403 protein-coding genes, 2 tRNA genes and 1 riboswitch (2 of these 406 only partly in view) are annotated in these 461,373 nt (G+C 60.5%); of the genes, 215 read left to right on the top strand and 190 right to left on the bottom strand.

What is annotated here, in order from left to right:
* The 17 genes from glmU to ACQUTG_RS13005 all read right to left on the bottom strand — a co-directional run.
* Positions 1-1,360 carry the 5' portion of a bifunctional UDP-N-acetylglucosamine diphosphorylase/glucosamine-1-phosphate N-acetyltransferase GlmU gene (gene glmU, locus ACQUTG_RS13085; RefSeq protein WP_428919812.1) on the bottom strand. It extends 5 nt beyond the left edge of the window, so 1,360 of the gene's 1,365 nt are visible here — the first part of the coding sequence; its start codon is at positions 1,358-1,360; its stop codon lies off the left edge, out of view.
* Positions 1,361-1,501: 141 nt separating this feature from the next.
* The gene (locus ACQUTG_RS13080; RefSeq protein ID WP_239037881.1) at positions 1,502-1,924 is read right to left on the bottom strand and encodes a F0F1 ATP synthase subunit epsilon; all 423 of its coding nucleotides are present in this window, start codon (positions 1,922-1,924) and stop codon (positions 1,502-1,504) included.
* 48 nt (positions 1,925-1,972) lie between these two features.
* The gene (gene atpD, locus ACQUTG_RS13075) at positions 1,973-3,364 is read right to left on the bottom strand and encodes a F0F1 ATP synthase subunit beta (RefSeq protein ID WP_091998350.1); all 1,392 of its coding nucleotides are present in this window, start codon (positions 3,362-3,364) and stop codon (positions 1,973-1,975) included.
* Positions 3,365-3,418: 54 nt separating this feature from the next.
* Positions 3,419-4,282, bottom strand: a complete 864-nt coding sequence (gene atpG, locus ACQUTG_RS13070) for a F0F1 ATP synthase subunit gamma (RefSeq protein ID WP_113861761.1) — start codon at positions 4,280-4,282, stop codon at positions 3,419-3,421.
* Positions 4,283-4,356: 74 nt separating this feature from the next.
* Positions 4,357-5,901, bottom strand: coding sequence for a F0F1 ATP synthase subunit alpha (gene atpA / locus ACQUTG_RS13065; RefSeq protein ID WP_091998354.1), 1,545 nt, complete (start codon positions 5,899-5,901; stop codon positions 4,357-4,359).
* Between the two features lie 28 nt (positions 5,902-5,929).
* Positions 5,930-6,466 (bottom strand): F0F1 ATP synthase subunit delta, encoded by a 537-nt coding sequence (locus tag ACQUTG_RS13060; protein WP_372987264.1) that lies wholly within the window; start codon positions 6,464-6,466, stop codon positions 5,930-5,932.
* 15 nt (positions 6,467-6,481) lie between these two features.
* Entirely contained in the window at positions 6,482-6,952 is a 471-nt protein-coding gene (locus ACQUTG_RS13055) for a F0F1 ATP synthase subunit B (protein WP_322854736.1), read from the bottom strand.
* A 68-nt stretch (positions 6,953-7,020) separates the two neighbouring features.
* The gene (atpE, locus tag ACQUTG_RS13050; RefSeq protein ID WP_012138088.1) at positions 7,021-7,278 is read right to left on the bottom strand and encodes a F0F1 ATP synthase subunit C; all 258 of its coding nucleotides are present in this window, start codon (positions 7,276-7,278) and stop codon (positions 7,021-7,023) included.
* A 73-nt stretch (positions 7,279-7,351) separates the two neighbouring features.
* Entirely contained in the window at positions 7,352-8,224 is an 873-nt protein-coding gene (gene atpB, locus ACQUTG_RS13045; protein WP_428919811.1) for a F0F1 ATP synthase subunit A, read from the bottom strand.
* Positions 8,225-8,243: 19 nt separating this feature from the next.
* Entirely contained in the window at positions 8,244-8,642 is a 399-nt protein-coding gene (locus ACQUTG_RS13040; protein ID WP_113861765.1) for a F0F1 ATP synthase subunit I, read from the bottom strand.
* A gap of 269 nt (positions 8,643-8,911) precedes the next feature.
* On the bottom strand, positions 8,912-9,787 hold the full coding sequence (locus tag ACQUTG_RS13035) for a ParB/RepB/Spo0J family partition protein (protein WP_428919810.1): 876 nt from the start codon (positions 9,785-9,787) through the stop codon (positions 8,912-8,914).
* A 60-nt stretch (positions 9,788-9,847) separates the two neighbouring features.
* Complete coding sequence (locus tag ACQUTG_RS13030) at positions 9,848-10,642, bottom strand: ParA family protein (protein ID WP_343813119.1); 795 nt, start codon at positions 10,640-10,642, stop codon at positions 9,848-9,850.
* A 20-nt stretch (positions 10,643-10,662) separates the two neighbouring features.
* The gene (gene rsmG / locus ACQUTG_RS13025; protein ID WP_428919809.1) at positions 10,663-11,307 is read right to left on the bottom strand and encodes a 16S rRNA (guanine(527)-N(7))-methyltransferase RsmG; all 645 of its coding nucleotides are present in this window, start codon (positions 11,305-11,307) and stop codon (positions 10,663-10,665) included.
* A gap of 9 nt (positions 11,308-11,316) precedes the next feature.
* Positions 11,317-13,203: a tRNA uridine-5-carboxymethylaminomethyl(34) synthesis enzyme MnmG gene (gene mnmG, locus ACQUTG_RS13020; RefSeq protein ID WP_428919808.1), complete on the bottom strand. Its 1,887-nt coding sequence runs from the start codon at positions 13,201-13,203 to the stop codon at positions 11,317-11,319.
* A gap of 388 nt (positions 13,204-13,591) precedes the next feature.
* On the bottom strand, positions 13,592-16,738 hold the full coding sequence (locus ACQUTG_RS13015; RefSeq protein ID WP_428919807.1) for an efflux RND transporter permease subunit: 3,147 nt from the start codon (positions 16,736-16,738) through the stop codon (positions 13,592-13,594).
* Positions 16,739-16,741: 3 nt separating this feature from the next.
* Positions 16,742-17,836 carry an efflux RND transporter periplasmic adaptor subunit gene (locus ACQUTG_RS13010; RefSeq protein WP_428919806.1) on the bottom strand — a complete coding sequence of 365 codons (1,095 nt, stop codon included), beginning with the start codon at positions 17,834-17,836 and terminating at the stop codon, positions 16,742-16,744.
* 46 nt (positions 17,837-17,882) lie between these two features.
* Entirely contained in the window at positions 17,883-18,443 is a 561-nt protein-coding gene (locus ACQUTG_RS13005; protein ID WP_428919805.1) for a DUF3833 domain-containing protein, read from the bottom strand.
* A gap of 246 nt (positions 18,444-18,689) precedes the next feature.
* On the opposite strand from ACQUTG_RS13005, the gene ACQUTG_RS13000 reads away from it, so the two are divergent.
* Complete coding sequence (locus ACQUTG_RS13000; RefSeq protein ID WP_428919804.1) at positions 18,690-20,510, top strand: acyl-CoA dehydrogenase C-terminal domain-containing protein; 1,821 nt, start codon at positions 18,690-18,692, stop codon at positions 20,508-20,510.
* Between the two features lie 166 nt (positions 20,511-20,676).
* The gene (gene thpD / locus ACQUTG_RS12995) at positions 20,677-21,612 is read left to right on the top strand and encodes an ectoine hydroxylase (RefSeq protein WP_428919803.1); all 936 of its coding nucleotides are present in this window, start codon (positions 20,677-20,679) and stop codon (positions 21,610-21,612) included.
* Positions 21,613-21,658: 46 nt separating this feature from the next.
* On the opposite strand, the gene ACQUTG_RS12990 is transcribed toward thpD, so the two are convergent.
* The 8 genes from ACQUTG_RS12990 to rpmH form a co-directional block, all read right to left on the bottom strand.
* Positions 21,659-22,363: a glutathione binding-like protein gene (locus ACQUTG_RS12990; RefSeq protein WP_428919802.1), complete on the bottom strand. Its 705-nt coding sequence runs from the start codon at positions 22,361-22,363 to the stop codon at positions 21,659-21,661.
* Entirely contained in the window at positions 22,363-22,974 is a 612-nt protein-coding gene (locus ACQUTG_RS12985; RefSeq protein ID WP_428919801.1) for a 2-hydroxychromene-2-carboxylate isomerase, read from the bottom strand. Before ACQUTG_RS12985 ends, ACQUTG_RS12990 begins: the two co-directional genes overlap by 1 nt.
* Before the next feature lie 189 nt (positions 22,975-23,163).
* Positions 23,164-23,826 carry a DUF2959 domain-containing protein gene (locus ACQUTG_RS12980; protein WP_428919800.1) on the bottom strand — a complete coding sequence of 221 codons (663 nt, stop codon included), beginning with the start codon at positions 23,824-23,826 and terminating at the stop codon, positions 23,164-23,166.
* Between the two features lie 12 nt (positions 23,827-23,838).
* A complete protein-coding gene (mnmE, locus tag ACQUTG_RS12975) occupies positions 23,839-25,209 on the bottom strand; it encodes a tRNA uridine-5-carboxymethylaminomethyl(34) synthesis GTPase MnmE (RefSeq protein ID WP_428919799.1) in 1,371 nt (456 codons plus the stop codon).
* Positions 25,210-25,278: 69 nt separating this feature from the next.
* The gene (yidC, locus tag ACQUTG_RS12970) at positions 25,279-26,994 is read right to left on the bottom strand and encodes a membrane protein insertase YidC (protein WP_428919798.1); all 1,716 of its coding nucleotides are present in this window, start codon (positions 26,992-26,994) and stop codon (positions 25,279-25,281) included.
* A 4-nt stretch (positions 26,995-26,998) separates the two neighbouring features.
* A complete protein-coding gene (yidD, locus tag ACQUTG_RS12965; RefSeq protein WP_343813098.1) occupies positions 26,999-27,247 on the bottom strand; it encodes a membrane protein insertion efficiency factor YidD in 249 nt (82 codons plus the stop codon).
* The gene (rnpA, locus tag ACQUTG_RS12960) at positions 27,247-27,654 is read right to left on the bottom strand and encodes a ribonuclease P protein component (protein WP_428919797.1); all 408 of its coding nucleotides are present in this window, start codon (positions 27,652-27,654) and stop codon (positions 27,247-27,249) included. Before rnpA ends, yidD begins: the two co-directional genes overlap by 1 nt.
* 14 nt (positions 27,655-27,668) lie before the next feature.
* Positions 27,669-27,803 (bottom strand): 50S ribosomal protein L34, encoded by a 135-nt coding sequence (rpmH, locus tag ACQUTG_RS12955; protein ID WP_008940054.1) that lies wholly within the window; start codon positions 27,801-27,803, stop codon positions 27,669-27,671.
* Between the two features lie 647 nt (positions 27,804-28,450).
* Between rpmH and dnaA the strand changes: the two genes are divergently transcribed.
* The 5 genes from dnaA (at position 28,451) to gyrB (ending at position 36,095) form a co-directional block, all read left to right on the top strand.
* Positions 28,451-29,905 (top strand): chromosomal replication initiator protein DnaA, encoded by a 1,455-nt coding sequence (dnaA, locus tag ACQUTG_RS12950; RefSeq protein WP_428919796.1) that lies wholly within the window; start codon positions 28,451-28,453, stop codon positions 29,903-29,905.
* A 55-nt stretch (positions 29,906-29,960) separates the two neighbouring features.
* Positions 29,961-31,064 carry a DNA polymerase III subunit beta gene (gene dnaN / locus ACQUTG_RS12945; RefSeq protein WP_428919795.1) on the top strand — a complete coding sequence of 368 codons (1,104 nt, stop codon included), beginning with the start codon at positions 29,961-29,963 and terminating at the stop codon, positions 31,062-31,064.
* Positions 31,065-31,092: 28 nt separating this feature from the next.
* Positions 31,093-32,364: an ABC1 kinase family protein gene (locus ACQUTG_RS12940; protein ID WP_428919794.1), complete on the top strand. Its 1,272-nt coding sequence runs from the start codon at positions 31,093-31,095 to the stop codon at positions 32,362-32,364.
* A gap of 109 nt (positions 32,365-32,473) precedes the next feature.
* Positions 32,474-33,601, top strand: coding sequence for a DNA replication/repair protein RecF (gene recF, locus ACQUTG_RS12935; RefSeq protein WP_428919793.1), 1,128 nt, complete (start codon positions 32,474-32,476; stop codon positions 33,599-33,601).
* A gap of 79 nt (positions 33,602-33,680) precedes the next feature.
* Positions 33,681-36,095 (top strand): DNA topoisomerase (ATP-hydrolyzing) subunit B, encoded by a 2,415-nt coding sequence (gyrB, locus tag ACQUTG_RS12930; protein WP_428919792.1) that lies wholly within the window; start codon positions 33,681-33,683, stop codon positions 36,093-36,095.
* Between the two features lie 95 nt (positions 36,096-36,190).
* Here gyrB and ACQUTG_RS12925 read toward each other — a convergent pair whose 3' ends face one another.
* The 3 genes from ACQUTG_RS12925 to ACQUTG_RS12915 all read right to left on the bottom strand — a co-directional run bounded on the left by ACQUTG_RS12925 (position 36,191) and on the right by ACQUTG_RS12915 (position 40,191).
* Positions 36,191-36,961, bottom strand: coding sequence for a VC0807 family protein (locus ACQUTG_RS12925; protein WP_428919791.1), 771 nt, complete (start codon positions 36,959-36,961; stop codon positions 36,191-36,193).
* A 135-nt stretch (positions 36,962-37,096) separates the two neighbouring features.
* Positions 37,097-38,374 (bottom strand): 4-aminobutyrate--2-oxoglutarate transaminase, encoded by a 1,278-nt coding sequence (gene gabT, locus ACQUTG_RS12920; protein WP_428919790.1) that lies wholly within the window; start codon positions 38,372-38,374, stop codon positions 37,097-37,099.
* An 83-nt stretch (positions 38,375-38,457) separates the two neighbouring features.
* Entirely contained in the window at positions 38,458-40,191 is a 1,734-nt protein-coding gene (locus tag ACQUTG_RS12915; protein ID WP_428919857.1) for an ABC transporter transmembrane domain-containing protein, read from the bottom strand.
* Positions 40,192-40,314: 123 nt separating this feature from the next.
* On the opposite strand from ACQUTG_RS12915, the gene ACQUTG_RS12910 reads away from it, so the two are divergent.
* A complete protein-coding gene (locus ACQUTG_RS12910; RefSeq protein WP_428919789.1) occupies positions 40,315-42,111 on the top strand; it encodes an ABCB family ABC transporter ATP-binding protein/permease in 1,797 nt (598 codons plus the stop codon).
* Here the strand turns inward: ACQUTG_RS12910 and recD are convergent.
* Genes recD through recC form a run of 3 tightly spaced genes read right to left on the bottom strand, consistent with a single transcriptional unit; the run spans position 42,096 to position 51,549 of the window.
* A complete protein-coding gene (gene recD, locus ACQUTG_RS12905; protein ID WP_428919788.1) occupies positions 42,096-44,231 on the bottom strand; it encodes an exodeoxyribonuclease V subunit alpha in 2,136 nt (711 codons plus the stop codon). The genes ACQUTG_RS12910 and recD overlap by 16 nt on opposite strands.
* Complete coding sequence (gene recB, locus ACQUTG_RS12900; protein WP_428919787.1) at positions 44,228-47,959, bottom strand: exodeoxyribonuclease V subunit beta; 3,732 nt, start codon at positions 47,957-47,959, stop codon at positions 44,228-44,230. Before recB ends, recD begins: the two co-directional genes overlap by 4 nt.
* A complete protein-coding gene (gene recC / locus ACQUTG_RS12895) occupies positions 47,956-51,549 on the bottom strand; it encodes an exodeoxyribonuclease V subunit gamma (RefSeq protein ID WP_428919786.1) in 3,594 nt (1,197 codons plus the stop codon). Before recC ends, recB begins: the two co-directional genes overlap by 4 nt.
* 214 nt (positions 51,550-51,763) lie before the next feature.
* On the opposite strand from recC, the gene ACQUTG_RS12890 reads away from it, so the two are divergent.
* The 3 genes from ACQUTG_RS12890 (at position 51,764) to ACQUTG_RS12880 (ending at position 56,267) form a co-directional block, all read left to right on the top strand.
* The gene (locus ACQUTG_RS12890) at positions 51,764-52,201 is read left to right on the top strand and encodes a DUF4864 domain-containing protein (RefSeq protein ID WP_428919785.1); all 438 of its coding nucleotides are present in this window, start codon (positions 51,764-51,766) and stop codon (positions 52,199-52,201) included.
* 77 nt (positions 52,202-52,278) lie between these two features.
* Complete coding sequence (locus tag ACQUTG_RS12885) at positions 52,279-53,994, top strand: VRR-NUC domain-containing protein (RefSeq protein ID WP_428919784.1); 1,716 nt, start codon at positions 52,279-52,281, stop codon at positions 53,992-53,994.
* Positions 53,991-56,267 carry a helicase C-terminal domain-containing protein gene (locus ACQUTG_RS12880; protein WP_428919783.1) on the top strand — a complete coding sequence of 759 codons (2,277 nt, stop codon included), beginning with the start codon at positions 53,991-53,993 and terminating at the stop codon, positions 56,265-56,267. Before ACQUTG_RS12885 ends, ACQUTG_RS12880 begins: the two co-directional genes overlap by 4 nt.
* On the opposite strand, the gene cra is transcribed toward ACQUTG_RS12880, so the two are convergent.
* Entirely contained in the window at positions 56,188-57,222 is a 1,035-nt protein-coding gene (gene cra, locus ACQUTG_RS12875) for a catabolite repressor/activator (protein WP_428919782.1), read from the bottom strand. The genes ACQUTG_RS12880 and cra overlap by 80 nt on opposite strands.
* Before the next feature lie 162 nt (positions 57,223-57,384).
* On the opposite strand from cra, the gene ptsP reads away from it, so the two are divergent.
* The 4 genes from ptsP (at position 57,385) to ACQUTG_RS12855 (ending at position 63,459) form a co-directional block, all read left to right on the top strand.
* The gene (gene ptsP, locus ACQUTG_RS12870) at positions 57,385-60,216 is read left to right on the top strand and encodes a phosphoenolpyruvate--protein phosphotransferase (protein WP_428919781.1); all 2,832 of its coding nucleotides are present in this window, start codon (positions 57,385-57,387) and stop codon (positions 60,214-60,216) included.
* Positions 60,216-61,184: a 1-phosphofructokinase gene (gene pfkB / locus ACQUTG_RS12865; RefSeq protein WP_428919780.1), complete on the top strand. Its 969-nt coding sequence runs from the start codon at positions 60,216-60,218 to the stop codon at positions 61,182-61,184. Before ptsP ends, pfkB begins: the two co-directional genes overlap by 1 nt.
* Positions 61,181-62,926, top strand: a complete 1,746-nt coding sequence (locus tag ACQUTG_RS12860; protein WP_428919779.1) for a PTS fructose-like transporter subunit IIB — start codon at positions 61,181-61,183, stop codon at positions 62,924-62,926. The genes pfkB and ACQUTG_RS12860 overlap by 4 nt, the downstream gene beginning before the upstream one ends.
* Before the next feature lie 140 nt (positions 62,927-63,066).
* On the top strand, positions 63,067-63,459 hold the full coding sequence (locus ACQUTG_RS12855; protein ID WP_428919778.1) for a globin: 393 nt from the start codon (positions 63,067-63,069) through the stop codon (positions 63,457-63,459).
* Between the two features lie 10 nt (positions 63,460-63,469).
* Here the strand turns inward: ACQUTG_RS12855 and ACQUTG_RS12850 are convergent, their stop codons facing one another.
* Complete coding sequence (locus ACQUTG_RS12850) at positions 63,470-64,729, bottom strand: FAD-dependent oxidoreductase (RefSeq protein WP_428919777.1); 1,260 nt, start codon at positions 64,727-64,729, stop codon at positions 63,470-63,472.
* A 297-nt stretch (positions 64,730-65,026) separates the two neighbouring features.
* Between ACQUTG_RS12850 and ACQUTG_RS12845 the strand changes: the two genes are divergently transcribed.
* Together ACQUTG_RS12845 and ACQUTG_RS12840 are read left to right on the top strand one after the other, a co-directional pair.
* Positions 65,027-66,553: a phospholipase D family protein gene (locus ACQUTG_RS12845; RefSeq protein WP_428919776.1), complete on the top strand. Its 1,527-nt coding sequence runs from the start codon at positions 65,027-65,029 to the stop codon at positions 66,551-66,553.
* A gap of 110 nt (positions 66,554-66,663) precedes the next feature.
* Positions 66,664-67,176 (top strand): lipocalin family protein, encoded by a 513-nt coding sequence (locus ACQUTG_RS12840; RefSeq protein WP_428919775.1) that lies wholly within the window; start codon positions 66,664-66,666, stop codon positions 67,174-67,176.
* Between the two features lie 9 nt (positions 67,177-67,185).
* On the opposite strand, the gene ACQUTG_RS12835 is transcribed toward ACQUTG_RS12840, so the two are convergent.
* The 3 genes from ACQUTG_RS12835 to ACQUTG_RS12825 form a co-directional block, all read right to left on the bottom strand.
* Positions 67,186-69,396: a DNA/RNA helicase domain-containing protein gene (locus ACQUTG_RS12835; protein ID WP_428919774.1), complete on the bottom strand. Its 2,211-nt coding sequence runs from the start codon at positions 69,394-69,396 to the stop codon at positions 67,186-67,188.
* Positions 69,393-69,713 carry a nucleotide pyrophosphohydrolase gene (locus ACQUTG_RS12830; protein WP_091998461.1) on the bottom strand — a complete coding sequence of 107 codons (321 nt, stop codon included), beginning with the start codon at positions 69,711-69,713 and terminating at the stop codon, positions 69,393-69,395. The genes ACQUTG_RS12835 and ACQUTG_RS12830 overlap by 4 nt, the downstream gene beginning before the upstream one ends.
* Positions 69,714-69,841: 128 nt before the next feature.
* A tRNA-Pro gene (locus ACQUTG_RS12825) sits at positions 69,842-69,918 on the bottom strand.
* Between the two features lie 170 nt (positions 69,919-70,088).
* Between ACQUTG_RS12825 and ACQUTG_RS12820 the strand changes: the two genes are divergently transcribed.
* Positions 70,089-71,534, top strand: coding sequence for a TrkH family potassium uptake protein (locus ACQUTG_RS12820; RefSeq protein ID WP_428919773.1), 1,446 nt, complete (start codon positions 70,089-70,091; stop codon positions 71,532-71,534).
* Positions 71,535-71,594: 60 nt separating this feature from the next.
* Here ACQUTG_RS12820 and glyS read toward each other — a convergent pair whose 3' ends face one another.
* From glyS to def, 6 genes are all read right to left on the bottom strand, one after another.
* Complete coding sequence (gene glyS / locus ACQUTG_RS12815) at positions 71,595-73,676, bottom strand: glycine--tRNA ligase subunit beta (RefSeq protein ID WP_428919772.1); 2,082 nt, start codon at positions 73,674-73,676, stop codon at positions 71,595-71,597.
* Between the two features lie 2 nt (positions 73,677-73,678).
* The gene (glyQ, locus tag ACQUTG_RS12810) at positions 73,679-74,707 is read right to left on the bottom strand and encodes a glycine--tRNA ligase subunit alpha (protein ID WP_428919771.1); all 1,029 of its coding nucleotides are present in this window, start codon (positions 74,705-74,707) and stop codon (positions 73,679-73,681) included.
* A 127-nt stretch (positions 74,708-74,834) separates the two neighbouring features.
* The gene (gene trkA, locus ACQUTG_RS12805) at positions 74,835-76,238 is read right to left on the bottom strand and encodes a Trk system potassium transporter TrkA (RefSeq protein ID WP_428919770.1); all 1,404 of its coding nucleotides are present in this window, start codon (positions 76,236-76,238) and stop codon (positions 74,835-74,837) included.
* Positions 76,235-77,536 carry a 16S rRNA (cytosine(967)-C(5))-methyltransferase RsmB gene (gene rsmB, locus ACQUTG_RS12800; RefSeq protein WP_428919769.1) on the bottom strand — a complete coding sequence of 434 codons (1,302 nt, stop codon included), beginning with the start codon at positions 77,534-77,536 and terminating at the stop codon, positions 76,235-76,237. The genes trkA and rsmB overlap by 4 nt, the downstream gene beginning before the upstream one ends.
* Before the next feature lies 1 nt (position 77,537).
* Positions 77,538-78,473, bottom strand: coding sequence for a methionyl-tRNA formyltransferase (gene fmt / locus ACQUTG_RS12795; protein ID WP_428919768.1), 936 nt, complete (start codon positions 78,471-78,473; stop codon positions 77,538-77,540).
* Positions 78,474-78,563: 90 nt separating this feature from the next.
* On the bottom strand, positions 78,564-79,067 hold the full coding sequence (gene def, locus ACQUTG_RS12790; RefSeq protein WP_428919767.1) for a peptide deformylase: 504 nt from the start codon (positions 79,065-79,067) through the stop codon (positions 78,564-78,566).
* 308 nt (positions 79,068-79,375) lie between these two features.
* Here def and ACQUTG_RS12785 point away from each other — a divergent pair, with 308 nt between their 5' ends.
* From ACQUTG_RS12785 to aroE, 5 genes are all read left to right on the top strand, one after another.
* The gene (locus tag ACQUTG_RS12785; protein ID WP_428919766.1) at positions 79,376-80,392 is read left to right on the top strand and encodes a LysM peptidoglycan-binding domain-containing protein; all 1,017 of its coding nucleotides are present in this window, start codon (positions 79,376-79,378) and stop codon (positions 80,390-80,392) included.
* A 78-nt stretch (positions 80,393-80,470) separates the two neighbouring features.
* Positions 80,471-81,649, top strand: coding sequence for a DNA-processing protein DprA (dprA, locus tag ACQUTG_RS12780; RefSeq protein ID WP_428919765.1), 1,179 nt, complete (start codon positions 80,471-80,473; stop codon positions 81,647-81,649).
* 43 nt (positions 81,650-81,692) lie between these two features.
* Positions 81,693-82,265: an L-threonylcarbamoyladenylate synthase gene (locus ACQUTG_RS12775; protein ID WP_428919764.1), complete on the top strand. Its 573-nt coding sequence runs from the start codon at positions 81,693-81,695 to the stop codon at positions 82,263-82,265.
* An 8-nt stretch (positions 82,266-82,273) separates the two neighbouring features.
* Positions 82,274-83,203 carry an oxygen-dependent coproporphyrinogen oxidase gene (gene hemF, locus ACQUTG_RS12770; RefSeq protein WP_428919763.1) on the top strand — a complete coding sequence of 310 codons (930 nt, stop codon included), beginning with the start codon at positions 82,274-82,276 and terminating at the stop codon, positions 83,201-83,203.
* A complete protein-coding gene (gene aroE, locus ACQUTG_RS12765; protein ID WP_428919762.1) occupies positions 83,193-84,017 on the top strand; it encodes a shikimate dehydrogenase in 825 nt (274 codons plus the stop codon). Before hemF ends, aroE begins: the two co-directional genes overlap by 11 nt.
* A gap of 91 nt (positions 84,018-84,108) precedes the next feature.
* Here aroE and ACQUTG_RS12760 read toward each other — a convergent pair whose 3' ends face one another.
* The gene (locus tag ACQUTG_RS12760) at positions 84,109-84,561 is read right to left on the bottom strand and encodes an Hsp20/alpha crystallin family protein (RefSeq protein WP_428919761.1); all 453 of its coding nucleotides are present in this window, start codon (positions 84,559-84,561) and stop codon (positions 84,109-84,111) included.
* Positions 84,562-84,736: 175 nt separating this feature from the next.
* Positions 84,737-85,279 carry a gamma carbonic anhydrase family protein gene (locus ACQUTG_RS12755; protein ID WP_428919760.1) on the bottom strand — a complete coding sequence of 181 codons (543 nt, stop codon included), beginning with the start codon at positions 85,277-85,279 and terminating at the stop codon, positions 84,737-84,739.
* Positions 85,280-85,488: 209 nt separating this feature from the next.
* Here ACQUTG_RS12755 and prlC point away from each other — a divergent pair, with 209 nt between their 5' ends.
* Both prlC and ACQUTG_RS12745 read left to right on the top strand, forming a co-directional pair.
* The gene (gene prlC, locus ACQUTG_RS12750; RefSeq protein ID WP_428919759.1) at positions 85,489-87,534 is read left to right on the top strand and encodes an oligopeptidase A; all 2,046 of its coding nucleotides are present in this window, start codon (positions 85,489-85,491) and stop codon (positions 87,532-87,534) included.
* Between the two features lie 71 nt (positions 87,535-87,605).
* Entirely contained in the window at positions 87,606-87,857 is a 252-nt protein-coding gene (locus ACQUTG_RS12745) for a YheV family putative zinc ribbon protein (protein WP_428919758.1), read from the top strand.
* A 439-nt stretch (positions 87,858-88,296) separates the two neighbouring features.
* Here the strand turns inward: ACQUTG_RS12745 and ACQUTG_RS12740 are convergent, their stop codons facing one another.
* The 5 genes from ACQUTG_RS12740 to ACQUTG_RS12720 form a co-directional block, all read right to left on the bottom strand.
* Positions 88,297-89,619, bottom strand: coding sequence for a Na+/H+ antiporter family protein (locus tag ACQUTG_RS12740; RefSeq protein ID WP_428919757.1), 1,323 nt, complete (start codon positions 89,617-89,619; stop codon positions 88,297-88,299).
* Positions 89,620-89,734: 115 nt separating this feature from the next.
* Positions 89,735-89,962, bottom strand: a complete 228-nt coding sequence (locus tag ACQUTG_RS12735) for a DUF1653 domain-containing protein (protein WP_428919756.1) — start codon at positions 89,960-89,962, stop codon at positions 89,735-89,737.
* An 11-nt stretch (positions 89,963-89,973) separates the two neighbouring features.
* Complete coding sequence (locus ACQUTG_RS12730) at positions 89,974-90,360, bottom strand: DoxX family protein (protein WP_428919755.1); 387 nt, start codon at positions 90,358-90,360, stop codon at positions 89,974-89,976.
* A gap of 50 nt (positions 90,361-90,410) precedes the next feature.
* The gene (locus tag ACQUTG_RS12725; protein ID WP_428919754.1) at positions 90,411-91,061 is read right to left on the bottom strand and encodes a hypothetical protein; all 651 of its coding nucleotides are present in this window, start codon (positions 91,059-91,061) and stop codon (positions 90,411-90,413) included.
* A 201-nt stretch (positions 91,062-91,262) separates the two neighbouring features.
* A complete protein-coding gene (locus tag ACQUTG_RS12720) occupies positions 91,263-92,591 on the bottom strand; it encodes an MATE family efflux transporter (RefSeq protein ID WP_428919753.1) in 1,329 nt (442 codons plus the stop codon).
* 204 nt (positions 92,592-92,795) lie between these two features.
* On the opposite strand from ACQUTG_RS12720, the gene coxB reads away from it, so the two are divergent.
* From coxB to ACQUTG_RS12705, 3 genes are all read left to right on the top strand, one after another.
* Positions 92,796-93,920, top strand: a complete 1,125-nt coding sequence (coxB, locus tag ACQUTG_RS12715) for a cytochrome c oxidase subunit II (RefSeq protein WP_428919752.1) — start codon at positions 92,796-92,798, stop codon at positions 93,918-93,920.
* A gap of 57 nt (positions 93,921-93,977) precedes the next feature.
* Positions 93,978-95,561 carry a cytochrome c oxidase subunit I gene (gene ctaD, locus ACQUTG_RS12710; RefSeq protein ID WP_428919751.1) on the top strand — a complete coding sequence of 528 codons (1,584 nt, stop codon included), beginning with the start codon at positions 93,978-93,980 and terminating at the stop codon, positions 95,559-95,561.
* 68 nt (positions 95,562-95,629) lie between these two features.
* Positions 95,630-96,517 carry a cytochrome c oxidase subunit 3 gene (locus ACQUTG_RS12705; RefSeq protein ID WP_428919750.1) on the top strand — a complete coding sequence of 296 codons (888 nt, stop codon included), beginning with the start codon at positions 95,630-95,632 and terminating at the stop codon, positions 96,515-96,517.
* A 12-nt stretch (positions 96,518-96,529) separates the two neighbouring features.
* Here ACQUTG_RS12705 and ACQUTG_RS12700 read toward each other — a convergent pair whose 3' ends face one another.
* The gene (locus ACQUTG_RS12700; protein WP_428919749.1) at positions 96,530-96,733 is read right to left on the bottom strand and encodes a twin transmembrane helix small protein; all 204 of its coding nucleotides are present in this window, start codon (positions 96,731-96,733) and stop codon (positions 96,530-96,532) included.
* 79 nt (positions 96,734-96,812) lie between these two features.
* On the opposite strand from ACQUTG_RS12700, the gene ACQUTG_RS12695 reads away from it, so the two are divergent.
* The 7 genes from ACQUTG_RS12695 (at position 96,813) to hrpB (ending at position 104,816) form a co-directional block, all read left to right on the top strand.
* On the top strand, positions 96,813-97,550 hold the full coding sequence (locus ACQUTG_RS12695; RefSeq protein ID WP_428919748.1) for an SURF1 family protein: 738 nt from the start codon (positions 96,813-96,815) through the stop codon (positions 97,548-97,550).
* The gene (locus ACQUTG_RS12690; protein ID WP_428919747.1) at positions 97,531-98,181 is read left to right on the top strand and encodes a hypothetical protein; all 651 of its coding nucleotides are present in this window, start codon (positions 97,531-97,533) and stop codon (positions 98,179-98,181) included. The genes ACQUTG_RS12695 and ACQUTG_RS12690 overlap by 20 nt, the downstream gene beginning before the upstream one ends.
* A gap of 68 nt (positions 98,182-98,249) precedes the next feature.
* Positions 98,250-99,305, top strand: coding sequence for a COX15/CtaA family protein (locus ACQUTG_RS12685; RefSeq protein WP_428919746.1), 1,056 nt, complete (start codon positions 98,250-98,252; stop codon positions 99,303-99,305).
* On the top strand, positions 99,302-100,222 hold the full coding sequence (cyoE, locus tag ACQUTG_RS12680) for a heme o synthase (RefSeq protein ID WP_428919745.1): 921 nt from the start codon (positions 99,302-99,304) through the stop codon (positions 100,220-100,222). The genes ACQUTG_RS12685 and cyoE overlap by 4 nt, the downstream gene beginning before the upstream one ends.
* Before the next feature lie 141 nt (positions 100,223-100,363).
* Complete coding sequence (locus ACQUTG_RS12675) at positions 100,364-101,026, top strand: SCO family protein (protein WP_428919744.1); 663 nt, start codon at positions 100,364-100,366, stop codon at positions 101,024-101,026.
* 93 nt (positions 101,027-101,119) lie between these two features.
* Positions 101,120-102,325, top strand: coding sequence for a YbfB/YjiJ family MFS transporter (locus ACQUTG_RS12670; protein ID WP_428919743.1), 1,206 nt, complete (start codon positions 101,120-101,122; stop codon positions 102,323-102,325).
* 16 nt (positions 102,326-102,341) lie between these two features.
* A complete protein-coding gene (gene hrpB, locus ACQUTG_RS12665; protein ID WP_428919856.1) occupies positions 102,342-104,816 on the top strand; it encodes an ATP-dependent helicase HrpB in 2,475 nt (824 codons plus the stop codon).
* Here hrpB and ACQUTG_RS12660 read toward each other — a convergent pair.
* The gene (locus ACQUTG_RS12660) at positions 104,770-105,633 is read right to left on the bottom strand and encodes a translation initiation factor eIF-2B (protein ID WP_428919742.1); all 864 of its coding nucleotides are present in this window, start codon (positions 105,631-105,633) and stop codon (positions 104,770-104,772) included. The genes hrpB and ACQUTG_RS12660 overlap by 47 nt on opposite strands.
* Positions 105,634-105,792: 159 nt before the next feature.
* Here ACQUTG_RS12660 and ACQUTG_RS12655 point away from each other — a divergent pair, with 159 nt between their 5' ends.
* A complete protein-coding gene (locus ACQUTG_RS12655; protein WP_428919855.1) occupies positions 105,793-106,608 on the top strand; it encodes an ATP-grasp domain-containing protein in 816 nt (271 codons plus the stop codon).
* A 185-nt stretch (positions 106,609-106,793) separates the two neighbouring features.
* Positions 106,794-107,969: a type III PLP-dependent enzyme gene (locus ACQUTG_RS12650; protein WP_428919741.1), complete on the top strand. Its 1,176-nt coding sequence runs from the start codon at positions 106,794-106,796 to the stop codon at positions 107,967-107,969.
* A 257-nt stretch (positions 107,970-108,226) separates the two neighbouring features.
* On the opposite strand, the gene ACQUTG_RS12645 is transcribed toward ACQUTG_RS12650, so the two are convergent.
* From ACQUTG_RS12645 to ACQUTG_RS12630, 4 genes are read right to left on the bottom strand one after another with little or no spacing between them, the layout of a single operon-like run.
* A complete protein-coding gene (locus ACQUTG_RS12645) occupies positions 108,227-109,417 on the bottom strand; it encodes a CynX/NimT family MFS transporter (protein ID WP_428919740.1) in 1,191 nt (396 codons plus the stop codon).
* A gap of 11 nt (positions 109,418-109,428) precedes the next feature.
* Positions 109,429-109,824 (bottom strand): ectoine synthase, encoded by a 396-nt coding sequence (locus ACQUTG_RS12640; RefSeq protein WP_428919739.1) that lies wholly within the window; start codon positions 109,822-109,824, stop codon positions 109,429-109,431.
* Positions 109,825-109,874: 50 nt separating this feature from the next.
* A complete protein-coding gene (locus ACQUTG_RS12635; RefSeq protein ID WP_428919738.1) occupies positions 109,875-111,305 on the bottom strand; it encodes a GTPase/DUF3482 domain-containing protein in 1,431 nt (476 codons plus the stop codon).
* Positions 111,302-112,714 carry a DUF2868 domain-containing protein gene (locus tag ACQUTG_RS12630; RefSeq protein WP_428919737.1) on the bottom strand — a complete coding sequence of 471 codons (1,413 nt, stop codon included), beginning with the start codon at positions 112,712-112,714 and terminating at the stop codon, positions 111,302-111,304. The genes ACQUTG_RS12635 and ACQUTG_RS12630 overlap by 4 nt, the downstream gene beginning before the upstream one ends.
* Positions 112,715-112,801: 87 nt before the next feature.
* Between ACQUTG_RS12630 and ACQUTG_RS12625 the strand changes: the two genes are divergently transcribed.
* Positions 112,802-113,161, top strand: a complete 360-nt coding sequence (locus ACQUTG_RS12625) for a DUF6164 family protein (RefSeq protein WP_091998572.1) — start codon at positions 112,802-112,804, stop codon at positions 113,159-113,161.
* Between the two features lies 1 nt (position 113,162).
* On the opposite strand, the gene ACQUTG_RS12620 is transcribed toward ACQUTG_RS12625, so the two are convergent.
* Together ACQUTG_RS12620 and ACQUTG_RS12615 are read right to left on the bottom strand one after the other, a co-directional pair.
* Positions 113,163-114,068, bottom strand: coding sequence for an alpha/beta hydrolase fold domain-containing protein (locus tag ACQUTG_RS12620; RefSeq protein ID WP_428919736.1), 906 nt, complete (start codon positions 114,066-114,068; stop codon positions 113,163-113,165).
* 112 nt (positions 114,069-114,180) lie between these two features.
* Complete coding sequence (locus ACQUTG_RS12615) at positions 114,181-115,281, bottom strand: class I SAM-dependent methyltransferase (protein WP_428919735.1); 1,101 nt, start codon at positions 115,279-115,281, stop codon at positions 114,181-114,183.
* 173 nt (positions 115,282-115,454) lie between these two features.
* Between ACQUTG_RS12615 and ACQUTG_RS12610 the strand changes: the two genes are divergently transcribed.
* The 9 genes from ACQUTG_RS12610 (at position 115,455) to ACQUTG_RS12570 (ending at position 129,423) form a co-directional block, all read left to right on the top strand.
* Positions 115,455-116,510, top strand: coding sequence for a GlxA family transcriptional regulator (locus ACQUTG_RS12610; RefSeq protein WP_428919734.1), 1,056 nt, complete (start codon positions 115,455-115,457; stop codon positions 116,508-116,510).
* 260 nt (positions 116,511-116,770) lie between these two features.
* Positions 116,771-118,864 (top strand): 3-hydroxybutyrate oligomer hydrolase family protein, encoded by a 2,094-nt coding sequence (locus ACQUTG_RS12605; RefSeq protein WP_428919733.1) that lies wholly within the window; start codon positions 116,771-116,773, stop codon positions 118,862-118,864.
* Positions 118,865-119,014: 150 nt separating this feature from the next.
* The gene (locus ACQUTG_RS12600) at positions 119,015-120,427 is read left to right on the top strand and encodes a sigma-54 interaction domain-containing protein (protein WP_428919732.1); all 1,413 of its coding nucleotides are present in this window, start codon (positions 119,015-119,017) and stop codon (positions 120,425-120,427) included.
* Positions 120,428-120,754: 327 nt separating this feature from the next.
* On the top strand, positions 120,755-121,807 hold the full coding sequence (locus ACQUTG_RS12595) for a TRAP transporter substrate-binding protein (protein WP_372987074.1): 1,053 nt from the start codon (positions 120,755-120,757) through the stop codon (positions 121,805-121,807).
* Between the two features lie 116 nt (positions 121,808-121,923).
* Complete coding sequence (locus tag ACQUTG_RS12590) at positions 121,924-122,562, top strand: TRAP transporter small permease subunit (RefSeq protein WP_428919731.1); 639 nt, start codon at positions 121,924-121,926, stop codon at positions 122,560-122,562.
* The gene (locus tag ACQUTG_RS12585; protein ID WP_428919730.1) at positions 122,562-123,926 is read left to right on the top strand and encodes a TRAP transporter large permease; all 1,365 of its coding nucleotides are present in this window, start codon (positions 122,562-122,564) and stop codon (positions 123,924-123,926) included. Before ACQUTG_RS12590 ends, ACQUTG_RS12585 begins: the two co-directional genes overlap by 1 nt.
* Before the next feature lie 13 nt (positions 123,927-123,939).
* A complete protein-coding gene (locus ACQUTG_RS12580; protein ID WP_428919729.1) occupies positions 123,940-124,719 on the top strand; it encodes a 3-hydroxybutyrate dehydrogenase in 780 nt (259 codons plus the stop codon).
* A gap of 16 nt (positions 124,720-124,735) precedes the next feature.
* Complete coding sequence (locus ACQUTG_RS12575; RefSeq protein ID WP_428919728.1) at positions 124,736-126,727, top strand: acetoacetate--CoA ligase; 1,992 nt, start codon at positions 124,736-124,738, stop codon at positions 126,725-126,727.
* Positions 126,728-127,179: 452 nt separating this feature from the next.
* Entirely contained in the window at positions 127,180-129,423 is a 2,244-nt protein-coding gene (locus tag ACQUTG_RS12570) for an NADP-dependent isocitrate dehydrogenase (protein ID WP_428919727.1), read from the top strand.
* Positions 129,424-129,514: 91 nt separating this feature from the next.
* On the opposite strand, the gene ACQUTG_RS12565 is transcribed toward ACQUTG_RS12570, so the two are convergent.
* Together ACQUTG_RS12565 and ybaK are read right to left on the bottom strand one after the other, a co-directional pair.
* Positions 129,515-130,708, bottom strand: coding sequence for a cation:proton antiporter (locus tag ACQUTG_RS12565; RefSeq protein ID WP_428919726.1), 1,194 nt, complete (start codon positions 130,706-130,708; stop codon positions 129,515-129,517).
* A 10-nt stretch (positions 130,709-130,718) separates the two neighbouring features.
* Complete coding sequence (gene ybaK, locus ACQUTG_RS12560; RefSeq protein WP_428919725.1) at positions 130,719-131,189, bottom strand: Cys-tRNA(Pro) deacylase; 471 nt, start codon at positions 131,187-131,189, stop codon at positions 130,719-130,721.
* A 108-nt stretch (positions 131,190-131,297) separates the two neighbouring features.
* Between ybaK and ACQUTG_RS12555 the strand changes: the two genes are divergently transcribed.
* Both ACQUTG_RS12555 and ACQUTG_RS12550 read left to right on the top strand, forming a co-directional pair.
* Complete coding sequence (locus ACQUTG_RS12555) at positions 131,298-132,536, top strand: sensor domain-containing diguanylate cyclase (RefSeq protein ID WP_428919724.1); 1,239 nt, start codon at positions 131,298-131,300, stop codon at positions 132,534-132,536.
* A 104-nt stretch (positions 132,537-132,640) separates the two neighbouring features.
* Complete coding sequence (locus tag ACQUTG_RS12550; protein ID WP_428919723.1) at positions 132,641-133,927, top strand: serine hydrolase domain-containing protein; 1,287 nt, start codon at positions 132,641-132,643, stop codon at positions 133,925-133,927.
* Here the strand turns inward: ACQUTG_RS12550 and ACQUTG_RS12545 are convergent, their stop codons facing one another.
* Positions 133,928-134,272, bottom strand: a complete 345-nt coding sequence (locus tag ACQUTG_RS12545) for a hypothetical protein (RefSeq protein ID WP_428919722.1) — start codon at positions 134,270-134,272, stop codon at positions 133,928-133,930. It lies immediately after the preceding gene.
* Positions 134,273-134,502: 230 nt separating this feature from the next.
* Between ACQUTG_RS12545 and ACQUTG_RS12540 the strand changes: the two genes are divergently transcribed.
* Complete coding sequence (locus tag ACQUTG_RS12540; RefSeq protein WP_428919721.1) at positions 134,503-134,751, top strand: hypothetical protein; 249 nt, start codon at positions 134,503-134,505, stop codon at positions 134,749-134,751.
* A gap of 8 nt (positions 134,752-134,759) precedes the next feature.
* On the opposite strand, the gene ACQUTG_RS12535 is transcribed toward ACQUTG_RS12540, so the two are convergent.
* Positions 134,760-135,788, bottom strand: coding sequence for a hypothetical protein (locus tag ACQUTG_RS12535; protein ID WP_428919720.1), 1,029 nt, complete (start codon positions 135,786-135,788; stop codon positions 134,760-134,762).
* Between the two features lie 194 nt (positions 135,789-135,982).
* On the opposite strand from ACQUTG_RS12535, the gene ACQUTG_RS12530 reads away from it, so the two are divergent.
* Genes ACQUTG_RS12530 through ACQUTG_RS12520 form a run of 3 tightly spaced genes read left to right on the top strand, consistent with a single transcriptional unit; the run spans position 135,983 to position 140,500 of the window.
* Positions 135,983-139,480: a response regulator gene (locus ACQUTG_RS12530; RefSeq protein WP_428919854.1), complete on the top strand. Its 3,498-nt coding sequence runs from the start codon at positions 135,983-135,985 to the stop codon at positions 139,478-139,480.
* Positions 139,477-140,034, top strand: a complete 558-nt coding sequence (locus ACQUTG_RS12525; protein ID WP_428919719.1) for a hypothetical protein — start codon at positions 139,477-139,479, stop codon at positions 140,032-140,034. The genes ACQUTG_RS12530 and ACQUTG_RS12525 overlap by 4 nt, the downstream gene beginning before the upstream one ends.
* Positions 140,035-140,086: 52 nt before the next feature.
* Complete coding sequence (locus ACQUTG_RS12520; protein ID WP_428919718.1) at positions 140,087-140,500, top strand: response regulator; 414 nt, start codon at positions 140,087-140,089, stop codon at positions 140,498-140,500.
* Between the two features lie 36 nt (positions 140,501-140,536).
* Here ACQUTG_RS12520 and ACQUTG_RS12515 read toward each other — a convergent pair whose 3' ends face one another.
* Complete coding sequence (locus ACQUTG_RS12515; protein ID WP_428919717.1) at positions 140,537-140,809, bottom strand: hypothetical protein; 273 nt, start codon at positions 140,807-140,809, stop codon at positions 140,537-140,539.
* Positions 140,810-141,356: 547 nt separating this feature from the next.
* Here ACQUTG_RS12515 and ACQUTG_RS12510 point away from each other — a divergent pair.
* The gene (locus ACQUTG_RS12510; protein WP_428919716.1) at positions 141,357-141,593 is read left to right on the top strand and encodes a hypothetical protein; all 237 of its coding nucleotides are present in this window, start codon (positions 141,357-141,359) and stop codon (positions 141,591-141,593) included.
* Here the strand turns inward: ACQUTG_RS12510 and ACQUTG_RS12505 are convergent.
* Positions 141,562-142,074 (bottom strand): hypothetical protein, encoded by a 513-nt coding sequence (locus ACQUTG_RS12505; protein WP_428919715.1) that lies wholly within the window; start codon positions 142,072-142,074, stop codon positions 141,562-141,564. The two genes, ACQUTG_RS12510 and ACQUTG_RS12505, sit on opposite strands and share 32 nt — an antisense overlap.
* Positions 142,075-142,230: 156 nt before the next feature.
* Here ACQUTG_RS12505 and queC point away from each other — a divergent pair, with 156 nt between their 5' ends.
* Together queC and queE are read left to right on the top strand one after the other, a co-directional pair.
* Positions 142,231-142,896, top strand: coding sequence for a 7-cyano-7-deazaguanine synthase QueC (gene queC, locus ACQUTG_RS12500; RefSeq protein ID WP_428919714.1), 666 nt, complete (start codon positions 142,231-142,233; stop codon positions 142,894-142,896).
* On the top strand, positions 142,896-143,552 hold the full coding sequence (queE, locus tag ACQUTG_RS12495; protein WP_428919713.1) for a 7-carboxy-7-deazaguanine synthase: 657 nt from the start codon (positions 142,896-142,898) through the stop codon (positions 143,550-143,552). The genes queC and queE overlap by 1 nt, the downstream gene beginning before the upstream one ends.
* Here queE and ACQUTG_RS12490 read toward each other — a convergent pair whose 3' ends face one another.
* The 4 genes from ACQUTG_RS12490 to ACQUTG_RS12475 all read right to left on the bottom strand — a co-directional run bounded on the left by ACQUTG_RS12490 (position 143,553) and on the right by ACQUTG_RS12475 (position 148,425).
* Complete coding sequence (locus ACQUTG_RS12490) at positions 143,553-144,596, bottom strand: AraC family transcriptional regulator ligand-binding domain-containing protein (protein ID WP_428919712.1); 1,044 nt, start codon at positions 144,594-144,596, stop codon at positions 143,553-143,555.
* A gap of 148 nt (positions 144,597-144,744) precedes the next feature.
* Entirely contained in the window at positions 144,745-145,632 is an 888-nt protein-coding gene (locus ACQUTG_RS12485; protein ID WP_428919711.1) for an alpha/beta fold hydrolase, read from the bottom strand.
* A gap of 125 nt (positions 145,633-145,757) precedes the next feature.
* Positions 145,758-147,512 (bottom strand): ExeM/NucH family extracellular endonuclease, encoded by a 1,755-nt coding sequence (locus ACQUTG_RS12480; RefSeq protein ID WP_428919710.1) that lies wholly within the window; start codon positions 147,510-147,512, stop codon positions 145,758-145,760.
* A 10-nt stretch (positions 147,513-147,522) separates the two neighbouring features.
* Entirely contained in the window at positions 147,523-148,425 is a 903-nt protein-coding gene (locus ACQUTG_RS12475; protein ID WP_428919709.1) for a helix-turn-helix transcriptional regulator, read from the bottom strand.
* 275 nt (positions 148,426-148,700) lie between these two features.
* Here ACQUTG_RS12475 and ACQUTG_RS12470 point away from each other — a divergent pair, with 275 nt between their 5' ends.
* From ACQUTG_RS12470 to ACQUTG_RS12440, 7 genes are all read left to right on the top strand, one after another.
* Positions 148,701-149,990 carry an MFS transporter gene (locus tag ACQUTG_RS12470; protein WP_428919708.1) on the top strand — a complete coding sequence of 430 codons (1,290 nt, stop codon included), beginning with the start codon at positions 148,701-148,703 and terminating at the stop codon, positions 149,988-149,990.
* 162 nt (positions 149,991-150,152) lie between these two features.
* The gene (gene slyA / locus ACQUTG_RS12465; protein ID WP_428919707.1) at positions 150,153-150,578 is read left to right on the top strand and encodes a transcriptional regulator SlyA; all 426 of its coding nucleotides are present in this window, start codon (positions 150,153-150,155) and stop codon (positions 150,576-150,578) included.
* Positions 150,579-150,588: 10 nt separating this feature from the next.
* A complete protein-coding gene (locus ACQUTG_RS12460; RefSeq protein ID WP_428919853.1) occupies positions 150,589-151,980 on the top strand; it encodes an MDR family MFS transporter in 1,392 nt (463 codons plus the stop codon).
* Positions 151,981-152,205: 225 nt separating this feature from the next.
* Entirely contained in the window at positions 152,206-152,775 is a 570-nt protein-coding gene (locus tag ACQUTG_RS12455; RefSeq protein ID WP_428919706.1) for a TMEM165/GDT1 family protein, read from the top strand.
* 50 nt (positions 152,776-152,825) lie between these two features.
* Positions 152,826-153,875: a L,D-transpeptidase family protein gene (locus ACQUTG_RS12450; RefSeq protein ID WP_428919705.1), complete on the top strand. Its 1,050-nt coding sequence runs from the start codon at positions 152,826-152,828 to the stop codon at positions 153,873-153,875.
* 22 nt (positions 153,876-153,897) lie between these two features.
* On the top strand, positions 153,898-155,355 hold the full coding sequence (locus ACQUTG_RS12445; RefSeq protein ID WP_428919704.1) for an NfeD family protein: 1,458 nt from the start codon (positions 153,898-153,900) through the stop codon (positions 155,353-155,355).
* A 38-nt stretch (positions 155,356-155,393) separates the two neighbouring features.
* Positions 155,394-156,185, top strand: coding sequence for a slipin family protein (locus ACQUTG_RS12440; protein WP_428919703.1), 792 nt, complete (start codon positions 155,394-155,396; stop codon positions 156,183-156,185).
* A 60-nt stretch (positions 156,186-156,245) separates the two neighbouring features.
* On the opposite strand, the gene ACQUTG_RS12435 is transcribed toward ACQUTG_RS12440, so the two are convergent.
* From ACQUTG_RS12435 to ACQUTG_RS12425, 3 genes are all read right to left on the bottom strand, one after another.
* Positions 156,246-156,524 carry an Lpp/OprI family alanine-zipper lipoprotein gene (locus ACQUTG_RS12435; protein ID WP_239037997.1) on the bottom strand — a complete coding sequence of 93 codons (279 nt, stop codon included), beginning with the start codon at positions 156,522-156,524 and terminating at the stop codon, positions 156,246-156,248.
* Positions 156,525-156,724: 200 nt separating this feature from the next.
* Positions 156,725-157,285: a L,D-transpeptidase family protein gene (locus ACQUTG_RS12430; RefSeq protein WP_428919702.1), complete on the bottom strand. Its 561-nt coding sequence runs from the start codon at positions 157,283-157,285 to the stop codon at positions 156,725-156,727.
* A 118-nt stretch (positions 157,286-157,403) separates the two neighbouring features.
* Positions 157,404-159,119, bottom strand: a complete 1,716-nt coding sequence (locus ACQUTG_RS12425; RefSeq protein WP_428919701.1) for a potassium/proton antiporter — start codon at positions 159,117-159,119, stop codon at positions 157,404-157,406.
* Between the two features lie 71 nt (positions 159,120-159,190).
* Between ACQUTG_RS12425 and ACQUTG_RS12420 the strand changes: the two genes are divergently transcribed.
* The 14 genes from ACQUTG_RS12420 to nuoN all read left to right on the top strand — a co-directional run bounded on the left by ACQUTG_RS12420 (position 159,191) and on the right by nuoN (position 174,363).
* Positions 159,191-159,264: transfer RNA gene (locus ACQUTG_RS12420), tRNA-Gly, on the top strand.
* Positions 159,265-159,433: 169 nt separating this feature from the next.
* Positions 159,434-159,844 (top strand): NADH-quinone oxidoreductase subunit A, encoded by a 411-nt coding sequence (gene ndhC / locus ACQUTG_RS12415; protein WP_428919700.1) that lies wholly within the window; start codon positions 159,434-159,436, stop codon positions 159,842-159,844.
* 77 nt (positions 159,845-159,921) lie between these two features.
* Positions 159,922-160,599 (top strand): NuoB/complex I 20 kDa subunit family protein, encoded by a 678-nt coding sequence (locus ACQUTG_RS12410; protein WP_428919699.1) that lies wholly within the window; start codon positions 159,922-159,924, stop codon positions 160,597-160,599.
* Positions 160,600-160,648: 49 nt separating this feature from the next.
* Positions 160,649-162,409, top strand: a complete 1,761-nt coding sequence (gene nuoC / locus ACQUTG_RS12405; RefSeq protein WP_428919698.1) for an NADH-quinone oxidoreductase subunit C/D — start codon at positions 160,649-160,651, stop codon at positions 162,407-162,409.
* The gene (nuoE, locus tag ACQUTG_RS12400; protein ID WP_428919697.1) at positions 162,406-162,921 is read left to right on the top strand and encodes an NADH-quinone oxidoreductase subunit NuoE; all 516 of its coding nucleotides are present in this window, start codon (positions 162,406-162,408) and stop codon (positions 162,919-162,921) included. The genes nuoC and nuoE overlap by 4 nt, the downstream gene beginning before the upstream one ends.
* Entirely contained in the window at positions 162,918-164,288 is a 1,371-nt protein-coding gene (gene nuoF / locus ACQUTG_RS12395; RefSeq protein ID WP_428919696.1) for an NADH-quinone oxidoreductase subunit NuoF, read from the top strand. The genes nuoE and nuoF overlap by 4 nt, the downstream gene beginning before the upstream one ends.
* Positions 164,289-164,326: 38 nt before the next feature.
* Positions 164,327-167,095 (top strand): NADH-quinone oxidoreductase subunit NuoG, encoded by a 2,769-nt coding sequence (gene nuoG / locus ACQUTG_RS12390; RefSeq protein WP_428919695.1) that lies wholly within the window; start codon positions 164,327-164,329, stop codon positions 167,093-167,095.
* Positions 167,092-168,075 (top strand): NADH-quinone oxidoreductase subunit NuoH, encoded by a 984-nt coding sequence (nuoH, locus tag ACQUTG_RS12385; RefSeq protein WP_428919694.1) that lies wholly within the window; start codon positions 167,092-167,094, stop codon positions 168,073-168,075. The genes nuoG and nuoH overlap by 4 nt, the downstream gene beginning before the upstream one ends.
* 13 nt (positions 168,076-168,088) lie before the next feature.
* Positions 168,089-168,658: an NADH-quinone oxidoreductase subunit NuoI gene (gene nuoI / locus ACQUTG_RS12380; RefSeq protein WP_428919693.1), complete on the top strand. Its 570-nt coding sequence runs from the start codon at positions 168,089-168,091 to the stop codon at positions 168,656-168,658.
* A gap of 18 nt (positions 168,659-168,676) precedes the next feature.
* The gene (gene nuoJ / locus ACQUTG_RS12375) at positions 168,677-169,195 is read left to right on the top strand and encodes an NADH-quinone oxidoreductase subunit J (protein WP_064229349.1); all 519 of its coding nucleotides are present in this window, start codon (positions 168,677-168,679) and stop codon (positions 169,193-169,195) included.
* Entirely contained in the window at positions 169,195-169,503 is a 309-nt protein-coding gene (gene nuoK / locus ACQUTG_RS12370) for an NADH-quinone oxidoreductase subunit NuoK (protein WP_343812878.1), read from the top strand. Before nuoJ ends, nuoK begins: the two co-directional genes overlap by 1 nt.
* On the top strand, positions 169,500-171,374 hold the full coding sequence (gene nuoL / locus ACQUTG_RS12365) for an NADH-quinone oxidoreductase subunit L (RefSeq protein WP_428919692.1): 1,875 nt from the start codon (positions 169,500-169,502) through the stop codon (positions 171,372-171,374). Before nuoK ends, nuoL begins: the two co-directional genes overlap by 4 nt.
* Positions 171,371-172,906: an NADH-quinone oxidoreductase subunit M gene (gene nuoM, locus ACQUTG_RS12360; RefSeq protein WP_428919691.1), complete on the top strand. Its 1,536-nt coding sequence runs from the start codon at positions 171,371-171,373 to the stop codon at positions 172,904-172,906. The genes nuoL and nuoM overlap by 4 nt, the downstream gene beginning before the upstream one ends.
* Positions 172,903-174,363, top strand: a complete 1,461-nt coding sequence (gene nuoN / locus ACQUTG_RS12355) for an NADH-quinone oxidoreductase subunit NuoN (protein ID WP_428919852.1) — start codon at positions 172,903-172,905, stop codon at positions 174,361-174,363. Before nuoM ends, nuoN begins: the two co-directional genes overlap by 4 nt.
* Here nuoN and ACQUTG_RS12350 read toward each other — a convergent pair.
* On the bottom strand, positions 174,326-175,636 hold the full coding sequence (locus tag ACQUTG_RS12350) for an NAD(P)/FAD-dependent oxidoreductase (protein ID WP_428919690.1): 1,311 nt from the start codon (positions 175,634-175,636) through the stop codon (positions 174,326-174,328). The genes nuoN and ACQUTG_RS12350 overlap by 38 nt on opposite strands.
* A gap of 242 nt (positions 175,637-175,878) precedes the next feature.
* Here ACQUTG_RS12350 and ACQUTG_RS12345 point away from each other — a divergent pair, with 242 nt between their 5' ends.
* Positions 175,879-176,439: a TIGR00730 family Rossman fold protein gene (locus ACQUTG_RS12345; RefSeq protein WP_428919689.1), complete on the top strand. Its 561-nt coding sequence runs from the start codon at positions 175,879-175,881 to the stop codon at positions 176,437-176,439.
* A 46-nt stretch (positions 176,440-176,485) separates the two neighbouring features.
* Here ACQUTG_RS12345 and ACQUTG_RS12340 read toward each other — a convergent pair whose 3' ends face one another.
* Both ACQUTG_RS12340 and ACQUTG_RS12335 read right to left on the bottom strand, forming a co-directional pair.
* A complete protein-coding gene (locus tag ACQUTG_RS12340) occupies positions 176,486-176,668 on the bottom strand; it encodes a hypothetical protein (RefSeq protein WP_428919688.1) in 183 nt (60 codons plus the stop codon).
* Between the two features lie 90 nt (positions 176,669-176,758).
* Positions 176,759-177,253 carry an ankyrin repeat domain-containing protein gene (locus ACQUTG_RS12335; RefSeq protein WP_428919687.1) on the bottom strand — a complete coding sequence of 165 codons (495 nt, stop codon included), beginning with the start codon at positions 177,251-177,253 and terminating at the stop codon, positions 176,759-176,761.
* A 125-nt stretch (positions 177,254-177,378) separates the two neighbouring features.
* Here ACQUTG_RS12335 and ACQUTG_RS12330 point away from each other — a divergent pair, with 125 nt between their 5' ends.
* Positions 177,379-178,002, top strand: coding sequence for a YbhB/YbcL family Raf kinase inhibitor-like protein (locus ACQUTG_RS12330; RefSeq protein WP_428919686.1), 624 nt, complete (start codon positions 177,379-177,381; stop codon positions 178,000-178,002).
* Positions 178,003-178,113: 111 nt separating this feature from the next.
* Positions 178,114-178,965, top strand: coding sequence for a UDP-2,3-diacylglucosamine diphosphatase (locus tag ACQUTG_RS12325; protein ID WP_428919685.1), 852 nt, complete (start codon positions 178,114-178,116; stop codon positions 178,963-178,965).
* 7 nt (positions 178,966-178,972) lie between these two features.
* Here ACQUTG_RS12325 and ACQUTG_RS12320 read toward each other — a convergent pair whose 3' ends face one another.
* Positions 178,973-179,575 (bottom strand): TetR/AcrR family transcriptional regulator, encoded by a 603-nt coding sequence (locus ACQUTG_RS12320; RefSeq protein WP_428919684.1) that lies wholly within the window; start codon positions 179,573-179,575, stop codon positions 178,973-178,975.
* A gap of 113 nt (positions 179,576-179,688) precedes the next feature.
* On the opposite strand from ACQUTG_RS12320, the gene ACQUTG_RS12315 reads away from it, so the two are divergent.
* Both ACQUTG_RS12315 and ACQUTG_RS12310 read left to right on the top strand, forming a co-directional pair.
* A complete protein-coding gene (locus ACQUTG_RS12315) occupies positions 179,689-180,243 on the top strand; it encodes a carboxymuconolactone decarboxylase family protein (protein WP_428919683.1) in 555 nt (184 codons plus the stop codon).
* Positions 180,244-180,333: 90 nt separating this feature from the next.
* The gene (locus ACQUTG_RS12310; RefSeq protein ID WP_428919682.1) at positions 180,334-181,026 is read left to right on the top strand and encodes a TVP38/TMEM64 family protein; all 693 of its coding nucleotides are present in this window, start codon (positions 180,334-180,336) and stop codon (positions 181,024-181,026) included.
* A 57-nt stretch (positions 181,027-181,083) separates the two neighbouring features.
* Here the strand turns inward: ACQUTG_RS12310 and ACQUTG_RS12305 are convergent, their stop codons facing one another.
* The gene (locus tag ACQUTG_RS12305) at positions 181,084-181,242 is read right to left on the bottom strand and encodes a hypothetical protein (protein ID WP_428919681.1); all 159 of its coding nucleotides are present in this window, start codon (positions 181,240-181,242) and stop codon (positions 181,084-181,086) included.
* Between the two features lie 226 nt (positions 181,243-181,468).
* On the opposite strand from ACQUTG_RS12305, the gene ACQUTG_RS12300 reads away from it, so the two are divergent.
* The 3 genes from ACQUTG_RS12300 to ACQUTG_RS12290 all read left to right on the top strand — a co-directional run bounded on the left by ACQUTG_RS12300 (position 181,469) and on the right by ACQUTG_RS12290 (position 184,643).
* Positions 181,469-182,428 carry a sulfurtransferase gene (locus tag ACQUTG_RS12300; protein WP_428919680.1) on the top strand — a complete coding sequence of 320 codons (960 nt, stop codon included), beginning with the start codon at positions 181,469-181,471 and terminating at the stop codon, positions 182,426-182,428.
* 23 nt (positions 182,429-182,451) lie between these two features.
* Positions 182,452-183,666, top strand: a complete 1,215-nt coding sequence (locus ACQUTG_RS12295) for a YeeE/YedE family protein (RefSeq protein ID WP_428919679.1) — start codon at positions 182,452-182,454, stop codon at positions 183,664-183,666.
* Positions 183,667-183,944: 278 nt separating this feature from the next.
* Positions 183,945-184,643, top strand: coding sequence for an SDR family NAD(P)-dependent oxidoreductase (locus ACQUTG_RS12290; RefSeq protein ID WP_428919678.1), 699 nt, complete (start codon positions 183,945-183,947; stop codon positions 184,641-184,643).
* Positions 184,644-184,669: 26 nt separating this feature from the next.
* Here the strand turns inward: ACQUTG_RS12290 and ACQUTG_RS12285 are convergent, their stop codons facing one another.
* From ACQUTG_RS12285 to ACQUTG_RS12270, 4 genes are all read right to left on the bottom strand, one after another.
* Positions 184,670-185,416, bottom strand: coding sequence for an amino acid ABC transporter ATP-binding protein (locus tag ACQUTG_RS12285; RefSeq protein WP_428919677.1), 747 nt, complete (start codon positions 185,414-185,416; stop codon positions 184,670-184,672).
* Positions 185,413-186,087, bottom strand: coding sequence for an amino acid ABC transporter permease (locus ACQUTG_RS12280; protein ID WP_428919676.1), 675 nt, complete (start codon positions 186,085-186,087; stop codon positions 185,413-185,415). Before ACQUTG_RS12280 ends, ACQUTG_RS12285 begins: the two co-directional genes overlap by 4 nt.
* Positions 186,088-186,112: 25 nt before the next feature.
* Positions 186,113-186,868: an amino acid ABC transporter substrate-binding protein gene (locus ACQUTG_RS12275; protein WP_428919675.1), complete on the bottom strand. Its 756-nt coding sequence runs from the start codon at positions 186,866-186,868 to the stop codon at positions 186,113-186,115.
* A 67-nt stretch (positions 186,869-186,935) separates the two neighbouring features.
* Positions 186,936-188,111, bottom strand: a complete 1,176-nt coding sequence (locus ACQUTG_RS12270) for an ADP-ribosylglycohydrolase family protein (RefSeq protein WP_428919674.1) — start codon at positions 188,109-188,111, stop codon at positions 186,936-186,938.
* Between the two features lie 258 nt (positions 188,112-188,369).
* On the opposite strand from ACQUTG_RS12270, the gene ACQUTG_RS12265 reads away from it, so the two are divergent.
* Together ACQUTG_RS12265 and ACQUTG_RS12260 are read left to right on the top strand one after the other, a co-directional pair.
* On the top strand, positions 188,370-189,194 hold the full coding sequence (locus ACQUTG_RS12265) for a cytochrome c peroxidase (RefSeq protein ID WP_428919673.1): 825 nt from the start codon (positions 188,370-188,372) through the stop codon (positions 189,192-189,194).
* Positions 189,195-189,266: 72 nt separating this feature from the next.
* On the top strand, positions 189,267-190,019 hold the full coding sequence (locus ACQUTG_RS12260; RefSeq protein WP_372986510.1) for a DUF6969 family protein: 753 nt from the start codon (positions 189,267-189,269) through the stop codon (positions 190,017-190,019).
* Between the two features lie 19 nt (positions 190,020-190,038).
* Here the strand turns inward: ACQUTG_RS12260 and ACQUTG_RS12255 are convergent, their stop codons facing one another.
* A complete protein-coding gene (locus ACQUTG_RS12255; protein ID WP_428919672.1) occupies positions 190,039-190,299 on the bottom strand; it encodes an anti-sigma factor family protein in 261 nt (86 codons plus the stop codon).
* A complete protein-coding gene (locus tag ACQUTG_RS12250; protein ID WP_428919671.1) occupies positions 190,293-190,907 on the bottom strand; it encodes an RNA polymerase sigma factor in 615 nt (204 codons plus the stop codon). The genes ACQUTG_RS12255 and ACQUTG_RS12250 overlap by 7 nt, the downstream gene beginning before the upstream one ends.
* 317 nt (positions 190,908-191,224) lie before the next feature.
* On the opposite strand from ACQUTG_RS12250, the gene ACQUTG_RS12245 reads away from it, so the two are divergent.
* From ACQUTG_RS12245 to ACQUTG_RS12210, 8 genes are all read left to right on the top strand, one after another.
* Positions 191,225-193,423, top strand: coding sequence for an FAD-dependent oxidoreductase (locus tag ACQUTG_RS12245; protein ID WP_428919670.1), 2,199 nt, complete (start codon positions 191,225-191,227; stop codon positions 193,421-193,423).
* A 77-nt stretch (positions 193,424-193,500) separates the two neighbouring features.
* Positions 193,501-194,472 (top strand): radical SAM protein, encoded by a 972-nt coding sequence (locus ACQUTG_RS12240; protein ID WP_428919669.1) that lies wholly within the window; start codon positions 193,501-193,503, stop codon positions 194,470-194,472.
* A 392-nt stretch (positions 194,473-194,864) separates the two neighbouring features.
* Positions 194,865-196,268, top strand: a complete 1,404-nt coding sequence (locus tag ACQUTG_RS12235; protein ID WP_428919668.1) for a sodium:solute symporter family transporter — start codon at positions 194,865-194,867, stop codon at positions 196,266-196,268.
* A 3-nt stretch (positions 196,269-196,271) separates the two neighbouring features.
* Complete coding sequence (locus tag ACQUTG_RS12230) at positions 196,272-197,225, top strand: metallophosphoesterase family protein (protein ID WP_428919667.1); 954 nt, start codon at positions 196,272-196,274, stop codon at positions 197,223-197,225.
* 149 nt (positions 197,226-197,374) lie between these two features.
* Positions 197,375-197,890 (top strand): diaminobutyrate acetyltransferase, encoded by a 516-nt coding sequence (gene ectA, locus ACQUTG_RS12225; protein WP_091998752.1) that lies wholly within the window; start codon positions 197,375-197,377, stop codon positions 197,888-197,890.
* Positions 197,891-198,077: 187 nt separating this feature from the next.
* Positions 198,078-199,346 (top strand): diaminobutyrate--2-oxoglutarate transaminase, encoded by a 1,269-nt coding sequence (gene ectB, locus ACQUTG_RS12220; protein ID WP_428919666.1) that lies wholly within the window; start codon positions 198,078-198,080, stop codon positions 199,344-199,346.
* Positions 199,347-199,397: 51 nt separating this feature from the next.
* The gene (locus tag ACQUTG_RS12215; RefSeq protein ID WP_428919665.1) at positions 199,398-200,849 is read left to right on the top strand and encodes an aspartate kinase; all 1,452 of its coding nucleotides are present in this window, start codon (positions 199,398-199,400) and stop codon (positions 200,847-200,849) included.
* 256 nt (positions 200,850-201,105) lie between these two features.
* On the top strand, positions 201,106-202,104 hold the full coding sequence (locus ACQUTG_RS12210; protein ID WP_428919664.1) for a sigma-70 family RNA polymerase sigma factor: 999 nt from the start codon (positions 201,106-201,108) through the stop codon (positions 202,102-202,104).
* A gap of 2 nt (positions 202,105-202,106) precedes the next feature.
* Here ACQUTG_RS12210 and ACQUTG_RS12205 read toward each other — a convergent pair whose 3' ends face one another.
* The 5 genes from ACQUTG_RS12205 to pdxH are packed head-to-tail and all read right to left on the bottom strand — an operon-like array spanning position 202,107 to position 204,904.
* The gene (locus ACQUTG_RS12205) at positions 202,107-202,562 is read right to left on the bottom strand and encodes a DUF3429 domain-containing protein (RefSeq protein ID WP_428919663.1); all 456 of its coding nucleotides are present in this window, start codon (positions 202,560-202,562) and stop codon (positions 202,107-202,109) included.
* Positions 202,559-202,864, bottom strand: coding sequence for a DUF6482 family protein (locus ACQUTG_RS12200; protein WP_428919662.1), 306 nt, complete (start codon positions 202,862-202,864; stop codon positions 202,559-202,561). The genes ACQUTG_RS12205 and ACQUTG_RS12200 overlap by 4 nt, the downstream gene beginning before the upstream one ends.
* A gap of 57 nt (positions 202,865-202,921) precedes the next feature.
* Positions 202,922-203,503, bottom strand: coding sequence for a DNA-3-methyladenine glycosylase I (locus ACQUTG_RS12195; RefSeq protein WP_428919661.1), 582 nt, complete (start codon positions 203,501-203,503; stop codon positions 202,922-202,924).
* 8 nt (positions 203,504-203,511) lie between these two features.
* Positions 203,512-204,252, bottom strand: coding sequence for a 4'-phosphopantetheinyl transferase family protein (locus tag ACQUTG_RS12190; RefSeq protein ID WP_428919660.1), 741 nt, complete (start codon positions 204,250-204,252; stop codon positions 203,512-203,514).
* 16 nt (positions 204,253-204,268) lie between these two features.
* On the bottom strand, positions 204,269-204,904 hold the full coding sequence (gene pdxH / locus ACQUTG_RS12185) for a pyridoxamine 5'-phosphate oxidase (RefSeq protein ID WP_428919851.1): 636 nt from the start codon (positions 204,902-204,904) through the stop codon (positions 204,269-204,271).
* A 219-nt stretch (positions 204,905-205,123) separates the two neighbouring features.
* Between pdxH and ACQUTG_RS12180 the strand changes: the two genes are divergently transcribed.
* Together ACQUTG_RS12180 and ACQUTG_RS12175 are read left to right on the top strand one after the other, a co-directional pair.
* Positions 205,124-206,410 (top strand): MHYT domain-containing protein, encoded by a 1,287-nt coding sequence (locus ACQUTG_RS12180; RefSeq protein WP_428919659.1) that lies wholly within the window; start codon positions 205,124-205,126, stop codon positions 206,408-206,410.
* A gap of 85 nt (positions 206,411-206,495) precedes the next feature.
* Entirely contained in the window at positions 206,496-209,327 is a 2,832-nt protein-coding gene (locus ACQUTG_RS12175; RefSeq protein WP_428919658.1) for a DUF748 domain-containing protein, read from the top strand.
* Positions 209,328-209,335: 8 nt separating this feature from the next.
* On the opposite strand, the gene ACQUTG_RS12170 is transcribed toward ACQUTG_RS12175, so the two are convergent.
* Positions 209,336-210,154 carry a substrate-binding periplasmic protein gene (locus ACQUTG_RS12170; RefSeq protein WP_428919657.1) on the bottom strand — a complete coding sequence of 273 codons (819 nt, stop codon included), beginning with the start codon at positions 210,152-210,154 and terminating at the stop codon, positions 209,336-209,338.
* A 110-nt stretch (positions 210,155-210,264) separates the two neighbouring features.
* Here ACQUTG_RS12170 and yfbR point away from each other — a divergent pair, with 110 nt between their 5' ends.
* The 4 genes from yfbR (at position 210,265) to ACQUTG_RS12150 (ending at position 213,852) form a co-directional block, all read left to right on the top strand.
* A complete protein-coding gene (gene yfbR / locus ACQUTG_RS12165; RefSeq protein WP_428919656.1) occupies positions 210,265-210,870 on the top strand; it encodes a 5'-deoxynucleotidase in 606 nt (201 codons plus the stop codon).
* 118 nt (positions 210,871-210,988) lie between these two features.
* The gene (locus ACQUTG_RS12160) at positions 210,989-211,804 is read left to right on the top strand and encodes an SDR family NAD(P)-dependent oxidoreductase (RefSeq protein ID WP_428919655.1); all 816 of its coding nucleotides are present in this window, start codon (positions 210,989-210,991) and stop codon (positions 211,802-211,804) included.
* A 102-nt stretch (positions 211,805-211,906) separates the two neighbouring features.
* Positions 211,907-213,013, top strand: coding sequence for a GGDEF domain-containing protein (locus ACQUTG_RS12155; protein ID WP_428919654.1), 1,107 nt, complete (start codon positions 211,907-211,909; stop codon positions 213,011-213,013).
* Positions 213,014-213,063: 50 nt separating this feature from the next.
* Positions 213,064-213,852, top strand: a complete 789-nt coding sequence (locus ACQUTG_RS12150; RefSeq protein WP_428919653.1) for a class II glutamine amidotransferase — start codon at positions 213,064-213,066, stop codon at positions 213,850-213,852.
* An 8-nt stretch (positions 213,853-213,860) separates the two neighbouring features.
* On the opposite strand, the gene ACQUTG_RS12145 is transcribed toward ACQUTG_RS12150, so the two are convergent.
* A complete protein-coding gene (locus ACQUTG_RS12145) occupies positions 213,861-214,754 on the bottom strand; it encodes a metal-dependent hydrolase (RefSeq protein ID WP_428919652.1) in 894 nt (297 codons plus the stop codon).
* A gap of 230 nt (positions 214,755-214,984) precedes the next feature.
* Between ACQUTG_RS12145 and ACQUTG_RS12140 the strand changes: the two genes are divergently transcribed.
* Together ACQUTG_RS12140 and ACQUTG_RS12135 are read left to right on the top strand one after the other, a co-directional pair.
* Positions 214,985-216,091 carry a helix-turn-helix domain-containing protein gene (locus ACQUTG_RS12140; protein ID WP_428919651.1) on the top strand — a complete coding sequence of 369 codons (1,107 nt, stop codon included), beginning with the start codon at positions 214,985-214,987 and terminating at the stop codon, positions 216,089-216,091.
* 215 nt (positions 216,092-216,306) lie between these two features.
* Positions 216,307-216,714, top strand: coding sequence for an NINE protein (locus tag ACQUTG_RS12135; protein WP_410328112.1), 408 nt, complete (start codon positions 216,307-216,309; stop codon positions 216,712-216,714).
* Here the strand turns inward: ACQUTG_RS12135 and ACQUTG_RS12130 are convergent, their stop codons facing one another.
* The 4 genes from ACQUTG_RS12130 to ACQUTG_RS12115 all read right to left on the bottom strand — a co-directional run bounded on the left by ACQUTG_RS12130 (position 216,715) and on the right by ACQUTG_RS12115 (position 222,648).
* Positions 216,715-218,079: a WS/DGAT/MGAT family O-acyltransferase gene (locus ACQUTG_RS12130; protein WP_428919650.1), complete on the bottom strand. Its 1,365-nt coding sequence runs from the start codon at positions 218,077-218,079 to the stop codon at positions 216,715-216,717.
* A gap of 233 nt (positions 218,080-218,312) precedes the next feature.
* Positions 218,313-218,681 (bottom strand): nitrite reductase small subunit NirD, encoded by a 369-nt coding sequence (gene nirD / locus ACQUTG_RS12125; RefSeq protein WP_428919649.1) that lies wholly within the window; start codon positions 218,679-218,681, stop codon positions 218,313-218,315.
* Positions 218,682-218,875: 194 nt separating this feature from the next.
* Positions 218,876-221,383: a nitrite reductase large subunit NirB gene (gene nirB, locus ACQUTG_RS12120; protein WP_428919648.1), complete on the bottom strand. Its 2,508-nt coding sequence runs from the start codon at positions 221,381-221,383 to the stop codon at positions 218,876-218,878.
* A gap of 32 nt (positions 221,384-221,415) precedes the next feature.
* Positions 221,416-222,648, bottom strand: a complete 1,233-nt coding sequence (locus ACQUTG_RS12115; protein WP_428919647.1) for an NAD(P)/FAD-dependent oxidoreductase — start codon at positions 222,646-222,648, stop codon at positions 221,416-221,418.
* A 368-nt stretch (positions 222,649-223,016) separates the two neighbouring features.
* Here ACQUTG_RS12115 and ACQUTG_RS12110 point away from each other — a divergent pair, with 368 nt between their 5' ends.
* On the top strand, positions 223,017-224,315 hold the full coding sequence (locus ACQUTG_RS12110) for a nitrate- and nitrite sensing domain-containing protein (RefSeq protein WP_428919646.1): 1,299 nt from the start codon (positions 223,017-223,019) through the stop codon (positions 224,313-224,315).
* Positions 224,316-224,324: 9 nt separating this feature from the next.
* Here ACQUTG_RS12110 and ACQUTG_RS12105 read toward each other — a convergent pair whose 3' ends face one another.
* The 3 genes from ACQUTG_RS12105 to ACQUTG_RS12095 are packed head-to-tail and all read right to left on the bottom strand — an operon-like array spanning position 224,325 to position 227,631.
* Entirely contained in the window at positions 224,325-225,200 is an 876-nt protein-coding gene (locus tag ACQUTG_RS12105; RefSeq protein WP_428919645.1) for an ABC transporter ATP-binding protein, read from the bottom strand.
* A gap of 21 nt (positions 225,201-225,221) precedes the next feature.
* Positions 225,222-226,220: an ABC transporter permease gene (locus ACQUTG_RS12100; protein WP_428919644.1), complete on the bottom strand. Its 999-nt coding sequence runs from the start codon at positions 226,218-226,220 to the stop codon at positions 225,222-225,224.
* 22 nt (positions 226,221-226,242) lie between these two features.
* Complete coding sequence (locus tag ACQUTG_RS12095; RefSeq protein ID WP_428919643.1) at positions 226,243-227,631, bottom strand: CmpA/NrtA family ABC transporter substrate-binding protein; 1,389 nt, start codon at positions 227,629-227,631, stop codon at positions 226,243-226,245.
* Between the two features lie 501 nt (positions 227,632-228,132).
* Between ACQUTG_RS12095 and ACQUTG_RS12090 the strand changes: the two genes are divergently transcribed.
* Positions 228,133-230,799, top strand: coding sequence for a molybdopterin-dependent oxidoreductase (locus ACQUTG_RS12090; RefSeq protein WP_428919642.1), 2,667 nt, complete (start codon positions 228,133-228,135; stop codon positions 230,797-230,799).
* 7 nt (positions 230,800-230,806) lie between these two features.
* Here ACQUTG_RS12090 and ACQUTG_RS12085 read toward each other — a convergent pair whose 3' ends face one another.
* The 6 genes from ACQUTG_RS12085 to ACQUTG_RS12060 all read right to left on the bottom strand — a co-directional run bounded on the left by ACQUTG_RS12085 (position 230,807) and on the right by ACQUTG_RS12060 (position 234,733).
* Positions 230,807-231,505, bottom strand: coding sequence for a hypothetical protein (locus tag ACQUTG_RS12085; RefSeq protein ID WP_428919641.1), 699 nt, complete (start codon positions 231,503-231,505; stop codon positions 230,807-230,809).
* Between the two features lie 106 nt (positions 231,506-231,611).
* The gene (locus ACQUTG_RS12080) at positions 231,612-232,130 is read right to left on the bottom strand and encodes an Hcp family type VI secretion system effector (RefSeq protein WP_239038042.1); all 519 of its coding nucleotides are present in this window, start codon (positions 232,128-232,130) and stop codon (positions 231,612-231,614) included.
* Positions 232,131-232,355: 225 nt separating this feature from the next.
* Positions 232,356-233,153, bottom strand: a complete 798-nt coding sequence (locus tag ACQUTG_RS12075) for an energy transducer TonB (RefSeq protein WP_428919640.1) — start codon at positions 233,151-233,153, stop codon at positions 232,356-232,358.
* The gene (locus ACQUTG_RS12070; RefSeq protein ID WP_428919639.1) at positions 233,150-233,560 is read right to left on the bottom strand and encodes an ExbD/TolR family protein; all 411 of its coding nucleotides are present in this window, start codon (positions 233,558-233,560) and stop codon (positions 233,150-233,152) included. Before ACQUTG_RS12070 ends, ACQUTG_RS12075 begins: the two co-directional genes overlap by 4 nt.
* Positions 233,557-233,952 carry an ExbD/TolR family protein gene (locus tag ACQUTG_RS12065; protein WP_428919638.1) on the bottom strand — a complete coding sequence of 132 codons (396 nt, stop codon included), beginning with the start codon at positions 233,950-233,952 and terminating at the stop codon, positions 233,557-233,559. The genes ACQUTG_RS12070 and ACQUTG_RS12065 overlap by 4 nt, the downstream gene beginning before the upstream one ends.
* A complete protein-coding gene (locus ACQUTG_RS12060) occupies positions 233,939-234,733 on the bottom strand; it encodes a MotA/TolQ/ExbB proton channel family protein (protein ID WP_428919637.1) in 795 nt (264 codons plus the stop codon). The genes ACQUTG_RS12065 and ACQUTG_RS12060 overlap by 14 nt, the downstream gene beginning before the upstream one ends.
* Before the next feature lie 199 nt (positions 234,734-234,932).
* Here ACQUTG_RS12060 and ACQUTG_RS12055 point away from each other — a divergent pair, with 199 nt between their 5' ends.
* Positions 234,933-236,897 (top strand): diguanylate cyclase domain-containing protein, encoded by a 1,965-nt coding sequence (locus ACQUTG_RS12055; protein WP_428919636.1) that lies wholly within the window; start codon positions 234,933-234,935, stop codon positions 236,895-236,897.
* Here the strand turns inward: ACQUTG_RS12055 and ACQUTG_RS12050 are convergent.
* Positions 236,894-237,670, bottom strand: a complete 777-nt coding sequence (locus ACQUTG_RS12050; protein ID WP_428919635.1) for a sulfite exporter TauE/SafE family protein — start codon at positions 237,668-237,670, stop codon at positions 236,894-236,896. The genes ACQUTG_RS12055 and ACQUTG_RS12050 overlap by 4 nt on opposite strands.
* Entirely contained in the window at positions 237,661-238,788 is a 1,128-nt protein-coding gene (locus ACQUTG_RS12045; protein WP_428919634.1) for a hypothetical protein, read from the bottom strand. The genes ACQUTG_RS12050 and ACQUTG_RS12045 overlap by 10 nt, the downstream gene beginning before the upstream one ends.
* A gap of 52 nt (positions 238,789-238,840) precedes the next feature.
* On the opposite strand from ACQUTG_RS12045, the gene ACQUTG_RS12040 reads away from it, so the two are divergent.
* The gene (locus ACQUTG_RS12040; protein ID WP_428919633.1) at positions 238,841-240,328 is read left to right on the top strand and encodes an amidase; all 1,488 of its coding nucleotides are present in this window, start codon (positions 238,841-238,843) and stop codon (positions 240,326-240,328) included.
* A gap of 122 nt (positions 240,329-240,450) precedes the next feature.
* Entirely contained in the window at positions 240,451-241,056 is a 606-nt protein-coding gene (locus ACQUTG_RS12035) for a hypothetical protein (RefSeq protein WP_428919632.1), read from the top strand.
* Between the two features lie 43 nt (positions 241,057-241,099).
* On the opposite strand, the gene ACQUTG_RS12030 is transcribed toward ACQUTG_RS12035, so the two are convergent.
* The 4 genes from ACQUTG_RS12030 to ACQUTG_RS12015 form a co-directional block, all read right to left on the bottom strand.
* Positions 241,100-242,212, bottom strand: coding sequence for a HupE/UreJ family protein (locus ACQUTG_RS12030; RefSeq protein ID WP_428919631.1), 1,113 nt, complete (start codon positions 242,210-242,212; stop codon positions 241,100-241,102).
* Positions 242,209-243,240, bottom strand: coding sequence for a tetratricopeptide repeat protein (locus ACQUTG_RS12025; protein WP_428919630.1), 1,032 nt, complete (start codon positions 243,238-243,240; stop codon positions 242,209-242,211). The genes ACQUTG_RS12030 and ACQUTG_RS12025 overlap by 4 nt, the downstream gene beginning before the upstream one ends.
* Positions 243,241-243,409: 169 nt before the next feature.
* Positions 243,410-243,640, bottom strand: coding sequence for a hypothetical protein (locus ACQUTG_RS12020; protein ID WP_428919629.1), 231 nt, complete (start codon positions 243,638-243,640; stop codon positions 243,410-243,412).
* Between the two features lie 12 nt (positions 243,641-243,652).
* A complete protein-coding gene (locus ACQUTG_RS12015) occupies positions 243,653-245,137 on the bottom strand; it encodes a DUF4331 domain-containing protein (protein WP_428919628.1) in 1,485 nt (494 codons plus the stop codon).
* Between the two features lie 168 nt (positions 245,138-245,305).
* Here ACQUTG_RS12015 and ACQUTG_RS12010 point away from each other — a divergent pair, with 168 nt between their 5' ends.
* The 5 genes from ACQUTG_RS12010 (at position 245,306) to ACQUTG_RS11990 (ending at position 249,340) form a co-directional block, all read left to right on the top strand.
* Entirely contained in the window at positions 245,306-245,863 is a 558-nt protein-coding gene (locus ACQUTG_RS12010; RefSeq protein ID WP_428919627.1) for a sigma-70 family RNA polymerase sigma factor, read from the top strand.
* Entirely contained in the window at positions 245,860-246,558 is a 699-nt protein-coding gene (locus ACQUTG_RS12005) for an anti-sigma factor (RefSeq protein ID WP_428919626.1), read from the top strand. The genes ACQUTG_RS12010 and ACQUTG_RS12005 overlap by 4 nt, the downstream gene beginning before the upstream one ends.
* A gap of 143 nt (positions 246,559-246,701) precedes the next feature.
* Complete coding sequence (locus ACQUTG_RS12000) at positions 246,702-247,709, top strand: methionine ABC transporter ATP-binding protein (protein ID WP_428919625.1); 1,008 nt, start codon at positions 246,702-246,704, stop codon at positions 247,707-247,709.
* Positions 247,709-248,374 (top strand): methionine ABC transporter permease, encoded by a 666-nt coding sequence (locus tag ACQUTG_RS11995; protein ID WP_428919624.1) that lies wholly within the window; start codon positions 247,709-247,711, stop codon positions 248,372-248,374. Before ACQUTG_RS12000 ends, ACQUTG_RS11995 begins: the two co-directional genes overlap by 1 nt.
* 183 nt (positions 248,375-248,557) lie before the next feature.
* Positions 248,558-249,340 (top strand): MetQ/NlpA family ABC transporter substrate-binding protein, encoded by a 783-nt coding sequence (locus tag ACQUTG_RS11990; RefSeq protein WP_428919623.1) that lies wholly within the window; start codon positions 248,558-248,560, stop codon positions 249,338-249,340.
* A gap of 102 nt (positions 249,341-249,442) precedes the next feature.
* On the opposite strand, the gene ACQUTG_RS11985 is transcribed toward ACQUTG_RS11990, so the two are convergent.
* A complete protein-coding gene (locus ACQUTG_RS11985; protein WP_428919622.1) occupies positions 249,443-250,096 on the bottom strand; it encodes a peroxiredoxin in 654 nt (217 codons plus the stop codon).
* 145 nt (positions 250,097-250,241) lie between these two features.
* The gene (locus ACQUTG_RS11980; RefSeq protein ID WP_428919621.1) at positions 250,242-251,606 is read right to left on the bottom strand and encodes an alanine/glycine:cation symporter family protein; all 1,365 of its coding nucleotides are present in this window, start codon (positions 251,604-251,606) and stop codon (positions 250,242-250,244) included.
* Positions 251,607-251,806: 200 nt separating this feature from the next.
* On the opposite strand from ACQUTG_RS11980, the gene ACQUTG_RS11975 reads away from it, so the two are divergent.
* Positions 251,807-252,241, top strand: coding sequence for a CBS domain-containing protein (locus ACQUTG_RS11975; RefSeq protein WP_428919620.1), 435 nt, complete (start codon positions 251,807-251,809; stop codon positions 252,239-252,241).
* A gap of 27 nt (positions 252,242-252,268) precedes the next feature.
* Positions 252,269-253,114, top strand: coding sequence for an S-formylglutathione hydrolase (fghA, locus tag ACQUTG_RS11970; RefSeq protein WP_428919619.1), 846 nt, complete (start codon positions 252,269-252,271; stop codon positions 253,112-253,114).
* Here the strand turns inward: fghA and ACQUTG_RS11965 are convergent, their stop codons facing one another.
* From ACQUTG_RS11965 to ACQUTG_RS11930, 8 genes are read right to left on the bottom strand one after another with little or no spacing between them, the layout of a single operon-like run.
* Positions 253,115-255,967, bottom strand: coding sequence for an EAL domain-containing protein (locus ACQUTG_RS11965; protein ID WP_428919618.1), 2,853 nt, complete (start codon positions 255,965-255,967; stop codon positions 253,115-253,117).
* Complete coding sequence (locus ACQUTG_RS11960; protein WP_428919617.1) at positions 255,960-256,400, bottom strand: response regulator; 441 nt, start codon at positions 256,398-256,400, stop codon at positions 255,960-255,962. Before ACQUTG_RS11960 ends, ACQUTG_RS11965 begins: the two co-directional genes overlap by 8 nt.
* The gene (locus tag ACQUTG_RS11955) at positions 256,393-259,695 is read right to left on the bottom strand and encodes a PAS domain-containing sensor histidine kinase (RefSeq protein WP_428919616.1); all 3,303 of its coding nucleotides are present in this window, start codon (positions 259,693-259,695) and stop codon (positions 256,393-256,395) included. Before ACQUTG_RS11955 ends, ACQUTG_RS11960 begins: the two co-directional genes overlap by 8 nt.
* Entirely contained in the window at positions 259,688-261,934 is a 2,247-nt protein-coding gene (locus ACQUTG_RS11950) for an ATPase, T2SS/T4P/T4SS family (protein ID WP_428919615.1), read from the bottom strand. Before ACQUTG_RS11950 ends, ACQUTG_RS11955 begins: the two co-directional genes overlap by 8 nt.
* Complete coding sequence (locus ACQUTG_RS11945) at positions 261,935-263,071, bottom strand: sensor histidine kinase (protein ID WP_428919614.1); 1,137 nt, start codon at positions 263,069-263,071, stop codon at positions 261,935-261,937.
* A complete protein-coding gene (locus ACQUTG_RS11940; protein ID WP_428919613.1) occupies positions 263,064-263,732 on the bottom strand; it encodes a GTP-binding protein in 669 nt (222 codons plus the stop codon). Before ACQUTG_RS11940 ends, ACQUTG_RS11945 begins: the two co-directional genes overlap by 8 nt.
* A gap of 14 nt (positions 263,733-263,746) precedes the next feature.
* Positions 263,747-264,274, bottom strand: a complete 528-nt coding sequence (locus ACQUTG_RS11935) for a response regulator (protein WP_428919612.1) — start codon at positions 264,272-264,274, stop codon at positions 263,747-263,749.
* A gap of 23 nt (positions 264,275-264,297) precedes the next feature.
* Positions 264,298-265,146 (bottom strand): sensor histidine kinase, encoded by an 849-nt coding sequence (locus ACQUTG_RS11930; protein ID WP_428919611.1) that lies wholly within the window; start codon positions 265,144-265,146, stop codon positions 264,298-264,300.
* 266 nt (positions 265,147-265,412) lie between these two features.
* Between ACQUTG_RS11930 and ACQUTG_RS11925 the strand changes: the two genes are divergently transcribed.
* On the top strand, positions 265,413-266,411 hold the full coding sequence (locus ACQUTG_RS11925; RefSeq protein ID WP_428919610.1) for a GGDEF domain-containing protein: 999 nt from the start codon (positions 265,413-265,415) through the stop codon (positions 266,409-266,411).
* Here ACQUTG_RS11925 and ACQUTG_RS11920 read toward each other — a convergent pair.
* Positions 266,399-267,790, bottom strand: coding sequence for an MATE family efflux transporter (locus tag ACQUTG_RS11920; protein ID WP_428919609.1), 1,392 nt, complete (start codon positions 267,788-267,790; stop codon positions 266,399-266,401). The two genes, ACQUTG_RS11925 and ACQUTG_RS11920, sit on opposite strands and share 13 nt — an antisense overlap.
* 99 nt (positions 267,791-267,889) lie before the next feature.
* On the opposite strand from ACQUTG_RS11920, the gene ACQUTG_RS11915 reads away from it, so the two are divergent.
* Both ACQUTG_RS11915 and ACQUTG_RS11910 read left to right on the top strand, forming a co-directional pair.
* Complete coding sequence (locus ACQUTG_RS11915) at positions 267,890-268,762, top strand: carboxylate/amino acid/amine transporter (protein ID WP_428919608.1); 873 nt, start codon at positions 267,890-267,892, stop codon at positions 268,760-268,762.
* Positions 268,763-268,881: 119 nt separating this feature from the next.
* Positions 268,882-270,279: a sodium-dependent transporter gene (locus ACQUTG_RS11910; RefSeq protein ID WP_428919607.1), complete on the top strand. Its 1,398-nt coding sequence runs from the start codon at positions 268,882-268,884 to the stop codon at positions 270,277-270,279.
* Between the two features lie 163 nt (positions 270,280-270,442).
* Here ACQUTG_RS11910 and ACQUTG_RS11905 read toward each other — a convergent pair whose 3' ends face one another.
* The 3 genes from ACQUTG_RS11905 to dctP (ACQUTG_RS11895) all read right to left on the bottom strand — a co-directional run bounded on the left by ACQUTG_RS11905 (position 270,443) and on the right by dctP (ACQUTG_RS11895) (position 273,434).
* Positions 270,443-271,753: a TRAP transporter large permease gene (locus ACQUTG_RS11905; RefSeq protein WP_428919606.1), complete on the bottom strand. Its 1,311-nt coding sequence runs from the start codon at positions 271,751-271,753 to the stop codon at positions 270,443-270,445.
* Positions 271,750-272,298 carry a TRAP transporter small permease subunit gene (locus ACQUTG_RS11900; protein WP_428919605.1) on the bottom strand — a complete coding sequence of 183 codons (549 nt, stop codon included), beginning with the start codon at positions 272,296-272,298 and terminating at the stop codon, positions 271,750-271,752. Before ACQUTG_RS11900 ends, ACQUTG_RS11905 begins: the two co-directional genes overlap by 4 nt.
* Before the next feature lie 89 nt (positions 272,299-272,387).
* Positions 272,388-273,434 carry a TRAP transporter substrate-binding protein DctP gene (gene dctP, locus ACQUTG_RS11895; protein WP_428919604.1) on the bottom strand — a complete coding sequence of 349 codons (1,047 nt, stop codon included), beginning with the start codon at positions 273,432-273,434 and terminating at the stop codon, positions 272,388-272,390.
* A 166-nt stretch (positions 273,435-273,600) separates the two neighbouring features.
* On the opposite strand from dctP (ACQUTG_RS11895), the gene ACQUTG_RS11890 reads away from it, so the two are divergent.
* On the top strand, positions 273,601-274,341 hold the full coding sequence (locus ACQUTG_RS11890) for an enoyl-CoA hydratase/isomerase family protein (protein ID WP_428919603.1): 741 nt from the start codon (positions 273,601-273,603) through the stop codon (positions 274,339-274,341).
* Here the strand turns inward: ACQUTG_RS11890 and ACQUTG_RS11885 are convergent.
* Positions 274,338-275,921, bottom strand: a complete 1,584-nt coding sequence (locus ACQUTG_RS11885) for a class I adenylate-forming enzyme family protein (RefSeq protein WP_428919602.1) — start codon at positions 275,919-275,921, stop codon at positions 274,338-274,340. The two genes, ACQUTG_RS11890 and ACQUTG_RS11885, sit on opposite strands and share 4 nt — an antisense overlap.
* A gap of 143 nt (positions 275,922-276,064) precedes the next feature.
* Here ACQUTG_RS11885 and ACQUTG_RS11880 point away from each other — a divergent pair, with 143 nt between their 5' ends.
* The 14 genes from ACQUTG_RS11880 (at position 276,065) to ACQUTG_RS11815 (ending at position 289,400) form a co-directional block, all read left to right on the top strand.
* The gene (locus ACQUTG_RS11880) at positions 276,065-276,859 is read left to right on the top strand and encodes an SDR family NAD(P)-dependent oxidoreductase (protein ID WP_428919601.1); all 795 of its coding nucleotides are present in this window, start codon (positions 276,065-276,067) and stop codon (positions 276,857-276,859) included.
* Positions 276,859-277,299 (top strand): PaaI family thioesterase, encoded by a 441-nt coding sequence (locus ACQUTG_RS11875; RefSeq protein ID WP_091998903.1) that lies wholly within the window; start codon positions 276,859-276,861, stop codon positions 277,297-277,299. The genes ACQUTG_RS11880 and ACQUTG_RS11875 overlap by 1 nt, the downstream gene beginning before the upstream one ends.
* A gap of 73 nt (positions 277,300-277,372) precedes the next feature.
* Positions 277,373-278,575 carry an acyl-CoA dehydrogenase family protein gene (locus ACQUTG_RS11870; protein ID WP_428919600.1) on the top strand — a complete coding sequence of 401 codons (1,203 nt, stop codon included), beginning with the start codon at positions 277,373-277,375 and terminating at the stop codon, positions 278,573-278,575.
* Positions 278,576-278,585: 10 nt separating this feature from the next.
* Complete coding sequence (locus tag ACQUTG_RS11865) at positions 278,586-279,353, top strand: SDR family NAD(P)-dependent oxidoreductase (protein WP_428919599.1); 768 nt, start codon at positions 278,586-278,588, stop codon at positions 279,351-279,353.
* 147 nt (positions 279,354-279,500) lie between these two features.
* A complete protein-coding gene (locus ACQUTG_RS11860) occupies positions 279,501-280,565 on the top strand; it encodes a phosphotransferase (RefSeq protein WP_428919598.1) in 1,065 nt (354 codons plus the stop codon).
* A gap of 19 nt (positions 280,566-280,584) precedes the next feature.
* Entirely contained in the window at positions 280,585-281,364 is a 780-nt protein-coding gene (surE, locus tag ACQUTG_RS11855; RefSeq protein ID WP_428919597.1) for a 5'/3'-nucleotidase SurE, read from the top strand.
* Between the two features lie 23 nt (positions 281,365-281,387).
* Entirely contained in the window at positions 281,388-283,052 is a 1,665-nt protein-coding gene (locus ACQUTG_RS11850) for a long-chain fatty acid--CoA ligase (protein ID WP_428919596.1), read from the top strand.
* A 167-nt stretch (positions 283,053-283,219) separates the two neighbouring features.
* Positions 283,220-284,083, top strand: a complete 864-nt coding sequence (locus ACQUTG_RS11845; protein WP_428919595.1) for a branched-chain amino acid ABC transporter permease — start codon at positions 283,220-283,222, stop codon at positions 284,081-284,083.
* Positions 284,084-284,085: 2 nt separating this feature from the next.
* Positions 284,086-285,120, top strand: a complete 1,035-nt coding sequence (locus ACQUTG_RS11840) for a branched-chain amino acid ABC transporter permease (RefSeq protein ID WP_428919594.1) — start codon at positions 284,086-284,088, stop codon at positions 285,118-285,120.
* Entirely contained in the window at positions 285,113-285,880 is a 768-nt protein-coding gene (locus tag ACQUTG_RS11835) for an ABC transporter ATP-binding protein (RefSeq protein WP_428919593.1), read from the top strand. The genes ACQUTG_RS11840 and ACQUTG_RS11835 overlap by 8 nt, the downstream gene beginning before the upstream one ends.
* Positions 285,867-286,574 carry an ABC transporter ATP-binding protein gene (locus ACQUTG_RS11830; protein WP_428919592.1) on the top strand — a complete coding sequence of 236 codons (708 nt, stop codon included), beginning with the start codon at positions 285,867-285,869 and terminating at the stop codon, positions 286,572-286,574. The genes ACQUTG_RS11835 and ACQUTG_RS11830 overlap by 14 nt, the downstream gene beginning before the upstream one ends.
* A 49-nt stretch (positions 286,575-286,623) precedes the next feature.
* The gene (locus ACQUTG_RS11825; RefSeq protein WP_428919591.1) at positions 286,624-287,772 is read left to right on the top strand and encodes an ABC transporter substrate-binding protein; all 1,149 of its coding nucleotides are present in this window, start codon (positions 286,624-286,626) and stop codon (positions 287,770-287,772) included.
* 432 nt (positions 287,773-288,204) lie between these two features.
* Positions 288,205-289,059 carry a DNA ligase gene (locus ACQUTG_RS11820; protein WP_428919590.1) on the top strand — a complete coding sequence of 285 codons (855 nt, stop codon included), beginning with the start codon at positions 288,205-288,207 and terminating at the stop codon, positions 289,057-289,059.
* A gap of 83 nt (positions 289,060-289,142) precedes the next feature.
* Complete coding sequence (locus ACQUTG_RS11815) at positions 289,143-289,400, top strand: YdcH family protein (RefSeq protein ID WP_428919589.1); 258 nt, start codon at positions 289,143-289,145, stop codon at positions 289,398-289,400.
* Positions 289,401-289,484: 84 nt separating this feature from the next.
* On the opposite strand, the gene ACQUTG_RS11810 is transcribed toward ACQUTG_RS11815, so the two are convergent.
* From ACQUTG_RS11810 to ACQUTG_RS11795, 4 genes are all read right to left on the bottom strand, one after another.
* The gene (locus ACQUTG_RS11810; RefSeq protein WP_428919588.1) at positions 289,485-289,946 is read right to left on the bottom strand and encodes a MaoC family dehydratase; all 462 of its coding nucleotides are present in this window, start codon (positions 289,944-289,946) and stop codon (positions 289,485-289,487) included.
* A 33-nt stretch (positions 289,947-289,979) separates the two neighbouring features.
* Entirely contained in the window at positions 289,980-290,741 is a 762-nt protein-coding gene (locus ACQUTG_RS11805) for a class II aldolase/adducin family protein (RefSeq protein ID WP_428919587.1), read from the bottom strand.
* A 134-nt stretch (positions 290,742-290,875) separates the two neighbouring features.
* Positions 290,876-292,018 (bottom strand): acyl-CoA dehydrogenase family protein, encoded by a 1,143-nt coding sequence (locus ACQUTG_RS11800; protein ID WP_428919586.1) that lies wholly within the window; start codon positions 292,016-292,018, stop codon positions 290,876-290,878.
* A gap of 10 nt (positions 292,019-292,028) precedes the next feature.
* Entirely contained in the window at positions 292,029-293,225 is a 1,197-nt protein-coding gene (locus ACQUTG_RS11795; protein WP_428919585.1) for an acyl-CoA dehydrogenase family protein, read from the bottom strand.
* Positions 293,226-293,552: 327 nt separating this feature from the next.
* On the opposite strand from ACQUTG_RS11795, the gene ACQUTG_RS11790 reads away from it, so the two are divergent.
* From ACQUTG_RS11790 to oadA, 4 genes are all read left to right on the top strand, one after another.
* Positions 293,553-294,878, top strand: a complete 1,326-nt coding sequence (locus ACQUTG_RS11790; protein WP_428919584.1) for a DcaP family trimeric outer membrane transporter — start codon at positions 293,553-293,555, stop codon at positions 294,876-294,878.
* Between the two features lie 242 nt (positions 294,879-295,120).
* The gene (locus ACQUTG_RS11785) at positions 295,121-295,432 is read left to right on the top strand and encodes a hypothetical protein (RefSeq protein ID WP_428919583.1); all 312 of its coding nucleotides are present in this window, start codon (positions 295,121-295,123) and stop codon (positions 295,430-295,432) included.
* An 80-nt stretch (positions 295,433-295,512) separates the two neighbouring features.
* Complete coding sequence (locus ACQUTG_RS11780) at positions 295,513-296,934, top strand: acetyl-CoA carboxylase biotin carboxylase subunit (protein WP_428919582.1); 1,422 nt, start codon at positions 295,513-295,515, stop codon at positions 296,932-296,934.
* 20 nt (positions 296,935-296,954) lie between these two features.
* Entirely contained in the window at positions 296,955-298,754 is a 1,800-nt protein-coding gene (oadA, locus tag ACQUTG_RS11775; RefSeq protein ID WP_428919581.1) for a sodium-extruding oxaloacetate decarboxylase subunit alpha, read from the top strand.
* 22 nt (positions 298,755-298,776) lie between these two features.
* On the opposite strand, the gene ACQUTG_RS11770 is transcribed toward oadA, so the two are convergent.
* From ACQUTG_RS11770 to ACQUTG_RS11755, 4 genes are all read right to left on the bottom strand, one after another.
* Positions 298,777-300,093 carry a tetratricopeptide repeat protein gene (locus ACQUTG_RS11770; protein WP_428919580.1) on the bottom strand — a complete coding sequence of 439 codons (1,317 nt, stop codon included), beginning with the start codon at positions 300,091-300,093 and terminating at the stop codon, positions 298,777-298,779.
* Positions 300,094-300,171: 78 nt separating this feature from the next.
* Positions 300,172-300,618, bottom strand: coding sequence for a hypothetical protein (locus tag ACQUTG_RS11765; protein WP_428919579.1), 447 nt, complete (start codon positions 300,616-300,618; stop codon positions 300,172-300,174).
* Positions 300,615-301,280, bottom strand: a complete 666-nt coding sequence (locus ACQUTG_RS11760; RefSeq protein ID WP_428919578.1) for an anti-sigma factor family protein — start codon at positions 301,278-301,280, stop codon at positions 300,615-300,617. Before ACQUTG_RS11760 ends, ACQUTG_RS11765 begins: the two co-directional genes overlap by 4 nt.
* A gap of 10 nt (positions 301,281-301,290) precedes the next feature.
* Complete coding sequence (locus ACQUTG_RS11755) at positions 301,291-301,806, bottom strand: RNA polymerase sigma factor (RefSeq protein ID WP_428919577.1); 516 nt, start codon at positions 301,804-301,806, stop codon at positions 301,291-301,293.
* A 352-nt stretch (positions 301,807-302,158) separates the two neighbouring features.
* On the opposite strand from ACQUTG_RS11755, the gene ACQUTG_RS11750 reads away from it, so the two are divergent.
* The 4 genes from ACQUTG_RS11750 (at position 302,159) to ACQUTG_RS11735 (ending at position 308,943) form a co-directional block, all read left to right on the top strand.
* Positions 302,159-305,149, top strand: a complete 2,991-nt coding sequence (locus ACQUTG_RS11750; RefSeq protein ID WP_428919576.1) for a hypothetical protein — start codon at positions 302,159-302,161, stop codon at positions 305,147-305,149.
* A gap of 129 nt (positions 305,150-305,278) precedes the next feature.
* Positions 305,279-307,171 (top strand): DUF1302 domain-containing protein, encoded by a 1,893-nt coding sequence (locus ACQUTG_RS11745; protein WP_428919575.1) that lies wholly within the window; start codon positions 305,279-305,281, stop codon positions 307,169-307,171.
* A 29-nt stretch (positions 307,172-307,200) separates the two neighbouring features.
* Entirely contained in the window at positions 307,201-308,562 is a 1,362-nt protein-coding gene (locus ACQUTG_RS11740) for a DUF1329 domain-containing protein (RefSeq protein WP_428919574.1), read from the top strand.
* A gap of 72 nt (positions 308,563-308,634) precedes the next feature.
* Positions 308,635-308,943, top strand: coding sequence for a DUF6316 family protein (locus ACQUTG_RS11735; RefSeq protein ID WP_428919573.1), 309 nt, complete (start codon positions 308,635-308,637; stop codon positions 308,941-308,943).
* On the opposite strand, the gene ACQUTG_RS11730 is transcribed toward ACQUTG_RS11735, so the two are convergent.
* Entirely contained in the window at positions 308,928-310,097 is a 1,170-nt protein-coding gene (locus ACQUTG_RS11730) for an acyl-CoA dehydrogenase (protein WP_428919572.1), read from the bottom strand. The two genes, ACQUTG_RS11735 and ACQUTG_RS11730, sit on opposite strands and share 16 nt — an antisense overlap.
* A gap of 171 nt (positions 310,098-310,268) precedes the next feature.
* Between ACQUTG_RS11730 and ACQUTG_RS11725 the strand changes: the two genes are divergently transcribed.
* The gene (locus tag ACQUTG_RS11725) at positions 310,269-311,630 is read left to right on the top strand and encodes a hypothetical protein (protein WP_428919571.1); all 1,362 of its coding nucleotides are present in this window, start codon (positions 310,269-310,271) and stop codon (positions 311,628-311,630) included.
* Positions 311,631-311,649: 19 nt separating this feature from the next.
* Here ACQUTG_RS11725 and ACQUTG_RS11720 read toward each other — a convergent pair whose 3' ends face one another.
* Entirely contained in the window at positions 311,650-312,579 is a 930-nt protein-coding gene (locus ACQUTG_RS11720) for a 2-hydroxyacid dehydrogenase (RefSeq protein ID WP_428919570.1), read from the bottom strand.
* Between the two features lie 275 nt (positions 312,580-312,854).
* Between ACQUTG_RS11720 and ACQUTG_RS11715 the strand changes: the two genes are divergently transcribed.
* Entirely contained in the window at positions 312,855-313,679 is an 825-nt protein-coding gene (locus ACQUTG_RS11715; protein ID WP_428919569.1) for an IclR family transcriptional regulator, read from the top strand.
* A gap of 63 nt (positions 313,680-313,742) precedes the next feature.
* On the opposite strand, the gene ACQUTG_RS11710 is transcribed toward ACQUTG_RS11715, so the two are convergent.
* The gene (locus ACQUTG_RS11710) at positions 313,743-315,149 is read right to left on the bottom strand and encodes an alpha/beta hydrolase (protein WP_428919568.1); all 1,407 of its coding nucleotides are present in this window, start codon (positions 315,147-315,149) and stop codon (positions 313,743-313,745) included.
* A gap of 319 nt (positions 315,150-315,468) precedes the next feature.
* On the opposite strand from ACQUTG_RS11710, the gene ACQUTG_RS11705 reads away from it, so the two are divergent.
* From ACQUTG_RS11705 to ACQUTG_RS11685, 5 genes are all read left to right on the top strand, one after another.
* A complete protein-coding gene (locus ACQUTG_RS11705; protein ID WP_428919567.1) occupies positions 315,469-317,562 on the top strand; it encodes a 3-hydroxyacyl-CoA dehydrogenase NAD-binding domain-containing protein in 2,094 nt (697 codons plus the stop codon).
* 190 nt (positions 317,563-317,752) lie between these two features.
* On the top strand, positions 317,753-318,937 hold the full coding sequence (locus tag ACQUTG_RS11700) for an acetyl-CoA C-acyltransferase (RefSeq protein WP_428919566.1): 1,185 nt from the start codon (positions 317,753-317,755) through the stop codon (positions 318,935-318,937).
* Positions 318,938-318,955: 18 nt separating this feature from the next.
* Positions 318,956-320,758 (top strand): acyl-CoA dehydrogenase, encoded by a 1,803-nt coding sequence (locus ACQUTG_RS11695; RefSeq protein WP_428919565.1) that lies wholly within the window; start codon positions 318,956-318,958, stop codon positions 320,756-320,758.
* 177 nt (positions 320,759-320,935) lie between these two features.
* A complete protein-coding gene (locus ACQUTG_RS11690; protein ID WP_428919564.1) occupies positions 320,936-322,042 on the top strand; it encodes a zinc-binding dehydrogenase in 1,107 nt (368 codons plus the stop codon).
* Between the two features lie 10 nt (positions 322,043-322,052).
* Positions 322,053-323,468 carry an aldehyde dehydrogenase family protein gene (locus ACQUTG_RS11685; RefSeq protein ID WP_428919563.1) on the top strand — a complete coding sequence of 472 codons (1,416 nt, stop codon included), beginning with the start codon at positions 322,053-322,055 and terminating at the stop codon, positions 323,466-323,468.
* Between the two features lie 44 nt (positions 323,469-323,512).
* On the opposite strand, the gene ACQUTG_RS11680 is transcribed toward ACQUTG_RS11685, so the two are convergent.
* Complete coding sequence (locus tag ACQUTG_RS11680) at positions 323,513-324,094, bottom strand: QsdR family transcriptional regulator (RefSeq protein ID WP_428919562.1); 582 nt, start codon at positions 324,092-324,094, stop codon at positions 323,513-323,515.
* A gap of 55 nt (positions 324,095-324,149) precedes the next feature.
* Here ACQUTG_RS11680 and ACQUTG_RS11675 point away from each other — a divergent pair, with 55 nt between their 5' ends.
* From ACQUTG_RS11675 to msrB, 5 genes are all read left to right on the top strand, one after another.
* Positions 324,150-325,124 carry an NAD(P)H-dependent flavin oxidoreductase gene (locus ACQUTG_RS11675; protein ID WP_428919561.1) on the top strand — a complete coding sequence of 325 codons (975 nt, stop codon included), beginning with the start codon at positions 324,150-324,152 and terminating at the stop codon, positions 325,122-325,124.
* A gap of 146 nt (positions 325,125-325,270) precedes the next feature.
* Positions 325,271-325,570: a hypothetical protein gene (locus ACQUTG_RS11670; protein WP_428919560.1), complete on the top strand. Its 300-nt coding sequence runs from the start codon at positions 325,271-325,273 to the stop codon at positions 325,568-325,570.
* Between the two features lie 35 nt (positions 325,571-325,605).
* On the top strand, positions 325,606-326,307 hold the full coding sequence (locus ACQUTG_RS11665; protein ID WP_428919559.1) for a winged helix-turn-helix domain-containing protein: 702 nt from the start codon (positions 325,606-325,608) through the stop codon (positions 326,305-326,307).
* Positions 326,308-326,310: 3 nt separating this feature from the next.
* Positions 326,311-327,792, top strand: a complete 1,482-nt coding sequence (locus ACQUTG_RS11660; protein ID WP_428919558.1) for an ATP-binding protein — start codon at positions 326,311-326,313, stop codon at positions 327,790-327,792.
* A 105-nt stretch (positions 327,793-327,897) separates the two neighbouring features.
* Positions 327,898-329,064: a peptide-methionine (R)-S-oxide reductase MsrB gene (gene msrB / locus ACQUTG_RS11655; protein WP_428919557.1), complete on the top strand. Its 1,167-nt coding sequence runs from the start codon at positions 327,898-327,900 to the stop codon at positions 329,062-329,064.
* Between the two features lie 8 nt (positions 329,065-329,072).
* Here msrB and ACQUTG_RS11650 read toward each other — a convergent pair whose 3' ends face one another.
* The 4 genes from ACQUTG_RS11650 to ACQUTG_RS11635 all read right to left on the bottom strand — a co-directional run bounded on the left by ACQUTG_RS11650 (position 329,073) and on the right by ACQUTG_RS11635 (position 337,299).
* Positions 329,073-329,804 carry a 3'-5' exonuclease gene (locus tag ACQUTG_RS11650; RefSeq protein WP_428919556.1) on the bottom strand — a complete coding sequence of 244 codons (732 nt, stop codon included), beginning with the start codon at positions 329,802-329,804 and terminating at the stop codon, positions 329,073-329,075.
* Positions 329,794-331,671: a putative nucleotidyltransferase substrate binding domain-containing protein gene (locus ACQUTG_RS11645; RefSeq protein WP_428919555.1), complete on the bottom strand. Its 1,878-nt coding sequence runs from the start codon at positions 331,669-331,671 to the stop codon at positions 329,794-329,796. Before ACQUTG_RS11645 ends, ACQUTG_RS11650 begins: the two co-directional genes overlap by 11 nt.
* Positions 331,672-331,805: 134 nt before the next feature.
* Positions 331,806-334,811, bottom strand: a complete 3,006-nt coding sequence (locus tag ACQUTG_RS11640) for a parallel beta-helix domain-containing protein (RefSeq protein WP_428919554.1) — start codon at positions 334,809-334,811, stop codon at positions 331,806-331,808.
* A 16-nt stretch (positions 334,812-334,827) separates the two neighbouring features.
* On the bottom strand, positions 334,828-337,299 hold the full coding sequence (locus tag ACQUTG_RS11635) for a hypothetical protein (protein ID WP_428919553.1): 2,472 nt from the start codon (positions 337,297-337,299) through the stop codon (positions 334,828-334,830).
* A gap of 207 nt (positions 337,300-337,506) precedes the next feature.
* Positions 337,507-337,729: riboswitch (cobalamin riboswitch) on the top strand.
* Between the two features lie 130 nt (positions 337,730-337,859).
* Here ACQUTG_RS11635 and ACQUTG_RS11630 point away from each other — a divergent pair.
* From ACQUTG_RS11630 to ACQUTG_RS11605, 6 genes are all read left to right on the top strand, one after another.
* Positions 337,860-339,707: a TonB-dependent receptor plug domain-containing protein gene (locus ACQUTG_RS11630; RefSeq protein ID WP_428919552.1), complete on the top strand. Its 1,848-nt coding sequence runs from the start codon at positions 337,860-337,862 to the stop codon at positions 339,705-339,707.
* Between the two features lie 29 nt (positions 339,708-339,736).
* A complete protein-coding gene (locus tag ACQUTG_RS11625) occupies positions 339,737-340,630 on the top strand; it encodes a cobalamin-binding protein (RefSeq protein WP_428919850.1) in 894 nt (297 codons plus the stop codon).
* Positions 340,631-340,649: 19 nt separating this feature from the next.
* Complete coding sequence (locus ACQUTG_RS11620; protein WP_428919849.1) at positions 340,650-341,591, top strand: FecCD family ABC transporter permease; 942 nt, start codon at positions 340,650-340,652, stop codon at positions 341,589-341,591.
* Complete coding sequence (locus ACQUTG_RS11615; protein WP_428919551.1) at positions 341,591-342,358, top strand: ABC transporter ATP-binding protein; 768 nt, start codon at positions 341,591-341,593, stop codon at positions 342,356-342,358. The genes ACQUTG_RS11620 and ACQUTG_RS11615 overlap by 1 nt, the downstream gene beginning before the upstream one ends.
* Before the next feature lie 184 nt (positions 342,359-342,542).
* Positions 342,543-343,043 carry a YSC84-related protein gene (locus tag ACQUTG_RS11610; RefSeq protein WP_428919848.1) on the top strand — a complete coding sequence of 167 codons (501 nt, stop codon included), beginning with the start codon at positions 342,543-342,545 and terminating at the stop codon, positions 343,041-343,043.
* Positions 343,044-343,159: 116 nt separating this feature from the next.
* Positions 343,160-343,846: a DNA-3-methyladenine glycosylase I gene (locus ACQUTG_RS11605; protein WP_428919550.1), complete on the top strand. Its 687-nt coding sequence runs from the start codon at positions 343,160-343,162 to the stop codon at positions 343,844-343,846.
* Positions 343,847-343,877: 31 nt separating this feature from the next.
* Here the strand turns inward: ACQUTG_RS11605 and ACQUTG_RS11600 are convergent, their stop codons facing one another.
* The 8 genes from ACQUTG_RS11600 to ACQUTG_RS11565 form a co-directional block, all read right to left on the bottom strand.
* Positions 343,878-345,626 carry an ArnT family glycosyltransferase gene (locus tag ACQUTG_RS11600; RefSeq protein ID WP_428919549.1) on the bottom strand — a complete coding sequence of 583 codons (1,749 nt, stop codon included), beginning with the start codon at positions 345,624-345,626 and terminating at the stop codon, positions 343,878-343,880.
* Between the two features lie 9 nt (positions 345,627-345,635).
* Positions 345,636-346,304 (bottom strand): TVP38/TMEM64 family protein, encoded by a 669-nt coding sequence (locus ACQUTG_RS11595; protein WP_428919548.1) that lies wholly within the window; start codon positions 346,302-346,304, stop codon positions 345,636-345,638.
* A 1-nt stretch (position 346,305) separates the two neighbouring features.
* The gene (locus ACQUTG_RS11590; protein ID WP_428919547.1) at positions 346,306-347,073 is read right to left on the bottom strand and encodes a glycosyltransferase family 2 protein; all 768 of its coding nucleotides are present in this window, start codon (positions 347,071-347,073) and stop codon (positions 346,306-346,308) included.
* Between the two features lie 98 nt (positions 347,074-347,171).
* Positions 347,172-348,584: an ATP-binding protein gene (locus ACQUTG_RS11585; protein WP_428919546.1), complete on the bottom strand. Its 1,413-nt coding sequence runs from the start codon at positions 348,582-348,584 to the stop codon at positions 347,172-347,174.
* Positions 348,581-349,264 carry a response regulator transcription factor gene (locus tag ACQUTG_RS11580; protein ID WP_428919545.1) on the bottom strand — a complete coding sequence of 228 codons (684 nt, stop codon included), beginning with the start codon at positions 349,262-349,264 and terminating at the stop codon, positions 348,581-348,583. Before ACQUTG_RS11580 ends, ACQUTG_RS11585 begins: the two co-directional genes overlap by 4 nt.
* A gap of 22 nt (positions 349,265-349,286) precedes the next feature.
* Positions 349,287-350,834, bottom strand: a complete 1,548-nt coding sequence (locus ACQUTG_RS11575; RefSeq protein WP_428919544.1) for an ArnT family glycosyltransferase — start codon at positions 350,832-350,834, stop codon at positions 349,287-349,289.
* Positions 350,818-351,825 carry a glycosyltransferase family 2 protein gene (locus ACQUTG_RS11570; RefSeq protein WP_428919543.1) on the bottom strand — a complete coding sequence of 336 codons (1,008 nt, stop codon included), beginning with the start codon at positions 351,823-351,825 and terminating at the stop codon, positions 350,818-350,820. Before ACQUTG_RS11570 ends, ACQUTG_RS11575 begins: the two co-directional genes overlap by 17 nt.
* The gene (locus ACQUTG_RS11565) at positions 351,797-352,210 is read right to left on the bottom strand and encodes a GtrA family protein (protein WP_428919542.1); all 414 of its coding nucleotides are present in this window, start codon (positions 352,208-352,210) and stop codon (positions 351,797-351,799) included. Before ACQUTG_RS11565 ends, ACQUTG_RS11570 begins: the two co-directional genes overlap by 29 nt.
* Positions 352,211-352,429: 219 nt before the next feature.
* Here ACQUTG_RS11565 and ACQUTG_RS11560 point away from each other — a divergent pair, with 219 nt between their 5' ends.
* The 7 genes from ACQUTG_RS11560 (at position 352,430) to ACQUTG_RS11530 (ending at position 360,201) form a co-directional block, all read left to right on the top strand.
* Positions 352,430-353,140, top strand: coding sequence for a thermostable hemolysin (locus ACQUTG_RS11560; protein WP_428919541.1), 711 nt, complete (start codon positions 352,430-352,432; stop codon positions 353,138-353,140).
* Positions 353,124-355,310: an AMP-binding protein gene (locus tag ACQUTG_RS11555; RefSeq protein ID WP_428919540.1), complete on the top strand. Its 2,187-nt coding sequence runs from the start codon at positions 353,124-353,126 to the stop codon at positions 355,308-355,310. Before ACQUTG_RS11560 ends, ACQUTG_RS11555 begins: the two co-directional genes overlap by 17 nt.
* A complete protein-coding gene (locus ACQUTG_RS11550) occupies positions 355,297-356,079 on the top strand; it encodes an SDR family oxidoreductase (protein WP_428919539.1) in 783 nt (260 codons plus the stop codon). Before ACQUTG_RS11555 ends, ACQUTG_RS11550 begins: the two co-directional genes overlap by 14 nt.
* Positions 356,076-356,696 carry a tetratricopeptide repeat protein gene (locus ACQUTG_RS11545; protein WP_428919538.1) on the top strand — a complete coding sequence of 207 codons (621 nt, stop codon included), beginning with the start codon at positions 356,076-356,078 and terminating at the stop codon, positions 356,694-356,696. The genes ACQUTG_RS11550 and ACQUTG_RS11545 overlap by 4 nt, the downstream gene beginning before the upstream one ends.
* Before the next feature lie 142 nt (positions 356,697-356,838).
* On the top strand, positions 356,839-357,705 hold the full coding sequence (locus tag ACQUTG_RS11540) for an MBL fold metallo-hydrolase (RefSeq protein ID WP_428919537.1): 867 nt from the start codon (positions 356,839-356,841) through the stop codon (positions 357,703-357,705).
* 7 nt (positions 357,706-357,712) lie between these two features.
* On the top strand, positions 357,713-359,449 hold the full coding sequence (locus tag ACQUTG_RS11535; protein ID WP_428919536.1) for a SulP family inorganic anion transporter: 1,737 nt from the start codon (positions 357,713-357,715) through the stop codon (positions 359,447-359,449).
* 89 nt (positions 359,450-359,538) lie between these two features.
* Complete coding sequence (locus tag ACQUTG_RS11530; RefSeq protein WP_428919535.1) at positions 359,539-360,201, top strand: energy-coupling factor ABC transporter permease; 663 nt, start codon at positions 359,539-359,541, stop codon at positions 360,199-360,201.
* Positions 360,202-360,212: 11 nt separating this feature from the next.
* On the opposite strand, the gene ACQUTG_RS11525 is transcribed toward ACQUTG_RS11530, so the two are convergent.
* From ACQUTG_RS11525 to ACQUTG_RS11515, 3 genes are all read right to left on the bottom strand, one after another.
* Entirely contained in the window at positions 360,213-362,330 is a 2,118-nt protein-coding gene (locus ACQUTG_RS11525) for a putative bifunctional diguanylate cyclase/phosphodiesterase (protein ID WP_428919534.1), read from the bottom strand.
* Positions 362,331-362,505: 175 nt separating this feature from the next.
* A complete protein-coding gene (locus tag ACQUTG_RS11520) occupies positions 362,506-363,039 on the bottom strand; it encodes a response regulator transcription factor (RefSeq protein ID WP_428919533.1) in 534 nt (177 codons plus the stop codon).
* Positions 363,036-364,313 (bottom strand): sensor histidine kinase, encoded by a 1,278-nt coding sequence (locus ACQUTG_RS11515; protein ID WP_428919532.1) that lies wholly within the window; start codon positions 364,311-364,313, stop codon positions 363,036-363,038. The genes ACQUTG_RS11520 and ACQUTG_RS11515 overlap by 4 nt, the downstream gene beginning before the upstream one ends.
* A 147-nt stretch (positions 364,314-364,460) precedes the next feature.
* Between ACQUTG_RS11515 and ACQUTG_RS11510 the strand changes: the two genes are divergently transcribed.
* From ACQUTG_RS11510 to ACQUTG_RS11500, 3 genes are all read left to right on the top strand, one after another.
* Positions 364,461-366,473 (top strand): TonB-dependent receptor domain-containing protein, encoded by a 2,013-nt coding sequence (locus ACQUTG_RS11510; protein ID WP_428919531.1) that lies wholly within the window; start codon positions 364,461-364,463, stop codon positions 366,471-366,473.
* Between the two features lie 209 nt (positions 366,474-366,682).
* Positions 366,683-367,756: an efflux RND transporter periplasmic adaptor subunit gene (locus tag ACQUTG_RS11505; protein ID WP_428919530.1), complete on the top strand. Its 1,074-nt coding sequence runs from the start codon at positions 366,683-366,685 to the stop codon at positions 367,754-367,756.
* Entirely contained in the window at positions 367,753-370,983 is a 3,231-nt protein-coding gene (locus ACQUTG_RS11500; RefSeq protein ID WP_428919529.1) for an efflux RND transporter permease subunit, read from the top strand. The genes ACQUTG_RS11505 and ACQUTG_RS11500 overlap by 4 nt, the downstream gene beginning before the upstream one ends.
* A gap of 9 nt (positions 370,984-370,992) precedes the next feature.
* On the opposite strand, the gene ACQUTG_RS11495 is transcribed toward ACQUTG_RS11500, so the two are convergent.
* Positions 370,993-371,436 (bottom strand): potassium channel family protein, encoded by a 444-nt coding sequence (locus ACQUTG_RS11495; protein ID WP_428919528.1) that lies wholly within the window; start codon positions 371,434-371,436, stop codon positions 370,993-370,995.
* A gap of 137 nt (positions 371,437-371,573) precedes the next feature.
* Here ACQUTG_RS11495 and ACQUTG_RS11490 point away from each other — a divergent pair, with 137 nt between their 5' ends.
* The 5 genes from ACQUTG_RS11490 to ACQUTG_RS11470 are packed head-to-tail and all read left to right on the top strand — an operon-like array spanning position 371,574 to position 380,028.
* Positions 371,574-372,812 carry an efflux RND transporter periplasmic adaptor subunit gene (locus tag ACQUTG_RS11490; protein WP_428919527.1) on the top strand — a complete coding sequence of 413 codons (1,239 nt, stop codon included), beginning with the start codon at positions 371,574-371,576 and terminating at the stop codon, positions 372,810-372,812.
* A complete protein-coding gene (locus tag ACQUTG_RS11485; RefSeq protein ID WP_428919526.1) occupies positions 372,809-375,973 on the top strand; it encodes an efflux RND transporter permease subunit in 3,165 nt (1,054 codons plus the stop codon). Before ACQUTG_RS11490 ends, ACQUTG_RS11485 begins: the two co-directional genes overlap by 4 nt.
* 16 nt (positions 375,974-375,989) lie before the next feature.
* Positions 375,990-376,685, top strand: a complete 696-nt coding sequence (locus ACQUTG_RS11480; RefSeq protein WP_428919525.1) for an ABC transporter ATP-binding protein — start codon at positions 375,990-375,992, stop codon at positions 376,683-376,685.
* On the top strand, positions 376,682-378,961 hold the full coding sequence (locus tag ACQUTG_RS11475; protein ID WP_428919524.1) for an FtsX-like permease family protein: 2,280 nt from the start codon (positions 376,682-376,684) through the stop codon (positions 378,959-378,961). The genes ACQUTG_RS11480 and ACQUTG_RS11475 overlap by 4 nt, the downstream gene beginning before the upstream one ends.
* The gene (locus ACQUTG_RS11470) at positions 378,958-380,028 is read left to right on the top strand and encodes a lipocalin-like domain-containing protein (RefSeq protein WP_428919523.1); all 1,071 of its coding nucleotides are present in this window, start codon (positions 378,958-378,960) and stop codon (positions 380,026-380,028) included. The genes ACQUTG_RS11475 and ACQUTG_RS11470 overlap by 4 nt, the downstream gene beginning before the upstream one ends.
* 4 nt (positions 380,029-380,032) lie before the next feature.
* Here ACQUTG_RS11470 and ACQUTG_RS11465 read toward each other — a convergent pair whose 3' ends face one another.
* The 10 genes from ACQUTG_RS11465 to ACQUTG_RS11420 form a co-directional block, all read right to left on the bottom strand.
* Positions 380,033-381,241, bottom strand: coding sequence for an ammonium transporter (locus ACQUTG_RS11465; RefSeq protein WP_428919522.1), 1,209 nt, complete (start codon positions 381,239-381,241; stop codon positions 380,033-380,035).
* A 196-nt stretch (positions 381,242-381,437) separates the two neighbouring features.
* The gene (locus ACQUTG_RS11460; protein WP_428919521.1) at positions 381,438-381,863 is read right to left on the bottom strand and encodes a YkvA family protein; all 426 of its coding nucleotides are present in this window, start codon (positions 381,861-381,863) and stop codon (positions 381,438-381,440) included.
* A gap of 32 nt (positions 381,864-381,895) precedes the next feature.
* Positions 381,896-383,539: a phytoene desaturase family protein gene (locus ACQUTG_RS11455; protein ID WP_428919847.1), complete on the bottom strand. Its 1,644-nt coding sequence runs from the start codon at positions 383,537-383,539 to the stop codon at positions 381,896-381,898.
* Positions 383,533-384,024 carry a DUF6231 family protein gene (locus ACQUTG_RS11450; protein WP_428919520.1) on the bottom strand — a complete coding sequence of 164 codons (492 nt, stop codon included), beginning with the start codon at positions 384,022-384,024 and terminating at the stop codon, positions 383,533-383,535. Before ACQUTG_RS11450 ends, ACQUTG_RS11455 begins: the two co-directional genes overlap by 7 nt.
* The gene (locus ACQUTG_RS11445) at positions 384,021-385,346 is read right to left on the bottom strand and encodes a DASH family cryptochrome (protein ID WP_428919519.1); all 1,326 of its coding nucleotides are present in this window, start codon (positions 385,344-385,346) and stop codon (positions 384,021-384,023) included. Before ACQUTG_RS11445 ends, ACQUTG_RS11450 begins: the two co-directional genes overlap by 4 nt.
* A gap of 99 nt (positions 385,347-385,445) precedes the next feature.
* Positions 385,446-386,162: an ABC transporter ATP-binding protein gene (locus ACQUTG_RS11440; RefSeq protein WP_428919518.1), complete on the bottom strand. Its 717-nt coding sequence runs from the start codon at positions 386,160-386,162 to the stop codon at positions 385,446-385,448.
* Positions 386,159-386,902 carry an ABC transporter ATP-binding protein gene (locus ACQUTG_RS11435; RefSeq protein WP_428919517.1) on the bottom strand — a complete coding sequence of 248 codons (744 nt, stop codon included), beginning with the start codon at positions 386,900-386,902 and terminating at the stop codon, positions 386,159-386,161. Before ACQUTG_RS11435 ends, ACQUTG_RS11440 begins: the two co-directional genes overlap by 4 nt.
* Before the next feature lie 13 nt (positions 386,903-386,915).
* On the bottom strand, positions 386,916-387,893 hold the full coding sequence (locus ACQUTG_RS11430; RefSeq protein WP_428919516.1) for a branched-chain amino acid ABC transporter permease: 978 nt from the start codon (positions 387,891-387,893) through the stop codon (positions 386,916-386,918).
* On the bottom strand, positions 387,883-388,773 hold the full coding sequence (locus ACQUTG_RS11425) for a branched-chain amino acid ABC transporter permease (protein ID WP_428919515.1): 891 nt from the start codon (positions 388,771-388,773) through the stop codon (positions 387,883-387,885). The genes ACQUTG_RS11430 and ACQUTG_RS11425 overlap by 11 nt, the downstream gene beginning before the upstream one ends.
* 63 nt (positions 388,774-388,836) lie before the next feature.
* Positions 388,837-390,096, bottom strand: a complete 1,260-nt coding sequence (locus tag ACQUTG_RS11420; protein WP_428919514.1) for an amino acid ABC transporter substrate-binding protein — start codon at positions 390,094-390,096, stop codon at positions 388,837-388,839.
* A gap of 482 nt (positions 390,097-390,578) precedes the next feature.
* On the opposite strand from ACQUTG_RS11420, the gene ACQUTG_RS11415 reads away from it, so the two are divergent.
* Positions 390,579-391,691: an S-(hydroxymethyl)glutathione dehydrogenase/class III alcohol dehydrogenase gene (locus ACQUTG_RS11415; protein WP_091997877.1), complete on the top strand. Its 1,113-nt coding sequence runs from the start codon at positions 390,579-390,581 to the stop codon at positions 391,689-391,691.
* Positions 391,692-391,765: 74 nt separating this feature from the next.
* On the opposite strand, the gene ACQUTG_RS11410 is transcribed toward ACQUTG_RS11415, so the two are convergent.
* The 6 genes from ACQUTG_RS11410 to ACQUTG_RS11385 all read right to left on the bottom strand — a co-directional run bounded on the left by ACQUTG_RS11410 (position 391,766) and on the right by ACQUTG_RS11385 (position 401,165).
* Positions 391,766-392,365: an antibiotic biosynthesis monooxygenase gene (locus tag ACQUTG_RS11410; protein ID WP_428919513.1), complete on the bottom strand. Its 600-nt coding sequence runs from the start codon at positions 392,363-392,365 to the stop codon at positions 391,766-391,768.
* A 72-nt stretch (positions 392,366-392,437) separates the two neighbouring features.
* Positions 392,438-393,766, bottom strand: coding sequence for a DUF1329 domain-containing protein (locus ACQUTG_RS11405; RefSeq protein WP_428919512.1), 1,329 nt, complete (start codon positions 393,764-393,766; stop codon positions 392,438-392,440).
* 14 nt (positions 393,767-393,780) lie between these two features.
* Positions 393,781-395,700 carry a DUF1302 family protein gene (locus tag ACQUTG_RS11400; protein WP_428919511.1) on the bottom strand — a complete coding sequence of 640 codons (1,920 nt, stop codon included), beginning with the start codon at positions 395,698-395,700 and terminating at the stop codon, positions 393,781-393,783.
* 40 nt (positions 395,701-395,740) lie between these two features.
* On the bottom strand, positions 395,741-398,206 hold the full coding sequence (locus ACQUTG_RS11395) for an efflux RND transporter permease subunit (protein ID WP_428919510.1): 2,466 nt from the start codon (positions 398,204-398,206) through the stop codon (positions 395,741-395,743).
* 2 nt (positions 398,207-398,208) lie between these two features.
* Positions 398,209-399,210, bottom strand: a complete 1,002-nt coding sequence (locus ACQUTG_RS11390) for a WD40/YVTN/BNR-like repeat-containing protein (protein ID WP_372987906.1) — start codon at positions 399,208-399,210, stop codon at positions 398,209-398,211.
* A gap of 248 nt (positions 399,211-399,458) precedes the next feature.
* A complete protein-coding gene (locus ACQUTG_RS11385) occupies positions 399,459-401,165 on the bottom strand; it encodes a sigma 54-interacting transcriptional regulator (protein WP_372987905.1) in 1,707 nt (568 codons plus the stop codon).
* A 366-nt stretch (positions 401,166-401,531) separates the two neighbouring features.
* Between ACQUTG_RS11385 and ACQUTG_RS11380 the strand changes: the two genes are divergently transcribed.
* From ACQUTG_RS11380 to ACQUTG_RS11305, 16 genes are all read left to right on the top strand, one after another.
* Positions 401,532-401,792 (top strand): phenol hydroxylase subunit, encoded by a 261-nt coding sequence (locus ACQUTG_RS11380; protein WP_372987904.1) that lies wholly within the window; start codon positions 401,532-401,534, stop codon positions 401,790-401,792.
* Positions 401,793-401,842: 50 nt separating this feature from the next.
* Positions 401,843-402,844 carry an aromatic/alkene monooxygenase hydroxylase subunit beta gene (locus tag ACQUTG_RS11375; RefSeq protein WP_372987903.1) on the top strand — a complete coding sequence of 334 codons (1,002 nt, stop codon included), beginning with the start codon at positions 401,843-401,845 and terminating at the stop codon, positions 402,842-402,844.
* Positions 402,841-403,110, top strand: a complete 270-nt coding sequence (locus ACQUTG_RS11370) for an MmoB/DmpM family protein (protein WP_113861812.1) — start codon at positions 402,841-402,843, stop codon at positions 403,108-403,110. Before ACQUTG_RS11375 ends, ACQUTG_RS11370 begins: the two co-directional genes overlap by 4 nt.
* A gap of 14 nt (positions 403,111-403,124) precedes the next feature.
* Positions 403,125-404,672 (top strand): aromatic/alkene/methane monooxygenase hydroxylase/oxygenase subunit alpha, encoded by a 1,548-nt coding sequence (locus ACQUTG_RS11365; RefSeq protein WP_428919509.1) that lies wholly within the window; start codon positions 403,125-403,127, stop codon positions 404,670-404,672.
* A 66-nt stretch (positions 404,673-404,738) separates the two neighbouring features.
* Positions 404,739-405,098: a phenol hydroxylase subunit P4 gene (locus ACQUTG_RS11360; RefSeq protein ID WP_428919508.1), complete on the top strand. Its 360-nt coding sequence runs from the start codon at positions 404,739-404,741 to the stop codon at positions 405,096-405,098.
* A 10-nt stretch (positions 405,099-405,108) separates the two neighbouring features.
* Positions 405,109-406,170, top strand: coding sequence for an NADH:ubiquinone reductase (Na(+)-transporting) subunit F (locus ACQUTG_RS11355; protein ID WP_428919507.1), 1,062 nt, complete (start codon positions 405,109-405,111; stop codon positions 406,168-406,170).
* 13 nt (positions 406,171-406,183) lie between these two features.
* Complete coding sequence (locus tag ACQUTG_RS11350) at positions 406,184-406,519, top strand: 2Fe-2S iron-sulfur cluster-binding protein (RefSeq protein WP_372987921.1); 336 nt, start codon at positions 406,184-406,186, stop codon at positions 406,517-406,519.
* A 5-nt stretch (positions 406,520-406,524) separates the two neighbouring features.
* The gene (locus ACQUTG_RS11345) at positions 406,525-407,448 is read left to right on the top strand and encodes a catechol 2,3-dioxygenase (RefSeq protein WP_428919506.1); all 924 of its coding nucleotides are present in this window, start codon (positions 406,525-406,527) and stop codon (positions 407,446-407,448) included.
* A 31-nt stretch (positions 407,449-407,479) separates the two neighbouring features.
* Positions 407,480-408,940, top strand: a complete 1,461-nt coding sequence (locus tag ACQUTG_RS11340) for a 2-hydroxymuconic semialdehyde dehydrogenase (RefSeq protein WP_372987923.1) — start codon at positions 407,480-407,482, stop codon at positions 408,938-408,940.
* Between the two features lie 7 nt (positions 408,941-408,947).
* Positions 408,948-409,805, top strand: a complete 858-nt coding sequence (locus ACQUTG_RS11335; protein WP_428919505.1) for an alpha/beta fold hydrolase — start codon at positions 408,948-408,950, stop codon at positions 409,803-409,805.
* A complete protein-coding gene (dmpE, locus tag ACQUTG_RS11330) occupies positions 409,805-410,590 on the top strand; it encodes a 2-oxopent-4-enoate hydratase (RefSeq protein WP_428919504.1) in 786 nt (261 codons plus the stop codon). Before ACQUTG_RS11335 ends, dmpE begins: the two co-directional genes overlap by 1 nt.
* A gap of 23 nt (positions 410,591-410,613) precedes the next feature.
* A complete protein-coding gene (locus ACQUTG_RS11325) occupies positions 410,614-411,549 on the top strand; it encodes an acetaldehyde dehydrogenase (acetylating) (protein WP_428919503.1) in 936 nt (311 codons plus the stop codon).
* Between the two features lie 12 nt (positions 411,550-411,561).
* Positions 411,562-412,599 carry a 4-hydroxy-2-oxovalerate aldolase gene (gene dmpG, locus ACQUTG_RS11320; protein WP_428919502.1) on the top strand — a complete coding sequence of 346 codons (1,038 nt, stop codon included), beginning with the start codon at positions 411,562-411,564 and terminating at the stop codon, positions 412,597-412,599.
* On the top strand, positions 412,596-413,390 hold the full coding sequence (dmpH, locus tag ACQUTG_RS11315) for a 2-oxo-3-hexenedioate decarboxylase (RefSeq protein WP_428919501.1): 795 nt from the start codon (positions 412,596-412,598) through the stop codon (positions 413,388-413,390). The genes dmpG and dmpH overlap by 4 nt, the downstream gene beginning before the upstream one ends.
* 9 nt (positions 413,391-413,399) lie before the next feature.
* Entirely contained in the window at positions 413,400-413,591 is a 192-nt protein-coding gene (locus tag ACQUTG_RS11310) for a 4-oxalocrotonate tautomerase (protein ID WP_372987929.1), read from the top strand.
* Between the two features lie 42 nt (positions 413,592-413,633).
* Positions 413,634-414,326, top strand: a complete 693-nt coding sequence (locus ACQUTG_RS11305; RefSeq protein ID WP_428919500.1) for a hypothetical protein — start codon at positions 413,634-413,636, stop codon at positions 414,324-414,326.
* 15 nt (positions 414,327-414,341) lie between these two features.
* On the opposite strand, the gene ACQUTG_RS11300 is transcribed toward ACQUTG_RS11305, so the two are convergent.
* From ACQUTG_RS11300 to ACQUTG_RS11290, 3 genes are all read right to left on the bottom strand, one after another.
* Positions 414,342-415,388, bottom strand: a complete 1,047-nt coding sequence (locus ACQUTG_RS11300; RefSeq protein ID WP_428919499.1) for a peptidoglycan -binding protein — start codon at positions 415,386-415,388, stop codon at positions 414,342-414,344.
* Positions 415,385-416,113, bottom strand: a complete 729-nt coding sequence (locus ACQUTG_RS11295) for a flagellar motor protein MotA (protein ID WP_091997828.1) — start codon at positions 416,111-416,113, stop codon at positions 415,385-415,387. Before ACQUTG_RS11295 ends, ACQUTG_RS11300 begins: the two co-directional genes overlap by 4 nt.
* Positions 416,114-416,349: 236 nt before the next feature.
* Positions 416,350-417,033, bottom strand: a complete 684-nt coding sequence (locus ACQUTG_RS11290; RefSeq protein WP_428919498.1) for a type 1 glutamine amidotransferase domain-containing protein — start codon at positions 417,031-417,033, stop codon at positions 416,350-416,352.
* A gap of 199 nt (positions 417,034-417,232) precedes the next feature.
* On the opposite strand from ACQUTG_RS11290, the gene ACQUTG_RS11285 reads away from it, so the two are divergent.
* The 3 genes from ACQUTG_RS11285 (at position 417,233) to ACQUTG_RS11275 (ending at position 419,898) form a co-directional block, all read left to right on the top strand.
* The gene (locus ACQUTG_RS11285; protein WP_428919497.1) at positions 417,233-417,985 is read left to right on the top strand and encodes a substrate-binding periplasmic protein; all 753 of its coding nucleotides are present in this window, start codon (positions 417,233-417,235) and stop codon (positions 417,983-417,985) included.
* Positions 417,982-419,364, top strand: a complete 1,383-nt coding sequence (locus ACQUTG_RS11280) for a ribonuclease J (protein WP_428919496.1) — start codon at positions 417,982-417,984, stop codon at positions 419,362-419,364. Before ACQUTG_RS11285 ends, ACQUTG_RS11280 begins: the two co-directional genes overlap by 4 nt.
* A gap of 105 nt (positions 419,365-419,469) precedes the next feature.
* A complete protein-coding gene (locus ACQUTG_RS11275; RefSeq protein WP_428919495.1) occupies positions 419,470-419,898 on the top strand; it encodes a hotdog fold thioesterase in 429 nt (142 codons plus the stop codon).
* 5 nt (positions 419,899-419,903) lie between these two features.
* Here the strand turns inward: ACQUTG_RS11275 and ACQUTG_RS11270 are convergent, their stop codons facing one another.
* Positions 419,904-421,235 (bottom strand): HD-GYP domain-containing protein, encoded by a 1,332-nt coding sequence (locus ACQUTG_RS11270; protein ID WP_428919494.1) that lies wholly within the window; start codon positions 421,233-421,235, stop codon positions 419,904-419,906.
* Positions 421,236-421,356: 121 nt separating this feature from the next.
* On the bottom strand, positions 421,357-422,088 hold the full coding sequence (locus ACQUTG_RS11265; RefSeq protein WP_428919493.1) for a sulfite exporter TauE/SafE family protein: 732 nt from the start codon (positions 422,086-422,088) through the stop codon (positions 421,357-421,359).
* Here ACQUTG_RS11265 and ACQUTG_RS11260 point away from each other — a divergent pair.
* The 3 genes from ACQUTG_RS11260 (at position 422,042) to ACQUTG_RS11250 (ending at position 423,778) form a co-directional block, all read left to right on the top strand.
* On the top strand, positions 422,042-422,614 hold the full coding sequence (locus ACQUTG_RS11260; RefSeq protein ID WP_428919492.1) for a YchJ family metal-binding protein: 573 nt from the start codon (positions 422,042-422,044) through the stop codon (positions 422,612-422,614). The two genes, ACQUTG_RS11265 and ACQUTG_RS11260, sit on opposite strands and share 47 nt — an antisense overlap.
* Before the next feature lie 67 nt (positions 422,615-422,681).
* The gene (gene rarD, locus ACQUTG_RS11255; RefSeq protein ID WP_428919491.1) at positions 422,682-423,569 is read left to right on the top strand and encodes an EamA family transporter RarD; all 888 of its coding nucleotides are present in this window, start codon (positions 422,682-422,684) and stop codon (positions 423,567-423,569) included.
* Positions 423,569-423,778, top strand: a complete 210-nt coding sequence (locus tag ACQUTG_RS11250) for a DUF3565 domain-containing protein (protein WP_428919490.1) — start codon at positions 423,569-423,571, stop codon at positions 423,776-423,778. Before rarD ends, ACQUTG_RS11250 begins: the two co-directional genes overlap by 1 nt.
* 17 nt (positions 423,779-423,795) lie before the next feature.
* On the opposite strand, the gene ACQUTG_RS11245 is transcribed toward ACQUTG_RS11250, so the two are convergent.
* Both ACQUTG_RS11245 and ACQUTG_RS11240 read right to left on the bottom strand, forming a co-directional pair.
* Positions 423,796-424,164 (bottom strand): thiol-disulfide oxidoreductase DCC family protein, encoded by a 369-nt coding sequence (locus ACQUTG_RS11245; protein ID WP_428919489.1) that lies wholly within the window; start codon positions 424,162-424,164, stop codon positions 423,796-423,798.
* The gene (locus ACQUTG_RS11240; RefSeq protein ID WP_428919488.1) at positions 424,148-425,503 is read right to left on the bottom strand and encodes a CHAD domain-containing protein; all 1,356 of its coding nucleotides are present in this window, start codon (positions 425,501-425,503) and stop codon (positions 424,148-424,150) included. Before ACQUTG_RS11240 ends, ACQUTG_RS11245 begins: the two co-directional genes overlap by 17 nt.
* A gap of 169 nt (positions 425,504-425,672) precedes the next feature.
* Between ACQUTG_RS11240 and ACQUTG_RS11235 the strand changes: the two genes are divergently transcribed.
* The 9 genes from ACQUTG_RS11235 to ACQUTG_RS11195 all read left to right on the top strand — a co-directional run bounded on the left by ACQUTG_RS11235 (position 425,673) and on the right by ACQUTG_RS11195 (position 434,698).
* Positions 425,673-426,743, top strand: coding sequence for a TRAP transporter substrate-binding protein (locus tag ACQUTG_RS11235; protein ID WP_428919487.1), 1,071 nt, complete (start codon positions 425,673-425,675; stop codon positions 426,741-426,743).
* Positions 426,744-426,864: 121 nt separating this feature from the next.
* Positions 426,865-427,986: a spermidine/putrescine ABC transporter ATP-binding protein PotA gene (gene potA / locus ACQUTG_RS11230; RefSeq protein ID WP_428919486.1), complete on the top strand. Its 1,122-nt coding sequence runs from the start codon at positions 426,865-426,867 to the stop codon at positions 427,984-427,986.
* Positions 427,979-428,839: a spermidine/putrescine ABC transporter permease PotB gene (gene potB / locus ACQUTG_RS11225; RefSeq protein ID WP_428919485.1), complete on the top strand. Its 861-nt coding sequence runs from the start codon at positions 427,979-427,981 to the stop codon at positions 428,837-428,839. The genes potA and potB overlap by 8 nt, the downstream gene beginning before the upstream one ends.
* Entirely contained in the window at positions 428,836-429,606 is a 771-nt protein-coding gene (gene potC / locus ACQUTG_RS11220; RefSeq protein WP_428919484.1) for a spermidine/putrescine ABC transporter permease PotC, read from the top strand. Before potB ends, potC begins: the two co-directional genes overlap by 4 nt.
* Entirely contained in the window at positions 429,603-430,643 is a 1,041-nt protein-coding gene (locus tag ACQUTG_RS11215; protein ID WP_428919483.1) for an extracellular solute-binding protein, read from the top strand. The genes potC and ACQUTG_RS11215 overlap by 4 nt, the downstream gene beginning before the upstream one ends.
* A gap of 156 nt (positions 430,644-430,799) precedes the next feature.
* The gene (locus ACQUTG_RS11210) at positions 430,800-431,879 is read left to right on the top strand and encodes an extracellular solute-binding protein (RefSeq protein ID WP_428919482.1); all 1,080 of its coding nucleotides are present in this window, start codon (positions 430,800-430,802) and stop codon (positions 431,877-431,879) included.
* Between the two features lie 5 nt (positions 431,880-431,884).
* Entirely contained in the window at positions 431,885-432,979 is a 1,095-nt protein-coding gene (locus ACQUTG_RS11205; RefSeq protein WP_428919481.1) for an ABC transporter ATP-binding protein, read from the top strand.
* Positions 432,976-433,836 carry an ABC transporter permease gene (locus tag ACQUTG_RS11200; RefSeq protein WP_428919480.1) on the top strand — a complete coding sequence of 287 codons (861 nt, stop codon included), beginning with the start codon at positions 432,976-432,978 and terminating at the stop codon, positions 433,834-433,836. Before ACQUTG_RS11205 ends, ACQUTG_RS11200 begins: the two co-directional genes overlap by 4 nt.
* A 4-nt stretch (positions 433,837-433,840) precedes the next feature.
* Positions 433,841-434,698 (top strand): ABC transporter permease, encoded by an 858-nt coding sequence (locus tag ACQUTG_RS11195; protein WP_428919479.1) that lies wholly within the window; start codon positions 433,841-433,843, stop codon positions 434,696-434,698.
* Between the two features lie 23 nt (positions 434,699-434,721).
* On the opposite strand, the gene ACQUTG_RS11190 is transcribed toward ACQUTG_RS11195, so the two are convergent.
* From ACQUTG_RS11190 to ACQUTG_RS11160, 7 genes are all read right to left on the bottom strand, one after another.
* Positions 434,722-435,165: a universal stress protein gene (locus tag ACQUTG_RS11190; protein ID WP_428919478.1), complete on the bottom strand. Its 444-nt coding sequence runs from the start codon at positions 435,163-435,165 to the stop codon at positions 434,722-434,724.
* A 33-nt stretch (positions 435,166-435,198) separates the two neighbouring features.
* The gene (locus tag ACQUTG_RS11185; protein ID WP_428919477.1) at positions 435,199-436,485 is read right to left on the bottom strand and encodes a TRAP transporter large permease; all 1,287 of its coding nucleotides are present in this window, start codon (positions 436,483-436,485) and stop codon (positions 435,199-435,201) included.
* A 35-nt stretch (positions 436,486-436,520) separates the two neighbouring features.
* Positions 436,521-437,114, bottom strand: coding sequence for a TRAP transporter small permease (locus tag ACQUTG_RS11180; protein WP_239038219.1), 594 nt, complete (start codon positions 437,112-437,114; stop codon positions 436,521-436,523).
* Positions 437,115-437,217: 103 nt separating this feature from the next.
* Positions 437,218-438,246, bottom strand: coding sequence for a TRAP transporter substrate-binding protein DctP (gene dctP, locus ACQUTG_RS11175; RefSeq protein WP_428919476.1), 1,029 nt, complete (start codon positions 438,244-438,246; stop codon positions 437,218-437,220).
* A 141-nt stretch (positions 438,247-438,387) separates the two neighbouring features.
* Positions 438,388-438,927, bottom strand: a complete 540-nt coding sequence (locus tag ACQUTG_RS11170) for a YqiA/YcfP family alpha/beta fold hydrolase (RefSeq protein ID WP_428919475.1) — start codon at positions 438,925-438,927, stop codon at positions 438,388-438,390.
* 31 nt (positions 438,928-438,958) lie between these two features.
* On the bottom strand, positions 438,959-439,978 hold the full coding sequence (locus tag ACQUTG_RS11165; RefSeq protein ID WP_428919474.1) for an LLM class flavin-dependent oxidoreductase: 1,020 nt from the start codon (positions 439,976-439,978) through the stop codon (positions 438,959-438,961).
* A gap of 8 nt (positions 439,979-439,986) precedes the next feature.
* On the bottom strand, positions 439,987-440,616 hold the full coding sequence (locus ACQUTG_RS11160) for a metallophosphatase domain-containing protein (RefSeq protein ID WP_428919473.1): 630 nt from the start codon (positions 440,614-440,616) through the stop codon (positions 439,987-439,989).
* 94 nt (positions 440,617-440,710) lie between these two features.
* On the opposite strand from ACQUTG_RS11160, the gene ACQUTG_RS11155 reads away from it, so the two are divergent.
* The 3 genes from ACQUTG_RS11155 to ACQUTG_RS11145 are packed head-to-tail and all read left to right on the top strand — an operon-like array spanning position 440,711 to position 443,532.
* Positions 440,711-441,595 carry a hypothetical protein gene (locus ACQUTG_RS11155; protein ID WP_428919472.1) on the top strand — a complete coding sequence of 295 codons (885 nt, stop codon included), beginning with the start codon at positions 440,711-440,713 and terminating at the stop codon, positions 441,593-441,595.
* Positions 441,588-442,733, top strand: coding sequence for a mechanosensitive ion channel family protein (locus ACQUTG_RS11150; protein ID WP_428919471.1), 1,146 nt, complete (start codon positions 441,588-441,590; stop codon positions 442,731-442,733). The genes ACQUTG_RS11155 and ACQUTG_RS11150 overlap by 8 nt, the downstream gene beginning before the upstream one ends.
* A gap of 40 nt (positions 442,734-442,773) precedes the next feature.
* Entirely contained in the window at positions 442,774-443,532 is a 759-nt protein-coding gene (locus ACQUTG_RS11145) for a putative 4-mercaptohistidine N1-methyltransferase (RefSeq protein ID WP_428919470.1), read from the top strand.
* A gap of 3 nt (positions 443,533-443,535) precedes the next feature.
* On the opposite strand, the gene ACQUTG_RS11140 is transcribed toward ACQUTG_RS11145, so the two are convergent.
* Positions 443,536-444,312: a GntR family transcriptional regulator gene (locus tag ACQUTG_RS11140; RefSeq protein ID WP_428919469.1), complete on the bottom strand. Its 777-nt coding sequence runs from the start codon at positions 444,310-444,312 to the stop codon at positions 443,536-443,538.
* A 227-nt stretch (positions 444,313-444,539) separates the two neighbouring features.
* Between ACQUTG_RS11140 and ACQUTG_RS11135 the strand changes: the two genes are divergently transcribed.
* Genes ACQUTG_RS11135 through ACQUTG_RS11120 form a run of 4 tightly spaced genes read left to right on the top strand, consistent with a single transcriptional unit; the run spans position 444,540 to position 449,211 of the window.
* Positions 444,540-446,228, top strand: a complete 1,689-nt coding sequence (locus ACQUTG_RS11135) for an L-lactate permease (protein ID WP_428919468.1) — start codon at positions 444,540-444,542, stop codon at positions 446,226-446,228.
* Between the two features lie 40 nt (positions 446,229-446,268).
* Positions 446,269-447,096, top strand: coding sequence for a (Fe-S)-binding protein (locus ACQUTG_RS11130; RefSeq protein WP_428919467.1), 828 nt, complete (start codon positions 446,269-446,271; stop codon positions 447,094-447,096).
* A complete protein-coding gene (locus tag ACQUTG_RS11125) occupies positions 447,093-448,538 on the top strand; it encodes a LutB/LldF family L-lactate oxidation iron-sulfur protein (RefSeq protein WP_428919466.1) in 1,446 nt (481 codons plus the stop codon). The genes ACQUTG_RS11130 and ACQUTG_RS11125 overlap by 4 nt, the downstream gene beginning before the upstream one ends.
* Position 448,539: 1 nt before the next feature.
* Positions 448,540-449,211, top strand: a complete 672-nt coding sequence (locus tag ACQUTG_RS11120; protein ID WP_428919465.1) for a LutC/YkgG family protein — start codon at positions 448,540-448,542, stop codon at positions 449,209-449,211.
* Between the two features lie 11 nt (positions 449,212-449,222).
* Here ACQUTG_RS11120 and nfsA read toward each other — a convergent pair whose 3' ends face one another.
* Positions 449,223-449,960 carry an oxygen-insensitive NADPH nitroreductase gene (gene nfsA / locus ACQUTG_RS11115; protein WP_428919464.1) on the bottom strand — a complete coding sequence of 246 codons (738 nt, stop codon included), beginning with the start codon at positions 449,958-449,960 and terminating at the stop codon, positions 449,223-449,225.
* A gap of 111 nt (positions 449,961-450,071) precedes the next feature.
* Here nfsA and ACQUTG_RS11110 point away from each other — a divergent pair, with 111 nt between their 5' ends.
* A complete protein-coding gene (locus tag ACQUTG_RS11110) occupies positions 450,072-451,268 on the top strand; it encodes an MFS transporter (protein WP_428919463.1) in 1,197 nt (398 codons plus the stop codon).
* 36 nt (positions 451,269-451,304) lie between these two features.
* Complete coding sequence (locus ACQUTG_RS11105) at positions 451,305-452,270, top strand: ketopantoate reductase family protein (RefSeq protein ID WP_428919462.1); 966 nt, start codon at positions 451,305-451,307, stop codon at positions 452,268-452,270.
* Here ACQUTG_RS11105 and ACQUTG_RS11100 read toward each other — a convergent pair.
* The 8 genes from ACQUTG_RS11100 to ACQUTG_RS11065 all read right to left on the bottom strand — a co-directional run.
* Positions 452,255-452,587, bottom strand: coding sequence for a hypothetical protein (locus tag ACQUTG_RS11100; RefSeq protein WP_428919461.1), 333 nt, complete (start codon positions 452,585-452,587; stop codon positions 452,255-452,257). The genes ACQUTG_RS11105 and ACQUTG_RS11100 overlap by 16 nt on opposite strands.
* 142 nt (positions 452,588-452,729) lie before the next feature.
* Positions 452,730-454,118 (bottom strand): phosphomannomutase, encoded by a 1,389-nt coding sequence (locus ACQUTG_RS11095; RefSeq protein ID WP_428919460.1) that lies wholly within the window; start codon positions 454,116-454,118, stop codon positions 452,730-452,732.
* Positions 454,119-454,178: 60 nt separating this feature from the next.
* Positions 454,179-455,657 carry a mannose-1-phosphate guanylyltransferase/mannose-6-phosphate isomerase gene (locus ACQUTG_RS11090; protein ID WP_428919459.1) on the bottom strand — a complete coding sequence of 493 codons (1,479 nt, stop codon included), beginning with the start codon at positions 455,655-455,657 and terminating at the stop codon, positions 454,179-454,181.
* Between the two features lie 78 nt (positions 455,658-455,735).
* Positions 455,736-456,932, bottom strand: a complete 1,197-nt coding sequence (locus tag ACQUTG_RS11085) for an alginate lyase family protein (RefSeq protein WP_428919458.1) — start codon at positions 456,930-456,932, stop codon at positions 455,736-455,738.
* Positions 456,933-456,965: 33 nt separating this feature from the next.
* Complete coding sequence (locus tag ACQUTG_RS11080; RefSeq protein ID WP_428919457.1) at positions 456,966-458,435, bottom strand: alginate O-acetyltransferase AlgX-related protein; 1,470 nt, start codon at positions 458,433-458,435, stop codon at positions 456,966-456,968.
* Between the two features lie 26 nt (positions 458,436-458,461).
* A complete protein-coding gene (locus ACQUTG_RS11075) occupies positions 458,462-459,109 on the bottom strand; it encodes an alginate O-acetyltransferase AlgF (RefSeq protein ID WP_428919456.1) in 648 nt (215 codons plus the stop codon).
* Between the two features lies 1 nt (position 459,110).
* Positions 459,111-460,268: an alginate O-acetyltransferase gene (locus ACQUTG_RS11070; protein WP_428919455.1), complete on the bottom strand. Its 1,158-nt coding sequence runs from the start codon at positions 460,266-460,268 to the stop codon at positions 459,111-459,113.
* A 9-nt stretch (positions 460,269-460,277) separates the two neighbouring features.
* On the bottom strand, positions 460,278-461,373 hold the 3' portion of the coding sequence (locus ACQUTG_RS11065) for an MBOAT family O-acyltransferase (RefSeq protein ID WP_428919454.1). Its footprint extends 323 nt past the window's final position; the window shows 1,096 of its 1,419 coding nt (coding positions 324-1,419); the start codon falls outside the window, past its right edge — the gene reads right to left on this strand; the stop codon is at positions 460,278-460,280.

Below are 461,373 nucleotides of genomic sequence, written 5' to 3'. Positions count from 1 at the left end.
CTTTTTTCGGCTTTTCCCAGCCGGAGATGTTGCGCTGGCGGCCACGGGCCACGGCCAGCTCGCTGTCTGCCACATCCCGGGTGATGGTAGAACCGGCACCGATGGTCGCCTCCGGGGCAATGGTAACCGGCGCGACCAGGGAGGTATTGGATCCCACAAAGACACCGTCACCGATCACCGTCCGGTACTTGTTCACCCCATCATAATTGCAGGTGATGGTACCTGCACCCACATTCACATTACGACCCAGGGAGGCATCACCCACGTAGCTCAGGTGATTGATCTTGCTGCCCTCACCCACCACGGCTTTCTTGGTCTCGACGAAGTTGCCCACCTTGGTGTTGGCGGCCAGCTCGGTACCCGGACGCAGCCGGGCAAACGGGCCGATCTGGGCATTGGCACCAATCACCGCGCCTTCAACCACGCTGTTGGCCTTGATCTCGGCGCCGTCGGCAATGATGGCATCCTTGATCACGCAATTGGGACCGATAACCACGTTGTTGCCCAGGCTGACCCTGCCCTCGAAGACCGCGTTCACGTCGATCCACAGATCGTTGCCGATCGTGAGTTCACCGCGGACATCCACCCGGGCCGGATCCGCCAGGCTCGCGCCTTCCGTCATCAGGCGCTCTGCCTGCTGGCGTTGGTACCAGCGCTCCAGTTCCGCCAGTTGCACCCGGTTGTTCACGCCCTGGACCTCGAACGGATTGAGCGGCTGGGACACGGTGACTTCCAACCCATGCTCCACCGCCATCGCGATGATGTCGGTCAGATAGTATTCGCCCTGGGCATTGCTGTTGGACAGGGTCGGCAGCCAGCTTTTCAGATGTTTTGCGGAAACGGCCAGAATCCCGGTATTCACCTCATGGATGGCCTGCTGCTCGGCCGTGGCGTCTTTCTGCTCGACGATGGCCTGAACGTCACCCTGAGGATTGCGCACGATGCGGCCGTAACCATGGGGGTTGTCCATGTCCACCGTCAGCAGTGCCAGATTGCTCTGGTCCAGCTCGCTGACCATGGCCTCCAGGGTTTCCCGGCGGGTCAGGGGGACATCGCCGTACAGGACCAGAACCCGGGCATCGTCCGGCAGGTCCGGCAGGGCCTGGGCAACGGCGTGGCCGGTGCCCAGTTGTTCTGTCTGGAGTACCCAGTTCACCGCCTCATCGTCGAGGGAAGCACGCACCTGATCCGCGCCATGGCCAATCACTGTGTGAATTCTCTCCGCCCCCAGCTGCTTCGCGGTATCCACCACATGATGCAGCATGGCTTTACCCGCCACCGGATGCAGAACCTTGGGCAGTGCGGACTTCATTCTGGAACCCTGGCCGGCGGCCAGGATCACAACGTGTAACGGGCTCATGGAAAACTCAGGCTCCCGGGATGTTTGTTTGAATCAATAAAAAAGCCGCAACCATCAGGGCCGGATTGCCAACGCGGTGCGCTGGTATTCCAGCCGCTCAGGATGCGGCTTTGGTGTTCGGCAAACCCGAAACGAAAATGCTCAGCGCATTTTGTTACGCAGCTGCTGGATAGTCCGAAGCTGTGCGACAGCCTCGGCCAGTTCCGCAGCGGCACGGGAATACTCGAATTCACCGGTCTTGTCGGCAAGTGCCTTCTCAGCCTCTTTCTGGGCTTCAAGCGCAGCAGCTTCGTCCACATCCTTTGCACGAACGGCTGTGTCTGCCAGCAAAGTCACCAGATTGGGCTGGACCTCCAGATATCCGCCGGACACGTAAAGAATTTCTTCCTCACCGCCCTGCTTGATGATCCGAATGGGGCCAGGCTTCAGCTGGGTCAGCAGCGGAGTGTGACCCGGGGCAATACCCAGGTCACCTTCAGAACCCGCTGCGATCAGCATCTCTACCAATCCGGAATAGATCTTTGTTTCGGCACTTACCACGTCACAATGCACGGTCATACCCATGTCAGTTGCCTCTTTGATCGATCCGGAAATTCGGGCTCAGGCTTCAGTTTACTCGCCCTTGCTCTTCATTTCCTTCGCTTTCTCGACCGCTTCCTCGATGGTACCGACCATGTAGAACGCCTGCTCAGGCATGTCGTCATAGTCACCGTTGAGGATGCCCTTAAAGCTGCTGATGGTCTCCTTCAGAGACACATACTTACCGGGGGAACCGGTGAATACTTCAGCAACGTGGAACGGCTGGGACAGAAAACGCTCGATCTTACGGGCACGGGCAACGGTCAGCTTGTCTTCTTCTGACAGTTCGTCCATACCCAGGATGGCGATGATGTCTTTCAGTTCCTTGTAGCGCTGCAGGTTGGTCTGCACGCCACGAGCCACTTCATAGTGCTCTTGACCGATGATCAGCGGATCCAGCTGACGAGAGGTGGAATCCAGCGGATCGATCGCCGGGTAGATACCCTTGGAGGCGATGTCACGGCTCAGTACCACAGTCGCATCCAGGTGCGAGAAGGTGGTGGCCGGAGACGGGTCGGTCAAGTCATCCGCCGGTACGTATACCGCCTGGATGGACGTGATGGAACCGGTCTTGGTGGAAGTGATCCGCTCCTGCAGCTGACCCATCTCTTCGGCCAGGGTCGGCTGGTAACCTACCGCGGACGGCATACGGCCCAGCAGTGCAGATACCTCGGTACCGGCGAGGGTGTAACGGTAGATGTTGTCAACGAACAACAGTACGTCACGACCTTCGTCACGGAACTTCTCGGCCATGGTGAGACCGGTCAGGGCCACACGCAGGCGGTTTCCGGGAGGCTCGTTCATCTGGCCGTAAACCATGGCAACCTTATCGAGAACGTTGGACTCCTTCATTTCATAGTAGAAGTCGTTACCTTCCCGGGTCCGCTCACCAACACCCGCGAATACGGAGAGACCGGAGTGCTCTTTCGCGATGTTGTTGATCAGCTCCATCATGTTTACGGTCTTGCCTACACCGGCACCACCGAACAGGCCAACCTTACCACCCTTGGCGAACGGGCAGATCAGGTCGATAACCTTGATGCCGGTTTCCAGCAGGTCGGCAGAGGCTGCCTGATCGGCATAGCCCGGTGCCTTGCGGTGGATAGCCCAGCGCTCTTCTTCGCCGATGTCGCCCTGCTCGTCGATGGGACGACCCAGAACGTCCATGATCCGGCCCAGAGTCTGTGTACCAACCGGTACAGAGATCGGCTTGCCGGTGTTTTCTGCTTTCAGGCCACGCTTCAGGCCCTCGGTGCTGCCCATGGCGATGGTACGAACAATGCCGTCACCCAGCTGCTGCTGGACTTCCAGAGTTGTTTCGCCACCTTCAAGCAGCAGTGCGTCATATACGTTGGGTACGGAGTCACGTGGGAATTCCACGTCGATAACCGCGCCAATGATCTGAACGATTTGTCCGCTACTCATGCTCGGTTCCTCGTTATCTTGATAGTCAATAAAACCAGTTGGATCGTGGGGTGATCAGACCGAAGCCGCACCACTCACAATCTCTGAAATCTCTTGGGTGATGGCTGCCTGACGCGCCTTGTTATAGGCCAGCTGAAGTTCGTCGATAATGCTACCGGCGTTATCAGTTGCGCTCTTCATGGCGATCATCCGGGCTGCCTGTTCACATGCCAGATTCTCTACCACACCCTGGTATACCTGGGATTCAATAAAACGTGGCAGAAGGCCATCGAGGATCTGCCTGGCATCGGGCTCGTAGAGATAATCCCACTGGTTCTTGATCTCTTCTTCGTCCTCGCTCGGAGGCAGGGGCAGAAGCTGCTCCACCTTCGGGCTCTGGGTCATGGTGTTGACGAACTCGTTGCTTACCACGTAAAGGCGATCGATCTTGCCTTCCGAGAACGCGTCCAACATGACCTTGACGTTGCCGATGAGTTTTTCGGAGCTCGGGCTGTCACCCAGATGGGTCAGCGCCGCGACGACATTGCCGCCGTAGCTCCGGAAAAAGGAAGCCCCTTTCTGCCCGATGGCGCACAGATCGGTTTCGACCCCTTTTTCTTTCCACGCTTTCATTTCACGGACAAGCGCTTTGAACAGGTTGATGTTCAGACCACCGCAGAGGCCACGATCAGTCGACACCACGATATAGCCCACGCGCTTGACGTCGCGCTCGACCATGAACGGGTGCTTGTACTGAGCATTCGCCTTGGCAATGTGCCCGATCACCTGACGCATCTTGTCGGCATACGGGCGAGTCGCCTGCATGCGCTCCTGAGCCTTCCGCATCTTACTCGCAGCCACCATTTCCATGGCGCTGGTGATTTTCTGCGTGCTCTTGATGCTTGAAATCTGGTTACGTATTTCTTTGCCGACGGCCATAACTCACTGCCTTCTCAAGTTAGACACTCGTTGCTACGAAAGCGGCCCGCGACTGATGCCGCAGGCCCGATTTCTTACCAGCTCTGAGTGGTCTTGAATTTCTCAAGTGCAGCTTTCAGGCCGGAAGCGATTTCGTCGTTGTAATCGCCCTTCTCGTTGATCTTGTCGAGGAGGTCTTTCTGCTCGGAGCGCATCCAGTCGAGCATCTGCGCTTCAAACTTAACCACCTTGTCGACATCAACGTCGTCCAGGAAGCCTTCGTTGGCTGCAAACAGAACCGTGCCCATCTCAGCCACGGACATCGGGCTGTACTGGTTCTGCTTCATGAGTTCCGTAACACGCTGACCGTGCTCAAGCTGCTTACGGGTTGCTTCGTCGAGATCGGAAGCAAACTGGGCGAAAGCGGCCAGTTCACGATACTGGGCCAGGGCCAGACGGATGTTACCGCCGAGCTTCTTCATGATCTTGGTCTGGGCGGAACCACCTACCCGGGATACGGAGATACCGGCGTTCATAGCCGGACGGATGCCGGAGTTGAACAGGTTGGTTTCCAGGAAGATCTGGCCGTCGGTGATGGAGATCACGTTGGTCGGTACGAATGCGGAAACGTCACCGGCCTGGGTCTCGATGATCGGCAGTGCGGTCAGGGAACCGGTCTTGCCTTTCACTTCACCGTTGGTGAACTCCTCCACGTAGTCAGCGTTAACGCGGGAAGCGCGCTCGAGCAGACGTGAGTGCAGGTAGAATACGTCACCCGGGTAAGCTTCACGGCCCGGAGGACGACGCAGCAGCAGGGAGATCTGGCGGTAAGCCACAGCCTGCTTGGACAGGTCGTCGTAAATGATCAGGGCATCCTGACCACGGTCACGGAAGTATTCACCCATGGAGGTACCGGCGTACGGAGCCAGGAACTGCATGGAAGCAGGATCCGCAGCACCGGCGGCAACCACGATGGTGTGGTCCATGGCACCGTGCTCTTCGAGCTTACGTACCACAGCGGCGATAGAAGACTGCTTCTGGCCAACGGCAACGTAGATACACTTGATGCCGGTGTCCTTCTGGTTGATGATCGCGTCGATCGCAACCGCAGTCTTACCGATCTGACGGTCACCGATGATCAGCTCACGCTGACCGCGACCGATCGGCACCATGGTGTCGATGGCTTTCAGACCGGTCTGGACCGGCTCGTCAACGGACTGACGAGCGATAACACCAGGTGCAACCTTCTCGACCGGGGAGGTCAGCTCGGTGCCCAGATCGCCCTTACCGTCGATCGGATTACCCAGGGCGTCAACCACACGACCCATCAGCTCCGGACCTACCGGAACTTCCAGGATGCGGCCGGTACAACGAACCTTCTGACCTTCGGCCAGATCTTCGTAGTCACCCAGTACAACCGCACCAACGGAATCACGCTCCAGGTTCAGAGCCATGCCGAAAGTGCCGTTGGCGAATTCAATCATCTCACCGTACATAACGTCGGCGAGACCGTGGATCAGCACGATACCGTCAGAAACGGACAGAATCGTACCTTCGTTCTTTGCTTCGGAAGAGATATCGAGCTTCTCGATTCTCTTCTTGATGATGTCACTGATCTCGGATGGATTCAGTTGCTGCATGCCAATATCCTCAAACCTTGTGCTGAAATCAGGAGCCCAGAGCGTCGGCCAGCTTGTTCAGCTTTCCGCGTACAGATGCGTCAATGACCATATCGCCGGTGCGGATGATCACACCGCCAATCAGAGACTTGTCAGTTGACGCTGCGAGTGACACTTTCCGCTCGAGTTTTTCGGAGAGCGCCTGGGCGAGCTTCTGTTGCTGTTCGTCCGTCAGCTCGAATGCGGCGGTGACGTCGATATCAACAGTGCGCTCCAGATCAGCCCGGTACGTGTTGAAGAGCGCTGCAATCTCAGGAAGAAGAGTCAGCCGGCGGTTTTCTGCCAGTACAGCGAAGAAATTGCGAACCTGCTCGGTGACGCCGTCCTCGACGACCTCCAGAATCAGCTCGGCTTTCTTCTGCTCCTCCAGACCCGGATTCGCGAGAAGCTGTCGAATGTCTTCATTCGCGGTGACCTGTCCGGCAATCGTCAGCACCTGGGACCACTCAGCCAGCTCTTTATGCTCCTGGGCGGCTGCAAATGCTGCTTTCGCGTATGGACGGGCCAGCGTTCTCAGTTCTGCCATGATGAACCTCGCCGTTTAAAGTTCTGCCGCCAGTTTTTCCAACATCTCGTTGTGCTTGGAGGCATCGACAGAGGTTTCCAGGATCTTCTCAGCACCGGCGACAGCGATTGCGGCAATTTCTGCACGCAGGGCGTCACGAGCCTGATTGCGCTCCTGTTCAATTTCGGCCTTGGCCTGCTCAATCAGCTTCTGGCCTTCCTTGCGGGCGTCATCCTTGGATGCTTCCACAATCTGGGCCGCGCGCTTGTTGGCCTGTTCAATCAGACCAGCAGCTTGCTGCTTGGCTTCACGCAGTTCCTGAGCTGACTTTTCCTGAGCCAGTTCCAGATCGCGCGCAGCGCGGTCTGAGGCAGCCAGTCCGTCAGCGATCTTCTTTTGACGCTCCTGCAGTGCGGCCATGATTGGCGGCCACACATACTTCATGCAGAAGACGACAAAGATAAAGAACGCGATGGCTTGACCAATCATCGTCAAATTAATGTTCACGTCTTCACCTCTCGCCTGTTTTGTTAAGAATCATCTGACCGGGGTAAAGCCCCCGGCTGGCGACTCGATTAACCGGCGATCTGGCCGACAAACGGGTTGGCGAAAGTGAAGAACAGCGCAATACCAACACCGATCATGGTTACGGCGTCCAGCAGACCAGCAACGATGAACATTTTAACCTGCAGCATCGGGGTCATTTCCGGCTGACGCGCAGCGCCTTCCAGGAACTTGCCACCGAGGATACCAAAGCCGATTGCAGTACCCAGGGCACCCAGGCCGATCAGCAGTGCAACAGCAATAGCGGTCATTCCAACTACAGTTTCCATGATAACTCCCAGTTTCAGTTAGGTTTTCAGTTTAAGGGTTTAGGGTTTAAGACTACGGTTCAATGGTGTCCGATCAGTGACTGTCTTCGTGAGCCATGCTCAGGTACACGATCGTCAACATCATGAAGATGAATGCCTGCAGGGTGATAACCAGGATGTGGAAGATCGCCCAGGGTACAGACAGCGTCCACTGCGCCCACAGCGGCAGCAGTGCAATCAGGATGAAGATCAGCTCGCCGGCGTACAGATTACCGAACAGACGCAGAGCCAGTGAGATCGGCTTGGCAATCAGGCTCACCCCCTCGAGCAGGAAGTTCACCGGCACCAGCAGGATCTTCAGGAACAGGTTGTCGGAAGAGAAGGGGTGCAGAGTCAACTCACCGAGGAAGCCACCCACACCCTTCACCTTCAGGCTGTAGTAGATGATCAGCGCGAATACGGACAGGGACATACCCAGGGTCACGTTCACGTCGGTGGTCGGAACGACCTTCATGTATTCCAGACCCATCAGGTGGAACAGCTGGGGCAGGAAGTCCACCGGCACCAGGTCCATCAGGTTCATCAGGAAAATCCAGCAGAAGATGGTCAGGGACAGCGGGGCAATCACCTTGTTCTTGCCGTGGAAGGTTTCCTTCACGCTGTTATCCACGAACTCGACCATCACTTCGACGAAATTCTGAAGCCCGCCGGGCTGATCGGAAGTGGCGCGCTTGGCCGCCATGCGGAACAGAAAGAGGAACAGAGCGCCGAGGCCCACGGCCCAGCCCAGAGAATCGATGTGCAACGCCCAGAAGCCCATGTCGGAGGCTTCCTGGCCGGTGCGGGCCAGTGTCCAGGTGGCTTCTTCAACCACGGAACCGTCGGCGCGCTCATATCCGGCCGGCAGTTTACCGTAGGTCAGGTTCTGGAGGTGATGCTGTATATATTCGGATGCACTTCCTGCCATAACGGGTTCCCAGGTCCAGTTAGCTTTGCTGCGTATTGCTGCCCGCCAGAAGCGGTGTCAACCAGTTGGTGACCAGCATGATCGCAAATGTTAAAAAAAGTGCCGCTATATCAAGCGGCTGAATCCATTTGAACACCATCGTGAAGAGGATGGCGCACAGGATGAGCTTGCCGGCCTCACCCTGGTAAAAAGAACTCATGATCTTTTTGGCAGACCGCGCGCCGGAGTAGCGGAATGCCTTGAGCGCAAAGTAACCATGGGGCAGCAGAAAAATAAGACCGCCCAGTAGCGCTGAGTAACCTGCGACCTGGCTGCGTAACAAAAAGGCCAGGCTGACGACGACAAGGATCACACTTTCAATCAAGAACCATCGTGCGATGGGCGGGCGGCGGATACCGCTCGGGGTTGCCTTCGTCATGTTTTTCCCGGGAATTCGGTGTTTTCGACTCGATTCGGCCTAAAAAATAAACAAATACACCGATACAAGCGCGGCAGATTATATGTGTTCAATGTGCACGAATCAACAAATCCGACTGCGCTACAGGGGCCCGGATGGCCTGAAATCAGTGCAGTTCATGCCGGTCGCACACAAATAGGCGTGGGACCATTTTTTGAACACTACATGTTGTGTGAGAGACCCGATACGGACTTTCGTAGGGGGTCGAAAAGAGTAGGAAAAAATTCCGGCTACTTGATGTGGCCCAGAATGCCATCAAGCTCGTCCAGCGAACTGTATTCGATCACCAGCTTGCCTTTGCCGCGCTGACCATGACTGATGGAGACACGGGCACCAAGGCGCTCGGCCAGATCGTCCTGAAGGGCCCGGATGTTGGGATCAAGGGCGCCCTTGTCCTTCGACTTGCCCTCGGGCGACTGTTGCTGGACCCGGCGCACCAGCGCTTCGGTCTGTCGCACCGACAGCGACTTGGCCACCACCTGGCGGGCCACCTGCATCTGCAGTTCCGGGGGCAGGGTCAGCATGGCCCGGCCGTGGCCCATCTCCAGGTCACCGTGTTCGAGCATCAACCGGACATCCTCGGTCAGTCCGATCAGTCGCAGCAGGTTGGTGATGGTGGTCCGGGATTTACCCACAGCCTCGGCGACCTGGGCCTGGGTGAGCCCGAACTCGTCCTGCAGGCGCTGCAGGGCAAAGGCTTCCTCGATGGGATTGAGGTTTTCGCGCTGGATGTTCTCGATCAGCGCCATCGCGATGGCGGCTTCATCAGGCACATCGCGGATGATGGCGGGAAGACTGTCGAGCTCGGCAATCTGGGCGGCCCGCCACCGGCGTTCACCGGCAATCAGCTCAAAGCGGCCCTCGGCGATGGGACGCACCACCACCGGCTGCATCACCCCCTGTTGGCGGATGGAATCAGCCAGTTCCTGCAGGGCGGCGGGATCCATGTCCCGGCGGGGCTGATAGCGGCCGCGCTGAACCAGATCGATGGGAATCTCGCGCAGCTCACCGTCGTGGTCCTTCACCTCCTGGTTCAGGTTGACCTTCGAACCCTGCAGCAGGGCTCCCAGTCCACGCTCACCCAATCCTCGTTTCTTCGCCGCCATGGTGTCTGTCATTCTTCCCGTTGAAAAGCGTTGTGTATCGTGTGCCAACGGCCCGGTATGTTACACCGCAACCGGCTCGGATGTCTTTTTCGAGCCATGGCGGCGGACCATTTCACCCGCCAGGGCCAGGTAAGCGACGGCACCCTTGGAGGCACGATCGTACTTCAGGGCCGGCAGACCGTAGCTCGGGGCTTCCGCCAGCCGGACGTTACGGGGGATCACGGCACGATAGACCTTGTCACCGAAAAACTCCGCCAGCTGGGCCGACACATCCAGGGTCAGGCTGTTGCGCGGATCGTACATGGTGCGCAGCAGGCCCTCGATCTCCAGGTTCGGATTCACGGTTTCCTGGATCTGCTCCACCGTGTTCATCAGCGCCGCCAGACCTTCGAGTGCATAGTACTCGCACTGCATGGGAATCAGCACCGAATCCGCCGCCGACAACGCATTGACGGTGAGCAGGTTCAGGGACGGCGGACAGTCGATGAGAATATAATCGTAGCTGTCCCGGATGCTGTTCAGGGACAGACGCAGGCGGTGTTCCCGGCCGATTTCATTCATCAGCTCCACTTCCGCGGCGGTCAGGTCGCCATTGGCCGGCAGCAGGTCAAAACCGGCGTTTTCCACGGTGACAATCACCTCCGCCGGCGTCGCGCGCTTGGTCAGTACGTCATAACCGGACAACTCCAGGGCATTCTTGTCCACACCACTGCCCATGGTGGCGTTACCCTGGGGATCCATATCCACCAGCAACACACGCCGCTTGGTTGCAGCCAGGGAGGCAGCCAGGTTGACGCAGGTGGTGGTCTTGCCCACACCGCCTTTCTGATTGGTCACTGCAATCACGCGCGCCATGTTTTGCCTCCTGTTGCGGGTTACCGGGAATGCTCTGCCCGGGCAACGACCAGCAAATGCCGCTCGCCATCTGCACCGGGAACCTTCAGGGAATGGCTGGATTTTACCTGCCAGCCAGCCGGAAGGGCAGCTACCTCATCATCCGGAAACTGACCTTTCATGGCAAGGAACTCGCCCTCATTGTCCAGCAGCGAGCCGCACCAGGTCACCAGGTTATCCAGAGCCGTGAAGGCGCGGCTGCTGATCTGGGTGAACAGCGGGTCGGGCTGGCAGTCCTCGGCCCGGCCGTGAATCACGTCCACGTTGTCCAGCCCCAGTTCCAGCACACACTGGTTCAGGAACCGGGTCTTCTTGCCATTGCTGTCGAGCAGGGTAAAGCGCTTTTCCGGCAGGGCGATGGCCAGGGGAATGCCCGGCAAACCGCCTCCGGCACCGACATCGAGCAGGTGATCCGTGGTGACCCACGGCAGGATGCTCAAGCTGTCCAGCAGCTGGCGCGAGACCATCACCCGTTCGTCGCGCACGGCGGTGAGGTTATACGCCTTGTTCCACTTGTTGAGCAAAGCCAGAAAGGCCAACAACTGTTGCTGCCGGCCGTCGGTCAGGGACAGATTCATCTCGGCCAGCCCGTCCCGGAGCTGGCGTTGCCAGAGTGTTCGCGTCATGGGCTTGACTCAGGCGCTCTGCTTGCGCAGCAGGTCCCGCTTTTTCAGGTGCACCAGGATCTGGCTCACGGCCGCCGGAGTGACGCCCTGAATGCGGGACGCCTGCGCCACAGTCTCCGGCCGCACATCCTTGAGTTTCTGCTTGATCTCGTTGGACAGACCGCCGATCACATCGTAGTCCAGATCGATGGGCAACGGGGTGTTCTCGTTCTTGCGCAGACGTTCGATCTCATCCGCCTGGCGGGAGATATAACCTTCGTACTTGATCTCGATTTCAACCTGATCGGCCACGTTCGGATCTTCGGCCCGCTCACCGCCAATCTCGGCAATCTGGTTGTAGGCAATCTCCGGGCGACGCAGCAACTCCGCCAGCGACTGATCGCGAGCCATGGGCTGTTTCAGGAAGCCATTGGCCCGCTCGCCGGCCTCGGTGTTCGGGTGGATCCGGGTGGATTCCAGCCGGCTACGTTCTTTGGTGATGCCTTCACGCTTATCGTTGAACTTCTGCCAGCGTTCATCATCCACCAGACCCAACTTGCGACCGGTCTCGGTCAGGCGCAGGTCGGCGTTGTCTTCCCGAAGGATCAGCCGGTATTCGGCGCGGCTGGTGAACATGCGATAGGGCTCGTTGGTACCCATGGTGATCAGATCGTCCACCAGCACGCCGAGATAGGCTTCATCCCGGCGTGGATACCATTCGTCCTTCTCCTGCGCACGCAGGGACGCATTGATACCCGCCAGCAGGCCTTGGGCACCGGCTTCTTCGTAACCGGTGGTGCCGTTGATCTGGCCGGCGAAGTAGAGGCCCTGGATGAACTTGGTTTCCAGGGTGTGGCGCAGGTCCTGCGGGTTCAGGTAATCGTATTCGATGGCATAGCCGGGCCGGGTGATATGGGCGTTCTCGAAGCCGGGAATCGAGCGCACCGCCGCCAGCTGGATATCGAACGGCAGGCTGGTGGAGATGCCGTTCGGGTACAGTTCGTTGGTGGTCAGCCCCTCGGGCTCCACAAAAATCTGGTGTGAATCCTTGTCCGCAAACCGGTTCACCTTGTCCTCGATCGACGGGCAATAGCGCGGGCCAACGCCCTCGATGCTGCCGGCAAACATGGGGGAACGGTCAAAACCGCTGCGGATGATGTCGTGGGTCTGCTCCGTAGTACGGGTCACATAGCAGCAGATCTGCTCGGGATGTTCATCCCGGCTGCCGATGAACGACATCACCGGGGTCGGGTTGTCACCCCATTGCTCGTCCATCACCGAGAAATCCACAGACCGGGCATCGATCCGGGGCGGGGTGCCGGTTTTCAGGCGGCCGACGTTGAATGGAAGTTCGCGCAGGCGTTTGGCCAGGGCGTTGGCCGGCGCATCGCCGGCACGGCCACCGGAGTGGTGCTGCATGCCGATGTGGATAACACCGCCGAGGAAGGTACCGGTGGTCAATACGACGGTTTTGGCGTTGAAGCGGATGCCGGTCTGGGTCACCACGCCCACCACCTGATCGTTTTCCACAACCAGATCATCCGCTGCCTGCTGGAACAGGGTCAGGTTGGGCTGGTTTTCCAGGGTATGGCGGATCGCCGCCTTGTACAGCACCCGGTCGGCCTGGGCGCGGGTGGCGCGCACCGCCGGACCCTTGCGGCTGTTGAGTACCCGGAACTGGATACCGGCATGGTCGGTGGCACGGGCCATGACACCGCCAAGGGCGTCGATTTCCTTGACCAGGTGGCTCTTGCCGATCCCGCCGATCGCCGGGTTGCAGGACATCTGGCCCAGGGTCTCAATGTTGTGGGTCAGCAGCAGGGTTTGCGAACCCATGCGCGCTGAAGCCAGCGCGGCTTCGGTACCGGCGTGGCCACCACCAATGACAATGACATCGAAACGGGTCGGAAAGTCCACTCTTCACCTCGGAAATCGGGGGATAAAAACAGGGCGGCGAGTATAACGCCTCGCCGTGGAAAATGCAGTCAGGATGTGCAAATTTTAACCAGAGTCGGCGACACTTGAAAGTCACCGTCGCAGGAGCACTTGTTGATAACCCCCGGAATAATCCCGAATCTGTATAAGTAATAACCGAAATTTTTGCTTTTTCAGTGGCTTGGAAGACTCTTCTCAGAAAAGTTTTCAAAAAGTTATCCACAGATTCAGAGGCATGCCGTTAGGCCGAAAAATCACCTTAAATTATTGTTTTAATTAAACTATCTAAAATGAATTCAGAGGTTATCCGCGTTTTGTCCATTTATTTTTCCACAGAATTCTCGGAGTTTACCGCCACAAGAGTCCTAACTCAGAAATCATCCGCCCGTTTTTGCGGTGCCCTCGCCAGCCCGGTACCTCCCGCCTGGCCAGCGGCCAGACGTTCAAGCTCCTGCTCCACGGCATTCGTGGACTTGGCGAACCGGGCCAGCAGGTTATAGAGCACCGGAATCAGGAACAGGGTCAGCGTGGTAGCGAAAATCAGCCCGCCGAGAATCACCATGCCGATGGCAGCCCGGCTCTCGGCACCGGCGCCGGTGGCAATCACCAGCGGAACGGCACCAAACACCGTGGAAATCGTGGTCATCAATACCGGGCGGAAACGCAGTACCGCGCCCTCGAGAATCGCATCCCGGACCTCATAACCTTTGTCCCGGAGCTGATTGGCAAACTCCACGATCAGGATGCCGTTCTTGGCCATCAACCCCAGCAACATGATGATGCCGATCTGGCTGTAGATATTCAGGCTGATGCCTGACCACAGCAACGCCAACAAGGCACCGGTCACTCCCAGCGGCACCGTCAGCATGATGATCAGCGGGTGGATCCAGCTCTCGAACTGGGCCGCCAGTACCAGGAAGACAATCACAAAGGCCAGACCAAAGGTTACGTAGACAGCATTGGAGGATTCCTCGAATTCCCGGGACAGGCCCTTGTAGCTGACCCGCGCCTCCGGCGGCAGGTTATCCACAGCCAGATTATTCAGGTAGGTCAGCGCCGAACCGAGATCATAACCATCCGCCAGGGAAGCGCTGATCACCACTGCCGGCAGGCGGTCAATCCGGCGCAGGTCCGGATTGGCGCCGATTTCCTCCACCGACACCAAAGCCTGCAGCGGAATCAGGTTGCCGCCTTCCCGCGGGCGCAGGAAGATCTGGCCCAGATCCGCCGGCGTTGCCCTATCGGCATCTGTCGCCTGAATGATGACATCGTATTCCCGGCCCCGGTCGAGGTAGGTGGTGACCTGGCGGGACGCCAGCATGGTCTGCATGGTCAGGCCGACATCCTCGATAGTGATGTCCAGGTCCGCCGCCCGTTCCCGGTCAATGTTGACGCGCAACTCCGGACGCGTCAGCTCGAAATCCGTCTCCAGGTTGAGCAAGCTCGGATTTTCATTGGCCCGCTCGACAATCTCCTCACTCCAGGCCTGCACCGACTCGTAGTCAGGACCGGCGATCACAAACTCCACCGGCTGGCTGAAGCCCCGCTGGCCCAGGCCCGGCGGATTCACTGCCACCGTCCGGATCCCGGAAATGTCACTGAGCTTCTGGCGGATCTCGCTGGTCACCTTTTGCTGCTTGATGTCCCGCTGTTCCCAGGGCACCAGCCCCATGATCATGAAGGCGTTATCCTCTTCGTCCCGGAAGCCGACGATAGAAAGCAGCCGGTTGGCAATTCCTTCATCCAGGTAAGGCAGCAGCTTCTCCTCGGCCTTACGCACGTAATGGTCGGTGAATTCCACGGTGGAGCCCCGGGGGGCGCTGGTGGGCATGATGATGATACCCCGGTCCTCGGTGGGAGCCAGTTCCTGGGGCAGCTTCGGGTAGATCACGGCCGCGACGACGAGGCCTGCCAGGCCCAGGCCGATCAGCAGGCCCGGCATCCTCAGGGAAAAGCGCAACAGCCGCTCATAACCCCGGGCCAGCCCATTGAGAACTGTCTCACTGGCGGCCCAGAGCCGGTGTCCCTCGGCAGATTCCGGGCTGTGGCGCAACCATTTGGAACAGAGCATGGGCGCCAGGGTCAGGGCCACGAGGCTGGAAAACACCACGGCTGCGGCGAGGGTGAAGCCGAACTCGGCAAACAGCCGGCCGACGTTGCCCCCCATGAACGAGATGGGCACGAACACCGCCACCAGGGTCAGGGTAGTGGCGATTACCGCGAAGGCGACCTGCTTGGCCCCCCGATAGGCGGCGAGCAAGGGCGGCTCGCCCTCATCAATCCGACGCTGGATGTTCTCCAGCATGACAATGGCATCATCCACCACCAGGCCGATAGCAAGAATCACCGCCAGCAGAGTCAGCACATTGATGGAGAACCCGAGAAAGCCCAGGCCGATGAAGGCGCCGATGACCGCAACGGGAATGGTCACGGCCGGAATCAGGGTTGCCCGCCAGGAGCGCAGGAACAGGAAGATCACCAGGATGACCAGGGAAACGGCAATGGCCAGGGTAATCACCACCTCCTTGATCGAGGCACGGATAAAGATCGATTCGTCGTAGCTCTCGGCGATGGTGACTTCCGGCGGCAGGGTTTCCCGGATCCGGTCCAGCTCGGCCCGAACGCCATCCGACACCGCCACGGTGTTGGCTTTGGACTGGCGGATGATACCCATGCCGATGGCAGTCTCGCCGTTGGCACGCAGGCGGCTGACATCCGACTCCACCCCCATCTGTACATTGGCCACTTCACCCAGGCGTAACAAATCATTGCCATTACGCCGGATCACCAGCTCCCGGAATTGTTCGACTGTGGATAACCTGCCCTCGGCCCGCACCGTGAAGTTGCGGGTGGAGGAATCCACCGAGCCGGCCGGCAGCTCCACGTTGTTGGCACGCAGCGCCCGTTCCACCTCAGCCACGGTAATGTTCCGGGCCGCCAGCCGTTCGCGATCAAGCCAGACCCGGATGGCGTACCGGCGCTCGCCGCCGATGCGGACATCCGCCACCCCGTCGAGTACGGATAACCGGTCAGCCAGCACCCGGTTGGCAAAATCGCTGAGCTCGGCACTGTCCCACACCTGGCTGCGCAAGGTTATCCACATCATCGGCCGGGCATCGGAATCGGCCTTTTGCACCACCGGCGCATCGGCCTCGTCCGGCAACTGATTGGCCACCCGGGAGACCGCATCACGCACATCGTTAGCGGCGATATCCACATCCCGGGAAATGTTGAATTCAATGCTGGTGCGGGACTCGCCCTGCTCGGTGGAGGACTCGATGGAGCGGATGCCCTCAATACCACTGATGGCCCCCTCAATCACCTGGGTGATCTGGGTATCGACCACCTCAGCGGCGGCACCGGTGTAATCGGTGGAAATTGACACTACCGGCGGATCAATGTCGGGGTATTCCCGGACCGGCAGCTCGAACAGGGCCGCCAATCCGAACACCACGATCAGCAGGCTCAGGACCGTGGCAAAGACGGGTCGTTTGATGGAAATGTCGGACAACACCATGGGTTACGACTCCGCGGAACTGACAAAGCGGTTTTCGGGGATAACATTCTCGCCGTCCAGAACGCGGATGCGGTCACCGGAGCTCAGGCGATCCTGACCCGTGACGATCACCTCATCCTCCAGTTGCACCCCACTGACCACTTCGACCATGCCGGGCATCCGGGAACCCAGTTGCACCGATACCCGTTTGGCAGTGCCGTCCTCCGCCACGAACACATACTGCTCATCACCGCGAATCATCACCGCCTGTTCCGGGATGACCAGGGCCTCCCGTTGTTGCAGGGTCAGCGTGGCCGACATGAACTGACCCGGACGCAGCCGCCCGTCGGCATTGTCAATCAGGGCCCGCACCGGCAGGCTCCGGCTCAACTCGTTGATTCGGGTACCCAGTTCCACCAGTTCGCCACGAAAAGGCTGATCGGGGTAGGCTGGCGATACGCCGCGGACCTCCTGTCCGGCAGCCACCTGCCCCAGGAAGCGCTCGGGAATGCTGAAGTTCAGCTCCATGCGTTCGGTGGTATCCAGGGTGGTAATCGCGGTTCCGGCCGTGACATAGGCACCGATGCTGATATCGCTGAGACCAACCACACCGGAAAACGGTGCCTCGATGCGATGATTATCCAGCCGCACGCGGGCGGCCTGGCGCTGGGCCAGGGCCACATCAACGGCCGTTCTCAGTTCATCCACCCGGGACTGGGAAATGCTGTTGTTGGAACGCAGGCGGTTGGCCCGCTCCAGTTGCCGCCGGGCATCGGCCAGCCGGGCTTCAATCTCGGCGAGATCCGCCCGGGCCTGGCGGTCATCGAGACGCAGGAGCAGGTCGCCTTCGGCCACTTTCTGACCGGCCGCCAGGTTGATTTCAGTGACCCGGCCACTGACTTCGGTGGTCAGTTCCACAGCATTCAGCGCCTGCAGATTACCCACGGCCTTGACCACATCCCTGACCGTGTCCCGCTCCGGGCGCATGGTGTTCACGGCACTGGCAGGGCGCTCACCACCGGCCTGCTGTTCCGAACCGCCGTCGTATGTGCGGTAGACCCAGGCCCCGCCGACAGCAACGGCGACGAGAACCAGCGCAATGACCCATTGTTTCCACATGATGGTATGACTGCCTGTTGATTGATGATCCGGTATGCCAGCCCGGTTATTTTCTCTGGATGACCAGCACAATCTCCCCGACGTCGATCCCCCACTTGCTCATGGTGGTCTGGTTGATCAGGGTGTCCGGGGTAATCAGATACATCCAGTCATCCATGCGCACATCGATGGTGCCGTCACCGTAGGCGACCCTCAGCACATAATTCATATGGATGGCGTTGCCCTGCCAGCGCATGGTACCGGGCTCGACCACGTCGCCGGCATTGGCACGATAACCCTCCGGCGTGGGTTCCAGGGTCCATACCCGGGTCTGGACCTCGCCGTCATCGAAGCGGAACACCTCGTCCAGGGTACCGACACCATTGCCATCCCAGGAGGCCGAGATATCGGCGTCAAAGGTACGAATCACCTCGCCCGAGAAATTCTTGACCACCCCGCGGGCCGAAAGTTCGCCGCTAAAAAACTGTTCCGGGACCAGTTTCGGCGATCGGCCTGCATAATCCTCCAACGAAGGAGACGCACAGCCGGACAGCAGCACCAGACTCAAACATAACCACAGCAGCGTTACAGGGCTACTGTCCCGATGCAGAATTTGACGCTTTTGCATGACTTTTACACTCCCCCGTGGCTGAAAATTCACAAGACTCACCAATAAGATACGAGCCATGGCCGGGGTTCGATCAGAACCTTCCTCCTCAACCCGGCGGCGTAACGTCATTTCAGCCAATTGTCTTTGGTGACATACCCTCCGGTGCTTTTCGTCAATGGCAGCGCCCCGGGAATGCCGTAAAACAAAAACCATCGGAGGCCAATCGCCCTCCCCCGAATCCATTACAGGTACAGAGGTTTCGTTATGCCGGTCTACAAGGCGCCCCTGCGCGACATGAAATTCCTGCTCAATGAAGTGTTCGATTACCCGAAACACTACGCGTCACTGGCCAGCGGCGAGAACGCCACGCCAGACATCGTCGATGCCATCCTGGCCGAATGCGGCAAATTCTGTGAAGAAGTCCTGAGCCCGCTCTACCAGTCCGGCGACGAGGAAGGCTGCAAGCTGGAAAACGGTGAAGTAACCACACCCGCCGGCTACAAGGAAGCCTACAACCAGTATATGATGGGCGGCTGGCAGGGCCTGTCTGCTCCTGAGGAATACGGCGGTCAGGGTCTGCCCGCCTCCATGGGGCTGCTCAAGCAGGAAATGATGGGCACTGCCAACTGGTCGTTTTCCATGTACCCGGGCCTGTCCCTGGGGGCCATGAATACCATCTACCTGCATGGCAGCGAGGCGCAGAAGCAAACCTATCTGACGCCGCTGACCGAAGGCCGCTGGGGCGGCACCATGTGTCTGACCGAGCCCCAGTGTGGCACCGATCTGGGCCAGGTAAAGACCAAGGCTGAACCCCGGGAGGATGGCAGCTACCGCCTCACCGGTACCAAGATCTTCATTTCCTCCGGTGAGCATGACCTGACCGAGAACATTGTCCACATCGTCCTCGCCCGCCTGCCGGATGCGCCCAAGGGTACCCGCGGCATCAGCCTGTTCATCGTGCCAAAGTTCCTGCCGGATTCCGACGGAGGTGTCGGCGAGCGCAATGGCGTCAGCTGCGGCAGCCTGGAAAAGAAAATGGGCATCAAGGCCTCCGCCACCTGCGTGATGAACTTTGACGGCGCCACCGGCTACCTGATCGGGCCCAAGAACCAGGGCCTTGAGTGCATGTTCACTTTCATGAACACCGCCCGTATCGGTACCGCCATCCAGGGTGTCGGCCCGGCCGAGCTGTCCTACCAATGGGCCCTGGACTATGCCAAAGAGCGCCGTTCCATGCGGGCGCTGTCCGGAAAAAAAGAGCCGGAGCAGGTGGCCGATGCCATCATCCACCACGCCGATGTCCGGCGCATGCTGCTGACCCAGAAAGCCGTCGCCGAGGGTGGCCGGGCCATGCTCTATTACGCCGCCCGGCTGGCGGACCATATGGTCGAGGCCCATACCCGGGGTGACGACAAGAAAGCCGAGGCTTACGACGACAAACTCGGCTTCCTGACCCCGATCCTGAAGGGCTTCCTGACCGAACTCGGGTACGAATGTACCAACCTGGGCATGCAGGTATTCGGTGGCCACGGCTATATCCGGGAGCACGGCATGGAACAGATCGTTCGTGATACCCGAATTGCCACCCTGTACGAGGGCACCACCGGCATTCAGGCCCTGGATTTGCTGGGCCGGAAAGTGCTGCTGATGACCCAGGGTGGCGCGGTCCGGGAATTCACCCTGAAAGTGGCCAACCACGCCCGCAAACACCTGACCGACAAACGCCTGCGCCCGTTTGCGGTGGAGCTACTCAAGCTGACCGCCCAGTGGAACCTGCTGACCGTGCGGGTGATGCTCGCCGCACGCAAGGATCGCGATGTGGTGAGTTCCGCCGCCAACGACTTCCTGATGTACAGCGGCTACGTGACCATGGCCTACATGTGGCTGCGCCAGGCCGCCGTGGCTGTGGATAAACTGGATAACGGGGGTGAGGAATCGGACGAATTCTACCAGGCCAAGCTGGCCACCACCGAATTCTACTTTGAACGTCTGCTGCCCCGGGCCCAGGCCCATGCCACCAGCATGCTGAGCCCGACCCGCAGCCTGATGCAGCTGGATTCGGATCATATGGCCTTCACCGGTTGATCCGGCCGGTGCCTCTTGATCCCGGGGTGCCCCGCCCCGGGATTTTTTTACCCTTGAAATCGGAGAAGGCAACCCCACATCCTTGGTGCCTTTCCATGCCAAAGTCATTAACTTCATGAGGTGAAAGGAAAATTTCAGATATTGAATAAAAGAAGGAGGTTCGAATATGGAAACTCGTACTGACGACTTTTATCCAACCCGCCTGGAACGCCCCACCCCGAGCTTCGAACGCCGGGACCCGGTTATCCACAGCTCCGGAGATGACCGCACCAACGGTCCTTTGAGCGAAACCGAACTGGCCCAATACGAGCGCGATGGTTTCCTGACCATCAACAACTTCCTCGATCAGGCCACGGTGCAGAAATTCCGCGAAGATTTGCGCGCCTACGAGGACGACGACAGCATTCTGCGCTCAGAGGGCACGATTACCGAGCCGGGCAAGCAGGAGATCCGCTCGATCTTCGGCATCCACGAGTTGTCCGACCGCTTTGACCGCCTGACCCGGGACCCGAAGATCCTCGCCATGGTGCGGCAACTGTTGGGCAGCGATGCCTACATCCACCAGTCCCGCATCAACTTCAAGCCGGGTTTCCACGGCAAGGGCTTCGACTGGCACTCCGATTTCGAGACCTGGCACGCCGAGGACGGCATGCCGCGGATGCGTGCCGTGAGCTTCTCCATCGCCCTGACCGACAACACCCCGTTCAACGGCCCCCTGATGCTGATTCCCGGCTCCCACAAGACCTTTGTACCCTGTGTCGGTCGCACCCCCGAGGACAACTACCAATCCTCCCTGAAAAAGCAGGAGCTGGGCGTTCCCAATGACCGCGACCTGAAACGGATGGCCGATGAGTTCGGCATCAAGGCGCCCACCGGTGCGGCCGGCTCGCTGATCATTTTCGAGTGCAACACCCTGCACGCCTCCAACGCCAATATGTCACCCTGGCCCCGGAGCAACCTGTTCTTCGTCTACAACAGTGTGGAAAACCAGCTGGAACAGCCTTACTGCGGCAACAAGCCGCGGCCGGACTTCCTCGGCAACCGCACCCGCACCGAAGCGCTGGAACCGGCTGGTCAGGACAACTTGCGCAGAACCGGGTAACACTACCCTGCGATTGAAACCGAAGGGGGAAGCCGGAAGGCTTCCCCTAACCTTTTCGGTCCACCGCTGCCGTTTGACCAAACAACAGTTTCTTTCCTTCCTCGGTGACCGCCGGACGGCTGGACCAGGGCTTGCCTTTCTCGTAGGCAGCAATCACCGCCGGCCTTGCTTGCATCGAGTAGAACCACCGCTTCAGGTTGGGAAAGGCAGAGAGGGATTGCCGTTGCCGCTCGTGCGGCACGATCCAGGGATAAATGGCGATATCAGCAATGGAGTAATTGTCGGCAACCCAGTCCCGACCTTTCAGACGGGTATCGAGCACGCCGTACAGGCGGTTGGTTTCATTGACGTAACGATTGATTGCATACGGAATCTGTTCCGGGGCGTACTGTACAAAGTGGTGGGCCTGCCCCGCCATCGGCCCCAGCCCTCCCATCTGCCACATCAACCATTCCAGTACTGTTTTCCTCCCCCGAAGATCGACAGGAAGGAAGCGGCCGGTCTTTTCGGCCAGGTAGAGGAGGATGGCTCCGGACTCGAACACGGTGATCGGCTGATCAACACCGTCGTCAGGGTCCTGGTCGATGATAGCCGGCATGCGATTATTCGGTGAGAAGGAGAGAAACTCCGGCTTGAACTGGTCTCCGGCACTGATATCCACTGGATGAATCCGGTAATCGAGACCCGCCTCCTCGAGGAAAATAGTGATCTTGTGGCCATTAGGAGTAGGCCAGTAATAGAGATCAATCATCACTGCTCTCCGGCTTTTGATTCCAGAGTCTCAGCCAACAACTCAATCCGATCCTGACCCCAGAACTGCTCACCATTCAACACATAGGCAGGAGCACCGAGAACGCCCTGGTCAACAGCCTCTTCGCTGTTGCGGTCATATTGGTCAGCAATATCCGTTGACTGTGCTGCTTCAATTACTCCATCCGCGTCCAGGTCGAGAGCATTCAGAATGTCACGAATCACCGCTTCATCCGCGATGTTCTTCTCCTCGGCCCAACAGGCTGCCAGAACGCGCTGTACAAATTCGCCGGGATTGCGGCCAGTGTGTTGCAGTGCAATAACGCAACGGTCTGCCAAGCCGGGATCTGTCGGAAAGTGCGCAGGTTTGAGATTGACGGCCAAACCCCGTTTCTTTGCCCACCGTTCGATCTCAAGCAGGCGGTATGCCTGACGGCAGATCGGGCGCTCAGGAACGGGCTTCGCGCCGGAATTGGCAAACACCTTTGCCAGCTTCACCGGCTTGAAATTGACCTCAGCGCCAGCCTTTCTGGCCGTCTCCAGAAACACCTGGTGTCCGAGATAGGTGAACGGGGAAATGCTGGTGAAGTAATAATCGATCCTGGGATTCATCACTCTCGGCTCCTGAACAATTGCTGTTGTTTTTTTGCTGTCCAGTACTGTAATAATTATTGAGCGATCACTCAACAAATAAATGAGCAGTACTGTCTGGTAACCAGAATCGTCGAGAGGCTTGCTGAAAAAAAGAAAAGGGAAGCCCGAATGCGGCTTCCCTTTCCAGTAGGTGGCTGTTGAGGCGGATTACTGATCCCGGAACCGCCGGATAAAGGCCTCGGATTCGGCAATGGAGGCTTCCATGTTGCGGATCAGGCTGTCCACATCGCTACGGATCCTGCCAAGTTCGTTCTCCAGGGCGCCGATGGCCTGGGCGTTGAGGTTGTGCTTGAGATACAGCACCTGGTCTTCGAAGGCCTGCAGAACCGGATCCATGCGATCTTCGGCCTGATGCATGCGGGTGATCAGTTGTTGGTACTGGCTTCGGGTTTCCCGCAGCTGCTGTTCGCTGCTGCGCCTCAAGGAGGCACTTTCGTACAGATCGAGCTCCTCTTCCCATTCATCGAAGAGAGCTTCGGAAACATCCTCGACACCGTCAATACGATCCCTCACCTTGTCAGCGGCATCGACGCTGTCCTCGTAAGCGTCACGGATGTCCTCGTATTTCTCCTTGAGTTCGGTGTCCGGCGTCGCCACTACGCTTTGGAAACGGGCCAGGGACGAACGGAAGGTTTCCTGGGCCTCGGACTGCGCATCCCGGGCGTCTTCCACTCGGTCCACCAGGATATCCCGTTTCTCGAAACCGAGTTTTTCCATGGTGTTGTAGTACACCGTACTGCAGCCGCCCATTGCCAGGGCAAGGAGAAACGCTGAAGCGAGCGCGAGCACCCGGCTGTGTGACTTTTCCATGGCTTTGTTCCCTTATTTTCCGATGCAGAAGCTGCTGAATATCTTGCCCAGAAGTTCATCCGGTGTCAGGTGCCCGGTGATTTCCCCCAGGGCATCCTGGGCCGCGCGGAGGTCCTCGGCCAGCAGTTCGCCGGCACCGTAACCTTCCAGCTGGGTCTGGCCCTGCAGCAGTGAATCCCGGGCCCGTTCCAGGGCATCCAGGTGCCGGCGGCGGGCCAGGAAGCCACCCTCGGTGGTGGTGACAAAGCCCATGCATTGCTTCAGATGGTCCCGCAACACCTCAAGCCCCTCGGCGGACTTGGCAGCCAGCCGAATCACCGGCGCCGCCTGGTGAGGTTCGGCGGTCATGCCCACCGTTTCCCCGGACAGGTCCACCTTGTTGCGGATCACGGTCACCGGTGCGTTCGCGGGCAACCGATCGATGAAGTCCGGCCAGATTTCGTGGGGTTCGGTCTTGTCGGTAGTGGTGGCATCCACCATCAGCAGGATCCGGTCCGCCTGGCGGATTTCATCCCAGGCCCGGGCGATGCCGATCTGCTCCACCTCGTCGGGACTGTCCCGCAAACCCGCGGTATCGATGATATGCAACGGCATACCATCGATGTGGATATGTTCCCGGAGCACGTCCCGGGTGGTGCCCTCGATCGCGGTCACAATGGCGGCTTCCCGGCCAGCCAGGGCATTGAGCAGGCTGGATTTGCCGGCATTGGGGCGGCCTGCGATGACCACCTTCATGCCATCCCGGAGAATCGTGCCCTGCTGGGCCTCAACCTGGATGGTATTGACCCGTTCGATCAGCGCATGGAGATCGGAGGCCACCTTGCCGTCGGCCAGGAAATCGATTTCCTCCTCGGGAAAGTCGATGGCGGCCTCCACGTAGATCCGTAAGTGAGTGACCGCTTCCACCAGATCGTCGATCCGACGGGAGAAAACCCCCTGCATTGACCGCACCGCACAGCGCGCCGCCTGCTCCGAACTGCTCTCGATCAGATCGGCAATGGCCTCGGCCTGGGCCAGGTCGAGCTTGTCATTCAGAAAGGCCCGTTCGGAGAATTCACCCGGTCGGGCCAGGCGCGCACCAAGGCTGCATACCTCCCGGAGCAAGAGATCCAGGATGACAGTACCGCCATGGCCCTGAAGCTCGAACACATCCTCACCGGTAAAGGAATGGGGGTTGGGAAAAAACAGCCCGATACCTTCGTCGATGAGCTGGCCGGAGTTATCCACAAAGGGGCCGTAATGAGCGTACCGGGGTTTCGGCTCGAAACCCAGCATGCGCTGGGCGATGTCCCGGGCCTTCGGGCCGGAGACCCGGACGATGCCGACACCGGCCTGGCCCGGCGCGGTGGCAATGGCGGCAATGGTGTCTGTGCTCTGTTGCATGAAAATTCCCCGGCTGAAATAACAGAGGCTCCATGAAGGAGCCTCTGTCGGGTCAGGTCAGCACTCTGGTCAGTGCTTCTTGCCTGCCACTTCCGCTTCAATCTTGCGGGTAATGTACCACTGCTGGGCGATCGACAGAATGTTGTTCACCAGCCAGTACAGTACCAGGCCCGCCGGGAACCACAGGAAGAACACGGTGAAGATCAGCGGCATCATCTTCATGATCTTCGCCTGCATGGGATCCGGTGGCGTTGGGTTCAGGTGCATCTGCAGGAACATGCTGGCACCCATCAGGATCGGCAGGATGAAGTACGGATCCATCTGCGAGAGGTCATTGATCCACAGGAAGAACGGTGCATGGCGCAGCTGGACACTCTCGAACAGAACCCAGTACAGGGAAATGAATACCGGCATCTGCACCAGAATCGGAAGGCAGCCGCCAAGGGGATTGATCTTCTCCCGCTTGTACAGGGCCATCATTTCCTGGGACATACGCTGGCGATCGTCGCCATAGAGTTCCTTGAGCCGGGTCAGTTGCGGGGCAACCGCGCGCATCTTGGCCATGGACTTGTAGCTGGTGGCGGACAGGTGGAAGAACACCGCCTTCACCAGCACGGTCAGAAGAATGATGGACACACCCCAGTTGCCTACGAGGGCATGGAACCACTGCAGGATATAGAACAGCGGCAGGGAGATGAAAAAGAGCCAGCCGAAGTCCACGGTGCGGTCGAGATTCGGGGCAATGGCTTCAAGCCGGTCGAGAATTTTCGGACCAACATAGGCCTTGGCGCCAACTTCGGCGGTTTCGCCCGGAGCCACGGTGGTGGCCGGATAGACAAAGCCCATCACATGCAGCGGACCACGCTGGGTGGTCTGGAACTGGGCCGGCATATCGCGTTCGGGAATCCAGGCACTCAGGAAGTAGTGCTGCAGGAAAGCCAGCCAGCCGTTGGTAACCTGCTGGTTGACACGATTTTCCTTGAGGTCGTCAAAGTCGAACTTTTCATAGGGATCTTCCGGCGAGCTCATCACCATGCCCAGGTAGGCACGGATACCCATACTGGCCTGGCTGGTGGGGTCGGGAGCTTCGTCACGGACGATCTTACCAGTGAAGTTGGCCTGCCAGGGCTCTCCGGAATTGTTCTCCACCAGGTAACGAACACCGATTTCATAACTGTCACGCTCGAACTGGTAGCGCTTGGTAATCTTGACTCCGGTATCGGTGGTGTAGGTGAGATCGACGGTCAACTGGTCCTGACCTTCGTCGAGCTGATATTGATCAGCCGCGGTCTGGTAGACGGGTGCGGTGCCGTTTTTCTGGCTGTCCGGGCCGTCACGACCAATCAGACCGCTTTCCAGCACGTAGGTACGGGTTTCGGTGTTCGTCAGCAGTCTGAGCGGTTCCTCGCTGTTCAGCGATTTGTCGTAATTGAGGAGCGAGCTGTGGACAAGGTTACCGCTGACCCGATCAATGGTCAGGTCGTAGACGTCAGTGCGGATGGTGACGAACTGGTTATCAACCGAGGTGCCTTCCGCGCTTGTAGCGACGGTGGCCTGCCCGCTCTCGGGTGTGGAAAACTCTTCGTTGCCGGCAGATGTGGAGCTGCCCTGTTCCGGGAGCACCATACCGTCGTCACCGTTTGTACCATTGGCGTTTGACGGGCTGGCAACCTGTGCAGTTTCAGTAGTCTGTGGCTGCTGATGATAATCCTCGTTCCAGGCCAGCACCATCAGATAACTGACAATCGCCAGGCCGGCAAACAAAACAATGCGTTGAATATCCATAGGATTACTGTCTGGTCTGGGTGGTTTGAGGGGAATGCTCAGTACCTGGAACAGGATCGTAGCCGCCTTCACTCCAGGGGTGACACCTGCCGAGACGCCGGATGGCCAGTACCGAGCCTTTGGCAGCACCGTGCAGGGTAATGGCTTCAACAGCGTATTGCGAGCACGTGGGATAGTGGCGGCAGTGACTCGCCATCAGGGGGCTGATTGCATATTGATAGAAGCGAATGGGCAGAAGCAACAGTTTGCGCATTAACCCGTTCCTCTACCGGCAGGCTTGGATTCAGCTGCTCGGGATGGCGATGACTGATGGTATTTTTTTTTAAGTCGGCGCCAGAGATCGTTCAGGGAATCCCGGATGGTCTGATTATCCAGGTTGGCCAGTCCTTGACGCCCAAGGATCACGATGTCTACGCCGGGCAGGTCGCTCTGGAGCCTGAAAGTCTCTCTGACCTGGCGTTTAACCCGGTTTCTCTGGACGGCCAGCTTGAGGTTCTTTTTGGAAAATATCAGACCAATCCTGGCATGACCGAGATCGTTCGGTTTAGCCAGGATCAGGAAATTCCGGTGCGGAACCTTCAGCTGTACGTCATCGAAGACTTTGCTGTAATCCGCGGGCCGCAGTAGCCGGGCGGATTTTGGAAAACCCAAAGCCTTCATCAGGCGAACAGGATTTACGCTGACAGGCGCGCGCGACCTTTGGCACGGCGACGGGACAGAACCTTGCGACCGTTGGCAGTGGCCATACGGGCACGGAAACCGTGGACGCGCTTACGCTTCAGGACGCTTGGTTGAAACGTTCTTTTCATGGTGACGATCTCACATTTCGTAAGTTTGAAATTCAGTAACTGGCTGGAAAATGTACAGCCAAAACAGGAGCGGCATTCTATGCAAATACCGGTGAGAATTCAATGATTATTGTGTCAGGGACAATACGGGGTTGGTGGGGTCGGCAGTGGGGCGAGCAGATAACAGAATCAGTAAGTCTTTTATGAATTCTTTTAAGGATTATTTATTACTGTTATTAGGGTCCATGATTTCTGTGGAAAAGCGCAATTTTCGTTTTTAATTCAAATTCTTCTGGCGTTGACAAGGTTATTGAAAAGGCGGCGTGAGGCCTGTGGAGGAAGCAGTGACGAAATGTGGGAAAGTCGGCGTTGCCCGAAAAGTGCAGGTTATCCCCTGATCCGTCCCGGGCTTTCGCACAGGGTTGCACGCAGGGTGTGCACACAGGGCTGTGGGTAACTTTTTTTGAAGGGGTTTACTGTACACAAGGCTGTAGGTAAGTCTCTAAGATTTTGTTTTTGAATGTTTTTAATTTCCACAGGCTGTTTATGAGTTCAGTTTTGGACTTTTACTGCCAGGTCGCTCGGGTTAGAATCCGTGATCACCTCTTTACTACCGGAAGCAGTCATTCCGGAGAGAAGAATTTCTGGGTTATCGGGAGCAGACGGTCGTGCCGAACAGTATCTGGCATCAATGTCTTGAAGTACTCCGGGACGAGTTTCCCGCACAACAGTTCAATACCTGGTTGAGACCGCTACAGTCGGACCACAGGGAAGGTCAGTTGGTGCTGTTTGCTCCCAACCGGTTTGTGATGGACTGGGTCAATGAAAAATATCTTCGCCGTATAGAGGAAGTCCTCAAGGATCTCAACGGAGGCCAGGCACCCCGGGTCAACATGAAGGTGGGGTCTGCCCCTCGGGAACAGGCACCGGTAAACCGCGCCGCCGACAAACCGGCAGTCAATGGCAGGCTGCAGGAGGAAACCGGCAACCACGTCACCGAAGAGGAAAAGGGTGTCGCGGCCACCGTAGCGGGGCCGGTGAGCGTCAAGCCGAAAACGGACAATGATCGCCGGGAAGTGCAGGTAGAAGGTGACATCAAGCACCAGAGCTTTCTCAACGAAGGTTTTACGTTCGAGACCTTTGTTGAAGGCAAGTCGAACCAGCTGGCCCGGGCCGCTTCCATGCAGGTCGCCGAGAATCCCGGTGGCGCCTATAACCCGCTGTTTCTGTATGGAGGTGTGGGCCTGGGTAAGACCCACCTGATGCACGCCATTGGTAATGAGATCGTTCGGCGTAATCCCCGGGCCAAGGTGGCCTACCTGAGATCCGAACGCTTTGTGGCGGATATGGTCAAGGCATTGCAGCTCAATGCCATCAACGAGTTCAAGCGTTATTATCGGTCGGTAGATGCCCTGCTGATTGATGACATCCAGTTCTTTGCCCGCAAGGAGCGTTCCCAGGAAGAGTTTTTCCACACGTTCAACGCCCTGCTTGAGGGCGGTCAGCAGGTCATCGTGACCTGTGATCGCTTCCCGAAAGAAATCTCCGATATGGAAGAGCGGTTGAAGTCCCGGTTTGGCTGGGGCCTGACCGTGATGGTGGAGCCGCCGGAGCTGGAGACCCGGGTCGCGATCCTGATGAAAAAGGCCGAACAGGCGAACGTCAAGCTCAGTAGTGAAGCGGCCTTTTTTATTGCCCAGAAGATACGCTCCAATGTACGGGAGCTTGAAGGGGCGCTTCGTCTGGTGATAGCGAATGCTCACTTCACGGGCTCCGAGATTACTCCGCCGTTTATCCGTGAGAGCCTGAAAGACTTGCTGGCCCTCCATGAAAAGCAGGTCAGCATCGATAATATCCAGCGCACCGTGGCGGAGTACTACAAGATCAAGGTGGCGGACCTGCTGTCCAAGCGCCGGACCCGGACGGTTACCCGGCCCAGGCAGGTTGCCATGTCGCTGGCCAAGGAACTGACCAACCACAGTTTGCCGGAAATCGGCGACGCCTTCGGCGGGCGGGACCATACGACGGTGCTGCACGCGTGCAAGAAGATCCTGGAACTGCAGGATTCAGATCCGGGTATCCGTGAGGATTATCAGAACTTTATGAGATTGCTGACCACCTGATGCCGGGCGTTAGCGACAACATTCACCCTTCCAACACCAAAGAAAGCTGAGTGCCATGAAACTGACGATCAGCCGTGAATCCCTGCTCACCCCGCTGCAAAGCATTGCCGGCGTGGTGGAGAAGAAACAGACAATGCCCGTGCTTTCCAACGTACTGCTGGTGGCCGAGGACAATACGCTGACCCTGACCGGGACCAATATGGAGGTTGAACTGGTTGGCCGGGTGACTCCGGTGCATGTGGACCAGTCTGGCCGGATCACGGTGCCCGCCCGGAAGCTGGCCGACATCTGTCGTGCCCTGGGCGATGAATCACCGATCGAGCTGTCCCTGGAAGGAGATCGCCTGCACCTGCGCTCCGGCAACAGTCATTTCACCCTGTCCACGTTGCCGGCGGAGCATTTCCCCAACGTGGAGGATGAAGACGAGAGCTTCCGGCTGGAACTTCCCCAGAAGGAACTCGGCCGGATGCTGGATGCCACCGCGTTTGCCATGGCGCAGCAGGATGTTCGCTATTACCTGAACGGCCTGTTACTGGAAGTGTCGGCGGATCACGTACGCACGGTGGCGACCGATGGTCACAGGCTCGCGATGGCCCATGTGGATATGCAGACCGGTTGGTCCGAGCTGCGCCAGGTCATCGTGCCGAGAAAGGGCGTGCTGGAACTGGCCCGTCTGCTGGATGACGTGGAAACGCCGGTGACCCTGGTGATCGGGGATAACCATCTGCGTGCGACCGTCGGTGCCTATACCTTCACCTCCAAGCTGATCGAAGGCAAATTCCCGGATTACAACCGGGTTATCCCCAGGGGTGGTGACAAGGTTGTGCTTGCTGACCGGTCCACCCTGAAGAACACGCTTCAGCGCGCGGGTATTCTTTCCCACGAAAATATCCGGGGTGTCCGGTTGAACCTGGGTCCGAACCAGCTCCAGGTGTTTGCCAACAACCCGGATCAGGAACAGGCCGAAGACGCGCTGCCGGTGGAGTATCAGGGCGAATCACTCCAGATCGGCTTTAATGTAGGCTACCTGGTGGATGTGATGAATGCGCTGGATGATGATCAGGTGAAGATCACCCTGTCCAATCCGAACAGCAGCGCATTGATCGAATCGGAAAATGATAACCGGTGCCTGTACGTGGTCATGCCGATGCGGCTGTAACCGGGGTGCCGGGTAAGGGAGACATACCATGGGTACCGTAACGAACGGAATCAAAGGCGCATTCAGGATTGGCCAGACACTGTCGGTTCTGGGTCGCACCGGTGTCAACTGGGTTCGGGGCGAGCGGCCCCCTGCCCCGCGTCTGCTGCGGCAGACGTTTGAATCATTGGGTGCCACCTACATCAAGCTCGGTCAGTTCATCGCCAGTTCGCCGACGTTCTTTCCCAAGGAATACGTCGAGGAATTCCAGTATTGCCTGGACAAGACTCCGAGTCTTCCGTTCGGGGTGATCAAGAGAATCATCCGGGAGGAACTGGGCCGCCCGATCGAGGAGGTCTACTCCGAGATCGATCCGGTGGCGCTGGCGTCCGCTTCCATAGCCCAGGTTCATGCGGCCCGTCTGGTGACCGGTGAAGATGTGGTGATCAAAGTCCAGAAGCCGGGTGTGGAGAACATCCTGCTGACGGACCTTAACTTCCTGTACCTGTCGGCGCGCATTGTCGAGACGCTGGCACCGAAACTGTCATGGACCTCTATGTCCGGCATTGTGGAAGAAATCCAGCGCACGATGATGGAGGAATGTGACTTCATCAAGGAAGCGAACAACCTTAAGGTGTTCCGCAATTTCCTGCACGATACCCATAATGAAGAAGCAACCTGCCCCAAGGTCTATGAACACTGTAGTACCCGCCGAATTCTGACCATGGAAAGGTTCTATGGCGTGCCGCTGACCGATCTGGAAAGCATTCGCGGTTATGCGCGGGATCCGGAGCACACACTGATCACCGCCATGAATACCTGGTTTGCGAGCCTGACCCAGTGCGAGTTTTTCCATGCGGACGTACATGCCGGCAATCTGATGGTCTTGCGGGATGGCCGGGTCGGTTTCATCGATTTCGGAATCGTGGGCCGGATCAAACCGGATACCTGGCAGGCGGTGAGTGATTTCATCTCGGCGATCATGGTTGGCAATTTTGACGGCATGGCGTCGGCCATGATCAGGATCGGGGTCACCCATCAGACTGTGAAGGTCTCGGATCTGGCGGCGGATTTGCGTCGACTGTACCAGCAGATGGACAGGATGGTGCCTGATCATGTGCCTTATGAAGCGGACCAGGCCGAAGACGATGTGAATAATATTTTGATGGATATGGTGAAGATCGGCGAGAGCCATGGTCTGCATTTCCCCAGGGAATTTGCGCTGCTACTGAAACAGTTCCTGTACTTTGACCGTTATGTGCACATCCTGGCACCGGAAATGGATGTCTTTATGGATGAACGATTGAACATGTTGCACTGAGCCTGTCGCCATCACCTGACAGCTTTTGTACACTAAGGCAGCGCACGGATAACCCGGCGCTGCCTTTTTTAATGGCCGAGTTTCGTCCCTCCGGAAAGCCAACCCTTCTATGGCCCTTGTCAGACTCCAGACCGAGCACTTCCGCAATCTGGCGCCAGATCCGGTGTCATTTTCCCCGTCGTTCAATCTTCTCTACGGCGCCAACGGCAGCGGAAAAACGAGTGTACTCGAGGCGATCGGGTATCTTGGACTTGGCCGCTCGTTCCGGGTCAGTCGGCACCAGGCGGTGGTTGCCCATGGGCAGAGCCGCCTTACGGTGTTCGGTGGTCTGGACCGGGGCGCGGGAGACTCGGTTTCCGGGGGCGACGGTGGTCTATCCCATCGGCTCGGGATTTCCCGAGATGTAAGTGCCAAGGAAACATCACTGCGTGTGGACGGTGAGAGTGTCCGGAGCCTTTCCTTGATGGCCAAGCATCTGCCGGTGTCGGTGATTGACCCCGGCGTTTTTGACATTGTAGCGGGCGGCCCTGGCAAACGAAGGCAGTTCCTCGACTGGTTAGTGTTCCACGTGGAACCTTCCTTTGCGTCGGTCTGGCAGCAATGTCAGAGAGTCACATCACAGCGGAATCAGACGCTCAGAAATGGTAGAATAGACGAATCACTGCTGCGGGTCTGGGATAGTCAGTACGCAGCTCTCAGTGAGCGTCTGAGCGATTCGAGGCAATTCACCTTCGAGCGGTTCAAGGAAGCATTCGAACTGTTGGTTGAGCAGGTGGATGTTCCCTGGACCCAGGGCCTGAAGATGGAATTCTTTCCGGGCTGGGATCGGACGCAGGCGCTCACCGTGATCCTGAGTAATCATCGGGAACAGGAGCTGAAGATGGGGCATACCCTGTATGGCCCCAACCGCGCGGACATCCGCCTCAAGTTCCAGGGGCGGCCGGTTGCCGAGACTTTTTCCCGGGGGCAGCAGAAAACCCTGGTTATTTTAATGAAGATTGCCCAAGGGATGGTGTTGAGCGATATGGGCCGGCAGGTTACGTTTTTGCTCGACGACATCAACGCGGAGTTGGACGCTGGTCATCGGGCGATGCTTGCCCGGAAACTCCGCGCCTTGGGCAGTCAGGTATTTATTACATCGATTGAACATCCGGACCCAGAGTCTCTCTGGGGTAGTGACGAAACTCCGGATTACAGAATGTTCCACGTGGAACATGGAAAATTGACGGAAGAATAAACCGGCGATGGCAACCCTGATGAAGAAGCTCACGAGGCACTCAGGCTAGCACCGGTCATCACCCTTCAGGAGTCACCTAATGAGTGAATCGAACTACAATTCCTCCAGTATCAAAGTCTTGAAAGGACTGGATGCGGTGCGAAAGCGGCCCGGCATGTACATCGGTGACACCGATGATGGCACCGGCCTGCACCACATGGTCTTTGAGTTGGTGGACAACTCCATCGATGAGGCTCTGGCAGGTTACTGCTCCGAAATCGGGGTGATTATCCACCCGGACGAGTCCGTGACCGTCAAGGATAACGGTCGCGGCATTCCGACCGACCTCCATGAGGAGGAAGGCGTGTCCGCCGCCGAGGTGATCATGACCGTTTTGCACGCCGGTGGTAAGTTCGATGACAACAGCTACAAGGTGTCGGGCGGCCTGCACGGGGTTGGCGTATCCGTGGTTAATGCCCTCTCCTCTAACCTGACCCTGACCATCCGCCGGGACGGCAAGGTCTGGGAGCAGACCTATGCTCACGGTGTACCGAAAGCACCACTCTCGGTGGTCGGTGACACCGATGCCTCCGGCACCAAGGTCCATTTCATTCCCTCTCCGGAAACCTTTTCGAGTATCCAGTTCCACTACGACATCCTGGCCAAGCGCCTGCGGGAACTCGCCTTCCTGAACAGCGGCGTACGGATTCGACTGACCGACGAGCGATCTGGCAAGGAAGAGGTCTTCGAATATGAGGGTGGTCTGCGTGCCTTCGTTGAGCACCTGAATTCCACCAGGACCCCCATCAACCGGGTTTTCCATTTCAACCGTGAGCGTGAGGACGGTATCGCCGTCGAAGTCGCCATGCAATGGAACGACGCCTTCCAGGAGAACATCTACTCCTTCACCAACAACATCCCCCAGCGGGATGGCGGTACTCACCTCGCGGGCTTCCGGGCCGCCCTGACCCGCTCACTGAACAACTACATTGAGCATGAGGGTCTGGGCAAAAAAGCCAAGGTGGCGACCTCGGGTGATGATGCCCGTGAAGGCCTGACAGCGATCATTTCGGTGAAGGTTCCGGACCCGAAATTCTCCTCCCAGACCAAGGACAAGCTGGTGTCTTCGGAAGTGAAGACAGCGGTGGAGCAGGAGCTGTACCAGAGTTTCAGTGATTTCCTGCAGGAGCAGCCGAACGAGGCCAAGCTGATCGTCAACAAGATGCTTGAGGCGGCCCGGGCTCGGGAAGCGGCCCGTAAGGCCAGGGATATGACCCGCCGCAAGGGCGCCCTGGATATTGCCGGCCTGCCCGGCAAACTGGCTGACTGCCAGGAAAAAGATCCCGCCCTTTCCGAACTGTTCATTGTGGAGGGTGACTCCGCAGGCGGCAGCGCCAAACAGGGCCGTGACCGCAAGACCCAGGCCATCCTGCCCCTGAAGGGCAAGATTCTGAACGTGGAGAAAGCACGGTTCGACAAGATGCTGTCTTCCGCGGAAGTGGGCACCCTGATCACCGCTCTCGGCTGTGGTATCGGCCGTGAGGAATTTAATCCGGACAAGCTCCGTTACCACTCCATCATCATCATGACCGATGCCGACGTGGACGGTTCCCACATCCGGACCCTGCTACTGACCTTCCTGTTCCGGCAGATGCGGGAAATCATCGAGCGCGGCCATGTCTTTATTGCTATGCCGCCCCTGTACAAGGTCAAGCGAGGCAAACAGGAACAGTACCTGAAGGACGAAAAGGCCAAGGAAGCCTACCTGACACAAACCGCGCTTGAAGGCGCCCAGCTGTTCGTCAACCCCGATGCGCCGGCCATCAAGGACTCGGCCCTGGAGACCATGGTCAAGGACTACCAGGCGGTGATGGCGATGATTGATCGCCTGTCACGGGCCTATCCCGCCAAGGTCCTGGAGCAGATGCTGTATAACGTCACGCTCAAAATGGACGATCTGAAGGACGAAGAGGCAGTGGCCCGCTGGGTCGGTCGCCTGGGCGAGGGTCTGAACCTGGATACCCGCACCGGTACCAAGTACACCTTCTCGGTCACCCGGGACGAAGAGCGCGGCCTGTTCCTGCCCAAGGTCACCATCTACGTGCACGGTATTCCCCATGAGCACGTGTTCAGTCACGATTTCTTCGAATCCTCGTCCTATGCCGCCATTGCGCGCATGGGTGAAACCCTGGACGGACTGATCGAGGAAGGTGCCTATATCCAGCGTGGCGAGCGCAAGCAGGCGGTGCTGTCGTTCGAAGGCGCCCTGGCCTGGCTGATGAAGGAGGCTCAGCGGGGTCTCAACATCCAGCGCTACAAGGGGCTGGGTGAGATGAACCCGGAACAGCTGTGGGAAACCACGATGGATCCGGAAACCCGCCGGATGATGAAAGTCACCATCGAGGATGCCATCGCGGCCGACCAGATCTTCACCACCCTGATGGGTGATGATGTGGAGCCGCGTCGTGACTTCATCCAGACCAACGCGTTGGAAGTGACCAACCTGGACGTGTAAGTGCCCTGAAAAAGGCATAAAAAAAGGCGGGAAGTGAGAGCTTCCCGCCTTTTTTGTTTTAAACCATTCGTTTTTATTTCCTGAAGCTTTAAAGCCTACTTCCCAGAGGTCTGTTCCCTGGACCTCGCTTTTTCTTTCTCACGTTCCTTCTCTACCAGGTGAGGTGCCATCACCTCTTCCAGGGTGTAGCCGGTCAGCCGGCGGATGGTGCGCCAAAGGTACCAGAAAATGAGCATCATCATGACCATGGAGGGAATCGCGATCATCGGATAGCTCACCAGAGTCATGCGCCCGAGTTCCTCATTGAAGGCCTGGGTGCCGGATGGACTGGTGACGATCCATTTCGCCAACACATAGTTCATGATCGAGGAAAACAGGAAGGTTCCGGCGAAAAAGTAACTGGCTTTCAGCAGACGGCCCTCGAACTCACCTTCCCTGCCCTCGTCCACGAGCCGTTCCTGGATCTTATCTACATCCAGCACCGACGGGTTGTACAGCAGGGTACGAACCAGTGGATAGCGGGTCCGGGTCGACACCAGCACCGCCAACCCGATGATAGCCGGTACTGCGGCTTCCTTGATCGCCAGCCACTGGGAGTTGAGCTCGAGCAGACCGATGCCGCCGGTCAGCCCTACGCTGATCAGCCCCAGCAGGGCAATGAAGTTCTTCTTGTGGTAACGCACCAGCTCGAACAGGCCCCACCCCAGAGGAAATGCCAGGCCGATGATCAGGGCATTCACGCTGCCGAGGTGTTCGTCCCCGCTGAACTTCATGAGGATGACCGAGGGGATGATGATACTGACGAGCAGATCGACCCAGGGGCGGGGCTTGTGATCGGGAACGGATCGGGGAGTGTCCGGAGTCATTGAGTTACCTGGTTGAACAGCCTGTGCACACAGGCCCGGTGAATAAAGATGTTCAGGCAGTATACGATGATTCCGGGGGTATTCGAAGGGAGTTGGCCGGGCCACCGGGGCCCGGCCAACAAATGCCTTTGACGATCAGGCACCTGCCTCTTTCAGGCTCTCCTCGACAATCGCCAGGCCTTCCTCGAGTACGTCATCCTGGATGGTGACCGGCATGAGGAAACGCAGGGTATTGCCATACATGCCACAGCTCAGCAGGATCAGGCCCTTTTCCTTGGCCTTCTTGGTGACTGCCGCGGCCAGTTCCGGCATCGGCTTGTGGGAATCCTTGTTTTCGACCAGCTCGATCGCCGCCATGGGGCCGAGATTGCGCACGTTATCCACATGTTCGAACTGCTCCTGCCATTGGGCAAAACGGGCCTTGAGCTTTTCACCCAGACGCTGGCTCTTGCCCAGGATATCCTCCTCCTTGAACACGTCAAAGACTGCCAGAGCGGCCGCGCAGGCAGTCGGGCTGCCGGTGTAGGTGCCGCCCAGGGAGTTCGGACCGGAGGAATCCATCACCTTGTCGGTGCCAACAATCGCGGAGATCGGCATACCGTCAGCCATGGACTTGGCCATGGTCATGATGTCCGGCTCTACACCACTGTGCTCGATCGCGAACATCTTGCCGGTACGGCCAAAGCCGCTCTGGACCTCGTCGACGATCATGAGGATATCGTTGTCGTCGCAGATCTTCCGGACCTTTTCCAGGAAACTCTTCGGTGCCGGATAGAAACCGCCCTCACCCAGAACCGGTTCCAGCACAATCGCTGCGGTATTGCGGGCCGGGGAATCGGCCTTCATGGTCATGGCCAGTCCACGCAGAGCCTCGTCCTCGGAGACACCGTGGTACGGCACCGGGAAGGGCGCCCGGTATACCATGCCCGGCATCGGGCCGAAGTCGGTCTGGTAGGGCGCGGCCTTGCCGTTCATGGCCATGGTCATGAAAGTACGGCCGTGGTAACCGCCGTCGAAACAGATGACATTGGTCTTGCCAGTGGCTGCCCGAGCGATCTTGACCGCGTTCTCCAGCGCCTCGGCACCGGAGTTGGCGAGCATGACTTTACCGTGTCCGCGCACCGGCACTACTTCGCTCAGCTTCTGTGCCAGCTTCACGTAGCCCTCGTAGGGCATCACCGTCTGGCAGGTGTGCATCAGCTTGTCCAGCTGTGCCTTGACCGCTTCGACCACCTTGGGATGACGGTGGCCGATGTTGAGAACGCCGATACCGCCGGCGAAGTCGATCATGCGTTTACCGTCCGCGTCCCAGAGTTCGGCGTTCAGGGCGTGATCGGCAAACTGTTCATTGGGGCTTGCCGCGCCCGCTGCCACGTAACGTTCTTTCAGTGCCTGCAATTCTTGATTGCTCACTTTGCGATCCTCCTGTTCGGGAGTCAGTAGGTTTAACTACCAGTGTAAGGAGTACGGGCGCCGGCCACAAACCGACCACCGTCTTACTCCCGTTGGTCCCGGAACTGCAAGCGGGCGAGACGCTGGTACAAGGGGCTGGTCTCCATGAGTTTCTGGTGGCTTCCGATAGCCAGCAACCTGCCTTCATCCAGTACGGCAATCCGGTCGGCGTCACGCACTGTGGCCAGACGATGAGCGATCACCAGGGTGGTCCGACCGTGGGTGAGTGCCGGCATCGCCTGCTGAATCAGATGTTCACTCTCCGCATCCAGGGAACTGGTGGCCTCGTCCAGCAATAGTATCGGGGCATCGGCCAGCAGGGCCCGGGCAAGAGCCAGGCGCTGCTTCTGGCCCCCGGACAGGCCCAGGCCGTTGTCACCGAGCCGGGTGTCATAACCCTCCGGCAGCCTGTGGATAAATTCGTGGGCATGGGCCACGCGGGCCACCTGTTCCACTTCTGCCTGACTGGCGTCCGGGCGGGCATAACGGATGTTGTCAGCGACCGACCCATTGAAAAGCGCCGGATTCTGCGGCACCAGCGCAAAGCACCGACGTAGATCAGACAACTCGACAGAGGAGCTGTCGACACCGTCAATCCGGATACGACCCGCTTGCGGACTATAGAAGTGCAGCAGCAGGTCGAACAGCGTGGATTTTCCGGCACCGGAGGGTCCCACCAGAGCGACGGTCTCGCCGGGCTCTATGGTAAGGCACAGGTCATCCAGGGCGGACGTCCCGGGCCGGCTCGGGTAACTGAACCGCAGATCCTCAATCTCGATCCGGCCGGTTACCCGCACCGGCAGTCTGGCCTTTGTATTGCTCCGCTCACCAAATTCCGGGCGGGTTTGCAGAAGTTCGAACAAGCGGGCCGCGGAACCGGCGGCCCGTTGCAGCTCGCCAATGACTTCGCTGATGGCACCGGCGGCCACCCCCACCAACAGGCTGTAGAACACGAAGGCGGCCAGCTCCCCGGGGCTGATGCGGCCCTCGATGACATCGAGACCGCCAATCCAGATCACGATACCTACGGCCCCCATCACCAGGGAAATCGCCAGGGTGGTCAGCCAGGCCCGCTGCCGGATACGGTCCCGGGCGATGTCGAATGCCCGTTCCGACACTTCCCCGAAATAGCGGCGATCCTGGGGCTGGTGATTGAACGCCTGTACCGTCTTGATCTGGGTGAGGCTCTCGCCCACGTAACTGCCGACATCGGCCACCCGGTCCTGGCTCAGCCGGGACAGCTGCCGGACCCGGCGACCGAAGAACAGGATCGGCGCAATCACCAGCGGAAAGCCGAGCAGGATGATGCTGGCCAGTTTCGGGTTGGTCACGAACAGGAGAACCAGCCCGCCCACCAGCATCAGCGCGTTGCGCAGGGCAATGGATACCGTCGAGCCGATCACCGATTGCAGCACGGTGGTATCGGCGGTGAACCGGGACTGGATCTCCAGCGCCCGGTTCTGTTCGAAGAAGCCCGGGTGCAGGTCGATCAGGTGGTTGAACACCCGTTTGCGAATGTCCGCCACCACCCGTTCGCCGATCCAGGACACCAGGTAGAACCGGGCAAAGGAACCGAACGCCAGGCCCAGCACCAGCACAAAGAACAGGCCGATGGCCCGGGCCAGGTTGGCCGGTGACTCGGTGGCCAGGCCCTGATCCACCAGGATCCGCAGCCCCTGCCCCAGGCTCAGGGTGATGCCGGCGGTAATCACCAGGGCCACCAGGGCGCCGGCAACGGCACGCCGGTACGGGCTAATGAACTCATAGACCAGTTTCAGGACCTTGCGATGACGGGTGTTGATAGTCGGCCTCCGGATATCCACAGGAAGTGCTGTACACTTTGCTCGCTGTCCATCATACGGCTGAATCGATCATTTTGCCCTGACCGAAAAGGAAAACCCGTGCGCGCCTACGCCGACAACGACTACCCCACCGACCATAAACCCGACTGGAAAGTGATAGCCGGCCTCTGGCCCTACCTGGCGGAGTTCCGTGGCCGGGTGATCCTGGCGCTGTCGTTGCTGGTGCTGGCGAAGCTGGCCACGGTGGCCACGCCGGTTGCCCTCAAGTACATCGTCGATTACCTGGACCAGAATCGGGGGGCGGATATGGTGCTGTGGATACCGGTAGTGCTGGTTGTCGCCTACGGTAGTCTCCGGTTTGGCAGCACCCTGTTCAGTGAATTGCGTGATGCTGTCTTTGCCCGGGTGGCGGAACGGGCCATGCGGCGGGTGTCCCTGCGGGTATTCCGTCATCTGCACCAGCGGGAACTGGCTTTTCACCTGGACCGGAAGACCGGGGGCCTGGCCCGGGATATCGAGCGGGGAACCAACGGCATCAGTTTCCTGCTGCGCTTCACGCTGTTCAATATCGTCCCCACCCTGCTCGAGATCCTGCTGGTCGCCGGCATCCTGCTGGTGGTGTTCAACGTGGGTTACGTGCTGGCGATCCTGGTGGCGGTGGTGGTCTACGTGGTGTTTTCCATCAAGGTCACCGAATGGCGCACGAAGTTCGTACGGGAGGCCAATGCCCGGGACAACCAGTCCAACTCCAGGGCTGTGGACAGCCTGCTCAACTACGAGACAGTCAAGTACTTCAACAATGAGCGCTATGAAGCGGAGCTGTATGACCGGGATCTGGAGGACTGGGAAGCAGCCCGGCTGAAAAACCGGTTGTCACTGGCCACCCTGAACGGCGGCCAGGCGTTGATCATTGGTGTGGCCCTGGTCGTGATCATGGCCATGGCGGTGCGTGAGGTGGCGTCCGGGGAGATAACCCTGGGGGATTTCACCATGATCAATGCCTACCTGATCCAGCTGTTCATCCCCTTGAATGCCCTGGGATTTGTTTATCGGGAAATCCGCCAGGCCCTGGTGAACGTCGAGCGTCTGTTCAAGCTGCTTGGCGACCGGCCGGTGATTGTGGATAAACCGGGTGCTCCGGCCCTGGCTGTGGATAACGGTGAGGTCCGGTTCGATCACGTTCACTTTGGCTACCGGGCCGACCGGCCGATCCTGAAGGATGTGGATTTCGCCATTCCCGCCGGGCATACGGTGGCGGTGGTCGGTGCCAGTGGGGCCGGCAAGTCCACCCTGGCGAGGTTGCTGTTCCGGTTCTTCGATGTGGACAGCGGCAGTATCCGGATTGATGGCCAGGATATCCGGGACGTGACCCAGGACAGCCTGCGGGCTGCCATCGGGGTGGTGCCCCAGGATACGGTTCTGTTCAATGACACCCTGTACCGGAATCTCGCCTATGGCCGGCCGGAAGCGACTGAAGAGGATGTGCACCGGGCAGCCCGGATGGCTCACCTGGAGGGGTTTATCCACAGCCTGCCCGAGGGCTATGACACCCGGGTCGGTGAACGTGGTCTGAAACTGTCGGGGGGCGAGAAGCAGCGGGTGGCCATCGCCCGGGTGATCCTCAAGAACCCGCCCCTGCTGATCCTGGACGAGGCCACGTCGTCACTGGATTCGCTGTCGGAGCAGGCCATCCTCGGGGCCCTGCGGGAGGTCAGCCGGCAGCGGACCACCCTGGTCATCGCCCATCGGCTGTCCACCATCCGGGATGCCGATACCATCCTGGTGATGGATGCCGGCAGGATCGTGGAGAGTGGCCATCATAACGACTTGCTGGCCCGCAACGAACATTATGCCCGACTCTGGCGCCAGCAACACCAGGATCAGTCGTCGGCGTGACGAATTGCCCGGGCCAGCCCGGAGGCTCGCACCACCTGTTGACTGGCACTGGCTCTGAACACCCCGGCGTCACCGGTGATCAGGCTGAACCAGTTCCGGGCCCGGGTGATGCCGGTGTAGACCAGTTCCCGTGTCAGCACCGGGCTCATGCGGTCAGGCAACACCAGGCAGGTGTGATTGAATTCCGAGCCCTGGGATTTGTGGACCGTCATGGCATAGACCGTCTCAAGCTGCTGCAGGCGGCTCGGCGATATCCAGCGGATGCCGTCGGAACCGTCGCTGCTGGGGAAGGCCACCCGCAATGCCGGCCGGGGCTCCCCGTTCTCGGCCCGGTCCCAGGGCACACTGAAGGTGATGCCGATATCGCCGTTCATGAGGCCGAGATTGTAGTCATTGCCGGTGACCAGTACCGGCCGCCCGGCGTACCAGCCTTCCGCCCGGGGGATCAGTTTCTCCGCCAGCAGGTGCCGGGCAATGCGCTCGTTGAGGCCTTCCACGCCCCAGGGACCCTGCCGCAGGGCACACAGGAGCTGGAAGTCACCGAACGCTGATAACACCTTGCGGGCCAGCTGGTCCCAGTCCGCCAGAGGACTGTTCATCCCCAGATCGTGGTTGGCCATCAGTTGGAGATAATGGCGATAGCCCACCGGCGCCGATAGTTCCTTACCATCCAGTACCCTGCCCCTGCCACCGTCGTGGAATGCCCCGGGGCTGCCGGAAATGGCATGGTGGCAGAGGTTTTCAAGGGTCGTTTCCGGATCCGGGCTGGCATCGTCGCCGTTGAGCCAGATGACGTCCTCGAAGGTCGCCCTGCGGCAGTGTTGGAGCATCGCGGCATCCAGGGTGTTGGTATTGACCGCTTCTGCCAGTTGGCGAATACCGCTGTTCTCGGTGAAGCGGTAGCTCTTGCGAAGCATGGCTACGGCCTGGTCCAGTGCCTGGCCCCGGGAATCCACCAGATCCTCCGGTAGTGATTGCCCGGTCACTGATTGCAGCCACTGTGCAGTGTCAGGTCGATAGTGGGCCTGTCGGGCCCGTTGACAGAGTTCGCCCAGAACCGCGCCGGCATCCACCGACGCGAGCTGGTCCTTGTCGCCGAGCAGAATCAGCTGGGCATGGTCCGGCAGGGCCTCGAACACCGAGGCCATCAGGTCGACATCCACCATGGACGCTTCGTCGATCACCAGGATATCCACCAGCAGGGGATTGTCCCGGTTATGGCGGAATTTTCGGGTATCCGGGCGACTGCCCAGCAACCGGTGGAGGGTGGTGACCCGGGTCGGGATATCCTCCAGACGGACCCGGCCGGGTAGCTGGTCCAGCGGCAGGCGACTGACCGCTCCGCCAATGGATTCGTTCAGGCGTGCCGCTGCCTTGCCGGTGGGTGCAGCCAGACGAATGCGGAACTTCCGGCCGGCACGGCCGGGATCCTCACCCGCCACTGCCTGCAAGGCCGCCAGCAGGTTCACCACGGTGGTGGTCTTGCCGGTGCCGGGACCACCGGTGATGACCGCAAAGCGGTTACGCGCGGCCAGGGCGCAGGCCAGTTTCTGGTAGTCCAGCTCATCAGCTGGCCGAAACAGGATACTGAGCGTTGCGGCCAGGGTTTGTGTGGCGCCGGAGCCGGGATCATCGAGCGGGGAGTTCAGGGCGAGGCGAGTGCTGATGCCCCGGGCAATCCGCTGTTCGTAACGCCAGAAACGCCGAAGGTAAAGCCGGGTGTCGTTCACAACCAGAGGTGTAGTAAGTGAACCATCACTTACTGCCTGAGTGTTGGCCAGGGACGACAGGCAGTCCTCAAGGGAGGCCTTAGCCAGGACCTCGGACGGTGAGGGGCAACCGTCCAGGCTCCCGTCCGGGTAGACGGCGCTGGGGTCTTCCGGGGGCAAGGCCAGGGTGTTACCGGCGTCCTCCAGCAAACTCAGCAGGTCGATGCAGACATGCCCACGCCCGACCTGGTGCGAGGCCAGGGCCGCCAGCAACAGCAGCAGCGGGTCCGGGGTCTCGCCCTGCACTTCGCACAGTTGCCGGATCAGCCGTGCAAAGGCTACATCCAGGGGGCGGATCCATTCGGCCTCGCGCCATTGCTCCAGCAGTGCTTCCAGTTGCTCGAGATTCATGCGGCATCCTCCCCGTGCAAGGCATCACCATCGAACAGGGCGTCGAGCTGTTCGATCAGCGCCCGTGGCGGTTTGTCGGTAAAGGCACCGGCGCCTGGGGCATGGATACCCCGCAGGAACATGTAGACCGCACCGCCAATGTGCTGGTCATAGTCATAACCCGGCAGCCGGGCCTTCAGCAGGCGATGCAGGGCGAGCAGGTAGAGCACGTATTGCAGGTCGTAGCGCTTGTCGAGGATGGCCTGGCCCATGGCCTGGTCGGTGTAGGCGCTGTCGTCTTCCCCGAGGGTGTTGGATTTGTAGTCGAGCACGTAGTAGCGGCCCTCGTGTTCAAATACCAGGTCGATGAAGCCCTTGAGCATGCCGTTGAACCGGCGGTTATCCACCTGGACCCGGTCTGCACCCTCGAGGGTGTGCCGGCGCACCAGGCTGTCGAGGGAACCGGTGGTGACGTTGCAGCTCTCGAACCAGAATTCCAGTTCCGGCCGCACGGTGCCGAACTCCATCAGGGCGGTGCGAGTGTCCCCGTCGCGGTCCAGGCGCAGGGGGGTCCGGATCAGGCTCAGCAGCCAGTGCTCCAGGGTATCGGTCCAGTCGCTCCAGCCGCGAATGGTGCAGCGCCGCTCCAGGTATTCCCGAAGCATCGCCGGGTTATCCACAACCCGGGCAAACCCCTGCTGGCAGCACCATTCCAGCAGCTCGTGGAGGAAGGTGCCCGGCCCCGCCCCTTTCGGAAACTGATGGAGGGAGTGACCGGCGGGGGGTATCGGCCCCCCATCATCGGTGCCCTGGGCGGATTCTTCCAGCAGGTTCTGGGTTTCGGCATCCTCCACCTCCCCGCTGAACACCACGCCGGTCCCGGCCAGGCCGGTGTATTCGATCGAGGAATAGCTGGCAATCCACCAGTCTTCCCGGGCTTCCCGGGTCGCTTGCAGTGCCGGCCCCAGGGCTTGCGGCGCCGCCTCGGAATAACCGGCCGTATCGGCTTCGGGCAGCGCCATGACCGTGATGGTTTCCTCGTCCCGGGCCAGGAGATTCAGGCTGTCGGCCAGGGGGGACTGTTCCCGGCCTTCGCCCCCAAGCAGGTAGCCCAGGCCGCTTTGTGCCCAGTTGTCGATGGCGGCGACCCCCACCCAGGTGGCATACCGGGCCCTGGTCAGGGCCACGTAGAGTTTGCGGATATCCTCGCCCAGCCGTTCCCGGTCGGCGCGGGCAACCGCCTCGGGCTCCGGATCGAACACAGTTACCAGCCGGCCCTGGTCATCGTGGTAGCGGACATAGGCCTGCTTGTCGTTCTGGGCCCGAAAGGCAGTCCCGAACGGCAGGAACACCAGCGGGTATTCCAGACCCTTGGATTTGTGCACGGTAATCACCTTGACCAGGCCGGCGTCGCTTTCCAGTCGCAGGGTGCGGTATTCGTCCTCTTCGTCCGCCGCCCTCAGGATCTGGGCGTAGTGGTGCACCAGCGCGTGCTCGCCATCCAGCTGCAGGCTGTCCTGCTGCAGCAGCTCGGCGATGTGCAGGATATCGGTCAGCCGCCGTTCGCCATCGGGCCGTTGCAGCAGCCGTGCCGGGACCTCGAAGTCCATCAGGAAGCTGCGCAGCATGGGCAGCACGCCCTGGCTTCGCCACTGGTCGTGATAGCCCATGAACCGTTCGATTTCCCGCTCCAGGGCGATTTCGTCGGTGAGTAGCCGATCCAGGCTCTGCCAGGACTGGCCCAGGGTGGGCGTGGCCAGTGCCGCCCGGGTCAGCGCCAGTTGCCGGGGTTCGGCAAAGGCCCGCAGCCAGGTCAGCACCTCGCTGGCCTCGGTGGAGGTCAGCACGGAATCCCGGTCGGACAGGTACACGCTCTTGATCCGGCGCTGGCCCAGGGCTTCACGCACTGCCGCCGCCTCGTTGCGATTATTGACCAGGATGGCGATGTCGGCCGGGCGGACCGGCTGAAGGTCCGCCGGGCTATCCGGCAGCGCAAAGCCGGCCCTGCCCTGTTGCCCCAGGGTCAGCAGACGGGCGACTTCGCTGGCACAGCTTTGTGCCACCTCGGCGGTGGCCGTGCCCTTGGCCAGGGGCTTGCGGTTGCCGTTCCGGTCCTCGTCCTCACTGTCGAGGGTCCAGAAACTGAGGCTGGATTGGTCCTCGCCGTCGATCTGCCATTGCCGTTTGGTCCCGTTGGCATCGACGCCCTGGAACGGCAGTGGCGTGCGGTCGCCCTTGCCGAACAGGAAGGCGCCGTCCCGGCTGTGCTGGTCGGCATGCTCGAATACCCGGTTTACCGCCGCCACCATGCTGGCGGAGGAGCGGAAGTTGCGGCCCAGGGTCCAGGTCCGGTCCCGGGCACCCTGGCGGGCTTCCAGGTAGGTGTAGATGTCTGCGCCACGGAATCCGTAGATGGCCTGTTTGGGGTCCCCGATCATCAGCAGACAGGTATGCGGGTCGTTGTCCGCCACCCGGTAGATGCGGTTGAAGATCCGGTACTGCACCGGGTCGGTGTCCTGGAACTCGTCGATCAGAGCCACCGGGAACTGGCGGCGGATGGTGCTGGCGAGTTGATCGCCCCGGGGGCCGTGCAGGGCATCGTCCAGGCGGGTGAGCAAATCGTCGAAACCCATCTCCGAGCGTTGCTGCTTCTCCGATTCCAGCCGTTGCGCGACCCAGATGCTGGCGTGCCGGAGGATATCCGCCCGGGCGCTGGGCTGGTTCTGGCTGAACTCGATCAGTTCATCGATGGCGTCGAAGGCCGGATGATGTGGGGCCGGGTCCTCGCCCTTGAGGATGTGCGCCAGGCCCTCCGGAGTCTGGTTCCGGAACCCGGCCTTGTCCAGGCCGTCCGGGATCGGTTCGTCCGACTCCGCCCAGGCCACCAGGGTGTCCCAGATTTTGACCATCGCGTTCTTGCTGACGCCGTGCAGGCGCTTGCTCTTGTTCAGCTCGTTGAGCAGGACAATCACCTCGCCCCGCCACTCTGCCCAGGGACAAGCTTTCAGTTCCCGGGCGCGGGCCAGGCGCGCGCTGACCACCGAATCGATAACCTCCTGGACATCGCCGGCCGGAGAGCCCAGCTGGCCGGCCTCGGGAATCAGGTTACGGATGGCCCCGCGCAGGGCCTCCGGGGTCTTCCAGTGGCCCAGGGCCTCGTCCATCAGCACCGGAGGCAAGGGATAGATGAAGGTGCGCCAGTAGTCCCGGACCACGTCGTCGAGCAGTTCACTCTGGTCGGTTTCCAGGGTGAGCCGGAACAGGCTGCCGCTGTCGAAGGCGTGTTCGCTGAGCATCCGGTTGCACCAGCCGTGGATGGTGGAAACCGCCGCCTCGTCCATCCATTCCGCCGCCAGCAACAGCTTTTTCCGGCACTCCGGCCAGCTGGCCGGGTCCGGGTAGCTGCTGTCTCTCAGCTCATACAAGAGTCGGGTTTCGGCCGGGGGCTCGCTGGCGTCCTTACTGTCGGAAAACACCTCGGCCGCCTGGGTCAGGCGGGTACGGATGCGGTCCCGAAGCTCCTTGGTGGCGGCATCGGTAAAGGTCACCACCAGCAGGTTGGGCGGCAGCATGCCCCGGGCCAGCGGGCTGTCTTCATTCTGGCCATGACCCAGTACCAGCCGCACGTACAGGATGGCGATGGTGAAGGTCTTGCCGGTTCCGGCACTGGCCTCGATCAGGGTGCTGCCGTTCAGGGGCAGGGTCAAAGGGTCGAGGTTCGGGTTGCGATTGGTCATCTCGGTACTCATGCCTCTCCCTCGATCTGTTCGGCGGCGGACTTGCCCTGCTCTGCCTCCCAGAGTGGCACGTACAGCTGGTGCAGCAAGGCCTCGAATTCACCGCTGGCGAGTAACGCCTCCGGGCTGTCGAAGGCGCCGCGCAGGTAACCGGTGTCCCGTTCGAGGGCCGTGCTGTAGGCCTGTTCGGCATCATTGCGGGCCCGCTCGTCATCGCCCCGGTATTTCTTGCTCTGGTAATAGCTGGTAATCCAGGCGAATCCCGCCTCACAGTGGATGGGCAGGGTGCGGGTGGTGGCCTCCATCCACCGGGTCAGGATGGCCTCCAGGTACTGCCTGGCCTGTTCCGGAGCCATGACTGTGAAACTGAAGGTGCGTTTCTCCTCCCTGGCCAGAATCAGGGTCTCGAAAGGCTGGTCGGTGAGCTGGCCGGCCAGGTGAATCACCCAGTCCCGCATCAGGTTGGCGTAGCGCACTTTCCTGCTGCCACCGGAGCCGGACAACAGGCTGGAGCCGGCCACCACCAGACGGCACAACCGGCCGTCGGGGTTGGTGCGCAGGTTGTCGATCAGGTCGACCACTTCCACCGAGCCCGTGTTGTTCCGGTACTGGTACTCGAAGTTCAATGGTTCGGAGATGGCCTCCGGCCAGTCGGACAGCGCGGCCCGGTAGCGTTGATGCAGGTCCGGTAACCGACCGGCCAGTTCCGTGCGCAACCGGTGTTCGGTGACCCCCATGCCCAGGTCGCCGCGCCGGGCCATGCGATCGAGGGTGGCTTCCAGCCGTTCGTGCAGGTCTTCCTCGCTGACGGCCTTGATCACGCCTTCGCGGATCAGTTCGCTGTCCAGCCGCCACCGGTCCAGGCCGTTGAGGTCAAAGTTCTCGTTATCGGTGTCATCGTCCTCCAGCTCCTCGAAATGCACCTGCAGGCGTCGCTGGTAGAAGGTGTCGATGGGCTTTTTCAGGAAGTTCGACAGGTCGGCCAGCCGGATCGGCTCCTCCGGTTGCTGGTACGGCAGCGGTGCCTGATCCGGTTCGGTTGGTTCGGTGCCATGAGCACTGCGCCATTCCCGCTCGAAGGTAAACAGGCTTCGGGATTGCAGCACCTCGGCCAGGGGGCGGGGCGGGCTCTCGGGACCGGCGTCCAGGCCGTTGCTCCGGGGAAAATAATCCCGGCTGAAGGGCTGCAGCGGATGCCGGGTGGTCAGGGCTTCGGTGACCGATCCGTCTGGCTCGCCCGGGATTGTCCACAGGCTGTCCAGGTGATCCTGAAGCTGGCCCACCAGAACGGAGGGTGGGCGCTCCGAATCGTCCCTGATGCTGCGGCCCACCCAGCTGATATAGAGCTGTTCCCGGGCTGACAGTAGGGCCTCCAGGAACAGGTAGCGATCATCCTCGCGCCGGGACCGGTCCCCGGGGCGGTAGTCGTTGGCCATCAGGTCGAAATCCACCGGTGGCCGGGAGCGCGGATAGTCGCCATCGTTCATGCCCAACAGGCAGACCTTGCGGAACGGGATCGCCCGCATCGGCATCAGGGTGGCGAAGTTGACCTTGCCGGCGAGGAAGCGCTGGTTCAGTCCGCCTTCGTCCAATCCGGCCAGCAGGACATCCTTGACGATGTTCAGTGGCAGGGGTTGGGCGTCCAGCCCGGCGGCCAGGGCATCCTCCAGCCATTGTTCCAGCTGGCGGCGGAAGCGGTTGAGCAATAACAGGTCGTTGCCCTCGACCCTGAGGAAAAAGCGCTCGAGCATCTGCGAGAACAGGGTCTCCCAGTCCGTCGGGGTGCGCGGCGTTTGCAGGGCCTGCCAGAGGTCCTCGAGTTGTTCCACGAATTCCGCCAGCCGCCCGGCGAGACTCGCCTGCAACCCGCCGATTTCACCATAGGGTTCGATGCCGGCCCAGGGCTCATCCTCGCCCATGCCGTAACCGAGCAACATGGCTCGCAGGCCGGATTGCCAGGTGTTGCGTTCCAGCTCCGCCGGCAGCTCCAGGCTTTGCCGGTGCTGCCCGTGCAGGCCCCAGCGGATATTGGCGCCTTCCACCCAGAGCCGGGCCAGGGGAATCTCGCCTTCGTCGATACCGAAGCGGTCCCGGATGCCGGGTACTTCCAGCAGGCTCAGGATCTCGCTCACTCCGAAGCGGCTGCGCGGTAGGGACATCAGGGTTTCCAGGGCAATCAGCACCGGTTCATGATGGCGCTGCCCCTGATCGGAGATGGTGAACGGGATGTGGCGTTTCTGTCCGGCCTGGTAGCGGCCGAACACGGCCTGGATATGGGGCGCGTAAACATTGATGTCCGGTACCATGACCATCACGTCCCGAGGGCGCAGGTCGGGATCGGCATTGAAGGCCGCCAGCAGCTGGTCGTGGAGGATTTCCACTTCCCGCTGGGGGCTGTGGGCATCGTGGAAGACCAGCGAGTGATCCCGGGCCAGGTCCAGCTCGCGGTTTTCCGCGCGGATGTCCTGCAGTGGCGTCAGGTTGTAGATGTCATTCTGCAGTTGGTGCAGCAGGGACGGTTCGCCCGGTTCTCCGTGGGCGGAGAAGATGTCGATTTTCTGGTCCGGGGTCTCGAACCGGTCCCGGTATTCCTCGGGATTGTCGAATTCATCCAGCAGGCGGATGTAGTCCCGGCCCTGTTTGCCCCAGGCTGCCAGCAACGGATTGGCATGCTGGTGCAGCTGGTCCGGGTCGGCGATCTTCGATAGTTCCGGATGGGTGATGCCCCGTTTGCGTTCGGCCTTCAGCAGTTCCCGGTCACTGACGATGTCGGCCCAGTAGTATTGGCAGGGATTGTGGACGCACAGTACCACCTGGCTGAACCGGCTGAGTACGTATAGCGCTTCCAAGGCCTGCCGTGGTAGCGAGGAGACACCGAACACTACGATCCGCGTGGGCAGCCGGGAGCGGTTCGCCGGCGCTGACAGGCGCTGGCCCTCGGCCATGAACCGGGTGTGAATCCGGGACCGGCTGGTGTGGGCGTGCTGTCCCACATCCTCCACCAGTTTGCGCCAGAGCAGAGGCTGCCAGAGCGTCTCCGGGTCCAGGGGCTTTTCCTCGTTGCGGGCGGTGATTACCACATCCCGGCCCTGCTCCCAGGCACTGAGCCAGTCGGCGCGGAATACCTGGTACTGGTCAAACAGGTCCGCCACCTTCTCCGCCAGCTGGAAGTTGCGCAGGTCGGTGTCGGTGCCATCCAGGAACCGCGCCAGCGGCGTGAAGGCCTGGTCCTGGCCCACCAGGTCCGGCAACAGCCGGTACAGCCGCCACACGAGTCGGCGCTTGTCGAAGGGCGACTGTTCCGGCACTTCGCCGTCCGGCAGTACCGCCCGGTATGCCTGCCAGATAAACCGCGCGGGAAACAGGAAGTCCATGCCGGCGGCGATACCCAGGCCCCCTTCGGCGCCATCGTCCGAGCGTTTCTCGGCCAGGGCCAGCTTCAGCCACTGGGCAATACCGTTACTCTGGACCAGGAAAGTCTCGCTCTGCAGTGGTGGCAGCGGGTTCTCCCGGCACAGGAAAATCACCGCACGGCGCAGGTCTTCCAGGTGGTTGGCATGGATGGCGTGAAAGCCGGGCTGGATGGCGGAGTGGTCGGCCATGGGGCTCCTTGTTGGCAATCGGTTCAATCCTGATGCCACAGGTTACCGTATGTGGCTGGAAAATCAGACGGTCATTATGCCTGATCAGTCTGACCAATGGCTGCGACAGATACCGTCGCGGGAGCTTTACTGGTCGATCACTTTTTAATCATCTGTTCGTGGTCCGCAGCGTATGATTCAGGGAGGGCGTGGCGCAAAAGCGGAGGTGAGAAAGATGGCCTGGAATCCTCTCCGGACTAGAGTCCGATTACCGTGTTTCCTTCTGATCGTCTTGTTGGTAGTCGCGCTGCCAGGGGTACCCAGTGCCGAGGAACAGGACGAGGCCATTGAACAGACCATCCTGAGGCAGATTGAGGCCTTTGCCAACGACGACCAGGAGGCCGCCTGGTCGTTCGCATCCGAGGGTATCAAGCGTCGGTTTGGTGATGCCAATGTGTTCTTCAGCATGGTTCGGGAGGCCTATCCTGCGGTGCATCGGGCCACGACCATCGAATTTGTCGAGCTGGTCCCTCACGGTACGTTCGATATCCAGGTGGTACGACTGACCGGCCCGGACGGACAACGCTGGGATGCCTACTACCGGATGGTGCGCAGTGATGGCGACTGGCGGGTGGCCGGTGTGCAATTGCAGCCTGCGGACATGGGAATTTAAAGCGTATTTGAGGTCACGGGCGAGCGGGCGTAGAGTTGCATGACCTGACTGCTTTCCGTGAAGTACCTGCTCGCCCTATGACCACCTTTGATCCTGCCTCTGTGCCGCGTGCCGCGGACCTGGATAATCCGCTGTATTACCTGGAAAACATGGAAACTGTGGTGCGCTGGGTGCGGGATCATCACGGTGATCTGCTGACCGGCTCTGAATTCAGCCTGTTGGAAACCTTCCTCGGTCTTGAGACAGAGGAAAAAGCGCTGTTGACCCGTCTGGTGATGCGCACGGGCGAACTGTTCCGGGCGGACAAACTGGTCTATCCGGAGCTGGATTCGCCAGTTCCTGAAATCCTGTCTCGCCTGGTGTCGGAAGACTGGCTCGAATCTGAGCCTGTGCTCGACCTCGATGAGCTTTTCCGCCTGTTCACCCTGGCAGAGCTGCGGCCCGCCTTCGCAGATGTATTGCAAAACCTTGGCCAAGGCCGGACCGTTCCGAAGGCCACTATGAAAGCAGTGTTGTCCGACCACTTGTCGGGCACGCGGCCGCTGGCGGAATGGTTCGACGCCGCTGATGTCCGGGTGATCCGGCTGCAACACATGGCGTTGTTTGACCGCATCCGTTTGATGTTCTTCGGTAATCTGCGCCAGACCTGGTCCGACTTTGTGCTGGTGGAGTTGGGGTACCAGGCTTATGAGCAGGTGCCTCTCAGCCGCGAATCCCGGGCCTTCGACTGTCGCAGCGACGTGGACTGCTATCTGGCCATGCAGGCCTGTCGGGATCAGCTCGACCAGGAGGTTCCGGCGTCTGAAGTGTGGCCGCAGGTGCCCGGGCCGGTGACCAACGCCTGGCTGGCGAGCCGGCGGGACCGGCTGCTGCTGGAGCTGGGCAGGCAGGCCGAGCGCCAGGGCGATAGGGAGTTGGCGCTGATAGCCTGGGCTCAGAGCCAGCATCGGGAGGCCCGGTTGAAGCAGTTGCGGCTGCTGGAGCGGATGAAACGGCACCAGGAAGCCTGGGACATCGCCAGCCAGTGGCAAAGCGAAGAAATGAGTGATGCCGAACGCCAGGGCCTGCACCGGATCCTGAAACGGCTGGCCCCGAAGGTGGGCGAGCCCAGGCCGGCTCCGGTAACGACACTGCCGATCAATGAATGGCAGATTTCGTTACCCCGGCCGGCGGTCGGCTCGGTGGAATGGGCCGCGGCGGAACACCTTAACCGACCCGAGGCCCCGGTGGCCTATGTGGAAAACACCCTGATCAATGGCCTGTTCGGCCTGTTGTGCTGGCCGGTGATCTTCAAGCCGGTGCCCGGTGCTTTTTTCCACCCCTTCCATACCGGCCCCGCCGACCTGACCCGGGAGGATTTCGTGGAGCGCCGCCGTCCCGACTTCGAGGCCTGCTTCGTCACCCTCGGCGATGGCGGATACCGCCAGCGCATTCTGGATACCTGGCATGACAAGCAGGGGCTCGCCAATCCGTTTGTTATCTGGCCGGCCCTGTCCAAGGATCTGGTCGAGCTGGCCCTGGAGTGCATCCCGGCGGAGCACCTGAAGGTTATGTTTCGGCGCCTGCTACTGAATGTGAAGGAGCATCGCAGCGGCTTCCCGGACCTGATCCAGTTCCACCCGCAGCGTCCGGACGATGAACCGCGGTATGAAATGGTGGAGGTGAAAGGCCCGGGTGACCGATTGCAGGATCACCAGCGCCGATGGCTGGATTTCTTTGCCCGGGAAGGTATACCCGCCAGTGTCTGTTACGTTCGTTGGGACGAGGATTCCGGCGTCGGGAGCCGTGAATGAAGGCGGCGGTGCGTACCCTGTGCGAGTTTGCCGCCCGGGCCGGGGACCTGGACTTCCGGTACACCCCAGCACCGTCCTCCGAGGAGGGCATTGCCGGCCACCAGGCCATCCAGTCCCGCCGGGGCTACGGTTATAAAAGCGAGTATTTACTGACCGGAGAGTGCCTGGGAATAAAGCTTTCGGGCAGAGCGGACGGTTATGATCCCCATCGTGGCCGGCTGGAGGAAATCAAGACCCACCGGGGCGACCTTGCCCGGGTTCGGGAACACCAGCGGGCCCTGCACCGGGCCCAGTTGCGTGCCTACGGTGCCCTGCTGTGCCAACAGGAAAAGCGGAAAAAGATCGAGTTGGTGCTGGTGTATTACGACACCGGCCGGGACAAGGAAACTCTGGTTGCCGAAACCGCCGGCGCCGAAGAACTCTGGCAGGAACTCGAGGGTTTGTGCCGGCAATTTCGCGCCTGGGCCGAGCAGGAAGAACACCACCGGGAACAGCGTAATGTAGCCCTTGCCCGCTTGAATTTTCCCTTTGCCGACTTCCGACCGCGCCAGCGGCAACTGGCCGAAACCGTCTACAAGAATGCCGTGACCGGCGGCACCCTGTTGCTGGAAGCGCCCACCGGCCTGGGTAAAACCCTGGGCACTCTGTTTCCGGGCCTGATGGCCATGGCCCGGGCCGACCAGGACCGCCTGTTCTATCTGACCTGCCGCAATACCGCCCGGCAACTGGCCCTGGACGCTGTGGATAAACTCAGGGCCGCCCAGGACGACGCTGTTGATTGGTCACTCAGAGTGCTGGAGCTGGTGGCCAAGGACGACGCCTGCGAACACCCGGACAAGGCCTGTCACGGTGACTCCTGCCCGTTGGCCAAGGGGTTTTTCGATCGGCTGCCGGCTGCCCGTGCCGAGGCTGCCCAATCCGGGACACTCATCCGGGCCGAACTGGCGCGTATTGCCGCGGGCCATGATATCTGTCCCCATTTCCTGGCCCAGGAGATGGCCCGCTGGAGTGACGTGGTGATCGGCGACGTCAACCGGATGTTTGACCAGTCCGCCCTGCTCCACGGCCTGGTTCGCCAGAACCAGTGGCAGGTCCCGATCCTGGTGGATGAGGCCCATAACCTGGTGGACCGGGCCCGGGGCATGTACTCGGTAACGCTTGACCAGCAGCGACTGTTGCGGGTAAAGAAAACCGCCCCGAAGGTGCTCAAGAAGGCCCTGGACCGCACCGCGCGCGCCTGGCAAACCCTGATCCGGGACCAGGATGTGGACCCGGCTGTGCCGGTGTTTCTCGAGACCTTGCCGCCGAGCCTGATCGGCAGCCTGCAGGGACTGGTCTCCACCCTCACCGATTATCTGGCGGACCACCCGCCGGACCTGGCGCTCCAGGAACTGCTGTTCGAGAGCGTCGGTTTCATGAAGCTGGCGGACAGCTTCGGTGACCACTCCCTCTGTGAATTCCGGCGTTCCGGTCGTGGCCGGGCCTCTCTCACCATCCAGAACCTGATTCCGGCGGACTTCCTGCGCGAACGGTTTGCGGCCGCGGGATCGGTGTTGTTGTTCTCGGCCACCCTGAGCCCGGGCATCTACTACCGGGATTTGCTTGGCCTGTCGGAAACCACAGCCTTTACCTCCCTGCCCAGCCCCTTCAGCGCCGATCAGCTGCAGATCCACTTTACGCCCAGGATCAGTACCCGCCAGGCGCATCGGGAGTCGTCGCGGGCACCGATCGCAGAGATCATTGCCCGTCAGTTCCGGGAACGTCCCGGCCATTACCTGGCTTTCTTCAGCAGTTTCCAGTACCTCAGGAACGTCAGCGAGACCCTCGCCGAACAGGCACCGGATATTCCCCAGCGCTGTCAGGCGCCGGGCATGAGCCAAGCCGAGCGGGAGGCCTTCCTGGCGGAGTTCCGTCAGCCGGAGCCCGGTGTCGCGTTTGCGGTGCTCGGAGGGGTGTTCAGCGAAGGCATCGACCTGCCGGGTGACCAGCTGATCGGCGCTTTTGTGGCGACCCTGGGACTACCACCGTTCGATCCCTGGCACGAAATACTCAAGGATCGGTTACAGGAACGTTTCGGTGCGGGCTATGACTACACCTACCTGATACCAGGCCTGCGGAAAGTGGCCCAGGCCGCCGGCCGGGTGATCCGGACCCCGGAGGACCGGGGCGTGATCTGGTTGATTGATGACCGGTTCACACGCCCGCAGGTGCGGAACCTGCTGCCGCGCTGGTGGTTTGCCGGGCCTGAAGACGGCGGGTCAACGACCGGTTGATGGTGATGGTTTTCGGGGCGGTATCGCCGCCGATGATCCGCCAGGCCTGCTCCAGGGTCGCGGCGGCGATGGCTTCATGATTCTGGGGCAGGGAATTGACCGGGAGCGGCAGGAAATCCAGCAGGCGATCATCACCGAAGGTCGCCAACCGGAGACGGTCCGGTAACCCTTCCGGCTGCTCCAGTAGTACATCCAGAACGCCCTGCAACAGGGTATACGACGCTGTGATCACGGCATCGGGCATCGGATGGGACCTCAGGAAAGCGCGCAAGGTGTTGGCACCGGCCCTGCGGTCATAGTGCGAGCAGCTTTCGATCATCGCCTTGCAACCCAGTGTGCTCATGGCCTGCTCGAAGCCCCGCCGACGTTCCTGTGTCATGGCCAGCGCGGGTACGGCATCGAGCCACAGCACGGTGCCCGGAGCATCGGACAGCAGGGACAGGGTCAGCTCCTCGGCCGCGCTGGCATTGTCGCTCACCACACAGGAGATCCGATCCGGTGACTGGGCCCGATCCACCGCGATCACCGGCAGACCCTGTTCCTGGAGTTGTGGATAGAACCCGTCATCCCTGGGCAGCGCGCTGGCCACAATCAGCGCATCGCATCGGCGGGCCTTCAGTGCGTGTGCCAGAGTTTTCTCCGTCTCGGGATCGTCGTCGGAGCCGGCGATCAGTAACTGATACCCGCGGGCCCTGGCCCCCTGTTCGAGCAATTTGGCCAGCCGTGCGTAACTGGTGTTTTCCAGGTCCGGCAGGATAAAACCGAGGGTCCGGCTGGCACCGCCCCGCAAGGCCGCTGCCTGGGTATCAACCTGAAAGTTGTGGTCGCGGGCAATCGCCAGCACCTTGTCGATGGTTTCCTGTTTGATACGCCGGGCCAGCCCCTGCCCATTGATCACATAGCTGGCGGTGGTGCGAGATACCCCGGCAAGGCGGGCAAGTTCGGCCAGTGTCATGCTGTCGGCTCCCCTGAAGATACGGCGGCGTCTGAAAAGTCTGCTTGATTTCTGATCATATCTGTTTCATGATCCATTTTAAGCATGCTGACACGATTCAGCAAACACGATCCAATGTTTTACCAAAACGGATACCACAACAACAAAGCGAGGCACCTTCCCATGCTGACGCTGACTGCCAATGACGTACGTCTCGGCGTCTCCGCCGATCACTGGCGAGATGCCCTGACCCTGGCCGCCGAGGATCTCCAGCAGGCCGGACGTATAACCCCCGATTATCTCGCTGGCATGCTGGACCGTGAGAGCCAGTCCTCCACCGTACTGGGCAACGGCATTGCCATTCCCCACGGAACCCCGGAAAGCCGCCAGGCGGTCATTACCACCGGTATCCGGATCCTCCAGTTTCCTGACGGAATCTCCTGGCACGATGATGAAACCGTGTATGTCCTGGTGGCCATTGCCGCCCAGTCCGATGAGCACCTGGGCATCCTGCGCCACCTGACCCGTGTGCTGGATAAACCGGGCCTGGCGGACAAGCTTGCCACGGTGACCGAGGCTGCCGAACTGGTTGCGCTGTTGTCCCGGGAGCCGGTGGTCCCCAGGTGCGATGCAGATACCCTTTGCCTCAATACCGATGCCACCACGCCCACCGAACTGGCCATGGTGGCGGCTGCCCGGCTGCAGCGTCTGAACTGTGTGGGTCACGATTTTCTGGCGGCCATCACGGGCCATCAGCCGGTGGATCTGGGCCAGGGGTACTGGCTGGTGCACCACACCATGGGGGCGCGCCGCCCCGCCCTGGCGCTGGCCACACCCCGGCGGGTGACGGCATCACTGCGTGGCGTTTTCTGCCTGGCTGGGCCTGGTGATCAATGCCACGAACTGCTGGAACGGATAGATAACTTTCTGGCGAACCCCGAGCCGATTGAGGGGTTATCCACAGAAGCGGTGCTTGCCCGGCTGTCCGGAGAGGCGGCTGACGCGGTCACGGCCCGGGTGACGCTGCTGAATACCCATGGCCTGCACGCCCGTCCGGCCAAGCAGTTGGTACAGGAAGCGCGTCGCTTCAACGCCAGCATCCGGGTCCGGTTGCAGGGGGGGGACGGCAATGCCGTGTCTGCCACGAGCCTGACCCGAATTATTGGCCTGGGTGCCCGTCGTGGCCAGACCCTGGTGCTGTCTGCCACCGGTGAGCAGGCCGGTGCCGCCATCGAGGCCTTGTCCAGGGCCATCACCGACGGTCTCGGCGAACAGGTCGCACCACTGCGCACAAATGAGCAATCCGGCCTGACCAGAGAGCCGGATCCGGAACCTCTGATCGACGACCAGCCGGTCAAGGCGGTGGCGGCATCGCCGGGACTGGCCCTGGCTCCGGCGTTCATTCTGCGACAGCCGACACTCGAGTACCCGGCCCGGGCCAGCGAGAGTGAGACCGAAATCCAGCGCCTGAACCAGGCCATTGATGATGCTGATGGCCAGCTGCGGACCCTGATCCGCCAGGCGGAAGGCGGTGAAGCAGCACCGATCCTCTCCGTGCATGTGGAAATGCTCCAGGACGAGGATCTGTACCAGGCGGCGCTGGAGGCGATTAATAACGACGGCGCTTCGGCCGAAGCTGCCTGGTGGCAGGCTATCGACACTGCGGCGAAGGCCCAGGAAGCGTTGGCAGATCGCCTGCTGGCCGAGCGTGCCGCCGATCTTCGGGACGTCGGTCGCCGGGTCCTGGCCAATCTGTGTGGCGTGACCATGCCCACACCGCCGGAGCATCCCTTCATCCTGGTGGCTGACGACCTTGGCCCCTCCGATGTCGCGCGACTGGATACATCCCGGGTGCGGGGCCTGGTGACCGCCCGGGGCGGTGCTACCTCCCACAGTGCCATTCTGGCCCGGGCCCTGGGTCTGCCCGCGGTGGTGGGTGCCGGTGACCGGATTCTGTCCCTGGCCGGAGAGACCGATCTGGTGGTGGACGGTGAACGTGGATGCCTGGTCCCGAATCCCGGAGCCGAGCGCCGGGCCCGCATCGAACGTCGTCTGGCCCAACTGGAATCCCTGCAGACCCAAGCCCATGAGCAAAAGGATGAGCCGGCAACCACCCGGGATGGCCATACCCTCGACGTCTGCGCCAACCTGGGTAACACCGCCCATACCCCGGATGCGGTGGCGCGGGGTGCAGACGGTGTCGGCCTGCTGCGGACCGAGTTCATTTTCATGGCGCACCCGCAAGCTCCGGACCTCGAAACCCAGGTGCAGGAATACCGGCACGCGTTCGACGCGTTGAACGGCTTGCCCCTGGTGGCACGGACACTGGATGTGGGTGGCGACAAGCCGCTGGATTACTGGCCCCTGCCCCAGGAGGACAACCCGTTCCTGGGCCTGCGCGGTATTCGCCTGTCCCTGACCCGCCCGGACATCCTGGAAACCCAGGTCCGTGCCCTCCTGGTGGCGGCGGATGACCGGCCTCTGCGGATCATGTTCCCCATGGTCAAGGACCTGGCGGAGTTCCGTGCGGCGAAGGCGATTGTGGATAAGGTGCGCGAGGAAGTGCACGCCTCCGACGTTCAGATCGGGGTGATGATCGAAGTGCCGTCCTGTGCGCTGTTGGCGCCGACTCTGGCACCGGAAGTGGATTTTTTCTCCATCGGCACCAACGACCTGACGCAGTACACCTTGGCCATTGACCGGGGACATGGCCAACTGTCGGCGGAGTCCGATGGCCTGCACCCGGCGGTACTGCACCTGATCCGGATGACCGTCGAGGCGGCCCACACCCATAACCGTTGGGTCGGGGTCTGTGGTGAACTGGCCTCCGATCCCCAGGCCGTGCCGGTTCTGGTGGGCCTTGATGTCGATGAGTTGTCGGTGACCAGTCGGCGGGTGCCCCTGGTGAAAGCCTGCATCCGTGGCCTGAGCCGGGCTGAGGCCCGGGAACAGGCGGCACTGGCATTGGGTAAAGCCACCGCAGCCGAAGTGCGGGACGCCCTGGAGGCATTCTGATGGCCCGTATCCTGACCATTACTCTCAATCCCGCCCTGGATCTGAACGTGGAGCTGGAGCGAATGCAGCCAGGAGCGGTCAATCGGGCGACCGAGACCCGGCTGGTGCCTGCGGGCAAGGGCATCAACGTTGCCCGGGTCCTGGCCCGTCTTGGTCATCGTGTCACGGTTTCCGGACTGCTGGGCGAAGCCAACGCCGGGGTCTTCGAACAGCTGTTCATCGACGAGGAACTTGAAGACAGCTTCGTCCGGGTTCCCGGCCAGACCCGCACCAACATCAAGCTGGCGGATGCCGGTGGGCAGGTCACTGAAATCAATGGCCCGGGCTTTGCGGTGCCGGCGGACATCCGCAATCGCCTCAAACAACACCTGACGCTCCTGGTGACGGATTGCGATGCCATGATCGTGGCCGGCAGCCTGCCCCCTGGACTGCCTGCCAAGGCGGTTGCCGACCTGGTTGGCCTTGGTCATGAGACCGGCAAGCCGGTCTGGCTCGACGCCAGTGGCGATGCCCTGGCCCAAGGGCTGACCGCCGCGCCCTATGGGATAAAGCCGAACCTGGAGGAGCTGTCTGGCTGGGTTGGTCAGCCACTGGCGGACGATGAGGCCATCAATGCGGCGATCCGGCGTCTTCAGGGAGCTGGCGTTCGGCATGCGGTGGTATCCCTGGGTAGCGACGGCGTGCGCTGGTGGTCCGGAAGCGAATCCCGGGCTGCGACCCCGCCGGAGGTGTCCGTTGCCAATACCGTCTGTGCCGGAGACACCTTGCTGGCCGGGATGGTCCACGGCCTGCTGACCACCCCGGAACAACCGGAACAGGTGCTTGGCTACGCCACCGCCCTGTCCGCCGAATGTGTACGCCACGTGGGTGTCGGTGAACCAGATGCCCCGGATTTCCAATCCTTATTCGAACAGACCCGGATCACCCCCTGGCCCGGGAATAACAACATTGGGGAGATGCCATCATGAATCTGATCATTGTCACCGCCTGCCCCCAGGGCGTGGCCACCGGTTTTCTCGCCGCACGGGCCCTGCAACGGGCGGCCTTGCAGCACGGCTGGCAAGTGACCACCGATATCCGTGGCGAGGGCGGCCGGATTACCAACCTTCCGGAGCCGGAAACCATTGCCGCAGCGGATCTGGTCGTTGCCGCAGTCAGTGCCCCAACCGACCTGAGTGCCTATGCCGGCAAGCCACTGTATCGCCTGCCGGTGACGGAAGCGTTGCCGGATCCCGGGGCGGTGCTGGAGGCTGCTAAAAAGGAAGCGATACCCTTCGAGCCGGACACGGAGACGACATCGTCCGGGCCGGCGGAAGTTTCCGCTGGCAAGTTCATCGTCGCGGTCACGGCCTGCCCGACAGGGGTGGCCCATACTTTCATGGCGGCGGAGGCACTGACAGCGGCTGCGGAGGCTGCAGGTCACCGGATCCGGGTGGAGACTCAGGGTTCCGTCGGGGCACAGGACCCGCTGACCGCGGAAGAAATTGCCGAGGCCGATGTGGTCATCCTGGCCTGCGACATCGAGGTTGATCCGGGCCGGTTCGCCGGTAAACGGGTCTGGCGGACCTCCACCGGTGCGGCTCTGAAAAAGCCGGCAGATACCATCGGCGATGCCCTGGCTCAGGCCACCGTCCTCACGGGCTCGAGCCAGAAAGCGGAGAGCAGCGCTGGCGGCGAGAAGCGCGGTCCCTACAAGCATCTGCTGACCGGTGTGTCGTTCATGCTGCCGATGGTCGTCGCCGGTGGCCTGCTGATCGCCCTGTCCTTTGTCTTCGGCATCGAGGCGTTCCAGGAGGAAGGTACCCTGGCCGCTGCCCTGATGCAGATCGGCGGAGGAGCCGCGTTCAAACTGATGATTCCGCTGCTGGCCGGCTATATTGCCTGGTCGATCGCCGACCGCCCCGGCCTGGCGCCGGGCATGATCGGTGGCTACCTGGCCGGAACCCTGGGGGCTGGTTTCCTGGGTGGTATTGTTGCCGGCTTCCTGGCGGGTTATACCGCGCGGACAGTGAGCCAGAAGCTGCCGCTACCCGAGAGCATCGAATCCCTGAAACCGATCCTCATCATTCCCCTGATTGCCAGCCTGGTGACCGGGTTGAGCATGATTTACGTGATCGGTGAGCCGATGGCGGCGATCATGGGCAGCCTGACCGGCTGGCTGGAGAGCATGGGCACCACCAATGCGATCCTGCTGGGGGGAATCCTGGGCGCCATGATGTGTTTTGATCTCGGAGGCCCCGTGAACAAGGCTGCCTATACCTTTGGCGTTGGCCTGCTGTCCGAGGGCAGCGGCGGCTCCGCGCCCATGGCGGCGATCATGGCGGCCGGTATGGTCCCGGCCATTGGTATGGGGGTCGCCTCCTTCGTCGCCCGCCGGAAATTCGCCGAGGCCGAGCGCCAGGCTGGTCGGGCGTCGTTTGTCCTGGGCCTGTGCTTCATCTCCGAGGGTGCGATTCCGTTCATGGCCAAAGACCCGCTGCGGGTGATTCCGGTGTGCATGGTCGGTGGTGCCATCACCGGGGCGCTGTCCATGCTGTTCACGGTCAAGCTGCTGGCACCCCATGGCGGCCTGTTTGTTCTGGCCATACCGAATGCAGTGAGCGCGGTGATTCCTTACCTGATCGCCATTGCGGTTGGTTCCCTGGTGATCGGCCTGGGGTATGCGGTTCTGAAGACCGGCAAGGCCGAGGTCGCGGCAGCCGTGTCATGAAAGCGTGCATCCGTCATATGCAAAAATTAACTATAAACGGGAGTTGTAGTTACATTTTGCTATGGAAAAGTTCATTTGCCGAACTAGAATGCGTGGCCTTATCAGACTGGTTTCAACTTCGACAAGGACACTGAGCGCAAATGAACAACACGGATCTCGTTTTCCAGAGTTATGGACGCTGCTGCCGCAAGGATGATTTTTTCGTCGATTTCTACGACTTCTTCATGTCCAGTTCCGACACCATCCGCAAACGCTTCCTGAAAACCGACATGGAAGCCCAGCGGCACCTGCTCCGCAACGGCATCATGCAGCTGATCCTGCACGCCCGTGGCATGTCGGACCGCAAGCTGAAAGCCCTGGGTGAGAGCCACAACCGGAACCACTACGACATCAAGCCGGAGTGGTACACGCTGTGGCTGGAAGCCCTGCTGAAAACGGTGCGCCAGCACGACCCCGACTACACGCCGGAGCTGGGCAAGGCCTGGCGTGAGGTCCTGAACCCGGGGATTGACCTTATCCGCGGGGCTTACTGAGCCTTAGCCCTCACCCCCGCGGTGCGGGCTTTGCCAGCCATTCATGACCCTTCAGCATGCCGTGCCAGTAAAGGCCCGGCAGCTGCTTGGCCTTCAACCACCAGGCCGCCCGCGTTGCCTTGGTGCCATCGTTGATCCACTTCGGGAAACTGGGCTGCAGCTTACCGCCATAGCCGAATTCCGCGAGCACAATCCGGCCATTCTCCACCGTCAGCGGGCAGGAGCCATAGCCCAGGTAGGCTGCTTTGAGGGGTTGATTACGTACCGTGGCCAAGAGGTTTTCTGCCACCACCGGAGCCTGCTTACGCACCGCTGCAGCGGTCTTGGCATTGCCGGTACCGCTGACATCCCCGAGGCCGAAGATATTGGCGAAGCGCTTGTGGCGCAGGGTATCGTCTTGCAGATCCAGCCAGCCGCCTTCATTGGCCAAGGGAGATTGCCGGACAAACTCTGGCGCCCGCTGTGGCGGCACCGCGTGCAGCATGTCGAAGCCGACCTCTTCATCCCGGGCGTTGCCTTCGGCATCGATCATGCGGAAGGTAGCTTTCCTGGCCGGACCGTTCACTGCCACCAGGTTACTCTGGAAGTTGACATTGATGCCGTATTTCCGGATGTAGGACTCCAATGCCGGAACGTAATCGGGAACGCCGAACAACACCGCTCCAGCATTATGGAACTGGATATCGATGTTATTCAGCACACCATGCCGGAGCCAATAGTCAGACGACAGGTACATGGCTTTCTGGGGGGCGCCGGCACATTTGATCGGCATCGGTGGCTGACTGAATAGCGCTCGGCCATTCTTTAGCCGCTGGACAGTTTCCCAGGTATAACTGGCCATGCCCTCCAGGTAGTTTGAAGTCACACCGTTTTGGCCGAGGGCTTCCTCCAGGCCTTCGATGGCGCCCCAGTTCAGCTCAAGACCCGGAGCAAGTACCAGGGTTTCGTAGATCATCCAGGATCCGTCCGCCATTTGGATGGCGTTCTGGTCGGGATCCAGGGCAGTAACCTTTTGCTGGTACCAGCTGACAAACGAGGGCATGACCTCTTTCATGGGTTTGGAGGTTACGTCGGGACGAAAGACGCCGCCGCCAACCATGGTCCACCCGGGCTGGTAATGATGGCTGGAGGAAGGTTCCACCACCGCGATATCGAGGGAGTGGTCCCGCTTGTGAAGGCTGGCGGCAACGGATATACCGGCGGCACCGCCCCCGACAATCACGACAGTGTGTTTCTTATCGGACTCCCGTGGGATTGCATTCAGACTCATGCCTTGAACCTCTTGTTGTCATTGTTTGATCAACCGGCTGATCGGTGTTGATATTGATCAAATACTAACAAACATGGAGGTATAACGTTATATCAAATAGCTCTATGGGTGGTGGCAGAAATACCGGACACTCTCGCGGCGCGGTACGCGCAATCTCCGAATGATTCCTGAGCCAGGTTTCATGAAGGCCCGGATGCGGATGTGCAGTATATTGTCAGCAATGGAACTTTTTTTGATCGCCCATGGGAGGAGTCATTGACGGCGAAACTTCTTTTTTTGCGACGGGCCGGAGCATGGATGGGTGTAACCATTCTCCTGTTGCTGTCGGGCTGCGCCCTGCCACCGCTGGCCGACCGGCCGGAGAGTCGGTCGTTCTCCCAGTCCGAGACCCGCGAAACCGTCCTCGGCCAGGCCATTACCCCGAAAACCGACGCCCATCCCGGCGAGAGTGGCATTGTCCTGTTACCGGACCCCTTCGATGCCTTCGCCGTGCGCGCGCTGCTGGCCGAGGCGGCCGAAACCAGCCTGGATGTCCAGTACTACATCTGGCGCCCGGACACCACCGGTACCCTGATGCTTTATACCCTGTACCGGGCGGCAGAACGGGGCGTCAGGGTCCGGCTATTGCTGGATGACAACGGCATCGCCGGCATGGACGATATCCTGGCGGCCCTGGGTCAGCACCCCAACATCGAGATTCGCCTGTTCAATCCTTTTGTGGTCCGCAATCCCAAGTGGCTGGGTTACTTCACGGATTTCCGGCGTCTGAATTACCGGATGCACAACAAGTCGTTCACGGCGGACAACCAGGCCACGATCATTGGTGGCCGGAACATCGCCGACGAGTACTTCGGTGCCGGCCAGGGCACCCTTTTTGCGGATCTGGATGTGCTGGCCATCGGCCCGGCGGTGGATGATATTTCCCGGGATTTCGACCGCTATTGGGCCAGTAGCGCGGCCTGGCCGGCGCAGCGCATCCTGGGCGAACCCGAATCGGACGCGGTAGCTGCGCTCACCGATCTGTTCAGCAACGCCGAGAACAGCGATGCCGCTTCGGTTTATGTCCGCGCGCTGGAGGATTCGGCGTTCCTGAGAAAGCTCTTGGCCAGGGAACTGACCTTCAAGTGGGCACCGGTGGTGATGGTCAGCGATGATCCCGCCAAAGTCATGGGCCGGAATGATAAGGAAGATCTGCTCAGCCGCCAGTTGTCCCGTGCCCTGGAGGACCCTGAACAAAGCATTACCCTGGTCTCTCCCTACTTCATTCCCCGGGATGCCGGAGTGGAGCTGTTCCGGAAGCTCGAAGAGCGGGGCGTTGAGGTACGGGTTCTGACCAACTCCCTTGAGGCCAACGATGTGGTCCAGGTGCATGCCGGCTATAGCAAGTACCGGAAACCCCTGTTGCGGGCGGGTGTGGAGCTGTGGGAGATGCGCCGGCTCGATGACGAGCCCCCGCAGGAGCAGGACCTGCAAACCGGCATGATGGGCAGTTCGGCGTCCAGCCTGCATGCCAAGACCTTCGCGGTTGATGGTGAGACCCTGTTCGTGGGCTCGTTCAATTTCGATCCCCGATCCATTCACCTCAATACCGAACTGGGCTTCGTGATCGAGAGCCCGGAACTGGCACGGGTGCTGGAAAGCGAATTTGACCAGCAGGTGCGGTTCACCGCTTATCGAGTGGTGCTGAACGAGGATGGCGAACTGCGTTGGCTGGAACAACAGGAACACCGGACGGTGACCTACAGCCATGAACCGGGAACCGGGCCGTTGAAGCGGATGCTGGTGTTTTTCTGGTCACTGATGCCGATCGAATCCCTGCTGTAATGTGACCGGCCTGATTCCGAAGCCTGGCCCTGGTGGCCATTTTGGTGGCGTGTTTTTCGCTGCGGCTCTGGTATTGTTCCGCAAACACCTGTCGGTTTGAGGAGAACTCCATGATAGCCCTGCCCGTGATTGCAGCCACTCTGCTGCTACTGGCTGGCTGCACCGGCCTGCCCGAAGACATTGAACCGGTCGCCGGCTTCGACAAAAACCGATACCTGGGCACCTGGTACGAGATCGCCCGCCTGGACCACTCCTTCGAGGAAGGCCTGAGCAAGGTGACCGCCGAGTACACCCTGAATGAGGACGGCAGCATCAAAGTCATCAACCGGGGTTACAATGCCGAAGAAGGCGAGTGGGAAGAAGCCGAAGGCCGCGCCGTGTTTGTGGGCGAAAGCGATGTGGGCCACCTGAAAGTGTCCTTCTTCGGACCCTTTTACGGCTCTTACGTGGTGTTCTGGCTGGATGAGGACTACTCCACAGCTTACCTGACCGGCTACAACCGGGATTACCTGTGGTTGATGTCCCGTACGCCGGAGGTGAGTGACGAGGTGCTGGAGGCGTTCAAAGCTCGGGCTGAGGCGGAGGGGTTTGAGCTTGGGGAGTTGATTGTGGTGGAGCAGTAAGTGTTTGCATCACTGGTCAATCACACAAAGGAACTCCCCTACCACTCGGTACTGAAGAGCTTCTTGATCGGTCACCTCAATGGGCTGAAAGATGTCATCGTATGAATTAGGTTTCAGCTGAATACGGGTATGGCGCCAGCCGTGTTCGTCTTCAGTTTTGAAGCTTTCGTACACCTTCACTGTGTAGCGTGAGTCGGAATCGGTATCAATGCTGTCTATGCATTCAACCAGCACTGTCTTGCCGTTTCTGGAACCGCCGCGGTCGCTTCGGAACAGGCACAGGGCACCATTGGGGATTACCCGATTCATGGATTCACCGAAGACTCGGCAGGCATACATGTCTTTGTGCACGGGGACTCCCGTGGGCACAGCGACCCAGTTTTGGTGTTTGGTGGGGTCAAGGTCACTGACATCCTTGAGTGCACCGAAATCCCCTGCTGCAGCTTGGAGGTCGAACAGTGGTACCGCATTTACATAGGGTTCGAGCTCAACCACGTTAAGGGGTTCAGGCATTGCTGCATTGGTAACGTGGACTGGAATGTGTTGTTTCAGATAATCCCGAAGTGCTTTGTCACAAGCGTAGACAAAGGTTCCGCGGATACCCCGGAGCATAATGGTACGGTAGATATTGATGATGTACTGCTTCAGCTCTGCCGGGTCTTTGATGCCCTGTCCACCGGTGCGGTCGTGGTAGTTGTCCTTTACGATCACAATAGACTGGCATTCCGGGTCATACCGGATCTCTTCACCGAAGATAATGCCGGCGTAGTTCAGGTCGTACCCCTGAGTGGTATGAATGCAGCCGACTTCCCTGTGGGAGCCTGCTTTATTGATCCAATCGGTATTGGTGCTGTTCCAGCGTAGGCGAACATCGTCGATGACTATGTCATAGGCCTCACCATCCTTCCTGGAAGCCCAGGGCCACGAATAGCCAGCAATCAGCCGGGATAGTCCTACCTGCTCCTCTTTCTCGTTTATAGTGCTGACCATGTCACTGAGAGAATCGAACACTTCAAACTCATAGGTTTTGGCGGCGAATACCTCACCTTCATCAACACGGCCGTTCAGCAACTTATCCACAAACTCCACATAGGGCTGACCGGCTTTGACCCGGAACTGGGACAGCAATTGGTGCGTCACTGAGCCTCTGGCAGATTTTAGCCGCTGGAACACCTCCACATCGGCATCGGAGGGTTTGATGGACTGGCCTTCGTCATAGAAGAAAATTGCCTTGTCTGCCTGCAGGCAAACCCAGTCGACTTCACTGCAGGTATGCTTGTCTATACCCAGCGTAGCCGCGGCTTTGTCAAAACTGCCGAAGTACGCACCCAGATTCTTGCGCTTGCGCAAACGGTGAGACTCATCCACCAGTACAATATCGTAGTGCTCTTTGGTCAGCTCGGATGGGCTGATCACCATGTTGGGGCTAAGTCCGGAAACATGCTTGAACGCCTTCTTCAAGGTGGTTCGGAAGGAGGTCATCGGTACCACCAGCGCCATTTTCGGCTTGGGAAGGGATTCTCTGAGTGACGCCAACAGAGACTGGATTTCGGCCTCTTCGTCAGAGAATTCTCGGAGATTGATCTGGTGATCTTCTGAGTTGAGCAGTTTGAACAGAAAGATTGCCAGCACGGACTTGCCGGTTCCGGCTCCCCCTTCCACCACAATGTTCTGCACACCGGGGTTGGTCAGCTCATGCAGTATGGTGAGCAATCCCTGACGCTGGTCGAAAGACAGGGATTTGTAGGGGGAGTATTTGAAGACATCGGAGTTATCAAGATGGTCCAGGGTGCGGGATACAACACCCTTGGCAATCAACCGGTTCCAGACTTCCCGGAATACTTCTTCATAAAGTGCATCGCGCTGGTAATAGTTGTGATCAGCCAGCCCCAGATTGCCGTTCAGCAGGGTGTATTGGCCGTCGGCCGCCATGTATTTGATCAGCAGGGATTCTACATCCAGGGTAGCGGATTTGTTGAAATACTCGCTGGTGATCAGATGAGCCGCGGTAAGTAGTTGCTTCTCATCGTGTTTCAGGTGTGTGCTCATGCGGGTGAGCGTATCGGTGGTCTCGCCGATGTAGGCGCGCCGGTGCTTTTCGTCACTGAGAACGTACACCAGTGGCCAGTTGCCCGCGGCAAACGCATTGTCACGCAAGTCGTCCAGAGCTTCCCGGCTGAATGGGTAGCGCTGAATTTCTACCAACGGCGAGTGACTCATAGCTCGGTGTATTTCTTTGCTGTTCCCTTGGCTTTGCTTATAGGGTATTTCTTTTCATTCAGTGCAATCTTGTCGAGAACAATCTGTTCAACGTCCAGCTCATAGCTGTCTGCCAGTAGCAGCGCATAAGCGATGACATCGGCCAGCTCTTCCTTCACTTTGCCGATATCGGCCTGATCCGGTGATTTCCACAGGAAAAGCTCGAGCAGTTCCGCCGCCTCTATACTTAATGCCAGGGAGAGGTCCTTTGGGTTATGGAATTGCTTCCAGTCTCTGTCATCCCGGAATTGTCGTAGTCGGGCAATCGCCTCATTCATCAAAATAACCCCTTTAATCTCTAGCAGATTTATAGAGGATACAGAAATTCATGGGCTTCAGGTGTAAGAACCTGACACGGAAACGGTGTTGTGAATTATAAAAAGGAGGTACAGAAAAAGCGGGAAAATGGTCGGCGTGGCAGGATTCGAACCTGCGACCCCTTCGTCCCGAACGAAGTGCGCTACCAAGCTGCGCCACACGCCGAACAACGGCCGGTATTATACGGATTCGTTTGCGATTTACCAGACCCTGTGGAGGCTCCTGATGATTTTTTCCGGGGAATCGTTTCCTCTCGGATGGGAATCTGTCGTCGGTAGGTGTATAACTTGCGCGTTCCCTTTTCGCCTCATTGAAACCTGGAGCTTCGGCTTGCAGTGACTATTCTACCGATTGTCCAGATCCTTGGCTTTTTGCTGATCCTGCTCAGCTTCCTGATGACCCTGCCCGTGAATTTACTGATCTTTGGCGAGACGCCGGATTGGTTGGCGTTCGTCAAATCCGCTGTTATCTGTTTTGTCCTCGGGGTGGCGGCTCTGATGGTGGTGGGGCGAAAGAAGCATGCCCTGAAGCAGAAGCAGATGTTCATGCTCACGGTGTCTGCCTGGGTCCTGATCCCGTTGTTTTCCAGTCTGCCACTGCTTATGAGCGATATGAAACTGACGGTGACCGATGCTTTTTTCGAGAGTATTTCCGGAGTCACCACCACCGGATCGACAGTCCTGACCGGTCTGAATTCCATGCCGGATGACATCCTGCTTTGGCGCTCGCTCATGCAGTGGATGGGAGGCATCGGGATCATCGGGATGGCCGTGGCGATCCTGCCGTTCCTGCGCATTGGCGGTATGCGGCTGTTTGCCACCGAATCGTCGGAATGGAGTGAGAAAGTCGTGCCCCGGACCAACAGCCTGGCGAGAAGTCTGGTCGGAATCTATCTCGGGATGACGATTGCGTGCGTGTTGAGCTACTGGGTGCTCGGGATGACGTTCTTCAATGCGCTCAATCATGCGCTCACCACGGTTTCCACTGGTGGTTACTCCACGTCGGACAGTTCCATGGGGCAATTCGATTCCTCTCCCATCCTGCTGGTGTCAACTGTGTTCATGGCCCTTGGGGGCATGCCCTTCTTCCTGTTTGTCCGATTTATCCATGGCCAGCGTGAGCCCCTGTTCCGGGATCAGCAGGTCCGGTTTTTCCTGGTCTTGCTGCTGGTAATCGCTCTCATTTTGACCGTGTACCGAGTGGTCTACCATGCTTCGGACCCGGTGGCGTCTTTTGTCCACGCCCTTTTCAATGTTACGTCGGTGGTGACCACGACCGGATATGCGTCCGAGGATTACTCGCTGTGGGGTCCGTTTGCGGTGGTGATATTCCTGTTCATCACGTTCATTGGTGGGTGTTCCGGTTCAACCGCCGGCGGCATGAAGATTTTCCGGTTCCAGCTGTCCATTCTCCTGCTCAGGGAGCAGGTTCGCCGTCTCCTGCATCCGAGGGCCGTGTTTGCCCGGAACTACAATGGTCGGGTCATTGGCGACGATATTGTTGCGTCGAGCGTGGCATTTTCGTTCATTTTTCTTGCCACCCTGGCATTTGTCACCGCCATACTGGGCTTGCTGGGGCTGGATCTGGTGACGAGCCTCTCCGGGGCCGCCACAGCGTTGACCAACGTTGGACCCGGACTCGGGGATACCATCGGACCGGCAGGCAACTTCCAGTCGCTACCGGATGCGGCCAAGTGGGTTCTTATGGGTGCGATGTTGCTCGGTCGGCTGGAACTGCTGAGTGTATTCGTGATGTTGTCGCCGGAATTCTGGCGGCATTGACGGGAGACGGTTGAAGGGAAAATCGGGAGCACCGGCGTGGTGCCGGCACTCCCCGAGATATTACCCTGCTGTCGGCAACAGGGAGATGTCTGCCACCCGCAGGAACAGGTTGCGCAGACGGTTGAGCAGCGCCAGGCGGTTGTTGCGGATCGCCTCATCCTCGGCCATGACCATAACCTCGTCGAAGAAGGTATCCACCGGCTCCCGCAGGCTCGCCAGGGAGCTCAGGGCACTGGCGTAGTCGCCTTTCTCGAACAGCGGCAGAACCTTCCGGGCCTGCTCTTCCACCTGCGCCGCCAGGGTCTTTTCCTCGGCGTCCTGCAGCAGGCTTTCGTCCACGGTTTCCCCGATGCTGTCACCGCCCTGCTTGGTCAGGATGTTCGACACCCGCTTGTTGGCGCCGGCCAGGGCCTGGGCCTCGGGCAGCTGGCGGAAGGCTTCCACGGCCTTTACCCGGCGATCGAAGTCCAGCGGCCTGGTGGGCCGGCGGGCGTGCACCGCGAGGTAAACCTCGGCACCGATGCCCTGCTCTTCGTAGTGGGCGCGGAAACGCTCGAGCATGTAGTCCACCACGGTGGTGGCGGTGTTCTGCTCGGTCAGCACGGTGAAGTTCTCTTCCGCCCATTCGCAAATGGTCTGAAGGTCCAGCGGCAGTTCACGCTCGATGATGATTCGCAGTACGCCCAGGGAGGCGCGGCGCAGACCGAACGGATCGCGGGTGCCGGAGGGCGGCTGGTTGATGCCGAACAGGCCCACCAGGGAATCGATGCGGTCGGCAATGGCGACAGCGCAGCCGGTCAGGGTGCCGGGCAGGTCGTCACCGGCAAAGCGCGGCATGTACTGCTCGTTCAGCGCCTTGGCCACGTCCTCGTGCTCACCATCGTTGGCGGCGTAGTACTGGCCCATGATGCCCTGCAGGTCGGTGAACTCCAGGACCATCTCGGTGACCAGGTCGGTCTTGGCCAGCATGGCAGCGCGCTCGGCCAGGGCCGGATCGCTGCCGATCGCATCGGCAATTTTCTTCGCCAGGGCGGCGACGCGCACGGATTTGTCGTAGATACTGCCCAGCTTGTCCTGGAACACGATCGGTTTGAGAGCCTCGATGCGGTCTTCCAGCCGGGTCTTGCGGTCGGTGTCGTAGAAGAAGGCGGCGTCGGCCAGGCGCGGGCGGATCACCTTCTCGTTCCCGGAGATGACCTGGCTCGGATCCTTGCTTTCCAGGTTGGCCACGGTAATGAACAGCGGCAGCATCTTGCCGTGCTTGTCCACCACATGGAAATACTTCTGGTGCTCCTTCATGGAGGAAATCAGCGCTTCCGCAGGAACCTCGAGGAAACGCTCCTCGAACCGGCCCATCAGCGGCACCGGCCATTCGTTCAGGGCAGTGACCTCGTCCAGCAGGTCCTCGTCGATGACCGCCTTGCCACCGGCTTCCTTCTCGGCCAGGGCAGTAACACCGGCCCGGATGTGCTCCCGGCGCTCGGCAAAGTCCGCCAGCACATAGCCTTCCTGCTTGAGCACGACCTCGTAGTCATTCGGGGTGGGCACAATCAGTGGTTTCGGGCAATGGAACCGGTGGCCGCGGGTGGTGTTGCCCGGTTTCAGGCCCATGATGGAGGCGTCGATCACCTTGTTGCCGAACAGCAGGATCAGCCAGTGCACCGGGCGGACAAACTCGGTGCGGTAGGCGCCCCAGCGCATGCGCTTGGGAATGGGCAGGGCGGCCAGGGACCGCTCTACCAGTTCCGGCATCAGTTCCACAGTCGGGCGGCCCTTCTCCACGGTGCGATAGACCACCCAGGCACCCTTGTCGGTTTCCATGGTGTCGAGCTGGTCCGGGGTGATGCCCAGGGAGGTGGCGAAGCCGGTCAGCGCCCGGGTCGGGTTGCCGGAGTCGTCGAAGGCGGCCTTGACCGCCGGGCCACGCTTCTCTACCGGTTTGTCCGGCTGGGCGTCGGCCAGGTCGCGGACCCGGACGGCCAGGCGGCGCGGCGCGGCAAAGGCTTCCACCTTGCCGAATTCGATGCCGGCGTCTTCCAGGCCCTTGGCAATACCTTGGGTAAAGGCATCAGACAGTGGCTTGAGAGCCTTGGGGGGCAGTTCTTCGGTGCCCAGTTCAACCAGAAAATCCTGTGTAGCCATGGTTATGCGTTCCCCTGTTCCTGCTGTGCCTTCTTCGCTTTCTTGCCTTTCTTCTTGCCGTTGGCCTTGGCCTCAGCGGCTTCTGCCGCAGACAGCACTTCCTGTTTCAGGGCCTCCGGGGCCAGCGGGAAGCCGAGCTTGCGGCGGCTGTCGAAGTAGGCCTGGGCCACGGCACGGGCCAGGGTGCGTACGCGCAGGATGAAACGCTGACGCTCGGTAACGGAGATGGCGTGGCGGGCATCCAGCAGGTTGAAGGTATGGGAGGCTTTCAGAACCTGTTCATAGGCCGGCAGCGGCAGGCCGGCGTCAATCAGTCGGGCGCTCTCGCGCTCGTGGACGTCGAAGCTGTGGAACAGGAATTCGGTATCGGCCTGCTCGAAGTTGTAGGTGGACATCTCCACTTCCTGCTGGTGGAACACGTCGCCGTACGTCACAACGCCGTCCGGGCCTTCGGTCCAGACCAGGTCATAGACGCTGTCCACGCCCTGCAGGTACATGGCGATCCGCTCCAGGCCGTAAGTCAGCTCGCCGGTTACCGGATAGCACTCCAGGCCGCCAACCTGTTGGAAGTAGGTGAACTGGGTCACCTCCATGCCGTTGAGCCAGATTTCCCAACCCAGGCCCCAGGCACCCAGGGTGGGGGATTCCCAGTTGTCCTCGACAAAGCGGATGTCGTGGACCAGCGGGTCCAGGCCCAGGGCCCGCAGGGAATCCAGGTACAGCTCCTGGATGTTGTCCGGGGATGGCTTCAGGACCACCTGGAATTGGTAGTAGTGTTGCAGACGGTTGGGGTTTTCACCGTAACGGCCGTCGGTGGGACGACGGCTGGGCTGAACGTAGGCCGCATTCCAGGTCTCCGGACCGATCGCCCGCAGGAAGGTGGCCGGGTGGAACGTACCGGCGCCCACTTCCATATCCAGGGGCTGGAGAACCACGCAGCCGTGCTGCGCCCAGAAATTCTGCAGAGCCAGGATCAGACCCTGGAAGGTCTTGATATCCGGCGCGGAGTTGTTCGTTGCCTTGTCTGTCACGACGTTTGCCTGCTGATTCAGTCTGTGTGTGGCGCCCCGATCATCCTCCGGGGCACTCCGAAAAAAGGCGCATTATACGCTTGCCAAAGCGGTATTTCTAAGTGGTCTTCACTGCGTTGATTTTGAACTAGAAGAAGGTCAGACCGACCTGGAACAGCTTCTCCACATCCCGGACCCGGGACTTGTCCACCAGGAACAGGATCACGTGGTCATCCGGTTGTACCCGCAGGTGATCGTGGGCGATCAGAACCTCGTTGTGGCGGACGATGGCCCCGATGGTGGTGCCCTCCGGCAGGGAGATCTCGTCCAGCCGTTTGCCCACCACCTTCGAGGACCGGTGATCGCCATGGGCGATGGCCTCGATGGCCTCGGCCGCGCCGCGCCGCAGTGAGTGAACGTTAACTACGTCGCCCCGGCGGACGTGGGTGAGCAAGCTGCCGATGGTGGTCTGTTGCGGCGAGATGGCGACATCGATATCCCCGCCCTGGATCAGGTCCACGTAGTCGGGGTTGTTGATCAGGGTCAGCACTTTACGGGCGCCGAGTCGTTTGGCCAGCAGGGAGGCCATGATGTTGGCCTCGTCATCATTGGTGACGGCACAGAAGACATCGGTGTTCTCGATGTTCTCTTCCAGAAGGATGTCCTTGTTGGCGGCGTTGCCTTCCAGCACCACGGTCTTGCGCAGGTTTTCGGACAGCATCACGCAGCGTTCGTGACCCCGCTCCAGCAGCTTGACCTGGTAGCGGCCCTCGAGGGTGCTGGCCAGGCGCTGGCCGATGTTGCCACCGCCACAGATGAAGATCTTCTTGTAGGGCTTCTCCAGGGGCTGCAATTCGCTCATCACGGACCGGATGTGGTCGGCGCCGGCGATGAAGAACACCTCGTCGCCGTCCTCGATCACGGTGTCGCCCTGGGGCATGATCGCGCGGTCCTTCCGGAAGATGGCGGCTACCCGGGTATCGATCTTGGGCATGTGGGTGCGCAGATAGGACAGCTCGTGCCCCACCAGTGGCCCGCCTTTGGTGGCCTGGATCGCCACCAGTCGTGCCAGGCCCTTGGAGAACTCCAGTACCTGAAGAGCTCCGGGGTATTCGATCAGCCGGGTGATGTGCTTGGTCACCAGGTGCTCGGGACTGATCAGGACATCAATGGGAAAACCGCGCAGGCTGTCCAGGTCCTTCGCCTTGTCGCGCTGGTAGAACAGTTCGGGCTTGGCCAGGTAGGCGTTGGCCCGGACCCGGCAGATGGTGGTCGGTGTCTTGTACAACAACTTGGTGACCTGGCAGGCGACCATGTTGGTCTCATCGCTGTTGGTGACGGCAATCACCATGTCACCGTCTTCGGCGCCAGCCTGCCGGAGTACTGTCGGATAGGACGCCTTGCCCTGGACCGTCCGGATGTCCAGACGATCCTGCAGTTCCCGGAGCCGGACGCTGTCACTGTCGACCACGGTGATGTCGTTGGCTTCATTGGCGAGGTTTTCGGCCAGAGTTCCGCCCACCTGGCCGGCGCCGAGAATGAGGATCTTCATAGTTCGGGTTTCTCCAGTACCGCGTAAAAGAAGCCGTCGTGGCTGTCAGGGTCCGGCAGCAACTGGCGACCGGCGCCGGTGTCCCGGCCCCAGGCCACATCCGGCTCGACCAGGCCGGCATCCGGCTGCTGTTTCATGAATCGTTGGATTATACGGTGGTTTTCCTGGGGGAACACGGAACAGGTCGCATACACCAGGCGGCCACCGGGTTTGAGGATAGACCACATGGCCTTGAGCAGCCCCAGCTGGATCCCGGCCAGTGGCGCAATGTCCGATTCCCGCCGCAGCAGCTTGATGTCCGGATGCCGGCGGATCACGCCGGTGGCGCTGCAGGGGACATCCAGCAGGATGCGGTCGAATTCGGTGCCATCCCACCAGTTGTCGATATCCGCCGCATCGGCCTGTGTCAGCGTGGCGGTAAGGTCCAGGCGGTCCAGGTTTTCCTGAATCCGGGGCAGGCGTTCGGCGGATTCGTCGATGGCCACCACTTCGGACAGTTCACCGCAGGCCTCCAGGATGGCGCACGTCTTGCCTCCGGGGGCAGCGCAGGCATCGAGTACCCGTTGGCCGGGGGCGAGATCCAGCAGGGTGGTACACAGCTGGGCGGCTTCGTCCTGGACGCTGGCGGCGCCGTCGGCGAACCAGGGCAAGCGGTCCACCGGCACCGGCCGGACAAGCTGGATGGCGTGAGGTGCGAACCCAGTCGCCGTGGCCTCGATGCCCGCCTCTTCCAGCAGGCCCAGGTAGTGTTCGCGGGTGAAACGCAGGGCATTGACCCGCAGGGTCATGGGGGCCTGGGTGTTATTGGCATCGAGAATCTGCTGCCAGTCCCGCGGCCAGTTGTGGCGCAGCTTGTCCACCATCCACTGGGGGTGGCTGAAGCGCACCGCGTCGTCTTTCGGCTCGGGGGCGCCTTCACGCTCGGCAGCGCGCAGGACACCATTGACCAGACCGGTCAGGTGCGGCTTGTCCAGGGCCCGGCAGGCTTCCACCGATTCATTGAGTACTGCGTAGGTGGCCTGCTCGCTGAACCGGAGCTGGAACAGGGCAACCAGCATCAGATGGTGAACAACGCGGTCCTGTTTGCGCAGCGGTTTCTTCAGCCGGCCCTGCAGTTCACCATCGAGACGTTGAAACCAGCGGCAGGTGCCGTAACACAGCGCCTGGAGTTCCGCCCGTTCGCCCTCCCCGACACGGCTCAGGGCTGGCGGCAGGCACTGGGACAGGGACTGGCCCTGCTCGACCGCCAACAGGACGCTGGCTGCCACGGACCGCAAGGGTTGTTGGCCGGAGCCCATATCAGTTCAGCTCCTGGCCGGGCAACAACAGCTGCTTGCCGCCATTGATCAGGTCGTTGATGCTCTGGGCGCGGGCGCCGGGCAGCTGCAGGCGGGTGATGCGAAGAGTGCCCTCGCCGCAGGCCACGTCGATACCTTCCCGTTCCCGGCGGATCACAGTGCCCGGGGCTTCGGCGGATGCATCGGCAAGGGCGCGGGCCTCGTGAATGCGGATGCGCTGGTCGTCGAGGTCGGTGTAGGTGCCGGGCCAGGGGTTGAAGGCGCGCACCAGCCGTTCGATGGCGGCGGCATCCTGTTGCCAGTCGATATGGCCTTCTTCTTTCGACAACTTGTGCGCGTAGCAGGCCTGGTCGTCGTTCTGTGCCTCCCCGGACAGCTCGCCTTTTTCCAGCAATGCCATCGCCTTGACGATGGCCTCCCCGCCCATGGTTGCGAGACGATCGTGGAGACTCCCGCCGGTGTCGTCGTCGTGGATCGGCGTGATGGTTTTCAGCAGCATGGCGCCGGTATCCAGGCCTTCATCCATCTGCATGATGGTGATGCCGGTTTCCCGGTCGCCGGCGGCAATGGCTCGCTGGATCGGCGCGGCACCGCGCCAGCGTGGTAGCAGAGACGCGTGGATATTGAGGCAGCCTTGGGCCGGGATCTCCAGCACGGTCTTGGGCAGGATCAGGCCGTAGGCGGCAACAATCATTACATCCGGGTTCAGCATCGCCAGCTCTTGCTGTGCTTCCGGGCTGCGAAAGTTCTCGGGCTGGAACACCGGCAGGTCCGCCTCCAGCGCCACCTTTTTGACCGGGCTGGGCATCAGCTTGCGGCCCCGGCCGGCAGGCCGGTCCGGCTGGGAGTAGACGCCGACGATGTCGTGGTGGGTCGCCAGAAGGGCTGTCAGGGCGGTAGCGGCAAAGTCGGGGGTGCCGGCAAATACGATTCGCACTGTGGTGTCGTCTCTGTTCCGTTGAATACGAAAAGACCGGGTCATCGCCCGGTCCGTCACTGCCTGTCTGTTCTGGTGGCCTGAAACAGATCAGGCACTCTTGCGATGAAGCTTTTCCAGTTTTTTCTTGATCCGGTTACGCTTCAGGGCGCTGAGATAGTCCACGAACAACTTGCCGTTGAGGTGGTCCATTTCGTGCTGGATGCAGACCGCCAGCAGACCTTGCGCCTCAATCTCGAACGGCTCACCATTGCGGTCCAGGGCCCGGATCCGACAGTGTTCGACACGTTCGACATCCTCGTAGAAGCCCGGGACAGAGAGACAACCTTCCTGCATGGCTTCATAGTCGCCTTCGAGGACCTCCACTTCCGGGTTGATGAATACCCGTGGTTCGCTCTTGTCCTCGGACAGGTCCATCACGATGATCTGCTTGTGAACATTGACCTGTGTCGCCGCCAGACCGATTCCGGGCGCATCGTACATGGTCTCGAACATGTCGTCGATCAGCTTGCGGATGTCGTCTGTGACTTCGTTCACCGGCTTGGCAATGGTGCGTAGACGGGGATCCGGGTATTCGAGGATTTCTAGTATCATAACGCTCGCGTTTCTGGTCCGTATGTCCGGCAGTTCAGGCAATCCGCCCGGCTACCGTTTGAGTTTTGTAATCCTGTGAGGGAAGTCTCGATATTATCCCCCAATTCCACGATTGAGTACAAACTGATCAGTTAATAGTTAAAATCTTTCACGGGCAGAATAGAATTCACTGGAAGAACAAAAGATAACATCACAATTTCCGAGACTTCTTCTATAGTATCAGGAATTACAACGTAATAAGCTGCAGGTAATCCGGCTGCATCCGACAGAATGCAAAGACTCAAGGCACGCGATCAAGGACTTACACAATGAGGAAACTGCTGTACGCTCTGGCAGCCACTGCGCTGCTGTTCACTTCCTGGGCCCAGGCTCAACCGGAACTGCGGTCCGACCATCCCGAGCGTTACACCGTCGTGAAGGGGGACACCCTCTGGGACATTTCGGCGCGCTTTCTGAACAATCCCTGGTACTGGCCGGAGATCTGGCACGTTAATCCCCAGGTTGCCAACCCGCACCTCATTTACCCGGGCGATCGCCTCGCCCTGGTCTACATCGACGGTAAGCCGCGGATTACCAAGGTGGCGTCCAACGGCGTGGTGAAGCTCTCGCCGCAGGTGCGTTCCGAGCCGATTGATACCCCGATTCCGGCCATTCCCCTGGACGCCATCAGCAGCTTCCTGACCGATACCCGTATCGTGACCCCGGAAGAGCTCGAGGGTGCGCCCTACGTGCTGGAAGGCGAAGACGGCCGCATCATCACCGGCGCTGGTGACCGGGTCTATGCCCGTGGCGACAAGCCGGCAGACAAGGTGGGTATCTTCCGCCGCACCAAGGAATTCCGCGATCCGGATACCGGCGAGTTCCTGGGTCTGGAGGCCCGCAGCATCGGTGCCGGCAACATCACAGCCGAGAATGGGGATGTGCTGACCCTGCGCCTGACCAAGTCCAACCAGGAAATCCGTATCGGTGATCGCCTGCTGACCAGTGTCGACCGTCCGATCGCTACCAGTTTTGTGCCCAGCTCGCCGGATGAAACCATCGAGGGTGAGATGATTGCCGTTGACGGCGGTGTCAACCAGATCGGTCAGTACGACGTGGTGGCGATCAACCGCGGTGAACGGGATGGCCTTGAAGCCGGCAATGTCATGGCCGTGCTCAAGAGCGGCAACCTGGTGCGGGATCCGGTGACTGGTGAGACCATCGAGCTGCCTTCGGAGCGTGCCGGTCTGCTGATGGTATTCCAGGCTTACGAGAAGATGAGCTACGGATTGGTCCTGCAGGCCACCCGCCCGCTGTCCGTGGGTGACAAGGTCACCAATCCCTGATCGGACAGACGCTTCCAGCTGCAATTGAATGGCCGGGCGGGATTGCCCGGCCATTGTTGTTTTCAAGGATGAGGAATCATGAACGAATTGCTTTCCGGCGCGGGTTCCCGCGACCGTTTTTGCCAGGCGCTTGAACACCCCGCGGCGCCCTGGCTGCTGCTGGCAACCCTGCCCCAATTCGGTATCCGGCGGCGTGAAGCTGCGATGGCTGCAACCGCACAATTGACCGACCTGCTGGCCATGAACGCCGCCAGTCTCAAAGCCATCGGCCTCCATCCGGAAACCATTACCGGAATCCGCGCCTGGCAGGATAAAGATGCCAGCCACCCTGCCCTGAGGGAGGTCGCGGAGGCCCTGATCGGGTGTCAGCACCATGGCATCCACATTGTTACCTGGGGTGATACCGATTATCCGGAGGCACTGCGCCATATTCATGACGCTCCTCTGGTGCTCTATACCTTGGGCAACCATGGGCTGCTGGTCCGGGACCAGATCGGCATTGTGGGCAGTCGTCATGCCACCCGCCCGGGCCTGGACCATGCCCGCCGGTTCGCAGCGGAACTCAGTCGCCGGGAACTGGTGGTTACCAGTGGCCTGGCCCTGGGTGTGGACGGTGCCGCCCATGCCGGCGCTCTGGATGCCGGGTCTCCCACCATTGCGGTCATCGGTTGCGGACTGGATCAGATCTACCCGCGCCAGCACCACAAGCTGGGCGAGCGGGTGATCGAACAGGGCGTGCTGGTATCCGAATATCCACCGGGAACGCCAGCCCGCGCTGCCCATTTTCCCCAACGTAACCGTATTATCAGCGGGTTGTCCCGGGGTGTGCTGGTGGTTGAAGCGGGCCTCAAGAGTGGCTCGTTGATTACCGCGAGGTTGGCGCTGGAACAGGGCCGTGAAGTGTTTGCCATTCCCGGCTCTGTCCACAGCCCGGTCGCCCGCGGGTGTCACCACCTGATCAAGCAGGGCGCCCGGCTGGTGGAAACCGTGGACGACGTGCTGGAAGAGCTGGGTGCCTGGTGGTCGCCGCAAGCTGGCGAGTCGGATCCCGTCCAGACTCCGGGGGCGCCGGATCTGTCGCGCCTGGGACAACGGGAAATCGCGGTATTTGAGGCATTAGGGTATGATCCGGTATCAACCGATGCACTGGGTTTGGCGACCGGTTTGGCCGCGGACCAGCTGATGCAGTCCCTGTTGCTCCTGGAGCTGGAAGGGCTGGCCAGTTCAGCACCAGGCGGCTACCTGCGAATCGCCTGAACCCGGTGCCCTGTTCCACCCCGTTCTGAACAGATGATTCTCGATGCCCGTGTCCAAACCACTGACTGACTGGCAACGCCGTCGTGCCCGCCGCACCCTGCTCCAGGGCGGTGTTATCGCCTACCCGACCGAAGCGGTCTGGGGCCTGGGGTGTGATCCCTGGGATGTTCTGGCGGTAGAGCGCATCCTGGAACTGAAACAACGCCCCATGGAAAAGGGCATGATCCTGGTGGCCGCTTCGGTCGAGCAGGTGCGTTTCCTGCTCGACCCGTTGCCGGCAAACCTCCGGGAAACCGCTTTGAGCCACTGGCCCGGGCCTGTGACCTGCCTGTTACCCGATGTGAACGAGCAGATTCCGGAGTGGGTCCGGGGGCGCCATAGCTCCATTGCAGTGCGTGTCAGCGACCATCCGGTGGTCCGGTCCCTGTGCGAGGCGGCCGACATGCCGCTGGTCTCCACCTCCTGCAATCCTGCCGGGCGACAGCCGGCCCGTCATTCCTGGCAGGTGCGCCGCTATTTCGGTGATCAGCTGGACTGGATCGTGCCCGGTGAGCTTGGCGGCAATCGCAAACCCAGCCGCATTATTGATATCGTCACCGGCCAGCAGCTTCGATAGGAGAGCCCATGTCACAACAGCCCGACAGCCAGGCCGTCAAGGAATACCTGCTCGGCCTGCAGGAAAACATCTGCCGTCGCCTGGAAGCGGTGGACGGCGAGGCCTCATTCATCCGCGATTCCTGGGACCGCCCGGAAGGCGGCGGTGGTATCAGCCGGGTCATCAGTGAAGGCCGGGTGTTCGAGAAAGGCGGCGTGAACTTCTCCCACGTCATGGGGGACACCATGCCCGCCTCTGCCACGGCCCATCGGCCCCATCTGGCGGGCGCGCCCTGGCAGGCCATGGGGGTTTCCCTGGTGATTCACCCGAACAACCCCTACGTGCCCACCTCCCATGCCAATGTCCGTTTCTTTATCACCACGCCCAAAGAGGGTGAGCCGGTGTATTGGTTCGGTGGTGGGTATGACCTGACGCCCTACTATGGTTTTGACGAGGATTGCGTGCACTGGCACCGGACCGCAAAAGCTGCCTGTGAGCCCTTCGGTAAGGATACCTACCGGCGCTTCAAGGACTGGTGTGATGATTATTTCTATCTCAAGCACCGGAACGAGCCCCGGGGTGTCGGCGGCCTTTTCTTCGACGACCACAACACCGGTGATTTCGGCCAGGACTTTGCCCTGATGCAGTCGGTGGGTGACAGCTATATTGAAGCCTATGAACCGATCGTCCGGAAACGGATGGGCACGGACTTCGGTGAGCGGGAGCGCAACTTCCAGCTCTACCGCCGGGGTCGCTATGTCGAATTCAACCTGGTGTACGACCGGGGCACCCTGTTCGGCCTGCAGTCCGGCGGCCGGACCGAGTCAATCCTGATGTCCCTGCCGCCGCTGGTGCGCTGGGACTATAACCGGGTGCCGGAGCCTGGCACCGAGGAAGCACGTCTGACCGAGTATTTCCTCACGGGCCGGGACTGGCTGGGAGAGAACCATGATCAATGATCTGTACGCGGTGATCGGGCACCCGATCAGCCATAGCAAATCTCCTCGGATCCACAGCCTGTTCGCGCAGCAGACCGGTGAGCCGGTGGAGTACACCGCCATCCAGGCGCCTCTCGATGATTTCGCCGGTACCGTCCGGCAGTTCTTCGAGCGCGGCGGCAAAGGCCTCAATGTCACGGTCCCGTTCAAGGAACAGGCCTGGCAGCTGGCGGACCAGCGCACCGGGCGGGCGGAGAAGGCCGGCGCCGCCAATACCCTGTATTACGACAACGGCCGACTGGTGGCGGATAACACCGATGGCTGCGGTATCGTCCGGGATCTGGCCAGCAACCATGGTGTGACCCTCAAGGGCGCCCGGATCCTGTTGCTCGGCGCCGGTGGCGCTGTGCGCGGCGTGATCGGTCCTTTGCTGGCGGAAAAACCAGCGGAGCTGGTCATCGCCAATCGGACCGTAACGAAGGCTGAAGCCCTGGTGGATCTGTTTGCTGACGATGCTGGTGACACCCGCCTCAGTGCTTGCGGGTTCGGGGAGCCCGACCAGCCATTCGACCTGATCATCAACGGCACCAGCGCCAGCCTCCAGGGTGATCTGCCGGCCCTGTCTCCCGTGGTTATTGGTTCGGACACGGTGATATACGACATGATGTACTCCCTGAAGACCACCACGTTCAACCAGTGGGCACTGGACCAGGGGGCAAACCGGGTGGTCGATGGTCTCGGCATGCTGGTGGAACAGGCCGCCGAGTCGTTCCGGGTCTGGCGCGGCGTGCGCCCCGAGACCGCATCGGTGGTCGAGGAGTTGCGCATCGACTGAGCCGGGCGGGGTAAAAAGAAAGGCAGTGGCCGGGGCCTGATCCCGGCGCCTGCCTGTGCCTGGGGAAGGGTCAGTGTGAACCGAAGCGGACTTACTCCACGTTCACTTCGATGGCCTTCGGCTCCTTCGGTTCAGCCTTGTTGATGGTCAGGGTCAGCAGACCATCCTTGAAGTTGGCCTTGACGCTGTTTTCGTCCACATTTTCCGGCAGGGTGAAGCGGCGCATGAAGCTGCCATAGAACCGCTCGATGCGGTGCATCTTCTTGTCCTCGGTTTCCTCTTCCTGCCTGCGCTCGCCCTTGATGGTGAGGACACCGTCATGCACGGTTACCTTCACATCGTCCTTGGACATACCTGGCAACTCGGCCTCAACGGTAAAAGCCTGGTCGGTTTCCTTGATATCCACCGCCGGAGCCCAGTCACTGCGGCTGAACAGGTCCTTGCCTTCCCGCTCGCCGGCCCGGGTCAGGCCGAACATCCGGTTGTAGCGGTTCATCAGGTCTTCGAATTCATTGATCGGATTCCAGCGTGTCAGGTTGCTCATAGTCATTCCTCCTTGGTACGAAAACGAATCTGAAGGTGTGTTATCAGCTTCGCTCGCGGAACAGCTCCATGCCGGTGGCGCCGTGCCGGCTGGTTATCCGTGAACATCTGCTATGTTCGAATGTAGGATCCCCCGGGCATTTTTCAAGCACCTATTGAATGATTTTTGACCTGTGTCAGCGGGGTGCTTCTGCCAGGTACTCGTCCTTGAGCCGGACGTAGTTGGCTGCGGTGTATTTGAAAAAGGCCCGCTCTTTTTCGGTCAGCGGTCGGGCCTGTTTGGCTGGCGATCCCACATACAGGTAACCGGATTCCAGCGTCTTGCCGGGCGGCACCAGGCAGCCGGCAGCCACGATCACCTCGTCTTCGACCACAGCGCCATCCATGATGATGCAGCCCATGCCGACCAGCACCCGATTGCCGATGGTGCAGCCATGCAACAGGGCTTTATGGCCGACCGTCACATCGTCTCCCAGCGTCAGCGGATAACCGCCGGGGTTATAGTCACTGGCATGGGTGATATGCAGTACCGATCCGTCCTGAATGCTACACCGGTCCCCGATCCGGATCTGGTGCATGTCACCCCGCACCACGGTCATCGGCCAGATGGAGACATCCTCACCGGTCTGGACATCTCCGATGACCACGGCACTGGGATCCACCCAGCACCGTTCCCCAAAATGTGGCGTAATACCCTTGTGAGAGCGTACATTCGTCATTACATATACCTGTGCTTGATTTGCCCGGAGGCTTGGGGCACCTGTGGGAGAGACCCTGCCAAAACTGTGCGGAGCCATGGATGGCGGAGCTCAAGCGTCACATGGACGTGCCGAAGGAGCGTGTTTTGGCAGGGTCTCTCCCACAGGTGCCTGCCCCATAGTAGAGGCACCGAAACTACCTTAGATGCAAAGAGCTGAGAAGAGGACTTATGAATAACCCTTTATTGACCGACGATCTGTTGCCGAAATTCGACCATGTGCGCACCGAGCACATGGAAACGGCGATTGACCAGATTCTCAGCGAGAACCGCATGAAGATCAGCCAGCTTGCCGAGCAGGAAGATCCGACCTGGGACACCCTGGCCCAACCCATGCAGGCGCTGGAAGACAAGCTTTCCAATGCCTGGTCGGTGATCTCGCACCTGAATGGTGTGATGAACAACGATGAGCTGCGCAAGGTCTACAAGAACTGCCTGGAGAAGCTGACTGAGTACAGTACCGAGATCAGTCAGAACGAAGCCCTGTGCAACGCCTACAAGAAACTGGCGGCCCGGGACGACTTCAAGGACCTGAGCGAGCCCCAGCGCAAGTCGGTGGAAAACACCCTGCGCGATTTCCACCTTGGTGGTGTCGATCTGCCGGCAGACAAGAAGAAGCGTTACGCTGACCTCTCGCGGGAGCTGGCGGAGCTGTCCAACAAGTTCAGCGATAACGTACTGGACGCCACCCAGCACTGGTTCAAACAGATTACCGATGTAGACGAGCTGTCCGGCCTGCCGGAAACCGCCATCGAAGGCGCGAAGCAGGCCGCCCGCCAGAAAGATCTCGATGGCTATGTCATCACGCTGGACTTCCCCAGCTTCTTCCCGGTCATGACCTACTGCGACAACCGGGATCTGCGCCGGGAAGTCTATGAGGCGTTTGTCACCCGGGCTTCCGACCAGGGCCCGGACGCCGGGACCTGGGACAACACCCCGGTTATGGCGGAAATCCTGAAGCGTCGTCACGCCCTGTCCCAGCTGCTGGGCTTCAACAACTACGCCGAACGCTCCCTGGCCACCAAGATGGCCCGCAGTGTTGATGAGGTGCTGGAGTTCCTGAACCAGCTTGCGGCCAAATCCAAGCCGGTGGCGGAAAAGGAATTTGCCGAACTCAAAGCCTTCGCCAAAGACGAACATGGCGTGGAGGACCTGAAGGCCTGGGATATCGGTTACTACAGTGAGAAGCTGCGCCAGAAGCAGTACGACATCTCCCCGGAGACCCTGCGTCCCTGGTTCCCGGTCAACAAGGTGGTTCCTGGCCTGTTCCGGGTGGCCGAAAAGCTGTTCGATGTCCAGATTGAAGAACGCCCCGAAGTGGAGACCTGGCACGAGGACGCCACCGCCTACTGCATCAGCCGCCATGGCGAACCGGTGGCGTGGTTCTACCTGGATCTGTTCGCCCGTCAGGGCAAGCGTGGCGGCGCCTGGATGGCCGACTGCCGGGTACGCTGGCGTGACCAGCGCGGCCGCCTGCAGCTTCCGGTGGCGTTCCTGACCTGCAACTTCACCCCGCCGGTGAATGGCAAGCCGTCACTGCTGACCCACGACGAAGTGACCACCCTGTTCCACGAGTTCGGGCACGGCCTGCACCACATGCTGACCCAAGTGGACGTACTGGACGTATCCGGCATCAACGGCGTGGCCTGGGACGCTGTGGAGCTGCCCAGCCAGTTCCTGGAGAACTGGTGCTGGAACCCGGATTCCCTGGCACTGATCGCCAGCCATCACGAAACCGGCGAGCCGTTGCCGGAAGACCTGCTGCAGAAGCTCCTGGCAGCGAAGAACTTCCAGTCCGGTATGGCCATGGTGCGCCAGCTGGAGTTCTCGTTGTTCGACTTCCGCCTGCACGCGGAATTTACCGAGGAGGCTCCCACCAACCCGCTGGACATGCACCGCAAGGTGCGTGAAGAGATCGCTGTGGTGGAAGCCCCCGAGTTCAACCGCTTCCCCAACGCCTTCTCCCACATCTTCGCCGGCGGCTATGCGGCGGGTTATTACAGCTACAAGTGGGCGGAAGTCCTGGCGGCGGATGCTTTCTCCCTGTTCGAGGAGAAGGGTATCTTCGACTCGGAAACCGGCAAGGCCTTCCTGCATAACATCCTTGAGAAAGGCGGCTCCCAGGAGCCCATGGAACTGTTCAAGGCCTTCCGGGGTCGAGAGCCTCAGGTGGATGCCCTTTTGAGACAATCCGGCATCACGGACGAAGCCGCCTGATACAATGTCGGTAATTGGCCGGGTGGAACCATTCGAAGCCCGGCCGCCGATCTGAAAAACCGGAGTAACCTATGGCAAGTCCGAAACGTTTCATCGCCGGTGCGGTTTGCCCCCGCTGTGCGGAGATGGACAAGATCATGATGTTCACGGATGACAACGACAAGCAGATACGCGAGTGCGTGGCCTGCGGGTTCACCGATGGGTTGTCCGAGGAGCCGGATACCCAGGTGCCGGAGCTGGAGACCCGGGTGAACAAGCGTAAGAATGAGGACGATCACACTGTTAAACAGGTCGTGTTCTTCAAGGCTGGGTCTGAGGACTGACTTGCTGCGTTTCTAGCCTGGCCTAGCCTGGTTGTTGTGGGGGCTTTGAGGGAGTGGGGGTGCTTTCCTTTCGGGCACAAAGAACTCGCTTCGCTCAGACAATTGTGCCCTGAAGGAAAGCACCCCCACTCCCTCTTTCACTGAACAACTTCGATATATCTGCCCAGCAGGATTAGTGGTCTGTGCAGTTTTCTGCAATGGGTCCTAGCTTTCCTTATGTTCCCGCAGCTTGAATTACGGGGCACGTGACCGGTAACAGGTCTAGTCCGTTTCTCTTGGACATATCTGTTTAGTCAGAGAACGAGGGGGCGGGGTACCTTTTCTGCCGGGCACAATTGTCTGAGCGAAGCGAGTTTTTTGTGCCCAGAAGAAAAGGTACCCCGCCCCCTCGTAAGCCCCCAAAACCAGCAGGCTACAAAAGAACGGCGTACTCCAAGGGTCAGAGCACCATAGCCGCCAACCACCCAAACCCGAGCAACGGCAGGTTATAGTGCAGGAACGTCGGCACCACGGTATCCCAGATGTGGTTGTGCTGGCCGTCGACGTTCAGGCCGGCGGTGGGGCCGAGGGTGGAGTCGGAGGCCGGGGAGCCGGCGTCGCCCAGGGCGCCGGCGGTGCCGACCAGGGCCACGATGGCCAGGGGGCTGAAGCCCATCTGCAGGGCCAACGGGACATAAAGGGCCGCGATGATCGGGATGGTGGAGAAGGACGAGCCGATACCCATGGTGATCAGCAGGCCTACAGCCAGCATCAGGAAGGCGGCCAGGGGCTTGTTCTCGCCGATGGCGGCAACGGAGCCTTCCACCAGGGTGGCAATGTCGCCGGTTTCCCGCATCACTTCCGCAAAGCCGTTGGCGGCGATCATGATGAAACCGATCATGGCGAGCATCTTCATGCCCTCGGTGAACAGGTCATCGGCCTCTTTCCACTTCACCACGCCGGACAGGTTGAACAGTACGAAGCCGGCCAGGGCGCCCAGGATCATGGAGCCCAGCCAGAGCTGGACCACGAAGGCGACCACGATGGCGGCCAGGGCCATGACCAGGGTGCGGGGGCTGTAGGCGACGTTGACCCGCTCGGTCTTCGCGATCGCTTCCATGTTGTACTTGCGTTCACCACGATAGCTGAAGAACACCGCGATCAGCAGGCCCACGAGCATGCCCAGGGCCGGCAGGGCCATGGCGGACATGACGTTGAGCTCGCTGGCGTCGACCCCGTTGTCGGCCACGTTGGCGAGCAGGATTTCGTTCAGGTAGATGCCGCCGAAACCCACCGGCAGGAACATGTACGGGGTGATCAGGCCGAAGGTCAGCACACAGGCCACCAACCGGCGGTCCATGTTGAGTTTGGCCATCACGTACAGCAGCGGCGGTACCACTAGCGGGATGAAGGCGATGTGGATCGGCAGGATGTTCTGGGAGGAAATGGCGATGGCCAGCAGCAGCCCGACGATCAGGAAGCGGATGCCGGTGGCGGCGCTGCCGTCTTCCTGGCGGCCGACCAGGGCAAGGGCGCGGTCGGCCAGGGCGTGGGCGAGGCCGGATTTGCCGATGGCCACGGCAAAGGCACCTAGGGTGGCATAGGACAGCGCGACGGTGGCACCACCGCCCAGTCCGTTGTTGAAGGCTTCGATAGTGGCGTCCAGGGACATGCCCGCGATCAGGCCGCCGGAAATGGCGCCGACGATCAGGGCAACGACAACGTGAATGCGGCACAGGCTCAGTACGAGCATGATCAGTACCGCGGCAACAACGGCATTCATGGCAAACTCCGGGTAGGAATCAACGGTTTTACCGGCCCCTCATGGGGGCCGGCGTCATGAAAAGCGCGCTAATGTGCAGGAAATGACCGCCCGAGTCAAAACGGGATTACCGAACTCAGTCGTCAATGCGGGCAAAGCGGGGAACCAGTTCTCCGGCGACTTCCACCGTTTCCCGGAACATGGCGAGGGGACGTACCCAGAGGCTGTAGTCACCGTACAGGCAGCGGTAGACCACCAGGGGCTCCTCGGTTTCGCTGTGGCGGGCGACGCCGATCACTTCGTAATCCTGGCCCTTGTAGTGCCGGTAACGCCCGGGACTTATGGTCGGTTTCTTGTCGGTCATGGTCAGCCCTTTCAGTTCTTGAGCTTGTACCTGCCAGGTCCGAGGAAGACCAGGGCGACAGCATTAAACAGGAAGAAAAGCTGGAGTTCCAGGGCCAGCCCGCCGTTACGGCCCAGTGCCAGCAACTCATGGGCGTGCACCAGGATAATGGCGACGATCATGTTGAACGCAATCAGCATGGCGCCTATCCGGGTCTGGTAGCCGAGGATGACCATCAGTGGCCCGACCAGCTCGCCGATGAACACGCCGTAGGCCAGAAATGCGGGCAGCCCGTGGCTGGCCAATTCTCCCTCGATGAAGCCAACCCCATTGAGCAGTTTGGCAATGCCATGAAACAGCATCAGACCACCCAGGGTCAGGCGCAGAATCAGTTTTCCCAGATCGGCGTTTTCCAGCATGAAGCCTCCTGTGGCCGGTTGAAGTGGTGGAAAACCGCCAAGGATACCGCCTAAACCAGACCGCCGCCCAGTGAAAACCGGATATGGTTACGGATCAGCAGGTTTTCCCAATAGTGGCGCATCCAGTTCCAGGCTTCGTTGTTTACCTGCTCGACGAACGGATCCAGGTTGAGGTTGTAGTAGTCCGGTGTGCCGGCGATCTGCAGTACGGTGACAGCGACCGAATCATCCAGCTCGTTGGCAAAAGGTTCGCCGATCAGTTCGTGAACCAGAAGATTGGCCCGGGTAGCCTCGATATCCACCAGCTCACTCTGCCGGATGGAGCGATTGTTTTCGTGCATTTCTTCCATCAGGCGGTGGCACAGGTAAGCGCGGATGAGCAGGCCGTCGAGCCCATCGTAACGCACCAGCAGAACGGAGGGCTGGGTAAAGTAACGGATGGCAGCGTCCACGAAAGGCCGGAACAGTTCGGCTTTACCCGCCTCACGGGCGCAGGCTTCTACACATTCAATCAGTCGTGGCGCCATTTCAATGTACTCGATGGCGAACTGGAACAATGCGGTGGCCGGCTGGTAGCCCTCAATAACCACGGACGATGGTAACCGCTCTGCCGTCTCGCGAAGCTGGCGGAGGAAGGTCCCGGATCGGGCTTCCTTGCGCCGGGCGTCGTCAATGATTTCGAGCACTACCTGTGGTGTCATGTGAGGAGATGCCAGTGTCTGTACGAATTGAGGTCGCAAGGCGCCTCCCGTTGTTTGCAACGAGTCAGTCAGTGCAGCAGGAAGCGGTGCACTGTACCAACCCGCCTGCTGTTTCTGACTAGTGTAGTCGACATTTGTCCGCTTGCCGGTTCGTCGTCTGCAAATCGCATCGCCGGAAGATTACCGCCCGGACAGGTTGTGTCACGACGCCTCAAACCAGCGCCCGGCCCGGGTGTGGGACCAGCAAAGCCAACCCATCGTGACGGCCCGGGCGAGCATCAGGCAGATCAGGGAGAACCACAGACCGTGATTGCCCCAGCCGGTGGTCAGCCACCACACTGGCAGGAACACGCCCAGGGCGGAGAACAACATGGTGTTCTGCATGTCCCGGGTGCGGGTGGCGCCGATGAACACCCCGTCCAGCAGGAAGCCCCAGACCGACGCGAACGGCAGCAGCCACAGCCATGGCAGGTATTCCCAGGCGGTCATGCGGACCGACTCGATGCCGGTCAGCAGCGCGATCAGCTGGCGCCCACCGAGGACAAAGACAATGGTCAGCAACAGGGCGCCCCACAAGGACCACCTTAATGCGCTGCGAAATACCACGCGGAACCGGCGCCGGCTGTCCTTGCCGATCGCTTCGCCGACCAGTGCCTCGGCGGCATTGGCGAAGCCGTCCAGGGCATTGGAGATCACCAACAGGAAAGTGATGAGCACGGCGTTGGCGGCCAGGATCGTATCGCCTTGCCGGGCACCCTGGGCGGTAAAGAAGGCCAGCACCAGTAACAGGGCGATGGTCCGCACCATGATGTAACGGTTGACCCGCAGGATTTTCAGGTAGTCGGACAGCCGCCCGAAGAGTTCCCGGGTCAGACGCTGCCCTTCCGGCAGGCGGGTCAGCACAATGGCGAAGCCGATGATGGCAGCACCGTATTCGGCGATCACCGTGGCGATCGCCACACCCCGGCTGTTCCAGCCCAGCCCGGTCACGAAGAGTACATCCAGCACGATATTCAGGCCGTTGGCGACGATCAGCATGATCATCGGCCCCCGGGGAAACTGCGTGCCGATCAACCAGCCCACCAGGGTGTACTGGCACAGCACCGCCGGCGCGCTCCAGATCCGGATGGCCGCGTATTCGGCCGCGAGCCCGGTCACATCCGGGCTCGGATTCATCAGCGCCAGGCCGATGCGGATCAAAGGTTGGTGAAACAGGATCAGCAACAGGCCGATGCCCACGGCAAGCAGCACCGAGCGCAACAGCAACGCCACCTGGCCAAAACTGTCCCGTTTGCCCCACGCCTGGGCCGCCAGGCCGGTGGTGCCCATGCGCATGAAGCCGAAGGTCCAGTACAGGATACTGAACAGGTTGGCGCCGACGGCGACCGCTCCGAGGTATTCCGGGCTCTCCAGATGACCCAGTACAGCGGTGTCCACCAGGCCGAGCAGGGGCACGGTCAGGTTGGTCAGCATCAGGGGCCAGGCCAGCGCCCAGAGTCGCCGGTCGGTGGTGGCCAGTTGAAAAGTCATATTCGTTCTGATTCTTAAAAATTCCGGGTTAGCAGGTTTAGATTTAGCCGATTTTTTAGTGTTTTTTTGATCTGTGTCTATACTCGAATTTGGAGTATCCGTAAGCAGGCTTCCACTCTGGTTTGACTGGTGTTTCTGCGAGTGCCGTCAAAACAGAGGGATAACGCAAAATCCGACAAGAATAACACTCTGTGGAGACACAGTATGCGCGTGCACGCTAAGCGGGCAGGTGCCCTGTTGGGTGGTCTTGTGTTCCCGACCTGGTCCATGGCGGACTGGACGATGAACATGACGCCCGGGGTAACCGGCACCAGTAATGATATTTTCAGCCTTCACATGACCATTCTCTGGATCTGCGTCGTCATCGGCGTGGTGGTCTTCGGGGTCATGTTCTGGTCTATCTTCGCCCACCGCAAATCCCAGGGTCACAAACCAGCGAATTTCCACGAAAACACAATGGTGGAAATTCTCTGGACCATCATACCGTTTGTCATTCTGGTGGTCATGGCGATCCCGGCTACGGCCACGCTCGTCGATATGTACGACACCACCGAATCCGAGGTGGATATCAAGGTCACTGGTTACCAGTGGAAGTGGCAGTACGAGTATGTCGATCAGGAGTTCGGTTATTTCTCCAACCTCGCCACTCCCCGCGATCAGATCGATAACCGGCAGGACAAGGGTGAGAACTACCTGCTGGAGGTGGACAACCCGCTGATTGTCCCGGTCGGCAAGAAGGTCCGGCTGCTGCTGACCGCTAACGATGTCATTCATTCCTGGTGGGTGCCGGAGTTCGGCATCAAGAAAGATGCGATTCCGGGGTTCATCAACGAGGCCTGGTTCCGGGTGGACGAGCCGGGCACCTACCGTGGTCAATGTACCGAACTGTGTGGCAAGGACCACGGTTTCATGCCGATCGTGGTAGAGGCCGTTCCGGAGGAGGAATTCACGGTCTGGCTTGCAGAACAGAAAGCGGCCGCCGAGAAAGAACGCGAGCTGACGCAGAAAGACTGGACCATGGATGAGCTCATGGCTCGTGGCGAAAAGGCCTATCAGACCGCCTGCGCGGCCTGTCACCAGCCGGACGGCAGTGGCGCACCACCGGCTTTCCCGGCGCTGAAGGGCAGCCCGATTGCCACCGGAGACATGACCGCGCACATCGATATTGTGGTCAACGGGAAGTCCGGCACAGCCATGCAGGCCTTCGGCAACCAGTTGAGCGAGGTGGACCTGGCGGCGGTGATTACCTATGAGCGGAACGCCTGGGGTAACAACACCGGTGACATGGTCACGCCCAAGGAAATACTGGATTACAAGAACCAGCAGTAATCGACGCCAGATAATAACGATCACCAGCCAAAATTAACGGCGGTAACGGGGGTTTTCATGAGTGCGGTTGCAGATACCCACGCCCAGGAACATCATCACGGCCCGGCCAAAGGCATCAGCCGCTGGCTGCTGACCACCAACCACAAGGACATCGGGACCATGTACCTGGTGTTCAGTTTCGCCATGTTCCTCCTCGGGGGAACCATGGCCATGGTCATCCGGGCAGAACTCTTCCAGCCCGGCCTGCAGATCGTGCAGCCGGAATTCTTCAACCAGATGACCACCATGCACGGTCTGATCATGGTGTTCGGCGCGGTCATGCCGGCGTTTGTCGGGCTGGCCAACTGGATGTTGCCATTGATGATCGGCGCACCGGACATGGCCCTGCCACGGATGAACAACTGGAGTTTCTGGCTGCTGCCGTGCGCGTTCCTGATCCTGGTGTCCACCCTGTTCATGGAGGGCGGCGCACCCAACTTCGGCTGGACCTTCTACGCGCCCCTGTCGACCACCTACGGGCCGCCGAGCACCACCTTCTTCATCTTTGCCGTCCATATCATGGGGATCTCCTCCATCATGGGCGCCATCAACGTGATCGCCACCATTCTGAACCTGCGTGCCCCGGGCATGACCCTGATGAAGATGCCCCTGTTCGTGTGGACCTGGCTGATTACCGCATTCCTGCTCATAGCAGTCATGCCGGTACTGGCTGGTGTGGTCACCATGATGCTGATGGACATCAACTTCGGCACCAGCTTCTTTGATGCCTCCGGCGGCGGTGACCCGGTTCTGTTCCAGCATGTGTTCTGGTTCTTCGGGCACCCCGAGGTCTACATCATGATCCTGCCGGCTTTCGGTGCGGTGTCCCACATCATCCCCGCTTTCTCCCGCAAGCGCCTGTTCGGCTATGCCTCCATGGTTTACGCGGTCGGCGCCATTGCCCTGCTGTCCTTTATCGTCTGGGCGCACCACATGTTCACCGTGGGCGTACCGCTGGCAGGCCAACTGTTCTTCATGTACGCCACCATGCTGATTGCCGTGCCCACCGGGGTGAAGGTGTTCAACTGGGTGGCCACCATGTTCCGGGGTTCCCTCACCTTCGAGGCGCCCATGCTGTTTGCGGTAGCCTTCGTGATCCTGTTTACCATCGGCGGTTTCTCCGGCCTGATGCTGGCGATTGCCCCGGCAGACTTCCAGTATCACGACACCTACTTCGTGGTGGCCCACTTCCACTATGTGCTGGTGCCCGGCGCCATCTTCGGCATCTTCGCCTCGGCCTATTTCTGGCTGCCGAAGTGGACCGGCCACATGTATGACGAGACCCTGGCCAAGACCCACTTCTGGCTGTCCTTCATCGGCATGAACCTGGCCTTCTTCCCCATGCATTTCCTGGGGCTGGCGGGCATGCCGCGCCGGATTCCGGATTACGCCCTGCAGTTTGCCGACTTCAACATGGTCTCCAGCATCGGCGCGTTCATGTTCGGCGCGACCCAGCTGTTGTTCCTGCTGATCGTGATCAAGTGTGTCAGGGGTGGCAAGGAAGCTGCGGCCAAACCGTGGGACGGTGCCGAAGGCCTGGAATGGACCGTACCTTCGCCGGCACCCTATCACACCTTCGCCACACCGCCGGAGGTGAAATGAGGCTCCGGCAAGACCAGTGAAGGCGAGAACAAAAACAAACGAAAACGGCTAAGCCATCGGAGACAGTCATGGCGGAAAACCAGACCTACTACGTTCCGGAACAGAGCAAATGGCCGATCGTTGCAACGGTCGGCCTGGGGGTCACGCTGTACGGTGTCGCCTCGATCATGGTGAACGGTAACCAGGGAGAGAGTACGACGGGATCCTGGGTGATGTTCTTCATCGGCGCCCTGATCATGGCCTACATGCTGTTCGGCTGGTTCGGAAGTGTTATCAGGGAAGGCCGCGCCGGCCTATACAGCGACCAGATGGACCGCTCCTTCCGCTGGGGCATGAGCTGGTTCATCTTCTCGGAAGTCATGTTTTTTGCCGCTTTCTTCGGTGCGCTGTTCTATGTCCGGGTGTTCGCGGTGCCCTGGCTTGGCGGCGAGGGGGACCGAGGCTCCTCCGCCATGTTGTGGGAGGGCTTCAATGCTGCCTGGCCGCTGGTCCAGAACCCGAACCCTGAGGCCTTTCCAGGACCCCGCGAGGTCATCGGTCCCTGGGGTCTGCCTTTGATGAACACCATCTTGCTGGTCACCTCGTCCTTTACGATCACGATCGCTCACCATGCCCTCAAGGCAGGCCATCGGGCCAAGACCAAGCTCTGGCTGGGTGCCACAATCGCGCTGGCGGTCGTGTTCATGTTTGTTCAGGGCTACGAGTATATCCACGCCTACCAGGATCTGGACCTGACCCTGCAATCCGGCATCTACGGCAGCACTTTCTTCATGCTGACCGGGTTCCACGGCGCGCACGTACTGCTGGGATCGATCATGCTGACGGTTATGCTGGTGCGACTCTTCAAAGGACACTTCACGGCCGAAAACCATTTCGGCTTCGAGGCGGCGGCCTGGTACTGGCACTTTGTGGATGTGGTCTGGCTCGGCCTGTTCGTGTTTGTCTACATCATCTGACCGGGTGTGTGGTCAGGGCGTCGGATTCAGTGTCAGGCTGCCCTGCCACAGGGCAATCAGGATAACCACCAGGAGCAGTATGCTGAGGGCGACCCGGACAGCAAGCGAATTGACGACCCGATTGGTTTTGCCACCGTCCCGGATCAGGAAGAACAGCCCGCTGAACAGGCTGGCGACCACGGCGAGCATCAGTACAACGATGACGGCCTTAAGCATGGGAATCCCTGTTGTTATAGGTTTGGGGGTTGCGCGAAACCGGAAATTTGCGGTGCCGGTGGAGTCACTATAGCAAAGCATGGCCGATCCGCAGGTATCGAAACGAAAATGGCACTTTGACTGGCGGTTGATGCTGTTCAGCGGCTTCTTCCTGCCGGTACTCATCGGCCTGGGCATCTGGCAGCTGGACCGGGCCGGCCAGAAGCAGGTGATGCTGGACAGCTGGCAGCAACAGGCGGAGACCCTTCCCTGGCAGCAACTGATCGAAGGCGAGGTGCGTTCCGGCAAGCCGGTCCGGATGACCGGGGTATATGGCGAGCAAAGCTGGTTGCTGGATAACCGGACCCGCGACGGCGTTCCCGGATACGAGGTGATCACGGATTTCTATCCCCTGGAAGGGCCGCCGGTTCTGGTAAATCGTGGCTGGATCCAGGCGCCCCGGAGCCGGGACCGTCTGCCGCAGGTCGACATTCCCGATGGTCTGTTTACCCTGTCCGGCCGGCTGGCTGACTATCCCGTCCCTCCGGTGCTTGCTGAGCAGGTCCAGGAAGAACAGGGGTGGCCGCGCAGGGTCCAGCGTCTTCCGAGAGAGGCGGCCGCGAATGACGTGGAAGGACTACCGGCCTTGATGATCCGCCTCGAAAATGGCCAACAGGCCGGGGCCTTCCGGGCCGACTGGGCGCCGGACCTGATGGGTCCCGGAACCCATTATGGTTATGCAGCTCAATGGTTTGCGCTCGCGGTGGCACTGACTATATTGACTGTAGCGGCGAGTTACCGAAAGACAGGAGCCAATAATGACAATGACAATGGCTGACAAGGGTACCCAGCACCACGAGTCTGACCAACCGACCCCTGAACAGGTTCGCAGGGGGCGTCGTACGGCTTTTCTTCTGTTTGCCCTCGGCTTCGGCCCGATGATCGTGGCCACCATTATGTTCTACACCGGCTGGCTCAATCCGGCGGGACACACCAACAATGGCACGCTGGTTCAGCCGGTGGTTCCGGTTCAGGCACTTCACCTCCAGACCGAGGCAGGTGAGCCGGTCGAAGCGCGATTCGGGCCTGACAAAGTCGACCCGCAGTGGCTGCTGATGGTGGTTGCCGGTGAGTGTGGCAGTGACTGCCAGGAACTTCTCTATCTGGCCCGGCAGGTCAATATTGCCCTGGGCAAGAATGCCAACCGGGTATCCCGTGCGGCGGCTCTGGGTTCGGTACCGTCGGATCTCTCCGCAAAATGGTCTCGGGAATACAGCCTGATGGAACGGCTGGCACCTGCGGAAGGCGCGACTCCCGCATGGCCGACCGGCGTCAATCCCGCCCGTGAACCCCGGATCCTGCTGGTGGACCCCTTCGGCAACGTGATGATGCATTACGGATCGGAGCACAGTGGCAAGGACATGCTTGAGGACCTAAAGCACCTTCTCAAACTGTCCCAGATTGGCTGAGGCCGGAGGTTGTTCCAGTGAACCCGTCTGTCTGTCCCGAGGTTACGAGTTCCGGTATCCACCGAAACATGGCGCATTGGGCAACCGTTGCTGCGTGCCTTGCGGTGGTGGTTATCATGCTGGGTGCGTGGACCCGGCTGGTGCACGCCGGCCTCGGTTGTCCGGACTGGCCCGGCTGTTACGGCTTCCTGACCGTGCCCCAGAGCGAATCCAGCATTGCCATTGCCAATGCCCGCTTCCCGGAAACTCCGGTAGATGTGGAAAAGGGCTGGCCGGAAATGATTCACCGTTACGCCGCCGGAACCCTGGGGCTGGTGGTCTTTGGCCTGGCAGCCTACGCAGTTCGGCATCGCAAAACCGGCGTGCCGTTCAAGCTGCCGCTGTTCATCGCCGGTTTCATCGTTCTGCAGGGTGCGTTTGGCATGTGGACCGTCACCCTGAAGCTCTGGCCCCAGGTAGTCGCGCTGCACCTGCTGGGCGGGTTCACCACCCTGAGTCTGTTGACCCTGCTCAGCCTGCGCCTGTGGCGAAAGGCAAGAGGGGCAACCAGGCCTTCGGCCGCTCCGGCTCTCGCCCGGTTCCGGCCCTGGCTCTATGGCGGGCTACTACTGGTGGTTCTACAGATTGCCCTGGGCGCCTGGACGGCCGCGAACTATGCCGCTGTGGCCTGCACCGACCTGCCCACCTGCCAGGGCCAGTGGTGGCCGGATGGCATGGATTTCCGACATGGCTTTGACGTCGCCCAGCACGTAGGCCCGAACTACCTCGGTGGCCAGCTCACAGCCGATGGCCGGGTGGCCATTCACGTGACGCACCGCCTGGGGGCCATGGTGGTGCTGGTGTACTTCACCGTGTTGCTGTCCCTGATGTGGTGGAGACGGGAAGCCAGCGGCCTGGATGGCTCGATACAGCTGGTGTCGTTGGTCCTGGCCGCACAAATCGCTCTGGGCCTGGCCAACGTCATGCTCCACATCCCGCTGTCCATCGCAGTGGCCCATAACGCGATGGGCGCCGGACTGCTGCTGTCCGTGATTCATCTGGTCTGGCGTCATCACCTGCTGGTCCAGCCCAAGACTATAAGCGCAACCCAAACGACAACGATAAATCGGGAGGTAACGGCATGAGCGAGCAAGTGAAGGCGCTGCCGGCCCGGAATACTGCGAGTGCTTCCGGCAAGACCATTTCCTGGCGGGATTTCCTGGAGCTGACCAAGCCCCGGGTGGTCGCGCTGATGATCCTTACCTCCGTCATCGGCATGCTGCTGGCGGCTCCGGGCGTGCCCGGCTGGAGCGTGCTGCTGTTCGGCAACCTGGGCATCGCCCTGCTGGCCGGTGCCGCCGCCGTGGTCAACCACGTGGTGGACCAGAAAATCGACACCGTCATGGCCCGCACCCGCAAGCGGCCAGTGGCCACCGGCAAGATAGCCCCGGTCGATGCCATCGTGTTCGCGACCCTGCTGGCCTGCGTCGGCATGGCGATCCTGATGTTGATGGTCAATCACCTGACCGCCTGGCTGACGTTGGCTTCGTTGGTCGGGTACGCTGGCGTCTACACCCTGTTCCTCAAGCGCGCCACCCCCCAGAACATCACCATCGGCGGTCTGGCCGGTGCCATGCCGCCGCTGTTGGGCTGGACCGCGGTGACCGGCCAGGTGGAAGGTCACGCCCTGCTGCTGGTCCTGATCATCTTCGCCTGGACCCCGCCCCATTTCTGGGCCCTGGCCATCCATCGCAAGGAAGAATACGCCAAGGCCGGTATCCCCATGCTCCCGGTCACCCACGGCAACAAGTACACCGAGCTGCACATCCTGCTGTACACCCTGATGTTGCTTGCCGTCAGCCTGCTACCTTTTGTCACAGGCATGTCCGGTGGCATCTATCTCATTGGCGCCCTGGCCCTGGGCCTGCGCTTCCTGCAGTACGCCATCCGGCTGCTGAAGGGCGATGATCGCCGCGTTGCTCTCAATACCTTCAAGTATTCCATCACTTACCTGATGGCGCTGTTTGTGGTACTCCTTGTAGATCATTTTGTTTTCTTCTAACCCGAGGCACATAGTCTGAAGGAGTGGGTGGGGGTACCTTTTCTGGCGGGAACAATTGTCTGAGCGCAGCGAGTTTTTTGTTCCCAGAAGAAAAGGTACCCCCGCCCGCTCCCAGCCCCCGAGTTCGGTATTGGAGTACTGATGAATCGGTCTGTGCGGATAACGCTGGTTGCGCTGCTGTTAATTGTTCTTCTCATTTTCGGGCTGGTGGTTGCCCGTCAGGTGTATCTGGTTGGCGGGGATCCGCAGCCGGCACCGGATCTCTCCGAGTTCAACACCTACGTTTATGATCAGGCGAAACCGCTGGCGGAGTTTACGCTGACCAACGAGAACGGTGAGACGGTCACCCGCGAAGACCTGAAGGGACGCTGGACCTTTGCCTTTGTCGGCTACACCAACTGCCCGGATATCTGCCCGGCGGCGATGGCCAATCTGCGCCAGCTGGATCAGCGCCTGCCGGCGGAGTTGCCGCAGCCGGATTACCTGTTGATCAGTGCTGATCCGGAACATGACACACCGCAGAAACTAAAAGATTACACCGGTTTCTTTGGCGAACACTTCCACGGTTTGACCGGGGATCTGGAAACGACACGGGCACTGGCGAAGAGCCTGAGTGCGGTGTTTGTCCACCGGGAAGTGGACGGCGAGTTACTGGTGGATCACAGTGGCCATTTCGCCCTGCTGAATCCTGAGGGCCAGCTACAGGCACTGATCCAGCCGCCGCACCGGCCGGAGGAACTGGCAAAGGCCTTCGAGCGGATTTATCAGTGGGCCAAAGCCAATCGGGAACGGACAAGCTCCTGATTGATAGGTGGTTTTGGCCAAGGTCCAAAAGACATCCGGGCAGGGGTGGCTTAGACTGTTGGGCTGATTAACTGACCGCCGGACTGTTTGCCGATGCCAACCCAGACTTCAACGCCACCAAAAGAGCTGTTTTCCGTCCTTGCTGCCGGCGCAGTGGTGTTGCTGGTGGTTCACGGCCTTGGCCGGTTCATCTATACCCCGCTGTTGCCCTACCTGGTGGACGACGGACAGTTCAGTGCCGCCAACGGCGCGGCGGTGGCCACCTGGAACTACCTGGGTTATCTGATAGGTGCGATGCTGGCGATCTGGTGGCACCGCATTGATCAGATTCGCATGCTCCTGCCGGTGTCCCTTGCTGTCCATGTGATCACCACCCTGGCGATCACCCAGACCGATAACCTGACCCTCATTTCTGCCATCCGCACTCTGAACGGTGTGGCCAATGGCATGGTCTTTGTCCATGCCCCTGCCTTGATCCTGGAATGGCTGGTATTGCGAAACCGGGCGTCGATCAGTGGCCTGGTGTATTTTGGTGTGGGTATCGGGCTGCTGTTGTCCAGCGGTCTCGTGACAGGCACGGCAGACTGGTTGCAAGGTGCCCAACGGTGGTGGCCCGCAGCCTTGTTGTCGATCCCCCTGGCCTGGTGGGGGGCGGTTCGGTTGATTCGTCTTGATATCCCGTCCGCCAGTTATGACGACTCGGGCAAGGTCGTTACGTCCACGCCCCTGCTGGATCGGGCGAGCATCCCGCTCTTTCTGTCGTACGCCGGCGCGGGACTGGGCTATATCCTGCCCATGACTTTCCTGCCACTGCTGGCCAAAATCGAACTGCCGTCCGGCCACTGGTTGCTGGATGGTGCCTGGGTCATCGTGGCGTTGTGTACCATTCCCGCCGCCTGGATCTGGAACCGCGTGGGCGGGACAATCGGCGATCTGCCTGCACTGAGGCTCAATTTTCTGATCCAGCTGCTGGGTGTCCTGGTAGCGGTCGTATGGCCGGGCGATGTCGGCCTGTTTCTGTGTTCTGTCCTGGTGGGCAGTACCTTCCTCGGTACTGTGTTGCTGACCCAGCGCATCGGTCGTGCCCTGCATCCGCACCAGGGGCCAAGGCTGTCTGCGGCCATGGTGGCGCTTTACGGCTTCACCCAGATGGTCGGGCCGTGGTTGACCAAACAATGGCTTGAGGCAGGCGGTACCCTGGTTTCCGCGTTCGGAATTGGTGTCGGAGCGCTGGCGTTCGGACTGTTTTTCGCGTTCTTCGTGCCCCGCCCGGAGCTCTGGCATTCGCGTGAATCCTGAAAACAAAGCCAAAGCCATGCTGCCCATTGACCAGATCCTGCCGGACCTGAAGCAGACCCTGGAACAGTCCACCACCGCCCTGTTACAGGCCCCTCCGGGCGCCGGCAAGACCACCCGGGTACCGCTGGCACTGCTGGATGCTCCCTGGCGCGAGGACCGCAAGATCCTGATGCTGGAGCCGAGGCGGCTGGCGGCACGATCGGCGGCACGGTTCATGGCCCGACAGCTGGGAGAGTCGCCGGGCCAGACGGTGGGCTACCGGACCCGGCTGGATACCAGGGTCTCCGGCGCCACCCGGATCGAGGTGGTGACCGAGGGCATCCTGACGCGGCTGATCCAGAGCGATCCCATGCTGGAAGACTACGCCGCTGTTCTGTTTGATGAATTCCATGAGCGCTCGTTGCAGGCGGACCTGGGTCTGGCCCTGGTTCGGGAGTCCCAGCAGGCCCTGCGCGAAGACCTGCGCTTGCTGGTGATGTCGGCCACGCTGGAGACTGCGCCGATCGCCCGGGTGCTTGGAGACGTGCCGGTGATCAGCAGCGAAGGGCGGGCGTTCCCGGTGGAGGTGCTGTATCGGCCTTTGCCGCGAAACACACGGATAGTCGACCAGGTGGTGGCGGTAGTGCAGGAAGCTCTTCGAGACCAGACCGGTTCAATATTGATATTCCTGCCCGGCGCCGGCGAAATTCGCCGGGTGGCGCAGCAACTGCAGGGGCAGGTGCCGGATCATGTCCTCCTGGCGCCTCTCTACGGCAATCTGAGTGCCGAAGCCCAGGACCGGGCCATTGCACCGGCGCCGGAGGGTACCCGCAAGGTGGTGCTGGCCACTGCCATCGCGGAGACCAGTCTGACCATCGAGGGCGTGCGGGTGGTCATCGACGCCGGTCAGCAGCGCCGGGCGGTGTTCGATGCCAACAGCGGTATGACCCGGTTGGTGACCGGTCGGGTGTCGAAAGCCTCGGCGGAACAACGAAAGGGCCGAGCTGGCCGGGTGGAGCCCGGGGTGTGTTACCGGCTCTGGAGTGAGTCGGAACAATTTGGCCTGTCGGAGTTCACGCCCCCGGAAATCCGGGAGGCGGATCTGGCGCCACTGGTGCTGGAACTGGCCCAGTGGGGTGCCCGCTCGCCAGACCAGGTGGCCTGGATTGACGCTCCTCCCCGGCCTCACTGGCACCAGGCGGTGGCCCTGTTGCAATGGCTTGATCTGCTCGATGACGATGGCGGCATCACCGACCACGGCAAGGCCGCCCGGGATCTGGGTATCCATCCCCGCCTGGCCCATATGGTGATTCGAGGGCGGGAGCTGGGTTTTGGTGGCCTTGCGGGGGAACTGGCCGCCCTCCTTGGGGAACGGGATCTGCTGGGACCGGGGGAAGGTGCGGACCTGCACCAGCGGGTACGCCTGCTGCGTGGTGAGATGGGCGACCGGCGTGTAGATCCGGCCCGGCTGAAAGCCGTGCGGCAGGCGGCGAAACGACTGGACGCCGACGCGTTGAAGGGCCCGGAACCCGGAGAAGCCCTGGTCGGCCGGCTGCTGGCTCAGGCTTACCCTGACCGGATCGCCCGCCGGCGTCCCGGGTCGGCACCGCGATATCAGCTGAGTAACGGCAAGGGTGCCGTGTTGCGAGAGGAGGATCCGCTCGCGCGCCTCGACTGGCTGGTGGCCGCCGATCTGGATGGCAAGGCCCGGGAGGCGACCATTTACCTGGCTGCGCCGGTGGATCTGCGGGATCTGGAACAGGATTTGGCTGACCACATCATTGAGCAGGATGAGGCGATCTGGGACGATCGGCGGGGCACTGTGATCGCCCGGAAGGTCCGGAAACTCGGGGAGCTGGTGCTGGCCGAGCAGGCGCTGCCCCGGGTGGATCCTGCCCTGATCCAGCAAGGCCTGCTGAATGCAGTGCGAACCAAAGGCCTGGACAGTTTGCCGTGGACACCCGAGGCCCGGCAGTGGTGTGCCCGGGTGGGCCTTTTGGCGGAACTGTACCCCGGAGACTGGCCTGACACCGGGCATGAGGCTCTGCTGGCGAGCCTGGACACGTGGCTCGGCCCGTTCCTTGCCGGCCTGCAACGCTGGTCCGATCTCGCCAGGCTCAATCTTCTTCAGGCCCTGACCTCACTCCTGGATTACCGACAGCAACAACAGCTGGAGACGCTGGCGCCCCGGAGCCTGACCATTCCTACCGGCCAGAAAATCACTCTGGATTACACTCCGGATCATGGCCCGGTGCTGGCGGCCAAACTCCAGGCCCTGTTCGGATGGACGGAAACCCCGAGGGTGGCGGGCGGACAGGTGCCGGTAGTGATCCATCTGCTGTCCCCCGCTCAGCGGCCCCTGGCGGTTACCTCGGACCTCGCCAGTTTCTGGCGCAATGCCTATCCGGAAGTGCGCAAGGACATGCGCGGCCGGTATCCCAAGCACCCCTGGCCAGAGGACCCGTTCACCGCCGAGGCTCAGCAGGGAACGAAAAGACGCCCTGATCGCTGACCCGTCCGGTGATCAGTTGCACCGGCACGGTTTCGAAGTAGATATTGCGGGCCCGGATATGGGCGCCGGTGGGACCACCGAGCTCTTCCGGTGCCATCTCCTCCAGTGCCACCGACTGACACGTGCCGGGGCTGTCCTTGAAGCTGTCGGCCAGGACCCAGAGGGGTTTGCCCTGGTCCCGGGCGGCGAGGGCGAGCAGATAGGTGCCGCTCTTGTTCACGAAGTGCTGGTCCGAAAGCCAGGTGTCGCAGCCGCTGAAGACGATATCCGTCTCGGCCATGAATAGTCCGGTCTGGGCATCAGTGATGAGGGTCACCGGAACGCCCAGCCCGTCCAGTTCCCGGGCCAGCGTAAAACCTTCGTTGCCCGGACTGCTCTGGGTGCAGATGACCGAGAAAGGATGCTGCCGTTCAGCCAGCAACCGGAACAGGGCCACTACCTGGGAACTGCGGCTGTGGGTCAGGATGGTTGCCTGTTCCGGCACCAGTTCGAAGGCGCTCAGGGCAACCCGTTCGTTGGCCCGGGCCAGTTGTTCCAGCACCGAACTGACCACCGGCGCGGCCTGCTCGGACACATCGCGGCTGTTCTGCCAGGGACCAAAAAGCTCGTGGCAGCGCGCCACCGCGTTGGCCAGCGGCACCATGCTCGGACGGGCCTCGGTCAGGCCCTCGAGCACTGCCTCCAGCATACTGGCGGACACTCCGCCCGGGATCAGCCAGTCCCGGACCGAGCCCAGCGCATTGGTCGTCAGTTGGGCCGCTCCGGCCTGGCGGTCCTCCCTGACGGTCGCAACGATAGCGCGGGCCTTTGCATCCATTTCAGTCACTCCGGTTCATTGCCGTTGTCTGCTAGAGGGTAGCAGGGTTTTCCCTGGCCCGTGGTTCCGACATCGGTGACCACGGTCTGATGAAAAATAGCCCTTGCCAGATGCCGGAAGCTGAATAAAATGCGTTCAGTTTTCCACCAGGCCGTTACCATGCACCTTGTTTCCTTCAACGCGTTCCGTACCCTCGGCTTTCCCGATACCACTGTGCTCAAGCCCGAGCACTACCTGCAGCACAAGGCGTTGCTGCAGGAGGCAGACTGGGTTCTGTTTCCGGAGTACTGGCAACTGAACGCCCTGGTCCATGGCCTCAAGTGCCGCGTTTTCCCGAGCATAGCCAGCTACCGGATCGGCCATGACAAGGTCGAGATGACCCGGGCCTTCCAGACGGTCGCGCCGGAACACACGCCCTGGACCATGATCGAGGCCAACGGCCCCCTGGAGCGGGACATGATCCGGGATGCCATGGGCCTGCCCTTTGTGGCCAAGCTGCCCAAGGCCAGCATGGGCGAGGGTGTGTGGCTGATCGAGACCCGGGAGGACTGGCGCCGTTACTGTGAGCGCACCGAGGTGCTCTATGCCCAGGAATACCTTCCCATCGACCGGGATATCCGGGTGGTGGTGATCGGTGACGAGGTGCTGACGGCCTACTGGCGCACCCAGGCGGACCAGGGCTTCTACAACAACGTCGCCCGGGGTGGACAGATCGATAACAGCCCGGTGCCGCAGGCGGCGATCGACCTGGCGCTGAGGCTTGCCCGGGAGCTGGGGGTGGATCATGCCGGGTTCGACATCGCGCTGGTGGAAGGTTACCCCTACGTGCTGGAGTTCAACCGGCTGTTCGGCAACAAGGGACTGGACAAGGGCACCGACCTGCAGCAGGCCATTCTCGGGTATCTGAAACAACAGGGCGAACCCCGGGATCCGGACGGTCCTACCGGGCCGCCGCTGTGGCCGGTGGCGGTCTGAGCTTTCGCTTTGGTGACAATTTCCGTGCCATAACCCTCCCGCCCTGTTTGTTTTACCTATGGGTAGATATGCGCATTTGCGGTGATCGGAGAAAAGCCCGATGATCGCGCCATCTTACGGGTGCTGCAGCGTTGCTGTAGCGCCTTTTTTTATGCCTGTTTGCCCTGTGGAGGGAAACACCACCCATGACCGAAGCCGTTAACGCCAACATCGCCGACTACTACGACGCCGAGACCTTCAAGCGGATCAAGGATTTCGCCGACACCAAAGAGACCCCGTTCGTGGTGATCGATACCAGAACCATCGACCGTCAGTACAACGAGCTGGTGGAAGGTTTTCCCTACGCCAAGGTCTACTACGCGGTGAAGGCGAATCCGGCCCCCCAGATCCTGACCATGCTGCGGGACAAGGGCGCCAACTTCGACATCGCATCGGTGTATGAGCTGGAGAAAGTGCTGGCCCTGGGCGTGACCGGTGACCGGATCAGTTACGGCAACACCATCAAGAAGGCGAAGGACATCCGCACCTTCTACGAGCACGGTGTTCGCCTGTTTGCCACCGATTCCGAGGCCGACCTGCGCAACATCGCCCGCGCGGCTCCGGGCTCGAAGGTGTATGTGCGCATCCTGACTGAGGGCACCCTGACCGCCGACTGGCCGCTGTCCCGCAAGTTCGGCTGCCAGACCGACATGGCCATGGACCTGCTGATCCTGGCCCGTGACCTGGGCCTGGTGCCCTACGGTGTGTCCTTCCATGTCGGTTCCCAACAGCGGGAAATCGGCGCCTGGGATGCGGCCCTGAACAAGGTGAAGGTGATCTTCGAGCGTCTGAAGGAAGAGGACGGCATCGAGCTGAAGATGATCAACATGGGCGGTGGCTTCCCGGCCAACTACATCACCCGGACCAATGAGCTGGGGGTGTACGCCGAGGAAATTGCCCGTTTCCTGCGCGAAGACTTCGGGGAGGAGTTGCCGGAGATCATCATCGAGCCGGGGCGGTCACTGATTTCCAATGCCGGGGTGCTGGTGAGTGAGGTGGTACTGATTTCCCGTAAATCCCGTACCGCCCTGCACCGCTGGGTCTATACCGATGTGGGCAAGTTCTCGGGGCTGATCGAGACGCTGGATGAGGCGATCAAGTTTCCGATTTGGACGGAGAAGTCCGGCGAGGGCGAGGACTGTGTGATTGCGGGGCCGACCTGTGACAGTGCCGATATCATGTACGAGCATCACAAGTATCCGCTGCCGCTGAATCTGGCCATCGGGGATCGGATGTACTGGCTTTCTACCGGGGCCTATACGACGACCTACAGTGCTATTGAGTTTAACGGGTTTCCTCCGCTCAGGGACTACTACATCTGATCTGGGAGTCTGGCCGAGGCAAGGGGTGCTTTTCCTTCGGGAACAAAGAACTCGCTTCGCTCAGACAATTGTTCCCTGCGGAAAAGCACCCCTTGTCTCGGCCTTTCGGCCATTGGTGGTGGTTCCGCTGGGGGATTGCTCTGCCTCGTCGGGGTCTGAAGAAAGCCTTCTTCTGACCCCATCTTGGATGCTCTTTCTCCCGATTTTCCGCCCCGCTCAGGGGTCTGAAGAACACTTTCTTCTGACCCCAACTTCACTCACCTCTCCCTCCGCCTCAAATCCAACGTAAACGCCAGCGGCAAAACCACCACGCTATAACCAATCATCACCATCACCGCATGACGCACATCACCGGTCCAGTCGGCCAGCAGGCCGCCTGCCATGGGCACGGAGAACGCCAGGGTGTAGCCCACCAGGAAGGTGCCGGCGGACAGGCGGCCGGTTTCTTCGGAGCGGACCAGCAGGGGCGGCAGTGCCACCAGCAGGATCAACAGGATGCCGGCAACAAAGCTCATCAGGGTGGCGCTGGCGATGGACCACCAGCCGTCGAGGGCGATGGTGCCTGCGGTGCCGAGGATGCTGAGGGTGGCCATGGTCACGATGAGCGTTCGGCGGCCGACCCAGGCGCGGGCGAATTTGAGCATGGTCAGGGAGGCGAAGACCTGGGCGATGTTGTACCAGAACAGGGCTTCGGAGAGTTTGTCGAACTGGCCCTGCTGTTCGAGCAGGTTGCCCATGTAGGCGTTGAGGCCGAAGAACATGGAGCCGGAAAGGCCCAGCAGCAGGCCGAGTTTGAGGGTCAGGGGGTTGCTCCAGTCGGGGAGCCAGGCGGCTTTGCGGACCGGACGGGCCAGGTCCCGTCTGGGCAGGAACAGGGCGGCGGCCACCAGTAGGGCCGGCAGCGACCAGGCGATCAGGGTCGCGCGCCAGCTGTTATCCAGCAGCGGCATGAGCACCGGCAGGGTGACGCCGGCGCCGATGAATTCGCCCATGAGCATGCCGTTCATGTAGATGGCAGTGCCCAGGGCCAGGTGGTGGGGCTGGAGCCACCGTGGTAACAGGGCCGGAAGGGCCGGCTGCATCATGGCCACACCCAGGCCCATGACGGCGCTGGCGATCATCAGGGTCATGGTTTCAGGGGCCAGGCCGCGGCTGGCGGAGCCGATCACCATGATGACCATGGCCAGGGCCAGGGTGTTTCTCGGTCCGATGCGGGAGATGGCCAGGGAACCGGGCATGGCGCCGATGGCAAGCATCAGGATGGGCAAGGTGGTCAGGGCACCGGTCAGTGCCTTGGACAGGGCGAGTTCTTCGCCGATAAAGGGAGCCAGTGGCGGCGCCACCAGGACGGGGATGCGCAGGTAAACGCCGGATAGCCAAAGCAACACCGCCACCGGCAGCAGTCGGGCTGGCGGTGGCGGTGTGTTCGCGGCCAGGTGTTCAGCCACGGTATGCCGGATCAGTCTTCGCTGGTGTCCGGCAGGTAGGCGCCGTCTTCGTCGTGGACTTCCTGGCCGGTGACCGGCGGATTAAAGGCACAGATCAGGCGCATGTCCTCGGTGCCACCGCGGAGAGTGTGCTGGTCATGCTTGTCGAGTGCATAGAGGGTACCGTCGGTGATCTCGTGAGTCTCACCGGTTGCCTTGTCGGTGATGGAGCCATTGCCGGCCACGCAGTAAACGGCCTCCAGATGGTGTTTGTACCAAAGGTTGAGTTCAGCGCCCGCCGGGATGATGGTTTCGTGGAAGGAGAAGCCCATGCCGTCCTTTTTCAACAGCATGCGGCGGCTGGTCCAGCCCGGGCCGTGAACTTCGCGCTCGGTACCGATGATGTCTTGCACTCGTACAATTTTCATTCGCATTCCTCATTTTGTGATGGAATAGCCGCACAGTATAAACATGCGGCTCAGGCCCGGTTCAACCGCCAGTCGTCATAAGCCGACATCGCCTGCTCGATGGCTGCAGTCAGATTTTCCCTTTGCTGGTGGGTCAGCGGCCGCTGTTTCCGGCACCGGTCAAAGGCCCGCTGAATCTCCCGCCGGCAGGTCTTGTCGAGCTGTTCCAGCCAGTGGTGGTCGGCCGGTTCCAGCTCCAGCAGGTCCCGTCCGGCGTGGTTCCGGTGACTGATATGCCACCAGTGGTCCACCGCCCGCCCTAATACAACATAGCCGAACTGGCTGTCCTGTACAGGCCCGAAACTGGCGGTTTTCAGGCCGTCCTTCAGGGGCCCGATGTTCAGTGCCGGAAGCAGCAGCCGGTCGCCGTAGAAGTAGCTGCCGGCTGCGCCAATCAAGCCGCCGACCAGGGCCCCGGTTCCCATGGAGGAGCCCAGGGTCATGGCATCGATGCCGGCGCCGCCCACAGCGCCGGCACCAAAGCCCGCCGTGGCCAGGTAACGCTTGCTGACGGCCCAGTGTTTGCGGGTGTCCTCGGAGAACAGGTCATGTTGGCTATGCCACTGGAGTTCGGCTTCCTGGCGCCGGATGCGCTGGTGCTGGTACAGGTGCTCGATGTCGAAACGCAGATTCTGTTCCCGCTTGCGCTGGTGCCGGTACCACCGGTCCCTCAGGGACTCGGCGAGGCTGGCATCGCTGGTTTCGGCCACCTGGTTCAGGGTCAGGGTGCGTTTTTCCTGGTAGGACATCAGGTCTTCCAGAGCCCTGGCAATCAGGCCCGCTGACTGGTGCCTGCGCTGGCGGCGCTGCTCGGACAGGAACCGGGTGGCCCGTTCCAGTGGTTCCTCCCAGTCCGGCTCCAGCTGGCCGAATGCACGCAACAGGCTGAGATGTTGTTCGAACGGGGCGCGAACGGCGTCGAACCTCCGGACTACCTGGAAGAACTGGCCGAGTGCCGACTGCCAGGTATCACTGTAATCGTCCTCGCCGATGCTGTTGATCAGGGCCAGGCTCGGGCGGCCGGTCCAGCGCAGGATGGTCATCTCTGCTTCGTGCTCGGCGCTGTAGGGCACCGAGCCATCCACCACGTAGATGATTCCGGCTCCTTCCACGATCGGCGCCAGCAGTTCGCATTCATCGACAAACCGGTCATCGCCACGGTGCTGGAGAACAAAGGCCCTGACCGTCTCCGGGTGGTCCGAAGCGGAGATGCTGTGGGCTTCCAGCCATTGCAGCACTCGCCGGGGGCGCTGGAAGCCGGGCGTGTCCACCAGGGTGTAGAGTTTCTGGCCGTCGACGGTCAGCGGATAGTCCTGCCGGGCCCGGGTGGTGCCCGGTTCCAGGGCAATGGCGATGGCGTCGTTCTGGGACAGGGTGGCCACGACACTGGATTTGCCCTTGTTCGGGTGGCCGACGACGGCGAATACCGGTGGTGGGGTCATGGCTGGATGCTCCCGGCCAGGTAGGGATCCGGCTCATCGGTAGGTGGCAAGGCGACGGAGGCAAAGCCCGGGGTCAGGCGCTCGGTGAATCGAAGCCAGGGTTGCACCAGGTGCGTTTCAGGGAGCTGGTTCGGGTCGCTGGCCAGAGGCAACAGAGTCACACGGGTACCCGATGGCCAGCGCTCGCGGCCGGTTTCCAGGAAGTCGTGCAGTTCCCCGGTGGGCGGTTCCCAGCTGCGGGTGACGACAATCACAGCTGGCGCTTTCTGGCCGGCCAGTTTGTCGCCCACCTGTGCCAGCACCTCGTCGTCCTGGGCCAGGGTGGCCCGGCCTCCGGCCCGGAAAATGCGGGTATCCGGCGCCTGCAGGCGCTGGGGCAGTTCCGGTTCTCCGGCTCCGGCCCAACAGATCATGATCGGGGTGTCCGGTAGCTGGTCCGGGCGCGTCCGGGTCCGGGTATCGGGCAGGTCGGCGGCGTCGTTATGGCCGCTGCCGGTATCCAGGGTCGCGGTCTCCATCCGGTACAACAGAGCCTGCATACCCGGGTGACAGGCCAGTAGCCGGGTGGCGCGGTGGCGAAGCAGACCCTGGCTGAGGATCAGCAGGAGTACCCGTGGTATCACGGCCCAGGTCAGCCATAGCATGACCACGAAAGGCCACCACTGGCCCCAGCGGAAAGGATCAATCCCGGTTATGCCCGAAGCGGCCCGGAAAAAACGGGTGGCTTCCACCAGTTCCAGGGACGGCACGGCTGCGGGCCAGAGCCAGGACCAGGGCTTTGCCAGGGTGTTGACCAGGCTGTGGTAGCCGGAGGCCGCGGTATCCAGGGTGGTGCTCCAGCCGAAGGCGAGGTCCTGGACCACGACCATCACCAGCAGGGTGGCGAGGCCGGCAAGGCCGAAGGCAACGCCGCCGGCATGGGCAGCGCGGGCCATGAGCAGTGGTTGGAGCCGGGCCCGTGTGGGGCTGGCGTGGTCCCGGTGAAGGCGTCTCACTAACCAGCGCCAGGGTTGCCAGCCGACCAGTGCCTGCACGGTGGTAGCCAGCGCCAGGAGCAGCTGGAACAGGACAAACGCCAGGATCACGGTGATGTTGATGCGCTGGCCGCCGTCATAGAACAGCAAGCCCAGCATGGTGAGGATGCCAATGACGCATCCGGCGGCAATGAAGCCGCCATTGACCCGGCGCCAGAGTCGCAGCTCGCGGCTGCCGGCGGTGACGGTGCCGCCCGGGCCGGACAGGCGATCCATGTGCGCCAGCCAGCGCGAGGCATCGGGGGTTATTCCCTGCTGCTCGCAGTCGAGGGCAAATCGACGGTCCCGTCGGTGGAGGAAAGCGGAGGGCTGGTCCCTGTCCCGCTGGATACGGTCGTCAAAATCCAGCAGCAGACGAAGGGGGTTCTGGCTCATGCAGTGTCCTGGTGGCAAATTCGGTCATTGGTGCTTTGCTGTTAGCATATAGGCAATCCCGATCCTGATACCAGCCAACGGAAGCCCATGCCCCACCACCTGATGAATCTGCGCCATGTACCCGATGACGAGGCCGACGAGATCCGGGCCCTGTTCGACGAACACGGGGTTCGCTATTACGAAACGCCCCCGAGCCGCTGGGGTATCAGCATGGGGGGCTTCTGGGTGCATGATGACGATGAGGCTGCCCGGGCCCGGTCGTTGCTGGATGAATACCAGAGGCAGAGGCGAGACCGGCAGCGGGAGGACTTTGAAGCGCGCCAGGCCCGGGGTGAAGTGGGTTTCTGGCACAGCTTCCGCCGGAAGCCGGTGACTATCCTTGCCGCCTGTGTCGCCATCCTGGTCATCCTGGCGTTAACCCTCGCACCGTTCGTTGGTCTCGGCTAGATCACGGCTGATGACTGGACCCGCCACCGAAACGGACCAGGAATTCTGTTGCCTGCTCCACGGCATCGCCGGCGGTCAGGAAGCTGGTGATGTGCCCCCGCAGGTGCATCAGGTAGAGCTCGGAGTGCACCCCTTTCGCGAGCAAGGCATTGTGGAAGTCTTCCGCCTGCTCCGGCGGTACCAGCATGTCCAGGTTGCCGTGGAACAGGAAGAATGGGGGCGCATCGGGGGAGACATGGGCCATGGGTGAGGCCAGCTGGTAGGTTTCCGGCTTCTCCTGCTCGGTACCACCCAGGAACTGGCGGATCAGTCGTCCCGAATCAAACCGGCGCAGATCGCTGGGGATGCCTCCGGCCACCACCGCAACCGGTCGGGTCCCGGGCCCGCCGTGGGGTTCGCTCAGGGGATTCCCGGGATCGCTGGTCAGGGCCAGCAGGCTCACCAGATGGGCGCCGGAGGAGAACCCGAAGGCGCTGATGGCATCCGGATCAATCCGGTAGCCAGTTGCCTGCTCCCGCAGCCAGCGCATTGCCACCTGCAGGTCATGGAGCTGCGCCGGGAAGGTGTATTCCGGCGCAAACCGGTAATCGATGTTCATCACCGCGAAGCCACGCGCGGCCAGTTCCTCGGCAATCCAGGTCATGTCTTCCCGGGAGCGTCGTTCCCAGCCGCCGCCGTGAACCAGCAACACGGCCGGTGCCGGGTCCGGCCGCTCTGGCAGATAGAGGTCCGCAAACAGTGCTTCGGGCCAGTCATCCGGCGAGAAACGGACCGGGGAGCGCACCTCGTAGCCGGTCTCCGGCAAGGCTACCGGCCCCTGGCGTGCGTTTTCATGGCTGGCGCACCCGGCCAGCAAAAGGCCGCCCATAATCAGGGCGGCCAGGTTTGCGCTCCAGCGTTGTCTCACCCGCAGGGCTCCTGTTGTTGCTACCTGTCAGGACAATCTACGAGCGATTCGCGGTTGCGGATGCGCGCATGGTGATAGCTGGCCGGGACATAGTCCAGAAACTGGACCTTGATCATGACTGCTCTCCCTCGCCGTGCCGGGCGATGAAGTAGACATTGAACGGGTCGTGGTTGAGCCGCTGGGACCGGATATCACCGAATCCGGCCTGCCGGAGCATCAGTTCCGCCCGCTCCTCGCCCCACAGGGTACCCAGGCCCGGGCCACCCTGGGCCAGTGACACCGGTGTGCAGTGGGCGCAGGAAATGGCATAGAGCAGCGGCCCCAGCGGGTGGTCCAGGTTGTTTTCCAGGAAACTGGAACCGGCAATGTCCTGCATCAGGTAGATGCCGTCGGGTTTGAGGGCCCGGGCAATACCGCGCAGCAGGGCTGCGGGATCGGCCTGGTCATGTACGGCGTCGAAGGAGGTAATCAGGTCGTAGTGTCCGGGCTCGTTGAAATCCCGCAGATCACGGCCGGCGAAGTGCAGGTTGGTCAGGCCCAGCCGGTGGGCTTCGGCCCGGGTTGGTCCGAAGGCTTCCTCACACAGGTCATAGCCCTGGAATCGGCTGTTCGGGAAGGCCTTTGCCAGGGTCAGCAGGGCAAGTCCCCGGCCACAGCCCGCATCGAGTACCGATATGCCCTGCTCCAGACGGCTCCGGAGGTCCGGAACCAGCGGCAGGATGTGGTCAAACAGGGCGCACACCACGGTCTGGTGGCTATCTTCCGCCATCACCTCATGAAAGCAGGGGTAGCGGTGGTACGCCAGGCCTTCTCCGGTGCGGAAACAGTCTGTCAGGGGCTCTTCCATGCTGGCGATCACGGGGATGAAACGTGCCGTCACCGCCAGGTTGTCGGGACTGGCATTACGGGTCAGGCAGGCGGCATGGGCCGGGTCCAGGCTGAAGGTTCCGGCCTCGGGCTGGTAGTCAACGATGGCGCCGGTGGTCATCACCGACAGCCATTCCCGCACATAGCGCTCGTTCAGGTCGCAGGCGTCGGCAATCTGCTGGCTGGTCGAGGGCGGCAGACTGGCCAGGGTATCGAAAAGTCCGAGCCGGTGGCCCAGCGAGGTCATGGTTACCACGGCGGCGTGGTTGACCATGGTGGCAAACTGTTCACCAAAGGCTTCCGGTGTCCGCGGTTGGTGGGTGTCGAGATTCAGGGGTGCGTTCATGTTGGTGCTCCTTACGGTATTGTTGTGGATGCCCCCTGATCGTGCCCCCTTGGCTCCTGTTGTCCTTCAGCGAAATCGGTCACTTCCTGTCCGAATCCGCCACCGGATCCCCGGACTTGCTTTTTTTTTACCCCATGGCGGAAGATTTGGTCAGGAACACTGAGGAAATCTCCATGGCGAATGACAGGAAGACGGCCCGGCCGGTGCAGATCGGCGTCCTGGCCATGCCCCAGGCGACCGCCTCACCGATCTATGGCATGCAGGAGCTGCTGGGTTCGGCGGGCAGGGACTGGAGCCTGCTGGTGGAGGGGGAAGCCGGCAGGCCCCTGATCCGGGCGGAGATCGTGTCGGTGGCAGGTGAGCCCATGGAATTGGCCAACGGCGCCCTGGTGCGACCAACCCGCCGGCTGGACCGGGATTATTGCCCCGATGCCTTGTGCATTCTGGAAGTGACGTTCGACCCGGCGGACGGGCCGGACGGACTGTTCGAGCGCGAGGTGGCCTGGATCCGGGACTACTGGGACAAGGGCGGACTGCTGGCGACCGCTTGCACCGGGGCGGTCCTGCTGGGGGAGGCAGGGCTGCTGGCGGGCCAGGATGCCACCACCCACTGGGGCTTCTGTGAGTTCATGGCCCGCCGTTTCCCGGGTGTCCGCATGCATCCGGAACGGGCCATGGTTGCCTCCGGCACCGGTCAGCGCCTGATCATGTCCGGCGGCGGCACATCGTGGATGGATCTGGGCCTGTACCTGATTGCCCGCTTCTGCAGCCAGGCCGAGGCGATCCGCGTCGCCAAGGTGCACCTGATTGAATGGCACGAGGATGGCCAGCAGCCGTTCGTTGCCATCAACCACCAGCGCCAGTCCAGTGACGCGGTGATCGCCGAATGCCAGCGCTGGCTGGCGCACCATTACGACCAGCCCTCACCGGTGGCGGGCATGATCGGCCTCAGCGGACTGAGTGAACGCTCCTTCCATCGCCGCTTCCGCCAGGCCACCGGGATGACCCCGATCGAGTACGTTCTGACGCTGCGGCTGGAGGAGGCCAAACAGATTCTGGAGACCAGCCATGTTTCGGTGGAAGCGGTGGCGGAGATGGTGGGCTATCAGGACGCGGCGTTCTTTTCCCGCAAATTCCAGCAGCGAGTGGGGCTAACCCCGGCCCAGTACCGGAGGAAGTTTGCCGGCGTTGGTCGTCTTCAGCAGGGACCGGGATCGCCGGCTGATTAATTCTTCCTGTCCGGATTTCCTGACAGTGTCCGGAACCGGGGACAGGTCCAGCCGGCGGCGCGGCTATCGGCCTGGTTACCTGGTTGGCTTTTCCGATTGTCCGGAAATCCGGAAGCCCCACCCTTTGTGACATCGGCCAATCTCTAAAAAACTTGTAAATTCAATGGCCTGTCGTTTTGGCACAGGATCCGCATGGCAGTGGCAGAGGCGGCGGAACTGCCGGCCTCGGGTTCGCCAACAAAAACAAACAGGGAACGATTATGAAACGACTCATGCTCTGCGCCTTGATTGGCGCTTCGGGGGTTGCCGCAGCTGCGCCACCATTCAGCGAACGCCCGGAGTTCCTTCAGGGATCCGTCCAAAGCACCTGGTACGACGGTGTCACCAACGACCTTCTCACCGCGGGCCTTGGAGCCTCGGGACTCCAGAACCCGGCGCCACCGGACTTCGACGATGCCCTCAATCCAACACCGGCCGAGTTACGACGATTGGCAATCTACAACAATTATCGGGCACTGGTGAATACCGTGCCCGGTGGTGGTTATGGCAGCTTTTTCGGGCCGGGTGTGGGTAGTGACGGCGAAGGATTGATTGCGGGCCATGAGTACCTGGCCTACATGACGGTGCCGGGCAGCGACATCCCGGTGACGGTGATGGCCCAGGTGCCGGACAGTTTCGATCCACGCCGGCCCTGCCTGGTGACGGCACCATCGTCCGGTTCCCGGGGCATCTACGGGGCCATCGGCACCGCCGGTGAGTGGGGCCTGAAGAAGGGCTGTGCTGTGGTCTACACCGACAAAGGGACGGGCACTGGCGCACACAACCTGGCCTCCAACATGGCGCAACGAATCGACGGCACCCCGACCCCGGCCGATGAGCCGGTCCAGTTCCGGGCCGATCTTTCCGTTCAGGAGCGCGGCGATTTCAATGCAGACTGGCCGGATCGCTTTGCCTGGAAGCATGCCCATTCCGGGGTCAACCCCGAAGCGGATTGGGGGCGACACGTGTTGCAGTCCATCGAGTTCGGCTTCTATGTGCTCAATGACCAGTATGGTCGGGCATTGGGTAATGGTAAAACCCTGGAGACGATCCGTCCCCGCAACACCCTGGTGATCGCCTCCAGCGTTTCCAATGGTGGCGGTGCTTCGGTGCGGGCCGCGGAGCTGGACGATCGTGGGCTGATCGACGGCATTGCAGTGTCCGAGCCGAATCTCAATCCGGTGGTGGATTACAGCTTCACCATTCGCCAGGGCGATGGGCCGGTGATCAGCGACCACAGTCGGAGCCTGCTGGACTACACCACGGCGGTGGCGGTCTATCAGGGCTGCGCCAATCGGGCACCCGGGATCCGGGACCAGGCGCCTCTCAACGCCCTGTTCAATCCGCCGGCCATCGGTGAGAACATCTGTCAGTCCCTGGCCAGCAAGGGGTTGGTGACTGGGGTGACGGTGGAGGAGCAGGCCACGGATGCCCTGAGGATCCTCAATGAGGACTTTGGCATCCAGCCCGAGCAGAACCTCCTGGCGCCGGTGCACTTTGGCCTCTCCGTAGCTCAGAGCATTGCCATGACCTACGCCAATGCCTATGGCGGCGCCGGTGTCGAGGATCGCTTGTGTGGTATCAGCCTGGCGGCCACCGACGCCTTCGGTTCGGTCACGCTCCTGCCCGCGGCCAGTGAGGCGGCGTTGTTTGCCACCAGTAACGGCATTCCCCCCACCGGTGGAGTGAACCTGGTCAACGACCTTGCGGTCGGTCAGCCTACGTTGCTGGCGGCCAGTGTGTCCGCGAGCTCCGGGCTGGCGGATCACGGCCTGGATGCGCTCCTGTGCCTGCGTGCGCTCGCCTCCGGCCAGGACCCGGTTACCGGCGAGCCGCTGAACGGCGAACAGGCGCTCTGGGCCGATCGCATAGCGGCGGGTATCTCGGCCGTCCGGGCTACCGGGGATCTGCGGGGCAAGCCTGCGGTGTTCGTGACGGGGCGGGCCGATGCCATCCTGCCCATCAACCATACCTCCCGTCCCTATGTCGGTCTCAACCGTCGGGTTGAGGGCAAGCACAGCGGGCTGCGCTACTATGAAATCCTCAACGCCCATCACCTGGATGTGCTCAACGGCTTTGACGGCATTGCCGAGCGTTACGTCCCGCTGCACCACTATTACTTCCAGGCGCTCGATCTGGTCTGGGAGCACCTGACCGACAAGCGTCCGTTACCTCCGAGTCAGGTGGTCCGAACGGTCCCCAGGGGCAGTCTGGCCACGCCATTGGCTGAGGCAAACCTGCCAGTGATCCGTGCCGAGCCGGCACCGGGGGACCGGATCTCCTTTACCGGGAACCAGCTACGGATTCCCGAGTAATGCCCCTGAGCCTCTCCCCGGCCCCGTGCCGGGGCATGACCCATTTGCCCCTTTTCCGGGGTGTCCATATACTCTCGGCGAGGTGTCCGGTTTTCCGGATACCCGGGTGCTGTTGTGATGATCAATCCTGAGAGCGGTGGTGCACACTCCATGACACAGTTGTTTGGTGACCGGAGCCGGAATGGCCTGACCCGTGACCTGATCGAGGCGTTGTTTCCGATGTTCGAGGAAGCCAGCGCCGGTGCCATCGCCGTCGACCGGGAGGCCCGGATCACCTGGATCAACCAGAGCTACGCCCAATTGCTGGGACTGGGCGATGTTGCCGATGCCATCGGCAAACCGGTGCGGGTGGTGATTCCCCATACCCGCATGCCGGAAGTGGTGGAAACCGGCAAGCCTCTGTTGCTGGACATCATGGAACATAATGAGCAGCAACTCGTGGTTACCCGCGTACCCTATTACGATGATGACGGTAACCTGGTCGGTGCCGTGGCTTTCGTACTCTATGACGATCTGCAGCCGCTGACCCCGCTGGTGAGCAAGTACCGGCGGCTGCATCAGGATCTGGCGGCGGCGCGCAAGGCGCTGGCCAAGAAAGCTCGTGGCACCCGTTACAGCCTGGGGGATTTTGTCGGGGCAAGTCCGGCCGCGCTGGAAGTGAAGCGCCGCGCCCGCCTGGCCGCCGGACGGGACATGCCGGTGCTGCTGCTGGGTGAGACCGGCACCGGTAAGGAAGTGCTGGCTCAGGCCATCCACTCGGTCTCCACCCGCACCGACAGGCCCTTTGTGGGCGTCAATGTGGCGGCGATTCCTGACAACCTGCTAGAGGCCGAGTTTTTCGGTGTTGCCCCCGGCGCCTACACCGGCGCAGACCGGCGTACCCGCGATGGGAAGTTCCAGCTGGCCAACGGCGGCACGCTGTTCCTGGACGAGGTGGGCGATATGCCCCTGCCACTGCAGGCCAAGTTGCTTCGGGCCCTCCAGGAAGGGGAGATCGAACCGTTGGGTTCGAATAAGGTGATGCCCGTGGATGTGCGGGTGATAGCCGCCACCAGCCGCAATCTTGAAGCAATGATTGCCGAGGGCAGCTTCCGCTCAGACCTGTATTACCGTCTTAACGTGCTGGAAATTCCGATCCCGCCACTGCGTGACCGTCTGGCCGATCTGGGCGTGTTGTGCGAGGCGCTGTTGGAGGATATCGGCGATGGCCTGGATGTCCGGGGCGAGATCACCGATGCCGGTGTTTCGGCCCTGGCTGAATACGACTGGCCCGGCAATATCCGGGAGTTGCGCAACGTGCTGGAAAGGGCCCTGACCATGGGCGAGGAAGGCGGCTTGCTGGACGCCGATGCCATCTTCAAGGTACTCCCGCGCAACGGCAACCGCCCGGTATCGACCCTGACCCCGCGCCCCGTCCGGCCTCTGGGCCAGACCATGGCGGAAGCCGAGGCCCAGGCCATCGAAGAGGCCCTGGTTGCCGCCCGTGGCAACCGGACCCGAGCGGCCAAGCTGCTCGGAATCTCCCGCTCGGTACTCTACGAAAAGCTCGCCAAGATGTCCTGATATCCGGACGAGCGTCCTGATATCCGTACAAATACCTACGACCCTGGTCTAAAGATGTCCGGATATTCGGACGAATCTTTTCTTCGACGTTCTCCGGTGTTTTTGTAACTCTATGAAATATAGATGGAATTCTGATTTGGCACGCCCCCTGCTATGCCTTGGTTGCAGGACGTCAGAACAACGCAGACAACAAGACTGACGATTATTGTTGGACCCACCGCTTTCCCTGTCCGTCTCGTTTTCTGCGATGTCTGACTACACTCAGATCAGGCCTGCCAGTTTTTTGCTGTCTGGCCCACGAAAACAACAATGCTAGGAGACTTGCCAATGAAACTCTTCAAGGCCCTCACCGGGATCGCCGGTGCGATCGCCCTGACTACGGGTTCCGCCGTTGCCGATGACCTGCGCTGGAAAATGCCCGTAGCCTTCGCTACCAACCTTCCGGGCCTGGGTTCTCCCGCCGCCTGGGTTGCAGAAAACCTCACCACAGCTTCCGATGGCAGCATTCAGGTCCGGGTCTACGAACCGGGCAAGCTGGTTCCGCCGTTCGATATTCTCCAGGCTGTGTCCGATGGCAAAGTATCGGCCGGTTATACCTGGATCGGCTACGACCAGGGCAAAGTGCCTGCGATTCCCCTGTTTGCAGCGGTGCCCTTCGGCATGAAGCCTCCGGCCTACATTGGCTGGTATTACTTCGGTGGCGGTCATGAAATGCTGCAGGAAACCTATGCCAACAAGGGCTTCAACGTTCATGCACAGCTGTGCGGCATCATCGGGCCTGAAACAGCGGGTTGGTACTCCAAGCCCATCAAAACACTGGAAGACTACAAAGGCCTGAAGATCCGCTTTGCCGGCCTCGGTGGCAAGGTCCTCGAAAAACTGGGCGCCTCCGTGACCATGATGCCTGGCGGCGAGCTGTACCAGGCACTGGAAAAGGGCACCATTGATGCCACTGAATTCTCCATGCCCGCCATCGACCAGATCCTCGGCTTCAACCAGGTCGTCAAGTACAACCTGTTCCCGGGCTGGCACCAGCAGTTCACGGCCCAGTACATGCTGATCAACAAGGATGAGTGGGCACGAGCCACCGAGGCCCAGAAGGCGCTGGTTGAGGCTTCCTGCACCGCGGCAACCACCCGTGGTCTGGCCGAGGGTGAGTACAAGAACGGCAAGGTTCTGGCCGAGTTCCAGGACAAGGGCGTTCAGGCTGACCAGATCCCCCGCGATGTTTTGCTCAAGTTGCGGGAAGTAACCGAGGAAGTTCTTGAGGAAGAAGCCTCCAAGGATGCCGACTTCAAGCGTGTTTACGAGAGCCAGCAGGAATTCATGGAATCCTACAAGGTGTGGGACACCCGCGCCTATGTTCCGGCGGACCTGTAAGGTTCGGGGCTGACCCAGAGCACCGGACGCAGTTCCGGTGCTCCCTGATCAAGTCTGGATGGCCCTGCGGGGCCATCCTTGTTTCACGACAGGCTTTCTGAACGAGGAACTGTTGTATGGCAGTGTCTGATAAAGGCTCACCGCCCGATGTGCACGCATCGGCGTCGGACGCCGGTCAATTTATTCATCATCACACCGAGTTTCCGACGACCCGGCTCAGTCAATTTATGGACGGTGTGATTTCTGCGATAGGCAAGAGTGCTTCCTGGCTCTGGTTTGTGGTCACCGGCGTGATCATCTATGCAGTGGTGGGTCGCTATGCCTTTGGCATGGGGTCGGTAACCCTGGAGGAAGTCCAATGGCATCTGGCCGGCGCCGGTTGGTTGTTGGGCTTGGGCTATACCCTGGTAACAGATGATCATGTGAGGGTGGATGTCATCCATGAACGCCTGTCATTGAAAGGCCAGGCCTGGATAGAACTCTTCGGTCTGGTATTTCTTTTGTTACCGTTTCTCGGGCTGGCGGTCTACGAAATGGTCCCCTATGCCATCAGTTCCTGGGAACAGGGTGAGACCAGCCAGGCACCCGCTGGCCTTCCCTATCGCTGGATTCTCAAGGGCGTTCTGGCACTGTCTTTCGTGCTACTGATTATCGCTGCCCTGTCCCGTCTGCTGAAAGTCACTGCCCTGCTGTTCGGCTTTCCGAAGCCAATCCGGGTCGATCCCGGTGAGAACAAGAAAGAGGATGCGTCCTGATGGAGCTTGAAACCCTTTTTGTAATCGGCATGTTCCTCACGTTCGGGGCGCTGCTGATGACCGGTTATCCGGTTGCGTGGGTGTTGGGTGGCACCGCGGTTATCTGGACCGTCGTCGGTGTCATTGCTGTTGAGAATTTTGGTGCCAATCTGTGGTTTGACTACTCCTCCTCCATGGGGCTTGTTCCCGAGCGAATATGGAAGGTTGTAAGCAGCGAAACCCTTGTCGCCCTGCCCATGTTTATCTTCATGGGCATCATGCTAGACCAGTCCGGCGTTGCCGAGCGGTTGATGAACAGCATGGTCAAACTGTTTGGCGCCGTTCGCGGCGGCTATGCCGTTACGGTCATTGTCATCGGCGTACTGCTGGCCGCGACCACCGGTATCATTGGTGCCTCCGTCGTGCTTCTGGGCATGCTTTCCCTGCCTGTGATGATGGAGAACAAGTACGACAAGGGGTTTGCCGTGGGCACCGCCTGTGCCACCGGGACCCTGGGTATTCTGATTCCCCCTTCCATCATGCTGGTGCTGATGGCTGACCGACTGGCGGTTCCCGAAGCGTCGGTAGGGGACCTGTTTATGGGGGCGTTCTTTCCGGGCTTGATGCTGGGCGCCCTGTACGTGGCTTACGCCATGATCCGTCCCATGCTGCAGCCGAACATTGCGCCGGTACCGGAGGGCACCGAGAAAGTGACCTGGGGCATCGTCTGGGAAGTGGCGAAGGCCGTTGTTCCGACGGCCGCGCTGATTCTGGGTGTGCTGGGTTCCATCTTCGCCGGCGTGGCGACACCAACGGAAGCTTCCGGGGTCGGCGCACTGGGTGCTCTGCTGCTGGCTCTGATGTCCGGTCGACTGAACCTGAACGTGCTCAATTCCTCCATGCAGCAGACCACCCGAACGGCTGCGTTTATTTTCGCCATCTTCCTCGGCGCAACCGCGTTCTCGGTGGTACTGCGAGGTCTGGGGGGAGACCAGGTCATTGAAGACGCCCTGTTGGGACTGCCTTTCGGACCCTACGGTGTGGTTCTCACCATCCTGTTTGCAGTTTTCCTGCTTGGCTTCTTCCTGGACTGGGTGGAGATCACCCTGATCATCCTGCCCCTGGTGGCCCCGGTTGTGCAGAGCCTCGGCTTTGATCTGGTGTGGTTCACCATTCTGTTTGCCATGTGTTTGCAGACGTCGTTCCTGACACCGCCGGTCGGATTCGCCCTGTTCTACATCAAGGGTGTGGCGCCGCCGGAGATCAAGGTAACCGACATTTATCGTGGCGTTGTGCCGTTCATCATTATTCAGCTGGCAGCTCTGGCTATTGTGTTCCTGGTCCCCGAGATTGCGACCTGGTTGCCGAGCGTGGCTTACGACTAAGGAGAAAACAACAATGCGTCTGGAAAACCGGATTGCCCTGATTACCGGTGCCGGCCGGGGTATCGGCCGAGCCATCGCGGAAGCTTATGGTAGAGAGGGTGCCAAAGTCGCCGTGGCAGACCTGACACTGGAGACTGCGCAGGAAACGGTGACCGCCATTGAGCAGGCCGGAGGCACGGCCATCGCGCTTGAGATGGATGTCACCGATGAGGATGCAGTTGACGTAAACGTCAATTATGTGGTTAAACAGTGGGGTGGTCTGGATATCGCTATTGCGAACGCCGGCATCCAGCACATCGACCCGGTGCACAAGCTTGCATATTCCGATTGGAGCAAAGTCATGAATGTGCATCTCGATGGCGCATTCCTGGTGACCCGCGCGGCACTCAAGCACATGTATGAAAGCGGCGGTGGCTCCATGCTGTATATGGGGTCGGTGCACTCGTTGGAAGCCTCACCTCTGAAGGCGCCCTATGTGGCGGCCAAGCACGGCATGCTGGGGCTTTGCCGGGCGGTGGCGAAGGAGGGTGCCGAGCACGGGGTGCGCAGCAATATCATCTGCCCCGGGTTCGTACGCACGCCCCTGGTGGACAAACAGATTCCGGAACAGGCCAAAGAGCTGGGTATTTCCGAACAGGAAGTGATCAGCAAAGTCATGTTGAAAAACACTGTGGACGGGGAATTCACCACCCTGGAAGACGTGGCAGAACTGGCCGTTCACCTGGCTGCCTTCCCGTCCGCTGCTCTGACCGGCCAGTCCATCGTGGTCAGTCACGGCTGGCATATGCAGTAACACTCAGGAGAGACGGATGAGCAATCAAGAACAATCACCGGTAGTCTGGTCTCCCACGGAAGCCACCCTGACGCACTCCCGCATGGGCCGATTCAAGGCCTGGCTGGAGGAGCAGGGTTTCGGCCCGTTTGCCGACTACCATGCCCTGCACCAATGGTCCATCAGTGACCTCGACACCTTCTGGCAGAAGGTGTGGGATTACTGCGGCCTGGTCTGTGACACCCCCGCGGCCAAGGTGCTGGGCAAGCGGGAAATGCCTGGCGCCGAGTGGTTCCCGGGCATGACGCTGAACTTTGCCGCCAACCTGCTGCGGCTGGCGGACGGCGACCACGCCGACAAAGAGGCAGTGGTGGCCTACTGCGAAACCCGCCCGGTTCTGCGCAAGACGTACGCCGAACTCAAAGCCGATGCCGGCGCCCTCGAGGCTTTCCTGCGCAGCAAGGGAATCGGACAGGGCGACCGGGTCGCGGGTGTGGTCACCAACGGCTACGAGGCCATGGTGGGCATGCTGGCTGCCACCAGTATGGGGGCGATCTGGAGCTCCGCCTCCCCGGACTTCGGCATCGGTGCCATCAACGACCGCTTCGGGCAGATTGAACCGTCGGCCCTGATCGTGGTGAACGGCTATGGCTACGGCGGCAAGGTGTTCGCCCGCCAGGACGACTTCGCCGAACTGATCGCCGGCCTGCCGTCCCTCAAAACCGTCGTCAGCATCCCACAGCTGCCGGACGAGGCCCCCATTCCCGGCGAACTGGTCACCACCTGGGGCGACGCCCTGGCCTTCGGCGAGGGACAGGCTCCGTCCTTCACGCCGATGGACCCGGATCATCCGGTCTACATCCTGTATTCCTCCGGCACCACCGGCAAACCCAAGTGCATCGTCCACGGCACCGCCGGCCTGCTGGTCAACCACGCCAAGGAACTGATGCTGCACGGCGACGTCGGCCCGGAGGACCGCTTCCTGTACTTCACCACCTGCGGCTGGATGATGTGGAACTGGCAGGCCTCCGCCCTCCTGACCGGCGCTGCCGTCATCACCGTGGATGGCTCCCCCGGCTACCCCAGCCTCAGTTTCCTGTGGGACACCGTGGCCGAGGAAAAAGTCACCCACTTCGGCACCAGTGCCCGCTTCATCGCCGGCTGTCGCAAGGCCGAGCTCCAGCCCGCGAAAACCCTGGACCAGAGCGCCCTGCGCGTGGTGTTCTCAACCGGCTCCCCGTTGCTGCCGGAAGACTACGACTGGATGTACACCGACGGCGCCCCGAACGTGCTGCTCGGCTCCATCGCCGGAGGCACCGACATCTGCGGCTGCTTCGTCGGCTCCACCCCGCTCCTGCCGGTACGCCGCGGGGAAATCCAGTGCCGTTTCCTCGGCGTCGACGCCGTGGCCTACGGCGATGACGGCAAACCGGTGAGTGAAGGCCGCGGCGAACTCGTCTGCCGCCAGCCCCTGCCGTCCATGCCGGTGTGCTTCTGGGACGACCCGAACGGTGAGCGCTACCGCGACGCTTACTTCAACACCTTCCCCGGCGTCTGGGCCCACGGCGACTTCATCGAATTCACCGAACACGGCGGCGCCATCATCTACGGCCGCTCGGATGCCACCCTCAATCCCGGCGGCGTCCGCATCGGCACCGCCGAAATCTACCGCCAGGTGGAAACCATCCCCGAGGTCAAAGACAGCCTCGTGGTCGGCCGTCAGATCGAAGGCGACGTCGAAGTCGTCCTGCTGGTCGTCCCCGCCGACGGCCAGGAAGTCACCGACGACCTGAGAAAACAGCTCAAAACCCGAATCCGCGAAGGCGCCAGCCCCCGGCATGTGCCCAGGCACATCGTCCAGGTGCCGGACATTCCCTATACCCGTAGCGGCAAGAAGGTAGAGTTGGCGGTGGCCCGGCTGATCAATGGCTCGAAAAAAGCCGACAACCGGGATGCCCTCGGTAATCCGGAAGCCCTGGACCAGATCCGGGATCGGCTGGCCGGGGCGAACCTGCTGCCGGCGGAATAATCTGACTGGATAGCTGGTGGATTGTTGACAACTTGGCGCTCAGAAAAGGGATTTCCTGGGCGCTTTGATGTTAACTTTGCCGTCTGCCAAGCGGTGTGGGAAGGGGCATCCGAAACTGTGCGGAGCCATGGATGGCGGAGCTCAAGCGTCACAGGGACGTGCCGAAGGATCGGGTTTCGGATGCCCCTTCCCACGCCGCGCCACTCCAAAGTTATAAAACTCATAATGTTAGAAAATTTCGTAAATTCCCGCCATTTCATCGTCCTGTAACCGAAGATCCGGCATTTTTAGTCCGTTCTAATACTAAGATCGTAACCAAAAATTACGAAAAAATGGTATCTTAGTAGGTCTATCAAAAGTTCCGAAATCAGTCATGGCACAGGCCGGACGTCCAAAAGACGCCTGACCCTGCAATGACCGTCCTGAACCCACCCAATAGCCTGAGGACGAAAATGACATCATCCAAAGCCAAGATTGTCTACACACTGACCGACGAGGCCCCCGCACTCGCCACCCGGTCACTGCTTCCCATACTGGAAACCTTTGCCAAGCCGGCTGGTATCGAATTCGAAACCAGCGATATCTCTCTCGCGGCGCGTATCCTGGCAGCGTTTCCCGACTATCTGGAGGAAGACCAGCGAGTTCCGGATGCCCTGGCTGAATTGGGTGAGTACACCAAGGATCCGGACGCCAACATCATCAAGCTGCCGAACATCTCCGCGTCCATTCCCCAGCTGCGCGCAGCCATCAAGGAGCTGAACGAGCAGGGCTACAAGGTGCCCGAGTACAAGGAGCATCCGGAAACAGACGACGAGAAAGAAATCCAGGCCCGTTACTCCAAAGTGCTCGGTAGTGCCGTCAACCCGGTACTTCGTGAAGGTAACTCCGACCGCCGTGCTCCGGCCGCGGTCAAGGCCTTCGCCCGCAAACATCCGCACACCATGGGCGAGTGGAGCCCGGCGTCCCGCACCCACGTGGCGCACATGCGTGGTGGCGACTTCTACTCCAGCGAGCAGTCCGTAACCCTGGACAAGGCCACCAACGCCCGCATCGTGTTCGAGAACAGGAAGGGCGAGCAGACTGTCCTGAAATCCGAGCTGCCACTGCAGGAAGGCGAAGTGCTGGACGGCATGTTCATGAGCAAGAAGGCCCTGGTCAAATTCTTCGAAGATGCCATTGAGGATTGTGAGAAGACCGGCGTCATGTTCTCTCTGCACGTGAAAGCCACCATGATGAAGATCTCCCATCCGATCGTGTTCGGTCATGCGGTGAAGGTTTTCTACAAGGACCTGTTCGACAAGTATGGGGAGCTGTTCGACGAAATCGGCGTGAACCCGAACAACGGCCTCTCCAGCGTGATCGAGAAGATCAAGCAGCTGCCGGAGTCCAAGCAGGAGCAGATCCAGGAAGACCTGCACGCGTGCTATGAGCACCGTCCGGAAATTGCCATGGTGGATTCCGTAAAAGGTATCACCAACCTGCACGTTCCCAGCGACGTCATCGTCGACGCCTCCATGCCGGCGATGATCCGTAACTCCGGTAAGATGTGGGCGCGGGACAACAAGCTCAAGGACACCAAGGCAGTAATGCCGGAGTCCACCTACGCCACCATCTACCAGGAAGTGATCAATTTCTGTAAGACCCACGGTGCTTTCGATCCCACCACCATGGGTACCGTGCCCAACGTTGGTCTGATGGCGCAGAAGGCCGAGGAGTACGGCTCCCACGACAAGACCTTCGAAATCAAGGAAGACGGCATTGTCCGCGTCGTGACCGAGGACGGTACTGTGCTGACCGAGCACAACGTCGAGCAAGGTGACATCTGGCGTGCCTGCCAGACCAAGGACCTGCCGATCCGCGACTGGGTCAAGCTGGCGGTCAGCCGTGCCCGCGCTACCGGTATGCCGGCGGTGTTCTGGCTGGACGACGAGCGTGCTCACGACGCCCAGCTGATCAAGAAGGTCGAGACCTACCTGAAGGATCACGACACTGAAGGCCTGGATATCCGCATCATGTCTCCGGTGCGCGCCATCCGTTGGACCATGGAGCGTCTGATCCGTGGTCTGGACACCATCTCCGTGACCGGCAACGTCCTGCGTGACTACCTGACCGACCTGTTCCCGATCCTGGAGCTGGGTACCAGTGCCAAGATGCTGTCCATCGTACCGCTGCTCAACGGCGGCGGCCTCTACGAGACCGGTGCCGGCGGTTCCGCACCGAAGCACGTGCAGCAGCTGATCCAGGAAAATCACCTGCGCTGGGATTCCCTGGGTGAGTTCCTGGCCACGGCAGTTTCCCTGGACGAGCTGGGCGAGAAACAGCACAACGAACGCGCCCGTCTGCTGGGCCAGACCCTGGACAAGGCCACCGAGCGCCTGCTGGAGAACAACCAGTCTCCGTCCCGCGTGACCGGCGAGCTGGACAACCGTGGATCCCACTTCCACCTTGCCCGTTACTGGGCCGAGGAACTGTCCAGGCAGGATGACGACAAGGACCTGAAGGAATTCTTCACCAAGCTGTCCCAACAGCTGGAAGAGAACAAGGACAAGATCCTGGAAGAGATGACGGTAGTGCAGGGTCATCCTGCGGATATCGGCGGTTACTATCACCCGCCGATGGAGAAGGTTTGCGAGGTCATGCAGCCGAGCAAGACCCTCAACAAGATCTTCGAGGATGCCCGCGCATCCGTGAAGTGATCCCTCGGGAAAGCAGTCGGGCACCTGCTCCGGCCTCCTGAGATCAAACCCGGACAGCTCTGAGCTGCTCCGGGTTTTTTATTGCCCGTGGTCAGTCCTCGTCCGGTTCTTCCTCATAACCCTTGCCGGTTTCCCCGGCACGGCGAAGCTGGATCAGGGTGAGCGGCGGCCCCACCAGTTCGAAAATCACCGTCGCCCCGATGACCAGAGGTAGCACATAGCTCATTTCCGGAAACCGGTCGGTGGCGACCAGGGCAAGACCCAGGGCCACCCCGGCCTGGGGCATCAGGCAGGCGCCGATGCGTTTGCGGGTGTGGTGGTCCGAGCCGGCCAGGTAGCCACCGACCTGCCCTCCGAGCAGGCGGCCGATGACCCGGGCGCCGACATAGGCCAGTCCCAGGGCTCCCAGGGTGGGCAGGGCCGACCATTCCAGCTGGTAGCCGGCCATGAAGAAAAAGAGAGCCAGAAACGGCTCGGAGATGCCCTCGATGGATCGGAAGGGTCGGACGTGGTGGCGCGCCTTGTTCGCCACTACGACGCCAAGGGTCATGCAGGTCAGCAGGTAGGACAGTTCAAACAGGCCCGCGATTCCCGCCGCCACGAAAACGAAGCCGGCGGATTCGAGCAACATGGGTTCCCCTGGCCGCAGGCGTCCAGTCAACCAGGCCATGGGAAAGCCCAGCAGGAGCCCTAGCACGATCGAGCCGCCAACTTCGGTGACGCCGTGCAGCAACGCGGTGGTTCCGGCTTCCGCAGAACCGGCCAGGAGCCCGACTGCGACGAGGGCGAGGCTGAACAGGACCGCGCCCCAGGCGTCATCGATGGCCACCACCTGGTAGACCAGGCGGGTGAGAGGGCCCCGGGCCCCGGCTTCCCGGAGCACGTCCAGGGTCGCTGCCGGCGCGGTAGCAGTGGCAATGGAGCCAAGCAGCAACGCGGCAGCGACATTGCCGGTGAGAAACCATATCACCACTGCCACCGCGAACGCTGTTGCCAGAGTGACGGCCAGGCTCACGATCAGCGCTTCCCGCCCTTCACTCAGGTTCTTGCCGGACATCCGCTCGCCAAGCAGAAAACCCACCATTGCGAGCGTCAGCTGGGTGACAAAGCCGAAACTCTCATCACTGTTTTCCGGTAGCACGGCAAGCATGTCCGGCCCGGCTACGGCACCCACCAATAACATCAGGGTGACCCGTGGCACGTGTATTTTCTGGCCCAGGCCATGGGCTGCCAGAGCCAACAGCAGGGTGCCGCCGATCAGTAGCAATTCCGTTGCGTAGTGCACAGGATTTCCCCTATTCCTGTTGCAGGTCGGTAAAATGACCGGCGGTGAGCTTTGCCAGGTCCTCCGGCGCCAGTTCAATCTCCAGGCCCCGGCGGCCGGCGCTGACATAGATGGTGTCGAAGTTGCAGGCGGACTGGTCAATGAAGGTTTTCAGGCGCCGTTTCTGGCCCAGGGGGCTGACACCACCCAGGACATAGCCGGTGGCCCGTTGGACTTCCTGCTTGTCCGCCATGGTGGCCTTCTTGCCCCCGGCTGCCCTGGCAATCAGTTTCATGCTGAGCATGGCCGTCACCGGTAGCACCCCCACCACCAGCTCTCGATTGTCCACCGAGGTCACCAGAGTCTTGAATACCCGGGCCGGATCGGCGCCGGTCTTCTCCGCCGCCTCGGTACCGTAGCTCTCGCTGTTGGGGTCGTGGTCGTACTCGTGGATGCGGTGGGGAACCCTGGCTTTCTTCGCCACATTGATTCCGGGGGTCATGGCTACTCCTGCTGCAATTGGCGGGCGACTGGCATTATGCTCGACTTATCGTTCCGGTGCGGCTATTTTCCTAACCATCCAGCACCGTTATCTGATAACAGGGTATCCATGGCTTCAACCGGTGTCGACAAGCAGCGGAACAGGCGATTGTCCGATCACCGGGGTCCCGCCCGCCGGGCCCTGTGGGCGGCTGCCATCTATATCGCGGTCGGGTTGGTCTGGATCGTTTTCTCGGATCGCCTGGTCGAGGCCTGGTTTTCCGACGCCGACACCCTGTCCCTGGTACAGACCTGGAAGGGGTTCCTGTTCATTCTGGTAACCGGTGCCGTTCTGTTTGCCGCTACCCTTCGCCAGTTCCACAAGGATCGCAAGTTGCTGGCACTGCAGTACGATCAGCGGCAGGCGTTGCGCCAACGGGAACGTCAGCTGTCGGTCCTGATGGACAACCTCCCCGGCATGGCCTACCGGTGTCGTTTTGACGAGCATTGGACCATGTTGTTTGTGTCCCAGGGTTGCGAGCGACTGACCGGCTATCTGCCCGGGGAGCTGGTTCGCAACCGTAAGGTCAGTTTTGCTGAGCTGATTGCCGACCCCGAGAGTAGCGAAAAGGTGCTCGATGAGGTCCGTCAGGCGGTTGAGAATCGGGAACCGTTTTCCATTGAATACCCGCTGATCCGCAAGGATGGCAGGCCGATCTGGGTCTGGGAGCGTGGCCGCGGTGTCGAGGATGATGACGGCGAAATGCTGCTGGAAGGAATCATCCTGGATATCTCCGACCGCAAGTTGCTGGAGGATGAGCTGGAGGAGCTGGCGACCCGTGATCCCCTGACCGGCCTGTACAATCGCCGGGAAAGCTCGCGCCTGCTGGAGGAAGAACTGGAGCGGGCGCGCCGCTATAATCGCCCCATGGCCCTGTTATGGGTGGATTTCGACCACTTCAAGGAAATCAATGACACCTACGGCCACGCCGCCGGTGACACGGTTCTCAAGTCCATCAGCAAGCTGCTGGAGGACAGTGTCCGTAGCGTGGATTCGGTGGGCCGGTTCGGCGGCGAGGAATTTGTCATTATCCTGCCCGAGATGGGAGTCGGTGAAGCCCGGGAAACCGCGGAACGTATCCGCCACCGGGTCAGTGGCCAGCTTCATGCGTTGGATGAGGGCCAGGCCGTTCCCATGACCATCAGCGTCGGGGTGGCGGTCTACCCCGACCACGGTACCGATGGGGGGACGCTTTGTGCGGCGGCTGACCGGGCCATGTATGCCGCCAAGAGCCGGGGCCGTAACTGTGTGGTCATGGCGCCGGACGCCGAAGGGGATCATAATGACCGGAAGGATGCCCGGGGCTGAGTGCAACCAGTGACGCGTCTGCGTTTCCACTTCGGCCAATGCCACCTTTGGTCGGGCTGTCCACACTACAATAAAAAACAGTCCAGGATGTCAGAGTACCAGCCATGATCCCCATTGCCCGTCGAGCCCTGAATACCTCATTGATTCCCAAAGACCTGAGTTCTGTCACCTGCAGGGACGCAGCAAGTGAACACCCGGATGCCGCAGGTATCAGCCGGGAAACCGTCGAGGCGGTCTGGCAGAGTGTCGAAGCCCTTTACCGCACCGGAGTCCACCCGGGCATCCAGGTCTCGGTCCGGCACCGGGGCCAACAGGTCCTGCACCGGGCTATTGGCCATGCCAGTGGCAACGGGCCACACGACCGCCGGGATGTGGTGCGGGTGCCGATGACCACGGACACGCCGGTCTGCTATTTCTCGGCCTCCAAGGCGGTCACAGCGTTGCTGATGCACATGTTGTCCGAGCAGGGGCTGGTAAACCTGATGGACCCGGTCTCCTATTACTGCCCGGAGTTTGCCCGTCGTGGCAAGCGGACAATTACCGTTCACCAGATTCTTTCCCACCGGGGAGGGATTCCTGCCATTCCCAGGGAAACCCCCATCGAAGTGCTCTGGGACCGGGACGAGATCTGGCGCATCCTCTGCCAGGCCCGGCCGGTAGAGGTGGACGGCGCCAAGGTGGCGTACCATGCAATTACCGGTGGTTTCGTGTTGCAGCGGGTGCTGGAAAAGGTCACCGGCGATACCATCGAGAACTACCTGGACAAGTATCTGCGCAAGCCCATGGGTATGAAGTGGTTCACCTATGGCATTGCCCCGGACCACCTCAATGACCTGGCGGTCAATTACGCCACCGGACCAACCCCGCATTTCCCGGTGTCCTGGGTAGTGCGCCGGGCTCTGGGCGGCGATATCGGGACGGTGGAGTCGGTGACCAACGATCCGCGTTTTCAGGAAGCAGTCATTCCGGCCGGCAACCTGTGCGGGACGGCGGAGGAAATGGGCCGGTTCTTCCAGATGATGCTTAACGGGGGGCTGTGGGATGGCCGGCGGATCTGCAGCGAAATCACGGTAAAGCGCGCCATCCAGCAGTTCGGCTCCCTGCAGATCGACCGTACCATGCTGGTTCCGATGCGGTTCAGCGCCGGCATGATGCTAGGTGGCAATCCTGTGGGGCTGTGGGGACCGAACAGCCGGTACGCCTTCGGTCACGTGGGACTGATCAACAAGTTGTGCTGGGCCGATCCGTCCCGCGATATTTCCGTGAGCCTGCTCAACACCGGGCTGCCCATTGTCGCGCACCACCTGCCGGCGCTGGCGAAGTTTGTCTATACCGTATGCCGGCAGTTCCCTCTGATTCCGGAGACCCAGCGCCCGCTGGTGGCTGCCTGATTACAGCGTCTGGACCTGCGCTTCCAGGATGCCGAGTACCGATGACAGCAGGTCCCGGAAATCGGTCAGTGTCTGGGTGCGCTGGATGACGTCTTCACGCTGCTCATCCAGCCGCTCCAGCTTGGGCACCAGGCGCCGCATTCCCTCGGTGATGACCTCGTAGGGGTAGTGGTGGTCCTGGGTGTTCAGCTTGTTGATCTCCGCAATCTCCTGACTGAGAACGCTGATGATGTCGTACAGCATGTCCTTGTGCTGGATCGTGCCGGCTTCCCAGTAGGCATCGTCCAGCAGTTCCAGCAGGGACTGGTATTCGCGCAGTGTGTCGGCAATGGTGGTCTGGGTCATGGCGTGCTCAACATATTCCGGGCCGGAATTGGCCGATTCAGGGGTTTGGTGCTACAAGGAACTATAGCAGGGGATTCGTCGTGTAATGGGCTGGTGGACGTGGTCCTGCCCCCCGGGAAGCGTCAAAAAAAGTGAAAGTGCATTCATTGTTATTGCAGGCGACTGGGCAAAGGGGCAGACTCTCGCTGAACGAATAGGGATTATTCATGACTCAATGGACGAGGCCGCAAATGGACAAGCCAGCTCCCCCCGAAAAACCGATCCGCCGGGCTGTGAAGCTCGATCATCATGACAGTGTCCGCAGCCATGTGCGTGAGCGTATCAGCTCGGAAGTTGAACATCTCGAACGCCGGATTGCGAGCCTGCGCCTGAGCCGGGCGCCTCATGCCGATATTCTGATCTCGACCTACCAACGGTTGCTCGATCGCAAGAAGGGGTTTCTGCAGAGCTGGAACCTCAAGGACGGTGGCCCCCGCTGATCACCGCTTCAGGTGCGCAGCCCGGTATCCACTGTCTGATAGCTGTCTGTCGCGGTGTCCCGATTGAGGCAGTAATCCGGATTGGCCATCAGCGCCCCGGGATTGTCCGGATCCTCCACCCGCGGTGGCTGATCCAGTGAGGTAAACACCTCGATGCGTTTCTCGGCGTAATGCATCCGGATCTTCAGGCAGTCCACCGTCTCGCCGGCAAACGAGAATTCCGGACCACCCGCAGTGCCCTGATCGGTACCAATGCTGGTGCCGTCGATATTGATGGTGTCCGTGTTGAGCCCGTTGTACTCGCGGACAAATGCCATTTCCCGCTCGCCTGCAATCACGATGCTGCCTTCGCTGTGCAGCCGGGCCAGATCATTGTAGCCGGTGGTCAGGAAATCCCGTGGCAGGAACTCGGTACCCAGAGTCGCGCTTGGCCGGGTGCTGCCTTCGGGAAAGGTGCCGGAGGAAACCCAGGTGAACACCCGGGTTACCAGGTTTGAGGTGTCCGGCGTGTAGACCCATTTGACGATGGGATAACGCCACTCATAGTCGGCCAACGGCAGACCCTCTTCGAATGCTCCCCGGTCGGTGAATCGCACAGAGACATCGTTGGTGGTGTTGCTGTACTCGCCGGCTTCACCGGCATCGATCCGGGCGCTGATGTACTGACGGGCCTCCACAAAGTTCGCGATCTCGTTCTCACCAATGACCCGACGCATTAGATCCAGAGGGTTGCGCACCGAGTTAATCGCTGGAGGCGTCGCATCGTTGTAGACGATGGTGAGAAACGCGGACAGCTGCTGGCGGATGTCCCTGGCCATGGAACTGGCTTGGGTGTCCTCTGATGGGGCCGGTTCAACGGCCAGTGAAAGGTCGTTGAACAGGGTGGTGGACGTCTGTTCGGTGAGGGTGAAACTGGAGAACACCGGGTCCACATTGGTGGCCGGATTGAGGGCCGATGGGCCGGTATCCTCAAGGCCACAACCGCCAAGGTTCACCAAAGCGAGGGAAAAGACAGCGAAAATGCAGGAATGTCTCATTTCAGAAGGCCCTGAGATGCGTTGCGGATCATTAACCGCTAAAGTGGATACGCGCGGGGCCCGCTTCGGCCCGAATGCTGACAATAAAACATAACACCGGCATCTGCCCTCGCGGAGATCACATTTTGCAGCAACGGCTCTCAAACCTGGTTTCGGCCCCGGCCTTGTTGGCATGGGTGCTGCTGGCGCTGGTTATGCTGCCATCGACAGCAGCGGCTGACGACCTCTGCCGTGACGGCAAGCTGGTGCTCGACGGTAACACCAGCAGCATCCGGAACCTGGGCAGTTGCGTCTGGTACCTGGAAGATCCCGGCCAATCCCTGACGTTCCGGGAGGTGCGGGCCCTCGAGCCCGGGGCCTTCACCCGCCACGAAGGCGGCGTGCTCAACTTTGGCTATACCGAATCCGCCTACTGGACCCGCATGGAGCTGGAGCCCAGGGCCGGCGCGGCCCGGACCGACTGGATTCTGGAGCTGGCGTTGCCCCTGGTGGATCAGGTCAACCTTTTTCTGGTGCGTGACGGCGAGCTGGTGGACCAGCGCCAGGCCGGATACCAGGACAACTGGCAGGAACGGGACCTGGCCGTTCCCAACCCGACTTTCCGCCTGAAGCTGGCGCCGGACACCACCAACACGGTGTACCTGAGGATTACCAATACCAACACGTTCCGCCTGCCCATCAGCCTCTGGCATCCGGACAGTTACATCGAGAAGGTTTCCGTGGATGAAGCGGTCCGCGGCGTCCTGCTGGGAGCGGTGCTGGCGATCCTGGCCTATAACCTGTTCGTCGCCGTGTCCGTGCGCGAGCGCAGTAACATCTATTACGTCCTGTACCTGGTCTCGGCGACGATCTTTATCTTTACCGAGCAGGTTCACGGGGTGCAGCTGCTCGACAGCCGCCCGGCTCTGTTCAACAAGGAATACCTGCATTTCCAGATTGTCCTGACCTGGTTCTGGGGTCTGCTGATGGCCCGTTCGCTGCTGGAAACCCGCGAGCGTTCCCGGGACCTGGACCAGATCGTCCGGCTCTGCCTGTACTCGGTCGGGGTCACTTTCCTGCTCTGCTTCTTCCTGCCCTACCACGTGGCCATGGAATGGATCGTGCTCGGTTCGATCATGCTCAGCATCATCATGATCGTGGTCAGTTACCTGTCCTGGCGCTACTACAATCCGGCGGCACGGTCCTATTTCTTTGCCTGGACCCTGGCCCTGATCGGGTTCGGGATCTATGCCCTGACGGTTATGGGTTATCTGCCACTGAATACCTTCACCAGCTATTCGCCCCAGTTTGGCCTCACCGCCCAGATTATCCTGTTCTCTTTTGCCCTGGCTGACCGTATCAAGCAGGTGCAGGGGGAGGCGCTGGGCTGGAGTGAGCGGGCGCTGGCGAACCTTCGCCGGTACCAGTCGCTGTTCGATAATGCCGTGGAGGGGGTGTTCCAGATGTCTCCGGATCGCCGGTTCGTCACGGCCAATCCGGCCATGGCCCGGATGCTCGGTTACAACAGCAGCCGGGAGCTGCTGCGGCGTAATCCCGATGTGCTGGAAACCTGTATCGCCGATGACCGCCTGCGGCGCCTGGTGGTGGAACAGCTCGAGGCCCGGGGCACCGTGAAGGGCATCGAGGCCCGTTACCTGACCCGGGATGGTGAGGAACGCTGGGCCACCATTTCCCTGCATACCGCCTACGATTCCGACGGTGAGCCCACCCATCTGGAGGGTACCTGTATCGATGTGACCGAGAGTCGCCAGCGCCAGCGGATCGAGCGGGAGCGGGAACAGGAGCGGCTGGAGAAAGAACTGGCACGCAACTCGGCTGAGGCCAAGAGCCAGTTCCTGGCCAACATGAGTCACGAGATCCGCACGCCGTTGGCAGCCATCATCGGATACGGCGAGACCTTGCTGGATCCGGACCTGACCGAGACCGAAAAGAAGAGCAGTGCCGAGACCGTGGTGCGCAGCGGTCGCCACCTGCTCGATCTGGTCAACGACATTCTTGACCACTCCAAGATTGACGCCAACAAACTCGATGTGGATGTGATTCCGGTCAATCTGCCGGAGCTGCTGGACGAAATCCGGGCCTTCTTTACCCCTCGGGCTCGGGAGAAGGGCCTGGATTTTTCCATCATCTGCGAGTATCCGCTGCCGGAGCAGATCCGCACCGATCCTACCCGTTTCCGTCAGATCATCATCAACCTGTGCGGAAATGCACTTAAATTTACGGAAAAAGGTTCGATCTCCCTGGAGGTCCGGTGTGATCGGGAATCTGAAATGCTGATGGCCCGGGTGGTCGACACCGGGATCGGTATGAAGCCGGAACAGCTGCGCCGACTGTTCGACCCGTTTGCCCAGGGCAGCGCCGCGATATCACGCCAGTATGGCGGTACCGGCCTGGGGTTGAGTATCTCCCGGCGGCTGGCAGAGCTGCTCGGTGGTGATATCACGGTGGCCAGCACCTACGGTGAGGGCAGCGAATTCGAGTTGGCGATTCGCACCGGCCCGCTGGACCAGGTGCATTTTCTCCGGGATGCCTCGGAACTGAGCCAACGCCGGCGTGCCATTCCCATGGTGGCTGCGCCCCAGCTGACCGGGCGCATTCTCTGTGCCGAGGATAACGAGGTGAACCGTCGTCTGGTGTCCCTGCTGGTGTCGCGCACCGGCGCGGACCTGGTACACGTGGTCAACGGTGCCGAAGCCCTGGAACTGGCAATCCGGGAGCCGTTCGATCTGATCCTGATGGATATCCAGATGCCGGTGATGAATGGTCGGGACGCCACTGCCGCCTTGCGGGAGGCGGGCGTGAATACGCCGGTCATTGCCCTGACCGCCAATGTCATGGCCGAGGACATTGCCGATTACCGCCGGGCCGGCTGTAACGAGCACCTGGCCAAGCCCATCGACAAGCAGCTTTTCTATGAGGTGCTGGCCCGTTACCTGGTGGTTCGCCATGATGCGATGCCGGACCGGCGTCGGGACTATCGGGGCCGGGTACTGGTCGCGGAGGACAACGAGGAGAACCGGCAGCTGGTGGAGCGCATGCTGCGCCGGCTGGGCCTGGAGGTGACCGCGGTCAGTTCCGGAGATCAGGCGGTCCGAACGGCGCTGTCGGACACGGTGCAGCTGGTACTGATGGACCGGCACATGCCCGGGCTGGATGGTGTGGCAGCGACAAAGCTGCTTCGCCAGGCCGGCTTCCGGCACCCGATCATGGCCTTCACCGCTGGTGATCAGCAGGAAACCGATGCCCTGCTTGCAGCCGGTTGTGACGGGGTGTTGAATAAACCGATAGACCAGTCCCGGCTGGAGACCATCCTGGCCCGTTATCTGGCCGGTGCCGGCAGAGAGGTTCCGGAGTCGTCCGAAGACCGGGAAATTGCTGCGCTCGTGGCCCGCTTTCTTGAGGGCCTGGCGCAGCGCAAACGGGTGATGGACGATGCGCTTGCGGACAGACAGGCCGATGCCCTGCGTACCGAGGCGCACCAGATCAAGGGGACAGCCGGTGCCATGGGGTACCCTGCGATGACCCGGCAGGCCGGGATTCTTGAAGCCCTGCTGAAGGACGATGGCGAGCCGGACTGGGACAGGGTTCGCAGTGAGCTGACAGCACTCGATGAAATGATAGACCGTGCCCGGGGGGCTACGGCGAGATCGCCCCATGTCTCCGAAAACAGCAACAACAGGAAAATGCCATGACAGACAGGTCGCCCCAACGCAGTGAACAGCACTCCCTGAGTATGATGTACGGAACCTACGCCGATATCCTGTTCGTGCTCTTTCCGTTTCTGGTGATCGGTATGCAACGGCTCTGGGACGGGCGGTTGTACGACACCCTGATGCAACCGGACCTGAGCATTGCCGCGGCCATTCTGGCGGGACTGGCCATCGGCAAGTTTGTCCTGGGCCTGGTGACCAATCGGGAGCTGGGGCGTTACAAGGAGCGGATTGTCTTCTTTATTGCCCTGACCCTGTTCGTGGTGCTGGGTCCTTCCATTATCCTGATGCTGAGCATTGTCGGTAACCAGGAAGTTCCCGGCTTTGTCGCTTTCGTCCAGCCGGTATTGCTGATTATCGCCATATCGCTTTACAGCACTGCGGTGAGCATCAGCAACCTCCTGACCCGGTTCGGCACCGAAACATTGGCGATCGGGCAAGAGGATGGCAAAGCGGTGGAGGGTCCGCAGCAGGACAGCAGGCCCCGATCAGCCCCCCTGGACCTGCCCCGGCGTACCGGCACTGACCGGCTGTAGCCTCGGGATTACTTGATATACGGAACAGCCAAGGAACCAGTGGAGAAAACCGATGACGGATCTGAAAGTTCTGGTTGTGGAAGACGAGCCCCTGATGCGGGAGCGCCTGGTGGAGATGCTTTACCGGGCTGGTGCCACGGAAGTGGCCGAGGCGGTCGATGTGGGTTCAGCAAGGCAGGCATTCGACGCCCGCGAATACCACATCATCCTGCTGGATCTGGGATTGCCGGATGGTGATGGTCACGAACTGATGCAGCAATTCAAACAGCGGCGGGAAGAACAGCACATAGTGCTGGTGACGGCGGACGATTCCATCGACAGTATCCAGCGGGCGATCAGTGCCGGTGCCAACGGCTACGTGGTCAAGCCCTACTCCCAGGACAAGATACACGATGTGGTCAATAACTACGCGATGGTCCACGGTGGTGAGATGGCGATGCTGGAGGGACTGAACCGGCAACATTGACCGGTTCAGACTTTCCGCTTCGGGCTGGCTGCCTGCTCAGGCTACCTGGCGGGCAATCCAGGAGTTGTAACGCGTCGCCAGCGCCCGCACATACCGGGCTTCGGCGCCACTGAGGTTGGCCAGCACACCGTTGAAGATCCAGCCTCGCTCATACAGTCCAAGCACCCGCTGCTCGTCATCCAGATTGACGCGTTGGTTCAGCTTCTTGCAGATCGCATCCAGCAGCGGCAGCTTCTCCGGGCGTTTGATCGGGCCCTGGCGGTTGCCCATCGGCTGGTTCGCCGCACGTGTTGTCGGATGTCTTTTCATGATGTTCTCCTTATCGTTTTGCGGCTGCAAAAACAAAAACCCCGGAGCCGAGGGCAACCGGGGTTTGGCGGAGAACCTGACCCGGTCGCTGCAAAGGCTCCCGGGACTGACCGAAAGCCGTTAGATGTCTTTCACCATGGCGCGCGCAGACTGCCCTTTCTGGCAATCAGCGGCTGGGTAAACAATGAACTGTAAAATCATCCTGGTCATACCGGCTCTTTGGTTTCGGTTCACTTCTCAGTGTATAGGCTATCGGAAGGTTTGCAAGAGCCCGCTGGCTTCGGCAAACCCGTACAGACGTGCTCGGCCGACAAGCTCATAATTTACAGCGTCACGTGTTTTTACGTTGTGCAATCCGCGATACCTGCCGAGTCGGGTATCAATGGATCTCTCCTTTCTACGCAGCCGTCTTGGCTGCGTTTTTTTTGGCATCTCGGAAAGTTCGTAGCCACTACTTCGTACAGAAGGATCAGTCTGTATTGGCGATAATTTGCACACTAACCTGTCAATCAACTTATTGCGAATACAGAGGTTGAAACCTAAGCAAATGCCCGACGAACCCGGATCTGCCAGAAACAAGTTCCGTTCTGATTTTTTTGTTGAAATTGCACTGATCGCCGCCCTGGCGATTTACATGGTGCTGGCCCAGGACAAGACCGTAGGGGATGACCTGAGCTTTACTGTCACCGGAGCGGCACTGATGGCCGTGGCGACCTACTGGACCCTGCATACCCTCAAGGACGGCCTGCAGTTCATTGCAGTGCGGCTTCGTCCTGGAAAATAATCCGCCGCCAGGTCTTGTGGAGGATGAGGGCGTCGTTGGCAGCCCGGTGAACGGGTAACCCCAGTTCTGAGATTACCTGCTGGCGCACGCCCGACCATTGCCGGACCTGCTGGCTGTTCAGCAGCATGGAGATCGATTCCAGCTGGAATTCGGGCTGCACGTTGGCGGCTCGGAACAACCGGTGCAGCCAGAAGCTGTCGAAGGTCCAGGCGTCACAGAACACCTGCTCCGGTAGCAGGCGGTTCAGGTGGTGGGCCACTTCCTCCGCTGCCTTGCCTTCCTCCTTCAGTGTGTCCCGGGAGATGCCGTGAATCTGTTCGGCGCTTTGTGACCAGTCCTGCCAGAGCACATGGGGCCGGATCAGCCAGCTGTGCAGTTCGCCGCCCGGCATGCAGATACCCACTTCAATCGGGTAGCTCGCAATCAGATCCAGGCTTGAAGCCTCGAAATCGATGAATGCCGGAGTGAATTCGCTGGTCATGGTGTCAGGGTCATTGCTGCGTTGTTTTTCGTTGAGTTTACCCGCCCCGTACCCGAGACGCGAACCCAACCTGTGCGTCCACTGTTACAATATGTCCACTCAATGTAAAACCCCGATGACACGCCGTTGTTGTCCCGGAACCTTGTGGGAGCCTGAATGACTGAAACCGTGGTTGTAATCTATTCCGGAGGCATGGACTCCTTCACTCTGCTGAACCTGGCCCGGGCCCGTGGCTATCAGGTCCATGCCCTGTCCTTCAATTACGGCCAGCGTCATGTCCGTGAGCTGGATTGCGCCCGGCAGGTATGCGCGGACCTGGGCATTCCCCACAAGGAGATCGATATCCGTGCCATGTCCGGGGTCATGAGCGGTTCTTCCCTGACTTCCGACATCGAGGTGCCGGAGGGGCACTACGAGGAGGACAGCATGAAGGCGACCGTGGTGCCCAACCGCAACATGATTCTGTTGTCCCTCGCCACCGGTTACGCCGTGACCGTGGGAGCCTCCGCGGTATGGTTCGGTGCCCACGGCGGGGACCATGCCATCTATCCGGACTGCCGCCCCGAGTTTGTCGAGAAGATGGATGCGGTGTGCCGCGTTGCCAATTATGAGCCGGTGGCTATCGAGGCGCCGTTCATTCGTATGGACAAGGGGGAAATCCTGGCCGAGGGACTTGAACTTGGGCTGGACTACAGTCTGACCTGGACGTGTTACAACGGCCGTGACAAGGCCTGCGGTCGCTGCGGTTCCTGCGTGGAACGACTCGAGGCATTTGCCGCCAACGGTGTGACCGATCCGCTGGAATACGAGGAGCAGGCCTGATGTACCGGGTCAAAGAGGCGTTCTATACGCTCCAGGGTGAAGGTGCCCAGGCGGGCCGTGCGGCGGTCTTCTGCCGGTTCAGCAAGTGCAATCTGTGGACCGGCCGTGAGAAGGATCGCGCCAGCGCGGTGTGCGACTTCTGTGATACCGACTTTGTTGGCACCGATGGCCAGAACGGCGGCCGGTTTGAAACCGCGGATGATCTGGCCCGGCATATACGCAGTCTCTGGCCCGATGCTCCGGGCCGGCCGTACGTGGTATGCACCGGAGGTGAGCCTTTGCTGCAGCTGGACGACGCGCTTATCGACGCTTTCCACCGTGCCGGTTTTGAAGTCGGCGTTGAGACCAATGGCACCCTTCCGGCGCCGGCCGGCATCGACTGGTTGTGTGTCAGCCCCAAGGCGGATGCGCCCGTGGTTCTCGAAGCCTGTGATGAGCTCAAGCTGGTATATCCCCAGCCGTTGGCGATGCCGGAACGGTTCGAGCATATCCGGGCCCGGCACTACTTCCTGTCTCCCATGGCTTCCCCAAGCCTTCCGGCCAGCGGTGAGGATCCGGTCAAGCAGAGTAACACCCGCAAGGCCACCGACTATTGCCTCGCCCATCCCCGCTGGCGCCTGACCCTGCAGATGCACAAGATCATCGGGATCGACTGATCAGGCGGTGGCCCTCGGCCGGAGCGCTTCATTGCGGTACTGGCTCGGGCTGACGCCGGTCCAGCGCTTGAATGCCCGGGTGAAGTTGGCGGCGTCGGCGTAGCCCAGGGCATCGGCAATCTGGCTCAGGTTCATACCGGTGCTGGTGAGCAGTTCCCCCGCCCGTTCCAGCCGAACCTGGTCCACCAGGTTCTGGAAGCTGGCATCTTCCTCCTGCAGGCGCCGTTTCAGGGTCCGTTCCGAGACAAAGAGCGTGCCGGCGACCCGAGCCAGTTTGGGCGGAAACGGGTGACTGGTTTCAATCACCCGCCGTACCCGGGTGGCGAAGCAGGCATCCTCGGTCAGGCGTTGCAGGGCCTCTTCGCACTGGGCCCGGGAGGCGGCAGCGAGCTGGTCATTGGTGAACCGGATCGGCAGGGTCAACCGGCTCTCCGGAATGATCAGCGCGTCTTCACGGGCTTCGTATTCCACGGGCACCGGGATGATCTGGCGGAACCTCGGGAAATAATGGGGTTCCGGACCTCGCCTGATGATTCGTGTGCCGTCCACCGGTGCGCCGGTCAGCTGGGCTCCCATGAAGACGCAGCCAAACAGGGTGGCATCGAGGATAAAGCCCTGCAGCGGACCCAGGTCGACGTCGCAGGACACGGAATAGCGGGCCTTGCCTTCGAGCCTGTGCCGGCTCACCTTCAGGTGGGGTGCGCGCAGGGTCAGATAGCGGGTCACCAGTTCCAGGGCATCCCTCAGGGTCCGGCTGCTCATCACCGCCGTACCCAGGGTGCCATGCAGGGGCAGCTTCATTTCCCGGGCCAGCAGGATGCCCAGGCCCGGTTCCCCGCTCTCGATGATGGCGCGGGTGACAAACTCACTGGCCTGGGCCTGGCTTACCCGGAGTTCCGGACAGTTCAGGCGGGTGGGGTCGAGGCCGACGCGGAGCAGAAGGTCCTGTTCGTCGACGCCAATCGAGTGTAGCAGTTCGGCCAGGGTGTGCAGGTAGATGGCCGGCATACCCAGATCTTGAGCAGTCGAGACGGAGGCGCGCATGGGTTTCCTCGTTCAGTACTGTTTTTGTTATGTAATGGGGCGGTGATGGTGAGGAATTATGCCGGGATGATGGGGCAATCCCATGGCTGCTGTGACGGGGCGCAAGGCCGGTCGGGCCAACTGGCCCGATACACCCGACGGGCCACTGTCAACGCGCATGGCGCTCAACAAACCGCTCCAGTACGGCCGATGACTTGCCCGGAACCTCAAGCATGGGCAAGTGGCCGACCCGACGAAATACATGCACCTCGGCATCGGGCGTTGCGGTGTCAAACCAGCGGACGCACCGGGTCGGGGTAATCACGTCCCGGTCCCCCCACTGGACCTGCAATGGCGGCGTGTCTGTCCCCAGGTAGCGAGCCGGAGCCAGGGCGTCGGCGACCATGTCCGCAAAGATATGCCGGAGGGCATCGGTCCGGCTCAAGAGATCCGGCCCGAGCAGCCCGGCCATGGCCATGCCGGTGGCTGTGGCCTTGCCGTTGCCGACGCTGTTGAACATCCGGTAGACGCCCTTCCAGTCCTCCGGAATCAGGAGGTCGTCACGATCTGTCTCGAACGGCGCATCCAGGTCCACATCGGGGTGTTCGGGAATGCCGGCACTGTTGAGCAGGGTCAGGGATCGTGGTGCCAGTGGCATCTCGTGGGCCAGCACCGCGGCGATGGCGCCTCCCATGGAGCTGCCGACCAGATGAATGTTGTCCGTTTGCTGACCGGCAAGCCATTGGCGCAGGCGGAGCGCCTGGGCGACATAACGGTAGCTGGCATCCTCCCGGTAGTCGCTTTCGCCCAGACCGGGAACGTCCGGTACCAATAGATGCCAGTGCCGCGGCAACCGTTGCAGCCACAAAGCCCAGTTCTCTTTCATGGCCGCAAAACCATGGATCAGCAGGAGCGTCGGGCGGTCAGGGCCGGGCTCTCCCCGCTCCAGGTAAACCATGCGGTGGCCATCAACGCTGGTCACCCGGCGTCGGGCATTCAGCAGCCAGCGCTGCCCGGTTCGGGCGGCGGGCCAGAAATTCGGAGCAGGAATTCTCATCACAGGTCCTGTCGGAGTAAGACACGTCTCCAGTTTACCTGTCGTCGATCAGACAGCCTTGGCTGGACTGCCCTCCACCGCGGGCGCGTGAGTCACCGGTATCAGGCGAATTACCCAGACGGACGCTAGAGCCGAATGTCAACGATAACGGGATTGTGATCCGAGGAGCGCCAGGGCCCGACACTGCCGGGTGCAATATCAGACTGGTAGCCGAGCGACCTGGGTTCGTCGGCATTGATGCGCCAGGTGACGGCGTTCACGACTTGCCCCGCAAGACCGGCAGAAGCCAGGGCATGATCCAGCGAGCCCTTACGGCCCTTGTAACGGTAGGTGTAATGGCGGCACTGCTCAGGCGTGCAGGGGTGATAATGCGCCACCATGCTGGTGTAGCCCCGTTTTTGCAGCAGCTGCAACGGTGTTTCCCGGGTGTAGCTATTGAAATCCCCGGTGATCAGCGTACCGGCTATCGCACCCTGCGCGGGCAGGCGATCCAGCCAGTCTGCGATTGCCCTGGCGGCCCGGGTCCGGCGTTGGGCATAGCAACCCTGCCCATCGCGCTGGTCCCGCTCCGGGCCGGTGGCACCGCGGCAGGATTTGGATTTGAGGTGGGGAACCACCACCCGGACCGACTCTTTACCATTTCGTAACCGGAACGCCTGTGCCAGTGGCGGCCGGCCCGTATTGTGGAAGGGGCCGCTGGTCAACCGTTCTGCCTGGCCGACCGGGACTACCCTGTCCTGGCGATAGTACAGGGCTGTGCGGATGGCGTCGTTGCCGTCCTTTCCCGGGGTCCGGATATAGCGCCATTGGGAGCCCAGGGCCCTGGCCAGTGTTGCGGCGGCGCTGTGTTCCCCATAGCCGTCGTTTTCCAGTTCACTGACCGCCAGGATGTCAGGGTCCGGCGCGGTCAGGGCCGAGACAAGACGCGCCTGTTGTTGCCGGTAGGCAGATTCGGTTGTCGCACCTCTGGGAGTCGGAAAGTCGCCACCCCGGCCATCGCCGTTGAACAGATTGGCCAGGTTGAGGGTCATCACCCGCAGAATCGATCCGCCGGGACGCTCCGGTGCCGGCTCCCGGGGATTGGTGGCGATGAAATCCGGTGATGGCTCGGGCTGGACCCGCCATTGGCCGAACCGGAAATCCAGCACCCCACGCACCCCACGGAGGGTATCTCCGGTACGCACCGTGTTGTCGGCACCGAGACCTTCCGGTGGCCAGGGCACGGGCCGCGGATCCCGTTTGCCCTGGCCGTCATCAAGTGTGATCTGACCGTTGACCGAGCTGTCGAGCTTGCCGGCCATCGGGCCGGGCGGCAGATATTCGGTAGCAATCACCCGGTCTTGGGGCGCCAGGGTGAGTTCGCCATAGCGCGCCAGGTTATAGCTGTCGATTACGGTCAGGGGCGAGGGGATGGAGACCCGCATGTTTTCAAGGGCCTCGAGTGCGCCGGCCCCGGATAGCTGCAGTGCGATAGGTTCCGGCAAGGTTCCGGGGCCGCATACTTCCAGCTCCCGGACCTTGACTATTTCGGTGAGCCCGTGAAATTCCTTCACCTCACCGGTCACCCTGAGCCTTTGGCCCCGGCTGCCCTGATGGCGGCGGCTATAGACAAACAGTGCTTCGGAGGTGGCCGGATTGTCGTCGGTTTGATCGTCTGCCTGTTGCAGGTAAAAGCCGCGGAAACCACCTTGCCCCCGGGCGTCGAGGGTCAGGATGCCCTCCAAGGTCACGGTCTGGCCGACGAAGGGGGAGCGGTCTCCTTCGCCCTGAATGAGGGCGATGGGGGTGGCGGCGGCGCCACAGGCAGTGGCTGCCGACGCGAGAGGTGTCAGCAGAGAAAGGGCAAGAGTCGTGGCGGCAAACAGCGCGGATAATTTCACGCCGGGCAGTCTAGCAGAGTCCGGCCACCGCTTTGAGTGCCTGCTCCCGACGGCTGCCGAACCCCAGTTCATCCGGGTTGGCCAGCTCCAGTTGCTGGACCAGAGGGTCCGGATGTTCGTTGTCAAAGGTGATGCCCATGCGTGACAGGACATAAGGCGTCAGTGCGGCCCGGGTCTGGAGGGTCAGCCGGCCGCCTTGCATGCCATAGTCCCGGGCGATGATGTCCTGTTGCGCTTCGGTCAGGCGGTGATCTGGTGTGATTACCAGGGTGACTTCACGGGTCCAGTCCTCGTCGTGCTGGCAGGTGTGGCGGGCTCGCTGGCGCAGGGCTTCGGGTACCGTGCGCAGACGGCTCAGGGCAAAGTCCCGGAACTCCCGGTTGGAGTCGCACCACGCTCTCAGGTGCCAGCTGTCACCGGTGCACACAAGGGTATGGGGTTCCAGAATGGTTTCCACCGGTTCGGGGCGGCTCAGCGAGGTGTAGCTGGCACGCAACTGCCGGCCATGGCGGGTTGCGGTCACCACGGCGCGCATGGTTTCCGGAGCGATTACCCGGTTCGGGCCCGCCACTACGTGACTGTCGGGAAGGCCCAGATCCAGCGATTCAAAGGTGTGACTCAGGTTCTGTTGGCGGGCGAGCAGGTCGAGGTATTCATTGACCTCCCCACGGGTGACCACCGGCCGGAATTTTGGTGCCGGCACGTAACCCTTGAGGTGGCGGTCATACAACAGGTTGCCCGGGGCCAGCTCGCGCAGGTAAGTGTTGATGTCCTTGGATGCCTGCTGGCGGCCGATGCCAAAGCTGTGGCAAATGTGGTTGGTGGTCAGTCGACCTTCCCACAAGGCAATCGTCTCGATCAGTCGATAGCGTAACAGCAAATCCCAGCGGATGGGCCAGTCCGTCTTTTTCATATCCAGGCGCTCACGGATCCATTGAGTATCTCGAATTTATGTTACCTGCTCCGAGCCAGTCGGTCTGTTACGACCCATTAATGTAAAACACTGTAAACCCAAGGTTTAGCGACCATCCAACGATTATTCGAGCATACTTCCGGGGTCTCGGGAAGTCCCTAGTAGCCTGCACCCGGTGCCGCTGGTCTAATGCCGTTCCGGCACAGTCCGGAGGCTGGTGCTATCTTGTTGCCCGAACATTTATAGTCTGTTGTCTGCCGCCCGGAGCCGTTGTCATGACCCGAATGGTCACTTCCCTGTCTGCGCTGATCCTCAGCATTGTCCTGTTGGTGAGCGGCAACGCCTTCCTGATGACCCTGCTGGGCATCCGGTTGAGTATCGAGCAGGTGGCCCCGGACGTGATCGGCTGGGTATTGGTGTGCTACTCCATCGGTTTCGTTCTCGGCACCCTGTACGTGCATCGGGTGATTGGCCGGGTAGGGCATATTCGGGCCTTTGCGGTGTTCGCGGCCATGGCCGCGGTGGCATCGCTGATGTACCCCATGGCCCTATCCATGGTGTTCTGGGCGTTCCTGCGAGTACTCTCCGGGTTCAGTATTGCCGGTGTCCTCGTGGTGATCGAGAGCTGGTTCTCCAGCCGCGCGACCAATGCCAACCGCGGTGCCCTGTTCGCGGTGTACCAGATCGTTTTCTACCTGTCGGCGGCGGGCGGCCAGCTGGTGGTCAATGTAGGCGATCCGGCCAACTTCATGCCATTCTCGCTGGCCGCGATTCTGCTGGTCCTGGCGCTCGTTCCCCTGTCACTGACCCGAATGGAAGCGCCGGCCATTGAGCAGGCCAGCCGAATGTCCATCTTTACTCTGGCCCGACAATCCTTCTCCGGAGTTGCCGGGGCGCTGATCTGTGGGGTCATGATCGGTGGTTTCTACGCCCTGGGGCCGGTCTACGCCACCCTGGTGGGCCTCGATGTGGCGAAGACCTCCACCTTCATGGCCAGTGCCATCGTTGCAGCCATGATCCTGGCCTGGCCGCTGGGGCGGGTCTGTGACCGGTTTGATCGCCGCCGGGTCATGTTCTGGGTGGCACTGGTTGCAGCTGCGGCGGCTGGGGGTGTTGGCGTACTGGAAACGACCAATCTCGCAATGCTGACTTTGCTGGTGGGGCTGTTCACTGGTCTGTCAGCCAGTGTGTATCCCATTGCCGTGGCCATCACCAATGACCGCATGGAAACCAGCCGCATTGTTTCGGCCAGCGCCACTCTGCTGCTCAGTTACGGCGTGGGTAGTGTGATCGGCCCCATTGTCATGGCCGAGCTGATCGGGCTCCTGGGCCCCAGGGGTCTGTTCCTGGGAAACGCCGGATTCCTGGTGCTGCTGGCGCTGATCACCAGCTATCGCATCAGTCACACCGAGGATGTGCCGGTGGCAGAGCAGGAGCACTTTGTGCCGGCCATGCCCGAGACCTCTCCGGTGCTGACCGAGCTGGATCCCCGGAACGAGGAATTTCACGAATCTCCCGAGGTCGAACAGATGAAGGAGAACGAAGAGCGGCGTCAGGCTGGCTGAGGCAGATTCCTCTCGGTTTTCCCGATTATATTTTTAATCTGATATCTGTTTTTCTTTCAATGGTTAGCATACTATTGGTAACTATCCCATAATGTGAGTTTTTTGGCCGACAGCCCGGCTTCTCAGAGCGAACGGGCGGCCACCGGACAGGAGCGATAACCCATGAGAGACCAGTTTCCCTTTGCCGTTGCCCGGGTTACCCGCCGTTGGCGCAAGATGCTGGATGAGCGACTGAAGGATCTGGGCGTGACCCAGGCCCGCTGGAGCACGATGGTCTACCTGCAGCAGGGCGGTGAAGGGCTTACCCAGCGTGAACTTGCCAGCCTGATGGCGATCGAGAACCCCACGCTGGTGCGCCTGTTGGACAGCCTGGAACAGCAGGGGCTGATCGAACGCCGGCCCTGCCCCAACGACCGCAGGGCCCGCCGCCTGCACCTGACCGACGCCGGTCGGGCCTTTATGGACGACCTTTCCGAGCGGGCGGCCAAGTTGCGTGAGGAAATGCTGGAAGGCATCAGCGATGAAGAGATCGAGGGCGCGCTGAAAGTGTTCCAGAAGATCATGGAAAACGCCGAAAAGCAGAAGTAGGAGATTCATCCTGACGGATAACACGGTCGACGGACTCAGGGCCCGTTACGGCGACCGCTGGCGTTGGCTGGCGGTGTGTACGGTGATGCTCGGCACCATGGCCACGGTACTCAGTGCCACGGTGGTCAACGTGGCACTGCATGACATCATGCTGGAGTTCGGTATCCGTCAGGGCCAGGTACACTGGCTTGCGACCGGTTTCATTGCCGCCATGACCACCACCATGCTGGCCTCTTCCTGGTTGCTGGACCATTTCGGCGTGCGCAAGACCCTGGCCAGCGCCATGGTGCTGTTTACCCTGATTTCAATTGCCGGCGGCTTTGCCGGGACGCCGGACCAGCTGATTGCCGCCCGGATCGGCCAGGGCGCCATGGCGGGCCTGATGCAACCCATGGGCATGTACCTGGTGTTCCGGATCTTCCCCAGGGAACGACGGGGGCAGGCCATGGGCATCTACGGGATGGGAGTGATTCTGGCGCCGGCACTGGGCCCCGTGCTGGGCGGCTTCCTGGTCGATCAGCTGAACTGGCGTTTCGTCATGTTTGCGCCGGCCCCGGTCACCATGCTGGGTGTGTTCATGGCCTGGCGTTTCCTGCCCGTGCCACCGAACCGTCCCGAACCTTACCGATTTGATCTGCCCGGCCTGCTGCTGCTCGGGGCAACGATTGCCCTCGCCCTCGATACCCTGAACCGCATGCAGGAACTGGCCGGAGCGGAACTGCGCATCGGAATGCAGGCGCTGGTGGCGGCGGTGTTGCTGGTCCTGTTCGTGGTACGGGAGCGGTCTGCCCGGCATCCACTGGTCAACATCGCGCTCCTGCGAACCCCCGCGTTTGTCTATGCCAATCTCGGCGCCATGGCTCTGGGGCTGGCGTTGTTCGGATCCACCTACCTGGTCCCCCTGTTTGTCCAGACCTCCCTGGGGTTCAGTGCCACCGAGGCGGGATTGCTGATGCTGCCCGCCGGCATTGTACTGGGCATAACCTTTCCTCTCGCCGGGCGATTGGCCGATCGCCAGAGTGCCCGCAAGCTGGTGGTGTTCGGCATCGCCATGTTTGCGGCCTCAGCGATGTTGTTTGCGGTGTCGGATATCTCCCTGGCCTTCGGTTGGCTGGCACTGTGGACCATCCTGGGGCGTATCGGCATCGGCTTCATGTTGCCGGCATTGTCTACCGGCGCGCTCAATCCGCTCAGGCCGGAACAGCTGGGTGCGGCTTCCAGCACCATCAATTTCACCCGGCAGCTGGGTGGGGCCTTCGGTGTCAACATCGTGGCCCTGACCGTGGAATTCGGGGAGCACAGTGGTGGCCTGCCGACTATCAACGCCTTCCACAGCGCCTGGTGGCTGATTGCGGTGTTCGTCGCTGTAGCCGCCTTTCCGGTCTGGCGGATGCGGGCATAGTTGCGATCCGGGGCGCAATTGGCTAGCATGCACCCTCCTTCAGGGGAGTAGCCTCCGTGCCGGATGGTCCGGCCGGACGGTGGTCAACATACTTGGGGCTCAATCTCCATGGCCACCGTGTCCCGCATTCGCAATGCAGGGATTGGCAAGACCTGAGGCAGATCACCTCCTATGGGCGGAAGGTGGGCTGTCTCATGTCTTGGATATCCGCCCTGGAGCTTTTTGATGGACGCCTTTCTCGCCTCTACCGCTGCCGTTGCCATAGCTGAAATCGGCGACAAGACCCAGCTGCTTTCCCTTTTCCTCGTCGCACGCTACGCCAGGCGCACTCCGATCATCCTCGGTATTCTGGTCGCCACGATCCTGAATCATGCTCTCTCGGCCTGGCTGGGCGCCTGGATTGCCAGCTTGATTCCGGAAGCCTGGTTGCCATGGATCCTGTCCGGAAGCTTCGTCGTCATAGCCCTGTGGCTGCTGATTCCCGACAAGGATGACAGTGAGGATTCCAAGTTTCTGGGCATGGGTGCGTTCATGGCCACCACCATCATGTTTTTCCTCGCCGAGATCGGTGACAAGACCCAGGTGGCCACGGTTGTACTGGCAGCGAAGTTTACGGACACATTCTGGGTTATCATGGGAACAACCGTGGGGATGTTGCTGGCCAACATACCGGTTATCATGGCCGGTCGCTGGCTGATGGAGCGGATGCCATTGGCGACGGCGAGAATCAGCGCCAGCGTCCTGTTTGTACTCCTGGCCCTGGTAACCGTCTGGACCACGGCCATGAACTCCTGATTGGGTTTGCTGTCACCGTTTGCGTGCACATTGAATTTCGGAACAGAACTATGCGGTTTGGAAAGTATTGGAACATTCTGGCGCTGTTGGTTGCACTGGCGACCGTCCCGGCAATGGCGGCGACAGATGCCGCTTCGGATAAAGAGTCTGAAGCCGAGCCTGACCGGAGCCCCCGGGTTCCCACCTTCGAGCTCAACGGTGATCTCGCCGGTGAGTTGCAGGCTTTTACCACCCGCTATGAAGACACCTTCGCCAAGCTTGGCAACCGTCTGGCGCTGGGCTACCTGGAACTGGTGAAGGCCAATCCCGGGGTGGACCCCTGGCTGCCCGGGGAAGGTACGACTATTACCCTGCCCCGGCAGTATGTGATTCCGGATGAGGCCCGCCGCAAGGGTATCGTGATCAACCTGGCGGAGTACCGCCTCTATTATTTCACCGGCGATGGTGGTGTGCAGGTCTATCCGGTCGGGGTTGGTACCGAGGAGAATCCCTCGCCCCTGACCGATGCGGAAGTGACCATGCCGCTGGAGTCGCCGGCCTGGTACCCGCCGGCCAGTATCCGTGCCGAGTACGAGGCCAATGGTGAATACCTGCCGAAGATGATTCCCCCCGGCCCCGGCAACCCGCTGGGTACCCACGCCCTTTTGCTGAGCGAGAAAGGCTACCTGATCCACGGCACCAACAAGCGTTTCGGGGTCGGGATGCCGGTCAGTCATGGCTGCTTCCGAATGTACAACGAGGATATCTCGCGGTTTATCTACCAGGTCGACAAGGGAACACCGGTTCAGGTGATCCGCGATCCGGTCAAGATCGGTATATCCGGAGGAGAGGTATGGCTCGAGGTGCACCGTCCGGGTGAGGACTATTCCCGGGAGGACCGGGACGAACTCTGGCAACGGGTCTTTGCCGAGGTCGAGGGGTTCCGTGAGCGGAACCCGTCTGTAGAGGTGAATCGCCGGGCAATTGAGCTGGCGGTGGACCAGGCCGATGGCATTCCCACCATGATCGGTGAGCAGCTCACTCAGGTTGCCACGGATGAGAGTGCCGGGGAGAAATCTCCTGAAACTGGAAGTGAGCAGGAGCAAAAACTCTACTTCTGATGACTGAAAAGGGGGACATGCCATGCAAGGAAAGCAAGCCATCAGAGCCGGGAAGTCCCGGCGACTGAATCTGTTTGCGGCGGTCTTTCTTCTCGGGGCTTTGCTCGCGGGAATCTCCCTTTCCCACCATTTGCTTGCCCAGACCAGCCCGGACCGGGCCCTGGTGCTTACTGTGCAGGGTGCCATTGGCCCGGCGACCATGGACTATGTGACCCGGGGCATCCGCCGCGCGGAGTCCGAGGGCATGGGGCTGGTCGTAATCGAAATGGACACGCCTGGCGGTCTGATGGATTCCATGCGGGAGATCATCAAGACCATCCTTGCCTCCGACGTGCCGGTGGCAACCTACGTGTCCCCCCAGGGAGCCCGGGCCGCCAGCGCCGGCACCTACATCCTCTACGGCAGTCACATCGCCGCCATGGCGCCGGCGACCAACCTTGGCTCGGCGACGCCGGTCCAGATGGGTGGTATTCCCGGATCCGAGCCGGCTGAGCCGCCCGCTGAACCGAAGGAAACCGAGCAACGGTCCGAGTCGGAGGGTACAGAGGGTAGTGAAGAGGACGGTAAGCGCCGGGGAGATACCGCCATGGAACGCAAGGTTCTGGAAGACGCGGTCAGCTATATCCGGGGCCTGGCGGAACGTCATGGCCGTAATGCCGACTGGGCGGAGGAGGCAGTACGGGAAGCGGTGAACCTGGGAGCCTCAGAGGCCCTGGAACGCAATGTAATTGATGTGGTGGCCCCCAACCTGAGGGATCTGCTGCGCCAGATCGACGGCCGGACAGTCCGGATGGCTTCTGGTGACTTTACCCTGAGCACCGCCGACCTGGAGCTGGTGCGTGCCGAGCCGGACTGGCGCACCAACCTGCTGTCGGTAATCACCGACCCGAACGTCGCCTACTTCCTGATGATCATCGGCTTCTACGGCATCATCTTTGAACTGGCCAATCCCGGTGCCATCGTCCCGGGTGTCATCGGTGCCATCAGCCTGATCCTCGCGCTGTTCGCCTTCCAGGTGTTGTCGGTGAACTATGCCGGCCTGGCGCTGATCATGCTGGGGCTGGCCTTTATCGTTGGCGAGGCCTTCATGCCGAGTTTTGGCATGTTGGGGGTCGGGGGCATTGTTGCCTTTGTCGCCGGATCGGTGATCCTGATGGACGGCAGTCACCGGGATATCTCGTTACCCACCATTGGCGGTACCGCCATTGTGGCAGCGGGCTTCATTCTCTGGACAGTCACCCGCTTCATCGGTTTGCGACGGAAACACCCGGTCAGCGGTTCCGAGCAGATTACCCACGAGCAGGGTGAAGCCCTGGATGACTTCACCCGTGGCCACGAGCACTACAATGGTCATGTACGTATCAGTGGCGAGCGCTGGAATGCCCGCAGTGAGCAACCGGTGAATGCCGGTGACCCTGTGCGGGTTACCGGCATCGAAGGTTTGACGGTAACCGTCGAGGTCATCCAAGAAGAAGGCTGACCCGGCGTTCAACAGTTCACGGCAAACAAGGAGGCCGTATGATTGGTGATCTGATTCCCTATCTCGCACCGACGGTGGTGCTGTTGCTGATCCTCGGATCGGCGATCAAGATCCTGCCCGAGTATGAGCGGGGCGTGGTGTTCTTCCTTGGGCGCTTCCAGGGCGTCAAGGGACCGGGTCTGATCATTGTCATTCCCGGAATCCAGCAGATCGTCAGGGTGGATCTGCGGGTCATTGTGCTGGATGTCCCCAGTCAGGATGTCATTTCCAAAGATAACGTGACAGTTCGGGTGAATGCTGTGCTCTATTTCCGTGTGGTGGACCCTGAGCGGGCCATCATCCGGGTCGAGGATTTCAACTCGGCCACCAGCCAACTGGCCCAGACCACCCTGCGTTCGGTGCTCGGCAAACACGATCTGGACGAAATGCTCTCGGAGCGTGACAAGCTCAACGCCGATATCCAGGAGATTATCGATTCCCAGACCGAGGAATGGGGCATCAAGGTAGCGAATGTGGAGATCAAGCATGTGGACCTGAACGAGTCCATGATCCGGGCTATTGCCCGCCAGGCCGAGGCGGAGCGCGAGCGTCGGGCCAAGGTGATTCATGCCGAGGGTGAATTGCAGGCGTCGAAGAAACTGGTAGAAGCGGCCCAGGTCATGTCCGCCGACTCCGGGGCCATGCAGTTGCGTTACCTGCAAACCATGGCGGATATGAGTGGCTCGAATTCTTCCACTATCATGTTCCCGATGCCCATGGACCTGGTCCGGCCCTTCATGGAAAAGTCGTTCAGCAACAAGCAGGGTGGATCCACCGAGTCCCCCGAATAGGGAGTGGCAGGCACAAAAAAAGGCCGGGAATCCCGGCCCTTTTCAGCTGGAGCGAGCCAATTACTTCTGGCTGGCGCTCTGCAGCATGCGCTTGGCACGCTCGTTAGCTTCGTCAGCAGCTTGCTGGGCTGCGCGGGCAGCGGCCAGAGCTTCTTCTGCAGTCTGCTGCGCAGTGCGTGCGTCAGCGGCAGCGCTGTTGGCGGTGTTCAGTGCGTTCTCAGCGGTCTGCTCGGCAGAAGTTGCAGTCGCATTGGCCTCGTCGATGGCAGCCTGGTTGCTGGCACAGCCGGCAGTCAGAGCAGTAGCCATTGCAAACCCAGCGATCATCAGTTTACGCATAGTAAATCCCCTTATTGGTCGTTTTATGTCCTGAGTCTCGGAAGTGAGTATAGACCACTTCCTGTAAAACCGGGTCCGAAGGAAGTGTTTTCCATCGGAGTCGTTAAACAGTGTAAAACACTCCGAGACAAAATGTTAACTAAGGATACGCAAAATTTCTTAGCTTATGACAACAACTTAATCGTGGTGTCATGCACTATTCACGGAAGAATGCGGATCGGGGTTCCATTGGAGACCAATTGCCAGATCTCATCCATGGCTTCGTTGGTGACTGCGATGCAGCCATCGGTCCAGTCCAGGCCGACATAGGCAAAAGCCATGTCACCGGCTTCATTGGGCAAGCCATGGATCATGATGCTGCCGCCGGGATTCAGGCCCCAGGCCTCGGCCAGTTCGCGGTCCCTCGGGCTGGGGTAGGAAATGTGGATGGACTTGTAGAAATCGCTCTGGTCGTTGCGCCAGTCCAGAAGGTATTCACCCTCCGGAGTGCGCTCATCGCCTTCGTAGAGTTTGTGGCCTTCAGGGTTGTCGCCAAGCGAAATGCGATAGCTCCGGACAACGTCCTCCCCATCCAGCAAATACAACCGGCGTTCCGCTTTTTTCACCAGTACCTCGCTGATGTCGAAGCGGTCCGGTTTGAATTGTTGTGGTTCAGGCATGCGAACGTCGGCTTTCGCAAGCAATTCCGAGGCACCGGCAGTTCCTGACACCAGCAGCACAAACATGAACAGACAACGGCAAACGTTTCGAAGCAAACCCATAACCCTGACTTACCAAATATTAATATTTCTGCAAAACCGTTTATATCATAGCTCAGGGTGAGGCTGTTAAGGGGTTTTGTTAAGTTTTATAGCCACCCTTTTTCGCCATTCAGTTATTTTATGAACGGTCCATCTTCATACCCACCTTGGTGACCCGGTCAGCTTCCGTGGCCCGGGCGACCAGGGTGACGGGGCCGAGAGTCACGGTGTCCCCGACAACCGGGTGCCCCTTGGTGCGCCGGGAGAAGCACTCCGCCAGACTGATGTCCGGCGAGAGTTCATCGAACTCGATGCCATAGACCTGCTCCACATCCCCAAGCAGCGCGTCTCCATTCAGCACGAAGTCCCCGAAGAAGGCCCGTTCTGCCAGGTATTCCGGCGCATGGCGGCCGCTGAGGGCCTTACCCAGCTCAGGCAGTACGCCAGGCGTGGCAAACATGGCAACCATATCGCCACTTGAAACCTCCAGGTCCGCCTTTGGCTGCAGGCAGACCCGGTTGCGGAATACGCCGGCCACTGCGGTATTTGCCGGAAACCTCAACTGGCCCAGACGTCGGGGCGTTTCCCAGTTCTTGCCACGGAGGGGAAACAGCATCAGTTCGTGATCGCCGGCTGCGGGCGCATCCAGCGGCAGGCGACGGTAGGGATCGTCGCCGGCGGGCACTTCGAGCCGGAGTTTCCGTGCCAGCGGTGCCATGGTCGTGCCCTGCACAAGCAGTGACACCAGAACGATGAAGAACGCGGCATGGAAGACCTGTTGGGCCTCTGGCAGCCCAGCGATGATCGGAAACAGTGCCAGCACGATCGGCACTGCCCCTCTCAGGCCGACCCAGCCGATAAAGCCGAGCTCTCGACGTTTGAAGCCGAAAGGCCAAAGGGTAGCGAAGACCGTGGCCGGACGGATGACAAAGATCAGCGCCAGGGCCAGGATCAGACCGCTGCCGGCCAGGGGCAGCAATTCCGATGGCGATACCAGCAGGCCCAGCATGAGGAACAGGCACAGCTGGGCTAGCCATGCCAGGCCGTCGTGCACCTGGAGAATCATCGGCATCATGCGCACCGGACGGTTGCCGATCACTACGCCGGTCAGATAGATGGCCAGGAAACCGGAGCCGCCCAGGGCGTTGGTGGCGGAGAACACGGAAATTCCGGCAGCGGCCACCAGCAGCGGGTACAGGGATGGTGTCAGGCGGATACGGTTGGCCAGCTCCACCACGGCAAAACCTCCCAACAGACCGGCGACACCGCCGATGCCGAACTGCTGGACCAGCATTATCAATGCCGACCAGGTAGCGCCCGCCCCCTCGTTGCCAATGAGAGTGACCAGCAAAAGGGTCAGGAAAATGGCCATTGGATCGTTACTGCCGGACTCGATTTCCAGGGTGGCGCTGACCCGCTCGTTCAAGTGCAGTCCGCGCCCCTGGAGCAGTGAAAACACCGCCGCGGCGTCGGTGGAGGAGATGATGGCACCAATGAGCAGGGCGGTCAGCCACTCCAGGTCGAAGACCCATCGGGCGACCACCGCCGCTCCGGCGGCGGTCATGAAGACACCGAGGGTCGCCAGCACCAATGCCGGTCTCAGACCCACCCGGAAAGTTTCCGCCCGGGTACGCATTCCGCCGTCGAGCAGGATCACTCCCAGGGCTAGATTGGCGATCAGAAAGGCCAGCTCGAAATCGTCGAATTCGATGCCGCCGGGACCGTCCTCGCCCATCATCATGCCCACCACCAGGAAAATCAGCAGCACCGGCATGCCGACACGACTGGACAGCGGGCTGAGCACGATGCTGATCACCAGCATCAGTGCTCCGACAAGGGTGAGAGTGGGGTCCATTTAATCTCCAGACACAAGGCTTGCCCAAAAGCGGGCCGTCCGCTTATATTTCACTCGCGGCCACTGCTTATGCGGGTGTAGTTCAATGGTAGAACGGCAGCTTCCCAAGCTGCATACGAGGGTTCGATTCCCTTCACCCGCTCCACTCCTTATCTTCGCACACTACTCCCGGTCATCTGTAACATCTTTTACATCATAAGGTTGCGCATTTGCGAGTTGGATTCCCGCTTCGGTTTGCGCAATCGCGGGGCCGTTGCTAGCTTTTAAGACAGGTATCCAACACGGCAGCTGCAAGGCTGTCGAGGGGAAACTGCATGGTTGAAACGGCAGCAAATGGCATCGCCGAATATTGGGCTACCGGCTTTTTCATCCTTGCGGTAGCGGGTTTGTGCGCCTTCATGGTGGGGGCGTCCAGCCTGTTGGGTGGCCGCAGTCGCGGTATCAGCAAGTCTCTTCCCTTCGAATCGGGCATCGTCGGCGCCGGCAGTGCCCGCCAGCGGTTTTCTGTTCAGTTCTACCTGGTGGCAATGCTGTTTGTCATCTTCGACATTGAAGCGGTTTTCCTGTTTGCCTGGGCCATCGTCATCCCCGATGTCGGATGGACCGGTTTCTGGGGAGCCGCTGTATTCATCTTCGTCCTGCTGGCCGGACTCGTCTACGACAGTCGCACCGGCGCCCTGGACTGGGCACCCGAGCAGAGCCCGGCAAGCAAGCGCGGCGCATAGAAACACACTCTCCGGGTCTCCGGATTCTGCGGAATCGGGAGAGGAACGGGGTAGTGTGACCATCAAGGGAGGTTTTCATGGCCTATACCCTGACCCGGGCTGAGGGTTCTGCGGGAAGCAATACCCGTTATCCGGTGGATCGGCGCGAGAGGGTCGAGGATCCGGTCAAACAACAGCTTGAACGCAATGTCTTTACAGGAAAGTTGAGTGAAGTGCTGAATTCGGCGGTCAACTGGGGTCGCAAGAATTCCCTCTGGCCCTATAACTTCGGGCTGTCCTGTTGCTATGTGGAAATGACCACTGCCTTTACCGCGCCCCACGATATTGCCCGATTCGGCTCGGAGGTGATCCGGGCGTCGCCCAGACAGGCCGATTTCATGGTGATTGCCGGCACCTGCTTCATCAAGATGGCGCCAGTGATCCAGCAGCTTTATGACCAGATGCTGGAGCCGAAATGGGTGATTTCCATGGGCTCCTGCGCCAACTCTGGCGGTATGTACGACATCTACTCAGTGGTCCAGGGGGTGGATAAATTCCTGCCGGTTGATGTGTATGTGCCCGGGTGTCCACCCCGTCCGGAGGCGTTCCTGCAGGGATTGCAGCTGCTGCAGGACTCCATTCAGGAAGAGCGGCGGCCACTTTCCTGGGTGGTCGGTGACCAGGGCGTATACCGGGCCGAGATGCCTTCACAGCGAGAGAAATGGCGGGATCAGCGAATCCAGACCATGGAATTGAGGAGCCCCGACAAGCTTTAAAGCCGCTTGCCGTCGTTTACAACTGATTGTCAGGAGTCAAACCACGAGCATGAGCAGTAGCGCAGAAAACGCCGACGTTGAACTGGTCGAAGCCCTGCAACGGGACTTTGGCGAGGCTGTGCTTTGCTGCCAGCAGACTCGTACCGGCATGCCCGTGCTGTGGGTGTTGCGGACGGCACTGACCGATATTTTGGGCTACCTGAAGAGCCTGGATGCGCCCTACGATCTGTTGTACGACTTGTCAGCGACAGACGAGCGGCTGCGTGGCAATCGCCAGGGCCTGCCGGATTCGGATTTCACCGTTTTCTATCAGTTGATGTCCATTAACCGCAATCGGGACATCATGCTCAAAGTCGCTCTGGCTGAGGAAGACCTTAGCGTCCCTACCGCCACCGGCATTTTTCCGGCGGCCAACTGGTATGAGCGGGAAGTCTGGGACATGTTCGGTATAGGCTTTTCCGGCCACCCGCACCTCGAGCGCATCCTGATGCCGCCCACCTGGACAGGACACCCCCTGCGCAAGGATTACCCCGCCCGGGCCACGGAGTTCGATCCCTACACATTGACGGTAGAGGGCCAGCGGACCGAGCAGGAAGCACTCCAGTTCAGGCCTGAAGCCTGGGGCATGGCGCGGGAACGGGACGGCGCCGAGTTCATGTTCCTGAACCTCGGGCCCAACCACCCCTCCGCCCACGGTGCTTTCCGTATTGTGCTGCAACTGGACGGTGAGGAAATCATCGATTGCGTGCCGGACATTGGCTATCACCACCGGGGCGCGGAGAAAATGGCCGAGCGCCAGTCCTGGCACAGCTTCATTCCCTACACCGACCGCATCGATTACACCGGCGGGGTGATGAATAACCTGCCCTACGTGCTGGCGGTGGAAAAGCTGGCCGGCATCGAGGTGCCAGACCGGGTGAAAACCATCCGGGTGATGATGGCCGAGCTGTTCCGAATCACCAGTCACCTGCTGTTCCTCGGCACCTACCTGCAGGACCTGGGCGCCATGACCCCGGTGTTTTTCACCTTCAGCGACCGCCAGCGTGGCTACAAGGTGATTGAGGGGATCACCGGCTTCCGAATGCATCCGGCCTGGTACCGTATTGGCGGGGTCATGCAGGATCTGCCCCAGGGCTGGGAGAAACTGGTGCAGGAATTTCTCGACTGGATGCCACCCCGGCTGCGGGAATACGAGCGGGCCATGATGGAAAACGCGCTGGTGCGGGACAGGACCCGCAACGTGGCCGCCTTTGATACCGCCCAGGCGCTGGCCTGGGGTGTCACCGGTCCGAATCTCCGGGCCACCGGGTGCAATTTCGATCTGCGCAAACAGCGCCCCTATTCCGGTTACGACAACTTCGAATTCGAGGTGCCCCTGGGCGACCGGGGTGATGTCTTCGACCGGGGCCAGCTCCGGATCGACGAAATGCGCCAGAGCCTTCGGATCATCCAGCAATGCGTGGATCACATGCCCGCCGGGGACTTCAAGGCGGACCATCCCCTGACCACGCCACCACCCCGTGAACGGATGCTGGAACACATTGAAACCCTGATCACCCACTTTCTGCAGGTGTCCTGGGGGCCGGTGCTCAAACCCCAGGAGTCGATGCAGATGGTGGAGGCCACCAAGGGCATCAACAGCTATTACCTGACCAGTGATGGCAACACCATGAGTTACCGGACCCGGATCCGGACACCCAGTTTTCCACACCTGCAGCAGATTCCCAGCGTGATGCGTGGCGGCTTCGTGCCGGACCTGATCGCCCATCTGGGCAGCATCGATTTCGTAATGGCGGACGTGGACCGATGACGATGGAAACGACACCGACACCACAGACCATCACCACCGACGGCTTCCGGCTCCATCCGGAGGACGAAGCCGCCATGCGCGCGGAGGCCAGCCACTACGAGCAGCCCCAGGCCGCGTGCATTGAAGCGTTGAAGATCGTCCAGCGTCGCCATGGTTGGGTACCGGATGATGCGATTCCTGCCATTGCCCGGGTGTTGGGCGTGGGGCCGGCCAGTGTCGAAGGCGTGGCCACCTTTTACAGCCTGATCTTCCGGCAGCCCGTGGGGCGTCATGTCATCCTGGTGTGCGACAGCAGCTCCTGTTTCCTGACCGGCTCTGACCAGCTCCGGGAGAAGCTGACGGACAGACTCGGTATAGGCCTGGGCCAGACCACGCCCGACGGCCGCTTCACCCTGTTGCCGGTTTGCTGTCTGGGCGCCTGCGATGGCGGGCCAGCCATGATGATCGGCGACGACGTCTATGGCCCCGTGGGCGAAGAGGATCTGGCGGACATTCTGGAGGGCTACCCGTGAACAGCCAGCGCCAGTCCCCGATCTACAGAAGCCGTCTGTTGCAGCCGGGTGCCGATCGGTCGCCGGACACCCATCCGCTGACCTGGCGACTGCGGGATGATGGTCAGGTGGTGGGCCTGAAAGAATACGAATCGAAAGAAGGCTATCAGGCGGTCTCGCAGGTTTTGAACGGGCACCATCCCGGCGCCGTCATCGCCGCCATGAAGGAGGCCAATGTCCGGGGTCGCGGTGGCGCGGGGTTTTCCGCCGGCCTGAAATGGAGCCTCACCCTGCAGGGTGGCGACATTCCCCGCGGGTACATCGTCTGCAATGCCGATGAGATGGAGCCGGGCACCTTCAAGGATCGCCTGCTCATGGAACAGCAGCCCCATCTGTTGATCGAAGGCATGATCCTGGCGGCCTTCGCCAATAACGCCCGATACGGCTACATCTTCTTGCGCGGGGAGTACGTGGAATCGGCCCGGGTGCTCACCGAGGCCCTTGCCGAAGCCCGGGAAGCCGGCTGGCTCGGTCCGGACATTGCCGGCAGCGGCTTTGATTTTGACGTCGCCTTGCACACCGGGGCCGGGCGCTATATCTGCGGCGAGGAGACTGCGCTGCTTAATTCGTTGGAAGGCCACCGGGCCAATCCGCGGGCCAAGCCTCCGTTTCCCGGCCAGTCCGGGGCCTGGGGCAAACCCACGGTAGTGAACAATGTGGAAACCCTGTGCAACGTGCCGGCCGTGATGCTGCGAGGAGCCGACTGGTACCAGGGGCTGTCCGGGGATCGCACCGAGGACGGCGGCACCAAACTTTATGGCGCTTCCGGGCTGGTGAACCGGCCCGGTCTCTGGGAGTTACCCATCGGTACCACTGGCCGGGAGCTCCTGGAACTGGCCGGTGGCCTGCGAGAGGGCAGGAAGCTCAAGGCCTGGTTGCCCGGGGGTGCCAGTACCGGGTTCCTGTTGCCGGAACACCTGGAACTGCCCCTGGATTTCGACACCGTGGGCAAGGAAGGCAGCCGCCTGGGTACCGGCCTGATTACGGTGGTGACCGAGGATCAGAGCATGGTCGCGCTGATGCGCAATCTGGAAGAGTTCTTTGCCCGCGAGTCCTGCGGCTGGTGCACGCCCTGCCGGGATGGACTGCCCTGGACCGTGAAGCTGTTGCTGGCCCTGGAGCGGGGCGAGGGTGAAGCCGGCGATGTGGAGCTGCTGGACAAGCTGGCGGCCGACTGCGGCCCGGGCCTCACCTTCTGTGCCCATGCGCCCGGCGCGGCCATGCCCCTTCAGACCGCGCTCCGGCATTTCCGGCGTGAATTCGAGCAGGGCGTGTGCTATCCGAGGGGGAAGGCCCATGCCGATCCCATACCGGCGGGGGGAGCATGAAACGATCACTGGCGGCGAACAGGGAGTAAACCGGCACCATGGCAACCATCCACGTGGACGGCCAGAGCTACGAGGTGAACGGGGCAGACAACCTGCTTCAGGCTTGCCTGTCCCTGGGCCTGGATATCCCCTATTTCTGTTGGCATCCGGCCATGGGCAGTGTCGGCGCCTGCCGCCAGTGTGCCGTGCGCCAATACAAGGACAGCGAGGACGACAGGGGTATGCTGGTGATGTCCTGTATGACGCCGGCCGCCGACGGCACCCGCATTGATATTGAGGATGAGGAAGCCCGCGCCTTCCGGGCCAGCGTGGTGGAGTGGCTGATGATCAACCACCCCCATGATTGCCCGGTCTGTGAGGAAGGCGGCCACTGCCACCTGCAGGACATGACCGTGATGACCGGCCACGATCGCCGCCGTTACCGGTTCCGCAAACGCACCCGGCGCAATCAGTATCTGGGCCCCTTTATAGCCCACGAGATGAATCGCTGCATCACCTGTTACCGCTGTGTGCGCTTTTACAATGACTACGCAGGCGGGACTGACCTGGGGGCCTTCGGTTCCAAGGACAATGTCTACTTCGGACGGCACCAGGAAGGCACCCTGGAAAGTCGCTTCGCCGGCAACCTGACCGAAGTCTGCCCGACCGGTGTCTTCACCGACCAGAGCCACTCCGATCATTACACCCGCAAGTGGGACCTGCAGTTCGCGCCGGGCATCTGCCACCAGTGCGCGGTGGGGTGCAACATAAGCCCGGGCGAACGCTACGGCGAAATCCGGCGGATCGAGAACCGCTACCACGGTGAGGTAAACGGGTTTTTCCTGTGTGATCTGGGCCGTTTCGGCTATGGCTATGTGAACCGGCAGGATCGGCCCAGAGTGCCTGAGTTCCGGTCGGGCCAGGAGCGCGAACCGGCGCAGGAGCCGGAACAGCTCGGGGTGGATACGGCCCTGGCCCGGATAACGGAGACTCTGCGCCACGCCCGCCGGGTCATCGGCATAGGTTCGCCCCGGGCCAGCCTGGAAAGCAATCATCAGCTCCGGGAACTGGTGGGTGAGACCAACTTTTCCACCGGCATCAATGAGAACGAGCAAACCTGCCTCGACCTGATGGATGAACAGGGCCGAAGTTGTGGGTTGCCAGCGCCCACGTTGCGAGAGGTGGAAGGGCACGATGCCATGCTCCTGCTCGGCGAAGATCCTATGGAAAGCGCAGCGCGGCTTGGTCTTTCCATTCGCCAGGCGATTACCTCGCCGCCGGCGGAGTACGCGGCCAGGCTGGGTATCCCCCGCTGGCATGCCGATGCCATGAAAACCCTGGCCCAGGATCATTGCCAGCCGCTGTTTATTGCCTATCCCGCTGAAACCGAGCTGGACACCCTTGCCCGGAGCCGTCTGGCGCTTGCCCCTGACGATATCGCGCGGCTCGGATTTGCGGTGGCCCACGCCATCGATCCGACCGCCCCGGACGTGCCCAATCTCGACGCGACGCTGCGGTCCCGGGCCTCCGAGATTGCCCGCGCATTGCTGGCCGCTGAACGGCCGCTGGTGGTCAGCGGTGGGGCGCTGAATTCCCCGGCCATCATCCGGGCTGCCGGCAACATTGCCCGGGCATTGGCCCGGCGCGCCAAACGGGGCGGGCTGCTGTTTGTTCGCCGGGAAGTGAACAGCACCGGTCTGGCATTGCTGGGCGGTCAGCCCCTGGAGTGGGCGCTCGACCGGCTCACAGACGGAAGCGCCGATGCGGCGGTGATTCTGGAAAATGACCTATATCAGCGCCTGCCGGAAGCCGCGGTGGACGCGGCCCTGGCGAGAGTCGAGGCGTTGGTGGTGCTGGACCATCAGCGCACCGCCACGCTGAACCGGGCAACCTTCTCGCTGCCGGCAGCCAGCTTTGCCGAGGGTGATGGCACTCTGGTCAATCTGGAGGGGCGGGCCCAGCGCTTCTTCCAGGTATTTGAGCCGGGCTATCTTCGCCCGGAAGCCCGGATTCACGAAAGCTGGCGTTGGCTGCACGGTCTCTCGGCCAAACTGAACGGCGAGATACCGGGGGACATCACCCTCGACCAGGTAACCTTGGCCTGCAGCCGGGCCTGCCCGGATCTTGCATTGATTACCGGGGCCGCCCCTGATGCCGGTTTCCGCATCGAGGGTCTGCGGCTGGCCCGGGAACCCCATCGATACAGCGGCCGGACGTCCATGCGTGCCGACCAGAGTGTCAGCGAGCCACGGGTACCCCAGGATCCGGACACCGCACTGGCCTTTTCCATGGAGGGGTACAGCGGTTTCCGGCACCCGCACCAGCAGGTGCCCTTTGCCTGGGCGCCAGGCTGGAATTCGCCCCAGGCCTGGAACAAGTTCACCGACGAAGTGGGTGGCCATTTGCGCGGGGGCGACCCGGGTATCCGGATACTCAATCCCCGGCCCGGGCACTATCACTATGAGGGCGATATTCCGGCAGCCTACCAGCCGTCTGGAACGAATTACCGGGCCATGGTTCTGCCTCGCCTGTTCGGCGGCGAGGAAACCTCGGCCCGGGCAGAGCCCATTCGCCGGCGGATGGAGACATCGGTGCTGCTGCTTTCGGAAGCCGATGCCACAGCCCTGGGTGCCGAGCTGGGCGGGCTGGTCACTGTCACTGGCGAGCAGGTTTGCGTGACGTTGCCGGCCCGTGTCCAGGCGGACTGGCCCCGGGGGTTGGTGGGCCTGCCGGCCGGCAGTGTTCCGATGGGTATCGCTGATGGTCCGGTCACGCTGACCGCGGGGCCGGGTTCCACGCCGACACCCGGCGAGGAGGTGCGTCCATGAGCTGGCTGACACCGGAATGGCAGACCATTCTCTGGGCCATGTTCCAGGCCCTGGTGATTCTGCTGGGCGCGGTGCTTCTGGGCGCCGCCCTGACCATTGTCGAGCGTCGCCTGCTGGGGCTCTGGCAGGACCGCTACGGCCCCAACCGGGTCGGACCGTTCGGGCTCCTCCAGCTGGTCGCGGACATGATCAAGATCTTTTTCAAGGAAGACTGGATTCCGCCGTTTGCGGACCGGCCACTGTTCCTGTTGGCGCCGGTGATTGCCTTTGCCTCCCTGCTGCTCTCTTTCATCGTGATTCCGATTACACCCGGGTGGGGCATTGCGGACCTGCACATCGGATTGCTGTTCTTCCTGGCCATGGCAGGCATCAATGTCTACGCGGTGCTGCTGGGGGGCTGGGCCAGTGGCAACAAGTACGCATTGTTGGGCGCCATGCGCTCGTCCGCCCAGACGGTTTCCTATGAGGTATTCATGGGGCTGTCATTGATGGGCGTGGTGGCCCTGGCGGGCTCCTTCAACATGCGCGAGATTGTCGCGGCCCAGGAAGGCTTGTGGTTCGTGGTGCCCCAGTTCTTTGGCTTCTGTACCTTCCTGATTGCCGGTATCGCTGTCACCCACCGCCACCCCTTTGACCAGCCGGAGGCCGAGCAGGAGTTGGCGGACGGTTATCACATTGAATACTCGGGCATGAAATTCGGGCTGTTTTTCATTGGCGAGTACGTGGGCATGGTGCTGGTGTCTGCGCTGATCGTCACCCTGTTCTTTGGCGGCTGGCACGGCCCCTGGTTGCCGCCGGTGCTCTGGTTTGCGATCAAGACCGGGTTCTTCCTGCTGTTGTTCATCCTGCTGCGGGCCTCCCTGCCCAGACCCCGCTATGACCGGGTGATGAACTTTGGCTGGAAGGTATGCCTGCCCCTGACCCTGATCAATCTGCTGGCAACCGGCGCGGTGGTACTGCTGGTTGCCCCGGAAGGCTGAGGAGGACCCCGTTATGGAGAAGGAAAAGGTCCCGTTCATAAAGTCCGTGCTCTGGCTGGTGCCGGCGACATGGAGCCAACTGCGAACCCTCGGCATGGTGTTCATGCACAGTTTCCGCAAGCGGGAGACGGTCAACTACCCGGAAGAGGCGGTCTACCTGCCGCCCCGTTACCGGGGTCGCATCGTGCTGACCCGGGATCCGGACGGCGAAGAACGCTGCGTGGCCTGCAACCTGTGTGCGGTGGCCTGCCCGGTCGACTGCATTTCCCTCCAGAAGGGGGAGCAGGAGGATGGTCGCTGGTACCCGGAGTTCTTCCGGATCAACTTCTCCCGCTGCATTTTCTGCGGCATGTGTGAGGAGGCCTGTCCCACCTCGGCGATCCAGCTGACGCCGGACTTCGAGATGGGCGAATACGACCGACAGCAGCTGGTCTATGAGAAGGAAGACCTGCTGATCAACGGCCCGGGCAAGGATCACGATTACCACTTCTACAAGGTGGCCGGCATGGCCATCGGCGGCAAGGACAAGGGCCAGGCTCTGAACGAGGAGCAGCCGGTGGACGTGCGTTCCCTGTTGCCATAAAGCGGGAGGTAAAGACCCATGGAACTGGCGTTTTATCTGAGTGGCCTGGTGGCGGTACTGGCGACCGTCGGCGTGATTACCGGTAGCAATCCGGTGCATGCCGTGGTGTATCTGATCGTCTCGCTGATCGCCGTTGCCCTGGTGTTCTTCGCCCTCGGGGCGCCCTTTGCCGGCGCGCTGGAAATCATCGTCTACGCCGGCGCCATCATGGTCCTGTTCGTGTTTGTGGTGATGATGCTCAACCTCGGCCCGGACCAGGACAGCGACGACGCAGGCTGGCGCCATCCCAGACACTGGCTGGGCCCCTCGGCTCTTGCCCTGGTGCTGCTGGGCGTGCTTTTCCACCTGATTGCCGGGGGCGAAATGGCCAGGGTCATTGATGGCGAACTGCTGACCGCGCGGGCGGTAGGGCTGACTCTGTTCGGCCCCTGGCTGATGGTGGTCGAACTGGCGGGCCTGCTGTTGCTGGGGGCGCTGGTAACGGCCTCCCATGTGGGGCGTCGGTCGAATCCGTTGCGACAGAGGAGGCGGCCCTGATGGCGGGTATTCCCATGGAGCACGGCCTGATTCTGGCGGCCATCCTGTTTGTGCTGGGCCTGGTGGGCCTGATGCTGCGCCGTAACATGTTGTTTGTACTCATGAGTCTTGAGGTGATGCTGAACGCCGCGGCGCTGGCGTTCGTGGTTGGAGCCACGGCCTGGAACCAGCCCGATGGCCAGGCCATGTTCCTGCTGGTGATCACCCTGGCGGCCGCCGAAGCGGCCGTGGGCCTGGCGCTGATGATCCAGCTCTTTCAGCGGGCCAGGTCCCTTAATCTCGATCTGGTCAGCAGGATGCGCGGATGATGGAGTTGGCGGTTACCCTGTCGTTTGTCATGCCGCTGGTGGGCACCCTGGTGCTGGCCCTTTCCGGCGGTCGCCTGGGGCCAAAGGCCGGCGCGGTCATCGGAGTTGCCAGTGTCTGCATCGCTGCCCTGGCGACGGCCTGGGCCATTGCGCTTTATGCGGGCGGCGATGGTGCCGTTCGTTTCACGCTCTGGACCTGGATCCAGGTTGGGGCCTTCCAGCCAACGATCGGTCTGGCGGTGGATGCCCTGGCCCTGGTGATGATGGCCGTGATTACCGGCGTCGGTTTCTTCATCCATCTGTTTGCGGTCTGGTACATGGGCGGTGAGGCCGGTGTTACCCGATTCTTCGCCTGGATGAACCTGTTCGTATTCAGCATGCTCATGCTGGTACTCGGGGACAACCTGCTGCTGCTGTTCCTCGGCTGGGAAGGGGTTGGTCTGTGCAGCTATCTGCTGATCGGCTACTACTACCAGGACAGCGCCAACGGCCGGGCCGCCTTCAAGGCTTTTGTGGTGACCCGGATCGGCGACGTGTTCCTGGCTCTGGGGCTGTTCCTGATCTTCCGGGACCTTGGCACCCTGGATATCCAGCAGGTGATGGTCCGGGCCGCCGAGGTCTGGTCAGTGGGTGACCCCACGGCGACCCTCGTTGCCTTGCTGGTACTGGGCGGAGCCCTGGGCAAATCTGCCCAGGTACCGCTGCACACCTGGTTGCCGGACGCCATGGCGGGGCCGACGCCGGTCTCGGCGCTGATCCACGCCGCCACCATGGTCACTGCCGGGGTTTACCTGATTGCCCGGCTCAACGGTGTCTTTCTTCTTGCGCCGGAGGTCTTGTGGCTGGTCGGGGTGATCGGTGCTGTCTCGCTGCTCCTGGCGGCCTTCGCGGCCCTGGCCCAGACCGACATCAAGCGGGTGCTGGCCTATTCCACCATGAGCCAGATTGGCTACATGTTTCTGGCTCTCGGGGTGGGTGCCTTCGATGCGGCCATCTTTCACCTGGTCACCCACGCATTTTTCAAGGCATTGCTGTTCCTCTCGGCCGGGGCGGTGATTACCAGTTGCCACCATGAGCAGGACATGGCAAATCTCGGCGGGCTGAGAAAGCGGCTGCCGGTGGCCTACGCCGGTTTCCTGGTGGGCGGTTCTGCGCTGGTGGCCCTGCCGCTGGTAACGGCGGGGTTTTACAGCAAGGACGAGATTCTCTGGCAGGCCATGGCGGCAGACCAGCAGGGGCTTCTTCTGGCGGGTCTTCTGGGGGCATTCCTGACCTGCCTTTACACGGTACGGCTGATTCTCGGCACCTTCCATGGCGCCTGCGGCAGTGACAAGGCCAGGAACGCCGAACCCGGCACCCGTCTTCTAACGCACCACCTGCCCCTCGGCGTGCTGGCGGTGCTGTCCACCTTTGTGGGCGCCATGCTCTATCCCCACCTTGGCGGCCTGTTCCCGGTGGCACCCGGCGAACGCACCGACGCGGGCCATACCCTGTTGCAGCTGCTGGCCAGTGGCACCGTGATTGCCGGTCTTGCGGTGGCGGGCTGGCTGTTCGTGAAGCGGCGCGACTGGCTACGCGAGCAGGTCAGCAATGGCCCGGGCGCCTTCCTCTGGACTCTCTGGCACCGGGCCTGGGGGTTCGATCCGCTGTATGACTGGCTGCTGGTTCGGCCCTGGCAGTTGCTGGTGCGCATGCTGCGCCATGACCTGATCAATCTCACCATCAACCTGGTGGCAATGCTCGCCCGCTCGCTCAACAGCGGGCTGGTGCGAGCACAGAATGGCCGGACCCGGAGCTACGCCACCGCCATGATTCTGGGGGCAACCCTGATTCTGCTCGCTCTGGCCATCGGCCCGGGAGGTGTTGCGTGATCCTGGTGTGGTTGATCGTGATTCCATTTCTGGGCGGTCTGCTGTGCTGGCAGGCGGATCGCTGGGGCGAACAGGCTCCGCGCTGGATTGCCCTGGCGACCATGCTGTTTGTTCTGGTGATCAGTCTTGGCCTCTGGGTTACAGGGGATTTTGCCATGCCCTCGGGAGCGGACTCGCCCTGGCTGCTGGAATGGCGGGCCGACTGGATTCCCCGTTTCGGCATTGAAATCCATCTGGCCATGGATGGACTCTCGCTCATTCTGGTCGCGCTCACGGGCTTTCTCGGCGCCCTTGCAGTGCTCTGCTCCTGGCATGAAATCGGTCACCGGATCGGCTTTTTCCACCTCAACCTGCTGTGGATCCTTGGCGGTGTGGTCGGCGTGTTCCTGGCCCTGGATCTGTTCCTGTTCTTCCTGTTCTGGGAAATGATGCTGGTGCCCATGTACTTCCTGATCGCGCTCTGGGGGCACAGCGGTTCGGCCGGCCAGACCCGCATTCGGGCCGCCACACGCTTCTTCATCTATACCCAGGCCAGTGGTCTGCTGATGCTGGTGGCGATCCTGGCGCTGGTGTTTGTTCATTTTGGCAACACTGGCGAGCTTTCGTTCAGCTATGAGGTTCTGCTCAATACCGAGGTGCCGGAGGCCATCGCCCCCTGGCTGATGCTGGGTTTCTTCGTGGCCTTTGCGGTGAAACTGCCGGTGGTGCCTTTCCACGGCTGGCTGCCTGATGCCCATGCCCAGGCGCCAACGGCGGGCAGTGTGGATCTGGCGGGTATCCTGCTGAAAACGGCCGCCTACGGCATGCTGCGCTTCGCGCTGCCATTGTTCCCGGAAGAGTCTGCCGCCTTCGCCCCCGTGGCCATGGGGCTCGGGCTGGTAGGCATCGTGTACGGTGCCGTGCTGGCCTGCGGTCAGCAGGACATCAAGCGGCTGATCGCCTACACCAGCATCTCCCATATGGGCTTTGTCCTGATCGCCATCTACTCCGGCTCGGAACTGGCCATCCAGGGTGCGGTGGTGCTGATGGTGGCCCACGCGTTCTCTTCCGCTGGCCTGTTTATCCTCAGCGGCCAGCTTTATGAGCGCATCCATACCCGGGATATGCGCATCATGGGTGGGCTCTGGGGCCGGATGCCGACGTTGCCCGGGTTTACGCTGTGTTTTGTCGCTGCGTCCCTGGGGATGCCGGCCACGGCCAATTTTGTTGGCGAATTCATGATTCTGTTCGGCACCTTCCCGAGCGCGCCGGTGGTGGTGATTATTGCCAGTACGGGGTTGGTCATGGCCGCTATTTATTCGCTGATCCTGATGCAGCGGGTCCATTTCGGGCCGGCTTATCGTGACGGCGCGCTCGCGGGCCCGGACTGGCGGGAGTACGGCATGATGCTGGCCCTGTTGGCCCTCGTTCTGCTCATCGGGCTTTACCCGCAACCGCTGCTGGATACCACGGCCGGCATGTCCGGCGCGGTGGCAGAGCTGTTTGCCGGAGGTATTGAAAGCCTCGCGGAAACCACCGGGGAGGTACGCTGATGCTGACTGCGACGGACCTCCTGACCCTACTGCCACTGATTATCGTGGGCACGACCGCAGTGGTCGCCATGCTGGCCATCGCCTGGCGGCGCCATCACGCAGGTACGGCCCTGATATCGGGTGTTGGCCTGGTGCTGGCACTCCTGATGTTACCCGTCGCATCCACGGGATCCCCACCGCTCATGGAAGTGGATGGGCTGGCCCTGATGGCTGCGACACTGATTCTTCTGTCGGCCCTGGTTACTGTAATCCTGAGTCATCACTACCTCACCGGCTATATCGGCCCGCAGGAGGAATTCTACCTCTTGTTATTGTGCGCCACGGCGGGTGCCCTGGGACTGGTGGCCAGTGACCATCTCGCCATGCTGTTCATCAGCCTGGAACTGCTGTCGATGCCTCTGTACGGGATGCTTGCCTACAGCTTTCGGGCCGAGCGCTCCCTGGAAGCGGGTATCAAGTATCTGCTGCTGTCGGCCGCCGCCACCGCTTTCCTGCTGTTCGGTATGGCCCTGATCTATGCCCGCACCGGCTACCTTGATCTGTCGGGCATTGCGGGCGCCCTGGCGGATGGGCCTGATGTCTGGATGCTGGCTGGTGCCGCGCTGATGATCGTAGGGCTGGGTTTCAAGCTCTCAGTGGTGCCGTTTCACCTGTGGACGCCGGATGTCTACCAGGGCGGCCCGGCGCCGGCCACGATTTTCCTGGCCACGGTCAGCAAGCTGGCGGTGTTCGTGGTGTTGTTGCGGTTGGTGCTGGCGGCGCCGGTTTTCGAGAGTGACTGGTTGCAGACGTTGATCACGGTGCTGGCGCTGTTGACCATGCTGGGCGGGAATCTGCTGGCCCTGTTCCAGTCGAACCTCAAGCGGCTGCTGGGCTACTCTTCCATTGCCCACTTCGGTTACCTGCTGGTGGCCATTGCCGTCGGCAATGCGCTGGCCGTCGAAACCACCGGGGTTTACCTGGTGACCTACCTGGCGACCACCTTGGCAGCGTTCGGGGTGGTAACGCTGATTTCCAGCCCGTTCGGAGGCGAGGACGCTGATGGCTTACCGCTCTATCGCGGCCTGTTCTGGCGGCGGCCCTATCGGGCGGCGGTGATGACGGTGAGCTTCCTGTCGCTGGCAGGTATTCCCCTGACCGCCGGATTCATCGGCAAGTTCTATGTCATTGCCCTGGGTGTTGCCGACAGTCGCTGGTGGCTGGTGGGCGGTGTTGTCGCCGGCAGCGCCATTGGTCTGTATTACTACCTGCGGGTGATGGTGACCCTGTATCTGCCTGAACCGGGGATGCGGCGCCGGGATGTCACCAACGACTGGGGCAGCCGCCTTGGCGGCATGACCCTGGTTACTCTGGCGGTTGTCATTCTGGTGCTGGGCATCTACCCCGCCCCCATGATCGACTGGGTGCGGGAACTGAGCGTCAATGCAGCTTCAGTCTCGGATGCATGGCGCGGCTGATCCGGTCCATCAGCCAGATGATCCCGGTGCGGAACATGCCGTGCAGAGCCACCTGGTGCATCCGGTAGAGGGACAGATAGAACATGCGGGCCACCTTGCCCTCGATATACATGCTTCGGCCGGACAGGTTCCCCATCAGGTTGCCGACGGTGGTGTACCGGCTGAAATTGATCAGTGACCCGTGGTCGTTGTAGACGAAGGGCACATCTTCCTTGCCGTCCAGACGGTTGCAGATAGTCTTGAACAGGGCATCGGCCTGCTGGTGTGCTGCCTGGGCCCTGGGCGGCACCGGTCGGTCGGAATCCGGCTGCGGGCAGGCGGCGCAATCCCCCATGGCGAATACGTCGACATCCTGGGTGGTCTGCAGAGTCTGTTCCACCACCAACTGGTTGCTTCGGTTGACCTCAAGCCCGTCCAGCTCGGCCAGAAAGGCGGGCGCCTTGATTCCGGCCGCCCATATGGTCATTTCCGACAGCAGTTTGGTGCCGTCCTTCATGACAATGCTGTTTTCCCGGACTTCGCTCACCGGCTGGCCCGTCAGCACCTTGACATGCTGGCGCTCCAGTTCCCGGGTGGCCGCGGCGGAGAGTCTTCCCGGCAGAGCGGGCAGAATCCGGTCGGCTGCCTCGATCACGGAAATGGAGACGTCCGAGGATTGCAGGTGGTTCATGCCGTAGACGGGCAGTTCCCGGGACGCCAGTCGCAGCTCGGCAGCCAGCTCCACTCCGGTCGCCCCGGCGCCAATGATGCTGATATTGAGGGTGTGTTCGTGGCCCTGGAGTGCTTCGTGGTTCTTGCGCAGAAAGGCATTGAGCATCAGGTTGTGGAACCGACGGGCCTGTTTCAGGCTGTCCAGGAACAGGCAGTGTTCCTGGGCACCGGGGGTGCCAAAGTCGTTGGCGGTGCTGCCGACGGCGATTACCAGGGTGTCGTAGCTGATTGCGCGCGCTGGCACTACCTCCCGGCCCTCCTCGTCATGAAACGGGGCAATGACGAGTTTCTTCGCCTTGCGGTCAAGCCCGCTCATGCGCCCGAGCTGGAATTCGTAGTGATGCTTACGGGCATGGGCGCGGTAGTTGATCTCATTGGCACTGGCGTCCAGGGAGCCGGATGCGACTTCGTGCAGCAGGGGTTTCCAGACATGGGTCAGGCCGGCGTCGACCAGGGTAATCCGGGCCTTACGCTTCTTGCCCAGCTTGTTGCCGAGGCTGGTCACCAGCTCCAGACCGCCGGCACCGCCGCCGACCACCACGATATGAGGAAGGTTATCCATAACTATCAGACCTTGAAGTGAAGAAAGCCAAACACTCTTGCGGCCAAAAGTGCTTGGCTGTCCTCACTGGGAAAGGCATCGTTAAAGGTAGGGTGCTAATGCTGCCGAAGTAATACTAACGCGGAGCCGGGCACCGGCACAATTGCACTGAAGGCGGGTTTGCATCCGCCAAAACATTTAACTGCTTTGGTTGAATGCCCATAATGTCGACTATCCGAACAGTCTGGGAGTGGGAGAAACCGATGAAAGTTGCAGTTTATTGCGGGTCCAGGTCCGGCAACAATCCGGTGTTCGTGGACAAGGCCAGGGAGCTCGGTACCTGGTTCGGTCGCCGTGGCATCGATGTGGTCTTTGGTGGCGGCCATGTCGGTTTGATGGGCATCGTGGCCGATGCCACTCTGGCCGCCGGAGGCCGGGTCTATGGTGTGATTCCCGAGAGCCTGAGGGACCGGGAGCTGGCCCATGATCGCCTGACCGAACTACACGTGGTCCGTGACATGCACCAGCGCAAGGCCCGGATGGCGGAACTGGCGGATGGGTTTCTTGCTCTGCCGGGCGGTATCGGCACCCTGGAAGAGCTGTTCGAGGCGTGGACCTGGGGGCAGCTGGGTTTTCACCAGAAGCCTTGCGGTCTGTATAACATCAATGGCTTCTATGATCCCTTGCTGGCCATGGTGCGGACCATGCAGGAAAGCGGCTTCCTGAACCAGGAATACATTGACATGATCATTCAGGCCGAAACCCCGGAGGCGGTGATTGAAGCCTTCGAAGGTTACCGGCCACCCCACGAGAAATGGACGTGAGATGGCACAGGTATCGCGCTGGCAGGAACGCCGGTGAAGTCTGGGATCAGCTGCTTTCTTCGCCCCGGGCTTTCTTCAGTTCTTCGAGTTTTTCGTGGAGCAGTTTTTCCAGCTTGATCAGCTGCTCGCGATTCTTTTCGTTGGGCCTGTTGGTATACAGGTCCACGTAGGTCTGGGTCACCGAACTCAGAATCGGATGCAGTTTTTTGTAGTCCTCTTCTTCACTCATACTCGCTCTCCTTGGTGTGGGCTTTCTGATAGTAACTATGGTTGATCTGGCGTCATGATCAAGGGCAACTGCCCGACGCTTTGACCCGGGTCATTCCTTGTTCTCTGTAGCCAATCGTCGTGCGGCATCGGAGGCTCCGTTGGTTTCCGCGAGGTCCAGGGCGCGGGCCCCATCCCTATCGGTGACCTGAGGGTCGGCTCCGGCCTGTAGCAGAAGCTCGAGTATTCCCACCTCATTGGTCATTGCTGCAGACATCAGCGGCGTACGCAGCTGGTTGTTGGCGAGGTTGGGGTTGGCACCCTTCTCCAGCAGGAAGCGAACAGTGTCGGTATGGCTATGACCGGTGGCCAGCATCAGCAGACTGTCGCCATCACTCGTCCGTATATCCACAGGTACGCCAGCCTCCAGAAGCGGTTGGAGCATGCGGGTGCCGCCGTTGCGGGCAAGATCGAACAGGCCCTGGGCAAGGGCGATGGCATCCTCATCCTTCTGGCTTTCGGGCTTCTGTGGACTGCCTGGGTTCTGGTCGCTCATGGTGACCTGGGTCTCCGTTGGTTGGGGCATGGCGATGGTCAAACGTGGCATACGTCGTTGTCTGCTAATCTGGACATAGGGTCGACACCACTGTTAAAACCGTTTGTATCAAAGATCTGGTCGCCGACTGGCAAAATCAACCAGGTCAACGTCAATTATCAACAGGAGACATTGCTGTGAAACTGCAGGTCCGAGGTATTGAAGAAGGTCAGCCGATTCCCGAGAAGTTCGCGTTCGGCGTCTTCAGCGAAGAGGACCATATGAGCTTTGGTCCGAACAGGAACCCGGAGATAATCTGGGAGGATGTTCCCGAGGGGACCAAAAGCTTTGTGGTGATGATGTTTGATCCGGATGTGCCAAGCGTGGCAGATGACGTGAACCAGGAAGGCAAGACTGTCTCGAAGGACCTGCCCCGGGTGGACTTCTTCCACTGGTTGCTGGTGGACATTCCCGCCAACGTGAATCGTATTCCCGAGGGCGAGGACAGCGATGGCGTAAGCCCGAAGGGCAAGGACCATGGCCCCGGTCCGATCGGTGTACGCGGCGTCAATAACTACACCCAGTTCCTGGCCGGTAACCCGGATATGGCTGGCACTTACGCCGGTTACGATGGTCCCTGCCCGCCCTGGAACGACGAGATTATCCATCACTACCATTTCGAGGTTCATGCACTGGATGTGGACAGCCTGGGCCTTGAGGGTGAGTTCGATGGTAACGATGTCCGGGAAGCCCTGAAGGGGCATGTGCTGGGCAGCGCCCGGGTAACCGGTACTTACACACTGAATCCGGACCTCCGCTGATACGACTCGGGTAATCAAACTGTCGCGCCAGTGTCACCCGGCTGTCACCGGGGCTTGCCATGGTTCTCTTGAGGAACCTTTAACGCAGGCCCTGAGCCAACGGGAGGCACCGTGCGACAGTATCGTAGTGTATTCATTTCCGATGTCCACCTGGGAACAGCCGACTGCCAGGCCGAGTACCTGTTGGATTTTTTGCATAACACCCGGTGCGAGACCCTCTACCTCGTTGGCGATATTGTCGATCTGATCGCCATGCAGCGGCGCTCCCATTTCCCGGACTCCCACCGCAAGGTTATCCACAAGCTGATCGATCTGGCCGCCTCCGGCACCCGCGTGATCTACATTCCCGGCAATCACGACGAGTTCTTCCGGCGTTTCTGTGGCCAGACCCTGTCGGGTATCGAATTGAAGTACAAGGCCGTCCATACCACCGCGGATGGTCGGCAATTCCTGGTGTGTCACGGGGACCAGTTTGATCAGGTAGTGCGCTGTAGCCCACTGATGCTGCTGGTCGGTGACCGCGCCCACGGGTTGTTGCTTCGCCTGAACCGCTGGTTCAACGCCTTGCGCCGGTTGCAGGGCAAGCCCTACTGGTCACTGGCGGCGTGGCTGAAGAGCCGGATCGGCAGGGCCCGCACCTTTATCCGGCGGTTCGAGCTCGCGGCGCTGACGGTGGCGGAAAAGGGGCATTACGACGGCTTTATCTGTGGCCACATTCATTCGGCGGGCTTCCTGCGCAGCGAGGACGGCCTGTACTGTAACGATGGCGACTGGGTGGAACACTGCACGGCGCTGGTGGAGCAGGAGAACGGGAAACTGGAACTGCTGCACTGGTCCGAATCCCCCTCCGTACTGGCGGTGGAACCGGATGTGCCCCATCCGGAGGTTTGCGGGGATGCCCGGCCAGTGCTCGATAGCGTGCCGGCCGGGTTTGTGGAGCAGGTGAATCGCCTAGCCAGCTGAGCCGAGGTCAGTCCGCACGATAGGCTTCGAGAATCCGCGCCATATCATCACCCAGGGCTTCCAGTTCGGCATCAGGGAGGTTGCGCTCGGCGATGGAGCGTAATCCCATGATCTGGCTTTGCAACAGCCGCGCAAGGCGCCCGGAGTCGACGGAATCTTTCAGTTCACCACGTTCCCTGGCCTGCTCAAGCAAGTCTGCAAAGGACTGCTCTATCGCGCCGAGAATTGCCTGCGCCTGTTCGGACAAGCCCGCGTGAGTGTTGCTGGATTCGAGCAGGGTTTTGACGATGAGGCAGGCCCGGGAGGGGGCGATACCTTTATTGGTACAACCCAGGGCAATCCGGCGGAGATAGTTCTGGAGTCCTTCGATGATGGAATCGTAACCGGCCATGTGCTCGGCCAGCTCCGCGCCGCCGGCTTCGGCATAGCGGGTCAGGGCTTCCGAGTACAGACCATCCTTGCTACCAAAGGTGGCGTAGATACTGCCGGGCCGCATATCCAGGGCCTGCTCGATCTGCTTCATCGAACTGCCGTGGTAGCCCTTTTCCCAAAACAGGCTGACGGCCCTCGCGAGGGCGGATTCCCGATCATAACTTGGAGGTCTGGGCATACCGATACCATCTGCGGTCACTTTGAATGTTCGCTCAATTATATCTTGAATGACTGCTCAATAACAGTTAGTCTCGATGTTGTTGAGCGAATATTCAAGAACGGAGATACACCATGGCTGATTTCAAGTTGCATGACATCGAATCTGCTCCGGAAGGCGCCAAGCCACTTCTGGAGAAGTCGCAAAAAGGTTTTGGCATGATCCCGAGTCTCCATGCTGTTATGGCGGAATCTCCCCAGGTTCTGGAGGCTTATCAGAAGCTGCATCAACTGGTGCTGGACAGTAGTTTTGATAACGACGAAAAAACCGTAGTCTGGCAGACCATCAATGTCGAGAATGCCTGCCATTACTGCGTACCGGCCCATACCGGCATCGCCAAGATGATGGAAGTCTCCGACGACATCATCGAGCCGCTGCGTAACGAGACGCCGCTTCCCAACGAAAAGCTCGAAGCGCTTCGAGACTTCACCCTGGCGGTGATGCGCAAACAGGGGAACGTCAGTCAGGACGACCTGGATGCTTTCTTCAAGGCAGGCTACGGACACCGGCAGGTGCTGGACGTCATCCTGACCCTGTCCCAGAAGACCATGAGCAACTACATCAACCACATTGCCCAGACGCCGGTTGATGAGCCGTTCAAGAAGTTCGCCTGGAGCAAAAACCAGTAAACCGCCGGTTCAGGCCGTGTGGTTGATTCCACACGGCCTGCCAGCGTTCTTTTACCTTCCCGATGCCCCTGTGACGGGTAGAATACTTCGATGATCCGTTCACAGTGGCTTTTCCGTCTTTCCTTCCTGGCCATCGTCGCGTTACTGATGGCCGCAATCTGGCTGCTGCTTCGGCAGCTGGGCATGCCCGCCAGCCTGGCGCCCGCAGCCCTGTCCGACTGGCTGAGGTACCAGGGCATGCTCGGGCCTCTGTTCCTGATGCTGATGATGATTCTTGCCGTGGTTGTCGGGCCGATTCCCACGCTACCCATCAGTGCTGCCGCAGGCCTGGTCTATGGCATGTTTACCGGTACGGCCATTGCCGTGGCTGGTGCGCTTGCCGGGTCCCTCATCGCCTTTTACCTGGCGCGAATCCTCGGGCGGGAGGCTGTGCAGCGCAAGCTCGACCACAACCCGGTGTTCTCGGCGCGGGGGTCCCAGCGTTTCCTGTTCGTTGCGGTTCTGTTAACCCGCCTGATTCCCATTTTCTCCTTCGCCCTGATCAGTTACGCCGCCGGGGTTACGGCCATCCAGCTCTGGCGCTATGCATTGGCGACTGCTCTGGGCATGTTGCCGATGACTTTCGTATTTGCCGGGCTCGGCCACAGTTTCGAGCTTAACCCGGTGCTGACGGTCATCGCCGCAGCTACCATCCTGCTGGTCATGAGCACCTTGCCTTTGTATCTGGGCCGTCGCCCGCACTCCCGCCTGGCCCGTTGGCTGCACCTGGATGGCAGGGTTTGATTGAAGGGTGGAGGCAAAGCAGAGCGAGGCAAGCCGCCTCGCCGTGCCATGAAGTGGTTATTTTGCGGATACCCGCACATCCGCGACAGAGTCAGCGGTTTTGTTGGGGTAGCTGCGGGCCTCGTTGATGTCATCCGCCTTTCCATTCATGGCCAGTGCTGTGGTGGCAGACAAGGCCAGAACAAAAGAAGCCAGAATCAGGGTGATCTTTTTCATGATCCATACTCCATTGCCGTTTCAGTGATGGCAGCGTCTTTCGCCAAGTCGCTGCCGTTAGCTCATAGACACTGGAGTCATGGGGGGCGTTACAGCGGAGCGGGCTTTTGAGTGGAAATTTTTCTCATTTAAATAGATTTAAATGATATAAATATGTTTATTTTAATAACGCAGGCGGTAATTCATAATAGTCGTTCAAAATCAAACTCCCTTCGGAGGTGCGCCCATGATTCGTTTGGCGACAGTATCAGTTCTATTCCTGTTCAGCGCCTTTTGCTTCGGAGCCAGGGCCGAGGTGCCGGCCCTGGTGGACGCTGCCTGGTTGAATGACCGTCTGGGCGATGACCAGCTGGTGGTTCTGGATGTTCGCTCCGGCATTGATAACGGTGGTGACCGGAGCAGCTTCCAGCAAGGCCATATTCCCGGTTCAGTTTATAGCAGTTACATCAACGATGGCTGGCGGGAAAGTCGGGATGGCGTGACGGGGCTGATGCCCCCGGTTCGTTCCCTGGAGCGCTTGATTGGTGGTCTTGGCATTACCAACGACGCGACAGTGGTTGTCGTTCCCGCCGGAACAGGGGTGACCGATTTCGGCAGTGCTGCCCGGGTCTACTGGACTTTCAGGGTTCTGGGTCACGATTCCGTGACAATCCTGAACGGGGGCTTTGCCGGCTGGAAGGCAGCGGGCTATGAGGTTGCCGGGGGCGAAGGCGCGCGCCTGCCAGTCGCACAATTCAAGGGTGAGTTGAAGGAACCGCTTCTGGCCAGCCTTGAGGAGGTGCAGCAGGCTCGGGAAACCCAGGCACAGCTGGTAGATGCCCGCCCCGCCGACTATTTCCGCGGGGAAACCAAGTCTCCAGCCGCCAAGGCTCCGGGTACCATTCCCGGTTCCCACAACCTGCCCCATGACTCGTTCATTGATCAGCAGGATCAGGTGTTCTACCTGAACCAGGACGCGATCACGCAAAAAGTAAACACCGCTGAGCTGGATCCCGGAGCCCGTACGATTGCCTTCTGCAACACCGGGCATTGGGCCGCCACCGACTGGTTTGTCTTGAGTGAACTGGCAGGTTTCAAGGAAGTGGCGCTGTATGACGGCTCCATGGCGGAGTGGTCCCAGGACAGTGACCGCCCGATGCAGGTGGCCAAAAAGGGTCTCGGCAAGATCCTCGATTTTTTCAATTGATTATTGGATAGAACGGAACCGAGATGGCTGAATCAGCAGTTCTTCAACCGGATCTTCAACAACCCCCGTGGCGGGTAGACCGGTTTATTGCCGCGACTGCGCTGGTGGGTTTCGCCCTGCTGGGAGGTCTCATCTGGTTGGAGACCGCCCCCTTCATGGTGGCACTGTTTGCGATTGGCACCGTTCTGGGCATGGCCCTGTATCACGGTGCCTTCGGCTTTACCGCCGGCTGGCGCAATCTGGTGGTCAAAAAACGCGGCGCGGGCATGCGTGCCCAGCTTCTGTTGTTCGCAGTAAGCTCCCTGGTCATGGTGCCTATGCTCCATAGTGGTCAGGAGGGGCTGGTGGGTGCGGTTGCGCCCGTCGGCACATCCCTGGTCGCGGGGTCTTTCCTGTTCGGGCTCGGCATGCAGCTGGGTGGCGGCTGCGGCTCGGGTACCCTGTTTACTGTGGGCGCCGGCAACATCCGCATGGTGGTCACGTTGGTGTTCTTTATTGCCGGCGCCGTACTCGGTTCCATCCACCTGCCCTGGTGGCTGGATCAGCCCGGGTTCGATCCGGTACCGCTGGTCAATAGTTTTGGCGTCAGCGGTGCCATTCTGGTGCAGTTTGTCGGTCTGGCATTGATAGCCTGGTGGGTTAACCGCATCGAGCGTAAGGCCCATGGTTCGATTGAGCGGGATGAACTGCTGTGGAAAGGCCAGAGCCACGGTGTATTCAGAACATTGCTCAGTGGTCGCTGGCCCTTCACCTGGGCCATCCTGATCCTTGCGGCCGGCAATGCCCTGACCCTGGCCATAGGCGGTGCTCCGTGGAGCATTACCTTTGCCTTTAACGTTTGGGGCGCCAAGGCTCTGGAAGTGGTGGGCGTCAACATGTCCCAGTTCGAGTTCTGGACCTGGGACTACCCCGCCATGGCCCTGAAGGATTCGGTGCTGACCAACATCCCCTCGGTAATGAACTTCGGTCTGTTGCTGGGCGCCATGCTGGCGGCGGGGCTGGCCAACCGGTTCAACGAAGCCAGCCGTAACCGCCCGGAAGGCCGCCAGTTTCTGGCTGCCGTGGTGGGCGGCTTGCTGCTCGGCTATGGTGCCCGTCTGGGCTTTGGCTGCAACATCGGCGCGCTGTTTTCCGGCATTGCCTCCGCCAGCCTGCACGCCTGGGTCTGGTTTGCCTGTGCTTTCGCCGGTTCACTGATCGGAATCCGGCTGCGGCCCTGGTTCCGTCTGCCAAACTGAGCGGGAGGTCGTCAGCATGGAAAGAGCCTACAGCCGAACCCGTATCCTTGTGGCACTTGGGATCATTCTCGGTTTGATTCTGGTGGACCACCTCAACAGCCCGACTTTTGCCTTCAATTCTGGCCAGGGCAATGTGCAGACCGCGCTTTCCCAGAGGGATGAGACCGCGTGCGCGCCCTGCGGCGCGCCGTGTCCGTCGACCAGAAACTGACCTGATCCCGGCCATTGGCTACGATTAGGGCAGATGCATCCCAAAATTTCGTAGACAGGAGCATTGTATGAACAAGGTATGCGCAGTGCTTGGAGTAGGGCCGGGCAATGGCGAGGCTTTTGTTCGCCGTTTCAGTGATGAAGGCTTCCAGGTGGCGATGCTGGCCCGCAGCAAAGACTACCTCCGGGATCTGGAGGCATCGGTTGCAGGTGCCCATGCCTTTCCCTGTGACCTGATGGAGCCGGCACAGATTACCTCGGTGCTGGCGGCCATTGAGTCCAAGCTCGGGCCGGTTTCGGTGGTGCTCTACAACGCCGGTGGTGGCACCTTCAAAAATGTCGAGGAGGCCAGCCTGGACGATTTCGAGGCCAACTGGCGTATCAACGTCCAGGGGCTGGTGGCCGCCACCAAAGCGGCCTTGCCACAGCTTCGCCAGCACGACACCGCCAGCATTATTGTCACCAGTGCCTCGGCGGCAACCCGGGGCCGGGCTAACACCGCGCCCTTTGCGTCCGCCAAGGCCGCCCAGCGCAGCCTGGCCCAGTCACTGGCCCGCCAGCTGGGGCCGGAGAAGATTCACGTGGCCAATGTGGTCATCGATGGCGTGGTAGACCTGCCCCGCACCCGCCAAATGCTTCCGGACAAACCAGAAGACTTTTTCGTGCAGCCATCGGCGGTGGCTGATGCGGTCTGGGGCCTCACCCAACAGGACCCATCCGCCTGGACATTTGAGCTGGATATCCGCCCGTTCGGGGAAACCTGGTAGCTCATGTTAGTGTTTCCGGGTCTCAGTCATACCGGGTTGGTGGCCAGAATTTTTTTCAGAAAGTCTTTTGTTCGGGGATCCTTCGGGTTGTAGAAAATCTCACTGGGCGGTCCCTGTTCCACGATCCGGCCCCCATCGATGAAGATCACCCGGTCCGCAACATCCCGGGCGAAGGACATCTCATGGGTGACCACCATCATGGTTTGCCGCTCTGATGCCAGCTGCTTCATCAGCCCCAGCACTTCCTCCACCCATTCGGGGTCGAGCGACGAGGTGGGCTCATCAAACAGGATGACCTCGGCACCGGTGGCCATGGCACGGCCAATGCCCACACGCTGTTGCTGGCCACCGGACATGGCCGCCGGGTAGGCATCCGCCTTGTCCGCCAGGCCGATCTGCTGCAGGATCTCGCGCGCTCGTTTATACGCGTTCTCCTTGGGCCATTTGTCCACTACAAGCAGGCGCTCGGCGATGTTCTGCAGTGCGGTCTTGTTGGCAAACAAGGCATAGTTCTGGAACACGAAGGCGGTTCGCCGCCGCATGGACAGGATTTCTGCCCGGCTGGCGCGGTTCACGTCCACGGTCAGGTCGCCCACGGTCATGGTGCCGGCAGTGGGCTGTTCCAGGAAATTGATGCAACGCAGCAGGGTGGATTTTCCGGTGCCCGAGGGCCCGATGATCACCACGATCTCGCCTTTTTCGATGGCCAGATCGATGTTGTCGAGAACGACGGTGTCCCCAAACTGCTTGCTCAGTGATTCCAGCTTGATCATCGGCTATAGGCCTTGTTCAGGCGGAGTTCCAGGTAATGCTGAAGCTTGGACAGCATCTCCACCACGATCCAGTAGATCACGGCGGCCACAATGAACGCCTCGAAGTACAGGAAGCTGCCGGCGGCTTCTTTCTGGGTGGCACCCATGAGTTCGGTCACGCCGAGGGTAAAGGCGAGTGACGTTGCCTTGATCATGTCGATGAAGTAGTTCATCAGGGTGGGCAGCGCCACCCGGGTGGCCTGGGGCAGAACAATCCGCCGCATCATCTGGCCGTTGGTCATGCCGATGGACAGGGCGGCTTCGGTCTGGCTGCGGTCAACGCCTACGATGGCGGCACGGATCGATTCGGCCATATAGGCGGAAAAGTGCATGGTCAGGCCCATGATCGTTGCCGTGATGCCGTCGATCACTGTCAGTGCGCTGACCAGCTGCGGTAGCCCGTAGTAGAACAGGAACAGCTGCACCAGCAGTGGCGTACCCCTGAAAAAGGAGATGAAAACGATGGTCAGCTGGTTGAGTACCGGGATGCGCAGCACCCGGACCACGGCAAACAGGCAGGCAAGGATCAGTGCAAGCACCATCCCCGTTCCTGCCAGTTGCAGGGTCAGGGGCAGATACCCGAGAAGAACGGGTATCAGTCCCAGCATATAGTCGACGTTTAATATGCCCATGGGCAATCAGCCTCTGCCTGTGCCCTCAGGGCCTTGTGATGTCGGTTCCGAACCATTTCTCGGAGATGGCTTTAAGCTCGCCTTTTTCTCGCAGAGCGGCCAGCGCCTTGTTCACCTGGTCCCGCAATGTGCGGCCCGCCTCGGTATCCCGGAACGGGTAGGCGTTGGTGATCTGTGAGAATGTGGGTCCGGCTAACTCCAGAGGTAGTGGCTTTTCCTTGATAATCTGGCTGGCACTGACCCGGTCCATGACAAAGGCATCGACACGGCCCAGAGCGGTGTCCCGCTCCAGATTGCTCTCGTAGGTTTTTATGTTGATCTGATCCGAGTAGGGCAGCTCCCGTAGCAGGTCGGCAAAATTGGACCCCAGGTTTACCGCGACGGTTTTACCCTTCAGATCTTCCACGCCCTGTATCTCGGTATTGCCTTTTTTGGTCACTACCTGGGCGCCGTCATAAACGTAAGGCTCGCTGAAAATATAGGCCTTCTGGCGTTCTTCGGTGATGGTGATCTGGTTAGCGACGGTGTCGATCCGGCCCGATTCGAGCATGCCCATCAAGCCGGAGAAGTTGGCGGTTTCAAATTGGATTTCACGGCCCATCTCCTTGCCGATGGCCTTCATGACATCCACCTCGAAGCCCTTGAGCTGGTCCTGCTCAACGAAGGTAAAGGGGAAATACTGGCCGGACATTCCGACTTTCAGTGGATCTTCCTGGGCAAGCAGAGGCGTACTGGCAAGCAGTGAAATCATCAGTAACGTATTGATCAATAGTTTTTTCATAAACCCTCCTTTCATACGCATCGTACCTCAAGCGTAGACGGTGGTGATAACCGCGAATTGATTCACATTACCTGCCGTAAATCAGTCTTTCGATATCCAGGAGAATGTTAGGGGAGTCGGTCACTCGTGCCAGCCAGCTTAGTGGAATGCCGTGCTCACCGCTGACACCGTGGATTGCGGCCATGGCTGGCCCAATGATCCAGGCCCGCCCGCAGGAATCGCCCCCGCACTGTATGTTGGCGCGAACCGCTTCGGCAAAGCTGCTGGCATGAGTGAGTATGTGAAAAATTACCGGCATGGCTTCGTGGAGATAGCAGGTACGGCCAAAACGGTCGCCTGCGCCGGCAGCATCAAGGCCATCGAAGGCCGCGGCGCGGCTGAGCTGCTCAGTGTCAGGGGCTTTCGCGGCCGCGGCGGCCAGGGCTTCGGCCATGGTTTCTCCCCGGAACAGGTTATCCAGAAGCCGGGCCGCGCATTTTGCCCAGGCTACCGCTTCATCGTTGTGATTGGTCACCCGCACGGCGGCTTCGGTAATCTCCATCAATTTATCGCTTCCGCAATAACAGGCCACCAGTGGCGGCAGCTTTGACACGGCGGGCAGCTGCATATCGTCGGCGCCGCTTTCCGGCACCAGGTGCTGGTCGATGGTTTCAGCGAGGTAAACGCCCGCTTCCTGAACCTCCGTTTCATGGTAGGTCAGGTCAATGGCCTTGCGAACCGGTCCCGCCAGCTGGTCGCCACTCAGGCGCCGCGTGTAGGGCAGTACCTTTTGCACCAGTATCCGCCGTTGCCGATCGGTCAATTCGGCCCTGACGGTTGATTGGGCCTGTTCAATGGCTTCCTGCTCAATGGTGTTCAGATTGTTCAGGGTGACCCGCGTCGGGTTGTCGATATAGCCCTGCCACTGACCACCCGGCCCGAAGTACGCCCGAAAGCGCCGCTGGTAATCGCGGATTTCAAGTTTGCCTTCACTGGCCAGGAGGCTGTCGGTCAGTACCCCGGTGGCCGCTCCGTAATGACTGATATCACCGGACTGTTTGCCTTCGTGGGCAAAGTAACCGAATCCGCCTTTGAAGTTGTCGGCCTTTGGTGGCAGGAATTCCGGAGACTGGCCACCTACCTCCAGAATTCGCGGGCTGTCATAAAGCCAGTGCAAACCGAGGCTGGCCGCGTCTGCTACCCAGCCGCCGGCCAGGGCGGCGATAATGTTAGGTTTTCTGTCATTGGTTAAGGGGCTGGTCATCAGAAATCCTCGTTGGCAGCATCGGAGTTCAGGGTCAGGAATGCAAACTCCACAGACCAACTGTACGCAGTTGTCCGGTGCCCGTCATTGGTATGCAGTTCCTTGTCGGTCATGCGTCGGACCCATATCTGATGCCGATAAGTTTTTCAGATCGGTGTAATAGTTCCGGAACTCATGTGTCTCTTTCCTGACCGTCCCTTCGGGCGGCGACGGGCTCTGAAGGCCCGAACCATAACTCCATGATCAGGGAGAGAGACAATGTCCACAATTCATCCTCTGAGAAATGCGATTCGCACTTCGTTCGAACATCGACGCGCCACCTGGTGGTCTGCGGCTCTGGTGACGGCCATGCTGGGCACCGGCGGGCTCGCAGCGGCAGCCTGTAGCCCCTGTTCTCCGTGCAAGAACAAATGCAAGGCAGAGCAGTACTGCAAGGCCGGGTGTAACCCCTGCGCAGCCAAAAACCCCTGTGCCACCAAAAATCCATGTGCCGCAAAGAACCCCTGTGCCACAAAGACCTGTAACCCCTGTGCGGCTTCGGGGAAGTGTGGCGCCAAACCCAATTCCTGTGCCGCCAAGAAGGTCTCCAGGCCGGCCAACTATCAGCCCTATGAGGGGAACCCCTGCAAGCTGATGGCACTGGGGGAGAAACTGTTCAAAGATACCTCTCTCAGCGGCAATGGCCTGTCCTGCTCGACCTGCCATAACGATGGCGCCGGCTACAATGCCACCTTTGCCAAGGCCTATCCGCACTCCGTGGCCATGGCTCGCGACATGTTTGGTATGGATTCGGTGCATCTGGATGAGATGGTCCAGATCTGCATGGTTCAGCCCATGGCAGCCGAGCCTCTGGACTGGAGTGGTGAACAGCTGGCGGCCCTCACCACCTATATGGGTAAGGTCCAGGAGCAACTGGCGGCTAATCCGTGTGCTCTGAAGGGTGGTAAATGCGGTGCCTGCAACCCGTGTGCCGGTAAAAACCCCTGCGCCACGAAAAATCCGTGTGCAACCAAAAATCCGTGTGCGGCGAAGAACCCCTGTTCCGCCAGTGCCGGGAAACGGCTGGCAGATGCCGCTGCCTGAGGTTGCTGAAAATGTTCATGGGCGCGACTTCCGGGAATTTCCGGAAGTCGCGCCGCCAGGAGGTGAAAGGCTATGACAGAACTTCGTATTCCGAGGCTGGCGAGCCTGACCGACGCGCAGCTCGCAATCAGCCTGGCGGCCATTGACGATATCCGGGAGTGTTATCGGGTGTTGGAGAAAGGCGGGTTGAATGTGGTTGGGGAAGTGCTCAAGGGCCAGGGGCCTTTCTATGAAATGGATCATTACCCGAAAGAGGACGTCTATGACCGGGAGACGGCGTCCCAGTATTACTACCACGCCCACCGGGAAGACTACGCGGAACATGGCCATTTCCATCTGTTCCTTCGCGACGCTTCATTACCTGAGGGGGCAGAGCCAGCCATGGGGCCCACGGGCGGGGACCGGGTGGCGCACCTGATTGCCATATCCATGGATGCCTGGGGCTATCCCACCGCCCTGTTCACGGTAAATCGCTGGGTGACCGATGAGAGCTGGTTACCGGCCGCAACGACTGTGACCGTGCTGGATCGGTTCGCCATTGACCATGCTTATCCCAGCTGGCCGGTGAACCGGTGGCTGACGTCCATGGTTCGGGCATTCCGGCCCCAAATTGAAGCGTTGTTGCATCACCGGGACGAGGTGATTGAGCAACAGCGAGTGCGAAGCCTGGAACAGGTGCTGGAGGATCGTTCCCTGGAAATCACCGGGACCATTCCGATCGATGTGGAGAGTTGGGCGGACAAGCTTGAGGCCGAACGGAAAAGACGAGTTCAGGCGGTTGGTCCAAGAGAAAACAAGGGCAGGCAACAAATTCCGGAAGTGTGATCTCCCACGCCGGGAACATTCATTCGTCGTCCTTGTCCCGGGTTCTTCGCGTCTTGAGTGCTTCGGAGACCCGTTCGTCGATCCGGCGCAGGAGTTCCTCGTCCGGGTGGCCGGCGGAGTGCGCCTGCATAAGCTCGGTACTTGCGCGCAGGTTGCCGATAAAGGTCCGGCAGTCCTTGCACATCATCAGGTGCATTTTCACGGACAGGTTCTGCCGGCCGCTGAGTTCGCCATCGATGTAGTCACTGGCTATTTCGGCCAGGTCCCTGCACATTAACATTCGCCCGTCTCCTGGAAGGTTTCCACCATGAGAAAGATCTTCTGCCTACCACGGTGTAAAAGTACCCGAAGGTTAGAGGCACTGACATCCAGAATGTTACAGACATCCTCGGATTTGTGCTGGTGGGCTTCGTAGAGCATCAGGGCAGAGCGCTGGGATTCCGGCAGAGCGGAGAGGTGTTTGTCGAGGCAATCACTGAGTGCGCCATTTTCCATAAGGGTATCGGCGGATTCGTGGAATTGCAGCTTTGGCGGCACATCCCAACGGCCGGTGGCGTTGAATCGTTCGGCCAGCTCCGGCTCGAGACTCTCGGAAAAATCGGTAGCGACTTCACGTTTGCTGGCGCGGAGCTTGTTCTTGCACCGGTTTGCGACGATCCGGTGCAACCAGGTTTTCAGGCCGGAGCGACCTTCGAATTTCTCTATCGCGTCAATGACCGTTACCCAACAGTCCTGGACCACTTCCTCTGCCGTTGAAGGATCAAGATAGAATCTGGCGACGGCCATCATACCAGGCGTGTAGGTTGAGACAGCCTCACTGAATGCCTGACCGTCCTGCGCTTTGAGCAACGTAATGAGGTCTTGTTCTGACCCTTCCCTGACTGGCATGCCCCTGCTTCCCGAGTTCGTTGATTTATGCTTGATAGTCCTTTGGATAAGATAGAAGTTCCTGAAATTTGAGTGAGCACTCAAAAATTTTACTTCAGACCACGGGTCAACTCCAGGCGCATCAATGTGAGAGAGTCGTCGGGGCCTGAACCGGAGGCCAGGGCGTCATATTTATCGTGGGTTTACTGAATATATAGAACTCTGTGACAAATTATGGCGTAGGTATGAGGTAGGCTGGATGATGTGAACAGCTCCGCATGTAACATATTGGCGCTTGGGGTGTTCAGCATACAGATACACCATTCATGGAGAAGCTCATGAAGACTGGCAAACTGGTCCTTATTGGAACGATCGTCGTCGCGGTCGTCATATTCTGGGGGCTCGGTGGCAATGAGTGGCTTACGCTGGACGCGCTGAAAACGAATCGGTTAGCCCTGGAGCAGTGGATCAGCGAGCACCTTGTGTTCGCGCTCGGGCTATATGGCATCGCCTATGTGTTTGTGACCGCTCTTTCGTTACCCGGGGCTGCGGTCATGACGTTGGCAGGCGGGGCGTTTTTTGGCAACTGGTATGGTCTGATCACCGTGTCTATCGCCTCAACGGCAGGTGCATCGCTTGCGTTTCTGATCGCTCGTTTCTTGCTGCGTGACACGCTGCTGAATAGATACAGGACTACCATCGGGAAAATTGATCGTGGCATTGAGAAAGATGGCGTGTTCTACCTGGCAACACTTCGTCTTGTGCCGGTATTCCCGTTCTTTTTGATCAATCTGGCCATGGGCCTGACCGGCATGAAGTTGCGCACTTATGCCCTGGTTAGCTGGATTGCCATGCTGCCGGGGACCTTTGTCTATGTAAATGCCGGCACCCAGCTGGGTCAGATCCAGTCCACTGGCGACATCGTGTCCGCCGACCTGCTCCTGTCCTTCGCCCTGCTCGGGCTGTTCCCCCTTATTGCCAAGTTTGTCGTGGGCTTTATCCGCCGTCGGCGGGTGTATGCCGGTTGGCAGAAACCCGAGCATTTTGACTACAACCTGCTGGTCATTGGCGGCGGTTCGGCAGGACTGGTTTCGGCCTACATCGCCGCGGCAGTCAAGGCAAAAGTGGCGCTGATCGAGAAGCACAAAATGGGCGGTGACTGTCTCAACACCGGCTGCGTGCCTTCCAAGGCCCTGATTCGCAGCGCCAAGGCTGCAGACACGCTACGTCATGCCAACCGCTATGGGCTGGAATCGGTGCCGGTCAAAGGCTCGTTCAAGAACATCATGAACCGGGTCAAGGACGTGATGGCCAAGGTCGAGCCCCACGATTCCCCCGAGCGCTACCGCAAGTTGGGTGTGGATTGCATCTCTGGCGAGGCGAGTTTCGTATCTCCCTGGGAACTGGAGGTTCGGCACAACGATGGCCGTACCGATCGATTGACTGCGCGCGGCATCATTGTCGCCACTGGTGGCAAGCCAGCCATGCCGCCGATCCCGGGGCTTGAAGACATGCAGCCACTGACTTCCGACAACCTGTGGGAGCTACAGGAACAACCGGAGCGCTTGCTGGTACTGGGCGGTGGTCCGATTGGCTCCGAGCTGGCCCATGCTTTTGTGCGCCTTGGCAGCAAGGTAACTCAGGTGGAGCGGGGCGAGCGTCTGCTGCCGAAGGAAGATGCGGATGTTGCGTTAGTGGTGATGAAACAGTTCGAGGCCGATGGCATCGACGTCCGGCTTAATCATTCTGCGTCCGAGTTCCGCATAGAGAACGGTGAGAAGGTCGCCTACTGCGATCATGAGGGTGAACGCGTGAGAATTCCCTTCGATCAGGTTTTGGTAGCGGTAGGCCGCGCCGCCAACACCTCCGGTCTGAACCTGGAGCGGATAGGCGTGGACACCCTGCCCAACGGTACCGTGCCGGTTGAAGAGGATATGAGTCTGCGTTATCCGAACGTGTTTGCCTGTGGCGACGTGGCCGGGCCTTACCAGTTTACCCACGCCGCTGCCCATCAGGCCTGGTATGCCGCGGTGAATGGTTTGTTTGGCCAGTTCAAGCGCTTCCGGGTGGACTACCGGGTAATGCCCTGGGTCACCTTCACCTCGCCGGAAGTGGCAAGGGTCGGCCTGAGCGAAGCCGAAGCGAAGGATAAGGGAGTTGCTTACGAGATCACCCGTTACGGCCTGGATGATCTGGACCGGGCGATAGCCGAGAGCGAGGACTATGGCTTCATCAAGGTGCTGACACCGCCGGGCAAGGACAAGATTCTGGGCGCGGTTGTAGTAGGCACCCACGCCGGTGAAATCCTGGCGGAATTCACCCTGGCGATGAAACATGGCCTGGGCCTGAACAAGATCCTGGGTACCATCCACCCCTACCCGACCTGGAACGAGTCCGCCAAGTACGCGGCCGGCGAATGGAAACGCGCCCACGCGCCGGAAGGCATCCTCAAGCTTCTTGAGAAACTGCACGGTTGGCGGCGCGGTAAAAAAAGCCAGAGCCAGCAGAAAAAACGTAAAGAAGTGACGACGGGCTAAAAAGTTGGGCGGTTGCTGTAACAGAACTGCCTTTCCCGTGTCTGTGCCCAATAACATTGAATGATCGAGGAGCATCTATGCCCCTGACCGAAACCCGACCGGCCCGCAGTAAACGTATTCCGGCCGTGGAAGTCCTCGAACCCCGGGCGTTCGACAGCTGGACCCACACCCGTAACGGAGATCCCCGGGGTTACATCGATGCGGACAAGCTTAAAGAGCTGTGGATTCACACCGGCACCGCCTGCAACCTGGCCTGTCCGTTCTGCCTCGAAGGTTCCCACCCTGGCGACGGTCGCATCCCCGGCATGAAGCTCAGCGATGTGAAGCCGTTTATCCACGAGGCCATCGACATGGGCGTGGAACAGTTCTCCTTCACCGGGGGTGAGCCCTTCGTCATCCGGGATTTTGTCAACATCCTGAATTACGCCAGCCAGCATCGGCCCTGCTTCGTGCTCACCAACGCCACCGAGCCACTGCTGAAGCGTCGGCACCAGGTGCTGCCGCTGCTGGACAACCCCTACCCGATCCATTTCCGGGTAAGTCTCGATTTCCCGAACCGTGCCCGGCACGACAAGGATCGCGGCGAAGGCAGTTTCGATCAGGCGCTGGAGGGTATTCGTTGGTTGATCCGGCAGGGTTTCAAGGTGTCCATTGCTCGCCAGACCGACCCGGAGGAGATTCCCTCCGACGTCGAGGCGGCGTTCCGTGATATTTTCCGTGAGTGGAATATCCCGGAGGACCTGGCCTTTACCGCGTTCCCGGATCTGGGCACACCGGGTTCGGAAGATGGCAGTCCGGAGATTACCGAGACGTGCATGGAGAAGTATCCGACCAAAGAATCGCGGGCGCATTTCATGTGTACTTACACCCGGATGCTGGTGAAGAAAGGCGATGCGGTTCGGGTGTATGCCTGCACATTGGTGGATGATGATCCGCAGTATGACCTGGGTGGGTCGTTGGCCGAGAGCATGGATGAGCGGATTATGTTGCGGCATCACCGGTGTTTTTCCTGTTATCGGTTTGGGGCTAGTTGTTCGGCTCCTGGTTAGTTCGTTTTTCTGTTTTGAGGACTGGTAGCTGGGAGTTGGCGGTCTGGGGGGTGGGGATACTTTCTCCTTGGAAAAAAGAACTCGCTGCGCTCAGACAATTTTTCCGGCGGAGAAAGTATCCCCACCCCCCAGACCGCGGAAACGATTTTGCTATTCGTTAGAAAAAGAAAAGATAGGAAACAAAGAAATTTGAGTTTTTGTGGTGACCAGCAGCTTTGATCGGGGAATTCACGAACCTGGTTGAACGAGGCGATGACAGGGATGGCGCGACCGAGCCCTACAGGGACGTATTCACGGGCGTTTTTTTGACCCCGTCCCTGTCATCGCCGGCACCACCGAAGCCAAGAAACCCCGGGAAGAGCCCCGGACAAAACAACAGACCGGAACGAAAGATGAACTTTACTGAAGCCTCCCTGTTCTGGGGATTTCTGCTGGTGTACGGCGTGGTGATGTACGTGCTGTCGCCGAAGAGCAAGAACGCGAATTCGTTCTATAAAGGCGCCGACGATCAGGGGAATCCGGTTGGTCAGTGGTCACTGACGGCCAGTATTTTTATCAGCTGGATCTTCGCCAAGTCGGTGACCAATGCAGCCAACCTGGGCGCGGCCTACGGGGTTGTCGGTGGTCTCGCCTATGCCAGCTACTGGTTGTCGATTCCGGTGGCCGGTTATGTGATCTACCTGATTCGGACCCAGACCGGGGCCCGCAGTTTGCAGGATTTTCTGACCTCGCGATTCGGCCGGCTGGCCAGTCTGGCGTTTGCGGCGGCGATCCTGATCCGGCTGTATAACGAGGTGTGGAGCAACACGGCGGTCGTGGGTGGTTACTTCGGTCTGCCCGGTGAGTGGGAGTATTACGCGGCGGCGATGGTCTTTACCGTGTTTACCCTGGCCTACAGCCTGAAAGGCGGGCTGCGTTCGTCGATCTTTACCGATGTGATCCAGGCTTTCGTGTTTGTGTTCTTTGTCGGGGCCGTGCTGTTCCTAATTGTTCCGGCCAATGATACCAGTGCCCTGCTTTCCAACGGTGAGTTCCGGCTGGATGCAGGCTTTGACCTGCTGCTCGTGGCCCTGCTTCAGCTGTTCAGTTATCCGTTCCACGACCCGGTACTGACCGACCGGGGATTCGTGAACAAGGAAAAGACCATGCTCAGGAGTTTTGTGGTCGCCGGTCTGCTGGGCTTTGTTGCGGTGTTCATTTTCAGCCTGGTCGGGGTTCATGCGCGGCTGAACGGTATCGAAGCCATGGGCAATGCGCCGGCGGCTGTGGGTCAGTCGCTCGGGCTGGCGGCGTTGTTCTTCATGAGTGTGGTGATGATGACCTCGGCCGGCTCCACCCTGGATTCCACGTTTACCTCGTTGGCGAAATCCCTGGCGGTGGACCTGCCACGACTTGCCAGGCGCGCAAAAGACCGTTTGCCCAGCATACGGGTTGGGGCTGTGGTGATGGTTGTGTTTGCCTTTGCTGGCAATCTCCCGATGTTTGCCGGCACCGACATCCTGAAGGCCACGACCATCTCCGGCACTATGGTGATGGGCCTGGCGCCGGTATTCCTGTTCTACGGCTTCACCCGCTGGTCGCCCTGGAGTTTTCACCTGAGTTTCTGGACCGGCCTGGGGCTGGGTGTCTTGCTGGCCGTGGGCCTGATTCCCCCAAGCTGGGCCATTGGTGACGGCAAATACGCCATGCTGCTGGGAGTGAATGCCTATGGCTTCCTGATCTGCTCCGCCGGGTTCTTTACGCCTCTGGTGCTAAGGCGCCTGGCGGGGCGCTCTCTGGCTGCCAGGGAGGCCTGATTCATGGCGAGGGAAGGTCGCAGTTGTCCCCTGGCGTACCGCTATGCTCCCGCTGACCTGTGCCGGCAGGCCAGCGAGTGTTCCGCCGATGTGCTGTATGTGATCGGCGGTCTCTACGGCAATATCCTTGCGCTGGACGAAATCGAGCGTATGGCCCGGGCGGAAGAGCGGGAGGGCCGGCGCGTCCAGTTGGTGTTCAACGGGGATTTCAATTGGTTCAATACCAGTGATGAACTGTTCCGGGCCGTCAATGAGCGGGTGCTCGGGCATACCGTCAGTCTGGGTAATGTCGAGTACGAGCTGGCCGATCCGAGCCCCGGCGCTGGTTGTGGTTGCGCTTATCCCGAGTTTGTCGATCAGGGCGTGGTGGAGCGGTCCAACCGGATCATTGAACGGCTACAGGGTGTGGCCTCAGCCCATCCAGATATCCAGATGCAGCTAGCTGATTTGCCACGGTATCGCTGCCTGATATTTGGAGGCCTAAAGGTTTTGGTGCTGCACGGCGATCCCGAATCCCTCGCCGGTTGGGGGCTGGCCCACGAGTCGTTTGCCGAAGGTAATGAAGCCAGCCTGTCGGAGTGGTTCAGTATGACCGGCGCCGACGCCATGGTGTGTACCCACACCTGCCTGCCGGTACTCTGGTCCGGGCTGGTGGCAGAGCAGGCGCGGCTGGTGGTCAACAATGGCTCTGCCGGCATGGGTAACCTGCATGGTGACCCCCGGGGGCTGATCACCCGCATCAGTGCATCCAGGCCCTCTGTTGAGCCCGTGGCAACGCTGGAGCGCCGTGGCCTGCACTTTTCACTGGTGCCCGTGGCCTTTGATCACCGGGCCTGGCTGACCCGGTTTGACGTACTCTGGCCGTCCGGTTCCGATGCCGAGATGTCCTATCGGAACCGGCTCCTCAGTGGTACTTCCCTGGCGCCCGGGGATGTCGTTTTTCCTTCCGGTTTTTAATCCAATTGTCACTGGCGATTGCTTCAATTCGGTCTATTCTTAAAGCGTGAGGACGGGCGTCTTGCCGTGGACAAATGGACCGCAACTTGAAATATATTTTGTGGTCTATATAATTCAGCACTAACTTTTAGAAGCGAATTGATCACGTTATGACATCAGAAGGTTCGAATACCACCGCCATCAGTCTTCGTACACCCACGAAGGATGATGGCTACAGGCTCCACCAGCTGGTGGCTGAGTGCCCGCCGCTGGACCCCAACTCGATTTACTGCAACCTGTTGCAGTGCAGCCACTTTGCCGAGACCGGCGTGGCCGCGGAGAAGGAAGGCGATCTGGTCGGCTTTATCTCCGGATACATCCCTCCCCAACAGCCCGAGACCGTGTTTGTCTGGCAGGTGGCGGTTCACGAGAAAGGTCGTGGACAGGGCCTCGCCAAGCGGATGCTCAAAGAGATCGTTTCCCGTGATGCGTGCAAAGACGTCACCCACATGGAGACGACCATCACCGAGGACAACGAGGCCTCCTGGGCGCTGTTCCGTTCATTCGCCCGTGATATGGGAGCCGAGCTCACCTACCACGAGCACTTCGAGAAAGAGAAACACTTCGGTGGCAAGCACGATTCCGAATTCCTGCTGCGCATCGGACCTTTCACGAAGCCTGTCTGAGAGCCCTGGTCTCACGATCTCTCATCGTGAATGACTGACTGTGATTTGGACTAGCCGGCAGACCACCCGAGGTAGGTCTGCCACCAAGGCTTAAACCAACGCACGGCGGGCTTGTCGCGACCGACATGTATTAACCGACAGGTCCCCGCGCATCTACCTCGAACCTGAAATGCTAAGAGGCAAGACAATGGAAATTTTCAAGTCGACCGAATCTGAAGTACGCGTTTATTCCCGTGCCTTTCCGGTGATTTTTAACCGTGCCAAGAACGCACATCTGTACACCGAAGACGGCAAGGAGTACCTGGATTTTCTGGCCGGCGCCGGTTCCCTGAACTACGGCCACAACAACGACATCCTGAAGAAAGCCCTGCTCGAGTACATCGAGGCAGACGGTGTGAGCCAGGGCCTGGACCTGTTCACCACCGCCAAGCACGACTTCATGGAGTCGTACAAGAAGTACATCCTTGATCCCCGTGGCCTGGACTACAAGATGCAGTTCACCGGCCCCACCGGTACCAACTGTGTGGAAGCGGCGATGAAGCTGGCCCGTAAGGTGAAAGGACGTACCAACATCATTTCCTTCACCAACGGGTTCCATGGCGTGACCGCCGGTGCTGTTGCCGCCACCGGTAACGAGCATCACCGCGGTGGTGTCGGTGTGCCGCTTGGTCACGTGGACTTCATGTTCTATGACGGCTACCTGGGTGAAGACGTGGACACCCTGGAGATCATGGACAAGGTGCTTTCAGACAGCTCCTCCGGTGTTGAACTGCCCGCTGCTGTGATCGTTGAGGCGGTCCAGGGTGAAGGTGGTCTGAACGCTGCCCGTGCCGAGTGGCTCAAAGGTCTGTCCGAGCTGTGCAAGAAGCACGATATCCTGCTGATCCTGGACGACATCCAGGCCGGTAACGGCCGGACCGGTGAGTTCTTCAGCTTTGAATTTGCCGGCATCAAGCCGGACATCGTGACCGTGTCCAAGTCCCTCAGTGGCTACGGCCTGCCGATGGCACTGGTGCTGTTCAAGCCGGAACTGGATGTCTGGGATCCGGGCGAGCACAACGGTACCTTCCGTGGTAACAACATGGCGTTCATCACTGCCCGTACCGCGATCGAGACTTACTGGAAGGACGACGCCTTTGCTAACGAAGTGAAGGCCAAGACCAAGGTTCTGGGCGATGCCCTGCAGGCCATCTGCGACAAGTACCCGGGCGAGTTCAAGATGAAGGGCCGGGGGCTGATGCGCGGTATCGAAGCGAAGGACGCGGATCTGACCGGTCCGATCACCAAGCGTGCCTTCGAGCGGGGCCTGATCATCGAGACCAGTGGTCCGAACGACGAAGTCATCAAATGCCTGATGCCGCTGACCACCAGTGAGGATGACCTCCGTAAGGGTGCCGCCCTGCTGGCGGAGAGTGTCGACGAGATCATGCAGGAAGGAGTCAGCGAAGCGTCGTAAGGCGCTCGCACTCCCGGGACATTCATTCTGCAGGATAGCGAAGGCAACTATATGACTACTGCACAGCATACCGTCGAGAAGATCGGCGGTACTTCCATGAGCAACTACGAGGCCGTTCGCGACAATATCATTATTGGTAATCGCAGCAAGGACGACCTGTACCAGCGCATCTTCGTCGTGTCCGCCTATGGTGGCGTGACCAACGAGCTGCTCGAACACAAGAAGACCGGTGAACCCGGGGTCTATGCCCTGTTTGCGGACGCCGAGTCGGACTGGGCCTGGGGCGACGACCTCACCAAGCTGGTGAAGTTCCTTACCGACATCAACGGTGAGCTGTTCCAGGATCCGATGCTCAAGCAGCAGGCGGACCAGTTCATCACCGACCGTATCGAGGGCGTTCGCGGCTGCCTGATCGATCTTCAGCGGCTGTGCTCCTATGGCCAGTTCCAGCTTGAGGAGCACCTGCTGACCGTCCGTGAGATGCTGGCGGGCATCGGTGAGGCCCACAGTGCCTTCAATACTGCCCTCAAACTGCAGCAGGAAGGTATCAACGCCCGTTTTGTCGACCTGACCGGCTGGCGCGACAGCGAGCTGCTGCCGCTCGATGAGAAGCTGAAGCAGGCCTTCGATGCCGTTGATCTGAGCCGGGAGCTGCCCATCGTGACCGGTTATGCCCAGTGCAAGGAAGGTCTGATGCGGACCTTTGACCGGGGCTACAGCGAGATGACCTTCAGCCGGGTGGCGGTGATCACCAACGCCCGTGAAGCCATCATCCACAAGGAATATCACCTGAGCTCCGCCGACCCGAACATCGTCGGCGCGGACAAGGTGGTACCCCTTGGGCGGACCAACTACGACGTGGCCGACCAGCTGGCCAACCTGGGTATGGAGGCGATCCACCCCCGTGCCGGTAAGGGGCTGCGCCAGAACGAGATCCCACTGCGGGTGATGAACACCTTCGAGCCGGAGCATACCGGTACCCTGATCACCGGTGATTACATCAGCGAGACCGCGCAGGTGGAAATCATTGCCGGCGCCAAGGGTGTGTTCGCCATCGAGGTGTTCGACCAGGACATGCAGGGCGAGCCGGGTTCCGACCGCAGGATCCTGGACGTACTGAGCCGCTTCAAGGTGCGCTTCATGTCCAAGGACACCAATGCCAATACCATCACCCACTACGTGGACAGCACGCTCAAGCATGTCAAGCGTGTGGTCAAGGCGCTGAAGGAGGAATTCCCGAACGCCGAGATCAATACCCGCAAGGTGGCCCTGGTATCGGCCATCGGCAGCGATATGAAAGTGCCGGGCATCCTGGCGCGTTCCGTCAAGTCGCTCGCGGATGAAGACATCAGCGTACTGGCGATTCACCAGTGCATGCGCCAGGTGGATATCCAGTTTGTGGTGGATGAGGACAATTATAAAAAGGCGATCAGTGCCCTGCATGCGAGCCTGATCGAGCCACACAACCACGAGTACGCCATCGTGGCGGCATCCATCGAGTAAAGGATTACCGGTGGGCGGAACCGGTCGCTCCGCTCATTGGTAATGGAGGACGTCTTGCCTCCAGATCGGGCGCCCGGTCGGCCGGCTCACCTGCGGTGAGTTCTTATGGCCGGGCGCGGCCGATCCCATGTGTTCCAGTCCCGACCCTTTCCTGATCTGACTCCTCCCTCCGCATTTGCCCCTACCACGCCAATCTGACCGCCCGCACCAAACGTATCTTTTTTCAAATCTTTTGACCCAGACCGGTACCGTAGCCATGCGAAACGATGACAGGCTGGGACCGTCTCCGACTCCGCCCAACGATGGTGAAAGGGATTCCCTGGTCGGGCTGTACTTCAGGGATGCGTCCCGTTATCACATACTGACAGACGATCAGGAACGGCGTCTGTCCCGAAAACTCTCCTTGTGTTTCCGGATTGTCAGCACCGAACTGGGACTGCCGGAATCGACACCCCAGACCTTCCGCGAGGTGATTGGCAGTCTTGGCGATGCCTGCGCATTTTCCACACGTTGCCGCCGGGCCTTTCATCTGGCCATGGCCTGCCGGCGCAAGCTGATCCAGAGCAACCTGCGTCTGGCCGTGCACATTGCCCGGAGATACAACCAGCACGGCATTCCCATGCCGGATCTGATCCAGGATGCCAATGTCGGCCTGATCAAGGCCGTGGAACGGTTTGATCCCACCAAGGGGTTTCGTTTCTCCACCTATGCCTACTGGTGGATCAGCGAGGAAGTGAAACGATGCCTGCAGCGGGGCACCCGAGTGGTCCACACGCCGGAGAACGTGGTGGACGAAATTCGTCAGCTCCAGAAAGTGTCGCTCCGCCTGCACCAGCAGCTTGGCCGCACGCCGTCCCAGTCCGAGCTGGCCAGTGCGATGGAGGCGACGCCGTCGAGGATTGGTGAACTGCGGGCGCTGGCGGCGCGGGAAGTGTCCACTGACGTACCGATCCTGGAGGACGGCTCGGCAACCATGGCGGACGCTCTACCGGCCGCAGATCAGGTGGCTCCGGACCATCCCATGTTCCAGCGGGACCGGCGTAGCGAGCTGCGGATGATGCTGAGCGAACTGAGCGACCGGGAGCAGGATATCCTGTCCCGGCGATTCGGTCTGGGCCTGCCCGATGCGGAGACGCTGCAGGTCATTTCCGATGCCCTGGGCATCAGCCGGGAACGGGTCCGCCAGATCGAGAAAGGTGCGCTGCGCAAACTGCAGAGCCGGTTCGGCTCCGCGGGAGATGAAACGGGCGCCTGAATTCAGGCGCCATGGAGAAGGAAGAACCAGGCACCGACCGTTACCTGACACACCAGGACCACGGCGGTCAGCACCAGACGCATGTGCCGGTACCATGCTGGCCAGTAGATCCTCATCCAGCGGGCGTCTACCAGATACAGCGCCATGTAGGCCAGGGTATAGACCATGACCTGAGCCGTTGTGGGGAGCAACAGACCAATGCCGGCAGTGACGAAGAAGGCCTGGCTCAGCAGCATGGTCACCAGCGGCGACAGCGGATAGCAGCGATTCTCAAGCTGCATGGAAATGGGCCAGTAGATGCCCGCCATGAATGCCAGGATGCCGGCGCTGTAGAGATAGAAATAGGCCAGGATCGCCACGCTGTTTCCGGGCATCAGGAACAGCCCGGCGGTACCGACAATGAACGGAATCAGTCCGGCGATGCCTACGAGGACCGCAAGTCGTGCCACAGAAATCACTGCCGCTGCCTCTGGATCGTGATTCTCATGGGTTCTATGTCGGCCGGCGCCATGCCGACCATCTCATGGTAGGCGGATGGGTGCACCACCTGGGTCTCGAGAATATGGAACGATCCGAGGCTGTCCTGGATTTGCCAGGCGCTGCGGAACAGCGCGGTCTTGCCCCCGGCATCGGATAGCAGGAGGATCTGGTCGCCTATAACCAGTCTGGCCATGTATTGCTGGCCTTCCAGGGATAGGATTTCCAGCAGGTCAACGACTAGGTCTTTGGTGTCCCTGAGTTCTTCGAGGGTGATTCTCACAGTGAATCTCCGGAGTTGGTGTTACCCCGGTATTTACGCACTTTCGGCGTGACAGGATCATCCGGCCAGCTGTGCACATTCATGATGTTGCGGGCAACCGGTCAGGTGGTCATTGACCATCCCGGTAGCTTGCATGAAAGCATAGACAATGGTGGGGCCGACGAAGGTGAAGCCCTGTTTCTTCAGCGCCCGAGACATGGCCTCGGATTCCCGGGTGGTGACGGGCACCTCGTCGAGCGTGCGCCACCGGTTCTGGATGGGTTGGCCATCCACAAAGGACCACAGGAAATCGGCAAACCCCTGGCCCCGTTCCCGAAGCGCCAGATAGCCCCGGGCATTGCGGATAATCGAATGAACTTTCAGGCGGTTACGGATGATGCCCGGGTTGGCCAGCAATTCGGCCACCTTGTCGTCACCATAGCGGACAATCCATTCGGGATCGAAGCCGTCATAGGCGGCCCGGTAACTGTCCTGTTTACGCAGGATGGTGATCCAGCTCAGGCCGGCCTGCTGGCCATCCAGGCAAAGCTTCTCGAACAGGGTCCGGTCGTCGTATTCGGGCCTTCCCCAGACAGTATCGTGATAATGCACGTAAAGCGGGTCGGTACCGCACCAGGGGCAGCGTCCGGATTCGGTCATGTTGCCTCTCACTCTGTCTTGGTTGCAGGGTGAATGATGCGCTGGACACGCGGTTCCCAGGAGGTGTCCAGGTCTTCCGCCTCACCCAGGCTGAAGTCCTCGGCCGGAGGTTGCAACAACTGGATGGAGGGCCAGCCAGGCTGGCCGGTCGCCCCGGGTTGCCGACAGACCAGCGTTACCAGGAACCCCTCGCATTCGTAACTGTAGGCCGACCAGTGGTTGTCCTGCTGGTCGCCATACAGCTCAAAACCTTCCAGCACCTCCAGAGTCTGCAGGTTATTGGCGATGCCGCGTCCGGTGGCTTTCAGCCAGGCTTCCTTTATGGTCCAGGTGACCAGGAAGTTGCCCGGATCATCGGCGCGAAAAAGCCATTCCTGCTCCCTGGGGGTAAACCAGCGTTTGACCACCTTGTGCCATTGAGGGTGCCGCTGCAGAGGCTCGATGTCGACCCCCAGGCCTGCCACCGGGCCGGCCACACAGGCCGACAGGCCATGGCTGTGACTCAGGGACAGGTAAAAGCCCGTTGGCACCTCCGAGCGATTCGGACGTCCGGGCACCGGACGACAGTCGGTGACCGGTTCGCCACTGGTGCGGCTGATGGCCTGGCGGATCAGCCAGCGGCTGGTCAGGTATTCCCGTTTGCGGGGGCCACCGAATTTCGCAACGGTCTTCCGTTCGTAGTCGGTGAGCCACTCCGGAACCTCGGGATCCCCGCCCGGCGTCTCGTGGCACAGCCAGATCCGCGGCATCTGCCTCGATCCTCGTTCAGGGTTGCAGTCTTTGGATGAGCCAGCCATCGCCTTCCCTCACATATTCGAAGCGATCATGAAGCCGGCTCGGTCGCCCCTGCCAGAACTCGATGCGCTCCGGAACCACCCGGTAACCGCCCCAGAAACTTGGCAGCGGGACTTCACCCTCAGAAAATTTGCGTCTGATTTCGGCCACCTTCTGTTCCAGCAGACCGCGGGACGTGATGGCCTTGCTCTGCTCGGATACCCAGGCACCAATCTGACTGCCCCGGGGCCGGGACGCGAAATAACGCAGGGATTCGGCCTTGCTGACCCTCTCGACCGCGCCCTGGATCCGTACCTGGCGATTCAGGCCAATCCAGGGGAACAACAGGGCTGCGCGGGGGTTTTGCTCGATCTCGAGAGCCTTGCGGCTACCGTAATTGGTATAGAACACGAAGCCCTGCTCATCAAAGTACTTGAGCAGAACCGTGCGCAGATCCGGCATGCCATCGTTGCCGGTAGTTGCCAGGGACATGGCGTTCGGCTCCAGTATGCCGGCTGTGCGGGCATCTTCGAACCAGTGCTGGAACTGCCGGACCGGATTGTCGTCCAGATGCTCCCGATCCAGGCCTTCGCTCTCGAAATCACGACGCATGTCGCCGATGTCCATCCACTCCTCCTCGTCTTGCTCAAACGCCGCGGTAACCATGTACAGGTACGGCTTCAGAGCATAGCGGGTTCGCACCTTTGTGTCAGTCGCAAGCACTGGCGGGACCTGTTGCTGTTGATTACATATCTATACATTTTTTTGAGAGCCAGTTCACATTGCCGGCGTAAAACCTCGGGCTTGCAGGCAGCCTTTACCCACAAAAATTGATGAGTACAGAAAATGATGACCCATTACGATCTATCGCTTGTAATAGCTTCATACGTGGTGGCTGTACTGGCCGCATACACGGCACTCTATTTCGGGGCCCGGCTCGGTTCCGTTGGCGACGGCAAACGGCTGCCCTGGCTGGTGACCGGAGGTCTGGCCATGGGCACCGGAGTCTGGACCATGCATTTTGTCGGCATGAAGGCCATGCCCATGGACATGGCGATGACCTTCGATACCGGCATGACTGTCATTTCCTGGCTGGCGGCGGTGCTCGCCTCCGGGGTTGCCCTGCACATCATCGGGCGGGAGAAGATCGGAGCAGGACTGTTTGCGGCCGCAACACTGATGATGTCCGGAGGTATTGTCGTCATGCATTACCTCGGTATGTACGCCATGCGAATGTCAGCGCCGCCGGTGTTCGACGGCGTCTGGCTGGCGGTCTCGATCGCCATTGCCGTTGCTGCCTCAGCCGCAGCCCTGGGTGTTTCCCGCAAGATCGGGTCCTTGCAGGGTAGTCGTGTCACGGTGGCCCGCTTCGGCGCGGCCCTGGTGATGGCGGCCGCCATCTGTGGCATGCATTACACCGGTATGCTTGCCATGACCTTCCCGGAGGGTGCCATGCCTGCGGCTGACAATGGCCTGCGTGGCGACTGGATGGGTATTCCCCTGGCGCTGTTCTGTGTCGCCCTGCTGGCCGTGAGCGTGTTCATTGCTTCTTTCGACATCCGACGGCAACGCCAGTTGGCCAGGCGGAAAGCAGCAGAAGATGACCGGGTTGCGCGCATGGCGTTCCTGGATGCGGCGACCGGGCTCCCCAACCGCTCCGCGATGGAGCAGCAGTTGCTGGATACCCTGGCCCGGGAAGATGCCCGGGAACATCCTTTTGCCTTGATCTACCTGGACATTGCCAACTATCGGGAGCTTTCCGGAAACCTGGGCTCGGAGTCCATGAACGCCGTACTCCGGGAAATCACACTCGCGATCAAGGGTCTGGTGCCGGAGCCGGTCTACATGGCCCGGTATTCCGCCAGTACCTTCTTCCTGATGGTGCCGGAATATTCCGATCCCTCCTACAGCTTCATGTACAAGCGACTGAGGGAGCTGGATCAGCGCATTGGCACGCCGGCCATGCCGGTAACCTGGCGGGCTGGCCAGTCGGTGTTTCCCCTCACCGGCAATTCCAGCCGTAAGCTGGTCCGGGCGGCGATGGTTCCCCGGGATCTGGACCAGATTGGCCAGTTCGACAATGTAAAGGCCGATCCCGACCTGGTTTTGCCGGGTCAGAGCACCGCAAGCTGACAAACGGACACCGGGCCGACTATCCTTGTGTCAGGCAAGGGGCTGATCCAGCCCCGGTTTTCCGCCGAACACAAAGGAGAGTTTCGTGGCCCGGAGCCGTCAAAAGAGTCGTCTACCGAGGAACCTCGCAATCGCGGTCCTCGTTCTGGTTGTTCTTTATGCCCTGGTGGGGTTCCTGCTGTTGCCCTGGTGGCTCAAGCGCAGCATCCCCGAGCAGCTGGATCAGCAAATGGGATGGCAGGGTGAGGTAACAGACCTTGCCATCAATCCGTTTGCCCTGACGGTGGAAGCGACGCAACTGTCTGCGAACGACAGTGACGGTGAGAAGGTCCTTGGCTTCGACCGGCTGTTTGTGAATCTCAGTTTTTTCCAGCTGTTCCGTGGCATTGTCGGTTTCCAGGAGATCCGCTTGCAGGAGCCCTACATCCGGGTTGACCTGCTCGAAGACTACAGCATCAATTTTGCCCGTGACTGGCACGCCGCTCACCCGGAATCACAGCAGGCCCCTGAACCCGAAACTCAAACGTCCGATCAGGACAGTGGTCCTCCGAAGTTGTTTTTCCAACAGCTGGCCATTGATGGTGGCGAACTCCTGTTCCGCGATTTCAGCCAGGCGGAACCGGCCGAGTTCCGGATCACGCCCCTGGACCTTGCTCTCAACGACCTGGCCACCTGGCCGCGGGGAGAGGGCGACAGCAACTACTACCTGCTGGCGGCCATCGGCAGCCAGACGGTTGAGTGGCAGGGCGATCTGAGTGTGACCCCGCTCTATTCCAGGGGTAGCCTGCGTATTGCCGACATCAGTTATGAAACCCTCGAACATTTCCTGGCACCCTACCTGCCCTACGACCTGCGTGGTGGCAGTGTCACCGTCCAGTCCGATTACGAGCTTCAGGCCGGCGAGGTGTTCTACCTGGCCACGGAGAATGGCGAGCTGTCTCTGGCGGACCTGGCGGTCGCGCTTGACGCGGAGTCCGAGGGCGCCCGGCTTACCAGCAGCCGTATCGGCGTTGACCAGATCGGGTTTGACCTGACCGCCCGGGAGGCTAACGTAGGACAGGTGACGGTCGATAATCTGGATCTGGCCGTCGCCCGCGATGCCGGCGGATCGATCGACTGGCTGGCGCCGCTGGCGGGTGACAGCAGCCGTGCAGAGGCTGAGGAATCCGGGCTGGAGTCCGCGGCCGACACCAGGCCGTTCCGGTGGTCGGTGGACGGCATCCGCATTGCTCGCTCCGCGGTGCGCTGGCAGGATCAGGTACCCGCCACCGAGGCAGATCTGCGGCTGCGGGACATTTCCCTCTCCACCGGAACCATCAGCCACCGATTGGAAGAGCCGGTGAGCTATGATTTCAGTGCGACTCTGGCCAGCGGTGGCCGGCTGGCGCTGCAGGGTCAGGTGACACCGGCACCTTTTACCTTCGAAGCAGCGGTGTCCGGATCCCAGGTCACTCTGTCCGCCTTTGAACCCTACCTGCAGCAAGGTGCGAATCTTAGCGTGGCCGGCGGTCAACTGGGTTTTGACGGCAATCTCGACCTGGACAGCCAGCAGGAACCGATGACCGGAACTTTCAGTGGCACTGCAGAGGTCAGCAACCTCAATCTGCGCCTGGCTGGCCAGCAGGACCGGCTGCTGTCCTGGCAGACGCTGCGTCTTGCCCCTATCGAATACAACGTCAGCCCCGCGCGCCTGGAAATCGGCACTATCAGCGTGGTGCAGCCGGTTGCCAACATCGTGCGCGGGACCGATGCCGTCCATAACGTCGAGCGGATTCCGGTGTCCGGCGGCGAATCGTCCGCAGACACCCAGGCTGAGGAAACCACGGCCTCCGAAAACGGGCAGCCCTCGTTTATCTTCCGGATCGGGGAGCTGGCCATCGAGAACGGTTCGGTGGCCTACACGGACCGGACCCTGAGTCCGGCCTTTACCACTTCGTTTGACGAGCTTTCCGGCTCGGTCATCGGGATCAGCAATATCCCGCCGCAACAGGGCAAGGTGTCTCTGCGGGGCCGGGTTGGCCGGGTGGGTAAGGTGGACTTCCAGGGCACCCTCGGCACTCTGGGCACCGATGACGTCAGTGATCTCACGCTGGCCATGGACAACCTGTCCCTGCCGGAACTGTCACCCTATTTCGGCCGTTACCTCGGTTACGGCGTAGACAGCGGGAAGCTCAACCTGGACCTGGATTACGAGATTGCCGGCAGCCGGATTGACGCCTCGAACCTGGTTGTTATGGACCGGCTGGAGCTGGGCCAGGCGGTGGTCAGTGATGAAGCCGTCAATGCGCCGGTAAAACTGGGTCTGGCACTGCTCCGGGACCGGGATGGTGTCATCGAGGTGAACCTTCCGATCAGCGGCGACCTGTCGGATCCGGAGTTCAGTGTCGGCCAGGTGGTCATGCGTGCGTTCGTGAATCTGTTGGTGAAGGCGGCGGCCTCACCGTTCAGCATGCTCGGTTCGATTGCGGAGATGGCAGGTCTGACGGGCGAGGATCTTGGCCAGGTCAGTTTCGTGCCTGGCAGTGTCGAGCTGGCGGGAGGTGAGGCGGCCAAACTGTCGGCGCTGGCCGATGCCCTGCGCGAGCGTCCCGAGTTGTTATTGAACGTGCGTGGTGCGGTGTCGCCGGAAACCGACGGACTGGCTCTGTTGCGGGACGAGCTGACCGATGGCGGCCAGAGCGAAATGTCCGAGGAGGCCTGGGCACGGGCCCGCGAGGCCTATCTGTCGGGTGAACGGAATTTGCCGCCGGAGGCCCTCAACAATCTGGCCCGGGATCGGGGCCTGGCGGTTCGCCAGCTGCTGACCGATACCCAGGGGGTTTCGGCCGATCAGCTGTTCCTTCTGGACCCGGTGCGGGATGCCCAGGTGGGTGCCGAGGGCAATGTGGTGGCGCCCTTTACCCTGGATGTCCGCTGAGAGTGTTTTCAGTTGTCCGAAGAGTCTGAGAGAAGAGAGGGCGGCAGATCCAGCCCCCACTTTTGCACCAGGCTCCGGTAACGCCCGGACTCGATCAATGGCGCCAGGAGATCCATCATGTCCCGGGCGGTGACAGGCCCTTCCGGGTGCGTGATGATACTTAGCTGGTAGGTCTGGTCCGGCTGTTCCGAAATCAGGAACCTGTCCCGGTCTTCGGGATGTTGGTCCAGATGCATCTGCAGGTAGGAGTCGTTGATGATGGCCACCTGAGCGACTGAGGGCCGGTCCGCCTTGATCAGATTCAGGTTGCGGCTGTGACTGTCCGAGAATTCGATGTTGAAGCGTTGCTCGAGCTCCTGCGAATCGGTTTCCATGCCGGCAAAGCCATAGTGGTAGCCGGAAAGAGCGACAATATTGCGCTGGTCGAGGTCGTCAAAAAAGCTCGCATTACGCCCCGGCTTGTTCAGGGCAATGTAGAGATCTTCGTCCATGAGTAGCGGGGGGCTGATCAGTGCCTGTTTGTCCTGCCACTCCCAGCTCGGGCTTTCAAAGAAAATGACGTCGTACCGGTGCGCGTCGAAATCAAGGTAACGGCGTTTGGAAGAGGTGTGGAAAACCCGGAAAGTCACATTCTGGTGGACGGTTTCCAGCTCCCTGAGGAGGTCTCCCAGCAGGCCTGTGACTTTTTTGTCCTCATCGATGCGGGCGACCGGCGGAAAATCGTAGACGCCGACAACGATATCCGTTTTAGCCCAGGCGTTTGGCAGCGGTACCAGTGAGAACAGCGCAAGAAAAACGAGCTTGCAAAGACATCGGATTCGGGGCACGTATAATCCACCTGCTAGAAGCGCAACATATTCACCAATTCTAAAGCTAACACGCAAATACCTGAAATAGGGTTCACGGGTTATCACCTCAAGAAAAAAGGAATCGGGGTATGGCAGCCATTGTAAGTCACTTCTTTGCCTATGTTTCGCGCCTGCGCTGGATCAAGCGCTGGGGCCTGATGCGTAATGCCATCGAGGAGAACGTGGCCACCCACTCCTGGGAAGTGGCCACCCTGGCCCATGCCCTGGCGATTATCCGTAACCACTGCTTTGGCGGCACGGTCAATGCGGATCGTGTCGCCGCCGCGGCTCTGTATCACGATGCCACTGAGGTGATCACCGGTGACATGCCGACACCGGTCAAGTACCACTCAAGAGTCATGCGGGAAGCGTTTGGCGACATCGAGCACAAAGCCGAGGCGGAGTTGTTGGCCCTGTTGCCGGAAGACCTGCAGGGACCGTTTGCGCCTTACCTGCAGGAGTCGCAACTGGTAAAGGAGGAAAAGGAGCTGATCAAGGCCGCCGACCGGCTGTCGGCATGGCTCAAGTGCCAGGCGGAGATCCGTGCGGGCAATCAGGAGTTCGGGCCGGCTGCCATCCAGATCCGGCAACGGCTTGAGCAGGACGGACTGCCGGAAGTTCGGTATTTTCTGGAGGTTTTCGCCCCCAGCTATGACCAGCCGCTCGATAACCTGCTGGGCGAGCCGGGCCACTGACCCCATTGCCTGCCGGGAGGGGCGTGTGCTGCCATAGGCTCGGCCGCGTGCGGGGCCTAAAGTGGTTTTCCACAGCAGTTCTGCTATACAAGGAAAACCACTACAAGAGGCTCCTGCCATGAAGGATCTGAAGAACAAAGTCGCCGTTGTTACCGGGGCAGGCTCCGGTATCGGTCGCTCCCTTGCCAAGGCCCTGGCGGCCCGGGGCTGCCGACTGGCCATTTCCGACGTGAATGAAACCGGTCTGGCGGAAACCACGGCGGAACTCAAGGATGCGGACGTCCGCAGCTACCGGCTGGATGTGTCCGACCGTGATGCGATCTATGCCCACGCGGAAGAAGTAGCCCGGGACTTCGGTCAGGTCAACCTGGTGGTCAACAACGCCGGTGTAGCCCTGTCTGCCTCGGTCCGGGAAATGACCGACGAGGACTTTAAATGGGTCATGGATATTGATTTCTGGGGTGTGGCCCATGGTACCCGGGCCTTCCTGCCGCACCTGATTGCTTCCGGTGACGGCCACGTGGTGAACATTTCCAGTGTCTTCGGGCTGATCGGCGTACCCAAGCAGAGTGCGTATAACGCCGCCAAGTTTGCGGTGCGGGGCTTCACCGAATCGTTACGGCAGGAGATGAAGCTTGAGGGCCAGCCGGTGTCGGTCAGCTGTGTGCACCCTGGTGGTATCCGGACCAACATCGCCAACTCCGCGCGTATGGGCAAGTCCGAAAACGGCGAGGCTCAGCGCAAGGGTTTCGACAAACTGGCCATGACTACGCCGGGCAAGGCGGCAGAAACCATCGTCAAGGGCATCCTCCGGGATGAATCCCGGATCCTGGTGGGGCCGGACGCCTGGGGCATCGACGCCATCAACCGTCTTCTGGGCTCTGCCTACCAGCCCCTGGTGGAACGCTTCTCCCGCAAGAACCTTTATATCTGAGGCCTGATGGCGGCAGCAGGTTGGACGGGATTTCAGCCTGCTGTACATTTTACATACAGTGTCGCCGGACTATACTTGCTGTTCATCCAGGGAAGATTCAGCATGAAATTGCCTCAGCATACGGATCTGGGAGCGACACTGGAGCAGAGTCGCTCGGGTCTTCGACAGGGTCATCGCCGCTCCCTGACGCGGCTTCTGTTTCTGGTTACCGGCAGTGCGCTGGCGGTTTTTGCCTGCCTGCAGATCCTGAACGGGTTTCTTTGGATCGGGGTTGGTGAACTTACGGCCAGCGCCCTGCTGTTCTATGGTTTTCACCGCCTCGAACGAACCCGCCGGTTGCAGCAATGGATCTACGGGTATCTTATTCCCCTGTTCAGTTTCTTTCTTGTCATCATGCTGTTACCGGAAGCATCGGTGTCGGCCTTTGTATGGGTGCTAATGATGCCGGTGCTTGCCTACCTGTTGCTGGGCAAGCGTGAGGGCATGCTGCTGAGCGTGCCCTTCATGCTGGTGGGCGGAGTTGTCTACTGGGTTCATCTCGGTAACGTGGCCAGTGCCCATGCCCTGATTGACCTCCTTAACATGGTGCTCTGTGGTGCACTGATGCTGGTGTTCATTCACATGTACGAGGTACGGCGGGAAGCCGCCGAGCAGCGGCTGGTGGACCTGGCGCAGACCGATGCCCTGACCGGCCTGGCCAACCGTTCCAGTTTCCAGGGCACGCTGAGCCGGACCATTGCAGAGTGCGAGAGAAGCGGGTCGGAGTTTGCCCTGGCGATCATGGACATTGACCACTTCAAACAGGTGAACGATACCCTGGGCCACGATGCCGGTGACCATGTCCTCGGCCACATCGGCGCCTGCCTGACCGAACGGCTTCGCAGTACTGATTCGGTGGGTCGGCTTGGCGGCGAGGAGTTCGGGCTGATCCTGCGCGATGTGAAGCCGGCGGATGCCTACGAACTGATTGATGAGCTGCGCCTGTGTATTGCCAGGAAAGAAGTGACCTACGGCGAAAGAACCATCCGGGTGACCGCCTCGTTTGGCATTGCCCAGTGGCCGGAGCACGGGCGCGACGTCGAGACCCTGTTCCGGGTGGCTGACCATTGCCTGTTGGGCGGCAAACGTGCCGGGCGCAACCGGGTGGCTGGAGCGGGCATGAACCTGAGCGCAGGCCAGGGCGATCTGCTGGCTGGCACGGGAACCTGATTCCGGTATTCTTGGGGTAAACCCGGAACCATCAGGAAATTATCAAGTTCATGTGCGAATTGCTGGCCATGAGTGCCAACACCCCCACCGATCTGTGCTTCAGCTTTACCGGCCTCACTCGCCGGGGTGGCGACACCGGGCCGCACAAGGATGGCTGGGGCGTGGCCTTCTATGAGGGCAAGGGCGTGCGGGCCTTCCACGATGCCGACGCCAGTGCCAATTCCCGTATTGCCGAGGTGGTGCAGACCCATCCCATCAAGAGTGAAGTGGCCATCTGCCATATCCGACAGGCCAACGTCGGTTCCATCTGCCTGGCCAATACCCACCCGTTCATGCGGGAGTTGTGGGGCCGTTATTGGGTTTTTGCCCACAACGGACAGCTGAGTAACTTCCACGGCACCGATGGCTTTTACGAGCCAGTGGGCACCACCGACAGCGAGGCGCTGTTCTGCGATATCCTCAATCACCTGCGTAGTCACTGTGACCGGGACTGCCCCACCGAGGAGATTGTCGAGAGACTTGTCCGGTTGTCCAGCGGCTACGCCGGTCAGGGCGTGTTCAATCTGCTACTGAGCAACGGGGACTGGCTGTTTACCTACTGCACCACGAAAATGGCCAGCATCACCCGGCGGGCACCGTTCGGACCGGCGCGGCTCAAGGATGCCGATGTCACCGTGGACTTCGAGGCAGAAACCACCCCCAATGACATCGTCAGCGTGATCGTGACCGAGCCGCTGACCACCGACGAAACATGGGATATCTACCAGCCCGGGGAGTGGCGGCTCTGGTGCAAGGGCGAGGTGGTACAGTCGGGCCTGGCACCTGCCCGGCCCGACTGATCCCCGTGTTACTGCAGCGTGCGACGGTTACCGTTGCGGTATTGGGGCGCGGCGTGAGCCAGGATCTGTTCCTTGAACTGCGCAATCAGCTCACTGTTGTCGTGGTCCCACGGGTGGAATCCCGGTTTGAAGTACTCCAGCCAGGTGGGAATCAGGCTCGAGAAGGTGCCGTTCTTGCCCCACATGCGCCACAGGCTCTTACCGGCGTCTTTCAGTGAAAAGCCTTTCCGGTCGTTCAACATCATTCGGGTTGTGAAGTAGGTAGCCATCACGCCCAGGGCGGCGGTGCTGAACGCCAGGTAGAAAGAGCGTTCGGCGTAGGTGCCGCCAACCTGCTGGAACACATCGTAGGTGACTGCCTTGTGCTCGGTCTCCTCGATGGCGTGCCACATCCACAACGGCTGCATGGACTCGTGCATGTCCTCGCGCACGTCGTCTCGCGCCAGCAGCATGTCCGCCATCATCGCCGTCATGTGCTCAAGGGCGCAGGTGATGGCCAGCTGGTGACGTTTGGGCAGCTTACTGGCGATCCCCAGAACCACCTCCAGATGTTTTTCCATCTCCTCCACCGGCATGCCCTGATCACGCACATGCTGATTCATGGCGATGTGTTCCAGGGAGTGCATCGCTTCCTGGCCGATGAAGCCCCGAACCTCCTCCTTGAGTTTGGGGTCGGTGATCTGGTCGCGGAACTGACGGACCGAATCCACGAAAAACTGCTCGCCCTGGGGAAACAGCACAGACAACGCGTTCATCATGTGGCTGAGCAGATAACTTTCATTGAGCCAGTAACGCGGAACTCTCTCACCGAATTCGAAGCCCATCCGTTGTGGTTTGATGGCGACGTGGTCCGGTGTCTGGGATACCGGGGTGGTGGTTCCTGCTGTCTTTGTGTTCAGCATGTTGGTACTCCTCTGCGCTGGCGCACTTTGGCCGATGTCATGGCTTCAGTGTGCGCCGGTCAACGCAAAGACTGAATGCTTGAAGGGGACGTCCATCATTCAGGATGGGACACGCATCCGGCTCCGATTGACTCCGTTGACGCTGCAGACCGTGTGTGTGGCCCCACTGTCCGGGCCCCTGGCTTCTGATAGAGTCGGGAAACAGTAAATACAGAAATCAGGAACTGCGTATGGCAACAGGTACCCCGGACAAAGAGCGGCAGATGCTGAGCCTTTTCCTGGTTCCCGGCGTGTACCTCCGGGTGCTGGCGGAAACTGTCCGGAAACTGGGCTACAACGACCGACAGTTATACGAGGGACTGAACTTCACCGCCAGTGACCTGAAATCGAACGACAGCCGGGTGTTTGTCACCGACGCCACCATCATGGCCCTGCGAGCCCGGGATCTGGCCGGTCATGAGGGACTGAGTTTTGCCCTCGCCCGGGAACTGCGGCTGACCATTCACGGAACCCTTGGCTTTGCCGCACTGACCAGCCCTACCTTCGAGGGGGCGCTGGACTCCGTGCGACGCTACCTGCAACTGCGCGCCCCGTTCCTGACCATGAATCAGTCCCTGGCCGGTGACCAGGTGCTGGTTCAGCTGTGCACGGAATTCGACGTGCCGGAGCTGTATGCCTTCCTCGCCGAAACGGTTAGCGCCACGCTGATTCTCCTGACGGAACAGCTACTCGACCGGGAAGACGCCGAAGCCAGGGGGTTCGCACTGGAAGATGGCAAGTTACCCGGCGTATCCGTCCACCTGAGCGCGCCGGAACCGCCCTATTACCGAAAGTTCGCTCACCAGCTACCGGTACGCTTTGAATACGGTCAACCGGAAGAAATGATGATCTTCCCGAAGACCATGCTCGACGTCCGTATGCGCCTGGCCGATGCTGACGCGTCCGCCATGGCCCGGGAGCAATGCGAGTTCGAACTGCAGAAAGCCCTGAAAGAACAGGGCGATATCGCGCTTGCGGTCCGCAACATGCTGAGAATGACCCCCGGCCCGTTACCATCATTGGAGGCCATGGCGGAACGGTTCTGTGTCTCGTCACGAACCCTGAAACGGCGGCTGGCGGACAAGGACACCAGTTATCGGGAAATCCTCGAATCGGTGCTCAAGGACCGGGCCATCCAGCTGCTGCGTTACACCAACCAGTCGGTCAGCGAGATCGCCTACGAACTCGGCTACGCCGACCTGTCCAATTTCAGCCGCGCGTTCCGGAAATGGACCGGTAAATCAGCCAGCGAATTCCGCGAGGACGGCCCCGACCCGGCGCCAGAGGTCGGTCCCTGATACGGGAGCTTAAATCTGAGCTATCACGGAGTTCGGCAGGACAGGGGGTGGGGGAATTTTCTCCGCCGGGAAAATTGTCTGAGCGCAGCGAGTTGTTTTTTCCGGCGGAGAAAATCCCCCCGCCCTCCGGCCAGGCACCAAGCCATAAGACCTTGCTAAACTGCAACCAGGCACCCATATAACTCCGTGAATCCAATACTCACCAGGACGTGTAAATGACCGACAGACCCAACACCCACAGCAAAATCTTTGGCTACCTCCTCTGGATCTTCGGATTCCTGGGCTCACACCGCTTCTACTATGGCAAACCGGTGACCGGAACCATCTGGTTCTTTACCCTCGGCCTGTTCTTCATCGGCTGGATCATAGACCTGTTCCTGATTCCCGCCATGGACCGGGAAGCCGATCTGCGCTTCCGCCAGGGCGAGATCAACTACAACATCGCCTGGCTGCTGCTCACCTTCCTCGGCGTCTTCGGGGTGCACCGGATGTACATGGGCAAGTGGATTACCGGCATTATCTACCTGCTCACCGGTGGCCTGTTCCTGATCGGCATTCTCTATGACTTCTGGACCCTCAACGACCAGATTTCCGTGCGCAACGAAGAACGCCGCTTCGGCTGATCACAACCCGGCGGCGGCCTCCAGTTCGGCCAGACCCTCGTCCAGATAATCCAGCATGCGCTGGAGACTGGGCAGGGTGCGCCGACAACCGATCAGCCCGAACTCCACCTGATCGTTGTAGCTGGTCAGCGTCATATTCAGGGCCAGCCGATCCATGGCGATCGAGACCGGATACATGCCGTCCATTTTCGCACCGTTCCAGTACCGGGTTTCGCGGGGGCCCGGTACGTTGGAAATCACCACATTGAACGTCTGCCAGTTCGGAGCCATCCCGGTCAACAGGTGAAAGGCAGCCGGTGCCAGGGACAGCGCGGTGTAATTGATGATCTCCTCCGGTGACATGTGGGCATAGCGCTCCTTGGCTTCCTGCATGCCCTGGTGGATCTTGACCAGCCGCTCGGCGGGGTCCGGCTCATCGGTATGCAGGTTGGCCAGGATTACCCCCACCTGGTTGCCGCCGGAACTGTCATCCCGGCGCAGGGACACCGGTACCATGGCAATCAGTGGCTTGGCCGGCAGCGCCTCCTGGTTCATCAGGTAACCCCGCAACGCCGTGGCGCACATGGCTGTGACCACATCGTTCACGGTGGTGCCATAGGCCTGGCATACTGCCTTGATCCGCTTCAGGCAGAAGGATTGGGCGGCAAACCGGCGGGAGCCGGTGATTTTCTGGTTCAGCACACTGCGGGGTGCATGGAAAATGGAATGGTAGGCCGGATCCTTGCGGGCCTCGTTGATGGTCCTCAGCAGCTCCCTGGCCACCGTAGGTATCGTGCCAAGTTGCTTGCCGGATTCCCCCAGCAGATGCCCGACGCTGCGCCACAGCGACGCGCCCTCACCTGATTCTCCCCGGACCCTGGGTGGCAAGGCCCAGATCGGCGGCATGCCTCTTTGTTCCGGGTCCTCGGACAGGGTGCGGGTCACCATGCGCATGGCCGAGACACCGTCCACCAGGGAGTGGTGCACCTTGGTGTAGAGGGCAAATTGACGCTCTCCCAGGCCTTCGATCAGGTGGACCTCCCACATGGGGCGTTCCCGGTCCATCAGGTGGGAATGCTCCGCCGAGATGAAGGTCAGAAGCTCACGGATGCGGCCCGGTGTGGGCAGCGCCTCGAAACGGAAATGGTGCTCCAGATCGAGGTGCTCGTCTTCCACCCAGACCGGTTGACCGAAACGGTAATCCAGGCGCTGGTTGAATGGCGGGGTGACCAGCGTGTGTTCCCGGAGCTGATCAGCGAGTCGGGCTACGTAGTCGTCCGGTGCATCCTCCGGGAAGGAAAACAACTGCAGGCCGCCCACATGCATGGGTTGCTGGCGTTTTTCGAGCCAGAGGAACAGTTGGTCGGTGGGACTCAGGGGCTTCACGGGGCATCCTTGTCGTTCTGTTTACCGTGATCTTACCCTAGTCAGGTTGTTCCGGAATTGACCTTGGGTGACTGGCCGGGTTGAAAGTTGGCAATTCGGGTTTATTGGCCGTCCGAGGGTGGTGCATGGCGAGGGGGCGGGGGGCCTTTTCTGCCGGGAACAATTGTCTGAGCGCAGCGAGTTCTTTGTTCCCAGAAGAAAAGGCCCCCCGCCCCCTCGCCTTTCGGCCTTGGTCAGGCTGCCTGTGTTTGTTGCTGTGTTGCCGGGATTTCCAGGCGGATCCGGTTTCCGTCCAGCAGTACCGGGTAGGTTTTAAGCTGGACGGATTCGTCTTCAAGGCAAACGCCGGTGCGAAGGCTGAAATGCTGCTTATACAGCGGAGAGGCGACGACGGGTTCGCCTTTCAGATCTCCGGTAATCCCCCGCGCCAGCACATTGGCGCCGCTGAACGGATCGGTGTGACTGACCGCAAACAGGGCCGGCAGCCGGTGAGGAAGGTAGAACACCGCAACCGGCCCGTCCTCCGTCCAGACCGCGATACCCGATTCCGGCACCAGATCTTCAACCGTGCAAACCGCATCCCAACGAGTCCGTGCTTTCATTTTCAATCTCCCAGATTCTTGTGAGCCAGATTCAACCAGTTTTTCGCTTCGCGGTTCCATCAGGGTCCGCGAGCGCGGTGGTGTGGGGGATGCCTTTCTGCCGGGAACAATTGTCTGAGCGCAGCGAGTTCTTTGTTCCCAGAAGAAAGGCATCCCCCGCGCCGCCGTGCTCCACCCCCAAAAGCCGGGTAACGTCAGGCAGACTCCAAAACAGGCCGCCGCTGATCCCGCTCAGTAGTCCACTGCTGAACCGGATCCGTCTTGTCGGGTGCATTCACAAACTCCCGGAACCGCTTGCGCTTCTCCGGATCCTCCACCGCCGTCTTCCACTCGCACTGGTAGGTGCCGACAATGCCTTCCATGTGCTCCTCGAGTTCCGCGCCAATCCCCAGGCTGTCCTCAAGTACCACTTCCTTGAGGTAGTCGAGACCGCCCTCCAGGTTCTCCATCCAGACACTGGTCCGCTGTAACCGGTCGGCGGTGCGCACGTAGAACATCAGCACCCGGTCAATAGTACGGATCAGCTCCTCGTCGGAGAGGTCGGTTGCGAACAGATCGGCGTGGCGCGGACGCATGCCCCCGTTGCCGCAGACATACAGGTTCCAGCCGTTCTCCGTGGCGATGACACCGATGTCTTTACTCTGAGCCTCGGCGCACTCCCGGGTGCAGCCGGATACCGCCATCTTGACCTTGTGGGGTGCGCGCAGGCCCTTGTAGCGGTTCTCCAGGAAGATCGCCATGCCCACGCTGTCCTGCACGCCATAGCGGCACCAGGTGCTGCCGACGCAGGATTTCACCGTGCGCAAGGACTTGCCGTAGGCGTGGCCGGTTTCGAAGCCGGCGGCGATGAGTTTCTCCCAGATCTCCGGCAGCTGGCTCAGGGTCGCACCGAGCAAGTCCACCCGCTGACCGCCGGTGATCTTGGTGTAAAGATCGTATTCCCGGGCCACCTCTCCCAGCACAATCAGCTTGTCCGGGGTAATCTCGCCGCCGGGTATGCGTGGCACGATGGAGTAGGTGCCGTTTTTCTGCATGTTCGCCATGAAGGTGTCGTTGGTGTCCTGCAGCGGTACATGATCGGTGGCCAGGATGTGCTCGTTCCAGCAGGTGGCCAGGATGGAGCCGACTGCCGGCTTGCAGATGTCGCAGCCATGGCCCTTGCCATACTGGTTGATCAGCGTGCGGAAGGTCCGGATGCCGTTGACCTTGACCAGATGGAACAGCTCCTGGCGGCTGTAGGGAAAGTGTTCGCAGACGTCCTTGCTGACTTCCACGCCCCGTTTCGCCAGTTCGCTGTCCACCACATTTTTCAGCAGCGCGGCGCAGCCGCCGCAGCCGGTGCTGGCCTTGGTTTCGGCCTTGATGCCGCCAAGGTCTGAGCAGCCGGCGTCAATGGCGCCGCAGATGTCGCCCTTGGTGACGTTGTGACAGGAGCAGATCGAGGCGGAGTCCGGCAGGGCATCCGCGCCCAGTGCCGGGGCTCCCCCCTGGCTTTCCGGAAGAATCAGAGTTTCTGCATTTTTTGGAAGATCGATGCCGTTGAGGGCATATTGCAGCAGAGTGTCGTAGTAACTGTTATCGCCAACCAGGATGGCACCCAGCAGTTTCTTGCCGTCACCGCTCACCACCATGCGGCGGTAATGGCCGGCCTGTTCGTCGTTGTAGCGGATATTACGGGCGCCGGGGGTCTGACCGTGGGCGTCGCCGATGGAGCCGACGTCCACGCCCAGCAATTTGAGCTTGGTGCTCATGTCGGCGCCGGTAAAGGCAGCCTCTCGGTCACCGTTGAGGACCGCCGACAGGGTGCGGGCCATGGTGTAGCCGGGGGCGACCAGGCCGAAGATTCGCTGGTTCCACAGGGCGCACTCACCAATGGCGTGAATATGCGGATCAGAGGTGGTGCACTGGTTGTTGACGACGATGCCGCCACGTTCGCCGACCTCAAGCCCACTCTGGCGTGCCAGGGTGTCCTGAGGTCTTATGCCGGCGGAGAAAACAATCAGGTCCGTTTCCAGAAAATCCCCATCACTGAAGTTCATGCGCAGGCGGGCATTCTCGCCTTCAACGATGGCGGTGGTCGCTTTCTCGGTGTAAACCCGGACGCCCAGTTCCTCGATTTTTCCGCGCAACACCGCACCGCCGTCGCTATCCAGCTGCACCGGCATCAACTGCGGCGCAAACTCCACCACCTGTGCTTCCAGTCCGAGGCTTTTCAGGGCATTGGCCGCTTCCAGGCCCAGCAGCCCGCCACCGACCACCACGCCGGTATTGGCACCATTGGCGCTGGCACGAATGGCGTCCAGATCATCGAGGGTCCGGTAGACAAAGCAGCGCTCGCTGTCGTTACCCTCGATGGGCGGAACGAAGGGATAGGAGCCGGTCGCCAGCACCAGTTCGTCGTAGGCATAGTGACCGGCAGGTGTCGTGACCGTTTTCCGGTCACGATCGATGGCAAGCACCTGCTCACCTAGTCTCAGCGTGATGTGATTGTCGGCGTACCAGTCGGCGGTGCCCATGGCCAGATCCGCGTGGGTGGCCCCCCCGAAGTATTCGGACAGGTGGACCCGGTCATAGGCCAGCTGCTTCTCTTCGCCGAAGGCGATGACCTCATACCCGTTTGCAGCGGAGCTGGCCGCGAACTGCTCCAGGAAATGATGTCCCACCATTCCGTTGCCGATTACGATCAGGGTTTTCTTGCTCATTGTGTCGTCCTCTCTCATGGGGCGCGCGGGCGTCAGGCCGCGGCCTCGCAAAACTGTTGCCCGAAGGGCAGCTGGCTCCGGAAGCGGGCAATGTTGTCGGCGGTGACAATCCGCTCGTGGTACCAGAGGCCATCGGCGGTGTTGCCAATCAGGATGGCGCCGACCAGCCGGTCGCAGCGGATCAGCAGGTGGCAGTAATGACCGGTGTCCATGTCCCGCCAGATCAGGGAGTCGGTGGTGTCATCGGCGGTATGCTGGCCACAGGAAAACAGGGGCAGTCCGCTGATCTTGAGGCGGGTCGGGGTGGCGGTCGGCTGGTAACGGACTGACCCGCTTTCACTGGTCAGTATCCGGGCCAGGGCCTGTGCCTGCTGGAACCCTGGCTCCACCAGTCCGAAGGTGTGGTCGCCAAGCTGACAGCACTCGCCCAGGGCATGAATGTCGGGATCGCTGGTCTGTAACTGTGAGTTGACGAGGATGCCCCGAGCACAGTTCAGACCGCTTGCCTCGGCCAGTTCCCGGTTGGGCGTGATACCGGTAGCGACGACGACGAGGTCGGTACTTATCAGGGTCTCGTCCGTCAGCTGGACTGCTCGAACCGCATCACGGCCCAGAAAACGCATTGGAGAGGCGCCGGTGAGAATGTTCAGGCCGCGTCGGGTAAGCCTGTCGGCGAGTATCTGCCCGCCGGTCGGGTCCAGTTGTCGATTGAGCAGGTGCCCGCCCCGGTGCAGCACGGTGACGTCCATACCCCGTTGGCGAAGGCCCTCGGCTGCCTCAAGCCCGAGAAAGCCGCCGCCTACAACAACGGCCCGGCGATATTGCCGGCTGAGCTCGACCAGCGTACGGGTGTCCTGCAAATCCCGGAAGCCGAATACGCCGGGCAGTTGCTCGCCCGGAAGCCCGAGCTTGCTGGGGCGGGATCCGGTGGCCAGCACCAGGGAGTCGTATTGCTGAACCCGGCCGGCGGCGGTGGTGACGGTGTGGGCGTGCCGGTCAATGGCGACCACCGGTTCCCGGTCGTGAACCTGAATGCCGTGGTCCCTGAACCATTGCGCCGGTTTCAGGGTAAGAGTTTCCTCTGTGGTGTCACCGGCAAGCAGGGCCGACAGCTGGATGCGGTTGTAGGCCGGAACCGGCTCGCCGTTGAAAACAACGATGTTCCGGTATCGCCGGTCGTCCCGGTTGACCATTTCCTCGAGAAACCGCTGTGCCACCATGCCGTGGCCGCACACCACCAGAGTGTTCTTCGGGGTCCGGGTCATGGCTCTGTCTCCGTGTTCTCTTTTGCCCAACAAAAAAAGCCGGAGCCTCGCGTCCCAAGAGGGATTTGAGGGTCCGGCGCCAATGCCAACAACAATGATCTGATGGTCCGGCCGAATCCTTGGCCGGGACGTTCGTCCTTAGATTCTAGCTAAAGCGATCTTCGTGCCAATTTCCTATTCCCTTTAAAAACATGAGGTTGTGGGTGTGTGGCCGGGTGAGGGCTATTGGCAGTCGCCAATTGTTGCCCTTTGGTGGGGCGCGTTGCACGAGATTGAGGCCAGGCAGGACCGCAATGGCGTGGTAATTGCTGGGTTTATGGGAGACAGCCTGAAAATGCGGCGCCGTTGGTGCTGCCCGGAGTAGAGTCATGAACACGAAACGCCATCAGAAAACGCCTGCTGCGCCTTCCGCTGCGGATTACCTGATCGCCTCCAAGCAATGTGAATTGAGGCATCTGCAGCATTTCCTGCAGCTGGGCAAGCTGATCCAGAGTATCTCCAACCTCGTCCACGGACTGCAGCAGGAACGGGGAGCCTCCAACATGTTCCTCGGCTCCGGAGGGGAAAATTTCGGCACCGAGCGAAAGGCGATGGTCAAGGAAGCCGAACGGCTGCGTGTTACGTTCAATCAGGCACTGGCGGAGGTGCATGACTCCCTGACCGCGCACCCGGTCAGCACCCAGCTTCTCAACCATGTTGCCAGTGCCGTACACGGTCTGGAGGACCTGTTGGCATTACGTCGGCAGGTTGAGCGCCAGACCCTCACTGCCACCGAGGCGACGGAGGCCTACAGCCGGCTGATCCAGAACCTGATCACGGTGGTCTTCGAAGCGGCGGATACGGCGGTAGACCCGTCCATCGCCGGCCTGCTCGTGGCCATGGTGCACCTGATGAATGGCAAGGAGTTCTGTGGCCAGGAGCGGGCTGTGGGCTCTGCCGGGTTTTCCAGTGGCCACTTTGATGCTGCACGTTCCCGGCGCATGATGCACCTTGTTGAAGCGCAGGAACGGTGTTTCGAGGTGTTTGTCAGCTTTTCCGATGCGGATTCGCGGGAGCTCTGGTACCGCGTCCGCGCCCATTCGCGGGAAGCGGAAATCGAGCAGTTACGGCGATATGGCTGTTCAGTCGGCCCCTACAAGACCCTTGACCCTGAGCTGGCGAAACAATGGTTCCAGCTGATGACCGAGCGGATGGACGAACTCAAGAAAGTCGAGGACGCCGTGGAAGGCTGTTTCCATGCCCGCTGTGTTGACCGGTTTGGTGAGGCCCGCAACTCGCTGGCCCATCAGGAAACATTGATCGCTTCGTTGGATGACCATGACCAGAGCGCGCAGCCGATGCTGGTGCTGTGTGATTCCGGTAACGAGGTCCCGCCCGGGGAAGCCTGGGGCAATGATGGTGTGGGGCAACAGTTCGGACGCTCGATCTTTGATCTGGTGCAGGAACAGACCCGTCGGCTTCAGCAGATGACCGATGAGCTTCAGAGTGCGAAGGAAGCCCTGGAAGATCGGAAAACCCAGGAGAAAGCGGTACTGCTTTTGATGGAGCACCGGAAGATCAGCAACGACGAAGCCCATCGGGTGCTGCGAAAACTGGCCATGGATCAGGGCAAGAAACTGCCGGAGGTTGCCCGGGCCCTGGTGTCCATGGCGGATGTCCTGAAGTGAAGGTCTGACTCAGGCTCGGGCGGCCTGAGTCAGACGGTCTTTCTCCCCATTGTTACTCCCCCGGGTCTTGGCCAAGGCGGTCCGGGGCGCGATTTTCTCCAGCTTGCGCTGCTTTTCATACAGGAACCTGAGCACTTCCTGGCGGTAATGCACGTAGGTGGGATCATCGGCCAGCGTCACCCGATTCCGCGGTCGCGGCAGTTCGATCCGCAGATCCTCACCCACGGTGGCCGCCGGGCCGTTGGTCATCATGATGATGCGGTCCGACAGCAAGACGGCCTCGTCCACATCGTGGGTAATCATGATCACCGTGTTGTTCAGCTCCTGCTGGATCTCCATCAGCGAATCCTGGAGGTGTGCCCGGGTCAGGGCGTCGAGGGCCCCGAAGGGCTCATCCATCAGCAACACACTCGGTTTCATGGCCAGGGCCCTGGCAATCCCCACCCGCTGCGCCATGCCCCCGGAGATTTCCCCGGGACGTTTGTTGGCGGCGTGGGCCATGTTTACCAGTTCCAGATTGTGATGGATCCAGTCTTTGCGCTCCTGTTTGGCCATGGATTTGCGAAATACCTGCTGGACCGCCAGTTCCACGTTCTCGTAAACCGTCAGCCAGGGCATCAGGGCGTGGTTCTGGAACACCACGGCCCGCTCAGGCCCCGGTGAGTTGACTTCATGCCCATCCAGTACACAGCCACCCTTGGTGGACTGAAGCAGGCCTGCGACGATATTCAGCACGGTCGACTTTCCGCAGCCGGAATGGCCGATCAGGGAGACAAATTCGCCCTTCCGGATTTTCAGGTTGATGTTATCGAGGGCGACAAAGGAGCCCTTCGGGGTATCGAAGGTCATCTCGACGCCGGTAAGTTCCAGATGTGATTTGGTCATTGCGTAACCTCCAGGGTGGTTTTACTCGTTCCAGGCGACTTTCTTCTGGATCAGCAGCATGATGCGGTCGAGCAGGAAGCCGATGAAGCCGATGGTCAGCACCGCGACCATGATCCGGCTCAGGGACTGACTGCTGCCGTTCTGGAACTCGTCCCACACGAATTTCCCGAGTCCCGGGCTCTGGGCGAGCATTTCCGCGGCAATCAGGACCATCCAGGCAATCCCGAGAGACACCCGCAGGCCAGTGAAGATCATTGGCACCGACGAGGGCAGCACGACCTTGCGGACATGGGTCCAGAAGGACAGACGCAGCACTCGCGAGACGTTCACGAGGTCGGGATTGACGGCCGCCACGCCCACGCTGGTATTGATCAGCGTGGGCCAGAGGCTGCAAAGGGTGACCGTGATCATTGAGGTCAGGAATGATTTCTCGAACATCGGGTCATCACTGACATAGGTGGCGGAAACCACCATGGTCACCAGGGGCAGCCAGGCCAGCGGCGATACCGGTTTGAAAATCTGGATCAACGGATTGACGGCGGCCTGGAAATACCGGTTCAGCCCGAACACGATGCCCAGAGGCACGGCAATCACGGTGGCCAGGATAAACCCGGCCAGAACGGTCCCGAGACTGGTCACGATCTGGTCCAGGAACGTCGGGGCGCCCGGGTAGGGCCGGATCCGGACCTCGGCGTCCGGGTTGTCCGCCAGGATGCGCTCGTTGCGCGCTTCCTGCATGGCAGTGAACTTGTCCGCCTTTGCCCGCTGAGCGGTATGCTCCTGCCAGAGCTGGCCGCCCTGCTCCCAGACCTGAGCCGGCCCCGGAAAACTGCCCAGTGAGGTGTGCACCTGGGGTGCGGCGAGGTGCCAGAAACCCAGGAAGAGCAGGATGCCGATCATGGGCAGCAGCAGCTGTCGTCCGGTGGCCAGCAGGGCTGGCCTGCTGAGCCGTTCCGCCAGGGCTTTCAGCCACGCCGGTGTCGACGGCGTGGTGGGATTGGATGTGGTCAGGGTACTCATCTTTCCTCCTCGGGTCTGCGGCTCAGGGGGTATCCGAACCTTTCAGGCCGATCTCAAAACTGTCGATGTAGGCGTTCGGCTGGCGGGGTGTAAAGGGCACGCCGTCGATCAGCCCGCCCTGCTCCGGGCGCTCAAAGTTCTCTTGACTGAAGTCCGGGAAATCCGATGCCTGCATCAGACCCTCGTCGATCAGGGATTGCGCGGCTTTGGCGTAGATATCACCCCGGTACACCTTCGCCGCGGTTTCCATGTACCAGTCATCGGATCTGGCCTCCGGAATCTGGCCCCAGCGGCGCATCTGGGACAGGTACCAGATGGCGTCAGAGGGATACGGATAGGTGGCGTGGTGGCGGAAGAACACGTTGAAGTCCGGCACCTTGCGCACATCGCCTTTCTCATACTCGAAGGTGCCCGTCATGGAGTTGGCAATCACTTCAGCATCGGCACCGACATAACTGGGCTGGGCCAGCATTTCCACTGCTGCCTCACGGTTGGCGTTGTTGTTCTCATCCAGCCAGTGCGCGGCGCGGATCAGGGCACGCAACAGGCGAAGGTGGGTGTTCGGATTCTGCTCCGCCCAGCTTTCGGTGACACCAAAGACCTTTTCCGGGTTGTTGGGCCAGATCTCGTAGTCGGTAATGACCGGGACACCAATACCCTTGAAAACAGCCTGTTGGTTCCAGGGCTCACCCACGCAGTAACCCTGGATGGTGCCGGCTTCCATGGTGGCGGGCATTTGCGGCGGCGGCGTCACCGACAGGTGCACGTCGGCCTTGAGAGTACCGCTGGTGTCCCCCCGCTGGGGGGCATAGAAGCCGGGGTTCAGCCCGCCGGCGGCAAGCCAGTAACGAAGCTCGTAGTTGTGGGTGGAAACCGGGAACACCATGCCCATGCGGAACCGCTCGCCCTTGGCGAGGGACGCCTCAACCACCGGCTTCAGGGTGCCGGCGCTGATCGGGTGTACCGGCTTGCCGTCCTCGCTGGGGATCTGTGGCCGCATCTGTTCCCAGACATCGTTGGAAACGGTAATGCCATTACCGTTCAGGTCCATGCTGAAGGCGGTAATGATGTTGGCCTGGGTGCCATAGCCGATGGTGGCCCCCAGGGGCTGGCCGGCCAGCATGTGGGCACCGTCCAGCTCTCCGGTGATGACCCGGTCCAGGAGCACCTTCCAGTTGGCCTGGGCTTCGAGTTCCACGAACAGGCCTTCGTCCATGAAGAAACCCCGCTCCCAGGCGACCGCCAGGGGCGCCATGTCGGTGAGCTTGATAAAACCCAGCTTCAGGTCCGGTTTTTCCGCCGGCCCGATGTCGGCCCGGGCGGTACTGGCGCCAGCCAGCAGGGCGACCACGATGGCTGCCATAAGAAGCAGGAACAGGTCCCGGGTGATGTGCACTAGTGGAGTCTTCATAATTGCTTGCCTCGCCACTTTCCTTTAACGCAAAAAAAAGCGCCCGCCTCCCTTTGTCGGGAAGCAGGCGCCGATGCCTGATGTAGATCGTCAAATTTGAGAGATGTTCAGTATGGGTGTTGCACAGCCCGTGCCAGTCTAGGAAATCTATTTAAAACAGAAGGTTGGTGCGTTGGCTTGCGCTGGCAGGGTTCGGCGACCTGTACTGGCGCGATTCGTTTTAGTGCGCGTTGGCGATAATTTGCACCATTGTGTGCCCCTCACGTGAGCGCCCGGAGGCGGTTTTTGCCGCCTGTTTTCGAGCGTGGGTCCGACGAGGGCCATGTACGGCCTGATTTTTCCCGGGTTTGACGGATGGGCTGATTGGCTGGCCCTTTATTTGCAGCGTTCCCGTTATTGTTGACAGAAAACTGATTGCAGGCGACGAAGCCCGCCGGTCCGAACCTCCAGCAGGTGCACGGACCGGTGGGCTTTTTTTGTCCCATGAAAAGAGGAACCGCTGTGAAACCCACACCTGACACGATCGCGGTCGACACCACCTGCCCCTACTGTGGCGTCGGCTGCGGTGTGAAAGCCCGTCCTGCCATGGTGGAGGGCGATTCGTCTCATCCCGCCAATTCCGGTCGCTTGTGTGTAAAGGGGGCGGCTTTGCACGAAACCCTGGTGCCTGCCGGCCGGTTACTGGCACCCCGGGTGAAAGGCCGGGAGGTCGACTGGACAGGGGCCGCGGGTACCGTGGCCGGTGCGATTCGGGACGCGGTTGACAGGTACGGCCCCGGCTCGGTCGGATTTTATTTGTCCGGCCAGTTGCTGACCGAGGACTATTACATCGCCAACAAGCTGGCAAAGGGCTTTATTGGGACCCCCCATGTGGATACCAACTCCCGGCTTTGCATGTCCTCGGCGGTGGCGGCCCATAAGAGGGCCTTCGGGGAGGACTGTGTGCCCGGGTGTTATGAGGACCTGGAGCTGGCGGATTTGTTGGTACTCGCCGGAAGTAACGCCGCCTGGGCGCACCCGGTGCTGTATCAGCGGATGAAAGCCGCCTCCCGTACCGGCCGCAAGGTCGTGGTGATTGACCCGAGGAAAACGGCGACGACCGAGCTGGCGGACCTTCACCTGGCCCTGAAGCCGGGCACCGACACTACCCTGTTCAACGGCTTGCTGGCCTGGCTGGCCGACCAGGGCAGGCTCGACCGCGACTATCTCGACAACCACTGCCGGGGATTTGAGGAAGCACTGGCCAGCGCCCGCAGGGCCGGGCACTCCGTAGCGGTCGTCGCACGACAATGCGACCTCGCGCCCGCCGATGTGGAGTGCTTTTTCCGATGGTTCGCCGAAACACCCCGTACGGTGACGGCCTTTTCCCAGGGCATCAACCAGTCTGTGGCCGGGACCGACAAGGGCAATAGCATCATCAATTGCCACCTCGCCACGGGCCGCGTGGGGCTGCCCGGTGCCGGTCCTTTTTCCCTGACCGGGCAACCGAATGCCATGGGCGGCCGGGAAGTGGGCGGCCTGGCCAATACCCTGGCATGTCATCTGGACTACGACAGTCCCGGAGCCCGGGAGTTGGTGGCGGGCTTCTGGGGCACCGACCGCCTTCCCGAACAACCTGGCCTGAAGGCGGTTGATCTGTTCGATGCGGTGCACCAGGGCGAGATCCGGGTGCTCTGGATCATGGGGACGAACCCCGCTGTCAGCCTGCCGCAGAGTGACCGGATCCGGGAAGCGCTGGCCCGATGTCCCACGGTCATTGTGTCTGATTGCGTGGCCGATACCGACACTACCGCCTTCGCCGATATCCTGCTGCCCGCGGCGGGATGGGGAGAAAAGGACGGTACGGTGACCAATTCCGAACGGCGGATTTCGCGACAGCGAAAATTCCTGCCATTGCCGGGCGATGTGCGGCCGGATTGGTGGATCATGTCTGAGGTCGCTGGTGCGCTTGGCTACGGTCCGGCATTCCGGTACGAGGGGCCAATGGATATCTTTCGGGAACACGCCGCGCTTTCCGGCATCGCGGGACGATGCTTCAATATCGCACCGCTGGCCTCCCTGGACCGGGAACAGTATGACCGGCTGGAGCCCGTTCAATGGCCCGTTGTTGTCGATGAGGACGGTAGCCTGCGGGGAACCCGGCGTCTGTTTTCCGATGGCGCATACGCCACCACCGATAGCAAGGCCCGCCTGGTACCTGTTGAAACGGTTGCCCCTGTCCAGTCCCCCACAAACGACTATCCCCTGATCGTCAATACCGGCAGGGTCAGGGACCAGTGGCATACCATGACCCGTACTGCCCTGGCTCCGAGGTTATTGGCGCACCGGACGGAACCCTTTATCGAGGTGCATCCGGAGGAAGCGGAGCGTCGGGGAGTCCTGGCTGGTGGCCTGGGTATTCTGTCCGGGCCGGACGGGGGTGCGTACGTGGGACGGATTCGCGTGACCCCGGCAATGCGGGCGGGCGAGGTTTTCATCCCGATTCACTGGAACCGGCGCTTTACCCCGGAGGGTCTGGCCAGCTCCCTGATCCGTCGGGTCACGGATCCGGTGTCGGGGCAACCAGAGAGCAAACATGGCATTGCCCGGCTGGAACCTCTGGAAACCATTTGGCAGGCGCGTCTGATGCGCCGTAGTGAGGTGCCCGGGACCGGAATGCCCGGTCAGTACCGGGTAAGACAGCCGCTGGCCAATAGCCAGCTCTGGTCGCTCGCCGGTAATGGCAAGGAAACGTGGGCGACCATCGTGGCTGATTTGCTGGGTGGACCGCCGCAGCTGCTGATGGCGGACCCCGCGGAAGGGCGGTTTCGGGCTGCCCGCTTGTGCGAGGGTCGCCTGGAAGGGGTCCTGATGGTGGATTCGAATGGGGCAAATCTCCCGGATACCGACTGGCTGGACAGCATGTTCGCCCTGGCAGGACTCGACGAGTCGGAACGGCGCTCGTTACTGGCCGGTCGTGCGTTCGATGGCGACGATGCCGGCGCCCTGGTGTGCAGCTGCTTTCAGGTGGGCGAAAAACGGATTTGTCAGGCCATTGCCGACGGTGCGGGTGATGTCGAAACCCTGGGACAGAAACTCAGATGCGGAACCAGCTGTGGCTCCTGCTTGCCCGAGCTGAAGGCGTTGCTGGCGGCGGTTGACACGAACCGGCCCGTGGCGCAGGTCTAGGCCGCCCTTAGCCGGCCTTGTGCAACATGGACAGCGGCACCCGGTAACGGGTGCCCCGGGCGAGTCCTGTGCCCCGTACTGTGCAGGTTTTCCGGTTTACCCGGATGATCTCGCCGTGTTTTTGCCGACGGCCTTCACCAAAACTGACCTTTTCCCCTACCTGCCATTGCCGCACCTGATGGAGGCTGTCGGGCAGCTCGAAGGGCGCGGCCCGAAGCTCAAGGCCTCGGGTACGAGCCTGTTCGGCAAGAAAGTGCCGGGTAGCGGCCGCGCCCCCGCTCTCGTGCAACTGGTCGAGAATCTCGTAGAAATGCCGGTTGTGGACCGACCCGTAGGAACGCTGGCCGGCGCTGTACTGGAGCAGGTGGGAAAACTCATGGCAGCAGGTGTGGGCCAGCAGGTTCAGGGTGCTCAGCTCGCCGTCGAAATAACCCCGTCCCCGGATTTCCCGGGTGGACAGCCATCCCTCGGCCGTCTCTGGCTGCAATTTGGCGGCGATCATGCGCAGCCCGTAGTTGATCAGGTGCTGCTTCTTCCGGGGATCGTAGCGATGGTAGGTGGCCTGCCCGGAGCCGACCCGGCAACGCAGGGCACCCCCGGTAGACTGTGAGCTCAGCCAGTGAGCAGCAGGCTGCCACAGGATATCCCGGGTGGCCTCGCACATGAGGTGGCCGATCTGGTGTAGGGCAGAAGATGAGTCGCGCATGATGAACCTGTTGTGCAGGAGATCATCTTAACGGCGCCCGCCGGGCAGCACAAATGAAAACGGCCGGCCCCTGGGCCAGCCGTTTCCCTGGATCGGACCTTTGGTATCAGGCCTCGATGGGCGAGCGCCAGTCATCGGCACCGGAGGTGCCGGCAACGGCGTGTTCCCAGGTCACCTTGCGGTAGGCCAGGGACACTTCCACCAGTTGGGTGAATTCGGCCTTGGCCGGATCCTGGCAGTGGGGCATGTTGCAGTCGATGTTGATGACTGTGGCATCCTCCAGGATGGTGGAGAAGAAATGCTCCTGCTTGCCTTCAACGGAAGTGCGGTACCACTTGAGCTCCACCTTCGGCAGCATCTCGCCGGAAGCGAGAGCGTTGTACATCAGCGGCGTGGCCTTGTTCAGGGCCGCGGTGAAGCGGAACGGTTTGTGCACCCGCTGGCCGGACGGCTGACCGGACTGGGGGTCGGTCGGCACAGTGACGACGTGGCTGAATTCCTGAACCAGGACCTCGTCTTCGTGGCCTTCCACGTAGATGTTACCGACAGAATCGGAGGTGAATGCGCCGGCGGTGATGTTGCCCTGGGTCTGGCCTTCGATGCTGATATAACAGGGTGTTGGCATGGGTCTGCTCCTTGACTTGATGAATGATTGTCCCTGGGTGCTTCCCTGGACGCCCCTGTCATTAACAAGCCTTGTGCCAGTTTCTGAAATTAAAGTAAAACCAATGAGTTGGGTTTTTCATTCGGGATTCCTTCCGAGGTGCAGGCAACACCGTGCCCGCACCGTGGGCCAGAGTTTGCCATGGCGGCAAGAAATGGCCCGGGACAAGTCTTTAAGGAAAGGACGTCAGCGCAGGCGGAAACGAACCGGCAGTGCATAGCGGAAGCTCTGCCCTTTCATCCGGTCCGGAACTTCGGGCAGGGGCGCCGCCTGCGCCAGCATGTTCAGTGCGGCCTCATCGAGCAGCTCGTGCCCGGAGGAGTTCCTGAGGTCATGGCGGATCAGGGTACCGTCCCGCCGGAACTCGAACACGATCACCGGTGTGCCCTCCTGCCCGAGGCGACGTGCCCGTCTCGGGTAGTCGTAGAAGCGCGCCAGGTGACGACTGAGCTGTGAGAGGTAGCTGTCCACGTCCGAGGACGATCCTGCATTCTGCAGGGCCACCGGCTGCCGCTCACTGGTGCTCTTTTCCGGGGATTCGGCGTTCGCCGCTGCTACCCTGGGTTCGGGCTCGGATTGGGGTTCCGGAACCGGGGTGGCCGGGCTACGCTGCGCTTCAGGCTCAGGCTCAGGCTCAGGCTCAGGCTCAGGCTCAGGCTCAGGCTCAGGCTCAGGCTCAGGCTCAGGCTTGGGCTCAGGCTTGGGCTTGGGCTCAGGCTTGGGCTTGGGCTTGGGTTCCCGCTTTGGTTCGGGGTGCGTTTCAGGTTCCGGTGTCGGTTCCTGGAGGGTATCCGGTTTCGCGGGCTCCGGCGGCGGCTGGCCCGCGAGGCTGATCTGAATGGCCGACGCCGGGTTGATCGCCTCCTCACCCAGGGGTTTGAGGTTGAGGGGCTGCTCCGGAGCGACCCAAACCAGCACTGCCGCCGTCAGCAGGATGGCAATGATCACCAGCCCGGTTTTCTGCAGGGAGCGGGACGCGCTCATGAGTCCGGCTCCGTCAACAGCAGGATGTCGATGTGACCACCACGCTCGAGGATTCGGAACAGGCGTTCCAGTTCGGCCATGGTCACGGATTCGGCTGCGGCCACACGCAAAGGCTGCCCACTGCTCTGTTCCGGCAAGCTTGAAAGCAGGGTCTGTTCATCCACGGTGACGGCGCCGACCAGCCAGCGGCCGCCGTCAGTGACCTTCAGGTCGGCGTCCGGCCTCTCTTCCTGCCCGCTGGCGGCAACGCCCGGCAGATCGGGTAAGGACTCGTTGGCCAGCTGACCCGCGACGATGAAAAACATCAGCAGCAGAAAGACCAGGTTGATGAGAGGTAACAGGGCGTCCTCCACCCGTTCCAGCAGGGATTTGCCGGAGGTGGCCGGAGGCGGAACCAGGTTGGTCATGGTTGTTTCGAATCTGTTCGTTGCCAGTAGGTGGTAATGCCCTGCCCGTCGAGCAGGCTGAGAGTTCGGGTGAAGCTGGAAAGCGCTGTTTGCCCTTCCGTGGTCAGGTTGACTTTGGTGATGTCTCGCCGCGCCAGCACTGCTGCCAGTTCATCCGGTCCGAAGGTCCGATCTTCCCACCGCACCTGCCCGTCACTGACGATTGTCAGTGACGGCACAGGCTCACCGCTCGCACTGTTGCGTTGACTGGTGTCGTTGGCCAGATCCAGGGCGCCCACTGGTAGCAACCGGCTGGTGAGCATGAAAAACACCAGCAGGATGAACACCACGTCGATCAACGGCGTGATGCGGATCGGAATGGGTCGACTGGGCCGTGGGTCAACCAGCTGCATGGGCAAACCGCTGCTTGCCGGTGAAGCCACGACCTTCCCCCTGGTCCTGCAACCAACCGGTTTCGTTGGTATGACTGGTCTGGGGCGCCTTGGCCTCGCTGATACGGGGGTTGTCCGCTACGTTGAGGATGCTCACCAGCGTGCTGTTGATGGTCTTGTGGATACGGCGCAGGCGGAATTCGATCCAGGCCGCCAGTGCAGCAAAGGGAATGGCCACGACCAGGCCCGCGGCGGTAGTGGTAAGCGCCTCGTAAATGCCGCCACTGAGTTGTGCGGCATTCGCCCGGCCTTCGGTGGCGGCCATGGCGCTGAACGCCTCCATCATCCCCATCACCGTACCCAGCAGTCCCAGCAGAGGCGCCAGCGCGGCAATCACTTCGATGATTTTCAGGGGGGCTTCAAAGGGCTCTAGGGCATGCTGTGCGTCTCGCGCGGCGGTTTCCCGGATCTGCTGGCCGTCGACACGCTTCTTGCAGGCTTCGATCGTGTCGGCGATCAGGTGGAGCAAAGGGTTCATCCGCTCCCGGAGTCGGGCCTGGCGGCGAAGGTGCTCCGGGTCAACTGCGGCCGGGTTGTCCTGCCAACGGTGAAGTGTCTGTTTCAGATGCCGGTTCAGTCTTGGTGCGTAAAGTGTGCCTGACAGCATCAGGTAGAAAAACGTCACCACACCCAGCACCGCGAGGGCGAGCAACACCATCATGACCGGACCACCCATATCAATCAGTTGTGCAATCGGACCCTGCAGGAAGGGAAGGCTGGCTACATTGGCAGGATCGGACATCAGAATCCCCTCGGTTTTAAAGTTGGATCTAAATAATAACGATTATCAGTAAAGTTTCAAGCGTGTTAAATCTTGTGGACTGGCCTGTGTTGGTCTTTTGCAGGGGGTTGTCAGCTCGCTAAACTGGCTGTTGACGGAATTCTGTTCAACGGGAGAGATCTATTGCACCCTTGACACTCAACTATGGAGTTGGCCTGACGTGTTGATCCAGCGGTGGTTCGGAAGCCTGGTGAACCGGGCGGTGGCCCTGGTGACCATTGTTGTCCTGGTGACTGCGCTGATTGTGACCGGCGCCGGTTCGTTGCTGAGCCGGACCGAGCTGGAGCAGCAGGCCCGCAATCAGGTGGCCACCATCGCCGAACTGGTATCGCTGGAGCTGGACGACAAGCTCGGACGACGGCTGGAGATACTGAGCCAGGTGGCCGTCAGCCTGACCATGAGTGAAACGGCGCTACGTGGGCGTGCCCGGGTGATCGTGCAGCAACAGGTGGCATTGCATCATGAGTTTGACGGTCTTTACCTCATCGACGCCGAGGGGCAGGTGCTGGCAGAGTCTCCGGAAGCCTATGAGCAGGCCGGGCTGAACGTCAGCCACAGGGAGTATTTCACGCGGGTTGCCAGCCAGCTGACCCCGGTCATCAGTGAGCCCTACGTTTCCAACTACCAGAACCACCCGGCGGTGATGATTGCGGCCCCCGTGTTCAATCACGAAGGCCGGTTTGTTGGAGTACTGGGTGGCGCCATTCTCCTTGAAGGCGATAACTTCATGGAGGAATTTACCGACCTCGCGATTGGAGAAACCGGTTATCTCAAGCTGGTCAGCCGTCGCGGCACGATTATCACCCACGGCGCAACAGGCGAAGTGATGGTGCCAGTGGGTCAGGAGAATACCGTGATGACCAGAGCCTTGGCGGGTTTCGAGGGGACTGCACAAAGCCGGAGTAGTATCGGTCAAGACAGCATTATGTCGGTCCAGCAAATGGTCCAGGTGCCCTGGTTTGTGGTTGCGGTCTGGCCAAAACGCGAGGCTTATGCACCCATCACTCGCGTGAGCGATAACTTCATCTGGATTCTGTTTGCCGTCATTTTGCTTGTAGCGCCTTTGGCTTTATGGCGGTTCCGGCGTCTGATGGCCCCTCTGCAGACCCTGAGTGAACAGATCCAGGAAAGTTATCGCGGTACCCGGAGAACCCCCGTGGACGTGGCCGGTGGCCGGGAAATCCGCCGGGTTGCCGAGGTCTTCAATACCGTGACGGAAACGCTGCACCAGGAGCAGCAGCGGGCAGAGAGCATCCTGGGTGTCCTCCAGGAAGGGGTGCTGATGCTCGACGCGGACGGTTTGATCCGCTTTGCCAATGGGGCGGCCTGCCGGTTTGTCGGGGCCGACGACGACTGCCTGGGCCAGAATTTTTTCGAAATGGTGACCATCGAGGCGGACGGCAAGCCCTGGCATCGTAACGATTTTCTCAAGGGCGATGACATCGACAGTCTGTACGCTACTTTGCGGAATCGCCGGGAAGTCGAGTTTGACATCGACCTCACCCTGCTCCATATCCGTCAGGGCCTGCACAACGAGCAGCTGGTGTTTGTGCTGAGGGACGACACCGAGCGCCGCCGGGAAGAACAGCGGCTGTCCTGGGAAGCAACCCACGACAGCCTGACCCAGTTACTGAATCGCCGTGCCTTCACCGCAACCCTGGTCAAACTGCTGGGCGAGGCTGCTCGGCACGAGAAACCTTCAGTGCTGATGCTGATCGACCTGGATCACTTCAAGCCGGTCAACGATCAGGGCGGTCACTTGCTCGGCGATGACCTGCTCCGTCAGCTGGCGGACCTGTTCAGGGACTCCGTGCGTCACTCGGACACGGTCGCCCGGCTGGGCGGCGATGAGTTTGGCGTGATTCTTCCTTCCTGCGGACTTCCGCCGGCTGAACTACTGGCGGAGAAAATCCGGGCGGGCGTCGAAGCGCTGCGTATCGAGCATGATGGTCGCAGTTTCGGGGTGACGGCATCGATTGGCCTGACCGAACTTACCACCCGGGATAGCGGCCCCCGTGAGGTCATGGCCCGGGCGGATGAGGGCTGTTACGTGGCCAAATCCCGGGGGCGGAATGCCGTGGTGGTGGTTCCTGTTCCTCCGGATCCTGATGAGCCCGGGGGTTAGAGAGGCGCCGACCACCAGCCGGCGGTGATGCCCGCCTGCCAGAGCAGCCGCAGGGCCAGGGCGGTGAGCATGACGTTGAACACCAGGGTGAACCAGCGATTACCCATGGACCGGAGCACATGCAGCCCAAGCCAGGTGCCGGCAAAGCCGAATGCCACCATGGCCAGGATGAATGCCAGCCAGTCTGCAAAAACAAAACCGGCGAAGCCGAACACCAGGGCCTTGGGCAGATGTTGCAGCGTCATGGCCGTGGCGAAGGTGGCGACTGTGGCAAACCGGTCCCGGTGGATCTGCTTGATGAAGGCAGCGACCAGGGGGCCGGTGGCGCCGACGAACAGGCTGATAAAACTGGTCAGCCCGGAGGCCAGGAATACGCCCATGGGCCCGAATGCCGCTCTGGGCAGGGTCGGGCCCCAGCACAGATAGAGCACGAACAGGGCAATGGCCAGTTGCCAAAGGTGTTCCGGCAGGTTCACCAGCAGCCAGGCTCCGATGCCAGCGCCAGCGACAACGCCGGGGGCGAAGGCGGCAATGACTTTCCAGTCGATGTGTTTCCAGGTCAGAACCATGCGACCGGCGTTGGAGCCCAACTGGATCATGCCGTGAACCGGGATGATGGCGGTTGGTGGTAGCCAGCTCGCCATCAGGACCAACAACAGCAGGCCGCCACCAGCGCCCAGGCTGGCGGTTATCATTGAGGTCAGCGTCGAGCAGGCCAGCAGGAACAGGGCAATTCCCGGTGGCAGGACTTCCGGGATCAGGGTCAGTTCCATTGACAGAAGTCCGTTGTCTTGAGTCGCTCGCTGCGGCACAGGGCCTCGGTGGCAAGCTGTACATCGGCCACATAATACAGTGACGCTAGGCCCAGCCGGTCCCGGCCAAGGTTGTGGAAGACGATTCCGAAGGCAATATCGCCCGCGGTGAAACGCTCCTGGTGCTCGGCGAAATAGGCCGCAGGTCGGGCCAGGGTTTCGTCTTCCAGCAGGGCCTGCACCCGGGCCGCACCGCCATGGTAGGCCTGGATCAGCAGCAGCGTGAACAGTCGGTCCTGTTTCTCGTCTGGCAAATGTCCGAATCTTGCGTCGAAGGCGGGGCGCAAGTTCCGGGCATTCTGGTTAGTCAGGCGCAGGGCGCAGTCGATTTGTGCCAGGCGGTGCCAGTAGTTTTCAGGCTTGAGGCCGCAATCGGACAGCGCGCTGGGGGACAGCTGCAGTATGCCCCGGGCATTCGCCGCCGAGTGTGCCCGGGTCTGGCCGCCGCTCTCGATCAGTAGCTGGCCGGCAAGATAGCGGGCCATGGCGGCTGGCAGGTCCAGCCGACCCTGCTGCTGACGGGTGCTGTAAACATAGAGCAAGGCCTCATGCAGAGTGCCGGGCTGGTCATTACTGGCAAAGCTAAGGTCGTCCCAGCGGCCCCAGAGACGGTCTGCTGGCAGGGTGCCCAGGTAACGGGCGAGGGCTTCGGGCAAATTGACGTGTGGCTGGTTACAGGCCAGGGCAAAGGGGTAACCGGTCTGGCCCTCGCTGCCCGCCAGCCAGCTGTCCACCTCGCCCCGCTCATGGAGGGACTGGCGGGTGCTGTTCAGTTTCTTCTGGGTACTGGCTTTGTCGGGGCCATCGGCAATCCAGCCCAGGAACCGGCCGCGCATGTCGAACAGGATGTGGCGGTCAGACTCCGAGCAGTAGGCATTCTCGGCCAGTACCCAGCTGCGGATGGTCTGTACGTTCTGGTAGACCCCCTGGCTGACCCAGTACGGTGAGTTGCGGATAACGCTGGTCCAGCCGTCGTTTTCGCTCCCGTCCTGTGACGCAGCTCCGGTTGCAGAAAAGGCCTGCAGGACCAGGATGAAAAACAGAGCAAGCTGGCGTAAGCTTCCGATTTTCCGGTTCATATCAGTAATACCCGTCACCATTCAGATAACACAATAACAAACGGACGTGATCATGAAGCAATCCGAGTATCTGAAACTTGATGCCACGGCCCTTGCCGACCTGATCGGGCGAGGCGAGATCCGTGCCCGGGATGTCTGCGAAACGGCCATTGAGCGGGCGACCCGGGTCAATGGAACCCTGAATGCCATCTGCCATCCCCAGTTTTCCGAAGCCCTCGAGCAGAAGTTTACCGAATCCGCCCCGTTCAGTGGCGTACCTTTTCTGCTCAAGGACCTGGCGCAGGAGCAGGCGGGCCATCCATGCAGCTACGGCAGTCGTGGGCTGAAAAACAATATCGCGCCGGTGGATTCCGAGTTTACCCGACGCGCAGGTCAGGGTGGTCTGGTCTTCCTCGGGAGAACGACCACTCCGGAGTTTGGTCTGAAGGGCGTTACCGAATCGGAGCTCTGGGGGGCGAGCCGCAACCCCTGGAACCTTGATCTCACCCCGGGCGGTTCCAGTGGTGGCTCCGGTGCCGCCGTAGCTGCAGGCGTGGTGCCGATGGCCGGTGCCAACGACGGTGGTGGCTCCATTCGTATCCCGGCTGCCTACAACGGCCTGTTCGGGCTCAAGCCATCCCGGGGCCGGGTATCCAGCGGGCCGTTCCTGGGCGAGACCTGGACCGGAGCTTCAGTCGATCATGTAGTGACCCGCACCGTTCGCGACAGCGCGGCAATGCTCGATGTACTGGCCGGGCCTGCCCAGGGCGATCCCTTTGTCATTGCGCCTCCGTCCGCACCCTACACGGACCTGATGCAGAAACCACCGGGCCGCCTGCGCATCGGTGTATTCACCGACTCCCCCTACGATACCGAGGTTGCACCGGAATGCATGGCCGCCGTGGAGGAGACCGCCCGAATCCTGGAGAGGATGGGGCATAGTGTTGAGTACGCCCGGCCGGAATTTGATGGGATGGCATTGGCCCGATGCTACCTTGGACTGTATTTCGGCGAGGTGTCGGCCCTGATGGAGCGGGCCCGGGATCAGTTCGGTGCCACCGACGATGACTTCGAACTCGATACCCGGTTGATTGCCATGCTCGGCCGGACCATGCCGTTACCGGAGTATGTCCGCCGGCGCCAGCAGTGGAACGACTTCGCCAGGGCGTTGGGCACCTTCTTCGAGCGTTATGATCTTTACCTGTGTCCGACCACGGGCCAGTTGCCGGCCCGCATTGGCGAACTTGAAACGCCGTCTCATCTTAAATTCGCCGCGAAACTGATGCTGGCGCTGAAGGCGGGCCGACTTGTGCACCGTAGCGGTCAGGTGGATCAGATGGCCCTGGAAAGCCTGGCGCGCACCCCTTTCACCCAGCTTGCCAACCTGACCGGTACCCCGGCCATGTCGGTGCCCCTGCACTGGACGCTGTCGGGACTGCCGGTCGGTGTCCAGTTCGGCGCGGCTCACGGTGGTGAGGACGTGCTGTTCCAGCTGGCGGCGCAGCTCGAAGAGGCCTCGCCCTGGTTCAGTCACTATGAACGGCTGGAAGATGCATTCTGAGGGGTTGTGATCCGGCTCCCGAAACTCCACGTTTATCTTTGTGTGTGGAACAGGCTATGCTGTGAGTCAGGAAGGCATCTTCTTCCTGACCCACCAGATGGCATCGAGGAGGCGAGCGTCTTATGAACCAACCGATGGCAATCGACGAACTGGTATCAGTAGCACAGGCCGAGGCCATGGGGGAGCTTGACGCCCCGATGATGGCAATCGTCCTGTCCAGTGAGCAAAGCTACGACTTGCCCATTAACTCCCTTGAAAGCGATGCCGACAAGGCCCGTTGGGGACTGATTCTCCGTGCTGCACGGGAGCACGTGGAAGCGGACGCCGTGGCGGTGCTTTACCCGGCCTGGACCACCATTCGCCAGAAGAAAACCGAAGAAGGCGAAGCAAACGAAACAACCGAGGCCGCCTCGGATGATGATTCCGGCGGCCCCATCGACACCCTGTTTGTTCAGCTCCACACCCGGGATCATGTCTACTGGCGGGGCTTTGAACAGATCCGGGATCCACGCCACCAGCGCATTATCGGTTTCCGCCGGATCAAGGCGCTGTCCACCGATTACCGGCGGGACGAGGCGCCGTCGGTCACTGCCTGGCTGAATACACTCTTTGAGCCATTGCCGGCCGAGGGTGAGGAAACGGAAGTGGACCGCGAACTGGCGGACCTCCTCGAGGAACCAGAAGTGAGTGCTGCACTATACCCGCGCCAGATGCGCGCCCTGCATTGAAAGCCAACGATGCGGTAGCCGGTGACGGCTACCGCAAGCCATTTCAGATAGAGGCGGCCCGCTCAGCCGCCCATATCAGGCTTGTGCCCACCACTGCCAACAGCATGAACGGCACGATCGCCCGCTGGTAGACCCGCCACTGCGAGAGCAGGTATAAAATCGGAAAGCCCAGCACCAGCAGCCCCAGCTGTCCCAGCTCGACCCCCAGGTTGAATCCCGCCAGTGCCAGTACCAGATCCGACACTCCACTGGTCAGATCCCCCAAGACACTCGCAAAGCCGAAACCGTGTATCAGGCCGAAGGCGAACGCCAGCTTCCAGGTTTTCCGGCCGAGCACGGGCCAGACCACGTTCACTGCCGCGACGGCAATGGACAGCGCGATGATCGTCTCGACCCAGGCGATGGGCAGGGTCATCACGTTAAGGGCCGCCAGTGCCAGCGTGATGGAATGAGCGATGGTAAAGGCGGTGACGATCCCGGTCAGTCGGACGAGGCGGGATTTCAGGGTGGGGTTCCCTGTCTCCCGGGTCGTGAGGCTGACCGGAAGAACGAGAACCAGCAGGAACAGGATGTGATCGAGGCCAATCAACAAATGGACCACCCCTTCCACGAGAAATGCTGCGAAAGTCTGCAGCGGGCGGGAAGATCCGGAGGTCAGTTGCAACGTATTTCGGTCCGGCGACAGCACCGCAAGGGTGGAGCCGGCATCCGAAGTGATCTGGACCAGCCCCCGATGGAGGCTGTCCCGGTCAAATAGCAGCGAATACTGCAGTTGCCCGGGATCATCGCCATCCGGGCAAACAATCCGGTAACGCGCTGCCGCATAGCGGCCGTCACTGTGCCGGCTCAATCCCCAGTCAAGGCCCTGCAGGCGGCAAACACCGGACTCTGCCGATAGCTCAAGCCCGTTTTCCACCGTTCGGGTGATGACCGGGCGCTGGCTGCGCACCTCGCGGCCAGTAATTTGCCGGTCCTGGTTTTGATCCAGCGGCACCAGTAATGCAAGGTCACGCAGGGCGACATCGATCCGCAGCTCTCCGACATTCGAATCCAGATAGATAAAACTGTCACTGGCCTTGTGGGCCAGTGCCGGACTGCTTTGGGTGAGGAATGTCAGAAGCAGCAGCCACGGTGTCCAGAGTCTGAGCGCAATCATGAAGCTGCCTCCGGATAGCGGGCATCGGTTTGCCTGTGCTGCTCCAGCCATTGACGGAGCAACGCTAGCGTATCCCTGTTACCGGCGGCCTGCGCCGCGCGCAGCAGCAACCGGGTATCCATGGGTTCCCGTTGGGATTGCCAGTTGTCCCAGGCGTGTTCCAGAGCCTGTTCGGGACGGGATTCCACGTCCAGCAGAAATCGGGCGTAATCGCGCTGATGCAGCAATGCCCCGCGCCAACGGGCCTCGTTGAACCGCTCCCGAAGTTGCCGGGTAAGGACAACCTGTTCCGGGTGATTGCTTCGGAGCATCGCAATGGCGCGAATGACGGCCAGTGAGTCCACTTGTTCATGGCCCTCAGTGAGTGCCAGTACCTGCTGATAATGTCCCTTCTGCAGGTACCAGTCCGCGAGCTGGGCGCGGGTGTAGAGATCGGAGGGAGAGGCCGACAGGACATGGCGCCAGTGATTCTCTGCCATGTCCCGGCCCAGTTGTGCTGCAATGTCGCCCAGGGTTCCCTCGGCCCAGAGTCGCGCGGTCGGGCGCTCTGTGTCGGCATTCGCCAGGAGTGTTTTGAGTGCCCTGTACGCGGTTTCGGGGTCCCCGGTTCTGGCGGCAACCTGGGCGGAGCAGCTCTCGGCGATAAGCCCCGGGTATTCCTGTGCCAGATGGCGGCACTGCTGTTGCGCCTCGGGGTAGCGCCCCCGGACCGTCTCCAGGTTGGCCAGCGTCAGACGGGCCTGGATCCGGTGTTGGCGGTTCCGGCTCCGCTCCAGCACCATGGTGAGGTCCTCCCTGGCTTGCTCGAATCTGTGCAGGCTCTGGGAGAGCGTGGCGCGGAGTACCAGCAGCCGGTCAGTGAGCGGCGATTCCGGCCACCTCTGGAACAGCCGCTCCGCATAACCGAGGTAACGCGGGTCGCCGGTGCTGCGGGCGTTGCCGATCAGGTTTTGAACCCGGTCGGCAAGGCCGGTTGAGGTCGTCGGGAGCTGTTCGGGTACCGGCGGGGTGTCGGGCAGGGTCGCCAATACAGCGTCGTCCGCGAAATCGCTTTGGATTGGACTCGGCGCTGCCTGCAACGGGTTTGGAGACAACAACACGCCAGCGAGACCGAGCCCAATCCAAAAAGCCCTGCCCCGGAGGGCAGGGAGGAAGGTGGCCGGACACAGGTCAAGCAATGTCCGGCTGCCTTTGGTGTTAACGGAACAGGTCATCGTAGGCCTGCGGATTGTTCTGATCATTGAAGCTGAAGTCGACCGGATTGATGGCCACAGGTGCCTTTACCTTGCCGGTGGCGGCAATCTGGGCCTTCACGAAGGTCGTGAAATCAACCGATGGATTGGGGCGCCCGTTGCTGGAGCCTCCGGAGCATGCGCTCAGGGCGGCTGCCAGTAACCCAACGGTTGCCAATCGGAGCAGAATTCTCATGGCTCGCACCTCTTAATCGTTGGGTGAACCTGCAATCGGCGTTGCCAGGTACGGGAAGACTTCGTAGTCGGCTGGCAGGGTCGACGGGTCGGCTGCCAGCTGGACACCGTCGGTGTAAGCAAGGCCTCCATCCGGCGCGTCTGCAGCATCCGCGAGCACGCCCATGGCAACGCGAAGCGCTATGTCGACAGTGTCATCATAGGGCCGGCGGCCGTTCGGGAAGCCGGCATTATCCCCGCCGAGTACGCCCAGGTCGGATTGGGAGTCCAGTGGCGTCGGGTCAATGGCGGGAGTCAGGCGTAGCATTTCGGAAGCCGTCACGTCGACCGGCATATTGACGCCGGGGACACCGGTCAGGAAGGCAGTGACCAGGTCGTTTCTCGGGAAGTTGTTAGGCGCCTCGACCGGGAAGAGAACTTCGAGCAGTTCCGGCAAGGTCGGATGGGTCACATAGGTCAGGAACTGACCGTCGTCCTTGGGTTCGCTGGCATTGAAACGATCCTTGTCTTTAAGACCGATCACCACCTCGTTCACCAGTGGCATGCCCAACCGGGAAACCTGGGTATAGGCGCCGCCTTCTACGGTCGCCCCCTTGCCATTGGCGGAAGGCGCAGGATTGAGCACGCGGGCCTGACGCACGCTGGCGGTGGTCCAGGCACCGATCACCGGCTGACCGTTGGAGTTCACGGCAGAGCCGGTCAGGCAGTCCGTCGGGACTTCCAGGGCAAAAGAGGTGACGTTCTTGTCGGCCAGATCACCAGGGCCCTCGCCATTGCGTGCTCCGAGCGGGTTGGTATTCACAAGATCAAAGATCTCGCCCAGATTGACCGCGAAGGCCTCTTTGCGCTGGCCGACGAAGACCCTGCCGTTGGTGTTACAGCCCGGAATGTCGACGCCGAACACGTGCTGGTTCGCATAGGCCGCATAGTCGGCGAACGACTTGGCACCGATGTTGTCCAGGGGCTTGGCGAAGGTATCGGTACCGGTGCTCACGTTGGTCGCTGTTTGTACCGTCCCGGTATTCCGGTCACCGGTTACAACCTTCACGCTATACTCCTGGCGGAGTTGAACGTTGGCGTTGTCGGTGGCGTCGCCGATGTTTTTCAGCGGGACAGAGACCATTTCAGTGGCACCTTCGGGCCCGACGGGTAGCTGAATGTCGTTGAGAACGTCCTGGAGTTCAAACCGGAACGTCAGATCTTCAACCGCGTCACCATCGTTATCCACGTGGATCTCGTAGATGGCATCCTCGTCCAGGTCGAAATAATTTGGACCGCCGTAGGCATCCTGCAGGGGCAGATAATTGGCAATAAGGGTCACAAATCCCTCACGGCCGGATTCGTAGCTGCGAAACATGTAAAAATCGGTACCATCGACTTTGGGCACTTCCGTAATGAATGGCGCCTCGCGATGGCTTGAGGCGTGGCTGAGGCCGGCAGACAGCACAGCACTGGCGATAGCAATGGTGAGGCCGGACCGTTTTATTACGTTGTTCATCCCGTTCTCCTCGAATATGGGTTTTTGGGTATTGCACAGGGGGAAACGGGGCGGGTTTGCAGACAGATGCACCATGGAACAAAAAATACCGGTATAGCCTCGATACGCATCCCTGCAGACTGGGGCCGCGTATTACCCGAAGACAACGAGGATAATTAAGGGGTAGCTATGGCACAGACCGATGCCGATCAGGATCAGCTCATGCGGCTGCTGATGAAAATTGCCCAGCAGGATCGCCGGGCATTCCAGGAGCTTTATGAACACATTGCGGCGCGTATGTTCGGGCTTTGTCTCAGGCTTGCGGGACAGCGGGAGCTGGCGGAGGAGGCGCTTCAGGACGCTTTCATCCAGATCTGGCATCGAGCCGGTGAGTACCACAGCGACCGGGGAGCGCCCCTTGGCTGGATGATGACGATTGCCCGGTATCGGACTCTGGACCTGATCCGGGCCCGCAAGGCGCGTCAAACCATCAACGACGAGGACGTGAATGAGCTGGACGATGGTCGTGAAGGACCGCTGGAGTTCTCACTGCGTGAGTCCGGTGCTGAAAAGTTGACCGGCTGTCTCGACGAGCTGTCCGATGTTCAGCGTGACAGCATCCTGTTGTCCTATTACCGTGGCTTTACCCATGAAGAGCTGGCCCAGGCCCTGAGCTCTCCCATTGGTACCGTAAAGAGCTGGATCCGGCGCGGACTGATGGCTTTAAAAAGGTGCCTTGAACAATGAAAAAGACACCGGAACGCATTGAAGCGCTGGCGGCAGAATACGTACTCGGTTCCCTCCGGGGAGCAGCACGCCGCCGTTTTGAACAGTGGATGATGGAATCGGCCCGGGTGCGCCGGGAAGTCTGGTTCTGGGAAGAGAAACTCGGTGCCCTGGCCGCGGACGTTCCCGAGAATCAGCCCCCCGCTTCCGTCTGGAAGAACATCGAGCGACGGCTGTGGGGCGCGCAGGAGCAGCCCGCGCAGGCCGAGGTTCGTGGTATTGGCCGCTGGTTCTGGCCCAGCTGGAGTGTACTGGCGACTGCCGCGGTGCTGGTTCTTGCGGTGGTCATGGTGCAGCAGCCCCGCCCGACCGGCGAGCAGCTCTCCGGCGCTATCGTACAGGCTAACCTGGAAGATCCGCTCTGGCTGGTCAGTGAATCCGGGGCCGAGAATCTGCTGAAGCTGCGTTCGGTCGCCGCCAGTGCTGCCGAGGCTGGCAAGGACTACGAGCTGTGGGTGGTTCCGGAAAATGGCCAGCCGCTCTCGCTCGGCGTCATTCCCGCCGGCGGAGTTCATCAGGTCCGTCTGACCGATGAGGCCCGTGAGGCGCTGTCCCGGAGCCGTACCCTGGCCATCAGTCTGGAGCCCAGAGGTGGTTCACCGACCGGTGCTCCGACCGGACCGATCCTGCACGTGACCAAGCTCTACTCACTGTAGGCTGGCATGAGCACCCTGGACCGTGGTTGTAAGGGCATTTACCCATGCCCTCGCCACGGTTCGTAATTCATTCCCATTCGGGTTTGGTCACTGATTGCGCTATAATCGGCGGCTTTTAACGCTGCACCCACAAGGCGCTGACTGTGATTGTATTTGACCAGGTACAGAAGTCCTATCAGGTGGGCGGCCGGGCGATCCCTGCGCTGCACCCCACCGATATGACCATTGAAACCGGCGAGGTGTTCGGCATCGTCGGTCACTCCGGGGCGGGCAAATCCACGCTGGTGCGTCTGATCAACCTGCTGGAGCCACCCACGGGTGGTCGCATCCTGATCGACGACGAGGACATCACCGGCTACAACCCGGCCCAGTTGCGGGCATTCCGCCGCAAGGTGGGCATGATCTTCCAGCACTTCAATCTGCTGTCCTCCAAGACCGTGGCGGACAACATCGCCTTCCCGATGAAACTCGCCGGTATCTATTCAAAAGCCGAGATCCGGGAACGGGTCGAGGAACTGTTGGCCCGGGTCAGCCTGACCGACCATGCCAACAAGTACCCGTCCCAGCTCTCGGGTGGCCAGAAGCAGCGGGTGGGTATTGCCCGTGCCCTCGCCTGCCGCCCGACCATCCTGCTGTGCGACGAAGCCACCAGCGCACTGGATCCGCAGACCACCCAATCGGTCCTGAAATTGCTGGCGGACATCAACCAGGAGCTGGGCCTGACCATCGTGCTGATCACCCACGAGATGGATGTGGTACGCCGGGTTTGCGACCGGGTGGCGGTGATGGACGCCGGTCGCGTGGTGGAGATGGGACCGGTCAGCGAGGTGTTCCTGCACCCGCAGCATCCGACCACCCGGGATTTCGTATTCGAGAGCGAGAGCATCGATCACGAGGAACTGCAGGAAGATCTGCAGAAAGCCGATGGCCGCATCCTGCGCCTGACCTTCAAGGGCGAGTCCACCTACCAGCCGCTGCTGGGCGGCGTGGCCCGCAAGTCCGGCGTGGATTTCAGCATCCTGTCCGGCCGCATCGACCATATCAAGGACACTCCCTACGGACAGCTGACCCTGTCCCTGGTCGGTGGTGATCTGGATGTGGCCATGCAGGAATTCGAAGCCGCCGACGTCCATGTGGAGGTGCTGCGCTGATGGAAGCCTTACTGAGTAACGTCGACTGGAGCGAAATCGGCTGGGCCAGCTGGGACACCCTGGTGATGGTGGGCATGTCTTTGCTGTTCAGCGTACTGATCGGCCTGCCCATTGGTGTGCTGCTGTTCCTGACCGGCAAGCGCCAGTTGCTGGAGCAGCCGGTGGCCTACGCCGTGCTGTCATTTGTTGTGAACGTGCTGCGGTCGGTGCCGTTCATCATCCTGCTGATCGTAATGATCCCGTTCACCGTGATGCTGATAGGCACCTCGCTTGGTGTCGCCGGGGCCATCCCGCCGCTGGTGGCCGGTGGCGCGCCCTTTTTCGCCCGCCTGGTGGAAACCTCCCTGCGGGAAGTGGACCGGGGTATCATCGAGGCCACCCAGGCCATGGGCGCCAGCGTGCGCCAGATCATCTTCGGCGCTTTACTGCCGGAAGCCCTGCCGGGCATCATCGCCGGCATTACCGTTACCGCCATTACCCTGGTGTCCTATGCCGCCATGTCCGGCGTCATCGGTGGCGGCGGCCTGGGTGACCTGGCCATCCGCTTCGGTTATCAGCGATTCCAGACCGACGTGATGGTGATTACTGTGGCGTTGTTGGTGATTTTTGTACAAGTACTCCAGATGGTTGGCGACCGTCTGGTTTTGTATTTCAGCCGTAAGTAGCCGTCAGAGTTTGGGGGAAACCGCCGACGGGCGATGCTTCCCGAAAAACGCCCGTGAATACGTCCCTGTAGGGCTCGGTCGCGCCATCCCTGGCGCTCCACGTTTTCGGGAAGCATCGCCCGTCGGCGGCCCGAGCCAACAGGACTATCGAACTTCAATGTCTCTTACACAGGAGAACAGGTTATGAATTTCAAGAAAACACTGGCCGCGTTTGCTGCAGCCGCCACTTTTTCCGTTGCCGCTTCCGCCGAGGAGCTATCCGTCGCCGCGACGCCGGTTCCCCATGCGGAAATCCTGGAATTTGTGAAGCCGACCCTGGCTGAGCAGGGTGTAGAGCTGGATGTGAAAGTATTCACCGACTACATCCAGCCCAACATCCAGGTGGACCAGAAGCGGATGGACGCCAACTTCTTCCAGCACCAGCCGTACCTGGACGAGTTCAACGAAGGCCGCGGCACCAACCTGGTGACTGTGACCGGCGTTCATGTTGAGCCGTTCGGTGCCTACTCCAGCAAGATTGATTCCCTGGATGCGCTGGAAGACGGCGCCGTGGTAGCAATTCCGAACGACCCGACCAACGGTGGCCGTGCCCTGCTTCTGCTGCAGAAGGCCGGTCTGATCAAGCTGAAAGACGCGAGCAAGATCACCGCGACCCCGCGTGACATTGCCGAAAACCCGAAGGACCTGGACTTCAAGGAACTGGAGGCAGCCACCCTGCCGCGCATCCTGAACCAGGTGGACCTCGCCCTGATCAACACCAACTACGCGCTGGAAGCGGGCCTGAATCCGTCTGAAGACGCACTGGTGATCGAGGGTTCCGAGTCTCCGTATGTGAACATCCTGGTTGCCCGCCCGGACAACAAGGACAGCGAAGCCATGCAGAAGCTGGCGGCAGCGCTGAAGTCCGAGGCCGTGAAAGAATTCATTATGGAGAAGTATGAGGGTGCCGTGGTTCCGGCATTCTGATAGGGATGTAAAAAAGGGGTCAGAAGAAAGTGTTCTTCAGACCCCGCGGGCTTCATAAAATCGGGGTCAGATGAAAGCTTTCATCTGACCCCTTTTCATTCTTCAGTCACCACCCCAGTTGGTCTTGGGATCCGGGGTCATGCGCAGGTAGGACTTCACCGCCTTGTAGCCCTGCGGGAACCGTTCCTTGATTTCTTCCTCATCCTGCAGGGACGGTACGATCACCACGTCACCGCCACGCTCCCAGTTACCCGGCGTCGCGACCTTGTGCTCGTCGGTCAGCTGCAGGGAGTCGATAACCCGCAACACTTCGTTGAAGTTACGACCGGTGGAGGCCGGATAGGTGATGATCAGGCGTACCTTCTTGTTCGGGTCGATCACGAACAGGGAACGTACGGTCAGGCTACTGTCGGCATTGGGGTGGATCATGTCGTACAGCTCGGAAACCTTGCGGTCCTCGTCGGCGATGATCGGGAAGTTCACCGAACAACCCTGGGTTTCCTCGATGTCCTTCACCCATTCCTTGTGGGAGTCGACCGGGTCGACACTCAGGGCAATGGCCTTGACGTTACGCTTGGCGAACTGGTCCTTCAGCTTGGCGGTGAGGCCAAGCTCGGTGGTGCACACCGGGGTAAAGTCTGCCGGATGGGAGAACAGAACCCCCCAGCTGTCGCCAAGCCAGTCGTAGAAACTGATCTTGCCTTCCGTTGAATCCTGTTCGAAATCCGGTGCGGTATCTCCAAGACGCAAACTCATAGATTCTCTCCTCTGATGATCGTTCCGGTTTCTTGAGTGTATACAACTATTCTGGTGCTGGATGAGGTGAATACAAGGGGCCAATGATCCATCTCATCCGAACACTTATTTACATCGATATAACAGGAACTTAAGGCCCTGAGCTTCAATCAACACCCAGTGCTTTTTCCCGGGCAAAGTGCTCCCGTGTCAGCTTGAACACCACCGGACTGAGCAGTAACAGGGCCACCAGGTTTGGCAGTGCCATCATGGCGTTCAGGGTATCGGCCACCAGCCAGACAAACCCCAGATTCAGGGTGGCGCCGACAGGGATGGCTATGATCCAGGCAACCCGGTAAGGCACGATCGCCTTCACGCCGAACAGGAACTCGATGCTGCGCTCGCCATAGAACGACCAGCCCAGGATGGTGGTAAAGGCAAACACCGCCAGGGCAATAGCAACAATATAGTTGCCCACACCCGGAAGTGCATCGGCAAACGCCAGGGAGGTGAGTTCCGCCCCGGAAACGCCGCTGGTCCAGACGCCGGAAGTGATGATCACCAGGCCGGTAATGGTGCAGATGATGATGGTGTCGATGAACGTGCCCAGCATCGCCACCATGCCCTGGTTGATCGGGTCACGGGTCTGCGCGGCGGCGTGGGCAATCGGCGCGGAGCCGAGGCCCGCCTCGTTGGAGAAAATGCCCCGGGCGACACCGAATCGGATCGCCGCCCAGACCGCGGCGCCGGCAAAACCGCCCTCGGCGGCAATCGGGCTGAAGGCATGCTTGAACACCAGTGCGATGGCGGCGGGAATGTCCGCGGCGTTGATCGCGAGTACCACGATGCCGGCCAGCAGGTAGGAGATGGCCATCAGCGGAACCAGGGCACTGGCAACGTGGCCGATCCGTCGGATACCGCCAATCAGCACCATGCCCACCAGTACCATGAGGATGACGCCGGTGGCCCAGTGGGGCAGGCCGAAGTTGGCCTCCATCACATCTGCCACCGAATTGGCCTGTACCGTGTTACCGATGCCAAAGCCGGCGATGGCGGCGAAAATGGCGAACAGTACACCCAGCCAGGACCATTTGCTGCCCAGGCCGTTGCGGATGTAGTACATGGGGCCACCGACGTGATTGCCGCGCTCGTCCACTTCGCGGAAACGCACCGCCAGTACCGCCTCCGAATACTTCGTGGCCATCCCCACCAGGGCGGTCAGCCACATCCAGAACAGGGCGCCCGGTCCACCCAGGAATACCGCGGTGGCGACGCCGGCGATGTTGCCTGTTCCGACCGTTGCCGAGAGTGCAGTCATCAAGGCCTGAAACGGCGGGATTTCACCCTCGGTTTCAGCTCCGGTTGCCTTCCGCCCCTGCCACATGAGCCGGAAGCCGGCTCCCAGTCTCAGCACCGGCATCAGTTTGAGGCCGATGCTGAGGAACAGCCCGACCCCGAGGATCATGACCAGCATGGGAGGGCCCCACACCAGACCGTTAATCTGACCGACAAAGTTTTCAATGGCTGACATGGGGATCTCCCTGCGTTTGCCATGGGTTGGAAAAGTTGATTTACCCTGTGCCGGGTATAACTGATTGAGTTTAGTCGGTTATTTTCGCCTGTAAACCATTTTCACCGAATCGGTTTTCCTTTTGCACCGTGATTGCCTATGTTTAGGGATAGACGGTCTGGTTTGGCCTGCGATGAAAACGGAAGTGGAGGTATTTGCCCATGCGGTCACTGAAAGCATCCGATGTGATGTGGAACCACATTGAGCCGGTTCGCTGCGGCACACCCCTGACCAAGGTGGTCAAGACCCTGCTGACCAACCATGTCACCGGTCTGCCCGTGGTGGATGACCATCGGCGGGTACTGGGGTTCGTCTCCGAACAGGATTGCATTCATTCCCTGCTGGTGAGCAGCTATCACTGTGAGGGTGACCCGATCGTGGACGATGTCATGTTCCGTCAGCCCGTGACCATCTCACCGGAGATGGCGGTGGTGGATCTGGCCCAGAACCTTGGCGCCGGCAAGCCGAAAGTGTATCCGGTTGTCGACCACGGCAAACTGGTCGGCATTGTTACACGTACCGCTATCCTCGCCGAGCTGGCCCGAACCGGTTGTGGTCTTGAGTTGCCGAAATACGCCAGCGCGGACGAGGACTGAGTTCACCTTTTCAGACCGGGATCCATTATGGAACTGCTATCCAGCAACGTTTGCTTTGGTGGCGAACACCGCCGTTATCGTCACACCTCCGCGAGCCTCGAATGCTCGATGGAGTTCGCGGTGTTTCTGCCCCCTTCTGCCGTGGGCAGCTCGCCCAAGCCGGCGCCGGTGCTCTACTGGCTGTCCGGGCTGACCTGCACCGACCAGAACTTCATGCAGAAAGCCGGTGCCCAGAAACTGGCCGCGAAACTGGGTCTGGCCATCGTGTGTCCGGACACCAGCCCCCGGGGACTCAATCTGCCGGGCGAGGATGACAGCTACGACTTCGGCACCGGTGCGGGTTTCTACATCAATGCTACCCAGCAGCCCTGGGCTCCCCACTACCGGATGTATGATTACGTGGTGAAGGAACTGCCGCAGCTGGTGGAGAACGAACTGCCGGTGACGGACCTGCGATCGGTCAGTGGTCATTCCATGGGCGGGCACGGTGCCCTGATCTGTGCCCTGAAGAATCCGGGGCGCTACCAGTCAGTCTCGGCTTTTGCACCGATCGCCAACCCCACCGAGTGCCCCTGGGGCCAGAAGGCGTTCAGCGGTTACCTGGGAGATGATCACTCAAGCTGGGAGCAGTGGGATGCCACCCTGTTGATTCCCACGGCCCGGGAGCGGCTGCCGCTGCTGGTGGACCAGGGGACCGCCGACGAATTTCTGGAAACCCAGCTGAACCCGGAGGCGCTGGCGGATATCTGTGAAAAGTTTCACCATCACATCAACCTGCGTATGCACCGGGGTTACGACCACAGCTACTTCTTCATCGCCTCGTTCATTGACGATCATCTGAACCATCATGCCAAGGCCCTGGGACTGACCTGATCAGCCCTGAAGGGTCCGGTGATACTGGAAGGCCTTCTGCACGTGCTCCCGGATCTGTTTGTCGTCCCAGGGCTTGGTCAGGAACTTGTAGATCGATCCCTCGTTGATGGCTTCCGTTACGGATTTCAGGTCGGTGTAGCCGGATAGCACGATGCGGACGGTATCCGGGTGTATCGCCTTTACCCGGCTGAGAAACTCGGTGCCGGACATTTCCGGCATCCGTTGATCCGAGATGATGACCTGGACATGGTTCTCCGCCAACAGGCTGAAGGCTTCCTGCACGCTGGTGGTGGTCAGGATTCGGTAACCATCCCGGCGTAACACCCGGGTCAGAGCCCGCAGGATGTTTGTTTCATCGTCCAGCAGCAACAGGGTCTTTTCCGGGCTGTCCTGAACATCGGACGTCGTGTTGGCATAGCCTCCCCGGGTGTGCATGTATTCTTCCAGCAGGTTGAGGGGCATGGGCCGTGCGAACAGGAACCCCTGGAGCAGATCGCACTGGTTCCGGCGCAGGAACGCGGCCTGGGCATCGGTCTCCACTCCCTCCGCCACCACGTCCAGGGACAGGTGGTGGGCCATGGAAATTACCCCCTGGGTGATGGCGGCGTCGCTGCGGTCCTGGATGACATCCCGGATGAACGAGCGGTCAATCTTGATCTTGCTGGCTGGCAACAGCTTGATGTAGCTGAGGCTGGAAAAGCCGGTGCCAAAATCGTCAATGGCAATGCCCACCCCGAGATCTCTCAGGTCGTGCAGGGTTTTGATGACCTGGTCGGCGTCGTAGAGCACCGCCGACTCGACAATTTCCAGTTCCAGGGATTCCGGTGGCAGGCCGGAGGCTTCCAGCGCATCGCTTACCGCGCCAATAAATCCGGCTTTACGCACCTGCATGGGTGACACGTTTACGGCGACCGTGCAGTCCCTGAATCCGGCCCTGTGAAGCCGGAGCATGTCTCTGCAGGCCTGCTCCAATACCCACTGGCCCAGCGCGATGATCTGACCGGTCTCCTCCGCCAGGGGCAGGAAATCCCCGGGTGATACCAGGCCCCGTTCCGGATGATCCCAGCGCACCAGGGCTTCCACCGCACGTGCCTTGCCGGTTCTGGAATCGATCAGCGGCTGGTAATAGAGAGTGAGCCGATCATTGTCGATGGCATCCTGCAGCTCGTTGCGCAGCTTGACCCGATAGCTGGCTTCGGTATTGAGCTGCTCGGAAAACCACTGATAGGTGTTCCGCCCCATCTGTTTGGCCCGGTACATGGCCAGGTCGGCCTGCTGGATCAGTTCCGTGGGCTGGTTGATATTGCCGTCGGTGGTGGCGATGCCGATGCTGGCAGTCAGGTGCAGGTTTTCGTCGTTGACGTTATAGGGCGCGGAAAGCGTGCGCATGATCTGCTCGACCACCATCAGGGCATCGTCGTTGCGGGCCAGGTCCGGCAGCAACATCACGTACTCGTCACCGCTGACCCTGGCCACGGTATCGCCGGTCCGGCAGACCTCCTCGAGCCGGCGGGCCACCTCAATCAGCAACTTGTCACCGGTGCGGTGCCCGAGGGAGTCATTGATCAGTTTGAAACCGTCCAGGTCGACGAACAGAAGGGCCAGGGTGCGGCCATGGCGCTGTGCGAAGCGGCAGGCCTGTTCCAGACGATCCTCCAGCAGGGCCCGGTTGGGGAGCTGGGTCAGCACATCATGGCTGGCGTTGTAGGCCAGCTGATTCTCCACATCCTTGCGCTCGGAAATATCGTTCTGGACCCCGACAAAATGGGTTACTTCCCCATCGTCATTGCGGATCGGAGACAGGTACAGGTCGTTCCAGAAGGGTGTTCCATCCTTGCGGAAGTTGCGCAGCACCACGGACGTTTCGCCACCGGTGGCGAGGGCTTTACGGATCTCCACCAGCGCCTGTTCGTTGCTTCGGTCCCTGCCGGTGCCCTGAAGGAAGCGGCAGTTACGGCCGATCGATTCCTCCCGACTGTAGCCGGTGATTCGCTCAAAAGTGGGATTTACGTAAACCAGTGGCATGTCCGGCTGCTGGGCATCGGAGATAATAATGCCGTTGGAGCTGGATTCGATGCACTGTTGCAGTAAACGCAGCCGACGGTTGTTGTCGATTTGCCGGGTCATGTCGGTGACCATCACCAGGTCGAGGGGATGATGATCGACAAAAATGCGCTCGGAAAGGAGTTCAACATACAGACTGTTGCCATTCCGGGTCAGGTGTTCCTCCAGGGTGCTGCCCTCGCGCAGGATGACGCCCTCCCGGGGGACCGGACTGGCATTGCACCGCAGATCCGGCAGTGACAGGTCAACGGTTTCTCCGGCCCTGAAGCCGTAGAGTGCCATCGCAGCGCCATTCATGGATTCGATTCGCCCCGACTTCGGCTGCACCAGGTACATGGGCGCGGGATTGTTTTCAAACAGCAGGCGGTAATGGGCCTCGCTGCTGGCCAGATCTTCGTTGGCGGCGGCCCGGTCTACGGCATAGCGGATGCTGCGGATAAGGGAATGGCCATCCAGCTGCCCTTTGACCAGGTAATCCGCTGCGCCGAGTTCCACCGCCCGGGCATCCAGATCGGCATCGCCCTGGCCGGTGAGCAGGATGAAAGGAGAGGTAATCCCCCGGTCCTGGGCTTCCCGGATGACATCCAGGCCGGAATCCGGACCCAGGCGGAGATCGACGAGGGTGACATCGATCCGCTCCTGCTCCAGGGTTTCGAGCCCGGCAGCCATGGTGTCGCGCCAGATCAGCTCAACGCCCGAGGGGCTGACGTCGTGCAGGAGATCCCGTGTGATCAGGTAATCGTCTTCGTCGTCCTCGATGAGCAGGACACGGAGCATCGGATCAGTCATGTTCCCTGTTAATCCACTGTTTTGTGAGTGACTCTACGACATCCAGCAGATCGCTGTATTTCCGGGGCTTGACGATATAGTCATTGGCGCCCCGTTGCTGGCAGAAGTCCCGGTCATCCTGATCACTGGATGTGGTCATGATGACCGTAGGCAGTACCTGCAGCCGGGGGTCGGACTTGATCTCCTGCAGGGACTGCCGGCCATCCTTGAGCGGCATGTTCAGATCCAGCAGCAACAGGTCCGGAACCGCGCAGACCTGGCCCTCGCGGTCCGGATGCTGGCCACGGAGGAAATCCATCAGTTCTTCGCCGTCGTGGACAAAACACAGGGTGCAGTCGGCACACTGGTCCTCGAAGGCTTCCCGGATCATCAGGCAGTCGTCCGGGTCATCATCGGCAACCACCACCAGGGCGGGATTTACAGGTTTATCCATCCTTGCTCTGCTCCTGTGCAGGACTGCTTTTGAACCGGATCCGGAACGCGGTTCCTTCACCGGGGACGCTAACCACGGTGATCTCCGCACCGTGGCGATCCAGGATTTTTTTTACAATGGCCATGCCAATCCCGGTACCCGCATACCCTTCCCGGCTATGCAGGCGCTGGAACGGGTGGAACAGTTTCCGGGTGTAGCGAGGGTCGAATCCGATCCCTTGATCCTGCACCACCAGCGTCCAGCCCGAGTTATTAACATCCTCAGCATAGACGGAAATTTCCGGTGGTGTACCGGGGGCGTGGAACTTGATGGCGTTGCTGAGCAGGTTCTGAAACACCTGGCGCAGTTGGGTCGCGTCTCCCACCAGGTCCGGCAGCGGCTGAACTTTGATGCGGGCCTGCTCGCGGGTAATGGCAGTGTCCAGATCCTGCAGCACGCCTGCGAGGACGTCATCGGTGTGGCACAGCGCCATCGGCATGGCGCGGGTGGTGACCCGGGAGTAACTCAGCAGATCCTCGATCAGCTGTTGCATGCGCCCGGCAGCAGACTGCATGCGGTTGAGGTAGTCCTGTTCGCTCGGGCCGAACTGGTCGGATTTGGTCATCAGCCGGTCGGAGAAAGCCTGGATCTTGCGCAGGGGTTCCTGCAGGTCGTGGGACGCCACGAAGGCGAAGTCCTGGAGTTCACGATTACTTCGTTCCAGCTCGGCCATCGCCGCTTCGAGTTTCTGTTGGGCTTCCTTGCGCTCCCGGATGCTGCGGTAGTAGACCGCGAGACCTTCGTCGGACGGGTAGGCGCTGACTTCGAGCCAATTATCCAGGGGCGCGTAATACGCTTCAAAAGAAACGGATTCGCCGGTTTCCATAGCATGGCGGTACTGGTCATCGAATTCTGTCCCGATGGCCTCGGGAAACATTTCCCACAGACTGTGTCCGATCAGTTCTTCCCGCTTTTTGTGCAGGAGTTCCTCTGATTTTCGGTTGACGTAGGTAAAGCGCCAGTCGGCATCGAGGGTAAAGAAGGCATCGGTGATACTCTCGAAGATGTTCGCCTGTCGTTCCGCATAGCGCCGGATCTGCTCCATCGCCTGATGACTGGCGGTGATGTCCTGGAACGCGCCCTGAAGCTTTACTACCTTGCCCTCATCGTCCTGCACCGCATGACCGATGGACCGGACCCACCGAAGGTTGCCCTTGGCGGTTCGTATCTGCAGCTCCTCATCGAACGGAATGCCGGTTTCCATGCACAGTAGCACCGCTGCCCGGATTTGCTCCCGGTGTTCGTCGACATAGAAATTGATGGCGTCTTCCACGTCCGGCGCCTGTCCCCGGGGAATTTCGTGGATATCGCAGACGCCATCCGACCAGACTGATTGGCCCGTTGACAGGTCAACCACCCAGCCACCCAGCAGCGCCAGGCGCTCGGCCAGTTTGAGCAGGGTCTCGTTTTCCCTCAGCTTTTCTTCAATGGCCAGCTGTTCGGTGGTGTCCCTGGCGACCACGTAGATCAGGTCGTCGGCACTGAGGATGGCATTGATCTGCAACCAGTGCGGGTTGCCCTCACAGTCCATCGCGCGGACCAGCAGGTCCTTGACCTCATGGCCCTCGGTCAGTGAATGCACTGCCCGGATGGTTTTCTCGTGGTCTTCGGCGTGGATCAGGTCCATGTAGGAACTGCCCAACAGCTGCTCCCGGGTATATCCGAGGGTATGCACAAAGGTTTCGTTGAGCTCGAAGAAATGGCTGTTCAGGTCAACGATGCAGAACATGTCCGGAGACAGTGAGAAAAACTGGTCCCGTTCCCTGGACAAGGTCTCATTGGTGGTCCGCAGGTCCCGCTCTTCTTCCAGGTGCTGGTTCAGCACGTCGTTCAGTTCCGCGAGGCTTCGGGCTCGTTGTTCGGACTGGCGCCAGAAAAAATGCGACAGCATCACCAGGAAGCTCAGTCCCAGGCCGGTGAACAGTACCGCCGGCGGCAGGTAGAGTTCGCCAGGGGGAAGGCTGCCTCTGCGGGTGTAGATCTCGATCCTGCGTTCACTGTCGTGGTGTGGCGTGATCCGATGGGAAGTCAGCAGCGATTCCTGGGTTGGGGGAATATCCGGTGCGCTGTCGAAGACGGCCTGGTCGTGGTGGTACACCTTGATGTGCATGTTGCCGTCGTAATGGGCGGTAAGGGTTTCGTAAACGGTCCGGAGATCCACCACGGCAAGAACTGACCACGAATAATTCGGGCCCGGAGTGATCGGAACGGCGACGGCCGCGTGATAACGGTCCTGATTGTCCACCAGCGGTATACTCAGGTGTGCGTTGCGGGACTCGATGGTGTGGTCGAGCCAATCCCGGTTTTGCTGATCTGACAGGAAGATTTCCAGCCAGCCCCGGTAGTCGAGGGTGCGGGATTCGGTGCGCACCGGGCTGTGTTCCCGGTTGAGGATGGTGATCAGCCGCAGGTCCGGGAAGTCACGGAGGTAGCTGCTTACCTCCTGCTCCCAGAACGTCTGTGAAGGGACGCCGTCGAGCAGCTCCCAGCGTTCGGCCAGGCGTCGAATCAAAGCCAGTTTCACGTCGAACGCGGAGTTGGCGGAAGCCTCAAGCTGGCCCGCCAGTGACTCGGCCCGTTCGATCAGGCGCTCGCCGGATTGCAGACGCAGGGCGTGCCAGCTCAGGCTGGTGACCAGGATGCCCAGGATGCCAAGTACGAGCAGACCCTTGGAATAGAACTGCACTTTGCTGTGATAGATGGAATACAGGAACGGCAGGGTCAAACCCGCGAGCATGACCAGGGGGCTAAGAACCAGGGTGGATTCGGTGATATTGCCAAGCCCCAGACCGGACAACCCCGGGTGCCAGTGAGACAGCAGCGACAGCAGGCCGAGGCCGAACACCATCGGGCCGCAGACCAGTCCGACAAACCAGCCCCGAGACAGGTGCATGGCGGCCAGCCCGCTCAGGCTGATCAGCAGAATCACCAGCAGCAGTAACGGGTTGAGCGCGGCGATGTCCAGCCAGTCGCTGTCGGGTAAGCGAGGTGCCAGTGTCAGCAGCGAGGCCAGGGCAATTAGGCCGAAGCCCAGGCTGGTCGCGAGCCAGCGGTAGCGCAGCAAGAGCGCCAGGAAGGTGGCGCTCAGGGCCAGAGCGACCAGTCCACCGCCGGGGCGTAGTGCCAGCCGGCCGACGCTTTCCGGCCCGCTGACGCCGAAGTCGATCAGGATGATCAAACCCACGGAACCCAGGGATATGGCCAGGGCGAGCGTCAGGCAGTACCAGAAGGCCGGTCGCTTGAGCGCGTTAACCATGGAGTACCTGGGGGCCCAGCAGTCGCAGGATTTCGTCGGCGGTGGTCAGGCCGTCCCGGAGTTTTTCGAGGGCATCGTCCAGCAAGACCCTCATGCCTTTTTCACGGGCAAGGGTCTCGATCTGCATGGCGCTGGCGCCTTCGGTAATGGCAATGCGCAGTTCCTCGTTCATGGTCAGCACCTCGTGGATGGCGACCCGCCCCTTGTAACCCTTATGGCATTTTTCGCAGCCCCGGCCCCGGTAGAAGCGCAGCTCTTCACTCAGGAACTGCGGTCCCAGCTGCTCAAGAACCTCCGTCGGCCGTTCGGTTTCCTCCCGGCAGTGGGTGCAGATCCGCCGCACCAGGCGCTGGGCAATGATGGCTTCCAGCGCCGAGGCCAGTACGAAGGGTTTCAGATCCAGGTCCAGCAGTCGTGCCACGGTAGCCGCCGCGGAACTGGTATGGAGGGTGGAATAGACCAGGTGGCCGGTCATCGACGCGTGAAAGGCCACGTCGGCGGTCTCCTCGTCCCGGATCTCACCCAGCAGGATCACGTCGGGGTCCTGGCGCAGGATGGCCCGCAAGACACTGGCAAAGTCCAGGCCGATCCGGTCCTTGACCGGCACCTGTCCGGCCATGTCGACGTGGAACTCCACCGGATCTTCGATGGTGACATAATTCCGCTCCGGCGAGGCATTGTGTTGCAACAGGGCATACAGTGTGGTGGTTTTGCCGCTGCCGGTGGGGCCTGTGGCGAGAATGATGCCCTGGGGCTTGGCGATCACGTGCTTGAGTCGTGCCAGGTTGTGTTGGGACAGGCCCAGGTCTTCCAGGGATTGCGCCGAGGACTGGCGCTCCAGCACCCGCATGACCACTTTTTCACCGTTGATGGTGGGCAGGGTGGAAATCCGCAGGTCGACAATGCGCATGGGGGTCTTGACGGTAATCCGGCCGTCCTGGGGCCGCCGCCGCTCGGTGATGTCCAGTTCGGCCATGACCTTGATGCGCGAGACCACCGACATCAGCAGATTGGTGGGGATGTGGATCTTGTCCTGCAGGACCCCGTCAATCCGGTAGCGCACCACCAGTGACTTGGTGCGCGGGTGAATGTGGATATCGCTCGCCCCCAGGCGCAGGGCCTCGAGGATAATGGCATTCACCAGCCGGATCGCAGGGGGCTCCTCGGAGCTGCCCAGCAACTGTTCCAGGGATTCCTGGTCGGTATCCTCGTCCAGGACGATCTCGATACCCTCGTAGGGATCATCGGAGCCCACCTTGGTGGTGATGTCTTCCAGATCGTTGGTATCCCCGAAAATCTCTGCCAGCTTGGCCTGCATCTGTGAGGTTTCGCACAACAGGGGGTGGACGGTGTAGCCGGTCATGAACCCCAGTTCGTCGATCAGGTTGATGTCCATGGGGTCTACCATGGCCAGGCGTAGCCGCTGGCCACTGACCCGTAGTGGCAGCACCAGCTGGCGAGTACAGATTTTCTGCGGAATCAGGGACAGCAGGCTGGGATCCGGCTGGAATTCTCTCAGGTCCACCTCTTCGAACAGCATCTCGTCCCGGAGGAGTTCGAAGACTTTCTGAAAGTCCACCCAGTCATGCTTGAGCAGCTGGCGTACCACCGGAGTCTTCTGGCTCTGCATTTCCCGGTGCAGTTGCTGGATCTGCTGGGGATTGAGCCAGCCCTTCTTGTGCAGCAGGATGGCGAGCTGGCTGCGGTTGGTGGCGGTCAGCTTGCTGATGGTCTCCAGGTCCCGGCCCTGTTTCTGGGTCTGCTGCTCAAGGGACCGGTTGCGTTGCATCAGTTCGTATTGCTCCAGTGCCAGGGCAATGGTCAGGCGGATGTCATCGTCGTTCCAGGGCTTGAGGATGAAGCGGTAGACGGCGCCGTCCTTGATCGAGCCCATCACCGCGTCGGTGTTGGCATGGCCCGTGAGCATGATACGGATCGTCTGGGGCCAGCGCTCCCGTACTTCCCGGAGCAATTCGCTGCCATTCATGCCTGGCATCATGAAGTCGGTCATGATCAGCTCGACCGGCTGCTTTTCCAGGGTTTTCAGGGCCTCGTCGGCACTGCGGGCAAACAGCAGTTCGTAGTTTTCCCGCTGGAACACCCGGCGCAGGGACGCCAGGATGTTGGGCTCGTCGTCCACCAGCAGCAGGCGATAGGGCGCGGACTTCGCAGCCGGCTTCGGGTCCGGGTGCTTGTCGGTGTCGTTTCCGTAGAACAGGGATGCGTAGCGTTTTGCCATTCAGGAACCTTGTTTGACTGGCAGGGTGAGGACGACGCGTGTACCCGCCCCCTCCTGGCTGTCGAGTGTCAGTTGGCCATCGTGGGCGCGGACGGTATCCCGGGCCACGGTGAGCCCCAGCCCGGTGCCGGAACCCACCGGTCGGGTGGTGAAAAAGGCATCGAAAACCTGGCTGCGAACCGCCTCCGGTATGCCGCAGCCGTTGTCCTGGATGATCACATGGATGCCGGTATTGTCCGCCAGGGTCCTGACCAGGATACGGCCATCGTCCCCGATCGCCTGGGCCGCGTTGTCCAACAAATTGAAAAGGGTCTGGGACAGCCTGGAAGGATGGCCCGGGATCCTGGGCAGCTCTGCCAGGTGCTCCGTGATGCCCAGGCAGTGGTCGTACTCGGTCTGTACCAGGTGTATCGCGCTTCGCAGCAGGCTGTTCAGATCGCACAGGGCGTTGTCAGCCTGATCGATACTGGCGAAGGTCTTCAGGTCCGCGACGATGTGGGCAATGCGGTCGGTGCCCTCGATCGATTCGCTGAGCAGATCGTTGAAATCCTCCAGCAGCTCCCGGTTTTCCGCAGTCTCCGGCAGCAGGGGCTCCAGGTTCTGCACATAGTCCCGGGCCACCCGAAGGTTGCTGCTGATGAACCCGACGGGATTGTTGATCTCGTGGGCGACACCGGCCGCCAGGTGGCCAACGGAGCGCAACCGGGCACTCTCGTACAGTTCCTGCTGGGCCTGGCGGATCACGGCAACCTGCTCGTCCACTTGCTGCTGCAACTGGTCGGACAGTTCCCGGTACTTTGCCTCGGATGCCCTGAGCGCCTCATTCTGGCGCTGAAGCTCCGCGTAGCTGGCTTCGGTGGTGTCATGGTGGATGTTGGCGGCCAGCCTGTATTTGGCCACGAACAGCATGAGGAACGATACCAGTTCGGCCGCGGCCGCACGTTCCCCCGCAGAGGCACCTCCGCTCAGCCAACCGACGGTTTCCAGGTTGAATTCCACCGGAACGGCATCCCCGCTACGGGCTTCGCCGATCATCACCGGCTCGCGGCACAGGGCGCTCAGCCCGTCACTCAGTCTCCGGAGCTGGTCTGATGTCAGCAGGTCGGACAGCGTCGGATCGTCCTCGAAGTTACGCATCACCAACCCCGCGACTGACACTCAGTCGGCCAATGAAAGTGGCCCGGTCGATGCCGTGCTTGCCGGCCAGGTCAAACTCGGCATTGACGACCGTATAAAGTCGATCCAGCAGGAGCCGGAAGGTTTCGATGACACCCGTGCCCTTCAGGGCGGAGGCCATGGCCAGCGGTGCCCAGGGGGTGCCGGCCCAGCGTGTCTGGAGTTCGGCCTCGTCCACCACTGAAGGCAGGTCGCGTTTGTTGAATTGAACCACCATGGGCACGGTGTCTATATCCAGGCCCACCTTGTCCAGGTTCTCTTCCAGGTTACCGAAGGCGATGGCGTTGTTGTCCTGCTGGGCGACCTGGGAGTCGGCCACGAACACGACGCCGTCGGCCCGTGATAAAACCGCCTTGCGGGTACTGTCGTGCTGGACCTGACCGGGCACGGTATAGAGCTTCACTCTCAGGTCCAGACCGGAATGGCTGCGCAGCCCGATGGGCAGCATGTCGAAAAACAGGGTGCGGTCGTCCCGGGTCTCGAGCACCATCAGTTCGCCCTTGCGCTCTGGATTGAGCAGGGAATGCAGCTGCATCAGGTTGGTGGTCTTGCCGCTCAGGGCCGGGCCGTAGAACACCACCTTCAGGGCGAGCTTGTTATTTTCCGGGCTGAAGTCAGGCATTGAGCAGGTCCGGTTCAGTCATCGTCGCCGAGCAACACCGAGCCGTCGGTATCGCGCTGGACCCGGGTGATGCCGGGGTTCTCGGCCTCCAGTCGCAACAGTTCTTCCTCACGGGCCCGGAGCATGTCTTTCTGGCGGTCGTTTTCCTGGCGCAGGCGCTGGTTTTCCTTTTTCAGCTGGTACAGGTCGATGGCGGAGCGGATGGCACTCACCACTTCGTGGTCTTCCCAGGGTTTGGACAGGTACCGATGTACCTCAGCCTGGTTGATGGCCTTGATCATGGAGTCCCTGTCACCGTAGGCGCTGAGCACCAGACGGATGGCATCGGGCTGGCGCTGTTTGGCGAACTGCAGGTAGGTGACGCCGTCGGCGGTGGGCATCCGGTAATCCGAGACAATCGCGGCGTATTCATGTTCCTGGAGGCTGCCGAGCGCTTCCTCGACATTGTCGTAGGTGTGCACCTCCCAGCCCTCGGGTTTGAGCAGCCGGCGCAGGGCGCTGAGAATGTTGCGTTCGTCGTCCACCAGCTGGATCTTGATCATGGCTCGTCTCCGTGTCGCCGGGGTTATTCGTTATCGGTGTCTGGCTGAGTAACCGGCAGGGTCAGACGGAAGCAGGTGCCTTCACCGGGCGTGCTGTCCACATCGAGGCTGCCCTGATGTTTTTCGATAATGTTGAAAGACAGGGAAAGACCCAGGCCCGTACCTTTGCCAACCGGCTTGGTGGTAAAGAACGGTTCGAAGATCCGGTGCCGGTGTTCGGGCGATATGCCTTTACCCGTGTCGTGCACTTCGATGATGACCTGGTCGCCCTCCTGGCGGGTGCGGATGGTGATCCGGCCAAAGCTTTCAATAGCATGGGCGGCGTTGACCAGCAGGTTCATCACCACCTGGTTGATCTGGGAGATGATACATTCCACCTCCGGCAGCTCGTCGAACTCCCGAACAACCTCTGCCTTGTATTTCAGTTCATTGTTGACCACGTTCAGGGTGGTCTCGATGCCCCGATGGATATCCGCCGGCTTGAACGCTTCCTCCTCGATGTGGGAGAAGTCCTTCATCGCCGCGATGATGGTCTTGACCCGCTCGATGCCTTCCCGGGACTCCGCCAACAGATCCCGAAGGTCATCCCTCAGATAATCGTAGTCAATGTTCTGCTTGATCAGTTGGAGGTCATCAAGGGATCTGGCGCTGTCCACCGCCTCGGTCAGCCGGAACAGATCGTTGAGATAGGTGTCCAGGGTTTGCAGGTTTGAATAGACATAGCCCACGGGATTATTGATCTCGTGGGCGACGCCGGCGGCAAGCTGGCCAATGGCCGCCAGTTTTTCCGACTGCAGCAATTGCTGGTTGGCCTGTTCCAGGCGGGCGTTGAGCAATTCCTGGTCTGACTGGGGGGTAGGGGCGTTGGACATAGACAACCGTAACCGTGAAATTTCAGCTGATCCCAGTATAGATGCCCGTTTTTTACCGCTTGGTAAAGTTTGGTTTCCGGAGTGCGGAGTTACGTTATCAATTCCCTGTAGTTGATGTGGGTTTTCCGGTCTGTTCCGGCGAATGCGGCGTATGAACCTGTACGCACCATGAAACATTGTTAAAAAATAGCCAGACATGACGACCTGTCGGACTTGTTGGGCTACGCTTTGGACCACCACGCGACCCATGTCGGAAACCTTTTCCAATGTTCCAACGCCTTAGATCGGATTTTCGCCTGTCCATCATTACCTTGCTCGGGCTGAGTGGCTTTCTGGGCATTACGCCTTTTGCCGTGTTGCGCTTTCACCAGGGTAATCCGGCTGCGGGTCTGGTTGATGTGCTGATCCTCTGTGGTCTCTGCGCTGGCGTTATCTATGCGTGGGTGACCGGCGATACCCGGCGCAGCGGCTTGATCATGGCGATCATTGCGGCGATAGGAGCTGTCGTAATGGCGGGTCTGGTGGGCACTCCGGGACTGTATTGGCTTTATCCCTGCCTGATTACCAGCTTCTTCCTGACATCGCCCCGGGTTGCTACCAGCATAAATGTCGCCGCGGTGCTGCTGACGGTCGCCCAGGGCGGGGCCTTCGCAGGCATCGAACAAATGGGATCGTTTGTAGCCACGGCATTGGTTGTCAGTGCCTGCGCCTTCTTTTTTGCTATCCGCAATGAGGATCAGCGCAGGCGCCTGGAGCATCTGGCCACCATTGATCCGCTGACCGGAGTGAAAAACCGCCGGGCCATGGATGAGGAGCTGGCCATCGCGCAGGCCCATGCCAGTCGGACCGGGCTTTCCTGTGCCCTGATCCTGCTCGACATTGACCACTTCAAGAAGATCAACGACGAACACGGTCATAGTGTCGGGGATGCCGTCCTTGTTGATCTGGTCAACGTGCTCCGCAAGAACACCCGAAAGTCGGACCAGCTGTTCCGGTATGGCGGTGAAGAGTTTGTCCTGCTGCTACCGGACGCGACGGGGATTAAAACGGTCATCGGCAACCTGCAGCAGCTGCTGCGCAACCACGTGAAACATCCGGGCGGTTCAATCACCGCTTCCTTCGGAGTCGCCGAGCTGGATTGGGGTGAGACCGTGGATTCCTGGCTTACCCGGGCCGATGACGCCCTTTACCAGGCCAAGGAAACCGGGCGGGATCGGGCTGTGTTTGCCGAGCCCCGCATTCGGGCGGTGTCTCAGTCGGCCTGATCCGGCCTGTAGCGGAACAGGCGCCAGCCGAGCAGAAGGCTGGCGGAGGTCAGGCCGCAGGTCAGACCCACCCAAAAGCCTGCTGCCCCCATGGCGGGCACGATCCAGTCTGTGAAGGTCAGGGTGTAACCCAGGGGTAGTCCGATCCCCCAGAACGAAAACAGCATGATGAACATGGGTATGCGGGTATCCTTGTAACCCCGCAGGGCGCTGATGCAGGTCACTTGCACCACATCGGCCACCTGGAACAGGGCCGCAAAGCCCAGCAGGGCGACAGTGACCGATCGAACGTCTGCCTCCCCCGAATACAGTGCGGCAATTTCCGGGGAAAAGGTGTAGAGCAGGGTAGCAAAGACCAGGGCAATGGCTGCCGCCAACGCCAGCGAGCTTCGGGAAATGAGCCTGGCGCTGTCCGGCGCCCGGGCGCCGATCAGGAAGCTCACCCGCAGAGTCAGGGCCATGCCCAGGCTCAATGGCAGCATGAACAGCAGCGATACCACGTTCAGGGCAATCTGGTGGCCCGCGACCACCACCGGGCCTAGAGGCGCCAGGAACAGGGCAATGACCGCAAACATGCTCGCCTCGACGAAAATAGTGAAGCCGATCGGCACGCCGATTCGCAGAATGTACCCCAGGCCCGCCCGGTCCGGGGCGGCCCAATCGGCAATAAGGTGGAAGCTCCGGTACAGCCGGCTCCCGTTCAGGTAGACCAGCATCGCCACCGCAGCAAAGCCATTGGACAGTGAGGTGGCCCAGCCACAGCCGATGCCACCCATGGCCGGAAGCCCGAGCTTGCCATAGATGAAGATGTAGTTCAGGGGCAGGTTGATCAGCGTACTGAGTACGGAAAATGCCATGATCACCCGGGTGTGCCCCAGGCCGTCCGTCAGTCCCCGCAAGGCGGTCATCAACAGCATGGCCGGAACACCCCAGGCAAAGGCATCCAGGTAACCCTGGGTGATGCGGGTGGTATTGGCGTCCAGTTCCAGCAGGGTGAGCACCGGCTTCACATTGATCAGCAGCAGGATCATGATCACCGAGCCGCCGGCGGCCAGGTAGAGGCCCTGCCAGGTGGCCGGCATGATCTTTTCACGGCTGCCTGCGCCGTTGTAGCCGGAGATGATCGGTTGCAGGGCGCTCAAGGCCCCCATGAAAAACAGGAACAGCGGCATCCACAGGCTGCTGCCTATACCCACGGCGGCCAGGTCTTCGGCGCTGGCATGACCGGCCATGACGGTATCGATCACCCCGTTCGCCATCTGGGCAACCTGCGCGATGAGGATCGGCCCGCCAAGAATGGCCAGGGTACGCCACTCGGCAAGGACCCGGGTCAGAAGCGGTTGCCGGGCTTCGGGTAATGGCTGGTGGGTTTCGTCCATCTTGGCGTTTGGTTCCCGGATCTCAGTATCAAACAGGCCTGCATCCTACCCGAAAAGCAGTTACAGTACGCGCCTCGGTTAATGGGAGAGATTATCAACATGGGTTTGCTGATTTTTGTTACGGTTCTCTGGGCGTTCTCCTTCAGCCTGATCGGAGAATTCCTTGCCGGGCAAGTAGACAGTGATTTTGCGGTGCTGACACGGGTCCTGATCGCGTCACTGATCTTTCTGCCGTTTACCCGCTGGCGCGGTGTGCCGTCCGGACTCAAGCTGGGTATTCTGGTGACTGGTATGCTGCAGTTCGGGTTGACCTATCTGTGTCTCTACCGCTCGTTCAGCTACCTGACGGTTCCGGAAGTCCTGTTGTTCACCATTTTCACGCCCCTGTATGTGACGCTGATCGATGACGCACTGTTCCGCCGGTTTTCGCCGGTGGCCCTGCTGGCTGCGGCCATTGCTACCCTTGGGGCGGGGATCATCCGGTATGACGGCCTGAGCCAGGACTTCGTCACCGGTTTCCTGCTGCTGCAGGTGGCCAACTTTACCTTTGCCGCCGGCCAGGTGGGCTACAAGCACATCATGCAGCGGTATCCGCTGGATCTGGGCTCGTTCCGGACCTTCGGTTATTTCTTCTTCGGTGCACTGGTCATCGCGCTGCCTTCGTTCCTGATCTTTGGTAACCCGGAGCGGCTGCCTTCCACTGGTCTGCAGTGGGGTGTGCTGGCATGGCTCGGATTTGCCGCCTCGGGCCTGGGGTTGTTCCTGTGGAATCGGGGCGCCTGCAAGGTGGATGCCGGTACCCTGGCGATCATGAACAATGCCCTGGTACCGGCCGGCCTGCTGGTTAACCTGTTGATCTGGAACCGGGATGCCGATCTGCTCCGGCTGGCCATTGGTGGTGCGGTCATCGTCTTTTCCCTGTGGGTGAATGCCCGCTTCCATCCCCGGGCCCGTCTGACGGCGACTGCCTGATACAAGCCGGCACTGGCATCGGCACGTCAGTGCTGGCAGAATCGCGACCCAACAGCCCGGGCGTGCCCCGGGCGCTCGATCCTCTTTCAATTCCTTAGCCAAAAGCACAGGAAATCAACATGTCTCAATCCAACTCCGTGTCGGGTAACGGCGATTACACCGCCCGTGGCCTCTGGTCGTCCCGGCTGGCGTTCATTCTGGCGGCTACCGGTTCTGCCGTTGGTCTGGGCAACGTCTGGAAATTCCCGTACGTCACCGGTGAGAACGGTGGTGGCGCCTTTGTCCTGGTGTACCTGCTGTGCATCGCCATCATCGGTATCCCCATCATGATGGCCGAGGTGTTCATCGGCCGGAACGGTCGGCACAACCCGATTACCAGCTTCCGCCTGGTGGCCGAGCGCAACCTCGCCTCCCCGCTCTGGCGGATCTCGGCGATCGTGGGCATGCTTGCGGCCTTTATCATCCTTTCTTTCTATTCGGTGATTGGTGGTTGGGCCGCTTCCTACATTGGTCACGCCGCCGCCGGTGACTTCACCGGTGGTACTGCCGAATCCATCGGCGACCTGTTCGGTGGCCTGCTCGGCAGCCCGGTGCAACTGCTCATCTGGCACACAGTGTTTATGGCATTGGTGGTGCTGGTGGTCTCCCGGGGTCTGAAGGGCGGTCTGGAACGCGCTGCGACCATCCTCATGCCGGCGCTGTTCATACTGCTGCTGGTTGCGGTGGGCTATGCCACCACCACCGGGCATTTCGGTGAGGCGGTCAGCTTCCTGTTCAGTCCGAACTTCGGCGCCCTTACCGTCAGCGGTGTGCTGGTTGCCCTCGGCCACGCTTTCTTCACCCTCAGCCTGGGCATGGCGATCATGATGGCCTACGGCTCCTATCTGGGCCGGGATGTGTCCATTGGCCGCACCGCCATCAGCGTCGCGATCATGGATACCGGGGTTGCCCTGCTGGCGGGCCTGGCCATTTTCCCGGTGGTGTTTGCCAACGGTCTTGAAGCCGGTGCGGGCCCCGGTCTGATCTTCCAGACCCTGCCGCTGGCGTTTGGCAACATGCCCTTTGGCAGCCTGTTTGGCGCCTTGTTCTTCGTGCTGTTGCTGTTCGCAGCCTGGACTTCGGGCATTTCCCTGCTGGAGCCGGTGGTCGAGTGGGTTGAGGAAAAGACCAGCCTTGCCCGCACCGGCAGCGCAGTTCTGGTAGGTGTGCTGTGCTGGGCACTGGGCATTGCCTCGATTCTGTCCCTGAATGTGTGGTCCGATATTACCCCGCTGGCCATGTTCGACCGTTTCGAGGGCAAGACCATCTTCGATCTGCTGGACTACGTCACCGCCAACATCATGCTGCCGCTGTCCGGCCTGCTGACGGCCCTGTTCGTGGGCTGGTTCGTGGCCCGGGAGTCACTCAAGTCCGATCTGGCGCTGACCGGTGGCGCCTTCGGCCTGTGGTACAACCTGATCCGGTTCGTGACCCCGATTGCCGTAGTGATCGTGTTCATCTACAACCTGATGGCCTGATCCCCCCAGTTGCCGCCAAACCAGGGGTCAGATGAAAGTTTTCATCTGACCCCGCTTTAACTCCCGCCTCGGTTGCCGTCCTCGGCCCGGCCGGGAACCGGAAACAAAAAGCCCGACGGAGGATGTCCGCCGGGCTTTTTGTTTGCCCGTCAGGAGTGCCTGGTTAGAAGAACAGGTCCGGTAGCCAGGTGGCAATCTCCGGGAAGATCATGATCAGGATGATGCCGATGATCTCCACAATGACAAAGGGGATGATCGACTTGTAGATATCCTTCATGGTGATCGACGGTGGCACGATGCCCTTCAGATAGAACAGGTTGAAGCCGAAGGGCGGCGTCATGTACCCGATTTCCATGTTGATCACGAACAGGATACCGAACCAGATCGGGTCGAAGCCCAGGGATTCCACGATCGGCATGAAGACCGGCAGGGTGATCAGCATGATGCCCACCGGGTCGAGTACCATGGCCAGCAGGAACACGATCACCATCATGGCGATGATGATGCCCCAGGGACCACCGGGGACCATGTTCATCAGGCTCTCGATCAGTTCCTGGGCTCCCATGCTCTGGTAGGCGGCGCTGAAGGCGTGGGCGGCAAACAGGATCCACATGATCATGCCGGTGAGCTTGAAGGTGCGGATCGCCGCTTCCTGCAGGATACTCCACTTGAACTGTTTATAGACGGCGGCCGAAATCAGTGCGCCCAGTACGCCCATGGCGGCGGCCTCGGTCGGCGTGGTGATGCCGCCGATGATGGAACCCAGCACCATAACGACCACACCGATTGGCAACAGCACCGCCCGCAGGGCCCGGAATTTTTCCGGCCAGGTGCCTCTTTCCTCTTTGGGCAGGGCGGGGGCCAGTTCCGGCTGCAGGTGGCAGCGCACGATGATGTAGATGGCCGTCAGGACCATCAGCAGGATGCCGGGCATGATGCCGGCAGCGAACATCTGGCCCACCGAAACCCCGGTGATCAACGCATACAGGATCATCAGGATGCTGGGCGGAATCAGGATGCCCCAGCCACCACCGGTATTGATGACACCAAGAGCCATGCTCTTATCGTAGCCGCGTTCGAGCATGGAGGGCAGGGCAATGGTGCCCATGGCCACGACCGCGGCGCCGCTGATGCCCACCATGGCGGCGAACACCGCACAGATCCCCAGGGTGCCCAGGGCCAGGCCGCCTCTGAGGCCGCCGCACCAGAGGTGCATCATGCGGTACAGATCCCTGGCCACGCCGGTTCGCTCCAGAATCATGGCCATAAACACAAACAGCGGAATGGCGACCAGGGTAAAGCTGCCCATGGTGCCCCAGATCTGCGAGGCCACCATGTAGAAGGAATCAAAACCCCAGGTGAAATAGAGGAACACCACGGACACGCCGCCCAGCACAAACGCCAGCGGCAGGCCCAGCAGCAGGAAGAACAGCAGTGCGCCGAAGAACAGCAGGGTCAGGGCTTCAATACTCACAGCTGCTCTCCTTCGGAATCAGTGTCTTCGGGGGTGTAGTAGTCGAGGTTGAAGGCTACGGCAATGTCCTCGAGCAGCTTGACCAGTCCCTGCAGGACCAGCAGTGCCGTACCCACGGGAATCGCGAGTTTGACCGGCCAGATGGGCGGATTCCAGGCGGAGTACGAGGTCTCCCAGCTGGAAATGGACTCTTGGGCCATGTCGATGCCGAACCAGAGCAACGCGAGGGTGAAGATGAAGAATACCGTGGAGGTGACGATGTCCAGCACCGCCCGCTTGCGCGGCGCCAGGTGGGAATGAAGCAGGTCGACATTGACGTGGCCACGATGGGCCATAATGTAGCCACCGGACATCACCGCATAGATACCGAACAGCATCTGGGTCAGTTCATTGGTCCAGACCGTCGGCGAGTTGAACAGGTAGCGGAAGCCCACTTCCAGCAAAAGAAATGCAAACATGGCGAATACGAGCAGGGCTATCCAGCGCCCGACGACATCATTGAGACGGCTAACCCCTCTCATGAATGCGGCAATCATCACACCCATGGTTCTCTCCAGGAGGACGTTGGTTGTAGTCAGGGACAAGAAGGCCGGAGTGCTGGACTCCGGCCCGGGTTATGCGGTCAAGCCCGCGATCAGAGGTAGCCGAGGTCGCTCAGGTAGCTCTTGAGCATGTCCAGTGCCTTCTGGGCATTGTCGCTACGCTTGCCTTCCTCGTCCCACATCTTCTGGGCGGTGGCAACCAGCTTGTCCTGTACCTCATCCGGCAGGACATTGACCTGCACCCCTTCTTCGGCAATGGCCTTGGCCAGGGTGATGCGCTCCTTGTACTGGTACTCGTTGGTGCGGATCCAGAACTGCTCGTTCAGGGCATCCTTGACGATCTTCTGCATGTCTTCCGGCAGCTTGTCCAGGGCCTTCTGGCTGACAATGATGACGTCGGTACCGGCGATGTTCAGGGCCGGTTGCACGTGGTACTTCGCGACCTCGTAAAGACCCATGCTGTAGGCACCCTGGGACGCACCCCAGTGAGCACCGTCGACGATTCCGGAATCCAGGGCGGAGTAAAGCTCACCACCGGGAATGTAGGAGGCGGCAGCACCCGCTTCGGTCAGGAAGTTCTGCAGAGCGCCGGAGGAGCGGATCTTCAGGCTGGTGAAGTCTTCCCAGCTCTCGATCGGCTTCTTGACCACCATTTCGGTCGGGTAGACCTTGTCGGTGGCCCAGTAAACGCCGTGCTCGGCGGCTTCATCACGCAGCATCTGCTCGAAACCCATGTTCTGATGGAAGTAGGCGGCTTCCCAGACGTTACGGAAAGCGAAGGGCAGGCCGGAGGCGATGCCCGCCAGGGAAACCTTGTCCTGGGCGTAAGCGGGTGAAATGGTACCCATTTCCAGAATGCCGCGGCTGACCGCGTTGAAGGTTTCCTTGGCCTTGAACAGGGCACCGGCTTCATAGAGCTGGAGCTTCAGGCGACCATCGGTGCGTTCTTCCAGAACCCGCTTGATGCGGCCGAGACTGTCGGTGTAGGAGCTGCTGGAACCCGGCCAGTGGGATTGCACCTTCCAGGTGAACGTCTCCTGGGCCGCTGCCGGTGTGGCAGCAAGGGCGGCAGAGACGCCGAGGGTAAGGGCGGACGCGTAAACGGTCAGCTTCTTGCGTGCTTGCATTATGAGGTTCATGGCTGTGCCTCTTTCGTTGTTGTATTGGCCTTGCTTTTAGTTTCACTCTGCAGAACTCTTAACTGCAGGGTGAATTTATGTTCTCTGAATCTATCACAACATCCGGCTTTTGCAATAGGATGTTTTTACCTCAAACATCAACGTAATGTTCTGAAAGGGTAGCTCAATGATCGACATGCATCAGGCGGGGGCCGTTGTTCACCTCGCCATCAACCGCCCGGCGAAGAAAAACGCGCTGACCCGCGAAATGTACGGGCTGCTGAGCCGACATATTCGCGCAGCGGCAGATGACAAGACGGTCAACGCCATCGTCATCTCCGGGCATGGCGATGTCTTCACCGCCGGCAATGACCTGGACGATTTTCGCGCCCGCGCCACGGACCCCAATCCGCAGTCCTCGGCGGGTCTGACCTTTATCGAAACCCTGATGGACTGCGACACGCCGGTCATCGCCGCAGTGGAAGGGATCGCCATTGGCATCGGCACCACCCTGCTTCTGCATTGCGACTCGGTGATTGCCGGCAGATCTGCAACCTTCAAGACCGCTTTCGTCGATCTTGGTCTGGTACCCGAGGCGGCCTCTACCGTCACCATGCCCCTGCACCTCGGCGCGCGCCGGGCGTCGGAGCTGCTGTTATTCGGGGAGGTCATGGACGGGACCGAGGCCCGCGACTGTGGCATGGTCAGCAAGGTGGTTGAAGACGGTACCGCCGTGACCGCAGCGCTTGAGCTGGCGCAGCGGCTGGCGGGCAAGCCACGGGAGGCGCTCAGGGCGAGCAAGCGGTTGATCCGGGCGCCCTGGCGGGATCAGGTCAGGGAAGCGCTGGAGCGCGAGCGCGCGGTATTTTCCGAGCGCCTGCGCTCCGAGGATTGCCGGCAGGCCCTGGCGAGATTGCAGCGCCGCTAGCGGGTCCAGTAGGGCTCGCGGAGTTCCCGTTTCAGCACTTTCCCGATGGTGGAGCGGGGCAATTCCTCCCGGAACTCCACCGCCGCCAGCCGCTGGGTCTTGCCCAGGCGGTGGTTGGCCCAGTCCAGCAGTTCCGTTTCAGTCTCCGGGTGGCCCGGAGCCCTGATCACCAGCGCCAGGGGCGTCTCGCCCCATTGCTCGCTGGGTATGCCGATCACCGCCACATCGATGACAGCGGGGTGGCTCAGCAGCGTCTTTTCCAGATCCACCGCATAGATGTTGAAGCCGCCGGAGATGATCATGTCCTTGCGACGGTCGAGGATGTAGATAAACCCGTCTTCATCGATTCGGCCCATATCCCCGCTGCGATAGAACACCAGGCCTTCCGGGCTGGTCCAGAGCATTTCCCGGGTCTGTTCGGGGCGGTTGACGTAACCGCGCATCATGGAGATGGCCCGGCCGACGATTTCCCCGGTTTCACCTCGGGGCAGCTCCCGGCCATTGTCATCAATCACCCGGACCTCGGCCCCCTCGGTGGGCAGGCCGACGGAGTCCCATTTGTCGGGATGGGCGGCGCAATCCAGGCTGGTGGAAATGCCGCCTTCGGTCAGGCCGTACACCTCGCGGATATTGCCCGGCCAGCGCCGCATGGCTTCGGCGATCACATCCGCCCGTAATGGCGCGCTGGTGCACAGTTTGAGCTTGAAGCTGGACAGGTCAAACCGGTCGAAATCCGGCACCGCCAGGATGCGCTGGTACTGCACCGGCACCAGCATGGCGTGGGTCACGTGATGCTGCTCAGCCAGTTCGAGGAACCGGTGGGCATCGAATTTCGCCATCAATACCAGGGTGCCGCCGTGGAACAGGGTCGGTAAGACCGAGACCAGGGTGGTATTGGAATACAGTGGCGTGGAAACAAGATTGATGGCGTCACTGTCCAGCCCGAACCGGCTCATCCGGACCATCTGGCGCTGGCGGAAACGGTAGTCGTGCAGGATACCCTTGGGCGTGCCGGTGGTGCCCGAGCTGTAGATGATGTTGAACGCATCGTCGAGGGTTACCGGAGCCGGATCCGCCTGATCTGCCACATCACCCAGCCATTGCTCCAGTGTCTGACCAGCCTCTCCGGTATCCAGGCCGACCACATTCTCCGGCGGCAGGTCCACGGACTCGCGGATATCGGACCAGAGCGTCCGGTTCTTGCCGGACACAAAAAGGAACCGGGCGCCGCAATCCCGGATCATCAGAGTCAGGGCTTCGCCGCTGGCCATGCCCGAGAGCGGTACCATGCAGCCACCCGCCACGAGAGTGCCGAGATACAGGGCGACGTATTCCCGGGTATTTTCGGAGAGACCCGCCACGCAGTCGCCTGTTTCGAGACCGGCCTGGCGAAGGCGGTTGGCAATCCGGTTTACCTGGCTGACGAGGTCCGCCCAGGTAACAAGCCCCTGTTCGTCGATCAGGGCTGTCTTGTCTCCCTGACTGTCTCGGTGACCCTGAATCCTCTGGCCGATGGCTTCCATGGTTTCATCGGCGGTTACCGGGGCGTAGACCGGCATGTCATTCGTTGTATTTTTCATTTTCCTGTCTTCCGGCGTTGTTGTGTTTTACTAGATGAAATTTCCTTTCGAATATATTGACTCAAAACCGGAAGGCGTGACAAATTATCGAAACGATAAGAACGCGATCACAACAACAAATACGGAAAACGAGGAGCGATTCCATGGCGCGATTTGATCAGCGCATAGCCATCGTCACCGGTGCCGGTAGCGGGATTGGCCGTGCCACCGCCGTCCGTCTGGCCCGAGAGGGCGCCTCGGTAGTGATGGCCGATGTGTCCGAGGCCGGATTGCTTGAGACCGAAAGCGCCATGCCCGAGGACGCTCGCTACCAGCGCCATTTGGTGGACGTGGCCGACGAAAGCCAGGTGAAGGATCTGGTGGCGGAAACCATGGAGACCTTTGGCCGGATCGACGTGCTCTGCAACATCGCCGGCATTGCCAGCACCTCCGGTGGTCACCCGCCGGTGACCGGTAACGACCGTGAGGAATGGGACAAGGTGCTGGCGGTCAACCTCATCGGCACCATGCTGTTCATCAAGCACGTGGCACCGCACATGCAGGCCCGCAAGCTCGGCGCCATCGTTAACACCGCCTCAGTGGCCGGCATTCGCTCCGGTGCCGGTGGCAACGCCTACAGTGCTTCCAAGGCCGGGGTGATCAACCTGACCATGACCGCCGCCTGTGACCTCGGAGGGGACAATGTCCGCGTCAACGCCGTTTGTCCCGGCCTGGTGGAAACCGGTATGACCCGTGCGGTGTTCGATTACGCCCGCGCCCATGAAAAGGCCCACAAGCTCGGGTCCCGGTGCGAGCTTCGCCGTTACGGCAATCCCGAGGAGATTGCCGCTGCCATCCTGTTCCTTGCCAGCGACGACGCCAGCTACATCACCGGTCAGGCCCTGGCGGTGGACGGCGGCAATACCGCCTCCCTTAACCTGCCAGGAATGAAAGTCTGATGAGTGAGGAAAAGCTGCACATTACTGGAGGTCAGGACCTGCCCGGTTTTCACAGCCTGCTGGGCTACCGCCAGGTGTCCTGGGAAGAGAACGAAGCGGTGATCGAGCTGGCGCTGGAACCCCGGCACCTGAACCTGGGAGGCGTGATCCACGGGGGCGTACTGACCTCCCTGCTGGATATCGTCCTGGCCCAGGCCGGGACTTACTGCCCTTATCCCGGCCGCATGCGCAAGGCGATTACCCTGTCCCTGACCACCACCTTCACCGGCCAGTGCTCCGGCGGTGTGATCCGGGTGACCGGGCGCAAGCGGGCCGGCGGGACCCGTATTTTCAACAGTACCGGCGAGGTGCATGACGATCAGGGCAACCTGCTTGCCATCGGTGAAGGCACTTTCCGGATCCGATCCGGGAGCGATAAGCCCGAGGGCGTGCCAATCTGATTGGCCGGATCCAAACCACGATTGATTGCCGCGAAAAGGGCAGTCAGGACACAAACAACGAGAGGAAACGGATATGTTCGAGCTGTCTGACAAGGCTAAAAAGCTGCAGGCCGAATTAACCGAGTTCATGGATGCCTACATCTATCCGAACGAAGAGAAGCATCACCATCAGGTGGAAGAGGCCGAGGATCGCTGGGCGCCGGTTCCCATCATCGAAGAACTGAAACAGAAGGCGAAAGCTGCCGGCCTGTGGAATCTGTTCCTGCCCGACAGCGAGTTCGGTGCTGGCCTGTCCAACTTCGAATACGCTCACCTGTGCGAAATCATGGGCCGTTCCGAGATGGCACCCGAAGTATTCAACTGCTCCGCGCCGGACACGGGCAACATGGAGACCATTGCCCGTTACGGCAACAAGGAACAACAGGACCAGTGGTTGAAACCGCTGCTGGCGGGCGAAATCCGCTCCTGCTTTTCCATGACCGAGCCGGACGTGGCCTCCTCCGATGCCACCAACATCGCCTGTGAAATCCGCCGCGAGGGCGACGAGTACGTCATCAATGGCCGCAAGTGGTGGTCCTCCGGTGCCATGACCACCACTTCGAAGATTGCCATTGTCATGGGCAAGACCGACCCGAACGCAGAAAAGCACAAGCAGCAGTCCATGATCCTGGTGCCGCTGGACGCCCCCGGCGTGAAGATGGTCCGCCCGCTGCACGTGTTCGGGTACGACCACGCGCCCCATGGCCATGCAGAGATTCAATACGACAACGTGCGCGTGCCGGCCAGCAATATGCTGCTGGGTGAGGGCCGCGGTTTCGAGATTGCCCAGGGCCGCCTGGGGCCGGGCCGTATTCACCATTGCATGCGCACCATCGGCGTGGCCGAGCGGGCACTGGAAGCCATGTGCAAGCGGGCCAATGCCCGCGAGGCCTTTGGCCGCAAGCTGTCCGACTTTGATTCCATCCGCAAGGACATAGCCCGCAGCCGGCTGGAAATCGAGCAGGCGCGTCTGCTGACTCTGAAGGCAGCCCACATGATGGACACCGTCGGCAACAAGGTGGCCCGCCAGGAAATCGCCATGATCAAGGTGGTGGCGCCGAGCATGGCCCTGAAGGTCATCGACCGGGCCATCCAGGTCCACGGCGGCGCCGGCGTCAGCCAGGACACCTTCCTGGCCTCCGCCTGGGCCAAGGTTCGCACCCTGCGTCTGGCCGACGGACCGGATGAGGTGCACCTGGATTCCGTTGCCAAGATGGAACTTCGCCAATACCGCTGAGGATCAAGTTATGACTAACCCGCTTTTTGATATGACCGGCAAGGTTGCCGTCATCACCGGCTCCACCAAGGGCATCGGCCGCTCCATCGCCGAGGAAATGGCCAGATGTGGGGCCAAAGTCGTCATCTCCAGCCGCAAGGCCGATGCCTGTGAACAGGTGGCCGCTGAGTTGAAGGAACAGGGCTTCGAGGCCATGGCCGTTCCCTGCCACGTCGGCAAGAAAGAAGACCTGCAGAACCTGGTCGACAAGACCAACGAAGCCTGGGGCAGCATCGACGTGCTGGTGTGCAACGCCGCCACCAACCCGGTCTACGGCCCGACCGCGGAGCTGACCGACGACGCCTGGGACAAGATCATGGACACCAACGTCAAAGGCACCTTCTGGCTCACCAACATGGTGCTGCCGCAGATGGCGGAAAAGGGTGAGGGTTCGGTAGTCCTGCTTTCCAGCATCGCCGGCCTGCGTGGCAACACCGTGATCGGCACCTACGGCGTCTCCAAGGCCGCCGAAGCGGCTCTGGCCCGCAACCTGGCCGTGGAGTGGGGCCCCAAGGGCATCCGTGTCAACGCCATTGCCCCGGGCCTGATCAAGACCGACTTCGCCAAGGCCCTGTGGGAAGACCCCGTCCGCGTAAAGCGGGCCGAGGACAAAACCCCGCTCCGCCGCATCGGTGACCCGGTCGATATCGCGGGTTTGGCCGTTTTCCTGTCCACCAAGGCAAGTGCGTATATCACCGGCCAGGTCATCGTAGCGGACGGCGGCGAAACAGTTTGTTAAGACAGCAAACACCAAGGTTTGCCGAGGCGCGGGGGTGGGTCTGATTTTCTGCAGGGAAAATTGTCTGAGCGAAGCGAGTTGTTTTTCCCGAAAGAAAATCAGACCCACCCCCGCGCCGCTGCCCCCAATCAAAGACATAGAGTAATTATGAGTATGAACCCGGAATTGGTAGACGTCCTCCCGGCCCACAAATTCGACGAAGCCAACCTCCTGGCCTGGCTCCAGCAGGCAATGCCGGACTTCGGCACCCGCCTGGAGGTCAAACAGTTCCAGGGCGGCCAGTCCAATCCCACGTTTTTGCTGGACACCGACAGCGGCCGCTACGTCCTGCGCAAGAAACCGCCCGGAAAGACCCTGCCTTCCGCCCACATGGTCGAGCGCGAGTACCGGGTCATGCGGGCGTTATCCGAAAACACCGATGTGCCGGTTCCGAACGTGCGGGTGCTGTGCGAGGACAGTGACGTCATCGGCACGCCGTTCTACGTCATGGACTTCCTGGAAGGCCGGATCATCAGTCATTCGGCGTTGCGGGCACTGGATCGAAAGGACCGGTTGCCCGCGCATCACTCCGCGATCGATACCCTGGCGAAGCTCCACTCCGTGGACGTGAACGCCATCGGCCTGGCTGATTACGGCCGCCCCGAGGGTTATGTCGCCCGCCAGGTAGCCCGCTGGAGCAAGCAGTACCTGGCGTCGAAAACCGACGACCTGCCCGCCATGGACAAACTCATGGCCTGGCTGCCCGAGAACCTGCCTGCGAAAGACGAAACCGCCATTGCCCATGGCGACTACCGCTTCGGCAACCTGATGCTGGCGCCGGACAAGCCGGAGGTGATCGCCATCCTCGATTGGGAGCTCTCAACCCTCGGTCATCCGCTGGCAGACCTGGCCTACTACTGCCTTCCTTATTATCTGCCTTCCGATATGGAGGGTATGCGCGGGTTGCAGGGCGAGGATCTGGAAGCGCTGGGTATCCCCGACGAGCAGGAGACCATTGCCCGTTACTGCGCCAGGACCGGACGCGATGGTATCGACGACTGGCACGTGTTCCTGGCGTTTTCCCTGTTCCGGCTGGCGGCCATCCTGCAAGGGGTCTATAAGCGAGCCCTCGATGGTAACGCCGCCAATGCCAACGCCCTGCAGGTCGGGAAGCGCGCGAGCCTGCTGGCGGACATCGGCTGGAAAATTGCCAATGGCGGCCCACGGAACTGACGGAGCTGGGAGAAACCCTATGAATGGTCCGATTTGTGAACGCATCCTGATCACCAACGACGACGGCATCAATGCGCCGGGGCTGGCGATCCTGGAAACCATCGCCCGCAATCTCGCGGAGGAAGTCTGGGTGGTCGCGCCGGAACATGATCGAAGCGGTGCCGGCCAGAGCATTTCGATTCACAGTCCGCTCCGGGTTTATGAAACCGGGACCAACCGCTATGCCGTTTCCGGCACGCCGGCGGACTGTGTGCTCTATTCCCTGGCCGAATGGTTTGGCGAGACGCCACCGGACCTGGTTCTCTCCGGGGTTAACTGCGGTGCCAACATCAGCGATTCGGTGCAGTACTCCGGTACCGTGGGTGCCGTACTCAGTGCCCTGCACATGAATATTCCCGCCATTGCCCTGAGCCAGGCGTTTCTGACCCGCGATGGCATCCGGTGGTCGCCGGTGGAGACCTTTGGTGAGACCCTGATTCGAAATCTGTACCGGCCGGGTGAGGCCCTCGGATGGAACGTCAATTTCCCGGCCTGTGAGGTCGGTGAGATCGGATTGGCACGCTGGTGCCGCCAGTCTACGGGTTCGATCCAGCGGCCGCGGCTGCTGGCCGGCCGCGATGCCCGAAGCCTGCCGTATTGGTGGCTCGGTTTCGAGCGCAGCTCCCGCCACATCGTGGCCCCCGATGCCGACGTGACGGTACTCCGGGACAAGGCCGTGGCCATTACCCCCTTACGCCATGAGGATCCCCTGCCAGGGGGAACCGATTATTTTGATCTGACCGCAAACGCGGCTGAATGAATGACCCTGGGAGAATAACAACCATGTTCACACGTCATTACAGTGTCTGGCCCAAGGAACTTCCGAAGACCATGACTCTGCCCGCAACCAGCGTTTACACCAACCTGGAGATTTCGGCGAGACGTTACCCCGACCACAACGCCATCATTTTCTACGATGCCGCCCTGAGCTTCCGGCGGCTCAAGGAAGAGGTGGAAACCATGGCCGGATACCTACAGGCCAGAGGCGTGAAAAAGGGGGATCGGGTCCTGCTCTACATGCAGAACTCTCCCCAGTATGTGATCAGCTACTACGCGATTCTCCGGGCTGATGCCGTGGTGATTCCGGTGAATCCCATGAACCGCGCGGCGGAGCTGGAGCACTACATTGCTGATACCAGCGCAACCGTTTGCCTTGCAGGCCAGGAACTGGCCGGTTTCATTGCCCCAATGATCGGTGAAACCAATCTTGAAGAGGTCGTTGTTGCCTCCTACAACACCTATATCGATCCGGATACCGATCTGGACCTGCCCGCTGAGGTGGCAGCATCCGCCTGGAACCGCGATGTTCCCGGTGTGGTGACCTGGGAGGCAGCCATGGCAGCCGGACATACCCCGGGCGAGCACACGGCGACCCCGGCCGACCTCGCTGTGATTCCCTACAGCTCCGGTACAACCGGTGCTCCCAAGGGCTGTATGCATACCCACCGCTCGGTGATGGCCACGGCTGTGCACCGGGTGTTCTGGAATCTCAGCACCCCCGACAGCGTTCAACTGTCCACGCTGCCGTTTTTCCACGTCACCGGCATGACTGGCTCAATGAACGGTCCGATTTTCTGTGGCTCCACTTCGGTCATCATGACGCGGTGGGATAGAACCACGGCGGCGCGATTGATCGAGCGCTACAAAGTCACCGGTTGGACCAACATCGTCACCATGGCGGTGGACTTTCTGTCCAACCCGGATCTCGGCAAGTACGACCTCAGCAGTCTCAATATGATTGGCGGGGGTGGCGCCGCCATGCCGGTCGCGGTGGCGGAAAAGCTCAAGAAAATGACCGGCCTCGATTACATCGAGGGTTACGGCCTGTCGGAAACCATGGCAGCAACCCACATCAACCCGTCGGCCAACCCCAAGCCCCAGTGTCTCGGAATTCCGGTATTCGACGTGGACAGTCGCATTATCGATGTCGACACCCTCGAGGAGAAAGGCCCCGGTGAGACCGGAGAAATCGTCTCCAACGGCCCTCAGGTCACCATCGGTTACTGGAATCGGCCGGCGGAGACCGAGGCGGCGTTTGTGGAAATCGATGGCAAGCGGTTTTTCCGAACCGGTGATCTCGGTTACTACGACGAGAATGGCTATTTCTTCATGGTCGACCGGGTTAAACGCATGATCAACGCTTCCGGCTTCAAGGTCTGGCCGTCCGAGGTTGAGGGGTTGATGTACCGTCATCCGTCTATCCACGAGGTATGCATCATCTCCGCTCCGGACCCCAAGCGGGGCGAGACCGTAAAGGCCTGCATTGTGCTGACGCCGGAGGCGGAAGGTAAGACTTCCGAAGCTGACATCACCACCTGGTGCAAGGAGCAGATGGCGGCGTACAAGGTTCCCGCCATTGTGGAGTTTGTCGAAGAGCTACCGAAGTCCCCTACGGGCAAGCTCATGTGGCGAGCGCTTCAGGAACAGGAATGGAAGAAGGGTGCCTGAAAATATTCAAATATTGCATTAAGGGATCGCACAGCGAAACACCATTTTAATTTATTGACAGATGGGACGATCAGTGTAATTGTTTCACACAAGAGGGCAGGGTCATGCGGCCCAGCCCTCTGAAGCCTCAAAAAATGTCCGATAACAACAAACACGGAGGGGCGTACTTGAACCTTTTCTTCCAGCAAATCATCAATGGGTTAACCCTGGGAAGCATCTACGGTCTCGTAGCTCTCGGTCTCACCCTGGTTTACGGAATTCTCCATATTCCGAACTTTGCCCATGGCGCGCTCTACATGGTTGGCGCGTTCATGTCGTACTTCTTCATGACGGATCTGGGCGTGCACTACTGGATTGCCATGGCCGGCTCGGCCGCAGTCGTCGCGGTGCTTGCCATCCTGTGTGAACGCCTGGTGTTCCACCCGCTGCGCAACTCCCCGCCGATCCACGACAAGATTGCCGCCATCGGCATCCTGCTGTTCCTGGAAGCCGTGGTGCAGATGTTCTGGGGCTCGGATTTCCGCCGTCTGTCCTCGCCGTTCACCGGCATCATGAACTTTGACGGCCTGATCATCCCGGAACAGCGCCTGCTGATTATCGTTGGTGCCTTCGCCCTGGTGATTGCCCTGCAGCTGTTCCTGCGCAAGACCATGACCGGTGCCACCATCATCGCCATGGCCCAGAGCCGTGAGGGCGCCTTCCTGGTGGGTATCGACGCCAACCGGGTCGCCATGATGACCTTTGCCATCTCCGGTGTGCTGGCGGCAGTGGCAGCCAGCCTCTATGCACCCATCAACCTGGTGTACCCGGCCATGGGCCACCTGGTGATCATGAAGGCCTTCGTCATCATCATCCTCGGTGGCATGGGCAGCATTCCCGGTGCCATCGCCGGCGGCATGATCATCGGCTTCGCCGAGGCGTTCGGCGGCTTCTACATCTCCACCGCCTACAAGGACATCATCGCCTTCGGGCTGCTGGTACTGATTCTGTCTGTCCGCCCGCAGGGGCTGTTTGCGAAGGGGGCGCACTGATCATGCTGTTCAAGCTTGGAAGTCTGCTGATGAAGCCCGGTGCCAAGATGGCGCTGCTGGCATTCGCGCTTGTGTTTCCGTTCCTGGCCGCTAACGAGTACCAGGTCTATGTCATGGCCTCCGCCTTCGTCTGGGCGATCGCGGTCTATGGTCTGAATATCATTACCGGATACTGCGGCCAGCTGAACCTGGCCCATGGTGGTTTCTTTGCCATCGGGGCCTACACGCTGGGCCTACTCACCGCCGACGCCGGCTGGAGTTTCTGGCCGGCGTTCGTGGCCGCGCTGCTGATGACCGCGGTGCTCGGTTTCTTCGTGGGGATTGTCTCCCTGCGGCTGAAGGAGCACTACTTTGCCATCTTCACCCTGTGCGTGGGCTTCATCATCTATCTGCTGATCGACAAGTGGGAAGAGCTGACCCACGGTCCGATCGGGGTCCGGGATATTGCCGCGCCCTCCGGGTTCGGTCTGGTCGACTTCACCGAGACCACGCCCTTCTATTACCTGGTGCTCGCGTTCCTGGTGTTCTCCATCTGGTTCATGGGCCGGCTGTCCCGGTCCCTGCTCGGCCGCACCTTCATTGCCATCCGAAACGGCGATGAGCTGGCCCAGTCCCTGGGTATCAACCTGATGCGCAACAAGGTGCTTGCCTTTGTGCTGTCCACCACCTACGCCGGCCTGGCTGGTTCCCTCTACGCGGGTATGGTGCGGTTCATCGGGCCGGAAGAGGCCAACATCAACCACACCTTCGACATGATCACCTACCTGCTGGTGGGTGGCATCGGCACCCTGACCGGCCCGCTGCTGGGTACCGTGGGTATTGTCTGGATCACCCAGTCCCTGCAGTTCCTGGAAGAGTATCGGATGATCATTTTCGGCCCGCTGCTGGTGATTCTGGTGATCTTCTTCCCGCGGGGCATTACCGGGCAGTTCCTGACCTGGATGCACCACAAGGCCCAATCCCTTGCTCCGGGCAAGAAACAGAAGGCAAGCAAGGTCCAGACAGCCAGCGCACGGGAGGCCGAGAACAATGCTTAAGGTAGAACACCTCACCAAGATGTTTGGCGGCCTGGCGGCGGTCAACGATGTCTCTGTCGACTTCGAGGCCGGCAAGATCAACGCCATTATTGGCCCCAACGGTGCTGGCAAGAGCACCTTCTTCAACCTGATTTCCGGACTGCATCAGCCCACCTCAGGCCGAATCCTGCTGGACGGTGTGGATGTTACCCGCATGCCCTGCGACCAGGTGGCGCGTCTGGGTGTGGGCCGGACCTTCCAGACCACCAACCTTTTTGAACAGGCGACGGTACTGGACAATCTGATCGTAGGTCATCGCCTGCGCACCCGCTCTGGACTGTGGGACGTGCTGGTCAACAGCAAACGCCTGCAGCGGGAGGAGAAGGCGGCGCGGGACAAGGCCATGGAGGCTCTGGACTTCGTCGGGTTGAGCCACGTTGCCGGCCAGTTCATCGCCGATATCACCCAGGAAGAGCGAAAGCGCGTGGCCTTCGCCCTGGCGTTGGCGACCGATCCCAAGATCGTCTTGCTGGACGAGCCCGCGGCGGGCGTAAACCCGGAAGAGACCGAGGGGTTCGCCGCGCTGATGCGCAAGATGGTGGACAACGGCCTGACCGTCTGCCTGATCGAGCACAAGATGGACATGATCATGAGCCTGGCGGACAAGATCATGGTGCTGGACCACGGCGAGAAGATCGCCGAAGGCACACCGGAGGAGGTCCGCAACAATCCGGTAGTGATCGAGGCCTACCTGGGAGGTGATGAAGATGCTGCAGCTTGAGAACGTGGATGTCTGCTACGGCAGCTTCAAGGCCCTCACCAATATTTCCATGACGGTCGATACCGGTGAGCTGGTGGTGCTGCTCGGTGCCAACGGTGCCGGCAAAACCACTCTGTTCAATGCCATCAGCGGTCTGGTCAAACCGACGGGCGGTGATATCCGCTTCGAGGACAAGCACCTCAATGGTATGAAGCCCAGTGCGGTGGTTTCCTCCGGCGTGGTGCAGTGCGCCGAGGGCCGGAAGCTGTTCCCACAGATGAGTGTGCAGCAGAACCTGATGATGGGTGCTTATGTGCATCGGCGCGACCGGGAGGGCAACAAGAAACGTCTGAACGAAGTGCTGGAGCTGTTCCCCATTCTCGAAGACAAGGCCAACCAGCCGGCGGGCTCCCTGTCCGGTGGCCAGCAGCAGATGGTGGCCATTGGTCGGGCGATGATGAGCCGACCCCGGCTGCTGATGCTGGACGAGCCCTCCCTGGGCCTGGCCCCGCTGGTGGTCCGGCAAATGTTCGAGACCATCCGGCAGATCAACAGCCTCGGCACCACCGTGCTGCTGGCGGAACAGAATGCCTTTGCCGCCCTCAAGATCGCCGACCGGGCTTACGTGATGGAGAACGGCCGGCTGGTCATGGAAGGCGATCGGGAAGCCATGCTCGGCAACGAGCAGGTTCGCAAAGCATACATTGGAGCCTGATGGCTCCGGACACGGATCAACGACGAGCGCAACAAACCAGGAGAAAACAATGAAAAAAGCGAAAACACTGGGTCAGGCTGTTGCCGCGGCCACCCTCGGCATGACTCTGACTGCCGGCGCTATGGCCGGTGAGGTCAACATCGGTTTCACCGGCCCGCTCAGTGGCGGTGCTGCCCTGTACGGGGAAAATACCCTGTCCGGCCTGCGCATGGCCGCCGAGGAAATCAACGCCGCCGGTGGGTTTGACCTGAATGGCGAGAAGACCACCATTAACCTGGTCTCCCTGGACGACCGCTATTCCCCGGCACAGGCGGCTACCAATGCCAAGCGATTGAAGCAGGAATCCAATGTGCCCGCCATCTTCATACCCCATTCCGGCGGTGTATTTGCTTTGCAGGACTTCAACGAAAAAGACGATTTCCTGGTAATGGCCTACACCAGCGTGCCGACGGTGACCGAGAAGGGTAACTCGCTGACTCTGAGAATTCCGCCGACCTTTGACGGCTACGTTCGTGCCTTTACCGATTATGCCCTGGAGAATCTGGGCACCACGCTGGGCATGGCAGGTGCCACCCACGAATACGCCAAGATCTGGGCCTCCATGATCGAGAAAGAGTGGACCTCCAAGGGCGGCAAGGTCGTGGCGAACAACCCGATGGACTACAACAAATCCGCGGACTTCTTTACAGGCGTCAGCCGCATCATTGCGGAAGAACCAGAAGTCATGTTCGTCGGCGGTGCCTCCGAGCCGACGGGGCTTGTGGTTCAGCAGGCACGGCAAATGGGCTTCCAGGGCGGTTTCATCGTCATGGACCAGGCCAAGATTGACGAAGTGGCCGAAGTCGCTGGCGGCATGGAAATGGTGGAAGGTGCCGTTGGCGTGGTGCCGTTGAGTGTCTACGATACCGAAGCAGCCAAGAGCTTCATCGAACGCTACCAGGAAAAGTACGGCAAGATGCCGGGCTCCGAAGCCGCCTATAACTACCTGGCGTTGCACGGCTTGGTCGAAGCCATGGATGCCACCGAGTCCACCGACCCGAAGGTCATCCGTGACGCCATCGGCGACGCCCTGGCTAACATGGATGCCAGCAAGAATCCGTACGAAGTCACCGACGTGACCGACAAGGGTGGCTTCGTCACCGAGACCACCCTGGCCGTGGTCAAAGACGGCAAGATCGTCCGCGAAGCCATCGAGTAAGGACCCGGAGGGCTTGCTCGGGGGCTCAGCCTCAGGGGTCTGATGAACACTTTCATCTGACCCCATCTTCAAGCCCACCCCCCAACTCTGGATTTTCTCTAAACGCACTGGTACCTTTCCCAACGCTGCGGGCCAGCCCATCAAGGATTCGATGGCCGATATACCCGCACCGATTCAACGGACCGAATCAACTCTTCAAGGACTGAAGACATGCCCCAGCCAAGCGGACTGCCGTTCACCGTCCGTGTCGGTGACTTCCCCTCTGATCATTTCGCCGTGGTCGCCCGGCAGAGCACTGGGCCACGCTGGATCTGGAATGGTGGGAGAAGGAAGGCTATCCGGCTCATCTCAACGCTACCGGGATTTTCCGTGGCACCGGTTGCGGGACCGTATGCAGGACAGTGGGCCCAACCTGAACGCCGGAGCCATGGTGTGAGGTGTATTGCGGCTCTGCTCCTGATTCTGGTTTTTGTTGCAGGTCCTACCTATTCGGAACCTCGGCCACTACCATTGGCAAACGTCTATCAAGAAGGTGCCAACCTCACCGACTACTGGGTCAGTGAAAAGCTTGATGGAGTTCGAGCCTACTGGGATGTGGAAAAGCTGTGGTCCCGCGGAGGGCATGTTTACCAATCCCCTGAATGGTTTACCGAGGATTTTCCGGTTCATCCGCTTGATGGAGAACTGTGGATGGGGCGGGGACAGTTTGCCGAGCTGTCGGGCATCGTACGCATGGCCAGGCCGGACGATGGGAAATGGCGGCAGGTGGCGTTCCATGTTTTTGACCTTCCGGCCGCGGATGTCCCTTTCTTCAAACGCTATGAAAGGCTGAAGCAGCTGGTCCAGGCCTCGGAGTCAAGCTATCTCAAGTTGGTGGAGCAGCGCCCGATATCCGGTCACGGGGCCCTGATCACGGAGTTGAACAGAATCGTGGCTGCCGGCGGCGAAGGGCTGATGCTCAAGCGCAAGGCCAGCCTCTACCTGGCAGGGCGGTCGGATGACCTGCTGAAAGTGAAAACTTTCCAGGATGCCGAGGCAGTGGTCGTGGAGCATATCGAGGGACAGGGAAAATACGAAGGGCTGCTCGGCTCATTACTGGTGGAGTTACCGGATGGTCGCCGCTTCCGTATCGGTAGCGGGTTCACGGACGAGGAGCGGGCCAATCCCCCGCAACCGGGACAGCAGATCACCTTCAAGCACCATGGTTACACAGCAACCGGCCTTCCCCGCTTCGCCAGCTTTCTGAGGATTCGCCCGGATGAGCCGGAAGCGGCCTCCCAACAGTGATGTTGATCAGCGTCAAGATGGCACGGCCGCTGCTTTTCTAGACTGAACACAAGAACTTCATTACACCCCGGCAGGAGCCAACCATGTCCCTCGAAAAACACGACCTGATCCACGAGCTGCCCGAGTCCCGCGAAGCGATCCACATGCTCAAGACCGGCAGCACGCACTTCGCCAAGCTCTTCGACGAGTACCACGAGCTGGATCATGAGATTCATCGTATCGAGAGCGGTGCGGAGAACACCTCGGATGAATACCTCGAGGACAGAAAGAAGCAGCGTCTGCATCTGAAGGATGAGCTTTATTCAATGGTTCGGGAGTATGAGGCCTCTTTGGCCAGCTGAATCGAACGGCGCTTGATTGGTCCAGACATGGGGTCAGAAGAACGCTTTCTTCTGACCCGGGGTTAACCGTCCCTTCTCTTGTGTCTATGGTTCCAAGACATACATGGCGAGATTATCCGCCACGCAGGCGGGCTTGTCCTCGCCGCGGATTTCGACGGTGGTGTGGTAGGTTGCGAGCACTCGCCTGTCGTCAATCCGTGTCAGGTCCTTTAATTCCATCTTGCTGCGGATCTCCGCTCCGGCCTTTACCGCCGACGGGAATCGGAGCTTGTCCAGACCGTAGTTGATGGTCGCGGCGGTTCCGGTGACCTTCAGGACCTGGCTGTTGAGCATGGGAATCAGGGAGGCAGTGAGGTAGCCGTGAGCCACCGGACTTTTCCAGGGCGACTCCCGTTTCGCCCGTTCGACATCCACGTGGATCCACTGGTGATCACCGGTGGCATCGGCGAATGCGTTGATCATGTCCTGGCTGATGGTGGTCCAGGGGCTATGGCCGATGACCACGCCTTTGTAGCTCTCCAGATCGTTGATCGCGACTGAAACCATTGGGCTCTCCTGGCAATCGGTTGAGGGTCTGGCTTACACCCCGTAACCGGGGTTTTTGCTGTCGAGCAGGCGCACCAGCGCCGGCCAGGTCAGGCGGGCCGCCATGCCCAGGGACTGGGACTGCTCGGCGGTGGTCCGGATTGCCTGGTCCGAGGGCAGATGGACCGGGCCGCAGCTTTGGGCCTTGACCTGGATCTCGCAGGCCTTCATCAGGAAATACAGGTAGGTGAAGGTCTCGGGCACATCCTTGCCGGCGGTCAGTACGCCGTGGTTGCGCAGGAGCATCATGGATTTGTCGCCCAGGTCCCGGATCAGGCGCTCCCGTTCATCCAGGTTCAGGGCGACACCTTCGTAATCGTGGTAGCTCAGGTGCTCCAGGCACAACATCGCAGTCTGGCTCAACGGTAGCAGCCCGTCCCGGTGTGCCGAGACGGCCACACCATCGGCGGCGTGCAGGTGCATCACGGCGCCGGCGTCTTCACGTCCCATGTGGACGGCACTATGAATCGTAAAGCCCGCCGGATTGACGCGGCTGATACTGCCGGACTCCACCACCTCTCCATTCTGATCGACTTTCACCAGAGATGAAGCGGTGATTTCGTGGAACAGCAGGCCGTAGGGATTGATCAGGAAGTGGTGGTCCGGGCCAGGTACCCGAGCGGACAGGTGGGTAAAGACCAGGTCATCCCAGCCAAACAGGGCAACCAGCCGGTAGGCAGCGGCAAGTTCGGTTCTTACCTTCCATTCGGCTTTTTTCAGGTCGGTGGTGTCCTGGGGTGCGGTGTCTGTTGTCATAGTTATCACCTCTGAAAGAGGACAGCAGGCATGCAGGCCCCTGCCCCGAAATAAAAAAAGGGGATGGCCGGTGGCCACCCCCGAAAAGGCCTCTGACTGGTGGAGAGAGGCCCCAGGCTCACTGATGAAGGGGGTTAGCTGGCCTGTAACAGGGTGGCGTAACGCTCCAGGTGGAAATCGTCATCGCCGAGCTGGTGGTTGATCATGATCAGGCGTTTGGCGTAATGGGCAAAGTTGTACTCCCAGGTCATGCCGATACCACCGTGGGACTGGATGCCCTGCTCGGAAACGAACTGGCCACTGCGGCCGATCACGTTCTTGGCTGCGGCCAGGATCCGGCGCCGCTCGTCGCTCTGGGGCTCATCGGCGACACTGGCAGCGAGTATGGCCATTGAACGGGCCTGCTCCAGTTCGGACATCATGTCCACCATCCGGTGTTGCAGCACCTGGAACCGGCCAATGGGCACACCAAACTGTTTGCGCTGTTTCAGGTACTCGAGGGTCAGGTCGCAGGCCATTTCCATTACGCCCACGGCTTCGCCACACAGGGCGGCAATGGCACGGCCGGCCTGATACTCGATAACCTCGGAAGCCTGGCCTTGCTCACCCAGCAGTGCGTCCGTGCCGACGGTGACGTCGTTCAGGAACAGGTCGCATCCCTTGGCGCCGTCGATGGTCGGGTAGGTGCGTCGCTCAAGCCCTTTGGCATCGGCAGGGACCAGGAACAGGCTGATGCCGTCGGCATCCCGGCTGTCGCCGGAGGTGCGGGCCGAAACCACCAGGACATCTGCGCAGTGCCCGCCAATGACCACCGCCTTGCGACCGTTCAGGACATAGCCGTCACCGGATTTTTCGGCGCGGGTTTCCACATCGTTCAGATCATAGAAACTCTGGGGCTCCTGCAAGCCTACGGCTGCCCGGGTCTCACCGCTGGCGATGCCGCCGAGCCACTGCTCTTTCTGCTGGTCGTTGCCAGCCTGGCTGATCAGCCCGCCGCCCAGGACGACCGATTGCAGGTAGGGTTCGATGCACAGGCCACGGCCCAGTTCGGTCATGACGCTCTGCACTTCCACGCCGCTGCCGCCAAAGCCGCCCAGCTCCTCGGCGAAGGGCACGGCGGTGAGGCCGAGCTCACCGAGCTGTTTCCAGAAGTCCGCGCTGAAGCCCAGCTCGGATTCGCTGTACTCCAGTCGTTTTTCAAAACTGTACTCACCGCGTACCAGGCGGGCCACGGTGTCCTGCAGCATCTGCTGCTCTTCGTTGAGTCGGAAATCCATGGTCGCCTCCTTAAAGCCCGAGAATCATTTTCGACACGATGTTTTTCTGGATCTCGTTGGATCCGCCGAAAATCGACAGCTTGCGGTTGTTGAAGTACTGGGCTGCCAGTGGGGCGGCGTTCTCATCGGAGAGGAAGTCGCCGTCATAATCAAGGTCCAGTTCTTCTTCCACGAACGGGATGGCGTAGGGCCCGATGGCCCGGCGAGCCAGGTCATTGATGGCCTGGCGGATCTCGGTACCGCGCACCTTCAGCATCGAACTCTCTGCACCGGGAACACCACCGCCCTCGACCGAAGCAACGATTCGCAGGTTGCTGATCGCGGCCGCCATCAGGTCGATCTCGACCTGGGCAATGCGTTGACTGAAGGAGGTATCCTCGATCAGGGGTTTGCCATTTTTCAGGCGGCGTGAGGCCAGTTCCTTGAGATGCTGAAGTGCCGCTTTGGACAGACCGATCCCGGCCAGACCGGTGCGCTCGTAGGTAAGCAGGTATTTGGCGTAGGTCCAGCCCTTGTCTTCCTCGCCCACCAGGTTCTCTACCGGTACCTTCACGTCCTCGAAAAACACCTCGTTGACTTCGTGCTCGCCATCCAGGGTGATGATCGGGCGCACGGTGATGCCCGGTGTATTCATGTCGATCAGCAGGAAAGAGATGCCTTCTTGCGCTTTCACCTCGGTGTTGGTGCGTACCAGGCAGAAAATCATGTTGGCGTGCTGGCCCAGGGTGGTCCAGGTCTTCTGGCCATTAACGATGTAATGGTCGCCCTCGCGTACGGCGCGGGTCTTCAGAGACGCCAGGTCAGAACCGGCGCCAGGCTCGGAGTAACCCTGACACCACCAGTCTTCGCCGCTCAGAATTCGCGGAAGGTATCGCTGCTTCTGTTCTTCGTTGCCGAACTTGATGATGACCGGGGCCACCATGTTGACGCCGAACGGAATTGAGCGAGGTACCCCGTACCGGCAGGATTCTTCATCCCAGATATGTTTCTGTACCGGGGTCCATTTCACACCGCCGTATTCCTCCGGCCAGTGGGTCGCGTACCAGCCTTGCTCGCTCAGGATCTTCTGCCACCGTTGGTGGTCTTCCTTGGACAGCCTGCGAAAGCCTTTCACCTTGGCGGCAATATCAGCCGGCAGCTTCTCATCCAGGAACGCGCGCACTTCGTCGCGAAAAGCGAGTTCCTCGGCCGTGTAGTTCATGTTCATGAGACAACCTCGTTTTGGCGTTTCAGCGAAAAGATATACCGCATAGCAGAATTACTCAATGATCCTTCAATCAGTCCGGAGCTGTCAATAAAAATGAAACCCGTTAATCGATTATGAATGCGAGTTTCGTAAAAAAATGGTTTGGCCGCCTTGTTAGTACAGAAATGATTGTCTATATTCGCAAACTCGGAAGCTGGTACTGCTAAGCGAAACATAAAAACATAGAAATACCGCAGAGCGGAATTTTGTGAAGGATCGCTTCCGGAAGCAGCCAGTGCCGGAGATTTACAACAACGAAAGCAACACACTCCGTTACGAGGTAAGAAGATGACAACAACAACTCGCTTTAACCCCCGTCCACTTGTCCGAGCCATTGCCCTTGCCGGGGCCCCTCTGCTGGTACTGGCATCAATGCCGGCCACTGCCCAGAGTGGTAGTGAAATGGAGGAGCTGCGCCAACGTGTGCAGACGCTGGAAGAGAAACTGGAGGGTGCTGTATCCACTGCGCCGGAGTTGCAGGAGGACAACACCTACCTGTTGCGTGATGGTGACGGCATCAAGATTGGCGATACCACCATTTCTTTCGGTGGCTTTATCAAGGCCGACGCCATTTTCGGTTCCGGTGGAAACGGTTCCCTGAACAGCTATTCGATTGGCCTGCCCCGTATGTTTGCCAAGGCCGCAGCCAACGATAACAACGACTGGAAATCGGGCTTCAGTGCACGGGAATCACGAATCAGTATTGGTACCAAGACCGGCGATGTCGTTGGCCATGACCTGACCACCTACATCGAGATGGACTTCAACCAGGACCTGAACGACGGCTTCAGCGAGACCGGTAACGAAATCGTCTCCAACAGTTATGCGCCCCGCCTTCGGCAGGCCTATGCGTCATGGAATGGATGGGATGCCGGGCAGACCTACACCACCTTCACCGACCTGGCCGCCATGCCGGAAATACTGAACCAGGGTAAGCAGGCCGCGTTCATCTATGTGACCCAGCCCATGCTGCGCTACAACATGGCGGCGCCCGGGGGCAAGCTGATGGTGGCGCTGGAAAACCCGGAAGACGGTTACTACGGCAACTCCTATGACGATCAGTCCTACCCGGACCTGACCGCCCGGTACCAGATCCGTGGTAACTATGGCTTTTATTCCATCGCCGGTGTCCTGCGCAATATTGAAGACGATGCAGCCGATGAAACCAAGCTGACTGGTGCCGTGTCCCTGAGCGCGCGCATCCCCACTATCGGGCGCGATGACCTGCGCCTGCAGTACAGCTATGGCGCGCTGGGCCGCTATATGGGGTTGCTGACCTATCCGGACGTGGACCTTGGCGCCCTGGCGGCGGGCGAAGTCGAACCCCTGAAAACCTATGGCGCCACGGCAGCGTACCGCCATTTCTGGTCGCCAGCCTGGCGCTCTTCCCTGGTACTCTCCCACACCGAGATCGTGGATGACCTGGAGTTCTCCCCGAAAGGCACCCTCAGCTATTTCGATAGCTCCACTTCGGTCCACGCCAACCTGTTGTGGTCCGCTCACAAGAACCTGACTCTGGGCCTCGAGTATGCCTACTGGGACTTCGGGGAAATCGCGACCACAGGCAGTGAGCAGTATGAGCAGGTCATGGCCTCGGCGAAGTTGAGCTTCTGATCGCAACAGTCCCCCTCTGAGGCGGACGATGCCTCAGCTGCTGTGTAATCTCTTGCCCCCCGGCTCATACTCTCCCGAGCCGGGGTTTCTAATCCTTGCCTGAAGTCTTCCGAAAGAAAAAATCGCGATTCAACTTGGTAATAGTTCGAAAAAATCGAGGTATTGGACCCAAAAAAGCGTATTGAAGACGAGGCCTGATCGCGGGAAACTACCTACGACTTTCGTCATACCGTAGGACGCCCATGCAGGACGCCCAAAGTAACGCCAGATTCCTCGCACCGGGATTTTTGATATTTCTGGTGCTGGTTTTCTTCTCCGGACTTTCCCTTCCCGCAGATGATGGTTTCGACTTCGGTGCTTGTGAGCGAGGGGCTTGTCTGATTTCCGGTGAAGTCGCCGGTGACGGTGGGCATGAAGCAGGATTGTCCACAGATGAAGAGTCCGGGAAGCATGCCCCAGTATTGGTTCCCTGCCACTCAGTGATCCCCTCGAGACCCCAAATCACCCATTGCGCCAGTTTTCCGGTGCTGCCCCAGGCGCCGCCCCTGGCCTGACGGCCAATCATCGGGTAGCAGCAGTGCTGCCCAAACCAACCGCTTGAAACAAACGACTTCCACCACCTGGAGGATATTCCATGGCTATACGGAAGCTGCTGATCGCCAATCGCGGAGAGATTGCGGTCAGGATTGCCCGGGCCTGCAGCGAGCTGGGTATTCGCTCAGTCGCCATTCATTCTGAGGCTGACGAGTACTCTCTGCATGTCAAGAAAGCCGACGAAGCCTATCAGATCAGCAAGGACCCCCTGTCGGGATACCTGAACCCCCATCACATTGTGAACATGGCGGTGGAAACCGGCTGCGACGCGCTCCATCCCGGATACGGGTTCCTGTCCGAAAATGCGGAGCTGGCAGCGATCTGTCGGGAGCGCGGCATTACCTTCGTCGGTCCCTCCGCGGAGGCCATCGCCTCCATGGGTGACAAGACCCAGGCCCGGCAAACCGCTCTGGCGGCGGGCGTGCCGGTAACTCCCGGCTCGGAAGGCAACCTGGAAAATGTCGAGGACGCCGTTACCCAGGCTGCCGACATTGGCTACCCGGTGATGCTGAAGGCCACCTCCGGTGGTGGCGGACGAGGCATCCGCCGGTGCGATAACGAGAAGGAGCTGAGGCAGAACTACGAGCGGGTGATTTCCGAGGCCACCAAGGCCTTTGGCAGCGCCGAGGTGTTCCTGGAGAAATGCATCATCGAACCCCGCCATATCGAGGTGCAGATCCTGGCCGATACCCACGGCAACGTCGTGCACCTGTACGAGCGTGACTGTTCCATCCAGCGCCGCAACCAGAAGTTGATCGAGCTGGCACCGTCACCCCAGCTCGAGGAAAGCCAGCGTGAATACATTGGTGACCTCGCCAAGCGGGTCGCGAAACAGTGTGGCTACGTCAATGCCGGCACCGTGGAGTTCCTGCTGGACCACGATGGCAGCTTCTATTTCATGGAGATGAACACCCGGGTACAGGTGGAGCACACCATCACCGAAGAGATCACCGGGGTAGACATCATCAAGGCCCAGATCCGCATTGCCGCTGGTGAACCTCTGGGGTTGAAGCAGCAGGACATCAGCTATCGCGGTTTTGCGGCCCAGTTCCGTATCAACGCCGAGGACCCGAAGAACGGGTTCCTGCCCAGCTTTGGCCGGATCAGCCGCTATTACTCCGCCGGCGGTCCGGGGGTGCGCACTGACGCCAACATGTACACCGGCTACGAGATTCCGCCCTATTACGACTCCATGTGCGCCAAGCTGATTGTCTGGGCCATGGAATGGGACGAGCTGATTGCCCGCTCCCGCCGCGCCCTGGGTGATATGGGTATCTATGGTGTCCTGACCACCATTCCCTATTACAAGCAGATTCTCGAGCATCCGGATTTCCAGGCTGCCAATTTCAATACCGGCTTCGTCGAGCGGAACCCGCAGTTGCTGGAATACAGCACCAAGACCCGCCCTGAATCCATCGCCACTGCCATCGCTGCGGCTATCGCGGCCCAGGCGGGCCTGTAAAAGAATATCGGAGAGATCCCATGACCAAGCGCAAGATTCACATTACCGACGTTATCCTGCGGGACGCCCACCAGTCCCTGATTGCCACCCGAATGCGCACAGAAGACATGCTCCCGGCCTGTGAATGGCTGGATCAGGCCGGTTACTGGTCCCTGGAGTGCTGGGGCGGCGCCACCTTTGACGCCTGCGTGCGCTTTTTGAAGGAAGACCCCTGGGAGCGCCTGCGTACCCTGCGCAAGGCTTTGCCCAACACCCGTCTGCAGATGCTGCTGCGGGGACAGAACCTCTTGGGTTATCGTCATTACGGCGATGACGTGGTGGAGGCCTTTGTCGCCAAGGCGGCGGAAAATGGCATGGATGTGTTCCGTATTTTTGATGCCTTGAACGATGTGCGTAATCTGGAAACCAGCATCAAGGCCGTGAAGAAGGCCGGCAAGCATGCCCAGGGCACCATCTGCTACACCGTGAGCCCGGTGCACAACACCGACGCCTATCTGGAGCAGGCCAAGGCCATGGCGGAGATGGGGGCAGACAGCATTGCCATCAAGGACATGGCCGGTCTGTTGACGCCAGCGGTGACTGCCGAGCTGGTGGGCAAGCTGAAACAGACCCTCAATCTGCCGGTGTTCCTGCACTCCCACGCCACGTCGGGCATGGCGCCCATGTGCCAGTGGGCGGCCATGGAAGCAGGCGTTGATCACATCGATACCGCGCTGTCTGCCTTCGCCGGCGGTACCAGTCATCCACCCACCGAATCCCTGGTGGCGTCATTGCACGATGCCGGTTTCGAGACCGGTCTGAACCTGGAATTGCTCGACAAGGCCACCCGCCACTTCCGGGACGTGCGCAAGAAGTACCACCAGTTCGAGAGCGACTACAACGGTGTGGACACGTCTGTGCTGCTCTCGCAGGTGCCCGGTGGCATGATGTCGAACCTCGCCAACCAGCTCAAGGAACAGGGTGCCCTGGATCGTATCCAGGATGTGTTCGAGGAAATTCCACGGGTCCGCAAGGACCTGGGTTATCCACCGCTGGTTACTCCGACTTCCCAGATTGTGGGCACCCAGGCGGTGATCAATGTGCTGGCGGGCAAGCGTTACGACTCCATCACCAACGAGGTGAAGAAATACCTGCAGGGCTGGTACGGCAAGGCCCCGGCAACGGTGGATCAGGAATTGCAGCGCCGCGCGGTTGGCAAGGAAGAGTTGGTGGAAGAGCGCCCGGCCAACCTTATCCCGCGGGAGTTGGGTGAACTGCGGAAACAGGTCGGAGACCTGGCGACCAGCGAGGAAGATGTCCTGACTTACGCTATGTTCCCGGATCAGGCCAGGGCCTATCTGGAGCAGCGGCGGGATGGCACGCTCCAGCCGGAGCCGCTCGAGCCGTTACCGGCCAAAAGCAGTGGTGGCCCGGTGGACACCCGGTTCAAGATCACGGTCCATGGTGAGAGCTATGATATCCACGTGACAGGAGCCAACCCGGTCAGCGACAGCGAACGCCGGTTCTACATGACAGTGGATGGTGTTCCCGAGGAAATTCACCTGGAGTCCCATGGCGACGGTAATGAAGGTAGCGCCAAAAGTGGTGGCAGAGCCAGCGCCAGCAAGGAAGGTCACGTCACCACCAGTATGCCCGGTAACATTGTCGATGTGCTGGTCGGTGAGGGTGACGAGGTCCAGGCTGGAGATCCGGTGCTGATCATCGAAGCCATGAAGATGGAAACCGAGGTAAAGGCAACCATTTCCGGATCGGTGAAGGGCGTGTTTATCGCCAAGGGCGATCGGGTTGTGCCCGGTGAGGTGCTGGTGGATATCGAGTAGGCCCAACTGAGTCCCGAAGGGCTCATAGCAGCACGGTGATCCCCAGGGTGGCCGTGCTGCGCTCGTAATCGTAGCGGGGGATGTTGCTGTTGTTGTGCAATCCCCGCCAACCGGCCACCACCGAGAATGTGTCGTTGATACGGTAGTCGGCATTCACGCTCAGCGATAGCCGCTTGTCGATCCGGTTGATGATCCAGGTGCCTTCAGGAATTCGCAGGCGGTGGGCGGTGCGATAGAAGCTGTAGCGGTAGCCGAGTACCCCGCCGATTTCGAGATCGGGGAGTGGGTAATAACGGGTGCTGAGTTCCAGGGTCTGGCCGAGGGGCGACACGCTGAAGTACTCCCGTTCTGTGGCCAGATTGCGGCGGTCGTCGTAATCCAGGTAATACCGCAACCCGCCGCCCCAGTCCCCGAGCCGCGCCCGATATCGGGCATCCAGGCGATAGTGCCGGCCGTCGTAAGCGTCATACCGGGAAGACGCCGACACATGCTCTGCGCGGGCCGACACCGAGCATCGGGCCCGTTCCTCTGCGATGGCGCAGGCAGGTGTGCTCACTCCGCCAGAGAGTCTGGCTCTTTCTTCACGGGGCTTGTCGCCGTACCACAGTTTGTCGCCGCCTATGCCGGCATACAGTCGGTAGTCATCCAGCCGATACTCCCAATTGGTATCCAGGCGCACCAGCTGCGAGTTGAACTCATCCTCGGAGTCGTATTCACGGGCATAGGCCTGGCCCTGCAGTCTGAACCCGTGTTTGCCCTGCCGGTAGAGGTAGCCGGACACGGCCGCCACCGACTCCAGAAAACTGTCCTCGATCGTGCTGGCTGCCTCATCGGGAAACAGACCGATGTTGTCTTCGTAGCCGGCCGCCAGAGAGCCCAGGGCCTGCCAGGGAGGCAACGGCGCGGTTTCACCCAACTTTTCCAGCTGGGCTGCGGCGAGACGGGTGACATTGTCCGCGTCATTGGTATCTACTACCTCACGGAATGCGGCTCTGGCGCCGGATTTATCTTCCTGTGCGAGTGCAATAAGCCCCAGATTGTAAAAGGCCAGGCTGCGTTGGCGGGTCTCGGTCAGCTGTCGGAACATGCGCTCGGCGTTCTGCAAGTCACCGGTTTTGTAGTAGATGACACCGAGGTTGTAGGTGAGGGCACGGGATTGCATGCCCAGATCGGCGGCCGACTCCAGAAGAGTCTGTGCCCGCTCCAGGTTACCGGCTTTGAACGCGGCAATGCCAGCACGCAACTGGCTGGTTGCCTTCGCGTTGTTATCGGCCGTCACAATCGGTGACAGCATGGCCATCCAGACGACAAGCAGGATGTTTACGATACGAAGCAGCAAGCGGAATACCCTTGAGGCTGGAACGAAAACCGGCGCATCAGGGTAAGCTTAACTCACGTAGGGGCAGAAAATCAGGTATTAGTTGCCAGAAGGGTCATTCAGCAGATCGCCGGTTCCGTCCACCAGATCTCCCGTTTCGTCAAGGAGATTGTCCCCGGTATCCAGCAGGTCGCCAATTGGCGGTGGAAGATCCGGATCCGTCAGATCCGAATCCGGCAGATCCAGTACGGGCAGGGATGAGTCCTCTTCTCCCGGCAATTCCAGATCCAGAGCATCCCGGGTCTCCCTGGATTCTGACGCCAGGTTTTCCTCAAGCTCTCTGGCTCCGTTGCGGATCTCGGTGACATCCAGCTCATTGATCGATTCGGGCAGTTCCATTTCCTGAACGAACGACGAGTCCAGTGCCTCCTCGTCCTCGACCATTCTCATGGTGACTTCAAAGTCTGTCTCGGCCGCTGCCATCACCGGGGCCAGGGCCAGCCCCAGGGCGGCTACGAGCCGTATCAAAAGTAATGCTGACCTCATGACGATGGCTCCATTGTCGTGCCAATGTCGGTACGGAAGGTTTTACGTTTGCGACCATCATCAAGATGGGCAACCAGGGTGCCCTCGCCCGGGAAAAGGATGTTCATCGGCAGGGCCAACAGGTTATCGCCGGGTTTCAGGTTCACCTTCCAACTCACGCGATGGCGCCCCGGGAACGGTGCAAGTTCCATGTTGGGGGGCAGCTCCAGGGTCAGAGTGACATTGTCCACAGCTTCTTTGGAGCTGAACGCCAGCCTGACGGTTTTCTGGTCCGCTATTGCGCCAATCTCCTGCATGACGTCCGCTCCGGTCTGGGCTACCGGCGCGGCTTGCTGTTTCGGGCCGTACAGCTCGCCACCAATGAAAATGCCGACAACCAGGGCCGCGGCCACGGCGCCGCCCCAAACGGGGAGGCCCCAGGGGCGTCTTGTTGCCGCCGGCTCGCCCATTTTCGCCGCTGCCAGCATCCGGGTTTCGAAATCCGGGCCGGGCTCGGGTGCTCGCGCCCGGGCAACCTCTTCCATCATCAGGGTGGCCGAGGACAGGGCTCTGGCGCAGGCTCCGCAGCGTTCGGCATGGCGGCGCATCTCCAGTTCCACCGGCTCGGAAAGTTCCCCGGCGGCCATGGCATCCACATCTTGCAGAAAATGTTTGCAGTTCATCGCATCTACCTCACTTGAGTCCACGGAGTTGCTGCTCAAAAGGTTCCAACTCTTCCTGCAATTTTGTTCGAAGCAGGGCGCGGGTCCGGTGAAGGCGGGATTTGATGGTGCCAATGGGCACGTCGAGTACCTCTGCGATGTCTTCCTGACGCCAGCCATCGGCGTCATGTAGCAATAAAAGGGTTCGCTGATCCGGGTGAAGCTCACTGAGCAGCCGTTTCAGGGCCTGGCTCCGGATGTCGCCTTCCAGGTTCGCCAGCGGATCTGGCTCGTTACCGACTCTACTCTCCAGAAACGGCGTTTGTTCGTCATGCAGATCCAGGGCGCTGGTGTTGATTTCGCGTCCTCCAGGCCTTTTTCGGATTGTATCGATGAACTGGCGGTAAAGCACCCGGTGCAGCCAGGGGCGGAGGTGATCGACAGACTCCAGCTCCTCCAGGCGCGGATAGAGCTTGACGACGACGTCCTGGACCAGGTCTTCGGCGTCATGCTCTCGGCCGGTCAATCGGTAGGCGAAGGTAAACATCGTCTTCAGGTGAGGTTGAACCAGACGATCGAAGCGCTTCGATTTTGATTGCCGAAATGGAAGTAAGGCCAAACGGGTACCCCTGAATACACCCTGCACGTCACTCGCGTTGCATGAGTTTTGTGGTTTTTATCGCACTATCAATGGTACCAGCGCACCTGTTCGGTAGGTATGTCTGTTTGTAAAAAAATGAATATAAATTTTTGCATTCAAAATCAATGAGTTGTAATTTTTTTTGGCTGAATTGACAAAAAATCGAATCTGGTTTTGGAACCTTTGCAATTAGACCTCCGTCGAGGGCAACTAAAGGCGAAGGACCGTCGAACTACAAAAAAACCAGAGGTAACGAAGTATGTTGATTCGCACCGTATGCCTTGCTGCGTTGTCAGCTACGACACTGGGATTGACCGGTTGTCTTGAAGGCAGCAGCCAGACCAGCAAAAACGCCAGTCCAGACTACAGCATCACCAGCAATCTGATAGAGCGCGGTGTTCATCCGCTGTTCGATCCGCTGGCAACCGAATTTCCCATTCCCAGCGATGCCTTGTTCTATCTGAGCGAGGTGGACGATGGCACTATGCTCAATGGTACCGATCCAGCCAATCCCGTCACGACCGGCATCGGTTTCCTGGACGGCAGCTCGGTTCTGGCGCCTGTCGATATCAAGATCAGCGCCAGCCTAGATAGCCAGCAGATCCTGGATGCCCGGGACTTCGTCGAAATAGACGGTGAAGTGGTTCCGAACCCGGATCAGAACGTGTTCTTCTTACCGGTGGAGTACGCCAGTGGCGATACCATCGAGGCGCTGGATGTAGAGGCTGCCGGACTGACACCGGCCATCCGTTACCGGCAGGCTCTCAGGCTACGGGAGCAGGGTAACGCCGCCGAAGCCGACGCCATCTTCAGCGATTTGCTCCGGGAAAAGTTCCGGGTGGAACTGCTGGACATCGATGGGGGGCAGAACAACCTGGTGCGGGTTCTGCCACTGGAGCCGCTCGCAGAAAAGACCCAGTACGTATTGGTGCTCACCAATGATATCGTTGATGCTGATGGCGAACCCCTGGTTGGTTCACCCACCTTCCAGAGTGTTGCCGATCCGGAGCGCACCCTGTCCAATGCGGCCTTCCAGCCGTTCCGCGACGCCATGCTGCCGGCCCGACAGCTGGCCGCGGACTATTTCGACTTCAAGCGTGAGGTGACTGCATCGTCGGGCTTTGCCCAGACCTTTGAGGACGTCACCTACTCAACCACCATCACTACGACCGCAGTGGATGACGTTCTGCTCGCCAATGCGGCACCGATCACCTATTACCGGTCCGTTCTGTCAGTTGCCGAGCGCCAGCAAGCCCTGAACAAACTGGTGGATGGTTTCTTTAACCTGAGTGATCAGGCGTTGGGCGAGGGTGCAACGGCCGAGGAGGAAGCACTCAATAGCCAGATTTATCAGACCCTCATCGATTCCGGTTTCCGTCTCTACGATGAAGAGTTGGCCACGCTCCTGACTGAGGCCCGGGATAACGGCATCACTGTGCTCTATACGGACCTGGTGTCAGATGCCCTGGCCGATCGTCAGCTGGCCTACACCGTGCAGGCAGCGACAGCCCGGGCCACGGATATGAGCGCTGATGTCGAGCCGGACGCTCAGGCCCTTGCCTCGGCGGCCGAAGTCCTGGTTGATACGCCCAAGCCCCGGGAGGTGCGGGTGTTCAGTCAGCGTGATGGTGGTGATGTGAATCCGGCGCTGGCCCAGGAAATCCAGGGAACGCCTCTGAACGTCCATGTCTTCGAGGGTGAAATTGCTCTGCCGTATTTTCAGTCTGTGCCCGAGGAGGGTAACGGCTCTGTGTTGACCTCCGAAAGCTGGTTGCCGGCTGATTTTTCCGGTGATGACAGCCTCGACGGTGCCCCCTCGGACCGGATCACCTATCGCTTCCCGTTCGCTCGCAAGAACGCGGATACAACAGTGCCTATCGTGGTCACTGCGCCAGACACCAACAACGCAACCTTTTTGACGCTGACTGGCGGAATTCCCGCAAATGGTTACCCGGTCATCATCTACCAGCATGCGGTGACCACCGACCGCTCTGCTACGCTGCCCTTGGCAACGGCAGCCGGCCTGCTGTGCGCAGATCCGAATACCAGTTACGACTGCTTCGTGACCATCGGTATTGATCAGCCATTGCACGGGATCTTTGGTGAAGGCTTCGTTGGCCTCAACCCGATCAGCGAGCAAGCCGGTGCGTCGCCCGATGCCACCGAGCGTCACTTCGGATTCGCGGCCGATGCAGATCTGAATCCGGTGCCTGCCGGCCAGCTGGAGGCACCGGAATCCGGCAGTCTGTTCCTGAATTTCGCCAACTATGCGAATACCCGGGACAACATGCGCCAGGGCGCCCTCGATCTGCTCAACGTGAATGCCTCTTTGCAGGCCATCGAAGATGCCATCGCCGACTGCGCCGACTGTCCCCAGGGCCTCAACCTCGACCCGAACCGGGTCTATTTCCTGAGTCATTCGCTCAGTGGTATGGGCGGGGCAGCATTCCCCCATGTAAACAATGCCGCCATCGAGGCGGGCAACGGTAATCTCAATCCGATCCTGGCCGCCAACCTGTTCAATACCGGTGGCAGCTTCTCACGGCTGGTCGAGAACTCCCAGTCCGTGGCTCCGCGGGTACTGCCGGGCCTCGACGAGGCGTCAGACGGTCTGTTGACCCAGGGCCGCACGGAACTCAACATCTATTTCAACGTGTTCCAGGGCCTGCTCGATTCCGCGGACCCGGTTGCCTTCGCCCCGCTCTATAAGGAAACGCCGATCCTGCTGACTGAGATTGCCGGCGTTCCCGATGACCCCGACCGCCCGACCGATAACACCGTGCCCAATGCGGCCGACGACGTGCTGTACCCGCTCGGACCGCTGTCCACAACGCTTCCCGAGACCGGCTTCGTGATTGAGGGCGAAAACATGCCGCTGGCGGGAACCGATCCCCTGGCCGCCGCCATGGGTGCGGAGTCCACGCCCCTGCAGACCGATGGCCTGCCTTTGATCACCCGCTACCTGGAAGGCTCTCATGGCAACCCGATTTCCGCGGGACAGAAAAGTGCTGATCCGTTCTCCTCTAGGGCTGTCTTCGACGAGATGACCGCACAGATGCTGGAGTTGTTCACTGACGGAACCGTGTCGGTGACCAACCCTTGCGTGGTCAAAGACGCCGATACTAGCACCACTGACTGTTCCGACAGCAGCGGCAACACCGATGCCGGCGACACCCCCAATGACGGAGGTGATGGCGGCGGCGACGGTGGCGGTGACGGCGGCCTCCTCGGAGGGGGTCTCGGACTGTGACCTGAGTCTACCGACGGGCACCCCCTTCTCGGGAGGGGTGCCCGAATTTCCCAGGGATATCAATAGAAACATGGCGTTAGCCTCGCCAGACGGGGGAGGCTTTGCCTGAAACTTGCGGAGTGATACGCAATGAAAACAACAAAACCGATTTTGAAAAAGCCCCTGAGGCTCGCGCTGGCCATCCAGTTTGCCGGACTTTCCATGACCGCGTCGGCGTTCGACTTCAGCATCTACGAGATCGACGCTTCGTTCAGCACCACCCTGACCGCGGGTATTGCTTACCGCCTGGAGGACCAGGACAAGGACCTGATCTCCCAGGGCAACCTGGGACCGGAGTTTGCGTTCAGCAACACCGGTGCCTCTTCGAACAACTTTGACGACGGCAACCTCAACTTCGAAAAGGGCGAACCGTATTCCCAGATCCTGCGCGGCCGCTCGGAGCTGTTCCTGGATTACGCGCCGGACAGCGATACCCTGACCCGGGTGGGCGCACTCGTTCGGGGCACTTACTACTACGACTACGAGCTGAAGGATAATCCCCGGGCGGTGGACCCGGTTGGCCAGCGTCGCGAGCTCAATGAGGAAGCGCTGGACAATGCCGCCGGTGCCGACCTGCTCGATGCCTACGTGTTTACCGACTGGTATTTCGGCGATACCCCGGTTTCCATCCGTTATGGCCGGCAGGTGGTGAACTGGGGCGAAAGTACCTTCATTCTCGGTGGTATCAATGCGGTGAACCCCATTGATGTCCCCGCGTTCCGGGCGCCGGGCGCTGAGTTGAAGGATGTCCTCCTGCCAGTGGAAATGCTCTATACCTCAGTCGGTATCACCCCGGAGGTGACTCTGGAGGCATTCGTACAGACCGAGTGGGAGCCGTTCCGCATCGACGACTGCGGCACTTTCTTCTCCACAGCGGACGTGGCCGCGGACGGTTGTGGCCCGGTATTGCTGGCTGGTCAGGTGCCGGACTCGCAGGCCTTTGAGGAGGGCTTCATTGCCCCGCGCATTGGCGACAAGGAACCGGGCGATACCGACCAGTACGGCATGGCGGCCCGCTGGTATGTCACCGATCTGGGCGCTGAGCTTGGGCTTTTCTACACCCGCTATAACAGTCGGTTGCCATACATCAGCGGGGTCGTAAACAACCCGGCGGATGCCGATGAAACCCAGATGCGGGATCCGAGCCTGCCGGATGCCCGTTTTCCCAGCTACTTCATCGAGTACCCGCAGGACATCGAGCTTTACGGTATCAGCGTGAACACCACGCTTCCCACCGGTACCTCGTTGGGCGCGGAGTACAGCTACCGTCCCAATATGCCGATCCAGTGGAATACCTTCGAGCTGATTTACGGTGGGATTCAGCAGCGGGGTCCGGATGGCCAGGTCATCAGTAAGCTCGAACAGCGCGAAATCGACAAGGGCTACAACTACGCCGGTAAGGCTGTCGACGGGTATGACCGCTTTGGCGTCTCCCAGGCCCAGGCGACCTTCATCCACTTCATCGACCGGGTGATGGGCGCGGCGCGCTTCATCATCGTGGGTGAGGTCGGCGCGACCTATGTCCATGATCTGCCCGGCAAGTCCGAAGCCCGCTATGGCCGTTCCGGTATCTATGGCGTCGGTCCGGTGCCCCTCGATGGTGAGAGCTTCAGCGGTGATTTCTGTAGCCAGGGCACAGACGACGTACCCCGTCTGAACATCAACCCGACCAACTGTGGCGGCGACGGCTTTACCACCAGCTTCTCCTGGGGCTACCGGACGCTGTTTGTCTGGGATTATCCGAGTGCCTTTGCCGGGGTCAACCTTCGTCCGAAGCTGTTCCTGACCCACGATGTGAAGGGTTACGCGCCGGATCCGGGCGGCAACTTCAAGGAAGGCAACAAGTCCGTTGGCCTGGGCGTCGATGCCACCTATCAGAACTCCTACAAGGCATCCCTGAGTTACACCACCTATTTCGGCGGTGATTACAACGAGATCAATGACCGGGATTTCGTTGCCGCTTCAATTTCTTACTCCTTCTGAACCAACACGTGACTGTAAAGGTGAGCACCATGACTACCACAAGAACCCTGCTCTACGGAGCAATGACCGCAGCACTGATGGCCTCCGCCAACGCGGTTGCCGCGGTATCGGCCGCGGAGGCCGCCAAACTCGGCGACAGTCTCACTCCGATTGGCGCCGAAAAGGGAGGCAATGGCGACGAGATCCCGGCCTGGACTGGCGGGCTGGCCGAGGCGCCAGCCGGCTACAAGGGTGACGGGCGCTATGTCGACCCGTTCTCCGGTGACCAGGAACTGTTCCGGATCGATCAGAGCAACGTGGATCAATACAGCGATAACCTGACACCGGGCCAGGTGGCCATGATCCGGAAGTATGACGACTACTTTATGCCGGTGTACGAGACCCGGCGCAGCGCGACCTACCCGGAATTCATCCAGGAAAAGAGCAAGGAAAACGCGACCACTGTTGAGCTGGTCGAGAGCGGCAACGGCCTGCAGAACTACCAGACCGCCATTCCGTTCCCGATTCCGCAGAATGGCCTTGAGGCCATCTTCAACCATATCACCCGTTATAGGGGCGGCTCCTTCACTCGCAACGTGGCCCAGGTGACGCCACAGCCCAATGGCGATTTCAGCCCGGTGAAGTTCACCGAGTCGTTCACCGAGCGGGTAGCATTGGAAGACTACGACCCCTCAGAAGACCCGAACGTGATGTTCTACTTCAAGCAGACCATCACGGCGCCGTCCCGTCTGGCCGGTAACGTTCTGCTGGTGCACGAGACCATCAACCAGGTCAAGGAACCCCGTCGGGCCTGGCTGTACAACTCCGGTCAGCGCCGGGTCCGCCGGGCGCCGAACGTGGCCTATGACGGACCGGGTACCGCGGCCGATGGTCAGCGTACCTCGGACAACCTGGACCTCTATAACGGCGCACCGGACAAGTACAACTGGGAACTGGTAGGCAAGAAGGAGCTCTATATTCCCTACAACTCCTACCGCATGGCCAGTGCCGATCTGAGCTACACCGACATCATCAAACCGGGGCATGTGGACCAGAACCTGGCCCGCTACGAGCTGCACCGCGTCTGGCACGTTCGCGCCACCCTCAAGGACGGCGAGCGCCACATCTACCAGAAACGCGATTTCTACATCGACGAGGACACCTGGCAGATCGCCGTCGTCGACCATTATGACGGCAAGGGCAACCTCTGGCGGGTGGCCGAGGCCCATGCCATGCAGATCTACGATGCCAACATCCCGGCTTATGCCTTCGAAACCCTGTATGACCTGCTGTCCGGTCGCTATCTGGTGATGGGCCTGACCAATGAAGAGGAAAATCCGTATGAGTACGGCACCGAGCGAAGTTCCCGGGAATACACACCGGCAGCGCTTCGGCGCGCGGGCGTCCGCTGATTCTGACTCGTAAACAGGCAGATATGGCTCCCCGGCTCAATGCGGGGGGAGCCTTATCGAGAGGACCTTCAGATGATTGATGTTCTGACCCAGATAGGATTGCTCGAGATCGACAACCGCCTGGTTTACCGGGAGGGCAAGTGGTTCGTCCGAACCCGTGAAATCCCCGAGCGGGGCCCCTACGACACACGCCTGGAAGCCGTGGAGGGGCTATATCGCCATGTCGCCATCTGCACCGGCAGACTCAGTCATTGCGACCAGAACGAAGCGGCGGCGTTCATGCAGCACTCGGTTCAGAAATGCTGCCAGCCGGCCTGCGACCTGTGCGCGGACCTGCTGGCAGTGCTTCCGGTCGAGACCGCGATTCAGCTGAATGCCTGAATGCCGGTCTGGCCGCGGCCAAGAATCAGGGCGTGAACATCGTGGGTACCCTCGTAGGTGTTCACCGCCTCCAGGTTCATGACGTGGCGAATCACGTGGTACTCGTCAGCAATGCCGTTGCCGCCGTGCATGTCCCGCGATACCCGGGCAATGTCCAGGGCCTTGCCGCAATTGTTGCGCTTGAGCAGTGACACCGCGTCCGGAGTGGCGATGCCGGCATCCATCATGCGACCGAGCTGAAGTACGGATTGCAGGCCGATGGTGATCTCGGTCTGCATATCCACCAGCTTCTTCTGGATCAGCTGGTTGGCGGCCAGGGGTTTGCCGAACTGCTTGCGCTCCAGGGTGTAGTTGCGGGCCGCGTGCCAGCAGAATTCCGCCGCACCCAGGGCGCCCCAGCTGATGCCGAAGCGGGCCTTGTTCAGACAGCTCAGCGGGCCTTTCAGGCCTTCCACTTCCAGATGGTTCTCCTCGGGTACGAACACCTCATCCATGAAAATGGAGCCAGTGTCGGAGGCCCGCAGGGAGAACTTGCCCTGGATCTTCGGGGTGTCCAGTCCCTTGGCACCTTCACGTTCGATGACAAAACCGTTCACCTTGCCGTCCAGCTTGGCCCAGACCACGCAGATGTCGGCAATGGGTGAGTTGGTGATCCAGGTCTTGGCGCCACTCAACAGGTAGCCGCCGTCGACTTTCTTCGCGCGGGTTTCCATGCCGCCGGGATCAGAACCATGGTTGGGTTCGGTCAGGCCGAAGCAGCCCACGTATTCCCCGGAAGCCAGTTTGGGCAGAACCCGTTGTTTCAGCGCTTCCTTGCCGTAGGAAAAGATCGGGTACATGACCAGGGAAGACTGCACACTCAGGGCCGAGCGGTAGGCGGAATCCACGCGCTCTACTTCCCGGGCAATCAGGCCGTAGCAGACGTGGTTCAGGCCAGGGCCCCCATACTCCTCCGGCAGGGTAGCGCCGAGCATGCCCAGTTCGCCCATCTGGTTGAAGATGTTGCGGTCGAATTTCTCATGCCGGTTGGCTTCGATGATGCCGGGCATCAGCTGCTGGTCACAGAAGCTGCGGATGCTGTCGCGGACCTGACGCTCGGTCTCGTCCAGTTGTGTGTCGAAATTCAGCAGGTCATTCCAGGGTGCGGAAGCCATTCGTATTCTCCTGCAGGCAATGAGCGGGAAGCTCGATCATGAGATTTCCCGGCAATGTGTGTTAATATAGTTTCGTTAAGCGAAACTAAGTTTTGTAAATGGATGGCAAAAGATTAATCCGGGTATTATGGAAATGCAAGCAGTGATCAAACGTCGTCACTCAGGGTGGCCATGAACGCGATTCTGCAATGGCTCGTATCGATGGCGGTGCTGACTGAACTGGTCGCTATCTGCCTTGGTAACCGGGAATTGAGCGCGTTTGCCGGGGGTATCTTTGTTGCTGCCTTCCTGATCGGCGCCGGGCGTCTGCAGGGCTATGCCCGCATGCTGCTGGTGCTCTCCCTTGCGGTACTGGGTGGCCTTACCGCCTTTGGCTCTCTGGGAACCGGGCAGTTGGTAAAGGCCGCGTCGGATGCGGCGTTCTATTCGGCGTTCCTTGGGAGCCTGGGGATGATGCAGTGCCTGGTGCGCCGGTTCGAGGTGTTGCGCCGGATCCACGATGTGTTGCTGGGTGGCCGGCCAGGCTGGCTGTATCCGAAATATGCCCTGGTCAGCTGTGGCATAGCTTCGGTTCTGAGTTTCGGGATGATGAACCTGCTGTGCGGCTCTCTCTCGGAGACCCTGCGTGAGCGAGGCATTACCGGCGAATCGCGCCTGCAGTGGTTGCGCAGCGTTCTGATCAGCGCTCTCAGGGGCTTTGCCCTGGTGCCGCTGGTGGCGCCGACCAGCGTGGCGGTGGCCATCCTTACCCGGGAGTTGCCCCAGCTGAGCTGGTCGCTGTTGTTGCCATTTGGAGTGATTGCCGCGCTGTTGCTGGTGTCGGTTGGCTGGGTGCTGGAGCGGCACCGGTTCCGTCAGGTCAGCAGCGAACGGATGGCGCTGGAGAGCTGGCCGGCGGGTACCGGGCGTTTAGTGCTGCTCATTCTGGTGGTCTTTGCGGTGATGGCGGCTCTGGTGGCGAGCACCGGGCTCAAGGTGTCGGTGGCGGCCATGCTGGCGGTGCCTTCCGTGACCCTGCTTTACATGCTCGGGCAGGAGTGGAGGTTGGTACCGGTACTGCGGGAGGGTGCGGAGCAGGTGTGGACCATGAACAACGAAATGGCCATTTTTGCTGCCTCAGCCATTCTCGGGGTAGCCCTGTCAGGCGTGATTCCCGCCGATGCGCTCGCCGGCCTGCTTCAGAGCGGGAGTGGTGTTTTCCTGCTGGCGGTGGTGGGTATGCTGATGATGCCCATGTTTTCCATGATCGGAGTCATTCCGATCACGGTGTTGAGTGTTCAGGCAGGATTGCTGCCGGACTTGGTGGCCGGCGGGATGAATCCGCTGCCGGTTGCCGTGGCCCTGGTGATCGGCTTTTCCCTGGCCATGATGCTCTCGCCCTTCGGTCCTTCGGTGATGCTGCTTTCCCGGTTCGGACAGGTTTCGCGGTGGGTGGTGGCGTTTCGCTGGAACGGGCGGTTCGTGTTGATCGCCGTCCCCCTGCTGCTGGTACTGACGGCCCTGGTGGCCTGGCTGGCACCGACCGTGGCATGATCGGTGCCGGCCGCTCAGGTCAGTAACCGCGGCCGGTATCGACGATCCCGGTAATGGCGCGGCCCTGGGCATGATCCCGGATCTTGCCGGTGATCTGTTCCAGGGTAGCATCCCGCAATGTTCTGGCGGAGATGTGCGGGGTGATGGTGATTTCGCTGCGCTGCCAGAACGGATGCCCTTCAGGAAGCGGCTCCTTACGGAACACATCGAGGGAGGCCCGGACCAGTTTGCCCTCATCCAGGGCTCTTAGCAGGTCTTCCTCGACCAGGTGCTCACCCCGGCCAACATTGATCAGCACTGCGCCCGGCTGCAACTGGCTGAGCAGTTCATAGTCGATGAGTTCCCGGGTTTCATCGGTCAGAGGCAGGGTGTTGACCAGAACCCGGGTGGCTTTCAGGAATTCACCCAGTTGGTCCGGACCGGCATAGGTGCTGACACCGTTGAGGTTATGCTCCCCACGGGCCCAGCCATTCACCCGGTAGTCCAGGTCTGCCAGGGTGCGGGCCACCCGCTTGCCGATATGTCCGAGACCCATGACGCCCACCGGCCACTCGCTGCGTTTGATCGGACGATGAATCTTCCAGATGCCCTGGCGTTGCTGTTCCCGGTAGGTTTCCATCCCGCGGCTCGCTTCCAGCAACTGGTGTAGTACGTACTCGGCCATCTGCACCGACATGCCGGCGTCTTCCAGGCGTACCACCGTCAGGTCTTCGGGCAGGTTGGGTACCTTCAGCAACCCGTCAATTCCGGCTCCGAGGTTGAACACCGCCTTGAGCTGCGTTTCCCGTTCGAACAGTTTCGCCGGTGGCTGCCAGACGATGGCGTAGTCGGCGTCGATAGCCGGACCGTCGGGATCCCAGACGTGAACCTCCGCCTCGGGCAACAATTCCTTGATGGGCACTGTCCAGCGTTCCGGCTTGGGGTCACCTGCTACAAATAGAACCTTCATTTGGCCTCCCGGGTCGTAACTGACTACTCAGACTGCTATTTTGTTTTGCAATGCAGAATGAGTTATCGAATAAATCGGATAAGGGCGGTATCTGGTATCGCCCTGCGAGTTTAGTTTTGAAACATAACTGGAGAGTGTTTCATATTTGGCACGGGTTTTGAAAAGACTTTCTGGTACTTGATTTGCTCAGCGATTAAAATGGCGCATCTTTAGTCATTCATCAGATTGATACCCCGGACACCGGAGCAGGCGACGCGGTTGGAGGACGCCCCATTATGGCAAGAACAAAACAGAGTTCACCGGAACTGAGAGTTGCATCTGGTGACGGTGAGCCGGTCAAGCCGGAAAAGGATCGCAAGTTTGTCGAGGCCCTGTCCCGTGGGCTGGATGTGCTCCGCGCGTTCAGCCAGGGTTCGGTTATCCTTGGCAATCAGGATATTGCCCGCATCACCGGCCTGCCCAAACCGACCGTGTCCCGGATGACCTACACGCTTACGAAACTCGGTTACCTGAGCTACAACACCCAGCTGGAAAAGTATCAACTCAGCTCCGGAGTGCTGGCGCTGGGTTATGCCTACGTGTCCAACCTGAAGGTGCGCCAGCTGGCCAAGCCGTACATGGACGAGTTTGCCCGCCAGACGAACATGTCCGTGGGCCTGACCTGCCGGGACCGCCTGCACATGATCTACGTTGAAAACCGGCTGCCGCCGGAGGCCTCCCTGCTGCGTATGGAGATCGGCCTGAAGCTGCCCATGGCCACCACCTCCGCCGGCCGTGCCTACTACTGCGCCATCAGCGACAAGGCCCGTACAATGATCGACGAGGCCATGGCCGACAAGTACGGCGATGCCTGGCCGGAAAAGAAAGAAGGTCTGGAACAGGCCATGAAGGACTACAATGAGCACGGCTTCTGTCTGTCCCTGGGCGAGTGGGACCGCAACATCAACTCCGCGGGTGTTCCCATCCACCTGCAGGATGGCACCATTATGGCCCTGACCTGTGCCGCGCCTTCCTACCTGGTATCTGCTGAAAAACTCCGTGGCTCCATTGCCCACCAGTTGGCGATGCTGGCGGGTGATATTGAATCACTGGGCGTCTGAGCCGAGTATCCGTCAGTAACTATGCATAACAGCGGGCCAAGGGCCCGCTGTTATGCGCTTGCCTCAAAGAATACAGCCGTCCATCAGGTTGTTGGCCCGAGTTGGATCGGAGAAACGGCACCCATAATCCCCGCTGGATAATTGCTCCGGGTCGAGAACGTTGTCGCCCTCAGGCTTCACGCCAGTATTCACCCAGTTAACCAGATCAGAGAACGCCGTTGCCTCTTCTTCGTCCGTGAAATCGCAATGGAGCGGGTCCCGGATTGCTCTCTGTACCAGCAAATGGTCACTACCGTTTGCAATGGCCCGTTGCCGGTAAATTTGCTCGTGCACAAATGGTACGTACAAGTCGCCGAGCCCGTGCAGTGTGATGACCGGAACAGAGAACTGGGCGTTTACCTCAGGAATATAGCGAAGACCTTCAGAACGAGGCGCATTGGCCTGGGGGTCGCCTTCGACGCGGAGGATCGTATTGTTGAAAGCATTCTCCTCCGCCGAGCGATTGGGGTCCGTATCCAGCTGGTAGAAGGTGTCCATGTTGCCGCTCAGATCCTTGGCGAGGATGCCATTAACAGTACCATCGCGGCCGCCAGTGCCCATCACGACATTGTAGTAGCCTCCGCGGAATCCTGCTTCGAACAGAGGGCGGTCGCCTCCGGACAGGTTTCGAACGATGTTCTCCAGTTTCATGCCTTCTGCTGTGGGTTGCCCCTGTTCACTAAACGAAGGTTTGCTTGTCCAGAGCTTGGCATCAATGGCAGTCTGATCAAAGTCAGCGGGGTAGCTATCAGGGCCGAGGCCGGCGACGTGCTGGGCTGCAAACGTGAAGTCCAGCAGATAATCGAATTCATGTGTCCCGCCAACCACTCCACACATTGGCATGGAGCCATCGTAGTAGACCTTGCTATTTGCGGACGAGAGGGTTTCCTGTTCCACGGCAGCGGCGGCAATGTGTCCGCCCATTGAGTGACCAACAATGAAGATCTGGTGAGGTGCGATGAGGGGGCGACCGTTGGCTTCTGCAATATCGGTGAATTTCAGGGCCAGCTCATTGGTATCCTCAACACCGGCTTCCACATCATAGTAGTTCTTGCTGTAGCTGGACGCGGCCCATGCATAGTTGTTGTCGATGAGCCAGCGTCGGAAGCTAGGGTTGCTGACTGTCAACTCCTCACCAGTGCCTCGGTAACCGTGGGCGTACATCACCAGAACTCCGTTCCAGCTGTCCGGAACCTCAACGCGGTAACCTGCTCCGTTATCCATCACGCCCCACCATGTGTCTGTGGCAGTTCCCTCTTCCGAGGTAAATGGCAGTGAGGTGGTATCGACTGAATAGGTTCTCGCGTCCTGCAGCCGTTCAGGTTCGTTGGTCTGTTCGACAGTTGCAGAGTTGTCGTCGCCGCCACATGCAGCCAAGGCAAGGGAGGATGCCACGAGTGTGGCCTTCATTGAGTGCTTCAGAATTAGCATTATTTCAGTCCTTTGTTGAGCGATACGGCGCTACGTCCGCTCTATTTTTGTGGTTTTAGGTTTTGCTATGCAGAATAAGATGCTGCTAGCGACAGAAATTAATGCAACTGAATGTTAATATGTCAAGAAAACGTTCGATTTGTGAGTTCGGTTCGATCCCGCAAATGTGGTTGAAAATATTGGAATGGACGTAGTACATTGAGTTTAATTTCGCACCTTAAAACTAGGTTTCAAAAAAATAGCATCTGATCGCTGTGGGTCCCGAGTAGGTCTGAGCCGCAGGATCCACCACCTTTCCCGGTACATTTGAGGAGGCTTTATGTCGGACGTCGTAACTTATTCCCGCAAAGATAATGTGGGCGTCATCACCGTCAACTACCCACCGGTCAATGCTCTCGGCCATTCAGTCCGCTCCGGCCTGATTGCGGCGCTTGAGCAGGGCCAACAGGATGCCGACGCCAAGGTACTGCTTCTGGTATGTGAGGGACGTACATTTATTGCCGGCGCCGATATCCGTGAATTCGGCAAGCCGATGCAGGATCCGTCCCTGCCGACGGTGGTCAATACCTATGAGAACAGTGACAAGCCCCTGGTTGCTGCGATTCACGGCACTGCCCTGGGTGGCGGCCTGGAAACCGCGCTGAGCTGTCATTATCGGGTGGCCCTGAGCAGCGCCAAAGTGGGCCTGCCGGAAGTGAAACTCGGGCTGTTGCCGGGAGCGGGTGGAACCCAGCGCCTGCCGCGCCTGACCGGTGCCCAGAAAGCACTGGAAATGATTACCACCGGTGAGTTCGTCGGTGCCAGGGACGCTCTGGAGCTGGGTATTGTCGATGCCGTGGAGGATGGCGACGACATCCGTGCCGTGGGTCTGGCCTTTGCTCAAAAGATCGCGGATGAAGGCAAGCCGGTGCGCCGGGTGCGTGACATCACCGACAAGATCGAGGCCGAGAAGGGCAGTGATGTTTTCGACCAGTTCCGGGAAGGCCTGAAGAAGCGGGCCCGCGGTCTGTTCTCCCCGTTCAAGTGTGTCGATGCCGTGGAAGCCGCGTTCAACCTGCCCTTCGAGGAAGGCATGAAGCGCGAGCGGGAACTGTTCATGGAGTGCATGGAATCGCCCCAGCGCGCGGGTCTGATTCACTCGTTTTTCGGTGAGCGCGAGGTTTCCAAGGTCAAGGGTCTGGCCAAAGATACGCCGGTTCGTGATGTGAAGAGTGTAGGCATCATCGGTGCCGGCACCATGGGTGGCGGTATCGCCATGAACTTCGCCAACGTGGGTATTCCTGTCACCATCGTTGAGGTGAAGCAGGAAGCGCTGGACAAGGGCCTGGCCATCATCCGCCGCAACTACGAGAACTCCGCGAAGAAAGGCAAGCTTACCCAGGAACAGGTGGAGCAGCGCATGGCGCTGATCACCCCGAGCCTGACTTACGACGATTTCCGGGATGTCGATCTGGTGATCGAGGCGGTGTTCGAGAACATGGCCGTCAAGAAGGAGATCTTTGCCAAGCTGGATGAGGTCTGCAAACCCGGTGCGATCCTCGCCTCCAACACCTCCACCCTGGACATCGACGAGATCGCCTCGGCCACCAAGCGTCCGGAAGACGTGGTGGGCATGCACTTCTTCAGCCCTGCCAACGTCATGAAGTTGCTTGAGAACGTGCGTGGCAGCAAGACCTCCGATGAGGTGAAGGCGACAGTGATGGCGGTTGCCAAGAAGATCAAGAAAGTGGGCGTCATGGTCGGCAACTGCTACGGCTTTGTCGGTAACCGGATGCTGCACAAGCGCGGCACCGAGGCCATGTCACTGGTGGACGAAGGCGCCACTCCGCAGCAGGTGGACAAGGTACTGACTGACCTCGGCTTCCCTATGGGCCAGTTCGCCATGTCGGATCTGGCCGGTATCGACGTGGGTTACCGCATCCGTGAAGAGCGCCGCAAGGCCGGTGAGGATATCCCGGCCAGCTGGATGGACAAGCTGGCGGAGCAGGGCCGTCTTGGCCAGAAGACCCAGGCGGGCGTCTATAAATATGAAGAAGGCAGCCGGAAGCCGATTCCTGATCCTGAGGTGGAGCAGCTGATCGAGGAGTTCCGTAAGGAGCAGGGTATTACCCCGCGCGCGATCAGCGACCAGGAAATTCTCGAGCGCTGCATGTACGTGATGATCAACGAAGGCGCCAAGATCCTGGAAGAGGGCATTGCCGACCGTCCTATCGATATCGACATCGTCTGGATCTACGGCTACGGCTTCCCGGCCTACCGCGGCGGCCCCATGTTCTGGGCCGATCAGGAAGGTCTCGACAACATCCTGGCAGCTGTCAAAAAGTACCAGGACACCGTCGGTGGTGAGCAGTGGCAGCCGGCGGCGTTGCTGGAGAAGCTGGTCAGCGAAGGCAAGAAATTCGGCGATCTTTGATTTGAGTGCGGGGCGGGCTCCAGGACGGGGTCAGAAGAAAGCGTTCTTCTGACCCCTGTTTCAAATCCCTCCCCCGGAGTCTCATGAAAACGGGGTCAGATGAACGTTTTCATCCGACCCCACTCTTACTTACCAAACTCGGGGGTGAGAAGTAGCCTTCTTCTGACCCCACCTTAACCGGAGCAGAATCATGTCCGAAGCAGTCATCGTCTCCACCGCCCGTACCGGCCTTGGCAAGTCCTACCGGGGCTCCCTGAACAACACCCACAGCGTCGATATGGCCGGCCATGTCATCAAGCACGCAGTCGAGCGAGCCGGCATTGATCCGGCCATTGTTGAAGATGTCATCATGGGCGTCGCCTACCCAGAAGGCACTCAGGGCCGGAATGTCGCCCGTCTGGCGGCTATTCGTGCCGGTCTTCCGGTCACCACCGCCGGTCTGACCATTAACCGGTTCTGTAGCTCGGGCCTGCAGTCCATCGCCATGGCAGCCCAAAGGGTTGTGTCCGAGAAAGTGCCCGCCATGGTGGCAGGTGGCGTCGAGTCCATTTCCCTGGTTCAAAACGAACATGTGAACAGCTTTCATGCCACCAATGACTGGCTCATGAAAAACAAGCCCGAGCTGTATCTGTCGATGATTGAAACGGCTGACATCGTGGCAAAGCGTTACAACGTGAGCCGGGAGTCCCAGGACGAATACTCCCTGATCTCCCAGCAGCGCACGGCGGCTGCCCAGCAGGCCGGTAAATTCGACGATGAAATCGTGCCTTTCGACACCACCATGCTGGTCAAGGACAAGGAAACCGGCGAGGTTAGCGAAAAGCAGGTCACTCTGGACCGCGACGAGTGCAACCGCCCGAACACCACCCTCGAAGGCCTGGCAGGTCTGGAGCCGGTGCGTGGCCCGGACCAGTTCATCACCGCCGGTAACGCCAGCCAGCTATCTGACGGCGCGTCGGTGTGTACCGTCATGAACAGCACTTACGCCGAGAAGCACAACATCGAGCCCATGGGGATCTTCCGTGGTTTCGCAGTGGCCGGCTGTGAGCCCGATGAGATGGGCATTGGTCCGGTTTTCGCCATTCCCCGCCTGCTTGAGCGTACTGGCCTGAAAATGGACGATATTGATCTTTGGGAGCTCAATGAGGCTTTTGCGTCCCAGGTTGTGTATTGCCGTGACCGTCTGGGAATCCCCATGGAGAAGCTGAACGTGAATGGCGGTTCCATCTCCATTGGTCATCCCTTCGGCGTTACCGGCTCTCGCCAGACCGGCCATGCCCTGATCGAAGGTAAGCGTCGCGGCGCCAAGTACGTGGTGATCACCATGTGCATCGGTGGCGGCCAGGGCGCGGCCGGTCTGTTCGAAGTGGTGTAAACCCGGGGGAGCGTCGCCATGCAGCAGAAAATCATCAATACCCGGGATCTGGCGTTCCAGCTCTATGAGCTGCATGACGTGGAGCAGGTGCTGCGGTTTGAACGGTACTCGGAGCACAATCGGGAGACTCTGCAGGCGGCGCTGGATCTGGCCCTGAAGGTGGCGGCAGAGGAATTTGCGCCGCATGCCCGACTGGTAGACGAGGAAGAGCCGACCTTCGAGAGCGGGCGGGTGGCGATGCGGCCGGAAGTCCGTCAGGCCCTGGACGTGCTCAAGGGCACCGGTCTGATGGCGGCCAGCCAGGATTACGAGCGGGGTGGCATGCAGCTGCCCGCAGCCGTAGCCCAGATGTGTGTCGGACTGCTCAAGGGGGCCAACGTCGGCACACAGGGCTACGCCGGCCTGACCATCGCCGCCGCCAACCTGATCCTGGCCCATGGCACCGAGGAACAGAAAGCCCGTTATGCCGACCCGATGCTGGCAGGCCGGTTCTTCGGCACCATGTGTCTCACCGAGCCCCATGCCGGCTCGTCCCTGGGGGATCTCCGTACCCGCGCCGAGCCCCAGGCAGATGACAGCTACCGTTTATTCGGCAACAAGATCTACATCTCCGGCGGTGATCACGAGCTGAGCGAAAACATCATTCATATGGTGCTCGCCCGGTTGCCGGACGCCCCGCCAGGGGTGAAGGGCATTTCCCTGTTCCTGGTGCCAAAAATCCTGGTGAACGAGGATGGCTCCCTGGGCGAGCGCAACGATGTGGCCCTCGCCGGGCTCATTCACAAGATGGGCTATCGCGGCACCACCTCCACCATGCTCAACTTCGGCGAGCAGGACGGTGCCGTCGGCTACCTGGTCGGCAAGCCCCATCAGGGCCTCACCGCCATGTTTCACATGATGAATGAGGCCCGGATCGGTGTGGGTCTTGGCTCGGTCATGCTGGGTTACACCGGCTACCTGCATGCCCTTGAATATGCCCGGGAGCGACGGCAGGGGCGTCCGGTTGGCGAGAGAGACCCGCAAAGCCCGCAGGTGCCGTTGATCCGTCATGCCGATATCCGGCGCATGTTGTTGGCCCAGAAGGCCTATGTGGAAGGTGGCCTGGCCCTGTGCCTGCAGGGTGCAATGCTGGTGGACGAGAAAAAGTTTGCGGAAACCGGGGAGCAGCGTGAGCTGGCCGCCGGCTTGCTGGACCTGCTGACTCCCGTCATCAAGTCCTGGCCGTCCCGCTATTGCCTGGAGGCCAACAGCCTGGCCATCCAGGTGCATGGCGGCTATGGCTACACCCGGGAGTATCCGGTGGAGCAGTTCTACCGGGATAACCGGCTGAACCCGATCCATGAGGGAACCCACGGGATCCAGGGTCTCGACCTGCTGGGCCGGAAGGTTTCCATGGCCGATGGCCGGTTCTACCGCGAGTTGATGGATCGAATTGAGGCTACCATTGGTGAGGCTCGGCAATACGAGCGGCTTTCTGACAGCGCGGCCCGCCTCGAGAAAGCAGCAGGGGCGATGGGCGGCGCCACTGAGGCCATCAACGCAGTCAAGGCCACTGGAGACAAGGAAAAAGCCCTGGCCAACGCCACCCTGTATCTGGATGCCTTCGGGCAAATGGTGGTGGGTTGGCTGTGGTTGCGTCAGGGGCTGAAGGCCGTGGAGGGCCTGGAAAACCCGGATCGTCAGGACCATGCGTTCTACGAGGGTAAGCTCAGGGCCTGTGAGTATTTCGCCCGATATGAATTGCCGGGTGTAGTGAGTACGGCGGAGCTTTTGAAGGCGGTCGACGAGACTGCACTGAGCATGGCCGATGAGGCGTTCTAGGGCCCCAAGACGGGGTCAGAAGAAAGCTTTCTTCTGACCCCACTTTCTCCACCGGGAACTGACGTTAACTCGGGGTCAGATGAACGCTTTCATCTGACCCCTGCTTCATCTCCAGTAACCCCGGGGTCAGAGGAACGCCTTCACCTGACCCCTCCTTAAACAAAAAGGGGAGCAAAAATGGATAGAAAAGCCAAAGCCGTGGTCTGCCGGGAATGGGGCCAGCCCGTCCAGGTCGAGACCATCACCGTGGAAGGCCCCAGGCGGGGCGAGATCACCATCAAGATTGCGGCCTGTGGTGTGTGCCACAGTGATCTGTCCGCCACCACCGGCAAGATTCCCTATCCGCCGCCCCTGGTCCTCGGGCACGAGGCTGCGGGCGTTGTGGTGGAAGTAGGTGAAGGGGTGACCGAATTCCAGGAGGGGGACCACGTCGTCAGCTCCTTCATCTCCATGTGCGGCAAGTGCCGTCAGTGTGTCCGCGGCCGGCCGGTGTTGTGTGAGAATGCCCGCAAGGCCATGTTCAACCTTCCGGATGGCACGGTTCGCACCAGGGGCGCCGATGGCCAACCCTTGAACGTGTTCGGGGCCTGCGGCGTGATGGCGGAATACGCCACCATGCATGTGGATAACTGCGTCAAGGTGGATAATACCGTGCCCATGCAGAACGCCGCCCTGGTCGGGTGCGCGGTAATGACCGGCGTTGGCGCCGTGTTCAACACCGCGAAACTGGAACCAGGCTCGCGGGCCGCAGTATTCGGAATCGGTGGTGTGGGCCTCAACGCGATTCAGGGCTGCGCCACTGCCGGTGCCGAGATGATCGTGGCGGTGGACAGCAACCCGAAGAAGCTGGAGATGGCACGGGAATTCGGAGCGACCCATACGGTCAACATTAACGAGGTGGATGACGCCGCGAAGGCCGTGAAGAAACTGACCGGTGGCGTGGACTACGCCTTTGAATGCGTGGGTGCCGGCCCGGTGGTGGAACAGGCCTACAAGTGCCTCGGGCGTGGCGGCACCGCCGTGGTGGTGGGGGTGGCCGATCCGAAGGACAAGACCTCACTGACCACCCTGACGCTGCCCGCGGATGAGCGAACCCTGAAAGGCAGCTGGCTGGGTTCAGCCCGTCCGCAGCATGATTTCCCCAGGATCCTGGGGCTTTACAAGGCCGGTAAACTCAAGTTGGATGAACTGGTTACCCGGACCTACCCCATTGAAGAGGCTGCCCAGGCTTTCGATGATATGGTGGCCGGCAAGAACGCCCGTGGCGTGATCGTATTTGATTAAGGGGGAGAACATGAACGAATTGAGCAAGAACTATATCAACGGTCAGTGGGTCGACTGGAGCGGCGAGCTGATCGATGTCCACGAGGCTGGCACCGGTGACGTCATTGCCCGCGTACCCGCCTCCGGTCGCGAGGAAATGGAGCAGGCCATCGCCGCAGCGGATGCCGCTTTCGAGAGCTGGTCTGAAAGCACCCTGGAGCAACGCCTGAAAGTGCTGGAACAGCTGCACGCGGGGCTGAAGGAACGGGCGCCGGAGATTGCCGAGACCGTGAGCCGGGAAGTGGGCATGCCAATCAAGCTGGCCACCCCCATCCAGGCCGGCATGCCGGCGGCCGTGACCAAGACCTACCTGAAACTGCTGCCGGACTTCCAATTTACAGAGCAGTCCGGCAACTCCGAGGTGCAGTACGCCCCGGTGGGTGTGGTTGGCTGCATCACCCCCTGGAACTACCCGCTGCACCAGGTGATCCTGAAGATCGTCCCGGCCATTGCCGCCGGTTGTACCGTGGTGCTCAAGCCATCGGAAATCGCGCCCCAGACCGCCTATATCCTGGCGGAAATCCTGGACGGTACCGATCTGCCCAAGGGCGTGTTCAACATGGTGTGTGGTCTGGGCCAGACCGTGGGCGACACCCTGATCAAGCATCCGGATGTGCGCATGGTGTCCTTCACCGGTTCCACCCGCACCGGTCACCTGATTGCCCACGCTGCGGCCGATGATTTCAAGCGTATTGCCCTGGAGATGGGCGGCAAATCAGCCTCGATCATTCTCCCCGATGCCGACCTCGCCGGCGCGGTCAAAGGCACGGTTAACAACTGCCTGCTCAATTCCGGCCAGACCTGCACCGCCCTGACCCGCATGCTGGTCCCGGCGGACAAGCACGATGAGGCCTGTGAGCTGGCGGCAGCCGCGGTGGCCAAGATGACCCCGGGCAATCCGCTCGAGGAAACCACCCGCCTGGGCCCGCTGTCTTCCGCCCAGCAGCGTGACCGGGTGATCGATTACATCAGGCTCGGTATCGAGGAAGGCGCCACCGTGGTGACTGGCGGTCCGGAAGCGCCGGAAGGCTGCGACAAGGGTTACTTCGTCAAGGCCACGGTATTCGGCAATGTCCGTCCGGACAGCCGCATAGCCCAGGAAGAGATCTTCGGGCCGGTGCTGAGCATCATTCCCTATAACGATGAGGCCGAGGCGATCCGTATTGCCAATGGTACCCCCTATGGCCTGTCCGGCGCCGTCTGGTCCGCCGATGATGCCCATGCCAAGCGGGTAGCGGGCAAGCTGCGCACCGGTCAGGTGACGGTCAATGGTGGTGCCTTCAATGCCCTGGCGCCCTTCGGCGGTTTCGGCCATTCCGGCCTCGGCCGGGAATTCGGCAAGTGGGGTCTGGAGGAGTTCCTGGAGGTGCGGTCGCTGCAGTTGTAAGGCGCACCCGCGGGGTCTGAAGAAAGCCTTCTTCTGACCCCTTCTTAGACCTTGCCCCCAAGCAGAATCCGTACCGCCGTACAAGCATCCTCCAGTTCTTCATCACTGGGTTCACGGCCCCCGAGGATGTCGCTGTAGAGACAGGACTCCGCGAGTCGGACCATGAATGACGACAGGCTCTCAATATTCATCGGCGGCGTGATGTAGCCCTTGGCGACCTGGTCCCTGAGGAGGCGAGTATTCGCCTCGACCGTCCGGCTGCGCAAGGTGGATTTTGATGAAGTCAGAATCTTGAGCGCGTACTCCGGATCCTCATTGATGAAGCGACGCAAGGGTTTGAAATGCATGACGGTGGAGTTGATGTGACGGTAGACCCCGACGACAAACTCCACACCATGGCCCGGAGTTACAGCCAGAGCCTCCTGTCGCACCGGCTCATAGAGCGACCAGAGAACCTCACCGATCAGAAGGTCCTTGTTGCCCACCCACCGGAACAGGGTGGCCCGGCCGATATTGAGTTCGTCCGACAGGGATGCCAGGTGGATACGCTCGCCTTTGAGCCACATGCGCCGGGCCCGCTTGAATGCGTCGGCCGGTGTCGCTTTCGTTGTTGTTCTGGCTGTCACTGGAACCTCTTATCCAAATTCGATTTCATTCTAACGACAAAAAGAGAACGCTGCTATGAAGACCAGAATCACTGAGCTGTTTGGCATTGAACACCCCATCATTCAGGGCGGCATGCACTGGGTCGGCTATGCCGAGTTGGCAGCGGCGGTATCCAACGCCGGTGGCCTGGGGATCCTGACGGCGCTGACCCAACCCACGCCCGCAGATCTGGCCCGGGAGATTGCCCGCTGTCGGGAAATGACGGATAAGCCCTTTGGCGTCAATCTCACGTTCCTGCCGTCGTTCAAGGAACCGCCCTATCCGGAGTACATTCAGGCCATCATCGACGGCGGTGTAAAGATCGTGGAAACTGCGGGCCGCAGCCCGGAAAAGTACATGGACCAGCTGAAAGCCGCTGGTATCAAGGTCATTCACAAGTGCACCTCGGTGCGCCACGCCCTGAAGGCCGAGCGTATCGGCTGTGACGCGGTCAGCGTCGACGGCTTCGAATGCGCCGGGCACCCCGGTGAGGATGACATTCCCAATTTCATCCTGCTGCCCCGGGCCGCCGAGGAACTGACCATTCCGTTCGTGGCCTCCGGTGGCATGGCCGATGGCCGCAGCCTGGTAGCGGCCATGGCTCTGGGTGCGGAGGGCATGAACATGGGTACCCGCTTCCTGGCCACCCGCGAAGCTCCGATCCACGAGCGGGTGAAACAGACTATTGTCGACTCGGACGAATTGCAGACACGACTCATCATGCGGCCGCTCCGGAACACCGAGCGGGTCCTTCGTAACCGTGCCGTGGATGAAATCATCCGCATTGAGGCCGAGAAGGGCGGCGAAACCACCATCAACGACATCCGCCATCTGGTGACGGGTGCCAAGGGCAAGCTGGTGCTGCATGAGGGGCGCATGGACGAGGCGGCCTGGAGTTGCGGCATGGTGGCAGGACTGATCCACGATGTTCCCAGCTGCGACGAACTGATCGACCGGATCATGACCGAGGCCCATGCCATTGTTCGAGAGCGACTGGCGAACTTCCTTTAGTCATTGGCTGGCGTGATTATTTCGTGATATTTCCGCGATAGACTCTTTACCTGCGCGTGACGCTGCCGTAAAGCAGCGTTGCGAATCTGCTCCGTGAGGCGGGCCACTCGTGCCCGCGTTCCCGACAACAGCACGGAGAGATTCCCATGCAATCACTGACACGAATGTTCGTACCCCTCATGCTTTGCCTTGGCGCATCCCTGGCCGTTGCCGACGGGATGGAGTCGTCGGCCGAGAGGATGAAAGACGACGGCATGATGGCGGAAGAGTCCATGGAAAAGGGCATGGAAAAGGATGACATGACCGCTGACATGGACCAAGGTATGAAAGAGGACACGATGGACACGATGGACACCATGGATGACATGGACGACATGGAGGAGGCAAATGATATGGAAACGATGCCCATGGAGGACGACACCATGAACAAGGACACCATGGAGTAACCGTTGCCGGAGCCGCCCACCCGGGCCAGGAAACCATGACACGAACCGTACTGATCATTGAGGATAACCCCGGTATCGGCGAGCTGGTGCGTATGCAGGTGACCGACCTGGGCATGCGGGCCATTCTCGTCGGCCGGGGCGACGAGGGACTGGAGCGTTTCCTTCAGGGCGGGATAGATCTTGTGATCCTGGATCTGATGCTCCCCGGGATGGACGGGCTCGCGGTATGCCGGGAGATCCGTTCTGGCACCGGGTATGTTCCGGTGCTGATGCTCACGGCCAAAAGTTCCGAGCTGGACCGGGTACTGGGCCTTGAGATGGGGGCGGATGATTATCTGACCAAGCCATTCAGCGTGGCGGAACTGGCGGCCCGCATCAAGGCTCTGTTCCGGCGCGTCGATGCCATGTCCTCGGGAACGTCAGAGCAAACCGAGGCGGAGGAGCTGGTTATCGAGGAGCTTCGCATTGATCCGGTGCGACATCGCGTCTTTGTCCGGGGCCTGGAGGTTGACCTGACCGCCAGGGAATTTGATCTGCTCTGGCATTTTGCCCGCCACAGGGGCCGTGTATTCAGCCGCGCCCAGCTGCTGGATGCAGTCTGGGGGTACAATCATGAAGGCTACGAGCATACGGTAAACACTCACATCAACCGCCTTCGTAACAAGGTCGAGGCTGACCCCTCGGCGCCCCGGTATATCCAGACCGTGTGGGGTGTTGGTTACCGGTTTATGGACTGACGCATGGCCCTGTCACTGTTCCGCACACTCTACGCCCGGTTGGCGCTGGGTCTGTTTCTGCTGCTGGTTATTGTCGGTGGCCTGTTTACAGTCCTGAGTCTCTATTCCGTGCGCGAGTACACGGCTGCAGTCAATCAGGAACTCAATCGCGACCTGGCCCGGAATCTGGTTGCCGACCGCAACCTGGTGACGGGTGGCCAACTCGACCAGGAAGCCCTGAAAAGACTGTTCGACCTGTACATGACCATCAATCCCGGCATCGAGATCTACCTGCTGGGCCCGGAAGGCCGGATTCTTTCCTACTCCGCCGACCCGGACAAGATTAAGCGTAATCGGGTTTCGCTCGGGCCGATCCGGACGCTGCTTGCACAGCCCGACGCATTTCCACTCCCGGGGGATGATCCCCGCAGTCATGATCGCCGAAAGGTGTTCTCGGTAACGACTGTACCTTTTGAAAATGAAAGCTCTGGCTATCTGTACGTGGTACTCCGGGGTGAGGAATATGACCTGGCCGAGAGCATGGTGCATAGCAACCAGCTGTTGCAGATGGGAGCCGGGGCTCTGGTGATCAGTCTGGTCGTTGGCCTGATGGCAGGGCTGGTGTTCTTTCACCTCTTGACCCGAAGGTTGTCCCGGCTGACCGAGCGGGTCGAAAATTTTGAAATCAGCGGCGAAGTGCTGGTTCCGGAGAACAGGGAAACCCTTGTCTCCCCCGGGGACGACATCGATTACCTGGCGGCACGCTTTGAACATATGGCCAGCCGTATCGCTGCCCAGGTCGACCTGCTGAAAGAAAAGGATCATCAGCGTCGCCAGATGGTGGCTCAGGTCTCCCACGACCTGCGCACGCCGCTGGCGTCGATTCAGGGCTATCTGGAGACCCTGAAGATGAAACAGGCGGATCTGGAGCCTTTGGAGCGAGCCCGTTTCCTCGACGTGGCACTGGCGGAAACCTGGCGACTGGGCCGGCTGGTGGAAGAATTGTTCGAGCTGGCGGCGCTTGAAGCCCGGGAGAAACAGCCGTCGCCGGAACCCTTCATGATGGCTGAGCTGGTGCATGATGTGGTCCAGAAACATCAGCCCGAGTCGGAGCGTGCATCGGTACGGCTTCGAATTACCCATGCTGACGGGATCATGGCGCTGGCAGACATTGCCATGACCGAGCGCGTCCTCGACAACCTGATTAGTAACGCCATCGCCCACGCCCCTTCCAACAGCGACGTTGCCCTGGCTGTTCGTCAGGACGGGGATGCCGTACTGCTGACGGTCGCGGATGCCGGTACCGGCATCCACCCGCAAGACCGAACCCACCTGTTCGAGCCTTTCTACCAGGGTGCCGGGGCAGTAAATGCCGGTCATGCGGGCCTGGGCCTGGCCATCGCCCGTCGTATGGTGGAACTTCAGAAAGGCCGCATCGACGTCCGTAACCTTGAGCCAACCGGTGCCGAGTTCCAGGTCTGGTTGCCGGCTGCCGACACCAGGTAATGCCCCGAAAATCCACGCTGTTATAGATTCGTAATACTCTGTGAACGGTTTCGTGAAGCCACCGGTTTAGGCTGACAGCATGGTATCAATCACAGGAGAAACACCATGAAACGCAGTATCTCAGGTTTTGCCCTCGTGCTGTCCCTGGTTGTGGCAGGGGGGGCTTACACGTCTCTTGCCACTGCAGACAAGCACGATACCGAGTTCGCCCCCGACGATCCGGACCTGGCTGTGGCCACGTTTGCCGGCGGTTGCTTCTGGTGCGTGGAAGCGGGTTACGAGAAGGTGCCGGGGGTTGTCGAGGCGGTCTCCGGTTATGCCGGTGGCAGTGTCGAGAATCCTACCTATAAGCAGGTTTCTTCTGGTAGTACCGGTCACACGGAGGCGGTCCAGGTCTACTACGATCCGGATGAGATGACCTACGAAGGACTGTTGCAGGGCCTGTGGCGGATGATGGATCCCACCGACGCCAATGGCCAGTTTGTCGATCGGGGCAAGCAGTACCGGCCTGCGATCTTCTACCACAATGACGAGCAGAAGCGTCTGGCCGAGGCCGCCACGCAGGAACTGGAGGCTTCGGGTATCTATGACAAGCCGGTGGTGATTGAAATCGTACCGTTGGAAACCTTCTATCCGGCGGAGAAGTACCACCAGGACTATTACAAGAAAAACCCGCTGCGCTACAAATTCTATACCTTCAACTCCGGCCGCTATCAGTTCATCGAGAAGGTCTATGGCGAGAATTATGAGCTGGATTTCTCGAAGTTCCGGCCCGCAGCAGCCATGGAATCGGATACCAGGGGCAAAGGCTTTGATCCGCAAGCCTTTGTAAAGCCCGATCAGGAAACCCTGAAAAAGCGCCTCACTGATATCCAGTACGAGGTCACCCAGGAAGACGGAACCGAAAGGGCTTTTAACAACCCCTACTGGGATAATAAACAGGCCGGTCTGTACGTCGATATTGTGTCCGGGGAGCCGTTGTTCTCATCTCGGGACAAGTACAAATCGGGTACTGGCTGGCCCAGTTTCACCAGGCCCATTCACGAGGATGCGGTGGTGGAAAAGGAGGACAGGACACTGTGGATGACCCGCACCGAGATCCGTAGCCGGTATGCCGACTCGCACCTGGGGCATGTCTTCAATGACGGACCGGCTCCCACCGGACTGCGTTATTGCATGAACTCAGCGGCGCTTCGGTTCATTCCCCTGGAGCAGATGGAGGCTGAGGGCTACGGGGACTATATTGACGAAGTCACCGGCGGTAACTCCTGATGGTGCGGTCAGAGCCACAGGTCCTTGACCGGAGTAGTCGGTCCGAAATGGTGGTGAATCTGGGCCTGTAGCAGCTCTGCGGTGCCAATGGCATCAATCAGCGCATTGTGGGAGGCGTAATGGGGCAGTCCATAACGCTGACGGCTGTCGGCCAGTCGAATCGACACCGGTTTCTTGCCCAGCAGGCGTTGCCAGCGGCCAGGCCGCCGGTCAGGATGCAGGTGGGCTTCGATGGCCATGGTGTCGATGACCGGAAACCGGATACCTTCGCCTAATCGCCACTGCAGCGCCACGTTGAGGAACGGCCGCTCGATGTCCCGGTAATGGACCACTGGAATGCGGCCATTCAGGTAACTGAACAGCTTATCCATCACCTCGGCAAGGTCCGGGGCATTGTCGATGTCGGAATGGGTGATGCCATGCACTTCGATGGAGGTCTGGTGCAGCGGCAATTTCGGGCGCACCACCTGATGCCAGCAGCGACCCAGCTGAATGCCGCCCAGGGTGAATGGTACCAGCCCGATACTGACGATGGAGTGCTCATTCGGATCAAGTCCCGTAGTCTCGAAATCCATCGCCAGCAGCGGAACGTCCGACATCGGCATGTCCGGGTCGACGCAGCCGGCCTCATAGAAGGCCTTGAGTAGCGGTGACGTTGCCTGGTGGGCGAGCTCTCGATATTGCTCCGGCCAGGTCGGTTTGGCGCTTGTTACGTCCTCACGTTCGGGATTATTGGGCATTGCGGCCTACCTGGGCGTTGTAGCGGAAACGCAGGAACTTCTGGGCATTGCTGACCACCTGGAAGGCGTCCTTGAGATGGCTGCGTTCGAACGGCGACAGATCTTCAGGTCGCACGTTATTGTCGGGATTCCTGCCATCCTCGATGGCCAGGGCCTGGTGCCTGATGCGAACGATGGAGATGAACTCCAGGGCATCCCGGAGGTTGCCGAGGTCATCTTCCAATAATAGCTTGGTCTGGCCGATGGCCTTGAGGCGCTCGAACGAGTTCTGGGCCCGGGAGCCGCAGGCCAGGGCATGGATCCGGATCAGGTCGGAAAGCGGTGCAGTGCCACGCCGTTTCAGGTTGAAGGTCTTGCGGTGCTGACCGTCCTCTTCCAGTACGAAGGTGCGGAAAAAGCCCAGAGGCGGTGTCCTGTTCAGGGCATTACGCGCCATCAGGGTGAGGAAACGCTGGCTATGGCTGGCTTTTTCCGCCACTACTGCTTTCAGTTCTTCGGCGAACTCGTTCTTGCCGTGAATGCCGTCCAGATCAAAGAAGATATTGCTGTTCAGCAGTGCCTCAGCCTTCGGGTTCTCGATCCAGTCCGTGAAGTAGCCCTTCCACACCCGCAACGGCTGGCGCCATTTCGGGTTGGTGGCCATGATCTCACCGGTGCAGTACTTGTAGCCGCACTCCGCCAGTCCATCGCTGACAAACTTTGCCAGTGCCAGAAAGTATTCGTCGTGTTCCTCGGGCACGAAACTGTCGTCCAGGATCATCGCATTGTCCTGGTCGGTCACCACCAGCTGCTCGTCCCGGGCCATGGAACCCAGCGCCATGAAACAGTAGGGGATCGGAGGTGGTCCCAGCTTTTCCTCGCCCAGCTCCAGTAGCCGCTGGGTGAAGCTCCGACCGATTCCCGCCATGGCACTGCCGATCATGTGGGAGTTGGCGTCCTCGTTCACCATGCGCACGAACGTATCCGGTACATCCCGGCTGATTTTCTTCAGGCCTTTGACGTCATTCTGGTGGTAGATGTTGCTCACCAGATACAGACTGCTCTGGCTTTCGTACTTGACGATATCCGACAACGCGATGACGCCCCGCACCTCGTCTTTATCCATGACCGGCAGGTGGTGGACGTTGTTGTGCAGCATCATGAGCATGGCTTCGAAAATGTACGCGCTGGCGCGAATGGTGATCAGACCCTCGGACATGATGTCGCTGATGGGGGTTTCCGAGGGCAGGGCTTCGGTAACGGCGCGGGTCCGCAGGTCACGGTCGGTAATGATGCCCTTGAGCCTGGGATGGTCGGCGCTTTCATCCATCAGTAGCAGTGCTGAAACGCCCTGATCGGTCATGATCCGGGCCGCCTCCTGCAGCCGCACCGTGCAAGGTGCGGAAACCGGGGTGCGGGAAATCAACCGGGTGACCTTGGAGGTCATCAGATCATTGGATTTCTCCCGCCGGGACAGGGCGGAACGAAGGCGGCTCCGGTCCTCGGTCTCGACAAAGTCGGCAAAACCGTCATCGTTCTCAAACAGGTACTGGAAGGTGGCCTCCGGAATTCGGTAGATGAGGGTATCTTCGAGCGCCTTGGCGGGAAAACGCACCGTCTTGTTCATCAGCAGCCCGAACTGGCCAAAAATGTCACCCTCTCCGATCCGGTTGTAAAGTTCACCGGAGCGCCGGTAGATCTCCACGGCGCCACTGCGAATATAGTAGAGCCAGGAGTTGTCCTGGCCGAATTCCAGGATCTGCGTGCCGGCCCGGAAATACTCCACTTCAACGCCACCGACCACATGATCCATCAGCTCCTCGGGCATTTCATCGAACGGAGGGAACTGGGCCATGTGGTTCCGGATATCAATGAGTTCCGCCTGCATATTGCTCCCTGGTGCGCATTGAGTGAATTCTGAAAGTTGTTGTTAATCAAGGACTATAGCAACCGGAGGGAGAACTGGCCACGGGGTAGGCGATGGCGGCCCGAAGGCCGCCATCGTTGGTGGGTACGGCGAGGTTATTGGTTCAGGGACTGGAAGATGCTCTGGTTGCCACAGGCATCGCCGTTTTCATAGTCAGTGTCCACAACGGTGTTGATCCAGTAGTTCAGGAGTTCCACCCCCTCGGTATGGGTCACGCTGCGGGCAATGGGTGGCATACGCCGCTGGGGATCGCTGTCGTCCGCCAGTCGGCAGGCAACAATCGAACTGTCGGCATCCCCGGGCACGACGATGTGCTGACGACCGCAGGAGCCTCCGCCGGTGGCCGTCGGTTTCTTGCAGATACCGTAACCAGCATCCACTGCCCGGTAGTGATCCAGGTAATAGCCGGTATTGGATGCGGCGCCCCGATCGTTATGGCAATGTTGGCAGTTCACCTCCAGATATGCCCGCAGACGGGCTTCAACATCGGCGTCGGAGCCGGCGGTTTCACCGCTGTCCCCGGGCAGGTTCCAGTGAGGCAGACGTTCGATGTTGGTGGCAACACCCCGCCCGTCAATCTGGAGGTCCGGTACGTTGGTGAGAATCCCCTGATCCTGCCAGTATTTGAGCTGGTTGACCCGGGGAAACCCACCCTGGCCCCGGGTGCCCATGAACGCCGATTCCGGCGCGTAGGCACGGTTCAGGTTCCGGGGTTTCGGGCCGATGGGGGCACTGCCGGATTCCACGTCATCGTTGCTGTGGCAGGTAATACACTGGTTGGCATTGGGAATGGCATAGGCATCGGTGCTTCCTGTGAGCAGCTGGCCCGTGGTCGGGTCCTGGTAATGCCAGCTCACTGCACGGGTCCCGCCACCGAGCGCGAGCTTTGCAACCGGATTGCCGTCACTGTCTTTTTCCCAGATGTAGGCCGGGCCATCCCAGAACGCTTTGCCACTCTCACTGACCCGCTTGATCAGCAGTCGGGTTTCCACCAGTTCCTCAGTACCCTGGCTCTCATCGGTAAAGGCAAAGGTTTTTGCGATCACCGTCCCGGTCGGGAAGTGAATGGTGCCGTTCATGTTGCTGCCGCCCTGGCCATCCATATAGACCGCCTTGGTACCCGGCGGCACGAACGCGACCCGGTACTTGGTGGCGTAGTCGGAAAACAGCTTGCTGTTGAGCACGAACGGAACGCCACCGTCATTGGGCATGCTGCGGGGATCCCGGGGATCAGCGAACAGATTGTACTGGTCCAGGGTCGGACAATTGACTGCCAGGGCCTCCCGGTTGATGCTGCCCGGCTTCACGCGTTTGCTGCACAGCCGGTTGATATACTCTTCGCTGGGAGCAGGATCGATGGTGCCGCTGGGTTCGAACGGCGGGATTTCCACGCGGGGCAGCGCTGGCAGGACTTTTCCGAAGCGCGCCTGACAGTCATGGACTGACTTGTCGGTGTCAGCCACCACGCCATCCAGCCCTGCCAGTACCGATTGCATGCCCTCAAGGGTGAGAATGCTCGCGTCCTGTTCGGCGGCGGCGAGAACCAGTTCCAGTCCCTCGGTCCCATGGAAGTTCATGTAGGCCTGGCTGTCCGTGGACAGGTCGTTGTCGTGGAAGCACGACCCCCACTGAGGCAACTTGCGCTTGCCGCCGGCATCGAACTTGTAGGCGTTGTAGTGACACGACGGATTCGGGTGCTCATTGGTATGGATGGGTTTACCGTTTTCGTCAGCGGGCACGGGATCACCGTTGGCGTCCACCGGGTAGGGGCAGTCCTCGTCCAGTTCGTCCAGCAACCCGTCCCAGACGATATGCGCGCCCTTGCCGGGGTTGTTGATGTTTTTCAGGCCGATCAGCGTGGGTAACACCGTTTCCACCTGGCCTTCGAGGAGCACTTTCTCGAAGTTGGGTGGGGGCAAATCGTAGCCGGAGTTGCGCATCACGTTGTTGTGAATATGCAGGCCTTCGGTGTAAGGATCCAGCTTCTTGTCCGAGGTCTTGCCCTTGCCGTCGATCAGCTCGTAGCTGGTGTAGATCACCGCAGCGGTACTGTGGTCCTCAAAGGTATTGTTGAAGACCTCGATGTTGTCGTAACCCAGGGTGATGAAGCCGGTACCCCGTGGTACGGCGGACACAAGGCCGCTGTGGGCAAAGTTGTAGGTGTTGTTGTTGCGCGCCACGTTGTTCAGCATCACCGAGGTATCGCCGTACTGGGTGATGTTCTCCAGGTCATAGATCAGGAAGCCGCCGGTGTTGCACTCGGCCACGTTGCTGTCGTATTCGCCGCCCTGGACATTCTCGATCTCGAAGCCCATGACGTTATACACCGCCCGGCTGTTGCGGATGATCGCGGTGTTGGTCTGGCCCACGTAGATGCCGGCGTCGGAGGCGCCTACGGATTCGGAGTTATCCACCAGGATGTTCTCCGATTCCACCGGGTAGATGCCGTAGCGACCACTGGCGGAACTGGGGATGTAATCCGGCGTTGGGTCGCCCTCGTTCAACGGCGGGTTGGTGCATTGCACGTTCAGCCTGGTGCTGAAGTTGTCGGCGGTGATGGGTGTGCCACCGCCGGACCAGATCGCCCGTACGTTCAGCAGGGTGCCCCATTTCACACCCTTGAGTTTGAAGGCATCGCCCGGGGAATCGGCAATGGTCAGATCACGCACGGTGATACCGCGAACGTTGAGGGCCTCCAGGCCGGTGACGTTGTCACTGTCGCGGAACGACAACACGGTTTTGTCCTTGCCACAGCCCTTGATCAGGACATCCTCGGTGGCCTGGATAAGCAGGCCATGGTTCAGTTCGAAGAAACCGCAGCTGAACTCCAGGGTGTCTCCCGGGCGCAGCTGGATCATGGCGCTCACCATCTCGTGAGTGGCCTCCGGTCCCGGTTCCACCCGGAACGTGCGCCCCTCACTGAAGCGTTCCACCTGGTTACCGGCGACGCTGCTATTGTCGCCAGCAGTGTCGTTTGCCGGTGTGGAGTCCGAGGAACCACCGCCACCGAAACATCCGGTGAGCAGGAATGTGGCAGCCATTGCCAGAGTGAGACCAAGGTGCCCGCGTTGCAGACGATTCTGGTTTTTGGGGAAAGTCATGGCTTTGCTCCTGTCCTTAAAGCGGGGCGTTTTCAATCCGCTCCCACATCCGCAGGTAGGCTTCGGCGGAGGTGAAAAGCTGGTTGATGGCATCGTCAATTTGATCCGGATCGGCGTCGCTGTTGCGGATCATGTCTTCGATCTGGTCCGGGTACAGGCCGTAATGGGCCACGCCGCGGCCGTCATAGAGGCTGAACGTCCGGTCACCGGTGCGCTGGACATCGAACCGGACCCGACCATCAACAGAGGTGAACGGATAAAGCGCGGCCTCATCTTCGGCGGTTCCGGGGTTGGCGGCCAGTTGAGCAATGCCGTTCACGTCCGAGGCGAAGCCGGCACCACCGAAGGGGCCAACCTTCTGTTCGTTGCTCCGGGGCCGGTTGCCATCCCGGGTGAGCTTGCGGACCCAGTCCTCGCGGGTGCCGCCGAAGGACGCGGTAATTCCGCCTTGTACTGCAATGCGGTCCCGCAGGGCCTCGGTTCCACCCCAGCCGCCATGGCTGTTGATCACCGGGTAATCCAGCGGTTGTGTGATTTCCAGAATCCGGGCTGCGGCCTTGCGGCTGATGTGATCGGTCTCGATCATCATCTTGCGACGCACCAGTTCCTTGATCAGGAAGTCGCCCAGATCACTGAGGCCGCGGCGGTTGCAGAGTTGATCGGTCCCCCGTCGCGGGTCCAGTGCTGCCAGTTCCTCGGGGGTTTCCGGGAAACGCTCGCCCAGATAGTCCATCTGGTACAACAGCTGGTCGATCAGGCCGAAAGGCTGGAGTGTGGCGTTCTGATCCGGCTCACCTCCGGTGTATTCAACACTTTCCGGGCATTGCTCGAACTCGACCGGATGGCCGGTCTCCAGCAGGTTGCCGGCGTAGAGGACCGGGCCGATGCCGATGCCGGTGGAGAGGTCGGGCAGGTGGCCCCCGAAGGCGTTGTCGAACTTGTGAACCGGGAAAATGTTGCGAACACCCAGCTGGTACAGCTGATCCAGCCGTTCGACGATATCTTCACGGGTGCATTCGGCTACCCCGAGGAATTCCCCGCACTTGAATACCTTGGACATCTCGATCCCTAGCACGACCGCCAGCTTGCCGTTGTCGATTACCGTGCGGGCCTCGCCCGGGCTGGTAACAATCCGGAACCAGCCTTCGCCCGGGCCACCATGCTGGGCATCAATGTAATCCTGCATCTCGTACATGCGCTGGATCTGCAGCAGGATCGATTCCATGGGATCGCAATCGTTCTTTTTCTGGGGGTTGATGCGGCAAAGAATCTCGTTGTGCACCAGGTGGTTCACCAGGATCTTCATGCCCGCCAGATGGGCCCGTTCCAGCCAACGGTAATAACTCTGGTGATGCTGCAGGGAGTTGTACCTCGGCCAGTCGTTGAAAGTGGGCCAGCCCTGGGTGTCGTGGGTGCCGATGCCAGTGGTGGCCAGCTCGACGAAACCGGTTGCCCCCCAGGGGCCGTGGACGGCTTCGCAGTCGTGGAGGGCGTGGATGACCCCGAAGCGATGGAAGGGCGCACCGTAGTTGACCCGTCCCCCGATAAATTCATAGGCGGAAATATGGGAATGGGTGTCGACGAATCCGAACACGTCGTCCTTGTCGATGCCCTGGACATTGCGGAAGCGGTCTACCTCTTTCAGGTAGGTGGCCGGTCCTTTCTCATCAAGGATGTCGGCGTTCAGTTCCGCTTCCGGGTAATTTTTGCAGCCCTGTGCTTCCCGCAAGGTAAAGAGGCCGGACTCATCGATCACTGAGGGTGAGGCCAGGGCCAGGCCATCTTCGGTGGTTTTCAGCATCAGCCCGGTCACATCGGAGGCCAGGGTAAAGGCCGGTTCCGGCCCCGGCCGCTGTAATTGCCAGACCGCCAGGTCACTGGGCGCATTGACCATGGCCAGTGCCGGATTGACGGTGGTGTCACCGATCTGGTCACCGGTGAACTCGAGGCTTTCGCCAATGGCTCTCAAGGCATCCCCGAGGGGTGCAACCGGATCCAGGATCAGGTTGGTCGTGTCGCCAAGGCCGGCGACCAGGTAGCTGATCTCTCCGATGAAAGTGCCGGTGTCGTCGAGAAACTCCCCGGCCGGATCGCTGATGCCAAGCAACTCAAAACTGCCTGCTTCGCCGGCAGTGCGATGGTAGTCCGACATTAACAGGTAGGCACCCAGACGCGTGGGCCGCAGCCGGAAACTGGTAGCCTGAGCCGAATCACGGGTGACCGAATACTGGCCGGATTGCGGATCGGCAAGCAGGTAATGCCCTTCGGCCTCCAGGGTGTAACAGCCGTTAGCGAAGGCGTAGCGGTCGAGTTCGGCAGCCTGCTTGAACGAGTCATTGTCGGGGGCGACGGCTGGAGTTTCGGGCGTTGTCGTGGATTCCCGGGCAGGACTTGTGGTCGAGCTATCGTCGGAGCCGCCACAGCCACTAACCAGCAGGGCACCGGCAAGTGCCAATGCCGTTCGGGTGGGCCATTGGTTGTTATACATGTGGACCTCTCTGTAAATCCTTTTGCCGGCTTTGGTCGGCAGATTGTTGTTATTGTCTGGCATGTTTCGTCGGCAGCGGTGGCTGCGAACCAAACGTGAGAGGTTGTAGCATATTGTGGGTAATGTGACGGGCATCACATCAGGCCATTTTTTGATCGGCCGGGTATTTGACGGATTTCGTTGACCACTTTGTGCCGGGTTGCTAGCCTTGCCACACTTTTTTCAGGTGTCCGTCGCAAAGCGCGACGGGTGAAACGGGAAATCGGTGAGCCTGGTTCGCCAGGGCAATTCCGATGCTGCCCCCGCAACGGTAAGCAGGAAAACGGCAATCGTATGCGCCACTGTGCTTCTGGCATGGGAAGGTGATTGTCCGGGAGCCGCCAGGGTTCCGCCTGCAAGCCCGGAGACCGGCCTGGAAAAACACCCGGAGTTGCGGTGGGCGGCTTGGGTGGGCGAATTCCGGTATCTCTACGCGCCTTCCGTCTCCGCCTGCCCCCTGCCTTTCCCGCAACCGAAACCTGATTCCCGTGCGGGTGCGCACGGTTTGCGGAGAAAGTCATATGTTGAAGTTCCCTTTTCCTGCCGTGATGGCCGGTGTGTCCCTCGCTGCATTGCCTCTGGCGGTTGCTGCCCAGTCCTCGGACGATAAGGCCCTTGATCCGATAGTAGTGACTGCCACACTGGGCCCGGACACCGTTGGTGAGAGCCTGTCGTCAGTGACCGTGATCGAGCAGGACGATATTGAGCGACAGCAACCCGAGGAATTCCGTGATCTACTCCGGGCACAGCCGGGCGTGAACGTTGTCTCCGATGGGAGTTATGGCAAGACTACCAGTGTTTTTCTGCGTGGCGCCGGAAGCTCCGGGACCGTCTTGCTGCTGGACGGTATTCGTCTGCGTTCTGCAACCGCAGGAATTCCTCCCTGGCAGTTCCTGCCGCCGGAGTTGATGGGCAAGGTCGAGGTGGTACGCGGTGCCAAGAGTTCTCTTTATGGCGCTGACGCCGTCGGTGGTGTTATCCAGGCTTTTACCCTGAAGCCCGAGGCTGGCCGACAGGGCTGGGCGGAGGTAACCGGCGGGTCCCACGATACCCTGGGAACGTCGGTTGGTGTCGCCGGCCGGGAGGGTAATTCCTCCATCCTCTCGGGAGGGCTGTACTCGGATACCGATGGCACTGAACTGCGGAAAGGTGGTGAGGACCGGGGCTTCCGCAATGCGGCCGGCCTGGCCAAAGTCGGCCATGACTTCGAGCAGGGCGGTGGTGTGGGTGTCACGGTGTTTCAGTCCCAGGGCAATACCGAATTCGAGGATGGCGACACCGACTTCATGATCCGGGCTGCCGGGCTCTATCTGGAAGCGGTGGCCAGCGATTACTGGCGGACCCGAATCCAGTTCTCGGAATCCCGTGACGAACAGGAAACCTTTGGCACTTACCCGAGTGTTTTCGACACCGTCTCCCGTTCAGCCCGCTGGGAAAATACCCTGACGGCCGGTGTCCATGAGCTTGTACTCGGCTCGGAGTTCATGGTCGATGAGGTGGACGGCAGCAGTCAGTTTGCCGAGGACAGTCGCACCAATGCCGCCGTTTTCGGCCAGGCCCGCCTCAATTTCGATGCCACCGATCTGATGTTCAGCATGCGGCTGGATGACAATGAAGCCTACGGCAAGGAAGAAACAGGCGGTATTGCCCTGGGCCACCAGTTCGATCGTTCCCACCGTCTGCGCCTCAGTTACGCTACTTCATTCAGGGCACCGACATTCAATGATCTTTACCTTGAAGTGCCTTCAGACTTCGGAAGTTACTTCGGTAATCCGGACCTCGATCCGGAGAAAGGCGAAATGGTGGAAGTCGGATTTTCCGGGCGGTATGAGACCTGGTTCTGGGATATGGCGGTTTACCAGAATGACGTGGAGGACCTGATCACCTATGTGTCCGATCCGGTTACCTACGATGGCACCATGGAGAACGTGGAAACCGCGAGAATTCGTGGTATCGAACTGTCTTCCGGATTCCAGACCACGGACTGGGATATCAACGCGGCAATCACTTACGCCGATACCGAGAACCGGGACACCGGCAAGCGCTTGCCCCGACGGGCCGAGAAGAATGTCCGGCTGGACGTCGACCGGCTGTTTGATGCGTGGTCGGTGGGGGCCAGCGTCATCGCCGAAAGCGATCGCTACAACGATGCCGGCAATACCACCTTGCTGGCCGGTTACGGCACCATGGATCTCCGGGCGGCGTGGGAGTTCCTGCCGGGATGGTCTGCCGGTCTGAAGGTGGCCAACGTGTTTGACCGTCGGTACGCCACCAGCCTCGGCTATGACAGCACAACCTTCGAGCCCTTTGAATACCTGGCGGCTGGTCGGACCTACATGGCATCTGTACGCTATGATTTCCGCCAATAACGGCCTGATGGAGGCAGCGTGACCTGGTGATGAGGGCAAACCGGTTATTGATCACAGTGGTAGCTGGTCTGGGACTGACGCTGACGGCGTCAGTGTCCGCCGCCGACCTTTGTGCAACCGATGCCCTCGATCGTCACGTCTGCCTGCCTGAGCCGGCCGAACGTGTCGTTTCCCTCTCTCCGGGCGCCACGGAACTGTTGTTCTCCGCCGGCGCCGGCGACTCGGTGGTCGCCGTCAGTGCCTGGAGCGATTACCCCGTGCCTGCGGCGGAGCTGCCGCAGGTGGGTGACAGCAACCGCCTTGATCTCGAAGCCATCGTCGGCCTGTCGCCGGATCTGGTGGTGGCCTGGACCGACGGCAATTCCCGGGCCCAGCTGGATCGCCTCGCGGATCTGGGTGTACCGGTCTTCTGGCTCGCTCCCAGGGAGTTTGAAGACATCGCCCGGGCCGTGGAAACCCTGGGCGGGCTGACTGGCCATACGCCGGTTGCCGAGCGCGCAGCGGCGGAGTTCCGGGAAGGTTTTTCCACGTTGCAGGCAACCTACCGGGATTCGGCTCCGGTGCGGGTGTTCTACCAGGTCTGGGACCAACCGCTGATGACCGTTAACGGCGACGAGCTGATCAGCAAGGCCATTGCCCTGTGTGGCGGTACCAATGTGTTTGCCGATCTGTCCAGGCTGGTACCCCGGATTTCCGTGGAAACGGTGCTGGCTGCCGACCCGGAAGTAATTATCACCGCCGGGCGCGGTGACTCCGATCGCGACTGGCTGGCAAGCTGGCAGAGCTATTCATCCGTTACTGCCGTGGCCCGCGATAATCTCTACCTTGTGTCCCCGTCGCTTCTGCAACGTCCCACCTTCCGCATGCTGGAAGGGGCCCGGGAACTGTGTGGCATCCTGGAGCAGGCCCGTGCCCGTCTCTGATATTTTCCGGCCACTGGCCATGTTGGCGCTGGTGGCGCTGGCAGCAATGCTGGTGTCAGTGAGCGTCGGCAGTGCCGATCTTGGCGTGGGGGATACCCTGTCGGTGCTGACCGGTGGCGGCAGTGAGCTGCACCGGACGCTGATTCTTGATCTCAGGCTGCCACGGACGCTCAGCGCCTTTGCCACCGGCGGACTGCTGGCGGTGGCCGGTGCCCTGATGCAGGTACTACTCCGGAACCCCCTGGCCGATCCGTACGTACTCGGCCTCTCCGGTGGCGCAGCCGTGGGAGCGTTGCTGGCGATGCTGGCCGGAGCAGCCGGATTCCTCATTTCCGGCTCCGCGTTTGCCGGCGCCATACTGGCAACCCTGCTGGTGTTCGGCCTGGCCCACGGCAGCGGCAGCTGGACACCATCACGGTTATTGCTCACCGGTGTAGTGGTGGCCGCCGGCTGGGGAGCGATGATTACCCTGATTCTGGCCATGTCACCGGCGAGCCGGTTGCCGGGGATGCTGTACTGGCTGATGGGGGATCTGTCCCACGCCGGCCAACCCTGGCCCGGCCTGGCGGTGCTGGTTCTGGTCTGCCTGCTGGTGTTTCCGCTGGGCCGAAGTCTCAATGTTCTGGCCCGTGGATCATTGCAGGCGGCGGCCCTGGGGGTGTCGGTCCGGTCGCTGGAGTGGCTGATCTATCTGGTTGCCAGCCTGCTGACCGCCACCGCCGTGACCATGGCCGGCGCGGTCGGCTTTGTCGGGTTGGTGGTGCCGCACATGCTCCGGCTGGTGCTGGGTAATGACCAGCGGATGATATTGCCGGCCTGTGCGCTGGCTGGCGGCACATTGTTGGTGTTGGCGGATACCCTCGCCAGGGTGGTGATTGCCCCGGAACAATTGCCGGTGGGTGTGATCACCGCCCTGATTGGTGTGCCCACCTTCCTGTACCTGCTGTACCGGAGCCGATAATGACCACGCTGACCACAGACAACCTCATCATCGATATCCCCGGACGCGCCCCGGGATCTCCCCTGAATCTGGAAGTGCAGCCCGGTCAGGTCTGGGGCGTGCTTGGTCCCAACGGCGCGGGCAAAACAACCCTGTTACACACGCTGGCGGGACTGCGAACTGCCCGCCGTGGCAGGGTGCTGCTGGATGACCGCGCACTGGCGTCGTTGAAACGAAAAACCGTATCGCAGCAGCTGGGACTGGTGTTCCAGGACCGTCAGGACGGTTTCCCGGCGACGGTACTGGAAACGGCCCTGATCGGCCGTCACCCGTGGCTGTCTTCCTGGCAGATGGAAACCGGCCAGGACATCGCGATTGCCGAGCGGGCACTGCAGGCACTGGATGTCGGGCACCTCCGGGACCGGCTGGTCAGTACCCTGTCTGGTGGCGAGCGCCAGCGGGTGGCCATTGCCACCCTGATGACCCAGGCGCCCGATATCTGGCTGCTGGACGAGCCGAGTAACCATCTGGATCTGCATCACCAGGTAGCGGTGATGCGCCTGCTTGCCGGCCAGGCTGAAGCAGGCCGGTCGGTGTTCATGTGCCTGCACGATGTCAATCTGGCCGCCCGCTGGTGCGATCACTTGTTGCTGTTGTATCCCGAGGGCGAAGCGTGTTGGGGGCCTTCAGAAAACATGCTGGTTCCAGCCGCGCTGGAACAACTCTATGGCCAGAAGCTGGTGACTGTTGAAGTTGATGGCGCGCCGGTTTTTGTGCCTGCCAGATAACCTCTCTGCTCGTGTCTTAATCTCAGCCGCCGGGAACTTTGTAATCCTGTCCGTTGGGCCTATATTCAGAGAGTAAGGTGCATGGTAGGAATACCGATGCCAGGGACCGGGAAGGGGATACATCATGAATGGTAATTTACGCAATTTTTCTGGATTTATACTGGTGGTGACCGTCGTTGCCGTCATGGTTGCTGGAAATCATGCGGTAGCAGCAACGGCTGAAGATCTGAACCGGGATGCCCGGCAGGCTTTGGAGAAGCTTACCAGTACAAACACTCTCGCCGAGACGCTTTCCGCAGAAGCCAGGGCAATCCTTGTTTTCCCCAATATTGTCAAAGCTGGCCTGGTCTTCGGTGGCAGCTATGGTGAGGGCGTTCTGATGAAGGACTCGGAGGTGGTTGACTACTACAACTCGGTGGCCGGGACCTTCGGGTTTCAGGCAGGTGCCCAATCCTACGCCTATGTCATGTTTCTGATGACCGATGAGGCTGTCAGCTACCTTGAAACATCCAAGGGCTGGGAAGTTGGTGTCGGACCCACCGTTGTTCTCGTTGATGAAGGCGTGGCAAAAAACCTGTCTACGTCGTCCCTCAAGGACGATGCCTATGCTTTTATTTTCAGTCAGCAGGGGTTAATGGCTGGAGTCAGCATTGAGGGTACGAAGATTTCCCGCATCCAGCGATGAATCATTTGCCCCCAGGTAGTGGTTTGTTCCGTCAAGCCAGGCCCCGGGGGCGGTGATGAACTGCGTTCCAGGTCCGGATTGTCTGCGGCCAGGATATAACGATTGTCGTCCTAACCATGAGTACTATAAAGATTCCGTCATTCTCGGGGTTCCATGACCAGGCATTGATGCGCAAGGGTGGTGAACAGGCCCTGCAGGCACTGTTGCCTAAACTACCGGAGCCTGGAGTGCTGGAGGCAACCGGAGACGATCGTTACCTGTCCGAAGTGACGCGGTGTGTGTTCAAGGCCGGCTTTGTCTGGCGGGTCATCGAGAACAAATGGCCGGACTTTGAAGCGGCGTTTCACGGCTTTGTGCCGGCCTACTGGCAGCAGGTGCCGCCGGAAGTGCTGGAGGAACTGGCGGCCGATGAGCGCATCGTGCGCAACATGCAGAAAATCCGGACCGTCCCGGAGAATGCAAGGATGATCATGGACGCCGCGCGGGATCACGGCAGCTTCGGCAACTTCCTGGCGCAATGGCCCCAGGACGATCAGGTCGGTCTGCTCATGTGGTTCAAGCGCAACGGTGCCCGTCTGGGTGGTAATACCGCCCAGTACTTTCTCCGACGGGTTGGCTGGGACGGTTTCATTCTGTCCAGGGACGTGGTCACGACACTGACCCGGGCTGGCATCCTGGACGCCTCGGCAACCAGCAGGAAAGGCTTGAGGCAGGTACAGCAGGCGTTCAATCAGTGGCATCGGGAGACCGGTCTGCCGGTGAGTCACCTGTCCCGAATCGTGTCCTTTACAGTAGACAATTGAGCTTGCCTGAGAGGTACCTGGCCGTTTTCTGTCAGTCCATCCAGAGTCCGGGCCTTTTCGTTGTGAACTGGCGGACCTTCGCTGGCGGGCTGCAATCCGGTGCCATCTGATCAGGTCCGAGCAGCAGCCATCGTTCACGGTGGGCAACGCCCAACTCCCTGCTGCCTTCCAGCGTAAAGCACTCCAGGTCAAGATTGTCGGCGGTCAGTAGGTAACGGTTGTCGCCTTCGCTCATCCATTTCCAGGCATTGCGCTCTTCTTCACGCAGCCCGCTGAAGTAGCTGAAATGCACGAAATCCAGTTTGGAGAACAGGATGAACTGTTCCCGGAAGTCGATCATGCCGAGCTGGGCGTCAGTGGGAAGCTGCTGCTCGGCGGCAGCCAGGATATTGCGCGGAGTACGCAGGGGCTCAAGAATCCGGTAGCCCCAGGTGCTCAGCAGCAGCCAGGTGACCATCATTGCCACGAACAGGCGCCCCAGCGCCCGGGCGCGCCAGAATCCGAACAGGCTGACCAGCCAGACCAGCCCGATAGTAAATACCAGCGTGCCGGCTTCGTGTAGACGCGCTGGGTCGCGGCTGTAGTCACTGACCTTTTCCACCAGCCTTGGGTGGTCGTTCCAGGCCAATACACCAACCGTGATCAGGGCCAGAGCCAGAATCAAATGTACACCGGTCAGTAACGGTGGGAACCAGCCAGCGGGCCGTTGCGTGCTTAGCAGGGGCGCCAGACTCAGTGCGAGCATGGGCAGAGCCGGTAGCAGATACACGCCCCGTTTGCCCGGGCTCAGGCTGAAGAACACAATCACCAATGCAACCCAGATCAACAGTACCGGAATGATCGGGCGGTGCCGGAAGCTGTCGGTCAAGGGCCGCCACAGCGCCAGCAACAACAATGGCAGGGGGAACCAGAGTGACGGTATCACGCTGGTGAGGTAGTAATACCAGGGCTGGAGATGCCCCCAGGAATCGGCGTAGCGCTCCCCGGTCTGCTTGAACAGGATGTTGTTCCGGTAGGCCAGCGCTTCGTCGGTGCCCAGTGCATTGACGTACAACACCATCGGAACCAGCCAGGCGGCAACAACCGCGAGCATTGCCAGCGGGCCAAGCGCACTGCGCCAGGTCAGCGTGTCGGCAAACAGATTCCGGTCACGGAATTTTATTGCTGCAATGGGAATAAGCATCAGCGCTGGCAGGAATCCGACGCCCTTGGTGATAATCCCCAGGCCCATGAAGGCCCAGGCCGTGAAATACCAGCCCCAGGAAGGGCCGGTAAAAAAGTGCCGGAGCAGGCCATAGCAGGCCACCATTATCCAGCAGGCGACCATGGCATCGATCTGCGCCTTCTGGGCCTGGAGCAGGAACTGGAGCGCAAGTAACACCAGCATGACAGCGACGGCGCCGGTACGTTGGTTCCAGAGGCGGGTGCCGATATCAAAGACCAGCCCCAGGGTGAGCAGGCTGCATAGGGCGTTGGGCAAGAGAAAGGCGACTTTCAGGTTGCCGCTGAGCCAGTAGAACAGGGCAATGCTCCACATGAAAACCGGTGGCTTGTCCGGGTAGAACTCGCCACCGCGCATGGGGATGAGCCACTGGCCCGAAGCCACCATCTCCCGGGCAACTTCGGCGAAGCGGGGTTCGTCGGCGGGCCAGGGCGAACGGAGGCCGATGCCGGTGAAAATCATGACTGCCGCGAAGCCCAACAGCAAAAGCAGTAGCCGGTTTCGGGGCAGATCGAACAGAAATGCCGGAAGGTGACGGACAAACGGTGATGCGGGCATGGTGCGTTCTCAGGACTGATCGGAAACGGAATTGGTGAGGGTGCGTGCCCTGTGGTTATGGTAGAGGAGTGCGCCAATCAACGAGGCAAGGATGAACAGCACGACACTCAGTAACAGTTGGTATTGGTCGGCACTGCCAATGCCGGCACCGGCCAGGGCGAACACCAGCATTTGCGGGATGTAACCAAGGGTGCTGCCAACCAGAAAGGGCGCAAAGCGGATACCGGAACAACCGGCAACGAGGTTGGTTACCAGGTTGCTCCCCACCGGCAACAACCGGACCATCAGTACTTTCATGAGGGTCTGGTCGCGGAATAGCTGGTCAAACTGACGCATGCGATGTCCAAAGCGGCGTGTCAGGGATTCGCGCAGCAGCCATCGGGCAGTGAAGAAACAGCCAGCCGCTCCGATCGCGGTTGCCAGGGACGATAAAATGGTGCCGTTGATGCCGCCCATGGCAAAGCCGAGCACAAACGCCAGCAGCTGGCGGGGCGCCCCGATTCCGGTAAATGCTGCACCAGCCAGGGTGACGACCAGAAAGCCGGTTATTCCGTGGTTGCGGAGATAACTGGCGACCTGGTTCTCGTTGGCCAGGAAGTCCAGCCAGCCGTAATGGATCGCCAGATAACTGACCAGTGCAAGCGCGGCAAAAAACAGCCATCGCGCCTGGTTGGGCATATCAGAGGCTCTCCGCGGTGGAAGCGACCGTATCAGCATCAGCAACCTGCGAAATGGCAGGCACCCTGGTTCGGTGCAGCAGCCACATCACTCCCAGCAGATCGAGAATGCCGGCCCAGGCCCGATTCCAGGCATTGTATTTCGAGGTGCCGGCCATGCGGGGGCGATGATGGACCTCTACGACCGCGATCTCGCCACCGATCCCTCTAACCAGCGCTGGTATGAATCGATGGCCATGGTCAAACCAGGGCAGCCGGAGGAAGGTCTCCCGCGGGAACAGTTTGAGACCGCACCCGGTGTCCGGCACGCCATCATGCAGCAGGGCATCGCGAACGCGGTTGGCCAGTTGCGACTGGACGCGTTTCCAGGCGGTATCCTTGCGGTTTTTCCGGTAGCCGGCGATGCAGAAGTCGGGGTTCTTGATGGTATTCACCTTCTGGAGCAGCGCTGGAATATCGGCGGGATCGTTCTGACCATCGCCGTCCATGGTGGCGATGAGTGTGCCCCTGGACCGGCGGATGCCGGTGGCCAGTGCACCGCTTTGACCAATGCTTTGATCGTGCCGAACCGTAACGAGTCGACCACCGACCGACCGTGCGCTCCGCAACGCGATATTCAGAGTCTGATCGCTGCTGCCATCATCCACCAGTACCACTTCAAAATCCGGGTAGTCGCGCATGACCCGGAAAATTTCAGTGATCAGTGCGGCTATATTGTCTTGTTCATCCTTGGCGGGAATGACCAGTGACAGTGTTCTTTCCTGACCCATACAGAGTTTTCCCTTCGGCAGACAGAGCAGCAACAGGGCCGTCTATCCAACCCTGTTATTTCAGAGCCGGATTATCTGCCAGGAAGCTTAAACCAACCTTAAGACGTCCTGTTGCGAAGGGTGGGGCGGGCAGGGAGCCAGATGCTGACGCACAGTCCCGGTTGTCCGTCCGGCCGCCCGTTCAGGGTGAGTTGGCCACCGTGGAGTTCGGCAATTCGCCGGGCGATGGCCAGCCCCAGCCCGGCGCCTCCCCCGAGTCGTTGGTCCAGGCGGACAAAGCGACTCAGGGCCCGCTCCCGTTCCTCCGCTGGAATACCCGGGCCCTGATCGCACACGGTGATGTGGTAGCCGTCGCCGGAGGGGGCAAGTCGGGTTTCCACGACAGTGTGCTCGGGGCTGTACTGGATGGCGTTGGCCAACAGGGATCGCATCAGGGTATTGATGAGGGCGCTGTGGCAGCAGACCAGGGCCTGGCTGGCGTCGTCCTGCAGCACCGGCTCAATATCCTTTTTCAGGGCCAGGGGTGCCACATCGGCAATGCTCTGCTCCAGGATGGCAGACAGGTTATGGTACTCGGGTGAAAAATCAGCCCCGGAATCAACGCGGTTCAGCAGCAGCATCTGTTCCACCAGGTGCACCATGCGATCCACCGACCGGATCAGGTCCCGATACTGCTCCGGATTGTCCTCACAGGCTTTCTCCAGGTTCAGTCTGAGCGCCGTGAGTGGCGTGCGCAGCTCATGGGCGGCATCGGCCGAAAACCGGCGTTCCCGTTCCAGGGCCTGGTTGAGCCGTCGCAGCAAGCCGTTTACCGCCTGTACCAGCCCGGCTACTTCCTTTGGTGCCTGCCGATCATCCAGCGGGTGAATGTTCTCCGGCGCCATATTACGAACCGGCTTCTCCAGCTTTCTCAGGGGCTGGAAGCCGACCTGGATGGAGACAATCACCGCCATGGCCAGCAACGGTAGTACCACCAGAAATGGCAGTACATTACCCAGTGCGATCTCCTGACTCAGCTCGTCCCTGACATCCTCCCTTTGGGCGGTGCGAATCCAGAAACCGGTGGCCGGATCTCGCAGGGTGAACGTGCGCCACTGATAACCTGTCACCTCCTGCCATGCGAACCCTGGCTCAAGACCTTGGGAATCGTTGGCGCGCAGGGTATCGAGGATGGGCTCCTTTTCGGGTGACCAGACTTCGAAGGCGATTTTCCGTTCGTACTTGTGCCCCGCACCACCAGGAAGTATTTCGTCCTCTTCCTCATCACCCCGGTAGGCGCTCTCGGGAAGCTCCAGGGTTTTGGAAAGCGTGTGGGACAGCTGATCAACTGACTGTGTTGTCGACAGGTGCTCTACCAGACCCTGCACGATGCGGGTGCTCTGGGCCAGTTCCGCGTCAAACAATTCCTCCAGTTGATGATCACTGACGTAGAAGCCCCAGCCGGCTGCGATCAGGGTGATGAAAAAGACGGTGCTGGTGACGAGGATCGTGAGTTTACGCGTCAGGCTCATTCGCTAGCCTCATGCGCGGCGGCTTCACTGTCCAGAAGGTAACCTACGCCCCGTACGGTCCGGATGGTTTTCTTCCCGACCCGGCGACGGAGGTGGTGAACGTGCACCTCCAGCGCATTGCTCTCGGCACCCTGCTCCCAGCCGTAAAGTTGCTCCTCCAGTCGCCGCCTCGTTGCGACCTGATCGGGATGGCGCATCAGGTAATGCAGAATCTGGAATTCGCTCCGGGGCAGGGTAACGGTGTCATTACCGACCTCGAGTTGGCCGGAATCGGTATCCAGCGTCAGCCGGCCAACCTTGAGACCGGCAGTTCTGACGCCGCTGCCGCGCCGGGTGACCGCGCGAATCCGGGCTTTGAGCTCTGCCATGGCGAACGGTTTGGTGAGGTAATCGTCCGCGCCGGAGTTCAGTCCCTGCAATTTCTCATCCAGGTCTGTTCGCGCCGTGAGAATGATCACGGGTGTCTCGATGCCCCGGTTACGGATGTTGCGCACGATATCCAGGCCATCGACTCGCGGCAGGGTCAGGTCGAGGATGGCCAGGTCAAAGTCCTCGTTCAGTAGCGCATTGAGGGCCTGTTGGCCATCATCCAGCCAGTCAACGGTGTTCTGGCCATCGCGAAGCATGTCCAGCATGGTATTGGCCAGCAGGTGGTCGTCTTCAATCAGCAGTATTCGCATGTAGCAGAAATCCGGTTGGTTTTCAGGTCAGCGGATGGCCTTCCGTTGCAGTGTAATCGATACCCGCTTTTTTGCTTTCCCGACTTTCAATGTGCGCTGGACTGCCGGTGGATGATTCAAGCAGGAACACCTGGTAACGCCGGTTCTGGTCGACCTGATCAAACACACCTTGCAGTTTATGCAGCATTGTCTGGTTGCCTTTTTCCACTGCCAGCAGCGCGGGCTGGGAGAGGGTTCCCCGAGCCAGTTGACGGCTGATTGTGTCCGACTCTACGGCCCGGACCCTGCCCTGGGTATAGAAGCGGGCGGAGAACGGAGCCTTGTCGAGATAGAGCAGGTCATCCGGGGTCATTCCAGGAAGCTCGTTAACCCGCGCCACCAGGTCACGCTCAGTTTTAAGCGTTTCCGGATTGAGTGAGAGCCAGCCCCCGGCCAGTGTCCCGAGTAACGGAATCAGCAGAATGGCAGCCAGGACGGGACGTCCCACCGGGCTGCCGACCCGCTGAGGCACCAGGCTTGCTGCCAACACTGCAAGGAACGGCAAGCCTGGCAGGACATAGGTCCAGAGAATGTTGCCGGACAGGGTGAAAAAAATGGCGGGGCTCAGGGCCGATGCCAGTATCAGCCCGCCGATACCCCGTTCACCGGAATGCCATTGGCCTTTTGTTTCCTGGCTACGCCAGCACTTGATCGCGAATGCCGCGATAGCAATCAGGCCCCAGGGGAAGCTGGCCAAAACCAGGTGCAACCAGATTGTACCGCGGGGGAATTCGTGGGCGGTGCCATAAAGATCTCCCTGCCAGCTGCTTACCAGGAAGCGTTTGATGTGTTCGCCCACGATAAAGTAGTCGAAAAATCCGGGCGTCTTCAGTTCTGCCAGCACATACCATGGAACGGCGATGGCCAGTGTCAGCGCCGAGCCCCGAAGCCAGGGCAGACACTCCCGGAGACGCTGCCAGCGACGGGCAAAGACAACCCACAGGAACACCGGCAGGCCGGTCAGAACCAGAACCAGAGGGCCCTTGGCCAGCAGGCCGATGGCGAGACCGATGAAGAACATCCAGCCCCAGATCATGGGGCCGCCCTGAAGCCGGATCACCAGGCTGGTCAGCACCAGCGTGGAACCGAGTGCAAGGAAGGAGTCGGTCATCACTGTGCCTGCAGTCAGAAACCCCAGGGCTGTGGTGGCATAAATAAGCGCCGCCCAGAGACCGGACGCCCGGGCAGCGTCACTGGTCCGCTCCGGATGCAGATACCGGCGCAGCGTGTAGATCAGGAAGACAATGACGCAGTTAGCCAGCCAGGACGGCAAACGCCCGGCGAATTCGGAGACGCCGAATACTTTGAAAGATAATGCCTGGGTCCAGAACGACAGGGGAGGCTTTCCCCAGAAGGGGACCCCGTAATCGAACCAGGGCGTAATCCAGTCGCCGGTTTCGGCCATGATGCGGGCAATCTCGGCGTAACGGGGTTCTGTGGTGTCGGCCAGTGGCAGGATTGCGGCCAGACCAAGGCGAATGGCCAGAACGGAGACCAGCAGCCAGAGCAGGGTATTAATGTGTTTGGTCATTACCGGCAACTCGCAGATGGGGCAGAATCGATTGGGCGTCGTCCGCGCTGTCTTCGGCGACGATGAAAACCGGACGTTGTTTGGTTTCCATGTAGATGCGCCCGACATACTCACCCAGCAGCCCTACACAGAGCAGCTGAACTCCGGACAGGAATGTGATCATGGCAACCATTGACGCGTATCCCGGCGTGGAGATGCCGAAAATCAGTGCCCTGAGCACCTCCCAGGTTCCGAAAAGGCCGCCGGCACCAGCGGCAAGCAGACCGAGAAGCAGGGCAAGGCGCAGGGGCCGGGTGGAAAACGAGGTGATGCCCTCCATCGCCAGGTGCATCAGTTTCAGGTAGTTCCACTTGGTGTTGCCTGCTGCCCGGGGATCGCGGTCGAATTCCAGGGTGACAGTGGGCATGCCGACCCAGGCAAACATCCCTTTCAGGTAGCGGTTGCGTTCGGGTAATCGGTTCAGGGCATCGACAGTGCGTCGGCTCATCAGCCGGAAATCGCCGGTATCGACCGGTATGGAAGCGTCGCTGATGCGGTTGATCAGCCGGTAGAACAGGCTGGCTGTGGTGCGTTTCAGCCAGCTCTCGCCCGCCCGCGAACGGCGCTTCATCAGTACGACATCCGCGCCCCTTCGCCATTCGGCGACCATCCGGGGAATCAGTTCGGGAGGGTCCTGGAGATCGGCGTCCATCAGTACCACGGCCTCTCCGCGGGCATGCTCCAGTCCCGCAGTCACAGCGGCTTCCTTGCCAAAATTGCGTGACAGCTGGACCACCCGGATGTCCGGCTGGCGTTGCCGGGCCCGCAACAGCAGAGCGACGGAATTGTCATGGCTGCCGTCGTCCACGAACAGCAGTTCCACAGGAACGTCGAGTTGTCGAGTGACCCGGTCCAGACGACCGAGCAGGGTCGGGATGACATCGGACTCGTTGTGAACAGGTATGACGATACTGAGCATCTGGTTACTGGCTGTCCCTTGTCGGTTCTTCATGGAATACAAACCTCTCGGCGAAGAGATAGTTGGCAAGTGCCACCACACCGGTAGCCGTAATCTGGGCAAACGCTACGTTGGCACCGGCCATCCGCAGCAAGGCAAAACTGAGAAGGTTCAGGGTCCACCCGATACCGGCTCCGGCGAGATACCGGGGGAAGGTCACCCGGTGCGGCAGAAGGGAACGAAAGGCAAACCGGTGTTGGCCGATATAGTTCGCGAGCAGCCCCGCGCTGGCGCCAATGGCGGTCGCAGCGACAGCGGTAACGCCAGCGCGAACCAGCACCATCATGATCAGCCAATGGAGCAGGGTGGCCATTCCGCCGGCCATCAGGAAACGGGGCAGCGCGACCAGTTGGTTTGTCCTCAAATCCGGGAGTTTCATACAGCCTCACTTCAGCACCCGAGTTTGCCCGGAGGTGTCCGGCGAATGGCGTGGCACTCTACGCGGCCATTCTTAAGCCAGCCTTAACCGGCATGCCCGGGAAACCTTAAGGCGGTCTTAAGGTTTCTGTCCCGGGGCCTTAAGGCTGATTTAAGGCTCCCTTTCTACTCTGGCAATCGTGATTGAAGGGCCCCGGGGCCATATTGTTGGAGAGCGCCTATGACAGACCCGCTGATGATGTCCACCTGTTGTCCCCCGGATTCGGGGGAGGTGGTTCCGGTCATCCGTTGTGCCGGTCGCTGGTTGAGTGAAATCCTTCCGGAAACGGCTATGGCTGATACCGTGGCCGGATTTATCCGCCGGCGGTTTCTGCACGCCTACGGCGCCGAACCTGCCCTGCGCATTCCGGCCCTGCTGGCCCTATCCACGGCGCAGGGTACCTTGCTGGCTGCAGTCGGAGTGCGCAATGCGGCTCTGGAACGCCTTTTTCTCGAGGATTACCTGTCGGTTCCGGTTGAATCGGTGATGCCGGTTCCGGGTGTTGCCCGTCACAAGATCGCCGAGATCGCCCATCTGGCGGGCGTTGAGGCAGGAGTCAGCCGTTTCCTTTTTGCTTCCTTGTCGGTCTGGCTTGATAGCGCCGGATACGACTGGGTGGTGTGCACCGGCACTGATCAGTTGCGCAACAGCTTTCACCGGTTGGGCATTGCCACCGAAGTGCTGGCAGATGCGGATCCGTCCCGGCTGCCCGATCGGGGAGCCGGCTGGGGCCGTTACTACGACCATCATCCGGTGGTAATGGCGATCAAAGTTGCAGATGGCGTATCAGCGCTTCGGGATGCCGGATTGCTGCGGCTTATTCGGATGGTAGACCGGGATGTTGCCGATGGCGACTCAGCGTTGGGAGGCTCTTATGGCTGTACTGCCTGAATTGCTCCGGCGACAGGCGGCTGTCGATCCATCGCGCGTTGCCCTGCAGGGGCCAGAGGCAGTCTTCAGTTATGCCCAGATGATGCAGTCGGCGCAGGCGCTGGCTGACCAGTTGAATCAATTGGGCGTCAGGCGTGTCGGTCTGTGCGGCGATAACTCCCCGGCCTGGATCCTGGCGGATCTGGCTTGCCTTCTGGCGGATGTTGTCTGCGTGCCGGTCCCGATGTTTTTCTCCCCGTCCCAGACCGCACACCTGATCGAGAGGGCCGGGCTGGATTGCCTGCTGTCTTCTGAAACGTGCTCTGACAGCGAGCACCTGGGTCATGGAGTCTGGTTCCGCCATTTGCCGGTGTCGGCCGCCAATGCGTGGATGCCTGAGTGCACCGCCAAGATTACTTTTACCTCGGGGAGCACCGGCACACCCAAAGGTGTCTGTCTGTCAGCGGAACAGATGACGGCCACCACGCTGGCACTGAAGGAGCGACTGACAGACGTCGAGCTGACAGAGCATCTGTGTATCCTGCCGCTGGCCACTCTGCTCGAAAACATCGCAGGCGTTTACCTGCCGTTACTCATGGGCGGCACAGTGACCGTTGCACCTTTGCACAGCCTGGGCATGACCGGCAGCAGCGGGCTTGATCTGGGTCGTCTGGTCGAGGGGATCAACCAATACCGGCCGCAGTCGCTGATCCTCGTTCCGGAACTCGCCATGGCGCTGGTTAGCGCTGCAGAGGGCGGTCAGCTGAACAGCGCGCGATTCCGTTTTCTGGCGGTTGGTGGCGGTCGTGTCTCCTCCGAGTTGCTGACCCGGGGCTCCGCAGCCGGCCTGCCGCTTTTCGAGGGCTATGGCCTGTCCGAGTGCAGCTCGGTGGTTGCGCTGAATGTTCCCGGCCAGGAGCGCGCCGGGACGGTGGGAAAACCGCTGTCCCATGTCGACGTGCGCGTTGATGATGTTGGCCACATTCTGGTACGGGGCAACACTCACCTCGGCTACCTGGGCGATGAGCCTGAGGGTGATGAGTGGCTTGATACAGGGGATCTGGGTGCGTTGGATCCGGCCGGTTTCCTGTCGGTCAATGGCCGCGCCAAGAACCTGTTGATCACCGGTTTCGGCCGTAATATCAGTCCGGAGTGGCTGGAGAGCGAACTCATCCAGGCTGTTGGCGCCCGGCAGGCCGTGGTGTTCGGAGACGGGGACCCGCATCCGTCTGCTTTGCTGGTCGTTCAGGATGGCCGTTCCCCGGACCAGCTCCGCTCTGCGCTGGCGGCAATCAATGCCAGCCTGCCCGACTATGCCCGGCTGGAGGCGGTGTATATCCGCCGCCAGCCCCTGACCCAGGCTACGGGCCACATGACCGGCAACGGTCGACCCGTGCGCCAGAAGATTCAGGCCGACCTGCCAACGCTGATTGCAGGAGCCTTTCCGATCTTCATGAATTTGTCTGCAACTTCTTCAACTCATCCAAACACGCCAGGAGACACTGTCATGGCATTTTTCGATCGTCTGCAATCCGAAACCGCTGAAGCACGGGCCCATGTGACGGGCGCGCCGGTTATTGAAGCCATCCGCGAGGGCCGCTTCGATCTGACCGGCTACACCTGGTTCCTGACCCAGGCCTACCACCACGTCAAGCACACGGTGCCGTTGATGATGGCCTGCGGCGGCCGTCTGCCGGAGCGCCTGGAATTTGTCCGCAAGGCGCTGGTGGAATACATCGAGGAGGAATACGGCCACCACGAGTGGATCCTCAATGACCTCGAAGCCTGTGGCGAAGACAAGGAGGCGATCCGCAACGGCACCCCCGACACCTCCATCGAACTGATGGTCGCCTACCTCTACGACCGGATCCAGCGCGGGAACCCGGCGGCTTTCTTCGGCATGGTCCAGGTGCTGGAAGGTACCTCCATCGAGCTGGCTACGCCGCTGGGTGAAGCCATCCAGAAACAGCTGGGTCTGCCTGATGCGGCATTCAGCTACCTGTATTCCCACGGTGCGCTGGACCAGGAACACTTCGAGTTCTTCCGCAACCTGATGAACGAGATCACCGATCCGGATGACCAGCAGGCCATCATCGAGGCTGCCCGCATGGTGTACCGACTCTACGGTGACATGCTGCACAGCATTCCGCTCCCTGCCGGTCGTAAGGAGTCGCGCCATGAGGCTGCATGACCGGGTATTCCTCCTGTTGGGAGGAACCGGAGGTATCGGCAAGGCGCTGGTGGACCCGCTGGTCCGGACCGGCGCCCGGGTCATCGTCGCGTCCCGACAGCCAGACAAGCTGGGTCACCGGGAAGGGGTGTCCGCAGTACACCTGGATCTTGCCGCCCCGGACCTGGATCAGCAGCTGGAGCGCCTGAGCGACGCCTATCCGGATATCGATGGGGTCATTCACTGTGCGGGCCAGAACCGCTTCGCCGCTCTCGGAGCCATGGCCGTCAGTGAACTGGATGCCCAGCTGACCGTGAACCTGCGCTCGGCCATGCTGGTGGCGCGGCATTTTGCCCCCCGGTTCGAGAAGGACGGCTACGGAGCCCTCGTGTTTGTCGGTTCGACCTTTGGCAGCATCGGTTTCCCGGGCTATACCGCCTACTGCGCCAGCAAGTTCGGGCTGCGTGGCTTCACCGAGGCATTGCGCCGGGAGCTGGCGGATACACCAGTGCAGGTGTTGTATGTCGCCCCACGAGCCACGGCAACCGACATGAACCCGGAACAGGTCAATGAACTGAACCGGGCGCTTGGCAATACCATGGATGCCCCCGAGGTCGTCGCTGCCGAGATTCTCAAGGCGATGGAAAACGACGATCGCCGGCGCTTCCTGGGCTGGCCGGAAAAACTGTTTGTGGTGATCAACGGCATCCTGCCACGGATCGTCGACAAGGCCATGTTGAAGCAACTGCCGGTAATCCGGCGCTTTCTGAATTCAGGAGTACTGTCATGAAGTGGATGATGTTTTTGCTTGCGTCGGTGATCGCGGCGCCGCTCTGGGCGGGAGACATCGATTCCGACCTGGCCGGTATCCAGGCGCGCTGGGCGGAAATCCAGTACCAGTTGCCGGAAGACAAGAAGGAAAAGGCCTTCGAGGATCTCGCCGGGCAGGCGCAGGGCTTTGTCGACGCCTATCCCGACCGCGCCGAACCCCTGATCTGGCAGGGCATCGTGCTCAGCACATACGCCGGCGCCAAGGGCGGCCTGGGCGCTCTGGGCCTGGTCAAGGACGCCCGGAAATCTCTGGAAAAGGCTCTGGAAATTGATCCGGCAGCGCTGGAGGGATCGGCCTATACTTCCCTGGGCAGTCTCTATTATCAGGTGCCGGGCTGGCCCCTGGGCTTCGGAGATGACGACAAGGCCAGGCAGTACCTGCTCAGAGCCCTGGAGTTGAACCCGGACGGCATTGACCCCAATTATTTTTACGCTGACTTCCTGATTGAGCAGGATCAGCCGGAGCGGGCGAGGGAGTATCTGAACAAAGCTCTGAACGCGCCCGAGCGACCGAACCGCCCCCTCGCTGACTCGGGTCGCCGTCAGGAAATCCGGAGCAAGCTGGAGTCGCTGTGAACCGGAAATGAACAGGCCGGGCCTTCGCCCGGCCGGGTATCAGGGAGGATACTGATAGAAGAAATTGGCATTTCACCCAATATTACCTTTTAATATATCCTTAGAATTAAATTTGAAAGGATCGATGTTCGAGGTGAGTGTCATGAGCAATCCCGTCGTCCAGCATTTCTTCGACGAACCGACCAATACGTTCAGCTACGTGGTGCGTGACCCCGATAGCCAGGCGTGCGCAATCATGGACTCCGTCCTGGATTTCGATTATGCCGCCGGCCGCACGGATGTCCGCTCCGCGGACGAGATCATCCGCTATGTCCGGGACAACGATCTGACGGTGGAGTGGATCCTCGAGACCCACGTGCATGCCGATCACCTGTCTGCGGCGCCCTACCTGCACGAGAAGCTCGGTGGCAAGACCGGTATCGGCGAAAAAATCGTCGATGTCCAGGAGATCTTCGGCAAGGCCTTCAATGCCGGTACCGAATTTGCCCGGGACGGCAGCCAGTTCGATCAACTGTTCCGTGAGGGCGACACCTTCCGAATCGGCAACCTGGAAGGCCGGGTCCTGCACACTCCCGGCCACACCCCGGCCTGCCTGACCTACGTGATCGGTGATGCTGCTTTCGTCGGCGACACCCTGTTCATGCCGGATTTCGGGACCGCCCGCTGTGATTTCCCCGGCGGTGATGCCCGCACCCTGTACCGGTCCATCCAGAAAGTGCTGTCGCTGCCTCCGGAGACCCGGTTGTTCATGTGCCATGATTACGGTGCGCCGGGCCGCGACGAATTCCTGTTTCAGACCACCGTGGCCGAGGAGCGTAAAGCCAACATTCACGTCCACGAAGGGGTCAGTGAAGACGATTTCGTCAGGATGCGTAGCGAGCGGGACGCCACCCTGGACATGCCACGACTGATCCTGCCATCGGTGCAGGTCAACATGCGCGCCGGTCACATGCCGCCGGCCGAGGATAACGGGCAGGTCTACCTGAAAGTTCCGATCAACCTGTTCTGAGTACCGCATGAATCAGATCAAGCGGTACCTGCCCATTCTGCAGTGGGCACCCAAGTACGGTCGTGATCAGGCCACCAGTGATCTGGTGGCCGCGGTCATCGTCACCGTCATGCTTATTCCCCAGTCCCTGGCCTATGCGCTGTTGGCGGGCCTTCCGGCCCAGGTGGGGCTTTACGCCAGTATCCTGCCGCTGGTGATCTACGCAGTGTTCGGCACCAGCCGGACCCTGTCGGTCGGCCCGGTGGCGGTAGCCTCGCTGATGACCGCCGCGGCCCTGGCGCCCATTGCCGAGGCGGGCACCGCTGCCTATGTCGCGGGTGCGGTCCTGCTGGCGGTGATGTCGGGCCTGATGCTGACCCTGATGGGCATACTCCGACTGGGTTTTCTGGCCAATTTTCTGAGCCATCCCGTGATTTCCGGTTTTATCACCGCCTCCGGTATTGTCATTGCGGCCAGCCAGCTCAAGCATATTTTTGGCATCCAGGCCTCCGGGCATAACCTGGTGGAGATCGTGGAGTCCCTGCTGGCCTCGATTGGCACCACCAACTTCTACACCCTGGCCATCGGTGTCGGTGCCCTGGTGTTTCTGCTGGCGGCGCGCAAGCATCTGAAACCGCTGCTGATGAGGCTCGGGATACAGCCCAGGCTGGCGGATATCCTGACCAAAACGGCCCCGATTCTAGCGGTACTGGTGACGACGCTGGTGGCCTGGTACCTCCAGCTGGACCAGAAGGGTGTGCGCCTGGTGGGTGAGGTGCCTGCCGGGCTGCCGGAATTTACCATGCCTTCCCTGGACACCGGATTGTGGTCGCAACTGGCGGTCAGTGCCCTGCTGATCAGCATCGTGGGCTTTGTCGAGTCCGTATCGGTGGGCCAGACCCTGGCTGCGAAGCGCCGACAACGGATTGACCCGGATCAGGAGTTGATCGGACTGGGTACGGCAAATCTTGGTGCCGGCTTATCCGGTGGCATGCCGGTAACCGGCGGCTTTTCCCGCTCCGTGGTCAACTTTGACGCCGGCGCGGAAACCCCGGCCGCCGGCGCCTACACCGCCGTCGGTATTGCCCTGGCGACCCTGTTTCTGACCCCGGCCATCGCCTGGCTACCCCAGGCAACCCTGGCGGCAACCATCATCGTGGCGGTGGCCACCCTGATCGACCTGCCGGCCCTCACCCGCACCTGGCGATACTCGCGCACGGATTTCGGTGCCATGCTGGCTACCATCCTGCTGACGCTGGTGCACAGTGTCGAGGCGGGCATCATCGCCGGCGTGGCGTTGTCCATCGGTCTGTTCCTGTACCGTACCAGCCGGCCCCACAGTGCCGTGGTGGGACGGGTTCCGGGCACCGAACATTTCCGCAACGTGCTGCGCCACGATGTCCAGTTGTGCCCGAAAGTCACCTTCCTGCGGGTGGACGAAAGCCTCTATTTCGCCAATGCCAGGTTCCTGGAGGAAACGGTCATGGATCTGGTGACCCGGGAACCTGAACTCCGCGAGCTGGTACTTGTGTGCCCGGCAGTGAACCTCATTGATGCCTCTGCCCTGGAAAGCCTTGAGGCCATCAACGAGCGGTTGAAAGATGCGGGCGTGCGGCTGCACCTGTCCGAGGTCAAGGGCCCGGTCATGGACCGGCTCAGGGACACGGAATTCCTCGCCCACCTCGGTGGTGACGTATTCCTGAGCACCTTCGATGCCTGGACCACGCTTACCAATCACCGGCAACCGGTGGCACAGACTGCCTGAATCAAGCCCGCCTTGGTAACAGGGAGGGCTTACCCGTTATCATTGTCCCAGTGTCTGTCCTGAACTGACTGTCCGGGGATGTGGTTGCCATGGGGATGACGGAAAACCTGTTATCGACCGGCCAATGGCTGGTTACTGCAGTGCTGTTTCTGCTGATCCTGCTGGCGGCTGCCCGTACTGTCGATTGGAGGGCTTTCCGGAAGGATAACGCCCTCCAGCATTCCTTCTTCGGGGCGGCTGTGGCGTTGGGGTTCCTGTGGCAACTGAGGGCCGGAATCTCGCCCGGTCTCGCGATCCATATCTTCGGTATCACCGTCATCACCCTGATGCTGGGTTGGGCGCTCGCGGTGTTCAGTGGGCTGCTGGCATTGGTGATCACGGTCATTACCGGGCGAGAGCCCGCGATGATGTTCGCGGTCAACGGGCTGGTGACGGTCATGGTGCCGGCACTGGTCAGTCACGCCATCATGGTGTGGGAACGCCGCCGCAACTTTCGCAATTTCTTCGCCTATATCTTTTTCTGCGGGTTTTTCGGGGCCGGTCTGGCGGTGGCTGCGGCGGGAATCGTAATGTGCCTGATGCTTTGGTCCAGCGGGGTTTATACCTTAGACGTGCTGATCCATGAGTACATCCGGTACCTGCCCCTGATCATGCTGCCGGAAGGCTTCGTCAACGGCACCTTCGTGACCGGCCTGATGGTATTCCATCCGGACCGGCTCACAACCCTGGATCAGCGCCGCTATCGACCCTAGATTCCCTCGCCTCAGATACCGTCGCCCTTGGCCAATAGGTCCTGGTCCAGCCCACGCTGTTTCCGTGTGCGCCAGTCGCTGGCCCACTCCAGAACTTCTCCGGCCGGTATGGGCGGGGCAACGCCATAGCCCTGAATCTGGTTACAGCCCATCCGGGCGAGGGCTCGGGCCTGGTCTCCGGTTTCCACCCCTTCGGCCAGGACCGGATGCTCGAAGCGCTGGGCGAGGAAGATCACGCTTTCGACGATTGCCTTGTCACTGGTGCTGGACATCATGTTGCTAACGAAACTCTGGTCGATCTTGATGAGGTCAATGGGCAGGGTTCGCAGAAAGCTCAGGGAGGAAAAACCGGTGCCGAAGTCATCCAGTGCCACCTGCAGGCCGAGGGCCCGGCACCGTGTCAGTACGTGATTGGCCTGCTTGGTATCCTCCAGAGCGGTCGACTCCAGCACCTCCAGGGTGACCCGGGCCGGATCCAGCTCCGGGTGGCTGTGCAGGTAGCTCTCCAGATAATCGGCAAAGCTCCGGTCCAGCAGGTGCCGGGCGGTGATGTTGATGCTGACGGTCAGGTCCTCACCCGCCTGCTGCCACGTATTCAGGTGGTGAATGGCTTCCTTCAGGACCCACTGGCCCAGGGGCACTTCCAGGTGGCTGTTCTCGACATAGGGCAGGAACTCACCCGGGCTGACCAGTCCGGATTCGGGCCGGTTCCAGCGGATCAGGGCCTCGAACCCGGCCAGAGAATAATCCGACATCCGGATCTGGGGCTGAAAGAACAGCTCGAATTCCTGGTTTTCCAGGGCCCGGGTCAGTTCCATCAGTTGTTGCCGGCGCTTTCGCCGGTGCTGATCGAGATCCGGATCGAAAAAATGGAACTGGTTGCGGCCTTTTTCCTTGGCCAAATACATGGCCTGGTCAGCATGCCGGATCAGGCCCTCGGCATCGGCCCGGTCTTCCGGATAACGGGTGACCCCCAGGCTGGCGGTCAGTTTAACCTGCTCGCCCCCGACGGCTACCGGTTCGCCGATGACAGACAGAATTCGGTGGTAAACCGCGTTGGCGTCATCGCTCTGCAGCAGCAGGACAAATTCATCGCCCCCGACCCGGGCAACGGTATCGCCGCTGCGCAGGGTGTGGGTCAGCCGCTCGGCGAGGGTGCGTAATACCTCGTCGCCGGCGCCGTGGCCGAGGCGGTCGTTGATCGCCTTGAACCCGTCCAGGTCCAGGCAACACACCGACAGCCGCCGGCCATGGCGCTCGGCATGGCTACAGGCCGAACGCAGACGTTCCTCGAGTAGCTGACGGTTGGGTAGCCCGGTCAGATCATCGTAGTTGGCGGCGCGATCCAATTCCCGAGCGTGATTCTTCAGGGCGGTAATGTCCGAAAAGGCTGCCACGTGATAGTACTGCCCGGGCTCCTCAAGGTGGACCCGGCTGATGGACAGCAGTTCGATGAATTCCTCGCCGTTCTTGCGCCGGTTCCAGATTTCTCCCCGCCAATGGTCGGTCTTTTCGATGGACAGCCACATGGATTGGTAGTACTCCCTGGAATGCCGGCCGGAGCTGAGAATGGCCGGATTCAGGCCCAGGACTTCATCCCGGCTGTAGCCGGTGATCCGGGAAAACGCCGGATTGACGTCCAGGATGCGGTTGTTGTGGTCGGTGATGAGAATCGCTTCGTGGCTGCGGTCGAAGACGCTGGCCGCAATCCGCAATCCGCGCTCGCTGTGCTTGCGGTCGGAAATGTTGTTCTGGATCACGATATAACCCGGCGCGACCCCCTGGTCCCTGCCGATCGGTACGCAGTAACTGTGGACCCAGTAAGGAATGCCGGAGCGGGTGTAGTGCAGGATGTCCTCGGCAAAGGTATCGCCCCGGTGCAGATGGCGGTTGATCCGGGCGATGGTATCCGGATCGGTGTCCGGACCATAAAGCACGTCTCGGGGGTGCTTACCCCGGATCTCGGCCAGCAGGTGGCCGGTGTGCTGCTCGAAGCTGGGGTTCACCCACTCGATGGTGCCGGCTTCGTCCAGGAACAGGACCAGATTCGGGGTGGTGGCGGCCACCAGGGCCAGGCGTTCGGCGTCAATACCCGTCGGGGGCTCTACAACATCCGTCGATTTCGGCATTCAGGTTCGCTTCTGCTGGTCTGGCTGATGGATTACGAACACGCCTCCCTGTGTGACACTTATTGCAAATGGCAGCGTAAAGGCGGGATGCTACCTGAAGTCAGGCGGGTTGGCACGGGATGTGGCGCGGCAGAAATTGACGGATATCAGTTTTTTACCGATTACCATCTGGTGCTCAGCTGCGCCAGCGGGAATGTTTCTGCAGTTTGCGCTGGAGGGTGCGCCGGTGCATGTTCAGGGCACGGGCGGTGGCGGAAATATTACCGTCGTGCTCGTTGAGTATCCGCTGGATATGCTCCCACTCCATTTCTTCCACCGACGGTGGTTCCGGGCGCAGCTCCGGTGGCGCGTCCAATGGCTCGAAACCGGTGACAAGCTGGTGCACGGTAACCGGTTTGCACAGATAGTTGATGGCCCCCCGGCGCATGGCTTCGACCGCGGTGGCTATGCTGCCATAGCCAGTCAGAACCAGTATCTCCAGGTCCGGCCTGCGAGCCAGTAGCTCCGGCAGCAACTGCAGACCACTCTCGCCGGCCAGGTTGAGATCCAGCACGCAACGCCCGAAATCCCTTGCTTCGATCAGCGCCAGGGCCTCGGCTCCGGTGGTGGCGGGTACTGCCTCTATGTCCTGGCGGGCCAGGGAACGTTGGAGTATCTGAAGAAAGGCTGCGTCATCGTCCACTATCAACCAGAGATTCTGTTGGCTCATGCGCTGTCTCCGTTCGAATTTGCTTCCGGCAGGTCAATGACCATGGTGGTACCGTTCTCATCGGCCCTGGCCCTGAGCGTGCCGCCCAGGCGCTGGATGGTGGCATTGGACAGGAACAGACCGACACCGAGCCCGTTTCTGGAATCCACGATTTCCTCCCCCGGTGCGCCCTCAAGGGCAGCCTCCAGACCCTCGCCATGATCCTCCACAACAATCTCGACCCGGCCGGGAGCGCCGGGACGGGCTGCCACGCCGACCCAGGCCGGGCTGGCGGTCAGGGCGTTGGCCAGAAGATTCAGCACCGCCTGGTCCAGGGTGGCATCCACAGCCACCGGTACTTTCGGAAACGGTTGCTGCCAGTGAATCGGTCCGGAGGGCCATAGCAAGGTGGCGGATTCCCGCAGGCGCAACAGCCAGTTCTCCACCGTCAGAGTCTCTTGCTGCGCGGATCTGGCCTCCACCGCCGCCCGGGTGAGTTGCTGGAGATGCTGGCTGCAAAGCTGAATCTGCTGTTCCATGGTGTCCAGGTCTTCCTGCAGCGCCGCGGCATCCGCAGCGGGATCATGGCGACCGGCTTCCGAACGGATCTCGTCAAGTAGCAGTGTCATGGTGTTCAGTGGCGTGCCCAGCCGGTGTCCAACAGCGGCGGCGGACAGGCCAAGGGCGATGATCTGTTCATCCCGAAGCCGGTTCTCCCGGAACTGTGCCAGCTGCAACTGCTGGCTTCGAAGCCGCCGGGCCAGGGTACCAACCACCAGTAACAGGATGGCTGCTGTGAGTGCAAAGGTCGCCCACATGCCAAACAAGTGTAATTGGGCCAGGTTGTCATTGTGCTGGCCATGGGAAATAGGGGTGTGCCAGAGCACCAGTGCTGTGTAGGCGGCGATGCCACTGGCGGTGATGGCGATGCTCTGGCGCAGGGGAACCAGGATGATGCCCACTGCAATGGGAAGCAGCAGCAGGGAAACCAGGGGATTGGTGTAGCCGCCGGTCAGGAACAGCCAGCCGCCAATCAGGGCAATATCCGCCAGCAGCCCGGCACTGACTGCCAGGGAAGAGGCCGGAGGCCGGCGGGTAAACCAGAGCCAGCCCAGGGTGGCGAGTACCCCGTAACCCAGGCACAGCAATACGGCCTCGGCCTCGTGCGCCAGGGTGATCATGGTTTCTGCAACGGCAAGTGCGACCAGCTGGATGGTAACGATGGCCAGCCGCATGCCCAGCAGGTAGCGGGCTGCCTGGCGGATACCGGTTTGGGAGTGAGTGAGCCATTCCATGCAGCGAATTCTATCCCTGCCTTCTCGCCGGGGATACCCCCTTGGGGGTGCGGCATTGTGTCCCAAGCCTGCAACCAGGTTTGTCTTTATCATTACCGGCAGTTAACCCGACTTTCCCACTCCCGTGATGGTAAGGAACCTCCAGGCATGACCGAGAAACCCCTGGCACGCATTATCGGCCTGATTCTGGCCGGATGTGCCACTGCCCCCGCTTTTTCCCGGGTACAGGACGATGACCAGTTGTTGATCCGCGTCACCGAAGGCCAGTCCGCCGAAGCGGCCCGGTTGTCGGAAGCGGCCCTGGCGTCTGAGCCGGTGTCCCGGCTGGATGCGGAGCCCTCGGTATCGCTCTCACGTCTGGGCGGTCGTGGCCTGGACCCGGTGATTCATGGCCAGGGTCAGGAACGGGTCGATGTGCTGATGGACGGCATGAGGGTGGAAGGTGCATGCCCTAACCGGATGGACCCGCCCACCAGTCGGCTCAGCTCGGCGTTACCCCAGGTACTGGAAGTCCGTACCAGCAACCAAACCCTGCGCTGGGGCCCCATCGCCGGTGGCCAGGTAGTGGCCACGACGGCAGCGCCAGCATTTGCCGACGGCAACCGCACGACCGGCCACCTGACCATTGGCGGGTCCGACAATGGCGAGGGCAAGTTGGTCAATGGCAGTGCTGCTGTGGGTGATCGTGACAATTACCTTCGGCTGTCTGCCGGTTACGAGGAAGCCGATGATTACGAGGACGGCGATGGCAACGAGGTCCGGAGCGCCTTCGAGAACACCGAGGGCCGACTTGACGGAGCCTGGACAGCGGACAACGGCTTCTATGTGAAGGGCATGGTCAGCCGCCAGGAAGAACGGGATGTGAAGTATGCCTCCGGCATGGATGCCCCGAAGACCGACACCGACATGTACCGCCTCGAGCTGGGGGCGCCGGTAGCCAGCGGTGGCTGGAATCTGATGGCCTGGCAGGCAGACGTCGACCACGTGATGGACAACTTCAGTCTGCGTGAGCCGCCGGTGATGATGGGTATGCCCATGAAGATGCAGACCCTTTCGGAAACCCGGACCCAGGGCGCCCGGCTGGTGCTGGACCAGACCATCGACTACACGAAGGACATTGCTGTCGGTGTGGATGTCGAGAGCAACACCTGGGATGCCACGATGTACAACGGCATGGATCTGAGCAACGAGGCCTCGTTCCTGTGGCCGGATGTGGAGCGTGACCGGGTCGGGGTCTTTGTCGAAGCCTTCCACCGGATTCGGGTCAATATGCGCCTGGGCGCGGGAATCCGCTATGACCGGGTGGAAATGGACGCCAATCGTGCCGATGAGACGTTCACCATGAAGCCGGATGCCATGCCAATGTCGCCGGCATCCCTCTACGAGAATGTTTATGGCGTAACCGATACCGAAGCCACCGATGACAACGTCAGCGGTTTCATGACCGGTGAATGGCGGGTCTCGCCGCTCAATACCCTGGAACTGACCGCTTCCCACAGTGTCCGCTCCCCCGGCGTCAACGAGCGTTATGTCACCAAGGGCAGCGCCTGGGTCGGTAACCCGGCCCTTGAGGCGGAGAAACACCACAAGCTGGAGCTGAGCCTGGCCGGGCAGAGTGACGGTTGGCACTGGCGCCCGGCGATATGGGTCGATGAAGTGGACGATTTCGTACTGCGTTACGAGCCGGCACCGGATGTAATCCGCTACCGGAATATTGATGCCCGCCTGCTGGGTGTCGAGGGTGAGCTGGGCTGGAGCAACGGCACCTGGAGTGCCACCGGCAAACTGGCCAGTGTCCGGGGAACCAATAACGACACTGACCAGCCGTTGCCGCAGATTCCGCCGGTGCAGTACATCCAGACCCTGGGCTGGTACCACATGGGTCATACCGTACAGGCGGAATGGATGCTGGCCCGCCGGCAGGACCGGATTGATGAGGAATCCGGGCTCGACCCGAGCACGTCCCCGGGGTATGGCGTATTCAATCTTAACGGCAGCCATCCGTTGATGGACTACCTGACCCTGAGCTGGGTGGTGGATAACGTGTTCGACAAGACCTGGGCGCCCCACGTCAGTCGCGAGGACCTGTTTACCGGCGAAGCCTACCGGGTCAACGAGCCGGGCCGGACCTTCCGGGCGGCACTGACCGCGCGCTGGTAATACACACAATGGCGGTTACCCGCTTCTCATAGCCGGCGGGTGACATTCGGCCCTGTATGGATCCAACTCCTCCATACAGGGCTTTTTTTGTGTCATATCAAAGCACTCCGGCGGCCATGAACTATGCTTGTGTACGATTACGTTCCTGTGTGGTGCAACGATTGTTACCATGTAGTTATTAGCAAATAACCCAGAGGAATCAGGTGCCCATGGTTACCCGTTCACTTTCCCGTTGCTGGCTGGCGACCGTCGCCCTTCTTGTGCCCACGATGGTTTTCGCCCAGCAGGAGGAGCTTGAGGTCGTTGAGGTGGAGCGTGCTCCCATCGAGGAGACAGTGCACCTGGATGGCGTCATCGAGGCGGTCCAGCAGAGTACCGTCTCCGCCCAGACCAGTGGCACCGTCCTGAAGCTTCCTTTCGATGTGGACGATTCAGTGGCGGCAGGAGACCTGATTGTTCAACTCGAAGACAGTGAGCAGCGGGCGCGGCTGAGCCAGGCGCGGGCAGGACTCGAGGAAGCGACTGCGGCGCTGGCCGATGCCCGGCAGCGGTTCGAACGTATCGAGGCAGTGCACGAGCGTGGCCTGGTGTCGCGCCAGGAATTCGATCAGGCCCGGAACAACCTGGCCGCGGCCCGGGCCCGGGTCGAACGGGCGCAGGCCGGGGTTGCCGAGGCCCAGGAACAACTTGGCTACACCCGCATCGTGGCCCCTTACGGTGGTATCCTGACCGAACGGCACGTGGAAATCGGTGAAGCAGTCAATCCCGGTCAGCCACTGCTCAGCGGACTCTCCCTGGAACAGTTGCGGGTGGTGGTCGATCTGCCCCAGAAATACGCGGACCTGGCCCGCTCCGAGCGACGGGCCACCGTGGCACTCTCGGACGGCCGGTTGCTGGAAACCGGCGAGATGACCTTCTACCCCTACGCCGATCCGTCGACCCACACGTTCCGTCTGAGGATGCGTCTGTCGGAGCCGAATGGCTCGCTGTTTCCGGGGATGCTGGTCAAGGTCAGTGTTCCGGTGGGCGAACGCGAGTCCCTCTGGATTCCGGCCAGTAGCCTGATTCGCCACAGTGAACTGAGGGCCGTGTTTGTCCTGGACGAGCAGGACCGGCCCCGCTTGCGCCAGGTGCGGGTCGGTACCGAGGACGGGGAGCGCCTCGAGGTTCTGGCGGGGCTGAGTGAGGGCGAGCGGATTGTCCGCAACCCGCAGGTTCTGGTGGGCAGTGACCGGCTGAGCCTGTCCCGTGCCTCGGACGCTGGCAGGGAGGCAGGCCAGTGAGTGAGGAGCTGCCGGGCGTCGGACCTTCCGGCGCCATTGCCCGGGTTTTCCAGGACAACAAGCTGACACCGTTGCTGGCCGTGCTGGCGATTTTGCTCGGTGTGCTTGCGGTGATCATCACGCCCAAGGAAGAAGAGCCCCAGATCGACGTCACCATGGCGGACATCATGGTGGGCTTCCCTGGCGCCAGCGCTCGGGAAGTGGAGAGTGCCATTGCCACGGCCGCCGAACAGGTAATGAGCGAAATCCAGGGCGTTGAGCATGTCTATTCCGTCTCCCGTCAGGGTCAGGCGGTGATTACTGTCCAGTTCGAGGTAGGGGTGCCCAGGCAGGAAGCCCTGGTAAGGCTTTACAACCAGGTTTACTCGAACCAGGACTGGCTGCCTCCGAATCTGGGCGCCACCCAGCCGGTGGTCAAGCCCAAGGGCATCGACGATGTCCCGGTGATGACCCTGACCCTGTTTGATCCGACGGGGCGGCACGCCGGCGAGGAACTCACCCGACTGGCGCACATGCTGGAAGTGGCCCTGAAACGGGTGCCCGGTACCCGGGATGTCTACACCGTCGGTGGTGTACCGGATCGGGTGGATGTCCTGTTTGATCCGGCTCTGCTGGCGGGTTTCCAGCTTACCGTCGGTGATATCCAGAATGCTCTGCAGTCGGCCAACACCAGCAGTCAGGAATCCCGGGTTACCCGGAACAACCTGTCGATTCCGGTACAGGTCGGCACTCTGCTGGAGACCGTGGAGGATGTCCGCAGCCTGGTGGTGGGCATGCACAACGGGGCAGCGGTGCACCTTGAAGATGTTGCCGAGGTTCGCCGGGGCGGAACGGTCGTGGACCAGAGTGTCATGACCGGGTTTGGCCCGGGCCAGCAGACCACCAAAGCCGCAGAGCCCGGACAGGTCTACCCGGCAGTGACGCTGGCGGTGGCCAAAAAACCCGGTGAAAACGCCATCGACATCACCACTGCAATCCAGGAACGGCTGGACTTGCTCCGCAACCGTGCCCTGCCGGTGGGTGTGGAGGTGCTGGTCACCCGGGATTATGGTGAAACCGCCTCCCAGAAGGCGCGCAAGCTGATTACCGACCTGATCTCCGCCACCCTGGCGGTGATGATCCTGGTGTTGGCGGCGATGGGCTGGCGCCAGGCGCTGATCGTCGGGATCGCGGTCCTGATTACCCTGCTTCTGACGCTGGTGTTCTCCTGGGCCTGGGGCTTCACGCTCAACCGGGTGTCCCTGTTTGCCCTGATTTTCTCGATCGGGATTCTGGTGGATGACGGTATCGTCATCACCGAGAACATCAACCGGCGCATCCAGAACTCCCGCCGAGCGGTGAAGGACATCATTCCGGTGGCCGTTGACGAGGTGGGTACCCCCACCATCATGGCCAGTCTGACCATCATGTCGGCGCTGATTCCCATGGCCTTCGTCAGTGGCCTGATGGGCCCCTACATGAGCCCGATTCCGATCAATGCCTCCGCCGGCATGGTGATCTCCCAGATCGTGGCCTTTGTGGTCGCTCCCTGGCTGGCCTTCCGGCTGCTGCGGCACAAGAAGGGGCAGGCGGCCGAAGAGGCGGCAGAAGCCTCGAATTCTGCGGATGGCGTCAGTCCGCGGGCCCTGAAGATTTTCCGCACCGTTCTTTCGCCATTTCTGGGTGATCATCCCTGGCGACGCCGGTTCCTGGCCCTCGGTGTGGTGCTGCTGACAGTCGGGGCCGCTTCCTTGCCGGTGTTCCAGGCGGTGATCCTGAAAATGCTGCCGTTCGACAACAAATCCGAATTGCAGGTCGTGGTCGATATGCCTGAACGCACACCTATGGAGAAAACCCAGCGGGTATTGCTGGAGATGGGTCATTACCTGGAAACCGTGGGCGAGGTGGCCAGCTGGCAGGCCTATGCCGGCACGGCATCACCGATCAACTTCAACGGGCTGGTTCGGCAGTATTACCTGCGTGGTGATCCCTATCACGGCGATATTCAGGTCAATCTGGTGGGTGAAGAGAACCGTGAGCGGCAATCCCATGCCATCGCCCAGTCCCTGCGCGGCCCGTTGACGGAAATTGGCGACCGGCACGACGCCGAAGTCAAGATTGTCGAGGTACCCCCGGGGCCGCCGGTGCTGTCGCCCGTGGTGGCTGAGATCTATGCAGTGGATAACGAACGCAGGGCTGCGCTGGCGACCCGGGTGGCCGATGGTATGACTGAAATAAAGGGTCTCGTGGACATCGACACCACCCTGGAAGCGCCCACCCGGCAATGGGAAGTCGTGGTTGACCGCGCCCGGGCGGCGCGGCTTGGCGTGGCCCAGGCCCAGGTTGTCGGTGCCCTGCAGACGGCGCTGGGTGGCCGGGGTGTCAGCTTCCTGCACGATGATCACGCCAAATACCCGGTGCCGATCCGTATCATCCTGGGGGAGGGCGACAAGGCCCAGCCCTCGGCGCTGTTGTCGGTGAAGGTGCGCAGCCGCAGTGGTCAGCTGGTGCCGCTGGCCAGTTTCGCCGAGGTCCGGGAAGCGGACTGGATGGGGGCGATCTACCACAAGGACCTGCTGCCGGTGACGTATGTGACTGCAGATATGGCCGGGGAGATCGACTCCCCGCTGTATGGCATGTTCGCCATGGTGGACCGGCTCAAGCAGGATCCGGATGCGCCGGAGCAGTTTTTCATCAGCCAGCCGCCGTTGCCGGAGAAGGGCACCCTGAAATGGGACGGCGAATGGCAGATCACCTACGAGACGTTCCGTGATATGGGGGCCGCCTACAGCGTGGGCGTGTTCATGATCTTCGTGCTGCTGGTGGCCCAGTTTCGGTCCTACATGCTGCCTCTGGTGGTGATGGCGCCGATTCCGCTTACTCTGATCGGCATTATGCCAGGGCATGCGTTGCTGGGGCGGGAATTCACCGCAACCAGCATGATCGGCATGATAGCGCTTGCCGGGATTATCGTGCGCAACTCGATCCTGCTGGTGGTGTTCATCCGGCAACTGCTGGATGAGGGTGTCGATCTGGGTGAGGCGGCGATTCTTGCAGGTGCCGTACGCATCAAGCCGATTGCTCTGACTGCGATCTCTGCCATGGTGGGCGCCTACTTCATCCTGAGTGACCCGATCTTCAATGGTCTGGCGATCTCGCTGGTATTCGGTCTGGCGATGTCCACCTTGTTCACCATCATTGTCGTGCCCCTGTTGTACTACAACCTGGCGCGCTGCAAATGGCTGTGACAACGGGTGTTACCGGCTGGGCCAGTAACGCTGCATTTCCATGAACAGGAAGGAGGCGCTCCAGGTGATCAACACCAGGCCGGTCAGGCCCTCGATTCCGGTCAGGAAACGTAGAGGGCCCAAGGCCTCGATGTCGCCATAGCCGAGGGTAGTGAAGGTGGTGAAGGAAAAGTACACGCAGTCGAGCAGCGTGCCGCTGAAATTGCCAATCAATTCACCCCAGCCCGGAGCGTGATGCATGTAGTAGAAACCGACGGCAAACAGCCAGACTTCCATGGAGTGGGCGGCCAGGCAGCCCAATACGGCAACAATCAGGCGAAAATGATGGCTCTGGCGCATGTTGGACAGCAATCCGCTCAAGTGAACCAGCACGGCATTGTGGAGCACGACAACCAGGCAAACGATCGCCACGTTCATGAATGTCACCAGGAACAGGTTGACGTGGGATTCCATGACCAGGGCTACTCCAACATGCGAAAAAAATGACGCACCCCCTCGTTCGGGGGGGATCTGAACACGCCTCCAGATTGTATAGTAGATTCAATACCTTTGCGTGTCGCCCCGCGACCAACCTGACAGGCTAATCACTGATGCTTAAACGTCTTTTGCCGCTGATCATTCTCGCCATCGGTGTTGCCGGTTTTGTCTTCCTGAAAGCGACCCGGCCGGAGCCGGCCGAAGTGAGTGCCTCCGAGCGCAGCTGGCAGGTGGATGTGCAGACTGTGCAGCCGGGTACCCACACGCCGATATTGCCCTTGTATGGCGAAATTGTGGCACCGGAGCAGGTAGACATTACCGCGACCCTGGCCGGCCGTGTTGCGGAGCGACCCGTGGCCGAGGGCCAGGACGTCCTGGAAGGGGACCTGCTGCTGGCCTTGTCCGATGCTGATATTACTCCGGTGCTGGCCCAGGCGCAGGCCCAGGTGGCGGACCTCGAAGCCCAGATTCGCTCCGAACAGGTGCGTTTCCGTAATGATCGCAGGGCCCTGGAAAGCGAACAGGCGATTCTCGAGAATGCCCGCCGGCAGTTTGAGCGCATACAGTCGCTGGTGACGCGCAACCTGGCTTCCCGGGAGAACCTGGAAGCGGCCACCGATGGCCTGGCCCGTGCGGAGCTGACCGTCAGCACCCGGAAGCGGGCGATTGACGAGCATCCGGCAAGACTGCAGAGCCTGGAGGCCAAGCTCGAACAGGCGCGGGCCAATCTGGATTCGGTACAACGGGATGCCGAGCGTGCGAGGGTGGTTGCTCCCTTCGATGGCGTGGTCACCGGTATCCAGGTGGCCGCTGGCGATCAGATCTCCCGCAATGAGCGGCTGTTATCGATCTACCCGACGGAGGGCCTGGAGTTGCGGGCGCGGGTACCGGAAGTATTCCGGGCGGAGCTGCTTGAGGCTCTGGCGAGGGGTGACCGGCTGGTGGCGACTGCCGGGACCGGCCATCGGTTCCGGCTGGTCCGGTTTGCCGGCCTGGCGGACCCGGCCGGAACCGAGGCCATCCTGGAGCTGATGGGTGAGCCTGGCGGGTTGAGGCCGGGTGGCTTGCTGCCGGTGACTCTGCAACGGCCACCCAGACCGGATACGGTGGCGGTGCCTTTCAGCGCGCTCTATGGTGCGGGCAGCGTCTACCTGATGGACGATGACGGCCGGATGCAACGGGTGGAGGTACAACGGATTGGCGAAGCCCGCAGCAGCAATGGCGAGCGCCAGCTGCTGATTGCCGGTGACGGCCTGGTATCGGGAAGCCGGCTGATCACCACCCATTTGCCCAATGCCATTACCGGCCTGAAAGTGACCGTGGCTGAGCCGGCCGGGGAGTCGGGGCAATGAAGCGCAGGAAAGGGCTGATCGGCTTTTTTGTCCACCACCGGGTGGCGGGCAACCTGGTCATGCTGGTGATGCTGCTTGGTGGCGCCCTGGCGCTCACCCGGATGAATATCCAGTTTTTCCCCACCTTCGCCCTGGACGTGGTCAGTGTGCGGGTGGTCTGGAGCGGTGCATCGGCGGAGGATGTGGAGCGGGGCATTACCGATCCCCTGGAGCAACGTCTGCGCAGCGTGGACGGCCTGAAAAAAATGACCTCCACCTCGGCCCAGAGCGTGTCGTCGATCACTCTCGAATTCCACGAGGGCACCAATCCCATCCAGGCATTGGATGACGTGCGCCAGCAGGTGGATGAATTCAATAACTTCCCAGCCGATGCCGAGGAGCCCCAGGTTACCCGGGTGGAACGCTACGAACCCGTGGCCCGCCTGCTGGTGTATGGCGCTATGGATCGCAGTGAATTGCGCCAGCTGGTGTACCGCTACGAGGACGAGTTGCTGGAGCGGGGCATCGACCGGGTCAACATCCGCGGCCTCCCGGAACAGCAGATCAGCATTGACGTGCCGGTGGAGCGCCTGGAATCACTGAACCTGTCCCTGGATCAGATTGCCGACCGGGTTGCCGCCATCTCACGGGATCTGCCTGCCGGTTTGCTGGCACAGCAGGACGCCACCCGGGAACTGCGTTCCGTGGAGCAGCGGCGCAGCCCCCAGGCCTTCGAAACCATACCGGTGCTCAGCGGCGACCGGATCCAGCTGAGACTGGGGGACATCGCCATCATCCGCCAGGAGTCCAGGGATAACCAGACAACGCTCGAGAACGAGGGCATGCCGGCGGTGGAACTCCAGCTCCAGCGTGCGGAGAACGGTAACTCCCTGGCGGCGGCGAACGTGCTGGAAGGCTGGCTGGCGGATACCCGACCGGTCCTGCCGCCCTCGGTGAAGATCGAGGTCTACGATGAAACCTGGCAGCTGCTGGACGACCGCATCTCACTGCTGGTGAAAAACGGTCTCGGTGGCCTGGTGCTGGTGATTTGCCTGCTGTACCTGTTTCTCCCGGGGCGCGTGGCTTTCTGGGTGGCGGTGGGCATTCCCACGGCGTTTCTGGCAGCGCTGGCGGTGCTCTGGCTGGCCGGTGGCTCTATCAATATGATCTCCCTGTTTGCCCTGATCATGGCCCTGGGGGTCATCGTCGACGATGCCATCGTGGTGGGGGAGGATGCGGACGCCCATGCCCGCATGGGCGAGCCGTCGATCTATGCCTCTGAAGGCGCCGCCAAGCGCATGGTGTGGCCGGTTCTGGCCTCATCCCTGACCACGGTGGCCGCCTTCATGCCGCTGCTGGTGGTGGGCGGCGTGATCGGCAATATCCTCGGGGATATTCCGATGGTTATGATCTGTGTGCTGGTGGCCTCGCTGGTGGAGTGTTTTATCGTCTTGCCGGCACACCTGCGCCATGCCTTTATCCCGCGCCGAACAAAAACCAACTCTGCCGAAGTGGAGACCGAAAAGCGCAACCCTGTGGCGCGCCTGCGCACGGGCTTCGAGCAGCGATTCGATGCCTTTCGCGACGGCCGCTTCCGCCGCTTTTCCCGTCTCAGCCTCAGGTACCGGGGCGTGACCGTCGCCAGCGCCCTGGCCCTGGCCATTGTCACCGTGGGTCTGCTGGCGGGTGGCCGGCTCGGGTTCAACTTCTTCCCGACCCCCGAACCCTCGGTGTTCTATGCCAATGCCAGTTTTGTGGCCGGCACTGACGAGCAAACCGTCGATCAATTCATGGAACAGATGCAGCAGGCGCTGAACGACACCGAGCAGGCTTTCGGCGGCGATCTGATCCTGCACGCGGTGACCACCCAGGGCGCGACTCAGGGGGCGGAAGGTACCTCCCGCAACGGAGATGAGCTCGGTTCCATGCTGGTGGAACTGGTGCCGTCGGATCAGCGCTCGGTGCGCAACCCGGCGTTCATTGAGGCCTGGCGCAGCCGGCTTTCTCTGCCCGCGGGTATCGACAACCTGACCATTTCCGAACGCCAGGCTGGTCCGCCGGGACGTGATGTGAATGTGCGTCTGACCGGCAATGATGCCGAGGGGCTCAAGCGGGCGGCCGACGAACTGGCCCAGGCTCTGGCCACCCTGCCCGGGGTACTCGATGTGGAAGACGACATGCCCTGGGGCCGGGAGCAGCTGATCTACCAGGTCAGCCCCTACGGCGAGGCTCTGGGCCTGACCACCGCCGACCTGGGCCGGCAGCTGCGGGCGGCCTTTGACGGTCGCATCGCCCAGATTTACCAGGACGGGCGGGATGAAGTGGAGGTGCGGGTCCAGTTGCCGCGGAACCAGCGGGAACGGTTGTCGACCCTGGCACGCATGACCATCCGGATTCCCGATGGCCGTTTCGTGCCGTTGTCCCAGGTGATGAATCTGGATCATCGCCTGGGCTTCCAGGCCCTGCGCCACGCCGACGGCAAGCTGGCGGTGGAAGTTACCTCCGCCCTGAACACGCGGGTGGCCACCACCGACCAGATTCTGGACAGCCTGCAGGCCGAGGCACTTCCGGATATTGCCAAGCGCTATGGGGTACGCTACAGCTTCGAGGGGCGTGCCGCGGATCAGCGGGAAACCATGGCGGACATGAAAACCGGCCTGATGATTGGCCTGGCCCTGATGTACGTGGTGCTGGCCTGGGTGTTTGCCTCCTGGAGCCTGCCGTTGATCGTCATGGCGATCATCCCCTTCGCACTGGTCGGTGCCCTGCTGGGCCACTGGATCATGGGGCTGCAGCTGACCATCCTGTCCCTGTTCGGGCTGTTTGGCCTGTCCGGAATCGTGGTCAACAACGCCATCATCCTGGTGGCCTTCTACAACCAGCAGCGGCAGAAGGGCCTGGAGATCCAGGAGGCCCTGAACGAGGCGGCGGTGCAGCGGGTGCGGGCGGTGTTGCTGACCTCCCTGACCACCATTGGCGGGCTGCTGCCGCTGCTGTTCGAGACCTCGCTCCAGGCCCAGTTCCTGATTCCCATGGCCACCTCCATTGCCTTTGGCCTGGGGCTTTCGACACTGTTGGTCCTGCTGGTGATCCCGGCGCTGCTGTCATGGCTGGAGCAGTTCCGTGAGTGGCGGGCCCGGCGTCATGGTGAGCATGCCGAACCCCTCGGGGCCCAATCATGACTTTGCAGGAGAGAGCATGAACCAGCCGGTTCTGGAAGCCAGGGAGCTGACCAAGACCTTTGCCAGCGGTGCTGAGCACATTGCCGTGTTTTCCGGGCTGTCCGTATCTCTGGAAGGGGGGCAGTCCCTGGCACTGATGGGCCGCTCGGGCTCTGGAAAGAGTACCTTGCTGAGTCTGTTCTGTGGTCTGGAACGCCCCGACAACGGTGTGATTACCCTGCTGGGCGAGCGCTTTGATTACCGGGAGGCGGGAGCCGCAGGGCAGCAGGAAAAGCGCTGGGCGAGGCTACGGCGGCGCCGGATCGGGGTGATGTTCCAGGAAGCGAACCTGATGCCGGCATTGTCGGTGCTGGATAACGTCCGGCTTCGGGCCCGACTGGCAGAGCAACCTCTGGAGCATTGCCAGATTTGGCTCGAGCGCCTGGGCATCGGTGAGCTGGCCGAGCGCTATCCCGACCAGGTTTCCGGAGGCCAGCGCCAGCGCGCGGCACTGGCCATGGTGTTCGCCATGAACCCTGACCTGATCCTGGCAGATGAGCCCACGGGCAGTCTGGACCGCCGGACGGCCGAGGAGGTCACCGCAGAGCTGTTCCGGTTGCAGGCGGAAACCGGCGTCGCACTGATCCTGGCCACCCACGATCCGGAGCTGGCCGACCAGTGCCAGATTACCCTCGACCTGGCGCACGGGGCCCGGACCGGACCAGCGCCATGACCCTCTTTGCCGCCCTGTTCAGCCATTACCGCCGCCACCCCCTGCAGCTGGTAGCCCTCGCGCTGATGATCCTGGTGGCGACCACACTCTGGTCGGGAGTGCGACAGCTCACCGAGCGGGCGCGCACCAGCCTGGACCAGAGCGAACAGGTGATTGCCGGGCGGCAGCAGGCGGTGCGGGTGGACGGTGCCGGGCTGACCGTCAACGATTTTGTGACCCTGCGCCGTGACGGTCTCTGCGTAATGCCCTGGCTGGAAGTGCCCCGGCAAGGCGATGTGGGCCTGGTCATTGGCATTGATCCCCTTGCGGCGGCCTGTTTCGGAGTTGAGGGCGGTGCCCTTGGCAATTCCCAGATCCGGCTTGAGGGCAAACCCTTTGTCGACATCCGTGACGCGGTCCGGCTTGCCGGGGAGTTACCGGCCGCCGAACGACCGCCCTCCCTGGCGCTGATTGCCTCAGCAGATGTGACAGCCGGCGCCCTGCCTGTCGGGTACCGGCTTGCAGCCTTCAGCAGGGGCCCGGATACCGGCGAGCTGGGCGAGAGTTTCCTGCTCAATCTGGATGCCCTGGGCATCCTGGTACTGCTGATCACCGCCTTGCTGCTGCGCTCGGTCTATCGCCTGGGCATCGTCCAGCGCCGGGACAGCTTCGCCCTGCTGCATCGGTTCGGGGTACCTCCGGCCCGGATTGATCGCCGGCTGGTTTTGGAACTTCTGGTTCTGTCCGCGCTTTGTATCCTTCCGGGCCTTTGGCTTGGCAGCTGGCTGGCGGGCCTGCTCGGTCAGGGCTTCGGGCGCTCCCTTGAGGGTCTGTTCGACGCCCCTCTTTACGCGACACCCGGACAGTGGCTGGCGCCGGCGTTCACCATGATGGCAGTGGTGCTGATGGCCTGTCTGGCCGATTTCCTGGTGCCTGTTGTCCGGCGTGTTGTCCTCAGCCGGGGTAAGGGCAAGCTGCCCGGCGCAATTCTGATCACCGGTCTGGTGCTGGCGCTGCTGAGCCCGTCCCTGATCTGGGTGTTCATCGCCGTCGCCATCGTCTTTGCCGGTGCCGGCCTGCTCACCCCGGCCCTGATCAACCGACTTGCCGAACGCGCCGCCGGTGCCAGCGCGGACCCGCTCAGTCGGTGGCGTTACCGCGAGCTGGCGGTCATGGCTCGGCAGTTGGCGCTGCCGGTTGTCGCGCTGCAGTTCACCCTCGCCATGGTGCTGGCGATCCAGGCCCTGGTCACCACCTTTGAAGACACCTTTGATCGGTGGCTCGGGCAGCGCCTGGAGGCGGAGTTGTATGTTCCGGTGCCCGAAGGGCGGTCGGGAGATGCCGCTGCCCGGTGGCTCTCGTCGCAGCGTGAACTGCAAACGAGTGGCGCCTGGCACCGGGTGATCCGTGGCCGTGGCAGCGTGTCTGTCTCCGGCAGTGGCCCGGTGCAGGTGGACCTGTTTGCCTTGTCACCGGTTTCCTCCCTGGTGGCCGGTTGGGATCTGCTCGCTTCTGACGAGGATCCCTGGGCTTCCCTGACCCGCAACGAAGCTGTGCTGGTGAACGAGCAGCTGGCGCGACGGCTGGAACTTGGCGTTGGCGACCGCATCGGACTTGAGGTGGCCGGCGAACAGATGAACCTGCCGATTGCCGGGGTTTACGCTGATTACGGCCGGCCTGCCGGCGAGATATTAATCAGCGGCACCTTGCTTCCGGAGCAGTTCCAGCCAGCATTCGAGAGTTTTTCCATCACTCCCGGAGCCCTGCCCCGAGCTGAGCTGATCAGGGGTCTCGAAGCGGCGTGGCAGGTTTCCGATATTACCGTTCGCGACAACGAGGAAATCCGTTCCCTGGCGACAGGGGTGTTCGACCAGACCTTCCTGCTGACCCGAGCCATGACGGTCCTCACCCTGGCCCTGGCCGCCCTGGCGTTGCTGATCATGGGCTGGGTATTCTTCACCGGCCGTAACTGGTATTTCCGGCTGCTGGCCACCTGGGGCCTGTCCCGTCGGGAGGTGGCGGCGCAGCTGACCCGCCTGTCCGTCGGGCTGACCGGCAGCGTGGCGTTGCTTGCACTGCCGCTCGGCATCTGGCTCACTTGGGTACTGGTGCATCGGATCAACCCCCTGGCCTTTGGCTGGTCGCTGCCGATGGCGGTCTACCCGGGGTTCTGGGCGGAGCTGATCGGGCTCAGTCTGCTGATCGGCCTCGGCATCGCGCTGCTCATGGGGCGTCAGTTACGAGCAGGAACGGCCTTGCCGGTATCGGCCAACAGCCTCACAGGAGGTGAGCGATGAGACGGACGATGCTGGTCCTGCTGCCGATGGTGCTGGCGGGCTGCTCGCAGGAACCGGAACAGGCGGGTTTTGCCGGTCTGGCCGAACGTGCGGGTGAGCGCGGACAACTGTCCTACCTACAGCCCGGACCGGGCACCGGTCTGGTGTTCCCGGAGGACCTGGGTTCCCATCCACGTCACCGCATCGAGTGGTGGTATCTGACCGCAAACCTGGAAACCGAATCCGGCGAGCCGCTGGGGCTGCAATGGACTCAGTTCCGGCAGGCACTGGTGCCGAGGGAACCGGGATCGAAACCCGCGCCTGAAACCTGGCCCCTGGAAGCGGCCTGGATGGCCCATGCCGCCGTGAGCTGGCAGGGCAAGCACGTCTTTGCCGAGCGCCTGGCCCGGGGCGATGTGGGTAACGCGGGGGCCGAGGCCCGGCCCTTTTCGGTGTGGCTGGATCATTGGCAATTGGAGGCCGTCGAGGATGATCGCTGGCGGCTTCAGGTGCAGGCCGAAAACTTCGGTTACGACCTGACTCTGACTATTAACGATCAGCCGGTAGCCCACGGCATCAAGGGTTTCAGCGCCAAATCCGACAGCGGTCAGGGTTCGATGTATTTCAGCTACGTGGATATCGCCATCAGCGGCACCGTCAGATTTCAGGATCAGTCGCGGGAAGTGGAGGGCCGGGGCTGGTTCGATCGGGAGTGGAGCAGCCAGTTTCTCAAGACCGGCCAGCAGGGCTGGGACTGGTTTGCCCTGCACCTGGATTCGGGGGACAAGCTCATGGCCTTCCGGTTGCGGGAGGAAGATAATCCGTTCGTCTCGGGTACCTGGATTCCGGCATCCGGCCAGGTCCAGCCTCTGGATTCGCGGCAACTGATCTTGTCAGTCATCGAGCAACGTGACGGCGTACCGGTGCGGTGGCGGATTGAAGTGCCAGAGCAGGGTGTGAGCCTCGAACTGTCCGCTCCTCCAGGGGACTATATGAATCAGGGGCTCTACCCGTATTGGGAGAGCCCCGTCGATGTCTCCGGCAGTCATGCCGGAGAGGGTTACATGGAACTCACCGGGTACCGGTGATGGCTCAGTCCAGGGACGTGGCGCCGATCTTGTGGATGCTCACGTCCGCGCCGTTGAACTCTTCTTCCTCGCTCAGGCGCAGGCCGGACACTGCCTTGACGATGCCGTAGACGATCAGGCCGCCACCGAAGGCGACAATCACACCCGTCAGGGTGCCGACGAGCTGGGACATCAGGCTGACGCCGCCGAGACCGCCCAGGGCCTGCTGCCCGAAGATGCCGCAGGCAATGGCGCCCCAGACACCACAGACACCGTGCAGCGGCCAGACACCCAGAACGTCATCCAGGCGCTCGATTTTGTCCTGTGCCCACTCGAACAGGTACACAAAGATGGCGCCGGCGACACCGCCGGTAATCAGGGCGCCGACCGGATGCATCAGGTCGGAACCGGCGCACACGGCGACCAGGCCGGCCAGCGGGCCGTTGTGGATAAAGCCCGGGTCCTTCTTGCCCAGCACCATGGCCACCAGGATGCCGCCCACCATGGCCATCAGGCTGTTGACCGCCACCAGGCCGCTGATGCCATCAAGAGTCTGGGCGGACATGACGTTGAAGCCGAACCAGCCCACGGTGAGAATCCAGGCGCCCAGGGCAAGGAACGGGATGTTCGAGGGTGCAATGGCGACGACCCGGCCGTTGCGATAGCGCCCTTTTCGGGCACCGAGCAGCAGGATGGCGGCGAGGGCCACCCAACCGCCGACGGCATGCACCACCACGGAGCCCGCGAAGTCGTGGAAGGATGCACCAAACTGGCTCTCGAGCCAGGCCTGGAAGCCATAGTTGCCGTTCCAGATCAGCCCCTCGAAGAACGGATAGACCAGGGCCACGATCAGGCCGGAGCCGATCAGCATCGGATAGAATTTGGCGCGCTCGGCAATACCGCCGGAAATGATGGCGGGAATGGCGGCAGCGAAGGTCATGAGAAAGAAGAATTTGACCAGTTCATAGCCATTGCCGGCGGTCAACTCGCTGGCCCCGGTCATGAAGTGGCTGCCGTAGGCGATGTAGTAACCGACAAAGAAGTAGAGCACGGCTGAAACACCGAAGTCGGTCATGATCTTTACCAGGGCATTGACCTGGTTCTTGTGCCGGACAGTGCCGACTTCCAGGAAGGCGAAGCCGGCGTGCATGGCCAGCACCATGATGGCACCGATAAGGATGAACAGCGTGTTGGCGCTCTCCGTCAGGGTATGTACTGCACTCGTGATGTCCACGGGTTGATGCTCCTGATGTTGTATTTCCGGTCTCTGCGGACCGCTTTTGCATTGGCAGGGTGCACCTCAAGCAAGAGGTGTTCCAAAACAATGCAAATCAAGAGCAGGGCTGGGTTTGAGCAAACGTGAGCGTTGGTTCCCCCGGGAGATTACGGAAAAATCGCACTAAACAGGTGCATTTCCCGGGGGTGTGCACCTATCTGGTGACATCTGCCCCTGGTGCCGACGGTGCTTTCTGGTGTTCCTTCCAGGCGGCGTAGCGGTGCAGATCGGACTCCACCAGCTTCAGGCACAGGGCGACCACACCGGCATCGTCCAGGAAGCCGAAGGCGAGGATGATGTCGGGAATGAAATCCAGAGGGTTGAGGACATAGAGCAGGGCCCCGGCGACCGCGGCAATGGTTTTCCAGGGTACCGAGCGATAGTTGCCGTACCAGTAGTCCCGGATCATCGAGAACATCAGTTTGATGTCTGCACTGAAGCGTTCGAGTCTACCGCTGCCTTTGACCTTCTCTTCAATCGCCCGTTGCCGGTCCAGCAGGGTTTCCAGATCCTGCCGGTGGACTTTCGATGCCTCGGCATCCAACTGTTGGCGGGCCTTCTTTTCGCTGAACAATGCCATTCCTGTTCCTTGACCAGTTGAGCGTTCGGAAATTATCCCACAAATATCCGCTTGGCCAAGGATGCTCCGCGCCAGCCCCGGATGGCCAGGGTTGTGATGAGCCCGCCGATCATCGCGCCTACCACGCCGCAGGTGAGAATGTCCTGGCCGGTCAGGTAGAGCCCCGGGATCGGGGTTTTCGGCCTGAGCCAGTCCTGTTCGAACCGTTCAGGGTTGTGGTCCAGCCCGTAGAGCTCACCCCGGCCATAGCGGGAGAACCAGGCCGTGGACAGCGGTGTGGAGGTCTCCACATAGTCCACCTTGTCGCGCAGCTGTGGCAGTTTCTGGTACATGATTTCCAGCAGCTGGTCGGTGATTTTTGCTTTCAGGGCCTCGTAATCCTCGCCCCGCTTGCCCCAGATGGTGTCCTGCCAGGGCTCGAACATGTCCCAGGTGGTCGGCGCCACAATCTCGATGGTGGACGTGCCCGGCCAGCGGTTCTGGTAATCCGGATCCTTGGCGGCAGGGAAGGAGATATAGACCACAGGGTACTCGCTGTGGTCCGGGTCCTCCAGAAACCGTTCCACGTTGTCGTCGTGATCGGCACTCGGGTAGATCCAGTAGTTGGTCCGGGGCAGCCCCAGTTCTTCCGGCGTGCCTTTCAGGCCGATATACAGGCCGATGTGCGGCATGGACGGCGTGATGTGCTCGCGCTTGCGCCCGTAGCCGGCAATCTTGCGACCTTCTTCCGGCAGCAGTTTCTCGAAGGTATTGATGATGCCCGCGTTGCTGATGACCCGGGGTGCCCGGATCTCCTTGCCATCGGCCATGCGCACCCCGATCGCGCGGCCCTTCTCCAGCAGGATGTCGGTGACATCGGCGTAGGTGAAGACCTCGCCGCCGGAGGCCTGGATCACCGGAATGATGGTTTTGGCAATCTCGGAGGCACCGCCAACCGGGTAGAAACCGCCATAGAGATAATGCTTGGCAATCAGGGCATGGACCATGAAGCTGGAGTGGCCCGGTGTAACGCCGCAGTCGCCCCACTGCCCAGTGATGGCGCCGATCAGTTCCTCGTTGTTGGTGAGTTCGGTGAGGACTTCGCGGGTGGTGCGGTTGAAACAGTCGGGCAGGGCGACGTTGAGTCCCTTATCGATCAACGGGGCGAGGATGCCGGGCGTCAGCTTGGACAGGGTGTACCATTGCATGCCGTCGGAAACCTTACCCAGCAGCCGGATGTAGCCGTCAATCGCCTCCCGCTCGTCCGGAAAGGCTTCCAGCAGGGACTGGCGCAGCCCTTCCTTGCCGGCACGCAGGTTGACTACCTTGTCGCCCAGGTAGAAACGGTCGTAGACCTCGTCCATGGGCGCCCACTGCAGCTTGCCATCGGTGATGTAATCGAACAGGCGGCGGCCGAGGGTGTGGGGCGAGCCCATGTCACCGATGTAGTGCACGCCAACGTCCCATTCATAGCCGTTGCGGGCGTAACTGTGGGTGTAACCGCCGGCAGTGTAGTGCTGCTCCAGCACCAGGACTTTCTGGCCGGCCTTGGACAGGCAGGCAGCGGTGGTAAGACCGCCGATGCCGGAGCCAATAACGATGGCGTCGTAGGAGCCTTCGAGCCGGTTGGCCCGGTAGCGCCGGCCGATGCGGATGGTGCTGGGTCTGAGTTTGTCTGACGACGGACTGGTTACCACCACGCTTTCCCCCACATTTCCGGATTTGCCCAGTTGTCGGGATTGTTCCAGGCCCGTTTGTGGTTGTAGGTGTCCAGGTTGTAGGTGTACAGCGTGCGCCGGCCCTGATCTGTTTCGATCTCGGCGTGGCGTCGGAAGCCGAGGCCGATGAAATCGGTAAAGGCCCAGCCGGGTGTCTCTCCCACCAGCACCGCAATCTGGTGGGTGCCATAGTTGCGCAATTGACCGAGCAGAAGCGCCCCTTCGTCGAAGGGCAGGTGCTCCAGGGTATCGGTCACCAGCGCGAGGTCTTTGACCGAATCCGGCGGCAGTTCCGCGTTGGGATCTGTCGTGTCCAGGAGTTGCAAATGGGTATCCGGCTTCTGGTCGCACCAAAGCCTGGCCACCTGCAGGGCGGTGGTGCCACAGCAAAGCAGACTGCCGGGCTGTGCGGTGTCCAGGATACGGGCCAGGATCTCGGCGGCATTCGGTTCAGGGTTCGTCATGACAGGGGCCAGTCAGCTGCATCAACGGTATGGAGTCCCACGGGTTGTTCGGCATGGCCACCCCAGCGATCGATGAAAGTGCCGCAAGGGTCGTACTGGTTTGCCTGTTTTTCCAGGTTGAACTGGCGCAAGCCCCGGGGATCGGCGCCAACACCGGCCAGATACTGCCAGTTGCCGTAGTTACTGCCTACATCATAGTCGATAAGTTGCTCCTGGAACCATGCCGCGCCGTAACGCCAGTCCAGTCCCAGTTCGTTTACGAAACAACTGGCCACCAGTTGCCGGGCCCGGTTACTGATATAGCCGGTTTCCCGCAACTGGTTCATGGCGGCGTTGACGATCGGGTACTCGGTGTTGCCCTCGCACCAGGCCTTGAAACGGTGGCCGTAGAAGGTTGCGGGCCGCCGCTTGCGTTGCACGCCATCCCGGCGAAACAGGTTGGCGCCGTGCTTCAGCGCATACCAAAAGAAATACTCCCGCCACAGCAGCTCGAACCAGAGCCAGTAGGTGGACTCGTTGCTGGTTTCACGACGTTCGTACTCGGCGATGCTCTCGGCCACTTCCCGCACCGACAGGCAGCCATTGGCCAACCAGGGCGACAGCTTGGAGGAGGCGTCCCAGCTGTCCAGGGCATTGCGGGTCTCCTTGTAACGGGCAATGCCGTGATTGATGAACAGGAACTCCCGGAGCCGGTTGAGGCCGGCGTCCTCGCCTCCGGTGAACTGCAGCGGGTGCACCGGTTCCGGAATGGGCGGGCATTCACCCCGGTTGTCCTCGGGAAAACCGGGGGCCGGCGGTAACGCAGTCAGGGTGCGGATGCGCATCTGCTCGCTGTACCGGTGCCCGGTTTTCTCCACCTGTTTGCGGAACTGGGAGAAGGTGTCAGGCAGCTCTGCCAGGGGCACAGGCAACGCCCCTTCGGTGAACAGGGACAGCGTCTCGAATTGCTGGAACACGGTACCAGGCAGCGCCGACTTCAGGGCCTGCCACTGTGCCGCTTCCTCGGTGCCCGGCAGGCGCGAGCGCACCACCCGGCCAATGCCATGGACGTGGACCAGTTCGGGAATGACCTGTTCCGGAGGGCCGAAGGCAATGTGCAGACGCTGCCCCATGGGCCTGAGGCTTCGTTCCAGGGCCATCAGGCTCTGCCACAGGAAACGCCAGCGGTGACTGCCCATGGCCTTGCTCTGGAGATCGCCGGTGGCAAACCAGCGCGGATCCACCACGTAGACACATAGCAGCATGTCCGAGCGGGCGGCGGCCAGCAGGGCGGTGTTGTCGTGCAGGCGTAGGTCCCGCGTAAACCAATAGAGGGTTTTCAAAACCAAGAGGCCTTTTCTGAATCAACAACTCGTTTGTAGCTGTATACGTCAATTGAAGCCGGAGGGATTTCTGGTACGAGTATGGGGGGGACAGTTGAGTCAGTCGCCCCCCATATAAATGGACATCAGATGGTCATCGCCTCGGATGTCGTTTTGGGTGCCTGCAAATTTGCGCTTCCCCCCTGCAAAGATATAGACACTATCGGCGACGGGTAAGGCTTCACGGATATTCTGCTCTACCATGATGACCCCAACCCCACGATCCTTCAAACTGACAACTCGCTCCATGGTTTCGTGAACCAGCGCTGGAGAAAGTCCAGCCGAGGGCTCGTCGAGCATTACGAATGCAGGTTCAGTTACCAGTGCTCGCGCGATGGCGACCATCATTTGTTCACCACCCGAGAGAGAGCCTGCTGGCGTATTCCGGCGGCGCTTCAGGTTTGGGTAATCGGCAATCAAAGACTCAATCCGTTCTTCAACAAGGTGTTCGTTATTCAGCGCATAGCCCCCCATCCTGAGGTTTTCCATGACAGTGAATCGCGGAAACACTCCCCCGCCCTGAGGCATCATAACTATGCCTTTCCGAACCACGCTGTGGACCGGTAACCCGGTGAGCTCGGTGCCGTCCAGAGTGATCCGTCCGGACCACACGGGTAGAAGCCCTGCTATCGCTTTTATAACTGTCGATTTCCCACTGCCATTGGGTCCGAAAATACAGGTTATATTCCCTGGTTGGGCAAAAACTGAGATGTCATGCACGATCTCCTGTTTGCCATAACCGGTAACCAGATTATCGACTCTCAGCTCGTTGCTCATGCGCGCCCCAAATACGCTTGTTGGACGTTGATGTCGTTGGCGATCGTTTGGAAATCACCTTCTGCCACGATTCTTCCCTGATCCATCACTATTAGCCGATCGCAGATTTCCTTTACCATTTCCATATCATGTTCAATCACCAGAAACGTGATGCCGGTTTCGCGCAATTGCTGTATTGCTCCCAGAATTATCTTTCGAATGTTGGGGTGTACGCCTGCGGTGACCTCGTCAAGCAGAATTACCTTCGGGTTGCGCATGCAGACCCTGCCGAATTCCACTAATTTCTGCTGACCGCCGGAAAGCTCTGAGGCCAGATTGTCAACTACATGGCTAATCTCCAGCATTTCCACTGTACGTGTCATCCTGTCCTGCGCACCTTGCCAGTCTCCTTCGACGGCAGCCGCGAGCATGTTGTCTCTGACAGTCATATTGATAAACAGGGATGGAATCTGAAAGGTTCGACTTATGCCGGCGCGGGCGATTTTCCAGGTCGGCCAGCCAGTGACGTCGACCCCGCTTAGCCGTATGCTTCCGGAATCGGGTTTTTGCCCACCCGCAGCAAGGCTGAAAAGCGTTGACTTGCCGCTGCCATTGGGGCCTATGACCCCGACCACTTCGCCTGCACCTGCCGACAGTGAGACGCCATCGACTGCGGTAATTCCACCAAAATGCTTGGCAACGGAGTCGATTGTCAGGGGACACTGCTCGGATGACTCGGCTTTCTTGGAAGCAGGTAACATCGGAATTTCTCTCCTAAAGCTTGCCAAGTATGCTGGAAATGAGTTCCTTGCCGCGCTGCCGACCAATCAGGAGGCTGATCAGCCCGTTTGGAAGGAACAGAACGACAAGCGCGATGATGACGCCGAGTATGGGTAGATAAATGACAGTATCACCAAAGGTTGACCAGATATAACGGTTAGTTATCCAAAGCAGCACCGCTCCCAGAGCCGGGCCCCATACGGTTCCAAGACCACCAAGAAGAACCATAACCACCATCTGGTCAGTAATCTGAGGTCCCATCACGGAGTGTGGATCAATATAGGTTGTCCAGTATGCGTAAATGCAACCAAACAGCGCAGTAATGGCTGCTGAAATAGCAAAAGCCTGAACTTTGACCAGATTTGTCCTGATTCCAAGCGATTCGGCTGCGGGTTCGTCATCCCGCAATGCTTTGATTCTGAATCCGAAACGTGAATGCTCGATTAACATCCAGGTACCAGCAAAGCTGACCGCCGCCGCAATCAGCATGATGTAGTAGAAGAAGAACTCATTGAGGTATGCAGGCAAGGAAAGGCCCGCAGTGCCTCCGGTAAAGTCCAGCACCGTGACCAGCTGTAAGAGCATTTCGGCAAATGCCCAGGTAGCAATGGCAAAATAGGCCCCCCGGAGTCGCATGGTTGGACCCCCAATAGCCACGGCAACCGCCATTGACAGAGTGATTGCCGGAATCAGGGTGACAAAGAAAGAGGCGCCAAAATCAGACTGCATCAGGATGGCTGTAGTGTAGGCACCGATGCCAAAGAATGCCGAGTGCCCGAAGCTGATATAGCCGGCGTAACCACCCACAATATTCCAGGCACAGGCTAGACCTGCCCACATGAGTGCGCCGGTTGCAATCCGCAGAGTGTAAGGGTCTATAAAGGCTGGCAACACTGCAAGAGCGACTCCTATCGCACTGATTAGCAGTGCTCCGACGATAAATTTCCGATTCTGAAAAGGTTTAGATGCCACGTCCCAGAACTCCTTTGGGTGCAACCAGAAGGGCGAGATAGAGGGTTCCGAAAACAATCAGTAGGGAATATCGAGCGCCAATGTAGGTGGCGACGTAAGCTTCAAGCAGACCGAGAGCAAGGCCGGCAACCAGAACGCCCCCCACCGATCCGAGTCCTGCCAGTACCGCAACGAAGAATGCAAATAGGGTATAGCGAATGCCAACAGTTGGATTTACGGAATAGATTGTAGCGATCAGTACTCCCGCGGATGCTGTCAGACCGGTATATATCCCATACACCCAGGCAGAAATCCGCTTCACATCTACACCCATCAAGCCCGCGTGGTCACGATTTTGCGCCAAAGCGCGCACGGCCATGCCAAAACGACTTCGATAGAGCAGGATAAACAGCCCCAGACTGAACAACATCGCCATAATGAAGGCGGATAAACGCAACAGGGGAATGGTGACAGGGCCGAGGCTCAGGAAATGGCCTGACAAGACTGACTCCACACTTCGGCTGTTGTAGGACCAGAGCCAAAGTGCGCCCCCACGCATGAACAAAAAGATGCCAAAGGTAAAGGCCAAGGCCATCAGGTCTGGTCTGGCGTAGCGACTCGTCCTGACACGATATATCAGAGGGCCTAATCCCCGACCAATCAGCAGAAAGAGTGCAAAAACCAGGAAAATACTGATGAAAGGGTCGATGCCTGCCAGTGATACCAGCCAATAGGCCGTATATCCACCGAGCATCGTCCAGCCACCGACGGCGAAATCGATAACATGTAGCACACCAAAGGTCAGCTGAAAGCCGATTGTTAGGCAAATCAGGATGCCGCCGATGAGGATGCCATTTATCAGGGTCTGCAGGAAAAGGTCCAACTCGTACTCCTTATCCATGCTGTGCTGCTGTCGCTAACAACCCTCTCGCAGGAGGGTGTTAGCGACAGTACCGGCTCATTGTCAGGATTTTTCGTTAATGGGGTAAGTGAGTTCACCCTTGGCGGCATTTTCCGGGGCTACAGGCACCACATCACCATTCTTGATTTGGATGACAACTGGCACGGGCTTGGTGTTGTTGTGGAAATGACTGCCCTCTTTGGCAAAACCCACGGGGCCGTAGAAGGTTTCAATGTCCGTCTCTTCTATGGCTTTGGCCAGCTGTACTCGGGTTTCCTGATCCCAGGGTGGAGCTTTGCCCAGTCGACGTGCAGCATCCTGAAGAACCAGGCCGCTGGCGGAGCATGCGGCCTCAGTGTAATCCGGTCGTGTTCCCCACCGGGAAAAGGACAGGTCTGAATAGTCGCTGGCGGTGCCAAACAGTTCATCTTTATAAGGCAATCCTGCGGTCCACACTGAAACCCCCAGAATGCCGTTTGATTCGGCACCGGTCTCGTTGATGAATGCTGCGGAAGTGACGCCGTAGTGCATGATCAGGGCTTTCGGCTTATAGTTCAGAGCCTTGGCAGTATTTACAAAGTTGATAAAGACACTTTCATGCCCCCCGACGGCGACGATATCGGGGTTAGCTGCTTTGAGTTTGGACACAATGGCTGAGAGATCGGAGTTGGCGGGAAATAGTTCATAACTCAACAGTTCCAGATCTGCTTCTTCAGCACCTTTCCGGAAACCTTCCGCAGTTTCTTTAGAGAATGGTTCATCAACCCCGATAACTGAGGCGGTTTTTGCTCGGTCGCTGAGTTTCTCAGCCAGTACGACCATGGATTTGTCCGTAGTGAGATCTACCGCTGGAATCATCCCGAAATTAAAGGCCGGCTTTGAAAGCCAGACGTTTGGTGATTCGGCCGATCCTGAAATCATCGGTACACGATATTTTTGGCTGATGGGTTGAACGGCAAGAGTTACGCCAGATGTGTAGGGGCCGAACAAGACATCGACCTCATCCTGGATGATGAGTCGCTCGGCCGCATCGGCCCCTGAGGCAGGTCGTGACTGAGCATCACCGTAGAACATCTCCACCGGATAGCGCTTTCCCGCGATCTCTATTCCTCCGAGTTTATTGATTTCCTCGGCCCATAAATCATAACCACGGCGTGTCAGGTTGCCTCCAAATCGGTTCGCACCCGATAAGGAGGTTACAACTCCACAACGAATCTTCGGCTCTTGTGCTTTCACATTTAATGCTGGAAAACCAAGGGTCATTGCACCAGTGCTGAGCAACGAGTTCCTTAAAAACTTCCTGCGAGAAAATCTTTTACTCATTAGTCTGTTCCCCCCATTGGCTCAATTCTGTGCTTTTTATACTTCTGAAAGTTCCGCTCTGGCACATAGATTTCCGCCGATGCAGTTATTTCAGATACAGCTTAAGCTCTAGTTCAGGTTTCTCGGGTTTTCAAATCACTTTGTGGAGCTGCTCTCTACCCATTCGTTCAGCGGTGTGTTTTGGCTGAATCATTCCGGATTGAACCGATCTCGGTATGTCCGTGGCGCGATTGACTGGAAGTAATTTCTATGGGTTCGATGTAGGCAATGCTCAGATCATGCAGGTTCGGAAAGTTTAGTTTTGCCTGTTGTCAGCTTTGGCGGTGAAGGGACCGATCAGGTCGGCGCCGGCGCGATTAATTCGATCGAGTGTCGTTCGAAGTCATCTCTGTTAAATTAGAGCGATCGTCTAGAACTCGTCAAACCACCGGAATCCACATTTGCCGAGATACCTAACTGAACTGATCCAGAGGAGTCTGCCAGTGATCAAATCCCGCGCTGCGGTGGCCTTTGAAGCCAACAAGCCGCTTGAAATCGTTGAAGTGGATGTGGAACCGCCAAAAGAGGGCGAGGTTCTGGTACGCATTGTTGCCACCGGCGTTTGCCACACCGACGCCTACACCCTGTCCGGAGCCGATCCCGAGGGCCTGTTCCCGACCATCCTGGGTCACGAGGGTGGGGGTATTGTCGAGGCGGTTGGTCCCGGTGTTAAAGACCTTCAGGTCGGTGACCACGTGATTCCGCTCTACACCGCCGAGTGTGGCAAGTGCAAATTCTGCACCTCGGGCAAGACCAACCTGTGTGGTGCCGTGCGCGAGACCCAGGGCAAGGGTGTGATGCCGGACGGCACCTCCCGATTCTCCTACAAGGGCCAGCCGCTTTACCACTACATGGGCTGCTCCACCTTCTCCGAGTACACCGTGCTGCCGGAAATCTCCCTGGCCAAGATCCCCAAGGAAGCTCCGCTGGACAAGGTCTGCCTGCTCGGTTGTGGCGTCACCACCGGCATCGGTGCGGTGCTGAACACTGCCAAGGTTGAGGAAGGTGCGACTGTGGCCATCTTCGGCCTGGGTGGCATCGGCCTGGCGGCGATCATCGGTGCGAAGATGGCGAAGGCCGGTCGCATCATCGGTGTCGACATCAATCCGGGCAAATTCGACATAGCCAAACAGCTGGGCGCCACCGACGTGGTCAACCCCAACGACTACGACAAGCCGATCCAGGAAGTGATCATCGAGATGACCGACGGCGGTGCCGACTACACCTTCGAGTGTGTGGGCAACGTCAAGCTGATGCGCGCGGCGCTCGAGGCCTGCCACAAGGGCTGGGGCGAATCCACCATCATCGGCGTGGCCGGTGCCGGCGAGGAAATCAGCACCCGCCCGTTCCAGCTGGTCACCGGACGGGTCTGGCGCGGTTCCGCCTTCGGCGGCGTGAAGGGACGCACCGAGCTGCCGGGCTACGTGGAGAAGGCCGAGAAGGGTGAAATCCCGCTGGATGTGTTCATCACCCACGAGATGAAGCTGGAAGACATCAACAAGGCCTTTGACCTGATGCATGAGGGTAAGAGCATTCGGTCGGTGATTCATTTCTGAAGACGCCTACAAGACGGGTTGGCTGAAGCCGACTCGTCTCATCTCACCATCTTTCTAATCTGAGATGCTCGTTATTAACGGGAATTTCTGTTCGTCTTTGGGAACAGCCAGAATGAAAACCAGCGGGTCATTCTGGGCATTAATATGTAACTCATCAGAATCATGACCAGGGCTGTGACCAGGAACGTCCTCGCCAGCAGCGGTATTTGCGCCAGAATGTCGCCGAACAATACAAACACCAGAGTCACAGCTGGATAAAGCGCCAGCCAGCTGACAATGGTCATCTTCCATTTGGGTGGCGGTTTCACCGGATTCTGTCCGGGCAGGGTGAACCAGGTCACGATCCCGGAGGTGACTTCCCGTTCGCTGGGCTGTACCAGCAAGCTTTCAATCTGTTCCAGCAGTTCGGCACGTTCCTCCGATTCTTCCCAGGCGGTCAGCGTCTCCCGGTCGCGGAACTTGAAGACAATGCGGTACTCGGGATCGTCCGGGGAGGATGGCCGGAACATGGTGGCCCCCAGGTAGCCCGGGAAGTTCGCGGCCCGTTCGGTCATCCGGCTACTGAGCTGCTCGAATGCGCGCTCTTCTCCTTTTCTCACCCTTCGTGAGACAACGACCGTAAGCGGCTCCCGGCTCTGGTCGATTGCGTTTGTTGCGTTTTCGCGTACTGACATGTTCTTTCCTCGTGATCCAAAAAAGGGGCCCGCAAATGCGGGCCCAATAGAGGAGCAACAATGAATGGCAGATCAGCTGCCGGTGGCGCGCAGGTATTGCACGTTGAACATGTTGGTCGGCGTCAGCTCCGGATCAACCTGGCCTTTGAACTGGCCGGTGGTGCAGTGGCTGGCCTGGACGTCGATCATGCTGAAGCTGTCGTCAATGGACACGCCGCTGCCCTTGTTCTTGGGCAGATGATAGTCCGGGTGGGCCTGACCGATGGTGAAGGTTTTCCACAGGCTGCCCTTGCGATCGTAGGAGACCGTGCGAGGGATAGTGAACGTCTGTGCATCCATGAAGTGCACGCGCTTGGACAGCGGGTGGCTCTCGTCGACGGGCACGGATTCCACTTCATGCACCTTGCGCAGCTGCCAGGTGATGTTCGGGAAGCAGCCGCCCTTGCCACTGAAGGCCACGACCTGGTAACCGTCGTCATCCTGATGGGTTTCGCTGTCCAGGGTCAGCTCGTTGTGGTTGTAGAACGGCATCAGCATGTAGCGGGTGCCTTTGTAGGTCCAGTTCATGTCCGAGATGCGGCCGTTGTAGCCCTCGAAGTCCTCGATCATCAGGTCGGAACCGAGGAAGGCATCGGTGACCTGACCGGTGGCCAGACGACGGACCCGGCGCTGGAAGCCCAGATACAGCCAGGAGTTGTCACGCTTGAGATCGTCCGCGGCGCGATGAATCAGCAGCTGGGTGTCCCGTACATCCGCCGGATCCAGTACCTGGACATAGATGGCGCGGAACAGGTCGGACGGATTCGGGGTGATTTCCGGGGTCGGTTCCTGGTTCACCCGGCCCTTGTAGTTCAGGAAGTGGAAGTTGAACTTGATGGTCCGCTCGACATCGCCGGAGTCCATGTCCCGGTACTTCCAGTAGAACGGGTAGATGGCGGCACTGTCACCCCAGTTGTAGCCATACTTGTAGTTCCAGGCCAGTTTCTCGCCGGCGCGGGGATCATCAGCGCTGGGCTCTTCCGGAAACGGACGCCCGGCCTGCCAGCCGTTGATTTCACCCACCTTGTCACCGAGTGACACCTCGCCCAGGGAAACGCGGGTGGCTTCCACATAGTTGGGGTGCAGGTCGAACGATGTGGTCTGGCCCACCGTAATGGTGGTCCAGCCCTGCTCGATAAAGCGATAGAAAGCGGGATCGATAACCTCCTTGAACTGGGCCACATTGTCCTGGTTGATCACCATGCCCGGCTGAAGGCCCTCGAACTGAGGGGTTTCGGTCTTGTACGGGTAGAAGGATTCGGTGATTACCGCCTCGTCGGCCAGTGCCGAGGTGGCCATGAGGCCGGCGGTGCAGCCGGCGATCAGTGTGCGCGTCAGGGTGTGCATCTTGTTGTGTTTCATGATTTACCTCGTGATCAGAAGCTGTAGCGAACGGTCAGCTGGACTTCGTCTTCTTCCTGGGCCATGCCGATCGGTCCGGACTGGAAGCGGCCAAGGGGTTCATAGCCGGACAGGCCCGCGGATTCACCCGGCTGGTGATTCACGACACCGGGAGTCTGGGTGAACGGGTCCCAGGGGTTACAGGAACGGCAGTCGTCGAATTTCCGGGCACCGTCACCCACCTTGATGTTGGCGCCGGCGGTCAGCTTGAGGTTGTCGGTGACAATCCAGTCGACGCTGGGGGCCAGCGTGGTGGCCTGGGCACGGAAATCGTGGGCGGTGATCAGTTTCGGGGTCAGCCGGTTGTTCATGTAGAAGCCCTGAATCAGCAGGGTGCCAATCCAGTTGTGCTCCCAGTCGGGAATGCCGGCTTCGCCATAGGTCCGTTGCTCGCGCTCATGGTCAAGGATGTGCTGACCGAAGATCTGGCCGGAGAACAGGAACGATTGTTTCTCGTTCAGGAACGGGATAAAGATGTTCTTGTCCGCACCCACGACATAACGCAGCACGTCAGACTCGGAATAGAGCCTTTCCCGCAGGGTATTGGCGAATTCCTCACCCGAGGTGTAGGCCGTCTCGAACCGGAATACCGTGTCGATGCCCTGGGAGTAGTAATCCAGGGAGCCGCCCACCAGGTTGACCCGGGGGAAGTGGATGTCGAACGCGATCAGTGAGGGCCATACGGCTGTTTCACTGGTGAACGCGTTTTCGGCCGGGATTCCGCCACGCAGTGATGGCAGCTGGGACCGGTAGGTCAGGGCGTTCAGGGAGAAGCCCAGATCGCCGTAGACACCTTCCAGCTTCAGACCGAGCTGGGTGTTGGACAGTTTCCAGCTGGGCAGGTTGGCCCGGCGGATACCGATCTGGCCCGGGCCAAAGTCGGTTGCCAGACCGCCGTCCGGGGTGGCGCCGGCAAAGTTGGCCACGGTGCCGCCATTCTCCCAGAGGTTGTTCATGCCGCGGAAGAAACAGCCGGCATCGAGGATAACATTGGGCTGGCCACACTGGCCGATGTCGTGGGGACGGAACTCATCGAAGTTCCAGACCACCTGGAAGTTGAGATCGTCAAACGCGAATCCCTCGAAAACTTCCGTCGGGCCCATGCGGTAATCCGTTTTCAGGATCCACATGGGAATCCGGATGTCCTCCAGCTCGTCATAGATGTTGTTGCGGGAATAATCCACGGGGTTGATCACATCCAGTACCCGGAACAGGTCGGTCCGGCCCCAGATCACCTGCTGTTTACCCAGGCGGGTACTAAGCACGTTGCCGCTGTCGAAGTTCAGATCGAAATCGACATAGAGTTCCCGGATGAAGTCCAGATGGTCGTTGAACTCCTGGAACCGGAGTTCGTCCTCGTCCTTGTCCAGGTAATCGTCGATACAGCCGCGGCTGTCGACATCACAGGGGCGGACCGGAACACCGAAGGCGACGCCGTTATCCTGGTCGTGCAGGTGCTCACCAAGAACCACCATTCCGTCATTGGGGTTCTCGGTGATGTCAAAGCCAAGCTCGGTGCCGGGGACAACCAGACCGCTCCCATGGGGAACGGATCCCTGGGCCAGATCCTGGAGCTGAATCGGGCCGCCGGCCTCACTGCCGTATTCATCCTCGTTGAGATCGTAGACACCGTCGTAGGTGCCCCGGAGCGTGGCATTCACGGAGACATTGCTGAAAATGCCCACGTCGCCATAACGTTTTTCCCCTTCCAGTTGAACGGTGTTGCGGAATTTTGAAAGTCCGACACCGTCCCGTGCGTACGTCGCGTTCTCGTAGAAGCCGTTGATCCTGGCATCTTCTGCAGCAACAGCCTGTGACAGCGGAGCCAGGGTGAGCCCGGTGGCGCCCGAGAGGGCGGCACACCAGAGGCTCAGGCCTTTTATTTTTGTTTGCATGGCAGATCCTCGTTTGAGTTGTGGTGGAGCACGCCCGGGGTCAGACCCGGGACGTCGCTCCGGCTACGTATCCGTCACCTTCCAGCGTGTTGCTGGCGGGCGAAGGAGTCGGTTCAGGGCGTGGACGATCGGCATGGAGAATGCCGTCCTCGTCGGCGTAGACGTTGGTGATGAAACGTGGCTTGAAGACCAGCACCCAGGACGGCACCAGCAGCATGGCGGCGATACCGTTGATCACGATCATCACGCACAGCAGCATGGCGGCGTCGGACTGGAAGCGCAGGTCGGAGAAGATCACCCACATGATGATCCCGGCCATCAGGGTCAGTGCGGTGAAGCTGATCGCCATGCCGGTGGTGGCGATGGCCCGGCGTACGGCCTCGCGCAGCTCGCCACACTTGGCCATTTCCTCGCGGATCCGGTCCATCATGTAGATGGAGTAGTCGATGCCGACACCGATACCTACCGCAATGACCGGTACCGTGTTGATGTCGATGCTCAGGCCATAGAGACCCATGTAGGCGTAGGTCAGGGTGGTGGCGAACAGCATCGCCAGCAGCATCATCAGGCCCGCGTGCCAGGAGGTGTAGAACAGCATCACGAAGGCGAAGATCAGCAGGAACACCAGCGGCAGTACGACCATGTTGGTGTCGAACGCCGATTCGTTCATCGCGGCAGCGACCCCGAGGGTGCCGCCGGCCAACCGGATGGTCAGGCCCTCGACGTCGTTGCCATGCTCGGCGATCCATTGCTTGGCCATGTGGATAGCCCGGCGAATGGTTTCGCCCTGACGGTCCTTGTAGAAAAACACCAGGTTGGCGACACGGTCGTCGGTGTCGTTGAACTCATCCAGGGCACCGGGAATGGGGCTGGATGCCATGTAGGTAAACATCAGGCCACCGACATAGCGTTCGTCGTGGGGGATCTGGTACCAGCGCGGATCGTCGTTGTGCATCAGGCGATTGACCTGTTTGACCAGGTCCGGCAGGCCCTTGCTGCCGCCGACCCCGGGATCGCCCAGCATATGGGACTGGAAGTCTGACAGTGCCTTCAGCACTTCAGGCCGTTTCAGGCCGCCTTTCTCATCGGTCTCCGCAATCACATAAAGCTCTTCGGAGCCGGGGAAGCGGTCATTCACCACCCGGGAGGAAATGTTGTAGTCGTGGTCCGGGTAGAGAATGGGGGAGCCGGGTTCGGAATCCCCGATCTGGACATTCGAGGCTGCCAGAACCCCCGCGCCCATGACGATGGCCGCCGCCACCAGAACCACCTTGGCGCGTCCGGGGCGGGTCACGGTCCGCGAACAGCTGCTACCGATATAACGCAGCGCGGTTTCCCGCATCTCGGCGTTCTTCGGAGTGGGCAGGATGGACAATAGCAGCGGAACACCGATCAGTACGGTGAAGACCACGGTGATTGCCCACAGGGAGGCGTAGATGCCCAGGTGGGTATTCAGTGGGATCGAGCCGATGGCAATCAGTGACAGACCGATGGCGTCGGAAACCACACCCAGCGAGCCCGGGCGGAACAGGCTGTCAAAGGTAGCCTTGGCGGCTTTCGGACCTTCGCCCAGGACGCGGGTCTCGGCGTAATAGCGCTCCACCAGCTGAACACCGTGGCTCATGGCCCTGGCTGCAATCAAAAAGGGGATCACCAGCCCGAGTGGATCCAGGTTGTACCCGAGCAGACTGATGATCCCAAGCCCCCAGATCGTGGAGATCAGGACACCGCCAAGAGGAATGAGTACGCCGTAAGCCTTGCGGAAGTGGAACACCAGCAGCGCGAGCATGGCGAGTACGGTGAAGATGAAAATCTGCAGGATCTGGTCCATGTAGGTGTAGGCCCAGCCCACCAGCACCGGCTGGCCCGTGGCGTAGATAGTGACACCGTCGTGGGCCTCCTGCTGTCGCAGCTCCTGCAGTTGGGCAAAGGTCTCGGCGTAATCGAGCTTGCCCTCAATCAGCTGGGCCTTGACCAGAGCCATCTTCATATCGGGTGACACAAGGGGGCCGTAAACCCGGGGGTTGGCGGCCACGGCCGCTTTCATCTCCGCCAAGGCCTGTTCGGAATATTCACCTTGGGTGGAGTCGTAGTAGGGCTCAGAGTTAATGCTGCCCACCTCGGTGAGCCAGATTTCCCGGGAGTTGCGGTGAGTGACGCTGGCCACCAGGTTGTGATTGACCCCGGGCAGGTTATCAACGGCCTGGGTCACCCGGTCGATGGTGGCCAGGTTCTCATTGGAGAAGATGTCGCCTTCGGAAAATTCAACACCAACGACCAGGACATTGGCGCCGCCAAAGTCGTCCTTGATGCTGTTGTGCAGTTCGATGTAAGGGTGCTGTTGCGGCAGCAGGTCCGCGAAATCCGTATAGATTTTCAGTCCCGGAATCCGCAGGGCGAAGAACAGTGTGAGCAACGCGATCAGCGTCAGCACTTTCCTCGGATTCCTGAAAATCCAGAGTTCCAGCAGGTGCAGGAAATGCGTGAAGCGATGCAGTCCGGCCATGATCAGTTTCCTCGGTTGTTACTGGCCACGTTGGCCACGGGAATGTCGAGATGAAGAAGCAGCCCCCGGCCACCGGCGACCAGTAGTTGGCGGTTCTCGAGGAGAACGCCATCGCGTAGGTAAAGAGGCTGACTTGGAGTTTTCAGACTCGCCCACTGGTCGCCCTGAAGTGTGAGGACCGTGGCATTGTCGCCAAGGGCAAACAGGGCGCCTTCGGCATCAATAAAACCGAACAGCGGCATGGTGGTGTCAGTAGGCTGGCGGTCCCAGCTCTCGCCGCCATCGGTGGTGTGGTAGATGAACCCGTTAAGGCCGCCAACCCAACCCTCTTCGGAAGACGCGAAGTAAGCGGAGTGGGGATAGAATTCCTCGGGCAGGTAGCCGGCGTAATCCCAGGTCTGACCGCCGTCCCGGGTTTTCAGAACCAGCCCGTATTCGCCGGTGGCGATAGCGGTATCCGCGTCCAGGAACTGAAGGTTGGTCAGGATGGCATCTTCGTTAAGGGTGGTTTCGTTCCAGGTCGTTCCCTGATCGGCAGAACTCTGGAGCGTGGTGAAGCTGCCACCTGCCCACCAGGAACCATCAGGCGCGCAGGTGGCCGTCATCATCTGTTCCTGGCTTGGCAGATCGTGGGGTTGCCACTCGGTTCCGGCGGTCGTGCCGTGCCAGAGCTGGTTGTCGAAGGTCAGTGCAATGAAACTTCCGTCCGGGCAGGTATCCAGGGACAGGAAGCTTTCGCTGGTGGGCACGGGGATCCGTTGCCAGTCCTGACCGCCATTCTGGCTTACCAGCAGGGCGCCGGTATTGCCGGCCATGGCAACGACCTGATCGTTCTGCGCCACGGATTGAAAGAAGTCGGTGCGCTGAATGGCCTGTTGGGACTGCGCCCTGACAGCGTCAAGGTTCAGCGGTGCTTCACATCCGGTCAGCAACATCGCGGACAATCCGGCGATGGCAATGGAGAAGGGGAATATGCCGCGAGGGCACTCCGAAGCGTATGGCATGTTATGTCACCGTCTTTGTTTTTGTGGATAAAGCGACTGACGGTGACTCAGCAACCGCTGTGCCATGACTGGCAAAGTGTGTTTAACTCACTGAAAAATATTAATTAAATTTATGGTTTAAGCATTTGATCAAGGGGCTGATCAAGGTTGGAGAAAGGCTTGATTTTCATCAAATCATTAAGTGGGAAGAGGGGTTGTCGATTTGATCAAGGCGAAAGTGAAGACGTCCGTGTCCGGAAATTGTGAGGTCAGGTTTCGGCCAGGATGCCGGACTTTTTCAGCCGGTAGGCAAGGGCGGGGCGGGTCAGCCCCAGTATCCGTGCGGCCTTGGAGACATTCTGGTTGGCGCGCTCCATGGCTTCGCGCATAAGGGTCTCTTCGACCTCTTCAAGGCTGATATTGTTGCCCAGGACCTGTTCGGACCAACTTCCCACCCCGGTGGACTCGTGGCCGTTGGTCACCTTGCCGCCCATGTCGACACAATCGGTGGGTGAGTCTTCGGTGGTTGGAGGCGAGACTGCAAACAGCGCTTCCTGGCTGATGGATTCATTGTTGTCGGTGAGAATGACGCCGCGCTCGATCACGTTCTCCAGTTCCCGGATATTACCCGGCCAGTGGTAACGCATACACAGGTCGAGAGCCTTGTCAGAGAGACCCAGGGTCCGCTTGTCATACTCGGAATGGAACTTCTCGAGGAAGTGCTCGATGAGTACGGGAAGGTCCTCCAGCCGTTCCCGGAGTGGGGGGACCTTTACCGGGAAAACGTTCAGCCGATAGAAAAGGTCTGCCCGAAATCTGCCTTCTTCGACTGCCTGCTGAAGGCTCTCGTTGGTGGCGGCAATGACCCGGACGTTGACTTTGCGGGTCCGGTTGTCGCCAACCCGCTCAAGCTCTCCCTCCTGTAAAACCCGTAAGAGCGTGGCTTGAGCTCTTGGAGTCAGTTCGATCACCTCGTCAAGAAAGATTGTGCCACCGTTGGCGCGCTCGAACCGTCCCTCTCTCGACTGGTTGGCGCCTGTGTAGGCGCCTTTTTCGACTCCGAACAGCTCCGCCTCAATGAGGTCCGGTGGAATGGCTGCGCAGTTAACGGCAACAAACGGACTTTCGGCCCGCTCGCTTCGCAGGTGGACGCTGCGCGCGATCACTTCCTTTCCGACCCCGGTTTCACCCAAAAGCAACACCGAAACCTTGCCCTGGGCAGCCTTGTCGATCATCTTGCAGACCTTGTTGTAGGCTCCGGACTGGCCGATGCCGTAGTACTGGCCTTTTTGTTTATGCAGGCTGCTACGCAGGGAACTCAGCTGGGCCTGGAGATCGTACAGCTCTTCGATGATCGGATCGGCCTTGAAATAACGTGCGAATTCTTCGGCATCGTCCCACTGTTCCGCTGGTTTACCTTCAATGACACACTTTTCATCCCCGCAGCCGCGACAACTGATCTCCCTGAAAATGATCTCCCGTCCCATGAATGAGGAAGTATAGGCACAGGCGTAGCCAAGCAGTGCCCAGCACACTGCCTCATCCATCTGACCAAGCTCGGTCTGGCAGATCTCGACCTCAAAGGAATCGATCCATTCCAGCTTGCCATAGAATTCGCCGGTTTCCTGGTCAATATCGATTTCCAGGGGAATCACCTTGACCATGCCCTTGAGGGAATGGAGTTGGGGGCCGGCAAGAAAGATATCCAGTTCGTCGCAGTGAGGTCGAAGTTTGCGCGCCAGCTCGGCATCCCGTATTCCGGATTGGTAGCCCAGGCGCAGGAAAAAGCCTTTGGCACGCTCGACGCCCATGCTGTTGACCATTTCCCGACGGAATGCCGCCATGGCATTCAGGTGCATCAGCAGCATTCGCTGCTCACCGAACCAGATTTTGCCTTCCGTGCTCTGAAACCGGATCTGCTCCGTAAGATCCCGAAAATCCACGTAATTCAGTTGTGGCTTGTAGGTAACTGCCATGAGGGATGTCCCTGTTGTAGTTGTAGTGGGACGGCTCTTTTGGAGCTCGCTTTCGGATATTGGCTTTTTATATAACACCTGATGAAAGTCAAAAATCAACCAAATGGTTAAATTTTTTGTCTAGAAAATGGCCAGTCCAGACCTTCTCAGCATTTGCTGACCCGCGTGATGAAAATTGATTATTTGATAAAAAATGCCCGCCTCTTTTTTCCTTCCTTTCACTGGGCCTGGAAAGTACTTGACCAGAAATTTTCTTAAAAGATCATTAAAAACAGTGACCTGAAAACTCTTTCTTGTTCGTCAGGCCAATCTGGCACAGCCGTTGCTCCACCCCTTGCAGCCAACAACAAACACAAGGGGCAAATGATGACCTCTCAGACTGACATCAAAACCTTCGACGAGTTGACCCGATACATCCGGGTCCGCAGCGAGCCCGGTGACAAGTTCGTTGAATTCGACTTCGCCATTGGCTATCCGGAGCTGTTCGTTGAACTTGTGTTGCCTCGCGAGGCCTTCGAACTCTTCTGCAAGCACAACAAGGTTGTCCACATGGACTCCGACATGATCCGCGAGATTGACGAAGACATGGTCAAGTGGCGGTTCGGGGAGCGGGGACAGCGTTACTAGGCAATACCCATCAACCTCCACGTTCACAACAACAAGACGGTTAAGTTGATATGAGCATCGAAATCAAGACCAACTCGGTGGAACCTATCCGCCAGACCTACGGCCACATTGCCCGCCGTTTCGGCGACAAGCCTGCCTCCCGTTACCAGGAAGCGAGCTTTGATCTTGAGGCCAAGACCAACTTCCACTATCGCCCACTGTGGGATTCCGAGCACGGGCTCAACGATCCGAACCGCACCGCTATCCGCATGGAAGACTGGTATGCGGTGACCGATCCACGTCAGTTCTATTACGGAGCCTACGTGGGCAATCGCGCCAAGATGCAGGAAGCCGCCGAGACCAGTTTTGGCTTCTGCGAAAAGCGCAATCTGCTGGGCCGGTTGCCCGAGGCAACCCAGAAGCAGCTGCTTCGGCTGCTGGTCCCGCTTCGTCACGTCGAACTCGGCGCCAATATGAACAACAGCAAGATCGCCGGTGACGCCACCGCCACGACGGTTGCCCAGATGCACATTTATCAGGCCATGGACCGTCTGGGCATTGGCCAATACCTGTCACGGATCGCGCTTATGACCGACGGCAGCACCGGCACCAGCCTGGATGAGTCCAAAGGTTACTGGATGGACGATGCGCTTTGGCAGCCGATGCGCAAGCTGATTGAGGACACCCTGGTAATGCGGGACTGGTTCGAGTTGAGCCTGGTCCAGAACGTTCTGCTGGATGGTCTGCTCTACCCGCTGGTTTACGAAAAGATGGATCAGTGGCTTGGCGAACAGGATGCCGAAGACGTCTCCATGCTCACCGAGTTCATGCGCGACTGGTACAAGGAGTCCGTGCGCTGGACCAACGCGATGATGAAAGCTGTCGCCGGTGAAAGCGAAGCAAACCGGGAGCTGTTGCAGTCATGGATCGATCATTGGGAACCGCGTGCCTATGAAGCCCTGAAGCCGCTCGCGGAAACCTCTACCGGCGTTGAAGCCCTGGATGAAACCCGGGCCCAGCTCGCCACCCGCCTCAAGAAATTCGGACTGCAAAGCCAGGGAGTATCCGCATGAGCCAGCTCGTATTCATCGCCTTTCAGGACAACGATAACGCCCGCTACCTGGTGGACGCCATTGCCGAGGACAACCCGGAAGCGGAGGTCCAGCACCAGCCCGCGATGATCCGGATTCAGGCGGAGAAACGCCTGGTGATCAACCGGGAAACCATGGAAGAAAAGCTCGGTCGCGACTGGGACGTTCAGGAGATGCTGATTGATGTGATCAGTATCGGCGGCAACGTCGACGAGGACGACGACCACTTCATTCTTCAGTGGAACTGATTGGGAGAACCATTATGTCTGTTAAAAACAAGAAGCTTAACCTCAAAGACAAGTACCAGTATCTGACCCGGGATATGGCCTGGGAGCCCAGTTACCAGAAGAAAGAAGATATCTTCCCGAACGAGTCGTTCGAGGGAATCAAGATCACCGACTGGTCCCAGTGGGAAGATCCGTTTCGCCTGACCATGGATGCCTACTGGAAGTACCAGGCGGAGAAAGAGAAGAAGCTCTATGCCATCTTCGATGCCTTTGCCCAGAACAACGGCCACCAGAATATCTCCGATGCCCGTTACGTTAACGCATTGAAGCTGTTCCTGAGTGGTGTGTCTCCGCTCGAGCACGCAGCCTTCCAGGGGTATGCCCGCGTGGGTCGGGACTTCAGTGGCGCCGGTGCCCGGGTGGCGTGTCAGATGCAGGCCATCGACGAACTGCGTCACTCCCAGACCCAGCAACACGCGATGAGCCACTACAACAAGCACTTCAACGGCCTGCACGATGCGGCACACATGCACGACCGGGTGTGGTTCCTGTCCGTGCCCAAGTCGTTCTTTGACGACGCCCGCTCTGCCGGTCCATTCGAGTTCCTGACCGCCATCTCATTCTCCTTCGAGTATGTGCTGACCAACCTGCTGTTCGTGCCGTTCATGTCCGGAGCTGCTTACAACGGCGATATGGCCACCGTAACTTTCGGTTTCTCGGCCCAGTCTGACGAGGCCCGACACATGACGCTGGGTCTTGAGGTGATCAAGTTCATCCTGGAGCAGCATGAGGACAACGTGCCAATCGTGCAGCGCTGGATCGACAAGTGGTTCTGGCGTGGTTTCCGCCTGCTGAGCCTGGTGGGAATGATGATGGATTACATGCTGCCAAACCGGGTCATGTCCTGGGCGGAGGCCTGGGAGGTGTACTACGAGCAGAACGGTGGTGCCCTGTTCAAGGATCTGGAGCGTTATGGCATCCGTCCGCCCAAGTATCAGGACGTGGCCAACGACGCCAAGAACCATGTCAGTCACCAGGCCTGGGCCACCTTCTACCAGTACGGCCATGCTACCAATTTCCACACCTGGATGCCGGAAAAGGACGAACTGGACTGGCTGTCCCGGAAGTACCCCGAAACCTTCGACAAATACTATCGCTCACGCTTCGAGTACTGGGCGAAGGAGCACGCCGAAGGCCGTCGTTTCTACAACAACACCCTGCCCCAGCTGTGCCAGGTGTGCCAGATCCCGACCATCTTCACCGAGAAGGATGATCCGACGGCGCTGAGCCACCGACAGATCGTGCACGAGGGTGAGCGCTATCACTTCTGCTCGGATGGTTGTTGCGACATCTTCAAGAACGAGCCGGAGAAGTACGTCCAGGCCTGGTTGCCGGTGCACCAGATCTACCAGGGCAACTGCGAAGGCGGCGACGTCGAGACTGTGGTGTCGAAGTACTACCACATCAACATCGGCGAGGACAATTTCGAGTACATCGGGTCCCCGGACCACAAGCGCTGGCTGTCCATCAAGGGCAAACAGACCGGCGGTAAAGAAAGCAGCTCCAGTCAGGACGCCGCCTGATCCGGGATTCATCCGGAGCCTGCGCGCTCCGGGTGTCTCACCCACAAAAACAACAAGGTGAACAACATGAGTGTAAATGCCTTATACGACTACAAATTCGAACCCAAAGACAAGGTCGAGAACTTCCACGGCATGCAGTTGCTGTATGTCTACTGGCCGCACCACCTGATGTATTGCTCTCCCTTCGCTTTCCTGGTCGGGCCCGACATGACCTTTGGCGCGATGGTTGAAGAGGTCCTCAAGCCTGCGGTGGTGGCTCACCCGGATGCTGCCAAAGCCGATTTTCTCGGCGCAGATTGGCAGCTCAACGGAGAGCCTTTCACCCCCGATGCCAACGCAACGTTGAGAGACAGCGGCATCGATCACAAGAGCATGTTGACCGTTACCACGAAAGGGCTGGACGGCATCGCCGGCACCGCATCCTGAGGGCACTGTCATGAGTCATACCGTAACCATCGAGCCGATTGGCGAGCAGATTGAGGTCGAGGATGGCCAGACCATTCTCCAGGCGGCTCTCCGCCAGGGTGTCTGGCTGCCCTTTGCCTGCGGCCATGGCACCTGCGCTACCTGCAAGGTCCAGGTGCTGGAAGGGGATGTCGAAGTTGGCGATGCATCGCCGTTCGCCCTGATGGATGTGGAACGGGACGAGGGCAAGGTCCTGGCATGCTGCGCCACCGTCGAAAGCGACGTCACCATCGAGGCTGATATCGACGTGGATCCGGATTTCGAGGCGTACCCGGTCGAGGATTACGACGCCACGGTCACCGATATCGTGGACCTGTCGCCGACCATCAAGGGTGTGCATCTGAAACTGGACCGGCCGATGACCTTCCAGGCGGGACAATACATCAACATCGAGCTGCCGGGCGTGGACGGTCCGAGGGCCTTCTCACTGGCCAACCCGCCGAGTAAGTCTGATGAAGTGGAGTTGCATGTGCGCCTGGTGCCAGGCGGTGCCGCCACCACTTACATCCACGAGCAACTGAAAGCCGGTGAGAAGCTCAATCTTTCCGGTCCCTATGGTCAGTTTTTCGTTCGCAGCTCCCAGCCAGGGGATCTGATTTTCATTGCCGGTGGTTCGGGACTGTCCAGCCCCCAATCCATGATCCTGGATCTGCTGGAGCAAAACGATGAACGCAAGATCACCCTGTTCCAGGGAGCCCGAAATCAGGCCGAGCTGTATAACCGGGAGTTGTTTGAGGCACTGGATCGTGATCACGACAACTTCACTTATGTGCCGGCCTTGAGTGATGCCGCAGAGGATGTCGAATGGCCGGGGTTCCGGGGCTATGTCCATGAGGCGGCCAAGGAACACTACGACGGTCGTTTCTCCGGTAACAAGGCCTACATGTGCGGACCGCCTCCCATGATCGATGCTGCCATCACCGCTCTGATGCAGGGCCGGCTGTTCGAGCGGGACATCTTCATGGAGAAGTTCCTGACAGCGGCGGACGGCGCGGAAGAAACCCAGCGCTCCGCCCTGTTCAAGAAGATATGACCGGAGGTGGACCATGGCTCAGACCTACCGGATTACGGAGCAGTCCACCGGCCAGTCTTTCGAGTGCGCTCCGGACCAGAGCATCCTCAAGGCCATGGAGCAGAGAGGCCTGAAGTGCGTACCCGTTGGATGCCGTGGCGGTGGCTGCGGTTTCTGCAAGGTCACCGTGATCAAAGGTGATTACGAATGCGGAAAAATGAGCAAGGTGCACGTTCCGCCTGAGTGTCTGGAAAGGGGCGAGGTCCTGGCCTGCCGGATCTACCCCCAAACGGACCTGATCATCGAGTGCCGACCGCAACCGGCGGCGGAACTCACCAACCAGCAAACAACAACAAAAGCGTTGAGGTAACTGTCATGAGAAAAGGTGTAATGCGTCCCGGCCACGTTCAGGTTCGTGTCCTCGATATGGATGCCGCAGTCAAGCACTACACAGACCTGTTGGGGCTGATCGAAATGGATCGTGACGATCAGGAAAGGGTCTACCTGAAGGCCTGGACAGAAGTTGACAAGTTCTCCGTGGTCCTGCGTGAAGCAGATGAGCCTGGCATGGACTTTATGGCGTTCAAAGTTGTCGACGAGCCTTCGTTGCAGCAGCTTGAGAAGGATCTGGTGGCACATGGTATCGATATCGAACAGGTACCCGAGGGTGAACTGAAGGACTGTGGTCGCAGGGTTCGATTCACTGCACCGTCGGGTCATGCTTTTGAGCTCTATGCCGATAAAAAATATACCGGAAAGTGGGGTGTGACCGAAGTCAACCCGGAAGCGTGGCCGCGGGGCCTTGACGGAATGAAAGCTGTACGGTTCGACCATTGTCTGCTTTATGGTCCGGAACTCGCTGCAACTTACGACCTGTTTGTGAATGTTCTCGGCTTCTATCTGGCGGAGCAGGTTCTGGACGGCGATGGCACCCGGATTGCCCAGTTCCTGACGCTCTCCACCAAGGCACACGATATTGCCTTCATCCATCATGAAGAGAAAGGCAAATTCCACCACGCGTCTTTCTATCTCGAGACCTGGGAGGATGTACTCAGAGCTGCAGACCTCATTTCCATGACCGATACCTCCATCGACATCGGTCCGACACGCCACGGCCTGACTCACGGCAAGACCATCTATTTCTTCGATCCCTCCGGTAACCGCAACGAGGTCTTCTGCGGTGGTGATTACAACTATCCCGATCACAAGCCGGTGACCTGGCAGGCCGAGCAGCTCGGCAAGGCGATTTTCTACCACGATCGCCAGCTCAACGAGCGTTTCCTGACGGTACTGACCTGACCCGACACTGATTTAACAGGACAAAGCAGCAATGAAAGATATCAAGCACTACATCAATGGGCAGTATGTTGGTTCAGCCAACGGCAAGCTGTTCGATAACGTGAATCCGGCCAACGGCAAAGTCATCAGCAAGGTGCATGAGGCCGGCCGGGAAGAGGTGGATGCAGCCGTCAAGGCTGCCCGTGCCGCCCTGCGTGGCCCCTGGGGCAAGATGACCCTGGACGAGCGCACCCGGATTCTTCACAAGGTGGCCGACGGCATCAATGCCCGCTTTGATGAGTTCCTGGAAGCGGAGTGTCTTGATACCGGCAAGCCCAAATCCATGGCCAGCCATATCGACATCCCCCGGGGCGCGGCCAACTTCAAGGTTTTCGCGGACATGATCAAGAACGTGCCCACCGAATCCTTTGAAATGCCGACTCCGGATGGGACTGGCGCGCTGAACTACGCGGTGCGTCGACCCAAGGGCGTGATTGGCGTAATCAGTCCCTGGAACCTGCCGTTGCTGCTGATGACCTGGAAGGTGGGTCCGGCCCTGGCCTGCGGCAACACGGTGGTGGTCAAGCCTTCCGAGGAGACGCCGACCACCACTGCGCTGCTGGGTGAGGTAATGAAGGAAGCCGGTGTACCGGATGGTGTCTACAACGTCGTCCATGGCTTTGGCGGCAACTCCGCCGGAGCCTTCCTCACCGAACATCCCGACGTAGACGGCTTCACGTTCACCGGTGAAACGGTGACCGGTGAGACCATCATGAAGGCCGCCGCGAAAGGTATCCGGGACATCTCCCTGGAACTGGGCGGCAAGAACGCGGGCCTGGTGTTTGCCGACTGCGACATGGACAAGGCGATCGAGGGCACCATGCGTTCCGCGTTCGCCAACTGTGGCCAGGTCTGTCTGGGCACCGAGCGGGTATACGTGGAGCGGGCCATCTTTGACGAATTCGTTGCGCGCCTCAAGGAAGCGGCGGAAGGCCTCAAGATCGGTCCGCCCGAGGACAGCGAGGCGAACATGGGGCCACTGGTCAGCCTGAAGCATCGCGAAAAGGTGTTGTCCTACTACCAGAAGGCGGTTGATGACGGTGCCACGGTGATCACCGGGGGTGGTGTTCCCGACATGCCGGAGGAACTGGCTGGCGGTGCCTGGGTTCAGCCCACCATCTGGACCGGACTGGCGGAGGATTCGGCGGTGGTCACCGACGAGATCTTCGGGCCCTGTTGTCACATCCGTGCGTTTGACACCGAAGAGGAAGCCATCGAACTGGCCAACAGCCTGCCTTACGGCCTGGCTTCGGCCATCTGGACGGAGAACGTAACGCGGGCCCACCGCGTCGCCGGCCAGATAGAAGCCGGCATCATCTGGGTGAACAGCTGGTTCCTGCGGGATCTGCGAACCCCATTCGGGGGCAGCAAGCAGTCCGGGGTCGGCCGCGAGGGTGGTGTTCACTCCCTGGAGTTCTACACCGAGATGAAAAACGTCTGCATCAAGCTGTGAGGTAGCCATGAACGCACCCGTAGACAGCCCGGAAATCGGGCGTGAGATTACAGCGGCCGGCTATCGCACCAACCTGCACGATCAGGGGAACGGCTTCCCGGTCATGATGATCCACGGCTCCGGTCCGGGTGTGACCGCCTGGGCCAACTGGCGGCTGGTCATCCCGGAACTGGCGAAACACCGCCGTGTGATCGCGCCGGACATGCTCGGCTTCGGTTACAGCGAGCGCCCGGATGACCAGGTCTACAACCGTGAGCGCTGGGTGAAGCATGCGATTGGCGTACTGGATGAGCTGGGCCTGGAGCAGGTCGATCTGGTGGGCAACTCCTTTGGAGGTGGTCTGGCCCTGGCCCTGGCCATCGAACACCCGCATCGGGTTCGTCGCCTGGTGCTGATGGGGTCGGTGGGTGTCGGCTTCCCGATCACCAAGGGCCTGGATGAGGTCTGGGGTTACGAGGCGTCACTCGAGAACATGCGGCGGTTGATGGGGGTGTTCGCCTACGACAAGAGTCTGCTCACTGACGAGCTGGCGGAGATGCGCTACCAGGCCAGCATCCGTCCGGGTTTCCAGGAGTCGTTCTCGGCCATGTTCCCTGCGCCGCGCCAGCGCTGGGTCGATAACCTGGCCAGTAACGAGGAAGACATCCGGGCGCTGCCCCACGAGACCCTGATACTGCATGGCCGGGAAGACCAGGTGATTCCGCTGGAAGCTTCCCTGAAGCTTTCCGGGCTGATTGAGCGCTCCCAGCTCCACGTCTTTGGCCGCTGTGGCCACTGGACCCAGATTGAACACGCCGACCGGTTTGCCCGGTTGGTGAACGATTTTCTCAATGAAGCCGATCAAGCGGCTGCAGGAGACTCCTGATGGAACAAACACGAATCCAGGCGCTCGGTGACGAGCTCTACCAGGCCATGGTCAAGCGGGAGGCGGTGTCTCCCCTGACCAGCCGGGGCGAAGACATCACTATTGATGACGCCTACCACATCTCTCTGCGTATGCTGGAGCGCCGTCTGGCGGATGGTGCTTCGGTCATCGGCAAGAAGATCGGTGTCACCAGCAAGGCAGTGCAGAACATGCTGAACGTGCACCAGCCGGATTTCGGGTATCTGACCGACGACATGGTGTTCAACAGCGGTGAAGTGATGCCGATCAGCGACCGGCTGATTGCGCCCCGCGCCGAGGGCGAGATCGCCTTCATCCTGAAGAAGGATCTGAACGGGCCGGGGATTACCAACGCCGACGTGCTGGCGGCGACCGAGTGCGTGATGCCCTGTTTCGAGATCGTCGATTCCCGCATCCAGGACTGGAAGATCGCCATCCAGGATACCATCGCCGACAACGCCTCCTGCGGACTGTTCGTTCTGGGTGACCAGGCGGTCTCCCCGCGCAAGGTGGACCTCGTGACCTGCGGCATGGTGGTGGAGAAGAACGGCAGTGTGATCAGTGCCGGTGCCGGTGCTGCCGCCCTGGGCTCCCCGGTGAACTGCGTGACCTGGCTGGCCAACACATTGGGCGAATTCGGCATTCCCCTGAAGGCGGGCGAGGTCATTCTGTCCGGCTCGCTGGTACCGCTGGAGCCGGTCAAGGCCGGGGACTACATGCGGGTGGATATCGGTGGTATCGGCAGCGCTTCGGTGCGCTTTGCCTGACCCGGATTAACGAGGACAATAATATGAGCAAGAAACTGAAAGCCGCCATCATCGGCTCGGGCAATATTGGCACCGACCTGATGATCAAGATCCTGCGCAACGGCAAGCACATCGAAATGGGCGCCATGGTCGGTATCGACCCGGGATCCGACGGTCTGGCCCGCGCCCAGCGCATGGGCGTGGCCACCACCCACGAGGGCGTGGACGGCCTGGTGAAGATGCCGGAATTCGCCGACATCGACATCGTCTTTGACGCCACCTCCGCCAAGGCCCACATGCACAACGAGGTGTTCCTGCGCGGTCACAAGGAAAACATCAAGATCGTCGACCTGACCCCGGCGGCCATCGGTCCTTACTGCGTGCCGGTGGTGAACCTGGAACAGAACCTTCAGGAAGGCAACGTCAACATGGTCACTTGCGGTGGCCAGGCCACCATCCCGATGGTGGCGGCGGTCTCCCGGGTCGCCAAGGTGCATTACGCCGAAATCGTGGCGTCGATCTCCAGTAAATCCGCCGGCCCCGGCACCCGCGCCAACATCGACGAGTTCACCGAAACCACCTCCAAGGCCATCGAGGTGGTCGGCGGTGCCCAGAAGGGCAAGGCCATCATCATCCTGAACCCGGCCGAGCCGCCCCTGCTGATGCGCGACACTGTCTACGTGCTCTCCGACGCCGCCGACAAGGCGGAAGTGGAAGCCTCAGTCGAGGAGATGGTCCAGGCCGTGTCGTCCTACGTGCCGGGCTACCGCCTGAAACAGAAGGTGCAGTTCGACGACATCCCCGAAGATCAGCCCATGAACGTCCCGGGCCTGGGCCGCTTCAGCGGCCTGAAGACCTCCATCTTCCTGGAAGTGGAGGGCGCCGCCCACTACCTGCCGGCCTACGCCGGCAATCTGGACATCATGACCTCCGCCGCGCTGGGCACCGCCGAGCGTATCGCCGAATCGCTGGTCAAGTGAGGAGACTGAATCATGACTTATAACCCCGGCAAGAAACTGTACATCTCCGACGTGACCCTGCGCGACGGCAGCCACGCCATCCGCCACCAGTACTCCATCAAGAACGTGCAGGACATCGCACGGGCGCTGGACAAGGCGAACGTCGATTCCATCGAAGTGGCTCACGGCGACGGCCTTCAAGGCTCCAGCTTCAACTATGGCTTCGGTGCTCACACCGACCTGGAGTGGATCGAGGCAGTGGCCGAAGTGGTCGAACATGCGCAGATTGCCACTCTCCTGTTGCCTGGTATCGGGACCGTCGAAGACCTTGAAGATGCCTACAAGGCAGGTGCACGGACGGTCCGTGTGGCCACTCACTGCACCGAGGCGGACGTGTCCAGGCAGCACATCGAATACGCCAGAAAACTGGGTATGGACACCGTCGGCTTCCTGATGATGAGCCACATGCAGACCCCGCAGGGCCTGGCCGAGCAAGCCAGGCTGATGGAAGACTATGGCGCCACCTGCCTCTATGTCGTCGACTCCGGCGGAGCCATGAACATGAACGACATCCGGGACCGCTTCCGGGCCCTGAAAGATGTCCTCAAACCGGAAACTCAGACCGGCATGCATGCCCACCACAACCTGGCTCTGGGTGTGGCCAATTCCATTGTGGCGGTGGAAGAGGGTTGTGACCGCATTGATGCCTCCCTGTCCGGCATGGGTGCCGGTGCCGGCAACGCGCCGCTGGAGGTATGCATCGCCGCCTTCGACAAGATGGGCTGGGAGCACGGCACCGACCTGTACGCCCTGATGGACGCCGCCGACGACGTGGTGCGTCCGTTGCAGGACCGCCCGGTTCGCGTGGACCGCGAGACCCTGGCCCTGGGCTATGCCGGCGTTTACTCGAGCTTCCTGCGTCACTCCGAGGTGGCGGCGCAGAAGTATGGCCTGAAGACCGTGGACATTCTGGTAGAGCTTGGTCGCCGCCGCATGGTGGGTGGTCAGGAAGACATGATTGTGGACGTGGCGCTGGATCTGCTGGCGGCACAGAAGGAGCAGAACGCATGAGCAAGACATTGAGCCGAGAGCAGGTGCTGGCGATGGCCGAGCACGTGGAAAACGCCGAACTGCAGGCCCACGACATCACTAAGGTCACCAACGATTACCCGGACATGACCTTCGAGGATGCCTACGACGTCCAGTGGGAAATCCGTCGCCGGAAGGAAGAGCGGGGCAACAAGGTGGTCGGCATGAAGATGGGACTGACCTCCTGGGCCAAGATGGCCCAGATGGGCGTGGAGACCCCGATCTACGGCTTCCTGGCCGACTACTTCAGCGTGCCCGACGGCGGTGTGGTGAACACCAGGGAACTGATCCACCCGAAGATCGAGGCCGAGATTGCCTTTGTCACCAAGGAGCCTCTCAAGGGCCCGGGCTGTCACATTGGCCAGGTGCTGGCGGCAACGGATTTTGTGATTCCCGCGGTGGAAGTGATCGACTCCCGCTATGAGAACTTCAAGTTCGACCTGGTGAGTGTGGTGGCGGACAACGCCTCCTCCACCCGGTTTATCACCGGTGGCCAGATGGCCGATGTGGCGGACGTCGACCTGAAAACCCTGGGGGTGGTGGTCGAGAAAAACGGTGAGGTGGTGGACGTGGGTGCCGGTGCCGCAGTACTGGGCCATCCCGCCTCCAGTGTCGCCATGCTGGCCAACCTGCTGGCAGAGCGCGGCGAGCACATCCCGGCCGGCACCTTCATCATGACCGGTGGTATTACCGCGGCCATCACGGTGGAGCCCGGTGACAACATTACCGTTCGTTACCAGGGCCTGGGTACGGTATCCGCCCGCTTTGAGTGAGGAGACATCATGCCGATTGCACAGATCAATATTATTGAAGGCAGAACGGACGAGCAGAAGGAAATGCTGATCAGGGAAGTCTCCGAGGCGATTTCACGTTCACTGGATGCGCCCGTACAGAATGTCCGGGTGATGATTAATGAAATGCCGAAGCAGCATTTCGGTATTGGCGGGCAGTCGGCGAAGAAGCTGGGGCGTTAGCGCCCCGGCTTTTCCCGGGTCGGAACTTTACACGGAGTCATTGTGAACAAGCTGCCAGTATTATTCGTTTCCTGCAATGTCGAGACTCTGCGGGCGCATCAGGAGGGCTCCGGTCTTGCCCGCATAATCTGGGGGAAACACTACGACAGTGTTCTCCTGATCAGTTCGGGCGAGGGCATCAGGGAACCTGAAATTCTGCGTCTGGCAGGACGGGGAACCGATGCCTTACTGATGCAGACGCTGTTGCAGGAACAGGGTTTTGCGCCTGGTATCTTCAGCCCTTTTTCCCGTGAGCGAAGGCAATTGCTCAGAGCATTACTGAGTGATGCACCGGGCGAACTCACCGAGTTACGCCTGAATACCGGTATGGCTGAAAGCGATTACCGGCGTATTGGGCAGTCGCTGGAGACCCTGCGGGAACAGAGCGTGCTGGTGATATGCCTGGACGATACGGCAGACCTTGCAGGTGGTGGAAGCATTAGCCTGCACGATCGACAGTTGAGGGAGTTGCTGCACGGCTGGGCCGAGGACCAGCAATGGTCTTCGGCGATGTCGGGAGCCGAATTCCGGGCCGGAACCAGAGCAAAAACCGATTCGAGACCTTTGGAAGATCCAACAGTCTGTATTCTGACAACGGCGTTCAGTCTGGGCGGCTCGCAGATTCCCCAGCGGATGTTCGGCAGTTACCTGAACGACGCGAAGCAGACGCTCTCAGGCTATGGCTGGATGCATTGACTGTCCTGCAGACAGTTACCGGTCCGTCAGCTTCAACTCAATCCGCCGGTTCTTCTGCAGCGCATCCGGGCTGGTGCCTTCGGCCACCGGGAAGAACTCGCCGAAGCCGGCGGCGACCATGCGCCGCTCGGGTACCCCCTGGGCGGCCAGGTAACGCACTACGGCGACTGCGCGCGCGGTGGACAGCTCCCAGTTCGACGGGAATTTCGGCGTGTTGATGGGCACGATGTCGGTGTGGCCATCGATCCGGAGGATCCAGTCGACGTCCTCGGGAATCTTGCTGGCAACATCGAGCAGCAGGTTCGCCAGCTTGTCGAGTTCCCGCTTGCCGTCCTCACCCAATTCCGCCGAGCCTGAGGCAAACAGCAGTTCCGACGGCAGCAGGAAACGATCGCCCACGATCCGGATGTTTTCGTTGCTTGCCAGGATATCCCGGAGCCGTGCAAAAAACTCGGACTGGTACTGCTCCAGCTCGCTCACCCGTTCGGCCAGCAAGGCATTCAGGCGCTGGCTGACGTTTGCCAGTTCCTCTTCCTTTTCCGCGGTCATCTGTTCCTGAAGCTCCAGCGCCGAAGCTATTTTCCGCAACTGCTCCCGAAGGGATGCAATCTGGTTGGACAGGCGCAGGATCATGGCCTGCTGGCTGGCGGACATTTCATCCTTCTCGTCGATGGATTCCTCCATGATGGCGAGGCGTTCGGCCTGGGCTTCGGCGGTGGCGGTCTGTTGCATCAGTTGCTCGCGGGTGGACTCCAGCCGGTCTACCAGCTCGTCGTTACGGGCCAGGCTGCTGCTGTAGTCATCCTGCAGTGTGATCATCTGCTCTTCCAGGGCCTCGGTCCTGCTCCTCTCCAGCCCCAGCAGCTCGGACAGTTCATCGAGCTGGGCGTTCAGGCGGGCAAGCTGGGTATCCCGGTCAGACAGGGTCTGGGACAGATAGAGCTGGCTGACCACGTAAACCAGCAGCATGAAGATTACCAGCATCAGCAGGGCGGACAGTGCGTCCACATAGCCCGGCCAGATGTTGGTGCTGCTTCGGCTACGGCGTTTGGATCCGATCATGACAGTTCTTTCTCGTCATCGACCCGGTCCACCAGGTTGGTGACGCCCGTGAGCCACTCTTCCAGACCGTCATAGAAACGGTTCTGGGCATGACCGGCCTGGATGTCGAGAAAACCCAGGATCAGGGAGCCACCGAGGCCCAGCAGGGAAGAACTGAAGGCTGTGCCCATGCCTTCCAGCGGCTTGAGCAGGCCATCCTGCAGTTCCGCAAACACCTTGCCGAAATCCTCCTGGCTCATGTCCAGTCCGGTGATCACCTGACCCACCGCATTGATGGTACCCAACAGCCCCCAGAAGGTGCCCAGCAGGCCCAGGAACACCAGCAGGCTGATGAAATACCGTGTGATTTCCCGCTGCTCATCCATGCGTGAGTGAATGCCGTCCAGCACTGTGCGCAGCGACAGCGTCGAGAGGGTGAATCGGTCCCGTTTGGCATCTTCGCCCAGCTGCCGGGCCAGCGGTTTGAGCAGGCGGGGTTCCTGCACCACCGAGAGGCCGGCATGGCCGGTGCGGAACTGGGCGATCCAGCGCAGCTCCGGGAACAGCACGAAAACCTGCCGGTAGGTCAGGGCGATGCCGACGATCAGAACGCCGACGATCAGCAGGTTGAAGACCCAGTTGGCCATGAAGGCGGTCATCAGCGGTTTGTGGATCAGAACGCCAACGACTACCACCACGCCGAGGAACAGTGTCATCCAGAAAAGAGTGTGCTTGGGGTTGCTCATGACGAAGGCCAGTCTGCAGGAAGTTTCACAGAAACATAGCACAGGCTGGGGGATGTGTATCGGAGGAGACGGAGACATGAAAAGGGGTCAGATGAAAGCTTTCACCTGACCCCGGGTTCGGGTCGGGCTTCGGAGGTTAAAGTCGGGGTCAGATGAAGGTTTTCATCAGACCCCAGGCTCATGGCCAATTCCGGGGTCAGAAGAACGCTTTCTTCTGACCCCTCCTTCACCGGTGATCAGGCCTCCTGCAACGCCTGCACCACCGCCTTGGCAGCCCCCTCTGAGGATGCCGGGTTCTGCCCGGTGATCAGCTTGCCGTCGACCACGATGTGTGGTGCCCAATCATCACCTCGGGTGTACTCTCCGGCGTTTTCCTTGAGCATGTCTTCCACCAGGAACGGCACAATGTTGCTCAGCTGCACCGCATCTTCCTCGGTGTTGGTGAAGCCCGTCACCTTCCGGCCGCCGACAAGGTTCTGCTCCGGCTTGATGAACACGTTCTTGAACACGGCCGGGGCGTGGCAGACGGCACCGATCACCTTGTCCTGCTCATAGGCCGTCTTGATCAGGGCCACAGACTTCTCGTCGTTGGCCAGGTCCCACAGCGGGCCGTGGCCGCCGGGATAGAAAATGGCGTCGTACTCGTTCATGTCGACGTCGCTCAGCTTCTTGGTGCTGGCGAGCATTTCCTTGGCGTGGGCGTCCTTCATGAAGCGTTCGGTGGTCTCGGTGAGGGCCCCTTCGGCTTCACTGTTCGGGTCTACCGGCGGCTGGCCGCCCTTGGGAGAGGCGAGGGTGATGTCGGCACCGGCATCCCTGAACACGTAGTAGGGCGCGGTGAACTCTTCGAGCCAGAAACCGGTCTTGTGGCCGGTGTCGCCCATCTGGTCGTGCGATGTCAGAACCATCAGGATCTTCATACAGGTCGGTACCTCTCGTTTCGGAATGAATGGCACGTTTGTCCGATGTACTAACTGAACTGGCATCGGAGCGGTCCGGATTCAACCCTGGATACGTAAATTCACGGGGAGCAGATCTGGAGTGGCTATACTCGGTAGTGGTCAGAAACAGATCGTCGTTTGTTCCAATGTCTAGAAATTCCGGAAAGGATGCTTTTTGATGGGACGTATTGTTACTTTCCTGTTGTTGCTGCTGGCAGGCCCTGCCATGTCTCAGCAGGGCACAGAAACCGTCGAGCCTCTGACGGTGACCGTGGGAGTCAACCATGCACCTCCCTACCGAATTATCAAAGCCGAAGAGAAAAGTGGCCTCTACGTTGAAATCTTCGAGGAAATCGCAGACTTGCTCGGTTGGCAGGTGCACTACCGGGAGGCCCCCTTCCGTCGTGTCCTCCGGATGGTGAGCCAGGGCGAGGTGGATATCATGCTTGGCCCGTTACGTACAGAAGCACGGGACAAACAGTTGGAATTCGTGGCGCCGGCCTTTCCTCCGGAACGCCGGCTGTTTTTCTATCTCAACGACACTCACCGGATCGAACGCTACTCCGACCTTTACGGTAAGCGCATCGGGGTGCTTGAAGGCGCGCGGTATTTCAGTCGCTTTGACAGCGACGAGAACCTGATGAAAGAGCCGGCTCCCCGCTATGAAAACCTGATGCTGATGATGGCCAAGGGCCGGGTCGATGTGGTGATCGCGCCGGAACTGGTCGGCCTGTACACTGTCCGGCAACTGGACCTGGCAGCCCGGGTGTCGCCGTTTTTCGTGCCGGGGGAGCGCTCCTGGATCGCCATCGCGAAAGATTCGCCGGCACTGTCCTATGCCGATGATATCCGCGCGGCCCTGAAACTGATGGAAATGAACGGAAGCCACGAGACCCTGGTGCTGAAATACCTGGAAAGTTCCCCACAATGACCCCAGATCACAACGACCTCTGGTTTTTACCCCTTGGCGGTACCGGCGAAATCGGCATGAACCTGAACCTCTACGGTCACGATGGTCAGTGGCTGATGGTGGATTGCGGTGTCACCTTCCCGAAACCGGGCCGGATTGCCGCCGATGGCACTGTGCACCACCATGGCGAGCCGCCGGTGCAGATGGCCGACCCGGCCTTTATCGCCGATCGCCGGGAACAGCTGGCGGGCCTGGTCATCACCCATGCCCACGAGGACCATGTCGGAGCGGTGCCTTACCTGTGGCCGCTACTGCAATGCCCGATTTACACCAGCCGGTTTACCGCCGAGATCCTGCGTCGGAAGCTGGCGGAATTCGACCTGCTGCACCGGGTGCCCATCATCGAGGTCAATGCCGGTGACGAGCAGCGGATCGGTCCGTTCCGTGTGCAGTGGCTGGCGCTGACGCACTCCATTCCCGATCCCAATGCCCTGATGATCCGCACACCCCGGGGCAACATCTTCCACAGTGGTGACTGGAAACTGGATGACCAGCCCCTGGTCGGCCACGGCTACTCACCCGGGACCTTTACCGATCTGGCCGAGGAGGGCGTGGCTGCCATGGTCTGCGATTCCACCAACGCCACGGTGAAGGGGCACTCCCTGTCCGAGGCGGCTCTGCACAGGGGACTTCTGGACGCGGTGCGCAGTTCCGAAGGTCGTGTTGTGGTGACCTGCTTTGGCAGCAACATTGCCCGGCTGCATACCCTGGCGGGCATCGCCCGGGAAACCGGCCGTTACATGGGGCTGCTGGGGCGCTCCCTGGTGAACATGAGTGGCGCGGCCAAGGCGGCGGGAATCTGGGACCGGGCCGATGAATTGATTAACCCCTCTCATCTGGGTTATCTGCCCCGGGAAGAGGTTCTGGCGGTCGCGACCGGCAGCCAGGGTGAGCCCAGGACCGCGCTCCGGCGGCTGGCGACGGGTAGTCATCCGGATTTCGAGTTGGAGGCCGGTGATACCGTGATCTTCAGTGCCCGGGCGATCCCGGGCAACGAAGAGGCGATTTCGGCCCTGATCTCCCGACTCAGGGATTTGGGCGTCCGGGTGATTACCGCGGAAGACGCCGGCGTTCCTATCCACGCCTCCGGCCATCCAGCCCAGGAAGAGCTGAAAACCATGTACCGCTGGGTGAAGCCCAACCTGGCGATCCCGGTCCACGGCGAAATGGAACACATGGAGACCAACGCCGATATCGCCCGGGCCTGCGGTGTGCCCCGAACCCTGGTGGGGCGGAACGGCGACCTGTTCATGATCCGGCCGGTGCCGGGCATCCGCCGGCAAGTCGTAGAAACTGGCCGGATCGGCTGGCAAAAACAGGAGTTGGTTCGGGTTTATTGAATGGTCCTGCAAGGTGACAAAGCCGTGGTGCTGAGCAAGCTAACCGGATAGACTCAGGCCACAAACGCTTACCGAACAAGTCCAATTCAAGAGGCACTAAACACTATGGCAATCTGGACCAGAACCCCGAATCTTGAGCGAATGATGGAAGCCAGCAGAAAAACGGCTGTTGGCCACATGGGGATTGAATACCTGGAAGTCGGTGACGATTACGTGAAGGGCCGGATGCCGGTGGATGAACGTACGGTCCAGCCCTTTGGCATCCTGCACGGCGGCGCCTCGGTGGTGCTGGCGGAAACCCTGGGCAGCATGGCCGCCAACTGTTGCCTGAAGGATCCGGGTACCGTTGCCGTGGGCCTGGACATCAACGCCAACCACATCCGTCCGGTCAGCAAGGGCTGGGTTTATGGTACCGCCACCGCCCTGCACATCGGCAGTGCCACCCAGGTCTGGGAAATCCGTATCGAGAACGAACAAGGTAAAACCACCTGTATCTCACGCCTGACCATGGCGGTTACCAAGCGTCCCGGATAAGGGGGTTACGGGGCTGGTTGTGAGGGTTTGCTGGTGATCAGCCCCTGGTCGACAAAGTCCTGTAACACGATGTCGAAGCTGCCATCGGGTACTTCTTTCTTGATGCGATAGGTGGTGCCGGTATGGTCACTGGGTGAGGTCGTCAGGTCGATCAGCCGGTAGGGCTCGAGCAGGGTCTTGTCCGCTTCCCGCACCAGCAGGACCTTGGGCTTGAGCTTCTGGCCGGGGCGGGTTTCCACCACGATGCCCACTTCGCCGTTGTGCATTTCCACGATCGAGCCGGGTGGGTAGACACCGATCATCTGGATAAAAGCCTCGGCCAGTTCCGCGTCGAACTGGGTGCCCCGATGGGTGTGGATGATCTCCAGCGCCTGCATGGACGCCCGGCCCCTGTCATAGATCCGGTTGCTGGTGATGGCGTCGTAGGTGTCCACCAGGCCCACCATTTTCGCAAACAGCGGAATCTGGTGGCTCTGCAGCCCGCGGGGATAACCGGAACCATCCATCCGTTCGTGGTGGCTGAATGCCACATCCACTGCCGTCGCCAGGGCATTGCTGGTGCCCATGAGAATGGTGCGGCCGTGATTGGTATGTTCCCGCATGATGCTGAATTCGTCCGGGGTCAGGGCGCCGGGCTTGTTCAGCACCCGATCCGGTATCCGGGTCTTGCCGACGTCGTGCAGCAGTCCGCACAGGGCCAGGTTGCGGATTTCCCCTTCCAGCAATCCAAGGTGCTTGCCAAACGCGGCCGAGAGAATGGAAACGTTGATGCAGTGCTCGGCGGTATACTCGTCCTGGTTCTTGATCTTGGTGAGCAGCAGCAGGGCATTCTCGTTTCTCAGAACGCTGTCCACGCAACTGTTGACCACTTTCCGTGCGTTGTTCAGATCCAGGGTGCGCCCGAGGCGAAGCCCTGCCATCAGGGATTTCGCGGTATCTCTGGCCTCCTCGAAACGCATCACCGCCGGCCCCATCTCCTCCGCCATGTTCACCTTGTTGATGTAGTTCACGCGTTTTCGGGGCAGCTTGCTCCGGGACGAGGCTGCGGGGGGCTGCTGCGGGGGGGATTTCTTACGTTTGCCGAACAGGCTGAAGCGCTTGCGGTCGGGCTCTTCAGGTCGGACTGCGGGAGCGGCCGCTTCGACGCGGCCTTCGATAAAGACGAACCGGCACTGGGCCTGAAGGGCGTGAAGTTCGGACTTGTTCTGGATGACAAAACCCTGGAGCAGGAAGTCAGTATCTTCCCACGGCCGATCCAGCCTGATCACGTGCATGCCAATCTCAAGGTCTGCAACGTCGATCCGGGTTTCAACGACTTCCTGGTGCCGTAGAGCCATGACGGAGCCCGCTTCTGATTGATTCCTTTTTATTGCATCATTCTGGCCCTGATTGGCCAAAAATTGTCCGCTTAAATGTAAAATCTTGTGAAATATCGGGTTTTCGAGACGTGGTTGGCCTTTATAGCGACATCAACCCACGGGCCAGTGCCGCGGCTCCCGCTATTGCAGCGATCCCCAGGATGATCGGTCTCAATCCTTCAAAAGGCATGCGGTTGACCAGTTTTCCGGACATCAGGAAACCGATGAGCACGCCCGGGAAAGTGGCCGCGAACAGTCCCAGCTCCCGAACACCGAGGTAACCGGACAGGGACAGGGCAGTCAGACTGAAAAAGCTGGCGACGAGAAAGAACGCGGACATATTGGCCCGCACCAGCGGGCCTTTTTCATTCTGGTAGATCAGAGCGATCGGTGGTCCGCCGACGGCGGTAATGGTGCCCATATAGGTAGAAGCGGCGCCGGCGATGACGCTGTTGCGGGCATTCAGCCCGGGTTTGAGACCACCCACACTCAGGGCAACACCGGCCAGGATCAGGATGCCGAACATCAGTTCAAACCCCTTTGGGGAGATCAGTGCCAGGGTAATGGCCGCCAGGATCATGCCGACGAACCCGCCACTGATGGCAAAACGCACCTGCCGCACTTCCAGGGCACCGCGGTTACGGATCAGCATCAGGATGGTCAGCAGCGTGGCATTCAGTACCAGCGGTGCCGGCAACAGGGTAGGGCTGATGAGGAACAGCAGGGGCGCGGACAGGGTACCAATACCATAGCCGGCAACTCCCTGGAGGCAGGCCCCGGCGATAATGGCCAGGTTGGCCAGGACGAGCTGTACCACGGAAAGGTCAAACAAGGCTTTTGATCCTTCTGAACTTGATACACTTTGGGGCTCCACAGCCAAACCGGAGCAAACCCACGAGATGATACCTGACCAGTCAAACAGCCTCTGCCCATGCGGCTCGGGCAAGACCTATGAACAATGCTGCGGCCCCAGGCACCGGGGAGAACCGGCACCGTCGCCGGAGGCGCTGATGCGGTCCCGGTATACGGCATTTGTCCAGGGGCGGGCGGATTATCTGCGCGCGACCTGGCATCCCGATACCCGCCCCCCGGAACTGGGCCTGGAAGGGTCACCGGACTGGGTGAGTCTTCAGATCCTCGATAGCACGGAACAGGGTAGCAGGGGCAGGGTCCATTTTCGCGCTGTTTATCGCGCCGGTGGCGGCTGGGGCTATCTCGAGGAAAACTCTGACTTTGTCCTGGAGGATGGCCGTTGGTTTTACTTTTCGGGTCAGACCGAGGAAGGTCAGCTCAAACCCGGTCGAAACGAGCCATGCCCCTGCGGCAGCGGGAAAAAGTTCAAGGCCTGTTGTCGGTAAGCCGTTAGTTCAAGGGCGCTCATCATCCGCCTTGTGGTAGATTGATCGGCCGGATAATGAGGAACCTATGAAAGCAGCCACACCCGAGACCACCAAGGGCGTTCTCTACGGCCTTGCGGCCTACTCCATGTGGGGGAGTTTTCCCCTGTATTTCGCCCTGTTCGAGGGCGTGCCGGCCTGGGAGGTCCTGATTCACCGGGTGATCTGGTCCTGCCTGTTCCTCGCCATCGTGATCACGCTCCTGCAGCGCTGGCAACCGGTCAGGTCGGCCCTGGCAAGACCCCGAAAACTGGGCTTCGTGCTGGGCTGCGCCCTGTTCATTGCCCTGAACTGGGGCGTGTATATCTACGCGGTGGAAACCCGCCACGTGCTCCAGGCCAGCCTTGGCTACTTCCTCACGCCCCTGGTGAATGTTGCCATGGGGATGCTGATTCTGCGGGAGACGATTACCCGTCTGCAGGCCATCGCGGTGGTTCTGGCCACGGTGGCCATCCTGTACCAGTTGTTCCTGCTGGGCATCGTGCCCTGGATCACCCTGGTACTGGCTTTCAGCTTCGGCACTTATGGTTTGCTCCGCAAGAAAGTGGAACTCGATGGGCTCTCGGGTCTGTTTGTGGAGACCCTCCTGCTGCTGCCCGTCGGGCTGCTCACCTGGGCCTGGCTCGGTGCCGAGGGGGTGTCCCATTTCTCCGACAGTACCGGCATGATGCTGTTGTTATTGTCTTCCGGCATCGTCACCGCCATCCCGCTGCTGGCGTTCGCCGGTGCCGCCCGCCGTCTGCGGCTGGCGACGGTGGGATTCCTCATGTACATCAACCCGACCATCCAGTTCCTCATTGCCCTGTTTGTGTTCGAGGAGCCGCTGAGTGGTGAGAAGCTGGCAAGTTTTGTCATGATCTGGGTGGCGCTGGCCATCTATTCCTGGTCGGCCTGGAATGCGAGGAAAGCACCGTAATGAAACAGCCCATCACCGGTTATCACCGGGACGAAGAGAACCACTGGGTCGCCCAGCTTGCCTGTGGCCATAACCAGCATGTGCGCCATGACCCGCCCTGGGTGAACCGTCCCTGGGTCACCACCGCGGAGGGCCGCCGTTCCATGCTGGGTTTTGAGCTGGAGTGCAAGAAATGCGATCAGGGCGCGCCGCCGGACGAGCAGCCCTGATTCCGAAACTTCGTCAGTCAGCCTGCGTCGCACTCTGCGCAGGCGTATTTGCGCTCGTAGCGCCGGTCAGCCCAGAGCTGGTAGACCGGTGAGGCAATCTGGTAGATCCCCGGCCAGAGCAGGGGTTTGAAGAGAAAGCCGAAGGGCGTATGGGACCAGGCACGGACGGTCGCGTGCAGGCCGGTAACCCATTCGCCGGTCCAGGTCATCAGGTGCAGGCGGCGCAGCAGCATCTCGTGGGGTGGCAGAATCAGACTGCCATTGCGCTGCTGGTGGATATCCGCCAAAACCAGGTTGCCTTTGTTCAAGCGCCTCAGCGCCCGGACCTCCCGGGCGCACAGTGGGCACTGGCCATCATGGAAGAGAGTGTCATACCGGGGCTCCATCGAGTCCTCCTAACGCAAGTATCTGGCGTCGGGCGTCCGCTTTCTGCTGTTCCAGTCTCTCCTTCAGACCGTCGACGGCCCCGGGCAGCGTTTCCGGTGCCCGGGTTCTGAAGGCTTTGACCAGCTCGATCTGCACGTGCAGGTCCTGGAACCGGCCATAGAGTTCCTGCCGTTGTTTCAGGGCCTTGAGCGGCCGTTTCCAGCCTTTGGCATCCAGCTCCATCAGGTAGCGGATGCGCTTGAGCAGCTTCCTCAGTCGGTGGATGTCCTCATCCGGTGAGTTGTGGAGCAGCTCGGCGGTGCGCCTGTTGAACTCCTTTATACGGTTTTCTACCGCTTTCCGGATGTCTTTCGGGGTCAGCCGGCCTGCCAATTTCCGGAATTGGCGGGAATGAATCAGACTGTCCCAGCGGTGCATGGTGTCCCGGTAGCGCTTGCTTTCCAGTCGTTTGACGAGGGCATGGTGCTCCTGGTCGGCTTCGGTTTCTGCCCAGGTACCGAGGGCGGTTTGCAGCTCGTTGTTTTGGTCGCAAAGGACTGGCAGGTCCTGCAGGAATACATGCAGGTCCCGGAGCCGGCTGGTGGCACGGGCGTGGTGCTTGAGCTGCTTGATGGACTGTTTCAGGGATTTGTCGCCGGTGACTTCTTCCACCGATTCGGCAATGGCCCGGCTGCGCCGGATGGCAATCCGGAACTGGTGCAGGAACTCGTCATCCAGCCCCACCTTGACCCCCGGTTGCAACTCTCCCAGTCGTTGTAGCTGATGGGACAGTGCCTCGGGAATGTCACGTCCGGGCTCGTCGCCGGTGGTTCGTGCCCGTTTTTTCTGCTTGCGGGCGAATTGCCGGTAGCTGAATTCCCTGGGCGTGAGAAAGGCTTCGAGCCGGCCTTTACCGGCAGCCACCTTGTGCCAGGGCTTGTCCGGAAACTGGATGTGCACAAAGCCCGCCGTGGGCAGGTTGGCGGGTGGATGCTTGAGCAGGTGCTCTGCCAGTTCCAGCAAGGCGGGGTTATGACCGATGATGGCCACGGTCTCTTCCCCATCGTCCAGTGTGTTGAGCCAGTGCAGGAGTCGGCGGTAGTCGAAGGTGTAAAGGTCCGGAGTGGTGTGAACCCGGTTGCCGGGAAATCCCTCCGGAAGAACACCTGCCAGGGTCTGTTGTGCCCTGACAGCATCGCTGGCATGGATGGTGCCGCCGAAGGCACCGCTGCGGACCAGTGCCCGGCCCAGCGGGCCGAGCTGACTCTCGCCCCGGCTGTTGAGCGGACGTTGGTGATCGCTGAGGGTTTCATCCGCCCAGCTGGATTTGGCATGGCGTACGAGGAACAGGTGCTTCATGAGAACTTCGGATTCATGGAGTTTGATAATAGCGTAGTGCCTGTGTGGCATGATGTCGCAGAGCATGCCGCGGATTTATGACAAAGATTGGCTCGAGGCCGTTAGCAGGCTATGATGGAGGCGGACCCGAAATACCTATTCATACCTATAAAAAACGGAAGCCAACACCATGAATTTACGCAAGTCTTTCTTTGCCGCTGTGGCTGTTGCGGCATCGGCTTTCAGCGCGTCTGCGCTGGCACAGGAAACCTATACTTTGAGCCTGGCTCAGACCTGGGGGCCGAATTCACCGATTCTGGGGGAAACGACGGAACACTTTGCCAAAATGGCAGAGGAGATGTCAGATGGCCGGCTGAAAGTGCGGGTAGATGCCTCCAACAAGCACAAGGCACCTTTCGGCATTTTCGACCTGGTTCGCACCGGCCAGTACGACATGGGTCATACCGCCTCGTACTATTACAAGGGCACCATTCCCAATGCCATGTACTTCACCACCATTCCGTTCGGCCTGATTGCCCCGGAAATGTACGCCTGGTTCTACCACGGTGGTGGCATGGAACTCATGCAGAAGGTCTATGAGCCGCACGGTCTGCTGTCCTTCCCGGGCGGTAATACCGGTAACCAGATGGGTGGCTGGTTCCGCAAGGAAATCAACTCCGTGGAGGATCTCCAGGGCCTGAAGATGCGTACCCCGGGCTTTGCCGGCGAAGTTATGTCCGAGCTGGGTGTGGCGGTCACCAACCTGCCGCCGGGAGAGCTGTACACCGCTCTTGAACGTGGCACCATTGACGCCCTTGAGTGGGTGGGCCCGGCCCTCGATTTCCCCATGGGCTTCCATCAGATCGCCAAGTACTACTACTCCGGCTGGCAGGAGCCTGGTGCCGAGGTACAGTTCCTGATCAACAAGAAGACCTGGGACAAGCTGCCGGCAGATCTGCAGGAGGTCCTCCGGGTCGCCATGCGCACGGCCGCTTACGACATGTACATCCAGAGCGTGCATGAGAGCGGTGTTGCCTGGAACAAGATGAAGGAGGACTACCCGGATGTGACCCACAAGGTGTTCCCGCCGGAGGTTATCGAGGCGCTGCGCGAAACCACTGACCGCCTGCTCGCAGAAGCGGCGGAGAAGGATCCGCTGGCCAAGGAAATTATCACCTCCCAGCGCGACTACCTGAAGCAGGTCCGCCCCTGGATCAACATCTCGGACAAGGCCTACCTGAACAGTGTTGCCGGCGAGTGATCGCCAAAAACGGTTAAAGCCCTGAAAACAAGGGGCGTCGGGGTTTCGGATTACCCCGACGCCCCTTTTTGTTTGCTACGCTTTCTGGAAAAATAGCGAGCTCACTTTTCGGGCAGGGCCGATGAAAAAGACACTGCTTTCTCTGAGTAATCTCACCAAACAGTTTGACGGCAAAACCGTTCTGGATTCCCTGAACCTGGATATCTACGACGGGGAATTCATTACCCTTCTTGGTCCGTCAGGCTGTGGTAAAACCACCCTGCTGCGTTTGATGGCGGGCTTCGAACTTCCCGATGCCGGCACCATTACCCTGTCCGGGGAAGACCTGACGGGCACCCCGCCGGAACACCGCCCCCTGAATACCGTTTTCCAGCATTACGCGCTGTTCCCGCATATGTCGGTTTTCGACAACGTCGCGTATGGCCTGAAGATGGAAAAGCGGCCCAGGGAGGAGATTCGCGAGCGCGTGGAGGAAGCGCTGGCGATGGTGCAGCTGCAGGATTACATGCGCCGCAAGCCCCATCAGTTGTCCGGAGGCCAGCAACAGCGCGTGGCCATTGCCCGGGCGGTGGTCAAGCGCCCGCGACTGTTGCTTTTGGATGAGCCGCTCTCGGCCCTGGATTACAAGTTGCGGCGCACGATGCAGGTGGAGCTGAAGCGCTTGCAGAGGGAGCTCGGCATAACCTTCGTGTTTGTTACCCATGACCAGGAAGAAGCGTTGTCCATGTCCGACCGGGTGGTGGTGCTCAAGGATGGCCTGGTCCAGCAACTGGGCACGCCCAGGGAAGTGTACGAGCGCCCGGCCAACCTGTTTACCGCGCGCTTCGTCGGTGAAACCAATTTCTTTCCGGGTGAAGTGGAGTCGATCCATGACGGCTCTATCACCGTGGATGTGTTCGGCCTTAAACGGACCCTGCGCCGCCCTGATTTCCCGGTACGGGAAGGGCAGCTGCTGCACGTGCTTCTGCGCCCCGAGGACATCCGGGTGCTCGATCCGGCCGATGAGCAGGGCGTGGCCGGGAAGATCGTCGAGCGTAACTACAAGGGCAGTACGCTGGACTCGGTGATCCACCTGGAAGACGGCACCGAAGTACTGGCCAGCGAGTTTTTCGACGAGGATGATCCGGCCTTCGATTACCGGTTGGGCGAACCGGTGAAGGTGAGCTGGGTCGATGGCTGGGAGTGGTTGCTCCCGGAAGAGGCGAACGAACCAGTCCATGAGGATGCACTGACCGATGCCTAGCATTACCCGGCAGCCGTTCAGGACGGCGGTGCTGGTGCTGGTGTGGGGCTGGTTGCTGTTCCTGGTGCTGGCGCCGAACCTGCTGGTGGTGGGTGCCAGTGTGATGACCCGGGATCCGGGCACGTTCATCTCATTGCCCCTGAACCTGGATGCCTACCGGCAGCTTTTCGACCCGCTGTATCTTGAGGTGTTCCTGCATTCTCTTTATATGGCGGCGATGACGACCCTGGCCTGTCTGCTGATCGGTTATCCCTTTGCCTGGGCCCTGTCGAAACTGGGCAAGCAACGTCAGTTGCTGCTGATCTTCCTGCTGATCGTGCCGTTCTGGACCAACTCGCTGGTGCGCACCTACGCTCTCAAGATGCTGCTGGCCACCAATGGCCTGATCAACAGTTCCCTGATGAGCCTGGGCTGGATCGACGAACCCATCCAGATGCTCTATACCGAGGGCGCGGTGATCGTCGGCCTGGTCTATCTGCTGCTCCCGTTCATGATCCTGCCGCTGTATTCGGTGTTCGACGACCTTCGTCAGGAGTTGCTGCTGGCTTCCCACGACCTGGGCGCCGGCCGCTTCGCTACCTTTATCCACGTGATCGTGCCCCTGACGCTGCCGGGCGTTCTGGCCGGTGTGATGCTGGTACTGTTGCCTGCCATGGGGCTGTTCTTTGTGCCCGATATCCTTGGTGGTTCCCGTAACCTGCTGGTGGGTAACGTCATCAAGAACCAGTTCCTGGATGCCCGGAACTGGCCGTTCGGCGCGGCGGCCAGCATTGTACTGACCGTCACCATGGCCATCCTCATGCTGGCTCACCGCCTGAGCAAACAGCGCATCGGTGAGGAGGGCACGGGATGACCCGGTGGTTGCCAAGAGCCTATCTGGTGCTGGTCTATCTGCTGCTGTACGTCCCCATTGGCGTGCTGGTGGTGTTCTCGTTCAATGACTCCCGTAGCGGCTATACCTGGGGTGGCCTGAGTCTTCGCTGGTACCAGTCCCTGTTCAACAACAACGCCATGGTGGAGGCCATGTGGAATTCCCTGTGGCTGGCGCTTTCGGCCGCCACCGTCTCCACCATTATCGGGGCACTGACGGCGCTGGCACTGCACCGTTACCGGTTCCGGGGCAAGAAGGTACTCAACGGGATGTTGTTCGTGGTGATGATGTCGCCCGAGATCGTTCTCGCAATCTCGTTGCTGGCGTTATTCCTGCTGGTGGGTATCCAGCTCGGTTATGTCTCCCTGCTGCTGGCCCATGTCACCTTCTGTCTGCCGTTCGTGGTGATTACCGTGATGGCCCGGCTGAGCGGCTTTGACGAGAGTCTGCCCGAGGCGGCCCGCGATCTCGGTGCCACCGATTTCACCATGACCCGGACGGTACTGATCCCGGTCATCATGCCGGCGTTAATGGCGGGCTGGCTGCTGGGGTTTACACTGTCACTGGACGATGTTGTGGTCAGCACCTTTGTCAGTGGCCCCAGTTATGAAATTCTGCCCCTGCGCATCTACTCGATGGTGCGTGTGGGCCTCAAGCCCGAGGTAAACGCCCTGGGCACGCTGTTGCTGGTGTTCTCACTGGTTATGCTGATGTTGTCACAATGGATACTCACAAGGAGCAAACGATGAAGAAACTCGCACTGGCCGGCCTGCTGGCGGTGGGCCTGACTGGCTGCAGTTCCGAGGAACCAAAGGTTCTCAATCTGTATAACTGGTCCGAATACATGCCGCAGGAAGTGTTGACGCGCTTCGAGGAAGAGACCGGCATCCAGGTGGTCTACACCACTTACGACAGCAACGAAGCCATGTATGCCAAGCTCAAGCTGCTGGATGACAGCGCCGCCTATGACCTGGCCGTGCCCTCCACCTACTACGTGAGCAAGATGCGCCAGGAAGGCTTGCTGATGCCCATCGATCGCAGCAAGATCGAGGGCTTTGACAACCTGGATCCGGAGCTGACCAACCTTGATATCGATCCGGATAACAAATTCAGTATTCCCTATCTGTGGGGGACCACCGGCCTGGCTGTGGACACTGCGGATATCGACGGCGAGCCGGTTACCGCCTGGGAAGATCTTTGGGACGAGCGTTTCGAAGGCCGGGTGATGCTCACCAACGACATGCGGGAAGTCTTCCACGTCGGCCTGCGGGTACTGGGCTACTCCGGTAACAGCACCGATCCGGGTCAGATCGAGGAAGCCTACGAGAAACTCACCGAGTTGATGCCATCGGTGCGTACCTTCAACTCCGATGCACCCCGGGTGCCCTACCTGGAGGGCGAGACCGATGTCGGCATGATCTGGAACGGCGAAGCCGTGATGGCTGAGGAAACCATGCCTTCACTGGAATACGTCTATCCGGAAGAGGGCATTATCGCCTGGCTGGACAGCTTCGTGATTCCCAAGAACGCCAAGAACCCCGAGGCTGCCCACCAGTTCATCAGCTTCGTGCTGCAGCCGGAAATCTCCGCGCTGATCAGCGAGGAGATCGGCTACGCCACCCCGAACCTCGCCGCCCGTGAGATGCTGCCGGACGAAGTGGCCAACAACCGCGCCAGCTACCCGACGCCCGAGGACATGACCAACGCCGAATTCCAGGTCGATATCGGAGACGAGGCGCTGCAGGTGTACGCCAAGTACTGGGAGATGCTCAAGTCCGGGCGTTGATTCTGACCGGGACCGGTCGACTGTCTGATCACGGAGGCCTCGGCCTCCGTTTTTTCTGAATGGGGTTTCACAAAACTGACATACATGGTCTATACCTTCCTGATAACAACTGGTTAGCAAACTTGTTACCTACCGTTATCAGGAGATGCAAAGATCATGGGATCGCGCACCGCAAGGACATCCGCACTGCTTGGCTCCACCTTCCTCGCTGCTGTCACTTTTTCCGGCAGCCTGTTTGCTGAAGAGCTGCGACTGATAACCTGGGGCGGCTATGCCCCGGATGATGTGGTGGCCCAGTTCGAGAAAGAGACCGGTATCGATGTAAAGGTCACCCTCTCGAATAATGAGGACATGATCTCCAAGCTGCGGGCCACCGGCGGTGCCGGTTTTGACCTGGCCCAGCCCAGCCAGGACCGGATCGTCGGCGTTCAGCGCCAGTTCAATATCTACAAGCCCATCGACTTCAGCCGCGTCAACACCGATCAGCTGCAGGCGTCCATGGTCAAGGCGACCCGGGACTCCACCGAGCTGGATGGCGAATTCTACGGTGTGCCTTCGGTCTGGGGTACCAGCGGCCTGATCGTCCACAGCTCGGTGGCGGATACGGTCACCGATTACACCGACCTGTGCGACCCGGCGGTGGCCGGCAAGGTCAGTTACCGTCTCAAGCGTCCGACCCTGATCGGTTTTGCCTTTGCCATGGGCATGGATCCCTTCGCGGCCTACAACGACCGTGACGAGTACGAGTCGATCCTGGCGAAAGTGGAAGACAAGCTGATCGACTGCAAGAGCAACGTGAAGACCTACTGGACCGGTGGTGACCAGCTGCTGGCGTTGTTGCGCACTGGCGAGGTGATCGCGGCCATGGCCTGGGATGCCGGCGGCTGGAAACTGAACGCGGAGAACCCGGAGATCCGTTTCGTGGCCCCGGACTCCGGCGCCCTGGGCTGGATCGACACCTTTGCCATTCCCCGCCGCAGTGAAAACGAGGAAGCCGCCTACCAGTGGATCAACTTCGTCATGCAGCCGGAGATTGCCGCGCGGATCACCAACGCCTCGGGCAATTTCACCGCTTCCAAAGGCGCAGACGAGTTTGTCCGGGCAGAGCTGCGGGATGCCTACCGGGCCAGCTTCAGTGACCAGGCGATCAACAACATCAAGTGGTATCCGCCGGTACCCCCCGGCCTGGAAACCCTGGAAGGGCAGGTGCTGGACCGCGTCCAGGCATCGAACTGATCTCCATGGGGATCGAGTCCGACCTGTTCTGCTCGAACCTGGTCCGCCGCTTTGGCAGCAACGCCGCGGTGGACCATGTTTCCCTCGACGTGCCTGCGGGCACGTTTTTCTCGATCCTGGGCCCCTCTGGCTGCGGCAAGACCACCCTGCTGCGCTTGCTGGCGGGTTTTGACCGGCCTGACGAAGGCGATATCCATATTCGCGGCGCGCGCATGAACGATGTGCCGCCGAACCGGCGCCCGGTCAACATGGTATTCCAGCACCTGGCCCTGTTCCCGACCATGTCGGTGGGAGACAACATCGGGTATGGCCTGAAACGCCAGAAAGTGCCGGCCGCCGAGCGCCGCATCCGGATCGCCCGGGTGCTGGAACAGGTCGGCCTGCCCGGCATGGAAAACCGGAATCCCGGCGAGCTCTCCGGTGGCCAACGCCAGCGTGTGGCCCTGGCTCGCTGCCTGGTGCTGGAGCCGACCCTACTTTTGCTGGATGAGCCTCTCGGGGCCCTGGATCTGAAACTGCGGGAGCAGATGAAGATCGAACTCAAGCGTTTGCAGAAGGCATTCGGCACCACCTTCGTGTACATCACCCACGACCAGTCCGAGGCCATGGTCATGTCGGACCGGGTCGCCGTAATGAAAGATGGCCGGTTCGAACAGGTGGCCCCTCCCGAAGAGCTGTATCGGGAGCCCACGACCCCCTTTGTGGCCGGTTTTGTGGGCGACAACAACCGCCTGGGAGGGGAGCTGGTGGCCGTGCAGGGCGGGCTGGCGGAGCTCCGACTGGATGATGGCAGCCTGGTCCGTGGCCGGCTCGGCCAGACCGCACCGCCAATCGGTGAGCGGGCGGACCTGTTCATTCGGCCGGAATCCCTGGTATTGGGCGGAGATGCCCTGAGGCCTGAATACTCGGTTCTCAGGGCTTCGGTGACCACTACCCTGTTTGACGGCGCCAACAGTCGTCTTGAGGCCGACAGCACCGGTCATACCCTCTATGCCCGGTTGCCCCAGGACGGCTCGGCGCCCAGGTTGCGGGAAGGGGCCAAGGTCCAGCTCGCCTGGGACCCGATGCTGGCACGGGTGTTTGCCCCGGGGGCCGCATGAACGCCAGCGCCGGTCGCCTGTCCCTGTGGCTGCTGCTCACTCCCTTCCTGCTGTGGATTGTGTTGCTGGTGCTGGTGCCCCATCTGCAGATGCTGCGGGTCTCCTTCCAGGTCCGGGAGAGTTGGGACACGCTGGCGTGGGGGCTCGATCAGTACCAGAACTTTTTTACCGAGTCCTATTACTGGCGCACCTTTGTCCGAACCGGGGTGATGTCGCTGTTCACCACGTTTCTCACCCTGCTGATTGCTTTTCCCATTGCCTGGTACATCGCGAGGCTGGCGCGGGGCCGTGCCAAGGGGTTGTTGTTTCTGGCGTGCCTGGTGCCCTTCTGGGCCAGTGAGCTGGTGCGTACCTACGGCTGGATGATCCTGCTGCGGGAGAGTGGTCTGTTCAGTTCCTGGCTGCAGGCGCTGGGCTGGGCTGATGGCCCGGTGGAAATGCTCTACAACGATGTGGCCGTGATCGTCGGCCTGGTCTACAACGGCTTGCTGTTCATGGTAGTGCCCCTGGTCACCACTCTGGATGGCATGGACGAGAATCTGGTGGAAGCCGGTTACGATCTCGGGGGCAATCACCTGACCGTACTTCGCGAGGTGGTGGTGCCCTGGGCAATGCCGGGCATTGTCTCCGGTTGCATCGTGGTGTTCATGCTGACCCTCGGCAGTTACCTGACCCCCATCCTGATGGGTGGCAAGGACAGCGCCTGGTTCACTGGGCAGATCTTTACCCAATTCATCACCCGATTTAACTGGGAACAGGGCGCCGCCCTCGGCGTTTTGCTACTGGTGCTGTCCTCTCTGATCGTCTGGCTGGGTCTGAAATTCTCCGGTCAGTCCCTGCGCAAGGTCATGGGGTGAGGGTATGATCCGATCCGTTCCCCGCTCCCGCTGGTTCGATGGCCTGTACCTGGCCTACCTGGTAGCGTTTTTCGTCTACCTGGCCCTGCCACTGACGGTGACGGCGGTGTTTGCGTTCAATGATGCGCCATTTCCGTCTCTTCCCTGGAAGGGCTTTACGCTGGATTGGTACCTGGCGGACGGTTCGGCGGGTCGTACCGGGCTGTTTCATGACGACGGTCTGCTCTCGGCGCTTTGGGTCAGTACCAAGATCGCATTCTGGGTGACAGTGGTCAGCGTTACCCTTGGGTGCGTCAATGCGGTGCTGTTTGAGCGCCTGGAGTTCCGCGGCAAGGAGTTCCTGTATCTGCTGATGCTGCTGCCGCTGGTGATTCCGGGGGTGATTCTGGGGGTATCGATCCTGGTGTTCTACAGCGGCATGGCCAACGATGCCTCGCGACTGTGGGGTGTCGAGCTGGATGTCTTCCGGCCGGGGATGACGCTGGTGGTGATGGGCCAGGTGACCTTCATTGCCACACTCGCCACCCTGGTGATTGCTGCCCGCCTGCGCAAGTTTGACCGGCAACTGGAAGAGGCGGCGCTGAACCTTGGTGCCACACCCGTGGTGGCCTGGTTTACGGTCACGCTACCATGGCTGCTGCCGTCCATCTTCGGCGCTGCCGCCATGGCGTTCCTGATGTCCTTCGAGAACTTCAACACGACGGTGATGCTCACCGGAAGTGACACCCCTCTGACCGTTGCCCTGTTCAATCGATTGCGGGAGGGTTCCACGCCTGTGCTGAATGCAGTGGCGCTATTGCTGATGGTGGGGTCGGCGTTGCTGGCGGTAATCGCTATGGGGAGGTCCCGGGATAACACCTGAGAGTGTTATCCCGGACAGGACGGTCAGACAACAAGAACCGGACACTTGGCGTGAGACGCCACCCGGTGAGAGACACTGCCCAGGAACATGCCGTCCTTGTCGCTGTTGGTACCCTTGGTGCCCACTACAATCAGGTCGGCTTCCTTGTCCTGGGCGAACTTGATGATCACCCGGGAGGGTCGTCCGGCCTTGACGAAGCCCCGCACCTTGGTAGCACCGTGCTCCTTCGCCAGCTCCTTGGCATGATTCACAACTTCTTTTGCGTACTCCGAGAGCACCTTGTCCGGGATGTCCATGTCGGCCGGGCGACCGATCGACAGTGACGCCTCGAACAGGCTGTGGTGCTTGTACACGCAGAGGATGTAGATCTCGGCCTCGGGAATCAGTCTCTGGAGATCGATGGCTTTGTCCAGCGCCTTCAGCGAGGTCTTGGAGCCGTCCACCGCGACCAGGATTCTTTCGAACATGAGTGTCTCCTTAAGGACCCTTGAGTCTCTCCATTAATCCCTGAATGCCACGTCCCGCAGGAACAGGGCGATGTCCGGGAAGGCGATTATCAGGCCTGCGGCCGCTACCAACATGAAAATGAACGGTGGTGTTCCGCGAATCACTTCGAGATAGGGCCGTTTGAAGATCGCGATGGCTGTGAAAATGTCGCAGCCAAAGGGCGGTGTGGCTGAGCCGATGGCAACTTGCAGGGTGATCAGTACACCAACCAGTACCGGATCCAGCCCGGTGGATTCGATGGCCGGGGCAAAGATCGGTGTCAGGACCAGGATCACTACGATCGGGTCCACAAACATGCAGGCGATGAAGAACGCGACACAGATCGCGATCAGCACGCCGACCGGGCCGGCCTCATTCACGCCAACTGCTTCCAGGATGGTCTGCGGGATCTGGGCAAAGGAAATGATCCAGGAGAAGCCGTTACCGACCGCGACCAGGATGAAGACCACCGCGGTAATCAGGCCAGTGGACTTGGCGATGCGCCATACATCGGGCAGTTTCAACGAACGGAAGACCACGAACTCCAGCAGGAAGGCATAGAGCACGCACACTGCAGCCGCTTCCGTGGGGCTGAAGATGCCGCCGTAGATACCGCCAACAATGATGACCGGGAAGAACAGCGGCCAGAGTGCGTCGCGCACGGAAAGTGCCCGCTGCGCCCAGGTTGCTTTCTCTTCGGTCGGCACATCGTTCTTGTAGGCGTAAATCAGGCAATAGATCGAGAACATGAACAGAATCAGAACGCCCGGACCGATACCGGCAATAAACAACTCGGCAATGGAGGTTTCGGAGATAACTCCGTAGATGATCATCCCGATACTCGGGGGAATCAGGAATGCGATGTCACTGGCGTTGATGATCAGCGCCAGGGTAAACGGGTCGGAATAACCGGCTTTGAGCATCTTGGGGCGCAGCGGGGAACCCACCGCCACTACTGTCGCCTGGGTGGAGCCGGAGACCGCGCCGAACAGTGTGCAGGAAGTTGCGGTACTGATCGCCAGGCCGCCCTTAACATGGCCGATGAAGGCCATGACCATGTTGATCAGCCGGTCTGCAGACTGACCCCGCGTCATGATATCGGCGGCCAGAATGAACATCGGTACAGCAATCAACGACGCCGGCCGGATGCCCCCCATCATCTGCTGGATGAAGGTACCCATCTGGCCGAAGCCGTCAAACATCATTACAAAGCCGACCACCGCGCCGGTAATCAGCGGAACCATCATCGGGAAGCCCAGCAGCAGTAACCCGATCATGATCACCATCATTATAGTTGCCATGATTTCTTATCCTTACCTGAGTTCAGCTGCGGGGTTCATACTTCCGATTCGGTATCGGCATAGCCATCAACGACGCCAGTGGAGAGATAGACATCCTTGCTGGTGAAGTTCTTGATGGCGGTCAGGAAGTACTGGATTCCGGTAATGGCAAAGCCAACCGGGGCCCAGATGTAGATCCACCAGATCTCGAACCCGAGGGCGGGCAGGATCCGGCCACGGTCGTAGAGCGTCTCGATGTAACCATAGGAGTGGTAGCAGAGGAAAAACATCACCACCGAGGTGAACAGGGCGATGATGATCATCAGTACCTTCCGTCCCTTGGTGGGGATCGCGTCGTAGACGGCGGACATGCGGATGTGACGACCATGGCGGGCCGCGTAACCGATGCCGGCAAAGGTGATCAGGATAATGAGAATTCGGTTGATTTCTCCGGAGAAGAAAAGACCTTCGCCGAAGACATACCGCGCGATAACGTTCACGCAGGTATTGATAGCCATCAGGATAACGCCCAGAGCAAGCATGACCGCTTCAATCTTGCTTATCCAGACATCAATGGTTCCCAGAAACCCGGGCAGGCCTGACTCGTAGGAGCCGGTGTCATCTTCTAGATCCGGGGAATTCTCGGACATGGGGTGCGCTCCAGAACATTCTGCTCCCGACCGGTAGGGGCCGGCGGGGAGGGATTAAGACCGAGTCCCGCCGGCGGCGGCCGACGGGACTGTTTCCTTCAGATCAGTCGTTCTGAACTTCTTTCAGGTCTTCCTTGAACTGGTTCAGCAGCTCTTTGCCGCTTTCGCCAGTCATTTCGATGAACTTATCCTCTACCTGCGGCGCACGGGCCTTGAAGGCTTCGATCTGCTCATCGGTCAGGCGGGTAACGGTGACCTCGTCACTGTTGGCCTTGATTTTTTCCAGGGCTTCCTCGGCCAGGCCATCGATGTGCACGATGATCTCTTCGAAGGCGTAGTCCGCAGCATCCTGGACCAGCTTCTTGTCTTCGTCAGACAGGCCGTTGTAGAAGTCCTGGTTCGCCATCATGGCCGTGGTGAACCAGCCGTGGCCGGTGAAGACCAGATTGGGGGAGACCTCATACAGCCCGCCGGACTCGATCCAGAAGATCGGGTTTTCCTGACCCTGGATCATGTTGGTCTGCAGGGCACCGTAGACCTCACCCCAGGGCAGCGGGGTCGGAGTGGCGCCGAAGGCGGAATAGGTTTCGGACAGAAGCGGGTTGGTCATGACCCGGATCTTCTTGTTGTTGAAGTCCGCGGGCTTGGTAACCGGCTCGTCGACAGTGACGACCATCTCGCCTTCCGGGTACATTTTCAACAGTTCCAGACCCTTCTCGGAGTAGAGTTCCGGGAAGTCCTCGTTGATCGCCTCACTCTCACGGAAGAACTCGATCACGGTATCCATGTCGGTGGGCATGAGATACGGGATAAAGAAGATCTGGGCTTCCGGAATCAGGGAGCCGGTGAAGCCGGGGGACTGGTTTACGAAGTTCAGGATGCCGGCCTGGGTTTGCTCCATGATGTCGTCGGACTCGCCCAGCTCACCGAAGCGGTATACCTGCAAGGTGTGGTCCGAGTTTTCTTCGATGTATTCCTTGAACTTGTAAGCGAATACGTCCTGAACGTCGCCTTCGTATTCTTCATGGGCATAACGCCAGTTGGCTGCGTTTACGGCATTTGCCGCGGTCAGACCGGCGAAAGCCAGCGCTGAAATACCAGCCAGTTTCCTGAATTTACTCTTGCTGCTCATCGGGTTGTCTCCGCTCGTTATTTTACGTTAATCCATTGTTACGTTAATAAAGACTGGCAAAACAAAGTGGTTTTCGCAAGAAAATGGCGGAAATAAGCCAACATCGGATACAGGTTTTAGCCGGATCGCAAGTACATGAATTCAGGATGGATTCAGTTCTGACAGGCAGCTTTCAAGGAAGAAGGTGAATTCCCGCACCACTGTGTCGACACTGTTCTGGAGCCGGTGCCCGTCAGCCAGGACCAGGGTGTTGATCCGTTGCTCCCGTGCCAGTTCCAGAACCGGCATGACCGGGACCACATCGTCATCCCAGCCGTGGATGATCCGGGTATGTCTCGCCTGAATAACGGGGCGGGACTGGGGGTAGCGGGGCAGTGCCAATGCCGGTGCCAGCAGGAAGCACCCCAGCACCGGGGTATGGGCACTGGTCTGGGCGCAGACCCAGCCGCCCATGCTGGAGCCGGCCAGGATCGTGCGTGCGGGCTCGGCGCTGGCCTTCTCCATGGCGGCCCGCATCTGCTGCAGGCGGATGTCCGGTTCCTTGCTGCTACGATGATCAACGGCCTCGGCACGAACACCAGGAAAAGCTTCCGCTGCCCGTTTCATGGCCTGTATTTTGGTACTGCCGGGCCCGCTTTCCAGCCCATGGGACAGGAACAGGTGGATAGTTTCTCGGGGCATGTCGGTCTTCCTCCGTGGAGTGTCAGGACCCTCAGTTGATCAAGGCGGTGGAATTCGTGCCCTGATCCCGGGTAGCCGCCAGGATGTCCAGGGCATGGCGGCGCTTCGCGGGATCGTAAATGTCCACTGTGAACATCAGCTCTTCCACCTCGGCCGTCGACAGCAGGTTGTCGATCTGCTGGCGGATCGAGGTGGCATCCCCTAGCAGCTGCAGTCCGAGGAAATCCCGGACACCGGCTTCTTCGCCGGCATTCCACAGGCCTTCCATGGTGTCTACCGGAGGCTTCATCCACAGCGGCTGGCCCCGGAACAGCGCCAGGATTCTCTGGTAGCTGGTGGTGGCCAGAAAGCGTGCCTCTTCCACGGAATCCGCGGGTACGGCCGGTACAGCGAGCATGGCGTAGGGCTCAGAAAGCTGTTCTGAAGGCTGGAAATTGTCCCGGTAGACCCTCAGTGCTTCCCGGTACAGCCGCGGAGCAAAATGACCGGCAAAAGCGTAAGGCAGACCGCGCATGGCAGCCAGCTGGGCACTGTAAAGGCTGGAGCCCAACAGCCAGATCGGCACATTGGTGTCAGCGCCGGGAATGGCCTTGACCGGTTGGCCGGCCTTTAACGGTCCCAACAGAGTTTGCAGCCGGGCGACGTCTTCCGGGAACTGTTCGGCGCCCAGTCCGTCTCGGCGCAGCGCCCGGGCCGTTACCGGATCGGTGCCGGGCGCCCGGCCCAGGCCGAGGTCGATCCGGCCCGGATACAGGGATTCCAGGGTGCCGAATTGTTCGGCAATCACCAGCGGCGGGTGGTTGGGCAGCATCACCCCGCCGGAGCCCACGCGGATGGTGGAGGTCTGGCCGGCAATGTGGCCAATCAGTACCGAGGTTGCCGAGCTGGAGATGCCTTCCATGTTGTGGTGTTCGGCCAGCCAGAACCGCTTGAACCCGAGTTTTTCGGCGTGTTGGGCATAGGCAACGCTGTTCGCCAGCGTGGTGCCCACGGAGTCGCCCTCGCGGACCGAGGCCAGTTCAAGCAGGGAATAGTCGGGATGTTTGGACATGGTGCTCCTCAAAGGTCCAGAACAACGGGCAGGTTAAGGGGCTTATAGCTACCCGTGCAGGTGCTGGCGTTGACGTGCAGGCAATTACCCACCTGTTTCTGGCCATAGCTTTCATGGATGTGCCCGAAAATGTGGAGCCTCGGCCGCCGGGATTCAAGCACCCGGGCCAGTTCCTCGCAGCCCACGGACTGATCCCCCAGCCCGCCGGGCACCGTGTCCAGGATGCCGGCAGCAGGACCATGGGTGATCAACACGTCAAGGTTGTCGGGTATTCGCTCCCAGCGTTCGGCCAGTTCGGGCCCCCGCTCCAGGTTGAACGCCCAGTTGAAGAACACTGGTGTCCAGGGGCTGCCCCAGAACGTCAGCCCTTCCAGCTCCAGGCCGCTGTCCTGCAGGTAATGGGCCTGGGTAAGCAGTACCCGGGACTCTTCCGGTTCATCCTGGAAACACCAGTCATGGTTACCTGCAATCAGGATCTTGTGCCGATGGGGCAGGCTGCCGAGCCAGTCGTTAAGATCCTCAAGATCATCCAGGGTGCCCTGGCCCAGACAGTCACCGGCGTGGATCAACAGGTCGCCATCGGGCACTTTTACCTGGCGATGCATGCCGTGGGTGTCGGAAATACAGACAATTTTCATGGTGGTCTCCCATTGGCGGCCTGTCGGGGCGCATTGGACAACGATCTACGATAGCATTTTCCCCTGCCCAACCCCCATTGATCCAGGAGTGAGTGTGCGACTGATCCTGAGCCGGAAAGGCTTTGATTCCTCTGCCGGAGGCTGCCCCAGCCCGGTTTTCCCCGATGGTTCCCTTTGTGTTCTGCCAATCCCCGATTCCTTGTCACGAATCCGCTATGACGACGTGACTTTCGGGGCGCGTCGTCTCGGCAAGATTGCCCGGGATCTTTCCGGTGGACGGGTGCGCGGTGGTTCCGGGGCGCACCTGGATCCGGACCTGGTGGCCGGAGCCCTTCCGCGCCAGCCGGGTTGGCGGCCCCTGCTCGGCCAGACGGGTTCGGCCCAGGGCCATCTGAACAATCAGGGTGTAGGCGAGGACGATCTGTTTCTGTTTTTTGGAGTATTCCGAAGGGCTGAGATGGTGCGACGCCACTGGCGCTTTGTACCCGGTACTCGGCCATTTCATGCCATCTGGGGCTGGTTACACGTTGGTCAGGTGTTGACAGTGGATGATCTGGCGTCGGAAGCCTTACCCTGGGCCCGGTACCACCCGCACTTTTACCGCGGCCCTGACCCGGGCAACACCCTGTACCTGGCGTCGGTAGACTGGCGGTTGCCGGAACGTAGATGCCTGTTGCAGGGTAGTGGCGTGTTCCCGCGGCTCGAAGAGCCATTGTTACTGACCGATCCACAGGCCCGACTGGCCACACGATGGCGTTTGCCCGGGGAATTTTTTCCTGTCGGGGACAAACCGGCGCTAAGCTATCATTCAAACCCGGATCGCTGGCGCCTGGATCTACCCTGGTGTTACCTGACCAGTGCGGCGCGGGGGCAGGAATTCGTGCTGGACCTGGATGCCTACCCGGAATTGCTGCCGTGGCTGGCCCGGTTGATCGGAACGGGCGCCGGAACTGATAACAAGGAAGCGGGCAATGGCTGAGACTTTTATCGGGGCTGTGGTCGAGCAGCTCAAGAAAAACCTCGGGGATACCGTCAACGCGCTTGGGGGCGGGGAGCTGGATTGGGGAGCATTTGCGATTCATGCTTTCAGCCAGTTGCTGATATCGGTGTTCTACGTTGCCCTGTTCGTTGGCGTCTACCTGATTGTGATCGGCCTGAGCCGACTGGTGGTTGGCAAGCGCCGGGCCGCCCATCCGTTGTTCGGTCATGTGCGCATCGGCGTACGTTACCTCATGGGACTTGGCGCGTTACTGGTGATCCTGGCCCAGTTCGGGGCAGGTGCCGCGTTCCTGGCGTCGATGGCAAAGGCCGGGCTGATGGCGCTCGGCTTCTTCGTGGCCTGGCTGGTGCTTGGCCGTCTGATCCGGGAGACGATGGCCCGTTACCGGATGGATCCCTCGATCCGACAGCTGGTGGAAAACCTGTTCTCGGTGCTGGCGGTCACTTTCGCGGTCGTCACGGTTGTTGCCCAATTCGGGTTCGACGTGGTCTCCATCGTGGCCGGGCTAGGTATCGTTGGTATCGCGGTGGGCTTTGCCGCCCAGTCCACGCTCTCCAACTTCATCGCCGGTATCACCCTGCTGATCGAACGGCCTTTTCGTATTGGGGACTGGGTGACGATCAACGGCCAGGATGGCAAGGTGGTGAAGATCGCCCTGCGCACTACCTGGCTGCGGACCCGGGACAACATTTTCACGATGATTCCCAACGACAGCGTGGCGTCCTCCGATATCGTCAATTACAGCGCCGAGGGTGCGACACGACTGAACATTCCGGTGGGCATCGCCTACAAGGAATCGGCCAAGGAGGCCCGGGAAGTCATCATGCCGGTATTGCGTGCGCACCCCGAGGCGCTGCAGTCGGCGGGCATGGAGCCCAGGGTGCTGATGGAGAGTCTGGGGGATTCCTCGGTCAATCTCAAAGCGCAGGTGTGGATCACGCCCGACAATCTGGATGTGCAGCCGAGGATCATGGCCGAGATCCTCGAACAGATCAAAGAGGCGCTGGATGCCGCCGGTATCGAGATACCTTTCCCGCATCTGCAACTGTTTATCGATGACGCCAAGGGGCTGAAGCCGGTGGTGGAGCCCCTGTACCCGAAACTGGCGGGCGACTGATTCGCTGCCCTCATGGCAGGATCGGCCCGGGAACGAGGATATGCATGTGAACGAGCCCAGCGGTTACTACGAGAGTGACACCACACTGGCGCAGTACCTGGAATTCCACTTTGGTGAGTCCTGGCACGGCGAGCCGAATTTCCCCCAGGAACTGGCGCGGCTGTGTTTCGATGCGATGAACGGCCGGGATCACGGCAAGGCCCTGGATCTGGGCTGTGCCTGCGGACGGGCCACCTTCGAGCTGGCCACCCGCTTTGACCACGTCGACGGTGTCGACTTTTCCGAAAGTTTTGTCAGCGCAGCGGCGAAAATGGCGAAGCAGAAGCAGGTGCGCTACGCCCGGCCGGAAGAGGGCGAACTGGTGAGTTACCAGGAACGGACCCTGGCATCCCTGGGGCTCGAGGATACGGTTGGCAGGGTGGCGTTCCATCAGGGTGATGCCTGTGATCTCAGCCCCCGGTTTGCCGGTTACGATCTGGTGCTGGCGGCCAACCTGATCGATCGCCTTTACCAGCCGTCAAAGTTCCTGGCCAGGATTCACGAACGCATCACCGACAACGGCCTGTTGGTCATTGCCTCCCCATACACCTGGCTGGAGGAGTACACGCCCCAAGATGCCTGGATCGGTGGATTCCGGAAGAACGGCGAGGACTACACTACCTTTGACGGCCTGCGGGATATGCTCGCGCCCCATTTCCGGCTGTTGGTGGATCCCCACAGCGTGCCGTTCGTCATTCGGGAGACCCGGAACAAGTTCCAGCACAGTTTCTCGGAAGTGACGGTCTGGGAGAAACTCTGAACGTCAGGTTCGGGTCAGGCTGTCCCGGCGGATGGCCCGCTCCAGGCGACGGTGGCTTTCGGTGCGCTCGGAAAGCACCTGCTGCACGTATTGTATGTGGGTGCCGGCAATCTTCCGGGCGTCATCCGCCCGCCCTTCCATGATGGCGCTGAACAGCAGCCGGTGCTGCTCCTTGAGTCCTTCCCGGGTTTCCGCTTCTCTTGCGTACATGCCGCCGATGTTGGTCACCACGCTGCTCTTGAGCATGTTGAACAGGGTGCGGATGGTGTGCAGGAGAATGACATTGTGACTGGCCTCGGCGATGGCAAGATGGAAGCGCGCATCCGCTGCGCCCTCGGCCTCCAAATCCCGCTCGGAATCCTTCTCGTAACAGGCCTGGAGTTCATCGTAAGCGGACTGTAGATGTTCCCGGTCTACCTCGGTGGCTCGCAGTGCGGCGTAATAGGCGCAATCCGCCTCCAGGGTGCGACGGAACTCCAGCAAGTCCCGCTGCGCTTCGGGGCGGTCTTCCAACAGTGAAATCAGCGGATCACTGAAGCTGGAGCCGAGGTTTTCGGTCACGAAGTTACCACCCCCCTGACGACTGGTCAGCAGCCCTTTGGCGGCCAGCTTCTGAACCGCTTCCCGAAGCGAAGGACGTGAAACCCCGAACTGCTCGGCCAACACCCGTTCCGGTGGCAGTCGCTCGCCCGGCTGCAGAGTGCCTTCCAGAATCATGGTTTCCAGCTGCTCGACGATGGTGTCGGCAAGGCGCCGCGGCGCAATGTGTCCGATGGCCATTGGGATCGTTACCTGAGGGTTTCGTGGATTTCAGATTGGTCTTACCAAAACAGCATACCCTGATTAGCGGTTGATTTGACAGCAATCGCCAAACGCAATTGGACCAATGTCGAAGGAGGCCGTTTTGACAGCAGTTAGTCCCTTCCCCTAACGTAAGCGCCTACCTCTTGTAAATTGGTAATACCAATTGCCCGTCGAGATTCCAAAAACAAGATTTGGAGAGTTGTATGTCGTCCGGATTGCTTGCCCTCTTGGCGTTTACGCCCATCCTCCTGGCCGGGATCCTCCTACTGGGCTTTCGCTGGCCGGCCCGCCGTGCCATGCCACTGGTGTTCCTGGTCACGGCCCTGATTGCCTATACCGGCTGGGACATGAGCTTCAACCGTATCCTTGCGTCCTCGCTGCAGGGGCTGGTGATCACCCTGGGCCTGCTGTGGATCATCTTCGGCGCCATCCTGCTGCTGAACACCCTGAAACATTCCGGTGCCATCACCGCGATCCGTGCGGGCTTCACCAATATCAGCCCGGACCGTCGCGTACAGGCGATCATCATTGTCTGGCTGTTCGGCTCTTTCATCGAGGGTGCCTCCGGCTTCGGAACGCCGGCGGCCATCGCGGCGCCTCTGCTGGTGGCGGTTGGCTTCCCGGCGATGGCGGCGGTCATGCTGGGAATGATGGTGCAGAGCACCCCCGTGTCCTTCGGGGCGGTCGGCACGCCGATCATCGTCGGTGTCACCACCGGTCTGGATCGCAACAGCATCGGCGAGCGCATGGAGCAGCTGGGCTCCAACTGGGAGCAGTACTTGCAGCTGATCACCTCCGAGGTGGCCATCACTCATGCCATCGTGGGTGTGCTCATGCCGCTGTTCATGGTCATGATGATGACCCGCTTCTTCGGTAAGAACAAAAGCTGGCGTGAGGGCTTCGAGGTCCTGCCGTTTGCGCTGTTTGCCGGGATTTCCTTTGTGGTGCCCTACGCTCTGACCGGCGTGATCCTCGGTCCCGAGTTCCCGTCGCTGCTCGGTGGCCTGATTGGTCTGGCCATCGTCACCACCGCCGCACGTAAGGGCTTCCTGCTACCGAAAACCACCTGGGATTTTGCGCCCCGTGAACAGTGGCCGTCCGAGTGGTTCGGTCTTATCGAGATGAAACTGGAAGACCTGGCTGCCAAGCCCATGAGCGGTTTACGCGCCTGGCTGCCGTATGTGCTGGTGGGCGTAGTGCTGGTGATCAGCCGGGTGATTCCGGAGGTGAAGGCGTTGTTTACCTCAGTTGGCGTGGGCTTCTCCAACATCCTGGGCGAGACCGGTATCAACGCCGGCGTGCAGCCGCTTTACCTGCCCGGTGGTATTCTGGTGATGGTGGTGATCGCCACCTTCTTTATCCATCGCATGCAGGTGCGTGAGCTGACTGCCGCCGTGAAGGAATCCGGCAGTGTGCTGCTGAGCGCCGGTTTCGTACTGCTGTTCACCGTGCCCATGGTGCGGATCCTGATCAACTCCGGTGTCAACCTGTCTGACCTGCCGAGCATGCCCATTGCCATGGCGACCTGGGTGGCCGATACCGTCGGCGGCATCTATCCGCTGCTGGCGCCAGCCGTTGGTGCCATGGGCGCGTTCCTGGCCGGCTCCAACACCGTGTCCAATATGATGTTCAGCCAGTTCCAGTTCGGTGTCGCCGAGAGCCTGGGTCTGTCTACCGCCTTGATCGTGGCGGTGCAGGCCGTGGGTGCCGCCGCCGGCAACATGGTGGCGATCCACAACGTGGTGGCTGCGTCTGCCACGGTCGGTCTGCTCGGTCGTGAAGGCCAGACCCTGCGCAAGACTGTCTGGCCGACCCTTTACTACCTGGTGATGACCGGATTGATCGCACTGATCGCCGCCTACGGGCTGGGCATCGTGGATCCACTGGTCTGAATGTAAGCGCGCGAGCGCCGTTTCCGTGAAGGAGCCGATCATGAGCGAACTGTTTTACGACGCTGCCCCGAATGCAACGCGGGTCGCCCCGGACCGACCCGGGCCGCGGCCGTATCCCGCCAAACCCCGGGAAGTGATCCTGTTCGGAACCTGTGTGGTGGATCTGTTCTTCCCGGAAGCGGGCCTGGATGCGATCCGCCTGCTTGAGCGCGAGGGTGTCCGGGTGCATTTCCCGGAAGGCCAGAGCTGTTGTGGCCAGCCGGCCTGGACCTCCGGTTATGCGTCGGAGGCCCGAGAAGTGGCCCGGGCGCAGCTTGCGGTTCTTGATGCGGATATGCCGGTGGTGGTGCCCTCGGGTTCCTGTGCCGGCATGTTCCGCCAGCATTACCGGGAACTGTTCGCGGAAGAACCCGATACCCTGAAACGGGTGGAAGCCCTGGCCGAACGCACCTTTGAACTGACCGAATTCCTGCTCAACGTCTGCCGAGTGGAGTGGCAGGATCTGGGTGAAGCCACCCGCGTCGCCCTGCATACCTCCTGTTCCGCCCGCCGTGAGATGAACACCCATCTCCACGCCCGGGAACTGCTGGGCAGGCTGGAGAAGGTGGAGCGTGTGGACCATGACCACGAGAGCGAATGCTGTGGCTTCGGCGGCACCTTCTCGGTGCGCATGCCGGAAGTCTCCGGCGCCATGGTGAGGGACAAGACCCGATCCCTGATGGCCTCCGGCGCTGACGAAATGGTCACCGCCGACGGCGGGTGCCTGATGAACATCAACGGTTCCCTGGATAAACAGCGGCAGCCCTTCCGGGGCCGTCACCTGGCCAGCTTCCTTTGGGAGCGCGTGAGCGGGGAGGGTAAGGCATGAGCCAGCGGATTCCTGTTACTGAACTGACCGGCGGTTTCCGGGACCGGGCGGAAGTCGCCCTCGCAGATGGCCGGCTGCGGACCAACTTCCGGACCGCCATGGACTCCTTGATGAAAAAGCGGGCAGATGCCTTCCCCGACGAGGAGGAACGTGAAGGTCTGCGGGAGTTGGGCAACCGGATCAAGGCCCGGGCCCTGTCCCGGCTGCCGGATCTGCTCGAGCAGCTGGAAGCAAAGCTCACTAAAAACGGCGTGAAGGTGCACTGGGCCGAAACCACCGAACAGGCCAACGAGATTGTCCATGGCATCATCCAGGCCCGTCAGGGCTCGCAAGTGGTGAAGGGCAAGTCCATGGTCAGCGAGGAAATGGAGATGAACGACTACCTCGCCGAGCGTGGGGTAGAGTGCCTGGAGTCGGATATGGGCGAGTACATCGTCCAGCTCGACGGTGAGAAACCCTCCCACATCATCATGCCGGCGATCCACAAGAACCGGCACCAGGTGGCCCGACTGTTCCACGACAAGCTGGGCGTGGAGGAGACGGACGACGTCAACGAGCTGATCCAGATCGGCCGCCGCACACTGCGCCGCAAGTTCATGGAAGCGGATGTCGGGGTTTCCGGTGTGAACTTCGCCATTGCCGAGACCGGCACCCTGCTGTTGGTGGAGAACGAGGGCAACGGCCGGATGAGTACCACCGCGCCACCGGTCCATATTGCCGTAACCGGAATCGAGAAGGTGGTGGAGAACCTGCGGGACGTCGTGCCGCTGCTGTCCCTGCTGACCCGCTCCGCCCTGGGCCAGCCGATCACCACCTATGTGAACATGATCTCCGGTCCACGTAAGGCCGATGAGCTGGACGGCCCGGAGGAGGTGCACCTGGTACTGCTGGACAACGGCCGCAGCGGTGCCTTTGCCGATGCCCAGATGCGCCAGACTCTTAACTGCATTCGCTGTGGTGCCTGCATGAACCACTGCCCGGTGTATACGCGGGTGGGTGGCCACACCTACGGGGAGGTCTATCCCGGTCCGATCGGCAAGATCGTGACGCCGCACATGGTCGGCTTGCACCAGGTACCGGACCATCCCAGTGCCTCCTCGCTGTGCGGCGCCTGCGGCGAGGTGTGCCCGGTGAAGATTCCGATTCCGGAACTGCTCCAGCGCCTGCGCCAGGAGAACGTGAAAAGTCCGGCGGAAGGGCCGAAGGTGAAAGATGGCGGCGCCAAGTATTCCCGGAAGGAACGTCTGGCCTGGCGGTTCTGGCGGACCCTTAATAGCAGCCCGGTGCTCTACCGGCTGTTCCTTTGGGGCGCCACCCGGTTCCGCAGACTGACACCGAAAAACGTTGGCCCCTGGACCGATAACCACACCGCGCCGGTTCCGGCGAAACGTTCCCTGCACGATCTGGCCCGGGAGCACCTGGCCCGTAACGGAGGGCAGTAACATGAGCGCCCGCAGCAATATCCTCAACAAGCTTCGCACCGGCCTGGGCGGCTCCATTCCGCGCCCGGACGACTTCGACGAGCGCCTGGTGACCGAGCCCTGGCAGTACGCGCCGGAGGGCCGGATCACCCGGCTGCGCAACCTGATGGAAGCGGTGCACACCGAGATCCATCAGGTCAGCAGTGACAACTGGCCGGAAAAAGTGGCCGCGATCCTGGCCGAGCGGGACCTCGGCAATCTGCTCCATGCTCCGGCAACCGCCCATGGCCAGCAACTCTCGGAGTACTGGCAGCAGTCAGGCTCGTCCGTGCAACTGCTGGCGTACGACCGGCCGGTGGAGGAATGGAAAGAGGAACTGTTCTGGGAAGTGGATGCGAGCATCACCGGCACCGTTGGTGCCATCGCTGCCACCGGCTCGCTGGTGCTCTGGCCGGACCGGCACGAGCCGAGGCTGATGAGCCTGCTGCCGCCGCTGCACATCGCCCTGCTCAAGGCCAGCGAGATCGGGGACAATCTGTACGCCATGATGCAGCGCCAGAACTGGTCGGCGGGCCTGCCCACCAACCTGTTGCTGGTGTCGGGCCCGTCCAAGACCGCGGATATCGAGCAGGTCCTGGCCTACGGCGCCCATGGCCCGAAGGAGCTGGTGGTCCTCATCCTTGAGGACGCCTGAAGCGGTCGGGTTTACTTGACCCCGAACCCGCGCTTGTTGAGGAATTCCTTCATGTGCGGGCGCAGCTTGGTGGTGAACAGCGGCTTCAGCTCCTTCGACCAGTTGGAATCCTTGTTGCCACCGGTGCGGTCTAGGTAGTACTGGTGCATGGTGTCGTCGAACCCGGCGATCTGCTCCTCGTCCTTGCTGCCGTCGTAGTAATCTTCCTTGAGGATGGTTTCCAGCGGCAGCCGGGGCTTCACTTCCGGATTCTGATCCGGGTAGCCAAGGCTCATGCCGAACACCGGGTAGACATGCTCCGGCAACTTCAGAATCTCGGCCACCTGGGCCGGATCATTCCGGATCCCGCCTACGTAACACAGCCCCAGGCCCTCGGATTCGGCGGCAACCGCCACGTTCTGGGCCATCAGGGCGGCATCCACACTGGCCACCACCAGCTGCTCGGTCATACCCCGGACCACGTCGGCGCCCGCTCGCTCCGCGGCTTCGGTGGAACGCTTCATGTCGGCGCAGAAGACCAGGAAATCCGAAGCTTCCACCACATGGGCCTGGCCACCGGCCAGTTCAGAAATTCTCCGGCGGTTCTCCGGATTGACCACGTGGATGATGGAGTAGGCTTGCACATGGTTGGACGTGGCGGCGCACTGGCCGGCGCGAACCAGCTCTTCCAGCAGCTCACGGGGGATCTTCTGGTCCTTGAACTTGCGGATGGAGCGGTGGGATTTCAGGAGTTCAATGGTCGGATTCATGGGGTCTCTCTGATTTCTGGCTTTCAGGTAGGATACGAAACAAGTCACAATAATCGGTTCAGTGGCCGCAAGGCAAACGACCGATAAACCCTTTCCCTGGAGATTACACTCTTGTCTGCTGACGAGACCAAACGAAATTTCGTGGCCATCTGCGCATCGCTGACGTTCTGTTTCGTCGTCTACTCGATGTTGCTGGTGACGATTCCGGTCTATGGCCTGGCGTTGGGTGCAACCCCACTGATGCTGGGCGTGGTGCTCAGTTCCCAGTACCTGCTCCCGTTTCTGCTGGCGATTCCGCTGGGCGGCGTGGTCACCCGGCATGGCGGTCGGGTGACCCTGGTGGCGGGCGCGCTGGTCATGGTGGTGGGGCTGGTGTTGATGCAGGTGCTGCCGGGCTTCTATGGCCTGATAGCCGGCCAGCTGCTGGTCGGGTTGGCCCATCTTCAGATGGTACTCTCGGCGCAGACTGTAATTTCGTCACTGGCGACGGGAGCACGGCTTGAGGGCTATTTCGGGTGGTATGCGACCTGGCTGTCGGGCGGCCAGGTGATTGGGCCCCTGCTGGCCGGGGGCTGGATCGAGTTGGCGGGCGGGGTTGGCAGTCTTTTCCTGGTGATGGCCGCCATCGCCCTGGCTGGTGGAATCACCGGACTGCTGCTCACCGGAGAGGCGAGCCGGGGCGAGCGGGTAGCCCGATCGCAAACGGGGTTCCGGGCTCAGGCCAGGCTGATGCGTGCGAATACCGGCGTGCAGGTTTCCGTGTTGATTACGATCGCCGGCATGTTCGCACTGGGGGTCTATGGCAGCTATCTCCCCGTGTATCTCGACAGCCTCGAAATGAGCGCCGCGGTGATCGGGGTGCTGGTCAGCCTGCGGGCGGGCGTGTCCATGCTCGCACGTCCCTTCATTCCGCGAATTATTGCCTGGGTGGGCGGTCGGGAGAACGCGACCTATCTGTCCCTGGGCACCCTCTCGCTCGGCCTGGGGTGCCTCGGATTTGCCGGTAATGCGCCCCTCGTGGCGATTTTGTCCGTCCTGGTAGGGTTCGGAGCCGGCCTGTGCCAACCCTTGTCGATGGTGGTGCTGGCGGAAAATGTCGAGAAAGCCCAGCGGGCCGGGGCGCTCGGTATGCGGCTGATGGCCAACCGGGCGATCCACTTCCTGGCTCCGCTGCTGTTCGGTGCGATCCTGGAAGCGGGCGGTTTTGGCGTGTCCTTTGCCCTGTCGGGGGCTGTGGTGGCGGTGATTGCCGGGGTGTTGTATCGCTTCGGGCTGTCTCGACCGGACCTGTGGAAGTTACGGATGTAGTAAAGTGACGGCCATTCAACAGAAGGATCTCATACCATGTCCTTTAAAATATTGATGATCGGCGCCGGCGGGATCGGCGCCTATTACGCGGCCCGGCTTGCCAAAGCGGGTCACTCGGTAGTGCTCACCGCCCGGGGGGAACACCTGACAGCCCTGCAAAGCGCGGGGCTTCGGGTAGATTACGAGGGCGAGAAGCTGGATTGCGGGCTGCCGGCGGTGGATCACGCAGCACTGGTACAGAATTATCAGCCGGATGATTTTGATCTGGTTGCGGTTGCCTTGAAGTCCACTGCGACCGGACCGGTGATGAAGGAACTCGGCGACTGGCTCCGGGCCGGCTCCGTTCCGGTGCTCTCTCTGCAAAACGGCGTGGACAATGAGCCGCTGATTGCCGATGTCGTCGGACAAAGCCGGGTGTTGGGCGGCCTGGCAGTGCGCATCGGTGGGCATATCGTCGAGCCCGGCAAGGTGTTCGCCGAGGGCATGGCCCAGGTTGTTATGGGGGCGTGGCCGCAAGCAGACAACCAGAACGATACCCGGTTGCCGCTGCTCGATCGCCTCGAGAGTGCGTTCAACGAAGCCGGCATTCCCACCACGGTCACCGACAATATCCGCTACGAACTGTGGCGCAAGCTGGTGATCAACAACGGGGTCAATCCGCTCTCGGCCCTGACCGGCCTGGATACCCGAAGCCTGACCCATCACCCGGAATTCGGCAAGATCGTCTACGGCATGATGGCGGAGACGGTGGAGGCTTCGAAGGCGGATGGGGTAAACCTGGGTCAGAAGGATCTGGACGAGATGTTTGACCTGATCAGCAACTTCAACGCCATCAAGACGTCCATGCTGGTGGACAAGGAAAAGGGCAGGCCGCTGGAGCTGGACAGCATCGCCGGCGCGGTGCTCAGGCGCTGTGAACGTCTCCGTGTTTCAGCACCCTATACCCGAACCGTGAATGCCTTATTGCAGTTTCAGGAGAGCCCGGATCACTCAGTCCCGTAACGGTCCTCGGACCAAGCCGTCAGACTGCGTTTCTGCAGTTGTGTCAGCAGGCTGTTGATGCCGGCGAGCATCAGCAACACAAAAATGCCGAACGGCACCATGGCGTGAATCTCGGGGTTTGGCGCCGCGGTGGCGGGCACCAGGATCAGGCCGATGCCGTTGCGCAGCAGTCTGACGCCGAGGATGCTGTAGTGAAAGCCCGGCTGGAGGGTGTTGGCTGGGCCTACCAGTGTGCGTCCCAGCACAGGTAACAGGTGTACGGTGTTAAAGAGAAGAACAACAAAGATAAGTGTCTGGGCTACTTGTAAAAATGTCATGATACTGAGCGGAAAAGTAAGGATTTCGGGACACAAAACGGTCGAAGATTATCGCCGATTGGCGTTTTTTTATCCAGTGCGTTGCGGCTCCGGTCGCGGGAGGTAACCTGGCCCCGCTGGCGAGGGCCAGGTTTATCCGGGTTCAGATGGCGACGCTGATCTGTGAGTCCTTCTGCGTCTGGCCATCGAGTTCTTCGATGTCATCGAGCAGGGATCGGGTAAAGGATTTCATCAGTTCGATATCACCCCGGCTCTCCACGTTCAGCCGGATCACGGGTTCGGTGTTGGACATGCGCAGATTGAAGCGCCACCGTTGGAATTCCATGCTCAGACCATCGGTGTGCGTTACCGACAGAGCCTCTTCCAGATACCGGCGCTCGATGGCCTGCAGGATGCTCTCCGGGTCTTTCACCGTGCGGTTGATTTCCCCGCTGGCGGGGAAGGCCTCGATTCGGGCATCGATCAGTGACGACAATGACACCCCTGACTGACAGAGTCGTTCGGCCACCAGCAACCACGGGATCATGCCACTGTCGCAGTAGGCGAAGTCCCGGAAATAATGGTGGGCACTCATCTCGCCACCGTAGATCGCGTCCTCTTCCCGCATCCGCTGTTTGATGAAAGCATGACCGGTTTTGCTTTCGATGGGCTCTCCACCCGCTTTCTGAACGAGTTCGCGGGTATTCCAGGTCAGGCGCGGGTCATGGATTACCTTGCCACCACCGGTCTTGCGCAGGAACTGGTCTGCCAGCAGGCCGACGATGTAATAGCCCTCGATGAACCGGCCTTTCTCGTCGAAGAAGAAGCAGCGGTCAAAATCCCCATCCCAGGCGATGCCCATGGCGGCATTGCTGGCAGTCACTGCCATGGAGGTGGGCGTCCGGTTTTCCGGTAGCAACGGGTTCGGAACGCCGTTGGGGAAGTTGCCGTCGGGCGTATGGTGAACACGATGGAACTGGAACGGCAGATACGGCTCGAGGGCGTCGATCACCTCGCCGGCGCCGCCATTGCCGGGATTCACGACGATGTTCAGGCGTGTGAGGGTATCCCTGTCGATGTAGCCGAGAAGATGCTCGATGTAAGGCTTCATGGCATCAATATGGAAAAGCTCACCGGGCTGGCGGGCATTGCCGAGGGGTTCCCGACACCCCTCCCGGATGGCCAGCAAGCCGTTGGTGGAACTGATTGGGCGGGCATCGGCGCCAACCATCTTCATGCCATTGTAGTCCCTGGGGTTATGGCTCGCGGTTACCATGATGCCGCCATCCATGCCGAAATGGCTGGTCGCGAAGTACACCTGCTCGGTACCACACTGGCCGATACTGAACACATTGGCGCCGGCCGTGCGCAGTCCTTCGCTGAGTGCCGCCGCAATTTCGGGGCTGGACAGGCGGATGTCATAGCCGACGATCACCTTGCGGGCACCGGTGACCTCCACATAGGAGCGACCAATACGCTCGGCCAGTTCGGGATTGAGCTGTTCCGGTACCTTCCCCCGGATGTCATAGGCTTTGAAGCATTCAAGGTCCATGATCAGTCTCCTCTGAATTTCGTTAAAACGGGCCCGTCCCGCAGGGTCCGGGCCCTGGTTTCAGGCCCGGGTCATCATGACCGGGATGGCTTCCTCCTCCACGTCGTCCTGACTGGTGTCCGATTCTTGGGCGGTACGTCCGTACTGGTCATCGAGGCGCTCAATATCGTCTTCACCCAGATAGGCGCCGGATTGGACCTCGATCAGTTCCAGGGGAATCTTGCCGGGATTGAACAGGCGATGGACCGAACCGATGGGTATATAAGTGGACTCGTTCTCCGAGAGCAGGAAGGTTTCCTCGTCCCGGGTCACTTCGGCGGTGCCGCGAACGATGATCCAGTGTTCAGCCCGGTGATGGTGCTTCTGCAGGGATAGCTTCTCGCCGGGTTTGACAGTGATCCGTTTGACCTGGAACCGGTTGCCATTGTCGATGCTGTCGTAGCTGCCCCAGGGCCGGAACACTTCCCGGTGCACTTCAGTTTCCGACCTTGCCTGTGACTTGAGCTCGTTAACGACGTGCTTGACGTCCTGGACGCAGTCCCGACGGGCAACCATCAAGGCGTCCTTGGTGTCCACCACAACGAGATCCTCCACGCCGACCATGGCCACCAGCTTGTCCGGTGCATGGACCAGGCAGCCGGAGGTCTCCCTCAGGCAGACGTCGCTGTATACCGCATTGCGCCGCTCATCCTTGTTGCTGATGTCCCAGATCGAGGACCAGGCGCCGACATCGTTCCAGCCGGCATCCAGGGGCACCAGCGTGGCGCGCGTGGTTTTCTCCATCACCGCGTAGTCGATGGAGTCCTCGGGGCAGTGCGCGAAAATTTCCGCCGGAATCCGCTTGAAGCCCATGTCCTGCTCCAGAGAACGGGCTGCGAGCATGACGGTGTCATAGATATCGCGGCTGTGTTTCTTCAGCTCCGCGAGATAGACGTCGGCCCGGAACATGAACATGCCGCTGTTCCAGTAGTAGCCACCCTCCTCGAGCAGAGACCGGGCTGTGGCCACATCCGGCTTTTCAATAAACCGGCGGACCGGGCGCGGCTCGTTGGGTTCCAGTTCCGGGTTGCCGGCGGCGACGTACCCGTAACCGGTCTCCGGGCGATCCGGTGTGATGCCGAACAGGACCAGATTGCCCTCTCTGGCAACCTTCATGCCCTCCGCGATCGCGTTGTGGAAGGGCTCGGTCTGATCAATGGCATGATCCGCCGGCAATACCAGCATGATGGCCTTCGGGTCCTTTCGGGCTATCTCGATAGCTGCCAGTGCCACGGCCGGTGCGGTGTTGCGTCCAAACGGCTCGAGCAGAATGGTTTCTGGTGCTTTGCCGATGGCGCCGAGCTGCTCCTGAACCAGAAAACGATGGTCCTCGTTGGCAACGATGACGGGTGCCTCAACCTCCGTTTCGGGGAGACGGGCCAGGGTCTGCTGGAACATGCTTTGCTCGTTCAGCAGGGGAAGAAACTGCTTGGGGTAGGCACGGCGCGATAATGGCCAAAGCCGGGAGCCTGTGCCACCTGAGAGTATCACTGGAATCATAGTCCTGCTCCTTTCCTTGCTTCTTGAAGGCCCGGTGTCTGGTCCGGGCGGTTTTCTGACCTGGGTCGGTGCCATTGGTCAGCCGTTGGTTGTGTGTCCGTTGATGCGAAGGTCCGTCGGGGGGAAGGGATCTGTCCCGTCGGGCCAGAGCGGCTCGATGCCATACAGAAACTCGATGTCCCCACCGAGTCGGGTGCTTTTCATCGGGCCGTATTCCTCCAGGAAGGAGGCCATGCCCGGCAGGCCACTCCAGGTTTCGGTCCAGGGGCGCATCCAGGCCAGGCCCCAGCCGGTATAGAGCCCCTTGGTGATTTGCTCGTGGCCATTGATGGCGGCAATCCGGTCGGGCTCTTCCAGACCATCCACCACGTTCTGGGCCAGCTTGACGAACCGCTCCCGGTTGCCGCCATCGGCCAGCGTGTCATTCACCTCGGCGAACACGGCAAGGAGCGTCAGCGGCTGCATGGCGTAGTTCAGGTACTCCAGGGCACGGTCCTCGCGGCTAAGCTCCTTGGGCAGGTAGCCATCGGAGGTGATCTGGCCCATGGCCTCGTCAAACTTGGCGAGCGACCAGGACCAGTCCTCACAGTCACCGGTGGCCACGGACGCGGACATGACCGCCCAGGCGGCCCAGTAGTCGTGGTTGTTCACCTTGCGGGGCTCGCGATCGGTGTAGTACTCGCGCACACCGCCGACCACCCGGGAAAACCAGTCCTCGATTCGGGCCAGCCGCTCCTGGTCCAGAGCGGTTTCGCTGGAGGACAGCTTCATGCGCAGGTAGGCATTGGCCGATGCTGCCAGTGCCCATTTGCGCACCGCCTGGCCAACATGATTGATGTTCTCCGGCAGCAGGGCATCAGCACTGGCCCACTGCTCCAGGTTGTCGAGAACGCAGTCCCGGGCGGCGGGGCCGTCCCCGTCCACCTGATAGTCGTCGGCGGCGGCAATGACCGCTTTCTCGAAACCACGGATGTTTTCCGATGCCTCCAGGTATTCCTGGTAAGCGGCCTCGTTGAGTTCGTTGCGGGCGCTGTCGCTGCCCTCGTACTTGCTGGTGAAGTCCATGTCACCGGTGTGCGGTGGCACCACCTCGCAGTCGTAGTCGCCGGTATCCTCCCGGGCTTCGGGGATCTGGTAGTAGCCGAGAGGCGCCCTCAGGCCCTCGGTCGGGCATTCTGCGGCATTGAGAACGGGCGTGGCGGCCAGGCTCAGTGCCGTGGCCGGGAGCAGGGCGCGCCAGGCTCCTGGTATTCGTCTCGGATCTTCCGTGCTCATAAGGCAACTCTCCTTTCAGAGTTGATGAATTGCTCAGATGTCCTGACGGCGGCAGACTTTGGCCGTGACCGTCAGGCCTTCGGTGACCTGTTCCGGCTCGAGCGCCAGGTCGAGGGACATGAACAGCTCGTCGTTCCAGCTCTCGCCGGTGGGCAGCTCGAACATGAAGCGTCCCGTGGTCTCGACGCGGGAACCGTATTCCAGATCGATCCGGTCCTTGCGGCCGAACACAAACCAGATGAAAGCATCGACTTCCTTGACTTTCGGATCGCTGAACTGGAGTTCGATGAGGTATTCATCGCTCGGCAGCTCCAGGAATTCACCGCCGCCGTTGAACAGCACTTCCGTGGTTCCGGCGGAGACTTTGGTGGTGTTTTGCAAGATCGGCTCACTGCCGTTGCAGCCGTCGGTTACCATGGGAACCACCTGCCGGTAGAACTCCACGCTGTCGACAGTGTGGTAGGCCGGCAATTCCCAGATCAGGATCTTTGGGGGTGATTGCCGGAAGTTGTCGGACATCAGATACTCGAAGATGGAGCCATCGTAGCTGCCCCCGGCAACGGCAACGTTCAGGATTTCCACGCCGAGGTATTCCTGCAGATAACCGACGAAGTTGTAGTCCTGGGCACCCTTACTGTTACTGGTGCCCACCAGAGTGATCGGGGGCAGCGTGTCCTCGCCGAACAGGGCGCTGGCCTCGGACGATTCCAGAGTGCCGGCGGCCTGGGTCCGGAACTCGTCTACGTACTGTGTCGGCCAGGTCTGGCCACAAATCCTGCGGGCGGCATCCTGAAGGGATCCGTCTTTACGGATCAGTCCGGTACGCCGGGTCTCGAAGCTCTGTTTGGACAAAGCTTCGTAGGCCGGCATCTGCTTGATCCGCTCGGCGACCAGTTTCGCCGTGCGTTTGGCGCCGTAGGGCGTCCAGTGGTGGTCGCGCTTGAAGTAGTAAGCCTCCTTCCGGTCCTTCTCCCGGAGCAGCGGGCTGAGATCGGGGACCACCAGCCCGGCCGAGCGGAAACGCTCCAGCGCGGCGACGTAATTGGTCCGGGCAAAGGGCCAGGAGAAGGACCTCGGCATATACTCCGGAAGCTTGTCCGGATGGACCAGGCCCTTGGTGGGCTGGAATGCCATGACCAGCTCCGTGCCAGTGGTCTGTTTCAAATGACGGGCCAGTCGTCTGAGATGGACGAGGCCTTCCGGGCTGGGACCGAAGTGCTCGGGCAGCTCGGCATCCGATCGGAACAGCCAGCCGTCCTTGCCATCGACGAGAACATTGAAGTTCTTCAGATAACTGGTGTCATAGGACTCGATCCGGGAAGCTGCCGGGCAGAGGTCGCAGCAGGGCTCGACCTCGTACTCCGGGAACTTCGCCGCCGACGCGTCCGGCAAGCCGAGCGCAACCCCGGCCAGAACCGCCGCCAGAAAATACCCCGGCCAGGGGGCAAGGCGGATTGCGCGCTTGCTGATGCGGTGCATGAATACCGTCTCCAGTTGTTTCACGGAATATCTCTTTGCCCTGTCATGGCTCAAATCGAGGTGTCCACCTTGTTCTCGCTCACGATCAGCCGCGGTGAGCCTTCGACCTCAAGAATGAAGAAGCTGAAGACCTTGCCGCGCTGCAGATTGACCGGCGGCGTGGTGGCTAGCGCCTGGCCATCGTCGAAGGCGCCGAGGGATACCTTGACCGCGTTGATTTCGCGGTTGGCTACATCCATGGAGTCCAGACCCTGGATGACGTCGACCTTGCCGTCGGCAGTCTTGAGTGAAACAGGCGAGTCAGGTGTCAGGTTGTAGAAAGAGATCAGAGCCTTGCGCGGGTTGTTGAAGGCTTTGTCCTCAAGAACCATGACTTCGCCGGAATCCATCACCACCGCGGTGTAGAACTGGTTCTTTTCCATGGTTACCCGGGCTGAGCGGCCGGCGACAGACAGCTGATACCCGCCCTCGGGCAGATAGATGTAAGGGCTTGCCTGCAGGGGCTCGATGTCCTTGAGGGATTTCCCGCCAATGGAAGCCTCGGGCACCGTGCCCTTGATGTCAGCGTTGACGACCCGGATGAAGGCCGCACCATCCGGGGCTTCGGCCGCATACAGGGCATCTTCACCGGCCTGTGCGGCCAGGGGCGTAAGCAGGAATGCCAGCAGCAGACTCAGGGCTTTGAATAATGGATGCATGTCAGTGCTCCTCAGGGGTTGATTGATTGCGGTTAGTGGCAGCAGCCAGTTGATGGCTGGTGTTTCCGAACCAGGCCAGTGCCTGCTCGGAGGCGATCGGCTGGGCCAGGTAACGCTCCGGGAATTCCCAGATCACCAGGCTCGGCCGGTTGGATCGGAACTCCTCGGACTGGAGGTATTCCGTCATGGGTTCGAATGGGCCTTGCCCCTCCTCGGCTACGTTGATCAGGTCTTTCCCCAGGTAGCGGCGCAGGGCGCCGGGGAAGTCCCAAAGGGGATTGGCGCTGTAGCTGGTGCCGACCAGCACCAGGTCGGTCTGCTGATCGGAGAACAGGAGGTTGTTGGCACTTTCGTCATCCCTGGCCTTCACTGTCTCGCGCTCGTTGAAGCGGTCGGGTCTTGGTCCCAGGTCCCCGAACAAAGGATCCAGGGGAAGGTAGTTGAGCAGATCGCCTTCATGGGTAAGCGGCTCGCCCAGCGTGGTCACGAACGTCTGTTCGCCCCAGGACTGCTCGTCCCGGGTATGCCGGATGTAGCCAGAGGCATGCCGAGCGAAGACTTCGGCGCCTGCGGGCGACCAATGGGTGTCGGTCCGGAGGAAAACCTGGGTTCCCCGCTCCTGTGCCTGTTCCAGCTCGTCCAGCAGATTCGGTGCGGCGATGCCTGCGGACTCCAGGCGCTCCAGGAACCGGAGGTACAGCGCCTGCATCTCGGGGGCAGGGCGGATATCACCCAGCTTCTCGGCATACACACGGGCCTTGCTGGGAACCACCAGAACGACCAGCGGAATGTTCTGGGCGCGCAAGAACCGGCTGACTTCACCCACGCGTTCGAGATTGGTGTCGATCAGCTTCGGGTTGTCGGTGGCGGGGAACAGTTCCTCATCGGTGAACAGCCAGTTCTCGCGTCCGATGGTCACGCCGGGACGCCCCTCGTCGAACACCACGTAATTGATGGCCGCCCAGACATTCGTCCCGAGGTCGCGGACAGGAAACTTGTCGTCGTAGTGGCTTTCCAGATCCCGCGCCAGCTCGCCGTTGATGGGGTCAAGCTTTTCGGCTCCCCCGTAATTGGCGAGCGAGCGCAGGGACAGCCCGCCCAGGGTCAGGACGGTGAGGATAAAGAGTCCGGCGGTCAGTTTTTTCGAAGTTCCGGTCATGGCATCACCTCAGAACTGGAAGTAGAGGAACGGTGAGAAGCTTTCCGCGGAGAGCTTGAGCACCGCCATCAGGAACACGGGCAACAGCAGCGTTGGCAGGACCACCCGCAGTGGCGCGGCACGAACCCCGTCGAGGCTCCAGGAGAAACGGTCCCTCATGCCCATAACCACGACGATCACGTAGGCCAGGGTCAGAATCGCCACATTGAGGCCGCGGATGTCCTTCAGGTAGGCACTGCTCAGCTCAAAGCCGGAGAAACTGAACATTGCGCCGTAGAACTCGAAGGCCGATCCGATGGTGGAGGCCCGGAAGGTCACCCAGCCGATCATCACGAACAGGAAGGTCATGAGCCAGCGACCGACCCGGAAGCGGCTGGGCGCACCGGATACGCCGAGGGCCCGTTCGATCGCCAGCAACCCGCCGTGCCAGGCGCCCCAGAGCAGAAAGGTCCAGTTGGCGCCGTGCCAGAGGCCACCGAGCAGCATGGTCAGCAACAGGTTGCGATAGGTGCTGAACACGCCACCCCGGTTGCCTCCGAGAGGGATGTACAGGTAATCGCGCAACCAGCTGGACAGACTGATGTGCCAGCGCCGCCAGAACTCGGTGATGCTCTGGCTGATGTAGGGCTGGTTGAAGTTCTCGGTAAATCGGAAACCCATCATCAGGCCCAGCCCGATGGCCATGTCCGAGTAGCCGGAAAAGTCGAAGTACAGCTGTGCGGTGTAGGCCAGGATGCCCAGCCAGGCGTCCGCCGTGCTCGGGTCGGACAGGGCAAAGGCACCGTCCGCCAGCGGAGCGATCGAGTCGGCGATGAACACCTTCTTGATGAAACCCTGCATGAAGCGGATGGCGCCTTCACCAAACTTTTCCAGGGTATGGGTACGGTAAGCGAACTGGTCTGCCAGGTCCTTGTAACGCAGGACCGGGCCGGCAATGAGTTGCGGGAACAGTGCGATGAACGCGGCGAAGTCGACAAACCGCCGGGTCGGCTCGGTATCACCCCGGTACACATCCACCACGTAGGAAATGGCCTGGAAGATGTAGAAGGAGATGCCGATGGGCAGAATGATATGTGCCAGTTCCAGCGGCTGATAGCCGAGGGAC

The organism is Marinobacter sp. DUT-1 (genome assembly GCF_050379415.1).
GTDB lineage: Bacteria > Pseudomonadota > Gammaproteobacteria > Pseudomonadales > Oleiphilaceae > Marinobacter.
This window is presented reverse-complemented; position numbering and strand designations above follow the sequence as displayed.

Excerpts from the sequence above, each read along its gene's own strand:
- ACQUTG_RS11760 (WP_428919578.1), bottom strand. The coding sequence starts at position 301,280 with ATGAACTGCAAACATTTTCTGCAAGATGTGGATGCCATGGCCGCCGGG.
- ACQUTG_RS12075 (WP_428919640.1), bottom strand. The coding sequence starts at position 233,153 with ATGAGCGCGTCCCGCTCCCTGCAGAAAACCGGGCTGGTGATCATTGCC.
- dmpE (WP_428919504.1), top strand. The coding sequence starts at position 409,805 with ATGGAACAAACACGAATCCAGGCGCTCGGTGACGAGCTCTACCAGGCC.
- ACQUTG_RS12705 (WP_428919750.1), top strand. The coding sequence starts at position 95,630 with ATGGCGGAAAACCAGACCTACTACGTTCCGGAACAGAGCAAATGGCCG.
- ACQUTG_RS11435 (WP_428919517.1), bottom strand. The coding sequence starts at position 386,902 with ATGTTACCTGCTTCCAAGAAAGCCGAGTCATCCGAGCAGTGTCCCCTG.
- ACQUTG_RS11215 (WP_428919483.1), top strand. The coding sequence starts at position 429,603 with ATGAAGAAACTCGCACTGGCCGGCCTGCTGGCGGTGGGCCTGACTGGC.
- ACQUTG_RS12475 (WP_428919709.1), bottom strand. The coding sequence starts at position 148,425 with ATGAAAAAGACGGACTGGCCCATCCGCTGGGATTTGCTGTTACGCTAT.
- ACQUTG_RS12655 (WP_428919855.1), top strand. The coding sequence starts at position 105,793 with ATGCACCTTGTTTCCTTCAACGCGTTCCGTACCCTCGGCTTTCCCGAT.
- ACQUTG_RS12080 (WP_239038042.1), bottom strand. The coding sequence starts at position 232,130 with ATGCCAACACCCTGTTATATCAGCATCGAAGGCCAGACCCAGGGCAAC.
- ACQUTG_RS11240 (WP_428919488.1), bottom strand. The coding sequence starts at position 425,503 with ATGAAGCACCTGTTCCTCGTACGCCATGCCAAATCCAGCTGGGCGGAT.
- ACQUTG_RS11800 (WP_428919586.1), bottom strand. The coding sequence starts at position 292,018 with ATGGATTTCCGACTCAACGAAGAGCAGCAGATGCTGCAGGACACCGTG.
- ACQUTG_RS11880 (WP_428919601.1), top strand. The coding sequence starts at position 276,065 with ATGGCGCGATTTGATCAGCGCATAGCCATCGTCACCGGTGCCGGTAGC.
- ACQUTG_RS13000 (WP_428919804.1), top strand. The coding sequence starts at position 18,690 with ATGCCGGTCTACAAGGCGCCCCTGCGCGACATGAAATTCCTGCTCAAT.
- ACQUTG_RS11345 (WP_428919506.1), top strand. The coding sequence starts at position 406,525 with ATGAGAAAAGGTGTAATGCGTCCCGGCCACGTTCAGGTTCGTGTCCTC.
- ACQUTG_RS11270 (WP_428919494.1), bottom strand. The coding sequence starts at position 421,235 with ATGGCTCTACGGCACCAGGAAGTCGTTGAAACCCGGATCGACGTTGCA.
- ACQUTG_RS12455 (WP_428919706.1), top strand. The coding sequence starts at position 152,206 with ATGGACGCCTTTCTCGCCTCTACCGCTGCCGTTGCCATAGCTGAAATC.
- ACQUTG_RS12595 (WP_372987074.1), top strand. The coding sequence starts at position 120,755 with ATGAAACTCTTCAAGGCCCTCACCGGGATCGCCGGTGCGATCGCCCTG.
- ACQUTG_RS12290 (WP_428919678.1), top strand. The coding sequence starts at position 183,945 with ATGAACAAGGTATGCGCAGTGCTTGGAGTAGGGCCGGGCAATGGCGAG.
- ACQUTG_RS12450 (WP_428919705.1), top strand. The coding sequence starts at position 152,826 with ATGCGGTTTGGAAAGTATTGGAACATTCTGGCGCTGTTGGTTGCACTG.
- ACQUTG_RS11370 (WP_113861812.1), top strand. The coding sequence starts at position 402,841 with ATGAGCCAGCTCGTATTCATCGCCTTTCAGGACAACGATAACGCCCGC.
- ACQUTG_RS12695 (WP_428919748.1), top strand. The coding sequence starts at position 96,813 with ATGGCCGATCCGCAGGTATCGAAACGAAAATGGCACTTTGACTGGCGG.
- ACQUTG_RS11205 (WP_428919481.1), top strand. The coding sequence starts at position 431,885 with ATGGGGATCGAGTCCGACCTGTTCTGCTCGAACCTGGTCCGCCGCTTT.
- ACQUTG_RS11350 (WP_372987921.1), top strand. The coding sequence starts at position 406,184 with ATGGCTCAGACCTACCGGATTACGGAGCAGTCCACCGGCCAGTCTTTC.
- ACQUTG_RS11690 (WP_428919564.1), top strand. The coding sequence starts at position 320,936 with ATGGATAGAAAAGCCAAAGCCGTGGTCTGCCGGGAATGGGGCCAGCCC.
- ACQUTG_RS11300 (WP_428919499.1), bottom strand. The coding sequence starts at position 415,388 with ATGATCGGATCCAAACGCCGTAGCCGAAGCAGCACCAACATCTGGCCG.
- ACQUTG_RS11875 (WP_091998903.1), top strand. The coding sequence starts at position 276,859 with ATGAGTGAGGAAAAGCTGCACATTACTGGAGGTCAGGACCTGCCCGGT.
- ACQUTG_RS11665 (WP_428919559.1), top strand. The coding sequence starts at position 325,606 with ATGACACGAACCGTACTGATCATTGAGGATAACCCCGGTATCGGCGAG.
- ACQUTG_RS12570 (WP_428919727.1), top strand. The coding sequence starts at position 127,180 with ATGACATCATCCAAAGCCAAGATTGTCTACACACTGACCGACGAGGCC.
- ACQUTG_RS12095 (WP_428919643.1), bottom strand. The coding sequence starts at position 227,631 with ATGAAGACTCCACTAGTGCACATCACCCGGGACCTGTTCCTGCTTCTT.
- ACQUTG_RS11125 (WP_428919466.1), top strand. The coding sequence starts at position 447,093 with ATGAGCCAGCGGATTCCTGTTACTGAACTGACCGGCGGTTTCCGGGAC.
- ACQUTG_RS12510 (WP_428919716.1), top strand. The coding sequence starts at position 141,357 with ATGCCCGACGAACCCGGATCTGCCAGAAACAAGTTCCGTTCTGATTTT.
- ACQUTG_RS13080 (WP_239037881.1), bottom strand. The coding sequence starts at position 1,924 with ATGGGTATGACCGTGCATTGTGACGTGGTAAGTGCCGAAACAAAGATC.
- glyS (WP_428919772.1), bottom strand. The coding sequence starts at position 73,676 with ATGGCTACACAGGATTTTCTGGTTGAACTGGGCACCGAAGAACTGCCC.
- ACQUTG_RS11560 (WP_428919541.1), top strand. The coding sequence starts at position 352,430 with ATGACAGACCCGCTGATGATGTCCACCTGTTGTCCCCCGGATTCGGGG.
- ACQUTG_RS12135 (WP_410328112.1), top strand. The coding sequence starts at position 216,307 with ATGACCGACAGACCCAACACCCACAGCAAAATCTTTGGCTACCTCCTC.
- ACQUTG_RS11295 (WP_091997828.1), bottom strand. The coding sequence starts at position 416,113 with ATGAGCAACCCCAAGCACACTCTTTTCTGGATGACACTGTTCCTCGGC.
- ACQUTG_RS11525 (WP_428919534.1), bottom strand. The coding sequence starts at position 362,330 with ATGCCGAAATCGACGGATGTTGTAGAGCCCCCGACGGGTATTGACGCC.
- ACQUTG_RS12295 (WP_428919679.1), top strand. The coding sequence starts at position 182,452 with ATGGCTGAATCAGCAGTTCTTCAACCGGATCTTCAACAACCCCCGTGG.
- dnaN (WP_428919795.1), top strand. The coding sequence starts at position 29,961 with ATGAAACTGACGATCAGCCGTGAATCCCTGCTCACCCCGCTGCAAAGC.
- ACQUTG_RS12745 (WP_428919758.1), top strand. The coding sequence starts at position 87,606 with ATGGCAAGTCCGAAACGTTTCATCGCCGGTGCGGTTTGCCCCCGCTGT.
- slyA (WP_428919707.1), top strand. The coding sequence starts at position 150,153 with ATGAGAGACCAGTTTCCCTTTGCCGTTGCCCGGGTTACCCGCCGTTGG.
- ACQUTG_RS12190 (WP_428919660.1), bottom strand. The coding sequence starts at position 204,252 with ATGCCGCGGATCTGGCTGTGCCACGAGACGCCGGGCGGGGATCCCGAG.
- ACQUTG_RS11635 (WP_428919553.1), bottom strand. The coding sequence starts at position 337,299 with ATGTATAACAACCAATGGCCCACCCGAACGGCATTGGCACTTGCCGGT.
- ACQUTG_RS12050 (WP_428919635.1), bottom strand. The coding sequence starts at position 237,670 with ATGGAACTGACCCTGATCCCGGAAGTCCTGCCACCGGGAATTGCCCTG.
- ACQUTG_RS12340 (WP_428919688.1), bottom strand. The coding sequence starts at position 176,668 with ATGAGTGAAGAAGAGGACTACAAAAAACTGCATCCGATTCTGAGTTCG.
- ACQUTG_RS12310 (WP_428919682.1), top strand. The coding sequence starts at position 180,334 with ATGATCCGTTCACAGTGGCTTTTCCGTCTTTCCTTCCTGGCCATCGTC.
- ACQUTG_RS12085 (WP_428919641.1), bottom strand. The coding sequence starts at position 231,505 with ATGCGCGACTCATCTTCTGCCCTACACCAGATCGGCCACCTCATGTGC.
- ACQUTG_RS12600 (WP_428919732.1), top strand. The coding sequence starts at position 119,015 with ATGACACAGTTGTTTGGTGACCGGAGCCGGAATGGCCTGACCCGTGAC.
- ACQUTG_RS12760 (WP_428919761.1), bottom strand. The coding sequence starts at position 84,561 with ATGAGCAACCTGACACGCTGGAATCCGATCAATGAATTCGAAGACCTG.
- ACQUTG_RS12890 (WP_428919785.1), top strand. The coding sequence starts at position 51,764 with ATGGCCTGGAATCCTCTCCGGACTAGAGTCCGATTACCGTGTTTCCTT.
- ACQUTG_RS11460 (WP_428919521.1), bottom strand. The coding sequence starts at position 381,863 with ATGGCATTGTTCAGCGAAAAGAAGGCCCGCCAACAGTTGGATGCCGAG.
- ACQUTG_RS11495 (WP_428919528.1), bottom strand. The coding sequence starts at position 371,436 with ATGGAATCCCACGTCAACCTGTTCCTGGTGACATTCATGAACGTGGCG.
- ACQUTG_RS12585 (WP_428919730.1), top strand. The coding sequence starts at position 122,562 with ATGGAGCTTGAAACCCTTTTTGTAATCGGCATGTTCCTCACGTTCGGG.
- ACQUTG_RS13030 (WP_343813119.1), bottom strand. The coding sequence starts at position 10,642 with ATGGCGCGCGTGATTGCAGTGACCAATCAGAAAGGCGGTGTGGGCAAG.
- ACQUTG_RS12020 (WP_428919629.1), bottom strand. The coding sequence starts at position 243,640 with ATGAGAATTCTGCTCCGATTGGCAACCGTTGGGTTACTGGCAGCCGCC.
- ACQUTG_RS11395 (WP_428919510.1), bottom strand. The coding sequence starts at position 398,206 with ATGGCCGGACTGCATCGCTTCACGCATTTCCTGCACCTGCTGGAACTC.
- ACQUTG_RS11915 (WP_428919608.1), top strand. The coding sequence starts at position 267,890 with ATGGGTTTGCTGATTTTTGTTACGGTTCTCTGGGCGTTCTCCTTCAGC.
- ACQUTG_RS12435 (WP_239037997.1), bottom strand. The coding sequence starts at position 156,524 with ATGCGTAAACTGATGATCGCTGGGTTTGCAATGGCTACTGCTCTGACT.
- ACQUTG_RS12260 (WP_372986510.1), top strand. The coding sequence starts at position 189,267 with ATGACAGAACTTCGTATTCCGAGGCTGGCGAGCCTGACCGACGCGCAG.
- ACQUTG_RS11260 (WP_428919492.1), top strand. The coding sequence starts at position 422,042 with ATGGCCAGGTTGGCCAGGACGAGCTGTACCACGGAAAGGTCAAACAAG.
- ACQUTG_RS12430 (WP_428919702.1), bottom strand. The coding sequence starts at position 157,285 with ATGGGTTTGCTTCGAAACGTTTGCCGTTGTCTGTTCATGTTTGTGCTG.
- atpB (WP_428919811.1), bottom strand. The coding sequence starts at position 8,224 with ATGGCAGGAAGTGCATCCGAATATATACAGCATCACCTCCAGAACCTG.
- ACQUTG_RS11570 (WP_428919543.1), bottom strand. The coding sequence starts at position 351,825 with ATGAAGAACCGACAAGGGACAGCCAGTAACCAGATGCTCAGTATCGTC.
- ACQUTG_RS11425 (WP_428919515.1), bottom strand. The coding sequence starts at position 388,773 with ATGGATAAGGAGTACGAGTTGGACCTTTTCCTGCAGACCCTGATAAAT.
- ACQUTG_RS11830 (WP_428919592.1), top strand. The coding sequence starts at position 285,867 with ATGCTGCAGCTTGAGAACGTGGATGTCTGCTACGGCAGCTTCAAGGCC.
- ACQUTG_RS11950 (WP_428919615.1), bottom strand. The coding sequence starts at position 261,934 with ATGGCAAAACGCTACGCATCCCTGTTCTACGGAAACGACACCGACAAG.
- ACQUTG_RS11725 (WP_428919571.1), top strand. The coding sequence starts at position 310,269 with ATGAACGCGATTCTGCAATGGCTCGTATCGATGGCGGTGCTGACTGAA.
- ACQUTG_RS12860 (WP_428919779.1), top strand. The coding sequence starts at position 61,181 with ATGAATCTGATCATTGTCACCGCCTGCCCCCAGGGCGTGGCCACCGGT.
- ACQUTG_RS12160 (WP_428919655.1), top strand. The coding sequence starts at position 210,989 with ATGAAGGATCTGAAGAACAAAGTCGCCGTTGTTACCGGGGCAGGCTCC.
- ACQUTG_RS11765 (WP_428919579.1), bottom strand. The coding sequence starts at position 300,618 with ATGAGGTCAGCATTACTTTTGATACGGCTCGTAGCCGCCCTGGGGCTG.
- ACQUTG_RS12625 (WP_091998572.1), top strand. The coding sequence starts at position 112,802 with ATGCCCCACCACCTGATGAATCTGCGCCATGTACCCGATGACGAGGCC.
- ACQUTG_RS12470 (WP_428919708.1), top strand. The coding sequence starts at position 148,701 with ATGACCCGAATGGTCACTTCCCTGTCTGCGCTGATCCTCAGCATTGTC.
- ACQUTG_RS11925 (WP_428919610.1), top strand. The coding sequence starts at position 265,413 with ATGTTCCAACGCCTTAGATCGGATTTTCGCCTGTCCATCATTACCTTG.
- recB (WP_428919787.1), bottom strand. The coding sequence starts at position 47,959 with ATGAGTACCGAGATGACCAATCGCAACCCGAACCTCGACCCTTTGACC.
- atpG (WP_113861761.1), bottom strand. The coding sequence starts at position 4,282 with ATGGCCGTCGGCAAAGAAATACGTAACCAGATTTCAAGCATCAAGAGC.
- ACQUTG_RS11420 (WP_428919514.1), bottom strand. The coding sequence starts at position 390,096 with ATGAGTAAAAGATTTTCTCGCAGGAAGTTTTTAAGGAACTCGTTGCTC.
- nuoK (WP_343812878.1), top strand. The coding sequence starts at position 169,195 with ATGGCGGGTATTCCCATGGAGCACGGCCTGATTCTGGCGGCCATCCTG.
- ACQUTG_RS12445 (WP_428919704.1), top strand. The coding sequence starts at position 153,898 with ATGCAAGGAAAGCAAGCCATCAGAGCCGGGAAGTCCCGGCGACTGAAT.
- ACQUTG_RS12535 (WP_428919720.1), bottom strand. The coding sequence starts at position 135,788 with ATGAGACATTCCTGCATTTTCGCTGTCTTTTCCCTCGCTTTGGTGAAC.
- ACQUTG_RS12490 (WP_428919712.1), bottom strand. The coding sequence starts at position 144,596 with ATGCGCGCCTCCGTCTCGACTGCTCAAGATCTGGGTATGCCGGCCATC.
- ACQUTG_RS11490 (WP_428919527.1), top strand. The coding sequence starts at position 371,574 with ATGCTTAAACGTCTTTTGCCGCTGATCATTCTCGCCATCGGTGTTGCC.
- ACQUTG_RS11150 (WP_428919471.1), top strand. The coding sequence starts at position 441,588 with ATGGCTGAGACTTTTATCGGGGCTGTGGTCGAGCAGCTCAAGAAAAAC.
- ACQUTG_RS12590 (WP_428919731.1), top strand. The coding sequence starts at position 121,924 with ATGGCAGTGTCTGATAAAGGCTCACCGCCCGATGTGCACGCATCGGCG.
- ACQUTG_RS11280 (WP_428919496.1), top strand. The coding sequence starts at position 417,982 with ATGACCCCAGATCACAACGACCTCTGGTTTTTACCCCTTGGCGGTACC.
- ACQUTG_RS12155 (WP_428919654.1), top strand. The coding sequence starts at position 211,907 with ATGAAATTGCCTCAGCATACGGATCTGGGAGCGACACTGGAGCAGAGT.
- cyoE (WP_428919745.1), top strand. The coding sequence starts at position 99,302 with ATGAGCGAGCAAGTGAAGGCGCTGCCGGCCCGGAATACTGCGAGTGCT.
- ACQUTG_RS12425 (WP_428919701.1), bottom strand. The coding sequence starts at position 159,119 with ATGGACCCCACTCTCACCCTTGTCGGAGCACTGATGCTGGTGATCAGC.
- ACQUTG_RS11475 (WP_428919524.1), top strand. The coding sequence starts at position 376,682 with ATGACCCTCTTTGCCGCCCTGTTCAGCCATTACCGCCGCCACCCCCTG.
- dctP (WP_428919476.1), bottom strand. The coding sequence starts at position 438,246 with ATGAGCAGCAAGAGTAAATTCAGGAAACTGGCTGGTATTTCAGCGCTG.
- ACQUTG_RS12730 (WP_428919755.1), bottom strand. The coding sequence starts at position 90,360 with ATGCTGGAAAACGCCGATCTGGGAAAACTGATTCTGCGCCTGACCCTG.
- ACQUTG_RS11070 (WP_428919455.1), bottom strand. The coding sequence starts at position 460,268 with ATGACCGGAACTTCGAAAAAACTGACCGCCGGACTCTTTATCCTCACC.
- ACQUTG_RS12880 (WP_428919783.1), top strand. The coding sequence starts at position 53,991 with ATGAAGGCGGCGGTGCGTACCCTGTGCGAGTTTGCCGCCCGGGCCGGG.
- ACQUTG_RS12235 (WP_428919668.1), top strand. The coding sequence starts at position 194,865 with ATGAACTTTACTGAAGCCTCCCTGTTCTGGGGATTTCTGCTGGTGTAC.
- ACQUTG_RS11355 (WP_428919507.1), top strand. The coding sequence starts at position 405,109 with ATGAGTCATACCGTAACCATCGAGCCGATTGGCGAGCAGATTGAGGTC.
- ACQUTG_RS12045 (WP_428919634.1), bottom strand. The coding sequence starts at position 238,788 with ATGAACCGGAAAATCGGAAGCTTACGCCAGCTTGCTCTGTTTTTCATC.
- ACQUTG_RS12005 (WP_428919626.1), top strand. The coding sequence starts at position 245,860 with ATGAAAAAGACACCGGAACGCATTGAAGCGCTGGCGGCAGAATACGTA.
- ACQUTG_RS11195 (WP_428919479.1), top strand. The coding sequence starts at position 433,841 with ATGATCCGATCCGTTCCCCGCTCCCGCTGGTTCGATGGCCTGTACCTG.
- ACQUTG_RS11740 (WP_428919574.1), top strand. The coding sequence starts at position 307,201 with ATGACTACCACAAGAACCCTGCTCTACGGAGCAATGACCGCAGCACTG.
- ACQUTG_RS11890 (WP_428919603.1), top strand. The coding sequence starts at position 273,601 with ATGATCGACATGCATCAGGCGGGGGCCGTTGTTCACCTCGCCATCAAC.
- ACQUTG_RS11380 (WP_372987904.1), top strand. The coding sequence starts at position 401,532 with ATGACCTCTCAGACTGACATCAAAACCTTCGACGAGTTGACCCGATAC.
- ACQUTG_RS12605 (WP_428919733.1), top strand. The coding sequence starts at position 116,771 with ATGAAACGACTCATGCTCTGCGCCTTGATTGGCGCTTCGGGGGTTGCC.
- ACQUTG_RS11720 (WP_428919570.1), bottom strand. The coding sequence starts at position 312,579 with ATGAAGGTTCTATTTGTAGCAGGTGACCCCAAGCCGGAACGCTGGACA.
- ACQUTG_RS11870 (WP_428919600.1), top strand. The coding sequence starts at position 277,373 with ATGTTCGAGCTGTCTGACAAGGCTAAAAAGCTGCAGGCCGAATTAACC.
- mnmE (WP_428919799.1), bottom strand. The coding sequence starts at position 25,209 with ATGCAACAGAGCACAGACACCATTGCCGCCATTGCCACCGCGCCGGGC.
- ACQUTG_RS11710 (WP_428919568.1), bottom strand. The coding sequence starts at position 315,149 with ATGCTAATTCTGAAGCACTCAATGAAGGCCACACTCGTGGCATCCTCC.
- potC (WP_428919484.1), top strand. The coding sequence starts at position 428,836 with ATGACCCGGTGGTTGCCAAGAGCCTATCTGGTGCTGGTCTATCTGCTG.
- ACQUTG_RS11645 (WP_428919555.1), bottom strand. The coding sequence starts at position 331,671 with ATGCAGGCGGAACTCATTGATATCCGGAACCACATGGCCCAGTTCCCT.
- ACQUTG_RS11615 (WP_428919551.1), top strand. The coding sequence starts at position 341,591 with ATGACCACGCTGACCACAGACAACCTCATCATCGATATCCCCGGACGC.
- ACQUTG_RS11715 (WP_428919569.1), top strand. The coding sequence starts at position 312,855 with ATGGCAAGAACAAAACAGAGTTCACCGGAACTGAGAGTTGCATCTGGT.
- ACQUTG_RS11625 (WP_428919850.1), top strand. The coding sequence starts at position 339,737 with ATGAGGGCAAACCGGTTATTGATCACAGTGGTAGCTGGTCTGGGACTG.
- ACQUTG_RS12195 (WP_428919661.1), bottom strand. The coding sequence starts at position 203,503 with ATGACCGAATCCGGACGCTGCCCCTGGTGCGGTACCGACCCGCTTTAC.
- ACQUTG_RS12925 (WP_428919791.1), bottom strand. The coding sequence starts at position 36,961 with ATGACTCCGGACACTCCCCGATCCGTTCCCGATCACAAGCCCCGCCCC.
- ACQUTG_RS11995 (WP_428919624.1), top strand. The coding sequence starts at position 247,709 with ATGGAAGCCTTACTGAGTAACGTCGACTGGAGCGAAATCGGCTGGGCC.
- ACQUTG_RS11805 (WP_428919587.1), bottom strand. The coding sequence starts at position 290,741 with ATGACAACAGACACCGCACCCCAGGACACCACCGACCTGAAAAAAGCC.
- ACQUTG_RS12670 (WP_428919743.1), top strand. The coding sequence starts at position 101,120 with ATGCCAACCCAGACTTCAACGCCACCAAAAGAGCTGTTTTCCGTCCTT.
- ACQUTG_RS11470 (WP_428919523.1), top strand. The coding sequence starts at position 378,958 with ATGAGACGGACGATGCTGGTCCTGCTGCCGATGGTGCTGGCGGGCTGC.
- dmpG (WP_428919502.1), top strand. The coding sequence starts at position 411,562 with ATGACTTATAACCCCGGCAAGAAACTGTACATCTCCGACGTGACCCTG.
- ACQUTG_RS11535 (WP_428919536.1), top strand. The coding sequence starts at position 357,713 with ATGAATCAGATCAAGCGGTACCTGCCCATTCTGCAGTGGGCACCCAAG.
- ACQUTG_RS12835 (WP_428919774.1), bottom strand. The coding sequence starts at position 69,396 with ATGAGTCACTCGCCGTTGGTAGAAATTCAGCGCTACCCATTCAGCCGG.
- ACQUTG_RS11685 (WP_428919563.1), top strand. The coding sequence starts at position 322,053 with ATGAACGAATTGAGCAAGAACTATATCAACGGTCAGTGGGTCGACTGG.
- ACQUTG_RS12105 (WP_428919645.1), bottom strand. The coding sequence starts at position 225,200 with ATGACCAAATCACATCTGGAACTTACCGGCGTCGAGATGACCTTCGAT.
- ACQUTG_RS12210 (WP_428919664.1), top strand. The coding sequence starts at position 201,106 with ATGCGAAACGATGACAGGCTGGGACCGTCTCCGACTCCGCCCAACGAT.
- nuoH (WP_428919694.1), top strand. The coding sequence starts at position 167,092 with ATGAGCTGGCTGACACCGGAATGGCAGACCATTCTCTGGGCCATGTTC.
- oadA (WP_428919581.1), top strand. The coding sequence starts at position 296,955 with ATGACCAAGCGCAAGATTCACATTACCGACGTTATCCTGCGGGACGCC.
- recF (WP_428919793.1), top strand. The coding sequence starts at position 32,474 with ATGGCCCTTGTCAGACTCCAGACCGAGCACTTCCGCAATCTGGCGCCA.
- ACQUTG_RS11695 (WP_428919565.1), top strand. The coding sequence starts at position 318,956 with ATGCAGCAGAAAATCATCAATACCCGGGATCTGGCGTTCCAGCTCTAT.
- ACQUTG_RS12240 (WP_428919669.1), top strand. The coding sequence starts at position 193,501 with ATGCCCCTGACCGAAACCCGACCGGCCCGCAGTAAACGTATTCCGGCC.
- ACQUTG_RS11575 (WP_428919544.1), bottom strand. The coding sequence starts at position 350,834 with ATGACCAAACACATTAATACCCTGCTCTGGCTGCTGGTCTCCGTTCTG.
- ACQUTG_RS12065 (WP_428919638.1), bottom strand. The coding sequence starts at position 233,952 with ATGCAGCTGGTTGACCCACGGCCCAGTCGACCCATTCCGATCCGCATC.
- ACQUTG_RS11085 (WP_428919458.1), bottom strand. The coding sequence starts at position 456,932 with ATGAGCACGGAAGATCCGAGACGAATACCAGGAGCCTGGCGCGCCCTG.
- ACQUTG_RS12030 (WP_428919631.1), bottom strand. The coding sequence starts at position 242,212 with ATGATTGCGCTCAGACTCTGGACACCGTGGCTGCTGCTTCTGACATTC.
- pdxH (WP_428919851.1), bottom strand. The coding sequence starts at position 204,904 with ATGGACATCGGCGACATGCGTCGTGATTTCGAGAGCGAAGGCCTGGAT.
- ACQUTG_RS12350 (WP_428919690.1), bottom strand. The coding sequence starts at position 175,636 with ATGGATAACCTTCCTCATATCGTGGTGGTCGGCGGCGGTGCCGGCGGT.
- ACQUTG_RS11410 (WP_428919513.1), bottom strand. The coding sequence starts at position 392,365 with ATGTCAGTACGCGAAAACGCAACAAACGCAATCGACCAGAGCCGGGAG.
- aroE (WP_428919762.1), top strand. The coding sequence starts at position 83,193 with ATGATCAATGATCTGTACGCGGTGATCGGGCACCCGATCAGCCATAGC.
- trkA (WP_428919770.1), bottom strand. The coding sequence starts at position 76,238 with ATGAAGATCCTCATTCTCGGCGCCGGCCAGGTGGGCGGAACTCTGGCC.
- ACQUTG_RS12180 (WP_428919659.1), top strand. The coding sequence starts at position 205,124 with ATGATGACCCATTACGATCTATCGCTTGTAATAGCTTCATACGTGGTG.
- nirD (WP_428919649.1), bottom strand. The coding sequence starts at position 218,681 with ATGAAAGCACGGACTCGTTGGGATGCGGTTTGCACGGTTGAAGATCTG.
- ptsP (WP_428919781.1), top strand. The coding sequence starts at position 57,385 with ATGCTGACGCTGACTGCCAATGACGTACGTCTCGGCGTCTCCGCCGAT.
- ACQUTG_RS11530 (WP_428919535.1), top strand. The coding sequence starts at position 359,539 with ATGGGGATGACGGAAAACCTGTTATCGACCGGCCAATGGCTGGTTACT.
- ACQUTG_RS11835 (WP_428919593.1), top strand. The coding sequence starts at position 285,113 with ATGCTTAAGGTAGAACACCTCACCAAGATGTTTGGCGGCCTGGCGGCG.
- ACQUTG_RS11100 (WP_428919461.1), bottom strand. The coding sequence starts at position 452,587 with ATGACATTTTTACAAGTAGCCCAGACACTTATCTTTGTTGTTCTTCTC.
- ACQUTG_RS12040 (WP_428919633.1), top strand. The coding sequence starts at position 238,841 with ATGAAGCAATCCGAGTATCTGAAACTTGATGCCACGGCCCTTGCCGAC.
- ACQUTG_RS13035 (WP_428919810.1), bottom strand. The coding sequence starts at position 9,787 with ATGGCGGCGAAGAAACGAGGATTGGGTGAGCGTGGACTGGGAGCCCTG.
- ACQUTG_RS11335 (WP_428919505.1), top strand. The coding sequence starts at position 408,948 with ATGAACGCACCCGTAGACAGCCCGGAAATCGGGCGTGAGATTACAGCG.
- ACQUTG_RS12110 (WP_428919646.1), top strand. The coding sequence starts at position 223,017 with ATGAACACGAAACGCCATCAGAAAACGCCTGCTGCGCCTTCCGCTGCG.
- ACQUTG_RS13005 (WP_428919805.1), bottom strand. The coding sequence starts at position 18,443 with ATGCAAAAGCGTCAAATTCTGCATCGGGACAGTAGCCCTGTAACGCTG.
- ACQUTG_RS11185 (WP_428919477.1), bottom strand. The coding sequence starts at position 436,485 with ATGGCAACTATAATGATGGTGATCATGATCGGGTTACTGCTGCTGGGC.
- ACQUTG_RS12675 (WP_428919744.1), top strand. The coding sequence starts at position 100,364 with ATGAATCGGTCTGTGCGGATAACGCTGGTTGCGCTGCTGTTAATTGTT.
- ACQUTG_RS11590 (WP_428919547.1), bottom strand. The coding sequence starts at position 347,073 with ATGGGTCAGGAAAGAACACTGTCACTGGTCATTCCCGCCAAGGATGAA.
- ACQUTG_RS11515 (WP_428919532.1), bottom strand. The coding sequence starts at position 364,313 with ATGGAATGGCTCACTCACTCCCAAACCGGTATCCGCCAGGCAGCCCGC.
- ACQUTG_RS11955 (WP_428919616.1), bottom strand. The coding sequence starts at position 259,695 with ATGGTTAACGCGCTCAAGCGACCGGCCTTCTGGTACTGCCTGACGCTC.
- pfkB (WP_428919780.1), top strand. The coding sequence starts at position 60,216 with ATGGCCCGTATCCTGACCATTACTCTCAATCCCGCCCTGGATCTGAAC.
- ACQUTG_RS11360 (WP_428919508.1), top strand. The coding sequence starts at position 404,739 with ATGAGTGTAAATGCCTTATACGACTACAAATTCGAACCCAAAGACAAG.
- ACQUTG_RS11180 (WP_239038219.1), bottom strand. The coding sequence starts at position 437,114 with ATGTCCGAGAATTCCCCGGATCTAGAAGATGACACCGGCTCCTACGAG.
- ACQUTG_RS11620 (WP_428919849.1), top strand. The coding sequence starts at position 340,650 with ATGTTGGCGCTGGTGGCGCTGGCAGCAATGCTGGTGTCAGTGAGCGTC.
- ACQUTG_RS11865 (WP_428919599.1), top strand. The coding sequence starts at position 278,586 with ATGACTAACCCGCTTTTTGATATGACCGGCAAGGTTGCCGTCATCACC.
- nuoE (WP_428919697.1), top strand. The coding sequence starts at position 162,406 with ATGACGATGGAAACGACACCGACACCACAGACCATCACCACCGACGGC.
- ACQUTG_RS12940 (WP_428919794.1), top strand. The coding sequence starts at position 31,093 with ATGGGTACCGTAACGAACGGAATCAAAGGCGCATTCAGGATTGGCCAG.
- recC (WP_428919786.1), bottom strand. The coding sequence starts at position 51,549 with ATGGCCGACCACTCCGCCATCCAGCCCGGCTTTCACGCCATCCATGCC.
- ACQUTG_RS11200 (WP_428919480.1), top strand. The coding sequence starts at position 432,976 with ATGAACGCCAGCGCCGGTCGCCTGTCCCTGTGGCTGCTGCTCACTCCC.
- ACQUTG_RS11920 (WP_428919609.1), bottom strand. The coding sequence starts at position 267,790 with ATGGACGAAACCCACCAGCCATTACCCGAAGCCCGGCAACCGCTTCTG.
- ACQUTG_RS11390 (WP_372987906.1), bottom strand. The coding sequence starts at position 399,210 with ATGCCATACGCTTCGGAGTGCCCTCGCGGCATATTCCCCTTCTCCATT.
- ACQUTG_RS11375 (WP_372987903.1), top strand. The coding sequence starts at position 401,843 with ATGAGCATCGAAATCAAGACCAACTCGGTGGAACCTATCCGCCAGACC.
- ACQUTG_RS11980 (WP_428919621.1), bottom strand. The coding sequence starts at position 251,606 with ATGTCAGCCATTGAAAACTTTGTCGGTCAGATTAACGGTCTGGTGTGG.
- yidC (WP_428919798.1), bottom strand. The coding sequence starts at position 26,994 with ATGGATATTCAACGCATTGTTTTGTTTGCCGGCCTGGCGATTGTCAGT.
- rsmG (WP_428919809.1), bottom strand. The coding sequence starts at position 11,307 with ATGACGCGAACACTCTGGCAACGCCAGCTCCGGGACGGGCTGGCCGAG.
- ACQUTG_RS12515 (WP_428919717.1), bottom strand. The coding sequence starts at position 140,809 with ATGAAAAGACATCCGACAACACGTGCGGCGAACCAGCCGATGGGCAAC.
- ACQUTG_RS12580 (WP_428919729.1), top strand. The coding sequence starts at position 123,940 with ATGCGTCTGGAAAACCGGATTGCCCTGATTACCGGTGCCGGCCGGGGT.
- ACQUTG_RS13010 (WP_428919806.1), bottom strand. The coding sequence starts at position 17,836 with ATGTGGAAACAATGGGTCATTGCGCTGGTTCTCGTCGCCGTTGCTGTC.
- gyrB (WP_428919792.1), top strand. The coding sequence starts at position 33,681 with ATGAGTGAATCGAACTACAATTCCTCCAGTATCAAAGTCTTGAAAGGA.
- ACQUTG_RS12785 (WP_428919766.1), top strand. The coding sequence starts at position 79,376 with ATGAGGAAACTGCTGTACGCTCTGGCAGCCACTGCGCTGCTGTTCACT.
- nirB (WP_428919648.1), bottom strand. The coding sequence starts at position 221,383 with ATGAGCAAGAAAACCCTGATCGTAATCGGCAACGGAATGGTGGGACAT.
- ACQUTG_RS12060 (WP_428919637.1), bottom strand. The coding sequence starts at position 234,733 with ATGTCCGATCCTGCCAATGTAGCCAGCCTTCCCTTCCTGCAGGGTCCG.
- ACQUTG_RS11245 (WP_428919489.1), bottom strand. The coding sequence starts at position 424,164 with ATGGAGCCCCGGTATGACACTCTCTTCCATGATGGCCAGTGCCCACTG.
- ACQUTG_RS11145 (WP_428919470.1), top strand. The coding sequence starts at position 442,774 with ATGCATGTGAACGAGCCCAGCGGTTACTACGAGAGTGACACCACACTG.
- ACQUTG_RS11480 (WP_428919525.1), top strand. The coding sequence starts at position 375,990 with ATGAACCAGCCGGTTCTGGAAGCCAGGGAGCTGACCAAGACCTTTGCC.
- ACQUTG_RS11285 (WP_428919497.1), top strand. The coding sequence starts at position 417,233 with ATGGGACGTATTGTTACTTTCCTGTTGTTGCTGCTGGCAGGCCCTGCC.
- ACQUTG_RS11930 (WP_428919611.1), bottom strand. The coding sequence starts at position 265,146 with ATGTCCAACGCCCCTACCCCCCAGTCAGACCAGGAATTGCTCAACGCC.
- ACQUTG_RS11730 (WP_428919572.1), bottom strand. The coding sequence starts at position 310,097 with ATGGCTTCCGCACCCTGGAATGACCTGCTGAATTTCGACACACAACTG.
- ACQUTG_RS12640 (WP_428919739.1), bottom strand. The coding sequence starts at position 109,824 with ATGAAAATTGTACGAGTGCAAGACATCATCGGTACCGAGCGCGAAGTT.
- ACQUTG_RS11935 (WP_428919612.1), bottom strand. The coding sequence starts at position 264,274 with ATGATCAAGATCCAGCTGGTGGACGACGAACGCAACATTCTCAGCGCC.
- ACQUTG_RS11235 (WP_428919487.1), top strand. The coding sequence starts at position 425,673 with ATGAATTTACGCAAGTCTTTCTTTGCCGCTGTGGCTGTTGCGGCATCG.
- ACQUTG_RS11700 (WP_428919566.1), top strand. The coding sequence starts at position 317,753 with ATGTCCGAAGCAGTCATCGTCTCCACCGCCCGTACCGGCCTTGGCAAG.
- ACQUTG_RS11325 (WP_428919503.1), top strand. The coding sequence starts at position 410,614 with ATGAGCAAGAAACTGAAAGCCGCCATCATCGGCTCGGGCAATATTGGC.
- ACQUTG_RS12685 (WP_428919746.1), top strand. The coding sequence starts at position 98,250 with ATGGCGCATTGGGCAACCGTTGCTGCGTGCCTTGCGGTGGTGGTTATC.
- ACQUTG_RS11365 (WP_428919509.1), top strand. The coding sequence starts at position 403,125 with ATGTCTGTTAAAAACAAGAAGCTTAACCTCAAAGACAAGTACCAGTAT.
- ACQUTG_RS11565 (WP_428919542.1), bottom strand. The coding sequence starts at position 352,210 with ATGAAACTCCCGGATTTGAGGACAAACCAACTGGTCGCGCTGCCCCGT.
- ACQUTG_RS13040 (WP_113861765.1), bottom strand. The coding sequence starts at position 8,642 with ATGACGAAGGCAACCCCGAGCGGTATCCGCCGCCCGCCCATCGCACGA.
- ACQUTG_RS11860 (WP_428919598.1), top strand. The coding sequence starts at position 279,501 with ATGAGTATGAACCCGGAATTGGTAGACGTCCTCCCGGCCCACAAATTC.
- ACQUTG_RS11675 (WP_428919561.1), top strand. The coding sequence starts at position 324,150 with ATGAAGACCAGAATCACTGAGCTGTTTGGCATTGAACACCCCATCATT.
- atpE (WP_012138088.1), bottom strand. The coding sequence starts at position 7,278 with ATGGAAACTGTAGTTGGAATGACCGCTATTGCTGTTGCACTGCTGATC.
- fghA (WP_428919619.1), top strand. The coding sequence starts at position 252,269 with ATGGAACTGCTATCCAGCAACGTTTGCTTTGGTGGCGAACACCGCCGT.
- ctaD (WP_428919751.1), top strand. The coding sequence starts at position 93,978 with ATGAGTGCGGTTGCAGATACCCACGCCCAGGAACATCATCACGGCCCG.
- ACQUTG_RS12215 (WP_428919665.1), top strand. The coding sequence starts at position 199,398 with ATGACTACTGCACAGCATACCGTCGAGAAGATCGGCGGTACTTCCATG.
- ACQUTG_RS11650 (WP_428919556.1), bottom strand. The coding sequence starts at position 329,804 with ATGCCCAATAATCCCGAACGTGAGGACGTAACAAGCGCCAAACCGACC.
- ACQUTG_RS12440 (WP_428919703.1), top strand. The coding sequence starts at position 155,394 with ATGATTGGTGATCTGATTCCCTATCTCGCACCGACGGTGGTGCTGTTG.
- ACQUTG_RS11885 (WP_428919602.1), bottom strand. The coding sequence starts at position 275,921 with ATGAAAAATACAACGAATGACATGCCGGTCTACGCCCCGGTAACCGCC.
- ACQUTG_RS11130 (WP_428919467.1), top strand. The coding sequence starts at position 446,269 with ATGAGCGAACTGTTTTACGACGCTGCCCCGAATGCAACGCGGGTCGCC.
- ACQUTG_RS12650 (WP_428919741.1), top strand. The coding sequence starts at position 106,794 with ATGACCGAAGCCGTTAACGCCAACATCGCCGACTACTACGACGCCGAG.
- ACQUTG_RS12525 (WP_428919719.1), top strand. The coding sequence starts at position 139,477 with ATGACAGACAGGTCGCCCCAACGCAGTGAACAGCACTCCCTGAGTATG.
- ACQUTG_RS11660 (WP_428919558.1), top strand. The coding sequence starts at position 326,311 with ATGGCCCTGTCACTGTTCCGCACACTCTACGCCCGGTTGGCGCTGGGT.
- ACQUTG_RS11825 (WP_428919591.1), top strand. The coding sequence starts at position 286,624 with ATGAAAAAAGCGAAAACACTGGGTCAGGCTGTTGCCGCGGCCACCCTC.
- ACQUTG_RS11785 (WP_428919583.1), top strand. The coding sequence starts at position 295,121 with ATGCAGGACGCCCAAAGTAACGCCAGATTCCTCGCACCGGGATTTTTG.
- potB (WP_428919485.1), top strand. The coding sequence starts at position 427,979 with ATGCCTAGCATTACCCGGCAGCCGTTCAGGACGGCGGTGCTGGTGCTG.
- ACQUTG_RS12845 (WP_428919776.1), top strand. The coding sequence starts at position 65,027 with ATGGGTGTAACCATTCTCCTGTTGCTGTCGGGCTGCGCCCTGCCACCG.
- ACQUTG_RS11505 (WP_428919530.1), top strand. The coding sequence starts at position 366,683 with ATGGTTACCCGTTCACTTTCCCGTTGCTGGCTGGCGACCGTCGCCCTT.
- ACQUTG_RS12850 (WP_428919777.1), bottom strand. The coding sequence starts at position 64,729 with ATGAGTCTGAATGCAATCCCACGGGAGTCCGATAAGAAACACACTGTC.
- thpD (WP_428919803.1), top strand. The coding sequence starts at position 20,677 with ATGGAAACTCGTACTGACGACTTTTATCCAACCCGCCTGGAACGCCCC.
- ACQUTG_RS11450 (WP_428919520.1), bottom strand. The coding sequence starts at position 384,024 with ATGACGAACCCTGAACCGAATGCCGCCGAGATCCTGGCCCGTATCCTG.
- ACQUTG_RS11985 (WP_428919622.1), bottom strand. The coding sequence starts at position 250,096 with ATGAGTTTGCGTCTTGGAGATACCGCACCGGATTTCGAACAGGATTCA.
- ACQUTG_RS11190 (WP_428919478.1), bottom strand. The coding sequence starts at position 435,165 with ATGTTCGAAAGAATCCTGGTCGCGGTGGACGGCTCCAAGACCTCGCTG.
- ACQUTG_RS12555 (WP_428919724.1), top strand. The coding sequence starts at position 131,298 with ATGGCTTCAACCGGTGTCGACAAGCAGCGGAACAGGCGATTGTCCGAT.
- ACQUTG_RS11790 (WP_428919584.1), top strand. The coding sequence starts at position 293,553 with ATGACAACAACAACTCGCTTTAACCCCCGTCCACTTGTCCGAGCCATT.
- ACQUTG_RS11160 (WP_428919473.1), bottom strand. The coding sequence starts at position 440,616 with ATGAAAATTGTCTGTATTTCCGACACCCACGGCATGCATCGCCAGGTA.
- atpA (WP_091998354.1), bottom strand. The coding sequence starts at position 5,901 with ATGCAGCAACTGAATCCATCCGAGATCAGTGACATCATCAAGAAGAGA.
- ACQUTG_RS12575 (WP_428919728.1), top strand. The coding sequence starts at position 124,736 with ATGAGCAATCAAGAACAATCACCGGTAGTCTGGTCTCCCACGGAAGCC.
- ACQUTG_RS12150 (WP_428919653.1), top strand. The coding sequence starts at position 213,064 with ATGTGCGAATTGCTGGCCATGAGTGCCAACACCCCCACCGATCTGTGC.
- ACQUTG_RS11120 (WP_428919465.1), top strand. The coding sequence starts at position 448,540 with ATGAGCGCCCGCAGCAATATCCTCAACAAGCTTCGCACCGGCCTGGGC.
- rarD (WP_428919491.1), top strand. The coding sequence starts at position 422,682 with ATGAAAGCAGCCACACCCGAGACCACCAAGGGCGTTCTCTACGGCCTT.
- ACQUTG_RS11385 (WP_372987905.1), bottom strand. The coding sequence starts at position 401,165 with ATGGCAGTTACCTACAAGCCACAACTGAATTACGTGGATTTTCGGGAT.
- ACQUTG_RS12115 (WP_428919647.1), bottom strand. The coding sequence starts at position 222,648 with ATGACCCGGACCCCGAAGAACACTCTGGTGGTGTGCGGCCACGGCATG.
- nuoI (WP_428919693.1), top strand. The coding sequence starts at position 168,089 with ATGGAGAAGGAAAAGGTCCCGTTCATAAAGTCCGTGCTCTGGCTGGTG.
- ACQUTG_RS13060 (WP_372987264.1), bottom strand. The coding sequence starts at position 6,466 with ATGGCAGAACTGAGAACGCTGGCCCGTCCATACGCGAAAGCAGCATTT.
- ACQUTG_RS12145 (WP_428919652.1), bottom strand. The coding sequence starts at position 214,754 with ATGCTGAACACAAAGACAGCAGGAACCACCACCCCGGTATCCCAGACA.
- ACQUTG_RS12015 (WP_428919628.1), bottom strand. The coding sequence starts at position 245,137 with ATGAACAACGTAATAAAACGGTCCGGCCTCACCATTGCTATCGCCAGT.
- ACQUTG_RS11755 (WP_428919577.1), bottom strand. The coding sequence starts at position 301,806 with ATGTTTACCTTCGCCTACCGATTGACCGGCCGAGAGCATGACGCCGAA.
- hemF (WP_428919763.1), top strand. The coding sequence starts at position 82,274 with ATGTCACAACAGCCCGACAGCCAGGCCGTCAAGGAATACCTGCTCGGC.
- nuoL (WP_428919692.1), top strand. The coding sequence starts at position 169,500 with ATGATGGAGTTGGCGGTTACCCTGTCGTTTGTCATGCCGCTGGTGGGC.
- ACQUTG_RS11555 (WP_428919540.1), top strand. The coding sequence starts at position 353,124 with ATGGCTGTACTGCCTGAATTGCTCCGGCGACAGGCGGCTGTCGATCCA.
- ACQUTG_RS12735 (WP_428919756.1), bottom strand. The coding sequence starts at position 89,962 with ATGACCGACAAGAAACCGACCATAAGTCCCGGGCGTTACCGGCACTAC.
- ACQUTG_RS11960 (WP_428919617.1), bottom strand. The coding sequence starts at position 256,400 with ATGGATAAACCTGTAAATCCCGCCCTGGTGGTGGTTGCCGATGATGAC.
- ACQUTG_RS11135 (WP_428919468.1), top strand. The coding sequence starts at position 444,540 with ATGTCGTCCGGATTGCTTGCCCTCTTGGCGTTTACGCCCATCCTCCTG.
- ACQUTG_RS11940 (WP_428919613.1), bottom strand. The coding sequence starts at position 263,732 with ATGCCTGACTTCAGCCCGGAAAATAACAAGCTCGCCCTGAAGGTGGTG.
- ectB (WP_428919666.1), top strand. The coding sequence starts at position 198,078 with ATGGAAATTTTCAAGTCGACCGAATCTGAAGTACGCGTTTATTCCCGT.
- ACQUTG_RS11600 (WP_428919549.1), bottom strand. The coding sequence starts at position 345,626 with ATGCCCGCATCACCGTTTGTCCGTCACCTTCCGGCATTTCTGTTCGAT.
- ACQUTG_RS11780 (WP_428919582.1), top strand. The coding sequence starts at position 295,513 with ATGGCTATACGGAAGCTGCTGATCGCCAATCGCGGAGAGATTGCGGTC.
- ACQUTG_RS11540 (WP_428919537.1), top strand. The coding sequence starts at position 356,839 with ATGAGCAATCCCGTCGTCCAGCATTTCTTCGACGAACCGACCAATACG.
- ACQUTG_RS12885 (WP_428919784.1), top strand. The coding sequence starts at position 52,279 with ATGACCACCTTTGATCCTGCCTCTGTGCCGCGTGCCGCGGACCTGGAT.
- ACQUTG_RS11140 (WP_428919469.1), bottom strand. The coding sequence starts at position 444,312 with ATGGCCATCGGACACATTGCGCCGCGGCGCCTTGCCGACACCATCGTC.
- ACQUTG_RS11735 (WP_428919573.1), top strand. The coding sequence starts at position 308,635 with ATGATTGATGTTCTGACCCAGATAGGATTGCTCGAGATCGACAACCGC.
- ACQUTG_RS12285 (WP_428919677.1), bottom strand. The coding sequence starts at position 185,416 with ATGATCAAGCTGGAATCACTGAGCAAGCAGTTTGGGGACACCGTCGTT.
- ACQUTG_RS12345 (WP_428919689.1), top strand. The coding sequence starts at position 175,879 with ATGAAAGTTGCAGTTTATTGCGGGTCCAGGTCCGGCAACAATCCGGTG.
- coxB (WP_428919752.1), top strand. The coding sequence starts at position 92,796 with ATGCGCGTGCACGCTAAGCGGGCAGGTGCCCTGTTGGGTGGTCTTGTG.
- ACQUTG_RS11640 (WP_428919554.1), bottom strand. The coding sequence starts at position 334,811 with ATGACTTTCCCCAAAAACCAGAATCGTCTGCAACGCGGGCACCTTGGT.
- ACQUTG_RS12255 (WP_428919672.1), bottom strand. The coding sequence starts at position 190,299 with ATGTTAATGTGCAGGGACCTGGCCGAAATAGCCAGTGACTACATCGAT.
- ACQUTG_RS11095 (WP_428919460.1), bottom strand. The coding sequence starts at position 454,118 with ATGGACCTTGAATGCTTCAAAGCCTATGACATCCGGGGGAAGGTACCG.
- ACQUTG_RS11810 (WP_428919588.1), bottom strand. The coding sequence starts at position 289,946 with ATGGTTTCAGTCGCGATCAACGATCTGGAGAGCTACAAAGGCGTGGTC.
- queE (WP_428919713.1), top strand. The coding sequence starts at position 142,896 with ATGTACCGGGTCAAAGAGGCGTTCTATACGCTCCAGGGTGAAGGTGCC.
- ACQUTG_RS12545 (WP_428919722.1), bottom strand. The coding sequence starts at position 134,272 with ATGACCCAGACCACCATTGCCGACACACTGCGCGAATACCAGTCCCTG.
- ACQUTG_RS11580 (WP_428919545.1), bottom strand. The coding sequence starts at position 349,264 with ATGCGAATACTGCTGATTGAAGACGACCACCTGCTGGCCAATACCATG.
- ACQUTG_RS12615 (WP_428919735.1), bottom strand. The coding sequence starts at position 115,281 with ATGAACGCACCCCTGAATCTCGACACCCACCAACCGCGGACACCGGAA.
- dctP (WP_428919604.1), bottom strand. The coding sequence starts at position 273,434 with ATGAACCTCATAATGCAAGCACGCAAGAAGCTGACCGTTTACGCGTCC.
- atpD (WP_091998350.1), bottom strand. The coding sequence starts at position 3,364 with ATGAGTAGCGGACAAATCGTTCAGATCATTGGCGCGGTTATCGACGTG.
- ACQUTG_RS11440 (WP_428919518.1), bottom strand. The coding sequence starts at position 386,162 with ATGAGCAACGAGCTGAGAGTCGATAATCTGGTTACCGGTTATGGCAAA.
- ACQUTG_RS11405 (WP_428919512.1), bottom strand. The coding sequence starts at position 393,766 with ATGAAACACAACAAGATGCACACCCTGACGCGCACACTGATCGCCGGC.
- ACQUTG_RS12335 (WP_428919687.1), bottom strand. The coding sequence starts at position 177,253 with ATGCCACGTTTGACCATCGCCATGCCCCAACCAACGGAGACCCAGGTC.
- potA (WP_428919486.1), top strand. The coding sequence starts at position 426,865 with ATGAAAAAGACACTGCTTTCTCTGAGTAATCTCACCAAACAGTTTGAC.
- ybaK (WP_428919725.1), bottom strand. The coding sequence starts at position 131,189 with ATGACCCCCGGAATCAATGTGGCGAAGAAAGCCAGGGTTCCCCACCGC.
- ACQUTG_RS12520 (WP_428919718.1), top strand. The coding sequence starts at position 140,087 with ATGACGGATCTGAAAGTTCTGGTTGTGGAAGACGAGCCCCTGATGCGG.
- ACQUTG_RS12855 (WP_428919778.1), top strand. The coding sequence starts at position 63,067 with ATGAACAACACGGATCTCGTTTTCCAGAGTTATGGACGCTGCTGCCGC.
- ACQUTG_RS11705 (WP_428919567.1), top strand. The coding sequence starts at position 315,469 with ATGTCGGACGTCGTAACTTATTCCCGCAAAGATAATGTGGGCGTCATC.
- dmpH (WP_428919501.1), top strand. The coding sequence starts at position 412,596 with ATGAGCAAGACATTGAGCCGAGAGCAGGTGCTGGCGATGGCCGAGCAC.
- ACQUTG_RS12140 (WP_428919651.1), top strand. The coding sequence starts at position 214,985 with ATGGCAACAGGTACCCCGGACAAAGAGCGGCAGATGCTGAGCCTTTTC.
- ACQUTG_RS11210 (WP_428919482.1), top strand. The coding sequence starts at position 430,800 with ATGGGATCGCGCACCGCAAGGACATCCGCACTGCTTGGCTCCACCTTC.
- yidD (WP_343813098.1), bottom strand. The coding sequence starts at position 27,247 with ATGCGCAAACTGTTGCTTCTGCCCATTCGCTTCTATCAATATGCAATC.
- ACQUTG_RS11075 (WP_428919456.1), bottom strand. The coding sequence starts at position 459,109 with ATGCATCCATTATTCAAAGCCCTGAGTCTGCTGCTGGCATTCCTGCTT.
- ACQUTG_RS11170 (WP_428919475.1), bottom strand. The coding sequence starts at position 438,927 with ATGCCCCGAGAAACTATCCACCTGTTCCTGTCCCATGGGCTGGAAAGC.
- ACQUTG_RS11105 (WP_428919462.1), top strand. The coding sequence starts at position 451,305 with ATGTCCTTTAAAATATTGATGATCGGCGCCGGCGGGATCGGCGCCTAT.
- ACQUTG_RS11550 (WP_428919539.1), top strand. The coding sequence starts at position 355,297 with ATGAGGCTGCATGACCGGGTATTCCTCCTGTTGGGAGGAACCGGAGGT.
- rnpA (WP_428919797.1), bottom strand. The coding sequence starts at position 27,654 with ATGAAGGCTTTGGGTTTTCCAAAATCCGCCCGGCTACTGCGGCCCGCG.
- ACQUTG_RS12720 (WP_428919753.1), bottom strand. The coding sequence starts at position 92,591 with ATGACTTTTCAACTGGCCACCACCGACCGGCGACTCTGGGCGCTGGCC.
- ACQUTG_RS11840 (WP_428919594.1), top strand. The coding sequence starts at position 284,086 with ATGCTGTTCAAGCTTGGAAGTCTGCTGATGAAGCCCGGTGCCAAGATG.
- ACQUTG_RS12270 (WP_428919674.1), bottom strand. The coding sequence starts at position 188,111 with ATGACCAGCCCCTTAACCAATGACAGAAAACCTAACATTATCGCCGCC.
- rpmH (WP_008940054.1), bottom strand. The coding sequence starts at position 27,803 with ATGAAAAGAACGTTTCAACCAAGCGTCCTGAAGCGTAAGCGCGTCCAC.
- ACQUTG_RS12630 (WP_428919737.1), bottom strand. The coding sequence starts at position 112,714 with ATGAGCCAGAACCCCCTTCGTCTGCTGCTGGATTTTGACGACCGTATC.
- ACQUTG_RS11250 (WP_428919490.1), top strand. The coding sequence starts at position 423,569 with ATGAAACAGCCCATCACCGGTTATCACCGGGACGAAGAGAACCACTGG.
- ACQUTG_RS12100 (WP_428919644.1), bottom strand. The coding sequence starts at position 226,220 with ATGAGTACCCTGACCACATCCAATCCCACCACGCCGTCGACACCGGCG.
- ACQUTG_RS12410 (WP_428919699.1), top strand. The coding sequence starts at position 159,922 with ATGGCCTATACCCTGACCCGGGCTGAGGGTTCTGCGGGAAGCAATACC.
- ACQUTG_RS12990 (WP_428919802.1), bottom strand. The coding sequence starts at position 22,363 with ATGATTGATCTCTATTACTGGCCTACTCCTAATGGCCACAAGATCACT.
- ACQUTG_RS12775 (WP_428919764.1), top strand. The coding sequence starts at position 81,693 with ATGCCCGTGTCCAAACCACTGACTGACTGGCAACGCCGTCGTGCCCGC.
- ACQUTG_RS11610 (WP_428919848.1), top strand. The coding sequence starts at position 342,543 with ATGGTTGCTGGAAATCATGCGGTAGCAGCAACGGCTGAAGATCTGAAC.
- queC (WP_428919714.1), top strand. The coding sequence starts at position 142,231 with ATGACTGAAACCGTGGTTGTAATCTATTCCGGAGGCATGGACTCCTTC.
- nuoG (WP_428919695.1), top strand. The coding sequence starts at position 164,327 with ATGGCAACCATCCACGTGGACGGCCAGAGCTACGAGGTGAACGGGGCA.
- ACQUTG_RS11745 (WP_428919575.1), top strand. The coding sequence starts at position 305,279 with ATGAAAACAACAAAACCGATTTTGAAAAAGCCCCTGAGGCTCGCGCTG.
- ACQUTG_RS12635 (WP_428919738.1), bottom strand. The coding sequence starts at position 111,305 with ATGACCCCACCACCGGTATTCGCCGTCGTCGGCCACCCGAACAAGGGC.
- msrB (WP_428919557.1), top strand. The coding sequence starts at position 327,898 with ATGAAACGCAGTATCTCAGGTTTTGCCCTCGTGCTGTCCCTGGTTGTG.
- ndhC (WP_428919700.1), top strand. The coding sequence starts at position 159,434 with ATGGTTGAAACGGCAGCAAATGGCATCGCCGAATATTGGGCTACCGGC.
- ACQUTG_RS12280 (WP_428919676.1), bottom strand. The coding sequence starts at position 186,087 with ATGGGCATATTAAACGTCGACTATATGCTGGGACTGATACCCGTTCTT.
- ACQUTG_RS11630 (WP_428919552.1), top strand. The coding sequence starts at position 337,860 with ATGTTGAAGTTCCCTTTTCCTGCCGTGATGGCCGGTGTGTCCCTCGCT.
- ACQUTG_RS11585 (WP_428919546.1), bottom strand. The coding sequence starts at position 348,584 with ATGAGCCTGACGCGTAAACTCACGATCCTCGTCACCAGCACCGTCTTT.
- ACQUTG_RS11605 (WP_428919550.1), top strand. The coding sequence starts at position 343,160 with ATGAGTACTATAAAGATTCCGTCATTCTCGGGGTTCCATGACCAGGCA.
- ACQUTG_RS12300 (WP_428919680.1), top strand. The coding sequence starts at position 181,469 with ATGATTCGTTTGGCGACAGTATCAGTTCTATTCCTGTTCAGCGCCTTT.
- ACQUTG_RS11310 (WP_372987929.1), top strand. The coding sequence starts at position 413,400 with ATGCCGATTGCACAGATCAATATTATTGAAGGCAGAACGGACGAGCAG.
- ACQUTG_RS12550 (WP_428919723.1), top strand. The coding sequence starts at position 132,641 with ATGATCCCCATTGCCCGTCGAGCCCTGAATACCTCATTGATTCCCAAA.
- ACQUTG_RS12840 (WP_428919775.1), top strand. The coding sequence starts at position 66,664 with ATGATAGCCCTGCCCGTGATTGCAGCCACTCTGCTGCTACTGGCTGGC.
- ACQUTG_RS12610 (WP_428919734.1), top strand. The coding sequence starts at position 115,455 with ATGGCGAATGACAGGAAGACGGCCCGGCCGGTGCAGATCGGCGTCCTG.
- ACQUTG_RS12530 (WP_428919854.1), top strand. The coding sequence starts at position 135,983 with ATGCTGCCATCGACAGCAGCGGCTGACGACCTCTGCCGTGACGGCAAG.
- nfsA (WP_428919464.1), bottom strand. The coding sequence starts at position 449,960 with ATGAATCCGACCATTGAACTCCTGAAATCCCACCGCTCCATCCGCAAG.
- ACQUTG_RS11340 (WP_372987923.1), top strand. The coding sequence starts at position 407,480 with ATGAAAGATATCAAGCACTACATCAATGGGCAGTATGTTGGTTCAGCC.
- ACQUTG_RS11400 (WP_428919511.1), bottom strand. The coding sequence starts at position 395,700 with ATGCAAACAAAAATAAAAGGCCTGAGCCTCTGGTGTGCCGCCCTCTCG.
- nuoJ (WP_064229349.1), top strand. The coding sequence starts at position 168,677 with ATGGAACTGGCGTTTTATCTGAGTGGCCTGGTGGCGGTACTGGCGACC.
- ACQUTG_RS12320 (WP_428919684.1), bottom strand. The coding sequence starts at position 179,575 with ATGCCCAGACCTCCAAGTTATGATCGGGAATCCGCCCTCGCGAGGGCC.
- cra (WP_428919782.1), bottom strand. The coding sequence starts at position 57,222 with ATGACACTGGCCGAACTTGCCCGCCTTGCCGGGGTATCTCGCACCACC.
- ACQUTG_RS11850 (WP_428919596.1), top strand. The coding sequence starts at position 281,388 with ATGTTCACACGTCATTACAGTGTCTGGCCCAAGGAACTTCCGAAGACC.
- ACQUTG_RS11520 (WP_428919533.1), bottom strand. The coding sequence starts at position 363,039 with ATGAGCCAACAGAATCTCTGGTTGATAGTGGACGATGACGCAGCCTTT.
- ACQUTG_RS11290 (WP_428919498.1), bottom strand. The coding sequence starts at position 417,033 with ATGAAGATCCTGATGGTTCTGACATCGCACGACCAGATGGGCGACACC.
- ACQUTG_RS11815 (WP_428919589.1), top strand. The coding sequence starts at position 289,143 with ATGTCCCTCGAAAAACACGACCTGATCCACGAGCTGCCCGAGTCCCGC.
- ACQUTG_RS12830 (WP_091998461.1), bottom strand. The coding sequence starts at position 69,713 with ATGAATGAGGCGATTGCCCGACTACGACAATTCCGGGATGACAGAGAC.
- ACQUTG_RS12755 (WP_428919760.1), bottom strand. The coding sequence starts at position 85,279 with ATGACGAATGTACGCTCTCACAAGGGTATTACGCCACATTTTGGGGAA.
- ACQUTG_RS12660 (WP_428919742.1), bottom strand. The coding sequence starts at position 105,633 with ATGGATGCAAAGGCCCGCGCTATCGTTGCGACCGTCAGGGAGGACCGC.
- ACQUTG_RS11900 (WP_428919605.1), bottom strand. The coding sequence starts at position 272,298 with ATGGGTGTGATGATTGCCGCATTCATGAGAGGGGTTAGCCGTCTCAAT.
- ACQUTG_RS12690 (WP_428919747.1), top strand. The coding sequence starts at position 97,531 with ATGACAATGACAATGGCTGACAAGGGTACCCAGCACCACGAGTCTGAC.
- ACQUTG_RS12700 (WP_428919749.1), bottom strand. The coding sequence starts at position 96,733 with ATGCTTAAGGCCGTCATCGTTGTACTGATGCTCGCCGTGGTCGCCAGC.
- ACQUTG_RS11595 (WP_428919548.1), bottom strand. The coding sequence starts at position 346,304 with ATGCCCAACCAGGCGCGATGGCTGTTTTTTGCCGCGCTTGCACTGGTC.
- ACQUTG_RS12315 (WP_428919683.1), top strand. The coding sequence starts at position 179,689 with ATGGCTGATTTCAAGTTGCATGACATCGAATCTGCTCCGGAAGGCGCC.
- ACQUTG_RS11275 (WP_428919495.1), top strand. The coding sequence starts at position 419,470 with ATGGCAATCTGGACCAGAACCCCGAATCTTGAGCGAATGATGGAAGCC.
- ACQUTG_RS12245 (WP_428919670.1), top strand. The coding sequence starts at position 191,225 with ATGAAGACTGGCAAACTGGTCCTTATTGGAACGATCGTCGTCGCGGTC.
- rsmB (WP_428919769.1), bottom strand. The coding sequence starts at position 77,536 with ATGGGCTCCGGCCAACAACCCTTGCGGTCCGTGGCAGCCAGCGTCCTG.
- surE (WP_428919597.1), top strand. The coding sequence starts at position 280,585 with ATGAATGGTCCGATTTGTGAACGCATCCTGATCACCAACGACGACGGC.
- ACQUTG_RS11965 (WP_428919618.1), bottom strand. The coding sequence starts at position 255,967 with ATGACTGATCCGATGCTCCGTGTCCTGCTCATCGAGGACGACGAAGAC.
- ACQUTG_RS12010 (WP_428919627.1), top strand. The coding sequence starts at position 245,306 with ATGGCACAGACCGATGCCGATCAGGATCAGCTCATGCGGCTGCTGATG.
- ACQUTG_RS12985 (WP_428919801.1), bottom strand. The coding sequence starts at position 22,974 with ATGAATCCCAGGATCGATTATTACTTCACCAGCATTTCCCCGTTCACC.
- ACQUTG_RS11990 (WP_428919623.1), top strand. The coding sequence starts at position 248,558 with ATGAATTTCAAGAAAACACTGGCCGCGTTTGCTGCAGCCGCCACTTTT.
- ACQUTG_RS12265 (WP_428919673.1), top strand. The coding sequence starts at position 188,370 with ATGTCCACAATTCATCCTCTGAGAAATGCGATTCGCACTTCGTTCGAA.
- yfbR (WP_428919656.1), top strand. The coding sequence starts at position 210,265 with ATGGCAGCCATTGTAAGTCACTTCTTTGCCTATGTTTCGCGCCTGCGC.
- ACQUTG_RS12070 (WP_428919639.1), bottom strand. The coding sequence starts at position 233,560 with ATGACCAACCTGGTTCCGCCTCCGGCCACCTCCGGCAAATCCCTGCTG.
- ACQUTG_RS11910 (WP_428919607.1), top strand. The coding sequence starts at position 268,882 with ATGTCTCAATCCAACTCCGTGTCGGGTAACGGCGATTACACCGCCCGT.
- ACQUTG_RS12540 (WP_428919721.1), top strand. The coding sequence starts at position 134,503 with ATGGACAAGCCAGCTCCCCCCGAAAAACCGATCCGCCGGGCTGTGAAG.
- ACQUTG_RS11090 (WP_428919459.1), bottom strand. The coding sequence starts at position 455,657 with ATGATTCCAGTGATACTCTCAGGTGGCACAGGCTCCCGGCTTTGGCCA.
- nuoC (WP_428919698.1), top strand. The coding sequence starts at position 160,649 with ATGAGCAGTAGCGCAGAAAACGCCGACGTTGAACTGGTCGAAGCCCTG.
- ACQUTG_RS12505 (WP_428919715.1), bottom strand. The coding sequence starts at position 142,074 with ATGACCAGCGAATTCACTCCGGCATTCATCGATTTCGAGGCTTCAAGC.
- ACQUTG_RS11945 (WP_428919614.1), bottom strand. The coding sequence starts at position 263,071 with ATGCGTAACTTCGAGGACGATCCGACGCTGTCCGACCTGCTGACATCA.
- ACQUTG_RS12305 (WP_428919681.1), bottom strand. The coding sequence starts at position 181,242 with ATGAAAAAGATCACCCTGATTCTGGCTTCTTTTGTTCTGGCCTTGTCT.
- ACQUTG_RS12725 (WP_428919754.1), bottom strand. The coding sequence starts at position 91,061 with ATGACACCACAGGTAGTGCTCGAAATCATTGACGACGCCCGGCGCAAG.
- recD (WP_428919788.1), bottom strand. The coding sequence starts at position 44,231 with ATGAATCTCGAGCAACTGGAAGCACTGCTGGAGCAATGGCGCGAGGCC.
- ACQUTG_RS12035 (WP_428919632.1), top strand. The coding sequence starts at position 240,451 with ATGAACCAACCGATGGCAATCGACGAACTGGTATCAGTAGCACAGGCC.
- hrpB (WP_428919856.1), top strand. The coding sequence starts at position 102,342 with ATGCTGCCCATTGACCAGATCCTGCCGGACCTGAAGCAGACCCTGGAA.
- ACQUTG_RS11165 (WP_428919474.1), bottom strand. The coding sequence starts at position 439,978 with ATGTCCAAACATCCCGACTATTCCCTGCTTGAACTGGCCTCGGTCCGC.
- ACQUTG_RS12275 (WP_428919675.1), bottom strand. The coding sequence starts at position 186,868 with ATGAAAAAACTATTGATCAATACGTTACTGATGATTTCACTGCTTGCC.
- ACQUTG_RS12230 (WP_428919667.1), top strand. The coding sequence starts at position 196,272 with ATGGCGAGGGAAGGTCGCAGTTGTCCCCTGGCGTACCGCTATGCTCCC.
- ACQUTG_RS12980 (WP_428919800.1), bottom strand. The coding sequence starts at position 23,826 with ATGGAAAAGTCACACAGCCGGGTGCTCGCGCTCGCTTCAGCGTTTCTC.
- ACQUTG_RS11750 (WP_428919576.1), top strand. The coding sequence starts at position 302,159 with ATGTTGATTCGCACCGTATGCCTTGCTGCGTTGTCAGCTACGACACTG.
- ACQUTG_RS12485 (WP_428919711.1), bottom strand. The coding sequence starts at position 145,632 with ATGAGAATTCCTGCTCCGAATTTCTGGCCCGCCGCCCGAACCGGGCAG.
- ACQUTG_RS11795 (WP_428919585.1), bottom strand. The coding sequence starts at position 293,225 with ATGAACATGAACTACACGGCCGAGGAACTCGCTTTTCGCGACGAAGTG.
- ACQUTG_RS13015 (WP_428919807.1), bottom strand. The coding sequence starts at position 16,738 with ATGGTGTTGTCCGACATTTCCATCAAACGACCCGTCTTTGCCACGGTC.
- prlC (WP_428919759.1), top strand. The coding sequence starts at position 85,489 with ATGAATAACCCTTTATTGACCGACGATCTGTTGCCGAAATTCGACCAT.
- ectA (WP_091998752.1), top strand. The coding sequence starts at position 197,375 with ATGACATCAGAAGGTTCGAATACCACCGCCATCAGTCTTCGTACACCC.
- ACQUTG_RS11670 (WP_428919560.1), top strand. The coding sequence starts at position 325,271 with ATGCAATCACTGACACGAATGTTCGTACCCCTCATGCTTTGCCTTGGC.
- ACQUTG_RS11975 (WP_428919620.1), top strand. The coding sequence starts at position 251,807 with ATGCGGTCACTGAAAGCATCCGATGTGATGTGGAACCACATTGAGCCG.
- def (WP_428919767.1), bottom strand. The coding sequence starts at position 79,067 with ATGATACTAGAAATCCTCGAATACCCGGATCCCCGTCTACGCACCATT.
- ACQUTG_RS12250 (WP_428919671.1), bottom strand. The coding sequence starts at position 190,907 with ATGCCAGTCAGGGAAGGGTCAGAACAAGACCTCATTACGTTGCTCAAA.
- ACQUTG_RS12740 (WP_428919757.1), bottom strand. The coding sequence starts at position 89,619 with ATGAATGCCGTTGTTGCCGCGGTACTGATCATGCTCGTACTGAGCCTG.
- ACQUTG_RS11485 (WP_428919526.1), top strand. The coding sequence starts at position 372,809 with ATGAAGCGCAGGAAAGGGCTGATCGGCTTTTTTGTCCACCACCGGGTG.
- ACQUTG_RS11545 (WP_428919538.1), top strand. The coding sequence starts at position 356,076 with ATGAAGTGGATGATGTTTTTGCTTGCGTCGGTGATCGCGGCGCCGCTC.
- ACQUTG_RS11510 (WP_428919531.1), top strand. The coding sequence starts at position 364,461 with ATGACCGAGAAACCCCTGGCACGCATTATCGGCCTGATTCTGGCCGGA.
- dprA (WP_428919765.1), top strand. The coding sequence starts at position 80,471 with ATGAACGAATTGCTTTCCGGCGCGGGTTCCCGCGACCGTTTTTGCCAG.